The organism is Azospirillum sp. A29, from assembly GCF_042604625.1.
Classification (GTDB): Bacteria; Pseudomonadota; Alphaproteobacteria; order Azospirillales; family Azospirillaceae; genus Azospirillum; species Azospirillum palustre.
In genome coordinates this window covers 1342501-1786824 of record NZ_CP170466.1, presented here as the reverse complement: position 1 = coordinate 1786824, position 444324 = coordinate 1342501, and the positions used below count along the sequence as shown (strand labels likewise).

Sequence of the window (444324 nt, the reverse complement as noted above, 5' to 3'; positions counted from 1 at the left end):
ATCGACGATCATGGCGAAGGCGGCCTTGGAGCCTTCCAGGAAATGCTTCTCGTCGAAGGTCGGATCGGCGGCCCGGATCTGGTCGATGGACGCGGCCAGCGACAGCGGCTCGTCCGACATCACGACATCGGCACCCGGTGCGACATCCGGTCGCGGCCGGTTGCGCTCCGGCAGGGGAACGACGTTGTCCGGTTTCGCCGCCCCCGGAGCCGAGGTGAAGGGGTTGGAACGCTGCCGCTCCTCCCCCGTCCGGCGGCCGAGGACGCTGCGCAGCCGATAGACGAGGAAGGCCGCGATCATCGCGAAGATCACGATCTCGATGAACACGAACCCGTCTCCCATCATCTGTTCCTTCCGATACGATTTGTCGTGAACGTCTTGTTGTCTTGGCATTTGCCGCGGCGAAATCGCCGGCGGATCCGGCCCGCCTCTGGACCTTGCGGCCGGTCGGCATTACGTGTTGCTTGCCCGCCAGTAATTGCCGATTGAACCGCCAATTGGATGAGGCCGGCGGTCTTTCGACCGGTCGACCTATCCAAACCTAGATAGGGGCAGCGAGCCCGAAGAGCAAGGACACCATGAATCCCCTGTTGTTGATCCTTCTTCTGCCGATCCTGGAGATCGTCGGATTCATCCAGGTCGGCGATTGGATCGGCGCCGGGCCGACCATCGGGCTGCTGGCCCTGTCGGCGGTGGTGGGCATGCTGATCGTCCGTCACCAGGGGCTGGCCTCGCTGAGCAAGGCCCAGGCGGCGGCGGCGCATGGCGAGGCACCCATCGGCACCGTGCTCGACGGCTTCTGCGCCGTGCTGGCCGGCGTCCTGCTGATCGTGCCCGGCTTTCTGACCGACATTCTCGGCATCCTGCTGCTGATCCGGCCGCTGCGCCGCGGCATCGGCCGCTGGCTGTTCAGCCGCATCGGCGCCGGCATGCCGGTCTTCACCACCACGGGCAAGGGCGGCCTTGGGGGCGGCTTCGGGGCTGGCGCCGGCGGCGACCAGGGGTTTGGCAACAGGGATTTCGGCAGTGCCGAATTCGGCGCCGGCGGTCCGCGCCGCGGCGAAGATCCTTTTCGCCCCACTCCCGGCGTGCCCGGCGTAATCGACGGCGATTTCCGCGACGTCACCCCGGAGGACAGGAGCGGCGAGGATCGCGACGCGCCGCGGCTGACCGATTCCCAATGGGGCAAGCAGCGTCCGGATGAGCGGCGCTGAGCCGCCGGCCAGGGACCGGTTTCCCGTCGGCGGTTTCCGTTGGCAGGACGGCCGATCCATGATAGCCAGCCCTTTGGGCGAAGGCACAACCGTCGCGAACCAAACCCTGTCACCTCACATCCGGGTCGGCCTGCGACCCCTGCCCCCCGTCCATACCGGGATCGGGGATGGAACGCGGGCCGGCGATTAGGAGTCCGTTATGTCCGATCAGATGAGCAACGGCGCCGAGCAGCAGCAGACGTCTTCGCTGCCGATGCATGTCCTCGCGCAATATGTGAAGGACTTCTCCTTCGAGAACCCCAACGCCCCGCAGAGCCTGCTGCCGAACCAGCCGCAGCCGCAGGTCAACATCGGCGTCGACGTCCAGGGCCAGAAGGTCGGCGACGACATTTACGAGCTGACGCTGAACCTGCGGTGCGAAGCCCGCCAGGGCGAGTCCGTCGCCTTCCTGGTCGAGCTGGCCTATGGCGCGCTGTTCCAGTTCCCCGGCCTGCCGGAAGAGCATCACCGCCCGGTCCTGATGATCGAAGGCGCCCGGATGATCTTCCCGTTCGCCCGCGCCATCGTCTCCAGCGCGACCCGCGAGGGCGGCTTCCCGCCGCTGATGATCAACCCGATCGACTTCGCCGAGCTGTATCATCGCCAGTCGGCCCAGCAGGCCGAACAGCCGCAGCAGCCGCCCTTCTGATCCCGGTCAGGGATCGGCCGAAGGAACGGAGTTGAAAAAAAGAAAGGGCGGGTGACCGGAAGGTCCCTGCCCTTTTTCCATACCGCGACAGATGGCCGCCCCCTCCGCGAGGAGAGGGCGGATCCGGTGCGACCTTACTGGTTCATGCTTTCGAAGAACTCGTTGTTCGACTTGGTGTGCTTCAGCTTGTCGACCAGGAAGTCCACCGCGTCGGTCACGCCCATCGGCATCAGGATGCGGCGCAGGATCCACATCTTCGACATGGTGCCCTTGTCGACCAGCAGCTCCTCCTTGCGGGTGCCCGACTTGGAGATGTCGATGGCCGGGAAGGTGCGCTTGTCGGACAGCTTGCGGTCCAGCACGATCTCGGAGTTGCCGGTGCCCTTGAACTCTTCGAAGATCACCTCGTCCATGCGGCTGCCGGTGTCGATCAGCGCGGTGGCGATGATGGTCAGCGACCCACCCTCTTCCACATTGCGGGCGGCGCCGAAGAAGCGCTTGGGCCGTTGCAGGGCGTTGGCGTCGACACCGCCGGTCAGCACCTTGCCGGACGACGGCACCACGGTGTTGTAGGCGCGGGCCAGACGGGTAATGCTGTCCAGTAGGATGACCACGTCGCGCTTGTGCTCGACCAGGCGCTTGGCCTTCTCGATCACCATTTCCGCGACCTGGACGTGGCGGGTCGCCGGTTCGTCGAAAGTGGAGCTGATGACCTCGCCGCGGACCGAGCGGGCCATGTCCGTCACTTCTTCCGGACGCTCGTCGATCAAGAGGACGATCAGATAGGCTTCGGGGTGGTTGGTGGCGATCGAGTGGGCGATGTTCTGCAGCATCACCGTCTTGCCGGTGCGCGGCGGCGCCACGATCAGCCCGCGCTGCCCCTTGCCGAGCGGCGCCACCAGGTCGACGATGCGGCCGGTGAGGTTCTTCTTGGTGGGGTCCTCGACCTCCATCCGGATGCGTTCTTCCGGATAGAGCGGGGTCAGGTTGTCGAAGTTGATGCGGTGACGGACCTTGTCGGGCGCGTCGAAATTGATGGTGTTGACCTTCAGCAGGGCGAAATAGCGCTCACCGTCCTTGGGCGAGCGGATCTGCCCTTCCACCGTGTCGCCGGTGCGCAGGCCGAAGCGGCGCACCTGGCTGGGGCTGACGTAAATATCGTCGGGACCCGGCAGATAATTGGCTTCCGGCGAACGCAGGAAGCCGAACCCGTCCTGCAGCACCTCCAACACGCCGTCGCCGAAGATCGGAATGTCGTTTTCGGCCAGCTGCTTCAGGATCGCGAACATCATGTCCTGCTTGCGCAGCGTGCTCGCGTTCTCGATCTGCAGCTCCTCCGCGAACGCCAGCAGTTCAGCGGGGCTTTTGCACTTCAGCTCTTGGAGATGCATCGGATTGCCTGTGAAATCGTCATGCGGGGGAATGGCCTTGGAGGTGGGGAGTGCCGGAGGGTCCGGCCGACGGCGGCTGGGGGCGGCGGACGCCGCAACGCGGTCGCGTCGGGTGGGCAGCGGGTGGCGCTTCGGCGAAGGCGCGCCAGGGCGTCCGGAAAATGGCCGCACGGGAGCTGTTCGCCAGCCACCAGGCCCGGCTCAAGATCAGAGCATCGGATCGGCAGATGTGGGCGTGGGAGGCCGCGGGGCGAAAACCCCGTGGTCCTGACATGGTTATCGGATCGGCGGACGCAAGTCAAACGAAAGCGAAACCGCGAAAGGTCGCGGATTCCGCTTTTTCCGGGAGATGGAAGACCGGCGATTCACCTGCCAGGCCGGTCAGAAGGGCTTCACGACGACGAAGACGACGATGCCGATCATCAGCAGCGTCGGCACCTCGTTGGCGATGCGGTAGAAGCGCTGCGGCCGCGTGTTGCGGTCCTCGGCAAAGTCCCGGCGCCAGCGGGCCATCATCATGTGGCTGGCGGTCAGCAGCAGGACGAACAGCAGCTTGGCGTGCAGCCAGCCCTGCTTCATCCATTCCGGCGTCAGCACGATCATCGTGATGCCGAACACATAGGCCGCGATCATCGCCGGGTTCATGATGGCGCGCAGCAGGCGGCGTTCCATCACCTTGAAGGTCTCCGACGCCTCGGATCCGGCCTGCACCTGACAGTGGTAGACGAACAGGCGCGGCAGATAGAGCAGCCCCGCCATCCAGGCGATGATGCTGATGACGTGCAGCGCCTTGATCCATTCGTACAGCACCGGGCGTGTCCCCTTTTTCTTTACTGTTCAGCCGTTTCGGTTCGGCCGTCGCGGCTCAGCCCCACGGTTCAGTGCCGCGCCTGCGGGCAGCCGGAGAAGTTGGACGGGCAGATCCGGTCGCCCTTCTGCGAGCAGATCGCCGCCTTGCCCGCGACCGTCTGCCGCACCAGCCGGGCCAGTCCGTCGATGAAGCCGGGATGCACCCCGACCGTCGGCACGCGGGTGAAGTGCGGCACCCCCGCCTCCTTGGCGAGGTGACGGTATTCGACCTCGATCTCCACCAGCGTCTCGGAATGCTCCGACACGAAGGCCATCGGCACCACTAGGATCGGCACGCCGTCCTGGCCGGCGCGGCGGATCTCGGCGTCGGTGCTGGGACCGATCCACTCCATCGGGCCGACGCGGCTCTGGTAGCAGTTGACCCAGTCGAGATCGTCGATACCCAGCGCCGCGGCGATGGATTCTGCCGTCCGCTCGCACTGCCACTGATAGGGGTCGCCGGAGGCCACCACCTTCTTCGGCAGCCCGTGGGCGGAGAACAGGACGCGCGGCTTGCCATGGGCCTTGGCGGCCTCGTAGAGCGGGCGGATCAGGTCCGCCGCGCCGTCGATGAAGCCGGCCTGGGTCGGGTAGCAGCACAGCAGCTTCGTCGGCGCCGTCAGCCCGACGGTGCGTGCCGCCTCATGCCACGCTTTGGCGCTCGACGCCGTGGTGGTGGTGGAGAATTGCGGGTAGAGCGGCAGCAGCACGACCAGATCCGGGTCGTAGGCCTTCACCTTTGCTGCCGTCTCGGCGCTCATCGGGTGCCAGTAGCGCATGGCGATGAAGACCTTGGTCTCCGTCCCGGCGGTCGCCGGCTCTGCCCCCAGCATGGCTTCCAGCGCCGCCGCCTGGGCTTCGGTGTTCTCCAACAGCGGCGACTTCCCGCCGAGCTGGGCGTAGATCGCCGTCGCCGGCTTGGCCCGCCGCCCGCTGATCAGGCTGGCGATCAGGAAGCGGAACGGGTTCGGCAGCCGTATGATGGCCGGATCCGCGAACAGGTTGAACAGGAAGGGCCGCACCGCCTCCGGAGCGTCCGGACCGCCGAGGTTGAACAGCACGACGGCGACGCGGCGCGGGCGGACCCCGGAAGTCGGGTTGCCGGCGGCTGCGTTGGTCGGGGCGGAGGGCTGGGAGAATGGCTGGCTCATGGTGCCCGCTAAACTGGAGCGTTGCCGCCACTCTGTCCAGACCCCCGCCGTCGCTTTTTCAGTCCCTTAAGGCGCGGCCCGGCGGAAAAGCCCTCAGCCCTGCCCCGGCCACTCCCGCAGGATGCGCGTCAGCGCCTCCACATGGGCCGGCGGGGTCGACTGGATGACGCCATGGCCCAGGTTGAACACGAAGGGCCCAGCGGTCAACGCCGCCAGGATGTCGTGGGTCGCCGTCTCCAGCGCCTTGCCGCCGGTAGCCAGCATGATCGGATCGAGGTTCCCCTGCACCGGCAGCCGGGTCTGGAGGGTCTGTGCGGCCCACACCGGCGGAACGGTGGTGTCGAGCCCGACGGCGTCCACGCCGGACCCGGCGACGTATTCCTCATAGGCGTGGCCGGCGCCGCGCGGGAAGCCGATGACCGGCGTGTTCGGGTGCTTCGCCTTGACCAATGCGACGATCTGCCGCGTCGGCTCGATCACCCAACGGCGGAACTCCGCCACCGGCAGCACGCCGGCCCAGCTGTCGAACAGCTGCACCGTCTCGGCCCCGGCCTCGATCTGGCGGCAGAGATAATCGGCGGTCACCTCGACGATCAGGTCGATCAGCTGGCCGAAGCCGACAGGATCGCCGTAGGCCCAGCGCTTGACGTGGGCATAATCCTTGGAGCCCGCCCCTTCGACCATGTAGCAGGCGATGGTCCAGGGAGCCCCGGCAAAGCCGATCAGCGTCGTCTCGGCGGGGATCGCGGTGGAGAGCCGGCGCACCGTCTCGTAGACCGGCGCCAGCGTCTCGTGGAAGCGGTCGCGCGACAGGCGCTTGAGGTCCTCGACGCTGCGGACCGGATCCAGCTTCGGCCCCTCGCCTTCCAGATAGGCCAGCGGCTGCCCCAGGGCATGGGGGACCACCAGGATGTCCGAGAACAGAATCGCCGCGTCCATGCCGTAGCGGCGCAGCGGCTGCAAGGTGACCTCGACCGCGAAGTCGGGATTGTAGCAGAGGTCGAGGAAGCTGCCGGCCTTGGCCCGCAGTTCGCGATACTCCGGCAGATAGCGTCCGGCCTGACGCATCAGCCAAAAGGGCGGGCGCGGCCGCACCTCTCCCGCCAGGGCGGCGAGCATCGGCTTCAGGGCAGGCTTGGAAGCCTGATTCTGGACGTCGGAGCTGGTGGCGGACAAGACGGTACGTTCCCCTGACATGCGAATCCGAAAAGGCCCCGTGCGATTCCGGCGCCGATTCCGCGCCAGAATCCGGGACGGGTTTATCCCTTCTACTTCACTATATTTTTTAAAGGGAGAAAGGAAGAGGATGAGGTGGATGGCTGTGGATAACGGTGATCCCCGATTCTGGCGAATCTGTCCACAGATCCGGGGGCTTGTGCGGGCATGTGTGCGGATCTGTGGACGATTCGGAGCACTACCGCCGGAAACGGCGGAAATGCTATAGCTGGACGAGCGGGAGTCCCGTGGATAACCGGGCGGACGGGGCCGGATCTTCCCAGCTTCCGAAGCGGTCGGCGGAGTTGTTCCGCGCTTGGCCGTATCGGGGAGGAGGAGTCCCCCAGCCGGGACGAAACGACGGTGAATCCGGTTGTCCACAGATCTGGGCCGGATTCTCCACAGAATGTTGGGGACGGATGAAAGAGTTCCACCTACATCTCGTATCCGATGCGACGGGCGAGACGATCAACAGCGTGGCGCGCGCCTGCGTCATCCAGTTCGACGACGTTCGGCCGATCGAACATTTCTGGAATCTGGTGCGGACCGACCGCCAACTCGACCTCGTTCTGGAGGGAATCCGGGACAACCACGGGCTGGTGATGTTCACGCTGGTCGACGAGACGCTGCGCCGCCGGCTCCAGGATTTCTGCCGCGAGATGCAGGTGCCCTGCATCCCCGTGCTCGATCCGCTGATCAACGCGCTCGCCGCCTTCCTGGGCGTGGAATCGCAGCGCCAGCCCGGCCGCCAGCACGTCCTCGACGCCGAATATTTCAGCCGCATCGACGCCGTCGATTTCGCCCTGTCCCATGACGACGGCCAGTCGAACTGGGACCTGCACGAGGCCGACGTCGTGCTGATCGGCGTGTCGCGCAGCTCCAAGACGCCGACCTGCATCTATCTGGCCAACCGCGGCATCAAGGCGGCCAACATCCCGCTGGTGCCGGGCAGCCCGTTGCCGGCCGAGCTGGACCTGCTGACCCGGCCGCTGATCGTCGGCTTGACCAAGGACCCCGACCGGCTGGTGCAGATTCGCCGCAACCGGCTGAAGCTGCTGAACCAGGGCGAGGGCTCCAGCTACGCCGACCCCGAGCTGGTCCGTGCCGAGGTTCAGGAGGCACGGCGGCTGTTCAGCCGGCGCGGTTGGCCGGTGATCGACGTATCGCGCCGCTCCATCGAGGAGACCGCGGCCGAGATCATGATGCTGCTCGCCCGCCGTCAGAGCTCCAGTTTCAGCCCGGAAGGGAAGAAGACGTGAGCGCGGCTCCCAAGCTCGTCCTGGCATCCGGCTCGCGCACGCGGGCGGCGATGCTGGAACAGGCCGGCGTGACCGCCATCCTCGACAAGCCGCTGGTCGACGAGGACGAGGTGAAGGCCGCCGGCCGGGCCGAGGGCGTTCCCGCCGACGCCGTCGCCGAGGCCTTGGCCGAATTGAAGGCCCAGCGCATCACCCGCCGCCATCCGGGCGCGCTGGTGGTCGGCGCCGACCAGATGCTGGACTGCGAGGGGCGCTGGTTCGACAAGCCGGCCGACCGCGCCGCGGCACGCGCCCAGCTGCTCGACCTGCGCGGCAAGACCCACCAGCTGGTCAGCTGCGCCGTGGTCGTGCGCGACGGCGAGCGGATGTGGCACAAGACCGACAGCGCCCGCCTGACCATGCGCAACTTCAGCGAAGCCTTCCTCGACGATTACCTTGATCGCGTCGGCGACGAGGTGCTGCACTCGGTCGGCGCCTATCAGCTGGAAGGGCTGGGGGCGCAGCTCTTCCACCGGGTCGAGGGCGACTTCTTCACCATCCTCGGGCTGCCGCTTCTGCCGCTGCTCGGCTTTCTGCGCGTGCATGGAGTGGGCAGGGAATGACGGCAGGTTCTTCTGGGGTGATCAGCGGCAAGGCCAAGATCGCCGGCGTGATGGGCTGGCCCATCGGCCATTCGCGCTCGCCCCGGCTGCATGGATTCTGGCTGCGGCAGTATGGGATCGACGGCGCCTATGTGCCGCTGGCGGTGGCGCCGGAGCGTGCCGAGCAGGCGATCCGCGCCCTGCCCGCTTTGGGATTCCGCGGCTGCAACGTCACCGTCCCGTTGAAGGAGATCGCCTTCCGCACCGTCGACCGGCTGGACGGGACGGCGCAGCGGATGGGAGCCGTCAACACCATCGTGGTGGCCGATGACGGTGCGCTGGAAGGCGGCAACACCGACGGTTTCGGCTTCATCGAGAATCTGCGCGCCGAGCAGCCGGACTGGACGGCGGAGCGCGGTCCGGCGGTGGTGATCGGTGCCGGCGGGGCCGCCCGCGCCGTGGTGGTCGCCCTGCTCGATGCCGGTGCGCCGGAGGTCCGTCTGGTCAATCGCACCCGCGCGCGTGCCGAGGAGCTGGCGGCGGATCTGGCCGCGGTCGGGCTCGGCAGCGGCGTGACGGTGGTCGATTGGGTTTCACGTGAAACCGCGCTCGACGGTGCGTCCCTGCTGGTCAACACCACGACCCAGGGCATGGCCGGGCAGCCGGCGCTGGACCTGTCCCTGCGCGCCCTGCCCGCCTCGGCGGTAGTCAACGACATCGTCTATGTGCCGCTGGAGACCCCGCTGCTGGCCGAGGCCAGGACGCGCGGCAACCCGGTGGCCGGCGGCATCGGCATGCTGCTGCATCAGGCGCGTCCCGGCTTCAAGGCCTGGTTCGGCGTCGAGCCGCAGGTAACGCCGGAGCTGACGCGCTTCGTCCTGGAAGGCTGAGGCACGGGCGATGATCGTGCTGGGCCTGACCGGTTCCATCGGCATGGGCAAGAGCACCGCCGCCCGCATGCTGAAGGCGATGGGCGCCCCGGTCTGCGATTCCGACGCGGTGGTGCATGGGCTGCTCGGCCGCGGCGGCCGGGCGGTGCCCGTCATCGACGCCGCCTTCCCCGGCGTGGTGGTCGATGGAGCGGTCAGCCGGCTGGCGTTGGGGGCCGCGGTGTTCCGCGACGGGGGTGCGCTGAAACGGCTGGAGGCGATCCTGCATCCGATGGTCCAGGCGGCGCAGCGCGACTTCCTCGCCCGTGCCGCCCGTCGCGGTGCCGGGATCGCCGTGCTGGACATCCCGCTGCTGTTCGAGACCCGGGGCGAGCGGCGGGTCGACGCCACCATCGTCGTTTCGGCCCCCTTCGCCGTCCAGCGCGCCCGCGTGCTGGCCCGGCCGGGCATGACGGCGGAGAAGTTCGCCGGCATCCTCGCCCGCCAGATGCCGGACGCGGAAAAACGCCGCCGCGCCGATTATGTCGTGCCGACCGGCGCCGGTCGGCTGGTGACGCGGCGCGCACTTCAGGGCATTGTACGCGACGTGGCGCGGCGGTCGGGCCGGCACTGGCCGCCGCGCGGCTATCAACCAGGGCAAATCCATCATGCGTGAAATCGTTCTCGACACCGAAACCACGGGCTTCAAGCCGGAGGAGGGGCACCGGCTGGTCGAGATCGGCTGCATCGAGCTGGTCAACCACCTTGCCACCGGCGAGCGCTTCCACGTCTACCTCAACCCCGAGCGCGACATGCCGCCGGAGGCCTTCGCCGTCCATGGGCTGAGCACGGAGTTCCTCGCCGATAAGCCGCTGTTCAACGACGTCGCCGCCGACTTCGTCGCTTTCATCGGCGACGCGCCGCTGGTGATCCACAACGCCGCCTTCGACATGCATTTCCTGAACTGGGAGCTGAAGATCGCCGGCTATCCGGTGATGCCGAAGGACCGCGCCGTCGATACCCTGCTGATGGCCCGGCAGAAGTTCCCCGGCTCGCCCGCCACCCTGGACGCGCTGTGCAAGCGCTTCGGCGTCGACAACTCCAACCGTACCCTGCACGGCGCGCTGCTCGACGCGCAGCTGCTGGCCGAGGTTTATCTGGAGCTGCTGGGCGGCCGGCAGACCGGCCTGTCCTTCGCCGGCGGTCCGGCATCGAGGGGCGGTGTCGCCAGCCCGGTCCGCATCGACCGTCCCTTCCGCGAGGCCCGCGTCTTCGCCGTCAGCGACGACGAGGCCGCGGCTCATGCCGAGATGCTGAAGAAGATCAAGAACCCGCTGTGGGCGGTTGAGTGAGGAAGGGGCGGATCCGGGTCTCCGGCTCTTCGCCCCTCGGCTCCGGCTTTAAGGCACCAGCACCGTCGACCCCGTGGTCGCCCGCGATTCCAGCGCCCGGTGCGCGTCGGCGGTGTCCTTCAGCGCGAAGCGCTGGTTGACGGTGAACGTCACCCCGCCATTTTTCACCGCGTCGAACAGATCGGCGGCCGAGGCCATCACATCCTCCCGCTTGGCGGTGTAGGTCGCCAGCGTCGGCCGCGTCACGTAGAGCGATCCTTTTGCCGCCAGCAGCCCCAGATCCAGCGGCTCCGGCGCGCCCGACGCGGCGCCGAACAGCACCATCAGACCGCGCGGCCGCAGGCAGTCCAGCCCCTTCAGGAAGGTTGTTTTGCCGACGCCGTCATAGACGACCGGCACGCCCTGCCCGCCTGTCAGCTCCTTCACCCGGACGACGAAATCCTCGCGGGTGTAGTCGATGGTGTGGTGGCAGCCATGGGCCTTCGCCAGTTCGGCCTTCTCCTCTGACCCGACGGTGCCGATCACCGTGGCGCCGAGATGCCGGGCCCAGGAGCACAGCAGCAGCCCCACCCCGCCGGCGGCGGCCTGCACCAGGATGGTGTCGCCGGGCTGGACCGCATAGGTGCTGCGCAGCAGATACTGCGCGGTCAACCCCTGCAGCAGCGTGGCGGCGGTCGCCTGTTCGTCGAGCCAGCTCGGCAGCGGTACCAGCCGGTCGGCGGCGATCAGCCGGCTCTCGGCATAGGCGCCGATGGACATGGCGTAGCCGACGCGGTCGCCGACCTTCAGCGTGGTGACGTCCGGACCCAGCGCCTCCACCACGCCGGATCCTGCCATGCCGATCACCGCCGGCAGATCCGGCAGCTTGTAGGCGCCGGACCGGTGATAGGTGTCGATGTAGTTCAGCCCGACCGCGGTCTGGCGGATGCGCACCTGTCCCGGACCGGGCTCTCCCACCTCGATCTCGTCCCAGCGCAGAACCTCCGGCCCGCCGTGCTCGTGGATGCGGATCGCGTGAACCATGGTGGTTTGGTCTCCCTTCTTTCGAGTTCTCAGGCTTTTCAGAGCAGCGCGAACTGCTCCGCCGCCGCACCGTTGCCCTGGCTTATGCCGGCATGCCGGCGTTCCAGCGCCAGCAGCCACGACTTGGTGTCGAGCCCGCCATGGCCGGAATAGCCGCCGGGCGCGCCGCCGCTGGCCAGCACGCGGTGGCAGGGGATGACGATGGGGATCGGGTTGGCGCCGCAGGCACCGCCTACCGCGCGCGGCCCACTGTCCAACATCTTCGCCATCCCGCCATAGGTGGCGGTGCCGCCATAGGGGATCGCCAGCATCGCCTCCCAGACGCTCTGGCGGAAGGCGGTGCCCGCCGGCTTCAGCGGCAAGTCGAAGCGGTGGAGCCGTCCGGTGAAATAAGCGTCCAGCTGACGCGCCGTCTCGACCAGCACGGCGTCCGGCTCGTCCTGGTCGAAACGGCCCCAGCCGACCGCGGTCAGGGCGGATCCGTCCCCGGTCAGCATCAGCGGGCCGAGCGGGCTGTCGATGGAAAGGCGCGCCATGGAGTCCTCCCGCAAAAATCAGTTTTTAGTTGCCAGCAGAGCCGCCAGATCCGCCGGCGCCGTCACCGGGGCCGAACAGGTCATGCCGCGGCAGACATAGGCGGTGGCGATCCCGTCGCGCATCCCCTTGCCCTGTGCCGGATGGTTGGCGGGCAAATCCGTCTCCGGTGCCAGCACGGTCAGGATGCGGTTGGGCAGCGAGCGCTCCAGCACCGTCCGCCGCAGCGCTTCCGTCTCCGCAGTTTTGGGCGGGCCGACGATGACGATCTGCACAGGCGCCGTCATCAGCTCCACCGCGTTGAGGAAGGTCGGCAGGGGGAAGAAGTTGCGCGCCAGCTCGCCGGAGAAGGCGGCGGCAAGCGCTTCCGCCCGCTCGCGGTACGCATCCTCGCCGGTGCGCTGGAACAAAGTGGTCAGCACCGCCAGCATGGTGCCGTTGCCGCTGGGGGTGGCGTTGTCGTGAGGGCTCTTGGTGCGGACGATCAGCCCTTCGGCATCGTCGGCGGTGAAGAAATAGCCGCCGTTGGCGCCGTCCCAGAAATGGGCGTCGAGCGTCGCCACCCAGACCCTGGCCTGGTCGAGGGCGGCCGGATCCCCGGTCGCCTCATGCAGCGCCAGGGCGGCGCGCGCCATGTGGGCATAGTCGTCCAGCATGCCGGTGTGCTTGCCCTGCCCGTGCCGCCAGCTGTGGCAGAGCCGGCCGCCGCTGTCCATGCGGTCGCGGACGAAGGCGAAGGCACGGCCGGCAGCGTCCAGCCACTCCGGCTCGTCGAGCGCCAGGGCGGCATGGGTCAGAGCGGCGATCATCAGGCCGTTCCAGTCGGCCAGCACCTTGTCGTCCCAGCCCGGCCGCACCCGCTTGGCCCGCGCCCGCAGCAGGATGTCGCGGCCCCTGGCAAGCATCGCCTCGGTGGCGTCGTCGGCCAGCGTCAGGCCGCCCAGCCGGTTCAGGATGGTGACGCCTTCCCAATTGCCCTGGGGCAGCACCTCGTAAACGCGTTTAAACGTCGCCAGCCCGTTGTCGCCGAGGGCGGGACCGAGCAGCCGGTCGACCTCATGCTCCTGCCATATATAGAAGAGTCCCTCCTCGCCCTCGCTGTCGGCGTCCAGCGTCGCGGCGAAGCCGCCGCCGTCGGCGATCATCTCGCGCAGCAGCCAGCCGACCGTCTCGCGGATGCGGGTTTCCAGCAGCGGGTCGCGCGTCTCCTGCCAGACCAGCGTCATCAGGTCGAGCAGCTCGGCGTTGTCGTAGAGCATCTTCTCGAAATGCGGGACCAGCCAGCGTTCATCGACCGAATAGCGGGCGAAGCCGCCGCCGAGATGGTCGTAGATGCCGCCCTGCGCCATGTTGGCCAGCGTATGGGTCACCGCCTCGCGGAAGGGCTCGCGCCCGGTCCGCTGCCAAGCCCGCCACAGCAGTTCGAACAGCGGCACCTGCGGGAATTTCGGCGCGCTGCCGATGCCGCCATGGATCGGATCGACCTCCCGCAGCAGCCGTTGTGCCACCTGATCCAGCACCCCGGCATCGACGGCGCCGGCCGAGCGGTTCTCTCCCATCCCGGCAAGGGCCGATTTCAGCGCGTCGACATTCTTGATCACCTTGTCCGTCTCATTGGCATAGGTGTCGGCGATGCCGTGCAGCACGTCGGGGAAGCCGGCGCGGCCATAGCGCGCTGCCGGCGGGAAATAGGTGCCGCCCCAGAAGGGCTCGGCATCCGGCGTCAGGAACATGGTCAGCGGCCAGCCGCCCTGCTGTCCCAGCAGCGCCAGTGCCGATTGGTAGATGGTGTCGAGGTCCGGACGCTCTTCCCGGTCGACCTTGATGTTGATGAACAGTTCGTTCATCAGCCCGGCGATCTCGGGATTCTCGAAGCTTTCATGCGCCATCACGTGGCACCAGTGGCAGGCGGCATAGCCGACCGACAGCAGCACCGGCTTGTTCTCCGCCTTGGCACGGGCGAAGGCTTCCGGACCCCAGGGCATCCAGTGCACCGGGTTGTCCTTGTGCTGCAGCAGATAGGGGCTGGTCTCCCGGCCTAGCAGGTTCGCGCCCAACGGAGTGGCGGGCATGGCGGTGTCCGATCTGTTGGTGTGTCGTTGGACAATAGGTGGCGCCGGGGTGGCGTTGCGCCAGTGCATCCTATCTGTATAGTGGGGCATGAGCCGCCGCGGCGCTCAACCCCAAAATCAACGCGGCCAATGCCTGGACCGGTGCCCGATCCTTCGATTTCGAGGGGGAGAGGCCGGCTCCGGCTCTGGAGGGGGTCCCCATGAAAATCACCGTCGACATCGACTGCACCCCGGACGAGGCCCGGCACTTCCTGGGCCTGCCCGACGTGAAGCCGATGCAGGATGCCATGATGCACGAAATCCAGGAACGGATGCGTGCCAACCTCCAGGCCATGGACCCGGAGACCATGCTCAAGACCTGGCTGCCCGCCGGCATCCAGGGCATGGAGCAGATGCAGAAGATGTTTTGGTCCCAGATGGCCTCGGCCCTGGGCCAGGAAGGAAGAAAGTGACCGACCGTTCAATTGAGTCCCAGAAGCCTTACTTCGAAGCCCATGTCTTCTGCTGCACCAACCGCCGCCCCGACGGGCACCGGCGCGGATCCTGCGCCGCCCACGGGTCGGAAAAGCTGCGCGACTATATGAAGGCCCGCGCCCGCGAACTCGGTTTCGACGGCAAGGTGCGGATCAATTCCGCCGGCTGTCTCGACCGCTGCGAGCTGGGGCCGACGCTGGTGATCTATCCGGAAGGGGTCTGGTACACCTACCGCAGCACCGGCGACGTCGATGAAATCCTCCAGACCCATCTGGTCGAAGGCCGCCGGGTCGAGCGGCTGATGCTGACGGCGGAGCAGCGCGAGCTGCGGCCCGAGCAGCAGGGCTGATCCTCCGCCGATGTCCACCGACACCATTTACGCGCTCGCCACCGCCCCCGGACGATCCGGTGTGGCGGTGGTTCGCATTTCGGGACCCGAGGCCGGATCCGCCCTCGCCGCGCTGACCGGCCGCCCTCTGCCTGCGCCACGCCGTGCCGTGCTGACCAAGCTGCGCGATCCCCAGACCGGCGATGCGCTGGACGACGCGCTGGTCCTGCGCTTCACCGCTCCCGCCAGCTTCACCGGCGAGGATGTGGTGGAACTGCATCTGCATGGCGGGCGCGCCGTCGTCACCGGCGTGATCGAGGCGCTCGCCACCCTGCCCGGCCTGCGGCTGGCCGAGCCCGGCGAGTTCACCCGCCGCGCCTTCGAGAACGGCAAGCTCGACCTTACCGAGGCCGAGGCGGTCGCCGACCTGATCGACGCCGAGACCACCGCGCAGCGCCGGCAGGCTTTGCGGCAGATGGAGGGTGCGCTCGGCAAGCTCTATGACGGCTGGCGGGAGCGGCTGACCCGCGCCCTCGCCCACATCGAGGCCGACATCGATTTCGCCGACGACGACCTGCCCGGCGGCGTCGCCGATGCCGTCCGCCCGGTGATCGCCGGGCTGGCCGGGGAAATCGCCAGCCATCTCGATGACGGCGGCCGTGGCGAGCGTCTGCGCGAGGGCCTGCACATCGCCATCGTCGGCGCGCCGAATGCCGGCAAGTCGAGCCTGCTGAACGCGCTGGCCCGCCGGGACGCCGCCATCGTCTCCGCCCGCGCCGGCACCACCCGCGACATCATCGAGGTGCATCTCGACCTCGGCGGCTATCCGGTCGTGCTGGCAGACACCGCAGGCCTGCGGGAGGCCGCCGCCGACGAGGTGGAGGAGGAAGGCATCCGCCGCGCCCGGGACCGGGCCGCCCGTGCCGATGTGAAGGTCGCGGTGTTCGATGCCGCCACCCTGCCCGATCTCGACCCGGCGACGCTGCACCTGATCGACAGCGACACGGTGGTCGTCTTCAACAAGACCGACCTTGCAGCAGCGGTAGACCTGCGCCCGGATCTGTCGCCGATCCTGGTCTCCGCCCAGACTGGTGACGGGCTGAAGCTGTTGGAAGAAAAGCTGACGGAGTTCAGTGCCGACCGCCTCGCCATCGGCAGCGCGCCCTCACTGACCCGCGCCCGTCATCGGGCCGCACTGACCGAATGCCGGGAGTCGCTGCTGCGGGCGTTGGAGGCACCGTTGCCCGAACTTGCGGCGGAGGATGTGCGTCTCGCCAGCCGGGCATTGGGGCGCATCACCGGGCGGGTGGATGTCGAGGATTTGCTCGACGTGATCTTCCGGGATTTCTGCATAGGCAAGTGAGGGGGAGAAATGAGGGCGTGTTTCACGTGAAACAGGGCTGACCTGCGGCACTTGTCTCCGCCCGCCTCCCCGCCTCCCTCTTGGATCCGCGCCGCCGTTCCGCTATGGTCCCGCACATGCGAAGCTATGATGTCATCGTTGTCGGCGGCGGTCACGCCGGCTGTGAGGCTGCCGCGGCGGCAGCGCGCATGGGTGCGCGTACGCTCCTGCTGACCCACAAGGTCGAAACCATCGGCGAGATGTCCTGCAACCCCGCCATCGGCGGTTTGGCCAAAGGCCATCTGGTGCGGGAGATCGATGCGCTGGACGGGGTGATGGCGAAGGCCATCGACCGCGGCGGCATCCAGTTCCGCATCCTGAACCGCAGCAAGGGACCGGCCGTCCGCGGACCGCGCGCCCAGGCCGACCGCAAGCTCTATCGGCAGGCGATGCAGTCGCTGCTGGCAGACCAGGAGAACCTGTTCATCGAGGCCGGCGGCGCCGAAGACCTGATCGTCGATGACGAGCAGCGGATCACCGGCGTCGTCACCGGGGCTGGCGAGTCCATCCGCGCCGGCGCCGTGGTGCTGACCACCGGCACCTTCCTGCGCGGGCTGATCCACATCGGCGAGGAGCGCACCCCCGCCGGCCGCGTCGGCGAAGCGCCGTCCATCGGCCTGTCCGACACGCTGGCCCGTCTCGGCTTCCCGCTCGGCCGTTTGAAGACCGGCACCCCGCCGCGGCTCGACGGCCGCACCATCGATTGGGACGCGCTGGAGAAGCAGCCCGGCGACATGCCGCCGCCGCCCTTCTCCTACATGACTGAGCGGATCGACACGCCGCAGATCGACTGCGCGATCACCTGGACGACGCATGAGGCGCACGCGCTGATCCGTGCCAACCTGCATCGCGCCCCGATGTATTCCGGCCAGATCACCGGCACCGGCCCACGCTATTGCCCGTCCATCGAGGACAAGGTCGTCCGCTTCGCCGAGAAGGAGAAGCACCAGATCTTCCTCGAACCCGAAGGGCTGGACGATCCCACCGTCTACCCGAACGGCATCTCGACCTCCCTGCCCCGCGATGTGCAGCTCGGCATCCTCGCCAGCATGCCGGGGCTGGAGAAGGTGGTGATGATCCGTCCCGGCTACGCCATCGAATACGACTATGTCGATCCGCGCGAACTGAAGCCGACGCTGGAGACCCGCCGGGCGCCGCGCCTGTTCCTGGCCGGCCAGATCAACGGCACCACCGGCTATGAGGAGGCGGCGGCGCAGGGGCTGATGGCCGGCATCAACGCGGCGCTGGCAGCGGGCGGCAACCCGGACGGCTTCGTGCTCGACCGTGCCGACGCCTATATCGGCGTGCTGATCGACGATCTGATCGGCCGGGGTACCAACGAGCCCTACCGCATGTTCACCTCGCGCGCCGAATACCGGCTGCTGCTGCGGGCCGACAATGCCGACCAGCGGCTGACCGGCAAGGGCGTCGCCATCGGCTGCGTCGGCTCCGAGCGTCGCGATGTCTTCGCCGCCAAGAGTGCCGCCCTGTCCGCCGGACGTGCCCTGGTCGCGTCGTTGCAGGCGACCCCTGTCGAACTGTCCCGCCAAGGCGTTGCGGTGAACCAGGACGGCGTGCGCCGCAGTGCCGCCGACCTGCTGCGTTATCCCGACATCGATCTCGCTGCCCTCGCCCGCCTGTGGCCGGAGCTTGGCGAGATCGCCCCCGAGATTGCCGAGCAGCTGGAGATCGACGGCAAATATGCCGGCTATCTCGGCCGGCAGGAGGCCGACATCCGCGCCTTCCGCAAGGACGAGTCGCTCGCCCTGCCCGACGATCTCGATGTCGATGGCATCGGCAGCCTGTCCGCCGAAATCCGCCAGAAACTGCGCCAGTCGCGTCCGGCGACGCTGGGCGCTGCCGCGCGCATTCCCGGCATGACCCCGGCGGCGCTGGTCGCCCTGCTCCGCCACGTGAAGCGCCGCGATGTGGCAGCAGGGGTTGCTGCGGAATGAGCGGGTTCGATGCGGTTGCATTTCAGGAGGCCATGGGTGTTTCACGTGAAACGCTCGACCGCCTGATCGCTTATGAGGCTCTGCTGCGCAAGTGGCAGCCGAAGATCAATCTGGTCGGCCCCTCCACCCTGCCGGATGCCTGGAAGCGTCATGTCCTCGACTCTGCACAGCTCTATCCCCTGCTGCCGGACGGCACGCGGGTGCTGGTCGATCTCGGCAGCGGCGCCGGCTTCCCAGGTCTGGTGCTCGCCATCCTCGGCGTGCCGCAGGTGCATCTGATCGAGAGCGACGTGCGCAAATGCGCCTTCCTGCGCGAGGTCGCCCGTGTCTGCGAGGCGCCGGTCACCGTCCACACCAAGCGCATCGAAACCGTCACCGGGATCGAGGCCGATGTGGTCACCGCCCGCGCCCTGGCGCCGCTGGCCGATCTGTTCGCCTGGGCCCATCCCTTCATCGGATCGCGCGGCAAGTGCCTGTTTCTGAAGGGCGCGGCGCTGGACGACGAATTGACCGCTGCAACGCAATATTGGACACTGGTTCCTGAGCGATTCGACAGCCGCACCGATCCGAGCGGGACCATCCTGCGTGTGAGCCATCTTGAGCGTGCGTGAAGACCGTGCCTGATACCGTTCCCCCGCCCTCTTCCCGCCAACCGGACTCCCGAGAGGCTGCCATGTCTGCCGTCACCCGTCCCCTTGCCCGCGTGGTTGCGATTGCCAACCAGAAGGGCGGCGTGGGCAAGACCACGACGACGATCAACCTCGCCACCGCGCTTGCCGTCATCGGCAAGCGGGTCCTGGTGATCGACCTCGACCCCCAGGGCAACGCGTCCACCGGTCTCGGCATCCCCCGCTCCGACCGCCGCGTCGGCATCTACGACGTGCTGTTCGACGACGTGTCGCTGGAGAAGGCCGCCACCCCCTCCTCCGTGCCGAACCTGTCGATCATCACCTCGTCGGTCGATCTGTCGGGTGCGGAGATCGAGCTGGTCGGTGCCGAGCGCCGCGAGTTCCGCCTGCGCGAGGCGGTCGCCAACAGCGCGCTGGAATATGATTACGTCCTGATCGACTGCCCGCCGGCGCTGGGATTGCTGACGCTGAACGCGCTGGTCGCGTCGCATGCGGTGATGGTCCCCCTCCAGTGCGAGTTCTACGCGCTGGAAGGCCTCAGCCATCTGGTCCGCACCATCGAGCGGGTGAAGCGCGCCTTCAACCCCAACCTCGACATCCACGGCGTCGTGCTGACCATGTTCGACAAGCGCAACAATCTGTCGGACATGGTGGCGGCGGATGTCCGCGGCTTCTTCGGGGAGAAGGTGTATGACACCGTGATCCCGCGCAACGTCAAGGTGTCGGAGGCGCCGTCGCACGGCAAGCCGGTGCTGATCTACGACATGCGCTGCCCCGGATCCCAGGCCTACATCCATCTGGCGGGCGAGGTGCTTCGCCGTGAGAAGAGACTGACCGCATGATCGACGACACCAAACAAGGCGGCGCCCGCCGCGCCAGCCTGGGCCGCGGCCTCTCCGCTCTGTTCGGCGAGGCGACCGAGGATTATTCGGCGCTCGACAAGGTGCGGCAGTCCAAGCAGGTGCCGATCGAGTTCGTCCATCCCGGCAAGTACCAGCCGCGGCGGAAGTTCGATGACGAGGCCATTCAGGGCCTCGTCGAGTCCATCCGGGACAAGGGCATCCTCCAGCCGCTGCTGGTCCGCCGCGACGCGGAGGACGCCAATTCCTACGAGCTGATCGCCGGCGAACGCCGCTGGCGCGCGGCGCAGATCGCCGGCCTGCACGAGGTTCCGGTCATCATCCGCGATCTCAGCGACCGCGAGGCGCTGGAAATCGCGCTGATCGAGAACATCCAGCGCCAGGATCTGACCCCTCTGGAAGAGGCGGAAGGCTATCGTCGGCTGATGGAGGAGTTCGAGCACACGCAGGAGGATCTGGCCCGCGCCGTCGGCAAGAGCCGCAGCCATGTCGCCAACATGATGCGCCTGCTGGCCCTGCCGGAGCCGGTCAAGTCGATGGTGCAGGACGGCGCGCTGACCGCCGGCCATGCCCGTGCCCTGCTGACCGCCCCGGATCCGGCCGCGGTCGCCCGCGAGGTGGTCACTCGCGGCCTGAATGTGCGCCAGACCGAAGACCTGATGCGCGGCGACCAGCCCAAGGCGAAGAAGGGCAAGGCCGCGACCGGCGGAGCCGGATCCGCTCCTGCGATGAAGGACGTCGACCTGATCAATCTGGAGGAGGAAATCTCCGCCCGCATCGGCTTGAAGGTCGCCATCAATCCGCAGGGTCAGCGCGGGACGATCACCATCCACTACCAGACGCTCGACCAGCTGGACGATGTGCTGCACCGGCTGGGCGGCGAAGAGTAACGGGGCTTTATCGGGGGCGTTCTCGCCCCTACCCCCTCACCTTCCCGAAGTCGATGTAGCGGTAGATCAGCCCGTTCTCTTCCATGGGCGCGCTCGACCACACCTCCGCCCACTCCGCCCCGATCGGCGGCATCAGCGTGTCGCCGTCGACCGCGCTTTCGATGCGGGTCAGGTGCAGGCTGTCGGCAATCGGCATCGTCTCGCGGAACAGGGCGGCACCGCCGATGACGCAGAGTTCGGCGGCGCCGGACGCCTGCGCCCACGACACCGCCGCACCCAGCCCGCTGAACCAGCGGGCACCGTCCTTCTCACCGAACGCGGCCTGACGGCTGATCACCAGATTGTCCCGGCCAGGAAGCGGACGGCGCGGCAGGGATTCCCAGGTCTTCCGGCCCATCAGGATCGGCTTGCCCATCGTCAGTTCCTTGAACCGGCGCAGGTCGCTGGGAAGGCTCCAGGGAAGCCGGCCATCGCGACCGATCACGTCGTTCGTTGCGGCGGCGACGATCAGAGTGATGAGCATCCCATGCCCTTTCCCTGCTTGAGCTGACCGATTTTACGCCAGAATTGCGCCGAGCACCGCGTTCAGACGCTGTAGCCCCTCCGGTGTGGCAACCAGACGGTCGGCATCGCGGGTCAGGAAACCGCCGCCGATCAGGCGGGACAGGGCTGCCGGATCGACCAAATCGTCCAAACTCCGGCCGGTTTCCTCCGTCAGGCGGGCAAGCCGCACGCCTTCGGTCAGGCGCAGCCCCATCATCAGCAATTCGGTCCCGCGGGCGTCGCGGTCGATGGGGTCCGGAGCGGCGGCGCCATGGCCGTCGCGCTCCACCCGCTCCAGCCAAATCTCCGGGGCACGATGGGCACGGGTGGCGAACTTCTCGCCGTCCAGCGTCAGCCGGCCATGGGCGCCGGGACCGATGCCGACATAGTCGCCATAGCGCCAGTAGGTCAGGTTGTGGCGGCTTTCCTCGCCGGGTCGGGCGTGGTTGGAAATCTCGTAGGCCGGCAGCCCGGCCGCCGTCAGCTGGCTCTGCGTCGCCTCATAGAGATCGCCGGCCAGATCCTCGTCGGGCAGCACCAGATCGCCGCGGGCATGGAGTGGATAGAAGGCCGTGCCCTGCTCGATGGTCAGCTGATAGACCGACAGATGGCCGACCGCGTAGTCCAGCGCCCGTGCCAGTTCCGCCTGCCACGCCGCCACCGTCTGGCCCGGACGGGCATAGATCAGGTCGAAGGAGAAGCGGTCGAAAATCCGCGCCGCCAGTTCGATGGCGCCGGTCGCCTCCGCCGCATTGTGCTCGCGGCCGAGAAATTTCAGGCTGGTGTCGTCCAGCGCCTGAATACCCAGCGAGACGCGGTCGATCCCGGCGCTGCGGAAGGCGCGGAACTTGTCGGCTTCGACGGAGGTCGGGTTGGCCTCCAGCGTCACCTCCAGCCCCTCGGCGACCGTCCAGCGTTGGGCGACGCGGTCGACGATGGAACCAACGGTGGAGGGTTCCATCAGCGACGGGGTGCCGCCGCCGAAGAAGATCGAGGTGACGGTGCGCCCGGCGGTCAGGTCGGCGTAATGGTCCAGTTCGCGCAGCAGCCCGGCCCGCCAGCGGTCATGGTCGACCCGCTCGCGGACATGGCTGTTGAAATCGCAGTAGGGGCACTTCGACTTGCAGAAGGGCCAATGGACGTAGATGGCAAAACCAGGATCTGAACCACTCACCGGAAGCACCGCTCCACCAGCTGGCGGAAGGCGTCGGCGCGGTGGCTCATCTCGTGCTTCCTGGCCGGGTCCATCTCGCCGAAGGTCAGCCCATGCCCGTCGGGCAGGAACATCGGGTCATAGCCGAAGCCCTGCGGCCCCCGCGGCGGCCACACCAGCGTGCCATAGCAACGGCCCTCCACCGTCTCGACATGGCCGTCCGGCCAGGCGAGCGACAGGGCGCAGACGAAATAGGCGCTGCGGTCGGCTTTACCGGCCAAACCGTCCTCGACCTTCTGCATCGCCATGGCGAAGTCCTTGGCCGGGCCGGCCCAGCGGGCGGAATAGATGCCAGGATCGCCGTTCAGCGCCGGCACCACCAGCCCGCTGTCGTCGGCGAGCGCCACATGGCCGGCGGCGGCCGCAGCCTTGGCCTTCAGCTCCGCGTTGGCGATGAAGGTGGTGCCGGTTTCCTCAGGTTCGGGCAGGCCCAGCTCCCCGGCCGCGGTGAAATTGGCGACATAGGGGCCGAGCAGATCGGCGATCTCGCGCACCTTGCCCTTGTTGTGGCTGGCGATGACGAGGGTGTCGCCGGTGAAGCGGCGGGGAGCGGACATGGTCATGAACCTTTGGCTGAGTGGGCCTTACTTGATGCCGAGGACCTGCTTCTGCAACGCCACCAGCTCGGTCACGCCCTTGCGGGCGAGCGTCAGCAGCTCCATGAACTGCGGCTCGGAGAAGGGGGTTTCCTCGGCGGTGCCCTGGATTTCGACGATGCCGGCCTTGCCGGTCAGGACGAAGTTGGCATCGGCCTGCGCCTTGGAATCCTCGTCGTAATCGAGGTCGAGCACGGCATTGCCCTGGTAGAGGCCGCAGGAGACGGCGGCGACCTGATCGGTCAGCGGCATGGTCTTCAGGGCGCCGATCTGCATCAAATGCTGGAAGGCCAGATGCAGGGCGACATAGCTGCCGGTGATGGCGGCGGTGCGGGTGCCGCCGTCGGCCTGGATCACGTCGCAGTCGATCTTGATCTGCTTCTCGCCCATGGCCGAGCGGTCGGTGACGGCGCGCAGCGCGCGGCCGATCAGACGCTGGATTTCCTGGGTGCGGCCGGACTGCTTGCCCTTCGCCGCCTCACGGTCGCTGCGGCTGTGGGTGGAGCGCGGCAGCATGCCGTATTCGGCGGTGACCCAGCCCAGCCCGGTGTTCTTCAGGAAGCGCGGCACCGTTTCGTCGACGCTGGCGGTGCACAGCACATGCGTGTTGCCGAAACGCACCATGCAGGACCCCTCGGCATAGCGGCTGAAGCCGGGTTCGAGGGAGACGGTGCGCAGTTGGTCGAAGGCGCGGCCGGAGGGGCGCATGGGCATCATTCCGAAGGTCGTTTGCAGATCGGCGGCAAGCTAACGGCTCTGCCCCGCCCCGTCCAGCACGGTGTCCTCCAGTACGGTGTCCGCGATCATCAGGGCGGGCGACGGCGTCGCCGCCGGGCGCGTCGCCCGCTCCAGCCACAGGGTCAGCAAGGGAATGGCAAGCCCGATGGCGATGGAGACCGTGGCCATGGTCGAGACATGCTCCAGCCGGCCGTCGGGCGCGTTGGTCAGGATCTCCGCCGACAGGAAGGCGCCGAAGGCGGAGCTGAGATGCTGGACTGCCGACACCAGTGCCATGAAGCCGGCGCGCTCCTGCGGGTCCGGCACACGGGAGAAGGCGGCGCCGTTGGCGACCATGCGGACGCCGACGAAGGTCATGAAGAAGGGAAACAGCCCCAGCACCGGCATCCAGGGACGGTAGCCGATGAAGGCGGTGAAGATCACGACGCTCAACCCCACGGTCGCCGCGAAGGTGATGGCGCTGGAGCCGTGTCGGTCGACCAGCCGGCCGGCCCAGCGGGAGGCGAAGAAGCTCAGCGCGCCCCCGGTCATATAGACCAGGCTGAGATGGTCTCGCGGGAAGCCCAGATTGCCCTGCACATAGGCGGCGATGTTGGGAACGATCATGAATTGCTGGACCTGCACCAGCGCCACCGTGGCGTAGGCCAGCCAGACCTTGCGGCGCGACAGCAGAGCCGTCATCCGCACCCACGCCCCCGTCTTGACCCCTGCCCCAGCAGCCAGATGACCGCGCTGCGGCGGCAGGATGGCGATGGCGGCGACGGCGACGACCAGCCCGGCGGCGGCCACCGCGAAGAAAGGCAGGCGCCAGCCGCCATAGAGCGCCAGTTCAAGCCCGACCGGCACCCCGGCGATGGCCGACAGCGAGAAGGCCGACATCACGGCCCCCATCGCCTGCCCGCGCCGCTGCGGCGCCACTTGATCCGTCAGCGTGGCGATGGCGACGGCAACGGCCGGGCCGCCGAACAGTCCGGCCAGCACGCGCGCCGCCAGCAGCGACGGGAAGTCCCAGGCCAGCCCGCCGAGCGCGGTGGAAACGATCAGCCCGGCCATCGCCACGGAAAGCGCCCGGCGCCGGTCGAAGCGGTCGAGCAGCATCGATCCGATCAGCCCGGCGACCGCGGCGGCGGCGGTGTAGCTGCCGCCGATGTAACCGATGTGTGCCGCCGGGATGCCAAGCGCCCGTGCGAAGTCGGGGCCGAGCGGCATCACCATCATGAAGTCCAGGATGTTGATGAACTGCACCGCCGCGATGACCAGCGTGATGCGGCGTTCGTCGGGCGTCAAGGCGGTGGGCGCCGCAGGGCGTGTGGCCTGGGACAAGATGGAGGCTCCGGCAGAGGCGGAAAAGCGCGGATTGCGGGGGTGCACTGCATGGTAACAGCCACCGCCCGGCCTGCCCAAACGCCATGGTCATGCAAGGCGAGCGCAGCAGATAGGACGCAATCCCAACTGAATGTGTCTCTGATCGTCAAAGAAATGCATGATTCGTACAAAAAGCGGGCTTTGGAGGCTTGGCGAGTTGCGCGTGCCGCGTGTACCATCGCGACCCCACCGTCGGCAGCGCACCGCACAAAAAGCATCAACGACGACCGACGGGCTGTACACTCCGTTGAGGAACACGACATCCATGTCCGACACCAAGCGCGTCACCGATGAAGAGGCCCTGCTGCTGCATTCCAGCGGCCGGCCCGGCAAGCTGGAAATCACCCCGACCAAGCCGCTGACCACCCAGCGCGATCTGGCGCTGGCCTATTCGCCCGGCGTCGCCGCGCCCTGCCTGCGCATCGCCGAAGACCCGTCGCTCGCCTACGACTACACGGCCAAGGGCAACATCGTCGCCATCATCTCCAACGGCACCGCGGTGCTGGGGCTGGGAGACCTCGGTGCGCTCGCCGGCAAGCCGGTGATGGAAGGCAAGGCGGTGCTGTTCAAGCGCTTCGCCGACGTCGACGGCATCGACCTGGAGGTCGACACCCGCGACGTCGACGAGTTCGTCAACTGCGTGCGCTTCCTCGGCCCCAGCTTCGGCGGCATCAACCTGGAAGACATCAAGGCACCCGACTGCTTCATCATCGAGGAGCGGCTGCGCGAACTGCTGGACATCCCGGTCTTCCACGACGACCAGCACGGCACCGCGATCATCGCCGCCGCCGGCCTGATCAACGCCTGCGACATCACCGGCCGCAAGGTCGAGGACGTGAAGATGGTGGTGAACGGCGCCGGTGCGGCGGGCATCGCCTGCGCCGAGCTGTTCTGCACGATGGGTGTTTCACGTGAAAACATCATCCTGTGCGACACCAAGGGCGTGGTCTATCGCGGCCGTACCAACGGCATGAACCAGTGGAAGTCGTCCTTCGCCGTCGACACCGACAAGCGCACGCTGGAAGAGGCGGTGGCCGGCTCCGACGTGTTCGTCGGCCTGTCGGCCAAAGGGGCGATGACGCCCGAGATGGTCAAGTCGATGGCAGCCAAGCCGATCATCTTCGCGCTGGCCAACCCCGATCCGGAGATCACGCCGGAAGAGGTCAAGGCGGTGCGCGGCGACGCCATCGTGGCGACCGGCCGCTCCGACTATCCCAACCAGGTCAACAACGTCCTGGGCTTCCCCTATTTGTTCCGCGGCGCGCTCGACGTCCGCGCCACCACCATCAACGAGGCGATGAAAATCGCCGCCGCCAAGGCGCTGGCGGCGCTGGCGCGCGAGGATGTGCCGGACGAGGTCGATGCCGCCTATTCCGGGCGCCGGCTGCGCTACGGCCCGGACTACATCATCCCGGTGCCGTTCGATCCGCGCCTGATCGTCACCGTCCCGGCCGCCGTCGCCCAGGCGGCGATGGAAAGCGGCGTGGCGCGCAAGCCGATCCTCGACCTGACCAGCTACAAGCATTCCCTGCGCACCCGCCTGGATCCGACAGCCGACAGCCTGGAACTGATCCTGGAGAAGGTGCGGACCAACCCGCGCCGCGTCGTCTTCGCCGAGGGCGAGGAGGAGCGGACAATCCGCGCCGCCATGGCCTTCCGCGCCCACGGTTACGGCACGCCGGTGCTGATCGGCCGGGAAGAGGTCATCCGGGAACAGCTGACGGCGATGGGCCAGCCCAACGTCCAGTTCGAAATCCACAACGCCCGCCTGTCGGACGCCAACCGCCGCTATGCCGACCACCTCTACCGCCGCCTGCAGCGCAAGGGCGCGCTGCTGCGCGACTGCCAGCGGATGGTCAACCAGGACCGCAACGTCTTCGCCGCCTGCATGGTGGCGCAGGGCGACGCCCATGCCATGGTGACCGGCCTGACCCGCAGCTTCGGCGTCGCCTATGAGGAAATCCGCCGCGTCATCGATCCCAAGGCGAGCGAGCCGGTGTTCGGCCTGCACCTGTCGATCACCCGCAACCGCACCGTCTTCATCGCCGACACCACCGTCCATGTCCGTCCCGACGGCAAGACGCTGGCCGACATCGCCGTTGGGGCGGCGGCCAAGGCGCGGCAGATGGGGCACGAGCCGCGGATCGCGATGCTGTCCTTCTCCAACTTCGGCCAGACGCCGCACCCGAACACCGATCCGCTGCGGGAAGCCCTGTCGATCCTCGACAGCCGCCGGGTCGATTTCGAGTATGACGGCGAGATGTCAGCCGACGTGGCGCTGGATTACCAGCTGATGAAGCGGGTCTACCCGTTCTGCCGGTTGTCCGGTCCTGCCAACGTGCTGATCATGCCCGGCCTGCATTCGGCCAACATCTCGGCCAAGCTGCTGAACAAGATGGCCGGCGGCCAGATGATCGGCCCGCTGCTGATCGGCTTGGACAAGCCGGCGCAGATCGTCACCATGGGCGCCTCGGTCAACGACATCGTCACCGCCGCAGCATTGGCGGCGCATGACTCGCTGCCGTGGTGAGGTGACGGCTCTTCTTTCGCCCCGGTGGAGGAGAATACCCTCTCCCGGGGCGGGAAAAGGCGTTTAAGGGAGCACCCTCACCCCAGTGCCTTGTAGAAAAAAGTCGTGTCGCAGAGTCCACCCTGCGGCCACAGGGCGCAGTTCGGGATGACGCCGACCTTCACCCAGCCGGCGCGCGTGTAGAGCCGCTCGGCCTCGGGCGACGCGGTGTCCAGCACCAGCAGGGTCTTGCCGGCGGCGCGTCCGGCATCCTCGGCGGCCTGCATCAGGGCGGCGCCGACGCCGCGACAGCGGCCGCGGCGGTGGACCAGCATCTTGGACAGGTCGGCGCGGTGCGGCTGGTTCGGCGGCTGGGCGACCACCAGCTGGACGGTGCCAAGCACGCCGTCGCCGTCTTCCGCCACCAGCAGGATGCGCTCCCCCCGCTCCACCCCGGCCACCACGCTCCGCCAGAAGCCTTCGGCGGTGGCGCGGTCGAGGGGGGCCATGAAGCTGACCGACGCCCCGCCCTCCACGCAATCCAGCAGCACGTCGGTCAGGCCCGGCACGGCGGCGCCGGCCTCGTCCGCCGTCAGCACGCGGACCGTCACCGCACCGTTTCCACTCCGCTGGGTCGGGTCCAGGCAGGCGGCATCCATGGCTCGCTCCTTCAACGTTTAACGGCGTTTGAACCGCCACGCCCCTCGGTGGTCAGCGCCACGATGTAGCGGGCGGTGCGGTTGGTCGGGTTGTGGAAGCCGGTCGGCCGGTCGAGCCGCATGGCGAGGCAATCGCCGGTGCTTAGCCGGTGCGTCACCTCGCCCACACTCAACTCGATGGTGCCGTCCAGCAGATGGATCTGCTGCTCGACGATGGCGGCGCGGGCGCCGCTGTCGTAGGAGACGCGGGCGCCCGGCGGCAGTTCCACCTCCACCAGCTCGATGGGGGATGGATAGCCCGGCGGCGACAGGTTGCGGCGGCGGTAGCCGGTGGCCGGGTCGGTCCAGGCGATCTGGTCGGCGCGGCGAACCACCGGGTCGGCGTCCGCGCGCTCCGCCTCGGCGAACAGCGTCGCCAGTGTCACGCCGAGCCCGGCGGCGAGCCGCTCCAGCACCGACGCCGTCGGGCTGCTCTGCCCCCGCTCCACCAGCGAGATCATCGAGCGGCTGACGCCCGACCGTTCGGCCAGGCCGTCCAGCGTCAGGCCGCGGTCCGCCCGCAGGGCACGCAACCGGACGGCAAGCCGGCTGTCGATGTCGTTTTCCGTCTTTTCCATGAAGATAGAATAACAATCCAGAATATTGGAGTCAACGGCCAGCCGCACAGTCGCCGTCATGAATCTTTTATGACCGCCGCGCGAGCGTCGCGGCGATGGTGTAGAAGGGCTGGACCCGCGCATTCCCGGTCTGTCTCCACTCTCAAATCCGGTGTTACCCCATGCGCCAGAAGGCGTCGCCGCCCACCCCGCTTCTGACCGCCATCCTGCTGATGCTGGCCCCCCTTGCCGGCGTGCTGACCTGGGCGGTCTATAGCGGGGCCTTGCATGGCGGGCTGGCGCTGGCGGCGGGTGTCGCGGCATTGGCGGGGGCGGTCCAGATCCTGCGGACCTACCGGCGCGATGCCAACGCGGTGACCGACTATGCCGCCCGGCTGGCCGAAACCGACGAGCCGCTGGCCCCGGCCGGGACACCGCCCGCCCTGAAGGCGCTGGCCGCCACCATCGGCCGCCTGCACCGGGTCGGGCTGCGCCGCGCCGAGAGCGTGCGGATGCAGCTGGACGCCGACGAGGCGGTGATCGACGCCCTGCCCGCTCCTCTCCTGTTGATGGATGCCGACCGGCAGGTGGTGCGCGCCAACCAGACCGCGCGGGAGCTGTTCGGCGACAAGATCGTCGACCGCGACCTCGCCTCGTCCCTGCGGACGCCGGCGGTGCTGGAGGCAGTGGATTCGGTGTTGCGCGGCGGCGCGTCCCGCATCATCGAGTTCACCCTGCCGGTCCCGGTGGAGCGCAGCTTCGAAGCGCAGGTGAAGCCCTTCCAGCGGCTGGTGCAGGAACCCGACCCCTCACTGCTGGATGGCGAGATCGAGGAGGAGCCGGCGCCGCGTCCGCCCACCGTCGCCCGCATGGCGATCCTGACCCTGCACGACGTCACCGCCGCCCGCCGGTCGGAACAGATGCGCGCCGACTTCATCGCCAACGCCAGCCACGAGCTGCGCACGCCGCTGTCGTCTCTGCTGGGCTTCATCGAGACGCTGCGCGGCCCGGCCCGCGACGATCCGGAGGCGCAGGACCGTTTCCTGGCGATCATGCACGATCAGGCCAGCCGGATGACCCGTCTGGTCAACGACCTGCTGTCGCTGTCGCGCATCGAGCTGGACGAGCATATGCAGCCCAACGGCCGGGTCGATGTGGTGGAGGAGCTGGAGAACGTCATCGCCGCGCTTCAGCTGAAGGCGGCGGAGCGCCGCATCCGCCTGCGCATGGAGGCGCCGGAGGATTTGCCGCCGGTCGTCGGCGACGAGGACCAGCTGACCCAGGTCTTCCAGAACCTCGTCAGCAATGCGATCAAATACACGCGCGAGGACACCGACGTGACCGTCAGCGTGGCGCTGGCCGACGGTGCGGCGGTGGGTTTCACCGGCCTGCCGGCGCCCGGCGCTGCCGCGAAGGACAAGCGTGGCGGGCGCGGCGGCACCGCCATGGTGTCGGTGTCGGTGCGCGACCGCGGCGACGGCATCGCCCGCACCCACCTGCCCCGCCTGACCGAGCGCTTCTACCGCGTCGATGCCGCGCGGTCGCGCGCCATGGGCGGCACCGGGCTGGGGCTGGCCATCGTCAAGCACATCCTGAACCGCCACCGTGGCCGGCTGACCATCGAAAGCGAGGTCGGGGTGGGCAGCGCCTTCACCGTTTACCTGCCGGCGGTCGGGGAAGCGATTTCCCCCTCTCTCCCCCGGGGAGAGGGCCGGGGTGACGGGGAGACGCGTCAGGATTTTCGTGGAAGGGCCGCCGCGCTTCCCCCTCACCCTAACCCTCTCCCCGGGGGGGAGAGGGGATATGGCGGGGTGTGAGAGGGGCTGGGTGCTCTGTGACGCTGTCATGAAAGCGTCATAAAAACGTAATCAATTGGTCGCCCTCCGGGTCTATGGTCCGCGCCATTCCGCTGGACCAGTCTCCGTTTCCTCAAGGAGGGGCACCCGTGACCACCCGGACCCATGTTGTCACCGTGACCGCCCTGGGCCTGACCCTGGCCCTGAGCCTTGCCGCCCCGGCCCGGGCGCAGTCGCGTGACCAGATCCGCGCGGTCGGCTCCTCCACCGTCTTCCCCTTCACCACTGCGGTGGCAGAGGCCTTCGGCAAGACCGGCAGGTTCAAGACCCCGGTGGTCGAATCGACCGGCACCGGCGGCGGGCTGAAGCTGTTCTGCGCCGGCGTCGGTCCGGCCCATCCCGATATCGCCAACGCCTCGCGCCGGATCAAGAAGTCGGAAGTCGACCAGTGCGCCGCCAACGGCGTCACCGCGTTGACCGAGCTGAAGATCGGCTACGACGGCATCGCGCTGGCCTCCTCCCGGAAGGCGGCGCCGGTGTCGCTGTCCACCGTCCTCCTGTGGAAGGCGCTGGCCAAGGAGGTGCCGGTGAACGGCGCCCTGGTCGCCAATCCTTACAAGCTGTGGTCCGATATCGACCCGTCGCTGCCCAAGGCGGCCATCGAGGTGCTGGGGCCGCCGCCCACCTCCGGGACGCGCGACACCTTCAACGAACTGGCGATGCTGGAGGGCTGCAGGAAGCTGGCCGAGGTCGCCAAGGCCGTTCCCGACGAAAAGGCGCGCGAGCGCGCCTGCATGACCATCCGCGAGGATGGCGCCTATGTCGAGGCCGGCGAGAACGACAACCTGATCGTCCAGAAGCTGCTCGCCAACCCCAATGCCTTCGGCGTCTTCGGCTACAGCTACCTCGACCAGAACCGCGACACCTTGCAGTCGGCGAAGATGGACGGGGTGGAGCTGACCGCGGAGACGGTGGCCGCCGGCAAGTATGAGCTGGCCCGCCCGCTCTACATCTATGTCAAGAACGCCCATGCCGGCGTCATTCCGGGCATCCGCGAGTTCATCGGCGAATACACGTCGGAACGGGCGATGGGCGACGACGGCTATCTGGTCGACAAGGGCCTGATCCCGGAGCCGAAGGCGCTGCGCGACGCCGCCCGCGTCGAGGCGGTCAACCTGACGCCGTTGCAGTTCTGACCAACTCCTCCTCTTGAGCGACCCGCATGCAGCTGACCCTCCTCGCCCTGATCCTGGCCCTGCTCACCGTGATCGGCTTCACGATCGGCCGGTCGCGGGCGGCGGCGTCCGTCGGCGGCCGGGTGGCGGAGCTGCATTCGGTCCCCTCCTATCACGGCGTCTATGTCGCGCTGTGGGCCGGGCTGCCGGCGCTGCTGCTGTTCATCGCCTGGACGGCGTCGGAAGGCTGGCTCGCCATGCAGCTGGTGCTGTCGGCGCTGCCGGAGCGGCTGACCACCGGCGATGGCCAGTCGGTCGCCCTGCTGAAGGCCGACATCCTCAACCTCGCCCGCGGCATCTCGACCGGGCGCGAAGCCGATCCGCTGGTGGTCGAGGCGGCGCGCCGCTACGCCGCCCTGCGCGACCTCGCCGGCTGGAGCCTGCTGGCCGTCGGCGCCAGCCTCGCCATCGCCGGGCTGGCCTGGGGCCGCCACCGCATCGGCCCGGACCTGCGCGCCCGCCCGGCGGTGGAACGGGTGGTGCGGGTGGCGCTGGTCGTCTGCTCGCTGGTCGCCATCCTGACCACGGTCGGCATCGTCCTGTCGCTGCTGTTCGAGGCGCTGCGCTTCTTCAGCGTCGTCTCGCCGCTCGATTTCCTCTTCGGCACCCATTGGAGCCCGCAGATGGCGATGCGGGCCGATCAGGTCGGCTCCAGCGGCTCCTTCGGCGCGATCCCGCTGTTCGCCGGCACGTTGCTGATCACCGTCATCGCCATGGCAGTGGCGGTGCCGGTCGGGTTGATGGCGGCGATCTACATGTCGGAATATGCCGGGCGCGGCGTCCGCACTTGGCTGAAGCCGGCGCTGGAGATCCTGGCCGGCATCCCGACCGTGGTTTACGGTTTCTTCGCCGCGCTGACCATGGCGCCCTTCGTGCGGTCGGTCGGCGAGGCGCTGGGGCTGGACGTCAGTTCGGAATCGGCGCTGGCCGCCGGCATCGTCATGGGGGTGATGATCATCCCCTTCGTCAGCTCGCTGTCGGACGACGTCATCAACGCGGTGCCGCAGAGCTTGCGCGACGGCTCCTACGGCCTCGGCGCCACCAAGTCGGAAACCATCAGGCAGGTGGTTCTGCCGGCGGCGCTGCCGGGCATCGTCGCCGCGGTGATGCTGGCGGTCAGCCGCGCCATTGGCGAGACGATGATCGTCACCATGGCGTCCGGCCTGACCGCCAACCTGACCGCCAATCCATTGCAGGCGGTGACCACCGTCACCACCCAGATCGCCACGCTGCTGGTCGGCGACCAGGAGTTCGACAGCCCAAAGACGCTGTCGGCCTTCGGCCTCGGCCTCGTGCTGTTCCTCGTCACGCTCTGCCTCAACATGGTCGCCCTGCGGGTGGTCCGGACCTATCGGGAAAAAAATGACTGACCTCGTCGAGCGGGACGCGGCGGCCGTGACGCCCTCCTCCGCCCCTGCCCCTGCCTCCTCCACCGCGCCGAAGTCGCGCCTGCGCAGCGAGGCCTTCGCCCGCCGCCTGCGCGCCCGCCATGCGGCGGAGCGCCGCTTCCGGCTGGCCGGCGCCGCCGCGGTCGCGCTGGCGGCGCTGATGCTGGTGCTGCTGCTCGGCTCCATCGTCGCCAAGGGCGCCAGTGCCTTCGTCGAGGCGCGCATCCGGCTGGAGGTGACGCTCGACCCGGCGGAGGTCGCCGACCGCAACTACACCGCCCTGCTGCGCCGGGCGCTCTACGCCCAGTTCCCGCAGGTGACCGACCGCGCCGGCCGCCGCGTGCTGAACGACCTGCTGTCGTCGGGCGCGCCGTACGAGCTGGAGGCGATGGTGGCGAAGAACCCGGCGCTGGCCGGCACGACGCAGACGATCTGGGTCCGCGCCGACGACCAGATCGACCAGCTGGTGAAGGGCGCCTACCGCCGCGACCTGCCGGAGAGCGAGCGCGGGATCGGCGACGCCAAGGTCGCCGCCGCCGACGCGCTGCTGGCCTCCGGCGCCTTGGCGCAGGGCTTCAACACCACCCTGTTCACGGCGGGCGACAGCCGCGAGCCGGAACAGGCCGGCATCGGCGGCGCCGTCGCCGGCTCGCTGCTGACCCTGCTGGTGACCATGGCGCTGTCGGTGCCGACCGGCATCGCCGCCGCGGTCTATCTGGAGGAATTCGCGCCGAAGAACCGCTGGACCGATCTGATCGAGGTGAACATCAACAACCTCGCCGCGGTGCCGTCGATCATCTTCGGCCTGCTCGGTTTGGCCGTGTTCCTGGGATTCTTCGGCATGCCGCGCTCCGCCCCGCTGGTCGGCGGGCTGGTGATGGCGCTGATGACGCTGCCGGTCATCATCATCGCGTCCCGCGTCGCGCTGAAGGCGGTGCCGCCGTCGATCCGTCAGGCGGCGCTGGGCATCGGCGCCTCGCCCCTGCAGACGGTGCTGCACCATGTGCTGCCGCTGGCGATGCCCGGCATCCTGACCGGCACCATCATCGGCATGGCCCGCGCGCTGGGCGAGACGGCGCCGCTGCTGATGATCGGCATGGTCGCCTTCATCGTCGACATCCCCCACGGGCTGACCGACAGCGCCACGGTGCTGCCGGTGCAGATCTACATGTGGGCCGACAGCCCGGAGCGGGCCTTCACCGAGCGCACCTCGGCGGCGATCCTGATCCTGCTCGGCGTCCTGATCCTGCTGAACGGCGCGGCCGTAATCCTGCGCAAGATTTTCGAGAGACGGTGGTGAGCGTCATGAGCATTCAGAACCCGCTGAAGCTGCGGCCCCGTGCCGACGACCGTGCTGGTCAACGCTCCGGCGCCGCGCTGCCCAACAAGATGACCGCCCGTGGGGTGAAGGTGTTCTACGGCGCCAAGCAGGCGTTGAAGGGCATCGACCTCGACATCCGGGAAAACCGGGTGCTGGCGCTGATCGGCCCGTCCGGCTGCGGCAAGTCGACCTTCCTGCGCTGCCTGAACCGGATGAACGAGACCATCGAGGGCTGCCGGGTCGAGGGGCGGATCGCGCTCGACGGCGAGGACGTCTATGGCAAGGCGGTCGATGCGGTGCAGCTGCGCGCCCGCGTCGGCATGGTGTTCCAGAAGCCGAACCCCTTCCCCAAGTCGATCTACGACAACGTCGCCTACGGCCCGCGCATCCACGGGCTGGCCTCCGGCCGGGACGAGCTGGACGAGGTGGTGCAGACCTCGCTGAAGCGCGCCGGCCTGTGGGGCGAGGTGAAGGACCGGCTGCGCGAACCCGGCACCAGCCTCTCCGGCGGCCAGCAGCAGCGGCTGTGCATCGCCCGCGCCATCGCCGTCAGCCCCGAGGTGATCCTGATGGACGAGCCCTGCTCGGCGCTCGACCCCATCGCGACCGCCCACATCGAGGAACTGATCGATGAGCTGCGGGCCAACTACACCATCGTCATCGTCACCCACAACATGCAGCAGGCCGCCCGCGTGTCGCAGCGCACCGCCTTCTTCCATCTGGGCGAGATGGTGGAGTGCGACGACACCGAGGAAATCTTCACCAACCCGCGCGACGAGCGCACCCAGGGCTACATCACCGGCCGCTATGGCTGAGATCCGCCCTGTGTGCCTGACGCCCGCCCCTCTTCCCTCCTTTGTTGAAAAGGCTGTGCCATGCCGGTTAACGTCGAGACGCGCGCTGTGAACGGAGCCACCATGAATGCGGCCCTGAAGCCGCTCGTCCTGATCGTCGAGGACGAGGCCGACATCCTGACGCTGCTGAAGTACAACCTTGAAAAGGAAGGCTTCCGCGTCGCCACCGCCAGCGACGGCGAGGAGGCCCTGCTGGCCGCCGGCGAACAGACGCCGCACATCGTCCTGCTGGACTGGATGCTGCCGCTGATGAGCGGGCTGGAGGTCTGCCGCCAGCTGCGCCGCAACGCCAAGACCCGCGACATCCCGATCATCATGCTGACCGCCCGCGGCGAAGAAGGCGACCGGGTGCGCGGCCTGAATTCCGGGGCCGACGACTACATCACTAAGCCCTTCTCGCCGACCGAGCTGGTCGCCCGCATGCGCGCCGTGCTGCGCCGCGCCTCGCCCGGCATGACCGACGAGGTGCTGACCTTCGCCGACGTGACGATGGATCTGGCCGCCCACCGCGTCCGCCGCAACGGTCGGGACGTACACCTCGGCCCGACCGAATTCCGCCTGCTGCGCCACTTCATGCAGCATGCCGGCCGCGTCTTCTCGCGCGAGCAGCTGCTCGATCTGGTATGGGGCCACGACGTGTACGTCGAGCCGCGTACGGTCGACGTACACATCCGCCGCCTGCGCAAGGCGATGAACGAGGAGGACGAGCTGGACCTGATCCGCACCGTGCGGTCGGCCGGCTACGCGTTGGATACCAAGTCGGTGTGAGCCCAGCGTTGGGATGGGGGTAGGATGGGGGCCGAACCACCGCAGCACTGGTGAGACTGCCTCCATGCCCTCCCCCATGCCCCTAATGATCCTGCTCTTCACCGATTTCGGGCTATCCGGTCCCTACACCGGCCAGATGAAGGCGGTGTTGGCGCAACAGGCACCCGGCGTGCCGGTCATCGACCTGTTCGCCGACGCCCCCGCCTTCGACCCGCAGCTGTCCGCCTATCTGCTGGCGGCCTACGCCCCGGCCTTCCCGGCCGGCAGCGTCTTTCTCTCTGTCGTCGATCCCGGCGTCGGCACCGACCGGCAGCCGGTGATGGTGGAGGCCGACGGGCGCTGGTTCGTCGGTCCGGACAACGGCCTGTTCGCCCTGATCGCCCGCCGCGCAACGTCGCTAAACGTCTGGAAGATCGACTGGATCCCGGACCGGCTGTCCGCCAGTTTCCACGGCCGCGACCTGTTCGCCCCCGTCGCCGCCAGCCTCGCCACCGGGCAGGCCGTCGCGCGCAGCCCGCTCGATCCCGCCGCCATCGACCGGCCGGACTGGCCGGACGAGTTGGCCCGCATCGTCTATGTCGATGTCTACGGCAACGCCATGACCGGCATGCGGGCATCCGCCCTGCCCGCCGATGCGGTGCTGACCGCCGGTGGCGCCCGCATCGCCCGTGCCCGCACCTTCGGCGCTGTCGGGCCGGGAGAGCCGCTGTGGTACGAGAACTCCAACGGGCTGGCGGAGATCGCCGTCAACCGCGGGCGGGCCGACCGCGTGCTGGGTCTCAAGGTCGGCGACCCGGTGACCGTCGAGCCCTGACCGGAAAAGAAAACCGCCCGGAAGCGGGTGCTTCCGGGCGGCTGGCGCGTGATCCGATGCTTGTCCGATCAGGCGTCTCGGGTCAGATGTCTCTGATCTGATGTCTGGGGATCAGTCGTTGTTGCGCTGGCCCAGGAACTGCAGCAGGAACTGGAACAGGTTGATGAAGTCCAGGTACAGCGTCAGGGCGCCCATCAGGGCCAGCTTGCCGGTGCTCTCGTGATCGTAGCCCTCGGCGTAGCTTTCCTTGATCGCCTGGGTGTCGTAGGCGGTCAGGCCGGTGAAGATCAGCACGCCGATGGCGGAGATCGCGAAGTGCAGGGCCGGCGACTGGAAGAAGATGTTCGCCAGGCCGGCGATCACCAGGCCGATGACGCCCATCATCAGGAAGGAGCCCATCTTCGACAGGTCGGCCTTGGTGGTGTAGCCGTAGAGGCTCATCGCCAGGAAAGTCGCCGCGGTGACGAAGAAGGTCAGCGCGATCGACGCCCCGGTGAAGACCAGGAAGATGGCCGACATCGACAGTCCCATCGCGCCGCAGTAGGCCCAGAAGATCATCTGTGCCGATGCGAAGGACAGGCGCTGGATGCCGAAGGACAGCACCATGACGAAGGCCAGCGGCGCCAGCATCACCACCCACTTCAGCGGGGTGCCGAAGATGGTGGCCATCATGGCCGGGCTGGACGACACGAGTGCGGCGACCAGACCCGTCAGGATCAGGCCGGCACCCATGTAGTTGTACACGCGCAGCATGTGCTGGCGCAGGCCTTCGTCGAAGTATCCCCGATCTGTCGCGCGGCCTGCGGTCGCGAAGCGGTTATAGGTCGGGTCTGCCATGGTTTGGTTTCCTTGGTGGAATTGGGTGATCCCGTCGCAGGACATATTGGCGAGTCCGCCATGCGGTTCAATAGGAATCGGCGGCGCTTTTTCCAGATGAAAAAGCTTTCACGATTCGTTTTTCCTGCGGGTTCATCATACGGGAGTCACTCGTTCCGAAGCAATGGCGCCGAAGGCTGGCCCAGAGCCCGCCAAGTACCATAGAACCCGAAAGCCAGCGTGATCGCCGTGCTCAGCAAGGCGGTGGTGATGACCGCCGACGGCAGGAAGCTCCATTCCCAATGCATCAGGAACTTCAGCACCGCCCAGGCGGTCAGCGTGCCGATGATGCCGGCGATGACCGCGGTCAGCAGGCCGAGCAGCCCGTATTCCAGCAGGAAGGCGCGCAGCACGTCGCCGCGCGTGGCGCCCAGCACCTTCAGCACCACCGCGTCGTACACCCGGCGGCGGTGGCCGGCGGCGACCGCTCCGGCCAGCACCAGCGTGCCGGCGGCCAGCGTGATGCCGGCGACGATGCGCACCGCGGTGCCGATGTGGCCCAGCATCTCCGCCACCGTGTCGAGCGCGTCCTTCACCCGCACCATGGTGATGTTGGGGAAGCGTTGCAGGACGGCGCGCTGCACCTGGGTCTCGGCGTCCGGCGTGGCGCGGACGGTGGCGACCCAGGTCTGCGGCGCCCCCTCCAGCGTGCCGGGGGCGAAGACCATGGTGAAGTTGATCGCCATGCTGCTGAAATCGGCCGAGCGCACATTGGCGACCTTCGCCTCGAAGCTGCGGCCCAGGATGTTGACGGTCATGGTGGCGCCGGGACCGATGCCGAAGGCCTCGGCGACGCTCTGGTGGATGGAGATCAGCGGCGGCCCGGCATAGTCGGTCGGCCACCAGCTGCCGGCGGTGACGGTGGAGTGCTTCGGCAGCGTCGCCGAATAGGTGATGCCGCGGTCGCCGGCCAGGATCCAGGCCTGCTCCGGGTTGACCAGCGCCTGTTCGGCGTCCTGGCCGTTCACCCGCTCGATCCGGCCGCGCAGGCTCGGCACCGCCTCGAAGGCGTTCGCGCCGGGGACGGCGGTGACGAGGTTGCGTAAGGGATCGAACTGGTCGCGCTGGATGTCGACGAAGAAGAAGGCGGGGGCATCCTGCGGGATGGTTTCCGACACCCGGCGGGCGAAGTTGCCCTGGATCAGCGCGATGGCGACCAGCACCGTCAGGCCGAGACCCAGCGACAGCACCACCGCCGCCGTCGGGTTGCCCGGCCGGTGCAGGTTGGCGAGCGCCAGCCGCAGGCCCGGACGCCTGACGCGCCCCACCCGCGCCGCGCCCCAGGTGACCAGGGCGGCGGCGGCGCGGAAGGCGAGGAAGGTGGCGATGGAGCCGCCGACGAACCACAGGGCGAAGATCTTGTTGTGGGCGGTCAGCACCGCCAGCCCGGCGAGCGCCAGGGCCGACATGATCATCGCGACCGTATAGGGCGTGCGCGGCCGGCCGCCGGCCGGGGCGATCACGTCGCGGAACAGCGCGCCCGCCGGCACCTCGCGCGCCCGGCCCAGCGGCCACAGCGAGAAGGTCAGCGCCGTCAGCACGCCGTAGAGCGCGGCGAGCGCCAGGGCGCCGGGATAGACGCCGATGTGGGCCGACACCGGCAGCACGCCGTCGAGCAGCCGGCCGAGCGCCAGTGGCGCCATGGCGCCCAGCGCCAGCCCGATGACGATGCCCAGCAGCGCCAGCGCCAGGATCTGCGCCAGATAGAGCTGGAAGACCAGGGCGCCGGGCGCGCCGATGCACTTCATCATGGCGATGGTGCGGGCGCGCGAATCGAGATGGCTGCGCACGGCGTTGCCGACCCCGACGCCGCCGACCAGCAGCGCCGTCAGCCCGACCAGCGTCAGGAACAGCGTCATGCGGTCGATGAAGCGCTCGATCTGCGGCGAGGCGTTGGTGTAGTCGCGCATCCGCCAGGGCGCATCGGGGAAGCGGGCGCGCAAGCCCTCCTGCCACGCCTTGAGGTCGGTGTCCGGCGGCAGCGCCACCTTGGTGCTCCACCAGGTGAGGCTGCCGGGTTGCAGCAACCCGGTGTTCGCCAGCGACGGCAGCGCCACCAGCAGCCGCGGCCCGAGCGAGAAGGCGTTGGAGGAGGCGCGGTCCGGCTCGCGGTCGAGCACGGCGGCGACGCGGTAGGCGCCCTCGCCGACATGGATGGTGTCGCCGGGCTTGATGCCCAGCCGGTCGACCAGACTGGCTTCGACCACGGCGCCCCAGCGGCCGTCTTTCTGTGCCAGCGCGTCGCGCAGGTCGCCGCCGCCCTCCAGCGTCACGGCGCCATAGAGCGGATAGAAATCGTCGACCGCCTTCAGCTCGACCAGAGAGGAGCGGACGTCGTCATCCGCGCGGGCCATCGCCCGCATCTCGGCGGAGGTCGACACCCGGCCGCCGGCCTTCAGCGCCGCCATCTGCTCGTCGGCCGGCGGATTGTAGAGTTGCCGCAACGCGACGTCACCGCCGAGGATGGAGCGCCCGTCGCTCGCCAGCCCGTCGAGCAACCCGCTCGACACCGACTGCACCGCGGCGATGGCGGCGACGCCCAGGGCGAGGCAGGCGAGAAAGACCCAGAATCCTTTCAGGCCGGTGCGCAGCTCCCGCCGGGCAAGGCGGAGCGCGAGGCTGAGGTCGGTCATCGCGTCGCCCTCCCATACCCGCAGCTATTCCCTCTCCCCTGCGGGTCCCCTCTCCCCCCCCGGGGAGAGGGTTAGGGTGAGGGGGATGCATGGCGAGGAGTATCTTGATGGAGAGGGCTTTGCGCCTCGAGCAACGCCACGCAGTGCGTCCCCCTCACCCCGACCCTCTCCCCGGGGGGGGAGAGGGGGAAACGGCCAACGTAAGTTCTCCCATCCCCCTCACTCCCCCGCCGCCTGCAGCTTCGCGCGCCGCGCCGCCTGCCCGTCGTCGGCGATCCGCCCGTCGGCCAGCCGCACCGTGCGGTCGCAGCGCGCGGCGAGGCTCTGGTCGTGGGTGATCAGCACCAGCGTGGTGCCCCGCCGCTCGGCCAGATCGAACAGCAGCTTGACGATGGTGGCGCCGGTGTCGATGTCGAGGTTGCCGGTCGGCTCGTCGGCGAGCAGAAGCGACGGCTCAGTGACGAAGGCGCGGGCGAGCGCGGTGCGCTGCTGCTCGCCGCCCGACAGCTGGCCGGGATAATGGTGGATGCGGTGGCCCAGCCCCACCTGCTCCAGCCCGACGCGGGCGCGGTCGAAGGCGTCGGCGACGCCGGCGAACTCCAGCGGGATGGCGACATTCTCCAGCGCCGTCATGGTCGGCACCAGATGGAAAGCCTGGAAGACGATCCCTACATGCTGGCGGCGGAAGCGCGCCAAGCCGTCCTCGTCCAGCTTCCGGAGATCCTGGCCGGCGACGCGGACGATGCCGCCGCTGGGGCGTTCCAGCCCGGCCATCACCATCATCATGGTCGACTTGCCGGAGCCGCTGGGGCCGACGACGCCGACCCGCTCGCCGGCCGCCACCTGAAGATTCACGCCGCGCAGGATGTTGACGGGTCCGGCGCCGCTGTCCAATTTCAGGTGGACGTCGTCGAGTTCAACGATGATTTCGTTTGAAGAGCGGGCGATGGAATTTGACGACGTTGCAGGGGACTGAGCCTTGGACATGCGACACTCGCACAAGCGGAATGGACCATCGCCATATGGCACGACCCGCCGGGCTTTCAACACGGGCGCCCTTGGCGTGGCGCCAGCGGCCATATTCGCCTTTCTTTTCGCCGCAGGGGCATCGATGACCGTTCCGACCCGCGCGGTCGCCGCGCAGCCGGTGAAGCTGCTGGCGCTGGGCGACAGCCTGACTGCCGGCTACGGCTTGCCGGAACCGCAGGGCTTCACCCGCCAACTGGAAAAGGCGCTGGCGGCGAAAGGCTACAGCGTCACCGTCGTCAACGCTGGCGTGTCGGGCGACACCACGGCGGGCGGGCGGGCGCGGCTCGACTGGGCGCTGGCCGACAAGCCGGACGCCGCCATTGTGGAGTTGGGCGCCAACGACATGCTGCGCGGGCTCGACCCCGGTCAGGCCAGGGCCAACCTCGACGCCATCCTGAAGACGCTGAAGGAGCGCAAGGTGCCGACCCTGCTGGCCGGCATGTTCGCCTCGCCCAGCCTGGGCAAGCCCTATACCGACAGCTTCAACGCCATCTACCCGGATCTGGCGAAGAGCTACGATGTGCCGCTCTATCCCTTCTTCCTCGACGGGGTGGCGTTGCAGCAGGCGCTGATCCAGCCGGACGGGCTGCACCCCAACGCCCAGGGCGTGGCGGTGATCGTCGAGCGTATCCTGCCCTCCGTCACCGCCCTGCTCGACAGCCTGCCGCAAATCCAGAAGACTACTGAAAAGACCGGAGGCTGATCCGCCATGACCGTGACCCCTACGACCGCGACTCCCATGGCCGCGACCCTGGACAGCGACACCCGCTTTCATGCCGCCTGCGCCGCCGGGGCGGAGTGGGGACCGACGGTCAAGGCCTGCTTGGATCGCCTGGGCCCGGTCGCCGGTTGCAACCTGGGCTTCCTCTACCTGACCGACGGGCTGGCGGAGCATGCCACCAGCATCGTCACCCTGCTGCGCGGCGTCACCGGCATCCGCCATTGGGTCGGCACCGCCGGCATCGGCGTGATGGCGAACGGCGCCGCCCTGTTCGACGAGCCGGGTCTGGCGATCATGGCCGCCCGCCTTCCGGAGGACAGCTTCCGTCTGTTCCCCTCCCTGACCGACGGGCTGGAGCCGCTGCGCGGCAGTGCTGGCGGCTGGCTGGACAAGCATGGCGCGGCGCTGGCGCTGGTCCATGTCGACCCGCACCATGCCGACATGGCCGGGCTGGTCGCCCGTTTGTCGGATGAGACCGGCGTTTTCCTGGTCGGCGGCCTGACCGCCTCGCGCGGGGAGTTCCCACAGATCGCCGCCGGAGCGGAGGATGCCGACCCGGTCACCGAGGGCGGCGTGTCGGGCGTGCTGTTCGCGCCGCAGCTGCCGGTCGCCACCGCGCTGACCCAGGGCTGCCGCCCCATCGGACCGACGCGCATCGTCACCGCCAGCGACGACAACGTGATCCTGGAGATCGACGGCCGCCCGGCGCTCGACGTGTTCAAGGAGGACATCGGGCCGGAGCTTGCCGCCGACCTGCGGCAGGTCGCCGGGCTGATCTGCGCCGGGCTGCCCATCGCCGGCTCCGACACCCAGGATTATCTGGTGCGCGACCTGATCGCCATCGACCCGCGCGCCGGCTGGCTCTCCATCGCCGAACGGGTCACCACCGGGCAGACGGTGATGTTCACCCGCCGCGACGCGGAGACCGCCGCCGCCGACATGCGCCGGATGCTGGACAGCCTCAAGAAACGGGTGAAGGCGACGCCGAAGGGGGCGGTGTATGTCAGCTGCATCGCCCGCGGCCCCAGCCTGTTCGGTGCCGCCAATGCCGAGCTGTCGATGATCCGCGAGGTCTTCGGCGACATCCCGCTGACCGGCTTCTTCGCCTCGGGCGAGGTGTCGCACAACCGGCTCTATGGCTACACCGGCGTGCTGACGCTGTTTCTGTAAAGATCATTTCGAATAAGGAACGTTCCGGATGCAGTATCGTCCGCTTGGCCGCACCGGCCTGTCGGTCAGCGCCATCGGCCTGGGCACCATGACCTGGGGCCGCCAGAACACCGAGGCCGAAGGCCATGCCCAGATGGACGCCGCGCTCGACCGCGGCATCAATTTCTGGGACACGGCGGAGATGTACGCCATCCCACCCACCGCCGACACCTATGGCAAGACGGAGGAGGTGATCGGCAGCTGGTTCCAGTCGCGCGGCAAGCGCGACAAGGTGATCCTCGCCAGCAAGATCATCGGCCTGCCGGCCGGCGGCTTCGGCTGGATACGCGAAGGCAAGTCGCGGCTCGACCGCGCCAACCTCTTCGCGGCGGTGGAGGCCAGCCTGTCGCGGCTGAAGACCGACTACATCGACCTCTACCAGATCCACTGGCCCGACCGCGTCACCAACCGCTTCGGCGTCCGCACCTACAAGCACAAGCCCGAGCAGGACGCCGTTCCGATCGAGGAGACGCTTGCGGCGCTGGCCGAGCTGATCCAGGCCGGCAAGATCCGCCATGTCGGCCTGTCGAACGAAAGCCCGTGGGGCGTCATGCGCTACCTGCGCGCCTCTGAGACTGCTGGCCTGCCGCGCGTCGCCTCGATCCAGAACGCCTACAACCTGCTGAACCGGACCTTCGAGAACGGCTTGTCGGAGGTGGCTCTGCGCGAGGATGTCGGGCTGCTGGCCTATTCGCCGCTCGCCGCCGGCACGCTGACCGGCAAATACCTGAACGGCGCCATCCCGCCGGGCAGCCGCCGCTCGCTCGACCACCGGCCGTCGCGCTACAACACGGTCAATGCCAACGCGGGGACGGAAGCCTATCTGGACATCGCCCGCCGCCATGGGCTGGCGCCCAACCAGATGGCCATCGCCTTCACGTTGCAGCAACCCTTCGTCACCTCGTCGCTGATCGGGGCGACGACAATGGAGACGCTTATCTCCAACATCGATTCCCTCTCCCTGACCCTGTCGCCCGAGGTGATCGCGGAGATCGACGCCGTGCACAACCGCATGCCGGATCCGTGCCCGTAAGCTGTCGTACGGCCCGCCTCCTTTCCTGGAAAGGGGGCGGGCCGTTGCAGCAACCGGCCCTGTAAGTCTGGAGGTGCCCCATGCTCCGCCTGTTCGTCGCGCTCGACCTGACGGAGGAGGTTCGCCGCCGGCTGGCCGGTCTGGGCGGCGGGGTGCCCGGCGCGCGCTGGACCGAACCCGAAACCATGCACCTGACCCTGCGCTTCATCGGCGAAGTGCCGGAGGATCAAGCGATGGACATCGACGCCGCCCTGGCGGAGCTGCGGGCGCCGGCCTTCGCGCTCACCTTCGACGGTGTCGGCGTGTTCGGCGCCGGCCGCAAGGCGCGGGTGCTGTGGGCGGGGGTGGAGCGCAACGAGGCGCTGGCCCATCTCCAGGCCAAGGTCGAGTCCGCCATCGTCCGCTGCGGCCTGCCGGCGGAGGAGCGGAAATTCTCCCCCCACATCACGCTGGCCCGGCTGAAGGATGCGCCGGCCGACCGCATCGGCCGCTTCCTGTCCGACCGCGGCCTGTTCCGCGCCGGTCCGATGCCGGTAGACCGCCTCACCCTCTACCGCAGCCATCTCGGCAACGGCGGCGCCGTCTATGAAGCGTTGCGGGACTATCCGCTGGACGGCGCTGTGGACGGCTGACCGCGTTCAGGCGGTGATGCTGTCCCAGGGATCGGTCTCGGCGTCGGGCTTGACGCCGCCGGTGCCGGTGACGACCACCCGGTCCTTGCCGTCCTGCTTGGCGCGGTACATGCGCTGATCCGCCAGCTCCACCAGCGCTTCCCAGTCGGCGGGACGGTCGGCCGTCTGTTCGGCGATGCCGATGCTGGCGGTCTGCAAACTGCCGTCCGGCCGCTTGCCGAAGCCGGCGCGGCGCATGCGCTCCACCGCGATCATCGCGCCGTCCAGCGGGGTGTCGGGCATGACGACCAGGAACTCCTCCCCGCCCCAGCGGATCAGGGCGTCGGACTGGCGCAGCAGGCTGCGGATGGTGTTGGCGGCATGGCGCAGGACGCGGTCGCCCTCCTCATGGCCATAGCGGTCGTTGACCGCCTTGAAGTCGTCCAGATCGACGAAGATCGCCGTCAGCGGCTGCGCCGCCCGTTCGGCATGGGCGACCTGGAGTTTCAGCAACTCCTCCCCGATCCGGCGGGAGAAGGCGCCGGTCAGCGCGTCGTGCGCCGCCTGTTCCAGCAGCGCGATCATGAAATGCAGCTGGCTGATCGCCGCCAGCGTCGCCACCACCGCGATCAGCGCCAGCAGCCACAGCGCGCTGATGTAGGACGGGAACGGCATCACCAGCGAGCCGTAGAAGCCGGCGGCCAGATGGGCGCCCAGCATCGGTGCCGCGAACAGCGCCCCCTCCAGCGCGGTCAGCGGAAAGACGCTGAGCCCCGCCACCATCACGAAGGGCAGATAGCCGTAACCGGCGCTGACGGCGATGCGCAGGTCATCGACCCCCTGGTTGTAGAGCAGCGGGTGCGAAATGGCGAAGAACAGTGTCGGGATCGCCAGCAGCGCCGCCAGTCGCCACCAGGCGCAGGTCATGTCTTCGCAGGACCGGCGGTCGAAGGCGAGCGCCAGGAAGGCGGCGCTGGCGGTCAGGCGCAGCAGGATCAGCCAGATCGCCAGCGACCATTCGAAGACGGTGACGTCGATGGCGATCCACAGCGGCGTCAGGATGCCGAAGATCAGCGCCACCATGCGCACGCGCGACTGGATCATCGCGGCGCGGCGACGTTGCAGGATCGGCGAGTGGCCCGCCGGCAGGATCAGGTCGGGCAGTTCGTCGCTGCGGACGAAGGCGTCGACCAGCGCGGCGAGAAGCCTCTCAACCCGCATGCGGCAGCCTGCCCCCGGCATCGGCCGGACGTGTCGCCAATGGATTAGCCATGCTGGGTGATTACACGTGCATGACCGCCCCTTCAACGGCTTTTGCGCAAAAACCGCTCGGGAGCTGTGGAAAACACGCAAAGATCCCAGTGTGCGACAAAAAGTAACGGGCGGCGCGTCGCTGCCGACACACCGCCCGTACAAACAGGTCCATCTTGTCCCCGGCAATGGCCGGGATCAGTCCTTCAGGTCTTCCCAAAGCTCCTTCACCTTGGCGAAGAAGCCTTCCGACTGCGGGTTCGACCCTTCCTTGGCGGCACCTTCGAACTCGCGCAGCAGTTCCTGCTGGCGCTTGGTCAGGTTCACCGGGGTTTCCACCACCGCCTGGATGTACATGTCGCCGCGCTGGGCGCTGCGCAGCACCGACATGCCCTTACCCTTGATGCGGAACTGGTGGCCCGACTGGGTGCCCGGCGGGACCGTCACCTTGGTGCGGCTGCCGTCGATGGTCGGCACCTCCACCGCCCCGCCGAGCGCCGCCGTGGTCATCGGGATCGGCACCCGGCAGTGGATGTTGGCGCCGTCGCGCTGGAAGATCGGGTGAGGGGCGAGCGCCAGGAAGATGTAGAGGTCGCCGGCCGGCGCGCCGCGCAGGCCCGCCTCGCCCTCGCCCGCCAGACGGATGCGGGTGCCGTCCTCGACGCCGGCGGGGATGTTGACCTGAAGGGTCTTCTCCTTGCGCAGCCGGCCGGAGCCGCCGCAGTTCTTGCAGGCGTCCTTGATGACCTTGCCGGCGCCGTGGCAGCCGGGGCAGGTCCGCTCGATGGTGAAGAAGCCCTGCTGCGCCCGCACCTTGCCGTGGCCCTGGCAGGTCGGGCAGGTGATCGGCTGGGTCCCCGCTGCGGCGCCCGACCCGTTGCAACCGTCGCACTGCACGGTGGTGGGCACGCGGATGGTGGTCTGGGTGCCTTTGAAGGCGTCCTCCAGCCCGATCTCCAGATTGTAGCGCAGGTCCTGGCCGCGGCCGGACGCACCGCCGCCGCCGCGGCGCCCGCCCATGAACTCGCCGAACATCTCGTCGAAGATGTCGGCGAAGCCGCCGCCGCCGCCGAAGTCGAAGTTGAAGCCGCCGGCGCCCGCACCGGCACCAGGACCACGGCCATTCTCGAAGGCGGCGTGGCCGAACCGGTCGTAGGCCGCGCGCTTCTGATCGTCCTTCAGGACGTCATACGCCTCGCTGATTTCCTTGAACTTCTGCTCGGCGTCCTTGTCACCCTGGTTGCGGTCCGGGTGGTACTGCATCGCCATCTTGCGATAAGCCTTTTTCAGCTCATCCGCGCTGGCGTTCTTCGCCACACCGAGCAGCTCGTAATAATCCTGTTTCGCCATGGGGGCCGACCGCCTTTGAGTCGTTCTGGTCCAAACTGTCCGCGTTGCGTCGGAGCCTGACCCCAGCATACCGAAGGCCCGCCGCCGGGGAAAGGCGGCGGGCCATCGATGCTCGCGTCAGGTCCGTATCAAAAAGAAGCTGGCGTCGGGCTTATGCCGACTTCTTCTTGTCGTCCTGGACCTCTTCGAAGTCGGCGTCGACGACGCCCGGCTCGTTCGGCTGGGCGCCCGGCGCCTCGCCGCCCGCAGCCGGGGCCTCGCCCTGGCCGGCCTTGTACATCGCCTCGCCCAGCTTCATCGAAACCTGGGCCAGGGCCTCGGTCTTCGCCTTGATGCCCTCCAGATCCTCGCTGTCCAGCACCGACTTCAGCTCGGCGACGGCAGCCTCTGCGGCGGTCTTGTCGGAGGCCGGGATCTTGTCGCCGTTCTCCTTGATGGTCCGCTCGGTGGTGTGGATCAGGGCGTCGGCATGGTTGCGGGCGTCGACCAGCTCGCGGCGCTTCTTGTCGTCGGCCGAGTGGGCCTCGGCGTCCTTCACCATCTTCTGGATGTCGGCGTCCGACAGGCCGCCCGAGGCCTGGATGCGGATCTGCTGCTCCTTGCCGGTCGCCTTGTCCTTCGCCGTGACGCTGACGATGCCGTTGGCGTCGATGTCGAAGGTCACCTCGACCTGCGGCACGCCGCGCGGGGCCGGCGGGATGCCGACCAGATCGAACTGGCCCAGCATCTTGTTGTCGGCCGCCATCTCACGCTCGCCCTGGAAGACGCGGATGGTGACGGCGTTCTGGTTGTCCTCGGCGGTCGAGAAGGTCTGGCTCTTCTTCGTCGGCACCGTGGTGTTGCGGTCGATCAGGCGGGTGAAGACGCCGCCCAGCGTCTCGATGCCCAGCGACAGCGGGGTGACGTCGAGCAGCAGGACATCCTTGACCTCGCCCTTCAGCACACCGCCCTGGATGGCGGCGCCGATGGCGACCACCTCGTCCGGGTTCACGCCGCGGTGCGGCTCACGGCCGAAGAACTGCTTCACCGCGTCGATGACCTTCGGCATGCGGGTCATGCCGCCGACCAGGATCACCTCGTCGATCTCGCTGGCCTTCAGGCCGGCGTCCTTCAGGGCCGCCTTGCAGGGCTCGATCGTGCGCTGCACCAGTTCGTCCACCAGGGCTTCCAGCTTGGCGCGGGTCAGCTTGATGTTCAGGTGCTTCGGACCGGTCTGGTCGGCGGTGATGAAGGGCAGGTTGACTTCGGTCTGCGTGGTGGACGACAGCTCGATCTTCGCCTTCTCGGCAGCTTCCTTCAGGCGCTGCAGCGCGAGCTTGTCCTTGCGCAGGTCGATGCCCTGCTCCTTGCTGAACTCGTCCGCGAGATACTCGATGATCCGGCTGTCGAAGTCCTCGCCGCCCAGGAAGGTGTCGCCGTTGGTCGACTTCACCTCGAACACGCCGTCGCCGATCTCCAGCACGGAGATGTCGAAGGTGCCGCCGCCCAGGTCATAGACCGCGACGGTGCCGGACCCCTTCTTCTCCATGCCGTAGGCCAGTGCCGCGGCCGTCGGCTCGTTGATGATGCGCAGGACTTCCAGCCCGGCAATCTTGCCGGCGTCCTTGGTGGCCTGGCGCTGGCTGTCGTTGAAGTAGGCCGGGACGGTGATGACCGCCTGCGTGACCTTCTCGCCCAGATAGTTCTCGGCGGTTTCCTTCATCTTGGTGAGGATGAAGGCGCTGATCTGGCTGGGGCTGTACTTCTTGGAGTGCGCCTCGACCCAGGCATCGCCGTTGTCGCCGGAGATGATGCGGTAGGGAACCAGGCCCTGATCCTTCTTCGTCAGCGGATCGTCGAAGCGGCGGCCGATCAGACGCTTAATGGCGAAGAGGGTGTTTTCCGGATTGGTGACCGCCTGGCGCTTGGCGGGCTGGCCGATCAGCCGCTCGCCGCCTTGGCTGAAGGCGACCATGGACGGCGTCGTCCGCGCGCCCTCGGCGTTCTCGATCACCTTGGCGCTGCCGCCTTCCATCACGGCGACGCACGAGTTCGTGGTGCCGAGGTCGATACCAATCACTTTGCTCATGTTCAGCCTCTTTCGTTCGGCAGATGCGTGGCGGCCCGTCTGGTCCGGCACCGCCGCGATCCCCATAGGGTCGGTGAAACGTCGGTGGAGCGCTTGGGGTCCTGGTGTCCGGGGGCGACACATGAAAGCGATGCCCCCGGGTCCGGCCCATGCTGGCGGAGATATAGGCGGAGCCGTTTCGGGCTGCAACAGGGTGGCGCGCCTTTCGGCCTGCAAAAGCGGGGAAAAAACGCGGCCGCGACACCCTTTGCCACACCGCCGCCGTCCTGTTGCTCCTGGCAATAGAATACCTGCGTATTCAAGTACGCAAGAACGAGTATCCCGATATTCAAGCACGATGATTCAAATCGTCACAGGTGTTACAAGAGATAAATGCTTAGCTCATGAACTAGTCAAGGAAGTTAACCTTTCATTAACAAGCAACCGCGTGCAAAGCGGCGCGCAATCAATTCGCAGTTGCTATGATTATTCAAGTTTTGGAGAATCTAATAGTGAAAACCCAAAAGGAATATGCTATCTCGTTTGTCCATTGGGGATGACCGCAAGGGAAGGGGCCGGCAATGCTGCCGCTGCCGCCGCCGAACCATGCGGTTCAATTGCGATGCTGGTCACACAGGTGTGAAAGGGAAGCGCGATGATGGACGAACGACGCGATGTGGCCCTGGCCATCAAGTCCTGCCTCGACAGCCTGATGAGCGACGCCACGCGATGCGATCTGGACGATCTGGTGCGCTTCCTCAGCCTCGCCGCCCTTGCGGCGGAAGAGGCCGCCGTCGCCCACGACCCGCATGCGCTCCGCATGAAGGCGCTGATGGCCACCGGTGCCGGCCACTGCTGACCGGCGCTCCCCAGTGACTGTGTTGCAGTAACCTTGTGACGAAGAGGCGGATGCCTTACCGCCTCACAAAACTTGCCGCCTCACAAAATCTCCGCATTGCGGATGGCGTCGTCGATCCGGCCCAGCATCTCGGCGCAGGATTCGTCGCCATCCATCAGGTCGGGCAGCGCGAAGCTGAACATGGCGACCGCGGCGACGGACCCTGCCGCATCGGCGCGCTCCGCACCGACCAGCCACAGATAATGCGTCTCCGCCCGGCCGTCCTCTTCCGTCCGCATCATCGCCTGGGCGATCACGGCGCCGTCGGCCCGGCTGTCCACGGTCCGGTCCCCCGCCCGCTGGTCCTGCGGCCGGACAAAGCGCAGAGCCATCTCCTGCAAGGTTGCGGCGGTGCCGCCGGACTCCGGTCGCGGCACCACCCGGTCGGTCACCAGCCGCAGAACGCCCGCGGCCGGCGGCGGCGGCCGGAAGGTGCCCACCGGCTGCCCTTCATGCTCCTCCACATCGACGGCCCAGCCGGCCGGTAGACGGAACCGCACCGTGTCGGCCCAGCCGATGTCGGAGCCCTGCCCGCTGTCTTGCCCGCTTGCTGAATAGGTGTCGTCGGCCATGGCCCGCTCCCGAAAAATCGCCCGCTTGTGAAAACGCCCATTTCTGAAAACCGCAGCGCGCCTAACGGCGGCACGCCGGAAGCGGCACCATAGGCGCGGCGGAACCGGCCGCCAATGCCCGATTGGTGCGGTCGGGAATGCCCCGGAAACTGACCTGGGAACTGCCTGATGCGGCCGGTTATTCCGGGATCATGAACTGCACGCCCAGCCAGCGCCAGCGGCCGTCGGCGGCCGGCAGCGTGCAGTTGACGCGGGCACGGCCCGGCGGGAAGGGATCGCGGATGCGGACCTCCACCCGGTCCTCGGCGATGCGTTCCAGCGCGGTGCGGCCCTGGCCGGTGGCGAAGCAGGCCAGCTTGGAGCTGTCGCCCACCCCGTCGGCGATGGTGAAGCCCAGCGGCGGCGGGTTGACGGTGACCAGCGGGTCGTCGGGCGTCAGGTCCGACACCGGCAGCGGCAGCGCGTTGGCCGCCAGCTCGAACCGGTCGGCGCTGCCGTAGGTCTCGTTCATCACGAAGCGCGGCAGGCTCCAGGGATCGGCCTGCGGGTGCAGAACTCCCGACTGCTGGCCGAAGGCGGCGGTGAAGCCCTGGTCGATCACCATCTGCCGCACCGCCAGCGAATATTCGCCCTGCGGATAGGCCAGGACCGCCGGGCGCCGCCCCAGCTCCGCCTGGAAGCGGTCCGACATCCGGCGCAGGTCGGCGGCGAGCTGATCCGGGCTGCGCGCCAGCATCGACTGGGTGGAGGTGCCGAGGGCACCGATGGTGACGCCGGCCGCCGCCAGCTGGCGGATTTCGCCCCAGGTCATGTGGGCGGGGGAGCCGCGGTCCACCGCGTCGGTGGCGACGAACAGGGTGAAGGGCAGATTGGCCGCCTTCAGCCGCGGCCAAGCCTCGGTGAAGGCGGAGCGGCTGGCCTCGTCGATGGTGATCGCCACGGTGCGGTCGGGCAGCGGCTTGCCGGTGCGCAGGGCGTCCAGGATCTTCGGCAGGGGCAGGACGGTGTAATCGCCGTCGGTCAGCTCGTCCAGATGCGCTTCGAACTGGTCGATGCGGATGCTGATCGACGGGTTCTGGTCCTCGCCGAAGCGGTCATAGGCGAACACCACCGCGCTGGCGCCCTGCGGAGAGGCGGCTTCGGCGGCGGCGGGCCGGGACACCGGCACGAACGCGGTCCAGATGGACAGCGCGGCGGCGGCGACTACCGAGACGGCACGACGGAACGGCATGGCGCCCTTGCGGAAAAGGCTGATTGGGGCGACCTCCGCCCCAACGCAAATGATGTGCCACAGTCCCCATCCTGCGAACAAGCGCTGTCCGCCGCTTTCCTGCGGAGAGCAGAGATGCGGTGCGCGCGTGCAACAATGGAACGCCTCCGGCGCAGCACACGTAGAAATGGGCTTGGGCAGTTGAGTTCGGGCAGATGATTTCAGGCAGACGGGTTCGGGCCGCTACCGGCCGTCCCTGTCCCTACATCAGCCGGCCGCCGGCCGCGGCATCGGTCAGCAGCGGGTAGCGTTCGGCATCCGGCAGCTGGTAGTGCCACCATTCCGAGGGGTAATGCTCCCAGCCCGCCCCCACCATCACGCCCAGCAGCAGGGCGCGGTTGCGCTGCTGTTCGGCGGTCAGGTCGCTGCGGCCATGGTGCGACCGCTCGGTCATCGCGTCGAACCCGGTGCCCATGTCCAGGGGCACGCCGGCGGCATCCACCAGCGTCAGGTCGATCGCCACGCCGCGGGTGTGGTTGGACCCCAGCCGCGGGTCAGCGATATAGGTGGGGTCGGGGAAGGCGTGCCAAAGCCTCCATTGCGCCTCCGCCGGGCGGAAGGCATCGTACACCCGCAGCCGGCAGCCGATGCCGCGGGCCAGCCGGATGGCGTCGGCGAGCCGGCGGGCCGCGTCGGGGTGCAGCATGCACACCGCCGAGCGGTAGATCGGCACGCCCGAAAGGTTGTCGGCGGTGGCGTAGAGAAGCTCCAGGTCGATGTCGAAGGCCGGAGGCGTGATCTCGGTCAGCATGAACAGGGCAACCGTCGGCGTATGGGGAAGACGATCGTCCTGTAGCATGGCCGCGGCGCCGTCTGCCATGGTCACGGGTCTGCCATTCCCATGCGGGCGGGGTCCGTTTCTGGGGAATGCCGGATGGTATGGAAATCCGTGGCGGCTGGGCTTGCGTATTACGAACGGGCCGTCCGCGGGTCGCGGCGGCAAGGAAGGTGGGGTGATGAAGGTTCTGGGTCTGGATACGGCCACGTCCGGCTGTTCGGCGGCTGTGTGGGATGGAACGGCCGGTCGGGATGACGGCGCGCGCGTGACCGTCCGGCGCAGCCCGCCGATGGCGCGCGGGCAGGCCGAAGTGCTGGTGCCGCTGGCGCAGGAGGTGCTGGCCGAGGCCGGCGCCGGCTTCGCCGGGCTCGACCGCATCGCCGTCACCGTCGGGCCGGGCGCCTTTACCGGGCTGCGCATCGCGCTGGCCGCCGCGCGCGGCATCGCCGTCGCCCAGGATCTGCCGGTGATCGGCATCACCAGCTTCGACGCCATCGCCCATGGCGTGCCGGCCGCCGAGCGTGCCGGCCGGTTCCTGCTGGTTGCCGTCGACAGCCGGCGGGCGGAACCCTTCCTGCAACTCTACGACGCGGCGCTGGCCCCCGTCGGCGATCCGGCGATGCCCGATCCGGCGGCAATCCCCGGCTGGCTCGACGGGCTGTACCCGTCCGGGCCGCTGCTGCTGGCCGGCGATGCGGCGGCGGCGGTACTGCCGTTGCTGGCCGGGCGTGCCGATCCGGCCAGTGCCGATCTGGCGCTGGCGTCCGGCGACGGGCTGCCGGATGCCGCCGTGGTGGCGGCGCTCGGGGCCGTCCGCCCCACCGGCCTGCCGGCCGAACCCTTCTATCTCCGTCCGCCCGACGTCACCCTGCCGAAAACGGGGGGGCCGAAAACGGGAGGGCCGAAGACCGCGGCTGCCGGGCCAGGGAGCAAAGCCGTACCGGGCGGAGGAGCCGCGGCATGACCGCCGCCGTCCGCCTCCACCCCGCCGGCCTGCTGGAGGCCGGTGTGGTGGCGGCCCTGCAGCAGGCCTGCTTCCCGGACGATCCCTGGGACGAGGCATCGGTCGCCACCCTGATCGTCCCGCCGGCCGGCTTCGCCGCCATCGCCCTCGATGACCGGGACCGGCCGCTCGGTTTCGTGATGGCCCGGGTCGCGGCGGAGGATGCGGAGATCCTCGCCATTGGCGTGCTGCCGCAGGCCCGCCGCGGCGGCATCGGCCGCCTGCTGGTGGAGGCTGCGGTCGGCGGATCGCAGGACCTGGGTGCGACTGCATTGTTTCTTGAAGTCGCCGAGGATAACCCGGCAGCTTCGAGTCTATACAAGGCCAGCGGCTTTTTTTCCGTCGGACGCCGTCCTGGATACTACAAACGACCGGATGGACGGGTCGCGGCACTTGTTCTGCGCCGCAATCTTGACGGGGCATAGGGGTTAATTTTTCTGCACGATCAGGCGATGGACTCCATCCGGCTCATCCATTCGTTCGGGGTGGACAGACAGAATGCTGTGACCCAACTCGATCAAGGATCGTGGAACGTTTTCCAAGGGTTCACCGGCATTCAGCCGGACTTCGAGGGTCTGCCCCGCGTCCATCCGCTCCACCATCAACTTGGTCTTGACGAAGGTTAACGGACAAACCTGCGAGGTGATGTCGAGAAACAAGTCTGTGGAGATTTTTTCGGTCACCGATTCCTCTTTGTTCCAAAGGATGGATATTGCACGATGCAGGAAACCTCTTTATATGGTGAGGTACGAATGCCGCGGAGCAAGCTTACATGAGCAACGGGTCCCCTTCCAACGCGCTGTTGTCTCTGACCACGGAGATCGTGGCGGCGCATGTCTCCAACAATACAGTCGCACTGACCGATCTTCCGACTCTGATCGAGCAGGTGTACAAGTCGCTGGCCAATGTCGGCACCGAACCGGTGGTGGCGGAAGAGCGTCCGCAGCCTGCCGTGCCGATCAAGAAGTCGGTCACGCCGGACTATATTGTGTGCCTGGAAGACGGCAAGAAGCTGAAGATGCTGAAGCGCCATCTCAAGACGGCGTACAATATGACCCCAGAAGAATACCGTGACCGCTGGGGCCTGCCGGCCGACTACCCGATGGTCGCGCCGAACTACGCCCGCCAGCGCAGCTCGCTGGCCAAGCAGATCGGTCTCGGTACCCGCGCCCGCCGCGGCGCCTGAGGGTTGGGGGTCCCGCAGGGCGGACCGGTGCCGTGTCGGCGCCGCCGCCCTTTCCGCCCCCTTCCCTTCCTTCCCGCGCCCGACCATCCCGCCTTCGCTGCAGGTGGCCCGTCCGGCAGGGCATCGCCGCCGCAGCACGCTCCGGCGCTCCAGACTCCATAACTGCAAAATCACGCAGGCCGATCCGCTGCCGCTCATAGGGCGTCGGCCATGGCTCCGGCCAAGGGTGTCGGCTGACCGCGTGCCGCGCCGTCGGCTACGATGTCGGTTGACCGGCAACCGGCGGATCGTGTTATGCCTTGTGGTGCGTGCGACTCTGTCGTCCCGACCCAGCCGCTGCGGCCCGGCCGCCGTGGCCCGGCGGTGCCAGGCAGGGAGGCGCAGCGCATAGTCCCGAACCATCATCGCAGCGGACCCTCGACATGGCTGATGCAAGCTTGGACCAGCCGGGCATGACCCGGACTAGCCCGGAGCGGCGCGAGGCGTCCGCACCCGACCCCGGTGTCGGTGGCGAGAAGCTGACGGACGGCATTCGCCTGGGCACCCTGGAGGTGCGGCTGGCCCGCTCGGCGGAAGAGATCGATTGGGCGCAGGCGCTGCGCTACCGCGTCTTCTATGAAGAGATGGCGGCGGTTCCCTCTCCGGCGATGCAGGCCCGGTCCCGTGATTTCGACGATTACGACGGTGTGGCCGACCATCTGCTGGTCATCGACCATGCCCGCGGCAACGGCCCGGACATGGTGGTCGGAACCTACCGGCTGATCCGCCGCCCCGCCGCCGAGAAGGTCGGCCGCTTCTATTCCAGCGACGAATACGACATCGGCCGCCTCGCCAGCTATCCCGGCGAGGTGCTGGAACTGGGGCGCTCCTGTGTCGATGCCGGCTATCGGTCCCGCGGCAGCATGCAGCTGCTGTGGCAGGGCATCGCCGCCTATGTGTTCCAGCACGACATCGCCCTGATGTTCGGCTGCGCCAGCCTGCCCGGTACCGATCCGGATGCGCTGGCCGAGCCGCTGTCCTACCTCTACCACCATCATCTGGCCCCGCCGGAGCTGCGGGCGACGGCCTTGCCGGAACGCTTCGTGTCGCTGGACCGCATGCCCAAGGACCAGATCGATCCGCGCCGCGCGCTGAACATCCTGCCGCCGCTGATCAAGGGCTATTTGCGGCTGGGCGGTTTCATCGGCGACGGTGCCGTGATCGACCATCAGTTCAACACCACCGACGTCTGCATCGTGGTGAAGAGCGATCTGATCACCGACAAGTATGCCAAGCATTACGAGCGTCGCAGCCGCGACAGCCAAGCCGGCTGAGGCGACCATGAACCGCACCGCGCGCGCCTTGGGCTCCTCCGGCCGCGGCGCCCTGCGCCTGACGGTCTATCTGCTGTGGACTCTGCTGCTGATCCCGCTGCAGGCCCTGGCGGTGGCGCGGAACTGGCGTCTGTGCCGCACCCTGCCCGCCTTCTATCACGGCGTCTGCGCCCGGCTGATCGGGCTGGATGTGGTGGTGCGCGGCCAGCGGGCCGACGGGCCGGTGCTGTTCGTGTCCAACCACTCCTCCTACCTGGACATCATTGTGCTGGGGTCGCAGATCCCGGGTTCCTTCGTCGCCAAGTCGGAGGTCGGGTCCTGGCCCTTCTTCGGCCTGCTGGCCCGGCTTCAGCGCACGGTGTTCGTGGAACGCAAGGCCCGCACCTCGGTCGACAAGCAGCGCGACGACATCGGCAGCCGTCTGGATGCCGGCGACAGCCTGATTCTGTTCCCGGAGGGCACCTCCAGCGATGGCAACCGCACCCTGCCCTTCAAGACCGCCCTGTTCGCCGTCGCCGCCCGCCGCATCGACGGCCGACCGCTGACGGTGCAGCCGGTCAGCGTCGCCGCCACCCGCCTGGATGGCATCCCAATGGGCTTCGCCTTCCGCCCCTTCTATGCCTGGTACGGCGACATGGATCTGGCGCCGCACCTGTGGCAGGCCTTCCGCCTGGGCGGCATGACGGTGGAGGTGGAGTTCCATCCGCCGGTGACCATCGACGGCTTCAGCAGCCGCAAGGCGCTGGCCGAGCATTGCCATCGGGTGATTTCCGACGGCGTCGCCTGCGCCATCTCCGGCCGTCCGTCCGTCCCCGTTCCGGCGACAGAAGCCACGTCACCGGCCCCCGCTCCCACCGCCGCGAGTGCTTGATTCCGCTCTTGTATCCGATGCGGCACTCGCCTATAAACAGCGGGCGCGCGGGTGTAGCTCAATGGTAGAGCAGAAGCTTCCCAAGCTTACGACGAGGGTTCGATTCCCTTCACCCGCTCCAAACGCCCTGCCGGCTGCATGGCATCCGGCTTTGGGCCGCTTTCCTTCCTGAAAATTTGAATTTTCAAAGACGGGCGGTTCGCACCGATGGGTGCGGATGGGCGCTCTCTTTTGCGTGGGCGGTTCGCCGATGGCGCAATTGCTCGAAGAGCCCCGATCTCTGAAGCTGGGCGATGCCGTTCAGCAGCGAGAGGGGAACCGCCGATGCCGCCGATCGAAAGAGCCCGCAGGCTGAGCCGCTCGCTGCAGGCACGCTTCCGCATCGACCTGTTCTCCGCCCTCGTGGAGCGCGAGTTCGAACGGCGTCTGGCCGACGCCATCGTCGAGGCCGAACGCGACGCCTACCGGCGCGGGCGGGAAGAGGCACAGGCGGGGCTGGCCGCCGGAGCGGTCAGTCCAGTTCAGCGGCCGGAAGCGGCGGTTCGGCCGGACGGCCCGCCCATGACCATGTAAGGCCGGCACGCTCGGCGCAGGCATAATGCCAGGGGCTCTGGTCGCCATGCCCAGCCCAATGGGGGTCGCCGGCGCGGATCGGCCGGCCACAGGAACAACATTGCGGCCCGTTGCGGCCGGCACGGCCACCATGCGCGCGCGTTACCCCGGTCTTGGTCGACTTCGGCTTCGGTTCCCAGCCCAATGAGGCGGGATGCCGTCCATACAGCGCCATGGTGGTTCCCCCCGATTCGCTCAAATTGCGGATGATCCCCCGATCCCGGTCCGGCGACCCTCGCAACGAATCCTCCGAAAACGAGGCCGTCGATAACGATGCCGCCGTGACGGGGCGAGAATGCCGTCCTCGGCCCGCTTTGCCAACGACAAGGATGGACAGGATCCAACCCGAAATCGTTGGGCTCCCGCCTGTGCAATCTTTCAAAACCATTTCCATCACAGGGCACCGGAGCAGAGAACACACAATAATGACCGGCTTTGACGACGGGAGACACATGATTGCGCTTCCCAACTTTCGGTGGTTGCCAGCCGGTCATCTTTTGGTCTGTTTCCGGTCACATCGATGTTCATATCTGGTTAACCGCCCGGGACTAGCGTCCGCCGCCTTCGCTGCACTGCGGCATGTTCTTCGTGCGAAGGCGCTCCATGACGGCATTTCTGCTGGATTATCTTCCGACCCTGACCTCTCAGTCCGTCACGCTGTCGCCGGTTGCGGCAACCGGCATCGCCGGACTGTCGGCGGCCACCCTGTCGACGCTACTCGGCGGCCGGCGGGCGATCCTGCTGGCGCAGGCGACCGCCTCCTCCCTCTTCCTGTTTCACTTCCTGTTGCTGGGCGCCCAGACCGGCATGCTGATGTGCGGGCTGGGGTTGATCCAGATGGCGGTGCGCATCCGCCGGCATCCCGGCCGGGTGCTCGGCCTTCTCTATGGGCTGACCGTTCCGGCGGCCCTGGCGGTGGCGGCACTGAGCTGGCAGGGGCCGATGTCGGCACTGTCGGCGACCGGTTTCCTGCTGGCCACGCTCGGCCGCTGGCAGAGCGGGGTTGGGCGGATGCGCCTGTTCTTCATCCTGGCAACCCTGGTCGGGTCGGGACACAATCTGCTGGCCGGCTCGGTCTTCGGGCTGGTGTCGGACGCGATGGGCCTGTCCGGTCATTGCATCGGCCTGTGGCGGGCGGGGATCTTCCGCAGCCGTCCGTTCTCCGCACGCATCGCCTCCGAAGTGGCGGCATAAGGCGTCCTCGTCCGCCTGCCTGGCCTGTCTCTCCCGCCCTCTCTCTCCTGGCCTGTCTCTCCCGGAGTGCTCCCGGTGGCTGGTGGGAACATTCGGCCCTGCGCATCGGTTGTGGCACCGTAGGGGACGCATGGGAGGGCTTGCCGTCATGGAAAAGGACGAGATCGTCGATACGCTGAACGAGCTGATCCGGATCGTCGAGGACAGTCACGAAGGCTACCGGCAGGCCGCCGAATCCGCCGGGGACGAGGATCTGAAGGCCCTGTTCAACGATCTCGCCGCCCAGCGCGGCGCCATCGTGCGCGAGATTCAGCGGCTGGTCGCCGAACAGGGCGGGGCGCCGGATATGGGCGGCACCATGCTGGGCGGCGCCCACCGCTTCTTCCTGGAACTCAAATCCACCGTGCTCGGCCATGACCGGGCCGCCATCATCACCGAGGTCGAGCGCGGCGAAAGCGAATGCCTGCGCCGCTATGACGAGGCGATGGCGAAGGAGCTTCCGCTGCCGATCACCGCAGTGATCGCCCAGCATCTCGACCGCATCCGCGTTGACCGGGACCGCATGGCGGCCCTGCGTGGGGTGGTGGCGTGATGGTGCGTCGCAGCATTGCGGGTGTGGAAAAGCGGGCGTAGGCTTTTTCCAATGGCTGCAACGAACCGGTACGGCCGCAGGGTTGTGCCGCAGCCATTGCCGATCATCCGGCTCCGGTGGCCGGATGTCCACTCCACCTGGACATGGATTGATGAACAGCGACAAACCGAAGAATGCGGATCTGGTCGGCAACGATCTGGTGACGATGGGCGCTTTCGCCCTGTATCGCGCCGAGAATGCGCACCGCGTGTCCGAATTCGAGAAGTCCCAGAATGCCGAGGCGGCCATCGCCGCCGATTTCGACGCCTACCGCACCCGTTACCTGCGGAAGTTCAAGGACGTCTTCGAAAGCCTGTCCCAACAGGGACTGACCGTCACCCGCGCGGTCTGAGCGTCCCATGGACGGCGTCCCCACGGCGATCGCCAGGGCGACCGCCGTGGGGACGCCGTCCACCCCGCTTTCCGTCTTCCAGCTCCGCCGCCGCGGCAAGCCGTCCGCAGCGACGGATCGCGGGTTGAAACGAATGGGAAAGCTGCGGGGCCGCCGCTATACTACGCGGCATGGCCCGTATGCTGTTCCTCCGCGACATCGACGCCGACGTGCAACTGCGCTGCCGCGCCTGCGGACATGGCGGCGTGCTGCCCCGTGCCATGCTGGAGCGGCGCTTCGGCCCCAATTACCCGGTTCTGTCGATTGCGCCGCATTACCGCTGCTCGCGCTGCGACTCCCGCGACATCGAAAGCCGGCCGATCCTGGCCGTTCAGTCGCTCCCCACCGCTGCCCCCGCCGATGACGAGCCGTCCTTCGACGCGCCGCTGGCGGCGCTGAACGGGCTGCTCGCCTCGCTGCGGGGAAACGATGGGCCGGACACCGCCGGGGACAGGGATCCGCCCGCTCCGCCGCCCCCGCCTCCCCCCGCCCCCACTCGTGCCAAGCCCCTGTCGGAGCTTCCGCTGTCCGACCTCGTGGCCGACGGGCCGGGCGATGGCGAGGCCGAACCGTTGTGGGAGCCGGTCTCCCTCGCCGACATGGCGGCCCGGCTTGGCCGCAGCTCGCCGCCCGATGAGTGGGACGACGATCCGGACGAGGAACCGACTGCGGGCGATTCCAGGTTTCCGGCCAGGCTCCCGGCCAACGACACGTTGCCGGAACCGGGGCTTGTGGGCGCTTCGGACGATGATGATGAGGATGGCGATGACGAGACGCTGATGGCGATGCGCCAGCTGCTGGCGCAGGCCTATGGATCGGATGACGAGTTCGATGACGAGTTCGATGACGATCAGGAGGACGAGCGGGACGGCGCCATGCCGCAGCCTCCCGCCGGCCGCGCCGCGAACCCCGCTGACCGCCGGCCTGCCGACGATTTTGGCAGCGACGGTTTCAGCGGCGCTTCGAGCGGCGGAAGGCCTGCCTCCGGCCATGACGATGACGAACCGCCGGTCTTCTCGCACAAGGTTCTGGTGCGCCGGGATTTCGAGGACGAATGGGCCGATAGCGATACCGATGCCGACCCCTGGGCGGCGGACGCGGAGGACGACGACCGCGAGGACGGGTTCGACGACGGGGAGCCGGACGGCGAGGAACCGTCGGAGGAGGACATCCTGTCCTTCGCCATCCGCGACCCGGAAAAGCCCGTCAAAGCCTCCCGTCCCGCCAAAGCTGTGCCGCCGCCGGCCGCCGAGCCGCTCGACTTCGATCAGCACCGCGCCGAACGCCGCGCCCTGCGCCCGCCGCCGCCGGAGGATGAGGAAGGCTTCGACCGCACCCTGGCCGCCCTGCGGTCGATGATCGAGGATGCGGCGAGCGGGACGGAGGAGGAAGACGCCCCGCCCCCGCCGCGCAGGACGCCGCGCGGCGGGGGCCAGACGGCCGACAAATCCACGGCGAAGCCGGTGGGCAAGCCTCTCTCCCGCGAGGAAGAGGATGAGGATGAGTCGCCGGCCGGGCGGGACGATGACGATGGCTGGTCGCTGCCGGCCGGCTGGGGCGATCCCGACCCGGCGCCGGAGCCGCCCGCACCGGATCCCGCCTCCCCCGACGCGGCCCCCGCCGGGCGCCGCTCGGCCCAGGAACGCGAGATCGAGGAGGCGATGAAGGCCCTGCGCGGGCTGATCGAGGACGAGGTGAACGCCGACCCGCCGGCATCGCCCCCGGCGCCTCCGCCGACCCAGCCGAGGCCCCGCGCCGGCAAGGCCCGCCCGGCCCCCCGCAGCGGACCGGCCGCGCCGGATGCCGTCCGTCCGCAAAGCGTCCAGGCACCGGACGTAGGGCCGCCGGAAGTGGACATGGCCGGCAAGCCTGCCGGCGAGCCGACGCCGCTCAGCAAGACCATCGCGGCGCTGCGCGGCATGCTGGAGCTGGACGGCCGGCGCAAGCGCTGACGCGCCCCGTCTCCTCCGGCCGGAGGCCGCTTATCGCCGCAGGCGCTTTTCCTGCATGATTTCCAGCTGCAGCTGCTGGATCTCGGTCAGCCGCTGCCACTGGCGCTGGATCAGATAGTCCATCTTCTCGTGCAGGTGCCGGATTTCCAGCTCGGCCTTCAGGTTGACGCGATAGTCGTTTTCGGAGCGCAGGCGGTCCTTCGCCTCCTGCCGCTTCTGGCTCATCATGATGACCGGCGCCTGGATGGCGGCCAGACAGGACAGCAGCAGGTTCAGCAGGATGAAGGGATAGGGATCGAAGGCGCGTGCATCGCCCTCGATGATGTTGATCAGCATCCACACGCCGAGGAAGAAGGCGAAGGAGAGCAGGAAGGCCCAGCTGCCGCCGAAGGTGGCGAGGCCGTCCGACAGCCGTTCGCCCAGCGTGCGGTGGTCGTCGTATTCCTCCTCCGGGTTCTCGGCCAGCGTCTCGTGCCGGGCGAGGCTTTCGGCGACCTCGCGGTCCAGCTCGCTGAGTTCGCCATGCTCCTCCTTCAGCAGCTCGGCGACATAGAGCGAGCGGTAGCGCGCCAGCTCCTGCCGGCTGATCTGCGCGTCATGCTCCAGATGCGGGTGGTCGTGGCGGATGCGGTCGGCCAAGCTGGGACGCAGCGCGTCGAGCGCGATCAGGTCGCGCTTCGGCCGGCGCTTGCCGCTGATGGCGCAGGGCTGCCGCTTGGACGCCAGCAGGCCGCCGGCCTCCTCCTCACCGGACGGATAGGTCGGTTCGGCGGACTCGTCACCGTCCTCCGGTGGAAACTGATGATCGGTCAAGATCTCGCCCTCCCTGCATGCACACTCCGGCGCGGGCGACTTTATGCCTGATTATTTTGACAATCCGGTTAAATCACCGAAAGGCGAAGACCGCGGGTAAGGAAGCGGTCGCCTTGCAAAGACTGGACATGACCGGCGATGCCCGTCGCACCGGCTGTCCATCGGGCAATTCCAGATGAATTCCGGTTCATCTTCGCCCCGAACGGACAGCGCCAACGGAAAAGGGGCCGCCTTGCGGCAGCCCCTATCCTTACTTGACCGATGGGCCTTACCTGCGACCCGTGTCCGGGACGGTCAGCCGATGCGCCAGACGTCCGGGCTGTTCTCCAGCCGCTTCAGCACGGCGAGGCGCTGCTGCTCGATCTCCTCGGGCAGGCGGTCGCCGAAGCGGTTGAACAGTTCCTCCTGGTCCTTCGCCTCGGCCTCGGCCTCCTTGCGGTCGATGTCCATGATCTTGGCGAACTTGTCGGCCGGGAAGGTCAGGCCGGACCAGTTCAGATCCTGGTAGCGCGGGGAATAGCCGAAGGGCGATTCCGCCACGTCGGTGGCGCGGCCGCGGACGCGGTCGACGATCCACTTCAGCACGCGCATGTTGTCGCCGAAGCCCGGCCAGACGAACTTGCCGTTCTCGTCCTTGCGGAACCAGTTGACGCGGTAGATGCGCGGCAGGCTCTCGACCTTGCCTTCCATCGACAGCCAGTGGTTCCAGTAGTCGGCCATGTTGTAGCCGCAGAAGGGCAGCATGGCGAACGGGTCGCGGCGGATGGCGGCCTGGCCGACGGCGGCGGCGGTGGCCTCCGAGCCCATGGTTGCCGCCCAATAGACGCCTTCGCGCCAGTTGTAGGCCTCGAACACCAGCGGGAAGGTCTTCGACAGGCGGCCGCCGAAGATGAAGGCGCTGATCGGAACGCCGGCCGGATCCTCCCAGGCCGGGTCGATCGACGGGCACTGCGCCGCCGGGGCGGTGAAGCGGCTGTTCGGGTGGGCGGCGACGCGGCCGCAGCCCGGGGTCCAGTCCTTGCCCTGCCAGTCGATCAGGTGCGCCGGCGCCTCGTCGGTCAGTCCTTCCCACCAGACGTCGCCGTCGTCGGTCAGCGCGACGTTGGTGAAGATGACGTTGTGGTCCAGCGTCTTCAGCGCGTTCGGGTTCGACTTCACGCTGGTGCCGGGGGCGACGCCGAAGAAGCCGGCCTCCGGGTTGATGGCGCGCAGCGTGCCGTCGGGCTGCGGCTTGATCCAGGCGATGTCGTCACCGATGGTGCGGACCTTCCAGCCCTCGAACTCCTTCGGCGGGACCAGCATGGCGAAGTTGGTCTTGCCGCAGGCCGACGGAAAGGCGGCGCCGACATAGGTCTTCTCGCCGGCCGGGCTTTCCACGCCGAGGATCAGCATGTGCTCGGCCAGCCAGCCCTGCTCGCGGCCCATCGCCGAGGCGATGCGCAGCGCGAAGCACTTCTTGCCGAGCAGCGCGTTGCCGCCATAGCCGGAGCCGTAGGAGACGATGCGGTGCTCGTCGGGGAAATGGACGATGTACTTGTTGTCGGCGTTGCAGGGCCAGGCCACGTCCGGCTGGCCGGGCTCCAGCGGGGCGCCGATGGAATGCAGGCAGGGCACGAAGTCGCCGTCGCCCAGGATGTCCAGCACCTTCTGGCCCATGCGGGTCATCAGGCGCATGTTGACCGCCACATAGGGGCTGTCGGAGATCTGCACGCCGATGTGGGCGATGTCGGAGCCCAGCGGACCCATGCTGAACGGCACCACATACATGGTGCGGCCGCGCATGCAGCCTTCGAACAGGCCGTCCAGCTTGGCCTTCATCTCGGCCGGGTCCATCCAGTTGTTGGTCGGACCGGCTTCCTCGCGCGTCTTCGAGCAGATGTAGGTGCTGTCCTCGACGCGGGCGACGTCGCCCGGATCGGAGCGGCAGAGGAAGGAGTTCTGGCGCTTGGCCTCGTTCAGGCGGATGAAGGTGCCGGCCTCGACCATCTCGTTGCAGAGACGGTCATATTCCTCCTGCGAACCGTCGCACCAGTGAACGCGCTCCGGCTTGCATTTCAGGGCGATCTCCTCGACCCAGGCCAGGAGCTTCTTGTTCCGCGTCCGTGTGTTACCAGTCATATCGTCCCTCTCGAAGGCTGGGCCGGTGTCGCCGCGCCGGGCATGCCCCTTGTTCGGGGATCCCGCGGCCGGTCCGGCCGTTCTTTCGTCCGTTGTCGTGTCAGATGGATGGCATCCGCCGCATCAGCGGCGTGCCGGTCCGAACAGGCGGCCGGGCTGCGAACCCGCCGCGATGCGCGGCACCGGCAGGGTGCGGCGACGATACGGTGCAAAAGGCGGTCCTGAGGCGACAGGTCTGGGGGCCAATGGCCCGGACGGGAAACGGGTCGATCCGTTATGGTCCACTGAAGTGTTCTCCTGGTTGCGCGTGCCCGCGCGCCGCGTTTTTGTTTTTGGTGCGGCGCCCGGTGGTGTCGAAGCGACCTCTCGGCTGGTCGTTCAAGGCTGACGGTTGGCTTCTCGTCTCTCTCGTTTTCGTTTTTCGCTGACCGTTCTTTTTGTTCTTTTCGATCTTTTCTTGTTTTTGCGTGGCAGCACGGCTGTCAGGTGCCTCCGCCGCCGTCCGGTCGGGTTCCAGCCGTTCCTGTCCCGGATGTCGATCCTCCGGGTTGTCCCGACCCGTCCGGCGGCCGGACCAGCGTGTCCAGCATCAGTTTAGCCGATTCGGGGTCATGGATTCTCTGCTCAAAATCGACGCGGGCGACGTACCCCCCGCGTCGCAGGTCACATCCCTCCGGGTCGATCCCGGTCAAGCTCCAGCCGTCCATTTCACCATCGGTGGCGGGCGCCAGCCGGGGGCCGTACCCCTCGCCGTCCAGACGGTCGAGCAGCGCCGCCTCGCCCGCCGCCAATGCGGGGGCGGCAGCAGGGAGGTCCAGCTCCGCGGCGGACAGCCAGTGGATGCGGCCGAAGCCGGCGACCAGATGGGCGCGCTCCACCGCGACGCGGTAGATCGCGAAGTCGCCGAAACCGGCATAGAGGGCGGCGTCGGGATGGCGGCGCAGGTAGCGCGCGCGGTGCTCCGGATCGTCCGACCGCCCGGCCCGGCCCTGAACCGACAGGCGCGCGCCGGTCAGCGGCTGCGCCAGCCCGGCGGTGCCGTCGAACAGCAGTCCGACCCGGCCGTCGGCCAGCAGGTTGCGCGTGTGGTCGGCGAGGGTGGACAGGAGAAGCAGCGGGCTGCCGTCATGGTCGAACGCCACCAGCACCAGCGAGGGATAGGGCCAGCCGGCGGCATCCGCCATCGCCCCGGCACCCTCATCGGTCGGCCGCTGCACGGTCGCCAGCGCGGCGCGGTCGCAGGCGCGCATCAGGCGTCTGGCACGCAAGGCCGGAGCCATGGTCGCCGGAGCCGGGTTGGCTTGAGCCGCGCCGGGCCGGTCGGTGCCCGGCGGCGTCGCGTCCCCCTGGCCGTCCGCAGTGGCGCCGGCCGGAGAGGACGCGGAAAGGGCGTTCGAAAAACTCATTCCAAAACGAGCGCGTTCTCCCGCGCGGCACCATTGTTCGGCGCCGCATTGCCGCCATATTGGCCCATACAAATGCTGCGGGAAAAGAGAAAACTGCCGCTGGTACCTGGACTCTGGCATAAAGTATTGGAATGACCACTCGTCCTATGCCTGATGTTTCCGCTAACATTACCGGGTCCCGGCAGTTCGACCGTTCCAACCTGTTCCCGACTGTCCGTTCCCCACTATCCCTGCCCCGCTTCGATAGGATCAGTTACGACCATGGCCCACACCGTCGCCCTGGTGGATGACGACCGCAACATCCTGGCCTCGGTCTCCATCGCCCTGGAGGCCGAGGGCTTCGACGTGCGCACCTACACCGACGGCGCCGAGGCGCTGCGCGGATTGAGCCAGCGCCCGCCCGACCTCGCCGTGCTCGACATCAAGATGCCGCGCATGGACGGCATGGAGTTGCTGCAACGCCTGCGCCAGACCAGCCAGATGCCCGTCATCTTCCTGACCAGCAAGGACGACGAGCTGGACGAGCTGATGGGCCTGCGCATGGGCGCCGACGACTACATCAAGAAGCCCTTCTCGCAGCGCCTGCTGATCGAGCGCATCCGGGCGCTGCTGCGGCGCGAGGCCCTGCGCGGCGAGAGCCCGGAGGTCGATCCCGGGCAGATCATCACCCGCGGCCCGCTGCTGCTGGACGGCGCCCGCCATGCCTGCAGCTGGAAGGGCCAGCCGATCGACCTGACCGTGACCGAGTTCCTGCTGGTGCGCGCGCTGGCCCAGCGGCCGGGCCATGTGAAGAACCGCGACCAGCTGATGGACGCGGCCTATGGCGAGCATGTCTATGTCGACGACCGCACCATCGACAGCCACATCAAGCGGCTGCGCAAGAAGTTCAAGGCCGTCGACGCCGACTTCTCCCAGATCGAAACGCTCTATGGCGTCGGCTACCGGTACAAGGAATAACGCGGTGTCCACGCTTGGCGCGGCAGGTGGCGGGAAGCGGCGGAAGCTGGGCGGCGTCTCGCCGCTGACCCTGCGCATCCTTGCGGTCAATGTGCTGGCGCTGCTGGTGCTGCTGGCGGGGCTGCTTTATCTCGGCCGCTACCAGGACCGGCTGATCCAGGCGGAGACCGAGGCGCTGGCGACGGAGGCGCGCATCTTCGCCTCGGCGCTCGGCGAAGGGGCGGTGAACCGCATCCTGACCGCCCCCTCCCCCACCGGCGACGAGAGCGGCGAGCGCTTCGAACTGGCGCCCGAACTGGCGCGGCCGATGATCCGCCGGCTGGCGGAGGCGACGTCGACCCGCACCCGCCTCTTCGACATCGACGGCCACATGCTGTCCGACAGCCGGGTGCTGGTGGGCTCGCAGGGCCGCATCGAAATCCGCGAACTGCCGACCCCGCCGTCCGGCGATCCGGTCAGCCGGGCGATCAACGACCTCTACACCCGCCTGATCGACGTGGTGCCCAGCCGCGAAGGGCTGCCGGTCTACCGCGAGCAGCCGGGCCAGCCCAACCCCGACGTGGAGCGGGCGCTGGTCGGCGAGGCGGCGGCCACCGTCTGGCGCGTCGACGGTGCCGGCGGCGACCCGGAACTGCTGCTGACCGTGGCGGTTCCGGTCCAGCGCTACCGCGAGGTGCTGGGGGCGGTGCTGCTGACCCGCGGCGGCGGCGAGATCGACCGCGCCATCCGCTCCGTCCGCTTCGACATCCTGCGGGTGTTCGGCGTGGCGCTGCTGGTGACCATCGCCCTGTCCTTCTATCTGGCCGGCACCATCGCCCGGCCGATCCGCCGGCTGGCCCAGGCCGCCGACCGGCTGCGCACCAGCCATGGGCGCCATGCCGAAATCCCCGACCTGACCCGCCGCGGCGACGAGATCGGCGAGCTGTCCGGCGTGCTGCGCGAGATGACCGACGCGCTGTGGACGCGGATGGACGCCATCGAGCGCTTCGCCGCCGACGTCGCCCACGAGATCAAGAATCCGCTGACCTCGCTGCGCAGTGCCGTGGAGACGGCAGAGCGCGTCAGCGACCCGCGCCACCGCGACCGGCTGATGGCGATCATCGCCGACGACGTGCAGCGGCTGGACCGGCTGATCAGCGACATCTCCAACGCGTCCCGCCTGGATGCCGAACTGTCGCGGGCCGAGGCGGAGCCGGTGGACATCGGCCTGCTGCTGACCATGCTGGCCGAACTGCGCCAGACGGTTGCCGCAACCATGGACGAGCGGGTGGCGGCCGGAGACGGCGAGGACGGCGGGACCCGGCTGCGGCCGCCGCGGGTCGTGCTCGACCTGCCGGCCGCCGAGCGGCTGGTGGTGCCGGGGCTGGAAGGGCGCCTGACCCAGGTGTTCCAGAACCTGATCGACAACGCCCTGTCCTTCTCGCCGCCCGGCGGCACGGTGCGGCTGACCGCAAGGCGCAGCGGCCGCAGCGTCAAGGTGGTCGTCTCGGACCAGGGGCCGGGCATCCCCGACGGCAAGGAGGAGGCGATCTTCGACCGCTTCTACACCGAACGTCCGGCGGGCGAGAAATTCGGGACCCACTCCGGTCTCGGCCTATCGATTGCCAAGCAGATAGTCAGCGCGCACAATGGTTCTGTATTTGCGAAAAATCGTTATGTATCGGACGGGACCATCGAGGGCGCCGACTTCGTGGTGACTCTGCCTTTGCTGTGAGAAACTCTGCGGAATTTCATACATCCTTCCCACTCTCAGCTAGACAAGCCCAGTCCAACCATCGATCATGATCCTGGTCGTTCTCGCTTGTCGGCTGCCGGGTCGGACGGACCATGCCGGTCCGGTTGTATATGCCTGCACCATACGGCAACGGGAGGGTGGCCATACCCCGGAACAAAGATGTGGGGTCGCCATGCCTGAGTGCGTTCCGCCCGAATCCTCCTCCGTGCACACGCTGTCCCCGACCGGCCGCCGTTCCGCCGCCCCGGGTTCCGTTGCCGGTGCCGCGCCGGGCGACGTCGTCGACCTGCGCCGCTACCGTCTGGCCCGCCTGATCCGCCATGCCGGCCGGCAGCAGGGGGAGTTGGCAAGGATGATGCGGCAATCCGCGCAGGAGCGGACCCAGCTCGCCGAAGCCCTTCAGGGGGCGCAGCGCCACCTCGCCAGCATCGCCGACAACTACAAGGTCCTGCTGGTTCGGCTGAAGCGGGAGAAGGACTTCCGCGACGCCTGCCAGGAGGCGGCGGAGCTGGAGGATCTGGACGAGATGATCCGCCGCCGCGACGCCCTCGCCCTGGAACTGGAGGCGATCCGACGCACGCCCCGCGGCGCCGCGGGCGCCTGACGGCGCGCATCGTCACCATTCGCGTCAGTGTTCTAAGCCCGACCGTTCGCACGGCCATTATCCGCACCGAAAGAACGGTTGGAAGCGGATGGGGGATCCCGGACAGGTTTCCCCGCCTGACCTTGTGGGACACCGTTCCGTTCCCATTGACAGAACCTGCGCCACGTCTCACCTTCGCCAGACTATGGTGACGATTCACGGCACCTGCGTCTTGCTCTCCGGCATCGGCGTGCTGCTGCGTGGGGAGTCCGGACGGGGAAAATCGGATTTGGCCTTGCGACTGATCGATGGCGGAGCCTTGCTGGTCGCGGATGACCGGGTGGCTCTGCATTGCGAATCCGGCCGCCTGACCGCCTCTCCCCCGCCCGCCCTGGCCGGGCTGCTGGAGGTGCGGGGCGTCGGCATTCTTCCCGTTCCGTCGGCCGGGCCGGCCCCCGTCGGTCTCGTCGTCGACCTGCTCGAACGTGACGAGGTGGACCGTCTGCCGGAGGCGGAGACCGACACGCTGCTGGGCGTCGCCCTGCCCCGCCTGGGCCTGCACGCCTTCGATGCCTCCACCCCCGCGAAGATCCGCCTTGCCGCCGCCAGCCTGTGCGGCGGACGGCTGGACCGGGTGCCCGCCAGCCTTTCGGCCCTATCATGAAACCTCCCGACACTCTGATGTCCGACGTGCCGACCGACCCTGCCGCCCCTGCCGCCCGCGGGCGCATCGTTCTGGTCACCGGCATGTCGGGGGCCGGCATGTCGGTGGCGCTGAAGGCGCTGGAGGATCTGGGCTACGAGGCGGTGGACAATCTGCGCCTGTCGCTGGTGCCGACGCTGATCCGGCAGGCCGATCCGAAGCGCCGGCCGCTGGCTCTGGTGATCGACAGCCGCACCCGCGACTTTTCCGCGCAGAACTTCCTGGACGAGCTTGAGGAGTTGCGGCGCGACGGCGATCTCGACGTCCGGCTGGTCTTCCTGGAATGCGGCGACGAGGTGCTGCAACGCCGCTTCACCGAGACGCGCCGCCGCCATCCGCTGGCGGAGGACCGCACGGTGCCCGACGGCATCCAGCGCGAACGCGCCCTGCTGTTCCCGCTGAAAGAAGAAGCCGACGTCACCATCGACACGACGCAACTGTCCATTCACGATTTGCGGCGCATCCTGTCCGGGCATTTCCGGCGTGACGCCCAGGCAGCCTTGCAGGTGTTCGTGACCTCCTTCTCCTTCCGCCAGGGTCTGCCGCGCGAAGCCGATCTGGTCTTCGACGTGCGGTTCCTGACCAACCCGCATTACGACCCGGAGCTTCGGCCGCTGACCGGTCTGAACCCGGCCGTCGCCGCGCGGGTGGAGAGCGATCCCGATTTCCCTGCCTTCTTCGGCAACCTGACGGAACTGCTGCGCCCGCTGCTGCCGCGCTACAACCAGGAAGGCAAGAGCTACCTGACCATCGCCATCGGCTGCACCGGCGGCAAGCACCGGTCGGTCTTCATCGCCGAACGGCTGGCGGCGTGGTTGAAGGAGCAGGGGCTGCGGGTCAACCTCAGCCACCGCGAACTGGAGCGGCTGGGGCTGCGGACCGCCGGGGCCGGCCCTGCCTCCAACCAGCAGGCCAACAACCAGCAGACCGGCAGCCAGCAGGCCAACCATCAGGCCAACCATCAGGGATGATGCAAATTGCGCCTTGACGACCATGCGTCCAACCAACGATCCAGATGCGATGAGCGCTGCCGCCCCGCGGCGGCGGCCCTCGCGCAGGTCTCCGGGGAGGACCCAACCTTGAAGGATGTCCCATGATCGGTATGGTTCTTGTCACCCACGGGCGGCTGGCCGAGGAATTCATCGCCGCACTGTTCCACGTGGTGGGCGAACAGCAGCAGGTGCGCGCCGTGTGCATCGGCCCGGACGACGACATGGAACAGCGGCGCCAGGACATCCTGAACTCGGTGGCGGAGGTCGATGACGGGTCGGGCGTCGTGGTGCTGACCGACATGTTCGGCGGCACGCCGTCCAACCTCGCCATCTCCATCATGGACAAGGCGAAGGTCGAGGTGATCGCCGGCGTCAACCTGCCGATGCTGATCAAGCTCGCCAGCGTGCGCAAGACCGAGCCGCTGGACAAATCGGTGATCGCCGCCCGCGATGCCGGACAGAAATACATCAACGTCGCCTCCACCCTCCTGTCGGACTGACCGCCTGCGATGAGCCCCCCCGACGACACGGCATCCGCCGACGGCGAAATCCGCCGCACCGCCACCATCACCAACCAGCGTGGCCTGCACGCGCGCGCCTCGGCCAAGTTCGTCAAGCTGGTCGCCACCTTCGATGCCGAGATCTCGGTGCGCCGCGGCGAGTCCGTGGTGTCCGGCGAGTCGATCATGGGGCTGATGATGCTGGCCGCCGGTCCCGGCACCACGGTCGAGCTGCGCGCCAGCGGCGCCCAGGCCGATGCCGCGATGGATGCCCTCCTGGACCTGATCAACCGCAAGTTCGATGAAGAATGACCTGCCCCCCGCCGGCCAGACCGGCGGCCCGGTATCCGGCCCCGACCGCGGCGGTTCCGGCGGCACCCCGTCGCCCGAGCCGGTGAGCGGTTCGGCCAACACGCCCGCCAGCACGGCCGCCAGCGCTGCGGCGCGCGCCCTGCGCGGCCTGGGCGTGTCGCCCGGCATCGCCATCGGCCCGGCCCATGTGGTGGAAAGCGGCGCCGTCGCCATCCCCGAATATGCCATCGAACCGCAAGCGGTCGAGGCGGAGGTCGCCCGCTTCAACGAGGCGGCGACCAAGGCGCGCCGCCAGATCAAGAAGCTGAAGAGCAAGGCGCTCGTCCTGCCCGACTCGGCGTCGGAGGAGATCGGCTTCCTGCTCGACGCTCATCTGTCGATGGTCACCAACTCGCGCCTGACCCGCGGGGTGGAGCATCGCATCAAGCAGGACCGGATCAACGCCGAGGCCGCCATCCAGGCGGAGATCGCCGCCATCGCCGCCACCTTCGCCGGCATGGACGACGCCTATCTCGCCGGCCGCATCGACGACATCCGCGAGGTCGGGCGGCGGCTGACCCGCAACCTGATGAAGCAGGAATACCGGGCCTTCAGCAGCCTGCCCCCCGGCAGCATCATCCTGGCGGAGGAATTGACCCCCGCCGACACCGCCCTGCTCGACCCCACCGTCGTCGGCGGCTTCGCCACCGTGCTGGGCGGGGCGGAAGGGCACACCGCCATCCTCGCCCGCTCGCTCGGCCTGCCGGCGGTGCTGGGCGCGCCCGGCCTGCTGGCCGGCGTGCGCAACGGCGTGACGGTGATCGTCGACGGCCTCCAGGGCCGCGTGCTGATCGACCCGCCGGCCGAGGTGCTGGCCGATTACAGCGAGCGCCGCGCCGCCCGCGAGCGCGAGCGCCAGGGGCTGAAGAGCCTGCGCAAGCTGCCCGCCGTCACCCGCGACGGCACCGCCATCACGCTGATGGCGAATCTGGAGCTGCCGCGCGATCTCGACCACGCGCTGGAACATGGCGCCCAGGGCATCGGCCTGCTGCGGACCGAGTTCATGTTCATGAACCGCGACCATCTGCCCGACGAGGATGAGCAGTACGCCGTGCTGCGCACCATGATCGAGGGGATGGGCGGCCGCACCGTCACCGCCCGCACCATGGATCTGGGCGGCGAGAAGCTGGCCGGCTGGATGGCCGGGCGCTATGGCGAGCCGGCCAACCCGGCGCTCGGCCTGCGCGCCATCCGGCTGGGCCTGCGCGAGCCGAAGCTGCTGGAGACGCAGCTCGCCGCCATGCTGCGTGCCGGCGTCCACGGTCCGCTGCGCATCCTGCTGCCGATGATCGCCTCGGTCACCGAGGTGCAGAAGGTGCGCGAGATGATGGGGCAGGTCGCCCGCCGGCTGCGCCGCCGCGGCGTCGCCATCGCCGATCCGCTGCCGCCGGTGGGCGTGATGGTGGAGGTGCCGGGGGCGGCGCTGGCCGCCGACGCGCTGGCCTATGCCGCCGACTTCTTCTCCATCGGCACCAACGACCTGACCCAGTACACGCTGGCCATCGACCGCGCCGACGAACAGGTCGCCACCCTCTACGACCCGCTGCATCCGGCCGTGCTGCGGCTGATCCAGTTCACAGTGGAGGCCGCCCTGCGCGCCCGCATCCCGGTGTCGGTCTGCGGCGAGATCGCCGGCGATCCGCGCTACACGGCGTTGCTGCTGGGGTTGGGCGTGCGCGAGCTGTCGATGGCGCCGCTGGCGGTGCCGGCGGTGAAGAAGCGCATCCGCTCGCTCGATCTGGTGGAGGCGGGCCGCCGCGCCCGCGTCATCATGGACCAGAGCGACAGCGGCCGCATCGCCACGCTGCTGGACGATTTCAACGCGACGCTGTGAGGCAAGACCGGTGGGATGGGGGCGAAAGCCCCCCTCTCACGGTGCCTTCCGCCCCGCCATATGGCCGAGATAGGCGACGACCCGATCCAGATCGGCATCGCTCAGCATCGCCGGGTCGAAGCCCGGCATCTGCTGGCCCGGCCATGTCCGGACCGAGCTGGGATCGCGGATCAGCGTCTTCAGCCCGGCGGGCGTGAGATAGTCTGTCGGGTTCATCGGCCGGTTCAGGTCCGGCCCCATCGTGGCGCTGCCGGCGCCGTTCAGGGTGTGGCAGGCCATGCACTGGGTGATGAACACCGCCTGTCCGGCGCGGATTGCCGAGTCGGCGGGCAGGCCCGGCTCGACCGCCAGCTGTGGCCAGCGCCGCAGCGGGTCGTCGGAGGCGACGATGCGGGCCAGCTGATAAGGCCATTGTTCGCTGCGCACCTCCGACGCCTCCGGCCGCACCCAGACCAGATAGAAGGGACCGGCGGACACCGCCTTGCCCGGCAGGTTGGGCCAGGGCCGGTCGGCCGGCTCCACCGCCAGGAAGGCGACGGCGCCGTCGGGACCGCTGCGCAGGCACAGCTCCGGCGGCAGCTGCGCGGTGAAGCCGTCCGACGCCACCCCTTCCAGCACGGTGCCGGGCGGGAAGTCAGCAGCACCCAGCAGGCTGGCGAGCGGCACGGCGCGGTAGCTCATCGGCCGGCCATAGGAGATGTCGGCCGGGATGTCGACGGTCACCGTGTCGGGCCGGGCCAGCAGGGCGTCGCGGTCGAACACCCGCTCGGTTCCGGCAACGGCGATCGTCAGCGCCGGCCCGCCGGCCAGTGCCGGATGCAGCGGCAGAGCCACGAGCAGCAAAGACAAGGCGGCAAGCAGGCGTCCAGCCACAGGCCCAAGCGACGGCTTCCTCATTCCAGATCGTCCTCCCCTTCGTCGTCATCCCAGGACTCGTCATCGGCGCCGGAGCGTTGCAGGGCGGCGGAGGCCGGCTCCCGCTCCAGCCGCTCGATCTGCTCGGGATGGGTGATCTCGATCATGGGGCCATTGCGCAGCGTGATCCAGCCCCGCACGCGCACCCGGCGGCCCTCGTAGGACAGCGGATCGATGCCGGCGCGGGTGACCTCGCGCATCGCGGCGCGGCCGATATGGACGGTGACGTCGCTGCGCCAGTCGGTGCCGAAGTCCAGCCAGCTCTCGCCGCCGCTCTTGGACACCGCCAGCACCAGCCCTTCCACCAGCTGGAAGCTGTCGCGGTCGCGGGAAAGCCCGTCGGCGTCGGCGGCGTCGCGCACGGCATAGACCCGGCTGCGCCACAGCCCGCGCCCGGCGTTGCGCGCGGTTTCCTCGCCGGCCAGCAGCTCCGCCGCATAGGCGCGGGCGTCGGGCCGGGTGTGGACCCGCGCCAGCCCACGGACCAGCAGCGCCGATTGCAACCACAACCCGTCCTCCCGCACCAGATGGGCGAGCAGACGGCCATGGCGGTCGGTCGGCGCCGGCCCGTGCAGGACGACACGGCGGCCGAGCGCCAGATCGGCCAGCGCCGCGGTCGCCGCCTCCGCCAGCGGCCAGACCCGCCCGTCGGCGGGGTTGGCGTTGCGCGGCGGCTTGGCCGCGTCGATCCCGGCCAGCCGGACCCGGCGGCCGTCCTCAAGCTCCAGCGTGTCGCCGTCCAGCACGGCGGCGACCCGCAGCCCGTCCGCCGAGGCGGCGACCGGCAACAGGCCGCACAGCAGCAGGCAAGCGAGCAGCAGAACCGGCAGGCGCACAAGCGGGAGCGTGACAAGTGTCATCGGGAAGGCCGTCCTTGCGGAACATCCGCCGCCGGGCGGGGTTTTGACCGGTATGCCGACCCATCTCCCCTTCCGCAAGCTCCTCCGCGCCGCACTGGCCGTCCTCATGCTGGCGGCGGTGACGCCCACCCTGGTCGCACCCGCGCCGGCCCGGGCCGGGCTGCTCGACAATGTCCTCTCCGGCGGTGACGAGGCGGCGCTGGGCGCGCAGGAACACCCGAAGATCCTGGCCCAGTTCGGCGGGGCGGTGAAGGATGCCCGGCTCCAGGGTTACATCGACCAGCTCGGCCGCAAGCTCGCCGCCACCACGGCGCTGGCGCGCGAGCCCTGGACCTTCACCTTGCTGGACAGCGACGTGGTCAACGCCTTCGCCCTGCCCGGCGGCTATGTCTACGTCACCCGCGGCCTGCTGGCGCTGGCGAAGGACGAGGCCGAGGTGGCCGGCGTGCTGTCGCACGAGATCGGCCACGTCACCGCCCACCATTCGGCGCAGCGCCAGACCCGGCAGACCATCGCCGGGCTGCTCGCCGCCGGGGTCGGGCTGGTGTTCGGCAACGACACGCTGGCGCAGCTGGCCGGGCTGGGCGGCACCGCCATGGTCGCCAGCTATTCGCGCGAGCAGGAGTTGGAGGCCGACCAGCTCGGCGTCGAGACGCTGCGGCGGACCGGCTACGACCCTTTCGCCATGGCGACCTTCTTGGAGACGCTGCGCCGCGACAGCCAGTATGAGGGCCTGCGCGCCGGCAACAAGGGCGGGGACGGCTTCGACTTCCTCGCCAGCCATCCGGCGACCGAGGAGCGCGTCCGCCGCGCCGCCGACCTCGCCCGCGCTATCCCGCCGGGCGGCGCCCGCCCGCGCGATCCTTACCTGGCGGCGGTCGACGGCATGATCTATGGCGACAGCCCGGAGAACGGCTATGTCCGCGGCCGCACCTTCGCCCACCCGCAGCTCGGCATCGCCTTCACCGTGCCGCAGGGCTACTCGCTGCTGAACGGCGCCGATCAGGTGGTCGCCAAGGGGCAGAACGGCACCGCCATGGCCTTCGACGGCGGATCGGCGGCCGGCGTGTCCGACCCCGCCAGCTTCCTGACCGGGGTATGGGGCAAGAGCGCAACGCTGTCCAACCTCCAGCGCCTCACCATCGGCGGCATGGCGGCGGCCACCGCCACCACGCGCGGTGAGTCCGACGGCACCAGCGCCGACATCCGTCTGGTGGCGATCCGCGCGCCGGACGGGAAGATGTACCGCTTCACCTTCCTGGCGCCCGCCGGATCGCTGGCTCGTTTCGATAACGATTTCCAGGCGGCGGCCAACAGCTTCCACCGCATGACCGCGGAGGAGGCCGCCCGCTACCGTCCGCGCCGCGTGCAGGTGACGGCGGTGCAGCCCGGCGACAGCGTCGCCGGCCTCATTCGCCGCATGCCGCAGGAACCCTATGCCGAAGAATTGTTCCGGATCATCAACGACCTGCCGCCCGGCACGCCACTGCAACCCGGCCAACGGGTGAAGGTGATTGTCGGGGAGTAGCTTCTGCCGTCAGTCATGAGCAAAACGGCATGAAATCCGCGTAAGGATACAGCCCCACGGGTTGCCGCCGGCCGGATGGGCGGGTAGGCTGCCGCGCATGTCCGATACCCCGTCAGCGCGCCCCCAGATTGCTCCGCCCCTTCCGGCGATGGCCGTGAAGCCGGCTGGAAAGGCGGCGGCAAAGGCTGTTGGGAAAAACGGGGGAAAAGCCGGCCCGAAGCCCGCCGGGCGCCGGCGCCTGCGGCTGCCCATCGCTGCGGTGCTGGTGGCGGGGTTCGGCTCGCTGATGCTGGCGGCGGTCGCCAGCGTCCTGGTGCTGGGTCTGGTCAGCGCCAGCACCAACACCTTCGCGCTGCTGAACGACAAGGCCGATCTGGCGCTGGCCGGGGTGGAGGTGCGGGTCCGCCACCAGCTCGACCCCGCGCGCGAGATGGCGCGCTTCGTCGCCGGACTGATCGAGCGCGGCGACCTGCGCGCCGGCGACAACACGGCGATGATCGACACGCTGCGCGGCGCGCTCGCAGGCGCGCCCGACGTCACCGGCCTCGCCTTCGTCCGCCCGGACCTGACCGGCGTCCGCGTCGGCCGGCTGAACGGCGGGCTGGTCGCCGATCCCTTCGACATGCAGGGCGACAGCGACATCCCGCCGGAGATACTGGACGGTCCCAACCGCAGCGCCGCCACCTGGGCCGATCCGCGCTGGCTGAAGGAGGCGCAGAACAGCTTCGTCACCCTCTACCATCCGGTGCGGCGCGACGGCCGCTATCTGGGGCAGGTGGCGGTCGGCGTGTCGCTGGGCGACCTGTCGCGCTTCCTGTCGGTGCTGTATGTGGAGCAGGGGCTGAACGCCTTCGTGCTGTACGACCAGAACCATGTGCTGGCCCACCCGGCGCTGGTCGGCCGCAGCTTCGATTTTTCCGGCAAGCTGGACGGTCCGCCGCTGCCGCGCACCGATCAGGTCGACGACCCGGCGCTGGCGGCGCTGTGGTCCAGCGGTGTGCCCGTCCAGTCGCTGAAGAAGCGGGTGGAGGCGCGCGCCGTCCAGGTCCTCGGCAGCGACTACATCTTCCTGACCCGCAAGATGGCCGGCTATGGCCAGCAGGACTGGATCATCGGCATCGGCTATCGCGACGGCGAGCTGAATGTCGAGGTCCGCCGGCTCTACATCACCGGGGCCGTCGGCCTTGCCATCCTGCTGGTGTCGGTCGGGGTGGCGCTGCTGGTCGGGCGGCGGATCAGCCGGCAGGTGGCGCGGCTGGCCGAGGCCGCCGACCGCGTCCGCGCCTTCGAATTCCGCGCCATTCCCGACCTGCCCGACTCCCGCCTGCGCGAGATGGCGCGCGCCGCCACCGCCTTCAACGCCATGGTCGCCGGCCTGCGCTGGTTCGAGACCTATGTGCCGAAGGCGCTGGTCCTGCGCCTGATGCGCCAGCGCGAGACCGAGGGCGGGCTCGATTCGGTGCAGCGCGAGGTGACGGTGATGTTCACCGACATCCGCGGCTTCTCCCGCATGGCCGAGCATATGGCCGCCGCCGACACCGCCGCCCTGCTGAACGAGCATTTCACCCTGCTCGCCGCCTGCATCGAGGCGGAGGGCGGCACGGTGGACAAGTTCATCGGCGATTCGCTGATGGCCTTCTGGGGCGCGCCCGAGGCGCAGGAGGACCATGCCGTCCGCGGACTGCGCGCGGCGCTGGCGATCCACCATGCCATCCGCGCCGACAACCGCCGCCGCCTCACCGAGGGCCGGGCGCCGATCCATGTCCGCGTCGGGCTGCACAGCGGCCCGGTGGTGGTCGGCAACATCGGCTCCGACAGCCGGATCAACTACACCATCGTCGGCGACACCGTGAACGTCGCCGCCCGGATCGAGGAGCTGTCGGCCGCCCTCCAGGGCGAGTCCGAGGTGATCGTGCTGACCAGCGGCGTCACCGCGGCCAAGGGCAAGGACGCCGTCCCGCTGGTCCGCCAGGGCGGCCGGTCGCTGCGCGGCCGGACCGGCATGACCGAACTCTGGCGCCTGGTGCTGGAGGAGGAGAAGAAGGACGCCGCGAAGGCGGCGGCGGCGCCAGCGTCGGCGCCATCCCCGGCAGCCGGCACGGCAGTGCCGCCCGCCGCGCCGCCGCCGGTGGCGGGTGAGACTGCCAAACCGGTGTTCGCAGGTAAGGATACACCCTGAAACAGGCCGGCGTTTCCAGTTAAGTCATTGGAAAACCTGAAAACGCCCCTGCCCGCTTCCTTACCTCAGCGCCAGCTGCGACGGCCGCCGCGGCGGTCGTCCTCGTCGAACAGTTCGGCCAGCTTGTTCATCATCGTGCCGCCCAGCTGCTCCGCATCGACGATGGTCACGGCGCGGCGGTAATAGCGGGTCACGTCGTGGCCGATGCCGATCGCCACCAGCTCGACGGGCGAGCGGGTCTCGATCTGCTCGATGGTCTGGCGCAGGTGGCGTTCCAGATAGTTGCCGGCATTCACCGACAGGGTCGAGTCGTCCACCGGCGCGCCGTCGGAGATCACCATCAGGATGCGGCGCTGTTCCGGCCGGCCGAGCAGCCGGTTGTGCGCCCATTGCAGCGCCTCGCCGTCGATGTTCTCCTTCAGGATGCCTTCGCGCAGCATCAGGCCCAGATTCTTGCGGGCGCGGCGCCACGGCATGTCGGCCGCCTTGTAGACGATGTGGCGCAGGTCGTTCAGCCGGCCGGGATGCGGCGGCTTGCCGCCGGCGACCCAGGCCTCGCGCGCCTGCCCGCCCTTCCAGGCGCGGGTGGTGAAGCCCAGCACCTCGACCTTCACCGCGCAGCGCTCCAGCGTGCGGGCGAGGATGTCGGCGCTCATCGCGGCGATGGAGATCGGCCGGCCGCGCATCGAGCCGGAATTGTCGATCAGCAGCGACACTACCGTGTCGCGGAAGTCCATCTCCTTCTCCGCCTTGAAGGAGAGCGGAAGGACCGGGTTGGCGACGACGCGGGCCAGCCGGGCGGCGTCGAGGATGCCCTCCTCCAGATCGAAGTTCCAGGAGCGCTGCTGCTTGGCCATCAGGCGCCGTTGCAGCCGGTTCGCCAGCTTGGAGATCACGCCCTGCAGATTCTGCAGCTGCTGGTCCAGCAGGTGGCGCAGCCGTTCCAGCTCCGCCGGGTCGCAGAGGTCGGCGGCGTCGACCACCTCGTCATACTGGGTGGTGAAGGCCTTGTAGGCGTTGGGATCGGGCTCGTTGCGGCGGTTGAGGTCGTTGCGCCAGGGCTGGCCGGGGCCGGCGGGCTCCTCCGCCCCCTCGCCCTCGCCCATCTCCATGTCGCCTTCCTCGCCGGCGCCCTCCTCGGCGCTCTCGCCGGCTTCCGACGAGTCCTGCATCTCCGACGAGGCCATCGATTCGGCGTCGGACTGGTCGTCGTCCTGGCCGCGGGTCTGGCCGTGCTGGGGCGACTCCTCGTCCTCGGAGGACTGGGTCTGCTGGTCCTCCTCCTCTTCCTGGTCGGCTTCCTGCCCGACTTCCATGTCGAGGTCGGCCAGCAGGCGACGGACGGCCTTGGCGTAGGCCTCCTGGTCGCCGGCATAATTGGCCAGCCCCTTCATGTCCTTGCCCAGCCGCTCCTCGATCCACGGGCGCCAGAGGTCGACGGCGTGGGCGGCGGCGGGCGGCGGCGGTGCGCCGGTCATCGCCTCGCGCGCCATCATCCGCAGCGCCTCCGACAAGGGCACCTGTCCGCGGTCGTCGAAGCGGTCGAAGCCCTGGCGGGTGTAGCGATCCTCCAGCGCCGCTTCCAGATTGTGGGCGACGCCGGCCATGTCGCGGCTGCCCAGCGCCTCGCAGCGCGCCTGCTCCATCGCGTCGTAGGCCTGGCGGGCGGCATCGCCCAGCGGCATGCGGTGGGCATGCACCGTGGCGTCGTGATGGCGCAGCCGCAGCGCAACGGCATCGGCCGCCCCGCGCAGCTTGGCAACCTCGACCGGGTTCAGGTCGCGCGCCGGCAGCGGCACCCGCACGCGCTGACCCGACAGCCCCGGGGGGTCGGACGAAAAGCCCACCTGCACCTCCGCCCGCCGGGACATGGCGCGCACCGTGGCGGTGGTGGACCGCTTGAAGGCTTCGACGGGGGTGTCGTTCTGGGTGGTCATCGCGGGGGCGTCTTCGTTCTTGGGAGAGTTACGGCGCGGTGGGCAAGATTGACACGGAGCAGGGCATGGCTCTCACGGACATGCCGGGACTCGAACCAATGATATAAGCTCTTGCCCAGGAATGCCGTCCGTCCCGATCCGTGTGAATCCTCGTACGCCGCGCCCCGGCTTCACCGAAGGACAGAGCGCAGCGCACAACATCACACGAGGTTCGCCTGGACCCCCGTCTCCGGCAACTCCACGCCGAAGCAGCGCTGGTAGTATTCGGCCACCGTCGGCCGCTCCACCTCGTCGCACTTGTTCAGGAAGGTGATGCGGAAGGCGAAGGCGACGTCGTTGAAGATCTTCGCGTTCTCGGCCCAGGTGATCACCGTGCGCGGGCTCATGACGGTCGAGATGTCGCCGTTGATGAAGCCGGCGCGGGTCAGGTCGGCCAGACGCACCATCGACGCCACCGTGTCGCGGCCGCGGGCGTCGTCGTAGGACGCGACCTTGGCCTGGACGATCTTCATCTCGGCATCGACCGGCAGGTAGTTCAGCGTCGCCACGATGTTCCAGCGGTCCATCTGGCCCTGGTTGATCTGCTGGGTGCCGTGATAGAGGCCGGTGGTGTCGCCGAGGCCGACGGTGTTGGCGGTGGCGAACAGGCGGAAGGCCGGGTGCGGGCGGATGACGCGGTTCTGGTCGAGCAGCGTCAGCTTGCCTTCCACCTCCAGCACGCGCTGGATCACGAACATCACGTCGGGGCGGCCGGCGTCGTATTCGTCGAACACCAGGGCGCAGGCATGCTGCAAGGCCCAGGGCAGGATGCCCTCGCGGTACTCGGTGACCTGCACGCCGTCGCGGAGCACGATGGCGTCCTTGCCCATCAGGTCGATGCGGCTGATGTGGCTGTCCAGGTTGACGCGGATGCAGGGCCAGTTCAGCCGGGCCGCGACCTGCTCGATGTGGGTCGACTTGCCGGTGCCGTGATAGCCCTGGACCATGACGCGGCGGTTGTAGGCGAAGCCGGCGAGGATGGACAGAGTCGTGTCCCGGTCGAAGCGGTAGGCGCTGTCGAGGTCGGGCACATGCTCCGAGCGCTGGCTGAAGGCCGGCACCTGCATGTCGCTGTCGATGCCGAAGACCTCACGCACCGAGACCGTCGTGTCGGGCTTGTGGTCAAACAGGGCCGAGCTGGCCTGGGTCGCTCCTTGGGAAGCCATGGGTGGTTTCTTACGTTCCAGCGAGTGTCGGTTGTCCAGCGGCCGCGGGATTGACCCGGCCCGCCAACGGGGGTTCAGGCAGCATAACAGGCTTTCAGCGTATTGTAGGCCTGATTGATTTCTTTCAGGCGTTCTTCCGCAGCCTTGTCGCCGCCGTTGGCATCGGGATGATGCTTTTTCGCAAGCTCCCGATAGCGTGCTTTGATCCGTGCGAAGTCCACCGGCGGAGTCAGTTCAAGGACCGCCAGCGCCTTTTCCTCTTCGGTGCGGGCGTGGTGGCGCCGGTGCGCCTTTTCCTCGTTCTTCGTCTTGCCGGTGTCCTGGCCGAATTCGAAACTGAAGCCGTTGACCACGCGGTCGCGGATGAAGCGCTCCTGCGTCGCCCATTTGCCGAGCGGCCAGCTTGGCCGCTGCCAGGTCGTGTCCTGCCGCACCTCCGCCTCGATCTGGTCGGTGGACATGCCGGCGTAATAGTCCCAGGCCCGGTTGTACTCCCGGACATGCTCCAGGCAGAACCACCAGTACTCGTTGAGGCTGCTGCGGCTTTTCGGCGCACGATATTCGCCGGCGGCGACGCAATCGGGATGGTCGCACACACGGGTGGCCGCGCGCGGGGCGGCGTAGCTGTCGTAACTGGAGCGGGCGCGGTTCCTGGTCATCGGGCAAGTATGGGAAGAGCCGGTGCCTCTGGCAAGCACGCCGAATCGAGCTTCCGTCATCCGCAATCTGCGGGTCGCCGGGCTTGACAGACGCTTGACAGGGCAGGGATCGCACCGTCTCCTGACCGTTGGCGCGCCGGCCGGGTCACGACGTCCCGCCGCGGCCGCTCCCATCCCTTCCCGACCAGCGACGAGACATCAGGATCCGCCATGGAATACGCCACCCGCATCCGCGAAAAGCTGACCGCCGGACTGGCGCCGGACCGGCTCGAGGTCGTCGACGACAGCGCCCGCCATGCCGGCCATGCCGGGGCGGACGCCGCCGGGGAAACCCACTTCCACGTCACCGTCGTCTCCGCCGCCTTCGCCGGCAAGTCGCGGGTGGAGCGCCAGCGGATGGTCTATGCGCTGCTGGCCGACGAGTTGCGCGAGCGGGTGCATGCGCTGGGGCTGACCACCCACGCCCCCGGTGAAGCCGGGGCCTGAACGGGGCCGGAAAGCCCGCACGCATCCCGTACGCAGGAGGTTCATACCGGTCGTTCGTGCGCTTCAAATAACGAGCGGTTGATGCGGCGGAAACAGCATACATATGAATGCAACCAAGAGTCGATTTTAGGAAAACTTGTAAGAATGAGAGACGCTAGCGTGGTTGCATTTCCCGCTGCGTTTAGTAAAGTATGATATATGCAACCATTTATCGCGCCGTGGTGGACACAAACTTCGCATGTCCGCCGGCGGCTTCGTGGAAGGGGCTGCGGATGGCGAAGCGTGGGCCGAAGAAAAAGCGCGTGATCACTTCCCATGTGGGGGTGGAACCGCTGAGGAGTCAGAACATCATGATCGGCGGGCACCGCACGAGCATGCGGCTGGAACCGTCGATGTGGGATGCTCTGGAGGAGATCGGCCGTCGGGAAGGCCTGACCGTCAACCGCCTCTGCACCCAGATCAAGGAGCGGATCGAGGAACAGGCGCGCCGCAAGGGCATCAAGCCGGAAGACGCCGATGTCACCCTGACATCGGCCGTGCGCGTCTTCATTGCGTCCTATTACCGGCGGGCCTGCACCGAGGACGGTCATATGCGGGCCGGCCATGGCGGCAGCGACCCGTTCGTCGGCACGCCGTTCGAGCTGCCGATGGCTGACGAGGAGGACGGTGTCAAGGCCGCGGTCGCCGCGGGCGGCAGCTTCCCCACGCCCGGTCAGACCCCTGGCCCGACCCAGGCCGCAGGTCCGGCCCAGCCCGGTCTGGACGCCTGAGCGGCACCGCCCGGCGCCCGCCGCCGATTTCCGGCGGGCGTCCGGGGCGAAGGCTAACCTATTCCGCCGCCTCTTCCCGGGCGGCGTCTTCGTTTTGGTCTTCGTTTTCAGGGCCGGCGCGATCATGGCCGGTGTAGTGCGCAGGCCAATGTCTGCGCACCACCTCGCCGTTGCTGTCGAAGATATGGCACATGTTCAGCAGCACCGGCCGCTTGCCGTCGTCCTGGGCCGGCTTGCCGGACGCCTTCGCGCGGTCCGCCGCCTCGCGGGCCAGGATCGGGTAGACGGTCTGGAAGGCGGTGGTCGCCAGCGGACCCAGCAGCTCGACCAGATGGGTGCAGCCCTTCGCTCCGCCCAGCCGGTCCTTCACCGCCCGGGTCCAGCCCGGTCCGACGCGCAGGCCCACCAGCTGCTGGAACTGCGGCGTGATGCTGCCGCAGGCCTTGTAGGGGCTGTGTTCGGTGACCGCCTCCACCGCCTGGACGGTCAGTTTGTCGTCGACGGTCAGGCGCATCCACATCTGGTGGATCGGGGTTCCCGGCTCCAGATGCCCGCGCTCCTCCGTGTGGAAGCCATAGCTTTTGACGTCGGTCAGGTGACCTTCGATGTCCCACAGCCCGTCGGCGCGCCGAAAGCCCTGGCAGGTGACACGACGGGTGTGGATCGGCTCGCGCGCGGCGGGGGCGGACAGCGAGGGCGCGGACATCGGGCTTTCCAGTTCAGCAAAGAGGATGGCTCACCCTCGACTATCGGTGGGGCCGGGCGCCCGGTCAACCCGACCCCACCGCAACGCAGCGTTACCTATGGGTCAAGCTTGCCGTCAGCCCAGCGTGGCCTCCGCCGAATAGCCGCTGCCGAACATGTAGGCCTCGCGGCTGCGCAGTTCGTCCTCCAGATGGGTGCGCACCACGGCGAACAGGTCGCGGATCGACACCATGCCGACCGCCTCGCCGTCCACCGCGATGGGCAGGTGGCGGTAATGGTGCCGCTCCATCAGGTCGAGCGCCTCCAGCGCCGTGGCCGAGGGCTCCAGCGTGTCGGGATCGGCGGTCATCACCGAGGACAGAAGGGTGGTGTCGGGGTCGAGCCCGGCCGCGACCACGCGGGCGGTCATGTCGCGTTCGGTGACGATGCCCTTCAGCGTCCTCCCTTCGGTGACCAGCACCGCGGCGATGCGCTTCTGCGCCATCAGCGTGGCGGCGTCGCGCACGGTGGCGCCCGGCGGCAGGCAGGTCAGTTCCTGGTTCTTGATGACGTCGGGCATCAGTCGGCGTGTCGGCATGTGTCCCATCTCCCTCGTGATTGCAGGTTTTGTGGACGAACGATGCACTCGACCGCGATTTCGCAGCGCGGCATACACGATCCTGTCAGCTTGATGGACCGATCGTCAATAGAACTGATTGTCTGGAACTTCCCGCATGCGCCGGGTCACTGCCGGGTCACTGCTGGCGGCGGCGCTGTTACTGGCCGGACTCCAGCCGCTTGCGCAGCCCGTCGAAGCCGCTGGTGTAGATGCCGGCGATGGTCTTCCGCGCCTCCGCGTCGGAGGCGCCGCTGGCCTGGAAGCGCGAGGACCAGGTGATGCGGGTGGTGTGGGCGTCCACCGCGCTCAGCCGGATGGTGGAGGTGTAGTTCTTCACCGGCAGTGGCCCGCTCAACAGGGTGTAGCGCAGCCGGTGCTTGGCGGCGGAAAGGCCGGTCAGCCGTTCCTGGAGGGCACCGCCGCCCTTCAGCGCGATGTCACGCTCCTGGCGGTCGCCGGTCTTGCGCAGGGTGCAGCCCTCCACCGCGGGGTGCCAGTCGCTGATCGCGCAGAAGGGGGCGATCTGCTTCCACACCTGCTCGACCGGCGCCTTGATCGTCGCCTGCTCCCGCACCTCCAGCGCCATGGCCGGCGCCGCCGCCAGCAGCAGCCCGACCACCGCCGTCATTCCAAGCATCGCCTTCATCGCCCATCCTCCCCATCGGTGCCGCGGACGGAATGGCCGCGGTCTTGGAGCGAGTATGGGCGGGCAACCGCTGTCGCTGCTATTGTGCGAAAGACGGATTATCCGTGATGGGCGGGATCAGGCGGGCTGGACCGACTCGTCCAGAACCGCGCGGACGGCGGCGGCATCGACGTCGCGGCGGGTGAAGGCGTTGCCGATGCGGTCGGCCAGGATGAAGGTGATGCGGCCGTCCTGCACCTTCTTGTCCTTCGCCATCGACCGGACCAGCCCATCGACGTCCCAGGCGACGCCGGGGATGTCGGCCGGGCGGACCGGCAGGCCGACATCGGCCAGATGGGCGCGGGCGCGCCGGGCGTCGTCGGCCGGGCACAGCCCGAGCCGGACCGACAGGTCGAAGGCCAGCACCATGCCGATCGCCACCCCTTCGCCATGCAGCAGGGTCTGGCCGAAGCCGGTCGCCGCCTCCAGCGCATGGCCGAAGGTGTGGCCCAGGTTCAGCAGCGCCCGGTCGCCGCTCTCGCGCTCGTCGACGCCGACGATGTCGGCCTTGGCGCGGCAGCTGACCGTCACCGCGTGGCGCCGGGCGTCGCTGTCGCCGTCCACCACCCGCCGGCCGTTCCGCTCCAGCCAGGCGAAGAAGTCGGGCTGGCGGATCAGGCCGTATTTCACCACCTCGGCATAGCCGGCCAGCACCTCGCGCCGCGGCAGGGTGTCCAGCGTGGCGGTATCGGCGATGACCAGACGCGGCTGGTGGAAGGCGCCGATCAGGTTCTTGCCGTGCCGGCTGTTGATGCCGGTCTTGCCGCCGACCGAGCTGTCGACTTGGGACAGCAGCGTGGTCGGCACCTGGATGAAGTCGATGCCGCGCAGGGCCGACGCCGCGGCGAAGCCGGTGATATCGCCGATCACCCCGCCGCCCAGCGCCAGCAGGACGGTGGACCGCTCGATGCCGCGGCCCAGGATGTCGTCCATCAGCTGCTGGAAATGGGCGAAGTCCTTGGTCTTCTCGCCGGCTGGCAGGACGATGGCCGGCTGCGGCGCGATCCCCGCCGCCAGCATCGCCGCGTTCAGCGTGTCCAGATGCAGCGGCGCGACGTTGGCGTCGGTCACCACGATGGGCGCCCGGCCGCGGGTGATCGCGGCGATGCGCTCGCCGGCATCGGCCAGCACCCCGTCACCGACCAGGATGTCGTAGCTGCGGGCGCCCAGCTCCAGGCGGACGGTGTCGAGTGCGGCCGGGGTGGTGGCGTTGACGGAGGTCATCGGGGCAGTCCGCGAAGCTGGTGGTTCATGACAAGGGGCGGGAGGCGGGGATCAGGGCGCGTCGGTTTTGGCAGCGTCGGTCTTTGGGGCGTCGGGTTTTCCGGGACGGCCGCCGCGCTGGGCGTTGCCTTGGCCCTGGGTCTGGCCCTGGGGCTGGCGGTGGGGAAGCTGGACGCCGAAATGCGCCTCCAGCGCGTCGATCACCAGCTCCACCGTCACGTCGGGCGGGCGCTCGTCGCTGACCACGGTCAGGTCGGCCTCGGCATAGACGGGATAGCGCTGCTCCATCAGCCGGCCCAGGATGGTGCGCGGATCGCCCTGGTTCAGGATGGGGCGGTGGGTGCGCCGGGCGGTGCGGGCGACCAGAACGTCCAGTTCGGCGCGCAGCCAGACCGAAACGCCGTGCTGGCGGATGGCGGCGCGGGTTTCCGGATCCATGAAGGCGCCGCCGCCGGTCGCCAGGATATGCACCGGCTCGTCCTTCACCAGACGGGTGATGATGCGGCGTTCGACGGAGCGGAAGACCGGTTCGCCGTCGCGGGCGAAGATTTCGGCGATGGTGCAGCCGGCCGCCGCCTCGATCTCGGTGTCGGCGTCGCGGAAGGGCAGGTGCAGGCGCGTGGCCAGCCGGCGCCCGATGGCGCTCTTGCCCGCCCCCATCAGCCCGACCAGCACCACGGTGCGCGGCAGCAGCGGCACCGCATCCTCCGCCGGGCCCGTGCCCGGACTTGCTCCCGGGCCCTGGGCCGTCATCGCCTTGCGCAGTCCCATCACATCCATCCGATCCGCCACCTGCACTCCCGGCCCCAGCATGCCGGCGTCTTCGCCGGCCGTCACACCGCTGCAACAGACAACACTCATACCCGCCGAAAGCTGGCCGGCACAAGCGCTCCGGTTCCGCCCTGCCCTGCCCCGCATCCTGCTGCGGAGCCGGCGAATGGCCCGGTGGACGGGTTGCGCCGCGGTCCAACCTGTGGCTACACTGCGCCGCCCTTCGGCCGCCGGCCGGAGCCGCGGATGCTTTAGCAGAAAAGCCCTTGCTTGTCCCAAGCCCTGCGGATGCAGGACATGGTAGCTCCGCTCCGATCCTCCGTTTTCCGACACAACACGTCCCTGGTGCCATGAGCCGGTTTCTCTCGATCCTCTTCGTCCTGCTGTTGCTGGTGATCGCCGGTGGCATGGTGTTCCTCGCCTCGTGGGACCTGCCGGCTCCGTCGAAAACGGTGGAGAAGGTTCTGCCGGATGAGCGCTTCCCGCGCTGAGCCCCGACCATCGGCCGGGAGCATCCGACCCGGCTATCCCCGACAGGGAGCCGTTCCACTGCTGGCCGGGTTGCTGGCGGCCGGCTGGTCCATGGCCGCCGCCGCCCAAGCCTTCGGCCCGCCGGTCCGGCTGACGCCCGACGCCGCGGTGGAAACCCCCGCCCCGCCCCGGCCTTCCGCACCCGCTCCGGTCATCGTGCCGGCCTATCCGCCCGCGGTCGCGCCGCCGCCCGCCGTCTCCCCCGTGGTGGCGCGGCCGGCGCCGGTCGCGCGCGAGCCCTTGGGGGCGCCCGACCCGGACGGTGCCGGCCTCCTCGACGGTTTGCAGGGGTTGGGCGGCGACCCCTGGCGCGGCATCGGCCGGGCGGAGCTTCTTCCCCTGATCGCCGCCCTGCCGGTCGACACCCCGTCTCCCACCGTCAAGGCGCTGGAACGCCGGCTGCTGCTGAGCGCCGGCTCTCCGGCGGTCGCGACCGGGGAAGTCCCGCCACCCCGCCGCCTCGGCGCCCTGCGCATCGAAAAGCTGGCGCGGCTCGGCGATCCCGCCGGGGCGGCCGAGCTGGCCGGGCGTCTGCCGGCGGCGCTGGTGGCGGACGAGCCGGCGGCCAGGGCGCTGACCGATGCGGAGCTGGTGCGCGGCGGGCTGGATTGCCCGCGTGCGCTGGCCCGCGGCAAGAGCTTCGCCTCCGCCTATTGGGCCAAGCTGGGCCTGTTCTGCCGTGCCCGCGCCGGCGACCGGGCCGGCACGGACGAGGCGCTGGCGGTCTTGCGCGACAGCCGCCGGTCCGACCCCTTCCTGCCGGTTGCCGAGGCGCTGGCCGGTGCCGCCCCGCCGCCGGCCCGCTCGCTGTCGCTGCAAGCCGATGCGGATGGGCTGGCGCTGCTGCTTGCCGCCATGCGCACGGCGCGGATCGGCGTGCCGCCCGACCGGCTGCCGCTGGAGACCCTGCCGGCGCTGGCCGCCATCGCCACCAACCCCGCCGTCGATCCCACCACCCGCGCCGCCGCCGGCGAGCGGGCGGCGGCTTCCCTGTTCCTCGATGCCCGGCAGTTGCAGGACCTCTACGCCCAGGTGCCGGCGGTGGGGGATGAGCTGCTGCGGGTCCGCGACATCGCCCGGCGCGACCGCGGCGCCCGCACCCGCGCGCTGGTCCATCAGGCGATGGCGGCGGCGATGGACGGGCGTCGGCGCGTTGCGCTGGCCGCGCTGGCGGTGGAACTGGTCGATCCGCGCCTGCGCGCCGGGCCGGTCGGCGGTGCCGCCGCCGGGCTGCTCGACGGCGTGTCGCCGACCGGCGACGCCGCGGCACTGGCCCCGGCGGCGGCGCGGCTCTATTACGCGCAGGGGCGCCTCGATCAGGCACGGCGCTGGCACGATCTGGCCCTGCGCAGCGGCCGCAGCGCCGACACCGCTTGGCTGTGGCCGCTGGCGGCGGTGGCGACGGGCCAAGGGAGCGGACAAGGACGCAGCCAGGGCGGCGGCGATCCGGCTGCGCTGACCGCCTGGCTGGACGAGGCGTTGCGCGGGGCCGACACCCCCGCCCGCAGCCGCATCGCCGGCCAGCTGGCGCTGCTCCAGGCCACCGGCGTCGCCATCCCGGACGAGGCCTGGATGACCGCCACCGACGGCGCCGGCCCGCCCAGCGGCAGCGAGGCCGGCGTCGATCCCGCATTGTGGCAGCGGCTGGGCGACGCCGCGGCCGGCGGGCGCATCGGCGAGACGGTGGCCGTCGCCCTGATCCTGCTTGGGGAGGTCGGACCGGCCACCCTGCCGCCCGTCGTCACCGCCCGGGTGGCGGCCAACCTGAAGGCGGTCGGGCTGGAACCGGACGCCCGCGCGCTGGTTCGCGAGGCGATGGCCGCCATCGCCGGCCCCTCCGTTCAGACCCCGAATCCAACCGCCGAATGACCTTCCGCCCCGTGGAGCCCGCCACCACCATGACGCCGACACCATGACCGGCAGCAAAAGCCCCGGCAGCAAGACGGCCGCCACCAAAGCCGGCACCAAAGCCGGTGCCAAGCGGCGCGGCCGGCCGTGCAAGCCGCGCCCGCTCGCCACCTCGCCGCATCTGGACGCCTTCCTCGACATGCTGACGGCGGAGCGCGGGGCGGCGGTGAACACCCGGCTGGCCTATGAACGCGACCTCGCCGATCTCGGCCGCTGGCTGGCCCAGCGCAGCGTGGCGCTGGAGGCGGCGGGCACCGAGGATCTGCGCGCCTATCTGGCGGTGCAGAGCAAGGACGGCGCCCCCCGCACCGTGGCGCGGCGGCTGTCGGCGATGCGGCAGTTCTACCGCTTCCTGCTGGCGGAAGGCCGCCGCACCGACGATCCCGCCTCGCCGCTCGACAGCCCCAAGCAGGGCCGTCCGTTGCCCAAGATCCTGACGGAGGCGGAGGTCGGCGCCATGCTGGCCACCGCCGAGGCGCGTGGCGGGCCGGAGGGGCTAAGGCTGGTGGCCCTGCTGGAGGTGCTCTACGCCACCGGCCTGCGCGTGTCGGAGCTGGTCGGCCTGCCGATGACCGCGATCATGCGCGACGGCCGCGGCCTGCTGGTGCGCGGCAAGGGCGGCAAGGAACGGATGGTGCCGCTGTCCGACCCGGCGCTGGCGGCGCTGGCCGGCTACATCCCGTTCCGTGGGCACTTCATCCCGCCGACGGGCGGTACGGAGGCAGGCCACAGCCCCTTCCTGTTCCCGTCCCGCATCTCCGCCGACGGGCACCTGACGCGCCAGCGCTTCGCCCAATTGTTGAAGCAACTCGCCATCGACGCCGGCATCGACCCGGAAAAGGTCAGCCCCCACGTCCTGCGCCATGCCTTCGCCACCCATCTGCTCGACCATGGCGCCGACCTGCGCTCCGTCCAGAAGATGCTGGGCCATGCCGACATCGCGACGACGCAGATCTACACCCATGTGGTGACGGAACGGCTGAAGAAGGTCATGCACGACCACCACCCGCTGGCGCGCCGCAAGGTGGAAGAGCCGTCGGAGGGGTAGGGCAGGTAAGGATAGGTGGGGGCGTCGAGGTCCGCACCTCCCCACGCAACCCTTACTTCTTCTCCAGCATCAGCGTGCCCTGGCGCGAGACCTTGTTCTTGATCTTCTCGGCCAGCAGGGCCAGCGCCCAGGGCAGCTGCACCTCCATCTCGACCCTGTCGTCCAGCACGTCGATGTGGCCGGCGATGGTCTGGGCCAGCGCCACGACGTGGAAGTTCAGGCGGTCGTCGGTCCAGCTGTCGTCGACGCTGGCCGACACGGCGTTGAGGCGCGCCCGCACCTCGCCCATGCCGTCGACCAGCCGGCGCTTGGCCTCCGCCCGGCCGAGCGAATGGGGGATGGACAGGGTCAGGGGTTTCGGCATGGTCGGCGGCTCCGCACTGCACGGGTCTGTTCTCCCGCCGTCCGGTCGGCGGCGGGATAGGAATAACGCCGGGCGCGGGCGATGGGTCCCATGCCGGCCGCCCCGGCAATCACTCGGCAATCACTCAGCGGTCATGCAGGGGCGCCATCTGGTCCAGGCGATGGGCGAAGTCGATGTCGGCCTGGGTCACGGCGTCGCTTTTGCGGGTGTAGAGGATCACCTCGACCCGGCCCAGATCGTTGAACCATTCGGGATGGTGGCCGGTCTTCTCGGCCAGCAGGGCGACTTGGTTCATGAATCCCCAGGCGGCGGGGAAATCGGCGAAATGGTAGGTCTTGCGGATGGCGTCGCGTTCCAGCACCTCCGCCCAGCCGTGCAGTTCCTTCAGCGCCGTCTGGCGATGCGCGCCGACAAGACGATCCGACATGATGACCTCCCTTTCCTTAAGTCTCTCTTTTGCCGCCCGCAGCTTCTTGGCGAACGGGCGGCGGTTCGCTACCTTCTGCGGCATGATACGGAAACCTTCAGGTCCCCATACGGTTCCGCCCACGGTCGAAGACCTGGAGCGCATGGCCGAAGAGGCGCTCGACACAATCCCGGCGGAGCTGCTCGCCCCGGTCGGGAACCTCGTGATCCATGTCGAGGATTTCCCGGATGAGGATACCGAGCGGGAGATGGAGCTGGAAAGCCCATTCGACCTCTTGGGCCTCTATCGTGGGGTGGATCTGACGCGGCAAAGCGTCGCCGACCTGCGCGGCGGGCCGGACATGATCTTCCTCTACCGCCGCCCGATCCTCGATTACTGGTGCGAGACGGGGGAGGAGCTGCCGGCCATCGTCCGCCATGTCCTGATCCACGAGATCGGCCACCATTTCGGCTTCTCCGACGAGGACATGGAGCGGATCGAGACGATGGAGTAGGGCGGGGAGCAGGCGGGGGAGGGCAGGGCCTTCAGCCCTCCAGCGCGTCGGCCACCCGGCGGCGCAGGGCCGGCACCAGATCCTCCTCGAACCACGGGTTGCGGTTCAGCCAGGCGGTGTTGCGCCAGCTCGGGTGCGGCAGAGGCATGGTGGCCGGGCCGTACTCCCGCCAGTTCGCCACCGTTTCCGTCATCGTCGCCTTGCGGCGGTCGCCGAGGTAGCGCACCTGGGCGTACTGTCCGATCAGCAGGGTCAGCCGCACGCCCGATAGAGCGTCGAGCAGCGGCGGATGCCACAGCGGCGCGCATTCCGGACGCGGCGGGTAATCGCCGCCCTTGGGCATGGTGCCGGGATAGCACAGCCCCATCGGCACCACGGCGATGCGGGATTCGTCGTAGAAGGCGGGACGGTCCATCGCCAGCCACTTGCGCAGCCGGTCGCCGGAGGCGTCGTCCCAGGGGATGCCGCTGGCATGCACCCGCGCGCCGGGCGCCTGCCCGACGATCAGCAGCCGGGCGGTGGGGCTGCCGCGCAGCACCGGCCGGCAGCCATGGGGCAGCACCCCCGCACACAGCGTGCAGGCGCGCACCCGCGCGAACAGGCGGTCGAGATCCGAACCGCCTTCAACGGTTTCCTCAGACAAGCGTCAGCAAATCCTGGACGAAGGCCGGGACCACCTGGGTGGCCGGGCCGTGGATCGAGCTGTGGAAATAGGAGGCGCCCTCCGACGGTTCCAGGTTCAGCTCGACCGTATAGGCGCCGGACGACCGCGCTTCAGCCACGAAGCCGGCGGCGGGATAGACATGGCCCGAGGTGCCGACCGATACGAACAGGTCGCATTCCTCCAGCGCCCGCTGGATGCGCTCCATCTGATAGGGCATCTCGCCGAACCACACCACGTCGGGCCGCATGCCGCCCTTGCGCCCGCAGGTCAGGCAATGGTCGTGCACCGACAGGTCGCCCTGCACCTCCACCACCGTGCGGCAGTGCAGGCAGAAGGCCTTCAGCAGCTCGCCATGCATGTGCAGCGGCGCCTTCGACCCGCCGCGTTCGTGCAGGTCGTCGATGTTCTGCGTCACCAGCAGGAGGTTGCCCTTCCAGCGCCGCTCCAGCTCCGCCAACGCCCTGTGCGCGGCGTTGGGCTGCACCGCCGGATCGGCGAGGCCGAGGCGGCGGTCGTTGTAGAAGCGGTGGACCAGATCGGGGTCGCGGGCGAACCCTTCCGGCGTCGCCACATCCTCCAGATCGACCTGGCTCCAGATGCCGCCGGCGCAGCGGAAGGTGTCCAGCCCCGACTCCTTGGAAATCCCGGCCCCGGTCAGGATGACGATCCGGTCGGTCGGACGCAGGCGGTTGGTCAGGGCGGGAGCGGGCATGGGATCCCCCTTAGCGGTTCGGAAACCGGTCATGTGGAAAACTGTTGCGGCGTACGCTCGTCACGCCCGGAAGTAAAGCCGCAGGAAACGAGGAAGAGGGATGCCAGGGGTGCTCAAGGTCCTGTTCGTCTGCACGGGCAACATCTGCCGCTCGCCCACCGCCGAGGGGGTGTTCCGCCATCTGGCCGACCGCGCCGGGCTGGGAGCCCTGGTGGTTGCCGACTCCGCCGGCACCCACAGCTATCACGTCGGCGAACCGCCCGACCCGCGCACGGTGCGCGCGGCGCTGGCCCGCGGCGTCGACCTGTCGGGTTTGCGCGCCCGCAAGGTGGTGGCGGCCGACTTCACCCGCTTCGACCATATCCTGGCGATGGACCACGGCCATCTGGCCCAGCTGCGTCGCATCGCGCCGGCCAACGCCACCGCGGCGCTGCGCCTGTTCCTGGACGATGCCCACGGGCTGGAGGGGCGGGAGGTGCCCGATCCCTATTATGGCGGCGCCGACGGGTTCGAACAGGTGCTGGACCTGTGCGAGGCCGGGTCGCGCAGCCTGCTGGACCGCCTGTCGCGCGAAAGCCGGTTTCCGATTCGCGAAAGCCTCGGGTAACGTCTCGCGGTTTCCCGGCTGCTTGATCTATGCTGTCGGGACAAGGCCCATTCGGAGCATCCCGTCACCATGACCAGCGCCACCACCGGCACAACCGCGCCCGGCGGAATCCTCGACGGCATCGCCCTGTTCGAGGCCTTCTCGCCGGAGGAGCGCGCGGCCGTGGCCTCGCGCGGGCGGGTGTTCGCCGCCCCGGCCGGCACCGTCCTGATGCGCGAGGGCGACAGCGCCGACTCGCTCTACGTCCTGCTGGACGGCACGGTGCGCGTGGTGCGCGACGATCCCTTCGGCGCTCAGGTTGAGGTCGGGTTCCGCCGTGCCGGCGACTGTTTCGGCGAGATGGCGCTGATCGACGGCGGCTCCCGCTCCGCCTCGGTCATCGCCGCCACGCCGGTCACGGTGTTCGAACTGGAGCGCGACCTGTTCCTGTCGCTGATCTCGCCCTCGCCCGACCTGCTGGCGAAGCTGCTGCGCGAACTCAGCCGCATGATCCGCGATGTGTCGGAACGGGTGGTGCGCGAGGATCTGGAGCGGCGCGCCCGCATTGCCGAATCGGCGCTGGCCCGCCAGCGCGCCATCACCCAGGCGGTGACCGGGCTGGCGCATGAGCTGAACACGCCGCTCGGCGTCTGCGTCACCGCGGCCAGCCATTTGCAGGATCTGGCCCGTCCCGGCAACGGCCCGCTGTCGACCGAGGAGCTGCGGGAGCCGGCGGCCCTGCTCGACGCCAACCTCGCCCGCGCGGTAGAGTTGGTGGAGGCCTTCTCCGCCATCGCCGCCTGCCAGACCGCCGAACCGCTGGAGGCGCTGGACCTGCGCCGCTTGGCGGAGGATGCGGCGAGCCTGTTCGCGGTCCAGCATCCCGAGCTGCCGCTGGTCATCCGGATCGTGCCCGGCGCCGCCTGCCCCTGGATCGGCTATGCCCCGCATCTGGAGCGGGTGCTGCACCATCTGTTCGCCAACGCCGCCGCCCATGGCTATGGCGGCGGTCCGGGCGAGGCCGAGGTGACGGTGGAGCCGGCGACGCTGGATGCGGTCCCGGCCTGGAGCCTGACCGTCCGCGACCGCGGCGCCGGCATTCCGGCCCACAACCTGCCAACTCTGACCGACGCCTTCTTCACCACCGCCCGCAACCGCGGCCACAAGGGGCTGGGGCTGGCGGTGGTGTTCAACACGGTGACCGGCCCGCTCGGCGGCCGGCTCGCCATCGACAGCGTGCCGGGCGACGGCACCAGCGTGACGATCACCGTTCCGCAGGAGCTGTGACGGGCGGGTTGACGCTACCCGTGGCGTTCATCCACCGACCTCACCCATGCCCTTTACCCATGCAGGGCGAGGCCCTTCACCGTCTTGTCCATCGCCTTCTTCGGACCGCGCAGGGCCAGCCCGACCAGATCGGGGGCATCCGGGTTCTCGGCCTGGAAGGCGGCGCGGTTGGCGGCGTCGTGGCCGGTGGCGAACATGGCGGCGACATAGGGCACCAGAGTCAGGCCCCGTTCCAGCGCCGCATCGCGGACGGCACGCAGCCGGTCGAGGTCAGCGGTGAAGATCAGCATCGGCTGGCCCAGCATGCGGCCATAGCGGCGGCCGGCGCCGTCGACATACGCCTCGCCCAGCGCGTCCGGCGCCGCGGCGGCGATCCCGGTGGCGAGGAAGGCGGCGACGTTCAGCTTCTGCCAGACCGCCAGATCGGCGCGGATGACCAGCGCGACCTTGGTGTCGAAGCGGACGGGCGCGTCCGCGGGGTTGGTTTCGGGCATCGGGCTGTCGGGCATCGGGCTATCGGGCATGGCAATCATCTCCTTTGCCCCTTCAGATGCCCGACGACGGTGCGTCAGTCTGGAACGTTCGTGCACATTTCGCGGTAGGCGGCCGGCGTCAGGCCATAGGCGCGGCGGAACCAGCGGCCGAGATGGCTCTGGTCGGCGAACCCGACCTCCGCCGCCACCAGGGCCGGCGCCTCGCCGTCGGCCAGCCGGCGCCGGGCGGTGCGCAGGCGCAGGCGGACCAGATAGGCGTGCGGCGACAGGCCGAAGGCGGCGCGGAAGGCGCGGTTCAGCCGGAACCGGTCGACGCCGGCTGCGGCGGACAGTTCGTCCAGCCCGACATCCTCGGCCATCCGGGTGTGCAGCAGGTCGCGCACCACGGCGGCGGCGCGGTCGGGGCGCAGTGGCCGATGCTCCTCCGGCGGTGCCAGATGGCCGGCCAGCCTCGCCGCCAGCCGGTCCAGCGACAGGTCGCGGGCCAGCCGTCCTTCGCGCTGGTGCAGGGCCAGGAAGGCGGAGCGGATCGTCGCCGCAAGGCCGGGATCGTCGGCCAGCGTGTCGCGGAAGCCCAGCGGCAGGCCGGTTCCGCGCGGCATCAGGCTGCGCAGCGCCTCGCTGCGGGCGGTCAGCAGCGGCACCGGCAGATAGAGCATGGCGTAGGTGAAGCCATCCTCACCCGGGCTGTGGCCGTCATGCGCCTCGCCGGGTTCGATCAGGATGACGCGGCCGGGAACGCTGGTGTGCAGCCGCCGCCGGCAGCGGAACGCCTGCACCCCCTGCTCGGTGACGCCGACCAGCAGCTCGTCATGGTCGTGCAGGTCATAGGCATGGCCGCGGAAATGGGCGCGGATGGTCTCGATCCCGGTCTCCGCATCGCGGCGCACCGCCACCCAGTCGTCCTGTCCGCCTGTCGTCCTTTCGGCCCTGCTTCCGGCCATGCGGCACCTCCGTCACCGGATCGACGGACGGCGAGGCATCCCGCCGTCCTTTCCCCCAGTCTCCAGCGATCAGCCGAACCGCTTGGCGATCACCGCATAGGCGGCGCGCAGGCCCAGCGCCTCGCCGCCCTCCGGACGGCCTGGGCGGGCAGAGCCGTTCCAGGCATAGGTATCCAGATGCGCCCAGGGCGTCTCCTTCGACACGAATTCCTGCAGGAACAGCCCGGCGGTGATGGCGCCGGCGAAGCCGTTGGTGGTGACGTTGTTGATGTCGGCCACCTTGCTGTCCAGCCCCTTGCGGTAGGGCGCCCACAGCGGCAGCCGCCACATCGGGTCGTCGACCGCGGTCCCGGCCTCCGTCAGGTCGTTGGCCAGCGCGTCGTTGTTGGACATCAGCGCCGGCAGGTCGGGGCCCAGCGCCACGCGGGCGGCACCGGTCAGGGTGGCGAAGTCGATCAGCAGCTCGGGCTTCTCCGAGTCCGCCTCGGCCAGCGCGTCGCACAGGATCAGGCGGCCCTCGGCGTCGGTGTTGCCGACCTCAACCGTCAGGCCCTTGCGGGTCTTCAGCACGTCCAGCGGCTTGAAGGCGTCGCCCGACACCACATTCTCCACCGCCGGCACCAGCACGCGCAGCCGCACCGGCAGCCCGGCCATCATGATCATCCGGCCGAGCGCCAGCGCATGCGCGGCACCGCCCATGTCCTTCTTCATCATCAGCATGCCCGACGACGGCTTCAGGTCCAGCCCGCCGGTGTCGAAGCAGACGCCCTTGCCGACGATGGTCACCTTCGGATGGTCCGGGTTGCCCCAGCGCAGGTCGACCAGCCGCGGCGCCCGCGGGCTGGCGCGGCCGACGGCATGGATGGCCGGATAGTCGCGGTCGAGCAAATCCTGCCCCACGATCACCTCGACCGCTGCGTCGAACTCGGCGGCCAGATCCTGCGCCGCCTGGGCCAGCTCGGCTGGACCCATGTCGCAGGCCGGGGTGTTCACCAGATCGCGCACCAGCCAGGTGGCGGTCGCCGCCCGCTCCACCTCGCCGCGGTCGGCCTCCGCCGGCCAGACCAGGGTGGCGAAGCCCTTCTCGGGCGGCTTCCGGTAGCGGCTGAAGCGGTAGCTGCCGAGCGCCCAGCCCAGCGCCGCCCGCGTCGCCGCCCGCGCATCCAGCGCCGCATCGATCCGGTAGGAGCCGGCCGGCAGCGAGGCGGGCAGGCCGGCGAAGGCCCACAGATCGTCGACAGCCGACACGCCGGCCAGCACGCGGGCGACGGCGCCGTCCGGCCCAGGCAGGAAGACGGTCGATCCGGCCTCGCCGGTGAAGCCCACGGCCTTGACCCAGGAGGCGACGGCCGGCGACTGCGCCGCCAGCCAGTCGGCCAGACCGGCCTTGGTCACGGGGGTGAGGGCGACGGTGTCGGGACCGTCGACGGCAAGCAGGGTGGCGAGCAAGACGGGGAATCCTTTTCACGAGATCACGTCACGCATCCGATGCGGATGCCCATCCCCCAAGGATGGCGCGGCCGGCTCCGGCTGGAAAGGGGTGGCGTGAAACGGAGTGAAACGCTTTTCGGATGGATGTTTCCTTCGACCGGCATGGGCGACGGGCGTCCGGTTCGCCGACCCGGTTCACCGACAGCGACGTTCAGGGTATAAGTGCCTGTGATAATCAACCGGCGTTGCCGTCTATGATTGTGCTCGACATCGCCACCGTGCTGTTTCTGTACCAGTCGTCGCTTCTGGTGGGGGCGGCCGTGTTTCTGCTCGCGCGGTGGCGGGACGCCCCCGCCTCGGGATTCGGCACGCTGGCGGCGGCATTTTCCCTGGTGGGGTTCGGCGGCGTCCTGGCCGGCTTCGGCGAGCATGCCATGCTGCCGAAGCCGGTCTGGACCCTGGGCAGCCTGATGCTCGGTCTGGTCGGGCATGGATTGCTGGCGCTGGGGATGGAACGGCTGCGATCCGGGCGCCTGCCGCGGGGGTGGCGCCTGCTGGCGGTCTATCCGCTTGCGGTCTGGATCGTCGCCTGGGCGACCGGCTTCCACCTGGACAACCAGCTTCGCGCCACCGTTTTCCATCTGAATGCGGCGCTTTGCCTGATGCTGGCGGCGCGGATCGTGACCCGACTCCGGCGGGTCGAGCAGTTGCCGTCCTGCCGGCCGCTGGCGGCGGTGCTGGCGCTCAGCGGGGCGTCGTTCCTGCTGGGGGCCGCGGCCGTTCTCTTCGTCGCGGATTTCGTGCCCTGGCTGGCCTGGGAGTTCTTTATCCAGATCCTGGGCAATTTCGCCGTCTCGATCCTGATCTACAGTGTCGCGACCGACCGGGCGGAGCGCAAGCTGAGCCTGATGGCGGAACTGGACAGCCTGACCGGCGTCGGCAACCGGCGCTGGCTGGAACGGATGGTGCCCGGCCATCTGCGTCCCGGCGACACCGTCTTCTGCATCGACCTCGACCATTTCAAGCGGATCAACGACCGGTTCGGCCATGCCGCCGGCGATACCGTGCTGGTCGCCGTGGCGGCGACTCTGCGCAACCTGAAGCGCCCCGACGATGTGCTGGCGCGGATGGGCGGGGAGGAGTTCCTGCTGTTCCTGCCGGAATTGCGCACATCCGACGCGCTGCCGGTCGCCGAGCGGATCCGCGAGGCCATCCAGGCGATACCGTTCCAGCATCAGGGCGCCGCGCTGGGGGTGACGGCCAGCATCGGCGTCGCCCAGGTCGCCCGGCTGGGGGAACGCTGGCCCGACCTCGTCCATGCTGCGGACATGGCGCTCTACGAGGCCAAGCGCGACGGCCGCAACCGCGTCGCGCACGCGCCACGGGTTCCCCAGAACCTTGTGCCGGCGTAAGAAGGGGGAGCCGGTTGCGCGAATGCGCAATCCGTCGCTCCAACCGTTCCCATCGTATTTCCCTCCGCGCGAAAGGTGCCGTCCGATGTCCGATCCGACCCTGGTGATGGGGAACAAGGCCTATTCGTCCTGGTCGCTGCGCCCATGGCTGGCCCTCAGGCAGGCCGGGGTCGCCTTTGACGAGACGGGGATCGCCCTGCGCCAGCCGGACACCGCTGCGCGCATCGCCGAACGGTCGCCGTCCGGCCGCGTGCCCGCCCTGATCCATGACGGGCTGACCGTCTGGGACTCGCTGGCGATCTGCGAGTATGTGGCGGAACTGGCGCCGGAGGCCGGGCTGTGGCCGGCGGACCGGGTGGCGCGGGCGGTGGCGCGCTCGGTGTCGGCGGAGATGCATTCCGGCTTCGTCTCCCTGCGCACCACCATGCCGATGGACCTCAAGCGCGACCGCAAGGGCCAGGGCATGACCGAGGCGACCGCCGCCGACATCGCCCGGATCGAGGCGCTGTGGGCCGATGCCCGCACCCGCTTCGGCGGCCCGGCCGGCGGACCCTTCCTGTTCGGCGCCTTCACCATCGCCGACGCCATGTTCGCCCCGGTGGTGACGCGGCTGGAGACCTACGGCGTCGCGGTGTCGCCGGTGTCGCGCGCCTATATGGACGCCGTGCTGGCGCTGCCGGCGATGCGGGAGTGGATCGCGGCGGCCAAGGCGGAGCCATGGGAATTCGAACCGTGAGCTTCACCGTCCGCATTGCGCGGCCGGAGGACGCCCCGGCGGTGAACTCGGTGCTGTCGGCCTGCTACCCGACCCTGATGCCGGCCGGCTATCCGCCTGAGGTGATGGAACGGGTGCTGCCCATCATCACCCGCTCGAATCCGGCGCTGCTGAGCGCCGGCACCTATTACCTGGCGGAGGCCGCAGACGGCACGCCGGCGGGTTGCGGCGGCTGGAGCTTCGACTGGCCGGGCGAGCCGGCGCGTCCGCCCCAGCCTGGGCTGGCCCATGTCCGGCACTTCGCCACCCATCCCGACCGGCTGCGCCGCGGCGTCGGACGGGCGCTGCTCGACCGCTGCTTCGCCGATGCCGCCGCGGCGGGCGCATTGCGGATGCTGTGCTACGCCAGTCTGGTGGCGGAAGAGTTCTATGCCTCCGCCGGCTTCGTGGCGACCGGCTGGAATTCGATGGAGTTTCCGCCGGGCAACCGCTTCGACAGCATTGTGATGGAGCAGGATCTGTAGCCTGTTCCGATCGGCTGAAACGGAAAACGGCGCGCCGTCCTGCCGGATGGCGCGCCGTTCCCCTATCCGCCCGCCGCCCCGCCGGTGAGGGCGGGGCAGGGGGGTGTCGTCACTCCGCCGGGATGGCGCGCGGCAGGGTCACCGGCACGGCCAGACGGTGCAGCATCTCCTTCGGAACCACCTGCCAGAAGTGGCCGAGTTCACGCTGCCAGTCGTTGAGGATCTCGGCGGCGAAACGGCTCTGCGTCTCGGCGACGTGCTCCTCGATCAGCGTACGGAGCTGGGCCTCGTAATGGGGCACCTCGATCCGCTGGAAGATGACGCTCTCTTCGTTGATGAAGAGCGGCAGCGAGTCCTCCGGGTCGTAGATGTAGGCCATGCCCCCGGTCATGCCGGCGCCGAAATTGTCGCCGACCTTGCCCAGGATGACCGCCGTACCGCCCGTCATGTACTCGCAGCCGTTGGAGCCGCAGCCCTCCACCACCACGGTGGCGCCGGAGTTGCGCACCGCGAACCGCTCGCCGGCCTGACCGGCGGCGAACAGCTTGCCGGCGGTGGCGCCGTACAGCACCGTGTTGCCGATGATGGTGTTCTTGTTCGACTCCAGCGGGCTGCTGGTCGCCGGACGGACGACGATGGTGCCGCCCGACAGGCCCTTGCCGACATAGTCGTTGGCGTCGCCCATCACCTCCAGCTTGATGCCCTGGACCGCGAAGGCGCCCAGCGACTGGCCGGCGGTGCCGCGCAGACGGACGGTGATGTGGCCGGGCTGCAGCCCGAACATGCCGAACTTCCGCGTCACCATCGACGATAGCCGCGTGCCGATGGCGCGCTGCGTGTTGCGGGCGTTGTAGGCGAGCTGCATCTTCTCGCCTTCCTCGAACAGCGGACGGGCGTCGGCGACGATGCGGGCGTCCAGCGTGTCCGGAACCTCGTTGCGGCCCTGGAGCGTGCAGTAGCGCGCGTTCTCGCCGGGATCGACCTGGGCCAGCAGCGGGTTGAGGTCGAGGTCGTCGAGGTGGGCGCCGCCGCGGCTGACCTGATGCAGCAGGTCGGTGCGGCCGATCACCTCGGTCAGCGAGCGGAAGCCCAGCTTGGCCAGGATCTCGCGGACCTCTTCGGCCAGGAAGGTGAAGAGGTTGACGACCTTCTCCGGCGAGCCGACGAACTTCTCGCGCAGCTTCTCGTCCTGCACGCAGACGCCGACCGGGCAGGTGTTGGAATGGCACTGCCGGACCATGATGCAGCCCATGGCGATCAGGCTGGCGGTGCCGATGCCGAACTCTTCCGCGCCGAGCATGGCGGCGATGACGATGTCGCGGCCGGTCTTCAGGCCGCCGTCGGTGCGCAGCCGCACGCGGTGGCGCAGCTTGTTCAGCGTCAGGACCTGATGCACCTCCGACAGGCCCATCTCCCAGGGCAGGCCGGCGAACTTGATCGAGGTCTGCGGGCTGGCACCGGTGCCGCCGGAGTTGCCGGAGATCAGGATGATGTCGGCGTTGGCCTTCGCCACGCCGGCGGCGATGGTGCCGATGCCCGACCGGCTGACCAGCTTCACCGTGACCTTGGCGTCCGGGTTGATCTGCTTCAGGTCATAGATGAGCTGCGCCAGATCCTCGATGGAATAGATGTCGTGGTGCGGCGGCGGGCTGATCAGCATGACGCCCGGCGTCGAGTGACGCAGCCGCGCGATCATCTCCGTCACCTTGAAGCCGGGCAACTGGCCGCCCTCGCCGGGCTTGGCGCCCTGGGCGACCTTGATCTCCAGCTCGCGGCACTGGTTCAGGTACTCGGCGGTGACGCCGAAGCGGCCCGACGCCACCTGCTTGATGGCGGAGTTCCAGTTGTCGCCGTTCTTGTCGGGACGGAAGCGCGCCGGATCCTCGCCGCCCTCGCCCGAGTCGGACTTGGCGCCGATGCGGTTCATCGCGACGTTCAGCGTGCCGTGCGCCTCGGGCGACAGCGCGCCCATCGACATGCCCGGTGTGATGAAGCGCTTGCGGATCGAGGTGATGCTCTCGACCTCGTCAACCGGAACGGCGGCCTTGGTGGTGCGGAACTCCAGCAGGTCGCGCAGCTGCATCGGCGGCCGCTTGTTCACCTGCTCGGAATACTTCTTGAAGGTGGTGTAGCTGTCGTTGGTAACGGCCTGCTGCAGGGTGTGGATGATCCCACCCTCCCAGCCATGGCGGTCGCCCGACTTGCGGAAGCGGTAGAAACCGCCGACCGGCAGCGGCAGCGCCTCGCCGGCATAGGCCAGCGCATGCTGCTCCAGAACCTTCTTCTGGATGCCGTTCAGGCCGATGCCGGAGATGCGGCTGACCATCGCCGGGAAATGCTCGGCGACCAGGGCGCGGCTGAGGCCGATGGCCTCGAAGTTGCCGCCGCCGCGATAGCTGCTGATGACCGAGATGCCCATCTTGGACATGATCTTCAGCAGGCCGTCGTCGATGGCCTTCTTGTAGTTCGTCATCGCCTTTTCCAGCGACAGCGAGCCGAGCAGGCCGCGGCGCTGGCGCTCGGCCACCGCCTCCTGCGCCAGATAGGCGTTGACGGTGGTGGCGCCGACGCCGATCAGCACCGCGAAGTAATGGGTGTCCAGGCACTCCGCCGTGCGCAGGTTCAGCGAGGTGAAGGTGCGCAGGTTGGAGCGGATCAGGTGGGTGTGGACCGCGCCGGTCGCCAGGATGGCCGGGATGGCGGCGCGGGCCGGGCCCATCGCCTCGTCGGTCAGGGTGACGTGGTTGGCGCCGCCGCGCACGGCGTCCTCCGCCTCCTGGCGGATGCGGCGCAGCGCGTCGCGCAGGGCGTCGGGGCCGCCGTCCACCGGGAAGGTGGCGTCGATCACCGCCGCGGTGTCGGCCATATAGTCCCGCATGGCGTGGAATTCGGCGGTGGTCAGCACCGGGCTGTCGAGTTGCAGCAACCGGGTCTGGCTCTCATCCTCGTCCAGGATGTTGCCGAGATTGCCCAGACGCGTCTTCAGGCTCATCACCCGGCGCTCGCGCAAGCTATCGATGGGCGGATTGGTGACCTGGGAGAAGTTCTGGCGGAAGAAGTGGTGCAGGCCGCGGTACTTGTCGGACAGCACGGCGATGGGGCTGTCGTCGCCCATCGAGCCGACGGCCTCCTTGCCGTCCTCCGCCATCGGGTGGAGGATCAGTTCCATGTCTTCCATGGCGAGGCCGAAGGCCATCTGGCGACGGCGCAGCTCCTCCTTCTCCATCTCCGACGGCTCGCCCTTCAGCGCGGCGGTCTTCACCAGCTCGTCCAGGTGCGTGGTGTTCTTGACCCACTGGCCCCAGGGCTTCTGGGCGGCCAGATGGTCCTTCAGCTCACGGTCGTTGAACAGCTTGCCGGCCTGGAGATCGACGGCGATCATCTCCCCCGGCCCGAGGCGGCCCTTCTCGACCACCTGGTTCTCCTCGATCTTGACCATGCCGGTCTCGGAGCCGCCGATGATCAGGCCGTCGGTGGTGATGGTGTAGCGCATCGGGCGCAGGCCGTTACGGTCCATGCCGCCGACGATCCAGCGGCCGTCGGTCATCGCCAGCGCGGCCGGGCCGTCCCACGGCTCCATCACCGAGTTGCAGTAGGCGATCAGCGCCTTGTGGTTGTCCGGCGTGGTCTGCGAGCTGGTCAGCGCCTGCGGCACCAGCATCATCTTGACCATGGGGGCGGTGCGGCCGGCGCGGACCATCACCTCGAACACGCTGTCGAGCGCGCCCGAGTCCGACAGGCCGACGCCGATCACCGGCTTCAGGTCGCCCATGTTGGCGCCGAACACCGGATGCTCCATCCGGGTCTCGTGCGCCTTCATCCAGTTGACGTTGCCCTTCAGCGTGTTGATCTCGCCGTTGTGGGCGAGCATGCGGAAAGGCTGAGCCAGCGGCCAGGTCGGGAAGGTGTTGGTCGAATAGCGCTGGTGGTAGATGGCGAAGGACGACTCGAAGCGGTCGTCGGTCAGGTCCGGGTAGAAGGTGGACAGCTGTTCGGCGAGGAACATGCCCTTGTAGATGATCGAGCGCGCCGACAGCGAGCAGATGTAGAAGTCGTTGATGCGCTCGTTCTGCACCGCCTTCTCGATCCGGCGGCGGATGATGTAGAGGTCGAGTTCGAACTGCTCGTCCGACACGCCCTTGGCGTTGCCGATGATGATCTGTTCGATCTCGGGCCGGGTGGCGTTGGCCTTCTCGCCGATGATGTCGACGTTGATCGGCACCTGGCGCCAACCGTAGATGTAGTAGCCGAAGGCCAGGATCTCGGTCTCGACGATGCAGCGGCAGGCTTCCTGGGCGTCCAGGCTGATGCGCGGCAGGAAGACCTGACCGACCGCCAGATTGTTCTCCGGCGGCAGGTGGCCGATGATCTTGACATGGTCCTTGAAGAACTTCTGCGGCACTTGGACATGGATGCCGGCGCCGTCGCCGGTCTTGCCGTCGGCGTCCACCGCACCGCGGTGCCAGACCGCCTTCAGGGCTTCGATGCCTTTTTCGACCACCGAGCGGCGGGGCTTGCCGTCGATCGCGGCGATGAAACCGACGCCGCAGGCGTCGTGCTCGTCGGCCGGATTGTAGGCGTGGGCAGTGGTCAGCGCCGCGGCGTTGGCGCGGAAATCGGCGACGAACTGCTCACCCTGGTTCAATTCGGTGGTCATGGAACGACCCTTTCACAGTCTGGACGTTGACCTGGGGGGCCGAAGGGAAGGCCCCCTGGGGTAGACGGTGTTCTAATAAGGAAGGAGCAGCTTACTCGGCCGCGACGGCCAGCTTGGGCGCGCCGACGGTCTGGGCGTAGGCGTGCATGGCGTCGGCGGCGTCGCGGCCGTCGCGGATGGCCCACACCACCAGCGAGGCGCCGCGGACGATGTCGCCGGCGGCGAAGACGCCGTCCAGGCTGGTCATCTTGGTGCGGTGGTCGACCAGCAGCGTGCCCCAGCGGGTGACGGTCAGGTCGGGCGAGCCGAACATGCCCGGCAGATCCTCCGGCTCGAAGCCGAGCGCCTTGATGACGAGGTCGGCCGGCTCGGTGAAGTCGGAGCCCTCGATCACCTGCGGGGTCTGGCGGCCGGTGGCGTCGGCGACACCCAGATGGATGCGGACGGCGCGGACGCCGGTCACCACGTCATTGCCGGTGAAGGCCTCAGGCGCGGCCTGCCAGACGAACTCGACGCCCTCCTCCTCGGCATGCGCCACTTCACGCTGCGAGCCCGGCATGTTCTTGCGGTCGCGGCGGTACAGGCACTTGACCGAGGTCGCACCCTGGCGGATCGCCGTGCGGACGCAGTCCATCGCGGTGTCGCCGCCGCCGAGCACCACCACCTTCTTGCCGGCGGCGTTCAGCGAGCCGTCGTCATAGGCCTCGACCTGATCGCCCAGGCCGACCCGGTTGGAGGTGGTCAGGTAGTCCAGCGCCGGCACGATGTTCTTCAGCCCCGAACCGGGGGCCTTGATGTCGCGGGCCTTGTAGACGCCGGTGGCGATCAGGATGGTGACGTGGCGCTCGCGCAGCTCGGCCAGCGAGGCGTCGCGGCCGACCTCGAAATTGGAATGGAAGATGACGCCGGCATCGGCCAGACGCTGGACCCGGCGGGCGACGACGTCCTTCTCCAGCTTGAAGCCGGGGATGCCGTAGACCAGCAGGCCGCCCATGCGGTCGTGGCGGTCGTAGACATGAACCTCGTAGCCCTTGGCGCGCAGCTCCTCGGCGGCGGCGAGGCCAGCCGGGCCGGCGCCGATCACGCCGACCGACAGCCCCAGCTCGCGGGCCGGCTTGCGCGGCTTGACCCAGCCGTTTTCCCAGGCGGTGTCGTTGATGTACTTCTCGACCGAGCCGATGGTGACGGCGCCGTGGGTCGACTGCTCGATGACGCAGTTGCCCTCGCACAGCCGGTCCTGCGGGCAGATGCGGCCGCAGATTTCGGGGAAGTTGTTGGTGGCCTGGGAGACCTCGTAGGCCTCCTCCAGACGGCCCTCGGCGGTCAGCTTCAGCCAGTCCGGGATGTTGTTGGAGACCGGGCAGTGCACCTGGCAGAAGGGAACGCCGCACTGCGAGCAGCGGTTGGCCTGCTCGCCGGCGCGCTCGTTGCTGAAGCGGGCGTAGATCTCGGCGAAGTCCTGGCGGCGGTCGGCGGCAGACCGCTTGTCGGGCATCTTCTGCGCGGTGTGCACGAAGCCCAACATTTTCTGGTTCGCCATGACGTCTGCTCCTTGCTTCGCGGCCCCGCCCGCTGTCGCGGGGGCATCGCCTTGCTGGGCCTGACCGGGGGCTGCGGCTGTGGCCTACACCGACCGGCTGGGTTGAAATCGAACGTCCGCGAAGTGGCGGACGCTCGTCATATAACGCATGCGCCCACCCCGCGGAAGCACAAAAACACCGATAGGTCCGGTTTGTTGACCTTTTCTTCCGCAAGGCTGTAATGCGTGGGCGTGGCGTTGGGGTGTCACAAAAACGCGACAGAAAATTAGTCCCAATTCAGGACTATCGCCCGAATAGGGGTACCGACCCCACGCCATCGCCAAGCCCGGCCACCGCCTGCTATAAGCGCTGCAACATTCACCGTGCCGAAGGCTGCGTGCCGCGATGATGATCGATCAATATCTGGACGCCACCCTCCTGGGGCTGATCGAGGGGCTGACCGAGTTCCTGCCCGTCTCCTCCACCGGCCACCTGATCATGCTGGACGAACTGCTGGGCTTCGAGGGCCCGCCCGGCAAGGTGTTCGAAGTGGTGATCCAGCTCGGTGCCATCCTGGCGATCTGCGTGGTCTATTTCCAGCGGCTGTGGCATGTCGCCACAGGGCTGAAGGACGACCCCGGCGCCCGCCGTTTCGTGATGGCGGTGGTCATCGCCTTCCTGCCGGCGATGGTGCTGGGCGCCGGCCTGCACGGCATTATCAAGTCGGTGCTGTTCAACCCCACCGTGGTCAGCATCGCGCTGATCGTTGGCGGCATCGCCATCCTGCTGGTGGAACGGCTGATCCCGGTCGCCCGTTATCATAAGATCGAGAATTTCTCCGCCCCGCTGGCGCTGAAGATCGGCTTCTGCCAGTGCCTGGCCCTGGTGCCCGGCGTGTCGCGGTCGGGTGCCAGCATCCTGGGCGCCCTGCTGATGGGCGTCGACCGCAAGGCGGCGGCCGAGTTCTCCTTCTTCCTGGCGGTACCGACCATGGCCGGCGCCACCGTCTACGACCTCTACAAGAACTGGTCGGTGATGAGCCTGGACAGCGGCCTGCTGATCCTGGTCGGCTTCGTCACCGCCTTCATCGCCGCGGCCCTGGTGGTGAAGACGCTGGTCGACTTCGTCGGCCGCTACGGCTTCACCCCGTTCGGCTGGTACCGCATCGCCGTCGGCACCGGCATGCTGGCGTTCCTGTATTTGTAAGCGTCACCTGCAACCCTCAAACCACCCGCCGCGGCACCGCACGGGCCGCGGCGGCGGCCATGCCCAGCGCCAGCAGCGCGATCATCGCGAAGGCGGTGGCGAGGCTGGTGGCCTCGGCGATGAAGCCGACCAGCGGCGGACCGGCCAGCACGCCGGCATAGCCCATGGTGGACACCGCGGCGACCGCATGATCGGGATGACCGCTGTCCACCGACCCCGCGGTGCTGAACAGCACCGGGACGATGTTCGACAGGCCGATCCCGGTCAGTCCGAAGCCGACCATCGCCAGCACCGGCGCTCCCCCCGCGACAATCCCCCCGGCCAGCACGCATCCCAGCCCGGCGGTGGCCAGCAGGCCGCCGGCACGCATCAGCGTCGCCCCGCCGAAGCGGTGGCGCAGCCGGTCGCCGCTGAACCGCCCGGCCGCCATGGCGGCGCAGAACACGCCGAACCCCATGCCGGCGATGGAGGCCGGCGCGCCCAGATCGTCGCGCAGATGGATGGCGCTCCAGTCCAGGATGGCGCCTTCGCCCATGAAGGCCATCGCGGCGAGCAGGCCGAGCAGCAGGGTCTTGCGGTCGGGCAGCACCAGCCCGCCGCCGCCGGCGTTGCGGTCGGGCAGGAAGCGCCCCTGCAAGGCCAGGAACAGCGCCAGAAGCCCGGCCGACACCAGCGCGGCCTGCGCCGCCGGCGCCATCAGCGGCAGCAGCAGCCCGCCCAGGCCCGCTCCGGCTAGCCCGCCGAGGCTCCACATCCCATGCAGCGACGACATGATCGGCCGGCCCATCCGCCGCTCCACCAGAGCGCCCTGGGCATTCATCGCGACGTCCATGGTGCCGCCAGACGCGCCGAACAGCGCCAGCACGATGCACAGCGTCATCACGTCCGGCACCAGGGAGGGCAGGGGCAGCAGCCCGGCGAACAGCAGGGCGGTCACCCGCGTTACCGGTGCGCTGCCCAGCCGGCCCAGCAGCGGCCCGCTGGCGATCATCGCCGTCAGGGCGCCGACGGCAAGGCAGAGCAGGGCAGCACCCAGCACCGCCGGGCTGAGGTCCAGCCGGTTCTTCAGCAGCGGGATCTGCGTCGCCCACACGCCGAAGACGGTGCCGTTCAGGAAGAAGGCGACGACGGTCGCCCAGCGCGCGGCCGACGCCTGTTCCGCCATCCGGCCCGACACACCCCGGATATCCTCTGCTCCCGTCATCACCGTTCCCGCCTTGGTTGAACCGCCCACATGACGGCGGCGGCGGAGGAATTCAAGCGGCGATGGGGCAGGCGTGCCATGCCCGCGGCCCCCCGGTCCCCTCAACGCGAAAGCCCCGGCGCGGCGGCCGGGGCTTTCGGAAGGCACTGGGAACGGACCCGCCCGTGGGCGGGAGTTGCCTCAATGGGCGTTGTTGGTCATGCCGCTGTACTTGCCGCCGACGATGAAGCGCGACAGGTAGGTCGGCAGGATCACCTCGCAGGCCGCCAGCTCGGCGATCCCCAGATCCTTGAAGCCCAGCGCGCCCGGCGAGACGACGTTGTCCTGCTTCAGCAATGCCACCTGATCGCGGGTCAGGGCCGGGGCCAGCACCGGCACCTTCTCCAGGATGCCGGCCAGCGACTCGGCGGCGCTCCAGGGGATGGTCACCAGCGGGCGGTGGCGCTGGATGTTCTTCTGGGTCAGCTCCAGCAGTTCGCGGAAGGTATAGATGCGCGGGCCGCCCAGCTCATAGGTCTTGCCGCGGCTGGCGTCGCTGTCCAGCGCCGCCACGACGGCGTCGGCCAGATCGCCGACATAGACCGGCTGGAACAGGGTCTTGCCGCCGCCGATCAGCGGCAGGACGGGGGCCTTCTGCGCCATCGCGGCGAACTTGTTGAAGAAATTGTCCTCCGGCCCGAAGACGATGCTGGGGCGCAGGATGGTCGCCGCCGGGAAGGCGGACAGCACCGCCTGCTCGCCGGCCGCCTTGGAGCGGGCATAGACCGACGGCGAGGAGGCGTCGGCGCCGATGGCGGAGATCTGGACCAGCCGGTTGACGCCTGCCGCGGCGGCCAGCCGGGCGATGCGCGACGCGGCGTCGACATGCACGCCCTGGAAGCTCTGGCTCCCGCGCTCGTACAGCACGCCCAGCAGGTTGATGGCGACATCCGCCCCCTGGAGGGCGCGGGCGACCGACACGTCGTCGGTGCAGTCGGTGGCGAACGGCACGATCTGGCCGACGGCGCCGGCCGTCTTCAGGAAGCCGGCCTTGCCCGGGTTGCGGGTGGCGATGCGGATGAGGGCGCCCGACTTGGCGAGGCGCCGGATCAGGTGGCGGCCGATGAAGCCCGAACCGCCGAACACCGTGATAACCTGAGTGCGATAGGACATCGACCGTCTCCCGTGCCGTTGCGCGCCGAAACCGGGGTCTTCGCGCTTTTTGCGCGCGCCCCCGCGCGTCGTCCGACTGTGTGTCGCCATAGAGGGCTGCTGGAACTGCGGCCATGCTTATAGCGAATGGACCGCCCCCAATCTAGGGACTGCATCGTCGCGCCCGGCCCCGCCCCGGGAAAATCCGGCGAAAACCCGCGATGCGGCAAAAAAATGAAGGGGTCGGAAAAAAGCTGTTGACGCCTCCCGGCCGGATCATTAAACAACCGCCCACACACCGAGCACCGAGCCCAGGTGGCGGAATTGGTAGACGCGCAGGTTTCAGGTACCTGTGGCAGAAATGTCGTGGAAGTTCGAGTCTTCTCCTGGGCACCATTTCTTTCTACCCGGCTGCGCCGCATGCACAGCTCCTTCGATTGAGAGGGAGGCAGTGCAGAGCGGCGTTCGTCGTTTCTAGGGTCCATGGCCGGGGGCCTGACCACCCCGGGACGCGACCATGCCCATCGACCTTCATGACGGCGACCTCCCCGACGGCCTCGACCTCGGCGCCGGCGCCCGCGACAACTGCGTCGCCATCGACACCGAGACCATGGGGCTGAACCCCCACCGCGACCGTCTCTGCCTGGTGCAGCTGTCGGCCGGCGACGGTGCCATCCATCTGGTGCAGTTCCGCCCCGGCCAGTACGAGGCGCCGAACCTGAAGCGCCTGCTGACCGATCCCACTGTGACCAAGCTGTTCCACTTCGCCCGTTTCGACGTGGCGGTGATGAAGGCCTATCTGGGCGTCGGCTGCCAGCCGGTCTATTGCACCAAGGTGGCCTCCAAGCTGGTCCGCACCTTCACCGACCGCCATGGCCTGAAGGATCTGTGCAAGGATCTGCTGGGCGTGGAGATCTCCAAGCAGCAGCAGTCCTCCGACTGGGGCGCGCCCGAGCTGACCACCGACCAGATGAAGTACGCCGCGTCGGACGTGCTGCACCTGCATGACCTGAAGGCGAAGCTGGACGTCATGCTGGCGCGCGAGGGCCGCACCCATCTGGCCCAGGCCTGCTTCGACTTCCTGCCCGCCCGCGGCGAGCTGGACCTCGGCGGCTGGGAAACCCCGGACATTCTAGCGCACTGACGGCGAGATGATCGCTCCCTGACCGGGGCGGGAGAGGGAGCGATCTGCGACCAACCGCCCCCCGGCCGGGCGTGGATTTGACCCGGCGTCCCCCGATGGGCATACTGCTCGATGCGCCTGCCGGGAGACATCCGGGCAGGCGCCGTGTTTGTGAACGGCCCATCGCCGGGCCTTGCGAATGGAAGGCATCACAGCCTTGACCAGTGTTATCACGTCCAGCCTGAGCGGCAGCCTGACCGACGGTTCCACCGCCCAGGCAGTATCCAGCCCGGTGGAGAACCGCGATCTCGCCTGCGCCACCCGCGTCCTGCGGACCGAGGCCGATGCGCTGCTGGCGCTGGCCGGCAGCCTCGACGGCAAGTTCCTGCGGGCGCTCGACATCCTGCAGGGCATCGAAGGCCGCGTGATCGTCACCGGCATGGGCAAGTCGGGCCATGTCGCCCGCAAGATCGCCGCCACCATGGCCTCGACCGGCACGCCAGCCTTCTTCGTCCATCCGGGCGAGGCGAGCCACGGCGACCTCGGCATGATCGCCAAGATCGACGCGGTGGTGGCGCTGTCCAACTCCGGCGAGACGCACGAGCTGGCGGACATCATCGCCTACACCCGCCGCTTCGGCATTCCGCTGATCGGCATGACGCGGCGTGCCGCCTCGGCGCTGGCCGAGCAGTCCGACGTGGCGCTGGTCATCCCGCCGGAGCCGGAAGCCTGCCCGCTGGGTCTGGCACCCACCACCTCCACCACCATGATGCTGGCGCTGGGCGATGCGCTGGCGGTGGCTCTGCTGGAGCGGCGCGGCTTCTCCGCCGCCGATTTCCGCGAGTTCCACCCCGGCGGCCAGTTGGGCCGCGCATTGCTGAAGGTCACCGACATCATGCATAAGGGCGAGGATTTGCCCCTGTGCCGTCTTGACTCGCCGCTGTCCGACGTCATCTTCGAGATGACGGCCAAGCGGCTGGGCTGCGTCGGGGTGACCGACGATGCCGGGGCGCTGGTCGGGATCATCACCGACGGCGACCTGCGCCGTCATCTGACGCCGGAGCTTCTGGCGGAACGCGCGGACAGCATCATGTCGCCGCGGCCCAAGACCATCCGCCCCAAGGCGTTGATCGTCGAGGCGCTGCGCGAGATGAACGACAAGAAGATCACCACCCTGTTCGTGATCGAGGCCGACCGGCCGCTCGGCATCGTGCACATCCACGATGTCCTGCGCGCCGGTGCGGCCTGACGATTGTTCTGTCCATGATGGAAGCGAAGCGCCGAGCCGGAGGGACGAAGATTTGAGCCTGGACGACCTGCGCAGCCCCGACCGTACGACAGCCGGCCGCCCCGCCCCCGCCCCGAGCGCCGGGCAATCCACCTTCGGCGGCCTGTCCGCCGGCGCGCCGGACCTTCGCGCGCCGGCCGCCGCCGAACCGCCGGCGGCGCTGCGGGCGCACCGGCGGCGCGACACCCGTCCGGTCAGCCGGGTCTACAGCCGTTTCGTTTCCGCAATGAAGTTCGTGCTGCCGGCGGCGGCGCTGGCGATGGTGGCCCTGCTGGCGGCCTGGCCGTCGCTGAACAGCCCGCAGAGCGCCCGCGTCAGCGCCGACGCCGGGCAGAGCGAGATGCTGAAGCCGCGCTATTTCAGCCTGGACGAACACAACCAGCCCTTCTCGCTGGTGGCGGCCAAGGCCGACAAGTCGACCGACCAGCCCGACATCGTCCTGCTGGACGACCCGCAGGCGGAGATGACGGAGACCACCGGCACCTGGGTGACCATGCGGTCCGACAAGGGCTGGTACAACCAGAACACCGGCATCCTGCTGATGCGCGGCAACGTCCATGTGCTGCGCGACGACGGCAACGAGTTCACCACCAGCGAGGCCGAGGCCGACATCCGCAAGGGCAACGCCTGGGGCGACAAGGCGGTGACCGGCCAGGGTCCGCAGGGTGAGATCAACGCCATCGGCTTCCGCATGACGGACCGCGGCAAGAATGTCGTCTTCCTCAACCAGTCGAAGGCCGAGGTCCAGGCCGCCGAGCGCCCCGGGAGCAAGAAGCCGTGACGTCCAAACGGTCGCCATTCCGTCCCCCCACACTCCGTATTGCCCCATTTCGTATTGCCCTGACCCTGTCGGCCATCCTGGCCGGCGGGTTTTTCTCTTTCGGATCCCTGGTTCCAGGGCCGGCCTTCGCCCAGGGTCTGCCCGGCATGGGCGGCAAGCAGCCGGTGGAGATCAACGCCGATCAGGCGATCGAATGGCACCAGGACGTCCGCGCCTATGTGGCGCGCGGCAACGCGTCGGCCAAGCGCAACGACTCGACCGTCTTCGCCGACGTGCTGACCGCCTATTACCGCGAGGTTCCCGGCAAGGGGAACGAGGTGTTCCAGCTGGTGGCCGACGGCAACGTCCGCATCGTCAGCCCGACCCAGCAGGTCTATGGCGACCACGGCGTCTATGACGTCGACAAGCAGGTCGCCGTCGTCACCGGCCGGGATCTGAAGCTGATCACCACCAAGGACGTGGTCACCGCCCGCGACAGCCTGGAGTATTACGAGGCGCAGGACCTGACCGTGGCGCGCGGCGACGCGGTGGCGGTGCGCGGCAACGACCGGCTGCGCGCCGACGTGCTGATCGGCCGGCTGAAGAAGATGCCGGACGGCACCACCCAGATGGAGCGGATCGACGGCTCCGGCAACATCGTCGTCACCACCCCCACCGACGTGGCGCTGTCCGACAAGCTGGTCTATTCGGTCGCCGACAATGTCGCGGTGCTGATCGGCAACGTGAAGATCACCCGCGGCGACAACCAGCTGAACGGCGAAGCCGCCGAGATGAACATGAACACCAAGATCAACCGCGTCATCGCCGGCCGCGACGCCGGCGGCCGGGTCAGCGGCCTGCTGATTCCGGGTGAAAAGAACGGGCCCGGCGCGCCTGCGGGCAAGAAGCCGTGACCGTGCTGACCGCGAACGGGCCCGGCGCCGCTCCTGCCGGAAACATCGCTTCCGCTGCCGTCCCGACCGAAGGGCTGGTGGCCCAGCATCTCGGCAAGTCGTTCAAGAAGCGGCCGGTGGTGCGCGACGTCTCGATCAGCGTCCAGCGCGGCGAGGCGGTCGGGCTGCTCGGTCCCAACGGCGCCGGCAAGACCACCTGCTTCTACATGATCACCGGCCTGATCGCCGCCGACTCCGGCACGATCACGCTGGATGGCCAGGACATCACCGCGCTGCCGATGTACCGCCGCGCCCGGCTCGGCATCGGCTATCTGCCGCAGGAGGCCTCGATCTTCCGCGGCATGACGGTGGAGAACAACATCCGCTCGGTGCTGGAGGTGGTCGAGAGCGACCGCGACGCGCGCGAGGCGATGCTGGACGAGCTGCTGGCCGAATTCTCGGTCACGCATCTGCGCCGTTCCCCCGCCCTGGCGCTGTCGGGCGGCGAGCGGCGGCGCGTGGAGATCGCCCGCGCGCTGGCCGGACAGCCGCACTTCATCCTGCTGGACGAGCCGCTGGCCGGCATCGACCCCATCGCGGTGAACGACATCCGCGAGCTGGTCGGCCATCTGCGCGACCGCGGCATCGGCGTGCTGATCACCGACCACAATGTGCGTGAAACATTGGACCTCGTCGATCGGGCATACATTTTGCACGACGGTGTGGTACTAATGGAGGGACGGCCCGACGAGATCGTGGCGCACGAGGGGGTTCGCCGGGTCTATCTCGGTGACCGCTTCAGTCTGTAGCCCTCCGTTTCCACTGGTTCCGGTTCCACAGCCATGGCGCTTGCTCAACGTCTCGACCTTCGACAAGCCCAGACCCTGGTGATGACGCCGCAGTTGCAGCAGGCCATCAAGCTGCTGCAACTGTCGAACATCGAACTGTCGGACTTCGTCGACCGCGAGATCGAGCAGAACCCGCTGCTGGAGCGCGACGGCGGATCGGCCGACGGCGGCAGCGATCCGGTGGGACCGGCGGACGGCAGCGAGGCGCCGGGCGGGCTGGACGGCCCCGGCGGCATGGAGGCCAACGGACTCAGCATCGACGGGCTGAACGGCCGCGACGACGGGCCGGCCCTGCCGATAAGCGACGGACGCACCCGCGACACGGTGGAGATGACCTCGTCGGACACGATGGCCTCCTCGTCGGAATCGCCGCTCGACACCGATTTCGAGAATGTCTACAGCGACGACCGCTTTTCCGACGGCTCGGACGGCGGCAGCGAGGTCTACGGCTCGTACGGCGAGCGCGGCGGCCGCAGCGGCTTCGAGGATGACGACAGCAACCTCGAAGCGACGCTGACCAGCGAGAAGAACCTCCGCGACCACCTGACCGAACAGCTGAAGATCGACCTACCCGACCTGGGCGACCAGCTGATCGGGCTGGCTCTGATCGACATGCTGGACGAGGCCGGCTGGCTGATCGGCTTCGATGCCCAGGCGATGGCCGAGCAGCTCGGCTGCGGTGCGGAGCGGGTGGAGCGGGTGCTGGCCGCCTGCCAGCGCTTCGACCCGCCCGGCATCTTCGCCCGCTCGCTGAAGGAATGCCTGGCGATCCAGCTGCGCGAGAAGAACCGGCTCGACCCGGCGATGGCGGCGCTGCTCGACAATCTGGAGCTTCTGGCCGCGCGCAACCTGCCGGCCATCATGAAGGTCTGCGGCGTCGATGCCGAGGACGTCGCCGACATGGTCGTCGACATCCGCAAGCTGAACCCGAAGCCGGCGCTGGCCTTCGACCACACCCCGGCCCAGCTGGTCACCCCCGACATCCTGATGCGCGCCAATCCCGGCGGCGGCTGGCTGATCGACCTGAACCCGGACACGCTGCCGCGGGTGCTGGTCAACCACCGCTATTTCGCCCGCATCTCCGACGGTGCCCGCAACAAGGCCGACAAGGAATACATCTCCGAGCGGTTCCAGTCGGCCAACTGGCTGGTCAAGTCGCTGCACCAGCGCGCCACCACCATTTTGAAGGTGGCGAGCGAGATCATCCGCCAGCAGGATGCGTTCTTCATCCATGGTGTCTCGCACCTGCGACCGCTGATCCTGCGTGACATCGCGGAGGCCATCGGCATGCATGAAAGCACAGTCAGCCGCGTTACCACCAACAAGTTCATGGCGACCCCGCGCGGCGTCTTTGAGCTGAAATACTTCTTCACTTCCGCAATCCAGGGTGCGGATGGGCAGGCATCCCATTCCGCAGAAGCGGTTCGGCATCGCATCAAAACCATGATCGATGCGGAGAAGCCGGACGATGTGCTGTCCGACGACAAACTGGTGGAGATTCTCCGGGCGGAAGGGATCGACATTGCGCGAAGGACGGTCGCGAAGTATCGTGAAGCGATGAAAATACCGTCATCGGTGCAGCGACGCCGTGCCAAGATGTCACGCATGTAAGCGGTTCGGGCGGGGGAGGGCTCGATTGACAGTCCGGTGACCCTTGCCTATCGTCCCGGCCCGCAAGCGGCGGATCAGCATCTTTGAGCCCGACATCTTCGGACGTCGTGTCTACACCGTCCCCAGCGGACCAATATTGGAAACGTTCCACCATGCAACTCTCCGTCAAAGGCAAGCAGCTCGATGTGGGTGACGCTCTGCGCACCCATGTGGCCGACAGCCTGAACGCCGTGGTCGGCAAGTACTTCGACAAGCCGATCGAGGCGAACGTGATCCTGACCAAGGACGCGCACCTCTACAAGGCCGACATCCAGGCCCATGTGGGTCGCGGGATCGTCCTGCAGAGCGCCGGCGACGCCACCGAACCCTACCCGGCCTTCGACATCGCCTGCGAGAAGCTGGCCAAGCGCCTGCGCCGCTACAAGCGCCGCCTGCGCGACCACCACGCGGCCGAGAACGGCGCCGCCCTCCCGGCGAGCTACCGGGTGCTGGAAGCCGAGACCGAGGAGCATCACGAGGAAGTCGAGGCTGCCGCCGACGGCGCCGCGAACCCGATGGTCGTTGCCGAGATGGAGACGAGCATCGCCACCCTGTCGGTCAGCGAGGCGGTGATGCGCCTTGAGCTGGCGCAGGCTCCGGCGCTGATGTTCCATAACGGTGCGCATGGCCGCCTGAACATGGTCTACCGCCGCGCCGACGGGAACATCGGCTGGGTCGACCCGGCGGAGAAGGCCGGCGCCTGACGGCGCCGACCCGTCTCGCCGGTCAAGAAGCGTCATGCTCGACCTCATCTCTCCGCACGCCATCCTCCCGAACCTGAAGGCCGGCAACAAAAAGCAGGCCCTGCAGGAGATGGCGCGCAAAGCGTCCGAGCTGACCGGTCAGCACGAGCGGGCGATCTTCGACGTGCTTCTGGAGCGCGAAAGGCTGGGCACGACCGGCGTGGGTCATGGCATCGCCATCCCGCACGGCAAGCTGTCCAGCCTGGACCGCGTCCATGGCGTCTTCGCCCGTGTGGAGCGGCCCATCGATTTCGATGCGATCGATGAGCAGCCGGTCGACCTGATCTTCCTCCTTCTCGCCCCGGAACAGGCGGGAGCCGATCATCTGAAGGCCCTTGCCCGCGTCTCGCGCCTGCTGCGGGACCAGTCCATGTGCGAGAAGCTGCGCGGAGCCCAGTCGGGCGACGCGATGTACGCGCTCCTGACCCAGCACGAGCCGAGCCCGTCCAACTGACGGGCCGCCAGTGAGGGGCAGACAGCCAAAGGGCCGCCGCACATTCGTGCGCGGCCCTTTTTCTTTGGCGGCGGATGCGCCGATTTGGTGTAGGGGCTGGCGGAGGCTGGTACAATGCCGCCAAGCCGACACGACCGCGGCTGGACCGTCGACGTGGTGCGCGACGGTCCTGTCATTGTTGGCCGCGTTGGACCCCTCTCTGCCGCTGGACGAAATTTACGAGGACTGAGGGCGCCCCCTCCTCACCCCCGCTCCGCCCAGCCCATGTAGTTCACGTCCAGATCGCGCGCGTTCAGCCGGAACTCGTCGCTCAAGGGGTTGTACGTGATGCCGGTCAGGTCGCGTACGCTCAGGCCGTACGGGCGTACGATGGCATTCAGTTCGGAAGGGCGCAGGAACTGGCGCCAGTTGTGGGTGCCGCGCGGCAGCCAGCGCAGGATGTACTCCGCCCCGACGATGGCGAGCGCGAAGGACTTCGGCGTGCGGTTCAGCGTCGCCAGGAACAGCGCGCCGCCGGGGGCCAGCAGGTCGGACAGCGACTTCACGAACAGGGCCACGTCGGCGACATGCTCGATCACCTCCATCGCCAGCACCACGTCGAACGTCTCGCCGCTGGCGGCCAGGGCCTCGGCAGTGGTGGCGCGGTAATCGACGGCGGTGCCGGTCTCGGCGGCATGGGTGGCGGCGGTCTTGATGTTCTTCTCCGACGCATCGACCCCGACCACCGTGGCGCCCATTCGCGCCAGCGGTTCGGCCAGCAGGCCGCCGCCGCAGCCGATGTCGACGATGCGCAGGCCGGCGAGCGGGTTCGGCGCCAGCGGGTCGCGGCCCAGCCGCTTGCAGACGGCATCGCGGATGTAGGTCAGGCGCAGCGGGTTCAGCCGGTGCAGCGGCTTGAACTTTCCGGCCGGGTCCCACCATTCGGCGGCGATGGCGGAGAAGCGGGCGACATCCTCCGGATCCACGGTTCCGCCAGCCGAGGCGGTTGCGGACGCGTGCGGGAAAGCGGAGGATGAGGCGGTCATGGTGAAAATCCGTAAACTGTGAGGCGGGACGGGCGCGGGCAACTTGCCTCGCTTCCAGCGACGGAGTATGGATACGCCGCCCCGCGCCGGCAACGGTGGAGCGGGGGTGCGCACAGCCGACCCGCATGACCGAGATGGCGAGATCCAGACGGCATGACCGGGCGGCCAGACATGGTGTGAGGTATGGCGCGGATCGTCCTGAAGTTCGGAGGCACGTCGGTCGGCGACATCGACCGCATCAAGAACGTGGCCCGAAAGGTCGAGCAAGAGGTGAAGGCGGGGCATCAGGTCGCCGTCGTCGTGTCGGCGATGTCCGGCGTGACCAACCAGCTCGTCAAATACTGCAACGAAATCGACAAGCTGCACGACGCCCGCGAATATGACGCGGTCGTGGCATCGGGCGAGCAGGTGACCTCCGGTCTCCTGGCCGTCGCCCTGCAGTCGCTCGGCATTCCCGCCCGCTCCTGGGCGGGCTGGCAGATTCCGATCCGCACCGACGACACGCACGGCAAGGCGCGCATCGTCTCCATCGACACCACCGAGATGGAAAAGTCCCTGCAGACCGGCGAAGTCGCCGTGGTCGCGGGCTTCCAGGGCGTGTCGGAGCATGGCCGCATCACCACGCTGGGCCGCGGCGGCTCGGACACCTCGGCGGTGGCGCTGGCGGCGGCGGTGAAGGCCGACCGCTGCGACATCTACACCGACGTCGACGGCGTCTACACCACCGACCCGCGCATCGTCACCAAGGCGCGCAAGCTCGACAAGATCACCTACGAGGAAATGCTGGAGATGGCCTCGCAGGGGGCCAAGGTGCTTCAGACCCGCTCGGTCGAGATGGCGATGAACCACCGCGTGCGCGTGCAGGTGCTGTCGAGCTTCGAAGCCGCTGCGGGCAGTTCGCTTCCCGGAACCCTGGTTGTTGACGAGGACGAGATCGTGGAAAAGGAAGTTGTTAGCGGCATCGCCTACAGCCGCGACGAGGCGAAGATCACCCTGGTGGGCGTCGCCGACCAGCCGGGCGTCGCCGCCGCCATCTTCGGTCCGCTGACCGACAACGCCGTCAACGTCGATATGATCGTCCAGAACGTGTCGGAAGACGGCAAGTCGACCGACATGACCTTCACCGTTGGCAAGGCAGACATCGCCCGCGCCGTGAAGGTGCTGGAGGATGCGCAGTCCACCCTGAACTACAAGCGCATCATTTCCGATGCCAATGTGGTCAAGGTGTCGGTCATCGGCGTCGGCATGCGCAGCCATGCCGGCGTCGCCCAGCGCATGTTCAAGGCGCTGGCCGACAAGGGCATCAACATCCAGGTCATCTCGACCTCGGAGATCAAGATCTCGGTCCTGATCGCCGAAGAGTATGCCGAGCTGGCGCTGCGTGCCCTGCACACCGCCTACGGCCTGGACGCCGCCTGATCGCAGGCGGGACCCGGGTGCCGGGGACGGGAACATCAGGAAAGGGCCGGCCATGACCGACGCCACATCATACGCGGCGGCAGCATCGGCCCGGCTCGACCGGCTCTGGCAGCGGGGCCGGGACTTCCTCGGCACCCGCACCGCTGTGATGGGCGGTGCGATGAGCTGGGTGTCGGAACGGCATCTGGTCTCCGCCATCTCCAATGCCGGCGGCTTCGGCGTGCTGGCCTGCGGCTCGATGGCGCCGGACCAGCTGGCGGTGGAGATCGCCGGCACCCGCGCGCTGACCGACAGGCCGTTCGGCGTCAACCTGATCAACATGCACCCGGCGCTGGACCAACTGATCGACGTCTGCCGCGAGCAGACGGTCGGCCATGTGGTCGTCGCCGGCGGCCTGCCGACCGGCGCCACCCTGCGCCGCATCAAGGACGGCGGGGCCAGGGCGATGGCCTTCGCCCCCACGCTGGGGGCCGGGCGGCGGCTGGTGAAGCAGGGCGCCGACGCGCTGGTGATCGAGGGAACCGAGGCCGGCGGCCACATCGGCCCGGTCTCCACCACCGTGCTGGCCCAGGAAATCCTGCCCGACCTGCGCGATGTGCCGGTGTTCGTCGCCGGCGGCATCGGCCGGGGCGAGACGATCCTGTCCTATCTGGAGCTGGGGGCGGCCGGCGTGCAGGTCGGCACCCGCTTCGTCTGCGCCACCGAATGCGTGGCCCATGCCAATTTCAAGCAGGCCTTCATCCGGGCGTCGGCCCGCGACGCCCAACCGTCGGTGCAGATCGACCCGCGTTTCCCGGTGATCCCGGTGCGCGCGCTGGCGAACGAGGCGTCCAAGCGCTTCATGGAATTCCAGCGCGACGTCATCGCCAGGGTCGATTCCGGCGCGATGAGCCGCGACGAAGGCATGCTGGAGATCGAGCATTTCTGGGCCGGCGCGCTGCGCCGCGCGGTGATCGAGGGCGACGTGGAAAGCGGCTCCCTGATGGCCGGGCAGAGCGTCGGGCTGGTCACCCGCGAACAGCCGGTGGCCGAAATCCTGGCCGAATTGATCGCCCAGGCCGAATCGGCGCTGGCACGGCGGGCGATGGATGAGGCATCGTTAAACCTGATGACGGAGCCGACGGTGGGAGCGCTGTAGCGATGACCGACACCCTCGACACGGCAGCCGGCGACGGCAGTATGGGTGGGGGTGTGCATCCCCGTTTCGACGGCACCTCGTCGCGCCGGCTGCTCGCCCGGCTGCGCGACATCATGGCCGGGTCGGGGTCGGGGCAGGATCGGCTGGACAAGATCGTCACGCTGATCGCGGCGGAGATGAAGGCGGACGTCTGCTCCTGCTACGTCATGCGCGCCGGCGAGGTGCTGGAGCTGTTCTCCACCGAAGGCCTCAACAAGACCGCCGTCCACAACACCCGCCTGCGCGTCGGCGAGGGCATCGTCGGCTACATCGCCGGCCACGCCCGCCCGGTGGCGCTGGACAACGCGCCCTCCCATCCCAGCTTCGCCTACCGTCCGGAAACCGGCGAGGATCCGTTCCAGTCGCTGGCCGGCGTGCCGATCCTGCGCGGCAGCAAGGTGCGCGGCGTGCTGGTGATCCAGCACAAGGACCGCCGCCGCTATGTCGAGGAGGAGGTCGAGACCCTCCAGACCATCGCCATGGTCGTCGCCGAGCTGGTGGCGCAGAGCGAGCTGGTCAACCCGGTGGAGGTCACCACCACCGGCGATCCCGTGCTGGCGCCGGCCCGCCTGTCGGGCACGGCGATGAGCGCCGGGCTGGCCATGGGCCTCGCCGTCATCCACCGGCCGCAGCTGACCGTCCGCCAGATGGTGGCGGAGGATGCCGATGCCGAGCTGGAGCGCTTCAACACCGCGCTGCAGACCATGCACAGCGCCATCGACGACCTGCTGGAGGCGGCGTCGCTGGCGGGCCTCAGCGAACCGCGCGACATCCTGGAGACCTACCGGATGTTCGCCGAGGACCGCGGCTGGCTGTCGCGCATCCGCGAGGCGATCCGCGTCGGCCTGACGGCGGAAGCGGCGGTGCAGCAGGTCCAGAACGACACCCGTGCCCGCATGAGCCATCTGACCGATCCCTATATCCGGGAACGGTTGATGGATTTCGAGGATCTGACCAACAGGTTGCTGCAACATCTGGCCGGCAAGACCGGCACCACCGATGGCGCCACCCTGCCGGACGACATGATCCTGGTCGCCCGCTCGATGGGACCGGCGGAGCTGCTGGATTACGACCGCACCCGCCTGCGCGGCCTGCTGCTGGAGGAGGGGTCGCCGGCCAGCCATGTCTGCATCGTCGCCCGCGCGCTCAACATCCCGGTGGTTCAGGCGGCCGACGCGCTGAACCGGATCGAGCCGCTGGACCAGCTGATCGTCGACGGCGACCATGGCTCGGTCTTCATCCGTCCGGCCGAAGACATCCAGATGGCCTTCGGCGAGGCGGTGGCGTTGCAGCACCGCAAGGAGCAGATGTATGCGGAAATCCGCAACCTGCCCTCGGTGACGCGCGACGGTGTGCCGATCTCCATCCAGTTGAACTGCGGCCTGCTGATCGACCTGCCGCACCTGACCGCCAGCGGGGCGGAGGGCGTCGGGCTCTACCGCACCGAAATCCCCTTCATGGTCCGCGCCTCCTATCCCGACGTGACGGCGCAGACGACCCTCTATTCCCGCATCATGGACGAGGTCGGCCACAAGCCGGTCGTCTTCCGCACGCTGGATGTCGGCGGCGACAAGATGCTGCCCTACATGACCGGCGGCGAGGAGGAGAACCCGGCGCTGGGTTGGCGTGCCGTGCGCATCGGGCTGGACCACCCGTCGCTGCTGCGCCAGCAGCTGCGGGCCTTGCTGCTGGCCGCTGCCGGCCGGCCGCTGTCGGTGATGTTCCCGATGATCGCCGAGGTCGCCGAGTTCGATGGCGCCCGCCGCCTGCTGGAGCTGGAGCTGAAGCGCCTTGCCGCCCAGGGCATCGAGGCGCCCAGCAGCCTGCGCGTCGGCACGATGCTGGAGGTGCCGTCGCTGTTGTGGCAACTCCCGGCCCTGCTGCCGAAGCTGGACTTCCTGTCGGTCGGCTCCAACGACCTGACCCAGTATCTGTTCGCCGCCGACCGCGGCAACCCGCGTACCTCGACCCGCTACGACCCGCTGTCGCCGTCGATGCTGTGCGTGCTGCGCCGTCTGGTCGACGAATGCAGCCGGCACAAGGTGTCGCTCAGCATCTGCGGCGAGATGGCGGGGCGGCCGCTGGATGCTATGGCGCTGATCGGCGTCGGCTTCCGCACCCTGTCGATGTCGCCGCCGTCGGTCGGCCCGGTGAAGACCATGCTGCGCTCGCTCGACGTCGCCGCCCTGCGGCAATATATGAGCGGGCTCTACACCGGTGCCGACCACAGCCTGCGCGACAAGCTGAAGACCTTCGGCAAGGATCACGGCGTGATCTTCTGATGCCGGCCGGCGGTGCGCAGGGCCGCCGGTGCGGGTAGTTTGCTCTTTTTTCGGGCAGGTCGCGAAAATAACGGGCGGAGCCGGTGTGGTCCGCCCTTTTTTATTTGCCATTCCTGCCGGTTTGGCCGGCCGATACCATAAAATATGTATCCTTTTCCCTCCATCTTCTTCAGCCTCGGGGGCGATACCTGTATCCGCCAGCACCAGCACGCTTTTTCATCGGAGGGCATTCATGCGCATACGCCTGGGCTACCAGCTGAATTTCAGCTTTCCCGCCCCCACCCCCATGATCGTGATGCTGAACGTGCATTACTCCCGCGTCGGCGACCTGGAGCGGCCCGACCATATCGTCACCAGCGTTCCGGCGCCGATCCAGGGCTATCGCGACAGCTTCGGCAACTGGTGCAGCCGGCTGGTCGCGCCCGCCGGTGCCGTGACCATCAGCGCCGACAGCATCATCCGGGACAGCGGGGCGTTCGATCCGGTCGATCCCGGCGCTGCCCAGCACCGCGTCGACGAGTTGCCGGCCGACACCCTGCTGTTCCTGCTGGGAAGCCGCTATTGCGAGACCGACGTCCTGTCCGACGAGGCATGGCGGCTGTTCTCCGGCACGGCGCCGGGCTGGGCGCGGGTTCAGGCGATCTGCGACTTCGTCCACAACCATGTGACGTTCGGCTACGAGCATTCGCGCCCGACGCGGACCGCCGCCCAGACCTATGCCGAGAAGCGCGGGGTCTGCCGTGACTTTGCCCATCTCGCCATCGCCTTCTGCCGCGCGATGAACATTCCGGCGCGCTACTGCACCGGCTACATCAGCGACATCGGGCTGCCGCCCCCCTATGGGCCGATGGATTTCGCGGCGTGGATGGAGGTCTATCTGGGCGGCCGCTGGCATGTCTTCGATCCGCGCAACAATGCGCCCCGGATCGGGCGCATCCTGATCGCGCAGGGGCGCGATGCGGCCGATGTGCCGCTCACCCACACCTTCGGCCCCAACACGCTGACGGAGTTCCGGGTCTGGACGGAAGAGGTGGGCGCGTAATCCGCGCCCGTCCCTTCGGTCAAGCCGGGCCGGGGTGGGGACTCCGCCCGGTGTCCGGCGCCAGGGTCTTCACAGCGCCAGGGAGGGCTGTGGGACAGGGGCGGCGTCAAGGTCGGGAACGGCGGAGGCGCGGGCGCGTTGGCGGCGGGGTTGCTGCGCGATCCGGTGCAAATCCTCCACCCAGGGCGACGGGTAGCTGTCGGTGCCGAAGACCCAGACGGTGCTGACGCCGCCGTCCGGCGCGCGGAGCAGCACGCGGGCGTCATGACCGTCCTTTCCGGCATGGTTGGCGTTCTGCACCGCGGCGATCAGCGCCCCGGTCTTGCCGTTGGGAAAGGGGCCGTAGAGTTCCCCTTCCAGTCCGACGAACCAGCCGTCCGTACGGCACGACACGATGTAATGGGCTGCAAGGCTCACGATGCCACTCCTCTTCGACGTCCATTGGAGGCCTGCTGAAGCATCCGATGGAGTCCGGTCTCTGGATTTTTCACGCGATGCCCGGTTCGGACGGGTGCGTCCGAACCGATCACGCTCTGATGGCGGCTGCGCCGGCCATGGTGAGGCGGGTCAGCAGGGCGCCCTGCGGCAGGCTGGCGTTGCCCGGCGGTGGAAAGTCGTGGGGAGGCTGGTCGGCCGGCGCGGCGTGCGGGGCCGGATGCCAGCGGCGCTCCGCATCCGTCCAGCGCAGTTGTTCGCGCAACATGTCGGCGCCAACGGGGCGTTGCCCCGTGATGGACTGGAACAGTGATGTCATGGCGGGCCCCTCCGATCAGGACATTGAGAGCAGGATGCCCGTCTGTGCCGGAACCGTACCGGTTCGACCGGCGCAGGGACCGGCGCAGGGCGGAAAGGCGACCCCGTTCGTCCGGACGATCCAATCGTCCTGGCGGCTTGGGTGGCGGCTGGACATGAGGGAAGCAGTGCCTGTCCCGGCATTCATGGCTGTTCTCCGTGGCTGTTCTTCGGCGCTGACCGGTATCGCCGCAGGCGATGACGATACCGTCCGGATCGAGTCACGCCAGGAAGAGCCTCGGATGAGAGAGCCTTGTCAGAACACAAGCGAGGTCAGAACACAAGCGAGCCTGGGGTGGCCTTCGGTATAGTCTAAGTGGAGATTTGATCGAAGATTTACAATGTGTATTGCGAAGAATTTATCTTGGGGAGATTTATGAAATCGATATGATCGAGATTTTCATCCGGATTTTTCCATGAATTCAGCATCTTATTTATCGTGAAAAAACACCATGGGTTCGAAAATCGCTGCGCTGCCCAACAATTTTACAGAAATTCCGAACTTGGAATTCAGCGTCTCATCTTTTGCTTAACTGGTCGGAACGTCGGAAAATCAATCGCCCGTCGTGGTGCCGGATGTCGCCGCCTCACGCTCGGCGAAGGAGGCCCGCGCCCGCTCGATCTCGGCGTGGTGCGTCTCTGCCCAGATCCACACGCCGCAGAACGCCGCTCCCAAACTCTCGCCGAGCGGCGTGAGCGTGTAATCCACATGCGGCGGGATAACCGGATGCACCGTCCGCCGCACCAGACCGTCCCTCTCCATCTGGCGCACGGTCTGGGTCAGCATCTTCTGGCTGATCCGACCGACGACCTTGCCGAGCTGCGTGAAGCGCAAGGTGCCATGCTCGTGCAGGGCTTCGAGGATCAGCATGGTCCATTTGTCGGCCACCTTGCCGATGATGTCGTGAACCAGCGCCTCGATGGCCGGATCGACCGTCTCGGGGGGCGGCTGCTGGCGCCGTGCCTCGATCTGCGGGTCGGGGAAAGCCTTACGCATCGTACACTCTCCTTTTGGTGTGTATAAATCTTTTCGGTGCCTACTTTTGTCTGGAGAGTGTGGGCGATAACTTTCATACAGACAACAGCGAAAGTCACGCTCATGAAAACCGAAGGAAACACCATCCTGATCACGGGTGGCGGCTCGGGCATCGGCAAAGCTCTGGCCCACCGTTTTCACGATCTCGGCAACACGGTGATCGTCGCCGGCCGCCGGGACGATGTGCTGCAACAGGCGATCTCCGGCCGTCCGAACATGCACGCCATGACCTTCGATGCCGACAGCGCCACAGGCGTCGACGACTTCGCCCGGCGGCTGACGGCCGAGCATCCGGCTCTCAACGTGCTGATCAACAATGCCGGGATCATGCGCTTCGAGGCGCTGGACCGGCAGCGCGACCTTGGCGATGCGGAGGCGACCGTCGCCACCAACCTACTCGGCCCCATCCGGCTGACCGACGCCCTGGTCGAGCATCTGGGCCGCCAGCCCGATGCGGCGCTGGTCAACGTCACCTCCGGCCTGGCCTTCGTGCCGCTGGTTTCCGCCCCGACCTACTCGGCGACCAAGGCGGCCATGCATCTCTACACGGTCGCCCTGCGCGAGGCGCTGAAGGGCAAGATCGAGGTCATCGAGCTGGTGCCGCCGGCGGTTCAGACGGACCTCACTCCCGGGCAGGCCACCCGTCCGGGCTATCTGCCGCTGGCCGACTTCATCGACGAGGTGATGGCGCTGTTCCAGCAACAGCCGACCCCGCGCGAGATCCTGGTGCAGCGCGTCGCCTTCCAGCGCCAGGCCGAAGCGGAGCACCGTTTCGACGAGGCGGTGACGACGCTCAACGACATGGCCCGCAAAGCGCGCGAGGCGCAGCAGTAAGGAGGCGGAACGGGCGGCGTCCGGACGAAAAAAAAGCGGAGCCGCAGAGGCTCCGCTTTTTTTCATTTTCTGCTCAACTGACCGGCCACCGCGATCACACGTCCAGGTTCGACACTTTCAGGGCGTTGTCCTGGATGAACTCGCGGCGCGGCTCGACGACGTCACCCATCAGGGTGGAGAAGACCTCCTCCGCCTGATCGACGTGGCTGACGCGGACCTGAAGCAGCGAGCGCTTGGTCGGGTCCAGCGTGGTTTCCCACAGCTGGTCCGGGTTCATCTCGCCCAGCCCCTTGTAGCGCTGGATGGTGACGCCGCGGCGGCCAAGCTCCATCACCGTGTCGAACAGGGCGACCGGGCCGGTCAGGGCGCGGCTTTCCTTCTGCTTCTCGAAGGCCCGGCCGGCGGTGCCGAACACCCGCTTCAGGTCGGCGGCCAGCCCGTCGAGACGGCGGGCCTCGCCGCTCTTCAGCAGGTCGGTGTCGAACAGGTGGCGGTGGGTGACGCCGCGCCGGGCGCGGATCACCGCATAACCGCCCTGGGGCAGAGCCTCGCCGCGCCAGCCGCCGTCGGCGTCCAGCCCGTTCATCCGCTCGGCCACCGCCTTGGCCGCGGCCTCGGCCGCCGCCTTGTCGTCGGCCAGGACGGCGGACAGGGTGCCGGCGACCGCCGCCTGCTCCACCACCATGGCGTTGCCGACCTTGCGCGACAGCGTGTCGATCGCCGGACGCGCGGTGCGGGCCTGCTCGACCAGAGCGGCCAGCTGCTCGCCGATCAGCAGGGAGCCGTCCGACAGCCGGACCGACAGGTCGCCCAGCGCCGCCTCGACCAGATACTCTTCGAGCGCCCGGTCGTCCTTCAGGTAGCGCTCCTTGGCGTTGCCGCGCTTGATGCGGTAGAGCGGCGGCTGGGCGATGTAGAGATAGCCGCGCTCGATCAGGTCGGGCATCTGCCGGAAGAAGAAGGTCAGCAGCAAGGTGCGGATGTGGCTGCCGTCCACGTCCGCGTCGGTCATGATGATGATCTTGTGGTAGCGCGCCTTGTCGGCGTTGAACTCGTCGCTGATGCCGGTGCCCAGCGCCGCGATCAGCGTGCCGATCTCCGCCGAACCCAGCATCTTGTCCAGCCGCGCCCGCTCCACGTTCAGGATCTTGCCGCGCAGCGGCAGGATGGCCTGGGACTGGCGCGAACGGCCCTGCTTGGCGGAACCGCCGGCCGAATCGCCCTCGACGATGAACAGTTCCGACAGCGCCGGGTCGCGCTCCTGGCAGTCGGCCAGCTTGCCCGGCAGCGACGACATGCTGAGCGAACTCTTGCGCGTGATGTCGCGCGCCTTGCGGGCGGCCTCGCGGGCGGCGGCGGCTTCCACCACCTTCTGGATGACGCGGCGGGCGTCGGCCGGATGTTCCTCGAAATACTGGGCCAGTGCCTCGCCCACCACCGCCTCGACGACGGGGCGGACTTCCGACGAGACCAGCTTGTCCTTGGTCTGGCTGGAGAATTTCGGATCCGGAACCTTCACCGACAGGACGCAGGTCAGGCCTTCACGGGCGTCGTCGCCCGACAGGCTGACCTTCTCCTTCTTGGCGATGCCGGATTCGGTCGCGTAGTTGTTGATCGCGCGGGTCAGCGCGGCGCGGAAGCCGGCAAGGTGGGTGCCGCCGTCCTTCTGCGGGATGTTGTTGGTGAAGCAGAGCGTCGTCTCGTGGTAGCTGTCGTTCCACTGGAGCGCGCATTCCACCGTCACCACGCCGCCATGCTCGGTCGGCCGCTCGTTCTTCAGCGTGATCGCCGGCTTGTGCAGCGCCGTCTTGGAACGGTCGAGCCAGCTGACGAAGGCTTCCAGGCCGCCTTCGTAATGCAGGTCCTGCACCTTCGGCTCCACCCCGCGCGCGTCGGTCAGCAGCAGGCGGACGCCGGAGTTGAGGAAGGCCAGCTCGCGCAGCCGGTGTTCCAGCGTGGCGAAATCAAACTCGATGTTGGTGAAGGTCTCGGTCGAGGGCATGAAGGTGACTTCGGTGCCCGACAGCGGCTTGCCCTTCTCCGGCACCATCGGCGCCTCGCCGACGTCGGCCAGCGGCGCCTCGGCATTGCCGTGGCGGAAGCGCATGGTCCAGGTCCGGCCGCCGCGCCAGATGCGCAGATCCAGCGTTTCCGACAGCGCGTTCACCACCGAGACGCCGACGCCGTGCAGGCCGCCGGAGACCTTGTAGCTGTTCTGGTTGAACTTGCCGCCGGCATGGAGCTGGGTCATCACGACCTCGGCCGCCGAAACGCCTTCCTCCGAATGGATGTCGGTCGGGATGCCACGGCCGTTGTCGCGCACCGTGACCGATCCGTCGGCGTTCAGCACGACCTCGACCTTGTCGCAATAGCCGGCCAACGCCTCGTCGATGGCGTTGTCGACCACCTCGTACACCATGTGGTGCAGGCCGGATCCATCGTCGGTGTCGCCGATGTACATGCCGGGGCGTTTGCGCACGGCATCGAGCCCGCGCAGAACGGTGATCGACTCCGCCCCGTAGTCCGCCTGCTGGGGCTCCGACTGCGGGAGGTCGTTCTTCAGTGCTTCCTGTGCCATGCGTCGACTATAACAGATTCGGTTGCGGATTCGGCGGTTTAGCGTGCGTCGGCATGCTTTTTTTCCGGGATTTTTCCCGGATTTCCACCCCTATCCGGGGCGGATGTGGGCGTCTTCGATGCGGAAGCGGCGGGCATCCTCGCCGAGCGGGTCGAAAACCCCCTCGTCGGTGCCCGTCATCCAGGCCTGGGCGCCCAATGCCAGGATTTCTCCGAACAGCGCGGCGCGCCGCTCGGGGTCGAGATGGGCGGCCACCTCGTCCAGCAGAAGGATCGGCGCCGCGCCGCGTTCGGCCGCCAGCAGCCGGGCATTGGCCAGAACGATGGCGATCAGCAGCGCCTTCTGTTCGCCGGTGGAGCACAGCCCGGCCGGCATGTCCTTGGGCGCATGGCGGACGGCGAGGTCGCTCTTGTGCGGTCCCACCAAGGCGCCGCCGCTGTCCGAATCGGCACGGCGTCCGGCGCGCAAGGACTCGCGCAAGGCATCCTCCGCCGCCAGCGCCGGACCGTCGTCCAGCCAGCGTTCCACCGTGCCGGCGACGGTGAGGTCGGCGCCGGGGAAGGGGCCGACCGAGCGGGCGCAGGCGGCGCGCAGCCGCTGCACCACCTCGCGTCTTGCCGCGGCGACGGCGATGCCGGTGGTCGCCATCTGGTCCTCCAGCGCGCCGAGCCAGCCCTCGTCGAAGCGGCCGTCGCGCAGCAGCCGGGCGCGTTCGCGCAAGGCATGCTCGTAGCGCGACAGACGGCCGGCATGGGCCGGGTCGAAGCCGAAGACCAGCCGGTCGAGGAAGCGCCGCCGTCCGCTCGACCCTTCGAGGAACAGGCGGTCCATCTGCGGGGTCAGCCAGACCATGGCGACATGGTCGGCGAGTGCGGTCTGGCCCTTGGCCGGGTGGCCGTCGATGCGGACCAGCCGGCGGTCGCGCTCCGAGTTGCGGCTTCCGTCATGGGGTTCGCGGCCGGTGCCGATCTCCACCTGTCCCAGCGGGGTGTCGAGCGTCGCCGCCACCGCCCAGCCGGCGCCGGGGGGCGAGCCCAGCCGCTCCACCTCGGCCAGCCGAGCGCCGCGGATGCCGCGGCCGGGGGCGAGGAAGCTGACGGCTTCCAGCAGGTTGGTCTTGCCGGCGCCGTTCGGGCCGATCAGGGCGACGGGCCGGCGGTCGGGCTCCAGCCGCGCGGAGTCGTAGCCGCGGAAGCGCGTCAGCGTCATCCGCCTGACCGCAAGGGCCGGAGCGAAAGCCGGAGTTGCAGCGGACACCGGGGTGCCGCCGCTCATCGAAACTGCCGTGTGGTGCAACTGGTCCGTTCCGCCTGGGGCGGGGAGGATCCCCGCAGCCCCATCACACGCGCATCGGCATCAGGACGTAGAGCGCGGTCGAGTCGGCGACGTCGCGGATGATGGTCGGCGACGCGGCGTCGGCCAGCGTGAACTGGGCGCCCTCGCCCTCGATCTGCTGCGTGATGTCCAGCAGATAGCGAGAGTTGAAGCCGATTTCCAGGGGGGACTCCTGGTAACTGACCTCCAACTCCTCGGTCGCGCTGCCCGATTCCGGGCTGGTGGCAGACAGCGTCAGGGCGCCGCGGACCAGCGACAGCTTCACCGCCCGGCTCTTCTCGGTGGAGATGGTGGCGACGCGGTCGACGGCGGCGGCGAACAGCTTGGCGTCCACCTCCATCACCTTGTCGTTGCCGACCGGGATCACCCGCTCATAGTCGGGGAAGGTGCCGTCGATCAGCTTGGAGGTGACGACGACGCTGTCGAAGCCGAAGCGGATCTTGTTGTCCGACATCGACAGCTCGATGCGGTCGGCGGCCTCGTCGACCAGCTTGCGGATCTCGGTGACGGTCTTGCGCGGGATGATGACGCCGGGGATGCCCTCGGCCCCGTCCGGCAGCGGCATCTCGACCCGCGCCAGCCGGTGGCCGTCGGTGGCGACGGCGCGCAGCACCGGCGTCTCCAGGCTGCCCATCTTGCTCTTGGCGGCGTGCAGGTAGATGCCGTTCAGGTAATAGCGCGTCTCCTCGGTGGAGATGGCGAAGCGGGTGCGGTCGATCAGCCCGCGCAGGTCGGCGGCGGCGACCGAGAAATTGTGCTTCAGCTCGCCGCTGGACAGCTGCGGGAAATCCTCGACCGGCAGGCAGGACAGCTTGAACTGCGACCGGCCGGCGCGCAGCGTCAGGATGGTGCCGTCGCCGCCGATGTCCAGCTCCACCTGGCTGCCGTCGGGCAGCTTGCGGACGATGTCGAACAGGGTGTGGGCGGGGGCGGTGGTGCCGCCAGGGCGCCCGACCGTCGCCGGGACCGTCTCGACGATCTCCAGATCCATGTCGGTGGCGGCCAGCGACAGTTCGCCGTCGCCGGCGCGCAGCAGGACGTTGGACAGGATCGGAATGGTGTTCCGCCGCTCGACCACACTCTGCACGTGACCCAGGGAACGGAGAAGGGCGGCGCGTTCGATGGTGATGTTCATGCTGGCGTCGTCTCGGCCGGAGGGGAACTGTTTTTGCGGACCCGCCGGGGTTGCGGGCCGTTGTCCGGCCGTCCCGCCCCGAGCGGGCGCGCATCATACCACATCGACGGGTGCGTCGAACCAAATTGTTGCGGCTAAGGCCTTCGGCCGAGGATGGATCATGCCCCGGCGCGCCGTCTTGCCTCATGCAGGCGCAGGATATCGACGAAATCGGCGCTCTGCCAGTTGCGGGACCGGCTAAGTTCGCTGCGCACGCTGGCGACGAAGGCGTCGATCACCGCCCATTCGTCCCCGGCGATCTCGCCATCCGCCTCCAGATAGCTGTAAACCACCCGGTGCAGGCCCTGGCTGACCGGGCTGATCCAGCCGCCCACCGTCTCACCCATCGCCGCCATCAGCCGGCGGATGCGCAGCATGTGGGCCATGCGGTGGGCCGGCCTCTCCTGCGGCTCGGCCTTCATCGCCTGGAGGAAGGCGAGGCGGCCGGTCTCCACCGCATAGAGGCGCAGCGACTTCAGCTCCGGGTTGGCGTAGCCGGCGTTGCCGAGCGTGCGGCCCCAGCGCCACACCAGCTCCAGCAGCCAGACGATGTCCTCATGGTCGGGCACCGGGGCGTGGCGGGCGTTCATCGCTGCCTGCATCCGGGCGGCCAGCGCCGGCATCACCGTGCCGGTCAGCTCGCGGCTGACCGCCGCCAGCTCCGCCCGCAGGGCCGGGCCGGTCGAACGGCTGGCGAGGAAGCCGGTGCCGGACAGCGCGGTCAGCGCCCGGTCGAAGCGCTCCACCGCCTCGTGCAGCAGGGCGCGGGTCGGGGCGGGGGCGGAGAGGACTCCGCCATCCTGGATGTCCATGTCGCCGAACATGCCGTCCACCACCTCGCGGATGGTGGTGCAGGCGGCGGTGAAATGGCAGAGCAGGGCGCGCAGCAGCGGGTGGGACTCGCGCACCGCCGGTCCGCCCGAACCGACATGCTCGCGCACATGGCGCAGGAACACGTCGTAGCGCCGCTTGACGTTCAGCCCGTAGAGCGGGGCGAACCAGGCCAGCAGCTGCGACTGGTCGCGGAAGGGCAGGCCGAGATCGCGCACCCGGCGGACGAAGCCGACCATCAGCGCCGACTGGCAGTCCACCTCTGCGGAAGATGGGATGGCCGATTGCGGGTCGCCGGCACCCTGCCTGTCCCCCATCCGCATCTCGTCGATGTCTCGGCGCATGCGCTCGGTCAGCGGCACCAGCACCTGATTGTGCTCCAGCAGGGCGCGGACGAAGCCGAGCAGGTCGCTGTCGATCGGCGCCTTGCGGCCGAGATACTGGGTGCGCAGGCGGGCGTCGTGCAGCGCCTCGTCATTGGCCAGCGCCAGGAAACGGTCGGTCAGCTTGCGGTCGCCGGCCATGGCATAGAGGAAGTCGAGCGCCTCCTTCCGCATCAGCTCGCGCATCACCATCGCGTCGGGGCTGGCCAGCACGGCATCCAGCATCGCCTCGCGCGCCATGCCGTCCAGCCGGCTCTGCACCTCCGCCGCCAGCCCCGGAAAGCCATAGCGGGTCAGCGCCGACCAGATGCCGCCCATGTCCACCCGCTGGACCAGCGCCGGCACCGACTCGGCCGAGCGGTAGAGCACGGGGTCGTCGACCAGGAAGGGTTCGAACAGGCTGGTGAACAGGCGGCGCGCCTTCATCGGCCGCAGGCGGTTGAAATGGTCGACCAGCGCATCGCGCAGGTGCCGCGCCCGCTCGCCGTTCGGGCTGGGCGCCCCTTCGACCGCGTCCAGCACGGACCGGATGGCGTGCATCGGGATGCGGGCGACGACCTCGTCCATCTGGCGGCGGAAGGCCGCGACATCGGTGCCGCCCCCACCCGGCGAAGCCGCCGGTGAAGGGGCCGGGGATGCGGCAGGGAGTGGGATGGAGAGGGTGGCCGTCGGCGTGCTGTTCATGCGCACAACACCTCGCGGGATGGTCGTCGCCTGGACGCTTATGATCCCGCGAGATTATTAAATATCTTTTGCTAATTCCACGCGTGTCTTCGGAAGAGTCTTATGATTACCGGTATATGTCAGGGAATTGCTTTGTAACCTTAGCTTTACGTTTTGCCCCTGGTCTTGGCTACAGCCCCGCCGCCAGCTGGGCGTCCAGCCCGGCGCGATAGTCGGGATAGGACAGGGCGACGCCGAGCTGGCGCTTGATGCGGTCGTTCTTCACCCGGCGGCAATCGGCGTAGAAGCTGGCGGCCATCGGCGACATCTCCGCCCGGTCGAACGGCACCAGCGGCGGCGGCTCCACCCCCAGCAGGCGGCAGGCATACTCCACCACCTCGTGCGACGGGCTGGGCAGGTCGTCGGCGACGTTGTAGATGGCGCCCAGCGTCGGCCGCGCCATCGACGCCCGCAGCGTGCCGGCGATGTCGTCGACATGGATGCGGCAGAAGACCTGACCCGGCTTGTCGACCCGCTTGGCGATGCCGTCGCGCACCGAATCGATGGCGCTGCGGCCGGGGCCGTAGATTCCGGCCAGCCGGAACAGATGCATCGGCACGCCATACTGCCGGTACAGGTTCAGCCAGCCGCGCTCCGCCTCCACCCGCCGCTTCTGGCGTTCGCCGGTCGGCTTCAGCCAGGACGCCTCGCTCACCCACTCGCCGCCGGTGTCGCCATAGACGCCGGTGGTGGACAAATAGCCGGCCCAGTCCAGCGTGCGCAGGTCGGCCAGATCGCGGGCATGCTGGTCGAGCACCGGGTCGCCCTTGCCATCCGGCGGGATGCTGACCAGCAGATGGGTGGTGCCGGCCAGCGCCGCCGTCGCATCGGCCAGCGGCCGGCCGCGCTCGAACTGGAAGGCCTCGATGCCCTGGGCTTCCAGCTCCGCCTTCTTCTCCTCGCTGCGGCAGGTGGCGGCGATGCGCCAGCCCTCGGCGCGCAGCCGGTCGGCGAAGACGCGGGCGCTGTAGCCGAGGCCGAAGACGAACAGGCGGGGATCGGTCATCGCGGGCGGTTCCGGTTGGAGCGGCGGAGGGGCGGCAAATTGTGTAACACCGAACTGTGTAACACCGGGACCGGGCCTGCGGACTTGCGCCCCGCCCGGCGATGGCGGAGTGTAAAGGCACCATGACCCGACGCAATCTTTACCTTTCCGGCGCTCTCGCGCTTGGGCTTCTCGCCGCCCTGCCGGCCCCCCTGCCGGCCGCGCAGGCCGCTTCCCCCGGACCATCTTCCTCCGGGCCGCCCTCCGCACTCGACCGCAACCGCGAGCTTCAGGCCTGTGCCGCCAAGGCGGAGGCCAACCCGGACGGCGCCATGGCCGACGCCAGGCGCTGGCAGCAGCAGGGCGGCGGCGACTCCGCGAAGCTCTGCGAGGCGCTGGCGCTGTTCCATGCCGGCGACTTCAAGGCGGCCGGCGGCCAGATGGAGGCGCTGGTGCCGACGCTGGGCAAGGACGACCCCAGGGCCGCCGCCTCGCTGCTCGGCCGCGCCGGCTGGGCGTGGCTGCGGGCGGGCGACCAGGGACGGGCGGAACGGCTCTACAGCGCCGCACTCGACAAGACTCCCGGCGACGTCGATCTGCTGATCGACCGCGCCTTCGCCCGTGCGGAGGGGGAGCGCTTCTGGGATGCCGTCGCCGATCTGGATGCGGCTTTGACCCGCGACCCGAAGCGGGCCGACGCCTATCTCTACCGGGCGAGCGCGCAGAAGGCGCTGTCCAACTACCGGCAGGCGCTGGCCGACATCGACTCCGCGTTGGAACTGAAGCCCGGCGATCCAGAGGCGATCCTGCTGCGCGGCAACGTCAAGGCGCTGGGCGGCAATCTGGGGGCCGCACGCGACGACTGGTCGCTGGCCCGCCGCGTCGCCCCCGACAGCGACTGGGGCCGTGCCGCCGCTGACAACCTCGCCCGCACGGCGGAGGTCGCGGGGGCTGCGGGTAAGGAAGCGGGTAAGGATACGGCGAAGCCGAAGTCTCCCTGATACCCGTCGGCGTCAGGCGTCGAAACGCCTGGCCTCACGACGTTCCCGATACAGGTCCGGGCCGCGGGCGTGCCACCGCAGCCCGTTTCGCCGTCCGGCCCTGCCGGCGTCCTCGGCAGATCGGGGAAGGAACCCCGCTGCCCGTGCCGCGGTTCTCCTGTCCGATGCCGGGAAGGCAAGGCGAAGAGGGCACGATGTTCGAAGGATTCACGCTGGAGACCGTCGAACTGCCGGACGCGACCCTGCGGGTCCGGCATGGCGGGCAGGGCAGTCCGGTCCTGCTGCTCCACGGCCATCCGCGCACCCATGCGACCTGGCACCGGGTGGCGCCGCTGCTGGCGGCCTCCCACAGCGTGGTCTGTCCAGACCTGCGGGGGTTCGGCCAATCGTCGAAGCCGGCGGACCGGCCGGACCACGCCAATTCCTCCAAACGGGCCAAGGCGCTGGATTGCCTCGCCCTGATGCGGCATCTCGGCTTCGAGCGCTTCGCCGTCGTCGGCCACGACCGCGGGTCCTATACCGCGTTCCGTCTGGCGATGGACCACCCCGCTGCCGTCACCCGCCTCGCGCTGCTTGACGGCGTACCGATCTGGGAGGCTCTGGAGCGGTGCGACGTCCGCTTTGCCCGCGCCTGGTGGCATTGGTTCTTCTACGCCCAGCCGGACAAGCCGGAGCGTGCCATCCTGGCCGATCCCGATGCCTGGTATGGCGGCTCGGCAGACGCGATGGGGGAAGAGGCCTACCGGGATTTCCACGCGGCCATCCATGATCCGGCCACCGTGCACGGCATGCTGGAGGACTACCGCGCCGGCCTGGGCATCGACCGCGACCATGATGCGGTCGACCGTGCCGCCGGACGGCAGCTGACCTGTCCGGTGTTGGCCTTGTGGTCATTGCGGGACGATCTGGAGGAGCTTTACGGCGATGTCCTGGCGGTCTGGCGACCCTGGGCGCCGGATCTGCGCGGGCGCGGCCTGGATTGCGGCCACCACATGGCGGAGGAATTGCCGGAAGAGCTGGCGCGGGAGCTTCTGGAGTTCCTCGGCACCCAGCCGGAAGACTGGAAAAAAGCCCCGCCGCGGTGACCGCGGGCGGGGCTTTTTCCTGTCTGGACCGCTGTGGACGGACGCTTACAGCGCCGAGTCGACCCACTGGAACAGCGCACCCTTGGGCAGGGCGCCGATCTTGGTGGCGGCGACGCTGCCGCCCTTGAACAGCATCAGCGTCGGGATGCCGCGCACGCCGTACTTGGTCGGGGTGTCCGGGTTCTCGTCGATGTTCAGCTTGGCGACGGTGACCTTGCCGTCATACTCGCCGGCCAGCTCGTCGAGCGCCGGGGCGATCATCTTGCAGGGGCCGCACCATTCCGCCCAGAAATCGACCAGGACCGGGCCGTCGGCCTTCAGGACGTCCTGCTCGAAGCTGTCGTCGGTAACCTTGATGGTGGTGCTCATGTGACCTCGTGCTGGATTCGGAAGCGCCGCGGACCGGTTGTGGAAGGCCGGCGGCCATCGCCCCGTCAGTGGAATTGAGCAAAATGTAGGGTGGAGACGCCCGGCCGGTCAAGTCACCCCATCTTTCGGGGGACCCGACGGCCGTTCCTCACCCCACCCTGGGCGCCAGTCCGGCCGCCGCCGCGTCCATCACCGAGGGCGGCAGCTCCATGGTGTAGGGACCGTCGGTCCACAGCAGCACGCAGCGCACCCGACGCCCCGGATAGACCGCGCGCAGCGCCTCGCGGTAGGCCGCCATCTGGCGCCGGTAAACCATTGGAACGTCTTCCAGATCCCGCGGCGGCGGCCGGTTGGTCTTGTAGTCGACGATCCACACCGTATCCCCGGTCAGCGCCAGCCGGTCGATGCGGCCGGCCAGCGCCCGGCTGCCGTCGCCGAGCGCCACCACGCCGATCAGCGGCACCTCCGCCCGCGAGCCGGGGCCGAACAGATGCGCGAACTCCGCATGGCTCAGCACCGCCAGCGTCTCCCGCGCGATGGCGTCCTGCTGCTCCGGCGTCAGCTTGTGCGCCGGGCGGGCCAGGAAGCGGCGGCAGGCGGCCTCCCGCGCCGCCTCGGCCAGGTTGGGCAGCGTCTGCAACAGCCGGTGGACCAGCAGGCCGCGGCGGAAGCGCTGGCCGTCGTCGTTGCCGAGCGGCGAGCGCACCGCCGGCTCCTCGCCATCGGGCCGCGACGGGGTCAGCGGCCGCGACGGCTCCGGCTCGCCCGGCGGCGGTTCGCCGATCCAGGGCGGCGGCGGCTCGGCGGCGGCACTCTCCTCGGTCTCGACATGGCGCGGCACCGCGGCGGTCTGGGCGCCGACCAGCCGCCAGCCCTCGCCCGCCCAGCCGTCGGGGCAGAGGCCGGTGAAGTCGAAGGGATGCTGCACGCCGTTGTCGCGCATCGCCTCCTCGACCAGCCGGTACCAGCAATCGTCGGACGGCTCGCGCTTGCCCTGGTGGCCGCAGATGTAGAGCCGGTCCTCCGCCCGCGTCAGCGCGACATAGAGCAGCCGGCGGTATTCCTGGTCGCGCCGCCGGTTGGCCCGCGCCCGCGCCTCGGCGCACAGCCCGTCCTCCTGGGACCGCCGGGCGGCGAACAGCGGCACCGCGCAGGACTCGTCCGGCCACAGGATCGGCGGGCTCTGGGTCGGGCTGCCCAGCGTGTCGGGCAGGAAGACGATGGGCGCCTGCAACCCCTTGGAGCCGTGGACCGTCATGATCCGCACGGTGCCGCCGCCCTGCTCCAGCTCGCGCTTGATCTCGGCGTCGCTGGCCGCCAGCCAGGCCAGGAAATTCTGCAAGGACGGCGGCTCGGTCTTCTCGAAGGCGAGGCAGACGGCCAGGAACTCCTCCAGCGGATCCTGGGCATCGGGGCCGAGCCTTTTCAGGATCGCGCGCCGCCCCGACCGCCCATCGGCCGGGCAGGGCCGGTTCAGCAGACCGGCGAACAGTTCGTAGGGCGCCGAGAAGTCGGTGCGCGCCAGCAGGTCGCCCAGATAGCGCCGGGCCGGGCGGAAGTCGGGTTCCGTCTCCGCCAGCGCCACCAGCGAGCGCCACAGCGTGCCGCGCCGGCCATGGGCGACGCGGAACAGCTCCTCCTCGGTCAGCCCGATCAGCGGTCCCTTCAGCACGGTGGCGAGCGTCAGGTCATCGTCGGGCAGCAGCAGGAAGTCGGACAGCGCCACCAGATCCATGACGGCGAGCTGTTCGGTCAGCACCATGCGGTCGACGCCGGCCACCGGCACGCCGCGGTCCTTCAGCGCGCGGACCAGTTCGGTGACGAAGGCGGTGCGGCGGCGGACCAGCACCATGACGTCGCCGGGCTGCACCGGCCGGCCCTTGGCCTCCAGCCTCTCGCCGCCCTCGATCCAGCGGTGCACCGTCGCCGCGATGACCGCGGCGAGGCGGGCCGACGGCGAGTCGGCCGTCTCGCGCGCCACCGGCGGCGCCCAGGCCGGGGTCTCGGCCGCCTCGGCCGGCTTCACCGGCGGCCACAGCTCGACCAGACCGGCCTGCCCGCGGCGGAAGGCGCGGTGACGGATGGTCGGGCTGGCGTCCGACGCCACGCCGTCACGGGCATGGTCGAGCGCGAAGACGGCGTCCACCGTCTCCAGCACCGCCGAGGTCGAGCGGAAGGAGATGTCGAGGTCGACCCCCGCCCATATCCGTTGCGCCGACTCCGCCTTGTCCTGGAAATGGCGGCGCATGCGGGCGAATTCGGCCGGATCGGCGCGCTGGAAGCTGAAGATCGACTGCTTCTCGTCGCCCACCGCGAAGACGGTGCGGATCTTGCCGTCGGGGGCGGCGGCCTCCAGCTCGACGAAGAACTCGCCGGCCAGCGAGGCGACGATGGCCCACTGGTCGGGGTTGGTGTCCTGCGCCTCGTCGATCAGGATATGGTCCAGGCCGCCGTCCAGCTTGTACAGCACCCAGGGCACCCGCGGCGTGCCGTCCTTGCCGCTCAAGAGCCGGTTGGCCGCCAAAATCAGGTCGTCGTAATCCAAGAGGGCGCGCGCCGCCTTGCGCTCGCGGTAGGCTTCCAGCATCGCCTGCGCCAGCGTCAGCAGCGCGGTGGTCGAGGCGGCAACCCCGGCGGCCTTCACCCGCTCCGAAATCTCCACCAGCCGCTCCGCCTCCTTTTGCAGGGACAGGAGCGCCTGCGGGTAGGCGGTGGCCGGCTTCTTGGTGATGAGCGTCTTGCGCGGACTGCCCTCGGCGGTCAGGAACAGGCGCTTGTAGGCCTCGAAGGCGCGCACCCGGCGGTCGGCGGCGTCCAGCCAGTGTTGGATGGCGATGCCGCGCTCCTGGTCGCTGGCGCTGCCGCCCGACAGCGCCCGGCAGGCCTCGCGCAGGGCGGGCGGCTCGCACTGGTCGTCGTGGCAGGCATGGGCGAGGATCGTTTCCTCGGTCACGCCCGCCGGCACCTTCAGCGTGTCGTGGATGGCGTCGATCAGCCCGTCCAGCCCGTGGAAGCGCTCGAACAGCTTTTCCACCTGCCCGCGCTGGCTCGCCAGTTCGGCCAGCAGCCCGGCGAAATCCTCCGCATTCAGCTCGCCGGTCAGCCGGCCCATGGCACGGCCGAGCGGGCTGTCCGGCTCGGTGCGGCCGGCATGCAGCACGGCGTCGCGCGCCTCGGTCAGCAGCCCGTCGGCGGTGCGGTCGTCCATCACGTCGAAATGCGGCGCCAGCTCGGCTTCCAGCGGGAAGCGGCGCAGCAGCGACTGGCAGAAGGCGTGGATGGTCTGGATCTTCATGCCGCCGGGGCAGTCCACCACCTGGGCGAACAGCCGCCTTGCGTTCAGCCGCGCCTCCATTGACGGCCGCTCGCCGCACAGGTCGGCCAGCCGGTCCTCCAGCGCCTCGTCGGGCAGGGTGGCCCACAGGCCGAGCGTCCGGTTGATGCGGATCGCCATCTCCGCCGCGGCGGCCTTGGTGAAGGTCAGGCAGAGGATGCGCGCCGGCGGCGTGCCCGACAGCATCAGCCGCAGCACCCGGTCGGTCAGCACCTTGGTCTTGCCCGAGCCGGCCGAGGCCCCCACCCAGACCGACGCCGTCGGATCGGACGCCCGCCGCTGCGCCACATTGGGATCGAGCGGCAGGGTGCGGGGGGACAGGTCGGTCATGGTCATGGGCGATGCTTCCGGTGCCGGGGCAGGAACTCATCCCCTCTCCCCCCCGGGGAGTGGGTTAGGGTGAGGGGGATGCACCGCAGGATTTTCCCAAAGATCACGCCACGCTTCTCCCTCACCCCGACCCTCTCCCCGGGGGGGAGAGGGGGAATTCCCCGAAGCCGAGTGCTTTCCATCACTCCCCCTCTCCGCCGCCCGACGACCATTCCTGGACGCGGGCGAGATGCGCGTAGTCGGTGTAGCGCGGCGCCATGGCCGGCCTTGGACGCGAGCGGTAGGGCGTCGCCGGGTCGTCGAACTGCGCGATCAGCGCCTCCAGACCGGCCCGCGCCTCTTCGCCCAGCGCCGCCGGGTCGCCCTTGACCGGCTTCTCCTCGCCGGCCGGGTCGCCGCCGGACAGGCGCCAGAAGGTCAGCTCGGCCACATCGCCCTTGTCCACCCCGCTGAAGCCGCCGGCCGCGGCGATGGCGGCCTCCAGCGGCAGCTGCGGCGCGAAGCCCAGCTCGATCTCGCGCGCGCTCGGCGGGGTGCCGGTCTTGTAGTCGATCACCACCAGCCCGTCGGGGCCGCGGTCGATGCGGTCGGCCTTGGCGGTCAGGGTGAAGGGGCCGCCGGGACCGGACAGCTCCAGCCGGCCCGGCACCTCGGTCGCCAGCGGACGCAGGCGGGGGCGGCGCTCGCGCTCCAGATCGACGAACCAGCCGGCCACCCGCTCGAAGCGCGGCCACCAGAAGGCCCAGACGTCGGGATGGCTGCGCAGCAGCGGGCCGAAGCGCTCGCGCCCCAGCGCGATCAGCCGGTCGAGCGCGTCATGCGGCAGCGGGCCGGGATGCTCGCGGACGAAGGCGTCGAGCGTGTCGTGGATGATCTGCCCGCGGTCCGACGCCCCCGGATCGGCGGCGATGGGGTCGAGCGCCCGCAGCCGCAGGGCGTGGCGGGCATAGATGGCGTAGGGATCGCGCATCCAGGTCTCGACCTCCGTCACCGACAGCTTGCGCGGCCGGGCGGTCAGCGGCGGACGCGGCTCCGGTGCGGTCGCCGGCTGCACGCGGTCGGGCTCGTCCAGACCGCGCGCCCAGCCGAGCCAGCAGGCCCCGCGATCCTCGATCGCGCCGTCCAGATCCAGCGCCTTCAACACGGTTTCCAGCCGCAAGAGCCAGCGCGACGGCACGGTCGGCGTGCCTTCCACCCGCGCGGCGCGGGTCAGCACCACCTCCGGCGCGCCGCAGGCATGGGCGAAGTCGTGGGCCGACATGCCGACCAGCCGTTCCGGGCTGGGCAGGCCGAAGTCGCGCCGCATCGGCCGCGACATCCAGGGATCGGCGGAGGCGGCCGGCGGCCATGTGCCCTCGTTCAGCCCGCCCAGGATGACCAGTTCGAGATGCTGGAGGCGGGCCTCCATCGGACCCAGGATGGACAGGCGCGGGTGCAGGCCGTAGCGGGGACGCACCGCCCGCGCGCTCATCAGCGTGTCGAGCAGGGCCGGGTAATCCTTGGCCGGGATTGCCGGGAAGCCGTCGGCCGCGTCGAGCAGGTCGTGGATGAAGCGCGCCGCCTCCTCGCCGTCGTCCTGGCGCCACAGCCGCTCCGCCCCGGTCAGCTCGTCGTCGGCGGCCAGCGACTCGCAGAAGGCGACATGGGCGCGCACGAGGTCGGCCAGCGGCGTCTCGCTGGCCAGCGCCTCGAGGAAGGGGGCGGCGCGCTGGCCGATGTCGACCAGCCAGCCGCGCAGAAACTCCTGCTGTGCCTCATGGTCGAAGCGGTCGGCCTGCTCCAGCGCCGCCAGCACGCCGTCGAAGCCCTCCGCCGGGCGGGGGCCGCGCAGCACGACGCGCTCCAGCGCGCGGGCCGCGGCGCGGAAATCCGCCGAGTCGCGGCCGCCCGCCGCCATCGGGTGCTTGGCGAGCGCCAGCAGGGCCAGCGGATGGACGCGGCTCGCCACCAGCTCCGCCGTCAGCCGCAGATAGGTGCCGACCGCGGTGTGGGCGAGCGGCTGGCCGCCGGAATCGTTGACCAGAATGCCCCAGCGCGCCAGCGCCATGGCGACCCGGCGTCCCAGATTGCGGTCGGGGGTGACCAACGCTGCCCTCTTGCTCGGAGTCTCCAGCGCATGGCGCATCAACAATGCTATGACCTGCGCCTCCTCCTCCGAGGTGGCGGCGTCGATGCGGGTCAGCCCGTCCAGCGCCGCGGCATCCACCCCGGACAGCTCGCGCCAACCCTCGGTGGTCGCCGCCGGGCGCATCGCCTCGGCGATCAGGCGGGCGCGGGCGCCGCGCGGCTCTGGCGCGTCGGTCCAGGGAAGCACCTCGTGCCGCTCCACCTCCAGCAGGCGGATCAGCTGCGACAGCCCGTGCTGCGGGTGGGATTCATCCTCTGCGATGGCGTCCCAGATCGCGTCGTCGGCGCCGGTGTCGAGGCCGGGCAGCACCACCGCCCCGTGCGGCAGCCGGGCGATGACCGCCAGCAGTTCCGTCGTCGCGACGATGGAGCCGGTGGAGCCGGCGGCGATCACCATGCCCGGCGGCGGTGCGGCCTGCCATAGGGCCGCCTGCGTCTCCAGCGCCAGATTGCGGCGCTTGGCCGGGTCGGTCTGGCCGCCCGACTCGAGGATTGCGGGCCAGACCTCGGTGATGATGCGCAGGAACTTCAGCGTGACCTGCCAGTGCTCGGCATAATCCTCCGGCACCAGCGACTCCAGCTTCTCGAAGCCGGCGCGCTCGGTCCACACCGCGTCGATCAGCCGGCCCAGATCGGCGCCCAGCCGCACCGCCTGCGCGGTGGTCGCCGACAGCCCGTCGGCCCCCAGGATCAGCCGGGCCAGCGTCATCTGCCGGTTCAAGGGCGAGATCGCCTCCGGCAGGTCGAGCGGGACGTCGGACAGTTCCTCCTCGGTCAGGCTGAGGTCGCCGGCATCCAGCTCGCCCAGCGGCGCCATCCGCGGCAGCAGCGTCGGCTGCCCGCCCGACCGCCGCAGGAAGGCGGCCTGCAACGCCCGGCAGGCGCGCCGCGTCGGCAGCAGCACGGTGACCCCGGCCAAGGCCATCGGGTCGCCGCCCACCCGCTCCATGATCCCCGCCGCCAGCATGTCGACGAAGGGCGCGCCCGCGGGGATACTGTAGACTTTGGGGAGGGTCATGAGCCTGCGATCAAATCCTGGGATGGGCCACTTACGATTGAGTATAGCGCGACCCGGCCCTCAATGCGCCACCGCCCGCACGCCGCCGATGGACAGCAGCTCCTCCGCCTCCCGCAGCCCGGCCGGCGTGCCGATGTGGAACCACAGCCCGTCATGGGCAAGGCCGAACAGCCGCCCCGCCGCCTGGGCGCGGTCCCATATCAGGTTGGTGGAGAAGGCGCCGTCGGGCGTGTCCGCCGCAAACAGCTCCGGCTTGACGATCTGCACCCCGGCATAGACGAAGGGCGCCAGCTCGCGCTCGGCCCGGCGGGTCAGGCCGCCCAGCGGGTCCATGTGATAGTCGCCGAGTCCGTCGTAGCCGACCGACCTGGTCGTCGCCATCAGCAGCAGCAGCGCATCCATCTCCGCCGGGTTCCAGTGCGATGCCAAGCGGCGCAGGGCCGGCACCGGCCCGTCGAGCCAGAAGATGTCGGCGTTCACCGTATAGACCGGCGCGGTGCCGAGATGGGGCAGGGCCTTCTTCACCCCGCCGCCGGTTTCCAGCAGCGTGTCCTCCGGCGACAGGGTGATGGCGGGCGCCGTCCGGTCCTTCAGATGCTCGCCGATCATCGCACCGAGATAATGGCTGTTCACCACCGCCCGGCCGACGCCGGCCTCGGCCAGCCGGTCGAGCGCATGGTCCAGCATCGGCTTGCCCAGCACCGGGATCAGCGGCTTCGGCATGGTGTTGGTCAGCGGGCGCATGCGCAGGCCCTGGCCGGCGGCCAGCACCATCGCGGTATCGGGAATGGTCACAGTCATCTCAGGTCGTCTCCGGAACGACGAAGGCGGCGCGGGCGGCGGGCGGCAGATGGCGGTCGAACCAGCCGGCGACCGGCCTGAGTTCCGGCTTCGCCAGTTGGGACTCCAGCAGGCGCCAGACCCGCGGCAGATGGACAAGGTAGGACCGCCGCCCCTGGCTCACTGCCAGACGGACGAAGATGGCGACGATCCGCGTGTGGCGGACCGCCCCCAGCACCGCCATGGCGCGGCGGAAAGCGGCGGCATCGGTGTCGGGGAAGGCGGCGAGATAGCGTTCGACCATCGCTTCGGCCAGAGCGGGCGCCACGTCGCGCCGCGCATCCTCCAGCAGCGAGACGAGGTCGTAGGCCCGCGGCCCCCAGCCGGCGCTCTGGAAGTCGATCATCCCGGCGGCCTTCGCCCCCGGCCGGTCCAGCCGCATCAGGTTGTCGACATGGTAGTCGCGCAGCAGAAGCGACGGCGCACCGGCGCAGACCGGCTCCAGCACGGTCCGCCAGGCCATATCGAAATCGGAACGATTCCCCTCGCTCAAGGGGCTCCCCAGCACCACCGGCATATAGGCGTCAAGGAACAGCCGGGTCTGGACGACGAACAGGTCCGGGTCGTAGATGGGCAGGGCGAGGCGTTGCGCCGCCCCCTCGGGCCAGCCGCGGTGGAGGACGATCAGCGCATCGGTCGCCATTTCATAGAGCGGCTGCGGATCGGCACCGTCGGCCAGCAGGCGGGAGAATGTTTCGCTTCCGAAATCCTCTTGGATCGCCAGCCCCCGCTCCACATCCGCCGCCAGCACGGCGGGAACCGACAGCCCGATGGCTGCCAACTCGGCGCCGATGGCGATGAAGGGGACGAGATCCTCGGCCGGGGCGGGCGTGTCGACCAGGATCAGCGTGCCGCCACCGGCCTTGCGCAGCCGCTCGTACCGCCTTGCGGAGGCATCGCCGGCCAGCGGCTGCCGCACCGCATCGGACAGGCCGTTGGCGGCCAGGAAGGCGGCGATCTCGGCTTGCCGCGCGGAAGAAACGGCCGTCATCGCAGCGTCCAGTCGGCGGCGGCCACCCGCGCCGCCAGCGTGCCATGGCCGGTCAGCGTGGCGCGGCGGGCGTCCGGGCCGTCATGCTGCATCGTCACCTCCACCCGGTCGGGCGGCAGCAGCGGGCCCAGCCGGTCCGGCCATTCGACCAGCGCCACCGCTTCGGCCCGTGCATCGTCCCAGCCCAGCTCATACACCTCGTCCGGTCCCGACAGGCGGTAGAGGTCGAAATGCCAGACCGGGCCGATGGCGGTGTCGTAGGTCTGCACCAGGGTGAAGGTGGGGGACGGCACCTCGGCGTCCTCATGGGTGACGCTGCGGATCAGCGCCCGCGACAGCGCGCTCTTGCCGGCGCCGAGGTCGCCGCGCAGGGCCACGAGGTCGCCCGGCCGCAGGACGGTGCCCAGCCGGCGGCCCAGCGCCGCGGTGGCGGCCTCGTCGGGCAGGGGCAGGGTGACGGTATGGAGGGGAGTGTCCGGCATGGCGCGGATACTGTGCGAAGCCGCCGCCCGCCCGCAAGCCGGAAAGAAGGAGAGGAGTTACCGCCCGATCCGCCGCTTGGGCGACAGCCGGTCGGACCCCGGTGCCGGCCCGTCCGCTCCGGCGGTGACCACCAGCCGCGGCGCCTTGTTGAAGTTCATGGTGATCATCAGCGTCAGCGCGCCGTTGATCAGGTGCAGCATCTTGTCGGATGCCACCGGCAGGGGGATGCGCCGGCCCATGCAGTAGCCGACCAGCGCCGCCGTCACCTCGGGCTCGGGCAACCCCAGCTCGGTCACCGCCCCGTTGTCGTCGGTGATGGTCAGACGGGTTTCGATGCCGGTCTGTTCCGACCCTTCGGTACGGTGGTAGGCGACCTTGGAGACGGTGCCGACCGGCAGCGTGTCCTTCACCCGGCGCCGGCGATCCAGCACGGCCCGCACGACCTCCTGGTCGGTGAAGACCAGACAGCGAAGTTCCTTCATCCCAGGCCTCCACCCAAACCGGCACGCGGGCCGATATCTGAACTGGGTAGCCCGGACGTCCGCCGCAAGACTGTACTGTCGGCTTCGCCACTGCCGCGTGCAATCGACAAATTTAAGCGAATTTAAGCGAAATTGTTTTGCTACCCGGTTCTACCGCCGGGACCGTCCGCCCCGCGCGCGGCACAGCGCCGCCTTCCCCTTGCTGGGGGTTGACCCGGATGGCAAATGCGGACAATGGAAGGACCGTTCGCCGACCAGTTTCCCGCACCCGTCAACCGGCATCCTCAACCCGCCGCCCCGTCTCAAGGAATTGGCTTTCATGTCGCAGACCGCTTCCAGCAACGATGTCCTCACCACCGATGTCGTCATCGTCGGCGCCGGCCCCGTCGGGCTGTTCGCTGTGTTCGAATGCGGCATGCTGAAGATGCGCTGCCATGTGGTGGACGCGCTGGACATGGTCGGCGGCCAGTGCACGGCGCTCTACCCGGAAAAGCCGATCTACGACATCCCGGCCCACCCCTCGATCGAGGCGGCCGACCTGATCGACCGGCTGGCGGAGCAGGCCGCCCCCTTCTCGCCCACCTACCATCTGGGCCAGCAGGTCGAAAAGCTGACCCGCCAGGAAAATGGGCGCTGGCTGGTGGAGACCAGCATCGGCACGAAGATCGACACCCAGGCGGTCGTCATCGCCGCCGGTAGCGGCGCCTTCGGCCCCAACCGCCCGCCGCTCGACGGGCTGGAGGCCTATGAGGGCAAGTCGGTCTTCTACATGGTGCGCCGCCGCCAGGACTTCGCCGGGAAGAAGGTGGTGATCGCCGGCGGCGGCGACAGCGCCGTCGACTGGGCCATCTCGCTGGCCGACGTGGCGGAGCGCGTCTATGTCGTCCACCGCCGTCCGAAGTTCCGCGCCGCCCCCGAAAGCGTCGCCCGCATGGAAGCGCTGGTGCGCGAGGGGCGGGTCGAGATGGTGGTGCCCTATCAGCTGTCCGGTCTCGACGGCGCGGACGGCCGGCTGACCGCCGTGCGCGTCGCCACGCTGGACGGCGAGGAAAAGGCGCTGCCGGCCGACGCCCTGCTGGCCTTCTTCGGCCTGTCGATGAATCTCGGCCCCATCGCCGACTGGGGGCTGGATCTGGAGCGCAGCCACATCGCGGTGGCCCAGCCGGGCTGCGGCACCAACGTGCCGGGCGTCTTCGCCATCGGCGACATCGCGACATATCCCGGCAAGCTGAAGCTGATCCTCTGCGGCTTCGCCGAAGCGGCCCAGGCCGCCCACGCCATCCGCCCGCTGGTCTATCCGGGCGAGGCGCTGCATTTCGAATATTCCACCTCGAAGGGCGTGCCGGGCGCCGCCTGATAAAATGCCCTCTCCCGGGGCGGGAGAGGGAGATATTTTACCCCGCCCTCACCCCGTTTGCCGGCGCCCGCACCGGCATGATGCAGCGGACATGGGCGCTGCGGTAGCCGGGGCCGCCGGTCTCGTCCAGCTCCAGCCGGCCGCCATGCAGCTCCACCACGTTGCGGGCCAGCGAAACGCCGAGCGCCGCGGCACCCTGCGGGTCGGCATCGGGCGGGGCGGCGCCGCTGACCGACAGGGTGATGCTGCCGTTCAGCCGCTCGCCGGCAAGGCGGATGCGGCGGTCGGGCGGCGGGTTGCGGATGGCGCCCACCACCAGGGTGAACAGCGCCTGCTTCAGCCGCTTGCCGTCGCCCTCCATCTCGCCCAGCGCGTCCGGCGCCACCACCTCCAGCCGCAGCCCCTCGCGCCGCGCCCATTCGCGGGTCAGGCCGGCCACCGAGTCGAGTAGGTCGGGCAGGCTGATCGCCCCGCGTTCCAGCGTGGTGACGCCGGCGCCCAGGCTGGTCAGGTCGACCACGTCGTCGATCAGCTCCAGCAGGCGCTGGCCGGCCGTCAGCATGCTGCGGACATACTCCATCTGCCGGGCGTTCAGCTCGCCGAAATACTGGTTCGCCAGCACCTCGGCGAAGCCGATGATGCCGTTCAGCGGCGTGCGCAGATGGTGGGAGACGTTGGCGATGAACTCACTCTTCAGCTGGTCGGCGGCCTCCAGCGCGGCGTTGGAGGCGCGCAGCGCCGTCTCCAGCCGGGCGCCGTCGGTGACGTCGAGATAGCTGTTCAGCACCGCCCCGTCGGGCAGCGGCAGGGTGGAGAACTCCACCACCGACCCGTCGCTGCGCTCCACCCGGCCGGAGCGGACGCTGCGCTCCAGCGTGGCGCCGATCAGCTCCTCCTTCACCGCCTCCCAGGTGGCGGTCTCGCCCGGCCGGTCGGCAACCCTGTCCGCCCCCCTGTCAACCGCCGCGATCTCCAGCAGCGGGCGCATGCGTTCGATGACGTCGGCGATGTGCGGTTCGCCATGCAGGTCGCCATCGGCCAGATCCCAGATGCGGGCGAAGGCCGGGTTGGACAGCTTCAGCCGGCCGTCGCCGCCGAACACGGCGATGCCCTCCGCCAGATTGTCCAGCGTCTCCTGCTGCACCGCCATCAGGGTGTTGTAGGAGGATTCCAGCGCCAGCGTGTTGGTCACGTCCTCCAGGATGGTGATCAGCCCGCCCTGCGGATGCGGCGCCGCCAGATGCCGCAGCGTGGTGCCGTCCGGCAGGTGCAGCATCTCCTCCACCGGCTCGACCAGATGGGTGTAGCGGGTCAGCCGCTCGCGCTTGAAGGTCTGGTAGTCGGCATATTCCGGCAGCCGGCGGCGGGCACGCAGCTCCTCCAGCAGCTCGGCGTTGGTCGGCTCGGTACGCAGCCATGCCTCGTCGAGATCCCACAGCCGGGCATAGGCCTGGTTGAAGAAGGTCAGCCGGGTGTCGGGGCCGAAGATGGCGATGGCGGTGCCCAGCCGCTCCAGCACCTCGGCATGGGCGGTCAAATGGCGGTCCAGCTCGCCGCGCAGCTCCTCCAGCGGGGTGAGGTCGAGGGCGTAGCCGACCGCCAGCGTGCCGCCGCCGTCGGTCAGCGGCAGCGGCGCCTCGGTCACCTCCAGCAGGCGGCGCTCGGTGCCGATCACCACGGGGGCGCGGTCGGACTGGGCGAAGCCGCCGCTGCGCGCCCGTTCGGCCAGCGCCCGGCCGGTGGCGGTCAGCTCCCGCCCCTCCGCCACCACCGTCTCGGGATCGCCGTCCACGGCGCGGGCATAGGCGCGGTTGCACCAGGACAGCCGTAACGAGCGGTCGCGCATCCACACCGGCAGCGGCAGCGCGTCGGCCATCGCCTGCAAATCGGCAAGGCGGGAGCGCGCCGCCCCAGCCGCCTGTTCCTGGCGCTGGGTGGCATCCTTGGCGGCGTCGCGGGCGACGGTCACATCCTCGATCCACACCACGTCGCAGTGGGTGTCGCCGGCCCGTCCGCGCCGGCCGGTCAGCACCAGCCGCCGCCCGTCGGGAGCCGCCGCCTCGCAGCGGAAGGGCTCACCGTCGTGGCGCAGCCGGGTCAGGGCGGGGCCGAGGTCGGGCGCCTTCAGGGTAGCCAGAACATTGGAGTCGGCCGTATTGGAGTTGGGTGTATCGGAGTTGAGCGAGGCGCCCCCGGAAATGCCCAGCAGGGCCGCCGCCTCGTCGGACAGAAGGCACTCGCCCCGGTCGGTCCAGGCGCACCAGGGCTGCGGGGTCGCGGCCAGCATCGCCCGCCAGCGGTCGCGGTCTGTGGCGGCGTGATCGGCTTGGCGCCGGGGTTCCTTGTTCCAAAAGAAGCCAGCGAGACCGACCACGCTTTTCACCCCCGGGACTGCCGGCGCTTCGTGACTGCCCGGCTGAATCTGTCAAAATGATTCAAGATGCGCAGAGTAGTTCAGCCCTTTCCCACCGACAAGCGACACCCGCCGACCTTGCGTCTTTTCGGATTGCCGTTCCCGCCCAGGTAGATTTCGCTCCGACACGTCCGGTTACGCCATGCTCTCTTCCGGGCTGGGCACCGTCTCTTTCGTGTGGCGCAGGGCGCAAATCGCCTTTTCGACCTCGGGAAAGGCCGCAGCCATGGCCTGGGCATGGCGGGCCATGTCGGTTTCGCGCCCCTCGATGACGGCGCGTTCGAGCGCCGTGCAGGCGGCGGCCAGCGCCTTCGCCCCGGCGGTCCGCGCCGCCCCGGCGGCCGAATGGGCGGCGGCCCGCGCCTCCTCGCGGTCGCCGGCGTCGAGCGCCTGCCGCACCCGCTCCAGCGTCGGGCGCGTCGTCTCGATGAAGAAATCCATCATGTCGAGCGTGCCGTCATCCAGGCTGTTCTTCGCCGTGCAGCCGAAGGTTTCGCGCACATGGTCGAGGTCGAGAACCGGAAGCGCCTCCTCCGCGACGGCCGGAGCCGGAACCGGTGCCTCCGCCGGTGGGGGGCGGGCCTCCAGCCAGCGGCCCAGCACCTGGGACAGCTGCGCCAGCGTCACCGGCTTGGCGAGATAGTCGTCCATGCCGGCGGCCAGACAGCGCTCCATCTCGCCGGACAGGGCATTGGCGGTCATGGCGACGATGGAGGTGCGCCGCCGCCCGTCCCGCTCCTCCGCCCGGATGCGGCGGGCCAGCTCGTAGCCGTCCATCACCGGCATGTGGCAGTCGGTGACGATCAGCCGGTGCCGGCCGACGCGCCAAGCCGCCAGCGCCTGCTCGCCGTCGGCCGCCAGCTCCGCCGCATAGCCCAGCCGGCGCAGCTGGCGCAGCACGACCTGCTGGTTGGTCGGATGGTCCTCCGCCACCAGGATGGGGCCGTGGCCGGCCGCGTCCGCCGGTCCGGGCGCTGCGGCAGCGGAATCGGCATTGCGTGCCGGTGGCTGGCCGGCCGGCTCCGCGCCGGCGGCATCCGGGGCCGTGCGGCCGGTCAGCGTGGCCGCGGCGCGGATCAGGGCGGCGCGGTGGACCGGCTGCACCAGCCCGGCCGCCGACCCGAAAATCGTCCCGGACGCGGTGTGGGGAGAGGCGACCGCCCCACCGCCCGCCGCCCCGCCGCCTGCCGTCCGCCCGTCGCCGAGCAGGAGCCGCGGCAATCCCGGAGCACAGGCGCCAACCAGCGGGTCCAGCCGGCCGGCCAGCGCCGTCGTCGTCACCAGCAGCCCGAAGCCGCCCCGCCCCAGCTTCGATGCCGCGTCGGCCACCGAGGAGGAGACCATCACCGCCGCGCCGCCCTGCTCCAGATAGCAGGCCAGCACCGCGCGCTGCACCTCGTCCTCGTCGGCGACGAGGACCGGCAGGCCGTCCAGCGGTGTGGAGGATGGCGCCGGCAGGGAGTCCGGCGCACGCGGCAATTCCACCGTGAACCAGAAGGTGGATCCAGCGCCGGGCACCGAAGTGACGCCGATGCGCCCACCCATCCGCTCGATCAGCCGGGTGCAGATCGCCAGCCCCAGCCCGGTGCCGCCGAACCGGCGGGTGGTGGAGCTGTCGGCCTGGCTGAAGGGCTGGAACAGCCGGGCCTGCCCCTCCGGCCCGATGCCGATCCCGGTATCCTCCACCGCCACATGCAGGCGGACATGATCCGGCCGGGCCGGATTGGCGTCGACGGGACCGACGGTGCCGACGCGCAGCACCACCCGGCCGCGGTCGGTGAACTTGATGGCGTTGCCGGTCAGGTTGAACAGGATCTGGCGCAGCCGGCCGGAATCGCCGCGCAACCGGTCCGGCACCGACCGGTCGATGGCGCAGATCAGCGCCAGCCCCTTCTGGTGGGCCTGGGGCGCCAGCAGGTCGGACACTCCCTCCACCAGATCGGCCGGGCGCAGCTCCAGCTCCTCCAGCTCCAGCTTGCCCGCCTCGATCTTCGACAAATCCAGGATGTCGTCGATGATCCGCAGCAAGGCCGCCCCGCTGTCGCGCATGGTGGAAACCAGCGTGCGCTGCTCCTCGTCCAGCGGGGTCAGGGCCATCAGCTCCAGCATGCCCAGGACGCCGTTCATCGGCGTGCGGATCTCGTGGCTCATCGTCGCCAGGAATTCGGCCTTGGAGCGGGCGGCGATCTCCGCCTGCTCCTTGGCGCTGCGCAGCGCCTCCTCCGCCTGCTTGCGCGCGGTGATGTCGTAGCTCCAGGCCAGCACCGCCGGCTCGCCCTCGAAGCTGGTGCGCTGGAGCGTCTGCAAGGCCCAGACCCGGCTGCCGTCGGGGCGGTCGACCGCCACCTCGGCATCGCGGACCAGCACGCCGCCGCTCTCCGCCTCCCAGTCCTGGCCGGTTCCGCCCCGGCTGATGCTGGCGCCGGGCAGGGCCAGCGCGTGGCGGCTGCCGACGAAATCCTCCAGCGGCCGGCCGGCCAGCTCGGCGGCGCGGGCGTTGGCGAAGGCGACGGTGCCGTCGGCGCGGCCGATCGAGACGCCGACCGGGCTCTGTTCTAGGATGGTGCGCAGCCGGCGCTCGCCGTCGGCCAGCGCGCTTTCCCGGGCGCGGATGGTGGTGACGAAATAGGACAGCGCCCGCGCCATCTCGCCAATCTCGTCCCGGCTGCCGGACGGGGTGGAGGCCGGCAGATCCAGATAGGGTAGGTCCAGATCGGGCATCGGGTCTGGAGTCAGGCCCGGCATTCCGGCCGGCCCGGCCGTCTCCACCGCCTGCATGGCGCTGCGCAGGCGGCGCAGCCGCGCCACCACATTGCGGTGGATGTAGGCGAAGATGGCGGCGGCGCCCAGGATCGACAGCACGGCCATGGCGATCACCGCCCGCTCGCCGTCGCGGATCACCCGTTCGAACTCGCCGGACCGATGGGCGACATCCTGCTCCACTGCCAGGAAATAGTCGGAGACGATGCCGACCAGCTGGTCGGAGACCGCCTGGTTGCGCGCGGCCGACCGCTTGATCGACCGTTGCAGCGACAGCTCCGCCTCGCGCAGGGAGAACAGGGGCGAGCGGCCGAACGCCTGCTCCACCAGTTCGCGCTGCAACGGTTCCAGCCGGGCGGCCTGTTCGGCCGGCAGCAGGGCCAGCGCCTCTGCGGCATTGTCCAGCGTGGTGCGGGTGTCGGCCTGGAGACGGTCCAGCTGGCTGTCGCGGTCGGCGCGCAGCGCCGCCAGCAGCGTGGTCGCCGCGCCGGTCAGCTCGCGGCGCCAGCGCTCCAGCGCCTCGCGGCTGCGCTCCGCCGCCTCGGCATCGGGCAAGCCGGCCCGCAACTCCATGGTCCAGGCGCCTTCGGCCTCCTGCGACTCGGCGGCGCCCAGCCGGCCGGTCAGGGTGGCCAGCGCCTGGGCGCGGGCGCTGGTCTCGGCGGTCAGGGCCAGCTGCTGCCGGACCTGGGAGTTCAGGGTCAGCAGCGTGCCGACCAGCTCGTTCTTGCGGCGGTCCAGCTCGCCCAGATCGGCGCGGCTGCTTTCGGCCCTGTTGTTGTCGGTCCTGCCGCCGGCCTGATCGGCGAAGCGCACGGCGCCGCCATGGGCGATCAGCCGGGCCATCAGCTGTTCCAGCCGGACGATCTGGTCGCCCATCCGCGCCATCACCGCTTCGCGCGCGGTCTGGTCCTGGGCGGCGACCAGGGCGGGGGCGATGGCGGCGACGGCGCCGCTCTGCTGCACCAGCTGGGCGGCGGCGACCAGCCCCGGAACCTTGGCGGTGGCGATCTGCTCGTAACCCTGGTGGAAACGCGAGAACAGCGAGACGGCGACGACGCTGGTCGCCGCGGCCAGCCCGCCGATGACCGTCAACCCCGCCAGGATGCGGAACGCCACGCTCCGCCCCAGATTGAGCCTCAGGCTCCGCCCCAGGTTCAGCCGGGGACCCCGCATGCCCACCCCCTCGCCCGCTGCCGACCTACCCCCATCGGCCTGGCAATCATGCCATAGAAAGCGGGGGAGGGGTGGGGCGAAGTCGGGCCCGCGTTTCCAGTCGGTTCAGGCGACGCCGGTGGACCCGAAGCCGCCGGCGCCGCGCGCGGTCTCGTCCAGCGAGGCGACCTCGACCAGCACCGCCCGGGGCGCCTCGGCGATCACCGCCTGGGCGATGCGGTCGCCGCGGACGATGGTGAAGGGCTCCTCGCCCAGATTGATCAGGCAGACGCCGACCGGCCCGCGATAGTCGCAATCGACGGTGCCCGGCGTGTTCAGCACGGTGACGCCGTTCTTCACCGCCAGCCCGGAACGTGGCCTGATCTGCATCTCCCACCCCGCCGGCAGCCCGACGGCGAAGCCGGTCGGCACCAGCACCCGTTTGCCGGGCTCAAGCGTGACGGGGGTCTCCGCCGGCACCGCGGCGCGCAGGTCGAAGCCGGCGGCGCCATCGGTCGCGTAGGAGGGCAGCGGCAGGTCGTCGTTGCCGGGCAGGCGGAGAAAGGCGACGGTGGGAGACATGGAACGGTTCCTCGTGTTCGGATGGCGGGACGGGCGCCGGGTAGACGCTACTTCGCCTTGAAATCCTTGGTGAAGTGTTCCGCCACCGCCTCGGCCAGCCGGGCGGCGACGGCGTCCTTGGCCATGGTGGGCCAGGACTCCATGCCATCGGCACGGATCAGGTGGACGGTGTTGTCACTACCGCCGAAAGTGCCGGTGCCGGGGGAGACGTCGTTGGCGACGATCCAGTCGCAGCCCTTGCGGGCGCGCTTGGCGGTGGCATAGGCCAGCACGTCGCCGGTCTCCGCCGCGAAGCCGACGACCAGGGCCGGGCGGCGCTCGCCAGGGCGGGACAGGGTGGCGAGAATGTCGGGGTTCTCGGTCAGCGCCAGGGCCGGCGGGCCGCCGCCGTCCTTCTTCAGCTTGCGGTCGCCGGCGCCATCGACGCGCCAGTCCGCCACCGCGGCGGCACAGACGGCGATGTCGGCCGGTAAGGCCGCCTCGCAGGCCGCCAGCATCTCGCGCGCCGTCTCGATATGGGTGACGCGGCATCCGGCCGGGTCGGGCAGGCGGGTCGGGCCGCTGACCAGCGTCACCGCCGCCCCCAGCTTCGCCAGCGCCGCGGCGATGGCGTGCCCCTGCCTGCCCGACGAGCGGTTGGCGATGTAGCGCACCGGGTCGATCGGCTCGTGGGTCGGGCCGCTGGTGACGATGGCGCGGCGTCCGGCCAGGGGCCGGTGGGCTGCCTCCGCGAAGAAACCGGCGATGGCGTCGACGATCTCCATCGGCTCGGCCATGCGGCCGGGACCGAATTCGTTGCAGGCCATCACCCCGTCGTTGGGGCCGACGCGCAGCACGCCGCGGCTTTCCAGCAGCGTCATGTTGGCCTGGGTCGCGGCATGCTGCCACATGCGCACATTCATGGCGGGGGCGACCAGCACCGGCTTGTCGGTGGCCAGCAGCACGGTGGCGGCCAGATCGTCGGCCATGCCGGCGGCCATCCGCGCCAGCAGATTGGCGGTGGCCGGCGCCACCACCAGCAGGTCGGCCTCGCGCGACAGGCGGATGTGGCCCATCTCCGACTCGTCGGTCAGCGACCACAGGTCGCGGTAGACGGTATCCTCGGTCAGCGCCTGTACCGACAATGGCGTGACGAAGCGGGCGCCGGCCTCGGTCAGCACCGCCCGCACCGTCACGCCGCGCTCGCGCAGGCGGCGGATCAGCTCCAGGCTCTTGTAGGCGGCGATGCCGCCGGCGATGACCAGCAGAACGCGCTTGCCGGCCAGAATGGCGTGATCGGCCATCGAACCCCCTCTTTCCGGCGCCCGTTTCCCGAAGCCCATTTCCCGACGCCTCATGACCGCTGCTGATAGTTCATCGCGCCGTCCCCGGCAAGCGGCCGGGCCGCGACAGATTCGGTCCGTTGACGATTTCGATATGTTCGTGACCGCCCGCATGCGCGTAGGGGTGGGATTTTCAGAATTATCTGTTAGACAATAGGAGCTGTCCCGTCCCTACCTTCGCGTGTCGCACACAGCATGCCGCCAGGTTCCATCCCCGTCCTGCTGATCGAAGACACGCCCTCGCTGGCCCGTGTCTACGCGGAATACCTGAAAAAGGAATCCCACACCGTTATCTCGGTGGAAACCGGGGCCGACGCGCTGGTGCAGCTGAACGACGGCGCGCCGAAGGTGGTTCTGCTGGATTTGCAGCTGCCGGACATGAACGGGATGGAGGTGCTGAAACGCATCGACGCCCAGGCGCTGCCCTGCGCCGTGATCGTCATCACCGCCCACGGCTCGGTGAAGGCGGCGGTGGAGGCGATGCGCTACGGCGCCTACGATTTCCTGGTGAAGCCCTTCTCCGCCGACCGGCTGGTGGTGACGGTCCGCAACGCGATGGAGCGGCTGCGGCTGGCCCAGCTGGTCGACACCTTCGAGAAGGATCTGAACCGCGCCCGCTACCACGGCTTCATCGGCTCGTCGCTGGCGATGCAGGCGGTCTACCGCATCGTCGACAGCGCCGCCTCCTCGCGCGCCACCGTCTTCATCACCGGCGAATCCGGCACCGGCAAGGAGGTCTGCGCCGAGGCGATCCACCGCCAGAGCCAGCGCGCGGCCCGCCCTTTCATCGCCATCAACTGCGGCGCCATCCCGAAGGATCTCATGGAAAGCGAGATCTTCGGCCATGTGAAGGGCAGCTTCACCGGGGCGGTGTCCGACCGCGAGGGTGCGGCGGCGCGCGCCGACGGCGGCACCCTGTTCCTGGACGAGATCTGCGAGCTGGCGCCCGATCTCCAGACCAAGCTGCTGCGCTTCATCCAGACCGGCACCTTCACCCCCGTGGGCGGCTCGAAGCTGGAGAAGGTCGACCTGCGCATCGTCTGCGCCACCAACCGCGACCCCCTGCGCGAGGTGGAGGAGGGGCGGTTCCGCGAGGATCTCTATTACCGCCTGCACGTCATCCCCATCCATCTGCCGCCGCTGCGCGAGCGCGAGGACGACGTGCTGGAGATCGCCCGCCACTATCTGGCCGAGTTCGCCAAGGAGGAGAAGAAGGGCTTCACCCGCTTCTCGCCCCAGACCGAACATGCGCTGCGCCACTACCACTGGCCGGGCAACGTCCGCCAATTGCAGAATGTCGTGCGCATCGTCGCGGTCCTGCATGACGGCGACACCGTGACGCCCGAGATGCTGCCGTCGCCTCTCGGCACGCCGCAGCCGTTGCAGGTCCTGGCCGCCGCCGCGCCGGCCGGTGCCGCCGCCGCCCTGCGGCCCCATGTCCCGCTTTCCCCCGACGCCATCAAGCCGCTGTGGGAGGTCGAGAAGGACGCCATCGAGGACGCCATCGCGGCCTGTGACGGCAACATTCCGCGCGCCGCCGCCCTGTTGCAGATCAGCGCCTCGACGATCTACCGCAAGCGTCTGGCCTGGCAGGCCGAGGGGAAGCTGTAGCCTCGTCCGGCGACCGGATCGACGAGGCAGTCTGGCTTCGATCTAACCCTTTATTTCGGCAAGAAAATCCGCCTCATGCCTGGAAACCGCCAAGAAACGGGCTAATACCCTTCGACAACGCTCCGTCGCCTTGGTCGTAATTCCACTCCGGACTTGGCCGTCGTTAGTCCTATGCCGTGAGATGGAATTGCCCGCAACCACAGCATGCGGCTAGCCTCCCCGCACAATGTCTTGGTTCCGCTTGCCCGGCAGGCCTCACGGCGCGGCCGATGCCGGCGATCTTGGACCCAGCCGTTTTGCCAAAGACTTGTCTCGCAGTGACTAAGGGGGAGGCCCATGACCAACGGTACCGTAAAATGGTTCAACACCACCAAGGGGTACGGCTTCATCGCGCCGGAAGCCGGTTCGAAGGACGTGTTCGTGCACATCACCGCGGTTCAGCGCTCCGGCCTGCATGCCCTGTCGGAGGGCCAGCGTGTCCAGTTCGAGGTGGAACGCGGCGACAACGGCAAGGACTCCGCCGTGAACATCAGCGTCGTCGAGTGACGGGCCCGCGCTGAGCCGGACCGGATACAGTCAGACCGGATACCCGGCGGCGCGGTAGGCCGCGATGGCATCCCCGGCCAGCCGGGGAATCTCGCCGCGCAGCCTCTCCACCGTGTCCGCCGACCCGTTCCCATCCGCTTTTCCGGCCTCCTCCCGCTCCGCCGGGGATGCCCGGCACGCCATCTCCAGCGCGCGGGCGGCGCTGCACAGGGTGCTGGCGCCGAAGGTCCCGGCGGTGCTTTTCAGCGTGTGCGCCTCGCGCGTCAGGACGGTGCGGTCGGTCTCCCCGGCGATGCGCGCCACCCGTTCGCGGGTCTCCTCCACGAACTGCCGCAGCACGTCGGTCAGCAACTCCGCATCCAGATCCTGCGCCAGCTGGGCCAGCACCTCGCGGTCCAGCACCTCCCCCGCCGCCGCCGGTGCGGCCGACGCGCAGAGGCCGAAGCCGGACGACATGTCCGGCGACGCCGAGGCCCGCCATTCCGAGGCCCGCAGCCATTTCTCCACCGTTTCCAGCAGCAGCAGCCGGTCGACCGGCTTGGCGACATGGTCGTTCATGCCGGCGTGCTGGCAGCGGACGCGGTCGGCCTCGTCGGTGTCGGCGGTCATGGCCACCACCGGCACCCGGCCGGCCGGCCCCGGCAGATCGCGCAGCAGGCGGGTGGCGGTCAGCCCGTCCATCTCCGGCATCGACAGGTCCATCAGGATCAGGTCGTAGCCGCCGGCCTGCGCCGCCATCACCGCCTCCAGCCCGTTGCCGGCGGTGTCGGCGCGGTGCCCGGCCTGCGCCAGGATGGCGGTGACCAGCATCTGGTTCAGCGGACTGTCCTCCACCACCAGAATCCGGCATGGCGCCGGCTGACCGTCCGTGGGGAGAAGCGACGGCAGCGTCCGCTCAGTCATCGCAAGCATGCTCCGCAATGAAGAAGGTGCCAGTGTATAGGGCGCGGCCTTGCCGCTGCAAAGCCCCGCTCCATGTATGCGGACGGGTGGTATTCACGGAGTCCCGCCGTCCGGCGCTTCAAATCGGCGCGTCCCGCCGGTATGGTGTCGCGCTTGGCCGGTGTCCGGACCCGATGCCGCCCACCTGACTCCAGCTTCCCTTCGACTTCAGGCAGTGCCGCAGACGATGACCAAACTGAACACCTACCGCTCCGGTCCCGACGAGCGCGGGCATTTCGGAATCTTTGGCGGCCGCTTCGTCGCCGAGACGCTGATGCCCCTGATCCTGGAAGTCGAGAAGGCCTATCGCGAGGCGCGCGCCGACCCCGCCTTCGAAGGCGAGATGCGCCAGCAGCTGAAGCAGTATGTCGGCCGGCCCAACCCGCTCTATTACGCGGAACGCCTGACCGAACGGCTGGGCGGCGCCAAGGTCTACTTCAAGCGCGAGGAGCTGAACCACACCGGCGCGCACAAGATCAACAACTGCATCGGCCAGATCCTGCTGGCCCGGCGCATGGGCAAGACCCGCATCATCGCCGAGACGGGCGCCGGCCAGCATGGCGTGGCGACCGCGACGGTCTGCGCGCTCTACGACATGCCCTGCGTCATCTACATGGGCGAGACCGACATCGCCCGCCAGCAGCCCAACGTCTTCCGCATGAAGCTGCTCGGCGCCGAGGTCCGGCCGGTGACGTCCGGCAGCGGCACGCTGAAGGACGCGATGAACGAGGCGCTGCGCGACTGGGTCACCAACGTCGCCGACACCTTCTACATCATCGGCACCGCCGCCGGCCCGCACCCCTATCCCGCCATGGTCCGCGACTTCCAGTCGGTGATCGGCGACGAGGTGCGCACCCAGATGCAGGAGCTGGAAGGCCGCCTGCCCGACAGCCTGGTCGCCTGCGTCGGCGGCGGCTCCAACGCCATCGGCCTGTTCCATCCCTTCCTCGACGATCCGTCGGTGCAGATGATCGGCGTCGAGGCCGCCGGCCGCGGCATCGAGAAGGGGCCGCTCGACCATGCCGCCTCGATCAACGGCGGGCGTCCCGGCGTGCTGCACGGCAACCGCACCTACCTGCTGCAGGATGAGGACGGCCAGATCCTCGAAGGCCACTCGATCTCCGCCGGCCTCGACTATCCCGGCATCGGGCCGGAGCACAGCTGGCTGCACGATGTGGGCCGCGTCGAATACGCCTATGCCACCGACCAGGAGGCGCTGGACGCCTTCCAGTTCTGCGCCCGCACCGAGGGCATCATCCCGGCGCTGGAATCTGCCCACGGCCTTGCCGAGGTGATCAAGCGCGCACCGAAACTGCCCAAGGACCACCTGATGGTGCTGTGCCTGTCGGGCCGCGGCGACAAGGACATCTTCTCTGTCGCCAAGCATCTGGGAGTGGAACTGTGAGCGCCGTGGAGAGTGCCGTCATGAAGAGCGTGGACGTCCTGGCCGACGGCCGCATCGCCCGCCGTTTTGCCGCGCTGAAGGCGGAAGGCCGTGCCGGTCTGGTCACCTTCATCACCGCCGGCGATCCCGATCCCGCCGTCTCGCAGGCGGTGCTGAACGGCCTGCCGGCCGCCGGTGCCGACCTGATCGAGCTGGGCATGCCCTTCACCGACCCGATGGCCGACGGCCCGGCGATCCAGGCCTCCTCGCTGCGGGCGCTGAAGGCCGGCATGACGGTGCGCAGGACGCTGGAGATGGTCCGCGGCTTCCGCAAGCAGGACGCCGACACCCCGATCGTCCTGATGGGCTATTTCAACCCGATCCACGCCTATGGGGTGGAGCCGTTCCTGGCCGCGGCGCGCGAGGCCGGGGTCGACGGGCTGATCGTCGTCGACCTGCCGCCGGAGGAGGACGAGGAGCTGTGCCTGCCGGCGGTGAAGGCCGGCGTCAGCTTCGTCCGCCTGACGACGCCGACCACCGACGAGGCGCGCATGCCCGCCGTGATGCGCAACACCTCGGGCTTCGTCTATTACGTGTCGATCGCCGGCATCACCGGCACCGCCAGCGCGTCGAACACCGCCATCGACGCGGCGGTCGCCCGGCTGAAGCGCCACACCGACCTGCCGGTCGCCGTCGGCTTCGGCATCAAGACGCCGGACCAGGCCGCCGAGGTCGCCCGCGTTGCCGATGCCGCCGTGGTCGGCTCGGCCATCGTCACCCGTCTGGCCGACAGCTTGGCCGCTGGAGTCGACGGGGCGGCTGCGGTCGAGGACGTTCTGGGCTTCGTCGGCGCGCTGGCCAAGGGCGTGCGCGCGGCGCGGGGCTGAGGGACGGACGGTTTACAACGACGGCAAACCGCTTTACGACACCTGCAACACGATCGCTCATGGCGACGACCGGCTGAAGAGCCCGGTGCGGCACGGACCCGATGTCCGGCCGCCGCCGGGCTTCGGCGTACCGCCATGTCGTTGAAAGGCGTTCCATGAACTGGCTTACCAACTACGTCCGCCCCAAGATCCGCGCGCTCTATGCCCGCAAGGAAGTGCCCGACAACCTCTGGCACAAGTGCCCGAGCTGCGAGTCGATGCTGTTCCACCGCGAGCTGGAAGAGAACCTGCACGTCTGCCAGCATTGCGGCTTCCACATGCGGCTCGGCCCGGTCAAGCGGCTGGAGACGATGTTCGACGACGGCGCCTATGAGGGTGTCGAACTGCCGAAGTCGGTCGCCGACCCGCTGAAGTTCCGCGATCAGAAGCGCTACACCGACCGCCTGAAGGAAGCCCAGACCAAGACCGGCCGCACCGACGCCATCGTCGTCGGCGAGGGCCGCATCGGCGGCCATGCCGCCGTGGTCGCCGCCTTCGACTTCGGCTTCATGGGCGGGTCGATGGGCATCGCCGTCGGCGAAGGGCTGCTGACCGCCGCCCGTCTGGCGGTGGCGAAGAACGCCCCGCTGATCGTCGTTCCGGCATCGGGCGGCGCCCGCATGCAGGAAGGCATCCTTTCGCTGATGCAGATGCCGCGCACCACCATCGCGGTGGAGATGGTCAAGGAAGCCGGCCTGCCCTACATCGTGGTGCTGACCGACCCGACCACCGGCGGCGTCACCGCCAGCTTCGCCATGCTGGGCGATATCCACATCGCCGAGAAGGGCGCGCAGATCGGCTTCGCCGGTGCCCGCGTGATCGAGAGCACGATCCGCGAGACCCTGCCGGAAGGCTTCCAGCGTTCCGAATATCTGCTGGAACACGGCATGGTCGACATGGTCGTCCACCGCCGCGACCTGCGCCCGACGCTGGTCCGCACCATCGGCCTGCTGATGACCCCGCGGATCGACGCGGTGGTCGAGGATCTCGACCTGACCGCCGCGCAGGGCGCCGTCCAGGGCGTCGGCGGCGAGCCGGCCCAGCTGCCCCCGCCGGTCGCGCCGCAGCCGGGTCTGCCGCCCGCCACGCAGGCGACCGCGGCCCAGCCGGCCTCGACTCAGCAGGCGGCCTCCACCCAGGCGGAGCCGGTCCAGGCCGGCGACGACTGACCGGCGGCACCTTCGCGACCACCCGACCAGAGACGATCATGATCGACGCCCCCACCCCGCTGGCCCGTCAGGCCGCGACCCGTTCCGACCCGGTGCTGGATCGGTTGAAGGGGCTTCACCCCAAGGTCATCGACCTGTCGCTGGACCGGGTGCACCGTCTGCTGGCGGCGCTGGACCATCCGGAGCGGAAGCTGCCGCCGGTGGTCCATGTCGCCGGCACCAATGGCAAGGGATCGACGGTCGCCTTCCTGCGCGCGATGCTGGAGGCGGCCGGTCATCGCGTTCATGTCTACACCTCGCCGCATCTGGTCCGCTTCCACGAGCGCATCCGGCTTGCCGGGCGCCTGATCGACGACGATCATCTGGCCGCCCTGCTGGAGGAGTGCGAGGTCGCCAACGCCGGCAACCCGATCACCTTCTTCGAGGTGACGACGGTCGCCGCCTTCCTCGCCTTCTCCCGCGTGCCGGCCGACGTGGTGCTGCTGGAGACCGGGCTGGGCGGGCGGCTGGACGCCACCAATGTGGTGGACAGGCCGGCGGTGACGGCGATCACCCGCATCTCCTACGACCACCGCCAGTTCCTCGGCGACTCGCTGCTGGAGATCGCCAGCGAGAAGGCCGGCATCTTCAAGCCCGGCATCCCGGTGGTCCTGGCGCCGCAGCCGGAAGCCGACGCGCTGAAGGCGCTGAAGCTGCGCGCCAACGCCATCGCCGCGCCGATCCAGAGCTGGTCGGTGGAGGAACGTCCGGACGGCTTCCGCTTCGAGAGCGCCAGCCGGCGGCTCGACCTGCCGAGGCCCGGACTGGCCGGTGCCCACCAGATCACCAATGCCGGCGTCGCCATCGCCTGTCTCGACCATCTGCCGCTGGCGGTGGACGACGAGGAGGTGCGCCGCGGCCTCGCCGCCGTCGAATGGCCGGCCCGCCTGCAACGGCTGACCCGCGGCCCGCTGGCCGAAAGCCTGCCCGCAGGCTGGGAGCTGTGGCTGGACGGCGGCCACAACGATTCGGCGGGCGAGGTTCTGGCCCGGCAGGCGGTCGACTGGTCGCGCGGGCAACCGGATGAGGGATCGGATGGCGGCTCTTCTCTGCCGCTGCTGCTGATCTACGGCATGCTGTCCAGCAAGGATCCGTTCGAATTCCTGGGGCCCCTGGCCCCCTTCACCCATTCCCTGCGCGCGGTGGCGATCCCCGGCGAGGAAGCCAGCTTCACCGCCGAGGAATCCTGCGAGACCGCCAATCTCTGCGGCATCCGCGACCATGCCGCCGCCGACGGGGTGGACGCTGCCCTGGCCGACCTTGTGGCCGGCCGCCAAACCCCGGCGCGCGTGCTGATCTGTGGCTCGCTTTATCTTGCCGGGTCGGTGCTGGCGGAGAACGGCTGACACCCTCCGGTTTTTCTGTTTTTCCGATTGCGCTTGCCGGCGGGCCATCGGGTTCGCCGGCAACGTCTGCTGGCTGCGCAAGGCCCAAAACGAAAAAGCGGGCCAGATGCCGTTCCCGGCAACGCCCGCTGACCTTCTATCAACTTGTCTCACCCTTCCAGAGAAGGGGAAAATGGTGGAGCCGAGGAGGATCGAACTCCCGACCTACGCATTGCGAACGCGTCGCTCTCCCAGCTGAGCTACGGCCCCACACTCACACCGTTGCGTCTTCGTCGCCCCGGCGTGGCGCGGATATTGTCCATCGCGGGGGGTGCTGTCAAGCGCTTGATTCAGAAAAAATGACGTGTGCGTGCGATGACGTGGGAGAGGGATCGGGAGGGGGCGCAGGGCGGGGCATAGGACGGCCGATCCGCCGCAGGCCGGCCGGCCGATCGGCGGGCCGCCGTACTGGACAGGTCTCTCCGCTTATGCTTAGGGTGCCCGGAAAAGGCTGGCGCCCGCTGCGCAACCCTCTGCGCGCGGCCGTCGCAAAAACCGCACTGGAGCTGGCCCGGCATGATCGCGCTGTATTTGCTCATCAACACCATCCTCGACCTGTTCTTCTGGGTCCTGATCCTGTCGGCGATCCTCAGCTGGCTGGTGGCGTTCAACATCGTGAACACGCGCAACCGCGCGGTCTACCTGATCGGCGATTTCCTGTACCGCATCACCGAGCCGGTGCTGCGCCCGATCCGCCGCGTCCTGCCCAACCTGGGCGGGCTGGACCTGTCGCCCATCGTCGTGCTGCTGGCGATCTCCTTCATCCAGAACCTGATGGCCCAATACTGGCCGCGCTTCTGACCGTGGCGTCCTCCTCCCCCTTCGAGGCGGTGGCCGACGGGCTGCGGGTGGCGCTGCGGGTGACGCCCAAGGCGTCGCGCAACGCGGTGACCGGCACGGCCGATGCGGTCGATGCGAAGGGGGAAGGGAAGCGGGTGCTCAAGCTGGCGGTCACGGCGGTGCCGGAAAACGGCAAGGCGAACGAGGCCGTCATAAAACTGTTGTCGAAGGCGTGGAAACTGCCCAAGACCAGCCTGACCGTGGTGGCCGGCGCCACCGACCGGAACAAGATTTTGCATGTGGCGGGCGACCCGGCGGCATTGCTGGCGCGGCTGTCGCCCCTGATCGACGATGTGGGCAGCGAGGGTGGAGAGTAGCATGGCGGACGCGAAGATCATCGACGGCAAGGCCTTTGCGGCCGGCCTGCGTGCGCGGGTGGCGGATGGCGTGGCGGCGTTGAAGGCCAGCCACGGCGTCACTCCCGGTCTGGCCGTTGTGCTGGTGGGCGAGGATGCGGCCAGCCAGGTCTATGTCCGTTCCAAGGAGCGGGCGCTGGTCGAGCTGGGCATGAACAGCTTCGACCATCACGAGCCGGCCGACATGGCCGAAGCCGACCTGCTGGCGCTGATCGACCGCCTGAACGCCGACCCCGCCGTGCATGGCATCCTGGTCCAGCTGCCGCTGCCCAAACACATCGACACCCAGAAGGTGCTGGCCCGCATCGTCCCGGAAAAGGACGCCGACGGCTTCCACGTCGTCAATGCCGGCCTGCTCGCCACCGGCCAGCCGGGTGCCATCGTCCCCTGCACGCCGCTGGGCAGCCTGCTGCTGATCCGCGACACGCTGGGCCGCGACCTGAAGGGCAAGCGGGCGCTGGTGCTCGGCCGCTCCAACATCGTCGGCAAGCCGATGGCGCAGCTGCTGCTGCAAGCCGACTGCACGGTGACGCTGGCCCATTCCCGCACGGCCGATCTGGCCGGCGAATGCCGCCGCGCCGACATCCTGGTGGCGGCGGTCGGCCGGCCGGAGATGGTGCGCGGCGACTGGATCAAGCCGGGCGCCACGGTGATCGATGTCGGCATCAACCGCGTCCCGGCGGCGGAACCGGGCAAGACCCGTCTGGTCGGCGACGTCGCCTTCGACGAGGCGGTGAAGGTCGCCGGCGCCATTACGCCGGTCCCCGGCGGCGTCGGCCCGATGACCATCGCCTGCCTGATGCTGAACACGCTGGCCGCGGCCTGCCGCGCCGCCGGCGCGCCGGTGCCCGAAGAGGCTGCCCTTTGATCACCGTCCATGCCCGTGCCGAAGACGGGCGGGTGGTGCGCCAGCCGCTGGAACTCGGCGAGCCTTTGCCGGGCGGTGCGGTCTGGATCGACCTTCTGCGTCCGACCGAAGCGGAGCGCGCCCATGTCGGCGCGCTGACCGGCTGCGATCTGCCGACGCGCGAGGAGATGAAGGAGATCGAGGCCTCCAGCCAGCTCTATGTCGAGGGGGAGGGGATCTACATGACCTCTCCCATCATCTCGCGCGCCACCTCGCCCCATCCGGAGCAGGGCGAGCTGACCTTCGTGCTGACCCCGCGCCATCTCATCACGCTGCGCTACACCGAACCGCTGCCGGTCATCACCTTCGCCGCCCGCTGCGTCCGCCAGCCGGAACTGCTGGCGACGGGAGAGAGCGCGCTGTTCGGGCTGCTGGATGCGGTGATCGACCGGGTCGCCGACGTGCTGGAACTGGTCGGCGGCCGCATCGACGAGCTGTCGGCCCGCGTCTTCGACGATTCGCTGGACGGCGGCGGTTTCGGCAAGGCGGCCAAGAAGCCGGACGAGCTGCAGGACGTGCTGCGCGGCATCGGCCGGGCCGGCGACCTGACCCACAAGGTGCGCGACAGCCTGGCCGGCCTCGACCGGCTGGTGGTGTTCATGACCTCGGTCAGCGGCGGGCGGCTGAACAAGGACCAGAAGACCGCGCTGAAGACGATGACGCGCGACTTGCGGTCCCTGACCGAACATGCCGGCTTCCTGGCGCACGAGGCGAACTTCCTGCTCGACGCCACGCTGGGCCTGATCAACATCGAGCAGAACGCCATCATCAAGATCTTCTCGGTCGTCTCGGTGGCGCTGATGCCGCCGACGCTGATCGCGTCCGCCTATGGCATGAACTTCAAGCACATGCCGGAACTGGACTGGGAGTTCGGCTACCCCATGGCCATCCTGCTGATGGTGCTGTCGGCGGTGGTCCCGCTCTGGTACTTCCGCCGGCGCGGCTGGCTGTAAATCCTCCTTCACCAGGGAAATCCCGCCGATGACGACCATCCTGCCCGACGCCGCCCTCGACGCGCTTCTGGCGCAGGATGTTCCCTACGGCGACCTGACCACCGGCTCGCTCGGTATCGCCGCCCATCATGCCCGCATGAGCTTCGCCGCCCGCGGCGCCATGGTGCTGGCGGGGACGGAGGAGGCGGCCCGTCTGGTGGAGAGGGCCGGCGGCCGCGTTCTGCGCGTCGAGCCCAGCGGCACCGCCGTCGAGGCCGGAGCGCTCTTCCTCGAGGCGGACGGCCCGGCCGGGGCGCTGCACCGTGCCTGGAAGGTGGCGCAGACGCTGGTCGAATACGCCTCCGGCATCGCCACCCGCGCCCGCCGCATCGTCGAGGCCGCCCCCGGCGTGACCGTCGCCTGTACTCGCAAGAACTTCCCCGGCGCCAAGGACCTCAGCGTCAAGGCGGTGCAGGCGGGCGGGGCGGTGATGCACCGGCTTGGCCTGTCGGAAACGCTGCTGGTCTTCCCCGAACACCGTGCCTTCCTGAGCGACGCTCCGGAGGCCTGGATCGCGGCGCTGCGCCGCAAGGCCCCGGAAAAGAAGATCGTGGTGGAGGTCGGGTCGATGGAGGAGGCCTTGGCCTTCGCAGAGGCCGGTGCCGACGTGATCCAGCTGGAAAAGCTGCCGCCCGCCGCCGCCCGCGCGGTGATCGAGGCGACGCGCGGCCTGACGCCGCCGCCGGTGGTGGCCCCGGCCGGCGGCGTGACCGAGGCGAACGCCGCCGCCTATGCCGCGGCCGGCTGCCGCCTGCTGATCACCTCGGCCCCCTTCTTCGGCCAGCCCGCCGACGTGAAGGTGGTGCTGGGGCCGGCGTAACGGCGAAGACTGCGACAGCGAGCCGCAATCCCTGGAATTCCTGATTTTGCGAGTGATAGCGCTTCCGCAATACTTATGCGTGCGCCAAAGTGGCGGCGCGGACGGGATGGCGGACTGGCCGCCATCCCCGCCGCTTACGAGGAGTGAAGAGGATGATGCATATCCTCAAGCTCCTGATCCTCGTGCTGGAGATCGTCAAGCGGCTGCTTGACCTCTACCGGTAAGGATCGGGCCGGCGGGCAGGGGATAGCAGCCCTTGCCCGCCAAGCCTGATATTGCCTCATCCCTTCCGATAGTCAACCGCCGGTATGGAAGAGACGCTTAGGCCGTCAGCCCGCCGCCCAGCTCGATGCGGACCTCCACCACGCCGGGCTCGTCCAGGTTCTCCTTGCGGACGAAACCCAGCGCGCGGCACATGTTCAGCATGTTGGTGTTCTCGCGCAGAACCTCGCCATAGACCTCCTTGATGCCGCGCGAGCGGGCGTAATCGAGGATCTTGTTCATCATGATATAGCCCAGCCCCTGGCCCTTCATGTCGGACCGCACCATCACCGCATATTCGGCGCGGCGGTTGTCGGGGTCGGCGGTGATGCGCACCACGCCATACATGATGGTGTCGCCGGTCTGCGGGTCGGGACCGACGGCGATCAGCCCCATCTCGCGGTCATAATCGATCTGGGTCAGCCGCGCCGCCGCCTGGTGCGACAGCCGCTTCAGCGGCGCGAAGAAGCGCAGGCGCAGATCTTCCGCCGTCTGGTTCTCCACCAGATGGTGCACCAGAGGCTCATCCTCCGGCAGGATGGGGCGGACGAAGAACTGGCGGCCGTCCTTGATGGTGATGCGGTCTTCCAGCGACTTCGGGTAGGGGCGGATCGCCAGCCTTGCCGCCCCGGCCAGGGCCGGCACGCCGACCTTGATGCGAGCATCCAGCGCCGTCACGCCCTCCGCGTCTGCCAGTAGCGGGTTGATGTCCATCTCCGCGATCTCGGGGAAATCGACGACCAGCTGGCTGACCTTGTTCAGCGTCAGCGCCACCGCGTCCAGATCGACCGCCGCGCGCGAGCGGTAACCCTGGAGCTGGCGGTGGATGCGGGTGCGGCTCATCTGTTCGGCCGCCAGCTTCATGTTCAGCGGCGGCAGGGCCAGCGCGTAATCCTCCACCACCTCGACGCCGATGCCGCCCTCGCCGAACAGCAGGACCGGGCCGAACATCTCGTTCTCGGTCATCCCGACGATCAGCTCGTAGGCGTCGGGGCGGACGGCCATCTCCTGCACGGTGAAGCCTTCGATCTTCGCCTCGGGCGCCAGCTCGGCGACGCGGGCCAGCATCGCCTCGGCCTCCGACTTCACGTCCTCCGGGCTGGTCAGGCCGAGAGCGACGCCGCCGACATCGGACTTGTGGGTGATGTCGTGCGACAGGATCTTCAGGGCGATCGGTCCGCCGATGACGCGGGCGGCGTTCGCCGCCTCCTCCGGCGTCTGGGCGACGCGGGTGTCGACCACCGGGATGCCGTAGGCGGCCAGCACGCGCTTGGCCTCATACTCGCTCAGCCACTCGCGCTTCTCGGCCATGGCGCGGGAGATCACCTTCTTCACGGTGATCTCGTCGGGCTGGAAGTCCTCGGCCACCGACGGCGGGGTCTCCATCAGAAGCTGCTGGCTGCGGCGGTAGCGCACCAGATGCATGAAGGCGCGCACCGCGTCGGACGGACCGCTGTAGGTCGGGATGCGCCCGTCGGCGAACAGCTTGCGCGCCTCCACCGCCGACTGGTCGCCGATCCAGCTGGTCAGCACCGGATGGCGCCGCGCCTTGTTGGCCTGCACCGTCTCCGCCACCGCCTGGGCGATGGCCTCGCTGTCGGTCAGGGCGGACGGGCAGTGCAGGACCAGCACGGCGTCGTTGCCGGTGTCCTGCATCAGCGCGTTCAGCGCCTCGGCGTAGCGTTTGGGCGTGGCGTCGGCACCGATGCGCAGCGGGTTGCGGAAGGGCGTCCCGCCCGGCTGCGGACCCAACGCCTTGGCCAGCGCCTCCTGCGTCTCATCCGTCAGGGCGGCGAGCCGGCCGCCGGCCTGGATCAGCTTGTCGGTGGCCATCACCCCCATGCCGCCGCCGTTGGTCAGGATCGCCAGCCGGTCGCCGGTGATCGGCACCCCGGTGCCCAGCGTGCCGGCGGCGTCGAACAGCTCGGCCAGGTCGTTGACCCGCAGCACGCCGGCCCGGCGGAACACGGCGTCATAGACGGCGTCGGACACCGCCAGGGCGCCTGTGTGGCTGGCCGCGGCCTCCTGCGCCTCGTCCGACCGGCCGGCCTTGATGACGATCACCGGCTTCTGGCGCGAGGCGGAGCGGGCGGCCGACATGAATTTGCGGGCGTGGGTGATGCTCTCGATATAGAGCAGGATGGCGCGCACGGTGACGTCGGAGGCCAGATAGTCCAGCAGATCGCCGAAATCGACGTCGCCGCGGTCGCCCAGCGACACCAGATGCGAGAAGCCGATCCCGCGCGAGGTCGCCCAGTCGGCGACCGAGGTCAGCACCATCGAGCTTTGCGCCACCAGCGCCACGTCGCCCTTGCGCGGCGCCACCGGCGCGAAGCTGGCGTTCATGCCGCGGCCGGGCACCATGGCGCCCAGGCTGTTCGGGCCCAGCACCCGCATCAGATACGGCTTGGCGGTGTCCAGCATCGCCTGGGTCTGGTCGGCCGACATGCCCTTGGTCATGACGATGGCGGCCTTGGTCCCGCGCTTGCCCAGCGCGTCGATGGTCGCCGCCACCGTGTCCGGGGCGGTGCAGATGACACCCAGGTCCGGCGTGATCGGCAGGCTGTCCACCGTCTTGTAGGTCAGCACCCCTTCCACCGCGCGCTCGGTCGGGTTGACCGGCATCACCGGCCCGTCGAAGCCGGCCTGGAACAGGTTGCGGGCCACCACCGCCCCCACCGTGCCGGGTTTGCGGCTGGCGCCGATCAGGGCGATGGAGGCGGGCTTGAACAGCTTGTCGAGGTTGCGAACGGTCATGACCGGATCCGGTGCGGGGAAAGACGCCGGCCCCAGTGTGCCATGGGCTACCGACGGTTTTGATGACGAACAACACAGGCCCGGACTTTCATCCCCGCCATTTGCTGCGCCGCAACACTAAGGTCCGGTATGACCATTGGGCAAGAGGCGTTTCGTCGCGCCGGTCGTGCCGGTCGCGCCGAACCGGCATCGCCTTTTTCGCCGGCCCGTCCTTACTTCGAGGTCCGGAGCCAGGCGTCCGCCGCCACCGCCAGGGACAGCAGCCCCCACAGCACCAGATACTCCACCCCACCCTTGGCCCAGTACCAGTTGACCCCCTTGGTGGCGAAGATGGCATAGGCGGCCACCACCATGCAGCCGGCGGACAGCAGGGCGGTCCAGCGGGTGAAGAAGCCGCCGACGAGCGTCACGAAGGCCAGGGATTCGCACAGGATGGCGAGACCGAGGAACAGCGGCGCCGGTTCCAGCCCGGCCTTGGCGAAGAAGGCCAGGGAGGCGTCGATGCCGCTCAGCTTCTGGTAGACATGCGGGGCATAGAACAGACCCAGCAGAACGCGCACCCCGTTCATCGCCAGTGCCGGCGAGAAACGGTCGGGCAGAACCGCCGGGCCGATCAGGGCGGCGAGCGGCGATGCGCCATCGGTGGCATGTGCCCCTGTAGCGTTTGCGATTCCAATGGACATGATCGGTCAATCCTTAAAATTCTAGTGAATTTCGCCTGTCTGGCTGGAAAACCGCCGATGGGAACGCTGGTTGACAGGCAGGGGGCGGAAATGAGTCCGCGACACACCCGGCCATTATTTGAGTTCTTTTATTTCCATCATTGATCCAGCACAATTCACCGTGAAACGGGTTCGGGGAGGACTGCATGAAGGTCGGAATCGTCGGGGCGGGGTTCGTCGGCAGCACCGCCGCCTTCGCCATGGTGACCACCGGCGCGGCCAGCGAGGTCGTGCTGGTCGACATGAACGAGGCGCTGGCCCAGGCCCAGGCCCAGGACATCGCCCATGCCGTGCCCTTCACCCATGCCGTCACCGTCCGCGCCGGCTCCTACGCCGCGCTGGAAGGGGCGGGGGTGGTCGTGCTGTCGGCCGGCGTCGCCCAGAAGCCGGGCGAAACCCGGCTGGAACTGCTGGAACGCAACGCCAAGGTGTTCGGCGCCATCATTCCGGAGGTGCTGAAGGCCGCCCCCGACGCCGTGCTGCTGGTCGCCAGCAACCCGGTCGACGTGATGACGCAGATCGCCACGCGGATCAGCGGCCTGCCGCGCAACCGGGTCATCGGCTCCGGCACCGTGCTGGACACCGCGCGCTTCCGCGCCCTGCTGGCCGAACAGCTGGCGGTGACGCCGCGCTCCGTTCACGCCCATGTGGTGGGCGAGCATGGCGATTCGGAGGTTCTGCTGTGGTCGAGCGCCACCGTCGCCGGCTTGTCCGTCGAGCAGGCGGCCGCCCAGCTCCGCCGCAGCCTGACGGCGGACGACCGCGCCGCCATCGACGAGGGCGTGCGCCGCGCCGCCTACCGCATCATCAACGGCAAGGGCCACACCGCCTTCGGCATCGGCGGCGGGCTGGCCCGGCTGGTCGCGGCCATCGGCGCCGACGAGCGGATGGTGGCGACCTGCGCCATGCTGACCGACGATGTCTGCGGCGTGCCGCAGGTGGTGCTGTCGCTGCCGCGCGTCATCGGCGCCGGCGGCGTGCACGAAACCATCCTGCCCAACCTGTCGGCGGAGGAGGAGACGGCGCTCCGCCGCAGCGCCGGAATCCTGAAGGAGGCCGCCGACGGCGTCGAACGCCGGATGGGCTGGAGCAGTTGACGCTACGTCGCACGATCCGTCGACACATGATCCCGTAGCCCCGCCGCCAGCCCGTCGAAGACGGCGCGGCAGCGGGGGGTGGAGCGCAGATCCTCGTGCATGGCGACCCACATGCCCATTGGCATGTCGAAGGCGTTGGCCAGCAGCCTGACCAGACCGGGAGTCCGCCGCGCCAGCGGGACCTGGCAGATGCCGATGCCGAAGCCGGCCTCGATGGCCGACAACTGGGCCAGATGGCTGTCGGACCGCAGGGCGAAGCGGGGCAGGGTGAGGCCCGGCGCCCGCCGCATCATGGAACGGATGTCGGGCGTCTCGCGGTCGAAGCCGATCAGGCTGTGATGGCCGAGATCCTCCAGACATTGCGGAATGCCGTGGCGGTCGAGATAGTCGCGGCGGGCGTGCATGCCGAGCGCCACGACACCGATCCGCCTGACCAGCAATGCCTGCTGGTCCGGCTCCACCATCCGCACCGCCACATCGGCATCGCGTTGCAGCAGGTCGTCGACGGCGTTCGACAGCACCAGTTCGATCTCCAGCGCGGGATGGCGTTCGCGCAAGTCCGCCAGGATCGCCGGCAGGATGCGGGCGCCCACCACCTCGCTGGCGGTGACCCGTACCGTACCGCGCACCTCCGCCCCGTCACCCGTCGTCCCGCCACCCGTCCCATAGCCTGACGCCGTGCGCCACAGGTTGGCCGCCGCCGCGTCCAGCGCCTCCGCCTGCGGTTTCAGCGCCAGCGCCGCGTCGGTGGGATCCAGTCCGCGCGGCGAGCGCACGAACAGCGAGCCGCCGACCGCCTCCTCCAGCGCCGCGACATGGCGGGCCAGCGTCGGTTGTGTCAACCCCAGGGCACGCGCTGCCGCCGACAGCGACCCCTCGCGGATCACGGCCAGGAAACTGCGGTAAAGGTCCCAACTGGGCGGCGGCTGGTTCATCGATTTCAGTATAGCGGTTAGCCGCAGTTCGACAATTCCGTTCAGCTGTCCGTCGGGCCCATCCTGTCCCCATCACCAAGTGGAAAGCGATGGAGATGGCGATGGCGGGACAGATGACCGGCATGCAGGCGACCGGCAAGGGCAGGACCGCTCTGGTTCTGGGGGCGACCGGCGGGGTCGGCGGCGAACTGGCGCGGGCGCTGGCGGCGCGCGGCTGGACGGTGCGCGGCCTGCGCCGCAAGCCGGCCGAGCAGCCGCAGCCGGATGGCATCGAGTGGGTGGTCGGCGACGCGATGAACGCCGCCGACGTGGCGGCGGCGGCCGAGGGAACGGCGCTGATCGTCCATGCGGTGAACCCGCCGGGCTACAAGGATTGGGACCGGTTGGTTCTACCCATGGTCGACAACAGCATCGCCGCGGCCTGCGCCAACCGTGCCCGCATCCTGCTGCCCGGCACCGTCTACAATTACGGCCCCGACGTCTTCCCGCTGATCCCGGAAACCGCGGCGCAGAACCCGCTGACCCGCAAGGGCGCCATCCGGGTGGAGATGGAGCGCCGCCTGCACCGCGCGGTGGGCCAAGGGACTGGGAAAGGGGCGAGGCTGTTGATCCTGCGCTGCGGCGACTTCTTCGGACCCAAAGCCGGCAACAGTTGGTTCAACCAGGGCCTGTTGACGCCCGGCAAGCCGCTGACCCGCATCAACCAGCCCGGCCGGCCGGGGATCGGTCATCAATGGGCCTATCTGCCCGACGTGGCGGAAACGGCGATGCGCCTGCTCGACCGCGAGGCGGAACTGGGCGACGACGCGATGTTCCATATGGAGGGTCACTGGGATGCCAACGGCGACCGGATGGTTGCGGCCATCGCGCATGCCCTCGGCAAGCCCGGCCTGCCGGTGCGGCGGATGCCCTGGTGGCTGCTGCGGCTGGCCGGCGTGGCGGTGCCGCTGTTCCGTGAACTCGGCGAGATGCGCTATCTCTGGCAACGCCCGGTGCGGCTGGACAACCGCCGCCTGCTGGCCTTCCTGGGCGAGGAACCGCACACGCCGCTGGAGCTTGCGGTGCGCCGGACCCTTGAAGGGCTGGGGCACCTCCCCGCTCAGCCGGCGGACATGCCGGAGGCGGGGAGATGCATACCCGACCGTGCGATCTCAAGCCGACGAGGCTGAGGCTGCTAGGTTCAACCTCTACCTCAGACCACCGGACCCGGGTTGCCCTTGTTGGCTTCCAGGGCGCGGGCGAGGCCTTCCTCGATCTTCTTGGCGGCCTCTTCGGCGTTGCCCCAGCCGCGGACCTTCACCCACTTGTTCTTTTCGAGATCCTTGTAGTGCTCGAAGAAGTGGGCGATCTGCTCGGTCACGATGGCCGGCAGGTCGGTGTAGTTCTTCACGTCGGTGTAGAACGGGTGCAGCTTGTCGACCGGAACGGCCAGCAGCTTCTCGTCCTCGCCGGCCTCGTCCTCCATGTACAGGACGCCGATGGGACGCGAGCGCAGCACCGCGCCCGGGACGACGCCGTGCTGGCCGACGACGCAGACGTCCACCGGGTCGCCGTCACCCGACAGGGTGTGCGGGATGAAGCCGTAGTTGCAGGGATAGAACATCGCGGTGTGCAGGAAGCGGTCGACGAACACGGCGCCCGAGTCCTTGTCGACTTCGTACTTCACCGGCTGGCCGCCGATCGGAATCTCGATGACGACGTTCACGTCCCAGGGCACATTCTTGCCCGCGGCGAGCTTGCTCAGATCCATGTATCGCGTTCCTTCGACTGGCGTATTCAGGGCACGTTCTTGTTTTGGCGCCGATGCCCGGTCCGGCGCCACGCGGGGCGGGAGTTTAGGCGGAACGCACCCTGAGTCCAAGGAACTTGCGCGGGCTCTTGCGCAGGTGCGGCAAAGCGGCAACCCTGCCGGTCATGCCCAGTCCGATCCTCCTTCCGATCCTCCTTCTTTTCACCCTTCTGGCCGTGCTGGCGCCCCATCCGGGGCTGGCGGAGCCGCGGCATCACGGCATCGCCATGCATGGCGATCTGGCCTTGCCGGCGGACTTCACCGCCCTCCCCTACGTCAACCCGGCGGCACCCAAGGGCGGGACCATCCGGCAGGCGGTGACCGGCAGCTTCGACAGCCTGCACCCGCACATCGTCAAGGGCGTGCCGGCGCTGGGCATGGGCTACGTCTTCGAGACGCTGCTGACGCGCTCGTGGGACGAGCCCTTCTCGCTCTACGGCCTGCTGGCCGACCGGGTCGAGGTGGCGGACGACCGCTCCGCCGTCACCTTCCACATCGACCCGAAGGCGCGCTGGCAGGACGGCACGCCGCTGACCGCCGCCGACGTGCTGTTCTCGCTGGAGGCGCAGCGGCGGGACGGCACCCCCAACCGCCGCCTGTTCTACGCCAAGGTCACGGTGGCCGAGGCGCCCGACCCGCAGACCGTCCGCTTCGCCTTCGCCGCAAACCCGGACGGCAGCATCGACCGCGAGATGCCGTTGCTGATGGGGTTGATGCCGATCCACTCCAAGGCCTTCTGGGCGGGGCGCGATTTCAGCCGCACGACGCTGGAGCCGATCCTGGGCAGCGGCCCCTACCGCGTCGCCTCCGTCGATCCCGGCCGTCGCATCGTCTATGAGCGGGTGCGCGACTATTGGGGCCGCAACCTGCCGGTCCGTGTCGGGCAATTCAATGCCGACCGTCTGGAGTTCGACTATTACCGCGACGACTCGGTGGCGCTGGAAGCCTTCAAGGCGGGGCAGGGAGACGTTCGGTACGAAATCGATCCGGCCAAATGGGCCACCGGCTACGACGGTCCCGCCCTGCGTGACGGCCGCATCGTCCGGGAGGAGTTGCCGGACCACCGCCCCGAACCGGCGCGGGGCCTGATCTTCAACACCCGCCGCCCCCTGTTCGCCGATGTCCGGGTCCGCCGGGCGCTGGGGATGGCGCCGGATTTCGACTGGATCGGCCGCAGCCTGTTCCACGGTCTGCTGACCCGCACCGCCAGCTACTATCCCAACTCCGAGCTTGCCGCCCGGGGCCTGCCGCAGGGCGAGGAGTTGCAGGCGCTGGCGCCCTTCCGCGACCGCCTGCCGCCCGATCTCTTCACCAAGCCCTTCACCCTGCCGGACGCCGGCAACGGTAGCAGCAACGCCGGCAGCAATGGTGGCAGCAACGGGCCGGCCGGCCTGCGCGCCAACCGGCGCGAGGCGCTGCGGCTGCTGGAGCAGGCCGGCTGGCGGGTGCGCGACGGCCGGCTGACCGACGATGCGGGAAACCGTTTCGCTTTCGAAATCCTGCTGTCCGATCCGTCGGAGGAGCGGGTGGCGCTGGAGTTCGCCCGCTCGCTGGAGCCGTTGGGGATCGCGGCCCGCGTCCGCACGGTGGACAGCGCCCAGTTCCAGGCCCGGCTGGAGCGTTTCGATTTCGATATGACCATGCGCTGGTGGGCGTCCAGCCTGTCGCCGGGCAACGAGCAGCTCTATTATTACGGATCCGATGCGGCCGGACAGGAGGGTAGCCGCAACCTTGCCGGCATCCGCGACCCGGTGGTCGATGCGCTGGCCCGCTCCATCGCCGCCGCCACCACGCGCGACGCCCTGGTCGGCCGGGTGCGGGCGCTCGACCGGGTTCTGCTGTGGGGACACTATATGGTGCCGCTGTACCACAGCCCGGTCGACCGCATCGCCCGCTGGGCGACCCTGCACCGTCCTGCCGTCACCCCGCTCTATGGCCCGATGCTGGAAAGCTGGTGGTTGGAATAGCTGATGGGACAATGAAAACGGCTGGCGGCTTCCCTTGCGCTCTCCCTCGCCGCACCGCATCATCGCGGCAAAGACAACGTCGGTAACGACGAGACGGGGGAGTTTGCCAACCATGCCGACCGCCAAGCCGCGCTTCACCCTTGCCGCCGCCACCGCGCTGGTGCTGGCCGCCGCATCGCAGGCGGCGCTGGCCCAGCCGCGCACCGACCTCGTTGTCGGCATGGCGCTGGAGCCGCCGCATCTGGACCCCAGCGCCGGTGCGGCCGGGGCGATCAAGGAAGTCACCTACGCCAACCTGTTCGAACCGCTGCTGCGCGTCGATGCCGACGGCAAGCTGGTCCCCGGACTGGCGGAGCGCTGGAGCGTGTCGGAAGACGGGCTGACCTACCGCTTCAGCCTGCGTCCCAACGCGAAGTTCCACGACGGCACCGCCGCCGATTCCGCCGACGTGAAGTTCACGCTCGACCGCGCCCGCGCCGCCGAGTCGGTGAACGCACAGAAGGTCTATTTCGCCCCCATCGCCAAGGTGGAGACGCCGGACCCGCAGACGGCGGTCGTCACCCTGTCGCGCCCCGACGGCCTGTTCCTGTTCCACATGGCGAGCGGCGACGCCGCCATCGTCGCCCCGGAATCGGCGGCGACCAACAAGCAGAAGCCCGTCGGCACCGGCCCCTTCAAGTTCGACCGCTGGGTCGCCGGCGACCGCGTCGTGCTGGTGCGCAACCCCGACTATGACGGGGCGAAGCCGAAGATCGACCGCGTCACCTTCCGCTTCATCAGCGATCCGGCCGCCCAGGTGGCGGCGCTGAAGGCCGGCGACATCGACGCCTTCACCCTGTTCAGCACCTACGAGGCGCTGCCGGAATTCCGCAACGATCCGAACTTCACGGTGATGGTCGGCTCGACGGAGGGCGAGACGCTGCTGTCGACCAACAATGCCCGCAAGCCCTTCGACGATGTCCGCGTCCGCCGCGCCATGGCCCATGCCATCGACCGCCAGACGCTGATCGAGGGCGTGCTCTACGGCAACGGCGTCGCCATCGGCAGCCATTTCCCGCCGCACCGCGAGGGCTATGTCGACCTGACCGGGATGTATCCCTACGACCCGGCCAGGGCGAAGGCGCTGCTGGCCGAAGCGGGATATCCCAACGGTTTCGACACCACGCTGCGCCTGCCGCCGCCGCCCTATGCGCGCCGCGGCGGCGAGCTGGTCGCCGCCATGCTGGCCGAGGTCGGCATCCGCGCGAAGATCGAGCCGGTGGAATGGGCGGCCTGGCTGGAAAAGACGTTCAAGGGCAAGGATTACGACCTGACCATGATCGCCCATACCGAGCCGCTGGACATCGACATCTACGCCCGGCCCGACTACTACTTCAACTACAGGAGCGAGCGCTTCAACGCCCTGAACGACGAGCTGAACCGCACCCAGGACCCGGCGAAGCGCAACGCCCTCTACGGCGAGGAGCAGAAGGTTCTGGCCGAGGATGCGGTCAACGGCTTCCTGTTCATGCTGCCGTCGGTGACGGTGCAGAAGGCGAACCTCACCGGCATGTGGGTGAACCGCCCGGTCCAGGCCAACGACGTCACCGGCGTCGCCTGGAAATGACGGCGAGGCAAATCGAGTTGGCCAGGTAAGGATAGCCCCCGCGTGCTTGCGTTCCTGCTGCGACGGCTGGTCAGCCTGATCGTCACCGTCTGGCTGGCCACCATCGTGGTCTTCACGGTGCTGCAACTGGTTCCCGGCGACCCGGCGCTGTTGATGCTGGGCATCGATGCCCAACCCGACACGCTGGCCGCGCTGCGCAGCCAGATGGGGCTCGACCAGCCCATCCTTACCCGTTACCTGCACTGGGCCGGCGGGCTGGCGCGCGGCGATCTCGGCGTCAGCCTGACCTATGCCCGCCCGGTGGCCGATCTGGTGGCGGAGCGGCTGGCGGTGACCCTGCCGCTGTCCCTGCTGTCGCTCGCCCTGAGCACAATGCTGGCCCTGCCGCTCGGGCTGCTGGCGGCGGCGCGGCGGGGCAGGGGGGGCGACTGGGCGGTGCTGGGCTTCGCGCAGCTCGGCGTGTCGATGCCCAGCTTCTGGATCGCCATCCTGCTGATCCTGCTGTTCTCGCTGACCCTGCACTGGTTTCCGGCCGGCGGCTTTCCCGGCTGGAGCGCCGGCATCGGCCCGGCGTTGCAGGCGCTGCTGCTGCCAGCATTGGCGCTGGCGGTGCCGGAGGCCGCGATTCTCGCCCGCGTCACCCGCACCGCCGTGCTCGACACGCTGGGTGAGGACCATATCCGCACCGCCCGCGCCAAGGGGGTGGGCCGCATGGCGGTCCTGCTGCGCCATGCCCTGCCCAACGCCCTGATCCCGGTGGCGACGGTGCTGGGATTGCAGATCTCCTTCCTGGTGGCCGGCGCGGTGGTGGTGGAGAATGTCTTCACCCTGCCAGGGCTCGGCCGGCTGCTCTATCAGGCCATCGGCCAGCGCGACCTGATCGTGGTGCAGGGGGTGGTCGTGCTGCTGGCGCTGTTCGTCGTGCTGGTGAACGCCCTGGTCGACATCGCCTGCGCACTGGCCGATCCGCGGCCCCCGGCCTCAGGGAACGGAGGAGCGTCGTGAAGCGCCGCCTTCCGCTCTCCCTGCATCTCGGTGCCGGGCTGACCCTGCTGCTGGTCGCCATGGCGCTGCTGTCGCTGCTGTGGACGCCCTACCCGGCGGAGCAGGTGCGGGTGATCGCCCGGCTGAAGCCGCCCACCGCCGCCCACTGGCTCGGCACCGACCATTTCGGGCGCGACGTGCTGTCGATGATCATGGTCGGCGCCCGCAACTCGCTGGCCGTCGGCGCGGCGGCGGTCGGGCTGGGGCTGCTGGCCGGCGTGCCGCTGGGGCTGCTGGCCGCTGCGCTGGGCCGCTGGGGGGACGAGGTGGTGGCGCGGCTGGGCGATCTGGTCTTCGCCTTTCCCGCCGTGCTGACGGCGATCCTGCTGACCGCCGCCCTGGGCGCCGGGGCGATCAACGTCGTCGTGGCGCTGGCCCTGTTCAATGCCGCGGTGCTGGCCCGCGTCACCCGCGGTGCCGCGCTGGCGGTGTGGCGGCGGCCCTTCGTCGGGGCGGCGCTGGCGCTGGGGCGGGGACCGCTGTCGGTGACGCTGGTGCATGTGCTGCCCAACATCGCCGGCATCGTCGTGGTCCAGGCCACCGTCCTGTTCGCCGTCGCCATCGTCAACGAGGCGGCGCTGAGCTATCTCGGCCTCGGCATCCAGCCGCCCAGCCCCAGCTGGGGCAAGATGCTGGGCGACGCCCAGACCCACCTGTTCACCGCCCCGTTGCAGGCGGTTTTTCCGGGTGTGGCGATTGCGCTCAGCGTCATGGGGCTGACGATGCTGGGGGACGGGCTGCGCGACTGGCTCGATCCGCGGCACCGGTCATCCGGGGTGATGTGAGGCCGGGGTGATGTGACCCCTCACCCCGCCTGCCGCGTCCGCTCCGACAGCTCGATCAGGTCCATCAGCTCGTTGCTCTTCCAATAGCGCGACTTGCCCACTTCGGTGCGCGCCGTGGCGACGAGGTCGTCGATGATCGCCTGCTCGTCGTCGCCAAGCTCGCCGCCGCGCTCCAGGCGGTGCGACAGCAGGCGGGTCATGTTGTGGCTGAAGGTGGGAATCCAGGCGCTGACCCGCTGGCCGAACACGCCGGCGATGGCGTTGATGCGCAGGAGATGCTCCATCCGCTCGTCGAGCGGATCGGCGTCCTCGAACTTCATCGCCTTCTCGACGTTGGCGCGCAGCTCCTCCAGCAGGGTTTCACGCCACTTCACCAGATCGTAGGTCTCGAAGCCGAAGTCGCGCGACATCGCCTGCCAGCGCCACAGCAGCCGGTCCAGCCAGACGATGTCGGCATGGTCGATCACCGGCTGGCGCCGGGCGGCGGCGGCCTGGGCCGAGCGTTCCATCGCCACCGCGGCGACGCGGCTGCCGATGATCTTGGCCGCCTGGGTCCAGGCGTTGCGGAAGGCCGGCTCGCTGCGCCGGTCCTCCATCAGCCCGGCCGAGGTCGCCGCGTGGACCAGCTGGTCCAGCCGCTGCACCAGCGCCTCCAACCGCGCCTTCTCCTTGGCGCTGGGCCGGATGGCGGAGCCGGGAACCCGGTCGTTCAGCTTCAGGATGACGGTCAGCGCCGCGGTCAGCGCGCGGGTGACGCCGATGAAATGGCCGGTCAGCGCCGCGGTCATGGCGTCGCCGCGGCCGGGATCGACGCCGCTCTGCCGGATATAGAGCGCCGCCACCGGATAGTTGCGCTTCACCGACAGCACCGACAGCGGCAGCATCGCCGCCAGATCGTCGCCGCAGCGGTCGCGCAGCGACTCGGTGGCCTCCAGCAGCAGGTCGGCCAGCCGGTTCGCCTCCATCTCGCCGCTGCAGCTGGCGGGGAAATCCTCCAGCCGGTCGGCGACCGGCTTCACCGGCCCCTCGGCGTTGGTCAGGACCAGATGCATCAGCCGCAACGTGGCGAGGTCGATGTGCGGCGTCTTTTCTAGGAAGCCCGACATCAGGCGGGTGCGGCGCGGCCGGTTGCGCGACATGCCGGCCAGCAGCTCGTCCGCCGCCTTCTTGTTCGTCAGCACGGCGTCGAGATGCTTCACCGACGCGACGCGCATCCGCTCCTTCATCACCATGGCGACGGGGGAGCGCAGGATGCGGTCGATCACGTCGCCGCGCGCCATCTCGTCCAGCGTTTCCTGCGCCTCGACCGCCAGCAGGGGGAAGGCGTCGCGGCTCAGCGCCTCCCACAGGGCGCCGACGTCGACCCGTTGCAGCATGCCGGGGATCGAGACGCCGGAGTGGTACAGCACGTCGTCGTCGATCAGGAAAGCTTCGAACAGGTTGGTGAACAGGCGGCGGGCGCGGTTGGTGCGCTGGCGGTTCAGATACTCGATGACATATTGGCGGACGAGCTGGACCCGGTCGGTCGGCTCGCTGTCCATGCCTTCGATCTCGCTCAGCAGGCTGTAGACGAGGCTGGCCGGTAGCCGCGTCACCAGGGCGTCGATCTTCTGGCGCAGCTCTTCCTGATGCAGCTCATCCGGGCGCAGGTCGCCGGTCAATTCGTCGCTCATGCGCGGGCCGCCACGCGATGTTGTAAGGCGTCGGCGGGCGCAGGCGCTCCGCCGCGCGTCATTTAGGACGCAAAGCGTAAATTTTTATGTAATGAACCGGGCGGGTCCTCCCCGGCCGGATGGGGCCGGACGGAAAGGACCCGCCCCGCTCCGGGGCCGGTCGAGTGCCGGTCAGCCGTTCCGCTGCTTGGCGATCGGCTGCGAGAATTGCAGCTCGATGTCCCAGGGGAAGTGGATCCAGGTGTCCTGGCTGACTTCGGTGATGAAGGTGTCGACCAGCGGCCGGCCGGCCGGCTTGGCGTAGACGGTGGCGAAATGCGCCTTCGGCAGCATTTTGCGGACGATTTCCGCCGTCTTGCCGGTGTCCACCAGATCGTCGATGATCAGCCAGCCCTCGCCCTCGCCGGCATTGGCGCCTTCGACGCCCTTCAGGATCGTCGCGTTGCGCTGCTGCTGGTGGTCGTAGCTGGAGACGCAGACGGTGTCGATCATGCGGATCTCAAGCTCGCGCGCGATGATCGCCGCGGGAACCATGCCGCCGCGCGTGATCGCGATGATGCCCTTCCAGGGGCCGCGGTCGATCAGGCGCCAGGCCAGCGCCTTGGCATTGCGGTGGAGCTCTTCCCAGGACACCGGGAAATGCTTGTTGAAGGGGGCTTCGGCCACGGTACTGACTCTCCAAAAACAGCAAGTGGACTGTATAACCCAGCCGCCGCCGCCCGGCAATCCGGGGCGATTCGGCCGTCCGGGACCCGCGGTCGCAGGGGGCGTCGCAGAGGGGCTTCCGGGCGGGGCGAAAATTCGTGAAAAAAGCGCTTGCGGGGCAGGGGGCTTCTGAGTATGTTGCGCGCCTCGACGCCGACGGCCTGCCGCCGACGCCGGGATCGAAAGATACACAGCGCGCCCGTAGCTCAGCTGGATAGAGCATCAGACTACGAATCTGAGGGTCAGGAGTTCGAATCTCTTCGGGCGCGCCATTCTTCAAAAATTGGATACTGACGACTGGGCGGCCTCTGGCCGCCTTTTGTGTTTTCGGGCCCAGGCTCGTCGCCAGGTCTTTGCGCCGGCCCTTTGCACCGGCCCCTTGCACCGGTCGGATCCTTGCACGTTGCATCACGAGCGATGTTGCGGAACGGGGCAGGACCGTGGCCCCGCCCATCCCTTACCGGGGATCTTCGCCGTTACGCCCGCCGGATTTCCGCCAGGAAACCGCCGACGTCGTCCTTCAGCGCTTCCGCCTGCCGGTTCATCAGCTCCGCCGCCTCCAGCACGTCGGCGGCGACGGTGCGCGACTGCTCCACCGTCCGGGCGAGGTCGGAGATGCTGGCGGAGATGCGGCCGGCGGCGGTCGCCACCTCCTGCACGTTGCGGGCGATCTCGTTGGTCGCCGCCCCCTGCTCCTCCACCGCGGCGACAATGCCGGTGGTGACGCCGTCCATCTGCCGGATCACCGTCGACACCGACCGCACGCCGTCGACGGCGTCCTGGGTCATGGCCTGGATGCGGGCGATCCGGTCGGTGATGTCCTGGGTGGCGCGCCCCGTCTGCGTGGCAAGACCCTTGACCTCGCTGGCGACGACGGCGAAGCCCTTGCCGGCCTCTCCCGCACGGGCCGCCTCGATGGTGGCGTTCAGCGCCAGCAGGTTGGTCTGGCCGGCGATGTCGCCGATCAGGGTGACGATGGCGCCGATGGCCTCGCTGGCGGCGGCCAGCTCGACGATGATCCTGTCGGTCCGCTCCGTCCGCTCGATGGCGTCCTGCGAGATGGTGGCGGACTCCGCCATGCGCCGGCTGATCTCGCCGATGGAGGCCGACAGCTCCTGCGCTGCGGCGGCCACGGTCTCGACACCGGCCGAGGCCTCGTGGGCGGCGGCGGCGACGGCGCCGCTGTCGCCGGCCGATTGTTCCGAGATCCGCGTCACCGCGGCCGAGGTGCCCATCAGATGGGCCGCCGCGGTCTCGACCGATTCCAGGCTGGTGCCGACCCGGCCGCTGAAATCGCCGCACAGCCGGTCGACCGCCGTGGTGCGCGCCGCCGCCGCCGCCTGGGCGGCGACCTGCGCCTGGACCATCTCGGCATGCTGGCGCCCGTTGTCGCGCAGCACCAGCAGCGCCTGCTGCATCCGGCCGATCTCGTCGCCGCGCCCGTCGTTCGGCAGTTCGACCTCGTAATCGCGCTGGGCCAGCCGGTCGATGGCCACGGTCAGGATGTGGATCGGCCGGGTCACCCGGCACCACACCAGCAGCAGACCGGCGGCCGACAGCCCGATGGCCAGAGCCAGGATGACGGACTGGGTGAACAGTTCGCGCTCGGCCTGGCTCGCCTTCCAGTCGGCGTGCGCCACCATCTCCTCAAGCGCGGCGTTGACCAGCGCGTTGAGCGGCGCCTGATCGGCGGCCTCGCGCTTCACCCAGGCCTCCGCCGTGATGTCCGGCTTGCCGCCGGTGGACAGGGCGTCGAGCACGGTCTTGCGCCGGGCGCCGCCGGTCTCGAAGAATTTGCTTTGGGCGGCCTCGACGGCCTCGACGATGCGCCTGGGCGTGTCGGGACGCTTCGCCGCATCGGTGATGATCCGCCAGGCGGTGTCGATCCGGCCGCGCTCCTCGGCCGCCGTCAGGATTTCCGCCTGGGTCCAGGGCCGGCCTTCGCCGATGGCGGTGCTGGCCGACAGGATTTCGGTGGAGGTGCGCAGCCGGACGACCCAGGCGGCGCGCTTCAGGGACAGAAGCTGGTCAGTGGTCGGATCGACCAGGGCCATGCCGGCATCGACGGCGTTGGTCGCCGCCTGCACCGAGGCCAGATAGGCGTCGGTGACCTTCGGCCAGGAGTCGGCGACGGCGCGGTCGCGCGTCGCCTTCGACGTGCGCAGCGCGGTGTCCACCCGTCCCCGCAACTCGTTCAGGGCATCGTGGCTCGACCGGATCGCCATCGCGAATTTGCCGAAACCGGCAGGGTCGAGCCGGTCGAGCGCCGCCATGCCGGGGGCGAAGGCGGCCTCGGCCTTCCCCCGCAGCTCAGTCACCGATTTCATCGTGGCGTCATCGGCCACCGTATCCGCCCGCAGCGGGACCAGAGTCGTGGCGCGCTCCAGCCGCACCGAGCGCAGGGCCTCGTAAAGCTGCTGGCTGGTCGCGGCGAGCGTGGCGACGCGGCCGGCATCGCGGGCGTTGCGCGCCGTATCGACGAGGTCCGAGACGCTCGTGAAGACCGCGAGCAGTCCGATGGTACCGATCACCACGCTGAGAACCGCTCTGAGCGAAGTCTTTCGAAGCTGAATCATCGACGGGTCACACTTCATCCGTATATGCGGCGATACCGCTTCGTTGCTGGTGAACGTTCCGCTCCCTACAAGGTGACCGTTCTTCTTCAATCCGGACCATCGATTCCAATGAACAGCCACGGTTGCCGTTCATCGTTTTCTGTCCGGCGGGGCGGTTCTTCAATTGCTTGGCGCAAATTCACAAGCGTACGCTCGTCAATGCCGCATCATAGGCTGGGAAATCTCTTATGAAACCTTAATCTTGCGACGATATGCCACGGAAAAAGCCGTTTCCATTGACGGAACCTCAAGTTGTCGCTGCCGACGTCGGCGGCGTGGCGAGGGGGATATCGTGAACGGATCGGCGGCGGGGAGGGGCGCGATTTTTCGATAAAAAAGCGCTTGCGGGGCAGGGGGCTTCTGAGTATGTTGCGCGCCTCGACGCCGACGGCCTGCCGCCGACGCCGGGACTGAAGGATACACAGCGCGCCCGTAGCTCAGCTGGATAGAGCATCAGACTACGAATCTGAGGGTCAGGAGTTCGAATCTCTTCGGGCGCGCCATTCTTCAAAAGCACAGTGATCGACATGCAAGGCCGCCTCCGGGCGGCCTTTGTCGTTTGGGGTTCCGCTGATGAGCCTCGTCGCGCTGGCGCAAGCCCCGGTGGCTCCTCTACACTCGGGGCCCGCACCACTGGATGCATGGCCATGCCCCGCAGCGACTTCTATCCGCCCATCGACCCGTTCCAGACCGGCACGATTGCCGTCGACGGGATCCACACGGTCTATTGGGAGCAGGCGGGCAATCCGCGCGGCGTGCCGGTGATGTTCCTGCATGGCGGTCCGGGGGCCGGCGCCTCGCCCACCCACCGGCGCTTCTTCGATCCTGCCCATTACCGCATCGTCGTGATGGACCAGCGCGGCGCCGGCCGCTCCACGCCCCTGGGCGAGACGCGCGAGAACACCACCGAACGGCTTGTCGAGGACATCGAGACCCTGCGCCGCCATCTCGGCATCGAGCGCTGGCACCTGTTCGGCGGCTCCTGGGGTTCGACGCTGGCGCTCTCCTATGCCCAGACCCATCCGGACCGCTGCCTGGGCCTGATCCTGCGCGGCATCTTCCTGATGCGGAAGAGCGAGATCGACTGGTTCCTCTATTCCATGCGCATCCTCTTCCCCGAGGCCTGGGCCGCCTTCGCCGGCCACATCCCGGAGGGCGAGCGCGGCGACCTGCTGGAGGCCTTCTGGAAGCGGCTCGATTCGTCCGACCCGGCGGTGCGCATGGCCGCCGCGCGGGTGTGGAGCATCTATGAGGGAAGCTGTTCCTCGCTGCTGCCGTCACCCGACCTGATCGCGGCCAGCGGCGAGGACCGCCATGCCCTGGGGCTGGCGCGGATCGAGGCGCATTACTTCCGCTCCAACCGCTTCACGCCGGAGGACAAGCTCCTGCGCGACGTCGACCGCATCCGCCATCTGCCGGCGGTGATCGTGCAGGGGCGCTACGACATCGTCTGCCCGGTGATCTCCGCCGACGCGCTGCACCGCGCCTGGCCGGAAGCCGACTACCGCATCGTCCCCGACGCCGGTCATTCCGCCATGGAGCCCGGCATCCGCGCCGCGCTGATCCAGGCGACCGAGCGCTTCAAGGAATATCGGTGAGATCCTCCCTCTCCCGGGGCTCTCAGCGGATCTTCGATCCGCCTGACGCCGTCAGCACAAACGAAGTTTGTGCGAGAGGTGGGAGAGGGCTTCGACAACCGCCCTTGCGCCGATCCCCCTCCCACCCCACACTCTGCCGATGCCTGAACTTCCCGAAGTCGAGACGGTGTGCCGGGGCCTCGCCCCGCATCTCGAAGGCCGGCGGCTGGTCCGTGTGGAGCAGCGGCGGCCGAACCTGCGTACCCCCTTTCCGCCGCGCTTCTGCGAAAGGCTGACCGGGCGTGTGGTCACGTCGGTGCGGCGGCGCGCCAAATACATCCTGATGCATCTGGATGACGGCGGCGTGCTGATCGCCCATCTCGGCATGTCCGGCCGCATGATCATCGCGCCGGAACGGCCCGACGCCTTCGACAAGCACGATCATGTGGTGTTCGAGACCGATGCCGGCACCATCGTCACCTTCAACGACGCCCGCCGCTTCGGCCTGATGGACCTGACGGTGGCCGACGCGCTGGGCGACCACCCGATGCTGCGCAATCTGGGGCCGGAGCCGCTCGGCAACGAATTCTCCGGCCCCGACCTCGCCCGCCGTCTGGCCGGCAAGATCACCCCGATCAAGGCCGCCCTGCTCGACCAGAGCATCGTCGCCGGCCTGGGCAACATCTATGTGTCGGAGGCGCTCTACCGGTCCGGCATCCTGCCGACCCGCACCGCCGCCAGCCTGACCGCCGGGGAGGTCGACCGTCTCGCCGTCGCGGTGCGCGAGGTGCTGGAGCGCGCCATCGCCGCCGGCGGCTCGTCGCTGCGCGACTACCGGCAGGCGTCGGGGGAGCTGGGCTATTTCCAGCACCAGTTCGCCGTTTACGACCGGGAAGGGGAAGGCTGCCCCGACTGCGACTGCGACCGGGCCCGGACGGGGGGTGTTCAGCGGATTGTACAGTCGGGTCGCTCGACTTTCTTTTGTGCGGCGCGCCAACGGTGATATAGCTGGGAGCATGACGGCTCTACCGGCCATGCTCCGGGCGGCGTCCGCCGCTTTCCTCCTTGCCGGCCCCGCAGTTGCGGGCCTGGGGAGCTTCCTCATTCCCATTCCTTCGGTACTGGCAGCCCAGCTTGCCGCAGCCGAGTCCGGGCCTTTCGTCCCCGGCACCACCGACGTTCCGGTGATGCCTGGGCTGGCGTCCGCCGAATCGGAGCCGCTGGTCTTCGACAAGCCGGGCGGACGGATCGTCCAGTCCGTGCTGTCGGGCGACGTGCCGCGACAGGCGGTACTGGCCTTCTACGACCAGACCCTGCCGCAGCTGGGCTGGCGCCGGACCGCCGACCGCGTCTTCGTCCGCGAGGGCGAGGAACTGCGGCTGGAGTTCCCGCAGGCCGCCCAGCAGGCCGCCCAAAAGGCGAAATCTGCCGCCGGGACCGCCGTCCGCTTCACTTTGACGCCGCGCTGATCGCGGGAACACCCGCCATACTCGCGCGCCGCCGCAATCCGTCGCAATCGAACACCCTCAACAACCACGAGTCTCGGAAGCAACCGGGCTCGCCCCATCGGGAGAGTGCTGCAGCCATGTCTTATGAAACCATCCTCGTCGAGACGCGCGGCCCGGTCGGCCTGATCACGCTGAACCGTCCGAAGGCGCTGAACGCGCTGTGCGACCAGCTGGTGACCGAGCTGGGCCAGGCGCTGGACGCCTTCGAGGCCGACGGCGCCATCGGCGCCATCGTCGTCACCGGGTCGGAGCGGGCGTTCGCCGCCGGCGCCGACATCAAGGAGATGGCCGGCTTCTCCTATATGGATGTCTACAATTCCAACTTCATCACCGCGAAGTGGGAGCGGCTGGCCAAGTGCCGCAAGCCGACCATCGCCGCGGTCGCCGGCTTCGCGCTGGGCGGCGGCTGCGAGCTGGCGATGATGGCCGACTTCATCCTGGCCGCCGACACCGCCAAGTTCGGCCAGCCGGAGGTCACCATCGGCACCATCCCCGGCGCCGGCGGCACCCAGCGCCTGACCCGCTTCGTCGGCAAGTCCAAGGCGATGGAGATGGTCCTGACCGGCCGCATGATCGATGCCGCCGAGGCCGAGCGCTGCGGCCTCGTCTCCCGCATCGTCCCGGCCGCCGAGCTGGTCGAGGAGGCGGTGAAGGTCGCCACCAAGATCGCCTCGCTGTCGCAGCCGGTCATCGCCATGGCGAAGGAGGCGGTCAACGTCGCCTATGAGTCGACGCTCGCCGAGGGCATCCGCTTCGAACGCCGCCTGTTCCATTCGACCTTCGCCACCGAAGACCAGAAGGAAGGCATGGCCGCATTCGCCGAGAAGCGCCAGGCCGGCTGGAAGCATCGCTGAGTCGTCGCGCCAGCTTCGACTCTGCCGCTGGAGCCGTCCCCTGCATCTTGCGGGGGACGGTCCAGATCCCATCAAGATGTCGTTCAAGCACGATTAGTCAAAATCATCGGGCGTCCACGCCTTGACTCGCGGTGCGCTGCCGCGTATAAGGCGCGCTCGCATCACGACAGCCGTGTCGTTCGGAGTAGGGTTTCCATGGCCAATCATAAGTCCGCTGAAAAGCGCATTCGTCAGACCGAGCGTCGCACGGAAGTCAACCGTGCCCGCGTCAGCCGCATCCGTTCCTTCGTGAAGAAGGTCGAGGGCGCGATCGAGAGCGGCGACAAGTCCGCCGCCGCCGAGGCGTTCAAGTCCGCTCAGCCGGAGCTGATGCGCGGCGTGTCGAAGGGCGTGCTGCACAAGAACACTGTGTCGCGCAAGCTGTCGCGTCTGTCGGCTGCGATCAAGGCTCTCTGATAGAGCTTTCATACGCTGCTTTCAAAAAGCCGCGCCCGTGACTCGGGGCGCGGCTTTTTGCGTTTAAAGTAAATCTGTCGATGCTCGACAATTGTCTTAGATTGTTCTGAGGACCGTGTATGAGATTCGGGATCGGTCATGCGGTCAATGCGAACGTTTTTATCTTTTTGGCCCGTTCGCCATCTGTCCCATTGCCAGATTTCCGCAGCATGGTTAGACTTTTGGTCCATTCGGGCGGGCGAAATAGGGTGATGCAACACTCTGTGTCCGTCTGAACACAGCAGCGAAATACTGAAGGTCTTACGCCGGATCAGGGCTTGTTGAGTCCCGGTCGTTCGAACGATCTTCTTTTACTTACAAGCTGTCGCGCCTGGGGCGGGATTTTCAATCCCGTCGATTCCGGCGTGTGCCTTTTGGATATAGTGTTCCGTTCGGTTTTTCCTTGCCCGGAGTCTTTCGGGCTGGACCAGACGGCGGCCATCCGGTTTTGGCCGGCCGGCGGAAGGAGCGGGGGTAAGGGAGCATGTCGGTCGGCGTGTCGTTGGATCAGCAGTGGGCGCGCATTCGCGGACGCCTGAAGGAAGAGGTGGGCGAGATCGCCTATCGGAGCTGGCTTCAGCCGCTGTCCGTCGCCAGCTTGATCGGCGGCGAGGTGTGCATCGTCGTGCCCACGCGATTCATGCGCGACTGGGTGCTGACCCACTATGCCGACCGCATCCGCGCCCTCTGGTCCGGCGAGAATCCGGAGGTGCAGTCGATCGACGTCATCGTCGCCTCCACGAATCCGCCGGCGGCGCTCGTCGCCGACAATGACGACATCGACGACGACCGTCCCGCTCCGCCCCGCGGTTTCGATTCGCGCGGCTTCGAATCGCGCGCTGCCGAGTCCCGTCCCGCTCCCCGTCCGGCCCCGCCGCCGTCCGCGTTCCAACGCCCGTCCGATTCAGGATTCTCAGGCGAGCAGGCCCCGTCCACCGTCTACACCTCGGCCTCCTATGGCGGGGCGTCGGACGAATCGCCGACCGCGGTGCCTGCGATCCTGGAGGACCGGTCCGACCTGTCGGCCGCACTCGACCCGCGATTCACCTTCGAGAATTTCGTCGTCGGCAAGCCGAACGAGCTGGCCCACGCCGCCGCAAGGCGCGTCGCCGACGCCACCACCGTGACCTTCAACCCGCTATTCCTCTATGGCGGTGTCGGGTTGGGCAAGACCCACCTGATGCACGCGCTGGCCTGGCAGATCCGCAAGAACGACCCGAACCGCAAGGTGCTCTACCTGTCGGCCGAGAAGTTCATGTACCAGTTCATCCGGGCGCTGCGCTTCAAGGACACGATGGCCTTCAAGCAGCAGTTCCGCTCGGTCGACGTGCTGATGATCGACGACGTGCAGTTCATCAGCGGCAAGGACTCGACGCAGGAGGAGTTCTTCCACACCTTCAACGCGCTGGTCGACCAGAACCGGCAGGTCATCATCTCCGCCGACAAGAGCCCGTCCGACCTGGAAGGCATGGAGGAGCGGCTGCGCTCCCGCCTCGGCTGGGGGCTGGTCGCCGACATCCACCCGACCACCTACGAGCTGCGGCTGGGCATCCTCCAGGCAAAGGCCGACGCGCTCCAGGCCAGCATCCCGATGAAGGTGCTGGAGTTCCTGGCCCACAAGATCACGTCGAACGTGCGCGAGCTGGAAGGGGCGCTGAACCGCATCGTCGCCCATGCCGAGCTGGTCGGCCGCTCCATCTCGCTGGAGACGACGCAGGAGGTGCTGCACGATCTGCTGCGCGCCAACGACCGCCGCGTCACCATCGACGAGATCCAGAAGCGGGTGGCGGAGCATTACAACATCCGCGTCGCCGACATGCATTCCGCCCGCCGCGCCCGCGCGGTGGCCCGCCCGCGCCAGATCGCCATGTATCTGGCCAAGCAGCTGACCGCCCGCTCCCTGCCGGAGATCGGCCGCAAGTTCGGCGGCCGCGACCACACCACGGTCATGCATGCGGTCAAGAAGGTGGACGAGCTGCGCGCCACCGATCCGTCCTTCGCCGAAGATGTCGAGTTGCTGCGCCGCATGCTCGAAAGCTGAAGAGCGCTCGATCCACCGGTAACGGTGTGTTGCCACACGACTATGCCACTGTGTCGTGAAGTCTGCTAGGGTCCGCGTGCACGGACTCTTCGCCGACGACACGGGTGTGCTGGTGGAAACGACTGTTCTTGTCGCCGACGATTCGAATTTCTTTCGTGAACTGATCCGGGAAGAGCTGGAAAGCAGCGGTTACCGGGTTCTCCTTGCCAAGGACGGCGGACAGGCGCTCGCCCTCTATCGCAGCCACGACATCCACATCGTCATCACCGATCTGGAAATGCCGGTGATGACCGGACTGGAACTGTGCTGGCATGTCCGGGCGGCGGACGACCAGCACCGCACCTTCACCATCCTGATGACCGGCGACAGCGAGACCGCCCGGCGGGTCGAAGCCTTCGAGTCCGGCGCCGACGAGTTCCTGGCCAAGCCCATCGACCTGCCGATGCTGCGCGCCCGCGTGCGGGCCGGCGAGCGCATCACCCGCATGCACCGGGTGATGGTGGAGATGCTGAACACCGATTACCTGACCGGGGTGGCGAACCGCCGCTATTTCATGGAGCGGCTGGAGCAGGCCTACCGCGTTGCGAAGGAAAGCGGGGCGCCGCTGGCGGTCGCCATGTTCGACATCGATCATTTCAAGGCGATCAACGACACCCACGGCCACAGCAACGGCGACTTCGCGCTGAAGCGCTTCGCCGATCACTGCGCCGCCCATGTGCCCGACGGCGGCTTCCTCGGCCGGCTGGGCGGGGAGGAGTTCTGCCTGTGCCTGCCGTCGGGCGACCTGGAGGGGGCGCTGGCGCGGGTGGAGGCGATCCGCCGCTCCACCGCCAAGCTGACGGTGGAGACCGGCAGCGGCGCCTGCTTCGGCTTCACCGTCAGCATCGGCATGTGCCTGGACCAGGATACCGTCTCGGTCAACGACCTGATGACCCAGGCCGACGAGGCGCTCTATTTCGCCAAGCGCAGCGGCCGCAACCGCACCGTCCTGCGCGGCGCCGAGGGCGTGACGGTGAAGGCGCGCTTCTATGTGATGTGACGATCCTCCTCCCAGGAACTCCTTTTTCCCATGTGACGGCTCTATGAAGTTTGGCGGAGCTTCATCTTCCCCCATGGACGGACGGCTTTTATCTCAGGCACACTTTGCGTCTTGAGCGGGGCTGCGCCAACGCGCCGAAACGCCGCCCGTCCAAACGCCATCCAAGAGCCAGGGAGACCGGACGTCATGTCCAAGATCGTTCACACCACGCTCGATCACGCCCAGACCGAATCCCAGCGGTCCAGCGCCGAGACCCAGCGCGCCGCCAAGAGCTTCACCCGCCGCCTGCTGCTGCAAAGCGCTGCGGCCGCCGCCGGTGTCGCCTCGGTCGGTCCCTTCGTCCTGCGCGAGGGCCGGGCGGCGTCGGGTTCTGTGAAGATCTTCTCCTGGGCCGGCTACATCAGCCCGGACATGCTGGCCGACTTCGAGAAGAAGACCGGCGTCAAGGCGACCCTGACCGAATACGGCACCAACGACGAGCTGCTGAACCAGCTGAAGGCGACCGGCGGCGCCGGCTTCGACATCATCCACCCCACCGTCGACCGCGTGCCGAACTATGTCGAGTTCGAGCTGGTGCAGCCGATCGACGAGGCGAAGGTGAAGTGGGACGGCTGCCTGAAATCGTCGGTCGAGGGCTCCGCCGGGATGGGCGGCGTCGTCGGCGGCAAGCGCTACTTCGCCCCGGCCGACTGGGGCACCGAGGCGCTGGCCTATGACATGAAGAAGGCGCCGCTCGCCTACGGCACCGCCAGCTACGGCGACCTGTGGGCGCCGGCCAACGCCGGCAAGGTGACGGTGCGCGGCCATTCCTCGCTGATCGGCATCGCGCTGTGGCTGGAAAGCCAGGGCAAGCTGCCGCACCCGGTCCGCGACCAGTTCAAGGACGAGGCGAAGGCGCGCGCCAACTTCGACGCCATCCTGAAGGTAGCCGCCGCCAACAAGAAGTCGGTCGCCCAGTTCTGGACCAACGAGAACGAGGCCCAGGGCGCCTTCCGCACCAACGGCTGCGTCATCGGCCAGACCTGGGACAGCAGCGCCGTGGCGCTGCGCAAGGAAGGGCTGCCGGTCCGCTTCGTGGCGCCGAAGGAGGGCGCGCTCGCCTGGATGGAAGGCTTCGCCATCCCGAAGAAGGCGGAGAACCTGGAGAACGCCTATGCCTGGATCAACTGGTTCTACACGCCCGAGGCCGGCGCGCTGTACACCAACCATTCCGGCATCTCCAGCACCGCGGTCGGCGCCGAGGCGCACCTGACCGACCTCAACAAGCAGTTCTTCGCCGACGCCTATCCCGGCGACGCCCTGCAGAAGCTGTGGTGGTGGCCGATCCAGGAGGCGTGGTACGTCTCGATCCGCAACGAGTACCAGGATCGCTTCCTGGCGGCGTGATCCGCACACAGCAGGGGCCATGAGCCAAGACGTCCAACTCGACCACGTCACCATGCGGTTCGGCGACACCGTCGCCGTCCGCGACGTATCGCTGACCATTGCGGCCGGGGAGTTCTTCAGCTTCCTCGGCCCCTCGGGCTGCGGCAAGACCACCATCCTGCGCATGATCTCCGGCTTCATGGAGCCGACCGACGGCACCGTCCGCATCGGCGGCCGCGACATGAAGGGGATCGGGCCGAACAAGCGGCCGACCGCGTTGATCTTCCAGAATCTGGCCCTGTTTCCGCTGATGACGGTGGCGGACAACATCGGCTTCGGGCTGGAGGTGCGCGGCGTGCCGTCGGCCGACCGCAAGCGCCGCGTCCGTGAACTGCTGGAGCTGGTGGCGCTGCCCGACACGGCGGACAAGCGGGTGACCGACCTGTCCGGCGGCCAGCGCCAGCGCATCGCCATCGCCCGCGCGCTGGCGGTGGAGCCAGCGGTGCTGCTGCTGGACGAGCCGCTGTCGGCGCTGGATCTGAAGCTGCGTCAGCACATGCGCGCCGAGCTGCGCGAGTTGCAGAAGCGCACCGGCGTCACCTTCATCTACATCACCCACGACCAGGGCGAGGCGCTCACCATGTCCGACCGCATCGGCGTGATGTCGCGCGGCGTGCTGGAACAGGTGGGCGACGGCAAGACCATCTACGACCATCCGGAAACCGCCTTCGTCGCGTCCTTCGTCGGCGAGGCGAACCGCTTCGCCGGTCCGGTGACGCAGGCGGCCGACGGCTGGGCGGTGCTCGACACCACTTACGGGCCTCTGCGCGGGCGCAACCCGCGCGGGCTGGCGGTGGGCGACCGTGCCACCCTGTTCGTCCGGCCGGAACGTCTGGCGCCGGAGCGTCCGGGGGCGGGCGAGAGCGATAACAGCCTGACCGCCCGCGTCAGCCACAGCGACTTCGAAGGCGCCTTCGTGAACGCCTTTCTGGACGGCGGCCTTACCGTGCAGATGCCGCATCTGGGCCAGGAGCCGGCCTTCGTCCCCGGCGAGACCGCCCGCCTCGGCTTCCGCGCCGCCGACGCGGTGGTGCTTCCGACGGCTTGAGTTCCCTCTCCCGGGGCGGGAGAGGGCACACTCCGCACAAACGAAAACGCCCCGGCCGACTGGCCGGGGCGTTTCGCATTCCTGGACCCGAAAGCCTTAGCTGGCCTGCTGGATCGCCGACAGCTGCCACTGGCCGCCGCGCGGGCGGACGAAGGTCCACAGCTCGGTCGCCTCGGTCGGCTGCGAGGCGTTGCCCTCGATCACCCGGCCGCTGGCGCGGTCCACCGTGACGTCGACCAGCGCGAAGCGCATGGCGACGGTGGCGTACTCCTGCGCCCCTTCGCGCCAGCCCTCGGCCAGATCGCCCTGGAGCAGACGGACGTCGCTGACCTTGTTGACCACGCCGCGGCTGCGGTTCTCCGCCAGATCGTCGCTGAAGTAGGAGAACATCTCCGGCGTCGTCGCGGCGCGCAGAGCCTCGGCATCCTCACGCCCGTAGGCGGTCTGGACGGTGACGAGCAGCCGCTCGAACGACTCGAAGTCGGCCGGCTGAATGCCGATCTCGTCGGCGGCCTGACGGCGCTGGGCCGGACCGGCGTTGCCGCCCCCCATCCCGCGGTTGCCCATCGGGTTGTAGCCGGCGTCGGCCGCGTCGCGGTTCATCTGGTCAGCCTGCGGGCCGCCGGCATAGGCCGGGCGGTTCCCACCCAGCGGACCGCCGGACGCCGCGGTGTTCGCCGTCTGCGAGCGGTTGCGGAAGAAGCGCATGGCCAGCCGGACCAGGAAGACGACCAGCAGAATCTGCAGCAGGAAGCCCAGGATGCCGGCGAAGCTGCCCAAGCCCTCGAAGAAGCCGCCGCCGAACAGCATCGCGCCGATGCCGGCGCCGATCAGGCCGCCCATCAGGCCCGACATGAAGCCGCCGCCGAAGAAGCCGCGCGAGGGGGCCGCCGCCGGGGCGGTGGCCGCGGCGCCGGGGCGCTGCATGCCGGGCGACGCCGCCGGGGCGGTCGAGCGCTCCATCGGCGACACGGAGTTGGGGGCGGTGCTGGTGGCGGCCGGCGCCTCGGTCGTGCGGCTGCCGCGGCTGCCCGAGGAGCTGCTCTTGCCGGCGCGGGCGTCGGCGGTTCCGGCGGCCAGCGCCATCACCAGCGCAACCGCCACGGCGGTCGCAGCGCGGGCGCCGCGCTTCGCTGAAGAGGGGGCGGAAAGGCTCGAAGGTCGGGTCTTCTCGCTCATGATCGTGCTCGCTTGTCGCATCTGGTCGGTTATCCAGCCTTCCCAGATGGGGGTGGTCCCGCCTCCGTTTAAGAGGCGGTCTCACTTTTTTCGAGCAACAATCAGCATCGCCGCCTAATCGGTCTCACTTTGCCAGGCATCGCCCATCGGGCCGTCGCCGTGCAGGGCATCGATCGCCCGGCGGTCGCGCTTGGTCGGCCGCCCGGCGCCCGGCGGCTGGAAGGGCGCGCGGTAGGGATCCTGCAAGCGCTCCTCCGGCACCGGCGGGGCGAGATCCTCGTACAGCGCCTGGGCTTCCGGCGCCGGGCCGCGGCGGCTGCCCAGCGCCACCACCTTGATGACGCGGATGTGCCGCCCCTGGGCGAAGGTCAGCACGTCGCCCGGCTTCACCGCCGCATGCGCCTTGGTCACCACCGTCCCCGACAGCCGCACGCCCCCGTCGTTGCACAGCTTGGCGGCGAGGCTGCGCGTCTTGAAGAAGCGCGCATACCAGAGCCACTTGTCGATCCGCAGCCGGCCGGGGGTGGAGTCTTCGCTGTCGGTCATCTCGCACCTCCCGCCGATGATCCCCTCTCCCCCCCGGGGAGAGGGTTAGGGTGAGGGGGACGCGTGGCGGGATTTTTGCGGGAGGCACGCCGTGCATCCCCCTCACCCCGACCCTCTCCCCGGGGGGGAGAGGGAGAAAAAGCGCTGATCGGCTGTGCGTTCATTCCACTCCCCACACTTAGTTCACATCCCCGACAGCTGCCGCAGCTTGGCGAAGGGATGATCCTCGTTGGTCGGCTTCTCCCGCCGCTGCCGGTTCGCCTGCTGCTGGCGGGAGGGGCGCCTGCGCTTCCAGGTCACCGCCCCGTCCTCGCCCTCCGCGCGGACATAGCCGAGCCCGGTCAGCACCGCCCCCAGCTCCTCCGCCGACAGGCCGACGCGCTGGCCGAGCGCCACTTCGCGGATCGGCGCATTGGCCTTGGACGCGGTCAGCAGTTCGGTCTCCAGCCGGTCGAGCATGTCGACGCGCAGCGCCCGCCCGCCGGCCAGCGGATAGCCGATGGCCTCCCAGAAGCCGGGGCGCGCGCCGCCTTCCTTCACCGGTGGCGCTTCAACCGACACCCGGCCGGGCGGCGGGATCGGGACGGGCAGGGGATGGCCCTTCGACACCGCCCACAGCAGCCCGCGCAACGTCACCGCCGCCGGCTTGGCCAGCGCGGTGAGATAGAGGTGCGACACCCCCAGCCGGACGCCCAGCCCGGTCAGCGCCTTGCGGTCCTCGCGCTCCAGCCGCTCGACCATGTCGGCGACCGGCTGCCGCGGCAGAACCCCCAGCCCCTCCACCAGCTGGAAGGCCAGACCGCGGCCGGCGCCGGACAGGCCCTGCGCCGCGGACAGGGCGAACAACGGCTTCAGCCGGGCGGCGATGTGGTCCTTCAGCCAGCGCTCCAGCCGCGCCCGCACCCGCTCGCGCTGGGCCTGATCCAGCATGCCGTCGTCGAACGGCACCACCAGCGGCGCCAGCACCGACTGGCCGGCGGCCAGCCGCGCCACCGGCAGATTGTCGGCGCTCAGCACCCCGTCGGCCCCCAGCGCGAAGGCGTCGTCCGGCTCCGCCTCGAAGGCGCGCAGCCGCTTGGCGAGTTCGTCGCGCAACGCCCGCCGGGCAGCGGTCAGCAGCGACTTCGCCTCGTCGGAGCGGTCGGGCGCGTCGGGGACGAAGCGGAAGCCCTCCAGCTTGCCGACGACATGCCCTTCCACCACCACCTCGCCGTCGGCGCGCACGCCGCCCAGCAGCGAGCGCCCGTCCTTCAGCGTGCGGGCCAGCGTGGCGGAACGCCGGTCGATGAAGCGCTGGGTCAGCCGCTCGTGCAGGGCGTCGGACAGCCGGTCTTCGATGGCGCGGGTGCGCTCCTGCCAGTGCAGCGGGTCCTTCAGCCAGGTCGGCCGGTTGGAGATGTAGGTCCAGGTGCGGATGTGGGCGATGCGGGCGACCAGCGCGTCGATGTCACCCTCGGTGCGGTCGAGCCGGGCGATCTGCTTCGCCACCCAGTCGTCGTCCAGCCGGCGCAGCGGCGTGCGCAGGCTGCGGAAGATCTGGCCGAGCAGCTTGGTGTGGGCATCCGACAGCACCTTGCGGAAGTCGGGGACCTGACAGACCTCCCACAGTAGCTTCACGGCGTCGCGGCCGCGCGCCAGATCCATGATCTCCGGATCGCGCACCAGCGCCTGGAGCGCCAGATGGTCGTCGGCCTCACGCACGCGGGACAGTTCCGCGAGCGGCGCGCGTTCCTCCAGCGACTTCAGCAGGAAGCCCGGCGTGTCGAAGCGCAGGTCGCTGTTGCGCCAGGACAAGGCCTTGACCGTCTCGAATTCGTGGTTCTCGACGCGGGTGACGAGGTCGGCGTCCAGCTCCCCCACCTCGTCGGTGGTGCCGAAGGTGCCGTCTCGCATGTGGCGGCCGGCGCGGCCGGCGATCTGCGCCACCTCGGCGGGGCGCAGGCGGCGCGGGGCGAAGCCGTCGAACTTGACGATGCGGGCGAAGGCGACATGGTCGACGTCCATGTTCAGCCCCATGCCGATGGCGTCGGTCGCCACCAGATAGTCGACCTCGCCCGCCTGATAGAGCCCGACCTGCGCGTTGCGCGTGCGCGGGCTGAGCGCGCCCAGCACCACGGCGGTGCCGCCGCGCTGGCGCCGGATCATCTCGGCGATGGCATAGACGTCGGTGGCGGAAAAGGCGACGACGGCCGAGCGCGGCGGCAGGCGCGTCAGCTTCTTGTGGCCGGCATAGGTCAGCTGCGAGAAGCGCGGCCGGCTGATGAACTCCGCCTTCGGCACCAGCCGGCGGATCATCGGCTGCATCGAATCGGATCCCAGCACCATCGTCTCGACCATGCCGCGGGCGTTCAGCAGCCGGTCGGTGAAGATGTGGCCGCGCTCGGGATCGGCGCAGAGCTGGATTTCGTCCACCGCCAGGAAATCGACCGCGCGGTCCAGCGGCATCGATTCGACGGTGCAGACCCAATAGGACGGGTTGGGGGGCAGGATCTTCTCCTCCCCCGTGACCAGCGCGACCGCGTTCTTCCCCTTGATCGAGACGATGCGGTCATAGTTCTCCCGCGCCAGCAGGCGCAGGGGAAAGCCGATCATTCCGGACCGGTGACCGAGCATGCGCTCGATCGCCAGATAGGTCTTGCCGGTGTTGGTCGGCCCCAGCACGGCGACCACACGGCCCCCGCGCCCGAGACCGCCGCCCGCCGAAGCGTGAGTGGACGTCATAGGGTTAAGCTTTGGGGTGCGGAAGCCCGCAATGCAAGCGGCGGCTTGGCGATGTATGGCGATTGCGCCGGTCCGGACGGCCGGCCGTTGCCGGACGGCTAATCCCGTAGGGAGGGTGCGCGGCGGGCGCGCAGCGAACGGAGTCCGCTCCGGGCAATGCCGAGGATCATCAGGTAATCCTGCTTTATGACCGACAGGCTGAAGAACAGCGGGGAAAGATCGAGTGCGCTCATGGGAATGATCCCGGATTTCCAGGGCGAAGCGAAAGAAGCTGGAGACGAAAGGCTGGAGACGGGAAGGGCCGCCGAATGGGGGTTCGGCGGCCCTCGGGCTCACGGCGGCTGCGTTGGGGGGCTTGGGGTCGCCGCCGGGAGTCTGTCTGTTACGTCAGCCCTTGGGCGGCTCCTGCGGTGCCGGCGCCGGGCCCGGACCGGGACCCTTCCCCGGACCCATCCCGTGATGGCCCGGACCGCCATGGTGCGGGCCCATATGGTGGCCGCCCATGCCGCCCGGTCCCGGGTTCAGCATGCGGTCGGCCTGCTTCTGCTGGTCGGGCGTCAGCTGGGCGTAGAGGTCGGTCAGGGCCGGACGGACGGTCTGGACCTGTTGCAGGTGGGCCTGCATCATCTGCTCGGCGCGTTCAAGGCGCTGCGGCAGGGCTGCCGGCGGCGGGGTGTCCTTGAACTTGACGCACAGATCCTGCGTCGGCTTCAGGCTGGAGCGGGCGGCGTCGGCGAACTTGGTCCAGGCGGCGCGCTGCTGCTCGGTGATGTTCAGCTTCTTCTCCGCATAGGCCAGCTTGCCGGCCAGACGGGCCTCCTGGTCCTCGCACATGCGGGCGAAGTGGCGGTCGGGACCGCCGGCCGGGCCGGGACCGCCGGGCTGCGGACCACCCTGGGCGAAGACCGGAACGGCCACGCCGAGACCGGCGACCAGCAGGGCGGACGTCAGAAGGGCGCGTTTCATGGTGTCGACTCCTCGGTGTGTTGGTGCTGTCTAAACCCCGGATGGAGGGGGCTTATTCCGCTGGGACGGTGCCGGCCTCATCGCCGCCGCTGTCCCGATGACCAGAGATTGGGCGCCGAACGTTGCGGTCGAATGTCCGCAAACCGGTCATTTGGTAACAGAGTGTAACCGTCCGGCCCCCCGTAACCGGGCGTTACACATTCCCCCTTCACGTCCGGCGCCCCCCGCCCGATCATGGGGACATGGACCGCACGCCCCACCTCCTCGTCGTCGACGACGACCGCGAAATCCGCTCCCTCGTCGCCCAGTTCCTGACCAAGCATGGCTTCCGGGTCACCGGGGTCCGGGACGGAGCGGAGATGATGCGCACGCTCGACGGCGCCCGCGTCGACCTGATCGTTCTCGACCTGATGCTGCCGGGGGAGGACGGGCTGTCGCTCTGCCGACGGCTGCGCGCGACGCCGCAGACGGCGCAGACCCCCGTCATCATGCTGACCGCCATGGGCGAGGAGACCGACCGCATCGTCGGGCTGGAGATGGGCGCCGACGATTATCTGGCGAAGCCTTTCAGCCCGCGCGAGCTGTTGGCCCGCATCAAGGCGGTGCTGCGCCGCGTCTCCGTCCCGCCGGTGGCGGGTGCCCCTGCGGCGGCCGGCACGGTGCTGCGCTTCGAGGGCTGGTCGCTCGACCTCACCAAGCGCGAGCTGCGCTCGCCCGACGGCGTGCTGGTCCAGCTGTCGGCCGGCGAATACGATTTGCTGGTCGCCTTCGTCGAGCATCCGCAGCGGGTGCTGACCCGCGACCAGCTGCTCGATCTGGCGCGCGGCCGCTCGGCGGTGCCCTTCGACCGCTCCATCGACGTGCAGGTCAGCCGCCTGCGCCGCAAGATCGAACCCGATCCGGCCGACCCGACGCTGATCAAGACGGTGCGTGGCGGCGGCTATCTCTTCACGCCCGCCGTCTCCAACGGCGGTGTGGCGCCATGACCGCCCAGCCGGAAACCGCCAAGTCCCAGCCGGAAACGGCCAAGTCCAGGCTCGCCCGCCGCCGCGGCGCCTTCCGCCGGCTTCCCTTCCGCTTCCCCGACAGCCTCGCCGCGCGCATCGCGCTGACGGTGGTGCTGGCGTTGCTGCTGACCCAGGCGATCAGCGCGCTGGTCTATCTGACCGACCGCAGCGAGGGGCCGCCGATCCACGGTCCCAACGTGCTGATCCAGCGCATCACCGCCATCGTCCAGCTGGTGGAGAGCACGCCGCCGCAGGGGCGCGAGCGGGTGGTGCGCGCCATCGACGACCCGGTCCTGCGGGTGGAGCTGAGCCCCGACCGGCCGCCACCGCTGTCGCCCGGCGCCTATTCCGGCGGCCGGTTCGAAGGGCTGAAGCGCCGGCTGAGCGAGCAGCTCGACACCGCCGACCGCAACATCCTGATCGAGGTCCAGCGCCCGCCCCGCGGAGAGGGCCGCGACGACCCCCGACCGCCGCCGCCCTTCATGGCGAGCGACGAGCCCCGGCACTGGGGGCCGCATGTCCGGCTGTCGGTGCGGCTCGGCGACGGCTCCTGGCTCAGCTTCACCGGCGGCGAGCCGCTGCCCGGCCCCTTCGGCATCGTCCGCTTCGTGCTGTGGATGGGCGCCATCGTCGCGGTGATCCTGCTGGTGTCGCTGCTCGCCGCCCGCCGGGTGACGGCGCCGCTGGCCGGCTTCGCCGCCGCCGCCGAACGGCTCAGCGTCGACGGGCAGGCCGATCCCCTGCCGGAGGAAGGCCCGCGCGAGCTGCGCGCCGCCACCCGCGCCTTCAACCGGATGCAGGCGCGCCTCGCCCGCTTCGTCGCCGACCGCACCCAGATGCTGGCGGCGATCGGCCACGACCTGCGCACGCCGATCACCCGGCTTCGCCTGCGCGCCGAGCTGGTCGACGATCCGGAGATGCAGCGCCGGATGCTGGCCGACCTGGACGAGATGGAGGCGATGATCTCCGCCACGCTGGCCTTCGCCCGCGACGACGCCCAGCGCGAGCCGCGCGGCCGCTTCGACCTTGCCGACCTGTTGCAGAGCCTGTGCGACGACCGCGTCGATGCCGGCCACCGCGCGCTCTACGACGGCCCCGCCCATGCGGTGGCGGAGGGCCGCACCGTGGCGCTGCGCCGGGCGCTGGCCAACCTGATGGACAACGCCATCAAGTACGGCGGCGGCTTCACCGTCCGGCTGGAGACCGGCCCGGACGGCGCCCACGCCGCCAATGCCCTGATCCACATCGACGACGACGGCCCCGGCATCCCGGAGGCGGAGTTCGAGAAGGTCTTCGCCCCCTTCTACCGGCTGGAGCGCTCCCGTTCCCGCGACACCGGCGGCGTCGGCCTCGGCCTGTCCACCGCCCGCAGCATCATCCGCGGCCATGGCGGCGACGTGACGCTGGCGAACCGCGCGGACGGCGGCCTGCGCGCGACGGTGACGCTGCCGCTGTAGGCTCCCTCTCCCGCCTCGGATCCCCTCTCCCCCCGGCGGGAGAGGGGGCCTACCGAAATTTCGGATAGAGTCATTCTTTCGCCACGGTCGGGAGACAAATAATCGCCGGCCCCTGACCGGCCTTCCGGCCCAGAGGCAGTGGGCGTATGAGGATCGAAGCGGGAACGTTTCCCGCACTCATCACACAGACCTGACAGGGCCAGCGAGCGCGCCGTGACCGCCGACCGACCGGACCACCACACGGACCCGGACCAGCGCAGGGCCAGCCAGCTCTACGCCGGCCCCCGCCCGATCCGCACCCGCGAAGACCCGTCGCCGCTCGACCGGCTGACGGCCGGGGAGTTCGCGCGCCTGTTCGCCGCCAAGGCGGTCGAGCTTGCCCGCGACCGGCTGGCGGCCGCCGGCAAGGCCAAGCCGCGCCGCAAGTCCCCGCCGCCCTCCGCCGCCCCGCCGCCGACGCCCTTCCGGCAGCCCCGCCGCCGGTCCCGCGGCCTGCCTAACTTCAAGCTGCCCGGCTTCAAGCTGCCCAACGTCACGTTGCCCAGCTTCACCCTGCCGTCCTTCTCCCTTCCAAGGATCTCCTTGCCGAAACCGAAGCAGCCCGCCCGCCGGTCCGGCGGCAGCCAGCCGCCGCAGCCCCCGTCTCCGCAGCTCTCGGCCCAGCCGGCCGGCCGCCCCGGCCGGGCGCCGCAGCCGGCCCGGAAAAACGGCGGCGGCTGGATGAGGCGCCTGGTCCAGTGGGGCCTCGTCGCCGCCATCTGGTGCGGCATCGGGCTGGGTGCGGTGCTGGCGTGGTTCGCGCTCGACCTGCCGGACATCTCCAAGGTGGCGCAGTTCGAACGCCGCGCCTCGATCACCGTGCTGGCCGCCGACGGCAGCGAGTTCGCCCGCTTCGGCGACCTGCACGGCACCACGCTCAGCGTGCGCGACCTGCCGCCGCATCTGGTCGGCGCCGTGCTGGCCATCGAGGACCGCCGCTTCTATAGCCATTTCGGCATTGACCCGCTGGGTCTGGCCCGCGCCGTCTACGTCAACTGGCGCTCCGGCCGGGCGGTGCAGGGCGGCTCCACCATCACCCAGCAGCTCGCCAAGAACCTGTTCCTGACGCCCGAGAAATCGCTGAAGCGCAAGATCCAGGAGGCGATGCTGGCGCTGTGGCTGGAGAGCCGCTTCACCAAGGACCAGATCCTCACCGCCTACCTGAACCGCGTCTATCTCGGCGCCGGCACCTTCGGGGTGGACGCCGCCGCCCGCACCTATTTCGGCAAGCCGGCGACCGAGGTCGACGTGCGCGAGTCGGCGGTGCTGGCCGGCCTGCTGAAGGCGCCGTCGCGCTATGCCCCCAGCTCCAACCCCGACGAGTCGGCGGAGCGGGCGCGGGTGGTGATGGCGGCGATGCTGGATGCCGGCTACCTGACCCAGCCGCAGTACGAGGCGGCGCGCACCGCCAAGCCGTCGCCCAAGCGCAAGCCCGGCGGCGACGGCCGCTATTTCGCCGATTGGGTGACCGATCTGGTGCCGGGCTTCGCCGGTCCCGACCATGGCGACGTGATCGTTCGCACCACGCTGGACCTGAAGATGCAGCGCGCCGCCGAACAGCGGCTGGAGGCCCTGCTGGCCGGTCCCGGCGCCGCCGCCAACGTCCGCCAGGGGGCTCTGGTCGCCATGAGCCCCGACGGCGCGGTGCGGGCGCTGGTCGGCGGCCGCGATTACGACGGCAGCGAGTTCAACCGCGCCACTCAGGCGCTGCGCCAGCCGGGATCGGCCTTCAAGCCCTTCGTCTATCTGGCGGCGCTGGAGTCGGGCTGGACCCCCGACAGCATGATCGACGACGCTCCCGTGCAGCTCGCCAACTGGAGCCCCGGCAATTACGACGGCAAGTATCGCGGCAGCATCACGCTGGCCTCGGCGCTGGCTCATTCCTCCAACACCGCGACGGCGCGGCTGATCGACCGGGTCGGCACCGACCGGGTGCGGCGCATCGCCTCGAACCTCGGCATCTCCTCGCCGCTCACCCGCGACCTGTCGCTGGGCCTCGGCACCAGCGAGGTGACGCCGCTGGAGCTGGTGCGCGCCTATGCCGGCATCGCCAACCGCGGCGTCCCCGTCTGGGCCTATGCCATCACCGAGATCAGGAGCCGCGACGGCGTCGTTCTCTACCGGCGCCAGGGCGGCGGCGGCAGCCCGGTGGTCGATCCCGCCCATGCGGTGCAACTGTCCCACATGATGACCGGCGTGCTCGATTACGGCACCGGGCGCAGCGCGAAGCTGAACCGCCCGGCGGCGGCCAAGTCCGGCACCACCCAGGACTATCACGACGCCTGGTTCGTCGGCTTCACCGCCGATCTGGTCGCCGGCGTCTGGCTGGGCAACGACAACAACGAGGCGATGAAGAAGGTCACCGGCGGCACCCTGCCGGCCAGGCTTTGGCGCGAATTCATGCTCGACGCCCATGCCGGCAAGCCTGCCCGCCCGCTCCCCGGCCTGGACGGCGCCCCGGCCTGGACCCCGCCGCCGGGAAGCGTGATGCCGGGCATCGTGCCGCCGGGCGGCGTGCCGGTGGCGTCCGCCGACGCGCGGTCGGGTGGCGGCATCGGCTCCCTGATCGAAAAGATCGCCGGCGGTTCCGGGACGGTGCCAAGGGTGCAGTACGACTACAGCAACAGCGGGGTGCGGTAATAAACTCCCTCTCCCGTCCCGGGAGAGGGCATGGAGCCGACGGCCGCAGGCCGGACGACTACAACGCAGTCGTAGGTGGAATGCGGTCGCGAGACTTGCGAGCGACCTCGGGGCCCATGCGGAGCATGGGAAGGGTGAGGGGAAACCCAGGAGTCCGGAACTGCATGGCTCCTTGGATCACCCCTCACCCTCCCCACGCCTTCGGCGCGGGTCCCCTCCCTCTCCCGGGGCGCAAGAGGGCTTCAAGTTCCCCCCGCCGCCCCGACCCTGCTATACCTCCCCCCGGATTTCTCCAGAGCGGACGACAGATGCAGGCGGACGAGCGATTGGACGGAGCGGATATGGCGGAGTCGGACGAGCGTCCGCTCGCCGCCGTTCTTGCCGCCCTGGCGACCGATGTTCCCGCCGCTCCCACTCCGCCCGCCGCTGCGCTTTCGATCCCCCGCCGGCAGGACGACCCCGGCCCGTCGCCCCTCAATCCCCTGCTCAGCATCGCCGCGCCGGTGCTGGCGCTCGTCGGCGCGTTGCGCGACCGCAGCCTGACCGATCAGCCCCGCGCCGCCGCCACCGCGGCGCTGGAGCGTTTCGACCGCGCCGTCTCCGCCTCCGGCCTCGATCCGGACGAGATCCGCGCCGCCCGCGTCGCGTTGGCCGCCACCCTGGACGACGTCGCCCGTGCCGCCGGCCATGGCGGGGCCGCCGTGGCGGAACCGGGTGCCGACGTGCGGTTCTTCGACCTGCTCGACGGCATGCTGGGCGACCCGCGCCGCCACCGCCACGCGCTGGAGCTGTTCTACGCCTGCCTGTCGCTGGGCTTCGAAGGGCGATTCCGCGACCGGCCCGGCGGCGCCCACGACCTCGCCCGTCTGCGTGACGAGCTGTACCGCATCCTGCGCCGCGCCCGCGGCGACGTGGCGGCGGAGCTGTCGCCGGCCTGGACCGGGGTGGCGGAGCCGTTCCGGCCGCTCGGCAACCCGTTGAGCGGTGTGCCGGGCTGGATCGTCTGGGCGGTGGTGGCGCTGGGCCTGTCCGGCCTCTACGTCCATCTCGCCGGCACCCTCGACCGGCAGGCCGAGCCGGTGGTCGCCCGCATCGCCGCCCTGCTGCCCGACCGGCCGATCGAGATCGCCCGGCTGGTCCCGCCGCCGCCCACCGCCGGCCCGGCGCTGATCGCCCGCATCACAGGCCAGCTCGCCCCGGAAATCCGCACCGGCGCCGTCGAGGTGCTGGCGGGGGAGGATGGCGCCCTGGTCATCCGCATTCCGGCGGCGGCGATGTTCGCCACCGGCAGCGACGCCGTGAAGGCGCGCCACCGCGCCATCGTCGAGCGGGTCGGCCAGACCCTGGCGGCGGAACCCGGCAGCGTGCTGGTGGTCGCCCACACCGACGACCAGACCCCGCCGGGCGGCCGCCCGCCGGCTGCGCAATCCCCGGCTGCCCAATCCCTGACCGACGCCCGCGCCGAGGCGGTGCGCAAGCTGCTGGAGCGCTCCCTGCCGCCCGCCCGCCTGTCGGCCGAGGGCCATGGCGACCAGGAGCCGATTGCGCTGAACGACACGCCGGCCGGGCGCGACGCCAACCGGCGGATCGACATCCGCCTCTATCCGCATTAGGGCGCCCGCCATGGCCGAACCCCGCTCCCCCAAGGCCGGCGCCCGGACGGCGAAGACGGCCGGCAAGGGCCGCAAGCCAGCCGCCGCCATCGCCGCTGCCGCCTCGCCGCACCGCTCCGCCCGCACCCGCTGGGCGACGTCGCTGTCGGGGGTGCTGGCGCTGGGGCTGGCCGGCTGGCTGCTGCTGCCGCGTCTGGCCGCAGCCTTCGCTCCGCACCTGCTGCCGACCATCCAGCCGGACTGGAGCGTCCGCCTGCTGCCGCTGGTCCTGGCGCTGGCCGCCTGGATCGCCGTCAACCGCCGCATCGACGCCCGCGAGCGCGCCGCCAACGCACGCCTGCTGGAGGCGCTGGCCGCCACCCGCGATCCCGAGCTGAAGGCCTCGCTGGAGGAGATCGGCACGGTCCGCAAGCGGCTCGACGGCGTGCTGGCCCAGCTGCGCAAGCGCCGGGGCGGGCGCTATCTCTACCAGCTTCCCTGGTATCTGGTGATCGGCGCCCCCGGTTCGGGCAAGACCACGGCGCTGGCCAACACCGGCCTCGCCGCCCTCTCGCCCGGCGGCGGCGTGGCCGAACCTCTTGCCGGCCCGTTCATGGGGCTGGGCGGCACCCGCAACTGCGACTGGTGGTTCACCGACCGCGCCGTGCTGATCGACACTGCCGGCCGCTACACCACCCAGGACAGCCGGCGCGCGGTGGACGGCCGGGTGTGGTCCGGCCTGCTCGACCTCTTGAAGGAGCACCGCCCGCGCCAGCCCGCCAACGGCGTTCTCCTCACCGTCAGCATTCCCGAACTGACCGGCTGGACCGACGCCGAGCGGCGCAACCACGCCATCCTGATCCGCCAGCGCCTGAACGAGCTGCGGGTGCAGCTGGGCGTGCGGCTGCCGGTCTATCTGCTGCTGACCAAGGCCGACCTGCTCGACGGCTTCGCCACCTTCTTCGACCCGCTCGACCGCGAGGCGCGCGGGCAGGTCTGGGGCCTGACCCTGCCGCCGGACGAGTCGGCCCCCAACTCTTCCGGCGGTCCGCTTCCCGTCTTCCGCGCGCTTTATGCCGGGCTGGTGCGGCGGCTGGACGAGCGGCTGCTCGACCGGCTGCACCAGGAGCCGGACATCCGCCGCCGCAGCGACGCCTTCGCCCTGCCGCTGCGCGTGGCGGAGCTGGAGCCGGCGCTGGCCGACATCGTCGACACCGCCTTCGGCTCCGAACATGGCGAGGAGGCGCCGCGCCTGCGCGGCCTCTACCTGACCAGCGCCACCCAGACCGACGCCTCGCTCGCTCTGCTCGATCCCGAGGGCGGCGGGCCGGCCTCCACCTATTTCCTCGAACGGCTGCTGCCCGACGTGGTCTTTCCGGAGGCCAACCTCGCCCGGGTCGACCGGCGGGTGGAACGCGCCCGCCGCCGCCGGGCGCTGCTGTCCGCCGCCGCCGCGCTGGCGCTCGCCCTGGCTGTCGGCGGCTGGTGGCTGGTCAGCGCCCGCGGCAACGCCGCCCTGCTGGAGCGCGCCGATGCCGGCGCTGCGGCGGTGGAGGCGGCGCTGCGCCCGCTCGACACCGCGCCGCGCTCCCTGGTCCGGGTGGACGATGCCGATCCCGCGGCGATCCTGCCGGCGCTGGACGCCCTGCGCGCCCTGCCGCTCGCGTTCGACGATGCGCAGGATCGGCCGGGGCAGTTGTGGACAGGGCAGATGTGGGCCGGTCCGGCGCTGGCCGGCGGGCTCTACCAGGGTGGCCGCATCGCCGTCCCGGCGCAGGAGGCCTACCGCCGCGCCCTGCGCAGCCAGTTCCTGGCCCGCATCGCCCTGCGGCTGGAGGAGCGGCTGCGCGCCGACTGGGCCTTGCCCGACCAGCTGCGCCAGACTTTGCGCGTCTATCGCATGATCACCGGGCGCATGATGGGCGGGCAGATGGCCGGCGGGCAGATGGTGGGCGGGACGGAGCCGATGGATGCCGGCGCCATGGCGGAATGGCTGGCGCTCGACTGGCAGCGCACACTGCCCGGCCCGGCCAACGAGGCACGGCGCCGTGCCCTTGGCGACCATCTGGCCGCCCTGTTCGCCGTCGGCTTCGCCCCGGTCCCGCCCGACGAGGTTCTGGTCGCCCGCGTGCTGGAGGTGCTGGCGCAATCGACGCCCCAGGCCGCTCCCCAGCCGCCTTCCCAGCCCGGCCGGGCCGCCCTGCCATGACGGGAGGGTTCGCGACGCCGCGCGGGATGCTGGCCGCCGCGGGTGCCGCGCTGCTGCGGGCGCCCGGATTCGGCGGCCTTGGCGGCGGCTTGGCCGCCGGTGCCGATCCGGTGGTGGGATTTCACGGCAAGGTGCCGGCCCGGGGCGATTTCATCGGCCATGGCCTGCCATCGGCGGTCCTCGGCCCCTGGGACCGCTGGCTGTCCGCGGCGTTGGGCGAGGCCGGCCGCCGTCTGGGCGCCGAATGGGAGCCCCTGTTCGCCCAGGCCCCGGTCTGGCGCTTCGCCCTGTCGGCCGGCCTGTGCGGCGCCACCCCGCTGGTCGGGGTCTGGATGCCCAGCGCCGACCGGGTCGGCCGTCTCTATCCCTTCACCATCGCCGCCGGCCTTCCCGCCGGCTTCGACATCGCCGACGCGCCGGCCGCCTGCGGCGCCTGGCTGTCCCGCGCCGAGTCGCTTGCCGCCGACGCCTGCCGCGCCGGCGCCGACGTGGAGGGGTTGCCGGCCCGCCTCGCCATCCTCGGCCGGCCGGAGCCGGAGCGCGTCAGCCCCGCCACCCGCGCCCTGCTCGACCGCCTGTCCGGCCCCTTGCGCGCCGACGCCAGCCTGTGGTGGACCCGCGGCGCCGGCCGGATCGCGCCGTCGCTGCTGTCCTGCCCCGGCCTTCCCGCCGGCCCCCGCCTGACCGCCTTCCTCGACGGCGCCTGGGCCCGCTGGGGCTGGGAGAACGCCGACGAGGGGTAAGGGGAGGGGGGCTTGCTTACGGCGCCCCCGCCATCTCGCGGTCGAAGCGGGCCAGCGCCTCTTCCAGGCTCCACTGGACGCGCGCCTTCTCGCTGCGCGCGGTCACGGCGCGGCAGGCGTCCTCACGCACCGGCTGCGTGCAGCCGGGGGAGGACCACAGGCTGTCGCCGGGCAGGAAGCTGTTCTCCAGGCTGGCGCGGGCCAGCCCGACGAGGTCGGCATAGCCGAAGCCGAACTCCTCCACCGCGCGCTGCAGCTCGTTGGTCAGGTCGATCCGGCTGACGCCCTCGTCGTCGGTCGACAGCACCACCGGCACCCCGGCGGCGCGATAGACCGGCAGCGGATGCGCCTTGCCGCTGACGCCCAGGATCTTGTCGTTGCTGGTCAGGTTGATCTCGACCGCCACCTTGCGCCCGGCCATCGTCCGCAGCAGGCCCTGGGGATCGTCCTCGTACATCACGTCGACGCCATGGCCGATGCGCCTGGCCCCGGCGATCTCCACCGCCTTGCGGATGTGGTCGCGCAGCCGCTCCGGCGGGACGAGGCCCAGCGTCAGCTCGCCGGCATGCAGCGCGACGTTGGTGCCGGGCTGGCGCCGCTTGGCCTCCGCCACCATCCGCATGTGCAGGTCGTAATCGTCGAGCGCCACCGGATTGTCCTCCGGCGCCACGAAGTTCAGCCCGACCACGCGCGGCTCCTGTGCCTCCAGCAGGGCGTTGAACAGGGTGGTGGCATAGACCGGGCCGGGGGTCTGCGTGCGCGACACCTGCTGGAGATAGCGGACCGACACCGTGCAGCCCGGCCGCGCCGCCGGCGTGCCGCAGCCAAGGACGCTGCGCATCCGCGCCTCCGCTGCGTCGATCTCCTGCCGGGCCGGGGCGACCAGGGCGGGAAGTCCGGCGGCGATCAGCCGGTCGGCGGTGCCCGGCAGGTCGGCCGCCGCCTGCGGCGTCCAGGGGAAGGACTTGCCGATGGCGGCGGCCGGGCCGGTGCCAAAGGACACCATCAGCTCGACATGCCGTTCGCCCTGCCGGCCGGCGCGGTCCACCACCTCGGCCAGCAGGTCGCCGGTCGAATTGGGGACGGAGTTGGCGGCACGAAACCGCCCGAAGGTGGCGAAGAACTGGTCGTGCAGGCTGTAGCCGGAGACCGGCAGCGCATCGCGGGTCGACAGGGCGTCCAGCGCCACCGGGTAGAGCACGCTGTCGGCGATGACCGTCGTGGCGCCCGGCCGGGCCGACCTGGCGTCGCCGCAGGGCGCCTGCGCCGTCGGCGCCACCAGCGTCTTGGCCTTGACATCGAAGCAGAGCCCGGCATCCGCCGCCATCCGCATGTAGGTCTCGGCATAGGCGGCACCGGTCAGGTGGTTGTGCAGGTCCGCCCCCTTGGGCATGCGGTAGAGGAAGGCGCGCAGCTCCGGCGGGCTGGTCCGCACCGCCTGGAACCGCCGCGCCGCCGCCGACCCGCCGGCATCGCCGCCGCCGGCGCTGCCGCCGCCCATCTCCGCCGTGGCGCAGCCTGCCAGCAGCAGCGTCGCCGCCAGCGCCCCCGTCACGCGCCTAGTCATTCGCACATCAAGCATCTACCGGACTCCATATTCTCCTTTTGCGGGTATTGATGTTCTGATAATCGCGCGGACACAACCGCCATGTGCGGATCGAAAGGCTGTAGCGGGGCGGCAATTCCCGGTATGGTGCGGCGACCTTTTCGTGTTCCCCCTATCCCGTCTTCCGTATCCCGCCGTCTTTGGAGCCGCCGCGATGACCGACACTTCCGCCCCGACCCTGCTCGATGCGGCCAAGCGTTTCCGCAGCAACGATCTGGCGGGGGCGGAACAGGTCTGCCGGGCGATCCTGACGACCGACCCGCACAATGCCCAGGCGCTGCATCTGCTGGGTCTGGTCGCCGCCCACACCGATCATCCGGACAACGCGCTCGCCCTGTTCGCTCAGGCCATCGCAGAGAACGGCAACGACCCGTCCTTCCACAACAGCCGCGGCAGCCTGCTTTTCCAACAGGCCCGGCCGGCGGAGGCGGAAGAGGCGTTCCGCGCCGGCCTCGCCCTCAACCCGCGGCTGCCGGAGCTGCATGGCAACCTCGGCAACACGCTGAAGGCGCAAAGCCGGCTGGAGGAGGCGGCCGACTGTTTCCGCACCGCGCTGGATCTGCGGCCGGAGGCGCCGGAGATGCACCATTTCCTCGCCGCCACCCTGCGCGAGTTGGGCGAGCTTGAGGAGGCGGAGGAGCATTTCCGCACCGCGCTGGCCCAGGCGCCCGACTATCTCGACGTCCATTACAGCCTGGCGGAGCTGCTCTCCACCCGCGGCCGGCTGGCCGAGGCGGAGGCGGAATTCCGCATCGTGCTGGCCGCCGCCCCGCGCTTCGTCCCGGCCCAGGTCGGGCTCGCCCATGTGCTGCAAAGCCTCGACCGCGCCGCCGAGGCCATCGAGGTGATCGAGGCGGCGCGCGAGCAGGCCCCCGACCACCCGATGGTGAAGTTCACCCGCCGGCTGATCTACTCCAACGCGGTGCCGGGCTGGCACCTGCCGATGATCAACGATTTCGAGCGGAACGAGGCCTACAAGCGCTCGCTGGAACGGGCGGTGAAGCCCGGCCAGCTGGTTCTGGAGATCGGCACCGGCTCCGGCATCGTCGCCATGATGGCGGCGCGCGCAGGCGCGAAGAAGGTGGTGACCTGCGAGGTCAACCCGATCCTCGCCCGCGTCGCCAAGGAAACCGTGGCGCGCAACGGCTATGCCGACCGCATCGACGTGGTGCCGCGCCTGTCGACCCAGCTGACGGTGGGCGAGGGCGGCGATCTGCCGGAGAAGGCCGACGTCTTCGTGTCGGAACTGATCAACATCGGCATGCTGGCCCCGCGCATGCTGTCGGTGCTGCAACATGCCCGCACTCATCTGGTGAAGCCGGGCGGCGCCGTCATCCCGCGCGCCTCCACCGTCTACGCCATGCTGGTGGAGACGCCGGAGCTGGCCCGCATCAACCCGGTGGAGACCATCGACGGCTTCGACATGGGCAGCTTCGACGTCTTCCGCTCGCCCGGCTACCAGCAGATCGACCTCGGCGCCGACGCCCACACCCCGCTGTCAAAGCCCTTCACCGCGCTGGATTTCGACTTCACCCGCAACATACCGGAGGAAGGCGAGCGGGTGATCGACGTGACCATCGTCACCGCCGGCACCTGCCATGGCGTCGCCTTCTGGTTCGACCTCTTCATGGACGACGAGGTGGTCTACAAGTCGGAAAGCCGGTCGCGCACCAACCACTGGAAGCAGGCGATGACCTTCCTGGAAAAGCCGATCGCGCTGTCGGCCGGCGACCGCCTGCGCATCGTCGCCCGCTACGACAACAACCAGATCTCCTTTGGGGTGGACGGGTTGACCGGGGGCGGGCGGGAGTAAGCGGGCGTGAGCGAAAGCGCTCCCTCCGGGCGCGCGCCCTCCCGCCGGGCCATCGTCTCCTGGTGCCTCTACGATTGGGCGAATTCGGCCTACAACACCATCATCACCACCTTCGTCTTCTCGGTCTATTTCGCCCGCGGCGTCGTCGGCGACCCGGTCGAGGGCACGGCGCGGTGGAGTGCGGCGATGACCGTGGCCGGCGTCGCCATCGCCCTGCTCAGCCCGCTGCTGGGCGCCATCGCCGACCGGGCCGGGCGTCGCAAGCCCTGGATGGCGCTGTTCACCCTGGTCACCGTCCTGTTCACCGCGGCGCTGTGGTGGGTGCGGCCCGATCCGGCCGACGCCGCCTTCGCGCTCGCCTGCGTGGTGGTCGCCACCGTGGCGTTCGAGCTGGCCAACGTCTTCTACAACGCCACCCTGCCGGGGCTGGTGCCGCCGCGGCTGCTCGGCCGGGTGTCGGGCTGGGGCTGGGGCATCGGTTATTTCGGCGGGCTGGCCTGCCTCGTCCTGGCGCTGGTCGGCTTCGTCCAGGCCCCGGCCCCGCTGTTCGGTCTGTTCGGGATGGAGTGGGCCGATTGGGGCCAGCAGGCCAATGTCCGCGCCACCGCCCTGCTGGCCGCGGCGTGGTACGGGCTGTTCGCGCTGCCCTATTTCCTGTGGGTGCCGGACGAGCCGGCGACCGGCCACGGCCTGCTGCGGGCGGCACGCGAGGGCGTCGCGACCTTGGTCGCCACGCTGCGTCAGGCCCGGCGCTACCGCGAGGTCGGGCGCTTCCTGATCGCCAGCGCCTTCTACCGCGACGGCATCAACACCATCACCGCCTTCGGCGGCCTCTTCGCCGCCGGGACCTTCGGCATGAGCTTCGAGGAGATCCTGGTCTTCGCCATCGCGCTCAACGTGGTGGCGGGGGCGGGGGCCATCGGCTTCGCCTGGATGGACGACCGGGCGGGGGCGAAGCCGGTGATCCTGATCGCGCTGGCCGGCATGACCGCCTGTTCGGTGCCGCTGCTGCTGGCGACCGAGCGGCTGTGGTTCTGGATCTTCGCGCTCGGGCTCGGGCTGTTCTTCGGGCCGGCCCAGGCCGCCGGGCGGTCGATGATGGCGCGGCTCGCCCCGCCGGGCATGGCGGGGGAGATGTTCGGCCTCTATGGCCTGACCGGCCGCTTCGTCGGCTTCTTCGGACCGCTGCTGTTCGGGTTGGCGACCCAGGCTTTCGCCAGCCAGCGCGCCGGCATGGCGACGGTTCTGGCTTTCTTCGCCATCGGCTTCGGGCTTATGCTGGCGGTTCGCGAACCGGCCCGCTAGAAAAGGGCCTGTGTCAAAGCGCCGCACATGAGACCATTCGAGGGCAGAGCTGTTACCTTCGTTTTTGCTGCGACGCACAAAAGTCGAAGCCGAGGGGTACGGACCATGCTGCACATCAAAGACATCGAAGCCTTCGCCCGCATCAACGAGGCCCTGAACGAGGAGCCCGGCCCGGATGGCGGCGCGGATAATCGGCCGGAGCAGGCCGGCCAGGACTCAGACGGCCAGCACAATTCCGGCCCGGCGCATCCGGCGCTGGTGATGGCGATGCTGGCGACCGGCCGCCTGCCGCTGTCGGCGCTGTCGAAATCCGATCAGGCGAAGACCCCGGACGTGTCGACGCCGTGGACCAGGATGTTCCGCCGCTCCTGACGGCGGTCGGTCCGGGTGGGACGCCGTGGAGTTGGTGGGCAAGATCGACACGGATTTCACGGATTTCAGCACGGATTTCACGGATGTGGCGTTCCGAAGCGACCTGTGTCGAGGAACTCGGAGCGTCGCCAAGTTCAAGAAAAATCCCTGAAATCCGTGTCTAAATCCGTGTGAATCTTGCTCCCGATGCCTCGACCCTCCGTACCGGCAGGCGTTGCAAAAATTCCGCCAAAAAGGAAATAATTCTTATACGCTTCCCGCAGATTCCTCTCTCTGCGGAGCCGACCCATGCCCCTCGACAGCCGTAGCTTCACCAACGACCAGTTCCCCCGCTGGGCCGAAGAGCCGCCGACTCCGTCCGAAGGCTCGCTGGTCCCCGGTTCGCAGTTCCATGAAGAGCAATGGATCATGGCCGCCGGCATGCTGGCCCGCGGCAACAGCTTCCTTCAGGTCTCGCGCGCCATGGGATGCAGCCGGACGACTCTCTGGCGGGCTTATTACGGCTCCAAGGATTTCCGTCACAGGGTGTGGTGGGAACGGCAGGCGTTGAACCGCGAGGCCGAGCTGCGCCTGTCCTCGCTGCGCATTCTGGTCGCCGAGCAGATCGAGCGGCTGGTCTCCTCCGGCGATCCCGCCACCGTGCGCTGGCTGGCCGAACGGCTGGGGCTGTTCGCCGGTCTCGATCAGCCGGCCCGCGACCCCGCTGCCAAGCCCGCTCCCCGTCCTGAAGACCCGCCCGCCGTTACCGTCCCCGAACTCGACGACATCCCCGGCGAACTGCGCGAACGCACCCCGCCCAGCCCGGCCCTGGTCGCCGCCGTCCTGGTCCAGCCGGAGGCTACGGGACCGAAGGGCGTCTTCCCCTATACCCTCAACCAGTATGAAGAGTATCCCAACCTCAATCCCGGCCCGGTGAGCCGCCGCGCCGCCGGTCCCTTCTCCTGGCGCCGGTAGGCCGGGGATGCAACATCGCCCGTCCCCCCGTTCCACGCTGTTCCATCCCCTCACAGAAGCGACAGCTGGTCCCCCACCGCCGGCGGCACCCGGAAACGGCTGCAATCGAGCTGCCAGCTCCGGCCGCCCAGCCCATGCTTCCGGCAGGCCAGCTTGAAGCGGTGGCGCAGCAGCTCGGCATAGGGACCGGTGCCTTTCATCCGTGTGCCGAACCCGGAGCGGTAAAGCGCGCCGTCGCGGCTCTGCCGCATCAGGCTCAACACGCGGTCGGCGCGGTTGGGGGCGTGGACCCGCAGCCATTCCTCGAACAGGGTGGCGATCTCCAGCGGCAGGCGCAGCAGGATGTAGTTGGCGGTACTTGCCCCGGCGCCGGCCGCCGCCTCCAGGATGGCGTCCAGCTCATGGTCGGTGAGCGCCGGGATCATCGGGCTGGCGAGGACCGCCACCGGCACGCCGGCCTCCGACAGGGCTCGGATCGCCTCCAGCCGGCGCGGTGGGGTGCTGGCCCGCGGCTCCATCGTCCGGGCGAGATCGCGGTCCAGCGTCGTGACCGAGACCGCGACCGATGCCAGCCCCTGTGCCGCCATCGGCGCCAGGATGTCGAGGTCGCGCAGCACCAGCGCCGATTTGGTGATGATGCTGACCGGCTGGTTGAAGTCGCGGCAGACCTCCAGCACCCGGCGGGTGATGCCTTCCGTCCGCTCGATGGGCTGGTAGGGATCGGTGTTCGCTCCCAGCGCCAGCGGCTGGCAGACATAGGATTTCGCCCGCAGCTCCTTGGCCAGCAGCTCCGCCGCGTTGCGTTTGGCGAACAGCTTGGTCTCGAAATCCAGCCCCGGCGACAGGCCCAGATAGGCGTGGGTCGGCCGGGCGAAGCAATAGATGCAGGCATGCTCGCAGCCCTGGTACGGGTTCACCGAGCGGTCGAACGGGATGTCGGGCGACTGGTTGCCGGTGATGATCGACTTGGCCGAAGCCGGCGAGACGCTGGTGCGGACCGGATCGGACAGCGCCTCGTTGCCGCTCTCCGCATAGCCGGTCCAGCCGTCGTCGGTCAGGACGCGGGTCTCGCGTTCGAACCGCCCGGTGGCGTTGCTGACCGCCCCGCGGCCCTTGATCGGGGATCGCCGTATCTCGTCCATGCCGGCAGCTTAGCCGGGGCAAAATGGAACGTAAAGCGAACAAAAGCGGGGTGGCCCTGTCATTGCTTCCGTTACCGAACAAACATAAAGATATCTTTATGCTTGCATGGTTCCGGAACCGCTGATACACCCATGGCCAATTACAGCGGCAGGGCCGGTGATCCGGTGCGCCTGAAATTCCGCTGCCCGACCGTCACCGCCCACCAGGAGTCATCCCTCATGGCCGCCGAATTCACGGACTACAAGGTCAAGGACATCAGCCTCGCGAGCTGGGGCCGCAAGGAGATCACCATCGCCGAGACCGAGATGCCGGGCCTGATGGCCCTGCGGTCCGAATTCGGCGATTCCAAGCCGCTGGCTGGCGCCCGCATCGTCGGCTGCCTGCACATGACCATCCAGACCGCCGTGCTGATCGAGACGCTGACCGCGCTCGGCGCCACCGTGCGCTGGTCCTCCTGCAACATCTTCTCGACCCAGGACCAGGCCGCCGCCGCCATCGCCGCCGCCGGCATCCCGGTCTTCGCCTGGAAGGGCGAGACGGAGGAGGAGTTCTGGTGGTGCATCGAGCAGACGCTGCGCGGCCCCGATGGCTGGACCCCGAACATGATCCTGGACGATGGCGGCGACGTCACCCAGATCATGCACGACAAGTATCCGGAGATGCTGGACGGCGTCCGCGGCCTGTCGGAAGAGACCACCACCGGTGTCCATCGTCTGTATGAGATGATGAAGAAGGGCACGCTGAAGGTTCCGGCCATCAACGTGAACGACAGCGTCACCAAGTCGAAGTTCGACAACCTCTATGGCTGCCGCGAGTCGCTGGTCGACGGCATTAAGCGCGCCACCGACGTGATGGTCGCCGGCAAGGTCGCCGTCGTCGCCGGCTATGGCGACGTGGGCAAGGGCTCGGCCGCTTCGCTGCGCTCGCAGGGCGCCCGCGTCATGGTGACGGAGATCGATCCGATCAACGCGCTCCAGGCCGCGATGGAAGGCTATCAGGTCATCACGATGGACGAGGCCGCTCCGCTGGGCGACATCTTCGTCACGGCGACCGGCAACGTCGACGTCATCACGATCGAGCACATGCGCGCCATGAAGGACCGCGCCATCGTCTGCAACATCGGCCACTTCGACAGCGAGATCCAGATCGACGCCCTGCGCAACCTGACCTGGGAAGAGGTCAAGCCGCAGGTCGACGAGGTGGTGTTCCCCGACGGCAAGCGCCTGATCGTCCTGGCCCAGGGCCGTCTGGTCAATCTGGGCTGCGCCACCGGCCACCCCAGCTTCGTGATGAGCGCCAGCTTCACCAACCAGGTGCTGGCCCAGATCGAGCTGTGGACCAACGCCGCCAACTACGAGAACAAGGTCTACGTCCTGCCCAAGCACCTGGACGAAAAGGTCGCCCGCCTGCATCTGGACAAGATCGGCGCCAAGCTGACCACCCTGACCGAGAAGCAGGCTGCCTACATCAGCGTGCCGACCGCCGGCCCGTACAAGCCGGACCACTACCGCTACTAAGCGGTCGCGGGGTTAAGAATGAAGGGCCGTCCCGGTGGGGCGGCCCTTTTTCTTTGCGGCGCTTGTCACCGGGCGAAAGCGGCATCACCATACGGTGGAAATGCTGCGGAGGATGGCATGAGCCATATCGGCAAGAGGGACGCGGGCTATGATGCAAAAGCATCCAAGCGGCGCGTCGATATCACCTTGAACGAGGATCTGCTGCGGCTCGCCGAGGGCTACACCGACAACCTGTCGGACACAATCGAGTCCCTGTTGGCGGCCTGGATGCAGGATGAACGCCGGAAAAGCGATAACGATTTGGAACATCGCCGCAAAGTTGCTGCTGCGTGGAATGCGTTCGACGAGAAGCACGGGCGATTCGCCGACGAATGGAACAGCGATTTCATGCCGGAAGACGAGAGCTGCTGATGCCGCAGTTCGATGTGCATCGCAATCCAGGGCGGAGCAGGACGGCAATTCCATATCTTCTGGTCGTGCAAAGTGACCGTTGGGAGGATCGCTCCGATCGGGTGGTGGTGCCGCTGGTCCTGGCCAGGGAGATTTCCTACCATGATCGGACGCTCAATCCGGACTTCACGGTGGAAAACGTCAAGGTTCTGATGAACCCACTGCAAACAGCGACGATTCCCACCAGAATGCCCGGACCGTCGATCAACAACCTCGACGCCGAGCATCTCTGCATTATTGCATCACTCGATGCTTTGGTCGCTCAAGGCCGGTAGAAGATGCCGGCACCCTGCACCCCGCACCCCGCAGGACAGCACGTTCTCACCGTCGGCCCAGCCACTCCACCATTCCCTTGCCGGCCGCCACACCCATGGCGAAGCAGCCCTGCAACAGGTAGCCGCCGGTCGGCGCCTCCCAGTCCAGCATTTCGCCGGCCAGGAACAGGCCGGGGCGGCGGGTCAGCATCGACCGCTCGTCCAGCTCCGACAGGCGGACGCCGCCGGCCGAGGAGATCGCCCGTTCGATGGGACGCACGCCGGTCAGCACCATCGACAGCCCCTTGATCTGGCGGGCCAGCGCCACCGGGTCGGTCAGGGCGGCGGCGGGGGCGAACTCGCGCAGCAGGGCGGCGCGCGGGCCGGTCAGGGACAGCGACTTCTTCAGGAAGGTGGACAGCGACTCAGCGCCGCGGCGGCGCAGGCGCTTGACCAGCTCGGCCTCGGCCATGTCCGGCAGCAGGTCCAGCGTCAGCGTCGCCCAGCCCTCCGCCGCGATGGCGTCGCGGAGAGGCGCGCTCAGCGCATAGACCGCCCCGCCCTCGATCCCGGTCTCGGTGATAACGAATTCGCCCTTCAGGCGGCGGCCGGCGGCGGAGAGACCGACGCTCTTCACCGGCTGGCCGGCGAAGCGGTCGCGCAGGTGATCGGACCAGGGCACCTCGAACCCCATGTTGGAGGGAACCAGCGGCGCGACCTCCACCCCCAGCCCCTCCAGCAGCGGAACCCAGCCGCCGTCCGACCCGGTGCGCGGCCAGCTCGCTCCGCCCAGCGCCAGCAGGGTGGCGCGCGGGGTGACGGTGACGGTTTCCTCGCCTTGGCGGAAAGTCAGGGCGCCGGTCGCGTCCCAGCCGGTCCAACGATGGCGGCTGTGCAAGGTCACGCCCAGACCGTCCAGCCGCCGCAGCCAGGCGCGCACCAGGGTGGAGGCCTTCATCTGCACCGGGAAGACACGGCCGCTGCTGCCGACGAAGGTCTCGATGCCCAGCCCTGCCGCCCAGCCGCGCAAATCGTCGGGCGAGAAGCCGGCCAGCAGGCGGCGGAACAGCGGCTCGGCGGCGCCATAGCGCGGCAGGAAGCGGTCGAGCGGCTCCGAATGGGTCAGGTTCAGCCCGCCGCGCCCGGCCAGCAGCAGCTTGCGCGCCGGGGTGGGCGTGTGGTCGAACACGGCGACCCGCAGGCCGGCGGCCGCGGCGATCTCCGCCGCCATCAACCCGGCGGGGCCGGCGCCGACGATCGCCACGTCAGGGGTTGGGTGGGGCACTTGGAAACGCTTTCACGAAAGGGATCGCCCCCGCCCATCCCATGCTGCGCGGGCAGGGGCACGGGCGGGGGCATGCGGGGCTCGGCCTTGGTTCCCCGCGGATCAGTCCTCGTAATCCTGGTCCTGGGCCACTTCCTCGGCCAGATCGGCGGCGAGGTCGGCGAAATAGCCGGCATCGACCTCCAGGCCGTTCTCCTCGCAGATGCGCATGAAGATGCGGTAGGCATGCAGGATGGCGACGTCGAGGACGACGAGGTCCCCTTCCTCGCTGTGGCGGTCGGTGATGTCCCGCTCCTGAAGGGTGCCGACGATGTCGTGCGCGGCGGCCTGCAGGACCGCGTCCATGGCTTGCTTGTGTTGGGTCGACATCGTGTGAATCCTCGTTCCGGTCGTGCTTCGCGTCCCCGCCCGGCCGGACCGGCGCCGCATGGCCGGCGGGGGTGGCCGAACCGTCGGAGGAAACGGGCGCGTCGGGGGCTCCGTTCGTCCGCGAAAGTTCGGCCTCCCCCTTGTTGTAGAATCCTTTTTCACGGCCGAACAAGCCCCTTCACGGGGGGCCGGGGCGGGTCCTTCCGGGTAGCCTCGTACCGGCCATGGAGAGGGCTGTGGAAAGGCGCCGGTTCAGCGCGCGACGGGGGCCAGCAGGGGGGCGCCGACATAGCCCAGCGCCTTGCCTTTCCGCCCCACCTTGTACCAGCCGCCGACGGCCTCCAGCACGGTGACACGTTCGCCGGTCTCCAGCACATCCAGCACCTTGGCGTCGCAAACCGGGGCGACCCGCAGATTGCCGGCGGCCCGCAGCCGGGCGCCGGTTCCGCCGGATAGCTTTGGCCGCTGCACCCGTCCGGGCAGGTCGTCGGGCAGGGCGCAGCCGCGGTCCTCGCGGTCGGCCCTGGCATAGCGGCCGGGCTTTGCGGCGGTTGCGGGCTCGGTGCCGGCGGTCCGCGTGGGCACGGCTTCGGCCAGATAGGCGCTGGTGACGTAGCCCTGCGGCTTGCCGCTTCGGCCGATCCGCTGCCAGCCGTCGGACGGCACGCCGAAGGCCGTCACCCGCTCGCCCTTTTCCACCGTGTCGAGGACCCGGCCCCTGGCTTCCGGCGTCGCCCGCAGATAGATGCCGGCGGTGGCGGTCATCGGCCGCTGTGCGGGAACGACCGAAGGCTGCTTGGCAGGGGCTTCCTGTGAAGCCGGCTCCTTGGCGACAAGTGTGGGTGCTGTCTCAACTTGTGGCTTCATCGCCGGCAGCGGTGGAATCTTGACGGCCGGCGGTGCCTCCGCGGCCTTGGGATCGGGTGCTTTCGCGGCCGCGGCCGCTACCGGGGGCGGAGCGGGTTGCAGGCCGGGCGGCGATAGCGGCGCCGACAACAGGCCGGGGGCTTCCGGGGGATGCTCCCAGACCACGCCGGGGGTCAAAGGGGGGGAAAGCGCCTGTGCCGGCGTCAGGCGGGGGAGGGCGACGATGGGGGCGGGCGACGGGGTCAGCCGTTCGGCCGCGCTGTCCGCCAGCGCACCGGCCGGGCAGCCGAACGGCCCGCCCAGCAGCAGGGCCGGTGCCGCGATCCGCAGCCAGGCGATCAGCCGCGCTCCAGCCATCACCCCCTCCTCAGTCGAGCGTGATGCGGGCGATCAGCGTCGGCAGCGTCTGACAGCGCAGAAGCCCGTCGAGCGTCCGGTGTTCGGTGAGCCGCAGGGTCAGCGCGCAACCGAAGGAGTTCACCGCCAGTTCGGTCTGCGCCAGCGTGCCGATGATGCTGGACGAACGCGCGATGCTGTAGCCGGGCGCCCCCAACTTGCCGGCCAGCGCGCCGTTGACCGGGCTGAACCCGTCGATCTCCAGCGTCATCGGTCCCAGATTCTGCACCACCACCTCGGAACTCGGATCCTCCTTGGTGGCGTAGAGCTGGACCGGGACGGCGCGGTGGCGGGCGATCCAGTCCTTCAGCGCGAGGTTGGCGACCACCGGGTCGCGGCTTTGCAGCGCCGCCTCCATCGCCGTCTGGCGCAGCGCCGGGTCGTTGCCGCCCAGTGCCGCTTCGAAGGCGGCCAGCCGTGCCGCGCGGTCCGTGCCGGTCAGTTTGCCGCGCAGGTCGGCGACCTGGGCGATGCGCGCCTCGACCGCCCGGCGCTCCGTTTCGGCGCGGGCGGCTTCCGCCTTGGCGGCGGCGGTCTGCTGGGCCAGCCTTTCCTCCTCGCGCCGTCGGCGTTCGCTGTCCTCGGCCAGCCGCTGGGCAGCGTCGCGGTCCAGCTGTTCGCGCAGGCTCCTGGCTTCGGGGGTGCCCAGCACGACCGTGCGGCCGGGCAGTTCGGTGGCCGGCTTGCCGATGCCGTCGAGCAGGCCGGGGGACTGTGGCGTCAGCGTCACAGTCCATCCACCGGCGCCGCGGGTGGCGAGCGCCGTCGCCACCCAGCTCTTGCTCAGTCCGGCCTCCGCCGCCGGGCGCAGGAAGGTCACCGGCCCTTCACGGCTGTCCACCAGATAGGTCGGTCCGCCCAGAACCAGCTTGGCGCTGACCCGTGCCGCCACCTGCGGTTCCGGAGATTGCGGTTCCGGCAGCGGTTCGACGCTCAGCGACTCGATGCGCCAGGGGGCGGGCAGCAGCGCTTCGATCCGCGCACGCAGGAGGGAGTCCGGGATCGTCTCGACCGTGGGAACCTTGGCGGTGGCGGTGGCCTCCGCAGCCCAGGCGCCCTCGACCGGCGCACCGAGTGCGACCCAGCCGGCGATGAGGGTTGCGCCCAGGCTCACTCTTGGGCCTGCCCCGAGGCCCGACCCGGCACCGGCTGCGATGCGGGCCGCGAATCGTCCGTTCCCCGGTCGCTTCATCGCCGATCCTTCCCCCCGTGTCCGCCGTCCAATGTCCGCCGTCCGGCACTGGTATAGCGAAGGTTCCGGCCAAGGGAAGCGGCTTTTCCCGGCAACCTGTCGATCTGTGGTTGGATGCAATACCCGCCTGCGCCGGATTGTCGCGTCAATCCGCACCCATGGGTCGAATTGGACTTGGACGCCACACGCCACTTGCAATATGGTCACACAAATGGATGTATTGGCCCCGTATCGAGAGATCGGGACACGCAACGGATGGGGAACGGGGTTTCCGATGGAGGGCACGGGCGGAGGTAAAGACGGACCGGCGCTGCTCTGCCGCAATGTCAAAGTGAGCGGCCGCCGAACCAGCTTAAGAATGGAGCCGTATATTTGGGATTCGTTGAAGGAAATCTGTGAGCGGGAGCAGATGACCCTCAACGAAATCTGCACCCAGATCGACGAACGGCGTGGGGAGGCGAACCTGACTGCCTCCATCCGCGTCTTTATCGTCAGCTATTACCGCACCGCCATCGGTCAGCGCGGTTTTTCGGAAGATGGTCAGTCGCCTCTGCTGCGCAGGGCGATGGACGACGCCGTTCCGTTGGAGTGACAAGTGCGGGTATAACGGGCCAGGGGTGACGGGAGCGGGCTATGCGCTCCCGTCCACCGGGTTCACCAGCGCAGGCTGGGAACCGCGTAGGTCGGCATGTGACCCGACGCATCGGCCAGGGCGCGCAGGTTGACCGGATCGACCGAAGCCCCCCAGGCTGCGCCGCCCAGTTCTTCCTGGTGGATGCCTGCGGTGACCAGTGCAACATCGATCCCGGCGGCATTGGCACCGGCAACATCGGTGCGCAGGCTGTCGCCCACCGCCAGGATGCGGCTCTTGTCGGCGATGCCCAGCAGCTTGAAGCAGCGCTCATAGACGGGGGCATGGGGCTTGCCGTGCTGGCGCACGTCGCCGCCCATCTCCTCGTAGCGGGCGGCCAGCGTGCCGGCGCAGATCACCAGCATCGGTCCCACCATCACCACCAGATCGGGGTTGGCGCAGATCATCGGCAATCCTGCGGCCAGGCACGCGTCCAACTGCGGCTGATAGTCCGCCACTGTCTCGCCGAAGGTGACGATGCCGGTGTTGACGACGAAATCCGCGTCCTCCGGCGTAGCGGCAACCCGATAGCCGAGCCCGGAGAAGACATCGATGTCGCGCTCCGGTCCGATGTGGTAGAGCCGCCGGCCGAGGGCGGCGTGCCAGGGATCGTCGCGGTCGCGCAGCGCCTCGTAGGTCGCCTCGCCCGAGGTCATGACATGGTGGTAGCGCTCGCGCCCCAGCCCCATGCCGTCCAGCTTCTCGATGACGCCGGTGGTTCGGCGCGGCGCGTTGGACAGCAGGCAAATCGTCTTGCCGGCCGCGCCCATGCGGTCCAGGCAGTCGGGCACGCCGGGATAAGGCTGTTCGCCGTCATGCAGCACGCCCCAGAGGTCCAGGATGAACCCGTCATAGCGGTCGATGACCTCGGCGATGCCGGAAATCTGTCGGATGTCGGCCATGGTGTCCGGTCGGTTTGATGGGAAGATAAGGATCGGATTGCATTGATCGGATTGCGTCGACAGGCCGATCTCAGCGTGGTTGCAGCAACTCCGCGTAAACCGCCAGCGTGTCGGCGCACATGCGGTCCTTGGTGTAGCGGTCGGCGACGAAGGCCATGGCGCGGGCGCCGATGGCGTCCCGTTGCTCCGGCGTCAGCGACAGCGCCTCCTCCAGTGCCCGGGCCAGGGCGTCGGGATCGTCCGGCGGCACCACCCAGGCGGTTTCGCCGGGGACGACGGTCTCCTGATAGGCGCCGATGGCCGAGACGATCACCGGCTTGCCCATCGCCTGAGCCTCGACGATCACCCGCCCGAAGGCTTCCGGCTCGCGCGAGGCGGAGACGACAACCGTCGACAGCAGGTAAGCCGCGGCCATGTCGCTGCAATGGTCGGTCATCCGCACCACGCCGCGCAGGCCGGCATTGGCGATGCGGTTCTCCAGCTCTTCCCGGTAGCCGGTGCGACCCTGGTCGGAGCCGACCAGCAAGGCCAGCACATCCTTGCGCCCCAGCTTGGCCAGCGCGTCGATCAACACGATCTGGCCTTTCCAGCGGGTCAGCCGGCCGGGCAGCAGGATCACCGGCCGGTCGTCCGGCAGGTTCCATTGCTTGGCAAGGGTCACCAGCCGTGTCGGGCTGACCCGGTCGGGTGCGAAGACGCCGCGGTCGATGCCGCGGTGGATGACGCGCACCTTTTGCGGATCGACCGGGTAGTTGCCCAGCACATGGTCGCGGATGAAGCCGGAGATGGCGATCACCCGCTCGCCCCGCGCCATCACCGAATTGTACCAGCGCTTCAGCCGCCCGCCGACCGGCCCCGAACCGAAATTGTAAGGCGCGTGGAAGGTGGTCATGTAGCGCGCACCCGTCTCGCGGCAGGCCAGCCACGCGCTCCAGGCCGGCGCGCGGGATCGGGCGTGGACAATGTCCACCTTGTGCTCGCGGATGATGGCGGCCAGCCGGCGGGCGTTGCGGCGGATGGTCAGCGGGTTCTTGGAGGCCAGCGGCAGCGTCAGATGGGCGATGCGGGCGCGGTCCAGCTCCCGCACCATCGGTCCGCCCTGCGACGCCACCAGCGGCGTGCCGCCGGCGGCCTGCAGGGCGAGCGCCATGTCGATGCAGCCGCGCTCCGCCCCGCCGGTGACCAACGTCGGCACCACCTGCAGGACCGTCGGCGCCCTCCCTCCCGGCCAATGCTCAGGCCAGCCGGGGACAGGGATGTCCTGATGGGCGTCCGCGTTGCGCGGGGAATGGTCGGTGGTAAGGTGGGGGTCGAAATCCATGATGCCGGCTGCTCGCAAAGGGCGGCCCGGGACCGGCCGCGGGGCCCGGCAAGCCGGTGCCCCATCGAGCCCGGTGCCCGACCGCGTGCCGGTGTCCGTTGTCGAAGGTGACCGTATGACCGAAACCGCAGCCCAACCGGGCGGCGCGCACCATAGCCTAACGCGCGGTGCCGCGACCATAGCCTATCACCACACCCCTGCCGGCCCGTCCGGGCGGGGCAAGCCGGGCGTGATGTTCCTTGGCGGCTTCATGTCCGACATGACCGGCGGCAAGGCGACGGCGCTGGAAGCATGGTCGGTGGCGCGCGGCCTGTCCTTCACCCGCTTCGACTACCAGGGCCACGGCGCTTCCAGCGGGCGGTTCGCCGACGGCACCATCGGCCTGTGGGCCGACGATGCGCTTGCGGTGCTGGACGAGGTGACGACCGGCCCGCAGATCCTGGTCGGCTCCTCCATGGGCGGCTGGATGATGCTGCTGACTGCGCTCCGCCGGCCGGAGCGGGTTTCCGGGCTGGTCGGCATCGCGCCGGCCCCCGATTTCACCGAAGACCTGATGTGGGACATCTTCGAAGCCGACATCCGCCGACAGATCATGGAGGTGGGCGTCTGGAACCGCCCCTCGGACTACGGTCCCGAGCCGCAACCGATCACCCGCGCCCTGATCGAAGACGGCCGCAACCATCTGCTGCTGCGCGGCCCCATCGCCTTCGACGGCCCCGTCCGCCTGCTGCATGGCCAGCGCGACCCCGACGTCCCCTGGCAGTTCAGCCTGCGCATTGCCGAGGCGCTGACCGGCGACGATGTCCGCGTCACGCTGGTCAAGGACGGTGACCATCGCCTGTCCCGCCCCAAGGATCTTGACCTGCTGTGCCGCAGCGTCGGCGTTCTGGTGGATGGATTTGGCGGATGAAATCGGAGCGGTTCGGTATGCCGCCAAAAAAAAGTCGTCCGCGTGAAACAGAGGCTTGCATCGCCGCGAACCTCTGGCTATAACCCGGGCCTCTGCGGAGGGGTGGCCGAGTGGTTGAAGGCGCACGCCTGGAAAGTGTGTATACGTCAAAAGCGTATCGAGGGTTCGAATCCCTCTCCCTCCGCCACGAAATCAGGCCAGAGCGTTGATTTTCTCAGAAAATCCGCTCTGGCCTTTTTCGTTTTCCACATTTTGCCTCATTGTTGATTTGTCGCCGGATATGCTGGTGGCAGCGCACCGAATACGATGGCTGGCGCTAGAATTGCGCCCGAGTGTTGTGGCTGGTCGCATTAACAGTGCAGTTGCGATCCTGCGACATAATTCAGCGGCTGCCGGGACAACCAAGTGGCCTCGAATCGGAAGCATTAACCCGTATGTGTTTCCTCTTGCGCCAAAACCCTACTTTTGGTTTTATGAACCGGTGGTTTAGATGCGCTGTCGAGGTTCGCGTGCGTATACGCATTGGATTGGCTGCGGTTCTTCTTGGTGCTGGGATGCTGTCTGCATGCCAGACAATGAACGATGTGGCGAAAACGGTCGGCAAACCGCCGGAGAAGGCGCTTGAGATGCGTGCGCTTCAGACGCGCCGTTTCGACAGCGAGAACGAGAAGCTTCTGCTCGAGGCTGGAACCCAGACCCTTCAGGATCTTGGCTTTACCATTTCCGAGGCGTCGAGCGATGTCGGCGTGGTGGTTGCTTCCAAGCAGCGCAGTGCGGAGGAGGGCGGGCAGGTTGCGGCACAGATCGGCCTGACGATCGCAATGGCTCTGCTCGGCGTGGCAAACAATCCCACCTGGGACCAGGAGCAGACCATTCGGGTGACGTTCATTGCCAGCCCGGTTTCCGGCGGCCGTCAGACCGAAGTGCGCACCGCTTTCGACCGTATCCTGATCAACAATCATGGAAACGCCTGGAAGGCGGAATTGCTGATGGAGCCGCAACTCTACCAGGAGTTCTTCGAAAAGCTCTCCGCCAGCGCGTTCCTTGAGGCTCACAAGATATGACATTGAGCAAGAGCATCCGCCTTGCGATCTTCGGCGCCATGGCGCTCGCGGTCGCAGGCTGTCAGACCAACACTCAACCGCAAATCGTGCTCAGCAAGAAAAGCCCCGTCGAATTGAGGGCAATGCAGGCGCGTGCATTCGAAACTTCCGATCAGAACAAAGCCCTGCGGACCGTGATCGCCACACTCCAAGATCTTGGCTATGGGGTCGACAAGGTCGAGCCGGCTGCCGGAACGGTTTCGGCCAGCAAGCTGGCCAAGCTTCGCATGACAGCCACGGTTTATCCGCGCGGTCCTTCCCGTATGATCATACGCTCCAACGCCGTGGTCATGAACCTTGGGGTGGAAAGTCAGGTGGACGATCCGGCTTTTTACAAGGATCTGTTCTTTGAGCCGCTGGGAAAAGCAATGTTCCTGACCGCTCTCGAACTGGGCAGTGAAGAGGATGTTCCGCCGGTGGCGGATACCGCATCGAAAACGACTGCCAAGCCGTAATCCACTTCAGATCGAGGTCTCCTTCCATGCTCTTCAAGAATTGCACGTTGGTCGTGATGGGGCTTGCCTCGGCGCTGCTGGCCGGTTGCCAGACGGCTGGAGAGCATGCCGCCGCTGTCCGTCAGGCACAGGATGCGGATCGCTTGACCGTCGGCAAGGTGCAGCGCGAGATCCGCATCGGCATGACGAGTGCGGAAGTCGTCGAGGTGCTTGGTTCGCCCAACATGGTGACGACGGACGACCGCCGCCGCGAGAATTGGGTCTATGACAAGATCTCGACGGAGACGGCGTACTCGTCCAGCAGCGGTGGCGTGAACGCACTGATTCTGGGCGGTGGTCCGATTGGCGCCGGCATTGGCGGTGCCTTGGGCGGCGCCGGCGTCAGCGGCTCCGCGGGCGCCCGCAGCACCTCGCAGCGGACGTTGACGGTGATCGTCAAATTCGACGAGGGCAGCCGGGTTCGCGATTTTTCGTATCGCTCCAGCAGCTTCTGACCGGAGCGGCAGCATGAAGTGCCGGGTCGTCGCATCCGTCCTGATCCTATCGGTGTTGGCGGGCTGCCAGCAGACGTCAGGAACGCAGCAGCAGCAGACCGCTGCGCTTACGCTGGCGGCCGAGAGTCTTGGGCAGCGTCAGATGCAGACCCGGCGCTTCGACACGACCGATGAACGGAACATCCTCGCTGCTTGTGCCGGTGTGCTGCAGGACCTCGGCTTTACCACCGAGGAAACCAACCTCAAGGCCGGGTTGATCGTCGCCTCCAAGGACCGCGATGCGGTCGAGTCAGGACAGGTTGCCGGGCAGGTCTTCTTTGCTCTCCTGGTTGCGGCCATGGGAGGCCGTGCGGACCCGGTGTGGGACGCCAATCAGAAGATCAGGATCTCCATCGTGACGCGGCCGACAGGCGATCGAAGCGGCATCATCGTCCGTGCGACTTTCCAGCGTGTGATTTGGAACACGAAGAATCAGGTTTCGCGCGTCGAGACGATCGACAAGCCCGAAATCCATCAGCAGTTCTTCGAAAAGCTCTCGCAATCTGTTTTTCTTGAGGCGCACCAGATATGAGCATGACCGATCGCCGGAATTTGTCGGTCCGCGCTGGGGTCATGGCACTCGGGTTGGCTTTGCTTTCGCTTGGCGGATGCCAGACGGACTCGAAGCAACAGGTGATGGCCGTCGACAAGAGCCAGGTTGAGCTGCGCGCGATCCAGACGCGGGCTTTCGACACCAGCGACCGTAACCTGACTATTCGCACGGTAATCAGTAGTCTTCAGGATCTCGGCTTCGTCATCGATAAAGCCGATGAGCAGTTGGGCATCATCAGCGGAACCAAGCTGTCCGGCTATGCCATGCGCATGACGGTTACGGTTCGCCCACGCGGTAAGACCCAAATGGCGGTGCGGGCGAGCGCGCAATACAATCTGGTCGCAGTATCGGATGCCGAGCCTTATCAGCAGTTCTTCGCCGCCCTGTCGAAGGCGATGTTCCTGACCGCGAACGAAGTGGACTGACGCCTCGCGGCTGGATCCCGAATGCTCCGGTCGGCCGGTTCGGCGCGGCGGACATAGTTCCCGGGTCGTTTCCTGACACAATAGAAAAGCCCGCCCAGCACTTGGCGATTGCCGGTGCGGGGCGGGCTGTCAGTCGTTTCCGGTGCCTGGAACGGAAGGGGCCTCGCCTCTTACTTCGACCGCGACACGCGGCGCAGGAAGTCGATGAACTGCGTCTGCTCTTCCGGAGACAGGTCCTTGACCATGCCCTGGTCATGAGCCTGGACGCGTGGGATCAGGTCGTCCATCAGCGTCTGGCCTTCCGGCGACAGGCGCAGCGCGTAGGAGCGGCGATCGTTGGGCGACGGGGCGCGGACGACCAAGCCACGCGACTCGAGCCGGTCGATCACGGCGACCATTGTCGACCGGTCGATGCCGACCGCCGTGCCCAGATCGGACTGCGACAGGCCTTCATTCTCCCGGATCATGATCAGCACGCCGAACTGGCCGGGCGTGATGTCATGCGGAGCGACCGCGTTCTGGAAGCTCTGGAACACCGCGACCTGAGCCTTGCGCAGGTTGTACCCCACGAGCTCAGGAAGGGGGCCGAGGGCAAGCTTGCCGTTCTTTCCGGGCCGCAGACGCGACCGCCGGTCGGCGGGGGTGGAACGCTCGTTGTCAGTCACCGTGGATGCCATATTTTGGGTGAATTATCGGATGAACGGATAAAATGCGGGTATGGCTTTCGTTTGTCAGCAAGAACTGCACAGGCGATAGGCTATGCATGCCAGATATGCGTCTGGCGTATTGGTGGGAGCGCGCACAAATTCCATCTTGAAGAGTCAAGAAGTGATCGACGCCGATTCGACGCCGATCGCCCGCCCTGCGGTTTCCCCTGCCGCGCGCGGGTTCCCGAATCGGAGCTTCCGACGCCCGGTCCCCCCCAGACCGGGCGTCTTCGTTTCCAGACGGACCCGCCCCGAACCTCGGCCCCGGCACGCCGGAGCGCTTTGCAGGGCAGGGCGGATGGTTGGGCGCTTGGTCCGTTGCCGGCTTTCGGGTTAGCTGTTCGACAGTGTCCCAACCAGAGAGCCGATGCCATGGCCTTCGCCATTCCCCTGTGGTCCCAGCCTGCCGTCCCCGTCACGGGCGGCGATCCGTTCCCGGTGCGGCGTATCTACTGTGTCGGCCGCAACTATGCCGCCCATGCGCGTGAGATGGGTGCCGATCCCGACCGTGAGCCGCCCTTCTTCTTCATGAAGCCGGCCGATGCCATCGTCGCCGACGGCGCCACCATCCCCTATCCGTCGAAGACCGCCAACCTGCATCACGAGATCGAACTGGTGGTGGCGATCGGGACCGGCGGCCGCGACATCCCGGTCGACCGGGCGCTGGAGCATGTGTTCGGCTATGCCGTCGGCCTCGACATGACACGGCGCGACCTGCAGAACGCCGCCAAGAAGGAAGGCAAGCCCTGGGACATGGGCAAGGGCTTTGACCAGTCGGCTCCCTGCTCCGCAATCCGTACCGTCGCCGACATCGGCCACCCCGCCAAGGGTGCCGTCACGCTGGAGGTGAATGGCGAGCCGCGGCAGAAGGGCGACCTGTCCGACCTGATCTGGTCGGTGGCGGAGACGATCTCCTACCTGTCCGAGCTGGTCGAACTGCAGCCGGGCGATCTGATCTACACCGGCACGCCGGAGGGTGTCGGCGCGGTGGTGGCCGGCGATGTGCTGACCGGTGCGGTCGAGGGCGTCGGCACCCTGACCCTGACAATCGCCTGAGCCGCCGCCGATGCGCATCGCGACCTGGAACATCAATTCGGTCCGCATGCGTCTGGACCTCCTCCTCCGCCTGATGGAGGAGGAGCAGCCGGACGTGATCTGCCTGCAGGAAACCAAGGTGGTGGACGCTGACTTCCCGCTCGGCCCGCTGGCGGAGCGCGGCTATGTCCACGCCCACATCCACGGGATGAAGAGCTACAACGGCGTCGCCATCCTGTCGCGCCTGCCCTTCTCTTCGCACGACGTCCAGCACTGGTGCGGCAAGCAGGACTGCCGCCACGCCCTCGCCCATCTGCCGGGCGGGATCGAGCTGCACAGCGTCTACATCCCGGCCGGCGGCGACATCCCCGACCCGGCGGTGAACGACAAGTTCGCCCACAAGCTCCAGTTCCTGGACGAGATGACCCACTGGCTCAGCACGGAACGGACGCCCGACCGTCCGATGGTGCTGGTCGGCGACCTGAACATCGCGCCCCTGGAGCAGGATGTCTGGAGCCACAGGGAACTGCTGTCCGTGGTCTCCCACACGCCCATCGAGGTCGAGAAGCTGGCGGCGATGCAGGCTTCGGCCGGTTGGGTCGACGCCCTGCGCCGCTTCGTTCCGCCGGAGGAGAAGCTCTACACCTGGTGGAGCTACCGGGCGAAGGACTGGGCCGCCTCCAACCGCGGCCGGCGCCTGGACCATATCTGGGTGACGCCGCCGCTCGAAGGCGCGCTGAAAGGCATCAAGGTGCTGCGCGATGCCCGCGGCTGGGAACCCAAGCCGTCGGACCATGTGCCGGTGATCGTCGATCTGGATGTCTGATGGCTGACTGCCTGACGGGGGGAGGGGGCGGTCGCGCCCCCTCGCTCCGGTAAAGCCTTACCCGAGCAGGCCGATGTTCAACCGCAGCAGTTCCGGCGTGCCGTCCTTGGCCAACCGGAACAGGTGGGCGCAGCCGTTGCGCAGTTCCTCCGCCGGGGCGTCGCGCATGTCCCAGCCGGTGGCGAGCGCATAGAGCGCACGCAGGATGCCGTTGTGGGCGACGGCGCCGGTCGGATGCCCTTCCGCCGCCAGATCGGCGAGCCAGGAGCGCAGGCGGACCTGCACCTCGCGCGGGCTTTCACCGCCGGGTGCCTTGAAGTCCAGCCCCAGCCGGTCGTGGCGGACCGGCATACGGCCGTTGGCCCGCAGATCCTCGGTGCGCTGGCCTTCCCACTCGCCCCAATCCATCTCGACGATCCGCGGTTCCGGTCTGGGATCGAGGCCGAGCAGCAGGGCGGTTTCCCAGGCCCGGCGCTTCGGGCTGGCGACCCAGCGCAGTCCGGCCGACTCGGACGGCAGGCGGTAGCGGGCGACCCGTGCGCGGCCGGCGTCGGACAGTGGCTCGTCGATGCTGCCCTGGATGCGCCCTTCGGCGTTCCAGGCGGTCGGGCCGTGGCGGAGGATCAGCAGGGTGGTCATGACGGTACCGGGACGCGGATGACGGGGATGCGCCGGCAGTTTAGCGCTTCGCCGTCTTCTGCACCGGCATTTCCTTCACCTGGGCCAGGGCCACACGGACGCGCGACAGATCGGGCGGCGCGAGGGCGGCCGACTTCCCCGGAGCCTTGGCCGGCTTGGCCGGCGGCTTGCCCGCTTTGGCCCCCGCATCGGCCAGTTGGACGCGGCCCTTGCCGACGCTCTTCTGGGCCAGCGCCTGGGCCCTGGCGCGGGCACGGGCCTGCGCCTCCAGGATCTGCGGCGCGCGCGGCTCGCCGGTCTTCGGCGTCCAGGTGCGGAAGGGGCCGGTGTCGACATGGACATGGCCGGTGTGGGCGTACATCGCGTAGCCGCCGCGCTGCATCGCTGCTGCCTCCTCCGCCAGACGCGATGGCGGGATGCCGGCGATGGAGAAGTCGGCCGCCTGTCCGCGCATGTGGTAGGAGTTCTCGGCGACGTTCGGGTTGGTGCGGGCGAGGCTGGCGTTGCTGGCGCTCGACCGGTAGCCCGAGGTGATGCGGATCGGCGACTCAGGGAGGGCGCCGACGCGCTGGCGCAGTTCCACCAGCATGTCGACCAGGGCCGGATCGACCGGGATCACTTCGTCGCTGCGGCGGTCGCGGAACAGGACGGCGATCTCGCGCATCGCGGCCGGATCGTATCCGTCGCCGGGACGCCAGTAGGTGACTGACGTCGTCTCGCCGCTGGCGGGATGGTGCAGCACCACGCTGCGCGGGTCGCCGTCCAGCTTCGCGCTTTCCAGCGGCGGTGTGGTGGCGCAGCCGCCAAGCTGCGTCGCGACGGTCAGCACGGCAAGCATCCCCAAGGCACGACCGGTCATGCGCATCGCTTTCCCCCGAGCTTTGCACGCTTCAACGACCCCACCCGCCCCAATCCAGGCGGGATTGCACACCGATCTAATACCAAGATTGTCACAGGAGGCCAGTGTGACAAAGCAACCTGTGGCGTATTGAACACGCACAAGCGCTTTTGCTCAGTAGATCTGATTGTTGAGGATTCAACCGGTAAGAACCGTGCCGGTTCTTAGAGGGACAACTCCATCCCTTCGCGGGCGACCAGCGAACCGGGGCGCATCGCCTCCGCCTCTGCCGCAATGACGTCCAGCGCGTCGTCGGTGCGGGCGGGATCGTGGTGGAAGATCACCGCGCGGCCGACCCCGGCGGCCTCGGCCAGCCGCAGGCATTCCTGCCAGGTCGAATGGCCCCAGCCGACGCGCGACGGGTATTCGGCGTCGGTGTAGGTGCTGTCATACACCATCAGATCGGCACCGCGCAGCAGGTCCAGGATCACCGGATCGCGGCCCTCGGACGGATGCTCGGTATCGGTCAGGATGCACAGGCTGCGGCCGCCATGCTCCACCCGGTAACCGGTGGCGCCGTCGGGATGATTGAGGCGGCAGGTGCGCACCACGACATCCGGTGCCAGCTCCAGCGTCTGCCCGGCCTGGAAATCGCGGAACTGGCAGTCGGCGCGGAAGATCTCGACCGGCACCGGGAACAGCGGTGCCGTCATCATGTCGGCCAGCACGGTGCGGAAGGGCCGCTCCGGCGGCAGATGGCCGGCCCACAGCCGAATCCGGCTGGCCGGATCGAAGGCCGGGGCGAAGAAAGGCAGGCCGCTGATGTGGTCGAGATGGCTGTGGGTCAGCAGCAGGTCGATGTCCACCGGTCCGCCCTCGCGCGACAGCGACTCGCCCAGCGGCCGGATGCCGGTGCCGCAATCGAAGACGATGTGGGTGCCGCCGCAGCGAACCTCGATGCAGGCGGTGTTGCCGCCATAGCGCACGGTTGCCGGGCCGGGCGATGCGATGCTGCCGCGCACCCCCCAGAAGCGCATGACAAAGGGGGAGACGCCGCCGGCCCCGTCCTGGGCTGGCGGTTGCGCGGGATTGATGGTGGAACGAACGGTCATGGCGGCGCCATCGTGGCTGCCAAGCTTGTCCAAGTCTAGTAAATCTCTCCCGCCCTTTTCCCTTCCGGGCGACTCCCACGGATGGCACCCAAGGCTTTCGAACGCGGCCTGTCGCGAGTCGCCACCCTACGAAGGGCATCTGTCCAAACCCATAAGATGTGGTAGGTTGGGGCCTCGTCGCGTGGTGCGCGGCATGACTTCTCCCAGGTCCCCGCGCGGGTGGGGACCGGCTCCGGCGGAACCCGACGCGGATGGATCCTGACAAGCTCGCCAAAGTCCTCGCCATGGCCGAGTCGGAGCATCAGGGCGAGGCGCTGTCCGCACTGCGCGCCGCCCGCATCATGCTGTCCCGTGCCGGGCTGTCCTTCCGCGATCTGGCGGAGCGCGCACGCACGCCGGTGTCGCCCGCTCCCGAACCGCCGCCGACCGTCCACCCGTCCGAACCTGCCCCCGCACCGGCTCCGCCGCCGCCGCCGGACGAGCTGGTCCGCGGTCTGCGCCGGCAGGTGAAGGATCTGGAGCTGGAACTCGCCACCCTGCGTCGGCAGCTCGACAAGGCGGCGGGCGATGCCGACCGCCAGCGCGAGGAGGCCGACCGCTGGCGCACCCTGGCGCGCGAAACCGCGGAGAAGCTGTGGGACATGGGCAAGGCGCTGGAGCGCAAGCACTCCCGCCATGCCGACACCGACAAGCGGCGTGCCGTTCTGGAACTGCTGCAGGACCCCGGCAGCGCGTTGCTGTCGGATCGCGAGATCGCGCGCCGGGTCGGCGTTTCGCCGCATGACGTTGCCCATTGGCGCCGCCGGATGGCGATTGTCGGGCGCAAGCTGCGGCTGCTGCCGGTGGTGCCGCGCGGCCGCGGGCTGTGGGTCGGTCCGTCCGCCTGCGGCCTGGGCGCCGCCCGGCTGAGCAACCACCAGTCCAAGCTCCACGTCAGGCCCAATGCCAAGCCCCAGGCGGGCGAGCGTCACCGCTGGCTGGGTTTCGCCGGCGAGGTCACCATTGCCGAACGGGGAAGCCGGCGGGGGCTGGCCCCCGTCGGACGGTGAGCGGCGGCCTCAGTCGGTCGGTGGCTAGGGCACAAGCCGATAGCCGCCGGGCTCCGTCACCAGGATGCGGGCATTCGACGGATCGGCCTCGATCTTCTGGCGCAGGCGGTAGACGTGGGTCTCCAGCGTGTGGGTGGTGACCGCGGCGTTGTAGCCCCAGACCTCCCCCAGCAGGGTTTCGCGCCCGACCACCAGATCGCCGGCGCGGTACAGGTATTTCAGGATCGCCGTTTCCTTCTCGGTCAGGCGGATCTTGCGGTTGGCGGCCTCGTCCAGCAGCAGCTTGGCGCCGGGGCGGAAGCTGTAGGGGCCGATGGCGAAGACCGCGTCCTCCGTCTGCTCGAACTGGCGCAGCTGGGCACGCAGTCGGGCGATCAGCACCCCCAGGCGGAAGGGCTTGGTCACATAGTCGCTGGCGCCGGACTCCAGGCCCAGGATGGTATCGGCATCGCTGGCCGACGCGGTCAGCATGATGACCGGGCAGCGCACGCCCTCGCGCCGCAGCAGCTTGCACACGTCGCGCCCGTCCATGTCCGGCAGTCCGACATCGAGCAGGATGGCGGAAAAGGCGGTCCCCGCCCCGGCCGCCGCGCGGACCGCCTTCAGTGCGCCGGCGCCGTCGCCCGCTTCCTCGGTCTCGACCTCCTCCAGCAGCCGAAGCTGCTCCGCCAGCGACTGGCGCAGGGCGGTGTCGTCATCGACTAGGAGGATGCGCTTTGCGATGGTCATGGGCTGTATGGGGGCTGCACGGGGCTGCGGCACGGGACCGGGAGGCGGATGCCGTCGGCGGCGGTGCCGGGGCCGCGCCTTAGTAGCATGGCGCCGGTGGATTGTCGTGATGGCTTGTGGCGAGAGGGGCCGCGGCCCCCGCGACGGCCCTCACAGAACCGCCAGCAGTGCCGCCGCCCCCTCCGCATCCGGATCGGCACGGACGATCCGGTCGGGCTGAACGCCCAACTCCCGCACGGTGGCGGCGACCGCGTCGTCCGGCACCGCGATGCGGCGCATCAGCGCCAGCGCCCCCTGTTCCAGATTGCGGCGGGCCGCGGCCTCATCGGCGGGCAGCGCGGGGTCCGCCCAGTGCAGGCGCTCGACCAGCGCGGTGAAGCGCAGGCGTCGGCTGTCGGCCGGCAGGCTGGCAGCGAGATTGGCCAGGGCGTTTCCGTCCAGCAGGACCGGAGCGCCGTCGGGCAGCCGTGCCAGCGCGACGTCGGCCGCCAGGATCGCCGACGGGTCGACCTGCGGGTGCGGGCCGGGCAGGGCATGGATGGTGATGCCGGCCCCGGCGGTGCGCAGCGCTTCGACCATGCGGCGGCCATAGGCGTCGGCCGGAAGATCGGCAGGCATCACCAGATGCACGGAGGCGGGCTGTTCAGGGGGCGTCGAACGGGTGGTCACGGGGGAAGGGCTCCCGGTTGAAGGGCTGTGGCTGTCATCCTAACGCCCGGGGTTCCGGCGGCGGAGCAGCCCGTTGGAGGTGCCGACTCCGTCCGGCATTCCGTCCCGATCCGGTCCCGAAGGACTCCCGGGCCGGGCAGGCTGGCGGGATCGTTGCGCCTTCGGCAACGGTGTGGCGCGCGGGAATCGCTGGACAGGGGCGCGCCACCTGCGCTTTGCTTCGCCCGCCGAACGCACCATGTCCCGTTTTCGCGCCGGAGCCGGCGCACCCGCTACGCAAAGCCGCTGACGATGCAAGCCGAACACTCCTCCGCCACCAACACGGTCACCCTGTCCGCGCCTGCGGCAGCTCCCAAAGCGGCTCCGATCGACGAGGCCGCTGTGCGGGCCGTCGACCGGGCTCTGGCCGCCCTGCGCCGGGGCGAGGTGGTGGCGATCGAGACGGCCGACGGCACCGTCGGCGCCGCGGTCTCTGTGGAGTCGGTGGCGCTCGACACGGTGGACCGGCTGAAGGCGCTGACCGGCGGCACTCCCCGGCTGGCGGTCACCCGCCGCCGCGCCGTCGTGCTGGGGCTGGCCGCCGCCGGCGCGGCGCAGCCGGTGAGCGACATCGCCGACGATCAGGCGCCCGGTGCGGCGGCGGAGGCATTCGGCGCCATGACGCTCGACCGGCCCGACGGGTTGACGGCCGACCAGGCCCATGCGCTGGCCGATCCCGAACAATATCCGCAGGCCCAGGATGCGCTGCCGGCCGGCCTGACCGCCACCGAGGCCTGCCCCGGCAGCCGCGAGGCCGCCGCGGTGGACCTCGCCCGGCTGGCCCGTCTGCTGCCCGCTGCCATCACCGCCGACCTGCCGTCGTCTGGTGGGGCGGTCCCGGGTGAGGCAGCGGTCAGCGCCGCGGAGTGGGCGGCGGAGCATGACCTGCTGCTGGTGCGGGCGTCGGACGTCGCCGATTACCGCGTGCATGTGGTGCGGACCCTGCGCCGCGTCGCCGATGCGCGGGTGCCGCTGGTCGGGTCGGAGAACACGCGCATTTACGCCTTCCGCCCGGCTGACGGCGGGCCGGAGCATCTGGCCATCGTCATCGGTGAGCCCGATCCGGCGCAGCCGGTGCTGGCCCGCCTGCACTCGGAATGCTTCACCGGGGACCTGCTGGGGTCGCTGCGCTGCGACTGCGGCGACCAGCTGCGCGGCGCCATCGCCGAGATCGCCCGGCAGGGCAGCGGCGTGCTGCTGTATCTGGCGCAGGAGGGGCGCGGCATCGGGCTGGTCAACAAGCTGCGCGCCTACCGCATCCAGGACCGCGGCTTCGACACGGTGGACGCCAACGAAATCCTCGGCTTCGAGGCCGACGAGCGCGTCTATCTGCCGGCGGCGGAGATGCTGAGGCAGCTGGGCTTCGACTCCGTCCGCCTGATGACCAACAACCCGGAAAAGCTGCGCCAGCTCGCCCGCTGCGGCATCGCCGTGGTGGAACGCGTGGCCCACATCTTCCCCGCCAACGGCCACAACGAGGCCTATCTCCGCACCAAGGCGGAACGCAGCGGCCACATGTTCTGAGCCTTCAGCCCAGCTTGAGCCGGCGAGGCAGGAATCGCCATGCCGGCCCGGCAGTTCTTGCCGCCCCGCCTACCGTCCATGCGGTGCTGGGAATCGGATTCCGGGTGCGACCGTCCGGATCCTCCCGAAACGGGTGATTCCGCCCCGGTTCGGGCATGGGGGCTTGGCACGGCGCTTGCTGTACCTGCCGTGACCACCGAGCCGGGAGACCGCCCATGGCCATCGACGCCACCACCATCGACAGCAGCGTCGTTCCGCGTGCGGTGCCGCGCGAGAAGGCGTCGCCGGTCATCAACGACGGCCACAATGGCGGTCCGGTGGAAATCCAGGGCGAAATGTCCTTCTGGGACTTCCTGGACATCATCAACCCGCTGCAGCACATCCCGATCGTCAGCACCGTCTATCGCGAGATCACCGGCGACACCATCCAGCCATCCATGCGGATCATGGGCGACATGCTGTATGGCGGCGTGATCGGCGGCATGGCGTCCATCGCCAACGCGGTGATGGAACAGGCGACGGGTCAGGATGTGGGTGAAACGGTCATGGCCTCGCTCGGCTTTGGGGGAGGTGACCATCCCGCCGCCTCCACCGCCGCCTCCACCGCCGTTGCGGACGCCTCGGGGGGGCCGGTGGCGTCCGGCTCCCCCGCGGAGCCGCAGCAGGCGCCTGCCGCCGGGCTTGCCGCGGTGCTGGCTGCCGCCAAGCCGGCCGACCTCGCGTCTGCACCGTCGCCGGCTCCCGCCGCCACCGGACAGCCGATCCGGCTTGCCGCCGCGTCGCCGGCCGCTGCCAAAGCCGCATCCGCGGAGACCTCGCCGGCCCTCACCGCGCAGCTGGCCGCGGGTGCCGCACCGCACCGCAGCAAGATGCCGGCGCGCGACACCCCGCTGGCCAGTTCGGCTCTGGCGAAGCACAGCGCCCCCCGCTATGCGGCGCCGGTTCCGGGAGCGGTGACCGCCTCCGCCCGCGCCATCGGTGCGACGGCGGCCAATGGCGGCCAGCCGCAGGCCGGCACCGGGCAGCCGGCCCCCGCCCAGCCGGGAGATGCAGCGCCGCCCGCACCACCGGCTGCCGGATTGGCTCCGGTCACGCCGGACATGCTGTCGGAGACGATGATGCGCAATCTGGCCAAGTATGAGCAGTCGCGCAAAGCGGCGCAGGCGGCCACCAGCACCACGCGGGTGTCGGGATGAGCATCGAGATCGGTGTGACGCCGGATCGCCCCGGCACCGACAAGGTCGGACCCGACGGCGTCGGTCCGGTCACCACTGGCTGCCTGCGCTGGCCGGGCGGGGAGGCGCCCTGCGTACTGGGCCGCGGCGGTGTCCGCCCCGACAAGCGGGAGGGCGACGGCGCCACCCCCGTCGGCCGGTTCCCGCTGCGCCGCGTGCTGTGGCGCGCCGACCGGCTGCCGCCGCCGGAGACCAGGCTGCCGCTCCACCCCATCACCGAGCAGGATGGCTGGTGCGATGCGCCGGAGGATCCCGCCTACAACCGGCCTGTCGTCCGCCCCTATCCGGCCAGCCATGAGGAGATGTGGCGGGACGACCACGTCTACGACATCGTGGTGGTGATGGGGCACAATGACGATCCGGTGATGCCGGGAATGGGCAGTGCCGTGTTCCTGCACCTCGTCCGCCCCGACCGGACGCCGACTGCGGGCTGCGTCGCCCTGGCGCCCGAGGACATGCTCCGGCTGCTGAAGGATTGCGGGCCGGGCAGCGCGCTCAGCGTTGCCGACCCGGGTGCCTGATGCTGCCGCCCGCTGTTGAGGCGCTTACTGGGCCGGGTAGGGACGCGCACCGAAGATCGCCGTACCGACCCGCACATGGGTGGCGCCGAAGCGGACGGCGGTTTCGTAATCGCCGCTCATGCCCATGCTGATTTCCGGCAGACCCAGCCGTCGCGCCATCTCGGCCAGCAGGGCGAAATGCATGGCCGGCTCCTCGTCCACCGGCGGGATGCACATCAGCCCGCTGACCGGCAGCCCCAGCCGGTCGCGGCAGTCGACCAGGAAGGCCTCGACCTCCGCCGGGGCGATTCCCGCCTTCTGCGGCTCCTCGCCGGTGTTCACCTCGATCAGGCAGCGCGGCCGGCGGCCGGACTTTGCCATTTCCTCCGCCAGCGCCTCGGCCAGCTTCGGACGGTCCAGGGTCTGGATCACGTCGAACAGGGCGACGGCGTCCTTGACCTTGTTGGTCTGGAGCGGCCCGATCAGATGCAGTTCCAGGTCGCGGAAGCGCTCCTTCAGCGCTGGGAACTTGCCCTTGGCCTCCTGCACGCGGTTCTCGCCGAACACGCGCTGGCCGGCGGCAAGCGTCTCTTCCACCGCTTCGGCCGGATGGGTCTTCGACACCGCGACCAGAGTGACGACGTTCTTGTCTCGCCCGCAGGCGGCTTCCGTCTCCGCAATGGCACGCCGCACCGAGTCGAGCCGTGCCGTCACGCTGTCCGCCACCGTGGAACCGCCTGCTTCGGCGCCGGTTTGCGTATCTTTGCCAGTGCCCTGCGTCGTCGTCATGGCCGCCCCCAATCCGGTCGCTGCGGGTGTACAGCGCTTCCGCGGCGTGTTAGCGGACGGTCCGCGGAAACGCAAGCGCCCCAAGCGACCATGCCCGACGCATCCACATCGCCGGCGGATCGCCGGCGCGGGTATCGTCATCGTTTTGCATATCGAGGAGACCTCCGCATGCGGAGTCCGTTTCGTTCCCTGCTCTCCGCCCTGACGCCGGCCGTCCCTACCGGCCTGTTCGCCGCCGCAGTGGCCGTCTGGTGCATCGCCGTTCCCGCCGCCAGCCCCGCCCATGCCGAAGAGCATCCGAAGCAGGCCCCCAAGGCCGCCGCCCCGGCGAAGCCCGGCGCCAAGCAGAGCAAGGCCAAGGTCATGCTGGGGTCGCCGATGACCAAGGTCCGCTTCAGCGAGCCGGCCTACCCGCTGACCGACGACGGCACCTATCGCAGCTTCATGGACAAGGTCCTGGACGAATACGGCCGCCGCTGCGTGCGACAGGAACAGTTCGGCTGGGAGGTCGCGAAGGACGATCAGGAGCGGCTGGACTTCATCTTCCAGGGGACCATGGCGAATTACGGCCGCATGGGCTACCTGCTCGGCGAGATCCATCCCAAGTCCGTCGCCGATTCGGAGACGATCGTCTTCCTCGGCGACCGCGACAAGGAGCGCTACCTGCTGGTCTGGACGCCGCTAGAGTCGTCGGTGCTGTTCATGCTGTGCGACACGACCGACAAGGACGGCAAAACGGCTCCCAAGAAATAAGCCGGTCCCGGAAAACGACGAAAGGCGACGGATTGCTCCGTCGCCCTTTTCGTATCCGCCGTTGGAACTCTGCCGCTCAGAAGGCGAAGCGGGTATCCCACAGCACGATGTTGGCGTCGTTGTTCACGCCGCCGACCTTGTTGTCGAGATAGCTGTATTCCAGACCCGTGGTCAGGCCCGGCGCAACGGTGTAGGTCACACCGGCCTGCCAGACATGGGCGCGGGAGTTCAGGCCGGCGAAGTTGCTGTCGATGCCCTTCGCGTCGGTGTAGGTGGCGGCCAGGATCACCGAACCGAAATCGTAGTTGGCGCCGACAATCCAGACCTGCTGGTCGTCCACGCCGCGGGTGCCCTTGGCATAGCCACTGTCGCCGCTGAAGGCGTAGCTGCCGCCGACCTTGAAGCCGGCGTAGGATACGTTGGCGCCGACATGGACCGAGGACAGATCCTCAAGCTGGCTGGCCGCCTTGGCGAACTGATAGGCGGCGCTCGCCTCCAGGCCGAAACCGCCGAACTCGCCCTTGTAGGTGGCCTGGACCTCGCCCATGTCGCGATAGGCGGTGCTGTTCTTGCGGCGGTTGATGTCGGTGTTGCTGCTGCCATAGACCGGCGTGTAGGCGGCGCCGACCTGGAAGCCGGCGAAGCTCGGCGTCAGGTAGATGATCTTGCTGCTGGCGTCGCCCGACTCCAGCGTGCGCAGGCTGCCCAGCGCATAGGGCGCGCCGTTGGCGTTCGCATAGTAGTTCAGGAACTGCGCGTCCGGCGAACCTTCGATGCCTTCGACGTTCGGGCCGATGATGCCGTATTCGTCCGACAGGCCGTTGATAACGCCGGCCTGGATGGTGCCGAAGCCGCTATTCACGAACATGAACGCGCGGTCGCTGTCGGTGCTGCGGTTGTTGTTGGTGCCGCCGGCGGCGCGCAGGCGCAGGCGGGCGCCGTATTCCAGGCCGTTGTCGGCCTTGGCCGTCGGGGTGATGGTCAGGCGGAAGCGGTTGGCGAACTCGGTCTTGCGCAGGCCGGTGTTGTCGTCCTGGTCGACATAGGCGCCCTGGAAATAGGCGTCGCCGCCCAGCAGGATGTCGAACTTGGACTGGGCAGAAGCGGTGCCGCAGCCGGCGGCGAGAGCAACGGCGGCGCAGCCAATGACGAGAGAACGCTTCATGGATGTCATCCTCGGTGCATGCGTCCCGTCAGGTTGGGGCGCGAGCGGTATCTTGTGACCCCAGATTTAGTCCCGCTACCGGTACTCCGACAAGTGACGGCAGGGATGGAAGTCACCTCATTCCGAGAACAGTGGCGGGAAAAACACGGGACTCCGGATCATGTAAATCCATATATCAAATACTTGCCGATTAATTGAGTGTGGCGGTCAGGGTTCTTGAGACAAAGAGGTACCTATTTTGGATAGGGAGGGGCGGATTCCCGTTCGGCACGCTCCGACCTGCCTGTTGACTGGAAAATGGACAAAAAAAGAGGCGGCGGATTTCTCCGCCGCCTTCACGTTTGCTGCCAGGAACCCGTCCCTTAGAAGGAGAAGCGGGTGTCCCACAGAACGATGTTGGCGTCGTTGTTGCGACCGCCGGACTTGTTGTCGACGTAGCTGTACTCCAGACCCGTGGTCAGGCCCGGGGCCACGGCGTAGGTCACGCCGCCCTGGTAGACGTGAGCGCGGGCGTAGTCGGCCGCGGAGAAGGCGCCGGTGCCGACGTTGGCGCCCTTGGCGTCGGTGTAGGTGGCGGCCAGGATGACCGGGCCGATGGTGTACTGGGCACCGACCAGCCAGACCTGGTTGTCGTCGACGCCGGTGTGGCCCTTGCGGTAGCCGCTGTCGCCGCTGAAGGCATAGCTGCCGCCGATGGCGAACGGGCCGAAGGTGACGGTGGCGCCGGTGTGGACCGACGACAGGTCTTCGAAGCCGGTCGGGGCCTGGGCGAACTGGTAGGCAACGCTGGCTTCCAGGCCAACGCCGCTGAAGGCGCCCTTATAGTAGGCCTGAACTTCACCCATGTCGTTGTAGGTGACGTTCTTGCGGCGCTCGATGTTGGTGTTGCTGCTGCCGTAGGTCGGGGTGTAGGCGGCGGACAGCTTGAAGCCGGCGAAGCTCGGGGTCGAGTAGACGATCTTCGTGCTGGCGTCGCCCGACTCGAGCGTGCGCAGCGAACCGACAACGTACGGCAGCGAGGTCACGCCGTAATAGTTGAACACCCAGCCGTCCGGGCTGCCCGAGATGCCGTCGACGTTCGGGCCGATGACACCCGAATCGTCCGACGGGCCATTGACGACACCGGCCTGGACCGAACCGAAGGAACCGTTCACGAAGATGTAGGCGCGGTCGGCGTCGGTCTGGCGGTTGTTGTTGGTGCCGCCGGCGGCGCGCAGACGCAGGCGGGCGCCGTATTCCAGGCCGTTGTCAGCCTTGGCCGTCGGGGTGACGGTCAGACGGAAACGGTTGGCGAATTCGGTCTTGCGCAGGTTGTTGTCGTTGTCCTGGTCGACATACGCACCCTGGAAGAAGGCGTCGCCGCCCAGCAGGATGTCGAACTTGGACTTGGACTGGGCCGAGGCGGTGCCGCAGCCGGCGGCGAGGGCAACGGCGGCGCAGCCGATGACGAGAGAGCGCTTCATGGATTATCCATCCTTATGCGTACGCCCCGTTTTGGCCGGGAGCGGTCGGTTGTCTTTGTACGCAAGACTTAACCGCTCTCCAATTACTCCGGCAAGAGGCAAACTGCGGCGCGCTTTCGCATTCGCAACACAGTTGCAACAAAAACACACTCATAACAGGTTGGAATGATTAAAAAATCCAAGAGTGGCTGAATTTTGCTCTTTGGTTGGGACGAAAATCAGGCGGCTTGCCTAGAAAGTTGGCAAAGGAAAGGCGTGGGCAAGAAAAAAGGCGGTGACCGAAGCCACCGCCCTTTCCATCCGTTGCCGGACGTTCGATCGAAAGATCGATTAGAACGCCAGGACCGAGCGGACCAGGACGACGTCGCCCTTGTCGTCGCGGGTCGAGGCGTCGTTGTCGAGCTTGAAGTGGTCGTACTGAGCCTGGACGGTCAGGCCCGGAGCGACGGTGTAGCCGACACCGATTTCGTAGACCTGCAGTTCGCGGTCGCCGGCGGTGAAGAACGAACCGGCGTCCTTGCCGTTCTTGTAGTTGGCACCGACAACGATCGGGCCGGCAGTGTACTGAGCGCCGACAACCCAGTTGCGGGTGTTCTCGGTGGCAACGCCCGGACGCTTGTTCTGGCCCGACTTGCCGTAGTCGATGTAGCCGCCGCCGATGGCGAAGCCGGCGTAGCCAACCTGAGCGCCAGCCTGCCAGGCGTTTAGATCCTTGTAGTTGGAACCGACGACGTCGTCGACGGCGCGGCCCCAGTTGTAGCCGGCGCTGGCCTTAACGGTCACGCCGCCGAAGGTGTTGTTGTAGTTGGCACCGACTTCAACGATGTCGGTGTAGGTGCCAGCGCCGCCAGCGGCGAACGTGCCAACCGGCTTGACGCGGTTGACGTCGGTGGCCGAGCTGTCGTTACGCGGGGTGTAGCTGGCGCCGATCTGCAGGCCGGCGAAGCGCGGCGAGAAGTACACGATCTTGGTCGAGTTGGCTTCCGCCACCAGCGACTGGGTGATGATCGTGTTGCCGTTGGTGACGGTCGGGGCGGCGCCGGTGTTCAGACCGTTGGCAGTCGTGCCGATCCAGGCCGGCAGCGCGTCGTAGATGCCGAGCGGCAGGTAGTCGAGCGGGGCAGTCGTGTAGGTCTCGTCGTTGAACGAGTTGGTCACGCCGAGGCGGACCTGACCGAAGGAGCCCTGCGCGAAGATGTAAGCGCGGTCGGCGTCGGTGTTGCGGGCGTTGTTGGTGCCAGCGTTGGCACGCAGACGCATACGCGCACCGTACTCCAGGCCGTTGTCGGCCTTGGCGGACGGGATGATGTTGATGCGCATGCGGTTGCGGAATTCGGTCGAACGCAGGCCGGAGTCCAGATCCTGATCGACGTAGCCGGCTTCGAAGTAGGCGTCGCCGCCGATCTTGACTTCGAACTTGGCCTGGGCGTTGGCAGCGCCAGCGCCGAGGGCGAGAGCAGCGGCGGCAGCGCCGGCCAGCAGATAACGGGTCATGATTTTTGCCTCCATCCTGGCAGCAGATGTTTCAGCCTGGTTGACGTCCTGGCTGAGACTTTCGTACGCACCCCCGCCCTCGCCAGCAAGCGGCAAATCTCCGGGATTGCTGCATTGGGGGGACAGTGTGTCGCACGGGGCACACTAAGAAGGACCCCCTTGGCGAGCCCGCCGCAGTGCAACCCGGCAGGCTTCGCCTGTTGTCGTCCTGTTGTGACGGGGTGAGGCAAAGACGCTTCCGCTGTTGCGTGGTGCCGTCCACTTATGGTCTGTTCACCGGCATTCCGCGCGTGACTCGCGCGCGGCAACCCCTTTTCTAAACCGGGTTCCCGACCATGCGCCGTTCGACCGCCCTTCGCCTTGTCCCTGTACTGCTCGCGGCTTCCGTCTCGATCGCCGGCTGCGCAAGCTGGGGCGGCAAGACCGAAACCGTCGAAGAGCAGATGAAGAACAAGGACTACAAGTTCGGCAGCCTGCTCGGCACCGACGGCGGTCTGAACCTGTTCGGCAAGAACAAGCGTGGCGGCGACCAGGACACGGCCGGGGGCATCGGCGTGAACAGCTTCCTGTGGCGCGCCTCGCTCGACACCCTGTCCTTCATGCCGATCGCCTCGGCCGATCCGTTCGGCGGCGTGATCCTGACCGACTGGTACACCCCGCCCGATTCGCCGAACGAACGGTTCAAGGTCAACCTCTACATCATGGACCGCCAGCTGCGCGCCGATGGCGTCCGGGTGTCGGTGTTCAAGCAGCAGCGGACCGGCAACGACTGGCGCGACATCACTGTCGGGCCGGAAACCGCCGGCACCCTGGAGGACGCGGTGCTGACCCGCGCCCGCCAGCTTCGCGTGGCGCAGAACGCCGCCGCCCGCTGACACGGGCGGCCGGTCCGGGCTGGCATCCCGGCCTTTCGAGCATCTGGTACAACGGAAAACGGCGTCGCGCTCATGTCGCGTTACAATGTCAAGGAAACCGAGGCGAAGTGGCAGGGCGTGTGGGACAGCAAGGGCTGTTTCACCGCGCGCGAGGACGCCTCCCGGCCCAAATACTACGTGCTGGAGATGTTCCCCTATCCGTCGGGGCGCATCCACATGGGCCACGTCCGCAACTACACCATCGGCGACGTGATCGCGCGCTTCAAGCGCGCCAAGGGCTTCAACGTCCTGCACCCGATGGGGTGGGACGCCTTCGGCCTGCCCGCCGAGAACGCCGCGCTTGAGAAGAAGGTCCATCCCGCCGCCTGGACGCGCGAGAACATCGCGACCATGCGCGGGCAGCTGAAGACGATGGGCCTGTCCATCGACTGGGACCGCGAGATCGCCACCTGCGACGTGGAGTATTATCGCCACGAGCAAAAGATGTTCCTGGATTTCCTGAAGGCGGGCCTCGCCTACCGCAAGGAATCCTGGGTGAACTGGGACCCGGTGGACAACACCGTTCTCGCCAACGAGCAGGTGATCGACGGCCGCGGCTGGCGCACCGGCGCGCTGGTGGAAAAGCGCAAGCTGTCGCAGTGGTTCCTGAAGATCACCGCCTATGCCGAAGACCTGCTGAAGGGCCTGGAGACGCTGGACCGCTGGCCCGAGCGCGTCCGCATCATGCAGGAGAACTGGATCGGCAAGTCCACCGGCGTCCGCTTCCGCTTCAAGATCAAGGGGCGCGAGGACGATCTGGAGGTCTTCACCACCCGCCCGGACACGCTGTTCGGCGCCTCCTTCGCCGCGATCTCACCGAATCACCCGCTGGCTGCCGAGCTGGCCGCGTCCAGCCCGGAACTGGCCGAGTTCATCGCCGAGTGCAACCGGCTGGGCACCAGTGAGGAAGTGATCGAGACGGCGGAGAAGCGCGGCTTCGACACCGGGCTGACGGTCGTGCATCCCTTCGATCCGTCCTGGGAGCTGCCGGTCTACGTCGCCAACTTCGTGCTGATGGAATACGGCACGGGCGCCATCTTCGCCTGCCCGGCGCATGATCAGCGCGACCTGGATTTCGCCCGTAAGTATGGTCTGCCGGTCCGCCCGGTGGTGATCCCGGCCGATGCCGACCCAGCGACCTTCGAGGTCGGGACCGAGGCCTACACCGGTCCCGGCGTGCTGCGGAACTCCGCCTTCCTCGACGGACTCGACACCGAGTTGGCGAAGGAGGAGGCCGGAAAGCGGCTGGAGGCGGCGGAGCAGGGCGAGCGCACCACCCAGTACCGCCTGCGCGACTGGGGCGTGTCGCGCCAGCGCTATTGGGGCTGCCCGATCCCGGTCATCCATTGCGAGTCGTGTGGCATCGTTCCGGTTCCGGACGACCAGCTGCCGGTCGTGCTGCCGGAGGATGTGACCTTCGACAAGCCCGGCAACCCGCTGGATCACCATCCGACCTGGAAGCACACCGGCTGCCCCCAGTGCGGCAAGCCGGCGTTGCGCGAGACGGACACCTTCGACACCTTCATCGAGTCGTCCTGGTATTTCGCCCGCTTCTGCTCGCCGAAGACCGAGGATGCGGCCTTCACCCGCGAGGCGGTCGATTACTGGCTGGGCGTCGACCAGTATATCGGCGGCATCGAGCATGCGGTCCTGCACCTGCTCTACAGCCGCTTCTGGACGCGCGCGCTGAAGACCTGCGGCTACCTGAACCTGGACGAGCCGTTCACCGGCCTGTTCACCCAGGGCATGGTCAACCACGAGACCTACAAAGACTCCGGCACCGGCGCTTGGCTGGCCCCGACCGACCTGACGAAGAACGACAAGGGTGACTGGGTCCGAGCCGACACCGGCGCGCCGGTCAATGTCGGCCGCGTCGAGAAGATGTCGAAGTCCAAGAAGAACGTGGTGGATCCGGCGCACATCATCGGCACCTACGGCGCCGACGCCGCCCGCCTGTTCATGCTGTCCGACAGCCCGCCGGAACGCGATCTGGAATGGACCGAGGCCGGCATCGACGGTGCCTGGCGTTACATCAACCGCCTGTGGCGGATGATGACCGAGGCGGACCTGCCGGCCGCCGGCGCGCCGAAGCCCGAGTCGCTTGGCCCCAAGGCCGAAGCCGCCCGTCGCCTGGTCCACAAGACCATCGCCGGCGTGTCTGAGGATCTCGACAAGTTCCGCTTCAACAAGGCGGTCGCTCGCGTTCGCGAGCTGTCCAACGCGCTCGGCGAGCTGGACGGTAAGGGCGAAGGCGAGGGCTGGGTCCTGCGCGAGGGATTCGAGTCGCTGGTCCGTCTCGTCGGTCCGATGATGCCGCATCTGGGCGAGGAGCTGTGGGCGCAGCTGGGCCACAGCAGCCTGCTGGCCGACCAGCCCTGGCCGGAGGCCGACCCCGCCTTGGTGGTGGAGGACAGCGTCAAAGTCGCGGTCCAGGTCAACGGCAAGCTGCGCGCCACGCTGGAGCTGCCGCGCGACATGGACAAAGATGCGGCGGAGCAGGCGGCGCTTGCCGACGTCAACGTCCAGCGCGCCATGGACGGCAAGCCGGCGCGCAAGGTCATCGTCGTCCCGAACCGGGTGATCAATGTCGTTGTCTGATCCCAGATCGATCCGCCAGGGCCCGTTCCGCCGGAGCCCGCTCCGTCAGGTCATGGCGCGGGGGCTTTTCGCCCTCGCGCTCGGCCTGTCCGCCGTGTCGCTCTCGGGCTGCGGGTTCCAGCCGCTCTATGGCGGCAAGGGCATCGGGGCCGCCGCGTCCGAGCGGCTGATGGAGGTCGACATCGCGTCGATCCCCAACCGGGAAGGGCAGAAGCTCCGCAACCTGCTGATCGACAACTTCTATCCGTCGGAGCGGCCAGGAAATCCGCGCTACCGTCTGGATGTGTCGCTGTCGGCGTCGGAACAGAAGCTGGCCTTGCAGAAGGACGCCACCGCAGTGCGCGCCCAGCTGCTGGTCAACGCCCCCTACCGGCTGACCGATACCCAGACCGGGCAGGTGGTGTTCCAGTCCAGCTCGCGCTCTATGGTCAGCTACAACACGCTGGAGCAGCATTACGCCGCCATCGCGACGGTGCAGAACGCCTATGACCGGGCGCTCGAAGACATCTCCAACGACATCACCACCCGCGTCGCCATGTTTCTCGGCCGCGGGTCCTGACCGGCCGGGGATGCACGGGTGAAGCTCCAGCCCAAGGCAATCGACGGTTTTCTGCGCAGCCCGGACCGCAAGGTTCGGGCGGTGCTGCTTTATGGTCCCGACTCGGGGCTCGTCCGCGACCGCGCCCAGACGCTGGGCAAGACGGTGGTGCCGGACCTGTCCGACCCCTTCCGCGTCGCCGAGTTCCTGGGGCGCGCCATCGCCGACGATCCGGCGCGGCTGGCGGACGAGGCGGCGGCGATCTCGTTCACCGGCGGCCGGCGCCTGATCCGCGTTCGCGATGCCGAGGACAACGCCACCGCCGCCTTTACCGCCTTTCTGGAAAATCCGCCGCCGGGCGACAGCCTGGTGGTGGTCGAGTCGGGCGACCTCTCGGCCCGCTCCAAGCTGCGGCTTCTGTTCGAGGGGGACGATGCCGCCGCCGCCATCCCCTGCTATGTCGAAGAGGAGGCGTCGCTCGGCCGCGTCATCGCCGACATCCTGCAAGGCCATGGGCTGACCGCCGATCCCGACGTGCTGAGCTTCCTGGCCGGCAATCTCGTCGGCGACCGCATGGTGGCCCGCGGCGAGGCGGAAAAGCTGGCGCTCTACATGGGCAGCGAAAAGCGCGTGCGGCTGGAGGATGCCCAGGCCTGCATCGGCGACAGCGCCGCCCTGTCGATGGACGAGCCGGTGTGGGCGGCGGCGGAGGGCGACTTCGCCACGCTCGACCGTTCGCTGGCGCGCCTGTTCGCCGAGGGCACCTCGCCGGTGCCGATCCTGCGCGGCGCCCAGCGCCATTTCCAGCGTCTGCAACTGCTCACCGCCCAGGTCGCTGCCGGCAAGTCGGCGGAGGCCGCCGTCGAGTCGCTGCGCCCGCCGGTCTTCTTCAAGCTGAAGACCCGGCTGGTCAGGCAGGCGCGCCACTGGTCGCCCAACCATGTCCGGCAGGCGCTGGAACGGCTGGTGGATGCCGAGGCCGACTGCAAGCGCACCAACATGCCGGACGAGACCCTGTGCGCCCGCGTGCTGTTCCAGCTCGCCTCGCTGGGAGCCCGGCGCTGACTTGACCGTTGGGGGCGGCGCGCTATCTGGCGGAGCATGAGCGACGCCACCTACACCGCGCCACCGCCCGCCCCCTTCCGGGTCCGCTGGTGGCAACCCCTACTGTTCTGGGTCATCGTCAACGCCTGGGGCTTCGTCGAGCGGGGCGGACAGCCTTTTGCCGGACACCACCCGTCGCCCCTGCAGCCGCCGGGCTGGATCTTCCCGGTGATGTGGTTCACGCTGAACGTTTTCCAGATCTGGGGCGACATCCGCCTGATCGACCCGGCGCGGCGGCTCCGCAGCCGCGGGCTTCTGATCGGCCTCCAGGCGGTGACCTGGGCGATCTACGCCACCTTCAGCCTCGTCTATTTCACGCTGGGCAGTTCGATCCTCGCCGCGGCCTGGACAGTCTCTTTCTTCGTGATCACGTCGATCTGCATCGCGTTGGTGGCGCGGGATGACCGGAGCATCGCGCTGATCTGGACGCCGCTGATCCTGTGGACCGGTTTCGCCTCGGTGGTCGGCATCCACAACGCCCTCATCAACCCCGATCCGCTGTTCGGGACTCCGGCCCTTTGGGGATAATACCCGGATAAAAACCTTGCGCGGAATATCACCCGGGTATAATCAGTCGGGACTGATAACCCGCGGGGGAACGAAGGCTATGGCGGCTACGGCTGGGAAAGAGAATCGCAAGGCGGCGCTGGCCGCCTACAAGGAGCGCAAAAGCGTGGCCGGCGTCTTCGCCGTCCGTTGCGGGGCCGCCGGTGCGGTATGGGTGGGCGGCGCGCCGGACCTCGACAAGATCCAGAACCGCCTCTGGTTCCAGTTGAAGATGGGCGGTTGCCCGCACCGCAGCCTGCAAGCGGCGTGGAACACCCATGGCGCCGAGTCGCTGGCGTTCGAAATCGTCGAGCCGCTGGAGGATGAAGAGCTTGCCTTCGCCCGCGCCGCCGCCCTGAAGGGGCGGGTCGCCCATTGGGTCGCGGCATTGCGGGCGGAAGCGATCTGAGGGCGAGCGCTCAGCCGCGGTAGTCGTGAACCCGGCCGGTGAAGTCGGTCACGCGATAGCCGCCCTCGCCCTGCTCCTCGATCCAGGCCGGGGCGGCGGGGGCCTTGCCATGGCCGCCGGGAATGTCGAGCACGTAGGTCGGCTGGCACAGGCCGGACAGTCTCCCACGCAGGCCGGTCACCAGTGCCTGCCCCTCCGCCAGCGTCGGGCGGAAATGGCTGGTGCCGGCGGCAAGGTCGGGATGGTGCAGGTAATAGGGCTTCACCCGGTTGCGCACCATCCCGCGGAACAGAGCCTCCAGCGCGGCATGGCTGTCGTTGACGCCCTTCAGCAGCACGGTCTGGCCGACCAGCGGGATGCCGGCCTCGACCAGCCGGGCGAGGGCCGCCCGCACCGGCGGGGTCAGTTCGTCGGCATGGTTGATGTGGACGGCGACCCAGGTGGCGAGGTCCGGGGCGATCAGCGCCTCCACCAGTTCCGGCGTGACACGGTCGGGATCGGCGGCGGGAATGCGGCTGTGCAGACGGACGACACCGACATGCGGCATGGCCGACAGCGCCTGGACGATCCCGCGCAGCCGGCGCGGCGACAGCAGCAGCGGATCGCCGCCGGTGACGACGACCTCCCACACCTCCTCATGATCGCGGATATAGGCCAGAGCGGCCTCCATCTCGTCGGCGGTCAGCGCCTCGCCGCCCGGGCCGACCATCTCGCGGCGGAAGCAGAAACGGCAATAGACCGCGCAGGCGTGCAGCGGCTTCAGCAGCACCCGGTCGGGATAGCGGTGAACGATGCCCTTCACCGGGCTGCGCGCCACGTCGCCGATGGGATCCTTGAGTTCCTCCGGCATGCTGTACGCCTCGGCCGGGGAGGGCACGTACTGGGCATAGAGGGGATCCTGCGGATCCATGCGTCCGGCCAGCGTCTCGCGCAGGTACGGGGTCAGCGCCACGGCATAGCGGTCGGCGACCGTACGCACGGCATCGCCGGCCTCCGGTGTCATCAGCCCGGCGGCCACCAGATCGGAAACACTGTGCAGGGCCTTCATCGCTCTTTCCCGCTTCGACGGAATGGGTCATGTAGGAAAGCGACCGCTCTTACTCCTGCGAGACCCATGCTGTCGACTCTTCCCCGCCTGATCGGCCATCGCGGCGCCAAGGAAAGCGCCCCGGAAAACACCCTCGCCTCGATCCGCGAAGCTGCCCGCCAGGGCGCCCGCTGGGTCGAGGTGGACGTCATGCTGACCCGCGACCTGCGCCCTGTGCTGATCCATGACGACACGCTGGACCGCACCACCACCGGCAGCGGCGCCGTCCCGCTGCTGGATCTGGCGGATTTGCAGATGCTCGACGCCGGGCGCTGGTTCGATGCCGCCTTCGTCGGCGAGCGCGTGCCGACGCTGGAGGAGGCGGCAGCGCTGGTCCATGACCTGGGCCTTGGCCTGAATCTGGAGATCAAGCCCTATCCGGGGCAGGAGGAGATCACGGCGGAGGTGGCGCTGAACACCCTGCGCCCGCTGTGGCCATCCGACCGGCCGCTTCTGCTCTCCAGCTTCGAGGTTCCCTGCCTGGAGGTGGCGCAGCGTCTGTGGCCGGAGATCCCGCGCGGCTATCTGCTGTGGGACCCGCCGGCCGACTGGGCTTCCATCGCCGACCGCATCGGCGCGGCGACGCTGAACGTCCACCAGGACCGCCAGACGGCCGACAGTGTGGCGGAATACCGAGCCACCGGCCGGCCGGTGCTGGCCTACACCGTCAACGACGCGGAACGGGCCCGAACGCTGTTCGGCTGGGGCGTGTCGGCGGTCTTCACCGATGCGCCCGGCCGGCTGGCCGGCGAACTGGCGCATGATGCCTGATGGGGAGCCCGATGATCCGCCGGTGGACCGGTCGATAAGCTGACGCTTCCGTTCGCGACTGCGGCAATTCGTGAACGTTTTTTGCGCGAGGGGATGAATCCGCTCGTCGGGCGCGCCAATTCCTCATATATAGAACCGCACTGGCGATCCCGCCGGAACCCACGCGGATTCCGGCGGAGCTTTTCGTCGTCCGGTAGTCCGCCGCTTTGGTCCGGCGTCCCACGGGATGCCACGTTCGGTCTTTGGAGGGTTCGTTGAAGGCGTTGAAGCCGTTGCCGATGTCCGGCCGGGAGGTTTTGCCGCTCGTCGAGGGTGGCAAGGGTATTGCCGTTTCCAACGGAGAAAGCTCCGGCGCCTGGGCGGCTGCCGGCGGGATTGGCACCTTCTCGGGTGTCAACGCCGACAGCTATGATGAGAACGGCAACCTTCTGCCGCAGATCTATAATGGCAAGACCCGGCGCGAGCGCCATAACGAGCTGATCGCCTTCGGCATCGAGGGCGGCATCGCCCAGGCGCGCATCGCGCACGAGACGTCGAACGGCAACGGCCGCATCCACATGAACGTCCTGTGGGAAATGGGCGGCGCCGAGCACATCCTGCATGGCGTGCTGGAAGGCGCTCAGGGCATGATTCACGGCGTCACCTGCGGCGCCGGCATGCCTTACAAGGTTGCTGAGATCGCCGTGAGCTACGGCGTCCATTACTATCCGATCGTCTCGTCGGCCCGCGCCTTCCGCGCCTTGTGGCTGCGCGCCTACCACAAGTTCCGGGAACATCTCGGCGGCGTGGTGTATGAGGATCCGTGGCTGGCCGGCGGTCACAACGGCCTGTCCAACTCCGAAGACCCGCAGAAGCCGGAGGATCCGTTCCCCCGCGTCCTGGCCCTGCGCCAGATGATGAACAGCTTCGGGCTGAACGACACCCCCATCGTGATGGCGGGCGGCGTCTGGTGGCTGTCGGAGTGGGAGGATTGGATCGACAACCCCGACCTGGGGCCCGTCGCCTTCCAGTTCGGCACCCGTCCGCTGCTGACCCAGGAGAGCCCGATCTCCATGGCGTGGAAGCGCAAGCTGGTGGCGCTGCAGCCGGGCGACGTCTTCCTGAACCGCTTCTCCCCCACCGGCTTCTACTCGTCGGCGGTGAAGAACCCCTTCCTGCTGGACCTGATGGCCCGGTCCGAGCGTCAGGTCGCCTATCTGTCCAAGCCGGTGGGCGAGCATTCGGCCGAATTCCCGGTTGGTCCGCGCGGCCGTCCGGTCTACGTGACCGAAAGCGACAAGCAGCGCGCCGAGGGCTGGCTGTCCCAGGGCTTCACCACAGCCCTGAAGACGCCGGACAGCACGCTGGTCTTCGTCACGCCCCAGCAGTCGAAAAAGATCCTGCACGATCAGGTCGACTGCATGGGTTGCCTGTCGGCTTGCGGCTTCTCCAACTGGGCGCAGAACGAGGAAGGCACGACGGGCAAGCGCGCCGATCCGCGCTCCTTCTGCATCCAGAAGACGCTCCAGGCGGTCAGCCACACCGACGACTGCGAAAATCAGCTGATGTTCGCGGGGCACAACGCCTACCGCTTCGCCAGCGATCCTTATTACAACGACGGCTTCATCCCCACGGTGAAGCAGCTGATCGAACGGATCGCCACCGGCTACTGACCGGTCGCATTCACCGGATGGGCAAGGCCGTCGGCGGGAAACCGTCGGCGGCCTTTGCATTGGGCCATTACGGGCATTCATCCGGTTTGGGCGGCTCTCCAGACCATGTCTCCATTGACGTCGCTGCGACAATGGCTTGCGTGAGCTTTCCGAATGGTTTTACTCTTAAACAGAATGCGGCCTAGTGCCGCGGTTCTGTTTTGGACTCCGTGTCCGACCCCACTGTCGACAGTACGGGTGCCTCGCCCATGATGACCGCCGAACGCCCCTTCAAGCGAGCCCTCGACCGGCTGAACGGCGCTGGACTGCGCCCGACCCGCCAGCGCCTCGGCCTCGCCCGCATGCTGTTCGAAGGTTGCGACCGGCATGTCACGGCGGAGCAGCTGCACTGCGAGGCGCTTGCCGCCGACCTGCCGGTGTCGCTGGCGACCGTCTACAACACGCTGAACCAGTTCACCGCCGCAGGGCTTCTGCGCGAGGTGGTGGTGGAGGCGGGAAAATCCTACTTCGACACCAATACCAGCGACCACCACCATTTCTTCGTCGAATCCACCGGCCGGCTGGAGGATATCCCCGCCGACCGGCTGACGGTGCAGAACCTTCCGGCCGCCCCCGCCGGCACCCGCGTCGCCCGCGTCGACGTGATCGTCCGCCTGATCGAGGACGACGTCTGATCCTGCCCCCTTGCCGATGGTCCGGTGCTCAGCCCTCGTCAGGCTGCGTCGGAGCGGGGGCGCGGTCGACGAAGGGCCAGCGGATGAAGGCGAAGGCCCAGACCGCCAGGACGTTGAGGTAGGGGAACAGCAACAGCAGGATCCACAGCGGGCTGCGCCCGGCCTTGGCCAGAACCCAGCCGCCGGCGATCAGCATGTACATCGTGACGATGGAGCCGATCAGCAGTTCCCAGAAGCCGAGCTGGATCACGGTCTCCGTCATGCCGTCCTCCGTGCCTTGACCTTGCGCGCCTGCCGTGCCGGCAGAACCGGCCATCGGCTATGCGCCATCACGCCGATGGGCACCACATGCCCGAGCGGCACCAGAGAGAACAGGGCCCACAGCGGCGAGAAGCCGGCCCGCCGCAGAATGCGCGACAGCGGCCAGACGATGGCGATCTGGAACAGCATCAGCCCCAGGAGCGGCCCCTGGAACAGGCTATCGATGAAATCCTGCAGCATGCCCGACGGGATCCTCCTTCACATCGTCGCCGGGCAGAGAAGCGCGAGCTGCGGGCTTTGTCGAGGCAAACTTTTCCCCAAACCCTTCCCTCAAACTCTTCCCATGCACGACAGCCGGCCGAAGCATCTCCGATCCCGCCCGGATCAGGGGTGAGCGAACGTGAAAATGCCCGCACCGGCATGCTACAGTTCGTCGCGTCCGGCCGTTCCGGCTTGACGCCTCTCCAGCATTCAGACGCGGCGGACCATTTCCTTTGACGGATCTCTCCGAACCGGACATTGGCGCACGCGGGACGTGGTGGCGCTTATCGTCTCTGCCGCCCGTCGCCGCGATGCGCATCGGCCTGCTTGTGGCGGTGATCGCCGGTTTCTGGCTGGTCGCCTACGCCGACCTTGAGCGGGCGCGCGACCGGGCGATCCATGATGGTCTGCGCCAGACCGCCAACCTCTCGACCCTGCTGGAGGAGGATGCCCGCCGCGTCATGGTCGTGGCCGGCTATACCCTGCGGGGCATGACGGAGAGCGGGCAGATTCCCGCCTACCTGCTTGGTGAAGCGGCCGGGTCACCCGGTGTGGACTCCGGGCCGGGCCTGGCTCTGCGGACCCTGCTGATCGTGGAACCGGACGGGCGGGTTCGGCAATCTTCCGGCCTGGACGCCCCGGCAACGGTCGCCGGAAGCCGGCTGGCCCAGGCGGCGGCCGGCAGGTCGGGGTCCTTCATCGGACCCTATCAGGAGCCGGGCGGCGGCTGGCGTGCGGCAATCGTCCGGCCGCTGGCGGATGGCAGCGGCGTGGCGGTGGGGCTGCTCGACCTCGACCGTTTCGCCCGGCTTTATGCGACACAGAACATCGGGCCGCGCAGCATCATCCTCCTTTATGGCGAGGACGGGGTGGTTCTCGCCCATTCCCGGGTCAGCGTGACTCTCGACCAGAACCGCGCCGCCTTCGCCGACATCCTGCCCCGCCTGTCCACCGGTGAGGCTGCGCGGACGCTGTCCGGCTTCGACCCGACCGAGGGGCGCGAGCGGATCGGCACCGTCCGCCGCGTGGGAGGGCTGCCCTTTTACGTCTATGTCCGCATCCGGACCGACGATGTGCTGGCCGGCTGGTACAACGACCGCTGGAAGCGCATCCTGGAAACCGCCGCGGTGTCGGTGGTGGTGGCGCTGCTGGCCTGTCTGGCGCTGCGGCAGCTTGGCCGGCTGGAGACGACGACGCAGGCATTGCGCGCCAGCGAACGACGCTCACAGGCGCTGTTCGACAGCAGTTTCCAGATCATGGGGCTGCTGGCGCCGGACGGCCGGGTGCTGGCGCTGAACCGGCCGGCCTGCGCCCTGGCCGGTCTGCCTGCCGAAGCGCTGGTCGGACACCGCGCCTGGGAGTTCCGCGGCTGGGCCCGCACGGACGAACTGGCGGCGGCTTTCCGCCAGTCCATCGAAAGGGCGGCCTCGGGACGCTTCGTCCGTTACGAGACCGATGTGGTCGCCGACGGGCTCACCCGCGTGATGGATGTGACGATCAAGCCGGTCTATGACGACGGGGGCGTCGTCACGGTGCTGGTGGTCGAGGCGCGCGACATCACCGAGCGGGTCGAGGCCGCCGAAAGGCTCGCCACGGCGCTCGATCAGGCGGAGGCCGCCAACCGGGCCAAGAGCGCCTTCCTGGCGACCATGAGCCACGAGCTGCGCACGCCGCTGAACGCCATCATCGGCTTTTCCGACATCATGCTGCACGAGCTGTTCGGTCCGCTGGGCAGCCCGCGCTATCGCGACTATGCCCGCCATGTGCAGAACAGCGGTCGCCACCTTCTGGACCTGATCAACGACGTGCTGGACATGTCGAAGCTGGAGGCCGGGCGCTACACGCTGGATGAAAGCTGGATGGAGCCGGCTGAAGCCATCGAGACCTGCCGGGCGCTGGCCGCGGTGCCGGCCGATGTCGGTGGGGTGACGCTGGCGGTCGAATGCCCCCCCGACCTGCCCAATCTGCTGGCCGACGAGCGTGCCTTGCGCCAGGTGCTGCTGAACCTGCTGTCGAACGCGGTCAAATTCACCCCGCGCGGCGGCCGGGTGACGGTGAGTGCGGTGCGGGAAGGGGATGGCAGGATCGCCATCACCGTGCGCGATACCGGCATCGGCATCGCCGCCGACGCGCTGGCCCGCATCCTTGAACCGTTCCAGCAGGCCGACAGCAGCATCTCCGGGCGGTTCGGCGGCACCGGGCTGGGCCTATCGATCTGCCGCGACCTGATGGCCCTGCATGGCGGCAGCCTGTCCATCGACAGCGAGCCGGGCCTCGGCACCGCCGCCACCATCCGTTTCCCCGCCGACCGTACCGGCCGGCCGGTTGCGGCGGATGGGTTGCCGGCGTAAGCCTGTCGGCGATCAAGAGCATCGAAAGGCGGACGAGATGATCGGGAATGACGGGAAGCCGGTGTCCAAGGAGAAGCTGCGCGAGCACATCGCCGCCTACAACGGCCAGTCGCGCGGCTCCAAGGAATTCGCGGCGATCCCCCGCGCGCTGGTCACCATTCTGGACGGGCTGAAACCGGGCAAGACCGGCTACGTCAAATGCCTGGACGGGCAGGTCCAGCTGTCGCGCCGCAAGGACAACAGCGTCTCGGCCGGCTGACAACGGACCGGCTAACAACGGAAAGGCGTCCTTCCCCGGCTCTGGGGAAGGACGCCTTCCATTGAAGCGTCAGGCCGTTGGGCCGTCAGGCGATCAGTGCTTGGCCGCGGCGGCGGCACCGATGCCGGTCTGGGAGCGGACGAACTGGTCCTCGAAGGCCTCGCGCTCGGCGCGGGCCGACGCGCTGCTGTCCAGCTTCGAGACGACGATGGTGACGAGGAAGGCCAGCGTCATCGAGAACAGGGCCGGCTGCTCGTAGGGGAAGATGGGGGCCGGGTTGTTCAGAACCACGACCCACACCGCGTTCGACAGCACCACCAGCGTGACGGCGGAGATCAGGCCGGCGATGCCGCCCGCCAGCGCGCCGCGCGTGGTCAGGCCCTTCCAGTACATCGACAGGATCAGCACCGGGAAGTTCACCGATGCTGCGACGCCGAAGGTCAGGCCGACCAGGAAGGCGACGTTCTGCTTCTCGAAGGCGATGCCCAGCACGACGGCCAGAACGCCCAGAACCAGCGAGGCGATCTTGGATACGCGCATCTCCTCGCGCTCCGTCGCTTCGCCCTTGCGGATGACGCGGGCGTAGAGGTCGTGGGCGATGGCGGACGCGCCGGCCAGCGCCAAGCCCGACACCACCGCCAGGATGGTGGCGAAGGCGACCGCCGACAGAAAGCCCAGGAACAGATCGCCGCCCAGCGCCTTGGCCAGATGCATCACCGGCATGTTGCCGCCGCCGATCAGCTTGCCGCCGACCTTGCCGCCTTCGAAGAACTGTGCGTCGGTGCCGACGATGGTGATCGCCGCCATGCCAAGGATGCAGACGAGCAGGAAGAAGAAGCCGATGAAGCCGGAGGCGTAGAAGACCGACTTGCGGGCCTCGCGCGCGTTGGGAACGGTGAAGAAGCGCATCATGATGTGCGGCAGGGCGGCGGTGCCGAACAGCAGGCCCAGCGACAGCGACACCGCCGACACCGGGTCGGCCAGCAGCGTGCCCGGACCCATGATCTTCACGCCGTCCTTGTGCGAGGCGATGGCGCTCTTGGCGATGGCCTCCAGGCTGAAGCCGAAGCGCGACAGTGCCAGGAAGGCCAAGACCATGCCGCCGCCCAGCAGAAGCACGGCCTTGATGATCTGCACCCAGGTGGTGGCGATCATGCCGCCGAAGGTGACGTAGACCACCATCAGCACGCCGACAACGATCACCGCGACGTTGTAGTCCAGCCCGAACAGCAGTTTGATCAGCTGGCCGGCGCCGACCATCTGGACGATCAGGTAGAAGCACACCACCGTCAGCGAGCCGATGGCGGCGAAGGTGCGGATCTTGCCCTGGTCCAGCCGGTAGGATGCAATGTCGGCGAAGGTGAAATGGCCGAGGTTGCGCAGCCGTTCGGCCAGCAGGAACAGGATGATCGGCCAGCCGACGAAGAAGCTGATGGTGTAGACGAACCCGTCATAGCCCTTGGCGAACACCAGGCTCGACAGGCCGAGCAGCGTCGCCGCCGACATGTAGTCGCCGGCAATCGCCAGACCGTTCTGGAACCCGGTGATGCCGCCGCCCGCGGTGTAGAAATCGGAGGTGGACCGGGTGCGGCTGGCCGCCCAATAGGTAATGCCCAGCGTCATCAGCACGAAGGCGATGAACATGCCGATGGCCGACAGGTTGATCGGCTGCTTTTCCAGCTGACCGACATCGCCGGCGGCAAGCGCCGGCACGGCGGCGAGGGCGGCGAAAAGGGTGGCGGCGCTGGTCGCAAGGAGGAACCGGCGGGCGGTCATTGCAGCGTCTCCCGCGTGATCTCGTCGGTCAGGTCCTGGAAGCGGCCGTTGGCGAAATGGGAATAGACGCCGGTCAGCAGCCAGGACAGGATGATGATGGCGGCCCCGATCGGGAAGCCGACGCTGAGCGACGACTCGTCGGACATCGGCTTGTGCAGCAGGCCGGGCGCGAAGGCGACCACCATCATGAAGGCGTAGTAGCCGACCAGCACGATGGCCGACAGGATCAGGGCCAGCCGGCTGCGCTGGCGCACCAGCTCGTGGAATTTGGGGTTCCGGCGAACCCTCTCATAGACGGAAGTGTTGGCGGGGGAGTGCATGTTTCCTCCAGACGCTGAACGTCCTTGGTTTGCGCCGACCCGAATTGATGGGGCTGGGCTTATGTCCTTCCGGCTAACAAAACACTGTTTCGCAAATTTCCCGGAAATATGACGAATTGTTTCAGTGCAATTCAGGCAATAATCTCACCGATTCGCGTTGAGCCGCGGCGGTGAAGCTGGAATGATGGTGGGGATTCCACCGCTCCCCGCATCCCGCCTCCGCCCGGAAAATGATCCGTTCGCCCCTGTTCCTGCGGCTGTTCTCGGCGATCCTGATCTCGCTCGGGCTGTTCTCCGCGGCGGCCTACGTCTTCTCGGTCCCCTTCATCGAGGAGACGGCCTACGAGATCGAACGCGACGCCAGCCGGACCATTCTCGACAACGTGTTCGAACTGGTCAGCCGCATCCGCGGCGGGCTGGAGGAGCAGCGGGTGGCGACCGTCGACTCCTACAAGACGCGGCTGCGCGACGTGCTGGAGCTGGCCGTCGGCTATATCGAGCATGTCTACGCCCGCGCCGACCGCGGCGAGATCACGATGGAGCAGGCGCGGCGCGAGGCGATGGAGGGGCTGCACGCCTTCCGCTACGGCAACGGCGACTATGTCTGGGCCATCGGCTACGATTCGGTGATCCTGTCGCACCCCTCGCCCGACTATCAAGGGCGCAAGGCCGACGATCTGCGCGACAATCTGGGCCGCCACATCCTGCCCACCATCGTCGCCACCGCCAAGCGCGAGGGGGAGGGGTTCCAGACCTATCCGTGGTGGCGGCCCAATGGCGACGAGCGGGCGCCGAAGCTCAGCTTCTTCAAGGATTTGCCCAGGCGCGGCATCATCGTCGGCACTGGCGCCTATCTGGCGGACGTCGACGCCGAGGTGGAGCGGCGCAAGGCCGACGCCATCGAGGATCTGCGGCAGGCCCTGCGCAAACTGCGCATCGCCCGCACCGGCTATCTGTACATCTTCGATTCGGCGAACCGGATGATCATCCACCCGAATTCGAACATCGAGGGCACCGCCTTCGGCGACCGGCTGAATTCCGCCACCGGCCGTCCCATCGCCGAGGATTTGAAGGTCGCTGCGGCAAAGGGGGAGCCGCTGACCTACCTGTGGGACAAGCCCGACGATCCCGGCAACTACGCCTACGAGAAAATCAGCTGGGTCCGGCATTTCGAGGGGTTCGACTGGTACATCGCCTCATCGGTCTATGTGGACGAGCTGCGGCGGTCGTCGGTGGTGCTGGGCAACCGCATCCTCGCCATCGGCATGGCGCTGATGGCGGCGGGCAGCCTGCTGGGCTACATCGCCGTCGGGCGGCTGGTGCGGCCGCTGCGCCGGCTGGCCGACACCGCGGTGCAGGTGAGGGCCGGCGACCTCGGCGCCCAGAGCGGCATCCGCCGCGGCGACGAGATCGGGCTGCTGGCCTCCGCCTTCGACGGTATGGTCCGGCAGTTGCGCGACACCGTCGCCACGCTGGACAGCCGGGTGCGCGACCGCACCGCCGCACTGGCGGAGGCGGAAAGCCGGCAGCGCGTGATCCTGGATGCGATTCCCGCCTGCATCGCCGGGCTGGACCGTGACGGCCGGCTGACCTTCGCCAATTTGCGCTGGGCCGAACTGGTCGGGCGCGACAAGGCGGCGGTCATCGGCCGCGATCTGGCGTCGGTCGTCGGCCGGCGGGCGATGGCGGCCCTCGTCCCCCACCTCGACCGTTGCCTGTCGGGGGAGGTGGTGACCTTCGAATATGCCTTCCAGCGCCATGGCGGCACCATGGTGACCAAGACCACGCTGATCCCCCATCGTGGCGAGGGGCGGGCAGAGGAGGGAGCGGTCACCGGCCTGTTCGTCCTGACCCTCGACATCACCGACGAGAAGCAGACCGAGCGCCAGCTGGTGGAGGCGCAGCGGCTGAAGGCGGTCGGCCAGCTGTCCGGCGGGCTGGCGCACGACTTCAACAACCTGCTGTCGATCATCATCGGCAACCTGTCGGCGGCGCGCGACCGCTACGCGGCGGTGGAGGGGCTCGACGCCTATCTGGAGCCGGCCCAGCGCGCCAGCCGGCGCGGCGCCGACATCACCGCCCGTCTGCTCGCCTTCTCCCGCCAGCAGCCGCTGAAGCCGGAGCCGATCGAACTGTGCGGCCTCTTGCGCGACATGGCCGTTCTGCTGCGCCGGTCCTTCCCCAGCTCCATCGCCATCGGCGTGCCGGGGGAGGGGCGGGAATGCTGGACCATCGCCGACCAGACCCAGCTGGAGAACGCGCTGGTCAACCTCGCCATCAACGCACGCGACGCCATGCCGAACGGCGGGCGGCTCGACATCGCCGTCGGCATCCGCAAGGTGGAAGGCGACCAGTCCTTCGACGAGCCGGTCCGGCCCGACGATTATCTGGAGATCCGCGTCACCGACACCGGCACCGGCTTCACGCCGGAGGCGCTGGCCCGCGCCGTGGAGCCCTTCTTCACGACCAAGGCCCTCGGCTCCGGCCTGGGGCTGTCGATGGTCTACGGCTTCGTCAAACAGTCGCGCGGCTATCTGCGCATCGACAGCCGTCCGGGGGAGGGGACCGCCGTCACCCTGCTGCTGCCGCGCGCCGAACCGGTTCCCCGCCTACAGGAGGCCGACCCGGCGGCGGCGGCCGAACCGCAGCCCGGCGGCTGGTCCGGCCAGCTGGCGCTGGTGGCGGAGGACAATGACGATGTCCGGCAGGTGATGCGCCAGCAGCTGGTCGACCTCGGCTTCTCGGTGGTGGAGGCGGCGAGCGGCGACGAGGCAGCGGAGCTGGTGGAGCAGATCGACGGGTTGTCGCTGCTGGTCTCCGACATCGTCATGCCCGGCTTGTCTGGCGTGGAGCTGGCGCGGCGCGCCCGGCTGCTGCGGCCGGCCATGCGGGTGGTTCTGGTCAGCGGATTCGCTGTCGAGTATGGCGACGTCCCCGCCGATGCCGTCATACTGCGGAAGCCATGGGACAAGCGGGAGCTGGTGGCGGCCATCGGCCACGCCGCCGAACCCGCGCCAGCCTGATACAGTTGGGCAAACAGAACGCACCTGGAAAAAAGCAGGGCGACGAGTGCCGAGGGGAAACGCGCGTGGGACAGAAGAAGCGCATCTATGTGATTGAGGACGAGGCCGACATCCGGCGGCTGGTGACGGAGGTGCTGGAAAGCTACGGCTATGAGGTGACCGGCTGGGCCAACGGGCGGGAGGCGCGGACGGCGATCCAGCGCCAGGCCCCCGACCTCTGTCTGGTCGATCTCGGCCTGCCGGACATGGACGGGCTGACCCTGGTGCGCGAGCTGTGGGAGGATGTGCGCTTCGGCGTCATCATCCTGTCCGGGCGCGGCGGCACCTCCGACCGGGTGCTGGGGCTGGAGCTTGGCGCCGACGATTACATCGTGAAGCCGTTCGAGCCGCGGGAACTGGTCGCCCGCGTCAACAGCGCCATCCGCCGTCGCGAACAGCTGGCCGGAGCGACTGCCGCCGCGGACACCGCGCGGGCGCGCTTCGGCCCCTGGGTGTTCGATCTCGGCAACCTGACGCTGACTGCCGACGATGGCCGGCAGGAAAGCCTGACCGCAGCGGAAGCCTCGCTTCTGCTCATGCTGCTGAAGGCGCCCAAGCGCGTGCTGTCGCGCGAGCATCTCCAGGGCCCGGATCAGGATCGCGACGATTTCCCTTACGACCGCAGCATCGACGTCCGCGTCTCGCGCATCCGAAAGAAGATCGAGGAGGATCCCCGCGCGCCGCGGCTGATCAAGACGGTCTATGGTGCCGGCTACCTGTTCGCCGGCGACGTGAGCTGGTTGCGCTGAAAGTGGCGCCACCCCTGCGTTTGCGCCGCAACAACCTCAATAACAATTGGTCATAATCCTGAGAAAGTTGCGCAAAGCTGGTCTGCTACAGGCTGTTTCCAACACCGCCGCGCCCAATGCCGGCGCGCAACAAAGAACCCCTGGGGAGAACGGTCCGATGAGTGAAACTGCCGCTGCAGCCGATGTCCGCACCAATCCGTACGAGCGCGACCTCGACCGCAATGCCGCCAATTTCGTCGCCCTGACGCCGCTGACCTTCCTAGAGCGTGCCGCCGCCGTGTGGCCCGACCGGCTGGCCGTCGTCCATGGTACGGTGCGCCGGACCTGGGCCGAGACCTTCATCCGTGTGCGCCGTCTGGCCGCGGCGCTGGCGAATGTAGGCATCGGCACCGGCGACACCGTCGCCATGCTGGCAGCCAACACGCCGGAACTGTTCGAGGCCCATTTCGGCGTGCCGCTGGCCGGTGCCGTGCTGAACGCCGTCAACACCCGCCTGGACGCCGAGGCCATCGCCTTCATCCTGAAGCATGGCGAAGCGAAGATCCTGATCGTCGACCGCGAGTTCTCCGGCGTCGCCAAGAAGGCGCTGGCCCTGCTCGACGCGCCGATCCCGGTGGTGGACATCGACGATCCGACCTACAGCGGCGGCGAGCTGATCGGCGACCGCGATTACGAGTCCTTCATCAGCGATGTCGGTGCCGAGCATCCCTGGACCCTGCCGGCCGACGAATGGCAGGCCATCGCGCTGAACTACACCTCCGGCACCACCGGCAACCCGAAGGGCGTCGTCTATCACCACCGCGGCGCCTATCTGAACGCGGTGTCGAACGCGCTGTCCTGGAACATGGGCGATGCGCCCGTGTATCTGTGGACGCTGCCGATGTTCCACTGCAACGGCTGGTGCTTCCCCTGGACCATCGCGGTCACCGCCGGCACCGCCGTCTGCCTGCGTCAGGTCCGCCCCGACGCCGTTCTCAAGCTGATCCGCGACGAGCGGGTGACCAACTTCTGTGGTGCGCCCATCGTCCTCAACATGCTGAACAATGCTCCGGCCGAGCTGAAGCAGGGCATCGAGCAGAAGGTCAAGGTGATGGTCGCCGGCGCTGCCCCGCCCGCCGCCGTCATCGCCGGGATGGAGCGCATGGGCTGGGAAGTCACCCATGTCTACGGCTTGACCGAATGCTACGGCCCGACCGTGGTCTGCGTCTGGCACGACCGCTGGGACGGCCTGTCGCTGGACGAGAAGGCGGCGATCAAGGCGCGCCAAGGCGTGCGCGGCCCGATGCTGGAGGCGGTGGTCGTCGCCGACCCCTTCACGCTGGAGCCGGTGCGGAAGGACGGTCGCACGATGGGTGAGATCATAATGCGCGGCAATAACGTCATGAAGGGGTATCTGAAGAACCCCAAGGCGACCGAAGAGGCCTTCGCCGGCGGCTGGTTCCACACCGGCGACCTCGCCGTCTGGCATGAGGACGGCTATGTCGAGATCAAGGACCGCTCGAAGGACATCATCATCTCCGGCGGCGAGAACATCTCGTCCATCGAGGTGGAGGATGTGCTCTACAAGCATCCCGATGTGCTGGAGGCTGCCGTCGTCGCCCGCCATGACGAGAAATGGGGCGAGACGCCCTGCGCCTTCGTCACGCTGAAGGACGGCGCTGCCGCGACCGAGGCCGACATCATCGCCTTCTGCCGGTCGCACATGGCCCACTTCAAGTGCCCGCGCACGGTGGTGTTCGGCCCGCTGCCGAAGACCTCCACCGGCAAGATCCAGAAATACGTCCTGCGCAAGCAGACCGAGGGGCTGTAAGGGGCACTTTGCCTCCTCCCTGACCCTCTTCCGCACATCGGCCGAAGCGCGCCTCTCCATCCCCCTGTTCAGCGGGGAGAGAGGCGAGCTGTGCCCTTCCATGCCTGCACGCCGCCCATTTCCAAAGGGACCCGCGCCATGAAGATCCTCTGCGCCGTCAAGCGCGTCGTCGACTACAACGTCAAGATCCGGGTGAAGACCGACCAGTCCGGCGTCGAGACGTCCAACGTGAAGTTCTCGATGAACCCGTTCGACGAGATCGCCGTCGAAGAAGCCGTGCGTCTGAAGGAGGCCGGCACGGCGACCGAAATCGTGGTGGTTTCCGTCGGTCCGATCCAGGCACAGGAGACGCTCCGCACCGCTCTCGCCATGGGGGCCGACCGTGCCATCCTGGTGCAGACCGATGTCACCCCTGAACCGCTGGCCGTCGCCAAGGTCCTCAAGGCGCTGGTCGAGAGGGAGGCCCCCGGTTTCGTCATCCTCGGCAAGCAGGCCATCGACGACGACTGCAACCAGACCGGCCAGATGCTCGCCGCCCTGCTCGGCTGGGGCCAGGGCACCTTCGCCTCAAAGGTCGCCCCGGCGGGCGATGCCGTCGCGGTCACCCGCGAGATCGACGGCGGGCTTGAGGTCGTGTCGTTGAAGCTGCCGGCGGTGGTGACCGCCGACCTGCGCCTGAACGAGCCGCGCTATGCCTCGCTGCCCAACATCATGAAGGCGAAGAAGAAGCCGCTGGAGACCGTCACGCCGGACAGCCTCGGCGTCGATGTTGCTCCGCGTCTGAAGACGGTGAAGGTCGCCGAGCCGCCGAAGCGTCAGGCCGGCATCAAGGTGCCGGACGTCGCCACCCTGGTCGACAAGCTGAAGACCGAGGCGCGGGTGATCTGAGCGCCGGCCCCGGCGCCCGCACTCCCCGCACCCCGCCCGACAGAGGAACCGCCCCATGCCCATCCTGATCCTTGCCGACCACGACAACGCCAGCCTGAAGCCCGCCACCGCCCATGCGGTGACCGCGGCATCCAAACTCGACGGCGACATTCATGTTCTGGTCGCCGGCCGCAACGCCGCCCCGGCCGCAGAGCAGGCCGCCAAGCTGGCCGGCGTCGCCAAGGTGCTGCTCGCCGACGATGCCGCCTATGAACACGCCCTGGCCGAGCCGGTCGCCGCTTTGCTGGTGTCGCTCGCCGCCGGCTACAGCCATGTCCTGGCCGCCGCCACCTCGGCCGGCAAGAATGTGCTGCCGCGCGTGGCTGCCCTGCTCGACGTGGCGATGATCTCCGACATCACCGCCGTGGTTGCCGCCGACAGCTTCGAGCGGCCGATCTATGCCGGCAACGCCATCGCCACCGTGCAGTCGGCCGACCCGGTGAAGGTGATCACCGTCCGCACCACCGCCTTCGCGGCGGCCGCCACCACCGGCAGCGCCACGGTCGAGAGCATCGCCGCCGTCGCCGATCCCGCCCTGTCGGGTTTCGTCTCGGCCGAACTGTCGAAGTCGGAGCGTCCGGAGCTGACCTCGGCCCGCATCGTCATCTCCGGCGGGCGCGGCATGCAGTCGGGCGACAACTTCCACTTGCTGGAGGCCATCGCCGACAAGCTGGGTGCCGCGGTCGGGGCCAGCCGCGCCGCCGTCGATGCCGGCTTCGTGCCGAACGACTATCAGGTCGGCCAGACCGGCAAGATCGTGGCGCCGGACCTCTATGTCGCCGTCGGCATCTCGGGCGCCATCCAGCATCTGGCCGGCATGAAGGACAGCAAGGTCATCGTCGCCATCAACAAGGACGAGGAGGCGCCGATCTTCCAGGTCGCCGATTACGGCCTCGTCGCCGACCTGTTCAAGGCCCTGCCGGAGTTGCAGCAGGCCGTCTGATCCCGTCCATCCTTTCCGTTATCCGAAGAGGTCCCCCATGACCGCCGCTGCGATCCCCTACACCCCGCCGCTGAAAGAGATCCGCTTCGTCCTCGACCATCTCGCCGGCATGGCCGAGGTGGCGGCTCTACCCGGCTTCGAGGATGCCAGCCCCGACATGGTGGACAGCATCCTGGACGAGGCGGCGAAGATTGCCGAGAACGTCCTGGCGCCGCTGAACCGCATCGGCGACGTCCAGGGGGCCAAGCTCGGTGCCGACGGCGTCGCTCGCACGGCGGAGGGCTGGGGGACGGCATGGCAGGCGCTGGTCGAAGGCGGCTGGAACGGGCTGCCCTTCGATCCGGCGCGCGGCGGCATGGGGCTGCCCAACCTGCTGAACACCGCGGTGCAGGAGATGTGGCACTCCGCCAACATGGCCTTCGCGCTCTGCCCGATGCTGACGCAGGGGGCGGTGAACGCGGTGCAGCTCTATGGCTCGGAGGCCTTGAAGGACCTCTATTTGCCCCGGATGATCTCGGGCGAGTGGACCGGGACCATGAACATCACCGAACCGCAGGCAGGCAGCGACCTCGCCGCCACGCGGTCGCGCGCGGTGCCGAACGGCGACCATTACCTCGTCACCGGGCAGAAGATCTTCATCACCTACGGCGACCATGACCTGACGGAGAACATCGTCCATCTGGTGCTGGCCCGCCTGCCCGATGCGCCTCCCGGCGTGAAGGGCATCAGCCTGTTCGTCGTGCCCAAGTTCCTGGTCAATCCGGACGGCAGCCTGGGCGCCCGCAATCAGGTGAAATGCGTGTCGCTGGAGCACAAGCTGGGCATCCACGGCAGCCCGACCGCCGTGCTGTCCTTCGGCGACGAGGGCGGGGCGACCGGCTTCCTGGTGGGCGAACCGAACCGCGGCCTGGAATACATGTTCGCCATGATGAACCATGCCCGGCTGAACGTCGCCATGCAGGGTCTGTCGATTGCCGAGCGCGCCTACCAGCAGGCGCTGGCCTATGCCCGCGACCGCGTGCAGGGCAAGCCGCTGGGCTGGACCGAGGGCCAGTCGAAGGGCATCGTCAACCATCCCGACGTCCGCCGCCTGCTGATGGGCATGAAGGCGCGGATCGAGGCGATGCGCGGCATCCTCTACACCGCCGCCGCCGCGGTGGACGTGGCGCACCACCATGCCGACGAGGCCACCCGCGGTCGCGCCGCCCTGCTGGTCGATCTGCTGACCCCCATCGCCAAGGGCTGGTGCACCGAGACCGGCCAGCAGCTGGCGTCGGACGGCGTGCAGGTCCATGGCGGCATGGGCTTCATTGAGGAAACCGGCGCCGCCCAGCACCTGCGCGATGCCCGCATCACCACGATCTACGAGGGCACCACCGCCATCCAGGCCAACGACCTGATCAACCGCAAGCTCCTGCGCGACGGCGGAGCGACCGCCAACGGCCTGCTCGACGAGATCGCGGCGCTGGCTGGCGAGCTGTCGGGTCACACCGACGAGGCGCTGCGGGTTACTGGTGCTGAACTGGTCGGCGCGGTCCATGAGGCCAGGCAGGCGATTGCCTGGGTGCTGGCCACGGCGAAGCAGGACCCGCGTCTGCCGGCCGCCGCCTCGGTCACGCTGCTGGAGCTGATGGGCGTGGTCGCCGGCGGCTGGCAACTGGCCCGTGCCGCCAAGGTGGCGGCGGAGCGGCTGGCGGAGGGCGATGCCGACACCGCCTTCCTGTCGGCCAAGCCGCTGACCGCCCGCTTCTACGCCACCCATGTGCTGCCGAAGGCGGCGGCGCTGCGGGCGACCGTCGTCAACGGCTCCGCGAGCGTGATGGCGCTGAGCGAGGAGCAGCTGTTCGGCGCGGCTTGACAGGACCGCGCTTGCCGGTTGGTGCCGGGGCCTTCGGCCCTTTGTCGGGTGTCGCGGGCGGTTGGGGGACCTCCCGCCACTGCCCCGGCGCCAGCCCGTCCAGCGTCCAGTCGCCGATGGCCCAGCGGATCAGCCGCAGGGTGGGGAAACCGACCGCCGCGGTCATGCGGCGGACCTGCCGGTTGCGTCCCTCGCGGATGGTGAGCGCAATCCAGCTGGTGGGGATGGCGGCGCGGTAGCGCACCGGCGGATCGCGCGGCCACAGCGACTCGGGCTCGTCCATCCGCCGCGCCTCGGCCGGCAGGGTGGGGCCGTCCTTCAGCATGACGCCGCGGCGCAGCGCGTCCAGCGCCTCCTCGGTCGGCACGCCCTCCACCTGCACCCAGTAGGTCTTCGGCATCTTGTTGGCCGGCGAGGCGATGCGGGCGATCAGCGGGCCGTCGTCGCTCAGCGCCAGCAGCCCCTCGCTGTCGCGGTCGAGCCGGCCGGCGGCATAGACACCCTTCACCGGGACCAGCTCCGCCAGGGTGGGGCGGCCCTGGTCGTCGGTGAATTGCGGCAGCACGCCATAGGGCTTGTTCAGCAGGATCAGGCGCGGCACTGGCTTGCTTCCTTGCGGAGTTCGGGAAAGGCGCTATCGTTCGCACCCCAACACTGACCTAGATAGCAGGGGTTCGGCCGTGACGCTTCTGTTCTGCTCCGCCAGCGACAGCGCCGAGGATTGGCGCCGGGAAATCGCCCGTCATCTTCCCGGCCTGGAGATGCGCGTCTGGCCCGAGACCGGCGATGTCGCCGACATCGAGGTCGCGGTGGTGTGGAAGCCGCCGGCCGGAATGCTGGCGACCCTGCCCAACCTGAAGCTGATCGTGTCGCTGGGCGCCGGGGTGGAGCCGATCCTGCTGGATCCGACCCTGCCGGACGTGCCGCTGGTGCGCATGGTGGCGGACGGGCTGACGGCCGACATGGCCGGCTATGTCGTCTTCCAGGTTCTGTACTGGCACCGGCTGATGGACCGGTACGACGCCCTCCAGGCCGAGACGCGGTGGGAGCAGCTGGACCATCGTCCGGCGTCCGAGGTGACCGTCGGCATCCTGGGGATGGGCGAGCTGGGGGCGGCCTCGGCCCGCACGCTGCGGACGCTGGAATACCGGCTGATGGGCTGGAGCCGCAGCCCCAAGAGCATCGAGGGGGTGGAGAGCTTCTCCGGTCCCGACGGGCTGGCGGCGATGCTGCCGCAATGCGATGTGCTGGTCTGCCTGCTGCCGCTGACCGAGGAAACCCGCGGCATCATGAATGCCGGCCTGTTCGCCGCCCTGCCCAAGGGGGCGGTTGTCATCAACGCGGCGCGCGGCGGGCATCTGGTCGAGTCGGACCTGCTGGATGCGCTGGAGAGCGGGCATCTGCGCGGTGCCAGCCTGGATGTCTTCGCGACGGAGCCGTTGCCGGCGGACCATCCGCTCTGGCGTCACCCGCGGGTCCGCATCACCCCCCATGTCGCCGGGGTCACCCACCCGTCGCTGTGCGCCGGGCAGGTGGCCACCGCGGTGACGGCGCTCCGCGAAGGCCGGCCGATACCCAATCTGGTGGACCGCGGCCGGGGCTACTGAGGGTTATTCTCTGCCCTCAATCGGCGGGCGCGGCCCTTACAGCATCTGAACGGCGATCACCGCCAGCAGGGCCGCGATCACCCACAGGGCGGCGCGGTCCGAGCGGCGGCGGGTTTCCCAGCCGTTCAGCATCTGGCGGACGGTCTGCGGGTGCAGCCGCACGCCGCCTTCCGAGATGTCGCGGGTCACCCGCTCCGCCTCGCTGACCAGGGCGGGGATGCGGCGGACGGTGGAGAGGATGGCGCCGGCATCGTTGATGAACTGCGCCTCCGGACCGCGGTTCTCGCGCATCCACTCTTCGATCAGCGGCCGGGCCAGCTCCCACATGTTGATGTTGGGATTCAGCAGCCGGCCGACGCCCTCGGCCGTCAGCATGCTCTTCTGCAGGAGGAGCAGCTGCGGCTGGGTCTCCATCTCGAACTGTTCGGTGACGGCGAACAGCTGGGCCAGCAGCCGGCCGACCGAGATGTCGGCCAGCGGCTTGTTCTGCAACGGCTCGCCGATTGCGCGGCAGGCCTGGGTGAAGATCTCGATCGACTGGTGGCGCGGCACGTAGCCGGCCTCGAAATGCACGACGGCGACGCGGCGGTAGTCGCCGGTCAGGAAGCCGATCAGCATGTCGGCGAGGTAATAGCGCGTCTCGCGGTCCAGCCGGCCCATGATGCCGAAATCGACGGCGGTGATGGTGCCCTGTTCATTGATGAACAGGTTGCCGGGATGCAGGTCGGCGTGGAAGAAGCCGTCGCGGAAGACCTGGTTGAAGAAGCTGGCCGAGGCCATCGCCAGGATCTCGTCGCGGTCGAAACCGGCGGCGGAGATGCGGGCCGGCTCGTCGACCTTGTAGCCGCGGATGCGCTCCAGCGTCAGCACCCGGCCGCCGGTGCGCTCCCAATCGACCTTCGGCACGTTGAAGGTGTCGTCGTCCTTGAAGTTCGACGCCAACTCCGACGCGGCGGCCGCTTCCATCCGCAAATCCATCTCCAGCCGCGAGGTGCGGGCGAAGGTGTCGACGATTTCGGTCAGGCGCAGCCGCTTCAGCCTGGGCAGGACCCATTGGGCGAGCGCCGCCAGCCGGTAGAACAGGTCGATGTCGCGCTCGAAGGCCTGCTCGATGCCCGGACGCAGCACCTTGACCGCCACCTCCTGTCCATCGGCGGTGACGGCGAAATGGACCTGCGCGATGGAGGCGGCGGCGACCGGCTTGTCGTCGAAGCTCTGGAACAGCGCCTGGACCGGCTGGCCGAACTCCGCCTCGACGATGGCGCGGGCCTGATGGCCGGGGAAGGGCGGCAGCTTGTCCTGCAACTCGGCCAGATCGACCGCCATCCGCTCGCCGACCAGATCGGAGCGGGTGGACAGCAGCTGGCCCAGCTTGATGTAGGTGGGGCCGAGTTCGGCCAGGGCGCGGGCGAGCCGCTCGCCCTCGCGGCCGGGCACGCCCTTGCGGGCGACCCGGCGCCACAGCCAGAGCAGGCCGGGGGCGGTGCCGAGCAGGCTGGTGGGCAGGGCATCATGACGGGCGACCGTCCGGCCGATCACGGCCATCCGGATCAGGTTGCGCAGGATGCGGAACACGGGAGCTTAAATCCGCCAGCCGGAATGGATGGCGGCGATCCCGCCCGACAGGTTGCGCACCCGCACCGCACCGAAGCCGGCCGCCTCGATCCGCCTGGCCAGATCGGCCTGCTGCGGGAAGCGGCGGATGCTCTCGGCCAGATAGCGGTAGCTCGCCTCGTCCTTCGCCACCACGCGGCCCATGAAGGGCAGCACCTGGAAGGAATAGACGTCGTACAGCTCGCGCAGAACCGGCAGCACGACGTGGCTGAATTCCAGGCAATAGAACTTGCCGCCCGGCTTCAGGACCCGGTGGGCCTCCTTGATCGCCTCGTCGATGCGGGTGACGTTGCGCAGACCGAAGGCGATGGTGTAGGCGTCGACCGAGCGCGGGGCGATGGGCAGCCGTTCCGCGTCGCCGACCGTCCATTGCACGCCGGACAGGATGTTGCGGTCGATGGCGCGGTCGCGGCCGACCCGCACCATCGCCTCGGTGATGTCGCAGACCACCGCAGCCCCGCCGCCCTTCTTGAGGAAGCGGAAGGCGATGTCGCCGGTGCCGCCCGCCACGTCGAGCAGGGTCATGTCCGGCTTGGGCGCCACCATCTCCATCAGCGTGTCCTTCCACAGCCGATGGATGCCGCCCGACATCAGGTCGTTCATCAGGTCGTAGTTGGTCGCCACGCTGTCGAAGACGGCGCGGACCAGCCCGGACTTGGCGGACGGATCGACGGGGGTGAAGCCGAACCAGTTGCCTTCGGCACCGGACGCGGGTTTTTGCGGGTCGGGGATGCGGTCGCTCATGGCCGGGAAGATAGCGCGGGCAGGGGCCATGCGCCAGCGGGGGCGTGCAATGCGTAAGGCGCTGCGGCGAATGGTGTAGGGCGGATGGGGGCGCCGGACGGGAGGTGCGGGGGATGGAACGGCGTGAAACAGTTTTGCGTGTCTGTTCCACGGGGTGCGGTTGGGCGGCGGCCGGCGGTTCGATGCAGGATGGAACAGAGTGAAACAGTTTTCCGTCGATGTTCCATCTGGCTTTCCATCGCATGGGGTAGGCCTCAAATCCTAGCACAGAGAGCGTGTCCGCAGGAGGGGGCCGGCAAAACTGGCGCTGCCACACCGTCGCCTCATCCCCGCGAAGGCCGAAGAGGGGCCCTGGGTCCGCTGCGTTGCAAAGGGCCTTTCCGCCACATCCCCCTTGCATCGCGCCGTCCCCGCGCGTATAAGCGCAGCCTTCCACGGGCGGCGAGGCTGGGCCGGAAGGCTCAGGGCATGCCCACCCGTCCGTTGGAATTCCGCCTCATTTCCACCCAGGAAACGAAAATGCCCAAGCTGAAGACGAAGAGCGGCGCCAAGAAGCGCTTCAAGGTGACCGCCACGGGTAAGGTCCGCGCTCAGGCCGCCTACAAGCGCCACTGCCTGGAACAGAAGTCCCCGAACATGAAGCGCAACGCGCGCGGCATGATGACCCTGTGCGACTCCAACGCCCGCACGGTGCTGAAGAACTGGCTGCGCAACGCCTGATCTCGGCACATCTAGAATTTCGGAAGGACTGAACCATGGCTCGTGTTAAGCGCGGCGTCACGACGCACGCCCGTCACCGCAAGATCCTGAAGCTCGCCAAGGGCTACCGGGGTCGCAACTCCAAGAATTTCCGCATTGCGGTCGAGAAGGTCGAGAAGGCGCTTCGTTATGCCTATCGCGATCGCCGCAACAAGAAGCGCGATTTCCGCGGCCTGTGGATCCAGCGCATCAATGCCGGCGTCCGTCAGTACGGCCTGACCTACTCGCGCTTCATCAACGGCATCAAGCTGGCCGGCATCGAGATCGACCGCAAGGTCCTGTCCGATCTGGCCGCGCGCGAGCCGGAGGCCTTTAAGACCTTGGTGGACCAGGCCCAGGCCGCGCTCGCCTCCAAGGCCGCCGCGTAACGCGCTTCGCGTTTCCTGAGTTCAGGGAACGCTTGCCGTCACGGCGTCAGTTGTAAGAGAAGGGAGCCGGGCCGCTGGGCCGGCTCCCTTTTTCTTTTTGCACCATTTTCTTCCCCACGCTTGCCGGGAACCGCCATGCTCGACGCGCTGAAAGACGAACTTCTGTCGCAGGTCAACGCCGCCGCCGACCTCTCGGCGCTGGACGAGGTGCGGGTCTCCGCGCTCGGCAAGAAGGGGCGCATCACCGGCTTCATGAAGGAGCTGGGGAACCTCACGCCCGACGAGCGCAAGGAGCGCGGTCAGGCGCTGAACGCGCTGAAGGACGAGATCGCCGCCGCCATCGACGCGCGCAAGGCCGACCTCGCCGCCGCCCACCTGAAGGCGCGGCTGGAAGCCGAGCGCGTGGACGTCACCCTGCCGATCCGCCCCGAGACCGAGGGGCGCATCCATCCGATCAGCCAGACGATGGACGAGATGATCGCCATCTTCGCCGAGATGGGCTTCTCCGTCGCCGAAGGGCCGGACATCGAGGACGATTTCCACAACTTCACCGCCCTGAACTTCCCGCCCGGCCACCCGGCGCGCGACATGCACGACACCTTCTATCTGCCGGATTCGGATGAGAAGAAGATGCTGCTGCGCACCCACACCAGCCCGGTGCAGGTCCGCACCATGCTGAACAACAAGCCGCCAATCCGCATCATCGCGCCGGGGCGCACCTACCGCTCCGACTACGACATGACCCACACCCCGATGTTCCACCAGATCGAGGGGCTGGTCATCGACGAGGCGACCAACATGGGGCACCTGAAGGGCTGCCTCGTGGAGTTCTGCCGCGCCTTCTTCGACGTGGACGACCTGCCGCTGCGCTTCCGCCCCAGCTTCTTCCCCTTCACCGAACCGTCGGCGGAGGTCGATATCGGCTGCTCGCGCAAGGGCGGCGAGCTGAAGCTGGGCAATTACGGCGACTGGCTGGAAATCCTCGGCTGCGGCATGGTCCACCCGAACGTGCTGGAAGCCTGCGGCATCGACAGCACCAAGTATCAGGGCTTCGCCTTCGGCATGGGGGTGGAGCGCGTCGCCATGCTGAAATACGGCATTCCCGACCTGCGCACCTTCTTCGAAGCCGACCTGCGCTGGCTGAAGCATTACGGCTTCGCCGCCCTCGACATTCCCAACATCGCCCACGGCCTGACGCGCTAAGGAGCCGGACCCATGAAGTTCACGCTGTCCTGGCTGAAGGACCATCTGGAGACCGACGCCTCGCTCGACCAGATCACGGAAAAGCTGACCGCCCTCGGGCTTGAGGTCGAAGGCATCCAAGACCGGTCGAAGGAGTTGGCGCCCTTCCGCGTCGCCCATGTCGTCTCCGCCGAAAAGCATCCGGACGCCGACAAGCTGCGCGTGCTGATGGTCGATACCGGCGCCGGCACCCTCCAGGTCGTCTGCGGCGCCCCGAACGCGCGCGCCGGCATGAAGGGCGTCTTCGCGCCGGAGGGGACCTATGTCCCCGGTTCCGACATCACGCTGAAGAAGGGCGTCATCCGCGGCGTCGAGTCGAACGGCATGATGTGCTCCAAGCGCGAGCTGAAGCTGTCGGACGAGCATGAGGGCATCATCGAGCTGCCGGACGACGCGCCCGTCGGCGCCGGCTTCGCCGACTATGCCGGGCTGAACGATCCGGTCATCGACATCAACCTGACGCCCGACCGCGCCGACTGCGCCGGGATCCGCGGCATCGCCCGCGATCTCGCCGCCGCCGGCATGGGCACGCTGAAGCCGCTGACCGAGGGGCATCTGGACGCCTCGCCGGTGGATGGCCGCTTCGCCAGCCCGGTCGGCGTCAGCATCGAGGTGCCCGATGCCTGCCCGCTGTTCGTCGGCCGCTACATCCGTGGCGTGAAGAACGGCCCGTCGCCGAAGTGGCTGCAGGACAAGCTGGTGTCCATCGGCCTGCGTCCGATCTCGGCGCTGGTCGACATCACCAACTACCTGACCTTCGACGCCGCCCGTCCGCTGCATGTCTTCGACGCCGACACGGTGAAGGGCAACATCACCGTCCGCATGGGCCGCGAGGGCGAGACGCTGGCGGCGCTGAACGGCAAGGAATACGCGCTGGACGGCGCCATGACCGTGGTGGCCGACGACGAGCGGGCGGAGGCTCTGGCCGGTATCGTCGGCGGCGAGCCGACCGGCTGCACCGAGCAGACCGTCAACGTCTTCGTCGAGGCGGCGCTGTTCGACCCGGTGCGTACGGCGCAGACCGGCCGCCGGCTGGGCATCGATTCGGATGCGCGCTACCGCTTCGAGCGCGGCGTCGATCCGGCAGCCGTCTTCGCCGGCATGGAACGCGCCACCCGCCTGATCCTGGAACTGTGCGGCGGCGAGCCGTCGGAACTGGTGGTCGCCGGGGCCGAGCCGGAGTGGAAGCGCAGTCTGAGCTTGCGTCCGGGCCGCGTCGCGGCGCTGGGCGGCGTCGAGCTGCCGCGCGAGCGTCAGGAGCGGATCCTGACCGATCTGGGCTTCTCCCTTGAGGGCGAGGATGCCGAGGGCCGTCTGGTTGTCGGCGTTCCGTCCTGGCGCGCCGATGTCCATGGCGAGGCCGATCTGGTCGAGGAGGTGCTGCGCGTCCATGGCTTCGACGCCATCCCGGCGACGCCGCTGCCGCGCGAGACGGTGCTGACCCGCCCGGCCCTGACGTTGAAACAACGCCGCGTTGCGCTGGCCAAGCGCACGCTGGCCGCCCGCGGCCTGTCGGAGGCGGTGACCTGGTCCTTCCTGTCCGGTCCGGTCGCCGGGCTGTTCGGCGGCGGACAGCCGGGCCTGCGGCTGGTCAACCCGATCAGCAGCGATCTCGACGTCATGCGTCCGTCGGTCCTGCCCAACCTGATTCAGGCAGCCGGCCGCAACGCCGACCGCGGTTTCGCCGACGTGCGCCTGTTCGAGGTCGGAGCGGCTTTCCGCACCCCGGCGCCGGACGGGCAGGATACGGTCGCCGCCGGCATCCGTGCCGGTGCGGCTGTACCGCGCCATTGGTCGGAGAAGGCCCGCGGGGTCGACGTGTTCGACGCCAAGGCCGATGCGCTGGCGGTGCTGGAGGCGGTCGGCGCCCCGGCCGGCAACCTGCAGGTCACCACCGATGCGCCGGGCTGGTATCATCCCGGCCGTTCCGGCGTGCTGCGACTCGGCCCCACCGTGATGGCCCGCTTCGGCGAGATCCATCCGTCGGTGCTGGACGCGCTGGGCGTCAAGGGGCCGGTCGTCGGCTTCGAGGTGATGCTGGATGCCGTGCCGCTGCCCAAGAAGAAGGGCGGTACCGCCAAGCCGATGGTCCAGCTCTCCGCCTTCCAACCGGTGGAGCGCGATTTCGCTTTCGTCGTCGACCGCAAGGTGGAGGCCGACAAGATCCTCCGTGCCGTCAAGGGCGCCGACAAGGCGCTGGTCAAGGATGTCGCAGTCTTCGACGTCTATGAAGGACCGGGAGTGGGTGAAGGTCGCAAGTCGGTCGCCGTGTCCGTCACCTACCAGCCGACCGTCGCAACCCTGACCGATGAGGCGATCGAAGCTGTCGGCCAGAAAATCGTTGCCGAGGTGGTCAAGGCGACCGGAGGAAATCTCCGCGCTTGAGAAAAACCCTCCGGGGTTGAAATCACCGTTATGTAAGAGACAGGGCCCCCGCTTCGGCGGGGGCTCTTTTCGTTTGGCATACCTGAAGGATTCACGAAAGGCTCCTTCACGATAGCTCACCGCGCAATCATATGATGAATTGCTGATTGATGAATCTCGAGTGCATTCGCTAAGGGAAAACCGTGAGGCTGTTTGTTGCAATTCAATGTTTGACGTCAGGACGTTGATCTATGGGAAGATTGGGGGTCAGGATTGTTTGCCCCCGGTGGACCTACGATGTTTTCGATGTCACGATTACGGTACAGGCGATGCGTGCATTGCCTTGGCAAGTCGAATGCCCATCACACTGCAAGCGACGAAGCGGGGGAAGTCTATGGTTGATCCAGCCGACGGTCAGGCAACCAAACCGGAGTCCGGCAAGCCACTCATCCTGGTGGTGGACGACGACCGCTCGATCGTCGAAGGGCTGGCGATTCTGTTGGACGGCTGGGGGTACGAGGTGGTCAAGGCGCTCAGCGCCGCCGCGCTGGAGGCACAGCTCGGTGGGTTGGGCCGGGTGCCGAACCTGATCATCGCCGACCATTACCTGCCGGCCGGCCGCACCGGACGCGAGGTGGTGGAGCGTGTCCGCACCGAAACCGGGCAACAGGTCCCGGCCATCATCCTGACCGGCGACAGCACGCCAGAACGCCGCGACGAGGCTCAACTCATGGGCTGCGAGCTGCTGTTGAAGCCGGTTCAAGTCGGGCCGCTGCGCGAGGCGGTCGAAGCACTGTGCAGCCGGTAGGGCCGATTTATTCCGAGTGAAGGTGAGGTTGCTGCAACCGGCCTGTCAGGGGGCCGACCCTGCTGCGGAACGGGGCAGGTCGATCTCCGGCAGCACGGCGAGGAAGGCATCGACCACCGCCGGGTCGAACCGCAGACCGGCCAGCTGGCGGATTTCATCCACGGCGCGATCGCGGCCCAGCGCCGGACGATAGGGCCGGTCACGCGTCATGGCGTCATAGGCGTCAGCAACGGCGACGATGCGGGCGCACAGCGGGATCGCCGCCCCGGTGCGGCCGTCGGGATAGCCGGTCCCATCCCAGTTCTCGTGGTGCCAGCGTGCCACTGCCGCCCCCAGATGAAGATGGGTCGGGCCGTCGGCCAGATGGCTCGCCTGGTTCAGCAGGTTGGCGCCGGCCACCGTATGGGCCTGCATGGCGCTACGCTCCGCCGCATCGAGCGGGCCGGGCTTCGACAGGATCGCCGGATTGACCGCGGCATTGCCGATGTCGTGCAGGATGGCCGCGAGGCCGATGATCTCCAGCGTCGATTCGTCCAGCGTGTCGGCGAAGAGACCGTCGGCATGCAGGCGGCGGGCGATCCGTTCGGTGATTGCGGCGATGCGCAGCAACCGGCAGAATCGGCCGCCCTCCGCCCCGTCCTCTGCCGCATCCGCGCCCATGTCAGTGCAGGCGGCCCCATCCTTGGCAGGCCCGTCGGGGGTCAGCGCGCCGCGGCCGCGCTCGGCCAGATCGGCCAGCGCCGCCAGCGTGCCCTGCTGGGCGCGGTAGAGTTGCTCGTAATGGTGCAGATTGTCGAAGCCGACGGAAATTTTGCCGCAGAACACCTCGATCAGCTTGCGGTCCAACTCCGACAGCGGCCGGTTGGAGCGCAGGTAGACCACCGTTTCCCGGTCGTTCGGCGTGCGGATGTAGAGCGTGCAATGGTCGCCGGCAAAGACATGCGCCCGCTTTTCCAGGCAGGCGGTCACCGCGGTCAGCACTGCCGGATCGACATGGCCGGCGGCGGGTTCGTTGATGAGATCCTCGAACCGGCCCGATCCGGCCAGCACATAGAGGCGGTTGCCGGTTGCCGCCTCGACCGCCGGGTTGCTGCTACCCGGGGTTCTGGCACCGCCGCGCTGCACGCATAGGATGGCGTCCGGCCCCACCCCCAGCAGGCCCGACAGCTGGGTCAGCACGCCGGCCGCGAACAGCTTCATCGAGCGGGCGCGGAACAGCGACGACGACGCCTCTATGATCTTTTCCAGGCCGCGGCGGTTGGCGTCGATCGCCACGATGTCCTCGTAGGAGCGGAGCGCCGCGACCGTGGTGGTGAACAGCTGCTGGGCGGTCAGCTGGGTCTTCGCCTTGTAGTCGTTGATGTCGTAATCGAGGATCACCGCCCGTTCCGGCGCCTGTCCCGGCTGGCCGGTGCGCAGGATGATGCGCACGTTGCGGTTCTGCAGCTCTTCGCGGATGTGGTGGACCAACTGGAGGCCCGCATCCTCCGTCTCCATCACCACGTCGAGCAGGATCAGCGCGATGTCGCTCTCCCGCGCCAGGATCCGCCGGGCCTCCGCCGCCGAATGGGCGGACAGGAAGCGGGCCGTGCGGCCCTTGAAGGCGAAGTCGGACAGGACGAGCTTGGTGATCGCATGGACCTCCGGCTCGTCATCGACGATCAGCATGGTCCAGCGGCTGCCGGGCGCCTCTCCGGCGACGGCATCTTCGGGGCCATTTCCGGGGGCGTCTTCCGGGGCGGCATCGTCGAAGAAGACCAGATCCTCGTCGGCCGGCTCGGATGCCGGATCGGTGCGGGGATTGTCCTCAGGTCCGGTCGGTTCGGCGTCGGTCATGGCTCTTCAATCGCGAAAGGGTCATGAGGACGGGCTTGGCCGGCCCGCATGGCGGTCACTCATCAAAACGTATCCAGCTCGATCACCGTACAATCGAGCGCGCGTTGCGCCAACGTGCCGCAGGCGGTGTCGACCTGCAAGCGCGTGAAAGGGGCGACCCCGATCTCGTACAGCAGCCGGCCCTTGCGGAACACCGGCCAGACCATCGCAGGCAGGTCGCGATAGGAGCTGCCCGGCCCGGCGGTGAACTCCTTCCAGGCGCGCAAGCCCTCGGCGTAGCTGACATATTCGCCGAGCTTGATGCCGTAGAGCATGCCCGGCTCGACCGGCGGCATTCCCGGCAGGGGATAGGGGGCGGCCACCCCGACCAGCCCCTGGACCGGGGCCAGGGCGCGGGTGCCGGCGGGCAGGGCAAGCGTCGCCTCGCCATCGGCGGCACCGATCAGCGCCACCACGTCGCCCTTGCGCAGGGTGAAGCTGCGCCGCTTGCGGTTGGCCAGGATCTCGGTCGCGGAAATCGGGCCGGCGGCGACGACATAGCCCTCCGCCGGGGTCTGCGCCGCCTTGTCCCAGGCCGCCCGCGGGACGACTGCGGCGCTGCGGTGGGGTGGGGTGGCGTCCGCCGGCTGGTTGGCGGCGGGCTTGGACGGCCGCGGCCCTTCGCCGCCGATTGCCGGCCGGCCGGTGACCATCAGCGCCGGGTCCAGCGAGTCGGCAGGGACATAGCCGATGGGCTGGCCGCCGATGGCGATCTCCGTCCAATAGGTGCCGCGCGGCGTGCCCAGCGCATTGAGCGCCTTGCCCTGCTTCAGCGTCATGACGATGCGGGCATCCTCGCTGGGGCCGATCCGCACCTCGATGTCGCGGTTCAGCACCACCTCGCCGGTCAGCGGGGCGCCGATGGCGACGGGGCTCTGCGCCCATGCCGGCGGGGTTGCAGCAACGGTGCCTGCACAGGCGAGGACAAGGGCGAGCGCCGGGAGGAGGCAACGGGGCGGCACGGCGATCATTGGGTGGCTTCCTTGGCAGTCACCTGTGAGGCAAGCGGCGGCTTCCGGCGACCCAGCAACTGGCTGCCGACGAGGTCGTGGATCGCGTCGGCCAGCAGCCGCACCGGCTTCGGCGCCATGCCGCGGGCGCGGTGCAGGGCGATGTCGACGTCCGGCAGGTCGGGAAAGCCCTCCGCCGCACCGATACGGCGCAGGCTGGGCGGGACGGTGCAGGCCTCCATCGCCGTCACCCCCAGCCCGCCCATCACCGCGCCATGGACGGCGACGACACTCTTGCTGGTGAAGGCGACGCGCCAGTCGCGCCCCATCCCGTCCAGGGCGGCGACGGCGATGTCGCGTACGACGCAGCCCTTGGGAAACAGCGCCAGCGGCAGCGGATCGAGGCTTTCCACCGGACGGTAGCCCGGCAGCGGCGACGCGGGGTCGAGCGGCGGGGCGACCCAGGACACCGGCTCCTGCCGCACCAGCTCGCCACCGGCCTCGCCGGCCTTGCGGGTGATCAGCGCCAGGTCGTAGCGGCCCTTCTCGATCTCCGCCACCAGATCGGGGCTGTTGTCGCAGACGACCTCGACCATCACGTCGGGATAGGCGGCGTTGAAGCGGGCCAGGATCTCCGGCAGCAGCATGGTGGCGTAATCGTCGGGCGTGCCGATGCGCACGCTCGCCACCGTCGGGCTGCGGTGCATCAGCGCCAGCACCTCGTCGTTCAGGGTCAGCATGCGCCGGGCATAGGCCAGCAGCACCTCGCCGTCGCGGGTCATGCGCACGCCGTGAGTGTCGCGTTCGAACACGCGCTTGCCCACCGTGTCCTCCAGCCGGCGCACCTGCTGGCTGACCGCCGCCTGGGTGCGGCCCAGCCTTTCCCCGGCGCGGGTGAAGCTGGCGCTGTCGGCCACGGCGACGAAGGCGCGCAGCAGGTCGGTATCGAGATTGGCGGGCATTCGGGGAACCGGAAGTTGCCGCTTATTCAAGCAGAGAGCCGGCCCGTCCGCAACGGCGCGGTCATTACGAATCGTGATGACACCATAATGCCTATTCGTTTCCAAGGGATTGGCGCACCCCCCATTGTCGGCCTCCGACCCCTTTGGAGTTTTCGATCATGTCGCTGTTCGCCGCCTGGACCGGCACGGTTCTCGGTGCCGCCCGCATGGAGCCGCCCGCCATCCCGACCCCGGCCGTGCCGGAACCGCGGCGCTTCCGCCTCGCCTACAATCCGCTGCCCTCGGGCATGTCCGCGCTGGGTCATCGGCTGACCGTTGATCACGCGCCGTCGTCGGTGCGGTCGCCGGTCTGGACACCGCCCACACCTCCGGGCCGCCAGCGTCTTGAGAAGTAGGCGGGCCGCAGCCTATCCTGCCGCCGATAACTATGCCGGCAGGAGTGGGCGATGGCGCGGGTCTATGTGCTGTACACCGGGGGCACCATCGGGTGCGTGACCAATCCCAACGGGGCGCTGGCGCCGGTGCCGGGCATGGAGTTCGAAAAGCTGGCCCTGTCGGTGCCCGGCCTGTCGGACCACCGGGTGAAGGATTATCCGGACCTGACCTGGACCATGGACTGGTTCGACCGCACGCTCGACAGTGCCAACATGACGCCGGCGGACTGGGTCGCCATCGCCCGGCGGCTGCTGTCGGTCTACGACCAGTATGACGGCTTCGTCGTGCTGCACGGCACCGACAGCATGGCCTACAGCGCGTCGGCCCTGTCCTTCCTGCTGCCCGGCCTGTCGAAGCCGGTGGTGTTCAGCGGATCGCAGGTGCCGCTGTCCTTCACGCTGAGCGACGCGCCGGCCAATCTGGTCGGCGCCATCGTGGCGGCCGGAACCCTGCCGGTGCCGGAAGTCTGCGTCTATTTCGACACCAAGCTGCTGCGCGGCAACCGGTCGTCGAAGGTCGACGCCAACCGCTTCGCCGGCTTCGATTCCCCCAACTTCCCGCCGCTCGCCACCATCGGCAGCGTGGTCGCCCGCAACGAGCCGCATTGGCTGCCGATGCCGGACACCGTCGTCTCGCTGGCCGAGCCGGACAACCGGGCAAAGCGGATGGCGGCGCTGGACGCCCTGCCGGCGGCGCTGGCGAGCTTCTCCGTCGTCATGCTGTGGCTCTATCCCGGCATCCGTGCCAGCACGGTGTCGGCGATGCTGACCGGCACCAGCCCGGCGGCGAAGGGGGCGATCGTGCTGGCCTATGGCGAGGGCAACGGCTCGACCGATCCGGACTTCCTGGACACGCTGTCGGCGGCGGTGAAGGCCGGGGTCGTGCTGATGGACAACACCCAGGTGCAGCGCGGGGCGGTGCTGCCCGGCGCCTATGCCACAGGCCTCGGCGCCGTGGGGGCGGTCGGCGCCTATGACATGACGCCGGAAGCCAGCTACGCCAAGCTGGTCTGCCTGTTCGCCGCCGGGCTGGACGCCGCGGCGGTCAAGGCGGCGATGCCGGTGCCGCAGGCCGGCGAACTGACGGTGATCGAGGTCTGAGACGCGCCTGTGCGGAGGCGGGGGCCGCGTGGGCGGTCCGCCTCCGGCACTGGCTTGAAGGTCCGCCCTTACTGGCCCATGCCGGGCTGGGCCGGGGCCATGGTGCCGCGGTTCATCGTACCCTGGTTCATCGAACCGGAGCCCATGCCACCGTTCATCGAGCCGCCCATCGAACCGCTCCCCATCTGGCCGCCCATGGCGCCGCCGGTCGAACTGCCGTAGCCGGTGTTGGCCTGGCTGCTGTACTGGGCGAGCTGCTGAAGCTCCGTCTGGTCCTGCATGACGACGACCTGTTTGCCGCGCCGTTCGAAGGAGGCCGGGGGCAGCATGACGGTCTGGCCGGACTTGGCCAGCTTCAGTTCGACCATGGTCTGGCCGTCGGCGCCGGTGGTGACGTTCTGGATGGTGCCGGCGACGGGGCCGCCATGGCGGTGGACCACCCGCTTGCCGATCATGTCCCGGCTGGCCTGGACGTCGCGGGCGCCGGTGTCCATCGTGCCGTTGGCGGCGGCGTTGGACCTGGCGGAACCGCTGGTCTGGGCATGGCCGGGCGCGGCAACGGCCATCAGCATCAGGGCCGGAACCGCGGCGGCGAGAAACTTGCGCATGTCATCCTCCCGGATTGAACCACAACAGGGGAGGCGCCGCGCAGAAGCGGCACCGTCCTGGGTGTGATGACACCCGAACGGCCGTTTTGTTGCGCAAGGTTGTACGGAATCGCCGCGGTATACAAAAAAGGCGGGCCTGAGCCCGCCTTGTCCGTTTTCCTCACTCGTCGCCCATCTTGAGCGCGGCGATGAAGGCGCTCTGCGGGATTTCGACCTGCCCGAACTGGCGCATGCGCTTCTTGCCTTCCTTCTGCTTGTCCAGCAGCTTGCGCTTGCGGCTGATGTCGCCGCCATAGCACTTGGCGGTCACGTCCTTGCGCATGGCGCTGATGCTCTCGCGGGCGATGATCTTGCCGCCGATGGCGGCCTGGACGGCGATCTTGAACAGCTGGCGCGGGATCAGCTCCTTCAGCCGTTCGCAGAGCTGGCGGCCGCGGCGTTCGGACTGGCTGCGGTGGACGATCATCGACAGGGCATCGACCGGCTCGGCATTCACCAGGATCGACAGCTTCACGAGGTCGCCTTCCTCATAGCTGTCCATCTGGTAGTCGAAGCTGGCATAGCCGCGGCTGATCGACTTCAGCCGGTCGTAGAAGTCGAAGACCACCTCGTTCAGCGGCAGGCGATAGACCAGCATGGCGCGGGCGCCGGCATAGGTCAGCTCGATCTGCTGGCCGCGCCGCTCGGTGCACAGCTGGAGGACGCCGCCGAGATACTCGTCGGGCAGCATGATGGTGGCCTTGATCCACGGCTCCTCGATGTGGTCGATCCGCATCACGTCGGGCATGTCGGCCGGGTTGTGCAGGTCCCGCACCGTCCCGTCGGTCATCGTCAGCTTGTAGACCACCGAGGGGGCGGTGGTGATGAGGTCGAGGTTGAACTCGCGCTCCAGCCGCTCCTGGATGATCTCCAGATGCAGCAGGCCGAGGAAGCCGCAACGGAAGCCGAAGCCCAGCGCCGCCGACGTCTCCGCCTCGTAATGGAAGCTGGCGTCGTTCAGCTTCAGCTTGCCCAAGCTGTCGCGCAGCCGCTCGAAATCGGCGGCATCGACCGGGAACAGGCCGCACCACACCACCGGCACGGAGGGCTTGAAGCCTTCCAGCGCCTCGGCGGCCGGCTTGCGCTCGTCGGTGATGGTGTCGCCGACCTTGGTCTGGGTGATGTCCTTGATCGCGGCGGTGATGAAGCCCATCTCGCCCGGCCGCAGTTCGCCGGTCAGCAGCGCCTTCGGCGTGAAGACGCCGACGCGGTCGACATCGTGGGCCGAGCCGGCGGCCATGAAGCGCACCTTCTGGTTCACCTTCAGGACGCCGTCGACGACGCGGACCAGAATGACGACGCCGAGATAGGGGTCGTACCAGCTGTCGACCAGCAGGGCCTTCAGCGGGGCGTCGGCATCGCCCTTGGGCGGCGGCAGGCGCTTGACCACCGCCTCCAGCACCGCGCCGATGTTGAGGCCGGACTTGGCCGAGATCTCCACCGCGTCGGAGGCGTCGAGCCCGATCACGTCCTCGATCTGCTGCTTGATCCGCGCCGGCTCGGCGGCGGGCAGGTCGATCTTGTTGAGGACCGGGATGATCTCGTGGTTGTTGTCGATCGCCTGATAGACGTTGGCGAGCGTCTGCGCCTCGACACCCTGGGAGGCGTCGACCACCAGGATCGAGCCCTCGCAGGCGGCCAAGCTGCGGCTGACCTCATAGGCGAAGTCGACGTGGCCGGGGGTGTCCATCAGGTTCAGCGTGTACTGCTTGCCGTCCTCCGCCTTGTAGAGCAGGCGGACGGTCTGGGCCTTGATGGTGATGCCGCGCTCGCGCTCGATGTCCATGCTGTCGAGCACCTGCTCGCGCATCTCGCGCGCGTCGAGGCCGCCGCACTGCTGGATCAACCGGTCGGCAAGGGTCGACTTGCCATGGTCGATGTGGGCGATGATCGAGAAATTGCGGATGTGCGAGAGGTCAGTCATCGGGGCCCAGACAAGCGAGAGTTTGCCGGGAACATAGGGCGGACGGGGGATGGGCGCAATGATGGTGTGTCGGCGGGCGGCGCGGCGCCGCTGGGGCGGGGCGGATGGAACGGGATGGAACGTTTTTCGGCGGAGCATTCAGTGTTCCATTGGGGGCGGTCGGGGTGGGGGCAGACTCCTTCCTGGCGCTTTCGTACCCGCTTCCCGCCGGAGTGGTACTTCCGCGCGATGGCTAGGCAGATGTGGCCGATCACCGTACGCTCCGCGCAAAACTATTGGCCAAAGCTGAAGGTTCCGTCGGGCGCCCCTCCTCTCGCGCTCCGGCGGTGCGCATTGCCAAGCGTTCAAGATCGCCGTCGGTGACGTGGGGAGGGCCTTGCGATGCCAGTGTCGTCATGAAGCCGGACCCGGACCCCACTTCCGCGCCTCCCCGAAGCTATTTCGGCACTTTCTCCGATCCGGCCGCAATGGCGCGGGCCGTGAGTGCCATCGACCCCGGCACCGCCGGCCCCTATCCCGTCAGGACGGTCCGCAGGACCTTCCATGGTACGTTCGCGCGCGCGACGCTCGACCAGATCAGCGTCGGCATCGGTTGTTTCGCCCAGGGGATTCCGCAGACCGCCGGGATCGCGAACGTTCACACCTTCATGTTTGCCACCGAGCCCGCCATCGTGCGCCGCGTTTCAGGCTGGACGCTCGGTTGGCAGCAGATCTTCCATTTCCGTCCCGCCGAGCAGACCGCCACCTCCTCTCCATCAGGAATGCCCTGGGCGTTCGGGATCATCGCGGCTCCCTTCGACGTGCTGGCCACGCAGGGCCGGCAGGTGACTGGAGTCGACCCCACTGTGCCATTGAATGATGACCGGATGTTCCAGGTGCCCGAGATGGCGATGGCCCGGCTCATTGCCCTGATGAACGACACGGCACGCCTGGCGAGGGATGCTCCCTGGATTCTCGAAACGCCGAAACCGGCCATTGCATTGGCCGGAACGATCATGGAGACCCTGCTGACCTGCCTGACCCAGGGCAGGCTCAGGCAGGACAGGGGCGCTCTCGGGCGTCACCGCCAGATCGTTGCGCGCTTCGAGCAGGCCTTGCGGGAGTGTCCGGAGGAGATGCTGTCGCTATCCGCCATCTGCGCCGCGACCGGTGTGGCTCAGAGAACGCTCAATCTTGCCTGCCAGGAGTTTCTCGGGCAGAGCGCCATGCACTATGCACGCGGGCGCCGCCTTGATCTTGTCCGCCAGACATTGCTGACGTCCGACCCGGCGGCAACGAACGTCACCGGTGTCGCCATGCATTACGGCTTTTGGGAACTCGGCCGCTTTGCCCAGGCCTATCGGATCCGCTTTGGAGAACGCCCGTCCGAAACCCTGCGGCGCGGTGCAGGGCGGGCCAGAAGGATGGTTCGCTCAATTCATGCCGGAATCGCATAGTCAGTCACCGGAACGGTTCCTAGGATGACGACATGCGCCCACCCGCCCACCGTCGTGACGCGCCGGCGCGATCCGGCCGGGGGATGCCTGTCGAAGACATCCGGTCCGGCTCAAGCACAATGAAAGGAACCGGGGAATGACACTGCGCATCAACGCCGAGGCGCCGAACTTCACGGCCGAGACCACCGAGGGAACGATCAACTTCCACGACTGGATCGGCGATGGCTGGGCGATCCTGTTTTCCCACCCCAAGGACTTCACGCCGGTCTGCACCACCGAACTCGGCTACATGGCGAAGCTGAAGCCGGAATTTGACAAGCGCAACACCAAGATCATCGGCCTCAGCGTCGACCCGGTCGCCAACCATGCCAGATGGGCGCAGGACATCGCCGAGACGCAAGGGACCGCCCCCAATTATCCGATGATCGGCGACACCGGCCTCGCCGTGGCCAAGCTCTACAACATGCTTCCGGCCGAGATCGAAGGCGGTTCCGACGGTCGCACGGCGGCGGACAACGCGACAGTCCGCACGGTCTTCATCGTCGGGCCTGACAAGCGGATCAAGCTGATGATCAGCTATCCGATGACAACGGGCCGCAATTTCGACGAGATCCTGCGGGTGCTGGATTCCCTGCAACTGACCGCGAAGCACCGTGTGGCGACCCCTGTGAATTGGCAGCGGGGGGACAAGGTGATCATTGCCGGCTCCGTCTCGGACGACGAAGCCAGGACCATCTATCCGGACGGCTGGGAAGCGCCGCGCCCCTACCTGCGGCTCGTGCCGCAGCCGCAATAGCCATGTTGTTCGAGACCTTTGCGGCGGGCGGATGCCGCTCTTACCTCATCGGCTGCGAGACTTCCTGCGCCGCTGTGCTGATTGACCCCGAACTCAGCCTCGCCCACCATTATCGCGGATATCTGTCGAAGCATGGGCTGACGCTTCGCTATCTGGTCGACACGCACACGCACGCGGACCATTTCTCGGCCACCCGTCAACTTGGCAAGGCGCTTGAGGTGCCGGTGGTGATGCACCGGCTGAGCCCTGCACCTCATGCAGGCCTGCGGCTCGACGACGGCGACATGCTGATCGCCGGCCGCCTCAAGATCAAGGCGATGCACACGCCGGGGCATACGCGTGATTCCCTGTGTCTGGTCATGGAGGACCGGATCTTCACTGGCGATACGCTGCTGATCGGCGGGACGGGGCGGACGGATCTGCCGACGGGCGATCCGCACGACCTCCATGAAAGCCTGTTTGGCAAGGTGCTCAAACTGCCGGGCGAGACTCTGGTTTACCCAGGCCATGATTACAAGGGCCGCGATCATTCGACCATCGCCGACGAGATCGCATCAAATCCCCGCCTGCAGAAGACCGAGCGGACGGCCTTCGTGGCGATGATGCGCTCTCTCGATCTGGCAGCGCCCACCCATCTGACCGAAGCGCTGCGCACCAACATGAGCGGCGGCAAGACCGTCGCCCAACTCCTGTCCGAGGCGGCGTCTGGCGTGCCCTTCATGTCGATGGATGAGCTTGACAGCCGTCTGGGCGGCAACAGCCGCGACTTCGTGGTGATCGATCTTCGCGAGAAGGACGCCTACGAGGCGGGGCACATCAGCAGCGCAAAGCACCTGCCCCGCGGACAGCTGGAGCTTCGCGTGAATACCGAACTGCCCGACCCGACGGTACGGATCATCACCTGCTGCGAATTCGGCAAGATATCGATCCTCGCCGCCGCCACCCTGCGCGAACTCGGCTATATGCGCGCAACGGCACTCGACGGCGGCATCGCAGCGTGGCGGGAGGCCGGGCGCGCGCTGGAGGCAAGTGGCTGACCCAGTGCAGGCATTCTCACCGATGCAGCCGACGGGGGCCATGTGGTTTGGGAGTCTTGTGGGAATGCTCACCATTCCCACGCCTTCGGCGCAGGAATGGGTTACCGCCCCCTCGGCTTCGCCCGCGCGGTCGGTTCGGCCTCCAGCGGGTTGTCGGGCCAGTAGTGTTTCGGGTACTGGCCCTTCAAATCCGCCTTCACCGCCTTGTAGGCGTTGGCCCAGAAGCTCGCGAGGTCGCGGGTGACCTGGACCGGGCGGCGGGCGGGGGACAGCAGGTGCAGCAGCACAGGCACCCGGCCGCCGGCGATGCGCGGGGTCTCGGCCAAGCCGAACATCTCCTGCAAGCGCACCGCCAGCACCGGCTCCTCGCCGTCATAGTCGATGGGGACGCGGGAGCCGCTCGGCACCTCGACGTGGGTCGGGGCCTCGGCGTCCAGGCGGGTCTTGAGCTCCCAGGGCAGAAGGGCGCGCAGCGCGCTCGACAGGTCGATGCGCTCCAGATGGGCGCGGCGCGACACGCCGTCGAGGAAGGGGGCCAGCCAATCCTCCAGACCGTCCATCAGGGCGGCGTCGGACAGGTCAGGCCAGCCGTGGGCGTCGCCCTCGCGGGTGCGCAGGAACATCACGCGGGTGCGCCATTTGCGCAGCTCGTCGGTCCAGGGCAGGCAGCTTGGGCCGAGCGCGCGGATGCCCTCGATCATCGCGGCAACCATCGCCTCGGCCGGCGGCTTGGCCAGCTTCTCGTCCTTCAGGATCAGGGCGAACAGCATGCGGCGGCGGCGCGCCAGCACCGTCTGCTCGCGCGCGTCCCAGGCGACGATGGTCTCCGCGCGGATGTCGTCGGCGAAGCTCTCCTCCAGATCGGCCAGCGTGACCGGGGCGGCCAGGAAGATGCGCGATTCGCGGGCGGCGCCGTCGAGGTCGGCGATGGCGAGCCACTCCTCGGCCGACAGCGGCTCGGCCTGCTGGAAATAGGCGCCGCGCCCGCCCGACAGGCGATACTGCGCCGCAACTCCGCCCGGTTGGCCTCCGGGGCGGCGCTGGCCGATGCGGTCGGGATAGGCCAGCGCCACCAGCAGGCCGACGGCATGCGAGTCCATCGCGTCGTCGTCGCGCACGCCAAGCTGGCGGCGCCACTGCCGGGCCTGCTTCACCGCCTGCTGCGCCCCGCCGCGGTCGACGCTGAGGCCGCGCGCCGCGCCATGGCCGCCGCGTTCCTCGCCGCGCAGCAGGTCGACGCGCAGGCGCAGGTCGGCGTCGCGGAAGCCGGGCTGGGCGCGGACGATGTCGCGCTCGCCCAGCAGGGCCGCGACCAGACAGGCGAGCGCACCCTGTCCCATCGCCTTGCCGGCCAGCATCATGTGGGCCAGACGCGGATGCACGCCGAAGCCGGCCATGCGGCGGCCGTGCGGGGTGATGGCGCCTGATTTGTCGAGCGCGCCGAGGCCGGTCAGCAGCTCGCGCGCCTGGGCCATCGCCGCGGCCGGCGGCTGGTCGAGCCAGGACAGGGTGGCGGGGTCGGAGACTCCCCACACCGCAAGCTCCAGCGCCAGCGGGGCGAGGTCGGCGTCGGCGATCTCCGGCGTGGTGAAGGGGGCCAGCGCCTTGTGCGTCGCCTCCGGCCACAGGCGGTAACAGACGCCGGGTTCCAGACGGCCGGCACGGCCGCGGCGCTGCTCGGCCGAGGCCTGGCTGACCTTCACCGTCGCCAGACGGGTCATGCCGCCGCGCGGGTCGAAGCGCGGAACCCGCATCAGCCCGCTGTCCACCACGATGCGGATGCCCTCGATGGTCAGGCTGGTCTCGGCAATGGAGGTCGCCAGCACGATCTTGCGCTGGCCGGGCGGGGTGGGGCCGATGGCGCGGTCCTGCGCCTCGGCCGACAGGTCGCCATAGAGCGGGGCGATGACAGTGTTCGGGCCGAGGTCGGACTGGTCGAGCAGGGACTGGACGCGGCGGATCTCGCCGACGCCGGGCAGGAAGACCAGGGCGTTGCCGGGCTCCTCGCGCAGGGCGCGGCGGACGGCGGCGGCCACCGCATCCTCAATGCGGGTGCCCTGTGTGGGGGCGTCGAGGTGGCGGGTCTCGACCGGGTAGGCGCGGCCCTCGCTGGTCACCATCTGGGCCGGGCCCTGCGTGTCCGCGAGAAGGGCGGCGACCGGGGCGGCGTCGAGCGTCGCCGACATCACGACGAGGCGCAGGTCGTCGCGCAGCGCGCCGCGCGCCTCCTGCACCAGGGCGAGGGCGAGGTCGCTGTCGATGCCGCGCTCGTGGAACTCGTCGAACAGGACGGCGCCGACGGCGGGAAGCTCCGGGTCCTCCTGAAGCTGGCGCAGGAACAGGCCGTCGGTCACCACCTCGATCCGCGTCTTCGGGCCGACCTTGGTGTCCAGGCGGACGCGGTAGCCGACGGTCTCGCCCACCGCCTCCCCCAGCATCGACGCCATCCGGCGGGCGGCGGCGCGGGCGGCGAGGCGCCGCGGCTCCAGCACCAGGATCTTGCGGCTCTTTGCCCAAGCGGCCTCCAGCAGGGCCAGCGGCACGCGGGTGGTCTTGCCGGCGCCGGGCGGGGCTTGCAACACGGCGGTGCCGCGGCTGTCCAGCGCCTCCAGGAGGGCGGGCAGGACGGGATCGATGGGGAGGGCGGGGAAGGCGGGCTTGCTCATGGGGGGAGTCTGCTGCCGCGAACCGGCGGGAAAGGCAATGCTTTTCGGGGGGCTTGTGGCGAGGCGCGCGCCAAAAGGTCGCAGGGGTGGGGGAGCGGGAGAGCGGTCGCGACCTATGGCCTCAAAAACTGTATGGTTTTGCCGTCGTCGGGCTTTTTCGTACCTCAAAGGGACCCATGACCGATATCCACGACGCCGCCCTGTTCCTCGCCCACGCCTGTGCGCTGGAGGAGGACGCCGCCAACCGCTTCTCCGACCTGTCGGAGGCGATGAAGACCTATGGCAACCAGGAGGTCGCGGCCTTCTTCGGCCAGATGGCGAAATTCTCGCGCCTGCATCTGGCCGAGGCGCGGGAACGGTCGGGCTTCCGCAAGATCCCCGACTTGGCGCCGGAAGACTTCCAGTGGCCCGACGGCGACAGCCCGGAAGCGGCCTCGATGGAAGGCTCGCACTATCTGATGACGGTGGAATACGCGCTGGAGCTGGCGCTCGACAGCGAGCGGCGCGGGCAGGCCTTCTACGCCGAGGTGGCGAAGACCACCACCGACGCCGAGGTCCGCATGATGGCCGAGGAGTTCGCCGCCGAAGAGGCCGAGCATGTCGCCCAGCTGGAGGTGTGGGCCAAGCGCTATCCGGCCTTGCAGGCTTGAGGAGTGAGGAAGGGGGCGCTGGCTGCCCCCTCCCCTGGTTACTTTGACAGGGCGGACCAGTCGATCTCGTACACCTTGTCGGCCGGCTGGTAGGTCTTGAAGGCGGCGATCACGTCGTCGACGCTGACGCCGCCCGGCACGTTCTGGATTTCATAGACGACCGAGCTGCCGCTGGTCGGGCCGACGTCGGCGTTGCGGTGGGCCTGCGAGACCAGCCCTTCGCCGGCCTTCTTGATCATGATGGAAGCCATGCATCCGTCTCCTGTTGCGACTCGCCCGACGGCAAAACCATAAACAAAAAGTGGTTTAACCGGAAGGCGGAAAGAACGGCGACGTTTGCACTGCGTCATTTTGGGGGCGTCATTACGGCAGGGAGGCGGCCTCCGTCACCGGGGCGCGGCCGGGCATGCGGTCGGGCTGGGCACCGCGCAGCGCCCCGGCGATGCCGCCGGTCAGCCAGACCGAGAAGGCGTTGCGGCCGGTGGCGCTGGCCTGATCGCAGGCGGCGGTGGGGGCGGCGCCCTCATAGTCCTCCGGCTCCACGGCGCCGCCGCCGTAGTTCCACAAGGGCAGCGAGGCGGCGGAGGGCTGGGCTGACGGTTCGGCGGCCGAGGCGCTGGAGATCAGGCTGGGCGCCTGCCGAGCCGGACGGCTGTGCACCTCGATCAGGGCGACGCGGATGCCGGCGGCCCAGGCGCGGTCGATGAAGGCGCGGACCTGCCGTTCGGTGGCGGTGGAACCGGCGACGGCCCCGGGCGAGCCGCCAGTCAGCCAGGCCGACGGCGTCGGGCCGCAGCCGCGCCGGTATTGCAGGGCCACCTGATCCTGCACATAAGTCTGGCCACGATAGAGGCGCATCAGGCCGTTGCCGTAGCGCTGCAGCTCGTCCACCGGGCCGCGGCTGGCGGTCAGCAGGTTGCGGTCGATCAGGATCAGCGTCGGCTTGACGGCGATCAGCCGGTCGAGCAGCGGCTCGAAATCGGCGAACTGGGCCTGCCGGTGGACGATGCGCAGGAATTCCAGATTGGGCACGCCACGCTCGGCCGCGACCTTCGCCATGCCGCGCTCGTCCAGCGTGGCGTCGCGCAGGGCGGTGTCGCCCAGCGCCACCACCATCACCGAATTGGGGAGGCGGGCGGCCCGCTCGGCCACCGTGTTGATGCGGTTCAGATTGTACCAGGCGAAGGGCTGGTCGTAGAGCATCGACCCGGTCCACAGCACCCCCAGCGCCGCCAGCCCGGCCAGCACCAGCGGCGCGATCAGCACCGTCCCCAGCACCCCCCAGCGCCGCCGGCCGCGCTGCGGCGTCTCCGTGGCGGCGGTTTCCCCGGCGTGGGGTGGAACGGGTTGCTGTTCCGATTGAGGCTCCTGCGGGTCGAGATGGGACATCGGGCGTCTCCGGGCGTGCTGCGGCTACTCCCACAACGCGCGGGGGAGGCGAATCGACACGCGGTAATTGGGGGTATCCCCAAGGTCCCGGAACACCTCCGCCGCAGGGTCCCGGTTTGCCGAACGCGCCGTTTGTGTGTAGGCTCCGACCATAGAGGACGGCCTTGCAGCAGGGTTGGCCCCTTACAACAGGATTGGGCGATGAGCACCGAGATCCGCACCTTCAGCATTCCCGACGCCGCCGCCGAAGAGGCGCAGGCGCAGCTGTCCAGCTTCCTGCGGACGGTCGAGGTCCAGCGCATCGAAACCGCCTATGCCGACGGGGCGTGGCGCGTGCTGGTGCTGTTCACCGACCTCCGCCGCAAGGAGGAATCGCAGCAGATCGAGGCCGCCATCGCCGCGGCGCTGAACGGCTGGCGCGACAAGGCCGCCGCCCAGGCCGGGGTGACGCGCGACGCCGTTCTGGCCGACGATCTGGTGCAGGAGATCGCCCGCTTCGCCCCGACAACGGAGCATGAGCTGTCGATCATCGTGAATGCCCGCGGGCAGGCCATCTCGCCCCATGGCGGGGAGATCGTGCAGGTGGTGCGCTCGACGCTGGACCTGCTGATCGACTGAATGGGCTGCCGCGCCGGTTAAATCTCCGGCGGAGGCGTATCCGATTCGGGGGGCGGGCGCACATCCAAAGGCTGTGAAGAGGCTGCCGTAAGCGGCAATTGGTTCCTGGCATGCGCCGTGCGAGGATTGCACCCTGTACTGGCATCGGCGGATGGAGCGGCCGTGGCTTCCCAGGTTGATCCAAAGGATCGTGGCGTGGCGGACGCGGCGTGGACCGCGGTCCCGGACTATCGGAAGATGGCGCAGGAGCTGGCCCAGCTGGGCGCGGAGGCCGCCCGGCGCGCCCACATGACCGGCAACGGCCGTTACGACCGGCTGGCGCGCGCCTTGACCAGCCGGGCGGGCGAGATCCTGGACGATCTGGAGCGTGGCCGGAAGGCGTAAGCGCCGGGACGGCGAAGGGGAAAAAAGAAAACGGCGCCCGGATGGGGCGCCGTTGTCGTTTGTGGGGGTGGTTGCGGAGCGCCTCCGCCCCCGTCCTCCCCCGCTTCCGGCCGACCGAAGGTCCATCCGGTGCGAGGGAGGGGGATCTGGCGATCAGACCACCTTGGCGTTGTGCATGGCGGCGATCTGGTCCTTGTTGTAGCCGAGCTGGGCCAGGACCTCGTCGGTGTGCTCGCCGAGCAGCGGCGACCCGGTGACCTCGACCGTCATGTCCGAGAACTTGATCGGGCTGCCGACGGTCAGGTACTTGCCGCGCTGCTTGTGGTCGACCTCGACGACGGTGCCGCTGGCGCGCAGCGACGGGTCGTTGGCGATCTCCTTCATCGACAGCACCGGCGAGCACGGGATGTCGTACTTGCGCAGGATGTCGACGGCCTCGAACTTGGTCTTGTCCTTCAGCCAGTCCTCGATGATCGCGAAGATGTCGAAGATCTTGTCCTGACGGGCGAGAGCCGTGTTGTAGGCCGGGTCGTCGATCCACTCCTCGCGGCCGAGAGCCTTACAGATCGGCGCCCAGGCATGGCCCTGGATGGTGAAGTAGATGTAGGCGTTGGGATCGGTCTCCCAGCCCTTGCACTTCAGCACCCAGCCCGGCTGGCCGCCGCCGCCGGCATTGCCGCCGCGCGGAACCACGTCGGTGAACTTGCCGTGCGGGTACTGCGGGTATTCCTCCAGATAGCCGACGCGGTCGAGGCGCTGCTGGTCGCGCAGCTTGACGCGGCAGAGGTTCAGCACGCTGTCCTGCATCGACACGGCGACCTTCTGGCCCTTGCCGGTCTTGGTGCGGGCCATCAGGGCGGTCAGGATGCCGATGGCGAGGTGCATGCCGGTGTTGCTGTCGCCGAGAGCGGCGGCCGACACGGTCGGCGGGCCATCCCAGAAACCGGTGGTCGAGGCGGCGCCGCCGGCGCACTGGGCGACGTTCTCATAGACCTTCAGGTCCTGGTAATGGTGGCCGTCGCTGAAGCCCTTGACCGAGGCGACGATCATGCCGGGGTTCAGTTCCTTGATCTTGTCCCAGCTGAAGCCCATGCGATCCAGCGCGCCAGGGCCGAAATTCTCGACCAGCACGTCGGATTCCTTGATCAGACGGGTCAGGACTTCCTTGCCCTCGGCGGTCTTGGTGTCCAGCGTCAGGGAGCGCTTGTTGCTGTTGAGCATGGTGAAATAGAGCGCGTCGGCATCCGGGATGTCGCGCAGCTGGCTGCGGGTGACGTCGCCGGCGCCCGGACGTTCGACCTTGATGACGTCCGCGCCGTACCAGGCCAGAAGCTGGGTGCAGGCGGGGCCGGCCTGCACGTGGGTGAAGTCGATGATCTTAATGCCTTCGAGCGGCTTGGTCATGACTGCAACACTCCCTTATTTCGCGTTGTTTCAGTTTGTCTGTCGGAGTCGATCTGCGGAGATCGGCCCTGATTCGATCTTCAGAGCCTGCTCCCGGGGTCCGCTCGCACTCAGCCGGCCGCAGCGACGCCTGCTTGGGCGGCTTCGAGTTCGGTGAGGCGGCGGCGCAATTTCCGCTCTTCGGTCCAGCGGGCGGTTTCGTCCCGCACCACGGCGACGATCCCGGTCACCGCACCGTCGGTCCCGCGCAAAAGCGCGACGGTGAAGGCGATCGACAGGCTGTGCCCGTCCTTGTGGACCGCCGGAACCCGAAGCAGGTCATGGCCGTAGCGGGTCTCGCCGGTGGCCATGGTGTTTTCGTACCCATCCCAATGACGCTGGCGCTGGCGTTCCGGAATGATGATGTCGAGCGACTTGCCCATCGCCTCGTCGGCGGTGAAGCCGAACATCCGCTCCGCCGCCGCATTCCACAGGGCGATGGCGCCGGCCGGATCGGACACGATGACGGCATCGCCGATCACCGCCACCAGCTGTTCGCAATCCACAACCGCGGGCGAACCCGCTGCTGTCCTCTCGTCCATGTCGATCTCCTTGGTGCCCGCCCCCTCTTGGATTGGGCACCGGGGGAGCCGGTGCGGCGATGGCCCGGAAGCCGCCGTCGCACTGACATTATCGATACGGTATACCAGATACCATATCTCTGGCAAGAGGATTTGAGCGCTTTGCGAACTGTTGTTTGCGCGAACCTTTTGGGGGAGGGGGCAAAAAGAAAAGGGCGCCTTGCGGCGCCCCTTCCGGGTTCCAGGGGCACTGCCCCCGGCGGGTGGGTCAAGGGAGGGGCGGAGCCCTCCCTTGCCTCGTTCGTCTCAGACGTCCAGCAGCAGGCGGCGCGGATCCTCGATCAGCTCCTTGATGCGGACGAGGAAGGTGACCGCTTCCTTGCCGTCGATGATGCGGTGATCGTAGGACAGCGCCAGATACATCATCGGGCGGACCTCGATCTTGCCGCCGACGACGACCGCGCGGTCCATCGTCTTGTGCATGCCGAGGATGGCCGACTGCGGCGGGTTGATGATCGGGGTCGACATCAGCGAGCCGTAGACACCACCGTTGGAGATGGTGAAGGTGCCCCCCGTGAGCTCGTCCATCGACAGCTTGCCGTCGCGGCCCTTCTTGCCGAGAGCGGCGATGGTGCCCTCGACACCGGCGAAGTCCAGCTGGTCGGCGTTGCGCACCACCGGAACCACCAGACCCTGCGGCGTGCCGACGGCGACGCCGATGTCATAGTAGTTCTTGTAGACGATGTCGGTGCCGTCGATCTCGGCGTTGACGGCCGGAATCTCTTTCAGGGCCTGGACGGCAGCTTTGACGAAGAAGGACATGAAGCCGAGCCGCACCTTGTGGCGCTTCTCGAAATAGTCCTTGTACTCGGCGCGCAGGGCCATCGCCGCCGACATGTCCACCTCGTTGAAGGTGGTCAGCATGGCGGCGGAGTTCTGGGCCTCCTTCAGGCGCTCGGCGATGCGCTGGCGCAGGCGGGTCATGCGGACGCGCTCTTCCTGCGCTGCCCGCGGACGGTCGCCCTGGGTGCCGGCGGCCCACTGGACCTTCGGAGCCGGGGCCGGAGCGGCCGGCTTGGCGGCGGGAGCGGCAACCGGGGCGGCGATGACGTCGCCCTTGGTGATCCGGCCGTCCTTGCCCGAACCGGCGATGGCGGACGTGTCGACGCCCTTCTCGTCGGCCAGCTTGCGGGCGGCCGGGCCGGAAGCGGCGATGTTGCCCGGAGCGGCGGGAGCGGCAGCGGCGGGGGCGGCAGCCGGGGCCGGGGCGGCGGCCGGAGCGGCGGCGGCCGGGGCGGCGGCAGCGCCGGCGCCTTCGGTCAGGACGCCCAGCAGGGCGCCGACCTCGACGTTCGCACCTTCCGCGGCGACGATCTCGGCCAGCACGCCGGCGGCCGGGGCGTTCACCTCAAGCGTGACCTTGTCGGTCTCCAGCTCGACCAGCGCCTCGTCCATGGCGACGGCCTCGCCGGCCTTCTTCAGCCAGCGGGCGACCGTCGCCTCGGAGACGGACTCACCCAGCGTGGGGACCTTGATTTCGGTAGCCATTTCTTATTCCTCGTTCGTCTTCTTGTTCGCTTGGGTGAGGGTCAGCGGACCGTCAGGGCTTCATCCAGGAGCTTGGCCTGCTCCTTGTTGTGGCGCTTCAGCAGGCCGGTCGCCGGCGAGGCGGTGGCCGGGCGGCCGACGTAGGACGGGCGGCCGGCCTTGTGGCCGACATCCTTCAGCACGGCTTCCAGGCGGCGGTCGGCGAAGAACCAGGCGCCCTGGTTCTCCGGCTCTTCCTGGCACCAGACCAGCTCGGCGTTCGGATACTTGGCGAACTCGGCCGCCAGCGCATCCTTCGGGAACGGGTAGAGCTGTTCCAGGCGCAGGATGACGACGTCCTTGATGCCGCGGCTCATGCGCTCCTGCAGCAGGTCGTAATAGACCTTGCCGGAGCAGACGACGATGCGGCGGATCTTGTCGTTGGCGGCCAGATCGTTGGCGGTCTCGCCCAGCACGCGGTGGAAGGTGCTGCCCGGGCCCATCTCCGACAGGTCGGAGATGCACAGCTTGTGGCGCAGCAGCGACTTCGGCGTGAACAGGACCAGCGGCTTGCGGAAGCTGCGGCGGATCTGGCGGCGGAAGACGTGGAACAGGTTGGCCGGCGTCGTCACGTTGCAGATCTGCCAGTTGTCCTCGGCGCACATCTGCAGGAAGCGTTCCGGACGGGCGGACGAGTGTTCCGGACCCTGGCCCTCGTAGCCGTGCGGCAGCAGCAGCACCAGGCCGGACATGCGCAGCCACTTGGACTCGCCCGACGAGATGAACTGGTCGATGATGGTCTGTGCGGTGTTGGCGAAATCGCCGAACTGCGCTTCCCACAGGACCAGATTGTGCGGCTCGGCCAGCGAATAGCCGTACTCGTAGCCGACGACGGCGGCTTCCGACAGCGGGCTGTCATGGACCTCGAAGGTCGCCTGGTCCGGACTGACGTGGCAGAGCGGGACGTACTTCTCTTCGGTGTTCTGGTCGTACATCACCGCATGGCGGTGCGAGAAGGTGCCGCGGCCGGAATCCTGGCCCGACAGGCGGACGCCGGTGCCCTCGGCCACCAGGGTGGCGTAGGCCAGCGCCTCGGCGGTCGCCCAGTCGATGCCTTCGCCGGTCTCCAGCGTCTTCTTCTTGGCTTCCAGCTGGCGGGCGATCTTGGAGTTGATCGCGAAGTCCTTCGGGTACTCGCAGAGCTTGAAGCCGATCTGCTTCAGCTTGTCGATGTCCACGCCGGTCTCGCCGCGGTGGGCGGTGTTGGCACCCTGCGCCTCCAGCCCGGCCCACTTGCCTTCCAGCCAGTCGGCCTTGTTCGGCCTGTAGGTGCTGGACGCCTCGAACTCGGCCTCCAGCTTCTTCATGAAGTCCTGGGTGATCTGGTCGCCCTCGGACTGGGTGATGACGTTCTCCGCCACCAGCTGCTTGGCATACAGCTCGCGCGTGGTCGCGTGGGAACGGATGTTCTTGTACATGATCGGCTGGGTGAAGCCCGGCTCGTCGCCCTCGTTGTGGCCGTGGCGGCGGTAGCAGACCATGTCGATCACGACGTCCCGCTTGAACTTCTGGCGGAACTCGATGGCGATGCGGCTGACATGGACGACGGCTTCGGGATCGTCGCCGTTCACGTGGAAGATCGGCGCCTGCACCATCTTGGCCATGTCGGAGCAGTACACGCCCGACCGCGAATAGGTCGGGTTGGTGGTGAAGCCGATCTGGTTGTTGATGATGAAGTGCATGGTGCCGCCGGTGCGGTAGCCGCGCAGCTCCGACAGCCCCAGCGTCTCGGCCACGATGCCCTGGCCGGCGAAGGCGGCGTCGCCGTGGATCAGCACGCCCATCACCTGCTCGCGCTCCAGGTCGCGGCGCTGCTGCTGCTTGGCGCGCACCTTGCCCAGCACGACCGGGTTGACCCATTCCAGGTGGGACGGGTTGGCGGTCAGCGACAGGTGGACGATGTTGCCGTTGAAGTCGCGGTCCGACGAGGTGCCGAGATGGTACTTCACGTCGCCCGAGCCCTGGACGTCCTCGGGGCTCGACGGGTTGCCCTGGAACTCCGAGAAGACGGCGGAGAAGGGCTTGCCCATGAAGTTGGTCAGCATGTTCAGACGGCCGCGGTGGGCCATACCGACGACGGCCTCTTTGAGGCCGAGCTGGCCGCCGCGCTTCAGGATCTGCTCCAGCGCGGGGATCATCGACTCGCCGCCCTCAAGGCCGAAGCGCTTGGTGCCGGTGTATTTCAGCTGCAGGAACTTCTCGAAGCCCTCGGCCGCGGTCAGCCGCTCCAGGATGGCGCGCTTGCCGTTCACCGTGAAGTCGGTGTGGTTGCGGCCGCCCTCGATGCGCTCCTGGATCCAGGCCTTCTCTTCCGGGTCCTGGATGTGCATGAATTCGACGCCGATCGTCCCGCAGTAGGTCTTGTGCAGGATGTCGAGGATCTGGCGCAGCGTCGCCGTTTCCAGCCCGAGCGAGTAGTTCAGGAAGATCGGACGGTCGAGGTCGTCCGGGCCGAAGCCGTAGGTCGCCGGATCCAGTTCCGGGTGCGGCTCGCGCTTCTCGAGACCCAGCGGGTCGAAATGCGCGTTCATGTGGCCGCGGACGCGGAAGACGCGGATCAGCATCAGGGCGCGGATGCTGTCCAGCGTGGCGGCGCGCAGCTGCTGCGGGCTGATGCCGCCATAGACCTGCTGGGTGTGGGACAGCATGGCGCCGTTGCCGGGGCCGTTCATCGCCGCGGCGGCGCCGTTCGTGGCAGCGCCGTTGGGGACGGCGACGATGAAGCTCTCGGCGACCGGGTCGCGCTTGGCCTTGGGGTCTTCCAGATCGGACACGGTCCAGGACGCGCCGCGCAGCTCGTCCAGGACGGCGCGCGAATCCTCGTCCAGATCCTGGAAGAAGCTGTTCCAGCTGGGATCGACGGCGGCCGGGTTGGACAGGTAGCTGGCGTAGAGCTCGGCGACGTAACCGGCGTTCGAGCCGAAGAGGAACGAGGTCTGTTCCAGATTTGCCGACATGGTTTCACCTCGGGCCGTGAGCCCGATTCCCTGTGGGAGATGATCGCGAGTGATGAAGGGGGCGGGAGATCGATGGATACCCATGTGCAAGAACCGGCGAAGGAAGCCGGTGGGATGCGAGGTGGGATGTCGTACGCACCGCCGACGCTTGCATATGGGTTCCCAGGACCAACCGTCCAAGAGGATAGGCCGAAGGGGCGGCGGGCGGGGCACCGCAGCGTCCCGCCCGTCAACCTCTTCGAAAGGCGTCCTCTTTTCAAAGGCATGAGGCCGCGGGCGTCACGTCGCCGTGACGCCCGCAGGCGATCAGCCCTTGAACACCTTCAGCATGGTGGAGCCCAGGCTGGCGGGGCTGTCGGCGACGGCGATGCCGACCGACTTCATGAAGTCGATCTTGAAGTCGGCGGTGTCGTTGCCGCCGGAGATCACCGCGCCGGCATGGCCCATGCGGCGGCCCGGAGGGGCCGTGCGGCCGGCGATGAAGCCGACGACCGGCTTCTTCGTGCCCGAGGCCTTGATGAACTCGGCGCCGCGGACTTCGGCGTCGCCGCCGATCTCGCCGATCATGATGATGCCCTCGGTCTCCGGGTCCTTTACGAACAGCTCCAGGCTGTCGACGAAGTTGGTGCCGTTGACCGGGTCGCCGCCGATGCCGATGCAGGTGGTCTGGCCGAGGCCGGCCGCCGTGGTCTGCGCCACCGCCTCATAGGTCAGCGTGCCGGAACGCGAGACGATGCCGATCTTGCCGCGCTTGTGGATGTGGCCCGGCATGATGCCGATCTTGCACTCGTCCGGCGTGATGATGCCGGGGCAGTTCGGGCCGATCAGGCGGGTGGCCGAGCCGTTCAGGGCGCGCTTGACGCGGACCATGTCGAGCACCGGGATGCCTTCGGTGATGCAGACCACCAGCGGGATCTCGGCATCGATGGCTTCCAGGATCGCGTCGGCGGCGAAGGGCGGCGGCACGTAGATCACGGAGGCGTTGGCGCCGGTCTTCTCGACCGCCTCGGCGACGGTGTCGAAGATCGGCAGGTCGAGGTGCTTGGCCCCGCCCTTACCCGGCGTGACGCCGCCGACCATCTTGGTGCCGTAGGCGATGGCCTGCTCGGAATGGAAGGTGCCCTGGGCTCCGGTGAAGCCCTGGCAGATCACCTTCGTGTTCTTATCGACGAGAACAGCCATGTTACGCGGCCTCCTTCACGGCCTTGACCACCTTTTCGGCGGCATCGGCGAGGTTGTCGGCCGAGAGGATCGGCAGGCCGGATTCGGCCAGGATCTTCTTGCCCAGATCGACGTTGGTGCCTTCCAGGCGGACCACCAGCGGAACGTGCAGGTGCACTTCGCGCGCCGCGGCGACAACGCCCTCGGCGATCACGTCGCAGCGCATGATGCCGCCGAAGATGTTGACCAGGATGCCTTCGACGTTGCTGTCGGACAGGATCAGCTTGAAGGCCGCGGTGACGCGCTCCTTCGTCGCGCCGCCGCCGACGTCGAGGAAGTTGGCCGGCTCGCCGCCATACAGCTTGATGATGTCCATGGTGGCCATCGCCAAGCCGGCGCCGTTGACCATGCAGCCGATGTTGCCGTCGAGCTTGACGTAGTTGAGGCTGTGCTTGGCCGCCTCGATCTCCGACGGATCCTCTTCGGCCTCGTCGCGCAGCTCTTCCACGTCCTTGTGACGGAACAGCGCGTTGTCGTCGAAGTTCATCTTGGCGTCGAGCGCCAGGATGTCGCCCGAGCCGGTGACGATCAGCGGGTTGATCTCGACGATGGCGCAGTCCAGGTCCACGAACGCCTTGTAGGCGGCCTGGATGAACTTGGCGGCGGCGCCGACCTGCTTGCCTTCCAGGCCCAGCGCGAAGGCGACCTTGCGGGTGTGGTAGCCCTGGATGCCGGTGGCCGGGTCGACCGCGACCTTGATGATCTTCTCGGGCGTGTTGTGGGCGACCTCTTCGATCTCCATGCCGCCTTCGGTCGAGGCCATGATCGTCACGCGGCCGGTGGCGCGGTCGATCAGCATGCCGAGGTACAGCTCGCGCTTGATGTCGGCGCCTTCCTCGATGTAGAGGCGCTTGACCTCGCGGCCTTCCGCGCCGGTCTGCTTCGTCACCAGGACGCTGTTCAGCATCTCGGCGGCGTTCTTGCCGACTTCCTCGATCGACTTGACGACGCGGACGCCGCCCTTGCCCTCGGGGTTGTTCTTGAAGCGGCCGGCGCCGCGGCCACCGGCGTGGATCTGGGACTTCACGACCCAGACCGGACCGCCCAGCTCGCGGGCGACCGTCTCGGCCTCCTGCGGGGTGTAGGCGACGCCGCCGCGGGGAACCGCGACGCCGTACTTCTTCAGCAGGCTTTTCGCCTGGTACTCATGGATGTTCATCGGGCGTCCATCTGTTTTTTGTTTCGGCTGACGAGAACGGGTCGACTGAAGGACAAGACGGGCGCACCACCGGCGTCCACCCGGCCCGGACAGGGGCCGGGTGGACGCCGGAGACCGCGCGATCCGTTCTTTAGGAAGCGGACTTCTCGGCGTCCAGCTTCTTGACGACGTCGACCAGCGTCTTCACCGCGTCGACGGAGTTCTGGAACATCGCCTTCTCTTCGTCGTTCAGCTCGATCTCGATGATCTTCTCGACGCCGCCGGCGCCGATGATCGTCGGGACGCCGACGTAGAGGTCGTCCTGGCCGTACTGGCCGCTCAGGTGGGCGGCGACCGGCAGAACGCGCTTCTGGTCCTTCAGGTAGGACTCGGCCATCTGGATGGCGGACGCGGCCGGGGCGTAGAAGGCCGAGCCGGTCTTCAGCAGCTTGACGATCTCGGCGCCGCCGTCACGGGTGCGCTGAACGATGGCGTCCAGCTTCTCCTGCGTGGTCCAGCCCATCTTGACCAGATCGGGCAGCGGGATGCCGGCGACGGTGGAGTAGCGCACCAGCGGGACCATGGTGTCGCCGTGGCCGCCCAGCACGAAGGCGGTGACGTCCTCGACCGAGACGTTGAACTCTTCGGCCAGGAAGTAGCGGAAGCGGGCCGAGTCGAGCACGCCGGCCATGCCGACCACGCGCTCCGGCGGCAGGCCGGACGCCTGCTGCAGCACCCACACCATCACGTCGAGCGGGTTGGTGATGACGATGACGAAGGCGTTCGGGGCGTACTTGCCGATGGCCTCGCCGACGGTCTTGCAGACGCCGCTGTTGATGCCGATCAGGTCGTCGCGGCTCATGCCCGGCTTGCGCGGGATGCCGGCGGTGACGATCACGACGTCGGCACCCTCGATGACCGAATAGTCGTTGCCGCCGGTCAGGCTGGCATTGAAGCCCTCGACCGGGGAGGTTTCGGCGAGATCCAGCGCCTTGCCGGCCGGCATGCCTTCGGCGATGTCGAACAGGACGACGTCGCCCAGTTCCTTCTGAGCGGCGAGCAGAGCCAGCGTGCCGCCAATCTGGCCGGCACCGACGAGCGCAATCTTCTTGCGAGCCATGGAGCGTTCCCTAAAACGTTTGAGCGTCCCCCATTCAGCGGGAGACTAGAACCGTTGGTCATTCTAACGTCTTAGGGATCCAGCGCCCCGAGATTTCGGAAGCGTAGGTAGCGCGTTTTGTCGCGGAGGGCAAGCATGACCGCAAGCGGAGCATTGCAGCGTTGCGTCGCACCCCCGATGATCCTTTCCAAAGGCCGGAGCGTTCGGCTTTATACGTATGGTTCGCGTCCGGTCCTTACCTTGTTCGAAAATGGTCGAAGGAGAGCGCAGATGGCCAAGCTCGTGGCCCGTTTCATTCCCGGTCTGACCATGTCGCTGGCGCTTGCCGCCGGCGTCTTGACGGCAGGTGCCGCCCAGGCCCAGACGGTCGGCGACTACACCGCCGCCATGGCCGCCGCCCCGATCACCGACCCGGCGGCGGAGGCCAGCGCCGCCTATTGCCGGCCGCTGACCAACTATGTCTTCACCTCGATCCCCGACAACCAGCGCTCCAGCTGGGTGCTGCCGCTGGTGACGCTGGACGGCACGCAGTCGGCGGAGACGTCGGCCAAGCGCGACGCCTGCCTGAAGGTGCGCCAGCAGGCGCTGATCGCCTTCGACGCCGGCACCGGCGAGCAGATCGTCACCCCGGCCGAGGCGATGGAAGGCCCGACCGACCGCGGCCCCTATTACAAGGAGCCGTCGCCCGACGCCCCGGTGCCGCACACCGGCCGCGCCACGCCGCGCCAGCCGATGCCGCGCGGCGGCGTGCAGTAAGCTGAACGGCCAGGGCTGAACAGTCAGGGCCCGACGCCGTAGCGTTCCAGGTGGCGGGCCATCTCGGCGGGGGACAGCGGGAAGCCGCTGCCCTGCCGGGCGTTCAGCATCGCCCGCGGGTGGATGCCGGCGGCCCGCGCCTGGATCTGCATGGCGCACCGCATCGACAGCCCGGCCCGCCAGACCAGGGCGGTGACCGCCTGCGGGTCGTGGGCGTCGAGGATCAAATCCACCACTTCCGGCGCCACGCGGGCGCGCAAGGTCAGCGCCGCCCGCACGAAGCCGGTCTCGTTCCACGACATCGCATCGCTGAGCGCCGTTTCGTCGAGCTTCCCCTGCCGGTGCAGGCGGACGGCGCGGCGTTCCGGCGGTTCGGCCGAGTCGGGCGCCTCGGCCCAGTCGATGCGCCGGCGGGTGGTCGCGGCGATCTCCGCCACCGTGGCGTCGTCGAGATCGCCACGGCGTCGCAACGCCTCGACCACCGCCAGATCGACGAAATCGGCCAGCCGCAGCGCCAGCCGGCGGGGCAGGGCCGGGCGGCGGGCCAGCTTCTCCCGCCAGTCGGGATGGTGGGCCGACTGCTCCACCAGCGCTTCCAGGGTGGGTTCGGCGATCACCGCACCGCTGTTGTCGAGCAGGATCCCGGTCGCCTCGGCATGGCCGCTGCCGGCGATGGCGTCGGACAGGGCGGCGCCGATGCTGTGGCGCCGGGCGATGGCCGACAGAGCCCACCCGGCGGGGGCTGCGGCAACGATGTCCAGCAGATCCTCGTCGCCCAGCGCCGCACAGCAGCGCAGCACCGGCTCCGCCACCGTCCGTTCGACATCGCGCGCCAGCGTCGCCACCACCGAGGGCGGGGCGCAGGCGATGTCCTTGATCGCCGTCGCCAGCGCCTCGCGCACGCGGACGATGTGGTCGCGGGCCAGCTGTTCCAGCGCGCGGGTCGCGACGGTGCTGACGGTGTCGGCGCCGCCCGGCGGCAAATCGGGCAGCAGCCGGCACAGCTTGCGGGCCAGGGTGGAGCGCACGTCGGCATCGCCCATGCCGGCCAGCCGCGATTCGACCAGAGCGTCGCCGACCTGACGGGCGACGCCACGTCCGGGCTGGGGGGCGGCAGCGGGGGACGGTTCCGGCACCGGAGCCGGCGTTGGTTCCGGCGACTCGGCGAACAAATAGTCCATCAGCTCGGGCGCGACGCCGCACTCCGGCTCCGGCGGAAGACGGGGGGAGGGGCGGGAAGGGGAGCGCCGGGCTGTCACCGGACCTGAAGCCTTGTGGTTGGGCCGCGGCCGGAGCGGAGCGGCAGCTGTGGGATCATGCGGACCATCGAAACGCTGCCCTGGTTAACGGCCCCCTAATTCGGCGGCGGTGCGGCCTGTGACATCCCACAAGTTTGGTGACAGCCCCTCAGCGCCGCTTGGCCGCCGGGGTGCTGCCCAGCATGCTGCGCTGCGCCAGCATCGGGCGCGGCATCTGCCGGCCGCCCAGAACGCGGACCGGCACGGATTGCTCCAGCCGGTGCTTGTCGAACTGGTCGAAGATGCGCAGCAGCGCCTCCGCCGTGCCCTCGCCATATTGGATGTCGGTGCGGGCGCGGCCCAGTTCGGTGCGCAGCCCGTCGCGCAGCTGGCCGAACAGCGCGTCGAACAGTGCCTGGAAATGCTCCTCGGCGAAGACGAAATGACGCTCGCGCAGATGGTCGGTCATCCGCCGCATGAAGGTCTGGCGCTGCTGGTGGAATTGCCGGAAGCGCAGCATCACCCGGATGAAGGGCGTGTCGGCCAGCACCGCCAGCGTCTCCTCATGCGCCAGCCGCTGCCAGACCTCGCCATCGCGGTCGGTCCCCAGCCGGTTGAACAGGGCGATGACGCTGGCATTCATCGCCTCCCATTCCTTTTCGTAGAACAGGGCGGTCAGGGTCGATTGCAGACCGGGAAGGATCACCTGGGGAAAGCTGGCGCCGGTGATGGGGTCCATGCTGTCGGGCAGCCGGATGCGCAGGGCCGAAACCATCAGGCGGGTGACGAAGTCGCGGCGGCGCCCGCCGGCCCCGATCTGCGGCGGCTCCTCCCCCATGGCTCCGGATCCGCCGCCGCAGCCCCCGCAGCTCGACGCCGTGCAGGATTGGCAGATCGAGGCGAACAGCGGCAGCACAGACGGCCAGTGCGCCATCATCAACCCCATGGCGCGGGTGAACTCCTCACGCGACAGGACGCCCTTGGCGGTGAATTGCGGCTCCAGCGCCTCCTGAAAGGTGCTGACCAGAGCCTGCGCCGTGCGATGATGGCGTTCGAACGGCGGCTGATCGGCGGTCATCCCACGCCCTCCCTCCCGGTGCATCCCAAGCCGGCCGGCGGCTGGGCCGGACGCGGTTACCGGAACAATTTATCCGGTATTTTATCTACTTCGGCTGTGACGGCCATCACAGGGCGGTGTCGGGAGAGAGAGGGAAGGGGACGCCGCGGGCAAAAAAAAAAAGGGCCGCGACCCAAGCGGGCGCGGCCTTTAGTCTAGGGAGGAAACGCACTGCAAAATGCAGTAACGAGGTGGAGTTTAAGCCCATAGCCGTGTTAGCGGTACCACGGTTTTCGTATTGGTGCGGTGCGACATCCGCATAGCGCGGTATGGAATAGAATTTGGTTTGCCCAGCTCCTATGCGGGGAGGCAGCTTTCTGCCCGTTTCATGGGCAGGCAGCCGCTTGCGGGATGGGCGAACGATCGAATTCGAAAATCATCGCGCCAGGGAATGTTCGCAAACGAAAAAGGGGGCGTCTCGCGACACCCCCCTTTTCCAATCCGATGCGGACCGCAGCGTCAGGCCGCCAGCTTCTCGCGGATCAGCGCCTTGGTCTCCTCGATGCCGTAAAGCTGGATGAAGGAGCCCATGCGCGGGCCGGTGGTCTGGCCCAGCAGCACCTCGTACAGCGCCTGGAACCAGGCACGCAGCTCGGTGAAGCCGTGGGCCTTGCCGACCTCGAACACCTCGTTCTGGATGACGTCGGCGCGGGCGTCGCCCGGCACGCTGTCGAGCTTGACCAGCAGGTCCTGCAAGGCCGCGCGCTCGGCGTCGGTCGGCGCGCGGAACCGCTTGGTCGGCTTCACCTGATCCTGGTAGTAGCGCACGGCATAGCCGACCATGCTGTCGAGGAACGGGCTGTTCTCCGGCGTGGCGTCCGGCGCATAGCGGCGGATGAAGCCCCACATGGCGTCCTTGGTCTCGGCATTCGCCGCACCGGCCAGATTGAGCAGCAGGTTGAACGACACGTCGGAGCGCACCGCCGGCGGCTTGCCGTTGTGGATGTGCCAGGCCGGGTTCTCCAGCTTCTTCGCCGGCTCCTCGCCATGGACCCTGTCGACGAAGGTCAGATACTCGTCGACGGCGCGCGGGATGACGTCGAAATAGAGGCGCTTGGCCGACTTTGGCTTCTGGAACATGTAGAGGGCGAGGCTTTCCTGCGGTGCGTAGGCCAGCCATTCCTCCATCGTCAGGCCGTTGCCCTTCGACTTGGAGATCTTCTGGCCCTTGTCGTCGAGGAACAGCTCGTAATTGAAACCTTCCGGCGGGGTGCCGCCGAGGATTTTGCAGATCTTGCCGGCGAGATCGGCCGACGGGATCAGGTCCTTGCCGTACATCTCGTAATCGACGCCCAGGCCGAACCAGCGCATGCCCCAGTCGGGCTTCCATTGCAGCTTCACATGGCCGCCGGTGACCGGAAGCTCCACACGTCTGCCGTCCTCGTCCTCGAAGACGATGGTGCCGGCATCGACGTTGCGTTCCAGCATCGGCACCTGGAGGACCCGGCCGGTCGAGGGGGAGACCGGCAGGAAGGGGCTGTAGGTGGCCTGACGCTCGGCGCCGAGGGTGGGCAGCATCACCGCCATCACCTCGTCGTAATGACGCAGGATGCCGAGCAGCGCCTCGTCGAAGCGGCCCGACTTGTACCAGTCGGTGGAGGACTGGAACTCGTACTCGAAGCCGAAGCTGTCGAGGAAGGCGCGCAGCCGGGCGTTGTTGTGGGCGCCGAAGCTGTCATGGGTGCCGAAGGGATCGGGCACCTGGGTCAGCGGCTTGCCGATATTGGCTGCCACCATCTCCTTGTTGGGGATGTTGTCGGGGACCTTGCGCAGCCCGTCCATGTCGTCCGAGAAGCAGAAGAGCTTCGTCGGAATGTCGCTCATGGCCTGGAAGGCGTGGCGCACCATGCTGGTGCGCGCCACCTCGCCGAAGGTGCCGAGATGCGGCAGGCCCGACGGACCGTAACCGGTCTCGAACAGGACATAGCCTTTGGCGGGCGGAGCTTTCGCGAAGCGCGCGACCAGTTTGCGCGCCTCCTCGAACGGCCATGCCTTCGCCTGCAACGCCAGATCCCGTTCGCCGGTCATCGTCGGACCCTTTCGAAACCACAAAGATAAAGTTGGGAATGAGGGCAAAGACCCTAGGGCCGGGCGGGCGTGGCGTCAACCTTGGGCGTCCGGCGCAAGAGTCCGGCGGGGTAGATGTTCCGGGCCACTTGCGGCACCCGGTCGGCCGGTCCATCCTGCGCGGCCCGCGGGATCGTCCCGCGGGATCGCCCTTATGGGCGTCGGTGGGGTTCGGGGTGATGAGCTGGCTCTATCTGGTGGTGGCGATCCTGTTCGAGGTCGTCGGCACCTCGGCGATGAAGATGTCGGAGGGGATGACGCGGCTCGGCCCGGCAGCGGTCGTGGTGGTGTGCTATGGCATCGCCTTCCTGCTCCTGGCCAAGGCGCTGCGCACGATGGAGGTCGGCATCGCCTACGCCATCTGGTCGGCGACGGGCACGGCAGCCATCGCCGCCATCGGCGTCTTCGTGTTCGGGGAATCGCTGACGGTGATGAAGGTGGTCGGCATCCTGCTGATCGTCGCCGGGGTCATCAGCCTGCACATGGCAAGCGGGCCGGCGTAAGCGCAATAGTTAGGCATTGACCTAAGTATTCTTCACCGGTTAGGGTGCCCTCATGGATGCAGCACTCGACCTGACCTTCCGTGCGCTGGCGGACCCTACGCGCCGGGCAGTCGTCCAGGCGCTCGGGCGTGGCCCGGCGACGGTGGGCGATCTCGCGAAACCCTTCGACATGGCTCTGCCGAGCTTTCTCCAGCACCTGAAGATGCTGGAGGAGAGCGGGATTGTCGAAACGCGGAAGGTCGGGCGAGTGCGCACCTGCACGCTGAAGCCGGAGGCGCTGGCGGCTGCGGAAAGCTGGCTGGACGCCCAGCGGAGCCTCTGGACCAAACGGCTCGACCAGCTGGACAGCCTGGTGCTGGACCTGAACGAACGGGAGGACGGGACGCCATGACCGTTATGGATTTCAATCCGCAACTCGACCTTGAACTGACGCGTGAAGTCGCGGTTCCGCCGCGTCTGGTCTGGCGGGCCTGGACCGAGCCGGACCTGTTGATGAGGTGGTTCACGCCGGCGCCCTGGCGCACCACCGCCTGCGAGATCGACCTGCGGCCCGGCGGCAAGTTCCGCACGGTGATGGAAGGGCCGAACGGCGAGAGGAACGACAACACCGGCTGCTTCCTGGCCGTGGAGCCCGAGCGGCGGCTGGTCTTCACCGATGCGCTGGGGCCGGGCTTCCGTCCGACCGGTGGCGGTTTCATGACCGCATCCGTCACCATCGAGCCGACGGCCGGCGGCACGCTCTACACCGCCGTCGCCTTCCACAAGGACGAGGCGGCGAAGACGCAGCATGAGGAGATGGGCTTCCACCACGGCTGGGGCGCGGCACTCGACCAGCTCGTTGCCCTGGTGAAGGGCCTGTAGGGACAGGGGCGGCTACACCCCAACCCTGAACGGGTTCACCTGCCGGGCGGCGCGCTCCACCGCCTCGGCGGGGCCGGGGCGGCCGAGGAAATAGCCCTGGGCGACGTCGCAGTGCAGGCCGCGCAGGGCCTCCAGCGTCTCGGCATCCTCCACGCCCTCCGCCACGGCGGTCAGGTTCAGGCTGTGGGCCATCTGGATGACGGCGGCGGTGATCTTGGCGCTGTCGTGGTTGCGGGTGAGGTCGGCGACGAAACCGCGGTCGATCTTCAGCTTGTCCACCGCCAGACGGCCGATGTAGGACAGGTTGGAATAGCCGGTGCCGAAATCGTCGATCGACACCTGCACCCCCATCGCCTTGATCCGGCGCAGATTGTCCATCACCAGGTCGGTGTTCTGGATCAGCATCGATTCGGTCAGCTCCAGCTCCAGCAGCAGCGGGTCGAGCCCGCTGTCGGCCAGCGCCCGCGTCACCGTGGGGACGAGGTCGCTGCGCTGAAGCTGCAAGGCCGACAGGTTGACCGCCACCGACAGCGGCAGCCCCTGGGCGTGCCATTGCGCCGCCTGCCGGCAGGCCTCGGTCAGGACCCAGGCGCCGATCGGCACGATCAGGCCGCTGTCCTCGGCGATCGGGATGAAATCGCCGGGCGGAACCATGCCCTTCTCCGGGTGGTTCCAGCGCACCAGCGCCTCGGCACCGGTCACGGCGCCGGTCTCCAGGCTGACCTGCGGCTGGTAATGGATCAGGAACTCCCCCCGCTCCAGCGCGCGGCGCAGGCCGCTGCGGGTGGACAGGTGGGCCACCGCCTCGGCGTTCATCGCCTCGGCATAGAAACGGTGGGTGTCGCGGCCGGCCGCCTTGGCGTGGTGGAGCGCGGTGTCGGCGTTCTTCAGCAGGGTGGCGAAATCCTTCCCGTCGGCCGGGGCCATGGCCACGCCCGACGACAGGGTGAGGGTCAGTTCCTGCCCGCCGACCTGGAAGGGGTCGGCCATCGCCTCGTGCAGGGAGGCGACGGTTTCCACCACCGTGTCGATGTCGGGCTTGCCGGACAGCAGCAGGATGAACTCGTCGCCGCCGCCGCGGCTGACCGTGTCGGTCTCGCGCACCGCCGCCTTCAGCCGGTCCGCCACCGCGCGCAGCAGCGCGTCGCCGACGGCGTGGCCCAGGCTGTCGTTCACGGTCTTGAAGCGGTCCAGTCCGCAGGCGACCAGCGCCACCAGCCGGCCGTTGCGCTCCGACCGGGCCAGCGCCTGCTCGGTGCGGTCCTGCACCAGGATGCGGTTGGGCAGCAGGGTCAGCGCGTCGTGGCGCGACAGATACTCCATCCGCTCCTGCGCCGCCTTGCGTTCGGTGATGTCGCGAACGAGGACCAGAAGCCGGCGGTCGTTGCCGTCGATGACGGCGCGCCGCATGCTGACCTCCACCCAGAAGGTCGACCCGTCCAGCCGGCGGGCATGCCATTCGAAAAGCTGCGGCTCGCCGTCCGCGGCCTTGTGGATCCGGGCGGCAGCGTCGCCCCGCGTGTAGGGCGGCACGCCGGAGCTGAGCGTCTCGACGGTGAGGTCGGACAGCGGGACGTCCTCCACCCGGTACATCTCCCTCATCCGGCGGTTGACCTCCAGGATGGCGCCGCTGTCCAGATCGTGGATGAAGATGGCGTCGGTGACGCTGTCGAAGATGGTGCGGACGCGCTCCTCACTGGCGGTCAGGGCGGTAACCGCGGTGCGCAGGCTCTCGGTCTTGCTTTCGACCTGCCGGCGCAGCAGCAGGACCCAGACCAGCGCGCCGGCGCCCAGGATAGCCAGCCCTGCCAGCAACCTGACCAGCAGGTCCATCGTCTGCGGGCTGACCAAGCCGGTGAGGGGGCGGCCGAGCCAGCGCTCATCCACCGCCTTGCGCTCGTCCGGGGTGATGCGGGCGAAACCGTCGGCGATCAGGCGGAACAGGGCGGCGTCGCCCTTGCGCACCGCCCAGTGCAGTTCGCCGGTGTAGAGCGGTTCTGTGTAGCGGAAGCGCCCCTGCACCCCGCGCTTGGTCATGTAATAGCGGGCGGAGGGGTCGTCCATGCAGAAGACCCGGCTTTCCTGGCGCGAGGCGGCATCGACCATCGCCTCGAAACCGGGATAGCGCTGGAAGGCAGTGATGCCCTGGTCGGTCAGCCATTCGATGCAGAAATCGCCGTCCTTCACCCCGACCGTGAAGGCGCGCAGCGAATCCACCCCGGTGATGCCGCTGAGGTCGGCGCTGAACCAGATCGGCACGTCGACGCGGGCATAGGGTTTGGAGAAGTCGTAGATCGCCTCGCGGGCGCTGTTGCGGAAGATGGTCTCGATGACGTCGGCGTCGCCCTTGTCCATCGCCTGCCGGGCCAGCCCCCAGTCGAGCGGCATCATCCGCACCGGGATGCCGGTCTTCTGCGACCACAGCTTCCACATGTCCTTCACGATGCCGACATGGGCGCCGTCCGGTGTGTGGAAGCTGTAGGGCGGGTAATTGTTGTCCAGCGTCACCCGGATCTCGGCCGGGCGTGGACCAGCCTCCGGAAGAGCGGTCGGCGCCGGGCTGTTGATCGCCGCCGCCGGGTCGCCGGCCAGAAGCGACAGCAGCAGGATCGCCAGCAGCCGCGAGACCGCGGTCCGCGCGCTGCGGATCGCCATGGGACGTGCCATGGGGATCGCCTTGGGCCTCCCCTCGGGCCTCATGGAGGCGCCCCGGGCGGAACGGTCGATGGGCAGCGCGTGGCGGACATGGACATGGCCCTTGTCGAGGTCATGGACAGCGCAGGCGTGCGAGGCCATCTCCTCGCCGCCATCGCCAGCTTATCGAAGAAGGTAACCCGTTCGACGCGCTGCGGCAACGAGGGGTTCTTCCACGCCTGTGACAAGCTCCCGTGCCGATGGCAGCCAGTGCGCCCGGCAAGGGATCAGGGAGCGCGGTCGCCGGGCGGAGCGGCGGGCCGGGGATTGGACTGATTGCCGGCCCGGTCGTTCATCTGGGCGCGCAGGGCGTCGCGGATTTCCTCCAGCAGCTGTTCCTGCCGCGGCGGGGTCTTCAGGGTTTCCTTGTGCAGGATGTGCAGCCGGTTGACCTGCCGGACGATCAGGAACAGCGCGCCCGACACGATCAGGAAATTGATGCAGGCGTTGATGAAGCGGCCGTAGTTGACGGTGGCTGCACCCGCCTGTTCGGCGGCCTGGAGCGAATCGAACCGGCCGCCGGACAGGCTGAAGAAATAGTTGGAGAAGTCGATGCCGCCCATGACCCAGCCGATGGGCGGCATCAGGATGTCCTTGACCAGGGAATTCACGATTCCCGTAAAGGCGGCACCGATGATGATGCCGACCGCCAGCTCCACGACATTGCCGCGGCTGATGAATTTCTTGAACTCTTCGAACATAGCGTCCCGTTTCTCCGTGGTCACGGAAGGGAAACGGGACGGAGCAGGGATGGTTTCATAAGGTCCCCTCATCCCCCGGACAGGATCGGGGGATGAAGGGGGATGACTTCGGCCCTCAGGCCATGCGGCCGTGGCAGTGCTTGAACTTCTTGCCCGACCCGCAGGGGCAGGCGGCGTTGCGCGGGGTGTTCTCCATCACCTCGGCCGGCAGCGGCTGGTCTTCCGGCGTGCCCACAAGCGAGGAGGCGAGCGAGGAGGCACGGACCATGCCGTCCGGCAGGGCTTCAGCGTCGCCCGCCATCGCCAGCGCCGGATCCATGCGGCCCTCGTGCATCTCCTGCATCTGGCGGGCGAACAGTTCCTCCTGCGACGGCGCCATGCGGATTTCGACATGCATCAGGATGGTGGTGACCTGCTCGCGTAGCGCCATCAGCATGCTGTCGAACAGCTCGAAGGCCTCGCGCTTGTACTCGTTCAGCGGGTCCTTCTGGGCATAGGCGCGCAGGTTGATGCCCTGGCGCAGATGGTCGAGCTGGAGCAGGTGGTCCTTCCATTCCTGGTCCAGGATCTGGAGCAGGATGCTCTTCTCGACATGCCGCATCGTCTCGGCGCCATAGGCCTCCTCCTTGTCCGCATATTTGCGGTCGGCGGCCTCGCGCACGCGCTCCTCGATCTCCGGCTCGGCGATGCCCTCTTCCTTGGCCCACTCCTGCACCGGCAGGTCCATGCCCAGCACGCGGTTGACCGCCTCGTGCAGGCCGTCGATGTCCCACTGCTCGGAGTAGCTGTTCGCCGGAATCGCGGTCGACACCATGTTGGCGATGATCTGGTGGCGCATCTCGCGGATTTCCTCCGCGATGTCCTCGCTCTCCATCACCTCGTGGCGCTGCTCGTAGACGACCTTGCGCTGGTCGTTCATGACGTTGTCGAACTTCAGCAGGTTCTTGCGGACCTCGAAGTGGTGCGCCTCGACCTTCTGCTGCGCCTTTTCCAGAGCCTTGTTGATCCAGGGATGGATGATCGCCTCGCCTTCCTTCAGGCCGAGACGCTGGAGCATGCTGTCCATCCGCTCCGACCCGAAGATGCGCATCAGGTCGTCTTCCAGCGACAGGAAGAACTTGGAGGTGCCGGGGTCGCCCTGGCGGCCGGAGCGGCCGCGCAGCTGGTTGTCGATGCGGCGGCTCTCGTGCCGCTCGGTGCCGATGACGTAGAGGCCGCCGGCCTGCTTGACTTTCTCGCGTGCCTCGGCGATCTCGGCTTCGATCTGTGCGATGCGGGCGTCGCGCTCCGGGCCTTCTGGAATGTCGGCCAGCTCGACCTCGATCCGCATCTGGAGATTGCCGCCGAGCTGGATGTCGGTGCCGCGGCCGGCCATGTTGGTGGCGACCGTCACCGCGCCGGCGCGGCCGGCCTGCGCGACGATGTAGGCTTCCTGCTCGTGGTGGCGGGCGTTCAGGACGTTGTGCGGGATGCCGCGCTTGTTCAGCAGGTCCGACAGCAGTTCCGACTTCTCGATCGAGGTGGTGCCGACCAGGACCGGCTGGCCGCGCTTGCGCGCGTCCTCGATCAGGTCGGTCATCGCGTGGTATTTCTCGGTCGCGGTGCGGTAGACCTCGTCGTCATGGTCGATGCGCTTGACCGGCACGTTGGTCGGCATGTCGACCACTTCCAGCCCGTAGATCTCGCCGAATTCCGCCGCCTCGGTCAGCGCGGTGCCGGTCATGCCGGCCAGCTTCGGGTAGATGCGGAAATAGTTCTGGAAGGTGATGGAGGCCAGCGTCTGGTTCTCGCGCTGGATCGTCACCTTTTCCTTGGCTTCCAGTGCCTGGTGCAGGCCTTCGGAGAAGCGGCGGCCGTCCATCATGCGGCCTGTGAACTCGTCGATGATGACGACCTTGTCGTCCTTGACGATGTAGTCCTTGTCGCGCTGGAACAGCATGTGGGCGCGCAGCGCCTGCTGCGAATGGTGGACCAGCGCCACGTTCTGGATGTCGTAGAGCCCGCCGGTCTTCAGCAGCCCGGCCTCGGCCAGCAGCTGCTCCATATGCTCCTGGCCGGCTTCGGTGAAGCTGACGGTGCGGTGCTTCTCGTCCTTTTCGTAATCCTCGGCCACCAGCATCGGGATCAGCCGGTCGACCTGGACATACATCTCGGACGAATCGGTCGAGGGGCCGGAGATGATCAGCGGCGTGCGCGCCTCGTCGATCAGGATCGAGTCGACCTCGTCGACGATGGCGAAGTTGAAGGGCCGCTGGACCAGCTCCTCCAGCCGGAACTTCATGTTGTCGCGCAGATAGTCGAAGCCGAACTCGTTGTTCGTGCCGTAGGTGATGTCGGCGGCGTAGGCGGCGCGGCGCTCGTCGTCGTCCAGCCCGTGGACGATGCAGCCGGTCGACAGGCCGAGGAAGCCGTAAACCCGCGCCATCCAGCCGCTGTCGCGCGAGGCGAGATAGTCGTTCACGGTGACGACGTGGACGCCCTTGCCTTCCAGCGCGTTCAGGTAGACGGCCAGCGTGGCGACCAGCGTCTTGCCTTCGCCGGTGCGCATCTCGGCGATCTTGCCGCTGTGCAGCACCATGCCGCCCATCAGCTGCACGTCGAAATGGCGCTGGCCCAGCACCCGCTTGGCCGCCTCGCGCACGGTGGCGAAGGCGTCGGGCAGGATGTCGTCCAGCGTCTCGCCCTTGGCCAGCCGCTCGCGCAGCCAGCCGGTGCGACCCTTCAGCTGGTCGTCCGACAGCGCGGCGACCGACGGCTCCAGCGCGTTGATCTGAGCCACGGTCTTGTGCAGCGCCTTGACCGCGCGCGTGTTGGCGGTGCCGAAAATCTTGCGGGCGAGAGCGCCGAACATGAAAACCTCGGGAGTAAAGCGGAATGTGGGCCAGCCTATCGACGGGTCTCACATAGGACTATGGCAAGGCGCTGTCAACGAGACCGGGCCGGCGGGGGCTCCGTTGCGGCATTTGCGCAGACGGCAAGGCGGGGCGGCAGCGGAGGAAGCCGAGCGGGACCGGAGCGGGACCGGCATGACCGTATGATGAATTCGCGTCCAGAATGCGCCGCGGCGGTTGGCTGGCGGCGGTGGGGGCTGGTATCCCCTGCGGCGGAGCACAGCTAATGGGCGGTGGCCGCGCCGCGGGACAATGGGGACCCTTGCCCCGCGCGGCTTAGCCATGCTTAATCCCCTGCGGAATCGGGCGCGGAGCGGCGGATGGCTCCGATGCCGCAGACCATGCGAAACGGGCGCCGGCCCATCGGCCGCCCATTTGTGAAGCATCCTCCGGAAGGAAACAGACACGCCATGGTTCAACGAGTGTTCCGCACCGCGCTCCTGTCGGTCGCCGCCTGCGGCATCGCGCTGGCCGCCCACGCCCAGACGCCGGCTCCCGCCACCCCGGCGCCGGCCGCTCCGGCCCCGGCTGCCGCCGCCGCTCCGGCTGCCCCGGCCGATCCGGTGGTCGCCCGCGTCAACGGCGAAGAGCTGCACAAGTCGGACGTCACCCGCATGGTCTCGCAGCTGCCGCCGCAGGTGCAGCAGATGCCGATCGAGATGATCTATCCGGCGGTGATCGACCAGCTGGTCAGCGGCAAGCTGGTCTCGTCGGCCGGCTACAAGGCCGGTCTGGCCGATTCGGCCGAGGTGAAGGATGAGATCAAGCGCGCCGAGGAGCGCGCGGTGCAGCGCGCCTACATCCAGAAGGAAATCAAGGCTCGCGTGACGCCGGAGGCGCTGAACAAGGCCTATCAGGAATACCTGAAGGAGAACCCGGCGCAGGAGGAGGTCAAGGCCGCCCATATCCTGGTCGAGAAGGAAGACGAGGCCAAGGCCATCATCGCCCAGCTGAAGAAGGGCGGCGATTTCGCCAAACTGGCCAAGGAGAAGTCCAAGGACGCCGCCGCGGCGGCCCAGGGCGGTGACCTCGGCTACTTCACCAAGGACGCGATGGTCGAGCCCTTCGCCAACGCCGCCTTCGCCATGAAGCCGGGCGAGATCAGCAAGGAGCCGGTCAAGACCCAGTTCGGCTATCACATCATCAAGGTCGAGGACAAGCGCACCCAGCCGCAGCCGACGCTCGACGAAGTGAAGCCGCAGCTAGAGCAGACCCTGTCGAAGGACATGGTCACCGCCCTGGTCGAGGAACTGCGCGGCAAGGCGAAGATCGAGACCTTCCAGCTCGACGGCTCGCCGATGCCGAAGGAAGAGCCGGCGGCCGCTCCGGCCACCCCGGCCCCGGCCGCTCCGGCGGAACCGGCGAAGAAGTAAGCTCCGGCGCTCAGGCTCCCGTCGCCCCTTTCCCCGCACCTGCGGAGATGAGGGCGATGGGGGCCTGAGGCTCCGCATTTTCATCGCTCCACCACGCCACCACCACTCCCCACCACGGGAATTTCCTTCATGGCCACGACCCTCTCCCCCTTGGCTCCCGCAAGCTTCCCGACGCTGCCGCCCATCGCGGGCGTGCGCATCGCCACGGCGAACAGCGGCATCCGATACAAGGGCCGCGACGATCTGCTGCTGGCCGTGCTGGATCCCGGCACCAGCGTGGCAGGCGTGCTGACCCGGTCGCTGACCTGCTCGGCCCCGGTGATCTGGTGCCGCGACAGCCTGCCCAAGGGGTCGGCCCGCGCCGTGGTGGTGAATGCCGGCAACGCCAACGCCTTCACCGGCAAGGCTGGCGACGCCACCGTGCAGGCGACCGTCACCGCTGCCGCCGAGCTGGCCGGCTGCGCCCCGGACGAGGTCTATATCGCGTCCACCGGCGTGATCGGCATCCCGCTGGCCGCCGACGCCATCGGCAAGTGCCTGGCGCCGATGGCCCCGAGCCTTGCCGCCGATTCGGCCGCGTGGGAGAAGGCCGCTCGCGCCATCATGACCACCGACACCTTCCCGAAGGGCTCGGCGCGCACCGCGACCATCGGTGGCACGACGGTGACCATCGCCGGCTTCGCCAAGGGCTCGGGCATGATCGCGCCGGACATGGCGACGATGCTGGGCTTCGTCTTCACCGACGCCGCCATCGCCGCCACCGCGCTGCAGGACATGCTGTCGGAGTTCACCGAGCGCACCTTCAACGCCGTGACCGTCGATGGCGACACCTCGACCAGCGACACGCTGCTGCTGTTCGCGACGGGCAAGGCGGGCAACGCCCCGGTGGCGAGCGCCGATGCCGCCGAACTGGCGGAATTCCGCGCCGCGCTGGAGGATCTGCTGCTCGATCTGGCCTTGCAGGTGGTGCGTGACGGCGAAGGGGCGACCAAGTTCATCGCCATCACCGTGCGCGGCGCCGACAGCGATGCCGCCGCCAAGCGGATCGGCATGACGGTGGCGAACTCGCCGCTGGTCAAGACCGCCATCGCCGGCGAGGACGCCAACTGGGGCCGCATCGTCGCCGCCATCGGCCGCGCCGGCGAGCGCGCCGACCGCGACCTGATCAGGATCACCGTAGGCGGCACCCTGATCTGCGCCGAGGGGATGGAGGTCCCGGGTTACGACGAGACCCCGGTCACCGCCCACATGAAGGGCAAGGAGGTCGACATCGACATCGATCTCGGCCTGGGCAAGGGGACGGCGAAGGTGTGGACCTGCGACCTGACCCACGGCTACATCGACATCAACGGCAGCTATCGGAGCTGATGGCTTGGCGGAGCTGACGGTTTGACAGGCGGCGGAGCGGAGCCCTGGCCCGACAGCGTTGCGACGCCGCGGCTGCTGCTCCGCGCCTTCCGGCATGAGGACGTGCCGGACTTCGTGCCGCTGATCGGCGACTGGGAGGTTGCGCGCTGGCTCGCCCGGGTCCCGCATCCCTATACGGTTGCCGATGGTCATGACTGGGTGGAACTGGCGGCGCGGAACCATGCCGACCGCGCCGCTCTCGCCTTTCTGGCGGTGCGGGTCTCCGACGGCGTGCCTGTCGGCAGCGTCGGGTTGCAACCGGATCGATTGCAGCCGGGCCTTGACCGGCCCGACAGTGCCGAGATCGGTTATTGGGTCGGCACGCCGCACCATCGCGCCGGCTATGGGCTGGAGATGGTGACCGCGATGCTGAATGTCGGTTTCGGTCCGCTCGGCCTGTCGCGGGTCTGGGCCGCCACCGACCCCGACAACCTGCCGTCCCAGGCCTTGCTCCGCAAAGCCGGTTTGCGGCAGCGGGGCGAACGCCGGCAAGATTTTCCCGCCCGTGGGCGAAGCATGTCGGCGCCCTGTTTCGAAATCACCGCCGCCAAGTGGCCGGCCCGCCGAGAGGGTTCCGCATGACCGCCTGTTTCGATCCCAGCTCCACCCCCGCACCCGGCTCGCTGCCGGTTCTGCTGGTCGTCGCGGTGGCGCTCGTCGATGCCGACGGGCGCGTGCTGCTGGCCCAGCGCCCGCCCGGCAAGTCGCTGGCCGGCCTGTGGGAATTCCCCGGCGGCAAGGTCGATGCCGGGGAGACGCCGGAAGCGGCGCTGGTGCGCGAACTGAAGGAGGAGCTGGGCATCGACACGGCGGCCAGCTGCCTCGCCCCCTTCACCTTCGCGTCGCACAGCTACGAGCGTTTCCATCTGCTGATGCCGCTCTATGTCTGCCGGGTGTGGGAGGGCGACGTGATGCCGCGGGAAGGGCAGAAGCTCGCCTGGGTCTACCCGAACCGGATGGGCGACTACCCGATGCCGCCGGCCGACGTGCCGCTGGTGGCGATGCTGCGGGATCTGCTGTAAGGCGCGATACCGCGCGTTGAAAATCGGGCTGCGCGGCTGTATTTTTTTGGAGGTGGCTGGCGGGTGTTCCCGCACCCGCCGGCACGCTCCCAGTGCTTAGCGCCGGATCAGGCGGATCTCAATCCGCCGCTCCTTTAGGTTTTTGGGGCACCACTGGAGCACCAGGAAGAAGGGCATCTTCTTCATGCCACCTTCCTCCTTCTGAAACGGCGGATGGCCAATTCATCCGCCGTTTTCAGTTTGCACGTGGACGATGAGTAAACTCCATTTTTTCACACCAATGTGTGGTATCGGTGACTGTGCGCCGGTGAAGGTCCGACCTTTGTTCCCGGCCGCGTCCCTTTGCAGCTTTGCCCTGGGGGCGATCTGTGCGACATGATGGGGCGTTGAGACGACAAGCCGGATCTCCGGCACCACTTTCCTGAACCGCATCGGCGTGGATTCGTTGTTTTCCTACGGCAATCTGGGTGCGTCGGACGATGCGCCCGGTCAACCGCCGGCCACGGCGCTCGAAGCGCTGCGGACGGTGTTCGGTTACGACTCCTTCCGCGGCCAGCAGGCCGACATCATCGACCATGTGGTGCGCGGCGGCGACGCGCTGGTGCTGATGCCGACCGGCGGCGGCAAGTCGCTGTGCTATCAGATCCCGGCGCTGGTGCGCGACGGGGTGACGGTGGTGGTGTCGCCGCTGATCGCCCTGATGCGGGATCAGGTGACCGCATTGCGGGAACTGGGCGTGCGCGCCGCCTTCCTCAACTCCTCCCTCGGCCCGGCCGAGGCGCGGGAGGTGGAGCGGGCGATGGTGCAGGGCGAGATCGATCTCGTCTACGTCGCGCCGGAACGGCTGGTGACGCCGCGCTTCCTCGACCTGCTCGACCGCACCCGGCTGGCGCTGTTCGCGCTGGACGAGGCGCATTGCGTGTCGCAGTGGGGGCACGACTTCCGGCCCGAATATCTGCAGCTGTCGATCCTGCACGAACGCCACCCGATGGTGCCGCGCATCGCGCTGACCGCCACCGCCGACGTGCAGACCCGCGCCGAGATCAAGGACAAGCTGGGGCTGACCGACGCCCGCGTCTTCCTGTCCAGCTTCGACCGGCCCAACATCACCTACCGCGTGGTGCCGAAGAAGAGCGAGCGCCAGCAGATGCTGGCCTTCCTGCGCGACAACCATCCGGAAGACGCCGGCATCGTTTATTGCATGTCGCGCAACAAGGTGGAGGAGGTCGCCGCTTGGCTGAATCAACAGGGCCGCGAGGCTCTGCCCTACCATGCCGGGCTGCCCGCCGAGATGCGCGAGGCCAACCAGGACCGCTTCATCAAGAGCGAGGGTCTGGTGATGGTCGCCACCGTCGCCTTCGGCATGGGCATCGACAAGCCGAACGTCCGCTTCGTCTGCCACCTCGACCCGCCCAAGAGCCTGGAAGCCTATTATCAGGAGACCGGCCGCGCCGGCCGCGACGGACTGCCCGCCAATGCCTGGATGGCCTACGGCATGGCCGACGTGGTGATGCTGCGCCAGATGCTGGAGCAGTCGGAGGCGGGCGACAGCCACCGCCGGGTGGAGCGCGGCAAGCTGGAGGCCCTGCTCGGCTTCTGCGAGACGTCGGACTGCCGCCGTCAGGTGCTGCTGAACTATTTCAACGAGACGCTGCCGGAGCCCTGCGGCAACTGCGACACCTGCCTGGACCCGGTCGAGACCTGGGACGGTACCATCGCCGCGCAGAAGGCGCTGTCGGCGGTCTACCGCACCGGGCAGCGCTATGGCGCCGGCCACCTGATCGACGTTCTGGTCGGTAACGCCACCGAGAAGGTGGTGCAGCAGAACCATGACCAGTTGAAGACCTTCGCCGTCGGCAAGGACCTGACCAAGGTCGAATGGCAGTCGGTCTACCGCCAGCTTGTCGCGACCGGGCTGCTGACCGTCGATCTGGAAGGCTATGGCGGTTTCCGCCTGACCGATGCCGGGGTGGCCGTCATCAAAGGGCAGCGGGTGGTGAAGCTGCGCAAGGACCCGGTGCTGGAACGCCGCCGCGGCGTCCACGACGCGCTCCGCCGCCACACCGCGCGGGGCGGGTCGATCGGCGGGAGCGGGGAGGGCGTGTCGCGCTCCGGCGCCCGCGGTGCGCTGTCGGCAGCGGACGACGCGCTGTGGCATGCGCTGAAGGACTGCCGGACGGCTCTGGCCAAGGCGCAAAGCGTGCCGCCCTATGTGATCTTCCACGACAGCACGTTGCTGGAGATGGTGGCCCAGCGCCCCCGCGATCACGCCACCTTCGCCCATCTGCCGGGGGTCGGCGGGCGCAAGCTGGAACGCTACGCCGACGCCTTCCTGGAGGTGATCCGGCAGCACGGCTAAGGCTTTCGGGCGCATGGCAGGTTTGAGGACGGGTGGCCGATTTTTCCGAAATTCACCGCTTGCATCCCACGAAGCACCTCGCTATGTTCCGCGCCACAACGACGCCGCAGTAGCTCAGGGGTAGAGCAACTGATTCGTAATCAGTAGGTCCGGGGTTCAAATCCCTGTTGCGGCACCAGTTTCTAAGGCCCTGAAAGCAAACAGCTTTCGGGGCCTTTTCATTTCCGGCGGATGCCGCATTTTCCCACCTGCAAAATCTGCGTTTTCCCACTTGCTCGTTTTCGCCGTTCCGACGGCGTTCCGAGCTTTTCGGCTCATGGTTGCGCCTTTCGCTTGTTATGCACCGACATTGACGACAATCCCGTAGTATTTGTACGTTTAATCCGTGATGGAGGCCAAGTCGACGGAGACTGCTTTTATGAAAATCAATAAAATGACGGTAACCATATGTTTGATAATGGCATAACATTAGTAGCATGTCTAAGCGAGCACGCAATTTCATTGAATTCTGAAGGCGCCTTCAGAGTCACAAACAATACTAGGCCGCAAATTTAATTGCGTTTTTTAAAAGGTGTTTCAAATTCTCATCATGATTACGTAATTTTCATATTTCGTTGTTATTCTTAAGGTCTACCCTCTCCTCCAATCAACAAATTCCCTGGGGCCGGCGTGTCCCAGTCAGAGGAGGTGGACGATGGCATTCCAAAATCTCAAGATGGTCTACAAGGTGCTGGCGACCTTGCTGGTCATGGCGGCCCTCGCGGTCGGTCTGACTGCCAACGGCCTCCTCCAGCTGGACCGGCTTGACCGGCGCTACACCAGCCTGCTTGAGCAGGATTCCACCGTAGCGATCCAAATCGCCCGTACAACATCCTTGCTCAACGAGATCGGCCGGCTCGTCTATATGATGATCGTCGAGGAAGACGTTTCTAAGATGCGCCGCCTTACGGATGCCGTCGACAAGCAGGCCGCCACTTTGAAGGAGCGGATCAACCTGGCAGCCAAGGCGCAACCGGTCTTGGCCGACGAAATGCGGCGTGAGATGGAGGATTTCGAGGCGCTACTGGCCCTCGGCCACGAGGCGGAGCGGATAGCACTAACCAACGACGACGCTCGCGCCAAGCTCTTCATGGAGGAACGCTTCAATCCGAAGTTCCAGGCGCTGCTGGACAAGCTCCGCTCACTCATCGACCAGACAAACACGACAATGGAGCGCAGTTCGGAAGAAGCGACGCAAACCTTCCATACCGCCCGGCTGTGGACGCTGATCATCGCGGTGGCCGGCCTCGCCGGTTGTTTCGGTTTGGGCATCGTCCTGACCCGCCGCACCGTGTCCGAACCGATCCGGCAGTTGACCGAGGCGATGCGCAGTCTGGCCGGGGGCAAGCTCGACCAGACCGTCACCGGCCAGGAGCGCGGCGACGAAATCGGCGGCATGGCCAATGCGCTGCAGATCTTCAAGGATGGCCTGATCCAGGCCGAGCGGCTGTCGCGCGAGCAGGCTGCCGAGCAGGCCACCAAGCTGCGGCGGGCTGAAACCATCGACCGCCTGATCCGCGGCTTCGAGGACAGTGCCGCGGCGGCGCTCCGCACCGTGTCGTCGGCCGCTTCGGAACTGGATGCCACGGCACAGAGCATGGCGGCGATGGCCCGACAAACCAATAGCCAAGCCAGCGTAGTAGCGGCGGCTGCCGAGCAGACGAGCGCCAATGTGCAGACGGTCGCCACCGCGGCCGAGGAGATGGCAGCGTCGATCCGCGAGATCGGCGATCAGGTGACACGGTCCACCCACATCGCCGGGCAGGCGGTGGACGAAGCGGCCCGTACGACCGGCACGGTGCGCGGGCTGGCGGAAGCGGCGCAGCGGATCGGCGACGTGGTGAAGCTGATCACCGACATCGCCAGCCAAACCAACCTGCTGGCGCTGAACGCCACCATCGAGGCGGCGCGTGCCGGCGAAGCCGGCAAGGGTTTCGCCGTGGTTGCCAGTGAGGTCAAGAGCTTGGCCACCCAGACCGGTAAGGCAACCGAGGAGATCGCCATACAGATCACGGCGATCCAGGAAGCCACCCAGGGAGCCGTGCAGGCGATCGACGGGATCAGCGGGACGATCAACCAAGTCAACGACATCTCTACTGGCATAGCCGCCGCGATTGAAGAGCAGGGCGCCGCCACGGCCGAGATTTCCCGCAGCGTCCAGCAAGCCGCGTCGGGCACGCAGGAGGTATCCGGCAGCATCACCCAGGTCACTGAGACTGCCCGGGAAACTGGAGCGGCCTCCACACAGGTGCTGGGCGCAGCGGGGGAATTGGCCAGACAGTCGGAAACCCTTAGGCAGGAAGTCGAGACCTTCCTCAGCGCGATTAAGGCGGCATAAGAAAACCAACATCGACGCCGCCATTGTCCCGGATGGCCGTTCAAACCACGACGGTCATCCGGCCGATGGGTCGGGCCCTTCAATCTTTCAAGAGCCGGATGCACTGCTTTAAAAAGTGTTTCTGTTTTACGCTTTGCTCTTCTTCTGGCGCTTTTCCTGTGCCGCTGCCGCCATGCGATCATCGGGCCGAACATAAACGGCGACCACTCCACGGGACCGGTGGCCAGTGACGGCGCGGATCTCGTCATCGGTGGCGCCGGCCGCGCCCAGCTCGGTGGCGGCGGTGCGGCGCAGGTCGCGGAATTGAAGCTCCGCCGGCAGCTGGGCGAGCGCACGGATCCGGGCGAACTCGTGGCCGAAGTGGAATTTCTGGTACGGCCGGCCTGTCGCCTCGCTGACGATCACCTGCACGGCGTCGCGCTTCACCTTCCCCAGCAACGCCTGCATGGACGGCGTTACCGGCACGCGCAGGGCATGCTTGGTCTTGCTCTGCATCAGGCTGAACGCCGTGCCGTCATAGTCCGACCATTTCAGCGCCAGGATGTCCCCCTGCCGCTGGCCGATGTCCAGCGCCAGCCGAACCGCGAGCGCCAGTGACTCCCGGCCGGCCTCGATGGCAGCGGCGCAGAAGGCCTCGACCTGTTCCGGCGTCCACACCTGCGTGCGGGCCTGCGTGCCGATCAGCCGCATACCGTCCGCCGGCGACACGTCGATCATGCCGCGGTCGCAGGCATGGCCCAGCACGATCCGCCAGACCCGCATCACCGCATTGGCGGTGGCGAGGCCGGACTTCTTTTGCACCGCCTCATAGCCCGTCACCAGCCACGCCCTGGTGATGCTGGGCACCAGCTTGTTGCCGGCCACCTTTTCGATCCGGTTCAGCAGGAGCCGGTATTCGTGCTTGGTCTTCGGCGCGAGCTTGGCGTACTGCGGGGAGGCTTGATACTTCGCGATGAGGTCGGCCACGCTGTTCGGGAGGATCGCGGGCTGGAGGCCGGAGCGGCGGACCCGCTCGGCCTCGACCTCTGCGTTCAGCTCGCGAGCGCGGGCAATCGCCTTGTCCGTGTCATCGCCCAGAGCTTCGTCGCTGAAGCCCAACGACTTGACCGCCGGGGTGGTGCGCCAATACCAGCGCCCAGCCACCCGCTTCATGCGCAGGACCGTCAACTCCACCTTGCCCATTCGTCAGCGCCCGCCGCCGTGCCTGTCGTGGATGAGTGTTGCACAAGCCCGCTGCGCTCGTCCTGCCGTCTGTCCAGCAGCAGCCGGTCCCACAGCAGGCGGGCGGTGCGCCGGCCTGCGCCGCCGCGGCGTTCAGGCTCCGGCCAGCGGCCTTCCTCGACTTCCTTGGCGAACTGGCTGGGCGAAACACCGACATAGCTTGCCGCCTGGGCGCGGCTGAGCATGCGTGGCCAGTACGGCAAGCCTTCGAGGTGAGAGACTCGGGCGGCCAAGGCTCACCTCCATCCGGCAAAGGGCGACGGTCACGTTCGGCCTCCCGTGTGCGGGTCGGCCAGCGGGACGGCCGGCAGCGCCCGCGTCGGCCCGCCATGCGCCAGCAGGTAGGCGATGGGGGAGGGCACGGCGACAACCAGCACGGGGAAGACGGCACGCGGGTAGTGGGTGGGGATGTCCACGCTGTAGACGCCGGGGGCGAGGATGTCGCAGACGACCGGGACCTCGCCGACGGCGAGGATGACCAGCCGCTCGCCCTGCCGGAACTGGATCCGGCGGACGTCGGCCGGGGTGTCGAACCGCGCAGCGTGGCACACCTGCCAATCCGTTGCTTCGAGGGTGGAGATCACAGCAGTTCCTCCCGCGCCAGTTCGGCGCAGTCGCGGTGATAGAGCGCGGCGGATAGCAGGCGCTTGCGTCGGAAGGAGAGGGCGGTTTCCCCGGCCTCCAACTCGGCCCGGCCGGCTTCCTCCAGATGCCACTGGACGAGGCGGACCCCGGCCGCGGTCTCTTGCCCTGCACCGGTCATGTCAGTTACTCGCCCGATTGGTCGGGAACCCGCAGCCATTGGTGCGGCGTTCCTGGCCCAGGAAGGACAGCACGGCATTCGGCGCTGTGTAGGTCTGGAGGAAAAGACGGACCAGAGAGGTGAGCGGCAGATCGTCGGTGTGGAACCGCTCATGCACGGCGCTGATCAGGACATCGCGGTTCGCGTACCCTTCCGCCTCCGCGATGTGATCCAGCAACAGCCATGACGTCACGTCGAGCCGCATAGATGTCCGATGTACCGTCCAACGGTTGTTGACCACCACGTTGTAAGTGACCAACGGCGTCGCGCCCTTCTTGGGCAGCGCCGGAACCATGTGCCGCAGCGTGCTCTCCAGCTTTTCGGAGTGCGACGGCGCAAAGGATCGGTCCATGGATACGTTCTGCGCACCGGCACGACGCTGAAGTGGGACCTTAATGGAGACGTCCATCATCCTTTACCTCGTGCGTGATTCGACGCACATTGTCCGAATTATTTTCGGACAGGTCAACGGCTGATGGGCGGAAAAACCGAAAAATTTTCGGACACGCACAGGGTGAGGTCGTGGCTCAACCCGCTACCTTCCAAGGTCATTCTTCAAGTTTTCAGATTGGTGTGCTAATGTATAAGTATCATTGAGTCGTAATCATGCATTGGAAAATCTTTACTATCTCTGGACTGCTAATCTATTGCTTGGCTCGGGATCGCTTTCCGATAAGTCACTTCTTTCGCCAGAGGGGGAAGATTGTAAGTCGAGATCCTTCAATCTGGTGCCTAGCGAAAACTCTAATCCTTTAATCTCGCCGTCATAAATCCAATCTTGTGTTATTCCCCAACGCTCTTTTAGCGTGGAGATATACCAAGGCCTGACGAGAGCTTTTCCTCTTTCCCAAGAAGACAGCACGTCTTCCGAGACATTTGTAAGCTGGGCAAATTCCCGACCAGTTACATACCCCAACGCTTCGCGGGTGGCTCGCAATCTGCGTCCGGCCGCGACCGCGTAGGCCTTTTCTGATTTGGGAGGCATAGATTCCGATTCCATCAGTGAGATGGAATCATCCCCGACATCGCCGGGAACCTTGTCCGAAGAATTCCCGTTGACTTGTCCGAAATATTTTCGGACTGTTGGTGCATGCTCACGCACGATCATGTCATATCCGCTTTCGGTGGCGGCACGAACATGGCAGCGGCCTTGGAGGCCGAAGGCAGCCCTGTTGATCGTGAAGCCGTCTACAAGTGGCGGAGGAACGGAATTCCACCGCGTTACTGGGGGATTGTCGCGCGTGCAGCTTCTCGTCTTGGCCTTCAAGGCATCACTCGAGAGGCGCTGGAAACCGCTCAACCATCCAAAGGACCGCGAGTGCGGCGTTCACGCGCTCTTCCTGCGCTGTCGATCAGCGGATAGCCGGGGAGACGTATGCTCATGTGCGAAGATCACCAGTTGTTTATCGGGGAAGCATCGCTCGTATTCCGCGCTCTGCGCAACAGCCAAGCTCATGGGCTGCGACCGGCGGTGACGCCTGAGAAGTTAGGTGCTGGCCGATTGCTTTGGTCAATCGGGGGCCTCCCGAGTTCGTCCTCCTTTCAACCTGTGTGGTCCCGCTCCGCATGGGCCTTCGGTTCGCTCCCGGTCTTCCCTTGTCCGTGGCCGGGATGCGATCGCGGCCGGCGCCAGTTCCAGCCGGCGCCGGCCGCAGCTCTGTTCCTGGGGAGGCGTGATGGCCGGGCTTGATCGATCCCATCTGACGCCTGCCCAGTGCGCCGTCCTCGATGCGTGGCCAGCCTTCGAGGCTGCGGCAGCGGTGAAGTGGGCGACCGTCGACAAGGTGGTGCGGACGCTCTGCAACGCGCAGTCGCTGGCCGAGCTGAACGACGGCGAAGCGGTCGAACTGGCAGCGCTCCTGCGCCGTGGGACGGCCCGCTTACAGCCCCTGGCATCGGTCCGGACGGCCACCAACGCCGCTGTCACGCGAGAGCGCGAATGACCGCCCGCGGGCGACCGTTCCGCCTGCGAAAAGATCCGAGATCCATCCACATCACCGGGAGCCATGCCGCAGTGGCGGTGTCGCCCCTTTGCGCCGGCCGGCGGCGCGCTGCCGTGCGAGGCCCGCCGGCAGACGGAGCGGTCGTGGCTGCGACCGCCCCGGAGTCTGCTGCTGCCGATGTCAAACAGGTTGCGCTCTGCGTGGCGGCTGCCGCGCGAGCCCATTGCCGTCTTCGACCAACGAAAACTAGGTGCGTCATGCCGTTCATGGAAGTCAGCCAGATAGGCCGGAATGGCGCACGGAAGTATGGGTCCGGGAACATGAGCGTCACCGCCGCATCGATCCACTTCGAACGTGCCGTGCCGGTGCCGCTGTTATGCTCCCCCCGCTGTGGTCGAATATTGCGGCAGCCTGCATTCCCTCACACAGCGGGGGCGGCATGATCCAGGCGGACAAGCGTTCCCCCTTCTATCTGCTGCGCGAGCTGTTCCAAGACGCGCTGGGCTTGGCGCCCGGCCTGACCGACAAGCGCCGGGTGCTGGCGCTGCTGCTGGTCAGGCGCAGCGACGAGTCGATCTTCACCCGCTGCGGCGAGCTGGTGGCGTGGATCGGCGCCGACAAGCTGGCGCGGGCCATGCGGTGCGACCGCCGCACCGTTCAGCGTGGCCTGTCCTGGCTACTGGGTGCCGGCATCATCGAGGTGGACCGAAAGGGCGGCGGGCGTGCCCGCTCCACCCGCTACCGCTTCAGCAAACAGTGGCTGGGGGCGACCGCCGTCCAACTGGAAAACTGCGGCATCGCCGACGCCTATGGCCTGCCCGACGATCTGTTCGCCGTAGCAAACGGCGGCACCTATGCCGCAGTTGCCGCCCGGTTCAGCGGCGAAACAGCGGCGGACGGGTGGCAGGGGGCGGGGGAGGACAGCCGAAACAGCGGCATGGCCGCCGCAGTATCGGGTGCAAACAGCGGCATGCTGGGCGGCAGCGCGCAGAACAGCGGCGCGGATGCCGCTATATCCGGGCAAAACTGCGGCGCGTTTTCGGACGGCAACGGAGAAACTGCGGCGCTGGCGTCCACAAACTGCGGCAATTCAGCCGGAAACTGCGGCGCAGCTCTGCCGCCCGAAATAGATCTAAATAATAGAAATAGAGGGGCGCGGGCGGTGAAAACTGCGACAGGCCAGAATCCTGACCGCCGCCAGCGTCACCTCCCCCTTCCGATTTCCGGCGGACGTTCTGCGGCGGATGAACCCCACGGCTATCCGGGGGCGGAGCGGAATCGTGGCTGGCGGCCGAGAATCGTGCAGAGGGCGGCCGAGATTCTGGGCGACGCCCAGCGCGCGGCCTTGGCGGTCGAGTGGCTGGAGGATGCGCAGAAAGAGCGGCTGCGCGACGGCTACCGGCCGACGCCGGAAGAACTGGGGAAGTGGCTGGGCTGGGCGCTCGACCGGGCGGACCAGGGCAGTGACGCGCCGGCCGGTGGGTTGCCGCCGGATCTGGCGCAGGCGGTCCAGCTGGCCGCCCAGCAGGCCGTGCGCGACGTGCTGCCGTCGATTGTCCCCACCCTGATCCAGGCGCTTCAGCAGCAACTTCAGGGTGGCGGCGCCGGCACCGTGGCGGCTTGAGAAACGGCGGCATGGTGCAGCAGCTCGCGCAAGGCGGGGAGGGGGCAGGGATGGGCGCTTCGGTCGGAGGGGGCAACGGAAACGGCGGCGCGCTGCGGCGGGGCCGGCGGTCATGAGCCGGGCCGGCCAGCAGCTGCCCCTGGATCTGGGCGTGCCGCCGCGCACCGCGCGACACCGGCCGGTGCAGGTCCAGCCGGAGGAGCCGGGCGTGTACCGCGCCGTGGAGGCGCTGCGCGCGGCCGGGCTGCGGGTCTACCGGAACGGCGCGCTGCATCTGGTCGACGGCAAGCTGCTGACCACGGCGGAGCTGATGCGCCTCTTCCACGCCCAGCAGCGGCGGGAACAGGGCAAGGCCGACCGCTGAAACAGCGGCAACGAATCGGGTGTCGCTATTCCGCCGACAGAGCGGAGCGGCGGCGTGGGGAAACGGGAAAGTGTTCACGCGTGAACACTTTGGGGGCTGGAACATGAAGACGATCCTGGTGGTGCAGGGGAAGGGCGGCGGGCCAAAGACGGCAACCGTCCGCAATCTGGCGGTGGCGGCTGCGACGGTCGGGCTGCGGGTGGGGACACTGGACACCGATCCGCAGGGCAGCCTGACGCACTGGCATAGCCTGCGCCCGGCCGACGTGGCGGCGATCGCCGGCGAGCAGCGCGTGCTGGGCGAGGTGACCGAGCGGCCGACGCCGCAGGGCCTCGACCTGCTGGTGATCGACACACCGACCGCGGTGGAGTTCTTCCCCGAATCGACCGCGCTGTTGTTCGACGCGGCCGATCTGGTGCTGGTGCCGGTGCGGCCGGGCCCGGAGGATCTGGTCAGCATGCAGTCCATGCTGCCCTACCTGCACAGCCGGCGCCGGCCGATGCGGCTGCTGTTGAGCCAGATCCAGCCGCGCCTGCGCGAGACGGCCGACGCGCGGGCCATCGTCGCCGGCATGGGCACGCCGGCGCCGGTGGAGATCCCATTGCTTCAGGAGGTGCCGCGCAGCTTCATGGCCGGCCTGGGCACGGCCGAGATTGCCGGCACCCGCACCGGCCCGCTGTTCCGCGACCTGTGGGCCTACCTTTCCGCCGAGATGGGAGCCTGACGATGGCACCGACCGCCCGCAGCCTGGGAAATGCCCGCCTGTCGATGCTGGCCAAGCCGCGCACCCTGACCACCCGCGCCGAGTTCGCCGCCGACATCCGCCGGGAATGGACCAACGCGCTGGAGGCCACCGTTGCGGTGGGCCGCCGCCTGAACGAGGCCAAGGAGGCTCTGCCGCACGGCGAATACGAGGCGATGGTGACGAACGACCTTCCGTTCAGCACCTCGACCGCCCGCAAGCTGCGCGAGATCGCCGCCTTCGTCGATGAGGGCAAGGTGCCGCTGGACCGGCTGCCGGAAGCGATGGGCACCCTCTACGCCATCGCGACGCTGCCGGACGAGACGCGCCAGCAGGCGCTGGAACAGGGGGTGATCCGACCAGAGGTGACGCGGGCCGAGGTGGCGGCGCTGAAGGTACCGGTGCTGCCGGCCCAGACGGTGGTGACCGTCGCTCCGCCCGCGGCGCCGGCGGCATCGCCACCAACGCCCCGAGAGTCACGCTTCGCGGCAGCGCTGTCCCTTCCCTGGCACACGGATCCAGCCGATCCCGGCGCTATCACCATCGAACTGGATGGTGTGCGCCGCTTCCTGCTGGTGATGGTAGCGCCGGATCCGGCGGCCGGCGATATCGTCGGGCATGTGGTGGACCTGCATAACGCTTCATTGGAGGGTTGAGCGATGCCCTTGGGCACGGACCAAGCATTATCGGTCCGTCTCCGCCAGCTGAAGGTCCTGCTATCGGAGGTGTTTGCGCGGGAGTCTTGGAAAGTCGCCATGCAGGGTCCAGGCAATATCTGTCCAACCGTTGATGCCACCTGTATCGTCTCCTATGTCTCTTGCCGGCGTGTGAACTGGGAGACCATCCCCAGTGCCGAGTTGGAGGCGTTGTTGACCGATCTGGTCGCTGCTGATCGAGTATTCTACTCGCTGGTCGTTTTGACCTTTTTTCGACGTTATAGATCTGTTGCCGCCGCCAATCCGTTGGGAAGAGCTGGACGCGCTGCTGGTACCCTGCCGCAGCGTTTTTGATTGACTTTGAATAACCATATTCGCGGCGATGCTCATTGGTGGTACTTTGCAAACAAAAGGAGTATGGTTGACATATGGGTTTTTGCCATATATTAAGATCAGGATCATCCTATGGAGTGGAGAATGTCATGGTCATGAAAAAGGTTACGGTTAACCTTCCTGAAGAGCAGATAGAGTTTTTGCAATCAGTTGCAAAAAAGGAAGATCTGTCTTTCACAGACGTTCTGCGTCGTTCCATTAACTCTGAAAGGTTCTTTGTGGCCCAAGAAGTGAGTGGAAATAAGATCCTTGTTGAAGACTCTTCGAATAGAGTTCGTGAAGTTTTTCGCAAGTAGCTTCCTCGGCAATAGCAGATAGAACTAAATTATCTTTTCCTCTCGCTGTTGAGGTGAGGATTATTGTGCCTGAGTTCATCAGCCTAGTGTCGGGATATTCAAGGCGCGAGATCGCTACATTAGGAATTTCGATCTTGCGGGTTGTTCCAAATGATAGCTCTGTCTTGTGAATTGTTCACAAGCTGCAGGGAATATTTCATAAAATCTGCCGAGGCAAAGTGAAATGGACGATGATAGCAAGCCTGGAGGAGCAGGCACCGGCACCGGCACCGGCACCGGTGCAGGCACAGGCGGGCAACCGCGTGACCCGTATGATTTTACAGCAGATAGTGTATCTCCGATCGCATCTCCTGTTCCGGCGTCTTACGACTCAAGACCAGGGGAGGATGGTGCTCGAAGGTACATAGCATTTTCTTTGATTGGAATTCTGGCCGTCATCATTTATGAGATTTTCTTCATGCTTCACCTTGGAAGAATTAAGGTGGATGAAGTTAAAGAATTTGGAGTCATTCTTGGGCCGATTATAACGTTAGTCTCTGCTGCTACCGGATTTTATTATGGAACAAAATCATCAAAAGACCGCAATATTGATTGCGGAAGTGGTGTAAAAAATCATCGTGAGGTTGTTCCTCTGTCATGAATGTGGTGGATAGGATATGGCCATAGCGCTGCGGCATCGCTTTGCGATGCCGCAAATGATTGAACCATTGCCGCTGGCCGCCGCCTGAACGAGGCCAAGGAGGCCCTGCCGCACGGCGAATACGAGGCGATGGTAACGAACGACCTGCCGTTCAGCACCTCGAACCGCCCGCAAGCTGCGCGAGATCGCCGCTTTCGTGGACGAGGGGCAGGTGCCGCTGGACCGTCTGCCGGAAGCGATGAGCACCCTCTACGCCATCGCCACCCTGCCGGACGACACCCGCCAGCAGGCCCTGGACGCCGGCACGATCCACCCGGCGGTGACAAGGGTGGAGGTGGAGGCGCTGAAGGTGCCGGCGGTGATGCCGGCGACGGCCCGGCCGGTGGAGAAGGGGGCTGCGCCTGTCCCAGCGCCGCCGCGCGAGTCACGCTTCGCGGCAGCGCTGTCGCTACCCTGGGCATGGACCCGGCCGATCCAGGCGCCATCACCGTCGAACTGGACGGCGTACGCCGCTACCTGCTGGTGATGGTCGCGCCGGATTCGGCGGTGGCCGACGTTGTGCGGCATGTGGTGGAACTGCATAATGCGGCGCTGGAGGAATGGCGCAGGCATTCCGAACCACTCACTGCTGGCCCAAAGCCGCCTGCTTGGCTCCGACCAAGCAGGCGGCGGATTGTCACTTGCGCACACCGCTATGCGCGACAAACCGAACAGACGTGTTGTCCGCCTTGTAGACCGTCATGCGGGCGCCGCGGAACACGATGTCGGTGGGCCCTGCGGATGAGACCGTATAGGTCAGATCCTGTTGGAAGGCCGGCCTCGCCATCTGATCCACGAACTCTCGATACGTGATGTTCAGGGTGTTGCCCGAGATGCCGTTGTAGAGGAGTTCGTACTTGAACCCTTTTCCAGAGCTGTTGAGCTGCGTTAACTCGTAGCCGACTGGCGGCATCGGCTTGTCGCCCCAGTTGTCAGCGAGTGCCGGTATAACTGCCTCGAGGCGTTTGTCGTTGTCGCGGTCGAAGAAGCAGGCGTGGAAGACCGGATTGCCGAAGATGTTGTAGATGATTGGTGTCGTCGAGCAGTAGCTCAACTGTTTGTCGATCCGTGACTCGACGAGCGTATAGCCGGCCGGGGCTTTGATCGTCATGGCCTGGTAGCCAGTGTTCAGATCGTCGAGAAGGACAGCGCCGTTCACGGCCCGGTAGTCAAATTGCCCGAACATTACGTCGCCGACGCTTACGACCGTGTCCTTCCCGAACTCAGTCGTCTGGCCGACGTTATGGCGCGCCGGGGCGACTTCAATCGTCGTGCAGCCGGTGGCCAGCAAAGCCATGGAAAAAACTACAGCCGCTCTAAGCATGAATTTTTCTCTTTGCATACTTGTCTCGCGGGGCGCGTTAACGTTGAGCATTCGGCCTGATATGCGCCGAAAAAGCTTTGGCGCAATTACCATCTTCCGGATTTCTGTTCAATGGTCATTCAACCAGGGGCGGCTTGGAGCGGGAGTGGCGCTCTGAATGGGCCGTGCCGCTGTCAGGCCTGCACCACCGGAACTTCATCCAGCTTTGTGGTGTAGCTGGGCGAGCGCTGGTCCTGACGCATGTGCCAAGAGCGGCCGATGGTCGCCGCCGGCACCAGGGTGTTCCGTCCCATCTTGGTGTTGACCGCATCAAGCGCGGCCATCAGCTTCGCGCCGCGCTGCCGATCGGCGACCTGCAGCAGGTCGGGCTGCACCTTTCCCTCCGGGATAAGGCCGGTCAGGATTACGCCAGCCTTGCTCATGTCGTAGCCGTCACGCCAGATCCGGCGGGCGCCGGCGGTTGCAGCAGCAATCAGCTGGAAGGTGTCGCTGCTCGCCGGCTGCACCTCCACCGTCACTGCACTGCTGTAGCTTGGACCGGGGCGGAATGGCGAGGTGTGGCAGAATACTTGGACGGCTTCGGTCGCGAGCTTTTCCGTGCGAAGCTTCTCCGCCGCCCTGGTGGCGTAGGTGGCAACCGCCTCGCGCATCTCCTCCCACACCGTCACCGGCTGGCCGAACGAGCGCGTCACCGCGATGGTCTTGCGTGGGCTGGGCGCCAGGTCGAGCGGCATGCAGGCGATGCCGCGCAGCTCGTAAACCAGCCTTTCACCGGTCACCGTCAGAACCTGGCGGGCGAGCCGAGGGTCGAGGTCGCGCAAGTCGGCCGCGGTATGCACGGACAGCCGCTCCAGCTTCTCGGCCGATCGCCGGCCGATACCCCACACTTCGGCGATTGCCACCCGCGCGAGAATTGCTTCCCGATCGTCCGGGTTGGTCAGGTCGCAGACGCCGCTATCATCTCGCAAGGCTTTCTTGGCAGCGAAGTTCGCCAGCTTCGCCAGCGTTTTGGAAGGGGCGATCCCGACACAGGTCGGAATGCCGGTCCAGCGCCGTACCGTCCGGCGGATATCGGCGGCATAGGCGGGCAGGGAGCCCGTCATTCCGGTCAGATCGAGGAACGACTCGTCGATCGAATAGACCTCCAGAGCCGGAGCAAAGCCCCGCAGGCAATCGGTCACACGGGCGCTGAGATCCCCGTAGAGGGCATAGTTGCTGGACAGGATCCGGACATTGTGGCGGCGGACGAGGTCGCGCACCTCGAACAGGGGTTGGCCCATGGTGACGCCCAGCGCCTTCAACTCGGCCGACCGGGCGACGAAGCAGCCGTCGTTGTTCGACAGCACGCCGACCGGCACCCCCTCCAGCCGCGGGTTGAAGACCCGCTCGCAGCTCACATAGAAATTGTTGCAGTCCACCAGGGCGAAGGTGCTGGCCATCGTCAGCCCCGGTGGATCCGGATGGTCGCGCTGACGACGCCCCAAACTTCGAAGTCGAGACGATCGGTGATGTCGATGACCTGATACGCGCGATCGTCCGACTCCGGGGCGAGGTAATAGCGCCCGCGCCGGATCAGCAGGCGCTTGCACACCAGCTCGCCATCCAGCACGGCAACCACGACGTCGTCATGCCGAGCCGTCAGGCTTCGGTCGACGATCGCCAAGTCCCCATCGTGGATGCCGGCGCGCGTCATGCTGTGGCCACTGATGCGCAGGGTGAAGGTGGCGCTGGGGTGCGGCACCAGCACCTCCGCAAGATCGATGCGGCCTTCGACATAGTCGGCCGCCGGGCTGGGGAAGCCTGCCGAGATCACGGCATCGTATGAGGCAATTGGGCACGAATGCATGTAGACCAATTGCGGCTCGCACATGGCTTCCTCCTTACTGCTGACACTGGCCGTCAGGATGGCGCTGCATAAGAACTTTTCAAGAACATTGATCGGTTGACAGCGGTTCCATGGGACCATGCTGGGGAAAAGCAACAAAAAATCCTGTCCGCGCAATTTGTCGCAAGGAATTGGTAATCCTTTTGGGCAAACAATCCTAACGACCCTGGTGGATGTGTGCCGCCGGGTGGTCGCCGGAGGTCGCCCTATGCCTGCCAATGATTCCAAGCTGATGCCCGTTTTCCTTGCCTATGAGGCGTTGGGCAGTGGCGACGCTGACCATATCGAGGCCTTGCGTGGAAACTTGGAGGAGGTCCTGGTCAAGGGCGACATCCTGACGCCGCAAGACCTCTTCGCCAAAGCGCGTTACCTGCAGCACACCGGCCGCATCGACCCGGGACAGATTTCCATGGAAGCCCTGGACACGCTGGTGGTGGGCATCGGCATGTTGTTTCCTGGCGCGCTGTGCCAGCCGGTGGCCGTGCCGGCTGCAGCCTGATCGGGGGCATCGTGGCCTTAGCCTTTGCCCGCTGCGACACCCGCCGGCGCCTCGACCTCGAAACCCTGGTGACGTGGGCGCTGCGCGACCAGCAGGCCGACCGCGTCCAGTCCGGCCTGTTCGACATCGAGGCCGTGGCGAATGACCATGGGTGGGACCGCAGGGCGTGAGCGGCGACGGCGTGGCCGAGCTGCTGCGCCGCCATGAGACCGGCGACCGGGTGGACGGCGGCGGACCGGTGCGCGGCATCGCCGTGACGGTCCATCCCGATGCCGAGGCGGTGGCCAACGCGGTGGGGTGGCTGGACTCGTGGCAGCGGCGCCTCGTCCGTTACCACGGGCGATCCGGCACCCGGCCGGACTGGCTGCCGCTGGTGCCGGCCATGGTGGCGGTGAAGCGGCCGAGCGAGGCGCGCGGCCGATACCGGCATGTCACGGCCGAGCGGTGGGAGTTCGTGCCGACCCGCTCGGAACTGGCCAAGCGTTCTGTGCTGCGCGGCCAGTCGCTGTTCGATGCCCGTGGGCAACGCCGGATCGTCGAGGAAGAGCGGGGATTCCATTTCCGCAGCTTCGGCGATGGGCGCCGGCAAGTGCAGGTAAAATGGTGCCCGCTGGAGCCAGCCCACAGCGATGCCGAGATCGTCGAGGCCAACACCGATTATGCCGGCTGGCATGCCGGCATGACGGCGCTACTAGAGCGGATCGGCGGCTGGGGCCTGCACGATCATGTGCTCGCCGGCTTTACCGCTCCGGCGACGCCATGGGAATATAGTCCTTGACGAAGGGTCGATTCCTTGACAGGGTGAGCGGGACGAATTGCGTGTGAAGGAAGGCCCGCCCGGCAGCTGCCGCGGCGGGCCTTCTGCTGTCCGGGGGCTGGCCATGCGGACCGAATGGGACGGCGTGCTGTGCCTTCAGCTCGGCCCGGTGGATCGTCATTTCGCCGTGCGCATCACCTACCAGGGCGGACCCTTCCGCGCCGACATCGAGGCGATCGAGATCCGGACCGCGCAGGGCTGGATCCGGGCGCCCTGGCTGGAGGAAGACCGCAAGCTGCGGCGCTTCCTCCGCACCAAGAGCGAGGTCGACCGGGCGGCACTGCTGGCGGAGCCGAAGGTGGCCGCGACCATTCCCGGCGTCGTCATCGAAGGCGGGGACGATGCCTTCTTCGTCAAGCCGCTGATGGTCGGAACGCCCTGAGTCCTGAGCTTGCGAAAATCGGCATTATCGCAAGCTGACCCCTGAAAAACGGCTGAAATCCAAGGGTTTCGCAATGACCTCCCATTCCGTGACGATCGGCGCCGCGACGCTGATGCTGGGCGACTGCATCGACCGGATGCGGGAGCTTCCCGACAGCTCGGTCGGCCTGGTGCTGACCGACGTTCCCTATTCCAGCGGGGCCACCCGCGAGGCTGGCCGCACCGCCTGCGGCAAGACCATGACGCGGTCGACCAAGGGCGCCGGCGACCGGTGGTTCGGCTCCGACAGCCTGAGCACGCGCGGCTTCCTCCACCTGCTGCGCGCCTGCGCCATGGAGTGGCAGCGGGTGCTGAAGCCGGGCGGCCATGTGCTGGCCTTCATCGACTGGCGCATGGGCGATCATCTGGCCGATGCCATCGACGGGGGCGAGGCGGCGCTGTTCCTGTCCGGCCATGCGGCCGACGCCATGGAAAGCGCCGACCTGAAGCGGGTGGGGTTGCTGGTGTGGGACAAGACCTATTTCGGCATGGGGACGCACTTCCGTCACCAGCACGAGCTGATCCACCACTTCACCAAGGGCAAGGGCACGGAGCCGCTGCGCCGCAACGTGGCCAACGTGCTGCGCCATGCGCCGGTGCGGTTCGGTGCCCACCCGACGGAGAAGCCGGTGGGGTTGCTGGCCGAGCTGATCGGCACCGTCTGCCCGCCGGGCGAGACGGTGCTCGACCCGTTCTTCGGCAGCGCGTCGGCCGGCCATGCCGCCCTGACCACGGGCCGGCGCTTCATCGGCATCGAGCGCGACCGGCGCTATTTCGAGGCCGGCTGGCAACGGCTGGCCAACCTCACCGAGGAACTGGCGGCATGACCATGCACCTGGAGGACGTGATGCACGGCCTCACCGCCCGCACCGCCACCGATGGCGTCATCGTCACGATCGGCGGCACCATGGGCTGGTGGCTCGACGCCCTGCATGGGCCGGCGCAGGAACTGGCCTTCTGGGGCACGGTGGCGCTGGTGGTCGGGCGCCTGGTGCTGCTGGCGCTCGACTTCCGGGACCGCTTTCGTGGTCGGTCCAAAGTGTTCACGCGTGAACACTTTGATGGGGAGGCGGGCCGCCAGCCGTAGAAAACCGATGGCAGACCAGCGGGTTTCCGCCAGGGCTATCATCGAATGAGGGTTCTGAATGCCGCCTCTAAGTCCAGAACTGAGAGATGGCTGATTTCCCTGAACTCCAGCGCACTATTCGTGGCCGTCTGAGGGCGCGGTCTCGTCCGGCTCGGCGGCGGCTCGCCGTATCTCCATGCCAGCGTGCACGCTATGGATCACGGTGCGAGCTTGCCGGATGTTTTGAAGGTCAAGAGCATACCCAATGCCCGCTCGCTTCAGATCGGATTCGAAGGTATGCACGGCTTTAATCAACGTCTCCCTTGCCTCCTCATGTACGGGGGCGGACGACAAAGTGATATAGCAGCTAAGTTCATAGTCCATGACTTCTTCCCTTCGGGAAGATCAACACTGCGTCATTGTTTTCGTCGCGCTAAAAAAGAAACGTTTATCAGGCGCGCAATATTTGGGCATATATTTTCTCCTGACTGTCGGGCGTGCTGCGATGAACCAGACCGAATATTACGTATGTAGAACGATATGATCTGTCTGGTTCGGCTCACGACGTCAGTGTGGCACGGGCAGCCAGCCGAGATCGCGGCATTCCGGACAACCGCCTCCACCGCAGGATGGGCAGACGATCCAATCATCGTCGCGCCATCTGGCAACCACCTCGCCGTCACAACGGCCGGCGGGGGTCTGCGTTTTGCACCCGTACGTGATCGGCTCCAACCCGAGGTATGGCGCTCGACATTCCAGGCAGATCGCCAGGGGCTGAGGCTTCTGAGACATCCTGATCCTACTGGTCCTGACCATGTCGAATGGCCGGCAATTTCAGCATGATTTCGAGTTGCCAATGTCATCGGGCGAAGAACAGCCGGCTGTGATCGCCGTCACATTTGGGACAAAAAGAAAATGGCCGACGCGCGGATCCAGGCCTCTGCCGACCGGGTGAAGACGGCGCTGCGCCAGTACGGCGACCAGATCACCCGCTACGCGCTGCCGATGGCGCTGACCAGGACGGCGCAGGACGCCAAGCTGGCGGTGCAGTGGGCGCTGCCGGAGACCTTCGACCGGCCGACGCCCTACACGATCAAGTCCACCTTCGTCCGGCCCGCCACCAAGGCGGACCCGGTGGCGTGGGTGGGCTTCAAGGACGATGCCGGCAAGGGCACGCCGGCGGCGCGCTACCTGCTGCCCAACGTCGAGGGCGGGCCGCGCCGGGACAAGCGGATGGAGCGCCAGCTGCGGGCCGCCGGCCTGCTGCCGGCCGGCATGTTCGCCGTCCCCGGTGAGGAAGCCAGGCTGGACGCCTACGGCAACATGCGGCGGTCGGAGGTGGTGCGCATCCTGTCGCAGACGCGGGCCTTCGGGGAGCAGGGATACACCGCCAACCGAAGCGACAGCGCGCGCAGCCGGAAGAAGCGGCGGCGCAACGGCTACTTCGCCGCCTTGCCGGGCAACGCCGGCGGGCTGCCGCCGGGCATCTACCAGCGCGACGGCGCCGACGCCCGGCCGGTGGTGATCTTCGTCCGGGCGCCAAGCTACCGCCCGCGCTTCCGCTTCCACGACATCGTCGAGCGGGCGGTGCGGGCCAACATCGGCCGGCGGCTGGAGGAGGCGGTGCGGACGGTCAACGCCCGCTTCGCCGCCCGGCGTTGACGGGTCCTTCCGGGGGGTACCACCCACGAGGGTAATTCGGGCCGCACCGGTCCACCCTCTGAGAAAATTTCGAAACGAGGTTTTTGTTTATGTCCAAACCGGGCCAACGGGTGAACCGGGCGGAGCTGGCCGACCTGTTCGGCGTCAGCCTGCCCACCGTCGACGCGTGGGTGCGCGACGGCTGCCCCTTCGCGGAGAAGGGGGCCAAGGGCCGGGAATGGGCCTTCGCGACGGCCGACGTTCACCGCTGGCTGGTGGACCGCGCCGTGGCCGACGTCGCCGCCGGCTACGCGGGCGAGATCGGCGTCATCACCGCCGACGAGGCCAAGCGCCGCAAGGCGGTGGCCGATGCGGTGGTGGCCGAGATCAAGGCCGACGAGGCGCTGAACGAGGTGGTGAACCGCCACGAGGCGGCGGCCGACGTCGCCGGCTTCTGCATCTCCCTGCGGACCGGCCTGTCCAACGCGGTGGCCAAGATCGCCGGCCGCGCCGCGGCGATGACCGGGGCACCGGAAATCCAGGCGATGGCGGAGACGGAAATCAATCGGGCCTTCGACGCTGCCCGCGACGAGCTGGTTAAAAACTGGGGCGCTGCGGTGGGCGATGAGCCGGGGGCTTGAGGCGGCGGCGCGGGTCAGCGCCCACCGTCACGGCGACTACCGGACCGGGCGGGGCGAGCTGCGCCGGGCGCTGCTCGCCTTGTTCGAGGGCAGCCTGAAATTCCAGGAGCGCATGAGCGGCTCGGTCTGGGCCGAACGCTTTGGCTGGATCCCGAAGGGCACCGGGGCCGAGCACGGCAAGGTGACGCTCTACGGCTACCAGCGCGGGCTGGTGGACCTGATGTGCGATCCGTCCCCGCGGCGGCTGGTATGTCGGCACCGACGGTCAGCTGGTGGTGACGCGGGTTCCCCGTCCAGACGCCGCGGTGGCGATCCGCACCTACAGCAGCGCCGCCGGCACCACCACGGGCCTGCAGTATGTCGAGGGCCAGCACAACCCGCCGGCCAAACAGGTGGTGCTGCGCTGCGCCCACAACCCCAGCCCGTCCAGCAGCGCCGCCGCCGACGCCACCGCGGCCGACGCCACCCGCTGGACCCAGGAGTGGGTCGAGGTGCCGTCTGCGGTGGACGACGAGATCGCTGCGGCGTGGGGCAGCTCGGCCAAGGTGGCCACCGTCGAGACCGCCCTGACCTTCAGCGCCGATGCGGCGGCCGAGCTGCCGGCCTGGGTGGCCGAGCTGTCGGCACCGCCGACGCTGTACGAGCTGCCGGCGCTGGACGGGGCGCCCGGCGTCTGGATCGGCCACACCGACAGCGCCTTCCACTGCTACCGCTATGGCGGGCTTTTCCAGGTCATCGAGGACTTCAGCCAGAAGTACCTGAACGACCTGCACAGCGCCGCCACGATTTCCCTTGGTGAGGTGACGACATGACGACGCTGGCCACCATGCTGGCGGCGGCCCAACGGCTGCTGACCTACTACAACGGCGACGAGAAGACGGCGCAGAACCCGGGCGGCCTCACCGGTGTCGGTGGCATGGCCGACAACTGGGATCCCTGCATCCAGGACATCGGCACGGTGGGCACCGGGGTGGGTGATGCCCTGAGCGCGGCCTTCAGCAGCGAGGGGAATGCCGCGGCGTCGGCAACTGCCGCCGCCGGCAGCGCCACGGCGGCCAATGCCTCCAAGGTCGCGGCGGCCACCAGCGCGGGCAACGCCGCGGGCTCGGCCACCGCTGCGGCCAGCAGTGCCTCGGCCGCATCCGGCAGCGCCACGGCGGCCAACGCCTCCAAGCTGGCGGCCGCCACCAGCGAAGGCAACGCGGCAGGTTCGGCTACGACAGCAACGCAGCAGGCGGGGATTGCCACGACCAAGGCGGGGGAGGCTGCCGGTTCCGCGACGGCTGCAGCCGGATCCGCATCGACTGCGACGACGAAGGCCGGCGAGGCTGCCGCCAGTGCGTCGGCAGCAGCGACCAGTGCCGGCAATGCGGCCAACAGTGCATCGGCGGCTGCGGCTTCTGCCGCGGCGGCGCAGACCTTCGATCCGGCGGGCTATCTTGCGAAGGTCGGCGGCACGCTGACCGGCTGGCTGCAGACCTTCGCCGGGACGGATACCGGCAATCTGGGCCTGCGGATCGGCGAGGCGACGAGCGGCTTCTACCGCTCGGCCGCTGGCGTGCTGGGCTTCGTGGTGTCCGGCGTCGAGGTGTTCCACACGGCGGCCAACGGGGTGCTGCACTTCTACAAGGGTATGACCGTGTCGGTGGTCACCCTGAACAACGTGGGCGGTGTGTTCACTCCGGACTGCGCAGCCGGGGTGGAGTTCGATTGCGGTACCATCTCCGCCGCGGCTGTCATCGGCAACCCGACCGGGGTGCCGGGGGGCGGGCAAGGCACAGCAAATCTCCATCAAGTGGACGCAGGACGGGATAGGTGGCCGCGTGATGTCCTTCGGTGGCAACTGCATCAATGTGGGTGGCACCTCCGCAAACACGGGTACGGGTAAAACGAATTTCGCGGTTGGCAAAGTCTACAGCGACGGGAAATTCTACTACAGCATCGTCAAGGGGGCCTGAACATGTTCGGCTTCGACCCTCTGATGATGGGCGCCGGGCCTAGTGTCCCCGGACCTCCAACGCAATACAGCACAACTTCGGCGACTTTATCGCCCTTTACGGTGCCGGCTGACGGCGAGGTTGAGTTCTATCTGTGGGACGCGGCTGGTGGCGGCTCGGGATGGGGTACAACGCCCGGCGGGCCTGGGGGCTACGCCTATGGGAAATTCAAGGTCCAGGCAGGGCAGGTAATCAAGTATGGCGCCGGCCAAGGAGGAACGGGCGGCGGGAACGGCAACGGGCCGTCGCTTGGTGGAACCGGTGCAGGCGGTTTCGGCAACGGTGGTGTCAGTGGCACCGGAACCGATGGCTATAACCATGGCGGCGGTGGCGGCGGTGGCGGGGGTGCCACGGTCGGGCTTATCGACAACGCATTCAAAACCATCGCAGGCGCCGGCGGCGGCACTGGTGGCGAGCCTGGCTATCGCGGCGGAAGCGGCGGCGGCTTGTCCGGCGGAAACGGCACGGGCTCGTCGACGGGTGGAACACAAACCGGACCGGGCGGGAACGCCAGCGGCATGAACGGCGGCGCGGGTGGTAACACCCGCGAGGCCGGCGGCGGCGGCGGCGGCGGGTACCATGGTGGTGGCGGTGGTAACGGGAGCTGGACCGGGAGTGGTGGCACCGGTTCCGGTGGTGGCTCTGGGTATGTTGCGGCTGACTGTCTCGCGAGCGATTTGCAGACTGCGGCACTTCAGGCAACCCAGCCGCCGAACACAGCGAGCCCGTATTACGGCGGAAGTGCGGGAGTTCCCAGTTACGCCAACTCCGTTTCAAACCCCGGTTTGGCTGTCATCGTTTATCGGCCCTACATCTAGCGGCGCTGAATTCTGCATGCGCCAGGTAATCCAACACAACTACTGAGGTGGCGCCATGATCGTTTTCCCTGTGGCTCTGGTGCGGGGTGATGGCTCGTTTTCGATAATCGAAGAGGCTGCCCTTTTCGTCGGTCCTGGTGACGTTCAACACCCGGCCGAGGCGTGGCGGCTCTGGTCGGCCGAGGATTGGGCGGCAATGTGCCCCGGCTGGCGCTTGCTGCCGGTCCTGGACGATCCGCCGGCGGAGGCCGGCCGGCGGGCCGAGCGCCTGCCGGTGGACGAGTGGTCGATCGGCGGGGACGCCGTAGCGGTCACCTATCAGTTGGTGGACCTGACACCGGCCGAGATCGAGGCAGCCAGGCCGCCGGTGCCGGTCACCGTCACCAACTTCCAGGCGCGGGCTGCGCTGCTGGCCGCCGGGCTGTTCGACCAGGTCAACGACGCCCTGCTGGCGCTGCCGGCCAACTCCACCGCCCGGCAGGCATGGGAATACGCCAACGAGTTGACGCGTAACGGCACGCTGGTCAACAGCATGGCCGAAACGTTGGGCCTGACATCTGCCCAGCTCAATGACCTGTTCCGCGAAGCCGCCATGATCGAGGCCTGACCATGCTGGGCGAACTGGTATCCCTGCTGTCCTGCCTGCTGAATATGCTGGCCGGCGGACAGCGCGAGATCACCTTCAGCGCCGCCTCCTACGAGCTGGCCACCTTCGGTGCCACGCCACGCGCCCGCTGGTGGGGTTTTCGCAGGGTGGCATTCGTCAACTGGCTCAACCGCCACGTCACCGGCGAGACCGACCATTGCCGCAAGGCATGGGAGGGGCACCTCGCTTTCTGGCGTGAACGGATGACGCTGGGCGCACCGCCGGCCTGATCGGCCGCGACAACACTCCAAGCCTGATCGACCCGGCGCCCGCGAGGCGCCTTTTTCATGTCCGGAGGACTCGATGGTCTCCACCCTCTGGCCGGTGCTCACCGGCTGGCTGGCGGTGCATTGGCGCGAGCTGGCACTGTCGGCCCTTTTCCTCGCCTGTGCCTTCCGGGAGCGCGGGCAGGACCACGACTCGCTGGGCACCACCGGGGCGCGGGCACTCTTCTGGGCGCTGCCTGTGGCGGTCGACGTCTACCTGCTGCTGGCCGGTCTTACGCTTGACCGCGCCGCCGCCATCACCGCGGCGCAATGCGGTGCGCTCGCCTTCGCCGGCATGGCCTGGCTGCCGCACTCGGCCGGGCAGAACCTGACCGAGACGCCGGCGGACTACCCGGCCAGCTGGACCGCCCGCATCAGCCTGCCGAACAAGCTGGGCTACTTGGCAGCCGTTGGCATTGCCCGGCTGTACCTGATTGCCCTGCCGCTGGCCCACGATCACCCGGCGGCCATGTGGCTGCCGCTGGGCGGCCTGTCCATGGTGCTGGCCTATCTCGCCGGCACTCAGCTGCCGGCGCTGCCCTGGCGCCTCACCAGGCCGACCGAGTGGGGCGAGTTCCTGACCGGCGCCGGCGCCGGCGCCGCGATCGGCGCGGTGCTGGTGGCCGGGAACGTCGATTTTTCCGCCCTCAAGTGAGGCGCCGAAACTTAACACGCCACCCGCTGCTGACCTCCACCAAGCCGCCCGGCATGCACCCGGCGGCCTTTTTCATGCGCGAAGGAGTTTCCGCTATGCGTGCCATCCCGCAAGCCGCCGTCGACTTGGTGAAGGAGGCCGAAGGCCTGCGCCTCACCGCCTACCCGGATCCCGCCACCGGTGGCGCTCCCTGGACGATCGGCTACGGTCACACCGGCCCGGACGTTCGGCCGGGCCTGCGCATCACCGAGGTGCAGGCCGAGCAGCAGCTGCAGGCCGATCTGGACGCCGCCGCGGCGGTGGTCGACCGCGCCGTCACCGTCGAGCTGACCGACAACCAGCGCGGGGCGCTGGTGGCCTTCGTCATGAACATTGGCCCCGGCCGGAAGGCCAAGGGCAAGGATGCCGGCAAGGACGGGTTTGTCACCCTGAAGATCGGCCAGCCCAGCACGATGCTGCGCAAGCTGAACGTTGGTGACGCTGCCGGCGCCGCGGCCGAGTTCGCCAAATGGACGCGCGGCGCCGGCAAAGTGATGCCCGGCTTGGTCAAGCGACGGGCAGCCGAGGCGGCGCTGTTCCTTTCGGACGATGTCTACCCCGTTAGCCGGATTGCCGAGCCGGCGCCGGCCATGAAGCCGATGGCCAAGTCGGTCAGCGCCGTCAGCGGCGGCGGTGCGCTGGGCCTCGCTGGTGTGGCCGTGCTGCTGGACTAGGCGCGCGACGTTTCGGCGGCGATCAAGGAGCTGCTGGAGGCACTGCCGTCGGGGGCGCTGGGCTGGGCGGTGGCCGGCTTGCTGGGGGCGGCGGTGGCGGTGATGCTCTATCGGCGCTGGGACGACCAGCGCAAGGCGGCATGATGCTGGCCATTCTCGCCACCGGCTGGGGCCGAGCGGCTGCCGGCCTGATCCTCGCCAGCGTGATGCTGGCGGGGATCGTCACCTTCGGCGCGCTTCAGCGCCGGGCGGGGCGGCAGGATGCCGTCCTCGAGTCGACCACGCAGGCACTCCGGAACGCAGAGGTGCGCCATGGGATTGAAGATGATCTGCGCCGGCATCCTGCTGGCGCTGCTGAGCGGCTGCGCGACCAGTGGAGCCGGGACTGAGGGAGGGTGTGCTGCTTTCCGCCCGATCTACACCAGTCGGGCGGATCTGTTCACAGATGACACGGCTGAGCAGCTGTTGGCGCACAATCTGACCGGCGCTCGCCTGTGTGGGTGGACGCCGGCAGGCTGATGCAGGTGGCCACGGTGTCTATACGGTGAACACTGCATCTCAAATATCGCGAATTAATATTCGTTGCATATCTCCAATATATTATATCAAAATGCCTCTGTTTTAAACAAATAAGCGACTCAATCATGTCGATATGATGTTTTGACATGCAATTAAAGCGCCATATATTAAGCATGACGCTATATATATTATAGAATTCATCTCGTGAAAAATCCAGATATTATTTTATATTGAATGCTTGTGTTTGTTGCATTTATCACTTCAATTCGAGCGCCTCTCATGCCGATAACTCGACCTTTAGAAAGATCAAAAGTTAAATCTTGTGTGAGCACCGGCCTAGCCCAGTCATTTCTAAATTCACGATAAGTTACATTAATCTTATCACCAATCCTTCCTGTATATATTAAAGTGACTTGATAGTTGTCATTGTAAATTCGAGAAATAATCTTCGCATCATACGTGCCTTTAGGCATGTTCCATTCTTTTTCTAATAAATCATCATTTTGGCAACGTTCCCCTATGGGGTCTTTTTCACCATTCGAGGCTACATAAACCATGTTCCCGCAATACCACTTTTTTCCGTCTCTTCCCATTTTTGCATACAAGTCACCGTTAAATGCAAAATATCCAGGTCTAAGTATCGAATATTGTCTAATTTCTTTTTTTGGGATCAATGCTTCATAAGTGTATTTCGTTCCTTGTTCAATAAGTGGAACTCCAATATCTCTGGTTTCTAAAGATCCTATCTCAGGAATAGTCACTTTAGTGATTTCTGGAGGTAATGGGTCCAGATGCGTTACGCAGGCGGATAGCATCATTATCAAGCCGATAAGTGCGATCTTAGAAAACATTGGCGCAGGCCAGCCCATGCCATTTCCCCTTTTTCCTGGCAATGCTCTGAAGGTGGAGCAGATGCAGGAATGAACCCGTTAGGCATGAAACTATTCCGTCTGTTTCTTTCTTTTGGATTTGATATAATGCCGATGATCTGTTTCGATAATCTTATCCCAATCCGATCGTTCAACCGCGCCGGAGGTATAGATCCCCCGCCAGCACCATGCTGGTGAGGATCAGGCTGGCAACCGCTGAGTATGGCATCCTCAGTTTTCTAGAGCAGCAAGACCGGCAGTACATCTGCCCCTTGACCACTCGACATGCACAAGGCCAATCTTTCCCACCAACCCGATAAAGCATTGATATTACTAAGAGCAAAATTCGGGGTGAAAGTGGGAAAAACTCAGAGTTTCAAGCGAAGTCAACGTTTTCGTAATCAGTGGGTCCGGGGTTCAAATCCCTGTTGCGGCACCAATTTCTTCAAGTGCTCGGCAAGCAATTGCCGGGCCCTTGATCGTTTCGGGGGTGTTGCGCGGCTCTCCGTTATGGCGCTGGTCAATCGAGTGCTTGGCGGCTGCCACAAACAACTCGGACGCCGCATCTCCCGACACGGCGCCCGCCACTCTCCCCGCAATGTACCTCTCCCTCACTCCGTCGGGTAGGGCGGCTTCGTGAAGCCGGCCGGCGACAGGGTGAAGATCTCCGCACCGTCCGCCGTCACGCCGATGGAATGCTCGAACTGGGCGGACAGCGACTTGTCCTTGGTCACGGCGGTCCAGCCATCGCCCAGGATCTTCACGTCGGGGCGGCCGGTGTTGATCATCGGCTCGATGGTGAAGATCATGCCTTCCCGCAGCACCAAGCCTTCGCCCGGCTTGCCGTAATGCAGGACCGACGGCGGCTCGTGGAAGACGCGGCCGACGCCATGGCCGCAGAAGTCGCGCACCACCGAGAAGCGGTGGGATTCCGCGAAGGTCTGGATGGCGTGGCCGATGTCGCCCAGCGTGGCGCCCGGCTTCACCGCGGCGATGCCGATCATCAGCGCGTCATAGGTGACATCCACCAGCTTGCGCGCCTTCACGCCGACGTCGCCGCACAGATACATGCGGCTGCTGTCGCCGTACCAGCCGTCGACGATCGGCGTCACGTCGATGTTCAGGATGTCGCCGTCGACCAGACGCTTGTCGCCGGGAATGCCGTGGCAGACGACATGGTTGACCGAGATGCAGTTGGCGCGCGGAAAGCCGCGATAGCCCAGCGGGGCGGGGATGCCGCCATGGTCGCGGATGAACTGCTCCAGCAGGCGGTCAAGCTCGCCGGTGGTGACGCCCGGCTGGACATAAGGGACGATGTAGTCCAGTGCCAGCGCGGCCAGACGACCGGCCTTGCGCATGCCTTCGAATCCCTCCGGACCATGAAGGCGGACGCGGTTGGATTCGACGTGATCCTGTTCCAAGACGAAAGCCCCTATGCCAGGTAACCAAAAGCCGGATGCCGAAGACCTGCTGCCGCGACCCTAAAGCCGGATCGGCAGCGGCCGGTCCAATTCAATCGATTCGGGCGTGATCGCGCAAGACCAACACAGCGCCTCCACCCCCGAATCCAGCGCGCGGCGCAGTCCGTCATGATAGGCCGGATCGAGATCGGCCGCCGTGCGGAAATGGGAACAATCGCCGCGCTGGACAAGGTAGAGCATGACCGCGCGGCAGCCCTGCGCCACCATCGCCGTCATCTCCTTCAGATGCTTGGCGCCGCGGGCGGTGACGCAGTCCGGAAACTCGGCGGCGTCGCCATGCGGACCTTCGGGGCGGCGCAGATGGACGTTCTTCACCTCGACATAGGCGGGAGGCCTCAAAGAGAGATGATTGGCTCCGGGCTTGGCCGGATCGTCCTCCAGCAGCACGTCGATGCGGCTGTTGCGGCCGTATTTCACCTCACGCCGCAGCCGGCCGTAGCCGGCCAGCTCCGGGATGGTGCCGGCCGATATCGCGGCGGCGACCAGGGCGTTGGGATGGCCGGTGTTGACGCCGACCAGCCCCTCGCCCCAGGGGGCGGCGGCCTCCACCAGTTCGAGCGTGTGGGCCAGCTTGCGCTTGGGGTTGTCGGAGCGCGACAGCCAGACGGCGGAGCCCGGAAGGTCCAGCCCGATCATGCTGCCGGAATTGGGGACATGCACCGTCACCTCCACCCCGTCCAGCAGAACGTCGGCAAGAAACCGCTTGTAGCGGCGGATCAGGCGGCCTTGAAGAAGGGGGGTGGGAAAGCGCATCTTGGCGGCGACGCTACCCTTGGCCTTCCCGCCCGACAAGTGCCTTCCGATGGAGACCCCAGCCAGATGACGTCCGAAGCTGCTGCAAACGAGATTGGAGCCAACCCGACCGCCGCCGTGCTGGTGATCGGCAACGAAATCCTGTCGGGCCGCACCAAGGACGCCAACCTGGGGCATATCGCCGAAAAGCTGACGGAGATCGGCGTGCGGCTGCGCGAGGCCCGCGTGGTGCCCGACGTGGAGGAGGAAGTCGTCGCCGCGGTCAACGCCCTGCGCGCCCGCTACACCTACGTCTTCACCACCGGCGGCATCGGTCCGACCCACGACGACATCACCGCCGCCTGCGTCGCCAAGGCCTTCGGCGTGGCGCTGGAGCGCAATCCGGAGGCCGTGGCCCGGCTGGAGCGCCATTACGCCGCCGGTCAGCTGAACGAGGCGCGGCTGCGCATGGCCAACGTCCCGGCCGGCGGCATCCTGATCGACAACCCGATCAGCCAAGCGCCCGGTTTCCAGATCGGCAACGTCTTCGTCATGGCCGGCGTGCCCAACATCATGCAGGCGATGCTGGACGGCATCCTGCCACGGCTCACCGGCGGGCCGGCGCTGCATGCCCGCACGGTGGCCTGCGAGCTGGGCGAGGGCGTGATCGCCGCCGAGCTGTCGGCCCTGCAGGACCGCCATCCGGCGTTGGAGATCGGCAGTTATCCTTACTTCCGCAACGGCTTCTTCGGCGTCAGCCTGGTGCTGCGCGGCACCGACGAGGCGGAGGTGACGGGGGCGGCCGACGAGCTGGCGGAGATCATCCGCGGTCTTGGCGGCACGCCGACCGTCACGGTTGGTACGAAAGGGTAATGGCGGATATGGCGGCCGCTCTGACGAGGGATATGTCGGCGGATCGATTGCCGCGGACCGATCCGGTCCTACATTAAATTCCTCTCATCTCCGTCTTGCCCGCCGCGGGAGCCCCGCCATGAAGAGCTTCGAGAAATCAGCGCTGCTGTTTCTTCTCCGCCACCTGTTCGCCGGCATCGTCGGCGCCGTGGTGCTGGCGACCGGGCTGTTGTGGTTCGACGTCGCCAAGCTGGCGACCCTGATCGGCAGCAGCGAATACGGCATCACCGCCACGGTGATGCTGTATGCCGGTTTGATGCTGACCTTCGGCAGCGTGTCGATGGGAATCGGCATCATGACGATGAACGAGGACACCCGCCCCTAAGGCATGGCCGCTGTCAGTTGCCGAACGGTCCGAAGCGGTCGTAAATCCAGACGAGGGCGACGATCAGCGCCAGCCACAGCGCCGCGTTGCGCAGCACCACTCCGCGGTTGCGGCGAAGGGCCGCCGGCACCACCAGAACCGCGACCATCAGCAGCGCCACCAGCGACATCCATTGCGTCTCGCTCACGCCGTCTCCTTCCTGTCCGCGACCCGGTCTGGGCCGGCCCCCAGTTGCGCATCCTTCGATATGGGAATGCCTGCGGTATTGCGAAGGCCCCTTGACCCGCAGCCCCGCGATTGTCTAAGTCATGACCACGGAACGGTGCGTTGCATATCCTAGTATGCAATCTCCGCGGGCAACGCGGGGCCGCTTCGTGGACATGAGCTTTGCCGTCGTCGATCCGGTGCGCCAGCATCGGCTTGCGATGGCAGAGTCCGGGGCGCGGGCGTGGCGAAACCGGTAGACGCAAGGGACTTAAAATCCCTCACCTCTTGGTATGCGGGTTCGAGTCCCGCCGCCCGCACCATCTTGAAAGTGCTTGAGAAATCCCGGCGTAGTTCGCGGGTGGGATTCAGCAGCGAAACGCTCAGCAATCACGCGGATCGATTTCGGCGGCCTTTGTGATCCCGCAAGGACGCTGTCGCACGATTGGCAGTTTCCGAGCCCGCTCACTATCTGAAACAGGGGCGGATAGGACGGCCATCCGACAAGCCCGGTACCGCACCGGGTTTCCGTTCCTATCGACCATGCGGCACGCCATGCGGAGGCGTCCTGCGAACCCCATTCACTACCTTTCACGACGAGCCCGCCTTCGAGGAGATCGCGGTCGAATGGCCGTTGGGGGGCAAGGCCACAGACGCCGATACCATCCTGGAACGGCTCATCCAATTCATGTGGCGCGGCGACTTCGAGGAGAAGGGGCGCCCAACCCTGTTTCTGGTGGGACCGCCCGACGGCTGCAATATGGACGCCGATGGCGTCGTCACGCGGCGCCGGCCGGAGATCGCTTGCGACCGACCCATAGACCTAGATGTTTAGTCCCAGCGTTTGATGGTGCGGGTTTTCGGTGAAGCTGGAGGGGTCTTTGCGCCAAGCTCTGCAGACGAACTCGTATGGTGTCAGCCCCTTCAGGGTCTTGAGCCTACGTGCGAAGTTGTAGGCGGCCACGAAGTCGGTGAGGTGTTGCCGGAACTTTCGTAGTAGAAGCGCTTGACCGTAGCGTTCTTGAGGGTGCGGTTCATGCGCTCGACCTGGCCGTTGGTCCACGGGTGCTTGGGCTTGGTCGTGCGGTGGTCGATGTCGTGACGCGCACAGGTAAGTTCGAAGGCATGGGCCCGGAAGCGCTCGCCCTTAGCGATGGCTTCCTTGATCAAGGAGACGGCCGATCCGCCGCCGCCCGGTGTGGTGAACTGGATGCCGTTGTCGGTGAGCACCGTGTGGATCTTGTAGGGGACGGCAGCGATCAGGCGCAGCAGGAAGTCCCTAGAGGTAGCTGTCGTCGCCGTCTCATGCAGTTCGACGAAGGCGAACTTCGACGTTCGATCGATGGCGACGAACATGTGCAGCTTGCCCTGTTCGGTCCGAACCTCGGCGATGTCGATATGGAAGAAGCCGATGGGATAGGCCTTGAACTTCCTGCGGACCGGCTTGTCTCCTTCGACATCAGGCAGGCGGGCAATGCCATGGCGCTGCAGGCAGCGGTGCAGTGAAGACCGGGTCAGGTGGGGGATTCTCGGCTGCAGGGCATAGAGGCAGTCATCGAGCGGCAGCAGGGTATAGCGCCGGAAAGCGACGACGACTGCCTCTTCTTCCACCGACAGCACCGTCGAACGAGGTGCCTTGGGACCGGTCTTCTTGTCGGTTACCGTGGGCCGCGCTTTCCACTTGGCAACGGTCTTCGGGTTGATCCCGTAGCGCTTTGCCAGAGCCTTCAGGCTCTCTTGACTATGTTGTATCGCTCGACGGATCGCCTCTGTCGTCGTGGCGCTCCTATGGAGTACTCTTGGCCCATAGTGCATCCCTCCAGTCCTGCACGTAGGATGCACCATCAAATGCCGGGACTAAACATCCTAGCAGGCCGCGGAAAAAGGCTATGCCCGGCCAGCCGGTCGTGATTCTCTGCGATCACAGAGAAAGCGGCCGGTGAAGGTACGATGCGAGGATCGGACGAACACAGCGAGGGCCTGTTCAGCTATGTGAGCTGAGGCCCGTGTTCCTGCGAGCCATCCTCTGCGATCGATCCGTGCCATCGTTGATGAAGCGCTGGAGGTGATGTCGCCGGCGTTCGAGGGGCTGTACTCGACGATCGGGCGACCGTCGATCCCGCCGGAGAAGCTGCTGCGGGCGCTGCTGCTCCAGGCCTTCTACTCGGTGCGCTCGGAACGCCAGCTGATGGAACAACGAGCATTTCTCGGTGGACGGGACGCTGATCGAAGCCTGGGCGTCGGTGAAGAGCTTCCGGCCCAAGGACGGCTGCGGCGAGCCGCCTGGGCCGGGGCGCAACGGCGACCGCGACTTCCATGGAGAGAGGCGGTCCAACGAGACCCATGCCTCGACCAGCGATCCCGAGGCCCGGCTGTACCGCAAGGGCAACGGGCAGCCGGCGAAGCTGACCTTCATGGGCCACGCCCTGATGGAGAACCGGAACGCCCCGGTGGTGGATGTCCGGCTGACGGCAGCCACCGGCTTGGCCGAACGCGAGGCGGCGGTTTCCATGGTCGAGGCCATTCCTGGCCGTCACCGCATCACGGTGGGCGCCGACAAGGCTTACGACACCAAGGATTTCGTGGCGAACATGCGCGAGTTGGGCGCCGCTGCGCATGTCGCGCAGAACACGAGCAACCGCCGCTCGGCGATCGACGGCCGGACCACCCGCCACCCCGGCTACGCCGTCAGCCTGCGAATCCGCAAACGGATCGAGGAGGTGTTCGGCTGGATCAAGGGAGCTGGCTTGCGCAAAACACGTCATCGCGGCACGGCCCGTGTCGGTTGGATGTTCACTCTGACCGCTACCGCCTACAACCTGATCCGCCTGCCCAAGCTGCTGGCGGCGGCATAATCACGCCCGGACTCCGCCTGAAAGCCGGCTCCGGGCGTCTCGCAGCGCGAAAACGCGCTCCATTCTGACAAAAACGGGCGCCGAAACGTCATTTCCAAGCCCCAGTGGAGGCAAAAAGCCGGAATATGTTCGTTTTTCCGCAGCCTGCTAACGTGCCGATGCCCGCAGAAGCGCCGCCACCTCCTCGATCAGCGCATCCCAACAGCCGGGCACGCTCTGCCGATGAAGCCTGACAGACGGATACCAAGGTGAATCGCTGCGGTTCGTCAGCCATCGCCAATCCGAGGCGAAGGGCAGCAGGACCGACGCCGGCAGTCCCATGGCGCCGGCGAGATGGGCAATGGCGGTATCAACGCACACCAGACGGTCGAGACCCTGGAGGATCGCCATGCTGTCGGCGAAGCCCTCTATCTCCGCCCCCAGATTGACCAGAGGAGCTTTGCCGAAGTAGCGGCCGACCTGGGATTGCGAGCCACCGACCTGCAGCGAGACGAAGGCGATGCCGTCGAGGTCCAGCAGGGGCGCCAGTGAGCGGAGCGGCAGGGACCGGTTGTGGTCGTTGCCGTGGGTCGAACGCCCGGTCCAGACGAGACCGATTCTCCGCCATGTCTTCGGGAGCAGCCCGTCCAGACGCTCCCGCCACCGGGCCGCCAGCTTGGGATCGGCAAGCAGATAGGGACCGTCGGCGGGAATGGTCGCAAGGGTGGTTCCGAACAGCCGCGGCAATCCGGAGAGCGGGCACCAGCAGTCGAAATCCGGCAGGCTTTCCCATTTCTGATGGAGGCGGTCTTTGTCCGAAACCTGCGCGAGGAGGGGCAGCATTTCCGGACTGGCCGCGATGACGAGATCCGGGCAGCGCCGCTTTACCATCGGAATGTAGCGGGCGAACTGGATGACGTCGCCGAACCCCTGGTCGGCGACCAGGAGCAGCCGTCCCGGGAAGGGGTGCCCGTCCCACTGCGGACGGGGAGCGGGCCGTCCGGCGGCCAGAAGGGAGGGCGGGATCGGCGGAGGGGCCCCGGGCAGACGGAAACGCCATTCATATTCGGCCCAGCCCTCCTCGAGCTGTCCCGACAGCAACAGCCCCTCGGCCAGCTCGAAATGCGGTCCCGGACTGTCCGGATCGAGGCGGATGGCACGCCGCTCACACCGGATCGCATGATCGACGTCCTGGCGGTCGTAATGAAGGATGCCAAGATTGTAGAGCGTCTCCGCAGCGTCCGGCAGCAGCGCGAGCGACAGGCGGCCGTGATGCAGCGCCCTGTCCAATTGCCCCTGGCGGCGCAGCTCCTCGCAAAGCCGGCTGTGCGCGGCGGCGTCCAGTTCGCCCGCTTTCCGATGGCGTTGCGCGCCGGTCAGGAAATCCGGCCCGCCGGGAGCCGCGCTTGCGGTGGCAGTGAAAGGCGGAGCGCCCATCGATCGGTATCCTGCGGCGGTCAAACGCTGTAGCCAAGGCTGTCGATCACCGGCTCCAGGATGGGAATGACCGGCTTCAGGTGGCGCATGTAGGTCCGGTATCGGTACACCGACCGGCCATAGAGTTTCTCGGTCACCTGTGCATAGCTCGCCGTGCGTGCATGACGCCGGTTTTCATCGAATCGCAGACAGCGTCGGTCGAACCGCAGGCCGGCCAGGTCGAGCAGACGGCGTACGTTCGGTTCGAAATCCTGGACGAGGCTTTCATAGCGCAACGGGATGTAGCGCACTGCGATTTCCGTGCGGTAATGCGCCACCAGCTCCAGCATACGCCGGCAATGGATGGCCGCTGTTTCCAGATCGCTGGCACAATTGAAGCCATGCGTCAGGTTCTGCGACATCATCGACAGGACGACATCCAGAGGGTGGCGGATCACGTGCACCACCGGCGCCGTCGGGAACATGAGGGCGATCAATCCGAGATGCAGTTCGTTGAACGGCATCTTATCGGTGAAACGGCTATTGCCGGGAAGAGGCGTGATCATGGCACGGGCACGGCGCAGATACTCGTCGCGCAGCCGTGTCAGCCCGTCGCGCTGGTCTCCCATCCACAGCTCGGAAAGCGCCTCCGGATAGCGCAGCGGGCTGGAAAGCATCTGTGGTATCAGCTGGGGCAGCTGGGGCAGGGCCGGCAGTTCGTCCCCGGCCGCCACCGTCGGATGGGCGGATAGGATCTGCTCGACCAGCGTGGTCCCCGACCGTGGCGCGCCGACGATGAAGATCGGCTGCGGTCCGGCCGCCGGCATTTCCGGCCTGGGCAACAGCCGCAGACGGGGAGCGACGAAGAAGCCTGTCAGACGCGCGGTCAGGTCAGACACCTCCTGATCGGCGTACCGCCGTCCTCCCTGCCGGATCAGGGCCTTGGCCATGGTCATCGCGGCGAAGGCCTCGTCGGGGCGTCCCAGCCGGTCGAGCAGCCGGGCTTTCTCCAGAAGTTCGACGGCATCGGGGCCGGATGGGCGCGCGGCCGCAAGCTCCAGCGCGGCGAGGCCGGCCTCGGGGGCGCCGAGCTGCGCCAGCAGCGCCGCCTCGAACCTGCCGATGTCGCCATGCCCGGGATCGAGCCGCTTGGCGCGCGCGAGAAAGCGCGTGGCTGCGGCCAGATCGCGCCCGGCATCCTCGGTTTGCGCCCAGCCCAACCAAGTCAGTGGGATGGCGGGATCGAGCGCGGCCGCTTTGCCGTAGAGCGCCCGCGCCTCGCCGATGCGGCCCTGCAGCTTCAGGTTCCAGGCGAGATTGGCCACGGTGACGGCGTCCGGTCCCGCCAGTCCGAGAGTCTGGCGGTAATGGAACTCGCCGGCATGCGGCCGGTGGCTTTCGGTCAGGACCATCGCCAGCAGCGCATGGGAGGTCGGGTTGTCGGGGGCGAGCCGGACGGAATTGCGCGCCTCGACCTCCGCCTCCGTAAGCCTCAAGCCATGCAGAAGCACACGGGCCAGATCCTGGGTCGCGCCCAGATCGTCGGGCGCCAGGCGCCGGATGCGCCGAAGCACGGCGATGGCGGCGTCGACCGGGCCGGAAATCTGCAGGATGCAGGCAAGGATGGTCAGGGCATCGACATGGGTCGGCGTCCCATCGAGGATCTCCAGGCACAGCCGGCGGGCTGCGGCGAGGTCGCCGCGGTCGAAAGCCTCGGCGGCGCGCCGAGTCCGCATTTCGATCTTCGGCAGCTTGGGGGGCAGCGTGCTGAATTCGCCGAGCCGGCAGCAGCGGACGGCGCGCAACCCGCTGCCGCAGCCGCAATGCTCATCGGCAGTGAGCGAGGTCGGCGGTGTAGAGAGAAGTTTCTGCCGTCTTTCCATGGCAAGCGTCCACCGGAATGCCGATCCTTCGCGCCGTCGAAGAAAAACCCGGGCGCCGCATAAGTTCGTTATCGCATTAGCCGGTGCTATTCTGTCACTATTTTTTTCAATAAACAAAATTGATCAGAATGTGACGAGATATATTATGACAAAATGATCCTTTGAAACAAACCGCCGTTTTTTTGATTCTCATAAGCTGGAATTGAGAAAAAGCCAGACACTTGAAAGGGTTTACCTCAGGTTGATCCGCGCCACGCCGCGCCATAAATCAGACAATAACCCCTGAATTATTTGAATATTGCGTCAGTCATACCGAATATTATTCTAAATAATCCCTGTATATTTCAATGCTCTCCCAGTCCGCGGAGTCGAAAAGGCGGCATTTTACCAATATAGTTTCCAGTAATATTGATATTCCGGCGAAATATCGCTTAGGGTTACCCCAGATAACGTCTGGCATCGATCGCCAATTTGCTCGTCTGGGTGCTACTTCCATGTCCCTGCCGTTCCCGCCGTCGCCGACTTCGACATCGATCCGCAATCGCCTCGCCATGGGGAAACGCCTCCCGATCGCGGTTGCGGCGCCGATTGCGCTTGGGGTCTCCCTGGCGGGCACCGCCGCCCAGGCTCAGAGCAGCGTGACGCTGTCCACCGGACAGACAACGATGCTTACCGTCGGCTCCAGTATCACGAGTATTCTCATAACCAGCAGCGGAGCGGTGGACGACACCGGCCTGCCGAACAACGACCGTTTGGATACCGGTGTCTACATCAATTCCTCGTCGGGATGGACGCTGACGAATCACGGGAAGATCAGCACCAGCCCATCGGCCGTCAATTATATGCAGGCGAATGGCGTTTACGCAGCCAACTCCGGGACTCTCATCAACACCGGCATCATCAATGCTCCGACCACATTTTCAGGGTTTTACGTTTCCAATTCCGGCAACAACTCAACGAGGGTCGAGAACACCGGCACCATCGTCGGAAATTACAACGGCGTCGGAACCGAGCACACCCTCAACCTTGTGAACGGCTCCGCGTCGGACAGTTCGGCGGTCATCAGAAACAGTTCGACGGCAATGACCAGCAATGCCGCCGTCTATGCGTCCAGTTCCAATCAGTCCAACACGATCACCAACTACGGCACGATCGCCGGCGTGGCCAACGGCATCTACGCCTTGGGATCGACGACCCTCGTCAATTATGGGGTGATCATCGGGGGGGCCGGCTTCAACGCGATCAACCTGGCGAATGCCCAGTCGAGCAGCGCCATATTCCTCAAGGACGGCAGCTATGTGAGCGGCAATGTGAAGGCCGCCAGTTCCGGCACGTTGCCGCCCTTGACGCTCGAGGGAAGCGGCTCGATTACGGGCACGGTCTCCGGCGTCTCGACCCTCACCATGGCGGGCACGGACTGGTCGCTCGGCGGCGCGAGCACCGCCGCCGACGTCAGTCTCCAGAGCGGTGTCCTGCGCATCGCCAACACGCTGACCGGTACGGTGCAGATGAGTGCCGGCGCCACCCTTGCCGGCACCGGAACGGTCGGCGGAAGCCTGACGGTGCCCAGCGGCGCAACGATCCTGCCGGGGGCGTCGGGAACGCCGGGAACGCTGTCGGTCTCCGGGGCCTACACCCAGTCGAGCGGCGGCACCCTCAGCATCGCCACCACCCCATCCGCCGCAAGCAAGCTCGCGGTCACCGGGGCCGCGACCCTGGACGGCACGCTCGCGGTCGTGTCCAGCGGAAACGGATACACGCTGCCCACTCAATACACGATCCTCACCGCCGGCAGCGTCAGCGGGTCTTTCAGTACGGTCACGGAAAGCGACCCCACCCTCACGCCGACCCTCACCTATGACAGCGCCAACAACCAGGTCCTGCTGACGCTGACCCAAACGGTGTCGCCTCCGCCTCCGCCTCCACCACCTCCGCCGTCGCCGCCAGTGTCGCCGCCGACCCCGCCGGTGGTGGTGACGCCCTCTCCGCCTGTGGTGGTGTCGCCGCCGGTGGTTTCGCCGCCCCCGCCCCCGGTGACCGGAGTCATCGACACCAGCCGGACGAATTTCACCAACGGCGACGGCGCGGTCCAGGCCGCCACCGTCACCTTCGATGGCGGCACCCTGAGGCCGTCGGCACCGCTCACCCTCAGCCAACCCGTCGACGTCACGGGCAACAGCGGCGTCATCGCCCCCGGCGGCAGCTCCGTCCTGCTGACCGGCGCCATCACCGGCAGCGGCGCGCTCACCGTGTCGGAGACCGGCACCGTCACCGTTGCCGGCAGTGTGTCCAACAGCGGCGGCCTCGCCGTCCGGAACGGCGGGAACCTCGTGGTCGCCGACACCGGCCGGGTCAGCGTGCCGGTGACCGTGGCCGAGGGCAGCAATGCCACCATCGCCGGCATCAGCTCGGGACCATTGACGGTGACCGGCGCCGGAAGCCTCACGCTTGCCGGAAGCGGCATCGTCACCGGGGCGCTCACCGTCAGCGGCGGTTCGGCCGTCGTCGGCGGCGTGGTCGGCGCCCCGGTCACGCTCAGCGGAGGCGGCGCCATGACCGTCATCGGCGGCGGCGGCGTGGGCGGAACGGTGACCGTTTCCGGGGCCACGCTGAGGGTTGCGGCGAATGGCATCGTCAATGGCGCCGTCACGCTCGGCGACGGCGGCAGCGCCACGGTGGCCGGCGCCATCATGGCGCCGGTCACCGTGCAGAACGCCGTCCTCGCGGTGGAGGGCACCGGCAGCACCGGATCCGTCGTCGTCGGCAGCGGCGGGGCGGCCAGGATCGATGGGACAGCCGGCGGCACCGTGGCCATCGCCGAGGGGGCGACGCTGGGCGGCAACGGCGTCATCCGCGGCGCGACGACGGTCGCCGGCACGCTTTCGCCCGGCAACTCACCCGGCGTGCTGACCGTCGGCTCCGCCGTCACCATGACCGGCACCGGCATCTACCGCGCCGAGGTCGACGGCCCCTCCGCCGGCGTCGGGGCCGGCCACCACGATCAGGTGGCGGTGCAGGGCGCGACCTTCACCGCCGCCGGCACGCTGGCGCCAGTGCTGCGCGGCATCGGCGGCAGCGCCACCAACAGCTACCTGCCGGCGTTGGGCCAAAGCTTCTCCATCGTCACCGCATCCGGTGGCGTGCTGGGAAGCTTCGGCAGCCTGGTGCAGCCGACCGACGGGCTGGGCGCGAACACCCGTTTCGACGCGCTCTACGACGCCACGGCCGTTCGGCTGGTCGTGACGCCCGGCAGCTATGCGGCGCTGGGGGGGACCGGCAACCAGAGAGCCGCAGGCGCCGCGGTCGATGCGATCCGTCCGGCCGCCGGGACACGCCTGGACGGTGCCACGGCACCGGTGTTCAGCGGTCTCTATGGCTTGAACGGGGCACAGACCGCCGGTGCGCTCGACCGGCTGTCGGGACAGGTGCATGCCGACGCGCTCGCCGCCAACCTCGCCAGCCGTCGGCTGTTCGGCCAGGCGGTGACCGGCCGGTTGGCGGCGTTGCGCGAGGGCGCCGCAAGGGGCGCCGCAAGGGGCACCGAAGGCGGCGGCCTGCAGGTGGCGGCAGGCAACGGCGGTGCGATGGCCGTGGGGACCTCTTCGGGGCGGGCCGATCATGCCGGCGCCGGGGGCGTATGGGGCCAGCCGCTGGCCGGCTACGGCCGGGTCGGCGCCGACGGCACCGGCGCCGGCATGACCCAGCGGATCGGCGGATTCCTGGTCGGTGCCGATCATGCCTATGACGGCGGTTTCAGTGCCGGCGTGGCCCTCGGCTATCTGCGCGGCAGGGTTTCCTCGCGCGGCGAGTTGGGCAAGGCGGACACCGACAGCTATCAGGCGACGCTGTACGGCGCTTGGCAGCCGGGCGGAAACGGCAGCTACGTCGAGGGGGCGGTCGGCTACGGCTACGCCCATTACGACACCGAGCGGACGATCGCCTTCGGCAGCTTCGGTCAGGCGGCGAGCGGCAAGGCGCATGGCCACGATCTGTCGGCGGAGCTGGCGGCCGGGCGGCGGCTGGCGGTGGCCGGCGACGCCTGGATCGAGCCGCGGGCGGGCTTGCGGCTGGACCGCATCACCCGCGGCGGCTTCGCCGAAGAGGGCGGCGCCGCGGCATTGTCCGTCGAAGCGTCGGCCTGGACCAGCGTGAGCAGCAGCATCGGACTGCGGACCGGTACGACCATGGCTCTGGGCGGCTGGACGCTGCGGCCGACGGCGTCGGCCGCCTGGGTGCATGATTTCGCCGACGTCACGGCAAACAGCAGCAACCGCCTGTCCGGGGTTGCCTTCACGGCCCAATCCGCCAATCCCGGGCGCGACGCGGTGCAACTCGGGGCCGGTTTCGCGGTCGAACTGGACAAGGGGCTGACCGCGGGCGTCACCGTGCAGGACGAAGTGCGCGCCCATGCCAACAGCGTCTCGGCGACTGCCGGACTGCGATGGAAGCTGTAATCCGACCGTATGTCATCGCGGTGGGGCATCGCGGGCATTCTCCGATAATGAGAATGGCTCGCATTCTAAGCTCGGAGGTTGCCTTGACTGGGCGCTTCCTCCAACCGGTCAATGTTGTCAGTGTGATACCACCCCTCATCGGGCCGCCGCGGGGCATCCGTGCCGGGCCTGCTAACAGTTTGCGTTATTGCGCCTACATCCCCGATCACGCCGAAAGCCATCGCCAGCGCACCCTGAAGGCGGCCCTGCACCGCCGCTGTGGGGCGTTGCGGTGTGCGCCACCGATGCGCGGCCGGAGTGCGGTCGATCTGCGGCGTTGCGCGGCGGTTTCGCGGTGGCGGTGCGGCTGAAGCGCTGCGGTTCTGGGACTATTTCTTGCGAGCCGGTAGGGGTGACACGTTGCTGTTCGCTCCGCCATCGCCCTTCTTGGAGTTCCTGGCCGCCGTGATGCGGTTCTCCACCTTATCCGACAGGGTCCGCAGCGGATCAGCGTCCCGATTAACGTAACGGCCGGTCACCGAGGCGGTACTGGATGAGATACACCTTGCTGCCGGACGGCGTGACCTTCAGACCGAAGCCCTTCAGTCCGGTGTCCCAGACGAAGAGATCCCGCTCACCCGGACCCAAGCTGTCGACGAGCCGCTTCGTGATCTTGGCCTGCATGTCGTCCGCCGCTCCTGCGCGTCAGCAATCACCAGGGATCAAGCGGAGGTATCCCAGCGCAAACACGACCAAACGAGAAAGGCAGGAAAACGGCGAGATTTCAGCATGTTCGCAACGCATGGCAAACTTGCTCAATCCGTCGCAAAGTCGGAGGTGTGAGACTTATAATCCCTCACCTCTTGGTATGCGGGTTCGAGTCCCGCCGCCCGCACCATATGACGGCGCTGTTAAATTTCAGTCCTGCCGCTGGCTGGCGGCGATACGGCAATGGCTTCGGGCCAGCGGCCGGAAGCCTCACCGCAGCTCGACCGTGCCGCAGCTGCGCCGATGGGCCAGCAGACAGTCCTCGGTCTTGGACTGATGCATCAAGGCACCCATCAGCCAGTATCCCAGACCGAGGACGATCATGACGGCGATGGCCGCGCCGACATTGGCGGCGAGGCGGGTGCGGTCGTCATCGGGCGGCATGTTGGGTGTCACTTCCTGCCCGGCTTTCGTTTCGTCCGGCCGTTGGCCGCTTCCCCCTCCTTGCGCTGAAGGAACAGGCGGCCGGCTTGCATCGCTGCCGCACGGTTGAGGTAACTGCCGCACTCGAACCGCTGGCCGTCGAACGTCACGGTGAGAGTGAAGCTCTGCGGTCCGATTTCTTCGACGAGGATCGGGGATGGGGTCGGGGAGGGGGCGGGCTTCATTCGACGGTCCCTGCATATCTGTCTCGTGACCGACAGACACATACGTCCGCCGTGACGCGCAGGCCAGCGGCTTTGAGGGGGACCCGTCAGCGCTCCATCGGGCCGCCGGCATTGGCCCAGGCGGAAAAGCCACCGCGCAGACGATTGATGGTGCCGATGTGGCCGGCGGCCATCATGCGCTCGGCTGCGGGACCGCAGCGCCTGCCTCCCTGGCAATGGAAGACCAGATGCTTGCCGGGCTCGGCCGGGACGCGCGACGGGTCGAACTGCGACAGCGGGTTCAGGATGGCGCCGGGGATGTGGCCGGCGGCGTGCTCATGCGGTTCGCGGACATCGACGATCACCGCCTCGCCCCTGGCCTGCCAGTGAATGGCGGTCTGCGGATCGACCTGCAGGATCCGGTCGGCGCCGCCCTGCCTGTCGGGCTGCGCGGTCGGAAACAGGCGTCGCATCAGGGAGCAGAAGAACATCGGAGTCGATCCTTAAAGGGGATTGCGGGGCGGGCGCTGGCATCTGACCGCCCTTGACCAATAAATTAGTGTATTCTAATGTTAAGTCAATGGGGCGATGCCGCCCGCAAATCGCTTTCCCCCAAGGCGCTTCTGGCCGGGCGGCGACCCGGCAGTCCGGTGCGCGCCCTTTCGATAGCAGGAGATGATCCATGCATAAGAACTGGCCGCAGATGACCGGCGAGTTGTCCCGCGCCATCCGCGACCTGCGCGGTGGCGCTCCGGAGGTCATGAAGGCCTTTTCCGGGATGGCCCAGGCGACGCTCACGGCAAATGCGCTGGACACCAGGACCAAGGAACTGATCGCGCTCGCCAGTGCGGAGGCGATCCGTTGCGACGGCTGCGTCGCCTTTCATGCCGAAGCGGCGATGAAACAGGAGGCGAGCCGCGAGGAGGTGATGGAAGCGATGGGGATGGCGGTCTATATGGGCGCCGGGCCGTCGGTGATGCATGCCGCCCAGGCGGTCGAAGCGTTCGACCAGTTCACCGAAAAGGCGGCCGGCTGACCGGAACCGCAATCCCGTAAGAGGGGATCGGGTGGTGCGGGCGGTCGGACTCGAACCGACACTCCTTGCGGAACCGGATTTTGAGTCCGGCGCGTCTACCAATTTCACCACGCCCGCAGCGACGCCTCTTCTAGCGCAACAGTCCGCAAACGGAAAGTGTAAAAGAACGGGCGCCCGGGCATCCCGGTTCGCTGTCCCGGTCCGGGACGCCTCGACCCCCCGCCCCAACCCCAGCCCGCGGCGACGCAGCCGCGGTGCCGCTTATTCCCTGCCGCCGCCGCCGCCCTGTCATGCCGTCGCAGGCGTGCTGCGGGCGTTGCGGACGGCTGGCCGAACGGCCCCGCACGCGCTACCTTGTCGGCCATGATGACGAAGCCCTTCCTGTCCCGTGCCTTCGAAGACCCCCGCATCGCCGCCCTGCTGCTGGCGCTGGCCAGCGCCGGGGTGCTGCTGTCGGCCCTGTTCTTCCAGTTCGTGCTGAATTACCAGCCCTGCGTGCTGTGCATCATGCAGCGCTGGCCCTATGTGGCAGTGATGGTGCTGGGGCTGGTGACCTGGCTGTTCCGCCGCTGGAAGGGGCTGGGCGACGCGCTGCTGGTGGCGAGCGGGCTGGCCCTGCTGGCCGGTGCCGGCATCGCCGCCTATCATGTCGGGGTGGAGCAGCATTGGTGGGCCGGCACCTCGTCCTGCGGCGGCTCGGCCGCGGCCAATTCGCTGGAGGCCCTGCGCGCCCAGGTGCTGGCCGCCCCGGTCACCCGCTGTGACGAAGTGGCGTGGTCGCTGTTCGGGATCTCCATGGCGGGCTACAACGTGGCGATCTCGCTGGCGCTGGCGGCCTACGCCTTCGTCGCGGCACGCATCGCCTACACCCGCACCCCGGTGTCGAGGACCGCATTGTGAGTGAAACGACGTCTCCCACCGCCAGTTCCCGTCACGGCGCCCCCCGTCACGGCACGCTGCCCGGCGCATTGCCCGGCGACCTGCCGCGGCGCGACCGGCTGGCCCGCATCGTCCGCGTCGACCATGCCGGCGAATATGGCGCCAAGCGCATCTATGAGGGCCAGATCGCCGTCATGGGCAAGGGCCGCCACGGCAAGACCCTGCGCCACATGGCCGAGCAGGAGCTGGTCCATCTCGAATATTTCGAAAAGCAGCTGAACCGGCGCCGGGTGCGGCCGACCCTGCTGCAACCCCTGTGGCACGTCACCGGCTTCCTGTTGGGCGCCGGCACCGCGATCCTCGGCGAACGGGCGGCGATGGCCTGCACCGTCGCGGTCGAAGAGGTGATCGAGGAGCATTACGAGGCGCAGCTGCCTCATCTCGGCGGGGAAGAGCAGGAGCTGTCCGACAGCATCCGCAAGTTCCAGGCGGAAGAGGTCGAGCACCGCAACATCGGCTTGCAGAACGAGGCAGAGCGCGCGGCGGGCTATCCGCTGCTGTCGGCGGCGATCAAGGCCGGCACCCGGGCGGTGATCTGGGTGGCGGAACGGGTGTGACGGGACGGGTTTGAGGCGGCGGATGCAGGGGCCGGCAGCGGCCCCCATCCGTTGACACCGCGGCGCCAGCCCTACATCGGGTCCAGTTCCGAGTCCCAATAAAGAAAATCCCGCCAACTTTCATGGAGGAAGTTTGGCGGGAAGGCGCGTCCGTTCTCTTGCAGCTCGTAGGCACTGGGCTGGAAGGGCGGACTGAGGGGGATCATGCCGCAGACATGGGGGAGGCGGTCGCCTTTCGCCAGATTGCAGGCCGAGCAGGATGTTATGACGTTTTCCCACGTCGTCCGACCGCCGCGGGACCGCGGAATCACATGGTCGAAGGTCAGGTCGTGGGTGGGGAAGGGGCGGCCGCAATACTGGCAGGTGAAGCGGTCGCGCAGGAAGACGTTGAAGCGGGTGAAGGCCGGGCGGCGCGTGGCCGGGATGAACTCTTTCAGCGAGATGACGCTGGGCAACTGGACTTCGAAACTTGGGGATCTGACGACCCGGTCATAGTGCGATACGATGTTGACCCGTTCCAGAAAGACCGCCTTGACCGCTTCCTGCCAGGACCATAGCGACAAGGGGAAGTAACTGAGCGGGCGGAAATCCGCGTTCAGCACCAGAGCCGGACAGTGATCGGGTGGTGGAGCCAATGGCCACTCCCTTGTCTGAGACCGTGTCTGGATCCCGGCACGCGACACTGCTGCGGCACCGTGCGCGGGGTCGTGTCTGCTGTGCCCCGGCGGCCGAATCGTCCTCCGGGACAACCAGATACATAGTGGATCGAGGGCCGGGACTCAATATCTTGACCCGGTGCGTCCGAATTTCTTCACCGTTGTGTAACCTTTTTCGCGCTGTGGGCAAGCCGGAAGCGGCGGGGATGCGGTCAACCGGCACCACCCGCGGTGGCTGTGACATCGGCAAAAAACAGTCGCGCCTGCCTTGCGCGCTTACCCCTCGTTAACCATGACGGCGCGATGGTGGACCTCGTTGATCCAAGCCGATCCCGCCGGTCCGAACCGGCCGGAAGCGACCCCGAGGAAAGTCCGCCATGACCGCCGTCATCATCGACCTCGCCCAGAAGCGCCGTGAACGCGAGGAGCGTGAGCGCCAGATCCGCATCGATGCGTTCGACCGCGAGTTGCGCCGCCGTCTGGCGCTCTATCTGGAAGGCGAAGAGATCCCGGTCGAGCCGATCCGCGACAATCCTTACATCTAAACCGTCCTTACGTTTGATCGGCTCACCTGTCCGATCTGCGCTTACATCCAGGTCACGCCAGCCGTTATAAAGCGGGAATGAGCGATCTCGTCACCCGCTTCGCCCCCAGCCCCACCGGGCATCTGCATCTGGGCCATGCCCATTCCGCGCTGTTCGGCTGGACCGCCGCCCGCAGCGCCGCCGGCCGCTTCCTGTTGCGGATCGAGGACATCGACCCTAACCGCTGCCGTCCGGAGTACGAGCACGACCTGATCGAGGATCTGGCGTGGCTCGGTCTCGACTGGGACGGTCCGATCCGCCGCCAGTCCGACCATTTCGACGATTTCCGCGCTGCTCTGGCCCGGCTCGAGTCGCTGGGCGTGCTCTATCCCTGTTTCTGCACCCGCAAGGACATCGCCGCCGAGATCGCGCGGGCCGGTGCGGCTCCGCACGGTCCCGACGGACCGCTCTATCCCGGCACCTGCCGCCATCGCTCCGTCGCGGAGCGTGCCGAACGGATCGAGCGGGGCGACGCCTGGGCGCTGCGACTCGATGTAGAGGCGGCATGCCGGCTGACCGGGCCGCTGCGCTGGCATGACCGGGCGCGGGGCTGGCAGCAGGCGACGCCGGACCTGCTGGGCGACGTGGTGCTGGCGCGCAAGGACACGCCGACCAGCTATCACCTCAGCGTCACGGTCGACGATCATCTCCAGGGCGTGACTCTGGTCACCCGCGGCGAGGATCTGTTCTTCGCCACCCATCTGCACCGGCTGTTGCAGGCTTTGCTGGGCTATGCCCCCCCCGACTACCATCATCACGGCCTGCTGCGGAACGCGGCGGGCGAGAGGCTGGCCAAGCGCGACCGCGCGCAGTCCCTGCGTTCGCTCCGGGACGAGGGCCGCAGCCCGGCCGAGGTGCGGGCGATGGCGGGATTTGCAGGATAGGGCTCGGTCCGGTCAGCAGGCGTACGTGCCGCTGCCGGGCCGGGGGCGTACGGTGGACGTACCTCCTTCTGTACGTCCACCCCGGATGCTCAGGCCGGCTGCACTCAGTCCAGTTGCAGCACAAGAGCTTTCAGATAGGCCGACTCGGGCAGGTGCGGGTGGACCGGATGGTCGGGCCCGGCGCCGGCGCTGCGCAGGATGCGGCCGGTGCGGCCGGCGTCGTGCAGACCGCGGGCGACCAGTTCGGCGAAGGTCGGCGGATCGACATTGTGGCTGCACGACCCGCAGAGCAGATAGCCGCCCGGCACCGTGATCTTCGCCGCCAGACGCGCCATCTTGCGGTAGGCGCGGCTGCCGGCCGCCAGATCCTTCTTCGACTTCACGAAGGCGGGCGGATCGGCGACCACCACCTGGAAGGTCTCGCCGGCCGTGCCCAGCCGCTCCATTTCCTGGAAGGCGTCGGCCTTGCGCGCCTCGAAGCGGTCGGCGACGCCGTTCGCCTCGGCGGCGCGGGTGGCGTTCTCCAGAGCCAGGGCGGAGCGGTCGACCGCGATCACCTGGGTGGCGCCGGCCACCGCGCACTGGATGCCGAAGCCGCCATTGTAGCTGTAGAAGTCGATGGCCCGGCCGCCCTTGGCCAGCGAGGCGATGAAGGCGCGGTTGTCGCGCTGGTCGTAGAACCAGCCGGTCTTCTGGCCGTCCAGCGGGTTGGCGAAGAAGGTGGCGCCGTTCTCTTCAAGGCGGATCGAGCCGTCGATCTCGCCCTTGGCCAGCCGGGTCTCCTCCGCCAGCCCCTCCAGCGCACGCTGGCTGCCGTCGTTGCGCAGGATGACGGCACGCGGCGCCATCACCTCGTCGATGGCGGCCAGGATCTCGTCGATCCGGCGGTCCATGAAGACGGAGTTGGCCTGCACCGTCACCACATCGTCGAAGCGGTCGACGATCAGGCCGGGCAACCCGTCGGCCTCGGCATGGACGACGCGGTAGAAGGGACGGCTGAACAGCCGGTCGCGCAACTCCACCGCGCGGCGCAGCCGGTCGGCGATGAAGGCCTGGTCCACCACGGTCGCCGGGTCGCTCGACAGCAGCCGGGCGGCGATCAGCGTGTGCGGATTGAAGGTGTAGATGCCCAGCGGCGTCCCGCCGGGGTCCAGAAGCCGCACCGGGCTGCCGGGCGGCACCGCCTTGGCGGTGGTGTCCATCTGGACTTCGTTGGAATAGACCCAGGGATGTCCCTGCATGACGCGCCGCTGGCGGCCGGACTGCAGATGGATCGCCGGGTATTTCTTGACGGGTTTGGTGCCGGTGTCGCTCATGGGCCCGCATCCTAGCGGCAAATCGGCGGCGCGCAATGGCTGCGGTGGCCCTTCCACACTGCTCCCATGCGGCTCCGCCCGGCCTCTACTCCGCTCCGGTGGTGCTGTCCGGCTCACCGGCCCAGCTCACCGGCCCAACTCACCTGCATGAATCGCCAGCCAAACGGTCGGCCCCCCGGCGGTGGGTGCGGCGGTGGCGGCGACGCGATGGCGGGTGCGGGCGGACAGCAGCACCCAGTCGCCAGGGGAGAGCAGGCGGTCGTCCTCTCCCTCCACCTGCAAGGTGGCGGTGCCTGCGACCAGCAGGACGAACTCGTCCCAGTCCTGATCGTACCAGAAGCCGTCAGGGGAGGACTGGCCGGTGGAGACGATCCGCTCGATCCGCGAGCCGGGCAGCGCCGCCAGGGTGGTGAAGAGTTCGTCGGGCTGCGGACTTGTGGGAAGTCCTTCCAGCAGACTGCCGAATCGCGCTCCGCTCATCCGGGACGTTCCCCCTCGATGTTGTATTTGAATGACCAGGGCCGGCAGGCGCTACTCGGCGTCGCGCCGTCCCTCCGCCGGCGTCAGGGCATTGTCGTTGACCACCGCCAGATCCTTGCAGAAGCGGATCGTCTCCTGCCGGTGCCCTTCGGTGCGGAAGCAGTCGGGGATCGGGTCGCGGCGGGAGCCTTGAAGGGAATCGGGCCGGGCGAAACGGTCGGGCAGGGTGGTGTGGATGGCGGCGCAGCCCAGCCGCCGGGCCAGCCCCTCCATCGCCTGCAACAGGGCCTCCGCCACGCCGGCGACGTCGAACAGGTCGAGCACGACGAAGTTGTCGACGCACAGCGTCCGCCCGTGCAGCAGGTGCGGTTCGGCCGTGTAGGAGAACAGGCCGTGGAGGTACCCTTGCGCGTTCTGCACGGTCATGATGCCCCGGCTCGCCGGCAGGCGGCCTTCCCCTCTGCCCTCCAGGGTTGCGCTGTCCAGAACCGCTGCGGCAAATGCGCGCCATTGCTCGACCCCCAGGCCCGGCGCCATGGCGCAGACCAGCGGGTAAGCTTGGTCGATCTGGCGCCGACCAAGGGGTTTAGCGATGAAACCGTCGTCCATTTCAGCCCGGCCGATTGCAAGGACACTGAACGATGGCAGCCCCGGGGCGGAAGGGTCGTTGACGTAGATCAATGTTGCTGAACCCCCCCATACACATAGTGGGCGCCATTGGAGACAGGCGCGCCCGGCGTCCCTTTCGGCATTTCCGAGTGCAACCTGTCCCGCTCCTTAACAGTACGTACCCAGTGGTGGTGCAACCCAGAAGGCGCGGCCCCGCGGCCGCCCGGGGCAAACGGGAGAGATTGTATGACATCAGCGACTCTGACTTCAGGGGCCACCCTGGGCAGCCAGCGGGTGTCGGAAGACGTGCGTTACCATGAGGACGCCATCCGACTCTTCGTGATCGCTGCAGTGTTCTGGGGCGTGGTCGGTTTCCTGGCCGGCACCTTCATCGCTCTGCAGCTGGCCTTCCCGGCGCTGAATCTCGGGCTGGAGTGGACGAGCTTCGGGCGCCTGCGCCCGGTCCACACCTCGGCCGTGATTTTCGCGTTCGGCGGCAATGTGCTGTTCGCCACTTCGCTCTATTCGGTCCAGCGGACTTGCCGTCAGTATCTCTTCGGGGGCGAAGGGCTGGCGAAGTTCATCTTCTGGAACTACAACGTCTTCATCGTGCTCGCGGCGCTGAGCTATGTCCTGGGCTTCACCCAGGGCAAGGAATACGCCGAGCCCGAGTGGATCCTCGACCTGTACCTGACGGTCACCTGGGTGCTCTATGCGGTCCAGTTCATCGGCACGGTGATGACGCGGCGCGAGTCGCACATCTATGTGGCGAACTGGTTCTTCATGGCGTTCATCCTGACCGTCGCGATCCTGCACATCGGCAACAACATCAACATCCCGGTGTCGCTGTTCGGGATGAAGTCCTACACCTTCGTGTCGGGCGTGCAGAGCGCCATGGTGCAGTGGTGGTACGGCCACAACGCGGTCGGCTTCTTCCTGACCGCCGGCTTCCTGGGCATCATGTACTACTTCGTGCCCAAGCGCGCCGAGCGGCCGGTCTATTCCTACCGCCTGTCCATCGTCCACTTCTGGACCCTGATCTTCCTCTACATCTGGGCCGGTCCGCACCACTTGCACTACACCTCGCTGCCGGACTGGGCGCAGACGCTGGGCATGACCTTCTCCGTCATGCTATGGATGCCGTCCTGGGGCGGCATGATCAACGGCATCATGACCCTGTCGGGCGCCTGGGATAAGCTGCGCACCGACCCGGTCCTGCGCTTCCTGGTCACCTCGGTCGCCTTCTACGGCATGTCGACCTTCGAAGGCCCGCTGATGTCGGTCAAGCCGGTCAACGCCCTGTCGCACTACACCGACTGGACCGTCGGCCACGTGCATTCCGGCGCTCTCGGCTGGGTCGCCTTCGTCTCCTTCGGCGCGATCTACTATCTCGTGCCGGTGCTGTGGAAGCGCTCGCAGCTCTACAGCATGCGTCTGGTCAGCTACCACTTCTGGACCGCCACCATCGGCATCGTGCTCTACATCACCGCCATGTGGGTGTCGGGCATCATGCAGGGCCTGATGTGGCGCGCTTACGACAACCTCGGCTTCCTCCAGTACTCCTTCGTGGAGACCGTGGCGGCGATGCACCCGTTCTACGTGATCCGCGCCATGGGCGGCGTCCTGTTCGTCACCGGCGCTCTCATCATGGTCTACAACCTGTGGCGCACGGCGAAGGGCGATGTCCGCATCGAGAAGCCCTATGTCACCACGCCGCACAAGGCGACGGTCGGCGCGGCCTGACGCTAGGGAAGGATGCGAGAAATGGCTCAGGATAAAAAGGGCTTCAGCCACGACCTGATCGAGCGGAATACCCTTCTGCTGATCGTGCTCGTGCTGATCACCGTGTCGATCGGCGGTCTGGTTCAGATCGTCCCGCTCTTCACCATCGAATCGACCATCGAGAAGGTGGAGGGGGTCCGTCCCTACTCCCCGCTCGAACTGGCCGGGCAGAACATCTACCTGCGCGAAGGCTGCTACAACTGCCACAGCCAGCAGATCCGTCCGTTCCGTGACGAGGTCGAGCGCTATGGCCACTACTCGCTGGCGGCGGAGTCGATGTACGACCATCCGTTCCAGTGGGGCTCCAAGCGTACCGGTCCCGATCTGGCCCGCGTCGGCGGCAAATACTCCAACGCCTGGCAGGTCGCCCATCTGGTGAACCCGCGCGCGGTCGTTCCGGAGTCGATCATGCCGACCTACGGCTGGATGAAGGAGCGTCCGCTGAGCTACGGCGACATCGGCGACCACCTGAAGACGCTGAAGATCGTCGGCGTTCCCTACACCGACGAGCAGATCGCCAACGCCAAGGCCGACCTGGAAGCGCAGAAGAACCCCGACGGCGACACCGCCGGGCTGATGAAGCGCTACCCGAAGGCCGTGGTGGCGAACTTCACCGGCGAAAAGACCGTCACCGAAATGGACGCTCTCGTCGCCTACCTGCAAGTGCTGGGCACCATGGTGGACTTCACCAAGTACCAGTCCAAGCAACTGCAGCAGTAATCGGGGGAGGAATCCATGGACTTGGATTCGATCACGGTGATGCTTCGGTCCTTCTGGACGGTGTGGTTGATGCTGCTGCTGACGGGCATCCTGGTTTACGCCATGTGGCCCGGCAACCGCCGCACCTTCGACGACGCCGCCCAGATCCCGCTCAAGGATGATGGTCAGGAGCTTTAGACCATGGCACAGAATTACAAGGACGAGCTGTCCGGCGTCGAGACCACCGGCCACGAGTGGGATGGACTGCGCGAGCTGAACAATCCGCTGCCGAAGTGGTGGCTGTATCTCTTCTACGTCTGCATCGCCTGGGCGATGGTGTACTACGTGTTCTACCCGGCCTGGCCGCTGGGCAAGACCTACACGAAGGGCATCCTGGGATATTCCCAGCGCGAGGAGCTGGACACCAAGCTGGCGGAAGCGAAGGCCGGCCAGGCCAAGTACCTGACCGCCATCGCCGCCAAGTCGGTCGACGAAATCCAGAAGGACAAGGACCTGCTGGGCTTCGCGATGGCCGGCGGCCGGTCCTACTTCAACGAGAACTGCGCCGCCTGCCACGGCGCCGGCGGCCAGGGTGCCAAGGGCTTCCCGACGCTGGCCGACGACGTGTGGCTGTGGGGCGGCTCCTCGGCCGACATCTACAAGACCATCCAGCACGGTATCCGCTCGGATGACGGCGACACCCGCGGCACGCCGAACGTCGGCATGACCGCCTTCGGCATGGACGGCATCCTCAACCGCGACCAGATCGATCAGGTCACGGACTATGTGCTGTCGCTGAACGGCAAGACCGCCGATGCGGGCAAGGCCGCCAAGGGCAAGGCCGTCTATGACGAGAACTGCGCCGCCTGCCATGGCGACGCGGCCCAGGGTTCGGTTGCCGCCGGTGTCGACGGTGTCGGCGCTCCGCCGCTGAAACAGGCCAACTGGCTCTACGGCAGCGACAAGCAGACGCTGGTCGAGACGGTGACCAACGGCCGCGCCGGCGTCATGCCGGCCTGGTCCAAGCGTCTGGACGATGCGACGATCAAGTCGCTGGCCGTCTACGTCCACAACCTGGGCGGCGGCAAGTAAGCCAACGTCCGGGCCGACCGTTTCGGAACCGACCGGAAAGGGCGTCGGGGAGGTCACTCCCCGGCGCCTTTTTCTTTGCGGGACATGGGGTGGGCCGGCGGTTTCGTTAACTTCCTGTCATTTGATCCATCGCAATGTACCTGCGGCAATCGGTCGCCATAGTTCCCGCGATCAGCGATACACATCGCTGATCGGACGCCGCTTATCACACGCCGCCGACCAGTCGAAGGGCAGCCAGCGACATGAGCATCAGCACCACCACCGGAAACCGCCCCCTCCCGCCGAAAAGCCTGAAGGCGCCGCGCCAGCCGGGATGGTACATCCCCTGGATCTTCGTCGGCGTCTTCATGGTCGTCCTGGCGGTGAACGGGGTGATGGTCCATTTCGCGGTGTCGAGCTGGACCGGGATCGAGACCGAGAACCACTTCATCAAGGGGCTCGGCTACAACAACGATCTGGCCGGAGCCCGCGCCCAGGCGGAACGCGGCTGGCAGGTCCAGCCGGACTTTACCAGCACCGAACCGCGCAAGGGCGTGATCGCCATCACCGTCCGCGACAAGCAGGGCCAGATCCTGAAGGACGCCGCCGTCACCGTGACGATGATCCGTCCGATCTCCGAGGGTCATGACAAGTCCCTGTCGCTGCCCTATCTGGGCGAGGGCCGCTACGGCGCCCCGGTGGAACTGGACCTGGAAGGCCAGTGGGACATGCGATTCGTCATCACCCACGCCACCGGCGACTATCAGGACCGGAAGCGCGTCTGGGTGCAGTGACGGCGTGCCGCGACCGGGACAGCCAGGGTGATGTCGAGATGACCGTCTGCCTCCATTGCGGACAAGAGCTTGGCGACAACGCGCAGGCCGGCAGCCTGACCGCCGGCGATGGCGCCGGGCCGTTCTGCTGCACCGGCTGCGCCGCCGCCTACGACCTTGTCCGCGGGCTGGGGCTGGAGCGCTATTACGAGCGCCGCAGCGTCGATCCCACCGCCCGCCCGCTGCGTCCCGACGACGCCCCGGCGGTCGATTACGAACCGCATGCCCGCGACGAGCAGGACGGCAGCCGCAGCCTTCACCTGATGGTCGACGGCATGCAGTGCGCGGCCTGCGTCTGGCTGATCGAATCGGCGCTCAACCGCCAGCCGGGCGTCGCCCAGGCCCGCATGAACATGACCACGCGGCGGCTGACCGTGCGCTGGGATCCCAAGGCCACCGACGCCAACGCGGTGGTCGGCACCGTGGCCCAGCTTGGATACCGCGCCGTTCCCTTCGACCCCGACCGGCTGGGCGGCGCCCAGGCGAAGAGCGAGAAGGAACTGCTGCGCGCCATGGCGGTGGCGGGCTTCGCCATGGGCAACGTGATGCTGCTGTCGGTGTCGGTCTGGGCCGGCCACAGCCAGGGCATGGGCACCGCCACCCGCGACCTGATGCACTGGATTTCGGCGCTGATCTGCATGCCGGCCATCGCCTATGCACTGCGTCCCTTCGCGCGCTCGGCGCTGTCGGCGCTCAGCCACGGCCGCACCAACATGGATGTGCCGATCACCATCGGCGTGCTGCTCGCCACCGGAATGAGCCTGTTCGAGACCATCCACAGCGGCGAGCACGCCTATTTCGACGGCGGCGTCATGCTGCTGTTCTTCCTGTTGGTCGGCCGCTATCTCGACCAGCGGGCACGCGGCCGGGCGCGGTCGGCGGCCGAACAGCTGCTGGGCCTGCGCGCCAACGCCGTCACCATCCTGAACACGGACGGCACCAGCGCCGTGGTGGCGCCGGAGCATGTCGTCCCCGGCACCACCATCCTGGTCGCGGCCGGCGAGCGCATCCCCGTCGACGGCCGGGTGTCCGACGGCGTGTCCGACCTCGACACCGGCCTGATCACCGGCGAGACGGTGCCGGGCACCGCGCGGCCGGGCGATCAGGTCTTCGCCGGCACCCTCAACCTGACCGCACCCCTGCGCCTGACCGTCACCGCGGTGGGGGAGGGCACGTTGCTGGCCGAGATCGTCCGGCTGATGGAGGTGGCGGAGCAGGGCCGCGCCAGATATGTCGCCATCGCCGACCGGGTGTCCCGCCTCTACGCTCCCGTCGTCCATCTGACCGCGCTGACCACCTTCGCCGGCTGGATGCTGCTGGGCGGGGTGGTGTGGCAGGACGCGCTGATGAACGCCATCGCCGTGCTGATCATCACCTGCCCCTGTGCGCTGGCGCTGGCGGTGCCGGTGGTGCAGGTGATCGCCAGCGGCCGGCTGATGCGCCAGGGCACGCTGCTGAAAAGCCCAACCGCGCTGGAGCGGCTCGCCGCCATCGACACGGTGGTGTTCGACAAGACCGGCACCCTGACCGAAGGACGCCCGGTGCCGCAGCTCGACGGGTTGTCGGCGAAAGGGTTGTCGGCGGAGGGGCTGTCGGCGGAGGATCTGGCGCTGGCGGCCTCGCTCGCCGCGGCCAGCCGCCACCCGCTGGCCCGTGCGCTGGCCGCCGCAGCACCCGAGGTGCCGGTGGCAGCGGGCGTGCGCGAGATCGCCGGCGCCGGCCTGTCCCTCCAGACGGCGGATGGCGAGGTGCGACTGGGCAGCCGCCGCTTCACCGGCGCGCCGCTGGAGGCAGAGGACGCCGCCGGTCCCGAACTGTGGCTGGCTCGTCCGGGCGAGGAGCCGCGGCGGATCGTCTTCCTCGACGCCCCGCGCCCCGACGCGGCCGCGGTGGTGGCGGCGCTGAAGGCGCGCGGGCTGGAGGTGAAGCTGCTGTCGGGCGACCGCCGGGGCGCGGTGGCGGCGGTGGCGGAGCGGCTGGGCATCGCCGACTGGCGGGCCGAACAGACCCCGGCCGACAAGACCGCGGCGCTGGCCGAACTGGCTGGGCAGGGCCGCACCGTGCTGATGGTCGGCGACGGGCTGAACGACGCCCCGGCGCTGGCCGCCGCCGCGGTGTCGATGTCGCCCTCCACCGCGGTGGATGTCAGCCAGACCGCGGCCGACGTGGTGTTCCAGGGCCGGCTGCTGCGCCCGATCGTCGAGACGGTGGAGGTTTCCCGCCGGTCCGGCCGTCTGGTCAGGCAGAATTTCGGGATCGCCCTGGTGTATAACCTGTGCGCCGTGCCGCTGGCGATGGGCGGCATGCTGACGCCGCTGCTGGCGGCGCTGGCGATGTCGTCGTCGTCGCTGATCGTCATTCTGAACGCGCTGCGGCTGGCCCGCGGCGCCGTCGTCAAGGATCTTCCCGTGCGGGACATCGCCGTTCGGGAACTGCCGGGTAAGGATTCGGGTGATGGACGAGCTTCTCTATCTGATCGCGATCGCGCTGAGCCTGGGCGGGCTGGGGCTGGCGGCCTTTCTGTGGGCGCTGAAATCCGGTCAGTTTGACGATCTGGACGGGGCGGCCCACCGCGTCCTGTTCGACGACGATCTGCCGGCGGCACCCCGCGCGGGCGGCGAGCCGGCTAAGCCGGCGGAGGCCGTCCGCGGGCAATAGTGCCAAATCCCGTATGGGCATAGAAAAGGTTGTATGCGTGCAAGGTTGCGATTCTGAGCGATTGCCACCAATATGGGCCCATGCGGAATGAAAGGCTGGGTTCCTCCATGCCACCTTTTGATACGGTTCGTGCTCGGGAAAAGAGCGCTGCGACGGAAATGAATCCCTGCGGGGCCTGTCCCGTGCGCAGCCTGACGGTGTGCGCCGCGCTGGAACCCGAGGAATTGCGCCGTCTTGCCGACATTCTGCAGAATGTGCGCATCGATGCCGGCCACACCCTGTTCGCCGAGGGCGACGCATCCGATGCGCTCTACAACGTCACCTCCGGGACGGTGAAGCTGTACAAGCTGCTGCCGGACGGGCGCCGCCAGATCACCGGCTTCCTGGTGACCGGCGATTTCCTCGGGCTGGCGGTCGACGACAGCTATGCCTACACCGCCGAATCGGTGACCAGCGCCTCGCTCTGCCGCTTCCCGCGCAAGAAGATTGATGCGCTGCTGGAGGAATTCCCCAAGATGCAGCGGCGCCTGTTCTCGATGGCGTCGAACGAGCTGGCCGCCGCACAGGACCAGATGCTCCTGCTCGGCCGCAAGACGGCGAAGGAGAAGATCTGCTCCTTCCTGCTGATGCTGTCGCAGCGCGCCGCCCGCCGCGGCCACAAGGAAAATCCGGTCTTCGTGCCGATGAGCCGGGCCGACATCGCCGACTATCTGGGCCTGACCACCGAAACCGTCAGCCGCACCTTCACCCAGTTGAAGACCGCCGGGGTGATCTCGCTCCAGGAAGGCAACAAGGTTCTGATCGCCGACATCGACGCGATGTACGATCTGGCCGAAGGGGCGTGACGCGGCGCCTCGCGCTTTTGCGGAGTGCGGGCGTGTTTGGCAAATTTCCCACGGATTTCACGGATTAAAAAACGGATTTCACGGATGTTCCTCCGCAAGGCTTGTGCCTGCCGAGGAGCATCCGCGCCGGCAAGCCATAAAAAATTCGTGCAATCCGTGTCGATCTTGCCGGCCGCGCCCGCAAGCCGGCAAGAATACAGCGCGTTATCCCCGCCCGACCGGCCGCAGTTCGAACAGCAGCCAGACCAGCATCGACACCACCAGAATGGCGCCGGCCTGATGGGCGGCGGCGATGGGCGTCCACACCACGGTCAGCAATGTGGCGACGCCCATCGCGATCTGCAGCAGGACCATGGCGCCCGACGCCAGCGCCGCGCGGCCGGCGCGCCCCGGCAGGCGGGCGTTCAGGACACGGGCGGCCAGCACCAGGACGACCACGCCGGTCAGGATCGCCAGCGCGCGGTGGATCAGCTGGATCGCCGCGGTGTTTTCGACCGGGTTGAGCCACCAGGGGGTCAGCGTGTCGACCTCCGGCGGGATCCAGTGGCCGTTCATCAGCGGGAAGCTGTTGTAGGCGAAGCCGGCATCCGACCCGGCGACGAAGGCGCCCCAGACGATGGTGACGGCGACCAGACCCAGCGCCCAGCGGGTGTGACGGCGCAAGGACGCCGACTCCGGCCGCCAACCCGCCATCGGCAGCGGATCGAGCAGGCCGAGCGCCGTGCGCAGAAGCAGGGCGTAGATCAGGATGGCGGTGCCGAGATGCAGGGCCAGCCGGTAATGGCTGACATTCGGCGAATCGACCAGCCCGCTCTTCACCATGAACCAGCCGATGCCGCCCTGGAGCCCGCCCAGCAAGAACAGGCCGGCCAGCTTCGGCCACAGCTCCGACGAGATGCGGCCCTGCATCCAGAAACGCAGGAAGGGGATCAGGAAGGCGAAGCCGATCAACTGGCCCCACAGGCGGTGGAACCACTCCCACCAGAAGATCGACTGGAAGCCGGCCAGATCCATGTGGCTGTTGTAGATGCGGAATTCCGGCGTCGCCTTGTACAGCTCGAAGACCCGGTTCCATTCCGCCGCGGACAGCGGCGGTAGGATGCCGATCAGCGGCTTCCACTCCACCATCGACAGACCGGATTCCGTCAGCCGGGTGATGGCGCCGATCACGGCCATGGCCAGCACCATGGCGGCGCAGACCAGAAGCCAGACGGCGATGGGCCGGTTCGGATTGGGGCGGGTGGCGGCGGCGAGGCTGTCGGAGGCAAAGGCGGTCAAGGCGGCATTCCGGAGCGCGGCGGTGGGATGTCCGCAAATGTGGGGCGAACATCCCGTCCCGTCAAACGGCTCGTGCCCGGCGCCTGCCGGAATGCCGGATCGGGCTTGGATATCGGGGCCGGATATCAGGCCAGGATCAGGGGGTGCCGTCCGCGGTGGTGACGCCGGTCTTTGGCTGGGCGGTCTGGCTCTGGAACAGCGCCTCCTCGGCCGCGCGGCGGGAGACGAGGCCCGGCAGCTTGGTCGGCGTGCCGTTCACCGTGGCATAGACCCAGCGGCCGAACTGGCCGGCGGCGTCGGCATAATCGCCCTCGTTCAGCAGCTTCAGCAGGGTCGAGCTTTGCAGGCTGCCGGCACCGAGGTTGAAGACGAAGGATGCCAGCGCGCCACGCTGGTCCGCGTTCAGCGGCACCGTCACCAGGGCGTCGACATGGCTGGCGGCCTGGGCCAGGTCGGAGGCGAGGAAGGCATCGGCCTGCTCGACGGTGATGGTCTGTCCCATCGTCACGCCGGCGGTATGGCCGTAACCGATGGTGGGAACGCCGGCCGGGCACAGATAGGCGTTGAGGTAGAGGCCTTCGAAATGCTTCACAAGATCGACCGCGGCTTGGCAGACCGGCTGGGTGGTCATGGATGGAAACTCCCGGTTGGCGCGCCGGGCGGGGTGGTTCCGCCCGTATCGGCGGCGATCCTATGCGAAATTCTCGCAAGACGGGAGTATATATTTAAATTTGTCGCGAATTGCGGAGATGCGGCCGCAGAGAATCGCAGCAGGAGAAACGAGCGCGGGATCGGGCCGAAAGACTCAGGGCGACAGGGTCTGGGCGGCGCCGAACAGCACGAACAGGGCGAACAGCAGGGCGAACAGGCCGGCGATGGTGGTGAACTCCAGCAGTGCCTCCACCAGCCGGCTCTCGTGATCCCGCCACCGTGCCCGCTTGCCCGATCCCGGAGCGGAGGCGATTCGGGCCGGCCGCTTGTATTGGAGGCGGTCGGCCGCATGAGTCCCGGTCCAGCCGTCCGCCCGCCGCTTCGCCATCATCGCGCCCTCCACCTCTTCAGTGCCGATTTCTCTAAAATTTTAGAAAATTCCGACGGGTGGCGCTGTGACGGCAATCACAGGCGTGCAGTGCAGGAGCAGAGGAGGCGGTTGGGGGGATCGGGTAGGGCTGCCGGTGTCTGGTTCTGTCCTTTCGCTGTCCCGGCGATGCGTCCGCTGCCGGAAGGGTCGGCTTCTTCGCGACCGTTCGAAGAAATTTGCCCGCGCCGGCTGTCTGCCGCATTGAGGAAATATCATTTAAAATCAATATACTATCGGCAAGGCTGGATGAGTGTTGCAGGCATTAGCGGCAAATTCCGAAACGAGCCTCTTGAATCCACAATCCGCTTCGATTAGCTGTCTGGCACTCGCCGGGCTGGAGTGCTAACAGCCGCCGCCCGCGCCAATTCCCGTCAGTCAGAAACAAGCCTTGATCCAAGGAGGCATTCCATGAAGTTCCGCCCGCTCCACGACCGCGTCGTCGTCAAGCGTCTGGAGTCCGACACCAAGACCAAGGGTGGGATCATCATCCCCGACACGGCCAAGGAAAAGCCGCAGGAAGGCGAGATCATCGCCGTCGGCCCGGGCGCCCGTGACGAGTCGGGCAAGGTCGTGGCGCTGGACGTCAAGGCCGGCGACCGCATCCTGTTCGGCAAGTGGTCGGGCACTGAAGTGAAGATCGAAGGCGTCGATTACCTGATCATGAAGGAATCCGACATCATGGGCGTGATCGAGGCCTAAGTCCTCCGCCCGTACCCTTCGAAATTTACAAGTTAAAAGGAATCGAGATATGGCTGCCAAAGACGTCAAGTTCGGCCCCTCCGCGCGCGAAAAGCTGCTGCGTGGCGTTGACATCCTCGCCGACGCCGTGAAGGTCACGCTGGGCCCGAAGGGCCGCAACGTCGTGATCGAGAAGTCCTTCGGTGCTCCGCGCATCACCAAGGACGGCGTGTCGGTCGCCAAGGAAATCGAGCTGGCCGACAAGTTCGAGAACATGGGCGCCCAGATGGTCCGCGAGGTCGCCTCGAAGACCAACGATCTGGCCGGTGACGGCACCACCACCGCCACCGTCCTGGCCCAGGCCATCGTCCGCGAAGGCGTGACCAAGGTCGCCGCCGGCCTGAACCCGATGGACCTGAAGCGCGGCATCGACATCGCCGTCGCCGCCGTCGTCGCCGACATCCAGGCCCGCGCCAAGAAGGTCACGACCAACGACGAGATCGCCCAGGTCGGCACCATCTCCGCCAACGGCGAAGCCGAGATCGGCAAGATGATCGCCCAGGCGATGGAGCGCGTCGGCAACGAGGGCGTCATCACGGTGGAAGAGGCCAAGAGCCTGGACACCGAGCTGGACGTCGTCGAGGGCATGCAGTTCGACCGTGGCTACCTGTCGCCGTACTTCATCACCAACGCCGACAAGATGATCGCGGATCTCGAGAATCCGTACATCCTGCTGCACGAGAAGAAGCTGTCGGGCCTCCAGCCGCTGCTGCCGGTCCTGGAGTCGGTCGTGCAGTCGTCGCGTCCGCTGCTGATCATCGCCGAGGACATCGAGGGCGAGGCTCTGGCCACCCTGGTGGTCAACAAGCTGCGCGGCGGCCTGAAGATCGCCGCCGTCAAGGCCCCGGGCTTCGGTGATCGCCGCAAGGCGATGCTGGAAGACATGGCCATCCTGACCGGCGGCCAAGTCATCTCGGAAGACCTCGGCATCAAGCTCGAGAACGTCACCCTCGACATGCTGGGCACCGCCAAGAAGGTCGTGATCTCCAAGGAGACCACCACCATCGTCGACGGCGCCGGCGAGAAGGCCGACATCGAAGCCCGTTGCGGCCAGATCCGCGCCCAGGCCGAGGAGACCACCTCGGACTACGACCGTGAGAAGCTGCAGGAGCGTCTGGCCAAGCTGGCCGGCGGCGTCGCGGTCATCCGCGTCGGCGGTGCGACCGAGGTCGAGGTGAAGGAGCGCAAGGACCGCGTCGACGACGCCATGCACGCCACCCGCGCCGCGGTGGAAGAGGGCGTGGTCGCCGGTGGCGGTTCGGCCCTGCTGTATGCCGGCAAGGCGCTGGACAAGCTGGTCCCGGTCAACGACGAGCAGCGCGTCGGCATCGACATCATCCGCCGCGCCCTGCAGGCTCCGGTCCGTCAGATCGCCTACAACGCGGGCACCGACGGTTCGATCGTGGTCGGCAAGCTGCTGGACCAGAACGACGCCAACTTCGGCTACGACGCCCAGAAGGGTGAGTTCACCGATCTGGTCGCCGCCGGCATCATCGACCCGGTGAAGGTGGTTCGCACCGCCCTGCAGGATGCGGCCTCGATCGCCGGCCTGCTGATCACCACCGAGGCGATGATCGCCGAGAAGCCGGAGAAGAAGGCTGCTCCGGGCGGCATGCCGGGCGGCATGGGCGGCATGGACGACATGGGCTTCTAATAGCCCGTCGTTCCGCCGTTACACGGTTGGGAAAGGGGCGCCTCCGCAAGGGGGCGCCCTTTTTCTTTTGCAAAAAGGGGTGGGAGGGAGCGTGGGCACACCCCTCGATCCTGAAAAGTCAAGGCGAAGTCCGCCTTGCTTTGCAGCGGTCGCCTCCCAATAATCCGCCCCTCTCGCCGGGCCCGCGAATTCGGGGCGCCGGCCTCCTGACTTCCGTATTTTTTAAACGAGGGCCTCTTCCATGCGCTCCTTCGAGGGCCAGCATTCCGACAACGTCGCCATCAAGCGCAGCCGCGAGGAGAAGCAGCGTCAGCTGGTTCAGCTCAAGGAGCAGCTGGCGACGCTGAAAGCCCACGCGGCCCCCGCCATCCGTGAAGCGCTGGTCAAGCGCATCGCCGAACTCGACGCCGAGCTGCGCCAGCCCGCCAAGCCGCCCCGCGAGGGTCGCGAAGGCCGGGGCGAGGGCCGTGGTGAAGGTCGCGAGGACGCGCCGCGCCATCCCCGCCGCGAAGCCCGCGCAAGCGTCTTCCGCGCCGAGGACAGCAGCGACCGCAGCGCCGCCGTAACCGCGGCGAGCGTCTTCGCCTCGCCCCGCCGCCGCAGCTGAACGCACGGGACAGCGCCATGCCCGCCGACCGCACCGCCTCCGTCAAGGGACCCCGTCTCGCCGATCAGGCTTGGCTGCTGATGATGCTGCCGCCCCTGTTCTGGGCGGGCAACGCGGTCCTGGGGCGTGCGGTCGCCGGGTCGGTGCCGCCCATCGGGCTCGCCTTCTGGCGCTGGTTCCTGGGCATGCTGGTGGTGCTGCCCTTCGCCTGGCCGCATCTGCGCCACGACATCACGCCGATCCTGGCGCGGTGGAAGAGCGTGCTGCTGCTGGGCACGCTCGGCATCGGCATCTACAACACCTTTCAATATATCGCGCTGAACAGCACGACCGCGCTGAACGCGGTGATGCTGCAATCGTCGATGCCCGTGATGATCGTGCTGATGAGCCTCGTCCTGTTCCGCGACCGGATCGGGGCGATGCAGGGGGTGGGGATCGCCGTCTCGCTGGTCGGCGCGACGACCCTGATCTCGCACGGCGATCCGGGAACCCTGCTGGGGCTGGAGCTGAATGCCGGCGACGTTTGGATGCTGGCGGCGGTGGTGATCTATGCCGCCTACACCACGCTGCTGCGCCGCCGGCCGGCGATTCACGGGCTGAGCTTCGTCGTCGTCACCTTCGCCATCGGCGCGGTGGAACTGCTGCCTTTCTATGTCTGGGAGAGCCTGGGCGGCCACCCGGTCCAGGCCAGCGGCATCACGCTGCTGGCGGTCGGCTACACCGTGCTGTTCCCGTCCATCGCCGCCTATCTCTGCTTCAACCGGGCGGTGGAGCTTCTCGGTCCCAACACCGCCGGCCTCGCCATCCATCTGGTGCCGGTCTTCGGCAGCCTGCTGGCCATCCTGTTCCTGGGCGAGCAGCCGCACCTCTACCATGGGATCGGCATCGCCCTGATCGCCGCCGGCATCCTCCTGGCGACCCGCCGCCGCGCTTGAGCGGCCACAGGGTTGCAGTCGGAAAGGCTGCGCGGAACGTTAAATCCCCACGAAGATAATTTTTGAACCCGGCGATCACAACAAACGATCCGGGCGGCTTTGCTTGTCTTGTGATAAAGTTTGGCCAGCGTTGCCTGTCGGCGGATAGGTCGTCCGGGTGCGAAGTTTGCGAAAATACTTGTGGTGTTCGCCGTTTGGTTTCCGGGTGTCCCGTGGGATAGCGCATTGATCGGCGTTCTTGTTGTGGTTTTCGCCGGTGTAGTATCCCTGGTATCCTTTTAGACATGTCCGCTATCCCTCGCGATTGCAGCGGTCAATAAGGGATGACCGCTAAAATGTCGGTCATGGCGGCGGTTCGGACATGGATCGGCCGTCATGGAGAGCCGGCGCTGTTCGCCGGCCCGATGTGGTGGAGGTCCCAAGATGCCCCTGCAAATTTCCGCGCCCGCTTATCCGCAAACCACCTGCCTCGTTCACATCGTCGACGGCGACCTGATGTCGCGCAGCACGCTTTCGCGGGCGCTGGGCGCGGTCGGCATCGCCTGCCGTGTCCACAGCACCGCCGCCGATGCGCTGGCCGTGCTGGGCACCGGGTCCTCCTGCATCGTCCTGCGCAGCGACCTGCCGGACATGACCGCCATGGAGTTCATGGCCGAGGCCTCGCTGCACGGTCACGACCTGCCGGTCCTGGTGATGACCGAGCAGGGCGACGTCGACGCCGCCGTCGCCGCGATGAAGGCCGGCGCGGTCGACTGCATCGCCCGCCCCTTCGCCATCCCGGCCTTCCTGGAGCGGCTGCGCGCCTGCCTGGCGTCCGGCAGCCCGCATGCCCAGCAGCGCGACCGCAGCCGCGATGCCGTCCGCCGGCTCGCCCTGCTGAGCCGCCGCGAGTCGGAGGTTCTGGAACTGATCGTCGAGGGCAAGCAGAGCAAGACCATTGCCTGGGAGCTGGGCATCAGCATCAAGACGGTGGAGGTCCACCGCGCCCGCATCATGGAAAAGACCGGCTGCCGCTCCATCGTCGGCCTGGGCCGCCTCTGGGAGTCGGCGGAGATCCTGCGCGCACGCGACCTGCCGCATCCCATGTCCATCCGCCAGCCGGCCCCGGCCGCACTGATGGAGGTGGCGGCATCCTGATGCCGCCGCCCTTGCCGGATTGCGGCTCCGTCGGACACGGCCGATTGAAAATTGAAGGTCGGCGAGTGCTTTCCGTGGGCTTGACCGGAAGAGGATTGTAAAGTCCCGGGGAAGAGCAACCAGAGCGCTGACAGGAGCGGTTCTATGTTCCCCGATCATGGTCACCGTCGCATCACCGTGGCGTCGCCCGACGACATCGCCACGGCGCGTCGGATCGCGGCGGAACGGGCCGACGGGGTGCTGCCGGTGGACGAGGCGGCGCGGCTGGACCAGCTGGTGGCCATGGTGGCCGACTATGCTCTTGGCCGGCCGGACGGGACCATTCTGATTGCCCGGATGCGCAGCGGGGCCGGCGTCGAATGCCTGGCCTACGACCGGGATCCCAAAACTGTCGCGTTGCCGCCGTCAACGCCGCATGGTGTTCTCCCCGCGCTTGACGCGGTGTTGGAGTCCGTTCGCGGCGAGGCCGACCGGTTCCATGTTCATGCCACGCCGGGCATCGGGCTCGCGCTGCTGGCCCGTGTCCTGCGGCCGGGTGCGGACGATGCGCCGCCGGCCGACGCCCTGGCCCAGGCCGGGGCGGTGACGGTCGAACGGAGCGGCGGCGATGCCTTGCGCGGCGGTCCCTTCATCGACCATTGGTTCGTCAGCTGTGCCCCCGCCCGTGGCGGTGACGGCCCCTGCGGCATCGCCTTGATGGTCGACGGTGACGCGGCCGCCGATGCCGGCCCCCCCGAGCCTCCCGTCAAGACCGACGCCGGTTCCGGTGCGGAGGACGGCAAGGGGCAAGGCGGCGCCACGCAAATTCTCAGCGCGCAATCCCCCACAATAATGACGCCCGCCGTGGTGCGGCAGATGGAGGCGGTGGTCGCCGCCACGGTGCCGGGGCTGCCGGCTCCCGTCGTGGTCAACGCCATCCGGCGCGACCTGAAGGGGCGGCCCGAACTGGGGCTGTCCCACGACCGGACCCTGACGCGGATCGGGCAGTCGGCCGTCGCGGTCCTGCGCTTCGACGCCGGTGCGGTGGATTACACGGCGCTCGGCACCCTGGCCGGGGCGGTGGTGCGCCGGCAGGAGATCACGGCGCTCGGCGCCCGCTGGGCGATGATCGGCTTCAACCCGCTGGCCCCCGCCTCGGTCCATCTGCGCTGGGCACCTGGGGAGCATGTGGTGCTCTACACCGGCGGGTGCGCCCGGCTGCCCGCCCTGTTCATCCACCGTGACCTGCACGGGGTCGAGCCGACGCTGGCGGCGCTGGTTCTGCTGCGCGACGGCGCGGTGAGCGACGACGACCACACCGTGCTGGTGCTGCGCAACTGCGGCGACGGCGTACCGGCCAACGCCGTCTGAGGCCCGTCCGCGTCCTCCGCTCAGCGCCAGCCGCGCGGTCCCCTGCCGGGGCCCCATCCGCGTCCCGGGCCCCAGCCACGGTCGCCGTGCCAATGGTCGTGCCAGGGGCGGCGGTAATAGCCCGGCCCGACCACCACCGGCGGCGGCACGGCATAGACGGTCGGCGGCGGGACCACCACCGGCTCGCTGTAGGCGGGATAATAGGGATCGTAGGCGACGCAGCCGGTCAGGGTGGCACCCCCCGCGGCCAGCAGCAGGGCGGTCAGGATCCGGAGACGATTGGTGGGCATGGCCGTGCGTCCTGTCTTGCGAGGGACCAGCTTCGGCGGTGAGGCCGGTCATCTGTACGAACACCGCAGCCCGCCCGGCTATTCCATACCTCTTTGGCGTCATGAGTCTCGAAGCCGCTTGGCCAGGGCCGCGTCCATCCCGGAATCCGATGGATGAAACAAGAACTATGAATTTCACATATCGGGGCGGCGCGGCCATCCTGTGTCTCGACTTCATCCCCATTCAGAAGACGAGGCGATCATGAAAGCCGTTGGTTTCCACAAGTCCCTGCCCATCGCCGATGCCGGCGCGCTGATCGACGTCGAGATCGACCGCCCGGCCCCCACCGGCCGCGACCTGCTGGTCCGGGTGGAGGCGGTGTCGGTCAACCCGGTGGACACCAAGGTCCGTCGCAACGCTTTGCCGACCGAGGGCGACCTGCGCATCCTGGGCTTCGATGCCGCCGGCATCGTCGAGGCGGTCGGGCCGGACGTGACCTTGTTCCGTCCCGGCGACGCGGTGTTCTATGCCGGCTCCATCGACCGGCCCGGCACCAACAGCGAATATCATCTGGTCGACGAGCGCATCGTCGGCGCCCGTCCGGCCAGCCTGAGCGTCGCCGAGGCCGCCGCCCTGCCGCTGACCGCCATCACCGCCTGGGAGATGCTGTTCCACCGGCTGGGCCTGCCGCGGGATGGCGACGGGAAAAATGCGGGCGAGGGCAAGTCGCTGCTGATCGTCGGCGGGGCCGGCGGCGTCGGCTCCATCGCCGTCCAACTGGCCCGCCGGCTGAGCAAGGTCCGGGTGCTGGCCACCGCGTCGCGTCCCGAGACCGCCGACTGGGTTCGCGAACTGGGCGCCCATGACGTGATCGACCACAGCCGGCCGATGGCGGAACAGGTGAAGGCGCTGGGGCTGGCCGGGGTCGATTACATTTTCTCCACCAACGCGACCGACCGCCATTTCCAGGATCTGGTCGAGTTGGTGGCGCCGCAGGGCCATATCGGCCTGATCGACGATCCGGAGCCCATCGACGTCCGCCTGCTGAAGCGCAAGAGCGTCTCGCTGCATTGGGAGCTGATGTTCACCCGGCCGCTGTTCCAGACCGACGACATGATCGCCCAGCATGAGCTGCTGACCGAAGTGTCGCGGCTGGTCGATGCCGGCACGCTGCGCACCACCCTGACCGAGACGCTGGGCCGTATCGATGCCGCCACCCTGCGCAAGGCCCATGCCCTGATCGAATCCGGCAAGGCCCGCGGCAAGGTGGTGCTGGAAGGCTTCTGACCGGTTGCCCCCCGGCCTGCCCCTCAGCCCGCCAGGGCGAGCGGCGGGCGGGCCGGGCGCATCGCCGCGAGACTTTCCACGATGAAGCCGACCAGCGGTTCGGCGAGGCGGCGGTTGCGCGGCGTCTCGCCGAAGATCGCCATCTCGACGTCGCCCAGTTCGGGCAGTCCGTCCTCCACCCCCAGCCGGCGCACGCCGTCGGGCACCGAGGATTCGCTGAGCACCGCCACCCCCAGCCCGGCGCGGACGGCGGCCTGCACCCCCATGACGCTGGCGCTGGTATAGACCACCCGCCAGGACCGTCCGGTTTCACCCAGCGCCGCCAGTCCGCGGTTGCGGAAGACGCAGGGCGCCGGCAGGGCGCAGAAGGGCAGCGGGCCGTCGGCCGGGATCTCCAGCCCGGGGGCGGCAATCCAGCGCATCGGCTCGGTCCAGATGGCCCGGCCGCGGGTGTCGCCGGCATCGCGGCGGGAGATGACGAGGTCGAGCTCGCCGCCATCCAGGGCCGAGACCAGATCGCTGCACATGCCCACCCGCACGTCGATGTGCAGCCGCGGGTGCAGCTTGGCGAAGCGGCGCAGCACATGGGGCAGGTGGTCGGACAGGAAATATTCGGCCACGCCCAGCCGCAGCTCGCCTTCCGCCGCCGGTTCGGCGAAGCGGCGCACCGTCTCGTCGTTCAGATCCAGTAGGCGGCGGGCGTAGCCCATCAGCAATTCGCCGTCATGGGTCAGCGCCAGCGACCGGCTGGTGCGTTCGAACACCCGGCGGCCGAGCGTGTCCTCCAGCTTCTTGATCTTGACGCTGATCGCCGACTGGGTGCGGCCCAGCCGCTCCGCCGCCGCGGTGAAGCCGCCGGCCTCCGCCACCGTGACGAAGGCGCGCAGCGCGTCGATCTCCAGATCGGGCAGGGACATCGGCAATACATTCCGTATGGTGATCGTTCCTCACCATCCTATCGCTATTGTTCATTGATGGCGAGCTGCGCATCGGGACACGGCGATCGGCATATGGCGGGCGTGCCGTTGAAGCGGGCCGGGGGCGTTCTCATTGTCAGAGCCCTCCGGGCCTTGCCGCCCGGCGGCCTGACGACGATCCTTGACGAGAGAGACGCCCGATGACCCGTTTTCCCGCTCCGGCCGGCAGAGTGGCTTTCAAACATCTGGCCCTCGCACTTGCCGCTGCGGCTTCGCTGGCCGGCTGCCAGATGCCGGGCCTCACGCCGCCGCCGCAACAGACCGCCGCCCTGCCGCCGCCGGCAGTGCCCAAGCCGCCGCCGGAGGCCCGCGGCATCTGGATCGTCGGCAGCCCGGCCCTGCGCGGCACCATCGATCAGGCAGCTGCCAACTATACCGGCGGTCCCGACACCAAGCCGCATCTCGACGCCCGCGGCACCGCCTCCGGCTTCCGTGCCTTCTGCGGCGGCGTCGGGCTGGACCATCCCGACATGGTGGCCTCCGACCGTCCGATCGGCGCGGCCGAGTATCAGCGCTGCCGCTCCGCCGGCATCACGATGACCGAATACGGCTTCGGGCCGAAGCGCTTCGTCTACGTCAAGGACTCGCACATGATGGCGGTTCCTGGGGTGAACGACTTCGTCGCCAGCTGGGGCCAGCCCGGCAAGCCGGTGAGCGCGCCGACTGCTGGAAGTTGAACGGCGGTAAGCGGAGTGGGCTCATTGCCTTTTCCTGATCGAAGGGCCGCTCCGGGGGGGCGGCCATTTCCATTATCCTGGAAATTTGTACGGCAATGAGCCGGGCAGGATGGGGATGTGAAGCAATTTAGTGGATCTAAATCCAATATCATGGAATTCTAAGCCAAGTTGTCGCGGCAGCATCGCGTCGGCACCGTCAGGCTCCGGAGAATCGAACCATGACTCACAAGATACGGGCGGCAGAGGAAGCCGACCTTCCTGCAATCCTCGCCATCCTGAACGACGCCATCCTCAACACCACGGCGGTGTGGAGCCTGACACCGGTCACGCTGGACCAACGCCGCGCCTGGATGGCGGACCGCAAGGCGAAGGGAATGCCGATTCTCGTGTCCGAACAGGACGGTTCGGTCGTCGGCTTCGCGTCCTATGGCGAGTTCCGGGCTTGGGAAGGGTACAAGCACACGGTCGAGCATTCGATCTATGTGGAATCAACCGTGCGGGGCAGGGGGATCGGGCGAGGTCTGCTGGCCGCACTGCTGGACGACGCAAAGCTGAACGGCAAACATATGATCGTCGCGGGCATCGAAGCGGAAAATACCGCCTCGATCCGATTGCATGCCGGTTTCGGCTTTGTGGAAGCGGGCTGCCTGCGTCAGGTCGGCCGCAAGTTCGACCGCTGGCTCGACCTTCTGCTCATGCAAAAACACCTGGCCGGGTGACGTTTTACCCCGCCGCGAACAGCCCGCCCTCGTCGGACGCGTCCGCCGCGTCGTCAGCGTTGGGATCGCCCAGCGCGGTTTCCCAGCCCAGCGCCGGCAGGGTGATGGCGCGGGTGTTGCCCAGGCCGCTGCGGCTGGCGATGAAGCCGCGCTGTTCCATGTAGGTCAGCAAACGGCGGCCCCGCCCCTTCGACCGGCTGCCGCAGGCGCGCGCCACGTCGGCGTCGGACGGACAGGGGGCGTGGTCGAGGGCGGCGCGGGCCAGCAGCAGGAAAACCGGCTGGATGTCCTCCGCCATCGTCGCGGCGACCTCCGTCGCCCGTTGCCAGGCGGGATCGTCGCCGTTGCCGGCCCCGGCGCGGGCGGTCGCCAGACGGCGGCGGAAGGCGGGCAGGGCCAGCCGGTCGCCATCGACCCCGCGGCCCCTGCAGCGCACCAGGAAATCCTGGTACAGAACGGCGAGCGAGCGGTAGGGCGCTTCCGGGTCGGCCAGCACCTCGGTCAGCACCTCGCCATACTGGGCCTCGCGTTCGGCAGCCTGTTCGGCGGTTTCCTCCGGCTCCAGCGGCAGCAGGGCCGGCTGTTCGGCGGCGCTGTCGTCGGGCGGCGGCGGGGCGGCGGGTCGGCCGCGTGCCAGCTGCGCCATCAGGTCGGCGCTGGCCGAGGTGGAGGGGCGGCGCACGTAGCGCGGCGGTTCCGGCCCGGTGGTGGTGAAGATCAGGTCGCGGGCGTCCTCCACTGGGGTGGTCGGCGGCGGCATCAGCGTCGGGCTGCCGGTGCGGCCTTGCGTTTCCACCGCGCCGATGCGCAGCGGCAGCGGCCGGCGCGAGAGGGCGGGGCCGAGCGCGATGAAATGCCCGCGCTCCAGATCGCGGAACATCTCCGCCTGCCGGCGCTCCATGCCCAGCAGGTCGGCGGCGCGCGCCATGTCGATGTCGAGGAAGGTGCGGCCCATCAGGAAGTTCGACGCCTCGGCCGCGACGTTCTTCGCCAGCTTCGCCAGACGCTGGGTGGCGATCACCCCGGCCAGCCCGCGCTTGCGTCCGCGGCACATCAGGTTGGTCATGGCGCCGAGCGAGACCTTGCGCGCCTCGTCCGACACCTCGCCGGCCGCCGACGGGGCGAACAGCTGGGCCTCGTCGACCACCACCAGCATCGGATACCAGAAATCGCGGTCGGCATCGAACAGCCCGCCCAGGAAGGCGGCGGCGTGGCGCATCTGCATTTCCGCGTCCAGCCCCTCCAGGTTCAGGACGACGGAGACGCGGTGCTGGCGCACGCGGGCGGCAACGGATTGCAATGCTGCCTCGCTGTGCGCGTCCGCCTCCACCACCACATGGCCGAAGCGCTCGGCCAGGGTGACGAAGTCGCCCTCCGGGTCGATCACCGCCTGCTGCACCCATGGGGCGCTCTGTTCGATCAGCCGGCGCAGCAGGTGCGACTTGCCGGACCCGGAATTGCCCTGGACCAGCAGACGGGTCGCCAGCAACTCTTCCAAGTCGAGCGTCGCGGCGCTGCCCGCATTCGTCGCCCCCATGTCGATGCCGACCTTCATCCCGCTCGCCTCCCGCTCAACCCGAACCGCCCCCTTGCCAGGGAGGGCCTTCCTATAGCGCAGGCGGCCGCGGCGATACGAGGATTCGATTCGGGACAAGCCGGCCAGGATCGGGCGATCACTCTCCGCCCGATTGAGCCGGAGCAATGTGGATGAGCGCTCCGGTGGTGGGCTGGGTCTTGCGGCAGAGGGCGGTTTGACCATATTCTTGCGGACAGGAGGGTGCGGTGCCAGCCGCACCCCCCGTCCGGTCCGGTTACTTCAGCAGATCGAGGATCGCCTTGATCAACTGAAGCACCAGGACCAGGAGTACGAGTGCTTTTTCCACTCCGTGCTCCCCGGTAGGTGGGACGCGGGCGGTGGCCACTCCGCCGCCCGGTTCCCACAATTGCATGCATAGCGATGCCGAGCGGGGCGGGCAACGGACATTCTACCGTACCGTGTGTATGAGCGTTTTTGATCAACCGGATTTTTTGGTCCGATCCGGCTCCTGCCTCTCAGGTGGGTGATCGTAATGCGCAACAACGTGATCCCGCGGTCATGAAACCGCAAACAAGCTCTGTTACAAGCGGATGCCGATCCCATGCGCGATCGGCGCTGGCGGACCGAGCGATGACTGTGCTGATCACCACAAAAGCCGGAGCCAAAACCGGAAGGCTGGAGAGCGACCGTGCCAACTCCTATGGCGCGGGCTGGGATGCCGTCCGCTCCGCTGACGGTGATGCCGCATCGTTCGATTGGGCCTCGGCGGTCGGCGCCCTGCGCTACGCCTTCCAGCCCATCGTCCAGCTGCGCTCCGGCCGCTGCCACGGCTATGAGGCGCTGCTGCGCGGGTTCGAGCGTACCGGCTTCGCCAACGCCGGAGATCTGCTGGACGCTGCCGAGGCCGCCGGCCTGCTGGCGACGGTGGAAACCGCGCTGCACGCCAAGGCGGTCGCCGCCTACCGCGCGCTGTCGGGCTGGAACGAGGCGAAGCTGTTCCTGAACCTCGACGCCCGGCTGATCGGCCGGTCCGACTCGCCCTGGCTTGCCCGCGACCCTGCCGCCTCGCGCAACAGCGGCATCGTGCTGGAGCTGTCGGAAAGCCGCCCGGTGCCCAGCGGCGTCGCGGTGGATGCGGCGGTCGACCGCTTCCGCCAGAGCGGGGCCGGCATCGCCATCGACGATTTCGGCGTCGGCCATTCCGGTCTGCGCACGCTGTACGAGGCACGGCCGGACTATGTGAAGATCGACCGCTTCTTCATCGCCGGCATCGATGCGGACGCGCGCAAGCGGGCGCTGGTGGCGGCGCTGGCCGGCCATGCCCATGCGCTGGGCATCCAGATCGTGGCGGAGGGGGTGGAGACCGCCACCGAGTTCTACACCTGCCGGGATCTCGGCTGCGACTTCGCCCAGGGCTTCCTGATCGCCCGGCCGCGCGTGGACCTGACCGCCCTGCCCAACCGCTATCCGGTGGTCGAGGATCTGAACCGCAGGGACCGGCGCCAGCCCAGCGAGTCGCACCGTCGCCTGTCGGAAGTGATCGAACGGCTGCCGCCGCTGCGGGTCGATTCGCGCAAGACCGAGCTGCTGGACTATTTCCGCCGCGACGGCAGCGCCGCCATCGCGCCGATCATCGACGAGCATGAGCGGCCGCTCGGCCTGATCCGCGAACGCGACCTGAAGCGCTTCGTCTATTCGCGCTTCGGCGGCGAGCTGCTGCGCAACCGCGGCCTGGGCAACGGGCTGGACGATCTGGTCATCCGCTCGCCGGTCTGCGACATCTCCACCCCGCTGGACCGGGTGATCGAGGCCTTCTCCACCGAGTCGGCGGCCGACGGCATCGTCATCGTCGAGGGCGGCGCCTATGCCGGCGTGCTGTCGAGCGGTGCCTTGCTGCGGCTGGTGCATGAGCGCAACCTGGCGATGGCGACCGACCAGAACCCGCTGACCCGGCTGCCGGGCAACGCGGCGATCCTGCGCCACATCGAAGGAGCGCTGGCCGACCCGGGCCGCGGCCATGTGCTGGCCTATCTGGATTTCGATAACTTCAAGCCCTTCAACGACAATTTCGGCTTCCGCCAGGGCGACCGCGCCATCCTGATGTTCAGCGAGCGGCTGAAGGCCTGGGCCGGCAGCGCCGGGGCGGCCATCGACGCCGACGCCTTCGCCGGCCATATCGGCGGCGACGACTTCTTCCTGGGCGTCAGCGGCGGCGGGGAGGGCGAGGTGCTTGCCCGTCTGGCCGAGCTGCTGGCCCTGTTCCGCTCCGATGCCGAAAGCCTGTACGACGCCGAAACCAGGGTCAGCGGCGGCTTCCTGGCGAAGGACCGCTATGGCGCCGTGCGGCGCTTCCCGCTGCTGGCGGCCAGCGGGGTTGCCGTGGTGATCCCGCCCGGCAGCCATGGCCTGACCCCCGACGCCATCAACGCCGCCATCGCCGATCACAAAACCGCGGCCAAGGGGGCGGAGGACAAGCTGTTCGTGGTGCGGCTGGGGTGAAAGCCGCTACTGCGGCCCCTCACGCATAATCCCGGAAGCTCTCCGCCGTGGCGCGGTCGTAGCCCTGGCTGGCGCGCAGGAGCTGCAACGTGTAGGGCTGGCGCGCGGCACCGCGACGCAACTCCTCCACGCTCATCTCCTCGACCAGACGGCCGCGGTTCATCACCGCCAGCTGGTCGCACAGGTTGGCGACGACGGCAAGGTTGTGGGTGACCAGCACCAGGGTCAGGCCATGCTCCGCCCGCAGCCGGCGCAGCAGGTTCAGGATCTCCGCCTGCACCGACACGTCGAGCGCCGAGGTTGGTTCGTCCAGCAGCAGGACGCGGGGCTCCAGCACCAGGGCGCGGGCGATGGCGACGCGCTGGCGCTGGCCGCCCGACAGCTGGTGCGGATAGCGGAAGCGGAAGGCGGGGCCGAGCCCGACATCGCGCAGCACCCGGTCGATGCGGGCGTCGGCATCGCCCAGCCCGTGGATGGCGATGGGTTCCGCCAGGATGCGGTCCACCGTGTGGCGCGGGTGCAGCGAGCCGTAGGGATCTTGGAACACCATCTGGCAGAGCTTGTAGAAGCCCTTCTGCCGCACGGGTCCCTGCTCCGTCCCGGAGACGGCGATGCGGCCGGTCCACTCGTCGTTCAGGCCGCTGAGCGCGCGCAGGACCGTCGATTTGCCGGAGCCCGACTCGCCGACGAGGCCGAAGCTCTCCCCTTCCCGCACCGACAGGGTAACGCCGTCCACCGCCGTGACGGCGTCGGCGCCCTGGCCGAAGCGGACCTGCAAATCCCGGATGTCGATCATCATCCTCGGGCCTCCCGCCCAGCGGTCAACCAGGCCGGATCGCGGCTCAGCACCGGCAGGTCGCCCGGCGGCTCGTCGATCCTGGGCAGGCTGGCCAGCAGGCCGCGGGTGTAGGGGTGCTGCGCCGCGTGCAGCTCCGACGCGCGGCAGCTTTCCACCACCCGGCCGGCATACATGATCAGGATGCGGTCGCAGAAGGAGGCGACGAGGTTCAGATCGTGGCTGACGAAGATCATGCCCATGCCGCGCTGGGAGCAGAGGTCGTCGAGGATCGCCAGCACCTGCATCTGCACGGTGACGTCGAGCGCCGAGGTCGGCTCGTCGGCGATCAGCAGATCGGGGTCGGGGATCAGCATCATCGCGATCATGATGCGCTGGCCCATGCCGCCCGACACCTCGTGCGGGTAGCGGTCATAGACCCGCTCCGGGTCGCGGATGCGCACGGCGGCCAGCATCTCCAGCGCGCGGCGCTTCGCCTCGGCGGCGCCAGCCTTGCTGTGGACGCGGTAGGCTTCGGCGATCTGGCGGCCGACAGTCATCACCGGGTTCAGCGAGTATTTCGGGTCCTGCATCACCATGGCGATGCGCCGGCCGCGGATGTCGCGCATGCGCCTGGGCGACGCCGCCAGCAAATCCTCGCCGTTGAAGGCCAGCCGGTCGGCGGTGACCCGGCCCGGCGGCGGCACGAGGCGCAGGATGGAGCGGCCGGTCATCGACTTGCCGGAGCCCGACTCGCCGACGATGCCCAGCTTCTCCCGGCCGAGCGTGAAGGAGACGCCGCGCACCGCCTCGGCCATGCCGGTGCGGGTGGGGAAGGCGACGCGCAGGTTGGAAACCTCCAGCAGGGGGGCGTCGTCCGCCGTCTTTCTGTCGGCCATGGCTTCAGTCCCCCTTCGGATCCAGCACGTCGCGCAGCCCATCGCCCAGCAGGTTGAAGCCCAGGCTGACGATGAAGATGGCGAGGCCCGGCATGGCGGCGACCCACCATTGCTCCAGCACATATTGCCGGCCGCTGGCGATCATCGCCCCCCATTCCGGCAGCGGCGGCTGGGCGCCGAGCCCGAGGAAGCCGAGGCCGGCGGCGGTCAGGATGACGCCGGCCATGTCTAGCGTCGTCCGCACGATCAGCGAGGCCATGCAGAGCGGCATGATGTGGCCGAGGATGATGCGCAGGCTGGAGGCGCCTTGCAGCCGGGCGGCGCTGATGAAGTCGGCGCGGCGGACAGTCAGCGTTTCCGCCCGCGCGATGCGGGCATAGGGCGGCCACGAGGTGATGGCGATGGCGATCACCGCATTCTCGATGCCGGGGCCGAGTGCGGCGACGAAGGCCAGCGCCAGGATCAGCTTGGGGAAGGCGAGAGCGATGTCGGTGATGCGCATCAGCACGGTGTCGACCCAGCCGCCGAAATAGCCGGCGGCCGTGCCGATCACCATACCGGCCAGCGGCGCCGTCGCCGCCACCAGCGCCACGATCATCAGCGTCAGCCGCGCGCCGTGGATCAGGCGGGACAGGATGTCGCGGCCGAAGGCGTCGGTTCCCAGCCAGTGGGCCGCACTGGGCGGCAGCAGCCGGCCGTTCAGATCCTGGGCATAGGGGTGATAGGGCGCCAGTACCGGCGCCAGTGCGGCGACGACGACCAGGGCCAGCACGATCAGCAGCCCGGCGACGGCCAGCCGGTTGCGGCGGAAGGCGGTCCAGCCGGCCCAGGCACGGCCCAGCCGGGCTTGCGCTCGCGACTGCGGCGTGTCGGTGGTCAGCCAGTCCCGCCAGCCGGTGGATTGGGTATCGGTGCGCGCGGTCATCGGGCTCGCGGATCCAGAAGGCGGTAGAGCAGGTCGGACAGCAGGTTCAGCGCGATGAAGACTGTGCCGACCACCAGCGTCCCGCCCAGCACCGCATTCATGTCGGCGCTGAGCAGCGAATTGGTGATGTAGAGGCCGAGGCCGGGCCAGGCGAACACCATCTCGGTCAGCACCGATCCCTCCAGCAGGCTGGCATAGGACAGGGCGATGACGGTGATCAGCGGCACGGTGATGTTGCGGAGCGCATGGCCCCAGACCACGCGGGTCTCGGACAGGCCCTTCACCCTGGCGGTGGTGATGTATTCCTGGCGCAGCTGGTCGAGCATGAAACCGCGGGTCATCCGCGCGATGTAGGCGACGCAATAGAGGCCGAGGATCGCCGAGGGCAGGACCAGATGCCCGACCGCGTTCCAGAAGATCTCGGTCTCGCCGGCCAGCAGGGCGTCCACCGTGACGAGGCCGGTCACCGGATCGACCATCCCCTCGTAGAAGACGTCGACCCGTCCGGGCCCCGGAGCCCAGTCCAGCTTGGCGTAGAACAGCAGCAGCGCCATCAGCCCGAGCCAGAAGATCGGCACCGAATGGCCGAGCAGACCGAGCAGGCGGATGGCATGGTCGGGCCAGTGCCCGCGGTTGACCGCCGCGAACACCCCGGCGGGGATGCCTAGCACCGCCCCGACGACGGCGGCGACCGTCGCCAGCTCCAGCGTCGCCGGGAAGACGCGCAGCACATCCTCCAGCACCGGGCGGGAGGTCAGCACCGAGGTGCCGAGGTCGCCTTGCAGCACGTCGCCGACATAGCGGAGGAACTGCTGCCACAGCGGCAGGTCGAGGCCGAGCTGCGTGCGCATCTGCGCGTAGCTGTCGGCATTCGCTCGGTCGCCGAGCGCCGACAGCACCGGATCGATCGGCACGACGCGGCCGATCAGGAACGTGACCAGCAGCAGGCCCAGCAGGGTGGCGGCCACCGTGACCAGCAGGGTCAGGCCGCGTTTCAGCGTAGGCAAGAGGACTCCCTCGCGATTGGACGCATCAGGGAATCACAGTCGGAGCTTTGTGGAAAGACCGTCAAGGACATAAGGGGGCGCCCCTCTCCCGGACGGGGGAGGGGGCGGACCGCCTCAGCTCACCAGGTCCCGGCCGGGCTGGGATCGCCGTGCGCGCCGGCGGCCGGCTCATGGTGGGCGAGCCAGCGCTCGGCTTCCAGCGCGGCCATGCAGCCCATGCCGGCGGCGGTGACGGCCTGGCGGTAGACCTTGTCCTTCACGTCGCCGGCGGCGAAGACGCCGGGGATGTTGGTGGCGGTCGAATCGGGCACCGTGACGATGTAGCCCGAATCGTCCATCTCCACCTTGCCCTGGAAGATGCCAGTCGCCGGCACATGGCCAATGGCGACGAAGACGCCGGCCACCGGGATGACGCGCTCGTCGCCCGACTTGACGTTCTTGATGCGGACGCCGGTGACGGCGCGCGGGTTGCCCATGGTGCCGTCGCCCTCGCCGACGATCTCCTCGACCGTGCTGTCCCACACCACCTCGATCTTCGGGTGGCGGAACAGGCGGTCCTGCATGATGCGTTCGGCGCGGAAGCTGTCGCGGCGGTGGATGACCGTGACCTTGCTGGCGTGGTTGGTCAGGTACAGCGCCTCCTCGACCGCCGAGTTGCCGCCGCCGATGACCGCAATCTCCTTTCCGCGGAAGAAGAAGCCGTCGCAGGTGGCGCAGGCCGACACGCCGAAGCCGCGGTAGATCTCCTCGGTCGAGATGCCGAGCCAGCGCGCCTGGGCGCCGGTGGCGATGATGACGCTGTCGGCGGTGTAGGTGTCGCCGCTGTCGCCCTTGCAGACGAAGGGGCGCTTGGTGAAGTCGACGTCGGTGATCAGGTCGAACACCATCCTGGTGCCGACATGCTCCGCCTGCTTCTGCATCTGCTCCATCAGCCAGGGGCCCTGGATCGGATCGGCGAAGCCGGGGAAATTCTCCACATCGGTGGTGATCATCAGCTGGCCGCCCGGCTGCATGCCCTGGACCATCAGCGGCTCCAGGTTGGCGCGCGCGGCATAGATGGCGGCGGTGTAGCCGGCCGGGCCGGCGCCGATGATGAGGACCTTGGTGTGGTGCGTGGTGGCCATGGGTCTGATCCCGCAAATTCCCCGCGAACGAAGTCGTGATTAAAACGGTTCTAGAAGCCGAACATATGGTCGAGGCTGAAGGCGGTGTCACCAGCCGCAAGGCAGCCATGGTAGCCGAACAGGCGGCAGGTGGTGTCGCGGATCAGCACATAGGCATGATCGCCGGCCGCCAATCGTTCCGCTTCCGCAAACATCTCGCGATAGCGCCAGAAATGCGAGCCGCCACAGGGGATCGCCAGCCGCTTGCGCGCCACTTCCACCCCGTCGCGCCGCACCAGCACGAGGCTGGTGTCGGAGGTGGCATGCCACTGGGTCGAGGCAGGGTAGACGAGGTGGCAGAGCGTGTCCCACGGATCGGTGCCCAGCCGCAGGAACAGGCGGGTCGACAGGCCGGGCGGGCGGCCATGGTAGCTCTGCGGCTCGTCGCGGTAGACCATCGCCATGTTGAACATGTGGCTGCCGAAGCTGGTCTCCGCCACATGGCCGGTCGTTACGTCCTCGTAACGGACCAGCGCGTGCAGCCAGCCGTCGGCAATCGTTCCGGCTTCGAAATCATAGACCAGCTCGACGTGGCCCCAGCCATCCACGACCGGCTTGTCGGCGACCAGCCCGGTGACGTCCAGAGCCACGCTGTCGGTGCGCTTGAGGTTGCCGAAGCGGTGTTCGGCGACGGCAGCGCCGTTGCGGTCGTAGACCACCGCCTTCACCGGCAGTTCGGTCTGCGCCGTGCTCATCGGCGTCGGCAGCAGAACGGTGCGCCAGCGGCCCATCGGCAGCAGCGGCGCCGGCAGGATGTGGCCCTTGCCCACCACGCCCTTGTCCACCGCACCGCCGGTCAGCAGCGGCAGCTTGGGGTCCGGCTTCAGGTCGGTGCGCTCGACATTGGCGTGGGCCAGGCGGCGGCGGCCGTCGGCGGCGACGATCTCGTAGCGCGGGCGGACGAAATGCTTGCCGGCCTGCACCTCGAACTGCTGGGGCCAGCGCGCCTCGGGGAACAGGCTGGCGACGTCCAGTTCAAGGGTGGCGAAGGCCGGGACCGCTTGATCCAGCGTGCGGATGTCGGTCGAGCCCATCGGGTTCAGGCCGACGGCGCCGGCCGGGATCGGGGTGGGGTGGCTGTTCTGGATCCACAACGATACGCGCTCGCCCTCGCGCGGAGCGGGCAGGCCGGCATAGAGGTCGGCCGGCCAGGCGTTGGCGTCGTGGGTGCAGGACAGCACCGTGCCGTCGTCGCCATAGGTGTCGAGCGCGTATTTCACCACGTCATGCCCGGCGGCGCCGATGATGTGCAGGAACAGCGACCCGCAGAAGGGCGACAGGTCGAAGCGCTCGCGCACCTGCCGGCTGTCGATCACCACGGTGCCATCGGTCGGCGGCATCGGCTCCGTCCAGTCGGCGATGGGGCGGCCCTCGCCGTCGAACAGGCAGGCCCACAGCCGGGTGCCCTTGGCGCCGTAGCGCGGCCAGTAGTTGGCCGACACCACGCGGGTGTGGTGGCCGTCACCGTCGCGGAACCAGGCGAAGTTGGTCGCCCAGTTGAACTTCGACAGGTAATGGCCGGGATCGTTCAGCATGTCTTCCGGCACGCGCATGGCGTCGAGCGAGACGACGCCGGCCTGCTTCGGGATCAGGTGGGCGATGTGGCCTTCCAAGCGCTGCGAATCGAAGGCGACGACGAAGACGGTCCGGGCGCCGCTGGACGGCAGGTCGGTGACCGGGCGGGCGGCATGGCCGAACACCTCCTGTCCGACCTTCTCGACGTCCTGGACGTAGATGCCGCAGACGTCGATCGACGACAGGTCATAGAACTCCGCCAGCCCCGACAGCAGGCCCAGCGGGTCGTAGACCGCCACCGGGCCGAAGGAGGCCAGCCGCGCGATCAGGATCGCCGCCTTGGGTGCCGCCAGCGGGTGGCCCACCGCCTTGAAGAAGCTGGAACCGCCGGTGACGTTGGAAAAGGTCTCGATCCGAAGGGGCATTAGGGCACACACGCGCGAAAGCAAAGCCGGGGCGTCGGTTATAGCCGCTTCGGCCGGGCGGGCGACAGTGATTTGCAGGCGAACGTGATTTGTCGCGACCCGCGGACGCCCGCAGCATATCGCGGCAACCGCTTCCCCCCTTGTCAAAGAGCGTGTTTCGATATATCTAAGTTTTCGTTATATCGAAACTGCATCAGATGAGGGTTCCATGCTTCGGCATCTGTTTCACAAACACGGCCGCCGCTTCTCACGTCCCGACTTCGAGGACGAGGCTCCGGAAGGACGCGGCCGTCACGGGCGTCCTGGGCATCGCGGCGGCTGGGAAGGCTGGGGCGGTCACGGTTGGGGCGGTCAAGGCCGCGGCGGCCGCGGCGAGCGGCGGGTCTTCGACCATGGCGACCTGCGCCTCGTCCTGTTGTGGCTGATCGCGGAAAAGCCGCGCTCCGGCTACGACCTGATCAAGACCATCGAGGAGATGGTCGGCGGCGCCTACAGCCCCAGCCCCGGCGTCGTCTACCCGACCCTGACCCTGCTGGAAGAACAGGGCCACGTCCGCGTCGGCGCCACCGAGGGCAACAAGAAGCTCTACGAGATCACGCCGGAAGGCTCGGAGGCGTTGAAAGCGGCGGAACCGTCGGTCGCCGCGGTGCGCGAGCGCATCGCCCATGCGCGGGCCCGGCAGCAGCGCGAATCCTCGCCGCAATCCACCGCGCCATCGAGAATTTCAAGCTGGCCCTGCGGCTGCGCCTGTCGCGCGGCGACCTGACGGCGGAGCAGACCCAGTCCATCGCCGACATCATCGATGACGCCGCCCGCCGTGTCGAACGCATCTGAGCGTCGAACGCATCCGACCGGACAGGAGACAAGGACCATGGCCGCATCGACCGTACGCATCGCCACCCCGAACGGGCGCCGCTACATGACCCAGCTGTGCAAGCACTGGGCACACAAGTTCGAGGTCGTCTATGACGAGACCCAGGGGCTCGTCCCCTTCGCCGCCGACCGCCGCTGCCGGATGGCGGCCGACGACGCGGGGCTGACCCTGACGATTGAAATCGAGGATGCCGGACAGATGGAGCGCATGCAGGAGGTGGTGATCGACCATCTGAAGCGCTTCGCCTTCCGCGAGAATTTGGGGGAGGTGGTCTGGACGCCGATGGGCTGATGGGGTGGGCTGGCGGCACCCCGCCGGACGAGGCGGTGCATTTTCCCGAGTCTGTCTGCGACAAATCCTGTTGAGAATTACCGCATTGACGGTGTAAAACGGTTCTTAACCAACAGGCGGAAGTGGGGGAGGGGATGGTGGTTCCACCGTCGGCCGCCCACGGTCAGAATACCGGGAGTCGTTCGTGATGCTCCGCATCTCCAAGAAGCTGATGTTCGCCATCGAGGCGGTCCTCGACATCGCCTACAACGCGGGCACCGAGCCGGTGCAGTCCGGCGAGATCACCCGGCGCCAGGGCATCCCGAAGCGTTATCTGGAACAGGTGCTGCAACAGCTGGTGCGCGAAGGCGTGCTGGCCGGCGTGCGCGGCCCTCGCGGCGGCTACCGGCTGGCGCGCGAGCGGCGGCGGATCACGCTGGGCGAGATCGTGAAGGTCGTCCGCGCGATGGAGACCGCCACCGACCCCATCGAGGAGCCGGCGGGTTCGGTGCTGGGCCATCAGGTGGTGCGCCCGCTGTGGGGCGAACTCCAGGACGAATGCATGGCCAAGCTTGACACCATCACCATCGAGGATTTGTGCATGCGCGCGCGGCGCGCCGGGGTGGAGAGCGAGACCGAGGACCGCATCGACTTCACCATCTGATGTAGGGGACTTGGTGGCACCACTTCCCGTTTGACAGGCTCCCTGTGCTGGATAATGCTCCGCCTGGGGTGTTGAAATCACATATAACACAAATCTCAGAGGTGGAATCATGGCTGCACCGGAGTTCCGCGGCAAGATCTACGACAGCATCCTCGACACGATCGGGGCCACGCCGCTGGTGCGGTTGGACCGCCTCGCCGCCGAGTCGGGGGTGAAGGCCCAGATCATCGGCAAGCTGGAGTTCTTCAACCCGCTGGCCAGCGTCAAGGACCGCATCGGCCGCGCCATGATCGAGGCCGCCGAGGCTGCCGGCACCACGCCCCCGGCCGCACCACGCTGGTCGAGCCCACCTCCGGCAACACCGGCATCGCGCTGGCCTTCGTGGCCGCCGCCAAGGGCTACAAGCTGATCCTGACCATGCCGGAAAGCATGTCGGTGGAACGGCGCAAGATGCTGAAGCTGCTGGGCGCCGAGCTGGTGCTGACCCCGGCGGCGGAAGGCATGAAGGGCGCCATCCGCAAGGCGGAGGAGATCCTGTCCGCCGACCCGAACGCCTATCTGTTGCAGCAGTTCAAGAACACCGCCAATCCGGCTGTCCACCGGGCCACCACGGCGGAGGAGATCTGGAAGGACACCGACGGTCAGGTCGATTTCCTGATCTCCGGCGTCGGCACCGGCGGCACGCTGACCGGCACCGCCGAGGTCCTGAAGTCGCGCAAGCCCTCCTTCAAGGCGGTGGCGGTGGAGCCGGAGGACAGCCCCGTCCTGTCCGGCGGCATGCCCGGTCCGCACAAATCCAGGGCATCGGCGCCGGCTTCGTGCCCGACATCCTGAAGAAGGAACTGATCGACGAGGTGGTGCGCATCTCCAACCAGCGCGCCTTCGAGACCGCCCGCGCGGTTGCCCGTCTGGAGGGCGTGCCGGTCGGCATCTCGTCGGGTGCGGCGCTGGCCGCCGCGCTGGAAATCGGTGCCCGTCCGGAGAATGAGGGCAAGCAGATCGTCGTGATCCTGCCGTCCTTCGCCGAGCGCTACCTGTCGACTGCCCTGTTCGAAGGGCTGGAATAAGAAAGGGTTGTCGGCGATAGGGGCGGGGTGGAGGCGTGCTCCGCCCCCGCTCCGCAGCCTGAAGATGAAATTCCGGTCCGAAATTTGACGGATTTTGCGAATTCGGCTAAACTCCCCGGCATCAGCAACGTCGTTTCCGTCCGTGCCGACGCCGGGGAGTGACCGCCATGACGGATATTTCCACCTCCACCTACGTCCCGAACCTGTCGAACAGCGCCTTCTCCCAGTTCAAGGGGAGAACGACGGGTGTCGGTGCCGACGGAGCGAACGCCGACAGCCAGACCTTCACGGTCAGCAAGGCCGGCGAATACAACTTCAAGATCAACAACAGCTTCACCAACGTCGAGATCCGCAACGACCGCAACGAGGTGGTGACCAGCCTCCGGTCGAACGAATCGACGGCGGATGCCAGCGCGCGGCTCGGTCCCGGCACCTACACGGCGACCTTTTCCCAGGGCAACCGTGCCGCGGGCGTGCGCGACTATTCGATGGATGTCACCGAGAAGCAGAACATCCTGGTGACGGCCGGCGGCGCCAGCTTGAAGGGCACCGCCCAGCCACCGGGGAACGGCGACACCGGCATCCAGAAGCACACCTTCAACGTCGTGCAGGGCGGCACCTTCACCGCCGACATCTCGCTGCCCAACACGCGCTGGGCGATGATGGACAAGGACGGCAAGGTGGTCGCCGCCAGCGACTCGGGCAAGCCCGACGCCCAGCAGAACTTCCTGCAGAAGCCGACCTACAAGCTGCAACCCGGCCAATACACCATGGTGGTGGTGCCGCCGTCCGACCTGAAGTCGCCGACCGATTTCCGGCTGGGACTGGTGCCGCGCAATCCGGACCTGACGGAATCCGGCACCAATCAGGAAAGCGCCATCCAGAAGACGCTGCGCGAGCGGCAGGCCCGCCTGCAGCAATGGGCGGCCCAGGGGACGACGACCTCGACCAAGGCCTGAGGGAACTCCATCGCGGCGATTGCGCGCTGCCGGCCTGCGGAAATCGCGGCATCGAATGTTGCTGCAATGGCCCGTCCTTGCGCTATGCTGCGGGCCATGGACTTCACGGACACCCAGCTTCACCGCTATTCCCGCCACATTGTGCTGCCGGAAGTCGGCGGCATCGGCCAGGAAAAGCTGTTGCGATCCAAGGTGCTGGTCGTCGGTGCCGGCGGCCTGGGCGCACCCTTGCTGCTCTATCTGGCGGCGGCCGGCGTCGGCACGATCGGCATCGTCGACGACGACACGGTCGATCTGTCGAACCTGCAGCGGCAGGTGATCCACGACGAATCGACGCTGGGCCTCGCGAAGGTGGAGAGCGCCGCCGCCCGCATCCATGCGTTGAACCCCGATGTCCGGGTCGAGGCGCACCGGACGCGGATCAACCGCGACAACGCGATCGATCTGATCGCCGGCTACGACCTCGTCGCCGACGGGTCGGACAATTTCGCCACGCGCTTCCTGCTGAATGACGCCTGCTTCCTGGCCGGCAAGACGCTGGTGTCGGCGGCGATCCTGCGCTTCGACGGGCAGTTGACCACCTTCAAGGCGCATCTGGGGGCGCCGCACCCCTGCTATCGCTGCCTGTTCCCCGAACCGCCGCCGCGCGGCACCGTGCCGTCCTGTTCGGAAGGCGGGGTTCTGGGGGCGCTGGCCGGTTCCGTCGGCTCGCTGCAGGCGACGGAGGTGCTGAAAGAACTGCTGGGGCTGGGCGAAAGCCTGTCGGGCAGCCTGCTGATGATGGACACGCTCTATGCGTCCTATCGGCGCATAACCATCAAGCGGGATCCCGACTGCGCGCTTTGCGGCGATCATCGGACGATCCACGACCTCTCCGCCCACTGACGGGCGCCGTGGCAAACATGGGAGGCGGCCATCATGTCCACTGCCCTGCCTGAGACCATGCCGAATCCTGCGCCGAATCCTGTGCCGGCTGCCGGAGCCGGCGGGACATCTGCCCTGTCCATCGTGCTGTTCGCCGGCGGCTTCGACCGGGTCCATTACGCGCTGGTTATGGCCAGCGCCGCGGCGGCCACCAACCGCAAGGTCACGCTGTTCTTCACCGGCCGCGCGCTGCGCGCCCTGGTGCACGAGACGGAGCCGGGCGTGCTGGGCTGGCACGACCTGGACCCGGCCGACGACGGCAGCACGCCGGTGGCGCGCGACCGCTATTTCGCCACCCACGGCCTCGCCACCTTCGAGGAACTGCTGGAGGCCTGCGTCGCCATGGGCGTCACGGTGATGGCCTGCGAGATGGGGCTGCGGGCGCTGGGGCTGCCACCCGGCGTCTGCTTGCGTGCGGACGTGCCGGTCGCCACCGGCGGCGTCGTCACCTTCCTGAACCAAGCGCCCGGTGGGGCGCCCGGCGGCGGCGCCATGCTGTTCGTCTGACAATGCTGGAACGCGCATGAGCGACAACCGCGAAATCCTCGACCTCGCCAACCGGTTCGAGTCGATCGCCACCGACGGGTTCGAGGGGCGACCCTACCGGCCGGCACTGGCCGCGCTTGCCACCCGCGTGCGGGAGCGGCCGGGGATGGCGCCGCGGGTCGCCCATGCCCTTGGCATCATGATCCAGCTGATCGGCGAGAGCGATCCGGAGGGGCGGTTCGCCGCCAAGGTCGCCATCCTGCGCGACGCGGTGGGAATGCTGAGCGACGCCTGAAAGCCAGGGCTTGAGTGGAGCGCGGACCAGCCATGCGTCACGCCGGAGCAGTCTGTCCCGTCATGGGAGCGAAGACACTCCATACGAGGATGAACACCATGGCTTTCCGTTTCACCGTCGCCGCCGACGCGCCGTCCCTGTACACGCCGATGCTCGCCGTCACCAGGGCCATCCGCGGCAGCGGCCTGCCGACCGGGCTGATCCACCTGATCGACCTGCGCGTGTCGCAGATCAACGGCTGCACCTATTGCATCGACATGCACAGCAAGGAGGCGCGCCATGACGGCCAGTCCGACCAGCGCATCGCCGCCGTGGCGGAGTGGGAGCGGTCGGACCTGTTCCTGCCGGACGAACGCGCCGCCTTCGCCTGGGCCGAGGTGCTGACCCGCACCCAACATGACCGCATCGACGAGGCGTACCGGGAACTGCAACGCCATTTCAACGTCGAGCAGATCGCCCAGCTGACGGCGACGGTGGCGCAGATCAACGCCTGGAACCGCATCGGCATCGCCCAGCATATCGAGGGCACCGCCGTCGGGATGGCGGCGTGACGGCGCTGGCCGACCCGGACACCGCGCTCGCCGCCTTCGCGGGCGAGCGGGCGCGGCTGCGCGCCCTGGCCTACCGGCTGCTCGGCTCGGTGGCTGAGGCGGAAGACACGCTGCAGGACGCCTGGCTGCGCTGGTCGGCCGTGGCGCCCGGCAGCGTCGGGTCGGCCCCCGCCTATCTCACCACCCTGGTGACGCGGCTGGCGCTCGACCGGCTGCGGTCCGCCCGGGTGGCGCGTGAGCGCTATTACGGTCTGTGGCTGCCCGAACCGGAGGTCGCCGGCTGGGACTCCGAGCCGGAGGACGGCATGGAGCCCGAGTCGGTGCCGCTGGCGATGCTGCTGCTGCTGGAACGGCTGGCGCCGGACCAGCGGGCGGTCTTCGTCCTGCGCGAGGCGATGGACCTCGATTATGCGGAGATCGCGGCGATGCTCGGCAAGTCGGTGGAGGCCTGCCGCCAGATCATGCGGCGGGCCCGCGCCAGGCTGGCCGAGCCTGCCGCCTGGGGCGAGCCGGCCAATGCCGCGGATGCCGGGCGGCGTCTGGCCGATGCCTTTGCCGAGGCCAGCGTCCGGCGCGACTATGCCGCCATCGTCGCCCTGCTGTCCGACGATGCCCAATGGCTGAGCGACGGCGGCGGGATGGTGCGGACGGCGGTCAACCCGCTGTTCGGCGCCGACCGCATCGCCCGCTTCCTGATCGGCGTTCGGCGCAAGCGCGGCGTCAGCTTCGGCTTCATTCCGGTGCGGGTGAATGGCGGGCCGGGCCTGCTGGCCGAGCTTGGCGGGGCGTTCCGCAGCGTTCTGGCCTTCGACATTGCCCCCTGCGGCGACACCGGGAACAGGATCCTGCGGGTCTATCAAATCTCCAACCCGGAAAAGCTGGAGCGCGTTGCCGTCTTTTATAGCTCCGTGCGTTTAATATGAAACGCACGGAGCTATAGCTTTATGTTTGACGATCGGATTCACGCGTCAAATCGATCTCGATTTTACGCGATCCGATCTAAGCCGTCGCCTCGTCCAGCCAGCGGTCAAGCGCGGTCAGATCGACCGGACGGGGCAGGATGGGGAAGGGCAGGTTCGGCATGCGCGGGCCGGTCATCAGGATGCGCGTTTGCGGATAAAGCATCGCCGCCAGCGCCGCGGCGCGGTCGCCGTCGTCGCCCTCATGGTCTAGCGGAAGCAGGGCCACGGCCGGCGCCTCCGCACCGATGATGGTCGCGCCTCCAGCGCGTCGTCGGTCTGCGAGACCTGAAAGCCGCGGCTGGACAGATGGCCGGCCAGCGCCTCGCGCTGGACGCGGTCGGCATCGGCGATCACCGCACGGCGTCCGCCATAGCCCGGCATCCGGATGTCGGCATCGATGCTGAAAGCCACGGTTCCCCTCCGTCCATCATGTTTTTGTTATGGACAGACGGAGTATGCGGGCGGGCGCCGGGGTTGTAAACGCCTGCTACCTGCGGTTCGACCTTCGTCGAATACGGACCACTTCGCCCTTGTGCATCAGCGCCAGCATCGGCAGGTCGCTGGGATGGTTGCCATAGCCCCAGGTGGCGGCGACCGGGCCATGGCCGGCGATCCAGCCGGTCACCCGGTCCGCCTTGTCCAGCCGCACGCAGTTGGCGGTGCTGAGCCGCCCGGTCAGCCTGCCGTCCACCACCTCCATGCCGGTCGCCAGCAGATCGTCCACCTCCAGCCCGCGCAGCAGCGCCGGCATGTAGAGGTCGAGCGCGCCGGTGGCGATCACCACGCGGCGGCCTTGGCGGCGATGCTCCTTCAGCACGTCCAGCATCGGCTGGTGCCAGCGCACGCGCGGCACCATGCGTTCGGCCGCGGCCGACGCGTCGGCCAACGGCAGCCCGCGCAACGTGCGCTTCAGGTAGATCGCCTTGACCGATCCCGGAAAGTCGCAGCCCGGCCCGCGGCCGCGAACATGGCGGTGCAGGGCCGAACGGATGGCATCGGCCAGCGCCAGGGCCGCGCGGCGCCGGCCGATCACCTCGCCGACGAACATCGGCAGGCTGTCGCCATGGATCAGCGTCCCGTCGAAGTCGAAGAAGGCGACGCCGGCCGGCCCGGAGACCGGCGACTCCGGCATCGCCCCCAGGAGCGGATCCGGCGTTGCCGCTGACATGGACACTGGCATTGCCGCCGACGGCGGCGTGGGCGGCGCGATGCCGGTCTGAGGCTCCAGGCCATGCGGCGGGGATGACGTCGTTTGCATAACCGCAGTTATCCGGCCGCCACAGGGCGGCGGGCAAGGAGTTTCAGGTCGACATCGCGGAAGACCTGACCCGATGCGGAGGCGGATAGCTTCTCCGAGTCAATGCAGCATGTTCGGGCCGCAGGGCACCTCGAACAGCGGTCCGTCTTCGGAGCCATCGTCGGAGCCGTCATCCTGCCCGGTGCCGTCGTCGGATTCCTCCAGCTGGGCGATCAGGTCGCCTGACGCTTCCTCCAGCCCGGCCTTGACCGCGATCAGCAGGTTGATGATCTCGCCATTGTCCTGCTCCAGGCTGCGGACCCGCTCCTCCAGCCGGTCGATGCGGCGCATCAGCAGATCCGACAGGCGGTCGAGCCGCTCCAGGACGGGGTCGAGGGTGGGGGAGGCAGGCCCGGCCGTGCTCGGCGGGCTCTCTGGCCGGGTGTGGGGGGGCTGGCCCTGGCGGTTATCGGGACGATCATCCATGGTGCGGCCGGTTCCGGTCTGTGAGGTTTGCTCCTCGCTTAACCTTGGCCCGGCGCCCCGCAAGGTCCAGACCGGCACCCGATGCACCCCGCAAGCGATGACCGCCTGACCCACCCGTCATACGGGTGGCGATTCCGGATGGTGGCGACGTCAGCCGCCACCCCTTGTGCGCATCGGAAATGAGTTGCGAATATAGTTAAGACTCAGATTTGTCGGCACGGCGTTTGCGCGGGACGCCGTATAGTTCCAACCGATGGCCGATCAGGTCATAGCCCAATTCGCGGGCTATGCTTTCCTTCAGCCGTTCCATTTCATCGTTGGTAAACTCGATCACTTCACCCGAGTCGACATCGATCAGATGATGGTGATGATCGGTCCTGGTTTCTTCGTAGCGGGCGCGACCGTCGCCGAAATCGAGCCGGTCGATGACGTGCGCCTCCTCGAAGAGCCGCATCGTCCGGTAGACGGTGGCGATGGAAATGCGCGGGTCGATGGCGGATGCACGGCGATGCACCTCCTCCACATCGGGATGGTCCGTCGCCTCCGACAGCACGCGCGAGATCACGCGGCGCTGGTCGGTCATCTTCAATCCCTTCTTCACGCACAGTTCTTCGAGGCGCGAGGGCATGGACATCCCCTGTAATCCTGTCTTCGTTGACGGGCGGCGGTTCGCCCCTCCGGTCTCCCTGACGCCCGGAACGCCAGCGGAACGAGCCGGCAACGGAGGCGGTCGTTCCGTTCGCCCCGGCCAGCCGTTCGCGGCACCCCGAATACCCGACCATCATACTGTGTTTCGGAGACATTCTCAAACACCCACATTCCCACCGGACGGCCGAGCGGAGGGCGCTTTCTTTGCCAAGGGCATAATACTTTCAGACTATTGGGCGATACCGTCATTGAGCGGGGTAGAAACCAATTGCTCATAATCCGCTGCTAGGTTTTCCCCTTGGGCAAGCGCCGTCCGATCCGGGCGGCGCGCCTGCCGGACATCCACCGGGCCCGACAATGCCCGACAGGAGGGAGGGAAGCCGCAGTGACGCCGTTCGATTTCCCGCCTTCCACCTCTTTGTTCACGGCGGAGCCGCATATGGACGAACCCGCCTTCACCGCCGCCGGCTTGGCCGTCCCGGTCGCTCCGCTCTCCTCCTCGCAGGATTGCGCCGCCGCCCTTGCCCGTTTCCAGCGCCAGCCGGAGCTTGCCGCCCTGCCGGTGGTCGACGGCGACGGCCGCGTCGCCGGACTGCTGGAGCGCAGCCGGCTGCTGCCGGACGGCAGCGGAGAGGCGGGCTGCGGCGAGGGGATCGGCACGCGGACGGTCGCCGACCTGATGGATCCGCATCCGCTGCTGATCGACGGCGCGACCCGGCTGGCGGAGATCGGGCGGCGGCTGGCGCGGCTGAAGCCGGCGGCGCTGGTGACCGGCTTCCTGGTGGTGGAGCAGGACCGCTATCTGGGCGTCGGCACGGTCACCGGGCTGATGGCGCGCTCTGCCGAACAGACGGAACTGCGCGCCCGCCAGCTGGACGAGGCGCGCCGGCAGGCCGAGCAGGCGATCCGTGCCAAGACCGCCTTCCTTGCCAACATGAGCCACGAGATCCGCACGCCGCTGACGGCGATGATGGGCTTCGCCGAACTGCTGGAGCAGGAGGTGCTGGGGCCGCACGCCATTCCGCTCTATCGCGAATATGCCCGCGACATCGCCGAAAGCGGCCGGCACCTGATGGAGCTGATCAACGACCTGCTCGACCTGTCGAAGGCCGATGCCGACCGGCTGGAGCTGGTGGACGGGACGGTGGATGTGGTGCGGGTGGCGATCGGCACGGCGCGGCTGCTGGCCGAACGGGCCGCGCGCCATGGCGTCAGCATCGCCACCGCGGTGCCGCTGGATTTGCCGCCGCTGCGGGCGGACGAGCGCAAGCTGCGCCAGATGCTGCTGAACCTGCTGTCCAACGCGGTGAAGTTCACGCCCGCCGACGGAATCGTGACGCTACGCGGCCGCGTGGCGGCGGACGGTGCGCTCTGGCTGTCGGTGTACGACACCGGCATCGGCATGACCGGGGAGGAACTGGCCAAGGCGCTGGAGCCCTGGGGACAGGTGGACAGTGCGCTGGCCCGCAGCCAGGTCGGCACCGGGCTGGGACTGCCCCTGACCAAGCGGCTGATCGAACTGCATGGCGGCCGGCTGGACGTGGTCAGCCGCCGCGACGAGGGCACCACCATCTCGCTGGTCTTCCCGCCCCGGCGGGTGGGGCGGGGGTAAAGTGTGATCGGTTCAAGCGGAATCGCTTGAAGCGTGAATCACACGGAAAACCAAAAGGTTAGAGTCCGTCTGGGGCTTCAATAAGCACCAGACGGACTCTGGAACTGAAAAGCCCTCTTCTCCGGAGAGAAGGGGGCTTTTCTTCAGACTTTCCCGGCGCTGGCGATTCTTACGCCAGCCCCTTCTCCATCGCGCTCGCCAGCCGGCGGGCGAAGGCGGCGGGGTCGGGCAGGGGTTCGCCCTCGACGATGCGGGCCTGGTCGAGCAGCAGCCAGGCCGCATCCTCCAGCGCATCGGTGGCGCCGCTGCCCTTGGCCCGGTCGGCCAGCCGCTTGATCAGGGCGTGCGACGGGTTGATCTCCAGGATGCGCTTGCCGACCTCGCCGTTCAGCTGCTTGTGCTGCTTCAGCAGGCGTTCCAGATGCATGTCCATGTCGTTGTCGTCGGCGACCAGACAGACGGCGCTGTCGGTCAGGCGTTCGGACTTGCGGACATCCTTCACCGCGTCGGACAGGGTCAGCTTCAACAGGGCCAGCAGGTCGGTCAGCTCGCCCTCCGGCGTCTTCTCCTCCGGCTTCTCGGTCTCTTCGCCCTTGATCTTGCCGAGATCGGCGCCGCCGCGGGTCACCGACTTGAACGGCTTGCCGTCATAGACGCCGACCGACGGCATCCAGAACTCGTCCACCGGGTCGGTCAGCAGCAGAACCTCGACGCCCTTGGCCTTGAAGCCTTCCAACTGCGGGCTGCGCAGCAGGGTGTCGATGTCGTCGCCGCTGATGGTGAAGATGGCGTCCTGGCCGTCCTTCATGCGGGCGACATACTGTTCCAGCGACACCAGCTCGTCACCGGCGGTGGTGCGGAAGCGCAGCAGCTTCAGCAGCTCGTCCCGGTGCTCGTAGTCCTCGTAAAGGCCTTCCTTCAGCACCGCGCCGAAGTTTTCCCAGAAGCTGTCGTACTCGGCCGCGTTCTCGCTGTCCTTGGCCTTCTTCGACAGCTCCGACAGGACACGCCTCGTGATGCCGGCCTTGATCTTGGCCAGCATCGGGTTGTGCTGCAGCATCTCGCGGCTGATGTTCAGCGGCAAATCCTCGCTGTCGACCACGCCGCGCAGGAAGCGCAGGTAGGGCGGGATCAACCCTTCGGCCGCGTCGGTGATGAAGACGCGCTTGACGTACAGCTTTACCCGGTGGGCGCGCTTGGGGTCGAACAGGTCGAAGGGCTTGGTCGAGGGCACATAGAGCAGGTTGGTGTATTCCAGCGCCCCTTCGGCCCGCCAGTGCAGGGTCAGCCACGGATCGTCGAAGGCGTGGCCGACATGGTGGTAGAATTCCTTGTACTGGTCGGCGGTGATCTCCGACTTCGACCGGGTCCACAGGGCCGACGCGCTGTTCAGCACCTTGGCGTCGTCACCCTCGCCGAACAGGATCGGGATGGCGATGTGGTCGGAATATTTGCGGACGATGCCGCCGAGACGGGCCTCGTCGAGATACTCGTCGTCGCCCGCGCGCAGATGCAGGACGATCTGCGTGCCGCGCGGCAGGCCGTCGGCCTCGGCAACGGTGAACTCGCCCTTGCCGTCGGACTCCCAGCGCCAGCCGGTGGGCTCGCCGGCCTTGCGGGTCAGGACCGTCACCTTGTCGGCGGCCATGAAGGCGGAATAGAAGCCGACGCCGAACTGGCCGATCAGGTTGACGTCCTTCTTGCCGTCGCCCTTATCCGCACCGTCCAGCGACTTCATGAAGGCGGCGGTGCCGGAGCGGGCGATGGTGCCGAGATTCTCGACCAGATCGTCGCGGTTCATGCCGATGCCGTTGTCGGCGACGGTCAGGGTCCGCGCGTCCTTGTCGACCAGCAGGCGGACCTTGAGGTTCGGATCGTCGGCCGAGAGTTCCGGCTGGGTCAGCGCCGCGTAGCGCAGGCGGTCGCAGGCGTCCGACGCGTTGGAGACCAGTTCGCGCAGGAACACTTCCTTCTCGCTGTAGAGCGAGTGGGCGACGATGTCGAGCAGACGGCTGACCTCGGCTTGAAAACTGAGCCGTTCCTCGGTCATGGGGGCACCTTCGTTGGTTTTTGCACGGGTGGTGGCGTCAAGACGGCGGAGATATGTGAAAGCGTCCCGGCCGTTCAAGAGGCTTGTGCCGTGCAACCGCGGGAGGTGTGCGGCGGGGTGTCGCGGTGGAGGGGGCTAACCTGAGGTCCCGCCTCCTCTCCGTTTCCGCAACGGGATTGACGGCCTTCATTCCATATGCGGCAATTCGCTGTAGAGCTGTTCCGCCAGTCCCTTCCGGTACATGGCGTCGATCTGCTCGACCGACAGGTCCACCAATCCCGCCTGGTCCTTCACCATTTGGCCGGGAGACGGCATGTCGTGCGGCACGGACCAGGCATCCGCTTGCCACAGATGCGAGCGGCGCAACGCCTTGCCGCAATGGAAGAAGGCTTCCCGCACGGACAGGCGGATGGCAGCCTTGGGGGTGCGTCCCTCCTCCCTCAGTCGTTCGAGCAGGGGCGGGGCCGTGGTGACGGTGGCGATGCCGTTGACCCGCAGGAAGATGTCCACCCCCGGCACCAGGAACACCAGTCCGCAGCCGCCGTCGGATGTGAGGATGTTGGTGATCGACGAGAGCTTGTTGTTGCCGGGCCAGTCGGGCAAGGCCAGCGTTTGGCGGTCTTCGGCATGGACGAATCCCGGACGCCCGCCGCGCGGCGAACAATCCATCCCGCTTTCCGCCATAGTGGCGACGAAGACCAGCGGCAATTCGGCGACGAAGCGCAGGCAGTGATCGTCCAGGAAGGGAAAGCTCATCTTCACGATGCGCTCGGACGGCATGTCGTAGAGCTGCCGCAGCGCCTCGACCGTGTGGATGCGGTGGGGATCCATGGGGCGTTCCTCTGCTGGGCCGCGATGCGCGGCGCTTGGTAAACTAACGTTGTTAGATTTCACCTAACGGCGTTAGTTTGTCAATCCCGGCAGGAAGAAGCGGACTTGCGGCCATGCGTGTGCAGCGACAGGACATCATCGACGCCGCGATGACCCTGCTGGATGAAGTGGGGATCGAGGGGCTGACGATGCGGCGTCTCGCCGGGGCGCTGCGGATCCAGGCGCCATCGCTCTATTGGCATTTCGCCGGCAAGCAGGCGCTTCTCGACGCGATGGCGGACGCCCTGCTGGCGGAGATGAGGCTTCCTGCCGACGCCGGACTGCCCTGGGACGCGTGGCTGCGGGAGATGGCGACGGAATTCCGCCGTGCCTTGAAGTCCCGGCGCGACGGGGCGCGCGTCTATGCCGGAACCTTTCCGGTCATGGACAATGTTCTGCATGTCAGCGACCGCGCCATCGCGACCCTGCGCGCTGCCGGCGCCGACGAGCGCACGGCGGCCCATACGCTGTTCACGGTGGGGTATTTCGTGATCGGCTTCACCATCGAGGAACAGGCGACCCTGCCGTCTCCCGGTGGAAACGGCGAGGGAATCGACCTGAAACGGGTGGCGCAACAGCTGACGGCGGAGCAGGAGGCACGCTATCCCCATGCCGCCGCCACGGTGAGGCTGCTGATCGCGGACAATGACGACGACGCCCGCTTCCGGTTCGGTCTGGACCGTCTGATCGACGGGTTGAGGGCTGTCGTCCCTGCTTCCGGATCCAATCCAAAAAAAGCCCCCGATCCCGGTTTGCCGGAATCGGGGGCTTCGCTGGTCTGACGCTTCGGCGTGCCGTCTGCCGGACTTACTTCTTCTTCGGCTTTTCCGCCGGAGCCGGAGCCGGGGCCGGGGCGGGCTCGCTGCCGCCGGCCAGCAGGGCGGTCATGTCGGCGCCGTTCAGCAGGAGCTGGCCGGCCTCCGTGATGTCGATCTTATAAGTGCGGGTGTCGGCGCCGGTGTCGTCCTTGCCGGCCTGCCCCAGGGCCTGCACCATCGCCAGACCGGCGAGCAAATCCTGGGTCTCCTTGTCGGGCTTGGCGCCGGGGGCCGGCTGCATCGCCTTCACCGCGGCGTCGATGCCGCGCAGCAGGACGGTGGCGCCGCCGGTGACGCCGAAGGCGGCCTGGGTTGCGACCTTGACCGCGCCGGTGGCGGTGCCGGCCGTCGCCGGGGTGTCGAGGTTCAGCACGTCGATGCGCAGCTCGGTCCCGGCTTCGCCCATCGCGGCCATCGCCTGCTGCATGACCACGTCCGCCGAGGGCGACGCGGGCGCGGCCGCCTTGGCCTTGGCGCCCTTCTTCGCCGGCGGAGCCTCTTCGGCCTCGGCTGACTTGGCCAGCTCGGTGAAGGCCTTCCACAGGGCGCTGTTCGGCAGCTTGGCGACCGACAGCTTCATTTCGAAGGCGCGCGGGGTGAAGGCCACCGGGGCCGGCGACGGCGTCATGGTGAAGTCGCGCGCCTCGATGCCCATGCTGACGGTGGACATCGCTTGGTCGAGATCGGTCAGGCCGCTGCGGAAGGCGAGATGGCCGAGAGCCACCGCGGTGCCATCCTCCGGATTGACAAGGACAGGTTGGACAGGCGCATCGCGCCGCTGATGCCGCCGAACATGCCCTGCAGCTTGGGCAGCAGTTCGGAGCTGGTCGGCGCCACGCCCTTGGCGGCGGTTTGTTCGGACAGCTTCTGCAGCGCGCTGACCTTGGTCAGGTCGACGCGGCTGTAGGTCGCCTCGGTGGTGACGCCGCCGATTTTCATCAGCTCCTTGTTCTTGTCGTCCTGCACCGACAGGCCGCCGAAGGCGAAGGCGGCCGGGCCGCTCCACAGGGTGGCGCCGCCGGTCCCGGTCTCCGGCTTCGGATCCTGCACCATGGTCATGGTGGCGATGGACACCTTGCCCTTGCCGCCGGCGGCGGTGACCGCCAGATCGTTGAAGGCACCGTCGACCGTCAGCAGGGTTTCCAGCGCACCCGACCAGGTGCTGGTGAAGGACTGCTTGCCGATGGTGATGGTGGCGGCATCGACATATTCGTCGTTGTCGTCGAGGTTCTGCACCTTCATGGCGCTGGGCAGCGTGATCGACACGCCGTACTGGCTGTCGTCCTTCGGTGTCACCGCCAGCAGGATGGTGCCGATGTCGAACAGGGTGCCTTCCGCATCCTCGGCCGACAGGCGCGGCAGCGCGACGTCGTAATGGTCGCCGGCCGGCTTGACCGTCGGTTCGCCCTCCCATTCGAAGCCGATGCCCTCGCCATCCTCGGCGGGTGGCGGGAACCAGCGCGGCAAATCCTTCTTCAGCGACGCGGCGAGCGCCTTGGCGCCGGCATCGTCGACGGCCGGGGCGGCCTGGGCAGGCGACCAGCCGGCCACCAGAGCCAGCATGCCGCCGGCGATCAGGGCGGGCCTGAGGGAACGGACCGGCAGGGCCGGAACGGGCGAAAGACGGCGGAGACGCATCGAGCAACTACTCCCAACTACGATTTAGGAGCACGTTAAGCTTGATACGCTCGGCCGGTCCATGCCCCTCTTGGGCGAAATCCAAACAGGATATTAAAAATCCAGGTCGGCATAGTGCTTGGGCGGCGGGCAGCCGGTGATGTTGTCGGCCAGCAGCGCGCGGAAGCTGGGGCGCGACTTGATCCGGGCGTACCAGTCCTTGGCCTCCGGGCTGCGGTCCCACGGCACGTTGTCGATATAGTCGAGGCAGGACAGCTGCACCGCGGCGGCGATGTCCGCCAGGGTGAAGGACGACCCGGCCAGCCACGGCCGGCGTTCCGACAGGAAGGCGATGTAGTCGAGATGGTAGGTGACGTTGGCCAGCCCGGCGCGAATCGCCGGCGCGAAGGGGTGGCCCTGGCCGGACAGCCGCTTGATCAGCTTTTCGCCGACGAGGTTTTCCGCCACCTCGCGTTCGAACTTGTGGAGGAACCAGTCGGCGACCCGCCGCACCTCGGCCCGTGCCGCGATCTCGCGCGGCAGCAGGGGGGTGTCGGGATAGGCCTCCTCCAGATATTCGATGACGGCGAGGCCGCCGGCGACGACCGTCCCGTCCTCCTCCACCAGCACCGGAACCTCGGCGGCCGGGTTCAGCTTCAGGAAGTCGGTCCGCCGTTCCCACGGCCTTTCGACCACGGGTTCGAAGGGCAGGCCCTTCTCGGCGAGCATCACGCGCGCGGTGCGCGACAGGGCGTGGATCGGGTGGTGGTACAGGGTTCGCATGGCGGCGGGACTTTACCGCAACGCCGCAAACGAAAACAGCCCGCGCATCCGAGCCAAATCGTCTCGTTGGAGGAAGTTTCGCGGGGCAAGCGGGAGGACGGGGGGAGCGGCCATCTACCCCGCCCGCGACAGGCGGTAGAGCACCAGCGCGTCGGGCTGATTCGACGCTTCGCCGACCGGCGTCCAGCCGTTGCGTTCGTAGAAGGCGCGGGCGTCGGCGTTGCGGGCGGCGCAGGCCAGCTCGGCCGGCCGGGCACCGCCCTGCAACAGGTGCAGCGCCTCGCGCAGCAGGGCCGATCCGATGCCGCGCTTGCGCCAGGCGGGGTCGATGAACAGGTTATGGATGATGCCGGCCTTGGGATCGAGCGAGACGAAGCCGACCACCGTCCCGCCCGTCTCGGCCACCAGCACCGAATCCCCGCGGACGCAGTCGTAGTAATCGTCCAGCCCGAACCGGTCGGCGGGCTGCCAGGAGAAGGCCTGGCGGCGGCCGTGCAGGAAGATCTCGGCACAGCGGGCGGCGTCGGCGTCGCGGGCGGAACGGATCGCGATGCGCACCCCTTCGCCGGCCGGCATGCCCGTCTCCTTCCGTCCGTTGCGCCCGATCGCGAGGATCGACCGGATGCCGCTCAGACTATTCCACCGGCGGGGCGTGCGGAAACGGTCCTTTCGTCCTGTCCGGCCGGCGGGCGATCGACGCGGCGGCTTGTCCTCGGTGCTTTTCCCGGAGGTGTTCTTTTCGGCAGGTGGGGCGCCGTTCGCCGCCCCGTTCGCCGCTTTGTCCCCGGCAGTGGGGGGAATGTCGGTCGCGTTGGATGGGGAACGGGCCGGTTCGTTGGCGGCGCTGCCGAGCAGGCCGGCCTCGCGGTAAAAGCGCTCAGCCCCCGGATGCAGGGGAACCGAGACGTTGGCGACCGCGCGGGCGGGATCGAAATTGCGGCCCTGCGGATGCCCATCGGCCAGGACGCGGCGGGTGTTCTCGTGCCACAGCGCGCGGACGACACCGTAGATCAGGTCGGGATCGCGGTCGGCGCGGGTCAGCAGCTCCGCCCCCAGGCTCAGCGTTGGGGTGGTGGCGCTGCCGGGATAGGCGTTGGCCGGGATTTCCTGCTCGATGTAGAAGCGCTGGCTGCGCAGCAGCCGGTCGGCCGGTTCGCCGTCCAGCGGCACCAGACGGATCGGCACCCGCGCCGCCACGTCGCTGACCGCCGCCACCGGATAGCCGCCGACCATGAAGAAGCCGTCCAGCTCGCCCTTCGCCAGCCGGTCGGCCGCGGTGCCTGGCTTCAGGTAGAGCGGGGTGATCGTGCTTTCCGACAGGCCGTAGGCGTCCAGGATCAGCCGCGCCTCCACCAGCGTGCCGGAGCCTTCCTCGCCGAGCGAGATGCTGCGGCCCTTCAGGTCGGCCATACGGTCGATGAAGCCGTCGGAGCGGACGACGATCTGGATCGCCTCGGCATAGAGCATGCCGAGCGAGCGCAGTTCGGTGAAGGGGCGCTTGCCGGTGAAGCTGCCGATGCCGCTGTAGGCCCAATAGGCGACGTCGGCCTGGGCGAAGCCGGCCTCCACCGTGCCGGCGCGCAGCATCTCGACATTGTCGACCGATCCGTTGCTGGCCTGAGCCACCACGATCAGGCCGGGGATGCCGCAGCTTCCGCCCTTGTCGCAGGGGCGCGAGCCCGGAGGGTTGGAGATGGCGTTGGCGATCAGTCCGCCGATCGGGAAATAGGTGCCGGAGGTGGTGCCGGTGCCGATGCGGAAATAGCGGAGATCCTGTGCGGCGGCCCGCCCGCCCAGAAATCCGGTGCTCAGCAGTCCGGTGCCAAGCAGCGGGGCCAGGGCCACCCCTCCCATCAGCCCGCCCAGCAGATGGCGGCGGGTCAGAACGGGTCGAGTCGGGGGAGCCGCATCGGAATGCGGCCCAGGTCCCGGAGAGCGGAGCCCCGGCGGGGGTGGGCAGGCTTTGGCGGCTGCGCGGGGCACCGGATCGTTCCGTTCGTCTGGCCCGTGCGTCCCGAGCGGGAGGGGCGGGGAGGGGAAGGTCGTGCCTTCAAAGATTTCCGCGCAACCCGGTCATTTCAAGGCGTATCCGGTCAAATCACGCCGACGAGGTCGAGAACGCCGGCGACTGCTACCGCACCGCCACACAGACGCACGGCGCGGTCCGACTCGGCCTGCGTCACCGCGATCGACAGACCCAGCCCGCCGCAGGCGACCAGCATCAACCCTGACGCGAAACCGGCCCAATAGAGCGGCGGTCCCTGATGCGCATGACCGTGGAACACCGCGGCGACCGCGGCAACCAGCACCGCCACCACCGCCGGGGCGCGCACCCCCAGCGCGACCAGCGACCCGACGACCACCAGCGAGGCGGCCAACCCCGGCCCGGCATAGGGCAGCCGCACGCCCATCTGGGCGGCGAAGCCCGCCGCCAGCGCGGCGGTCACGGCGGCGGCCGGCACCTGCCACACCGCGGTGCCGCCGGACTGTCCGGCCCACATGCCGATGCCGAGGATGCCCAGCAGATGCTGCAACACCCACACCGGCGTGGTCAGCCCGTTGCCGAAGGCCCCCGTCACCGTCGTCATGCGCCCGCATCCCCCGTCCGTTCAGCTCCAGCTGCCGGTATGGCGGCTGAGCGGGGGCGGGGTCAAGCCGTCAGGACCGGCGCCGACACCGCCGCCGACGGGGGAGGCGGGGTTGCCGCTACCGCGCCAGCGGGTCGCCGAACTGGCGCAGGTCGTTCTCCCGCCGCATCAGGTCGCGCTGACCCAGCGGGTCGAGCCGGCCCATGGCGTCGTCGGTCCGCATGCGGTCGACCTCCGGCCGGATCAGGTCGCGTTTGAAGGCATCGGTGGCGCTCTGGGACGAGGGCGGGGGCGGCACCGGGATCGGGCGCGGCGGCTGGGGCAGGGCGGCCGGGTCGGGCGGCGGCGACGAACTGCCGCGGCGGCGTTTGGGCGGCGGCTGGTCGGTGCCGTCCGGGTCGCGGCGGATTTGCCGGTCGTCGCTCTGGCTGTCGCTGGTTTGGCGGGACCGGGCCGCGGTGGCGGGCTTCGAGTCGGTCCGCGACTGCTCCGCCTGAATCTGGCTCCAGGTTCGTCGCTCGCCCCCGCCGGGAACGACCGTCTGGTTGTAGACGGGCGGAAAGGCCTGGGCGCGGCCGGGCGTGTCGTCGCGCAGGTCCGACGGCGCGCAGGCGCCAGCCGCCAGCAGGAGAAGGAGCGGAGCCAGACGGCTGACGACCGGATGGCGGGCGAAAGACGGGGGATGTGGGGTCATGTACGGAATGTCGGCACTACCGAGCGTTTCGGCAAGATGAACCCAAGGAGAGACTCCCCATGCGGCCAAGTCAGCGCTAGAATGTTCTTTGTTTGTTCTTGGCGATCGAGGGGAGAGGGATTGGCCCGCGGAGCAGAGAGAACCAAGCGCCGCATCCTCGCCCTGTGGCTGCCGCGCCTGCCGACCGACGCGCGGGAACGGCTCATGCCGCCGGAGTTGCGCGCACGCCCCTTCGTCCTGCTGCGGACGGAGCGCCAGCGGCGGGCGGTGGTCGCGGTCAACCGGGCGGCGGCAATGCTGGGGATCGCTCCCGGCCACACCCTCAGCGATGCCCGTGCGCTGGAACCGATGCTGGAGGCGGCGGAGGCGACGCCGGAGGCCCATTCGGCCCTGCTCGGCCGCATTGCCGACTGGGCGCGGCGTTACAGCCCCTGGACTGCGGCGGACGGGCCGGACGGGGTGGTGATCGACCTCACCGGCTGCGCCCATCTCTTTGGGGGCGAGCCGGCGCTGGCCGCCGACCTGACCGGCCGGCTGCGCGCCGCCGGCTTCGCCGCCCGCGCCGCCATCGCCGGCACCCCGGCCGCCGCCTGGGGGCTGGTGCGGTTCGGCAGTCCGGAGGAGAGGCGGCGCGAGTCGTTGGATGGCCTGCCGCTCGCTGCCCTGCGGTTGCCGGCGGAGACGGTGGAGGGGCTGCATGCGCTGGGCCTGCGCCGGATCGGCGACCTGCATGCCATGCCGCGGGCGGGGCTGGCGGCGCGGTTCGGAGCCGGGTTGATGCAACGGTACGATCAGGCATTCGGCCGGCTGGACGAGCCGATCTCCCCGCGCCGGCCGGTGCCGGACCATCGCGAGCGCCTGACCTTCGCCGAACCGATCGCCACGCCCGAATCGATTGCCGGGGCGCTGCGCCATCTGCTGGGGAAGCTGTGCAAGGGGCTGGAGGCGGCAGGGCAGGGGGCGCGCCGGCTGCGGCTGGATGCCCACCGCACCGACCAGCGGGTGGACGACGAACCGCAGAGCCTGACGCTCGGCACCAGCCGCCCGGCGCGCGACCCGGCGGCGCTCGCCCGGCTGTTCGCCCCGCTGCTGGAGCGGATCGAACTTGGGTCGGGGCCGGGGCTGGAAACCCTGGTGCTGTCGGCGACCGAGACGGGACCGCTGTCCGCCGTCCAGACCGCAATCGACGGAGGGGAGGCCGGGGACCAGGGGAATGACGACCAGCTGGCCGAACTGGTCGACCGGCTGACGCTGCGGCTGGGGGACGGGCGGTGCTGCGGCTGGTGCCGCGGGAAAGCTGGCTGCCGGAGCGCTGCGTGGCGCCGCATCCGCCGATGGAGCGCCTGCCGGCGCCGAAGCCCTGGCCCGCCGGGCAACCGCGCCCCCTGCGCCTGCTGACCCCGCCCGAGCCGGTTGAGGCCACCGCCCCGCTGCCCGACGACCCGCCGCTGCTGTTCGTCTGGCGCGGCGTGCCCCACCGTGTGCGTCGGGCCGAGGGGCCGGAGCGCATCGAATGCGAATGGTGGCGTGGGCAAGGGTCGCTGGGGCCGGCGGTGCGCGACTATTACCGGGTCGAGGATGACGGCGGCCGGCGGTTCTGGCTGTTCCGCGCCGGCCTGTACCGCCCTGACGAGACCCCGCGCTGGTTCCTGCACGGGTTTTTGGCGTGAGGTGTCGGGTCGCCGCCCGCTTACCCCGCCCGGTCGAGCTGTTTCAGGAAGGCGATGTAGCGGTTGATGTCCTCCATGCGGCGGGCATGGTCGTTCATGTCGGACAGGCGGCCTTCGATGGCCTTCTGGGCGCCCTCCACCTCATCGATCACCGCATGGATGTCGGTCTGCAACTCCTGCGAGGCAGTCGCGGCCTCGTCCATGCGGGCGCTGGTGTCGTCGAGCTGGCCGCCGACGGAGCGGACGGAGGTCACCACCTGGTCGATGGCGCGGCGGGTATCGGCCAGCGTCTGCTTGGTGTCGTTGGCCAGCTTGCGCACCTCCGCCGCCACCACGGCGAAGCCCTTCCCCGCCTCCCCCGCGCGGGCGGCCTCGATGGTGGCGTTGAGTGCCAGCAGGTTGGTCTGGCTGGCGATGCCGTCGATCACCGCCAGCACCTTCTCGATGCTCTTCACCACGGTGGACAGCTGGTTGAATTCGCGGACCAGCGCCTCCTTGCGGTCGGCGTGGCCGTCGAACAGGGTGGCGTGGCGGTTCAGCGTCGCCTCGATCGCCGACATCGAGCCGCCGATGCGCGCGGCATAGCTGGCGGTCTCCTGCACGCCGCCGGTCAGCGTCACCAGCGCGTCGAGATAGCTGTGCATCCGTTCGATCACGCTGTTGCGGATGCGGCTCAGCAGCTCCAGCCGGTTGTAGCGGGTGGCGATGAAATAGCTCTGGAACCGGGCGTAATGCACCGGGAAGCGGTCGACCATGTCGTCGGAGAAGGCGGCGCCGGGCGGCACCTCGAAGAACATCAGCGCCGACAGGGTCTGGTTGATGTTGATGCCCAGCAGCTCGCCGAAGGTGGAGAAGCCGGCGGCGGCCAGCCCGTCGAAGGCATGGACCCGCGACAGCTGGTCGGGGTTGTTCAGCCGGCGCAGGATGCAGTCGTTCAGGATGGCGCCGACCGGCCGCGGCTTGTTGCGCAGATAGGCCGAGAGGTCGTCCTCCGTTTGGCGGACGAAATCGGTCGCCTCCACCAGGCACAGCGAGTCGCCGGGATTGACGTCACAGTAGAAGGCGACTTCCCCCTTTTCGAAATCGAAGCCGGAGATGGAGCGGACGAACAGCTCTCCCTCCATTTCGATGGCGAAGGTGTTCTTCGCCAGCTTGCCCGGCAGTTCCTGCGGCTTGCAGCGCAGGGATTTGGCGAGCGCGTCGATGAAGCCGACGACCTCGAAGCCGTCGCGGTCGATCACGCTGCGCACGATGCGGCGCATCGGGTCGGCGTCGACCACGGCGAAGCGGGTCTGGGTCGGCCGGAAATTCTGCGACTTGAAGATGCCGTAGCGGATGCCGGGCGCCATCTTCAGGAAGATCGTCACCGCCGCGTTCTCCAGCACGCGCTGGCCGTCGAACAGATGGGTGTTGCGGAAATCGAGCTTACCGCCGGCCGAGCCGCCGATGAACAGGCAGGGGAAATGGCCGGAGCGGTAGACCGCCTCCATGAACCAGCTTTCGCTGGCCGACAGGCCATCGATGAAGGTCAGCGCCACCGTGTCGTGGCTGTCGATGGGGAAGGGGACGCGGATGCGGTCGAGCTCGCCGCGGATCGCCTCCACCCGTGCCGGCACGTCGCGGGTCGGGCGGCCGCCGCGCAGGTCGTCGCAATGCAGCGGGACCGACTGGATGCTGATCCCGGCGAACAGGCGCGGGCTGAAGGATTGCAGCACCACGCTGTCCCAGCGGTCGCCGGCCTTGCGGTAGAGCGGCTGGCCCTCGGCCGCGCACAGCTCGCCCGCGGTGGAGACCAGCACCAGCTGGGTCGCCGCCGGCAGGGCGGAGCGGACCGCCCGCGCGGTGGCGGCGAAATCGACATGCGGCGACACGAAGCCGACGACCAGCGCCGGTGCCCCGTCGGCGAAATTCAGCCCGTCCAGCGCCGCGGCGCCGATCTGCCCCGCCGGCAGGCACAGGCTGCGGATCGGCTGTTCCGCCGGTCCGGCGGCGTGCGCTGCCGGTTCGGACCTGCCAGCAGGAGTGCCGACGGGGGTGCCGGGGACGGGGGAGGTCGGGGAGTCCGAGCGGAAGAAAGACAGCATGCTGGCGAATCCTCGGTTGTCTTTGTTGTTCATCCGCGCACCGGCGGCGCCCGTTTTCTGCTGTGAGTGCCCGGGTATGGCTCATTTTGCCGACAATTTAGCTGCCGATTGGTAGCGTTTCCTGTCGGGGGGACTCCGTATCCGGCTGCGGCCTGTCGCCGCATCCATCGGCAAGTTGGGGGCAGGTTTGGGCGGTGGACCGAAGCGGCAAGACATGGCGGCGGTCGATTCCGCTTGTGGGGCCAGCGGAACATTGGCATAAGGCAATCCAGAGGCCTGGGGTGCCGCGCGGTGGTCGCGCGGCTGAGACACACCCATCGAACCTGTCTGGGTAATGCCAGCGAAGGGAGCCGCCGCATGATCCATGCGCCAGAATTTCATCCATATTCCGTTTCCGCGCCGGGACTCCGTCCTTCCGTTGCCGTTATCGGCGCCGGATGCATCGGCCTCGCCATCGCCTGGAGGCTGGCGTCGGCCGGCTGCCGTGTCGATGTCTTCGAGCGGGGAGAGGCTGGGCGCGGCGCCACCCATGCCGCCGGCGGGATGCTGGCCGCCTGTGTCGAAACCGAGCCGGGCGAGGATGGGCTGCTGCCGCTGACCCGCGCGTCGCAGGCCCTGTGGCCGGACTTCGCCCGCGATCTCGAAGCGGCGAGCGGCATGGCCGTCGACCTGCGCAGCGAAGGCACCATGGTCATCGCGCTGACCGCCGACGATGCCGCGAAGGTCCGCTTCCTGCACGGTTTCCAGCGCGATCTGGGGTTGCCGGTGGAGTGGCTGGGCGGGTCCGAGGTGCGGCGGCGCGAACCCTTCCTGCAACCGGGTGTCGCCGGTGCCCTGTTCTGTGCCGGCGACCATCAGGTCGACAACCGCAAGGTCGCGGCCGCCCTGCGCCGCGCCGCCGAAGTCGCCGGCGCCCATCTGCACGAGCGGTGCGGCGAGGTGGCGCTGGCGGTGGAGGGCGGGTACGCCGTGGGTGTGCGGGTGGCTGAAACGCTGCACCGGGCCGACCGGGTGGTGCTGGCCGCCGGGGCGTGGTCGGCCGGGGTGCCCGGACTGCCGGCCGCCGCCCGGCCGCCGGTGCGTCCGGTGAAGGGGCAGATGGTCTGCCTGCGAATGGACCCCCGTCTGCCGCTGCTGCGCCATGTGGTGTGGACGCCCGGCACCTACCTGATCCCGCGGCTGGACGGCCGGCTGCTGATCGGTGCCACGACGGAAGAGCGCGGCTTCGACGACCGCCTGACCGCCGGCGGCCAGTTCGCCCTGCTGGAAGGAGCGTGGCGGGCGCTGCCGGGAATTGCCGAACTGCCTATCGAGGAAGCCTGGGCGGGTTTCCGTCCCGGCAGCCGCGACGATGCGCCGGTCCTGGGCGAGAGCGGCATTCCCGGCCTGATCCACGCCACCGGCCACCACCGCAACGGCATCCTGCTGACCCCGGTGACCGCCGACGGCATCGCCCGGCTGGTGCTGACCGGCGAGACCGACCCGCTGCTCCGCCCCTTCGCCGCCGACCGCTTCGTTGCCGCGGGAGCTGCCGCATGAGCGCCGTTTCACGTGAAGCCATCCGCGTCAACGGCTGCGAAGAGCCGCTGTCCGCCGCCTCCGTCGCCGAGTTCCTGGCCGGGCGCGGCATCGCCGCCGGAACGCTCGGCGTCGCGGTCGCTCTGAACGGCGCCGTGGTCCCCCGCCGCCGCTGGCCCGAGACCCCGCTCCAGCCCGGCGACAGCCTGGAAATCGTCCGTCCCATCCAGGGCGGCTGACCCTGAATTTCCCTCTCCCGTGACCAGTCCGGGAAGGATCCCCTCTCCCCCTGGGGAGAGGGTTAGGGTGAGGGGGATGCACTGCGTGACTATGCCGAAAATCCACGCCGCGCGTCCCCCTCACCCCGACCCTCTCCCCAGGGGGAGAGGGGGAATTCCCCAGGCCGGTCGTGGGAGAGGGCCTTTGCAAAAGGCTTCCCCATGTCCCCAACCGACACCCTCACCATCGCCGGGCGCAACCTCGGCTCGCGGCTGTTCCTCGGCACCGCCGGCTATCCGAACCAGCAGGTGATGCTCGACGCGCTGGCGGCCAGCGGCAGCGAACTGGTCACGCTGGCGATCCGCCGCATCAGCCTGGACGGCTATTCGGAAAGCCTCGTCGACGTGCTGGCCCGCGCCACCGCGGGACGGGCGGCCGGGCCGGTCGGGCTGCTGCCCAACACCGCCGGCTGCATGACCGCCAAGGAGGCCGTGTTGACCGCCCAGCTGTCGCGCGAGGCGCTGGACACGCCCTGGATCAAGCTGGAGGTCATCGGCGACCGGGAACTGCTCTATCCCGATGTGGAGGAACTGCTGCGCGCGACGGAGGAACTGGTGAATGACGGCTTCGTCGTGCTGCCCTATTGCAACGACGATCCGGTGACCTGCCGCAAGCTGGCCGACCTGGGGGCCGCGGCGGTGATGCCGCTGGGGGCCTTCATCGGGTCGGGCATGGGCATCCGCAACCCGCACGCCATCGAGACGATCTGCGCCCGCAGCCCGGTGCCGGTGGTGCTGGATGCCGGCATCGGCACCGCCTCCGATGCAGCGCTGGCGATGGAGCTTGGCTGTGCCGCCGTTCTGCTGAACACCGCGGTGTCGAAGGCGCGCGACCCGGTGCGGATGGCGGCGGCGATGCGCGATGCAGTCAATGCCGGCCGAGCCGCCCATCTGGCCGGCCGCATGCCGATGCGCGCCTATGCCGAACCGTCCAGCCCGCAGATGGGCCTGATCGGCGGCTGAGGGCGGCCGACTGCGGGGCAGCCGGGGACGGCCGGGGTGGGCAAGGTGACGCGCACTCCGTTCGGCCGCTTGATCCGGCGGGGCGGCTGACGCAGGCTGTGGCGCACCGCCTCCTTTGGCGCCCCCCTTGGCACCCCTCTGCCGGAGACCCTTCCCGTGCCCGCCTCCTTCGAACCCCGCACTCCCGACTGGAAGGCGCGCTGTTTCGCGTCCTTCGAACAGCAGCCGATCTGCAAGACGCTCGGCATCGAACTGGCGGCGATGGAGCCGGGCTTCTGCGAGATGCGCTTGCCCTTCCGTGCCGACCTGACGCAGCAGCACGGCTTCTTCCATGCCGGCATGGTCAGCACGCTGGCCGACAATGCCGGCGGCTATGCGGCGCTGAGCCTGATGCCGGCCGGGGCGGAAGTGCTGGCGGTGGAGTTCAAGATCAACCTGATGTCGCCGGCCAAGGGCGACGTCATGATCGCCCGCGCCCGCGTGGTGAAGCCGGGCCGCACCCTGGTCATCACCCAGGTCGAGGTGTCGATGCTGGACGGCGGTGTCGAGAAGGACTGCGCCCTGATGCAGCAGACCACCTTCTGCGTGATGCCGAAATGACGTTTCAACCGGTTCGAAAGGGCTTTTCCATGCTGTCTGCCCGTCTGTTGTCCGTGCCTGCCGCCCTGCTGCTGGCCGGCGGCATTGCCGTTCTGGCCGCCGCCCCGGCCGAGGCCAAGGACCCGCCCTCCTGCGCCGCCATCTCCTTCCGCTCGCTGCCCAGCGGCGCGCCGGACGGCGAACAGGATGCCGGCCTCTACAAGTCGCGCTTCGGCAAGATCGAGGTGAAGGCCGACGTCAAGGGCGGGCAGGCCACCACCTATTACATGGTGCTGAACGGCAAGAAGGTGGACGGCCCGGCCAACCCGCCGAAGATGTCGGAAGCCTGCCTGAAGTCCAAGCACGTCAAGGTCCCGGTCACCAAGCAGACCCAGGGCACCTGCACCGGCACCCGCTTCCGCGTCGTCGTCGACCGGTCCAGCGGCAAGCCGGTCGCCGCCTTCTTCGGCCTGCAGGGCGAGGATTGGGCCTATTGCAGCGCGACGACGCTGTAAGGACGGAAGCCTGAAGGGGGGCGGAAGGAACCCGCCCCCCATCTCCTCAGATCGCCAAAGCCTTCACCCGCTCCCGCAGGGTCTGCCGTGCCGCTTCCGCTTCGGTGCGGGCGGTGGTCAGGTCGCGGGCCAGGCTGTCCAGCCGGTTTTCCGCCTCTGCCATCTTCGCCAGCGTGCGCTTGTGCAGGTCGCTGCCGGCCGGCAGGGCCTTCAGGTTCTCGCGCAGCCGGTCCTGGTCGGCGATTCGCTCGGTCCGCTCGCGCTCCAGTTCGGCGATGCGGCGCTCCTTCTCGGCGACGGCGGACCGCAGGCCGGCCAGAATGGTCAGCGCCTGACGCACCTCCGTTGGCAGTTCGGGGGCGGAGGCGCGGGCGGCGATCTGGTCGGCGCTCAGATCGGTCAGCACGATCCGTTCCTGCCGCGGCCGTTCCAGCGTCGCGGTCAGCGTGACCGTCTTACCGGCCGGCACCGCCAGTGGCAGACGGTAGGCGCCGGCCGTCGCCTCCGGCTTGCCGTCCGCCGGCTCGGCAAGATCCCAGCCGGGGCGGCGCGGATGCTCGATCACCACGCTGCGGTCGGCGTCCGGGGCGCCCGCCACCGTGTAGGTGGTGCTCTGCCGGTCGGTGACCGACAGGGTCAGCACGCCGTCTGCAAGGGCGGCGCGGGACAGCCGGCGGCTCGGCTTCTCCTCGCGGTCGATTGTCACCGCCTGATCGACGGCGAAGGAGAGCAGACGGCTGTCGCCCGCCGGCAGGGTCGCCATGCGCGCGTCGCCGACATAGGCGCTGGTCTCCGCCTCGGAACCGCCAGTGCGGTCGTAGAAGGTCAGCAGCCCCGGCGGCAGGGCGGTATCGCCGTCATTGCGCAGCCGCAGCGACGCCAGCGGGTGGCGGGCGTCGGTGCCCGGCTGGTAGAGCGCCACCCGCTCCACCGGCAGGCTGCGGACGGCGATCGGCATCATCAACGTCCTGCCGTTCGGCACGCTGACCGGTTGCGGGTAGTGGAACAGCACCTGGGCGCCTTCCGCAGCACCGGCATCGGCACTGCGCACCGCGGCCATCGCCGGAGTCCCGGCGGCGCTGCCGTAGGGCGCCACCTTCGCCAGCGGTTCGCCCATCGGCGCGGGGGCCATGGCCGGTGCGGGGGGCGGAGGAGCGGCCATCGTCGCGGCGGGCGGTACCGCGGCGCGCGAGGCTTCTGACTGCGGCCGCATCGCCGGATGGGCATCGTTCAGCGTCACCGTGCCCTCGTCCGCCGTGGGCAGCACCCGGCCCAGCACCTCCACCGGCACCTCGGGCCGTTCGACGAAGTAGGGGGTGTAGAGCGCTTGGCGCAGGGTGACCGGATTGCCGGACACCACCGTCAGATCGACGCCCTTCCAATCCTCGCCGGAGAGATTCTCCAGCACCGCCCAGCCCTGCAGCGCGCCGCTGCCCGCTTTCGCCGCCCCGGTTTGCAACTGCCCGCTCTGCGTCATGCTGAGCCGGTAGGTCGCCTTCCACAGCGGCATCTCCGCGACATAGCCGACCCGGACCCGCCGCTCGCCGGCGGCTTGCCCATCCTGCGGCGCCCGGCTGTGCACGGTCAGCTGCCGCCGCTCGCGCCGGGCATTCTCCGCCACCGCCGACAGCGCCCGGTCGATCTGGGCCTGCACCGCCGGATCGGTGAAGCGCAGGGCATCGGCCTCCTCCAGCACCAGCTGGCGCAGTCCGTCGGCGGTCATCAGCGTCACCCGGTGGCGCGTGGCGGTGGCGCCGTCGCCGCCCGGCAGCCGCACCGTCTCCTCCGTCACCGACATCAGCCGGCCGGTCAACTGGCGGGAGCCGCCGGACGTCACCTCCGCCCCGCGCATCGCGTTCAGCAGAGCGGCGGGCGAAGTGAGGTCGCCCGCCGAGAAGGGCAGTTCGCGGAAGGCGGTGTCCAGTGGTTCGGCGCCGGGCAAGCCGATGGTGCCGATGCCGCCCTTGTCGTCATAGACGACGATGCTTTTCAGCACGTCGTCGACCTGATCGCGCCGGACCTCCAGCGACAGGTCGGCATCGCCGCTGACCGTCGCCTCATATTCGAAATAGCCGACGCCGCCGGTGGACAGCAGAACCCGCGTCAGCGCCAGTTGCCCGCCGGTTGGTCCGTCCGCCGCGGCCCAGGCGGCCGGGGCCGCCATCAGCAGGGCGGTGGAGGCGAGAAGGATGGCACGGGTCATGATTGTCTCTCCGGTTCTGTTGCTCCCAACCGTCGGCATAAGCGCGAATTCGGGCGGGATTAGGGAGAACGTTACCGGAGGAAGGAGATATGGCCGGCAGGGTGGGGCCCGTGCGTCAGGGCGCCGCCGTCAGCCAGCGTTCCATCATCGTGCGCCACAGCGGCGCGCCGTTATGGGCCGTGACCTGTGCCACGTTCGGCGCGCAACCCGGATTGCAGCCCTGATGGTGGCTGCAACGCTCCGCCACCGGACGGCGGTTGCCGTCGGCGGGCAGGCGCCTCGCGGTCCTGGAGTGGGCTGGGGAGTGGGCCGGGGCGTGCGATGCGGTGCGCTGGTGCGGCATCGGCAGTGCCGGGGCGGTGCAGCCGGACATGATCTTGGTCTAGTCCCAGTCTTTCGGGGGCCAGTCGTTCGGTCCGGCCGTCAGCCCGGCCGCCCGACCGAGCGCGCCGAGTCGAGATGGCGCCTCGCCTCGCCCAGCAGCAGCCGGTGCTGCGCCAGCGTTTCGCGGATCGGGCCATGCTGCCCATAGACCCGCACCTCGTTCAGCAGGCGGTCGGCGCGGTCGAGCAGGGCCAGACGCTCCAGGCAATGATCGATGTTCGACATGGCGGCGCATTCCCCATCACGGCATTGGTCCGGCGCCCCTTGCCGGGCAACCGTCCCCTGTTCGATGGTCTGGATTTAAACCGCAACGTGTTTCTGGTTAATGTCTGCGCAAGGGTATTTTTATGTCGCTGGAGCGGCAGGGGGTTTCAACCAACTCATGCGGTGGGCGAAAGAGCCGCGGCTGTTACGGGGTTGTAACGCATTGCGTGGCGCTCGCGCGTGAGATAAGAAGGTTTGGGGAGGTAACAGGCATGCATATTCTCGCGGTCGACGACGACGAGCCGATTCGGGAGCTTTTGGCCTCATATCTGGCAGGAGAGGGGTACCGGGTCACGACGGCGCAGGATACCGCATCGGCCCGGCAGGCCCTGGATGGCGAACCTGTCGATCTCGTGGTCTGTGACCTGCGTCTGCCCGACGGTGACGGTCTGGGGCTTGTCCGCCAGATCCGCACCGAATCGCAGATCCCCGTCATCATCCTGTCCTCCAAGGACCAGGATGTCGACCGCATCGTCGGGCTGGAACTGGGTGCCGACGATTACCTGACCAAGCCCTTCAACCCGCGCGAACTGCTGGCCCGCATCAAGGCGGTGCTGCGCCGCGTCTCCAACGACGCCCGCCCGGCGCGCAGCCCGGAAGAACTGCGCGCCGTCGTGCAGTTCGCCAATTGGGAACTCGACCTCACCGCCCAGCGTCTGCGCGGGCAGGAGGGGCGCGAGGTGGAACTGACCAAGGCGGAGTTCGGCCTGCTCGCCGCCTTCGTCAAGCGGCCGCAGCGGGTGCTGACCCGCGACCAGCTGCTCGACCTCACGCGGGTCGACGGGGCGGAGGTGTTCGACCGCTCCATCGACGTGCTGATCCTGCGCCTGCGCCGCAAGATCGAGGCGAACCCGAAGGAACCCCGCATCATCAAGACCGAGCGTGGTGCCGGCTACGTCTTCGACGCCAAGGTCCGCACCGTCTGACGGGTCCGCGGTGCCCGTCCGGCCTCCCCCCAGCTGCCCCGGACGCCCCCTGGACGCCTTCCCACACCCGCGTTAGCCTTTCCTGAAAACCTGCCGGAGAGGAAACGCGCGTGTCTGATCCCATCGATTTCTATTTCGACTTCGGCTCGCCCTACGGTTACTTCGCCAGCCTGCGCATCGACGAGCTGGCGGCGAAGCATGGCCGCACCGTCATCTGGCACCCGGTTCTGCTCGGCGCCATCTTCAAGGTGACGGGCATGAAGCCTAACCTTGAGCAGCCCCTGCGCGGCGAGTATCTGACCCAGGATGTCGGGCGCATCGCCCGCCTGACCGGCGCGCCCTTCACCTTCCCCGATTCGGCCCCGGCCAATGGCGTCGCCGCTTCGCGCGCCTTTTACTGGCTGGCCGACGAGCATCCGGAACAGGCCAAGCTGCTGGCCCGCGCGATCTATCACGCCCATTTCGGCGAGGGGCAGGACATCGGCCCCGCCGACACGGTGGCGGAGATCGCGGCGAAGACGCTGGGCAGCCTCGGCATTGACCGCGCTGCGGTGACCGCCGCCATCCAGGACCCGGCGGTCAAGGACCCGGCGGTCAAGGACCGGCTGCGCAGCGAGGTCGACGATGCGGTGGAACGCGGCGTCTTCGGCTCGCCCTTCTTCATCGTCGATGGCGAACCCTTCTGGGGCTGGGACCGGCTCGACATGGTCGACCGCTGGCTCGCCACCGGCGGCTGGTAAGGGCATCTGTAAAGCTGGGCCTCCGGATCGTCTCCGGGGGCGGAAAGTGCTGACGGTCGGGGCCGGCAAACCGCTATAACCATGGGCTAAGACTTTCGGTTGGGCGCCGGCCGCGGTGCCTGCTCTCGTTTCGGTTTACCGCCCCATGGATCAGATCGTTCCCGACCGCCGTCCCCGGACCTCCAGCCCGCCCCCGGCAGTGCCGCCCGGCGGTTCGCATGGCAATCATGGAGGTGGGCACGGGGGTGGGCATGGGGGCCGGGGGGCGTCGAAGTCCTGGCTGGGCGGGGCGCTGCTGACGGCTCTGCTGCTCGGCCTGATCGCCCTGTCGATCCGGTCGGTGTCGGGCGACCTGACCTTCGTGCTGCTGGGGTCGGTCGGGCTGGTGGTCGGCGCCTTCCACTACCTGTTTCCGGGCAGCCAGTTCTTCACC

Annotated in this window: 426 protein-coding genes, 9 tRNA genes, 3 pseudogenes and 1 riboswitch (2 of these 439 cut by a window edge); of the genes and pseudogenes, 253 read left to right on the top strand and 185 right to left on the bottom strand. The window is 68.2% G+C overall.

Annotation, left to right across the window (positions count from 1 at the left end):
* A protein-coding gene (locus ABNQ38_RS23405; RefSeq protein ID WP_377810114.1) for a Tim44/TimA family putative adaptor protein crosses the window boundary here: on the bottom strand, window positions 1–342 show its start. 354 nt of this gene lie to the left of the window's left edge; the window shows 342 of its 696 coding nt (coding positions 1–342); the start codon lies at window positions 340–342; the stop codon falls past the left edge of the window.
* A gap of 236 nt (window positions 343–578) precedes the next feature.
* On the opposite strand from ABNQ38_RS23405, the gene ABNQ38_RS23400 reads away from it, so the two are divergent.
* Both ABNQ38_RS23400 and secB read left to right on the top strand, forming a co-directional pair.
* Window positions 579–1214 (top strand): FxsA family protein, encoded by a 636-nt coding sequence (locus ABNQ38_RS23400; protein WP_377808275.1) that lies wholly within the window; start codon window positions 579–581, stop codon window positions 1212–1214.
* Between the two features lie 199 nt (window positions 1215–1413).
* A complete protein-coding gene (gene secB, locus ABNQ38_RS23395; protein ID WP_085086914.1) occupies window positions 1414–1902 on the top strand; it encodes a protein-export chaperone SecB in 489 nt (162 codons plus the stop codon).
* A 134-nt stretch (window positions 1903–2036) separates the two neighbouring features.
* Here secB and rho read toward each other — a convergent pair whose 3' ends face one another.
* From rho to hemE, 4 genes are all read right to left on the bottom strand, one after another.
* A complete protein-coding gene (rho, locus tag ABNQ38_RS23390) occupies window positions 2037–3293 on the bottom strand; it encodes a transcription termination factor Rho (RefSeq protein WP_109052252.1) in 1257 nt (418 codons plus the stop codon).
* Between the two features lie 381 nt (window positions 3294–3674).
* Window positions 3675–4103, bottom strand: coding sequence for a protoporphyrinogen oxidase HemJ (hemJ, locus tag ABNQ38_RS23385; RefSeq protein WP_377808273.1), 429 nt, complete (start codon window positions 4101–4103; stop codon window positions 3675–3677).
* Window positions 4104–4171: 68 nt separating this feature from the next.
* Entirely contained in the window at window positions 4172–5293 is a 1122-nt protein-coding gene (hemH, locus tag ABNQ38_RS23380; RefSeq protein WP_377808272.1) for a ferrochelatase, read from the bottom strand.
* A 93-nt stretch (window positions 5294–5386) separates the two neighbouring features.
* Window positions 5387–6412: a uroporphyrinogen decarboxylase gene (gene hemE / locus ABNQ38_RS23375; protein ID WP_377810113.1), complete on the bottom strand. Its 1026-nt coding sequence runs from the start codon at window positions 6410–6412 to the stop codon at window positions 5387–5389.
* A 515-nt stretch (window positions 6413–6927) separates the two neighbouring features.
* On the opposite strand from hemE, the gene ABNQ38_RS23370 reads away from it, so the two are divergent.
* Genes ABNQ38_RS23370 through dnaQ form a run of 5 tightly spaced genes read left to right on the top strand, consistent with a single transcriptional unit; the run spans window position 6928 to window position 10569 of the window.
* The gene (locus ABNQ38_RS23370; RefSeq protein WP_377808271.1) at window positions 6928–7767 is read left to right on the top strand and encodes a pyruvate, water dikinase regulatory protein; all 840 of its coding nucleotides are present in this window, start codon (window positions 6928–6930) and stop codon (window positions 7765–7767) included.
* Window positions 7764–8369 (top strand): Maf family protein, encoded by a 606-nt coding sequence (locus ABNQ38_RS23365; RefSeq protein WP_377808270.1) that lies wholly within the window; start codon window positions 7764–7766, stop codon window positions 8367–8369. Before ABNQ38_RS23370 ends, ABNQ38_RS23365 begins: the two co-directional genes overlap by 4 nt.
* On the top strand, window positions 8366–9238 hold the full coding sequence (locus ABNQ38_RS23360; protein WP_377808269.1) for a shikimate dehydrogenase: 873 nt from the start codon (window positions 8366–8368) through the stop codon (window positions 9236–9238). Before ABNQ38_RS23365 ends, ABNQ38_RS23360 begins: the two co-directional genes overlap by 4 nt.
* Window positions 9239–9248: 10 nt before the next feature.
* Entirely contained in the window at window positions 9249–9893 is a 645-nt protein-coding gene (gene coaE / locus ABNQ38_RS23355) for a dephospho-CoA kinase (RefSeq protein ID WP_377808268.1), read from the top strand.
* Complete coding sequence (gene dnaQ / locus ABNQ38_RS23350) at window positions 9886–10569, top strand: DNA polymerase III subunit epsilon (RefSeq protein ID WP_377808267.1); 684 nt, start codon at window positions 9886–9888, stop codon at window positions 10567–10569. The genes coaE and dnaQ overlap by 8 nt, the downstream gene beginning before the upstream one ends.
* A gap of 48 nt (window positions 10570–10617) precedes the next feature.
* On the opposite strand, the gene ABNQ38_RS23345 is transcribed toward dnaQ, so the two are convergent.
* Genes ABNQ38_RS23345 through ABNQ38_RS23335 form a run of 3 tightly spaced genes read right to left on the bottom strand, consistent with a single transcriptional unit; the run spans window position 10618 to window position 14198 of the window.
* Window positions 10618–11592, bottom strand: a complete 975-nt coding sequence (locus ABNQ38_RS23345; RefSeq protein ID WP_377808266.1) for a quinone oxidoreductase family protein — start codon at window positions 11590–11592, stop codon at window positions 10618–10620.
* 38 nt (window positions 11593–11630) lie between these two features.
* Window positions 11631–12128: a methylated-DNA--[protein]-cysteine S-methyltransferase gene (locus ABNQ38_RS23340; protein ID WP_377808264.1), complete on the bottom strand. Its 498-nt coding sequence runs from the start codon at window positions 12126–12128 to the stop codon at window positions 11631–11633.
* Window positions 12129–12146: 18 nt separating this feature from the next.
* Window positions 12147–14198 (bottom strand): thioredoxin domain-containing protein, encoded by a 2052-nt coding sequence (locus ABNQ38_RS23335; protein WP_377808263.1) that lies wholly within the window; start codon window positions 14196–14198, stop codon window positions 12147–12149.
* A gap of 200 nt (window positions 14199–14398) precedes the next feature.
* On the opposite strand from ABNQ38_RS23335, the gene ABNQ38_RS23330 reads away from it, so the two are divergent.
* The 7 genes from ABNQ38_RS23330 (at window position 14399) to ABNQ38_RS23300 (ending at window position 20736) form a co-directional block, all read left to right on the top strand.
* Window positions 14399–14650: a DUF6489 family protein gene (locus tag ABNQ38_RS23330; RefSeq protein WP_014249167.1), complete on the top strand. Its 252-nt coding sequence runs from the start codon at window positions 14399–14401 to the stop codon at window positions 14648–14650.
* On the top strand, window positions 14647–15021 hold the full coding sequence (locus ABNQ38_RS23325) for a ferredoxin (RefSeq protein WP_377808262.1): 375 nt from the start codon (window positions 14647–14649) through the stop codon (window positions 15019–15021). The genes ABNQ38_RS23330 and ABNQ38_RS23325 overlap by 4 nt, the downstream gene beginning before the upstream one ends.
* Window positions 15022–15031: 10 nt before the next feature.
* Window positions 15032–16363: a tRNA uridine-5-carboxymethylaminomethyl(34) synthesis GTPase MnmE gene (gene mnmE, locus ABNQ38_RS23320; protein WP_377808261.1), complete on the top strand. Its 1332-nt coding sequence runs from the start codon at window positions 15032–15034 to the stop codon at window positions 16361–16363.
* Between the two features lie 104 nt (window positions 16364–16467).
* The gene (gene mnmG / locus ABNQ38_RS23315; RefSeq protein ID WP_377808260.1) at window positions 16468–18357 is read left to right on the top strand and encodes a tRNA uridine-5-carboxymethylaminomethyl(34) synthesis enzyme MnmG; all 1890 of its coding nucleotides are present in this window, start codon (window positions 16468–16470) and stop codon (window positions 18355–18357) included.
* Entirely contained in the window at window positions 18354–18968 is a 615-nt protein-coding gene (gene rsmG, locus ABNQ38_RS23310; protein ID WP_377808259.1) for a 16S rRNA (guanine(527)-N(7))-methyltransferase RsmG, read from the top strand. The genes mnmG and rsmG overlap by 4 nt, the downstream gene beginning before the upstream one ends.
* 62 nt (window positions 18969–19030) lie before the next feature.
* A complete protein-coding gene (locus ABNQ38_RS23305; protein WP_377808258.1) occupies window positions 19031–19828 on the top strand; it encodes a ParA family protein in 798 nt (265 codons plus the stop codon).
* Window positions 19825–20736, top strand: a complete 912-nt coding sequence (locus ABNQ38_RS23300; RefSeq protein ID WP_377808257.1) for a ParB/RepB/Spo0J family partition protein — start codon at window positions 19825–19827, stop codon at window positions 20734–20736. The genes ABNQ38_RS23305 and ABNQ38_RS23300 overlap by 4 nt, the downstream gene beginning before the upstream one ends.
* Window positions 20737–20764: 28 nt before the next feature.
* On the opposite strand, the gene ABNQ38_RS23295 is transcribed toward ABNQ38_RS23300, so the two are convergent.
* Genes ABNQ38_RS23295 through ABNQ38_RS23275 form a run of 5 tightly spaced genes read right to left on the bottom strand, consistent with a single transcriptional unit; the run spans window position 20765 to window position 25149 of the window.
* Complete coding sequence (locus ABNQ38_RS23295; protein ID WP_377808256.1) at window positions 20765–21259, bottom strand: dihydrofolate reductase; 495 nt, start codon at window positions 21257–21259, stop codon at window positions 20765–20767.
* Between the two features lie 33 nt (window positions 21260–21292).
* Window positions 21293–22462, bottom strand: coding sequence for a radical SAM family heme chaperone HemW (gene hemW, locus ABNQ38_RS23290; protein WP_377808255.1), 1170 nt, complete (start codon window positions 22460–22462; stop codon window positions 21293–21295).
* Window positions 22450–23049, bottom strand: a complete 600-nt coding sequence (gene rdgB, locus ABNQ38_RS23285) for an RdgB/HAM1 family non-canonical purine NTP pyrophosphatase (RefSeq protein ID WP_377808254.1) — start codon at window positions 23047–23049, stop codon at window positions 22450–22452. Before rdgB ends, hemW begins: the two co-directional genes overlap by 13 nt.
* A gap of 27 nt (window positions 23050–23076) precedes the next feature.
* Window positions 23077–23796 (bottom strand): ribonuclease PH, encoded by a 720-nt coding sequence (gene rph, locus ABNQ38_RS23280; protein WP_109096021.1) that lies wholly within the window; start codon window positions 23794–23796, stop codon window positions 23077–23079.
* Window positions 23797–23835: 39 nt separating this feature from the next.
* Window positions 23836–25149, bottom strand: coding sequence for an MFS transporter (locus ABNQ38_RS23275; RefSeq protein WP_377808253.1), 1314 nt, complete (start codon window positions 25147–25149; stop codon window positions 23836–23838).
* A 307-nt stretch (window positions 25150–25456) separates the two neighbouring features.
* On the opposite strand from ABNQ38_RS23275, the gene ABNQ38_RS23270 reads away from it, so the two are divergent.
* A complete protein-coding gene (locus tag ABNQ38_RS23270) occupies window positions 25457–27721 on the top strand; it encodes an NADP-dependent malic enzyme (RefSeq protein WP_377808252.1) in 2265 nt (754 codons plus the stop codon).
* Between the two features lie 77 nt (window positions 27722–27798).
* On the opposite strand, the gene ABNQ38_RS23265 is transcribed toward ABNQ38_RS23270, so the two are convergent.
* Both ABNQ38_RS23265 and ABNQ38_RS23260 read right to left on the bottom strand, forming a co-directional pair.
* Window positions 27799–28359, bottom strand: a complete 561-nt coding sequence (locus ABNQ38_RS23265) for a GNAT family N-acetyltransferase (protein ID WP_377808251.1) — start codon at window positions 28357–28359, stop codon at window positions 27799–27801.
* Window positions 28360–28370: 11 nt separating this feature from the next.
* Complete coding sequence (locus ABNQ38_RS23260) at window positions 28371–28976, bottom strand: helix-turn-helix domain-containing protein (protein ID WP_377808250.1); 606 nt, start codon at window positions 28974–28976, stop codon at window positions 28371–28373.
* 161 nt (window positions 28977–29137) lie between these two features.
* On the opposite strand from ABNQ38_RS23260, the gene ABNQ38_RS23255 reads away from it, so the two are divergent.
* The 7 genes from ABNQ38_RS23255 to ABNQ38_RS23225 all read left to right on the top strand — a co-directional run bounded on the left by ABNQ38_RS23255 (window position 29138) and on the right by ABNQ38_RS23225 (window position 37131).
* Window positions 29138–30772, top strand: coding sequence for an ATP-binding protein (locus ABNQ38_RS23255; protein ID WP_377808249.1), 1635 nt, complete (start codon window positions 29138–29140; stop codon window positions 30770–30772).
* Window positions 30773–30900: 128 nt separating this feature from the next.
* Window positions 30901–31947 carry a PstS family phosphate ABC transporter substrate-binding protein gene (locus ABNQ38_RS23250; RefSeq protein WP_377808248.1) on the top strand — a complete coding sequence of 349 codons (1047 nt, stop codon included), beginning with the start codon at window positions 30901–30903 and terminating at the stop codon, window positions 31945–31947.
* A gap of 26 nt (window positions 31948–31973) precedes the next feature.
* Window positions 31974–33356, top strand: coding sequence for a phosphate ABC transporter permease subunit PstC (gene pstC, locus ABNQ38_RS23245; RefSeq protein WP_377808247.1), 1383 nt, complete (start codon window positions 31974–31976; stop codon window positions 33354–33356).
* Window positions 33349–34674 carry a phosphate ABC transporter permease PstA gene (gene pstA, locus ABNQ38_RS23240; RefSeq protein WP_377808246.1) on the top strand — a complete coding sequence of 442 codons (1326 nt, stop codon included), beginning with the start codon at window positions 33349–33351 and terminating at the stop codon, window positions 34672–34674. Before pstC ends, pstA begins: the two co-directional genes overlap by 8 nt.
* An 89-nt stretch (window positions 34675–34763) precedes the next feature.
* Window positions 34764–35510 (top strand): phosphate ABC transporter ATP-binding protein PstB, encoded by a 747-nt coding sequence (gene pstB, locus ABNQ38_RS23235; protein ID WP_377810112.1) that lies wholly within the window; start codon window positions 34764–34766, stop codon window positions 35508–35510.
* A 102-nt stretch (window positions 35511–35612) separates the two neighbouring features.
* Complete coding sequence (gene phoB, locus ABNQ38_RS23230) at window positions 35613–36317, top strand: phosphate regulon transcriptional regulator PhoB (RefSeq protein WP_109452346.1); 705 nt, start codon at window positions 35613–35615, stop codon at window positions 36315–36317.
* Window positions 36318–36402: 85 nt separating this feature from the next.
* Window positions 36403–37131, top strand: a complete 729-nt coding sequence (locus ABNQ38_RS23225) for an S-adenosyl-l-methionine hydroxide adenosyltransferase family protein (RefSeq protein ID WP_377810111.1) — start codon at window positions 36403–36405, stop codon at window positions 37129–37131.
* Window positions 37132–37242: 111 nt separating this feature from the next.
* On the opposite strand, the gene ABNQ38_RS23220 is transcribed toward ABNQ38_RS23225, so the two are convergent.
* The 3 genes from ABNQ38_RS23220 to ABNQ38_RS23210 form a co-directional block, all read right to left on the bottom strand.
* A complete protein-coding gene (locus tag ABNQ38_RS23220) occupies window positions 37243–37968 on the bottom strand; it encodes a Bax inhibitor-1/YccA family protein (protein ID WP_063635611.1) in 726 nt (241 codons plus the stop codon).
* A gap of 146 nt (window positions 37969–38114) precedes the next feature.
* Window positions 38115–40640 (bottom strand): ABC transporter permease, encoded by a 2526-nt coding sequence (locus ABNQ38_RS23215; protein ID WP_377808245.1) that lies wholly within the window; start codon window positions 40638–40640, stop codon window positions 38115–38117.
* A 219-nt stretch (window positions 40641–40859) separates the two neighbouring features.
* A complete protein-coding gene (locus tag ABNQ38_RS23210) occupies window positions 40860–41627 on the bottom strand; it encodes an ABC transporter ATP-binding protein (RefSeq protein WP_377808244.1) in 768 nt (255 codons plus the stop codon).
* 124 nt (window positions 41628–41751) lie between these two features.
* Between ABNQ38_RS23210 and ABNQ38_RS23205 the strand changes: the two genes are divergently transcribed.
* The 4 genes from ABNQ38_RS23205 to thpR all read left to right on the top strand — a co-directional run bounded on the left by ABNQ38_RS23205 (window position 41752) and on the right by thpR (window position 45264).
* Window positions 41752–42372: an arylesterase gene (locus tag ABNQ38_RS23205; RefSeq protein ID WP_109052282.1), complete on the top strand. Its 621-nt coding sequence runs from the start codon at window positions 41752–41754 to the stop codon at window positions 42370–42372.
* A gap of 6 nt (window positions 42373–42378) precedes the next feature.
* On the top strand, window positions 42379–43560 hold the full coding sequence (locus ABNQ38_RS23200; protein ID WP_377808243.1) for an FIST N-terminal domain-containing protein: 1182 nt from the start codon (window positions 42379–42381) through the stop codon (window positions 43558–43560).
* A gap of 28 nt (window positions 43561–43588) precedes the next feature.
* Entirely contained in the window at window positions 43589–44632 is a 1044-nt protein-coding gene (locus tag ABNQ38_RS23195; protein WP_377808242.1) for an NADP(H)-dependent aldo-keto reductase, read from the top strand.
* A gap of 80 nt (window positions 44633–44712) precedes the next feature.
* Window positions 44713–45264: an RNA 2',3'-cyclic phosphodiesterase gene (gene thpR, locus ABNQ38_RS23190; RefSeq protein ID WP_377808241.1), complete on the top strand. Its 552-nt coding sequence runs from the start codon at window positions 44713–44715 to the stop codon at window positions 45262–45264.
* A gap of 6 nt (window positions 45265–45270) precedes the next feature.
* On the opposite strand, the gene ABNQ38_RS23185 is transcribed toward thpR, so the two are convergent.
* From ABNQ38_RS23185 to dnaK, 3 genes are all read right to left on the bottom strand, one after another.
* The gene (locus ABNQ38_RS23185) at window positions 45271–46464 is read right to left on the bottom strand and encodes a diguanylate cyclase (protein WP_377808240.1); all 1194 of its coding nucleotides are present in this window, start codon (window positions 46462–46464) and stop codon (window positions 45271–45273) included.
* Window positions 46465–46692: 228 nt separating this feature from the next.
* Complete coding sequence (gene dnaJ, locus ABNQ38_RS23180) at window positions 46693–47844, bottom strand: molecular chaperone DnaJ (RefSeq protein WP_377808239.1); 1152 nt, start codon at window positions 47842–47844, stop codon at window positions 46693–46695.
* Between the two features lie 151 nt (window positions 47845–47995).
* Window positions 47996–49912, bottom strand: a complete 1917-nt coding sequence (gene dnaK / locus ABNQ38_RS23175) for a molecular chaperone DnaK (RefSeq protein ID WP_377808238.1) — start codon at window positions 49910–49912, stop codon at window positions 47996–47998.
* Between the two features lie 337 nt (window positions 49913–50249).
* On the opposite strand from dnaK, the gene ABNQ38_RS23170 reads away from it, so the two are divergent.
* Together ABNQ38_RS23170 and ABNQ38_RS23165 are read left to right on the top strand one after the other, a co-directional pair.
* Window positions 50250–50534: a hypothetical protein gene (locus tag ABNQ38_RS23170; RefSeq protein ID WP_377808237.1), complete on the top strand. Its 285-nt coding sequence runs from the start codon at window positions 50250–50252 to the stop codon at window positions 50532–50534.
* A gap of 12 nt (window positions 50535–50546) precedes the next feature.
* On the top strand, window positions 50547–50750 hold the full coding sequence (locus ABNQ38_RS23165; protein WP_098740861.1) for a hypothetical protein: 204 nt from the start codon (window positions 50547–50549) through the stop codon (window positions 50748–50750).
* 80 nt (window positions 50751–50830) lie between these two features.
* Here the strand turns inward: ABNQ38_RS23165 and ABNQ38_RS23160 are convergent, their stop codons facing one another.
* The 3 genes from ABNQ38_RS23160 to ddpX form a co-directional block, all read right to left on the bottom strand.
* Window positions 50831–51361: a hypothetical protein gene (locus tag ABNQ38_RS23160; protein WP_377808236.1), complete on the bottom strand. Its 531-nt coding sequence runs from the start codon at window positions 51359–51361 to the stop codon at window positions 50831–50833.
* Window positions 51362–51539: 178 nt separating this feature from the next.
* A complete protein-coding gene (locus ABNQ38_RS23155; RefSeq protein WP_377808235.1) occupies window positions 51540–52592 on the bottom strand; it encodes a polysaccharide deacetylase family protein in 1053 nt (350 codons plus the stop codon).
* Window positions 52593–52833: 241 nt separating this feature from the next.
* The gene (ddpX, locus tag ABNQ38_RS23150) at window positions 52834–53382 is read right to left on the bottom strand and encodes a D-alanyl-D-alanine dipeptidase (protein WP_376959786.1); all 549 of its coding nucleotides are present in this window, start codon (window positions 53380–53382) and stop codon (window positions 52834–52836) included.
* Between the two features lie 205 nt (window positions 53383–53587).
* Between ddpX and tsaB the strand changes: the two genes are divergently transcribed.
* Window positions 53588–54373 (top strand): tRNA (adenosine(37)-N6)-threonylcarbamoyltransferase complex dimerization subunit type 1 TsaB, encoded by a 786-nt coding sequence (gene tsaB, locus ABNQ38_RS23145; protein ID WP_377808234.1) that lies wholly within the window; start codon window positions 53588–53590, stop codon window positions 54371–54373.
* A complete protein-coding gene (locus ABNQ38_RS23140) occupies window positions 54370–54837 on the top strand; it encodes an N-acetyltransferase (protein ID WP_109052290.1) in 468 nt (155 codons plus the stop codon). The genes tsaB and ABNQ38_RS23140 overlap by 4 nt, the downstream gene beginning before the upstream one ends.
* A gap of 3 nt (window positions 54838–54840) precedes the next feature.
* Here the strand turns inward: ABNQ38_RS23140 and ABNQ38_RS23135 are convergent, their stop codons facing one another.
* On the bottom strand, window positions 54841–55095 hold the full coding sequence (locus tag ABNQ38_RS23135; RefSeq protein WP_098740857.1) for a sulfurtransferase TusA family protein: 255 nt from the start codon (window positions 55093–55095) through the stop codon (window positions 54841–54843).
* Between the two features lie 89 nt (window positions 55096–55184).
* Here ABNQ38_RS23135 and ABNQ38_RS23130 point away from each other — a divergent pair, with 89 nt between their 5' ends.
* The 9 genes from ABNQ38_RS23130 (at window position 55185) to ABNQ38_RS23090 (ending at window position 62562) form a co-directional block, all read left to right on the top strand.
* Window positions 55185–55598 (top strand): MucR family transcriptional regulator, encoded by a 414-nt coding sequence (locus ABNQ38_RS23130; RefSeq protein ID WP_014249126.1) that lies wholly within the window; start codon window positions 55185–55187, stop codon window positions 55596–55598.
* A 422-nt stretch (window positions 55599–56020) separates the two neighbouring features.
* Window positions 56021–56911 (top strand): GNAT family N-acetyltransferase, encoded by an 891-nt coding sequence (locus tag ABNQ38_RS23125; protein ID WP_377808233.1) that lies wholly within the window; start codon window positions 56021–56023, stop codon window positions 56909–56911.
* A 7-nt stretch (window positions 56912–56918) separates the two neighbouring features.
* The gene (locus ABNQ38_RS23120) at window positions 56919–57782 is read left to right on the top strand and encodes a lysophospholipid acyltransferase family protein (protein WP_377808232.1); all 864 of its coding nucleotides are present in this window, start codon (window positions 56919–56921) and stop codon (window positions 57780–57782) included.
* Between the two features lie 47 nt (window positions 57783–57829).
* A tRNA-Gly gene (locus ABNQ38_RS23115) sits at window positions 57830–57903 on the top strand.
* A 203-nt stretch (window positions 57904–58106) separates the two neighbouring features.
* On the top strand, window positions 58107–58355 hold the full coding sequence (locus ABNQ38_RS23110) for a hypothetical protein (RefSeq protein WP_109052293.1): 249 nt from the start codon (window positions 58107–58109) through the stop codon (window positions 58353–58355).
* Window positions 58356–58997: 642 nt separating this feature from the next.
* Window positions 58998–59588: a YgjV family protein gene (locus ABNQ38_RS23105; protein ID WP_377808231.1), complete on the top strand. Its 591-nt coding sequence runs from the start codon at window positions 58998–59000 to the stop codon at window positions 59586–59588.
* A 148-nt stretch (window positions 59589–59736) separates the two neighbouring features.
* Window positions 59737–60180 carry a PA2169 family four-helix-bundle protein gene (locus tag ABNQ38_RS23100; protein ID WP_377808230.1) on the top strand — a complete coding sequence of 148 codons (444 nt, stop codon included), beginning with the start codon at window positions 59737–59739 and terminating at the stop codon, window positions 60178–60180.
* Between the two features lie 151 nt (window positions 60181–60331).
* Window positions 60332–60571, top strand: coding sequence for a hypothetical protein (locus tag ABNQ38_RS23095; RefSeq protein WP_377808229.1), 240 nt, complete (start codon window positions 60332–60334; stop codon window positions 60569–60571).
* A 179-nt stretch (window positions 60572–60750) separates the two neighbouring features.
* Complete coding sequence (locus ABNQ38_RS23090; protein WP_377808228.1) at window positions 60751–62562, top strand: hypothetical protein; 1812 nt, start codon at window positions 60751–60753, stop codon at window positions 62560–62562.
* A gap of 30 nt (window positions 62563–62592) precedes the next feature.
* Here ABNQ38_RS23090 and ABNQ38_RS23085 read toward each other — a convergent pair whose 3' ends face one another.
* From ABNQ38_RS23085 to ABNQ38_RS23075, 3 genes are all read right to left on the bottom strand, one after another.
* Window positions 62593–63375, bottom strand: a complete 783-nt coding sequence (locus ABNQ38_RS23085; protein WP_377808227.1) for a DUF1003 domain-containing protein — start codon at window positions 63373–63375, stop codon at window positions 62593–62595.
* A 294-nt stretch (window positions 63376–63669) separates the two neighbouring features.
* Window positions 63670–65493, bottom strand: coding sequence for a phosphoenolpyruvate carboxykinase (GTP) (locus ABNQ38_RS23080; protein WP_377808226.1), 1824 nt, complete (start codon window positions 65491–65493; stop codon window positions 63670–63672).
* Between the two features lie 482 nt (window positions 65494–65975).
* The gene (locus ABNQ38_RS23075; protein ID WP_377808224.1) at window positions 65976–66899 is read right to left on the bottom strand and encodes a HugZ family protein; all 924 of its coding nucleotides are present in this window, start codon (window positions 66897–66899) and stop codon (window positions 65976–65978) included.
* A 261-nt stretch (window positions 66900–67160) separates the two neighbouring features.
* Here ABNQ38_RS23075 and ABNQ38_RS23070 point away from each other — a divergent pair, with 261 nt between their 5' ends.
* From ABNQ38_RS23070 to ptsP (ABNQ38_RS23035), 8 genes are all read left to right on the top strand, one after another.
* Window positions 67161–67856, top strand: coding sequence for a response regulator transcription factor (locus tag ABNQ38_RS23070; RefSeq protein WP_109052301.1), 696 nt, complete (start codon window positions 67161–67163; stop codon window positions 67854–67856).
* A gap of 4 nt (window positions 67857–67860) precedes the next feature.
* A complete protein-coding gene (locus ABNQ38_RS23065; protein WP_377808223.1) occupies window positions 67861–69570 on the top strand; it encodes a stimulus-sensing domain-containing protein in 1710 nt (569 codons plus the stop codon).
* A gap of 226 nt (window positions 69571–69796) precedes the next feature.
* Window positions 69797–70195, top strand: a complete 399-nt coding sequence (locus ABNQ38_RS23060) for a hypothetical protein (protein ID WP_377808222.1) — start codon at window positions 69797–69799, stop codon at window positions 70193–70195.
* A 184-nt stretch (window positions 70196–70379) separates the two neighbouring features.
* On the top strand, window positions 70380–70838 hold the full coding sequence (locus tag ABNQ38_RS23055; RefSeq protein ID WP_109052304.1) for an HPr kinase/phosphorylase: 459 nt from the start codon (window positions 70380–70382) through the stop codon (window positions 70836–70838).
* Between the two features lie 17 nt (window positions 70839–70855).
* Window positions 70856–71848: an RNase adapter RapZ gene (gene rapZ, locus ABNQ38_RS23050; protein ID WP_377808221.1), complete on the top strand. Its 993-nt coding sequence runs from the start codon at window positions 70856–70858 to the stop codon at window positions 71846–71848.
* 122 nt (window positions 71849–71970) lie between these two features.
* A complete protein-coding gene (locus tag ABNQ38_RS23045) occupies window positions 71971–72369 on the top strand; it encodes a PTS sugar transporter subunit IIA (protein ID WP_042690507.1) in 399 nt (132 codons plus the stop codon).
* Window positions 72370–72378: 9 nt separating this feature from the next.
* On the top strand, window positions 72379–72681 hold the full coding sequence (locus tag ABNQ38_RS23040; RefSeq protein ID WP_109052306.1) for an HPr family phosphocarrier protein: 303 nt from the start codon (window positions 72379–72381) through the stop codon (window positions 72679–72681).
* Window positions 72671–74554 carry a phosphoenolpyruvate--protein phosphotransferase gene (gene ptsP / locus ABNQ38_RS23035; RefSeq protein ID WP_377808220.1) on the top strand — a complete coding sequence of 628 codons (1884 nt, stop codon included), beginning with the start codon at window positions 72671–72673 and terminating at the stop codon, window positions 74552–74554. The genes ABNQ38_RS23040 and ptsP (ABNQ38_RS23035) overlap by 11 nt, the downstream gene beginning before the upstream one ends.
* Window positions 74555–74590: 36 nt before the next feature.
* On the opposite strand, the gene ABNQ38_RS23030 is transcribed toward ptsP (ABNQ38_RS23035), so the two are convergent.
* Together ABNQ38_RS23030 and ABNQ38_RS23025 are read right to left on the bottom strand one after the other, a co-directional pair.
* On the bottom strand, window positions 74591–75403 hold the full coding sequence (locus tag ABNQ38_RS23030; RefSeq protein ID WP_377808219.1) for a c-type cytochrome: 813 nt from the start codon (window positions 75401–75403) through the stop codon (window positions 74591–74593).
* A 44-nt stretch (window positions 75404–75447) separates the two neighbouring features.
* Window positions 75448–76329 (bottom strand): thermonuclease family protein, encoded by an 882-nt coding sequence (locus ABNQ38_RS23025; protein WP_377808218.1) that lies wholly within the window; start codon window positions 76327–76329, stop codon window positions 75448–75450.
* A gap of 52 nt (window positions 76330–76381) precedes the next feature.
* Between ABNQ38_RS23025 and ABNQ38_RS23020 the strand changes: the two genes are divergently transcribed.
* Window positions 76382–77857, top strand: a complete 1476-nt coding sequence (locus tag ABNQ38_RS23020; RefSeq protein WP_377808217.1) for a M48 family metalloprotease — start codon at window positions 76382–76384, stop codon at window positions 77855–77857.
* 148 nt (window positions 77858–78005) lie between these two features.
* Complete coding sequence (locus ABNQ38_RS23015; protein ID WP_377810110.1) at window positions 78006–80036, top strand: adenylate/guanylate cyclase domain-containing protein; 2031 nt, start codon at window positions 78006–78008, stop codon at window positions 80034–80036.
* Between the two features lie 65 nt (window positions 80037–80101).
* Here ABNQ38_RS23015 and cobT read toward each other — a convergent pair whose 3' ends face one another.
* From cobT to ABNQ38_RS23000, 3 genes are all read right to left on the bottom strand, one after another.
* Window positions 80102–81973, bottom strand: coding sequence for a cobaltochelatase subunit CobT (gene cobT, locus ABNQ38_RS23010; RefSeq protein WP_377808216.1), 1872 nt, complete (start codon window positions 81971–81973; stop codon window positions 80102–80104).
* Between the two features lie 200 nt (window positions 81974–82173).
* A complete protein-coding gene (gene cobS, locus ABNQ38_RS23005) occupies window positions 82174–83178 on the bottom strand; it encodes a cobaltochelatase subunit CobS (RefSeq protein WP_377808215.1) in 1005 nt (334 codons plus the stop codon).
* Window positions 83179–83252: 74 nt separating this feature from the next.
* Window positions 83253–83837, bottom strand: coding sequence for a J domain-containing protein (locus ABNQ38_RS23000; RefSeq protein WP_377810109.1), 585 nt, complete (start codon window positions 83835–83837; stop codon window positions 83253–83255).
* A gap of 210 nt (window positions 83838–84047) precedes the next feature.
* Here ABNQ38_RS23000 and ABNQ38_RS22995 point away from each other — a divergent pair, with 210 nt between their 5' ends.
* Window positions 84048–84323 (top strand): BolA family transcriptional regulator, encoded by a 276-nt coding sequence (locus tag ABNQ38_RS22995; RefSeq protein ID WP_085087049.1) that lies wholly within the window; start codon window positions 84048–84050, stop codon window positions 84321–84323.
* A gap of 302 nt (window positions 84324–84625) precedes the next feature.
* Window positions 84626–85093, top strand: a complete 468-nt coding sequence (locus ABNQ38_RS22990) for a ribbon-helix-helix domain-containing protein (RefSeq protein ID WP_377808214.1) — start codon at window positions 84626–84628, stop codon at window positions 85091–85093.
* Between the two features lie 58 nt (window positions 85094–85151).
* Here ABNQ38_RS22990 and ABNQ38_RS22985 read toward each other — a convergent pair whose 3' ends face one another.
* The 5 genes from ABNQ38_RS22985 to ABNQ38_RS22965 all read right to left on the bottom strand — a co-directional run bounded on the left by ABNQ38_RS22985 (window position 85152) and on the right by ABNQ38_RS22965 (window position 89118).
* On the bottom strand, window positions 85152–85799 hold the full coding sequence (locus ABNQ38_RS22985) for a DUF2889 domain-containing protein (RefSeq protein WP_377808213.1): 648 nt from the start codon (window positions 85797–85799) through the stop codon (window positions 85152–85154).
* 114 nt (window positions 85800–85913) lie between these two features.
* Complete coding sequence (locus ABNQ38_RS22980) at window positions 85914–86375, bottom strand: CBS domain-containing protein (protein ID WP_376957943.1); 462 nt, start codon at window positions 86373–86375, stop codon at window positions 85914–85916.
* A 178-nt stretch (window positions 86376–86553) separates the two neighbouring features.
* Window positions 86554–87042: an SRPBCC family protein gene (locus ABNQ38_RS22975; protein WP_377808212.1), complete on the bottom strand. Its 489-nt coding sequence runs from the start codon at window positions 87040–87042 to the stop codon at window positions 86554–86556.
* 117 nt (window positions 87043–87159) lie between these two features.
* Entirely contained in the window at window positions 87160–88305 is a 1146-nt protein-coding gene (gene aroB / locus ABNQ38_RS22970) for a 3-dehydroquinate synthase (RefSeq protein ID WP_377808211.1), read from the bottom strand.
* A 51-nt stretch (window positions 88306–88356) separates the two neighbouring features.
* Window positions 88357–89118: a shikimate kinase gene (locus ABNQ38_RS22965; RefSeq protein ID WP_377808210.1), complete on the bottom strand. Its 762-nt coding sequence runs from the start codon at window positions 89116–89118 to the stop codon at window positions 88357–88359.
* A gap of 308 nt (window positions 89119–89426) precedes the next feature.
* On the opposite strand from ABNQ38_RS22965, the gene ABNQ38_RS22960 reads away from it, so the two are divergent.
* From ABNQ38_RS22960 to ABNQ38_RS22950, 3 genes are read left to right on the top strand one after another with little or no spacing between them, the layout of a single operon-like run.
* Window positions 89427–89567 carry a hypothetical protein gene (locus ABNQ38_RS22960; RefSeq protein WP_167393297.1) on the top strand — a complete coding sequence of 47 codons (141 nt, stop codon included), beginning with the start codon at window positions 89427–89429 and terminating at the stop codon, window positions 89565–89567.
* Window positions 89548–91476 carry a hypothetical protein gene (locus ABNQ38_RS22955; protein WP_377808208.1) on the top strand — a complete coding sequence of 643 codons (1929 nt, stop codon included), beginning with the start codon at window positions 89548–89550 and terminating at the stop codon, window positions 91474–91476. The genes ABNQ38_RS22960 and ABNQ38_RS22955 overlap by 20 nt, the downstream gene beginning before the upstream one ends.
* Before the next feature lie 43 nt (window positions 91477–91519).
* Window positions 91520–92563, top strand: a complete 1044-nt coding sequence (locus ABNQ38_RS22950; protein ID WP_377808207.1) for a site-specific tyrosine recombinase XerD — start codon at window positions 91520–91522, stop codon at window positions 92561–92563.
* A gap of 52 nt (window positions 92564–92615) precedes the next feature.
* On the opposite strand, the gene ABNQ38_RS22945 is transcribed toward ABNQ38_RS22950, so the two are convergent.
* On the bottom strand, window positions 92616–92927 hold the full coding sequence (locus tag ABNQ38_RS22945; protein ID WP_377808206.1) for a polyhydroxyalkanoic acid system family protein: 312 nt from the start codon (window positions 92925–92927) through the stop codon (window positions 92616–92618).
* 124 nt (window positions 92928–93051) lie between these two features.
* Window positions 93052–93354: a 4a-hydroxytetrahydrobiopterin dehydratase gene (locus tag ABNQ38_RS22940; RefSeq protein WP_377808205.1), complete on the bottom strand. Its 303-nt coding sequence runs from the start codon at window positions 93352–93354 to the stop codon at window positions 93052–93054.
* A 142-nt stretch (window positions 93355–93496) separates the two neighbouring features.
* Between ABNQ38_RS22940 and ABNQ38_RS22935 the strand changes: the two genes are divergently transcribed.
* On the top strand, window positions 93497–93847 hold the full coding sequence (locus ABNQ38_RS22935) for a metallopeptidase family protein (protein ID WP_083896940.1): 351 nt from the start codon (window positions 93497–93499) through the stop codon (window positions 93845–93847).
* 31 nt (window positions 93848–93878) lie between these two features.
* On the opposite strand, the gene ABNQ38_RS22930 is transcribed toward ABNQ38_RS22935, so the two are convergent.
* Complete coding sequence (locus ABNQ38_RS22930) at window positions 93879–94490, bottom strand: uracil-DNA glycosylase family protein (RefSeq protein WP_377808204.1); 612 nt, start codon at window positions 94488–94490, stop codon at window positions 93879–93881.
* The gene (gene cobB, locus ABNQ38_RS22925; RefSeq protein WP_377808203.1) at window positions 94483–95223 is read right to left on the bottom strand and encodes a Sir2 family NAD+-dependent deacetylase; all 741 of its coding nucleotides are present in this window, start codon (window positions 95221–95223) and stop codon (window positions 94483–94485) included. The genes ABNQ38_RS22930 and cobB overlap by 8 nt, the downstream gene beginning before the upstream one ends.
* A 109-nt stretch (window positions 95224–95332) precedes the next feature.
* Between cobB and ABNQ38_RS22920 the strand changes: the two genes are divergently transcribed.
* Complete coding sequence (locus tag ABNQ38_RS22920; RefSeq protein ID WP_377810108.1) at window positions 95333–95830, top strand: low molecular weight protein-tyrosine-phosphatase; 498 nt, start codon at window positions 95333–95335, stop codon at window positions 95828–95830.
* 69 nt (window positions 95831–95899) lie between these two features.
* Window positions 95900–97096 carry a sensor histidine kinase gene (locus ABNQ38_RS22915; RefSeq protein WP_377808201.1) on the top strand — a complete coding sequence of 399 codons (1197 nt, stop codon included), beginning with the start codon at window positions 95900–95902 and terminating at the stop codon, window positions 97094–97096.
* Between the two features lie 53 nt (window positions 97097–97149).
* Here ABNQ38_RS22915 and ABNQ38_RS22910 read toward each other — a convergent pair whose 3' ends face one another.
* The 3 genes from ABNQ38_RS22910 to ABNQ38_RS22900 form a co-directional block, all read right to left on the bottom strand.
* Complete coding sequence (locus ABNQ38_RS22910; RefSeq protein ID WP_377808200.1) at window positions 97150–97620, bottom strand: DUF2000 family protein; 471 nt, start codon at window positions 97618–97620, stop codon at window positions 97150–97152.
* A gap of 44 nt (window positions 97621–97664) precedes the next feature.
* A complete protein-coding gene (locus ABNQ38_RS22905; RefSeq protein ID WP_377808199.1) occupies window positions 97665–98534 on the bottom strand; it encodes an AraC family transcriptional regulator in 870 nt (289 codons plus the stop codon).
* 69 nt (window positions 98535–98603) lie between these two features.
* Window positions 98604–99983: a leucyl aminopeptidase family protein gene (locus ABNQ38_RS22900; RefSeq protein WP_377808198.1), complete on the bottom strand. Its 1380-nt coding sequence runs from the start codon at window positions 99981–99983 to the stop codon at window positions 98604–98606.
* A gap of 236 nt (window positions 99984–100219) precedes the next feature.
* On the opposite strand from ABNQ38_RS22900, the gene ABNQ38_RS22895 reads away from it, so the two are divergent.
* From ABNQ38_RS22895 to ABNQ38_RS22885, 3 genes are all read left to right on the top strand, one after another.
* On the top strand, window positions 100220–101377 hold the full coding sequence (locus ABNQ38_RS22895; protein ID WP_377808197.1) for a GGDEF domain-containing protein: 1158 nt from the start codon (window positions 100220–100222) through the stop codon (window positions 101375–101377).
* A gap of 85 nt (window positions 101378–101462) precedes the next feature.
* Window positions 101463–102113 (top strand): glutathione S-transferase family protein, encoded by a 651-nt coding sequence (locus tag ABNQ38_RS22890; protein ID WP_377808196.1) that lies wholly within the window; start codon window positions 101463–101465, stop codon window positions 102111–102113.
* Complete coding sequence (locus tag ABNQ38_RS22885) at window positions 102110–102616, top strand: GNAT family N-acetyltransferase (RefSeq protein WP_377808195.1); 507 nt, start codon at window positions 102110–102112, stop codon at window positions 102614–102616. The genes ABNQ38_RS22890 and ABNQ38_RS22885 overlap by 4 nt, the downstream gene beginning before the upstream one ends.
* 109 nt (window positions 102617–102725) lie before the next feature.
* Here ABNQ38_RS22885 and gltB read toward each other — a convergent pair whose 3' ends face one another.
* Both gltB and ABNQ38_RS22875 read right to left on the bottom strand, forming a co-directional pair.
* Window positions 102726–107273 carry a glutamate synthase large subunit gene (gene gltB, locus ABNQ38_RS22880; protein ID WP_377808194.1) on the bottom strand — a complete coding sequence of 1516 codons (4548 nt, stop codon included), beginning with the start codon at window positions 107271–107273 and terminating at the stop codon, window positions 102726–102728.
* A 91-nt stretch (window positions 107274–107364) separates the two neighbouring features.
* Window positions 107365–108813 carry an NAD(P)-dependent oxidoreductase gene (locus ABNQ38_RS22875; RefSeq protein ID WP_377808193.1) on the bottom strand — a complete coding sequence of 483 codons (1449 nt, stop codon included), beginning with the start codon at window positions 108811–108813 and terminating at the stop codon, window positions 107365–107367.
* Window positions 108814–109198: 385 nt separating this feature from the next.
* On the opposite strand from ABNQ38_RS22875, the gene ABNQ38_RS22870 reads away from it, so the two are divergent.
* Entirely contained in the window at window positions 109199–109999 is an 801-nt protein-coding gene (locus tag ABNQ38_RS22870) for an undecaprenyl-diphosphate phosphatase (protein WP_109490477.1), read from the top strand.
* A gap of 16 nt (window positions 110000–110015) precedes the next feature.
* Here the strand turns inward: ABNQ38_RS22870 and ABNQ38_RS22865 are convergent, their stop codons facing one another.
* Together ABNQ38_RS22865 and ABNQ38_RS22860 are read right to left on the bottom strand one after the other, a co-directional pair.
* Window positions 110016–111203 (bottom strand): MFS transporter, encoded by a 1188-nt coding sequence (locus ABNQ38_RS22865; protein ID WP_377808192.1) that lies wholly within the window; start codon window positions 111201–111203, stop codon window positions 110016–110018.
* Window positions 111204–111383: 180 nt separating this feature from the next.
* Window positions 111384–112355 (bottom strand): complex I NDUFA9 subunit family protein, encoded by a 972-nt coding sequence (locus ABNQ38_RS22860; RefSeq protein WP_377808191.1) that lies wholly within the window; start codon window positions 112353–112355, stop codon window positions 111384–111386.
* Between the two features lie 288 nt (window positions 112356–112643).
* Between ABNQ38_RS22860 and ABNQ38_RS22855 the strand changes: the two genes are divergently transcribed.
* From ABNQ38_RS22855 to ptsN, 9 genes are all read left to right on the top strand, one after another.
* A tRNA-Leu gene (locus tag ABNQ38_RS22855) sits at window positions 112644–112730 on the top strand.
* Window positions 112731–112851: 121 nt separating this feature from the next.
* On the top strand, window positions 112852–113478 hold the full coding sequence (locus ABNQ38_RS22850) for a ribonuclease D (protein WP_098740805.1): 627 nt from the start codon (window positions 112852–112854) through the stop codon (window positions 113476–113478).
* A gap of 178 nt (window positions 113479–113656) precedes the next feature.
* Window positions 113657–114706, top strand: a complete 1050-nt coding sequence (locus tag ABNQ38_RS22845; protein WP_377808190.1) for an SIS domain-containing protein — start codon at window positions 113657–113659, stop codon at window positions 114704–114706.
* A 52-nt stretch (window positions 114707–114758) separates the two neighbouring features.
* A complete protein-coding gene (gene lptC, locus ABNQ38_RS22840; RefSeq protein WP_377808189.1) occupies window positions 114759–115526 on the top strand; it encodes an LPS export ABC transporter periplasmic protein LptC in 768 nt (255 codons plus the stop codon).
* Window positions 115527–115672: 146 nt separating this feature from the next.
* Window positions 115673–116419 (top strand): LptA/OstA family protein, encoded by a 747-nt coding sequence (locus tag ABNQ38_RS22835; RefSeq protein ID WP_377808188.1) that lies wholly within the window; start codon window positions 115673–115675, stop codon window positions 116417–116419.
* Window positions 116416–117207 carry an LPS export ABC transporter ATP-binding protein gene (gene lptB / locus ABNQ38_RS22830; protein WP_377808187.1) on the top strand — a complete coding sequence of 264 codons (792 nt, stop codon included), beginning with the start codon at window positions 116416–116418 and terminating at the stop codon, window positions 117205–117207. Before ABNQ38_RS22835 ends, lptB begins: the two co-directional genes overlap by 4 nt.
* A 33-nt stretch (window positions 117208–117240) precedes the next feature.
* Window positions 117241–118857: an RNA polymerase factor sigma-54 gene (gene rpoN / locus ABNQ38_RS22825; protein ID WP_377808185.1), complete on the top strand. Its 1617-nt coding sequence runs from the start codon at window positions 117241–117243 to the stop codon at window positions 118855–118857.
* A 152-nt stretch (window positions 118858–119009) separates the two neighbouring features.
* Complete coding sequence (gene hpf / locus ABNQ38_RS22820) at window positions 119010–119600, top strand: ribosome hibernation-promoting factor, HPF/YfiA family (RefSeq protein WP_098740800.1); 591 nt, start codon at window positions 119010–119012, stop codon at window positions 119598–119600.
* A gap of 34 nt (window positions 119601–119634) precedes the next feature.
* Window positions 119635–120093, top strand: coding sequence for a PTS IIA-like nitrogen regulatory protein PtsN (ptsN, locus tag ABNQ38_RS22815; protein ID WP_109095955.1), 459 nt, complete (start codon window positions 119635–119637; stop codon window positions 120091–120093).
* Window positions 120094–120335: 242 nt separating this feature from the next.
* Here ptsN and ubiG read toward each other — a convergent pair whose 3' ends face one another.
* Entirely contained in the window at window positions 120336–121118 is a 783-nt protein-coding gene (gene ubiG / locus ABNQ38_RS22810; RefSeq protein WP_377808184.1) for a bifunctional 2-polyprenyl-6-hydroxyphenol methylase/3-demethylubiquinol 3-O-methyltransferase UbiG, read from the bottom strand.
* Window positions 121119–121301: 183 nt separating this feature from the next.
* On the opposite strand from ubiG, the gene ABNQ38_RS22805 reads away from it, so the two are divergent.
* The 4 genes from ABNQ38_RS22805 (at window position 121302) to ABNQ38_RS22790 (ending at window position 127038) form a co-directional block, all read left to right on the top strand.
* Window positions 121302–122537: an aspartate kinase gene (locus ABNQ38_RS22805; RefSeq protein ID WP_098740796.1), complete on the top strand. Its 1236-nt coding sequence runs from the start codon at window positions 121302–121304 to the stop codon at window positions 122535–122537.
* 52 nt (window positions 122538–122589) lie between these two features.
* Entirely contained in the window at window positions 122590–123675 is a 1086-nt protein-coding gene (locus tag ABNQ38_RS22800) for an NAD(P)H-dependent flavin oxidoreductase (RefSeq protein ID WP_377808183.1), read from the top strand.
* Window positions 123676–123677: 2 nt separating this feature from the next.
* Window positions 123678–125996 (top strand): phosphoenolpyruvate--protein phosphotransferase, encoded by a 2319-nt coding sequence (gene ptsP / locus ABNQ38_RS22795; RefSeq protein ID WP_377808182.1) that lies wholly within the window; start codon window positions 123678–123680, stop codon window positions 125994–125996.
* A gap of 232 nt (window positions 125997–126228) precedes the next feature.
* Complete coding sequence (locus tag ABNQ38_RS22790; protein WP_377808181.1) at window positions 126229–127038, top strand: transglutaminase family protein; 810 nt, start codon at window positions 126229–126231, stop codon at window positions 127036–127038.
* A 69-nt stretch (window positions 127039–127107) separates the two neighbouring features.
* Here the strand turns inward: ABNQ38_RS22790 and ABNQ38_RS22785 are convergent, their stop codons facing one another.
* The 3 genes from ABNQ38_RS22785 to ABNQ38_RS22775 form a co-directional block, all read right to left on the bottom strand.
* Window positions 127108–127455: a hypothetical protein gene (locus tag ABNQ38_RS22785; protein WP_377808180.1), complete on the bottom strand. Its 348-nt coding sequence runs from the start codon at window positions 127453–127455 to the stop codon at window positions 127108–127110.
* Between the two features lie 109 nt (window positions 127456–127564).
* Entirely contained in the window at window positions 127565–127792 is a 228-nt protein-coding gene (locus ABNQ38_RS22780) for a hypothetical protein (protein WP_377808178.1), read from the bottom strand.
* A 591-nt stretch (window positions 127793–128383) separates the two neighbouring features.
* Window positions 128384–128827, bottom strand: coding sequence for a winged helix-turn-helix transcriptional regulator (locus ABNQ38_RS22775; protein WP_377808177.1), 444 nt, complete (start codon window positions 128825–128827; stop codon window positions 128384–128386).
* Window positions 128828–128929: 102 nt separating this feature from the next.
* Here ABNQ38_RS22775 and ABNQ38_RS22770 point away from each other — a divergent pair, with 102 nt between their 5' ends.
* Window positions 128930–129700 (top strand): SDR family oxidoreductase, encoded by a 771-nt coding sequence (locus tag ABNQ38_RS22770; protein WP_377808176.1) that lies wholly within the window; start codon window positions 128930–128932, stop codon window positions 129698–129700.
* Window positions 129701–129794: 94 nt separating this feature from the next.
* Here the strand turns inward: ABNQ38_RS22770 and gyrB are convergent, their stop codons facing one another.
* The 5 genes from gyrB to ABNQ38_RS22745 all read right to left on the bottom strand — a co-directional run bounded on the left by gyrB (window position 129795) and on the right by ABNQ38_RS22745 (window position 137730).
* Window positions 129795–132278 carry a DNA topoisomerase (ATP-hydrolyzing) subunit B gene (gene gyrB / locus ABNQ38_RS22765; RefSeq protein WP_377808175.1) on the bottom strand — a complete coding sequence of 828 codons (2484 nt, stop codon included), beginning with the start codon at window positions 132276–132278 and terminating at the stop codon, window positions 129795–129797.
* A gap of 90 nt (window positions 132279–132368) precedes the next feature.
* Entirely contained in the window at window positions 132369–133553 is a 1185-nt protein-coding gene (gene recF / locus ABNQ38_RS22760; protein ID WP_377808174.1) for a DNA replication/repair protein RecF, read from the bottom strand.
* A 64-nt stretch (window positions 133554–133617) separates the two neighbouring features.
* Window positions 133618–134748: a DNA polymerase III subunit beta gene (dnaN, locus tag ABNQ38_RS22755; RefSeq protein ID WP_377808173.1), complete on the bottom strand. Its 1131-nt coding sequence runs from the start codon at window positions 134746–134748 to the stop codon at window positions 133618–133620.
* A 158-nt stretch (window positions 134749–134906) separates the two neighbouring features.
* Window positions 134907–136685, bottom strand: coding sequence for a hypothetical protein (locus ABNQ38_RS22750; protein ID WP_377808172.1), 1779 nt, complete (start codon window positions 136683–136685; stop codon window positions 134907–134909).
* Between the two features lie 169 nt (window positions 136686–136854).
* On the bottom strand, window positions 136855–137730 hold the full coding sequence (locus ABNQ38_RS22745; RefSeq protein WP_377808171.1) for an SDR family oxidoreductase: 876 nt from the start codon (window positions 137728–137730) through the stop codon (window positions 136855–136857).
* 122 nt (window positions 137731–137852) lie between these two features.
* Between ABNQ38_RS22745 and ABNQ38_RS22740 the strand changes: the two genes are divergently transcribed.
* Complete coding sequence (locus ABNQ38_RS22740; protein ID WP_377808170.1) at window positions 137853–138710, top strand: hypothetical protein; 858 nt, start codon at window positions 137853–137855, stop codon at window positions 138708–138710.
* A gap of 194 nt (window positions 138711–138904) precedes the next feature.
* Window positions 138905–139795 carry an alpha/beta fold hydrolase gene (locus ABNQ38_RS22735; RefSeq protein ID WP_377808169.1) on the top strand — a complete coding sequence of 297 codons (891 nt, stop codon included), beginning with the start codon at window positions 138905–138907 and terminating at the stop codon, window positions 139793–139795.
* A gap of 45 nt (window positions 139796–139840) precedes the next feature.
* Here ABNQ38_RS22735 and trxA read toward each other — a convergent pair whose 3' ends face one another.
* From trxA to ABNQ38_RS22700, 7 genes are all read right to left on the bottom strand, one after another.
* Window positions 139841–140164: a thioredoxin TrxA gene (gene trxA / locus ABNQ38_RS22730; RefSeq protein ID WP_098740783.1), complete on the bottom strand. Its 324-nt coding sequence runs from the start codon at window positions 140162–140164 to the stop codon at window positions 139841–139843.
* A gap of 148 nt (window positions 140165–140312) precedes the next feature.
* Entirely contained in the window at window positions 140313–143834 is a 3522-nt protein-coding gene (gene addA, locus ABNQ38_RS22725; protein ID WP_377808168.1) for a double-strand break repair helicase AddA, read from the bottom strand.
* A 175-nt stretch (window positions 143835–144009) separates the two neighbouring features.
* Window positions 144010–146973 (bottom strand): double-strand break repair protein AddB, encoded by a 2964-nt coding sequence (gene addB / locus ABNQ38_RS22720; protein ID WP_377808167.1) that lies wholly within the window; start codon window positions 146971–146973, stop codon window positions 144010–144012.
* Between the two features lie 60 nt (window positions 146974–147033).
* Window positions 147034–147774, bottom strand: a complete 741-nt coding sequence (locus tag ABNQ38_RS22715; protein ID WP_377808166.1) for a nucleotidyltransferase family protein — start codon at window positions 147772–147774, stop codon at window positions 147034–147036.
* A gap of 1 nt (window position 147775) precedes the next feature.
* Window positions 147776–148804 carry an aminoglycoside phosphotransferase family protein gene (locus ABNQ38_RS22710; RefSeq protein ID WP_377808165.1) on the bottom strand — a complete coding sequence of 343 codons (1029 nt, stop codon included), beginning with the start codon at window positions 148802–148804 and terminating at the stop codon, window positions 147776–147778.
* The gene (gene tsaE / locus ABNQ38_RS22705; protein ID WP_377808164.1) at window positions 148801–149286 is read right to left on the bottom strand and encodes a tRNA (adenosine(37)-N6)-threonylcarbamoyltransferase complex ATPase subunit type 1 TsaE; all 486 of its coding nucleotides are present in this window, start codon (window positions 149284–149286) and stop codon (window positions 148801–148803) included. Before tsaE ends, ABNQ38_RS22710 begins: the two co-directional genes overlap by 4 nt.
* Before the next feature lie 57 nt (window positions 149287–149343).
* Entirely contained in the window at window positions 149344–149769 is a 426-nt protein-coding gene (locus tag ABNQ38_RS22700; RefSeq protein ID WP_377808163.1) for a hypothetical protein, read from the bottom strand.
* Between the two features lie 319 nt (window positions 149770–150088).
* Here ABNQ38_RS22700 and ABNQ38_RS22695 point away from each other — a divergent pair, with 319 nt between their 5' ends.
* The gene (locus ABNQ38_RS22695; protein ID WP_377808162.1) at window positions 150089–151126 is read left to right on the top strand and encodes an NAD(P)/FAD-dependent oxidoreductase; all 1038 of its coding nucleotides are present in this window, start codon (window positions 150089–150091) and stop codon (window positions 151124–151126) included.
* 37 nt (window positions 151127–151163) lie between these two features.
* Here ABNQ38_RS22695 and ABNQ38_RS22690 read toward each other — a convergent pair whose 3' ends face one another.
* The 4 genes from ABNQ38_RS22690 to coaBC form a co-directional block, all read right to left on the bottom strand.
* Window positions 151164–153500: a PAS-domain containing protein gene (locus ABNQ38_RS22690; RefSeq protein ID WP_377808161.1), complete on the bottom strand. Its 2337-nt coding sequence runs from the start codon at window positions 153498–153500 to the stop codon at window positions 151164–151166.
* Window positions 153501–153674: 174 nt separating this feature from the next.
* Window positions 153675–157418 (bottom strand): ATP-binding protein, encoded by a 3744-nt coding sequence (locus tag ABNQ38_RS22685; RefSeq protein ID WP_377808160.1) that lies wholly within the window; start codon window positions 157416–157418, stop codon window positions 153675–153677.
* Between the two features lie 162 nt (window positions 157419–157580).
* Window positions 157581–158036, bottom strand: a complete 456-nt coding sequence (gene dut / locus ABNQ38_RS22680) for a dUTP diphosphatase (protein WP_377808159.1) — start codon at window positions 158034–158036, stop codon at window positions 157581–157583.
* Between the two features lie 47 nt (window positions 158037–158083).
* The gene (gene coaBC, locus ABNQ38_RS22675) at window positions 158084–159319 is read right to left on the bottom strand and encodes a bifunctional phosphopantothenoylcysteine decarboxylase/phosphopantothenate--cysteine ligase CoaBC (RefSeq protein ID WP_377808158.1); all 1236 of its coding nucleotides are present in this window, start codon (window positions 159317–159319) and stop codon (window positions 158084–158086) included.
* Window positions 159320–159553: 234 nt separating this feature from the next.
* Between coaBC and ABNQ38_RS22670 the strand changes: the two genes are divergently transcribed.
* Together ABNQ38_RS22670 and ABNQ38_RS22665 are read left to right on the top strand one after the other, a co-directional pair.
* The gene (locus tag ABNQ38_RS22670; RefSeq protein WP_377808157.1) at window positions 159554–160969 is read left to right on the top strand and encodes a sigma-54-dependent transcriptional regulator; all 1416 of its coding nucleotides are present in this window, start codon (window positions 159554–159556) and stop codon (window positions 160967–160969) included.
* 336 nt (window positions 160970–161305) lie between these two features.
* The gene (locus ABNQ38_RS22665; RefSeq protein ID WP_376957996.1) at window positions 161306–161515 is read left to right on the top strand and encodes a cold-shock protein; all 210 of its coding nucleotides are present in this window, start codon (window positions 161306–161308) and stop codon (window positions 161513–161515) included.
* Window positions 161516–161545: 30 nt separating this feature from the next.
* Here the strand turns inward: ABNQ38_RS22665 and ABNQ38_RS22660 are convergent, their stop codons facing one another.
* Complete coding sequence (locus ABNQ38_RS22660; RefSeq protein WP_377808156.1) at window positions 161546–162418, bottom strand: response regulator; 873 nt, start codon at window positions 162416–162418, stop codon at window positions 161546–161548.
* Between the two features lie 226 nt (window positions 162419–162644).
* On the opposite strand from ABNQ38_RS22660, the gene trpB reads away from it, so the two are divergent.
* The 4 genes from trpB (at window position 162645) to ABNQ38_RS22640 (ending at window position 167321) form a co-directional block, all read left to right on the top strand.
* Window positions 162645–163862: a tryptophan synthase subunit beta gene (trpB, locus tag ABNQ38_RS22655; protein WP_377808155.1), complete on the top strand. Its 1218-nt coding sequence runs from the start codon at window positions 162645–162647 to the stop codon at window positions 163860–163862.
* A gap of 20 nt (window positions 163863–163882) precedes the next feature.
* Window positions 163883–164728: a tryptophan synthase subunit alpha gene (gene trpA, locus ABNQ38_RS22650; protein WP_377808154.1), complete on the top strand. Its 846-nt coding sequence runs from the start codon at window positions 163883–163885 to the stop codon at window positions 164726–164728.
* Between the two features lie 155 nt (window positions 164729–164883).
* Window positions 164884–165936, top strand: a complete 1053-nt coding sequence (gene accD / locus ABNQ38_RS22645) for an acetyl-CoA carboxylase, carboxyltransferase subunit beta (protein ID WP_377808152.1) — start codon at window positions 164884–164886, stop codon at window positions 165934–165936.
* Between the two features lie 38 nt (window positions 165937–165974).
* On the top strand, window positions 165975–167321 hold the full coding sequence (locus ABNQ38_RS22640) for a bifunctional folylpolyglutamate synthase/dihydrofolate synthase (RefSeq protein WP_377808151.1): 1347 nt from the start codon (window positions 165975–165977) through the stop codon (window positions 167319–167321).
* A 173-nt stretch (window positions 167322–167494) separates the two neighbouring features.
* Here the strand turns inward: ABNQ38_RS22640 and ABNQ38_RS22635 are convergent.
* Window positions 167495–167570 (bottom strand) — tRNA-Ala (locus ABNQ38_RS22635).
* 306 nt (window positions 167571–167876) lie between these two features.
* Between ABNQ38_RS22635 and ABNQ38_RS22630 the strand changes: the two genes are divergently transcribed.
* From ABNQ38_RS22630 to modD, 5 genes are read left to right on the top strand one after another with little or no spacing between them, the layout of a single operon-like run.
* The gene (locus ABNQ38_RS22630; protein ID WP_109095889.1) at window positions 167877–168161 is read left to right on the top strand and encodes a YggT family protein; all 285 of its coding nucleotides are present in this window, start codon (window positions 167877–167879) and stop codon (window positions 168159–168161) included.
* 2 nt (window positions 168162–168163) lie between these two features.
* The gene (locus ABNQ38_RS22625) at window positions 168164–168517 is read left to right on the top strand and encodes a DUF167 family protein (protein ID WP_174474097.1); all 354 of its coding nucleotides are present in this window, start codon (window positions 168164–168166) and stop codon (window positions 168515–168517) included.
* A 1-nt stretch (window position 168518) separates the two neighbouring features.
* The gene (gene folD / locus ABNQ38_RS22620) at window positions 168519–169424 is read left to right on the top strand and encodes a bifunctional methylenetetrahydrofolate dehydrogenase/methenyltetrahydrofolate cyclohydrolase FolD (protein WP_109095888.1); all 906 of its coding nucleotides are present in this window, start codon (window positions 168519–168521) and stop codon (window positions 169422–169424) included.
* Window positions 169421–170416, top strand: coding sequence for a magnesium transporter CorA family protein (locus ABNQ38_RS22615; protein WP_109490515.1), 996 nt, complete (start codon window positions 169421–169423; stop codon window positions 170414–170416). The genes folD and ABNQ38_RS22615 overlap by 4 nt, the downstream gene beginning before the upstream one ends.
* Before the next feature lie 28 nt (window positions 170417–170444).
* Entirely contained in the window at window positions 170445–171275 is an 831-nt protein-coding gene (gene modD, locus ABNQ38_RS22610; protein WP_377808150.1) for a ModD protein, read from the top strand.
* 321 nt (window positions 171276–171596) lie between these two features.
* Here modD and ABNQ38_RS22605 read toward each other — a convergent pair whose 3' ends face one another.
* Together ABNQ38_RS22605 and ABNQ38_RS22600 are read right to left on the bottom strand one after the other, a co-directional pair.
* Window positions 171597–174293 carry a bifunctional acetate--CoA ligase family protein/GNAT family N-acetyltransferase gene (locus tag ABNQ38_RS22605; protein ID WP_377808149.1) on the bottom strand — a complete coding sequence of 899 codons (2697 nt, stop codon included), beginning with the start codon at window positions 174291–174293 and terminating at the stop codon, window positions 171597–171599.
* Between the two features lie 212 nt (window positions 174294–174505).
* Window positions 174506–174976 carry a DoxX family protein gene (locus ABNQ38_RS22600; protein ID WP_377808148.1) on the bottom strand — a complete coding sequence of 157 codons (471 nt, stop codon included), beginning with the start codon at window positions 174974–174976 and terminating at the stop codon, window positions 174506–174508.
* Between the two features lie 185 nt (window positions 174977–175161).
* Between ABNQ38_RS22600 and ABNQ38_RS22595 the strand changes: the two genes are divergently transcribed.
* On the top strand, window positions 175162–176112 hold the full coding sequence (locus tag ABNQ38_RS22595; RefSeq protein ID WP_377808147.1) for an L-lactate dehydrogenase: 951 nt from the start codon (window positions 175162–175164) through the stop codon (window positions 176110–176112).
* A 2-nt stretch (window positions 176113–176114) separates the two neighbouring features.
* On the opposite strand, the gene ABNQ38_RS22590 is transcribed toward ABNQ38_RS22595, so the two are convergent.
* Entirely contained in the window at window positions 176115–177047 is a 933-nt protein-coding gene (locus tag ABNQ38_RS22590) for a LysR family transcriptional regulator (RefSeq protein ID WP_377808146.1), read from the bottom strand.
* 101 nt (window positions 177048–177148) lie between these two features.
* Between ABNQ38_RS22590 and ABNQ38_RS22585 the strand changes: the two genes are divergently transcribed.
* The gene (locus ABNQ38_RS22585) at window positions 177149–178216 is read left to right on the top strand and encodes an NAD(P)H-binding protein (RefSeq protein ID WP_377808145.1); all 1068 of its coding nucleotides are present in this window, start codon (window positions 177149–177151) and stop codon (window positions 178214–178216) included.
* Between the two features lie 23 nt (window positions 178217–178239).
* On the opposite strand, the gene ppa is transcribed toward ABNQ38_RS22585, so the two are convergent.
* Entirely contained in the window at window positions 178240–178797 is a 558-nt protein-coding gene (ppa, locus tag ABNQ38_RS22580; protein ID WP_012975242.1) for an inorganic diphosphatase, read from the bottom strand.
* A gap of 164 nt (window positions 178798–178961) precedes the next feature.
* Here ppa and ABNQ38_RS22575 point away from each other — a divergent pair, with 164 nt between their 5' ends.
* The 4 genes from ABNQ38_RS22575 (at window position 178962) to ABNQ38_RS22560 (ending at window position 184238) form a co-directional block, all read left to right on the top strand.
* Entirely contained in the window at window positions 178962–180803 is a 1842-nt protein-coding gene (locus ABNQ38_RS22575) for an extracellular solute-binding protein (RefSeq protein WP_377808144.1), read from the top strand.
* A 112-nt stretch (window positions 180804–180915) separates the two neighbouring features.
* Window positions 180916–182409: an ABC transporter substrate-binding protein gene (locus tag ABNQ38_RS22570; protein ID WP_377808143.1), complete on the top strand. Its 1494-nt coding sequence runs from the start codon at window positions 180916–180918 to the stop codon at window positions 182407–182409.
* A gap of 42 nt (window positions 182410–182451) precedes the next feature.
* Entirely contained in the window at window positions 182452–183414 is a 963-nt protein-coding gene (locus ABNQ38_RS22565; protein WP_377808142.1) for an ABC transporter permease, read from the top strand.
* Complete coding sequence (locus tag ABNQ38_RS22560; protein WP_377808141.1) at window positions 183411–184238, top strand: ABC transporter permease; 828 nt, start codon at window positions 183411–183413, stop codon at window positions 184236–184238. Before ABNQ38_RS22565 ends, ABNQ38_RS22560 begins: the two co-directional genes overlap by 4 nt.
* Before the next feature lie 20 nt (window positions 184239–184258).
* Here the strand turns inward: ABNQ38_RS22560 and ABNQ38_RS22555 are convergent, their stop codons facing one another.
* Together ABNQ38_RS22555 and gpt are read right to left on the bottom strand one after the other, a co-directional pair.
* A complete protein-coding gene (locus ABNQ38_RS22555; protein WP_377808140.1) occupies window positions 184259–185911 on the bottom strand; it encodes a hypothetical protein in 1653 nt (550 codons plus the stop codon).
* 171 nt (window positions 185912–186082) lie between these two features.
* Window positions 186083–186577 carry a xanthine phosphoribosyltransferase gene (gpt, locus tag ABNQ38_RS22550; RefSeq protein WP_377808139.1) on the bottom strand — a complete coding sequence of 165 codons (495 nt, stop codon included), beginning with the start codon at window positions 186575–186577 and terminating at the stop codon, window positions 186083–186085.
* Window positions 186578–186811: 234 nt separating this feature from the next.
* Between gpt and ABNQ38_RS22545 the strand changes: the two genes are divergently transcribed.
* Window positions 186812–186888: transfer RNA gene (locus tag ABNQ38_RS22545), tRNA-Arg, on the top strand.
* A gap of 204 nt (window positions 186889–187092) precedes the next feature.
* Here ABNQ38_RS22545 and ABNQ38_RS22540 read toward each other — a convergent pair.
* Window positions 187093–189192 carry a methyl-accepting chemotaxis protein gene (locus tag ABNQ38_RS22540; protein WP_377808138.1) on the bottom strand — a complete coding sequence of 700 codons (2100 nt, stop codon included), beginning with the start codon at window positions 189190–189192 and terminating at the stop codon, window positions 187093–187095.
* 465 nt (window positions 189193–189657) lie between these two features.
* Here ABNQ38_RS22540 and ABNQ38_RS22535 point away from each other — a divergent pair.
* The 10 genes from ABNQ38_RS22535 to ABNQ38_RS22490 all read left to right on the top strand — a co-directional run bounded on the left by ABNQ38_RS22535 (window position 189658) and on the right by ABNQ38_RS22490 (window position 199218).
* Window positions 189658–189734: transfer RNA gene (locus ABNQ38_RS22535), tRNA-Arg, on the top strand.
* Between the two features lie 144 nt (window positions 189735–189878).
* The gene (pip, locus tag ABNQ38_RS22530) at window positions 189879–190829 is read left to right on the top strand and encodes a prolyl aminopeptidase (protein WP_377808136.1); all 951 of its coding nucleotides are present in this window, start codon (window positions 189879–189881) and stop codon (window positions 190827–190829) included.
* A gap of 139 nt (window positions 190830–190968) precedes the next feature.
* Window positions 190969–191811: a bifunctional DNA-formamidopyrimidine glycosylase/DNA-(apurinic or apyrimidinic site) lyase gene (mutM, locus tag ABNQ38_RS22525; protein WP_377808135.1), complete on the top strand. Its 843-nt coding sequence runs from the start codon at window positions 190969–190971 to the stop codon at window positions 191809–191811.
* Window positions 191812–191824: 13 nt separating this feature from the next.
* Window positions 191825–192277 (top strand): hypothetical protein, encoded by a 453-nt coding sequence (locus ABNQ38_RS22520; protein ID WP_377808134.1) that lies wholly within the window; start codon window positions 191825–191827, stop codon window positions 192275–192277.
* A 116-nt stretch (window positions 192278–192393) separates the two neighbouring features.
* Complete coding sequence (locus tag ABNQ38_RS22515) at window positions 192394–193170, top strand: enoyl-CoA hydratase (protein WP_377808133.1); 777 nt, start codon at window positions 192394–192396, stop codon at window positions 193168–193170.
* Window positions 193171–193365: 195 nt separating this feature from the next.
* Entirely contained in the window at window positions 193366–193626 is a 261-nt protein-coding gene (rpsT, locus tag ABNQ38_RS22510; RefSeq protein ID WP_098740746.1) for a 30S ribosomal protein S20, read from the top strand.
* Window positions 193627–194149: 523 nt separating this feature from the next.
* Window positions 194150–195706, top strand: a complete 1557-nt coding sequence (dnaA, locus tag ABNQ38_RS22505; protein ID WP_377808132.1) for a chromosomal replication initiator protein DnaA — start codon at window positions 194150–194152, stop codon at window positions 195704–195706.
* Between the two features lie 76 nt (window positions 195707–195782).
* Window positions 195783–196745 carry a GGDEF domain-containing protein gene (locus ABNQ38_RS22500; protein WP_377808131.1) on the top strand — a complete coding sequence of 321 codons (963 nt, stop codon included), beginning with the start codon at window positions 195783–195785 and terminating at the stop codon, window positions 196743–196745.
* A 186-nt stretch (window positions 196746–196931) separates the two neighbouring features.
* Window positions 196932–198131, top strand: a complete 1200-nt coding sequence (locus ABNQ38_RS22495; RefSeq protein ID WP_174474113.1) for an extracellular solute-binding protein — start codon at window positions 196932–196934, stop codon at window positions 198129–198131.
* A gap of 19 nt (window positions 198132–198150) precedes the next feature.
* Complete coding sequence (locus ABNQ38_RS22490) at window positions 198151–199218, top strand: ABC transporter ATP-binding protein (protein WP_377808130.1); 1068 nt, start codon at window positions 198151–198153, stop codon at window positions 199216–199218.
* A gap of 96 nt (window positions 199219–199314) precedes the next feature.
* Here ABNQ38_RS22490 and ABNQ38_RS22485 read toward each other — a convergent pair whose 3' ends face one another.
* The 5 genes from ABNQ38_RS22485 to ABNQ38_RS22465 form a co-directional block, all read right to left on the bottom strand.
* Window positions 199315–200397, bottom strand: a complete 1083-nt coding sequence (locus ABNQ38_RS22485; RefSeq protein ID WP_377808129.1) for a Tim44 domain-containing protein — start codon at window positions 200395–200397, stop codon at window positions 199315–199317.
* A gap of 114 nt (window positions 200398–200511) precedes the next feature.
* Complete coding sequence (locus ABNQ38_RS22480; protein ID WP_377808128.1) at window positions 200512–200943, bottom strand: RNA-binding S4 domain-containing protein; 432 nt, start codon at window positions 200941–200943, stop codon at window positions 200512–200514.
* 183 nt (window positions 200944–201126) lie between these two features.
* Window positions 201127–203664, bottom strand: a complete 2538-nt coding sequence (locus tag ABNQ38_RS22475) for a helicase-related protein (protein WP_377808127.1) — start codon at window positions 203662–203664, stop codon at window positions 201127–201129.
* Window positions 203665–203762: 98 nt separating this feature from the next.
* Window positions 203763–203897, bottom strand: coding sequence for a hypothetical protein (locus tag ABNQ38_RS22470; RefSeq protein ID WP_377808126.1), 135 nt, complete (start codon window positions 203895–203897; stop codon window positions 203763–203765).
* Window positions 203898–204051: 154 nt separating this feature from the next.
* A complete protein-coding gene (locus ABNQ38_RS22465; protein WP_377808125.1) occupies window positions 204052–204630 on the bottom strand; it encodes a Spy/CpxP family protein refolding chaperone in 579 nt (192 codons plus the stop codon).
* Window positions 204631–204872: 242 nt separating this feature from the next.
* On the opposite strand from ABNQ38_RS22465, the gene ABNQ38_RS22460 reads away from it, so the two are divergent.
* The 6 genes from ABNQ38_RS22460 to tagF all read left to right on the top strand — a co-directional run bounded on the left by ABNQ38_RS22460 (window position 204873) and on the right by tagF (window position 214317).
* Window positions 204873–205616 carry a response regulator gene (locus tag ABNQ38_RS22460; RefSeq protein WP_377808124.1) on the top strand — a complete coding sequence of 248 codons (744 nt, stop codon included), beginning with the start codon at window positions 204873–204875 and terminating at the stop codon, window positions 205614–205616.
* Window positions 205613–207094 (top strand): ATP-binding protein, encoded by a 1482-nt coding sequence (locus tag ABNQ38_RS22455; protein WP_377808123.1) that lies wholly within the window; start codon window positions 205613–205615, stop codon window positions 207092–207094. The genes ABNQ38_RS22460 and ABNQ38_RS22455 overlap by 4 nt, the downstream gene beginning before the upstream one ends.
* A gap of 213 nt (window positions 207095–207307) precedes the next feature.
* A complete protein-coding gene (locus ABNQ38_RS22450) occupies window positions 207308–209773 on the top strand; it encodes a transglycosylase domain-containing protein (protein ID WP_377808122.1) in 2466 nt (821 codons plus the stop codon).
* A 341-nt stretch (window positions 209774–210114) separates the two neighbouring features.
* Entirely contained in the window at window positions 210115–211386 is a 1272-nt protein-coding gene (gene icmH, locus ABNQ38_RS22445) for a type IVB secretion system protein IcmH/DotU (protein ID WP_377808121.1), read from the top strand.
* Between the two features lie 10 nt (window positions 211387–211396).
* Entirely contained in the window at window positions 211397–213574 is a 2178-nt protein-coding gene (gene tssM, locus ABNQ38_RS22440; protein ID WP_377808120.1) for a type VI secretion system membrane subunit TssM, read from the top strand.
* On the top strand, window positions 213571–214317 hold the full coding sequence (gene tagF, locus ABNQ38_RS22435; RefSeq protein WP_377808119.1) for a type VI secretion system-associated protein TagF: 747 nt from the start codon (window positions 213571–213573) through the stop codon (window positions 214315–214317). Before tssM ends, tagF begins: the two co-directional genes overlap by 4 nt.
* Before the next feature lie 16 nt (window positions 214318–214333).
* Here tagF and ABNQ38_RS22430 read toward each other — a convergent pair whose 3' ends face one another.
* On the bottom strand, window positions 214334–215899 hold the full coding sequence (locus ABNQ38_RS22430; protein ID WP_377808118.1) for an adenosine deaminase: 1566 nt from the start codon (window positions 215897–215899) through the stop codon (window positions 214334–214336).
* 178 nt (window positions 215900–216077) lie between these two features.
* Between ABNQ38_RS22430 and ABNQ38_RS22425 the strand changes: the two genes are divergently transcribed.
* The 4 genes from ABNQ38_RS22425 to ABNQ38_RS22410 all read left to right on the top strand — a co-directional run bounded on the left by ABNQ38_RS22425 (window position 216078) and on the right by ABNQ38_RS22410 (window position 220367).
* Complete coding sequence (locus tag ABNQ38_RS22425; protein ID WP_377808117.1) at window positions 216078–217736, top strand: tetratricopeptide repeat protein; 1659 nt, start codon at window positions 216078–216080, stop codon at window positions 217734–217736.
* Between the two features lie 6 nt (window positions 217737–217742).
* Window positions 217743–219041, top strand: coding sequence for an MFS transporter (locus ABNQ38_RS22420; protein WP_377808116.1), 1299 nt, complete (start codon window positions 217743–217745; stop codon window positions 219039–219041).
* Window positions 219042–219146: 105 nt separating this feature from the next.
* Window positions 219147–219413, top strand: a complete 267-nt coding sequence (locus tag ABNQ38_RS22415; RefSeq protein WP_377808114.1) for a hypothetical protein — start codon at window positions 219147–219149, stop codon at window positions 219411–219413.
* A gap of 288 nt (window positions 219414–219701) precedes the next feature.
* Window positions 219702–220367: a hypothetical protein gene (locus tag ABNQ38_RS22410; protein WP_377808113.1), complete on the top strand. Its 666-nt coding sequence runs from the start codon at window positions 219702–219704 to the stop codon at window positions 220365–220367.
* Window positions 220368–220417: 50 nt separating this feature from the next.
* Here ABNQ38_RS22410 and ABNQ38_RS22405 read toward each other — a convergent pair whose 3' ends face one another.
* Entirely contained in the window at window positions 220418–221509 is a 1092-nt protein-coding gene (locus tag ABNQ38_RS22405; RefSeq protein WP_377808112.1) for a PA0069 family radical SAM protein, read from the bottom strand.
* Window positions 221510–221728: 219 nt separating this feature from the next.
* Between ABNQ38_RS22405 and ahcY the strand changes: the two genes are divergently transcribed.
* The 3 genes from ahcY (at window position 221729) to ABNQ38_RS22390 (ending at window position 223752) form a co-directional block, all read left to right on the top strand.
* On the top strand, window positions 221729–223027 hold the full coding sequence (gene ahcY / locus ABNQ38_RS22400; RefSeq protein WP_377808111.1) for an adenosylhomocysteinase: 1299 nt from the start codon (window positions 221729–221731) through the stop codon (window positions 223025–223027).
* 117 nt (window positions 223028–223144) lie between these two features.
* Window positions 223145–223438 (top strand): type II toxin-antitoxin system CcdA family antitoxin, encoded by a 294-nt coding sequence (locus ABNQ38_RS22395; RefSeq protein ID WP_377808110.1) that lies wholly within the window; start codon window positions 223145–223147, stop codon window positions 223436–223438.
* Window positions 223438–223752, top strand: a complete 315-nt coding sequence (locus ABNQ38_RS22390) for a CcdB family protein (RefSeq protein WP_377808109.1) — start codon at window positions 223438–223440, stop codon at window positions 223750–223752. The genes ABNQ38_RS22395 and ABNQ38_RS22390 overlap by 1 nt, the downstream gene beginning before the upstream one ends.
* 46 nt (window positions 223753–223798) lie before the next feature.
* Here the strand turns inward: ABNQ38_RS22390 and ABNQ38_RS22385 are convergent, their stop codons facing one another.
* The 4 genes from ABNQ38_RS22385 to ABNQ38_RS22370 all read right to left on the bottom strand — a co-directional run bounded on the left by ABNQ38_RS22385 (window position 223799) and on the right by ABNQ38_RS22370 (window position 227762).
* The gene (locus ABNQ38_RS22385) at window positions 223799–224962 is read right to left on the bottom strand and encodes a TIGR03862 family flavoprotein (RefSeq protein WP_377810107.1); all 1164 of its coding nucleotides are present in this window, start codon (window positions 224960–224962) and stop codon (window positions 223799–223801) included.
* A gap of 156 nt (window positions 224963–225118) precedes the next feature.
* Window positions 225119–225385, bottom strand: a complete 267-nt coding sequence (locus ABNQ38_RS22380; protein ID WP_098740726.1) for a hypothetical protein — start codon at window positions 225383–225385, stop codon at window positions 225119–225121.
* Window positions 225386–225637: 252 nt separating this feature from the next.
* On the bottom strand, window positions 225638–226609 hold the full coding sequence (locus tag ABNQ38_RS22375; RefSeq protein WP_377808108.1) for an SH3 domain-containing protein: 972 nt from the start codon (window positions 226607–226609) through the stop codon (window positions 225638–225640).
* Window positions 226610–226619: 10 nt separating this feature from the next.
* The gene (locus ABNQ38_RS22370; protein ID WP_377808107.1) at window positions 226620–227762 is read right to left on the bottom strand and encodes a hypothetical protein; all 1143 of its coding nucleotides are present in this window, start codon (window positions 227760–227762) and stop codon (window positions 226620–226622) included.
* Window positions 227763–228114: 352 nt separating this feature from the next.
* Between ABNQ38_RS22370 and ABNQ38_RS22365 the strand changes: the two genes are divergently transcribed.
* The gene (locus ABNQ38_RS22365) at window positions 228115–228432 is read left to right on the top strand and encodes a ribbon-helix-helix domain-containing protein (RefSeq protein ID WP_377808106.1); all 318 of its coding nucleotides are present in this window, start codon (window positions 228115–228117) and stop codon (window positions 228430–228432) included.
* A gap of 62 nt (window positions 228433–228494) precedes the next feature.
* On the opposite strand, the gene ABNQ38_RS22360 is transcribed toward ABNQ38_RS22365, so the two are convergent.
* Complete coding sequence (locus ABNQ38_RS22360; protein ID WP_377808105.1) at window positions 228495–229373, bottom strand: TIGR01459 family HAD-type hydrolase; 879 nt, start codon at window positions 229371–229373, stop codon at window positions 228495–228497.
* A 70-nt stretch (window positions 229374–229443) separates the two neighbouring features.
* Window positions 229444–230694, bottom strand: coding sequence for a glycosyltransferase family 4 protein (locus tag ABNQ38_RS22355; protein ID WP_377808104.1), 1251 nt, complete (start codon window positions 230692–230694; stop codon window positions 229444–229446).
* A 115-nt stretch (window positions 230695–230809) separates the two neighbouring features.
* Between ABNQ38_RS22355 and ABNQ38_RS22350 the strand changes: the two genes are divergently transcribed.
* The 7 genes from ABNQ38_RS22350 to ABNQ38_RS22320 all read left to right on the top strand — a co-directional run bounded on the left by ABNQ38_RS22350 (window position 230810) and on the right by ABNQ38_RS22320 (window position 234673).
* The gene (locus ABNQ38_RS22350; RefSeq protein WP_377808103.1) at window positions 230810–231604 is read left to right on the top strand and encodes an alpha/beta fold hydrolase; all 795 of its coding nucleotides are present in this window, start codon (window positions 230810–230812) and stop codon (window positions 231602–231604) included.
* 96 nt (window positions 231605–231700) lie between these two features.
* Window positions 231701–231791, top strand: a tRNA-Ser gene (locus ABNQ38_RS22345).
* 388 nt (window positions 231792–232179) lie between these two features.
* Window positions 232180–232668, top strand: a complete 489-nt coding sequence (locus ABNQ38_RS22340; protein WP_209798513.1) for a hypothetical protein — start codon at window positions 232180–232182, stop codon at window positions 232666–232668.
* 2 nt (window positions 232669–232670) lie between these two features.
* Entirely contained in the window at window positions 232671–233162 is a 492-nt protein-coding gene (locus tag ABNQ38_RS22335; RefSeq protein WP_377808102.1) for a hypothetical protein, read from the top strand.
* Between the two features lie 26 nt (window positions 233163–233188).
* Window positions 233189–233656 (top strand): hypothetical protein, encoded by a 468-nt coding sequence (locus tag ABNQ38_RS22330; protein WP_174473298.1) that lies wholly within the window; start codon window positions 233189–233191, stop codon window positions 233654–233656.
* Window positions 233657–233669: 13 nt separating this feature from the next.
* Window positions 233670–234227, top strand: coding sequence for a hypothetical protein (locus ABNQ38_RS22325; protein WP_377808101.1), 558 nt, complete (start codon window positions 233670–233672; stop codon window positions 234225–234227).
* Complete coding sequence (locus ABNQ38_RS22320) at window positions 234224–234673, top strand: hypothetical protein (protein ID WP_377808100.1); 450 nt, start codon at window positions 234224–234226, stop codon at window positions 234671–234673. Before ABNQ38_RS22325 ends, ABNQ38_RS22320 begins: the two co-directional genes overlap by 4 nt.
* Before the next feature lie 170 nt (window positions 234674–234843).
* Here the strand turns inward: ABNQ38_RS22320 and ABNQ38_RS22315 are convergent, their stop codons facing one another.
* Complete coding sequence (locus ABNQ38_RS22315; protein WP_244592894.1) at window positions 234844–235338, bottom strand: MarR family winged helix-turn-helix transcriptional regulator; 495 nt, start codon at window positions 235336–235338, stop codon at window positions 234844–234846.
* 414 nt (window positions 235339–235752) lie between these two features.
* Between ABNQ38_RS22315 and ABNQ38_RS22310 the strand changes: the two genes are divergently transcribed.
* Window positions 235753–236436 carry a fumarylacetoacetate hydrolase family protein gene (locus tag ABNQ38_RS22310; RefSeq protein ID WP_377808099.1) on the top strand — a complete coding sequence of 228 codons (684 nt, stop codon included), beginning with the start codon at window positions 235753–235755 and terminating at the stop codon, window positions 236434–236436.
* 10 nt (window positions 236437–236446) lie between these two features.
* Window positions 236447–237241 carry an exodeoxyribonuclease III gene (gene xth / locus ABNQ38_RS22305; protein WP_376958086.1) on the top strand — a complete coding sequence of 265 codons (795 nt, stop codon included), beginning with the start codon at window positions 236447–236449 and terminating at the stop codon, window positions 237239–237241.
* Between the two features lie 57 nt (window positions 237242–237298).
* Here xth and ABNQ38_RS22300 read toward each other — a convergent pair whose 3' ends face one another.
* From ABNQ38_RS22300 to ABNQ38_RS22290, 3 genes are all read right to left on the bottom strand, one after another.
* Window positions 237299–237880 (bottom strand): histidine phosphatase family protein, encoded by a 582-nt coding sequence (locus ABNQ38_RS22300; protein ID WP_377808098.1) that lies wholly within the window; start codon window positions 237878–237880, stop codon window positions 237299–237301.
* A gap of 40 nt (window positions 237881–237920) precedes the next feature.
* Window positions 237921–238739: a YcbK family protein gene (locus tag ABNQ38_RS22295; protein ID WP_377808097.1), complete on the bottom strand. Its 819-nt coding sequence runs from the start codon at window positions 238737–238739 to the stop codon at window positions 237921–237923.
* A gap of 203 nt (window positions 238740–238942) precedes the next feature.
* The gene (locus ABNQ38_RS22290) at window positions 238943–239830 is read right to left on the bottom strand and encodes an MBL fold metallo-hydrolase (RefSeq protein WP_377808096.1); all 888 of its coding nucleotides are present in this window, start codon (window positions 239828–239830) and stop codon (window positions 238943–238945) included.
* Window positions 239831–240081: 251 nt separating this feature from the next.
* On the opposite strand from ABNQ38_RS22290, the gene ABNQ38_RS22285 reads away from it, so the two are divergent.
* Window positions 240082–240879 carry a hypothetical protein gene (locus ABNQ38_RS22285; protein ID WP_377808095.1) on the top strand — a complete coding sequence of 266 codons (798 nt, stop codon included), beginning with the start codon at window positions 240082–240084 and terminating at the stop codon, window positions 240877–240879.
* Window positions 240880–240903: 24 nt separating this feature from the next.
* On the opposite strand, the gene ABNQ38_RS22280 is transcribed toward ABNQ38_RS22285, so the two are convergent.
* On the bottom strand, window positions 240904–241608 hold the full coding sequence (locus ABNQ38_RS22280) for a response regulator transcription factor (RefSeq protein ID WP_377808094.1): 705 nt from the start codon (window positions 241606–241608) through the stop codon (window positions 240904–240906).
* 150 nt (window positions 241609–241758) lie between these two features.
* The gene (locus ABNQ38_RS22275) at window positions 241759–242277 is read right to left on the bottom strand and encodes a glycosyl transferase (protein ID WP_377808092.1); all 519 of its coding nucleotides are present in this window, start codon (window positions 242275–242277) and stop codon (window positions 241759–241761) included.
* A gap of 291 nt (window positions 242278–242568) precedes the next feature.
* Between ABNQ38_RS22275 and ribA the strand changes: the two genes are divergently transcribed.
* From ribA to ABNQ38_RS22260, 3 genes are all read left to right on the top strand, one after another.
* Window positions 242569–243840 (top strand): GTP cyclohydrolase II, encoded by a 1272-nt coding sequence (gene ribA / locus ABNQ38_RS22270; protein ID WP_377808091.1) that lies wholly within the window; start codon window positions 242569–242571, stop codon window positions 243838–243840.
* 215 nt (window positions 243841–244055) lie between these two features.
* Complete coding sequence (locus tag ABNQ38_RS22265; RefSeq protein ID WP_377808090.1) at window positions 244056–245036, top strand: hypothetical protein; 981 nt, start codon at window positions 244056–244058, stop codon at window positions 245034–245036.
* Window positions 245033–245596 (top strand): L,D-transpeptidase, encoded by a 564-nt coding sequence (locus ABNQ38_RS22260; RefSeq protein ID WP_377808089.1) that lies wholly within the window; start codon window positions 245033–245035, stop codon window positions 245594–245596. The genes ABNQ38_RS22265 and ABNQ38_RS22260 overlap by 4 nt, the downstream gene beginning before the upstream one ends.
* A gap of 24 nt (window positions 245597–245620) precedes the next feature.
* Here the strand turns inward: ABNQ38_RS22260 and ABNQ38_RS22255 are convergent, their stop codons facing one another.
* The gene (locus tag ABNQ38_RS22255; protein WP_377808088.1) at window positions 245621–246364 is read right to left on the bottom strand and encodes a YggS family pyridoxal phosphate-dependent enzyme; all 744 of its coding nucleotides are present in this window, start codon (window positions 246362–246364) and stop codon (window positions 245621–245623) included.
* Window positions 246365–246532: 168 nt separating this feature from the next.
* On the opposite strand from ABNQ38_RS22255, the gene ABNQ38_RS22250 reads away from it, so the two are divergent.
* On the top strand, window positions 246533–247117 hold the full coding sequence (locus ABNQ38_RS22250) for a hypothetical protein (RefSeq protein ID WP_377808087.1): 585 nt from the start codon (window positions 246533–246535) through the stop codon (window positions 247115–247117).
* Between the two features lie 76 nt (window positions 247118–247193).
* Here ABNQ38_RS22250 and ABNQ38_RS22245 read toward each other — a convergent pair whose 3' ends face one another.
* From ABNQ38_RS22245 to ABNQ38_RS22235, 3 genes are all read right to left on the bottom strand, one after another.
* Window positions 247194–248282 carry a porin gene (locus ABNQ38_RS22245; protein WP_377808086.1) on the bottom strand — a complete coding sequence of 363 codons (1089 nt, stop codon included), beginning with the start codon at window positions 248280–248282 and terminating at the stop codon, window positions 247194–247196.
* A 362-nt stretch (window positions 248283–248644) separates the two neighbouring features.
* Window positions 248645–249745: a porin gene (locus tag ABNQ38_RS22240; RefSeq protein ID WP_377808085.1), complete on the bottom strand. Its 1101-nt coding sequence runs from the start codon at window positions 249743–249745 to the stop codon at window positions 248645–248647.
* 330 nt (window positions 249746–250075) lie between these two features.
* Complete coding sequence (locus ABNQ38_RS22235; RefSeq protein ID WP_377808084.1) at window positions 250076–251239, bottom strand: porin; 1164 nt, start codon at window positions 251237–251239, stop codon at window positions 250076–250078.
* Between the two features lie 335 nt (window positions 251240–251574).
* On the opposite strand from ABNQ38_RS22235, the gene ABNQ38_RS22230 reads away from it, so the two are divergent.
* The 6 genes from ABNQ38_RS22230 (at window position 251575) to ABNQ38_RS22205 (ending at window position 257348) form a co-directional block, all read left to right on the top strand.
* Complete coding sequence (locus ABNQ38_RS22230) at window positions 251575–252114, top strand: DUF3576 domain-containing protein (RefSeq protein ID WP_098740706.1); 540 nt, start codon at window positions 251575–251577, stop codon at window positions 252112–252114.
* A 72-nt stretch (window positions 252115–252186) separates the two neighbouring features.
* Window positions 252187–254751, top strand: coding sequence for a leucine--tRNA ligase (gene leuS, locus ABNQ38_RS22225; RefSeq protein WP_377808083.1), 2565 nt, complete (start codon window positions 252187–252189; stop codon window positions 254749–254751).
* Complete coding sequence (gene lptE / locus ABNQ38_RS22220) at window positions 254744–255310, top strand: LPS assembly lipoprotein LptE (RefSeq protein ID WP_377808082.1); 567 nt, start codon at window positions 254744–254746, stop codon at window positions 255308–255310. The genes leuS and lptE overlap by 8 nt, the downstream gene beginning before the upstream one ends.
* A gap of 18 nt (window positions 255311–255328) precedes the next feature.
* Window positions 255329–256354 (top strand): DNA polymerase III subunit delta, encoded by a 1026-nt coding sequence (gene holA, locus ABNQ38_RS22215; RefSeq protein WP_377808081.1) that lies wholly within the window; start codon window positions 255329–255331, stop codon window positions 256352–256354.
* Window positions 256355–256390: 36 nt separating this feature from the next.
* Window positions 256391–256921, top strand: a complete 531-nt coding sequence (locus ABNQ38_RS22210; protein WP_377808079.1) for a tryptophan-rich sensory protein — start codon at window positions 256391–256393, stop codon at window positions 256919–256921.
* A gap of 79 nt (window positions 256922–257000) precedes the next feature.
* On the top strand, window positions 257001–257348 hold the full coding sequence (locus ABNQ38_RS22205; RefSeq protein ID WP_377808078.1) for a GIY-YIG nuclease family protein: 348 nt from the start codon (window positions 257001–257003) through the stop codon (window positions 257346–257348).
* 10 nt (window positions 257349–257358) lie between these two features.
* Here ABNQ38_RS22205 and ABNQ38_RS22200 read toward each other — a convergent pair whose 3' ends face one another.
* On the bottom strand, window positions 257359–258396 hold the full coding sequence (locus ABNQ38_RS22200) for a lysine-2,3-aminomutase-like protein (RefSeq protein WP_377808077.1): 1038 nt from the start codon (window positions 258394–258396) through the stop codon (window positions 257359–257361).
* Between the two features lie 66 nt (window positions 258397–258462).
* On the opposite strand from ABNQ38_RS22200, the gene ABNQ38_RS22195 reads away from it, so the two are divergent.
* The 3 genes from ABNQ38_RS22195 (at window position 258463) to irrA (ending at window position 261532) form a co-directional block, all read left to right on the top strand.
* On the top strand, window positions 258463–259206 hold the full coding sequence (locus ABNQ38_RS22195) for a glycerophosphoryl diester phosphodiesterase (RefSeq protein ID WP_377808076.1): 744 nt from the start codon (window positions 258463–258465) through the stop codon (window positions 259204–259206).
* A gap of 254 nt (window positions 259207–259460) precedes the next feature.
* Window positions 259461–260858 (top strand): NAD(P)H-dependent flavin oxidoreductase, encoded by a 1398-nt coding sequence (locus tag ABNQ38_RS22190; protein WP_377808074.1) that lies wholly within the window; start codon window positions 259461–259463, stop codon window positions 260856–260858.
* 251 nt (window positions 260859–261109) lie between these two features.
* Window positions 261110–261532, top strand: coding sequence for an iron response transcriptional regulator IrrA (gene irrA, locus ABNQ38_RS22185; protein WP_377810106.1), 423 nt, complete (start codon window positions 261110–261112; stop codon window positions 261530–261532).
* 28 nt (window positions 261533–261560) lie between these two features.
* On the opposite strand, the gene ABNQ38_RS22180 is transcribed toward irrA, so the two are convergent.
* The gene (locus tag ABNQ38_RS22180) at window positions 261561–261794 is read right to left on the bottom strand and encodes a hypothetical protein (RefSeq protein WP_174473292.1); all 234 of its coding nucleotides are present in this window, start codon (window positions 261792–261794) and stop codon (window positions 261561–261563) included.
* Entirely contained in the window at window positions 261791–262033 is a 243-nt protein-coding gene (locus ABNQ38_RS22175; protein ID WP_377808073.1) for a hypothetical protein, read from the bottom strand. Before ABNQ38_RS22175 ends, ABNQ38_RS22180 begins: the two co-directional genes overlap by 4 nt.
* Before the next feature lie 254 nt (window positions 262034–262287).
* Between ABNQ38_RS22175 and ABNQ38_RS22170 the strand changes: the two genes are divergently transcribed.
* A complete protein-coding gene (locus ABNQ38_RS22170) occupies window positions 262288–264405 on the top strand; it encodes an ATP-binding protein (RefSeq protein WP_377808072.1) in 2118 nt (705 codons plus the stop codon).
* A 37-nt stretch (window positions 264406–264442) separates the two neighbouring features.
* Window positions 264443–264664, top strand: a complete 222-nt coding sequence (locus tag ABNQ38_RS22165) for a hypothetical protein (protein ID WP_098740694.1) — start codon at window positions 264443–264445, stop codon at window positions 264662–264664.
* A 93-nt stretch (window positions 264665–264757) separates the two neighbouring features.
* Here the strand turns inward: ABNQ38_RS22165 and ABNQ38_RS22160 are convergent, their stop codons facing one another.
* Window positions 264758–266440 carry a cation acetate symporter gene (locus ABNQ38_RS22160; RefSeq protein WP_377808071.1) on the bottom strand — a complete coding sequence of 561 codons (1683 nt, stop codon included), beginning with the start codon at window positions 266438–266440 and terminating at the stop codon, window positions 264758–264760.
* Window positions 266437–266760, bottom strand: a complete 324-nt coding sequence (locus ABNQ38_RS22155; RefSeq protein ID WP_377808070.1) for a DUF485 domain-containing protein — start codon at window positions 266758–266760, stop codon at window positions 266437–266439. The genes ABNQ38_RS22160 and ABNQ38_RS22155 overlap by 4 nt, the downstream gene beginning before the upstream one ends.
* A 230-nt stretch (window positions 266761–266990) precedes the next feature.
* Here ABNQ38_RS22155 and ABNQ38_RS22150 point away from each other — a divergent pair, with 230 nt between their 5' ends.
* From ABNQ38_RS22150 to ABNQ38_RS22125, 6 genes are all read left to right on the top strand, one after another.
* Window positions 266991–269783, top strand: a complete 2793-nt coding sequence (locus ABNQ38_RS22150; RefSeq protein ID WP_377808069.1) for a cache domain-containing protein — start codon at window positions 266991–266993, stop codon at window positions 269781–269783.
* 65 nt (window positions 269784–269848) lie between these two features.
* Window positions 269849–270571: a response regulator transcription factor gene (locus tag ABNQ38_RS22145; RefSeq protein WP_377808068.1), complete on the top strand. Its 723-nt coding sequence runs from the start codon at window positions 269849–269851 to the stop codon at window positions 270569–270571.
* Between the two features lie 157 nt (window positions 270572–270728).
* Window positions 270729–272381, top strand: coding sequence for an acyl-CoA synthetase (locus ABNQ38_RS22140; protein WP_377808066.1), 1653 nt, complete (start codon window positions 270729–270731; stop codon window positions 272379–272381).
* Between the two features lie 138 nt (window positions 272382–272519).
* The gene (locus ABNQ38_RS22135; protein WP_377808065.1) at window positions 272520–273269 is read left to right on the top strand and encodes an electron transfer flavoprotein subunit beta/FixA family protein; all 750 of its coding nucleotides are present in this window, start codon (window positions 272520–272522) and stop codon (window positions 273267–273269) included.
* A gap of 55 nt (window positions 273270–273324) precedes the next feature.
* Window positions 273325–274251 (top strand): electron transfer flavoprotein subunit alpha/FixB family protein, encoded by a 927-nt coding sequence (locus ABNQ38_RS22130; RefSeq protein WP_377808064.1) that lies wholly within the window; start codon window positions 273325–273327, stop codon window positions 274249–274251.
* Between the two features lie 37 nt (window positions 274252–274288).
* Window positions 274289–276109: an acyl-CoA dehydrogenase C-terminal domain-containing protein gene (locus ABNQ38_RS22125; protein ID WP_377808063.1), complete on the top strand. Its 1821-nt coding sequence runs from the start codon at window positions 274289–274291 to the stop codon at window positions 276107–276109.
* On the opposite strand, the gene ABNQ38_RS22120 is transcribed toward ABNQ38_RS22125, so the two are convergent.
* Complete coding sequence (locus ABNQ38_RS22120) at window positions 276051–276710, bottom strand: pseudouridine synthase (protein ID WP_377808062.1); 660 nt, start codon at window positions 276708–276710, stop codon at window positions 276051–276053. The genes ABNQ38_RS22125 and ABNQ38_RS22120 overlap by 59 nt on opposite strands.
* A gap of 79 nt (window positions 276711–276789) precedes the next feature.
* Here ABNQ38_RS22120 and ABNQ38_RS22115 point away from each other — a divergent pair, with 79 nt between their 5' ends.
* On the top strand, window positions 276790–277716 hold the full coding sequence (locus ABNQ38_RS22115) for a 2-hydroxyacid dehydrogenase (RefSeq protein ID WP_377808061.1): 927 nt from the start codon (window positions 276790–276792) through the stop codon (window positions 277714–277716).
* A 36-nt stretch (window positions 277717–277752) separates the two neighbouring features.
* Here the strand turns inward: ABNQ38_RS22115 and ubiB are convergent, their stop codons facing one another.
* A complete protein-coding gene (gene ubiB / locus ABNQ38_RS22110; RefSeq protein WP_377808060.1) occupies window positions 277753–279291 on the bottom strand; it encodes a 2-polyprenylphenol 6-hydroxylase in 1539 nt (512 codons plus the stop codon).
* A gap of 6 nt (window positions 279292–279297) precedes the next feature.
* Entirely contained in the window at window positions 279298–280074 is a 777-nt protein-coding gene (locus tag ABNQ38_RS22105; RefSeq protein ID WP_109049679.1) for a class I SAM-dependent methyltransferase, read from the bottom strand.
* A gap of 519 nt (window positions 280075–280593) precedes the next feature.
* On the opposite strand from ABNQ38_RS22105, the gene rpmI reads away from it, so the two are divergent.
* From rpmI to ABNQ38_RS22080, 5 genes are all read left to right on the top strand, one after another.
* Complete coding sequence (rpmI, locus tag ABNQ38_RS22100) at window positions 280594–280794, top strand: 50S ribosomal protein L35 (protein WP_012975158.1); 201 nt, start codon at window positions 280594–280596, stop codon at window positions 280792–280794.
* A 35-nt stretch (window positions 280795–280829) separates the two neighbouring features.
* A complete protein-coding gene (gene rplT / locus ABNQ38_RS22095) occupies window positions 280830–281201 on the top strand; it encodes a 50S ribosomal protein L20 (protein WP_098740681.1) in 372 nt (123 codons plus the stop codon).
* Between the two features lie 135 nt (window positions 281202–281336).
* Window positions 281337–282404: a phenylalanine--tRNA ligase subunit alpha gene (gene pheS / locus ABNQ38_RS22090; RefSeq protein ID WP_377808059.1), complete on the top strand. Its 1068-nt coding sequence runs from the start codon at window positions 281337–281339 to the stop codon at window positions 282402–282404.
* A 12-nt stretch (window positions 282405–282416) separates the two neighbouring features.
* Window positions 282417–284828, top strand: coding sequence for a phenylalanine--tRNA ligase subunit beta (gene pheT / locus ABNQ38_RS22085; RefSeq protein ID WP_377808058.1), 2412 nt, complete (start codon window positions 282417–282419; stop codon window positions 284826–284828).
* 373 nt (window positions 284829–285201) lie between these two features.
* The gene (locus ABNQ38_RS22080; protein ID WP_377808057.1) at window positions 285202–285615 is read left to right on the top strand and encodes a response regulator; all 414 of its coding nucleotides are present in this window, start codon (window positions 285202–285204) and stop codon (window positions 285613–285615) included.
* Between the two features lie 45 nt (window positions 285616–285660).
* Here the strand turns inward: ABNQ38_RS22080 and ABNQ38_RS22075 are convergent, their stop codons facing one another.
* The 3 genes from ABNQ38_RS22075 to ABNQ38_RS22065 form a co-directional block, all read right to left on the bottom strand.
* Window positions 285661–287451, bottom strand: a complete 1791-nt coding sequence (locus tag ABNQ38_RS22075) for a DUF3369 domain-containing protein (RefSeq protein ID WP_377808056.1) — start codon at window positions 287449–287451, stop codon at window positions 285661–285663.
* A 62-nt stretch (window positions 287452–287513) separates the two neighbouring features.
* Window positions 287514–288461, bottom strand: coding sequence for an SH3 domain-containing protein (locus ABNQ38_RS22070; RefSeq protein ID WP_377808055.1), 948 nt, complete (start codon window positions 288459–288461; stop codon window positions 287514–287516).
* Entirely contained in the window at window positions 288458–289402 is a 945-nt protein-coding gene (locus ABNQ38_RS22065) for a LysR substrate-binding domain-containing protein (protein WP_377808054.1), read from the bottom strand. Before ABNQ38_RS22065 ends, ABNQ38_RS22070 begins: the two co-directional genes overlap by 4 nt.
* 158 nt (window positions 289403–289560) lie before the next feature.
* Here ABNQ38_RS22065 and ABNQ38_RS22060 point away from each other — a divergent pair, with 158 nt between their 5' ends.
* Window positions 289561–289797, top strand: coding sequence for a hypothetical protein (locus ABNQ38_RS22060; protein ID WP_377808053.1), 237 nt, complete (start codon window positions 289561–289563; stop codon window positions 289795–289797).
* 51 nt (window positions 289798–289848) lie between these two features.
* Window positions 289849–290937: an asparaginase gene (locus tag ABNQ38_RS22055; protein WP_377808051.1), complete on the top strand. Its 1089-nt coding sequence runs from the start codon at window positions 289849–289851 to the stop codon at window positions 290935–290937.
* A 68-nt stretch (window positions 290938–291005) separates the two neighbouring features.
* Here the strand turns inward: ABNQ38_RS22055 and ABNQ38_RS22050 are convergent, their stop codons facing one another.
* Window positions 291006–291545, bottom strand: a complete 540-nt coding sequence (locus ABNQ38_RS22050; protein WP_377808050.1) for a hypothetical protein — start codon at window positions 291543–291545, stop codon at window positions 291006–291008.
* Between the two features lie 160 nt (window positions 291546–291705).
* On the bottom strand, window positions 291706–293508 hold the full coding sequence (gene lepA / locus ABNQ38_RS22045) for a translation elongation factor 4 (RefSeq protein ID WP_377808049.1): 1803 nt from the start codon (window positions 293506–293508) through the stop codon (window positions 291706–291708).
* A 395-nt stretch (window positions 293509–293903) separates the two neighbouring features.
* Here lepA and ABNQ38_RS22040 point away from each other — a divergent pair, with 395 nt between their 5' ends.
* The 3 genes from ABNQ38_RS22040 (at window position 293904) to ABNQ38_RS22030 (ending at window position 296777) form a co-directional block, all read left to right on the top strand.
* Window positions 293904–294944 (top strand): helix-turn-helix domain-containing protein, encoded by a 1041-nt coding sequence (locus ABNQ38_RS22040; RefSeq protein WP_377808048.1) that lies wholly within the window; start codon window positions 293904–293906, stop codon window positions 294942–294944.
* 136 nt (window positions 294945–295080) lie between these two features.
* The gene (locus ABNQ38_RS22035; protein WP_377808047.1) at window positions 295081–295740 is read left to right on the top strand and encodes a peroxiredoxin; all 660 of its coding nucleotides are present in this window, start codon (window positions 295081–295083) and stop codon (window positions 295738–295740) included.
* A 2-nt stretch (window positions 295741–295742) separates the two neighbouring features.
* Window positions 295743–296777: an MBL fold metallo-hydrolase gene (locus ABNQ38_RS22030; RefSeq protein ID WP_377808046.1), complete on the top strand. Its 1035-nt coding sequence runs from the start codon at window positions 295743–295745 to the stop codon at window positions 296775–296777.
* A gap of 101 nt (window positions 296778–296878) precedes the next feature.
* Here the strand turns inward: ABNQ38_RS22030 and hrpB are convergent, their stop codons facing one another.
* Window positions 296879–299443 carry an ATP-dependent helicase HrpB gene (hrpB, locus tag ABNQ38_RS22025; RefSeq protein WP_377808045.1) on the bottom strand — a complete coding sequence of 855 codons (2565 nt, stop codon included), beginning with the start codon at window positions 299441–299443 and terminating at the stop codon, window positions 296879–296881.
* 176 nt (window positions 299444–299619) lie between these two features.
* Between hrpB and ABNQ38_RS22020 the strand changes: the two genes are divergently transcribed.
* Window positions 299620–300093 (top strand): ferritin family protein, encoded by a 474-nt coding sequence (locus ABNQ38_RS22020; protein ID WP_098740668.1) that lies wholly within the window; start codon window positions 299620–299622, stop codon window positions 300091–300093.
* 38 nt (window positions 300094–300131) lie between these two features.
* On the opposite strand, the gene ABNQ38_RS22015 is transcribed toward ABNQ38_RS22020, so the two are convergent.
* Window positions 300132–300344 carry a hypothetical protein gene (locus ABNQ38_RS22015; RefSeq protein WP_098740667.1) on the bottom strand — a complete coding sequence of 71 codons (213 nt, stop codon included), beginning with the start codon at window positions 300342–300344 and terminating at the stop codon, window positions 300132–300134.
* A gap of 112 nt (window positions 300345–300456) precedes the next feature.
* Window positions 300457–301482 carry a hypothetical protein gene (locus tag ABNQ38_RS22010; protein WP_377808044.1) on the bottom strand — a complete coding sequence of 342 codons (1026 nt, stop codon included), beginning with the start codon at window positions 301480–301482 and terminating at the stop codon, window positions 300457–300459.
* Window positions 301483–301683: 201 nt separating this feature from the next.
* Here ABNQ38_RS22010 and ABNQ38_RS22005 point away from each other — a divergent pair, with 201 nt between their 5' ends.
* Both ABNQ38_RS22005 and ABNQ38_RS22000 read left to right on the top strand, forming a co-directional pair.
* Window positions 301684–302100, top strand: coding sequence for an HRDC domain-containing protein (locus ABNQ38_RS22005; RefSeq protein WP_377808042.1), 417 nt, complete (start codon window positions 301684–301686; stop codon window positions 302098–302100).
* Between the two features lie 195 nt (window positions 302101–302295).
* Complete coding sequence (locus ABNQ38_RS22000) at window positions 302296–302484, top strand: hypothetical protein (RefSeq protein WP_377808041.1); 189 nt, start codon at window positions 302296–302298, stop codon at window positions 302482–302484.
* 153 nt (window positions 302485–302637) lie between these two features.
* Here ABNQ38_RS22000 and frc read toward each other — a convergent pair whose 3' ends face one another.
* The 7 genes from frc to mdh all read right to left on the bottom strand — a co-directional run bounded on the left by frc (window position 302638) and on the right by mdh (window position 312471).
* Window positions 302638–303888, bottom strand: a complete 1251-nt coding sequence (gene frc, locus ABNQ38_RS21995) for a formyl-CoA transferase (RefSeq protein WP_222532828.1) — start codon at window positions 303886–303888, stop codon at window positions 302638–302640.
* Between the two features lie 110 nt (window positions 303889–303998).
* The gene (locus ABNQ38_RS21990; RefSeq protein WP_377808040.1) at window positions 303999–304469 is read right to left on the bottom strand and encodes a PAS domain-containing protein; all 471 of its coding nucleotides are present in this window, start codon (window positions 304467–304469) and stop codon (window positions 303999–304001) included.
* A 285-nt stretch (window positions 304470–304754) separates the two neighbouring features.
* Window positions 304755–305996, bottom strand: coding sequence for a 2-oxoglutarate dehydrogenase complex dihydrolipoyllysine-residue succinyltransferase (odhB, locus tag ABNQ38_RS21985; RefSeq protein WP_377808039.1), 1242 nt, complete (start codon window positions 305994–305996; stop codon window positions 304755–304757).
* Window positions 305997–306037: 41 nt separating this feature from the next.
* Window positions 306038–308992 (bottom strand): 2-oxoglutarate dehydrogenase E1 component, encoded by a 2955-nt coding sequence (locus ABNQ38_RS21980; RefSeq protein ID WP_377808038.1) that lies wholly within the window; start codon window positions 308990–308992, stop codon window positions 306038–306040.
* 306 nt (window positions 308993–309298) lie between these two features.
* Window positions 309299–310174 carry a succinate--CoA ligase subunit alpha gene (gene sucD, locus ABNQ38_RS21975; protein ID WP_174475078.1) on the bottom strand — a complete coding sequence of 292 codons (876 nt, stop codon included), beginning with the start codon at window positions 310172–310174 and terminating at the stop codon, window positions 309299–309301.
* Between the two features lies 1 nt (window position 310175).
* Window positions 310176–311372 (bottom strand): ADP-forming succinate--CoA ligase subunit beta, encoded by a 1197-nt coding sequence (sucC, locus tag ABNQ38_RS21970; protein WP_174475077.1) that lies wholly within the window; start codon window positions 311370–311372, stop codon window positions 310176–310178.
* 130 nt (window positions 311373–311502) lie between these two features.
* On the bottom strand, window positions 311503–312471 hold the full coding sequence (gene mdh / locus ABNQ38_RS21965; RefSeq protein WP_109449684.1) for a malate dehydrogenase: 969 nt from the start codon (window positions 312469–312471) through the stop codon (window positions 311503–311505).
* Between the two features lie 270 nt (window positions 312472–312741).
* Between mdh and ABNQ38_RS21960 the strand changes: the two genes are divergently transcribed.
* On the top strand, window positions 312742–313227 hold the full coding sequence (locus ABNQ38_RS21960) for a hypothetical protein (protein ID WP_377808037.1): 486 nt from the start codon (window positions 312742–312744) through the stop codon (window positions 313225–313227).
* Between the two features lie 23 nt (window positions 313228–313250).
* Here the strand turns inward: ABNQ38_RS21960 and ABNQ38_RS21955 are convergent, their stop codons facing one another.
* From ABNQ38_RS21955 to ABNQ38_RS21945, 3 genes are all read right to left on the bottom strand, one after another.
* On the bottom strand, window positions 313251–314408 hold the full coding sequence (locus ABNQ38_RS21955; protein WP_377808036.1) for a DUF2336 domain-containing protein: 1158 nt from the start codon (window positions 314406–314408) through the stop codon (window positions 313251–313253).
* A gap of 226 nt (window positions 314409–314634) precedes the next feature.
* Window positions 314635–315543: a hypothetical protein gene (locus ABNQ38_RS21950; RefSeq protein ID WP_377808035.1), complete on the bottom strand. Its 909-nt coding sequence runs from the start codon at window positions 315541–315543 to the stop codon at window positions 314635–314637.
* A gap of 498 nt (window positions 315544–316041) precedes the next feature.
* Window positions 316042–317610 carry a lysine--tRNA ligase gene (locus ABNQ38_RS21945; protein WP_377808034.1) on the bottom strand — a complete coding sequence of 523 codons (1569 nt, stop codon included), beginning with the start codon at window positions 317608–317610 and terminating at the stop codon, window positions 316042–316044.
* 218 nt (window positions 317611–317828) lie between these two features.
* Here ABNQ38_RS21945 and ABNQ38_RS21940 point away from each other — a divergent pair, with 218 nt between their 5' ends.
* From ABNQ38_RS21940 to ABNQ38_RS21930, 3 genes are read left to right on the top strand one after another with little or no spacing between them, the layout of a single operon-like run.
* The gene (locus ABNQ38_RS21940; protein WP_174472855.1) at window positions 317829–318152 is read left to right on the top strand and encodes a multidrug efflux SMR transporter; all 324 of its coding nucleotides are present in this window, start codon (window positions 317829–317831) and stop codon (window positions 318150–318152) included.
* A gap of 52 nt (window positions 318153–318204) precedes the next feature.
* Window positions 318205–318543, top strand: a complete 339-nt coding sequence (locus tag ABNQ38_RS21935) for an ArsR/SmtB family transcription factor (protein WP_377808033.1) — start codon at window positions 318205–318207, stop codon at window positions 318541–318543.
* Window positions 318540–319013 (top strand): SRPBCC family protein, encoded by a 474-nt coding sequence (locus tag ABNQ38_RS21930; protein ID WP_377808032.1) that lies wholly within the window; start codon window positions 318540–318542, stop codon window positions 319011–319013. The genes ABNQ38_RS21935 and ABNQ38_RS21930 overlap by 4 nt, the downstream gene beginning before the upstream one ends.
* Window positions 319014–319025: 12 nt before the next feature.
* Here ABNQ38_RS21930 and ABNQ38_RS21925 read toward each other — a convergent pair whose 3' ends face one another.
* The 3 genes from ABNQ38_RS21925 to secA form a co-directional block, all read right to left on the bottom strand.
* Window positions 319026–321680 (bottom strand): EAL domain-containing protein, encoded by a 2655-nt coding sequence (locus tag ABNQ38_RS21925; protein WP_377808031.1) that lies wholly within the window; start codon window positions 321678–321680, stop codon window positions 319026–319028.
* A gap of 254 nt (window positions 321681–321934) precedes the next feature.
* The gene (gene mscL, locus ABNQ38_RS21920; RefSeq protein WP_377808030.1) at window positions 321935–322408 is read right to left on the bottom strand and encodes a large conductance mechanosensitive channel protein MscL; all 474 of its coding nucleotides are present in this window, start codon (window positions 322406–322408) and stop codon (window positions 321935–321937) included.
* A gap of 115 nt (window positions 322409–322523) precedes the next feature.
* On the bottom strand, window positions 322524–325259 hold the full coding sequence (gene secA / locus ABNQ38_RS21915) for a preprotein translocase subunit SecA (RefSeq protein ID WP_377808029.1): 2736 nt from the start codon (window positions 325257–325259) through the stop codon (window positions 322524–322526).
* A gap of 450 nt (window positions 325260–325709) precedes the next feature.
* Between secA and ABNQ38_RS21910 the strand changes: the two genes are divergently transcribed.
* The 7 genes from ABNQ38_RS21910 to ABNQ38_RS21880 all read left to right on the top strand — a co-directional run bounded on the left by ABNQ38_RS21910 (window position 325710) and on the right by ABNQ38_RS21880 (window position 333837).
* Complete coding sequence (locus ABNQ38_RS21910) at window positions 325710–326672, top strand: peptidylprolyl isomerase (protein WP_377808028.1); 963 nt, start codon at window positions 325710–325712, stop codon at window positions 326670–326672.
* Window positions 326673–326801: 129 nt separating this feature from the next.
* Entirely contained in the window at window positions 326802–328040 is a 1239-nt protein-coding gene (gene argJ / locus ABNQ38_RS21905; protein WP_377808027.1) for a bifunctional glutamate N-acetyltransferase/amino-acid acetyltransferase ArgJ, read from the top strand.
* Window positions 328041–328061: 21 nt separating this feature from the next.
* A complete protein-coding gene (locus tag ABNQ38_RS21900; RefSeq protein WP_377808026.1) occupies window positions 328062–328661 on the top strand; it encodes a GNAT family N-acetyltransferase in 600 nt (199 codons plus the stop codon).
* Window positions 328658–329101, top strand: coding sequence for a (deoxy)nucleoside triphosphate pyrophosphohydrolase (locus tag ABNQ38_RS21895; protein ID WP_199235252.1), 444 nt, complete (start codon window positions 328658–328660; stop codon window positions 329099–329101). The genes ABNQ38_RS21900 and ABNQ38_RS21895 overlap by 4 nt, the downstream gene beginning before the upstream one ends.
* Window positions 329102–329537: 436 nt before the next feature.
* Window positions 329538–331460 carry a DNA helicase RecQ gene (gene recQ / locus ABNQ38_RS21890; RefSeq protein WP_377808025.1) on the top strand — a complete coding sequence of 641 codons (1923 nt, stop codon included), beginning with the start codon at window positions 329538–329540 and terminating at the stop codon, window positions 331458–331460.
* A 103-nt stretch (window positions 331461–331563) separates the two neighbouring features.
* Window positions 331564–331638 (top strand) — tRNA-Thr (locus ABNQ38_RS21885).
* Window positions 331639–332154: 516 nt separating this feature from the next.
* Entirely contained in the window at window positions 332155–333837 is a 1683-nt protein-coding gene (locus ABNQ38_RS21880; protein ID WP_377808024.1) for a methyl-accepting chemotaxis protein, read from the top strand.
* A 126-nt stretch (window positions 333838–333963) separates the two neighbouring features.
* On the opposite strand, the gene ABNQ38_RS21875 is transcribed toward ABNQ38_RS21880, so the two are convergent.
* The 6 genes from ABNQ38_RS21875 to ABNQ38_RS21850 form a co-directional block, all read right to left on the bottom strand.
* Entirely contained in the window at window positions 333964–335019 is a 1056-nt protein-coding gene (locus ABNQ38_RS21875) for a tyrosine-type recombinase/integrase (RefSeq protein WP_377808023.1), read from the bottom strand.
* On the bottom strand, window positions 335001–335291 hold the full coding sequence (locus ABNQ38_RS21870; RefSeq protein WP_377808022.1) for a hypothetical protein: 291 nt from the start codon (window positions 335289–335291) through the stop codon (window positions 335001–335003). Before ABNQ38_RS21870 ends, ABNQ38_RS21875 begins: the two co-directional genes overlap by 19 nt.
* Window positions 335292–335321: 30 nt before the next feature.
* A complete protein-coding gene (locus ABNQ38_RS21865) occupies window positions 335322–335642 on the bottom strand; it encodes a hypothetical protein (protein ID WP_376958153.1) in 321 nt (106 codons plus the stop codon).
* Window positions 335639–335821, bottom strand: coding sequence for a hypothetical protein (locus tag ABNQ38_RS21860; protein ID WP_377808021.1), 183 nt, complete (start codon window positions 335819–335821; stop codon window positions 335639–335641). Before ABNQ38_RS21860 ends, ABNQ38_RS21865 begins: the two co-directional genes overlap by 4 nt.
* Before the next feature lies 1 nt (window position 335822).
* Complete coding sequence (locus tag ABNQ38_RS21855) at window positions 335823–336272, bottom strand: ribbon-helix-helix domain-containing protein (protein WP_377808020.1); 450 nt, start codon at window positions 336270–336272, stop codon at window positions 335823–335825.
* 213 nt (window positions 336273–336485) lie between these two features.
* Window positions 336486–336968 (bottom strand): helix-turn-helix domain-containing protein, encoded by a 483-nt coding sequence (locus ABNQ38_RS21850; RefSeq protein WP_377808019.1) that lies wholly within the window; start codon window positions 336966–336968, stop codon window positions 336486–336488.
* Between ABNQ38_RS21850 and ABNQ38_RS21845 the strand changes: the two genes are divergently transcribed.
* The 10 genes from ABNQ38_RS21845 (at window position 336951) to ABNQ38_RS21800 (ending at window position 343044) form a co-directional block, all read left to right on the top strand.
* Window positions 336951–337223 (top strand): carph-isopro domain-containing protein, encoded by a 273-nt coding sequence (locus tag ABNQ38_RS21845; RefSeq protein WP_375731234.1) that lies wholly within the window; start codon window positions 336951–336953, stop codon window positions 337221–337223. The two genes, ABNQ38_RS21850 and ABNQ38_RS21845, sit on opposite strands and share 18 nt — an antisense overlap.
* A gap of 313 nt (window positions 337224–337536) precedes the next feature.
* Window positions 337537–337803, top strand: a complete 267-nt coding sequence (locus tag ABNQ38_RS21840; RefSeq protein WP_377808018.1) for a hypothetical protein — start codon at window positions 337537–337539, stop codon at window positions 337801–337803.
* 439 nt (window positions 337804–338242) lie between these two features.
* The gene (locus ABNQ38_RS21835; protein ID WP_377808017.1) at window positions 338243–339427 is read left to right on the top strand and encodes a hypothetical protein; all 1185 of its coding nucleotides are present in this window, start codon (window positions 338243–338245) and stop codon (window positions 339425–339427) included.
* A gap of 112 nt (window positions 339428–339539) precedes the next feature.
* Complete coding sequence (locus ABNQ38_RS21830) at window positions 339540–339791, top strand: hypothetical protein (RefSeq protein ID WP_377808016.1); 252 nt, start codon at window positions 339540–339542, stop codon at window positions 339789–339791.
* Window positions 339792–339894: 103 nt separating this feature from the next.
* Window positions 339895–340515 carry an AAA family ATPase gene (locus tag ABNQ38_RS21825; RefSeq protein ID WP_377808015.1) on the top strand — a complete coding sequence of 207 codons (621 nt, stop codon included), beginning with the start codon at window positions 339895–339897 and terminating at the stop codon, window positions 340513–340515.
* Between the two features lie 2 nt (window positions 340516–340517).
* Window positions 340518–341189: a DUF3102 domain-containing protein gene (locus ABNQ38_RS21820; protein ID WP_377808014.1), complete on the top strand. Its 672-nt coding sequence runs from the start codon at window positions 340518–340520 to the stop codon at window positions 341187–341189.
* A gap of 213 nt (window positions 341190–341402) precedes the next feature.
* Window positions 341403–341543, top strand: a complete 141-nt coding sequence (locus ABNQ38_RS21815; protein WP_377808013.1) for a hypothetical protein — start codon at window positions 341403–341405, stop codon at window positions 341541–341543.
* 128 nt (window positions 341544–341671) lie between these two features.
* Entirely contained in the window at window positions 341672–341878 is a 207-nt protein-coding gene (locus ABNQ38_RS21810) for a hypothetical protein (protein WP_377808012.1), read from the top strand.
* Window positions 341879–342101: 223 nt separating this feature from the next.
* Window positions 342102–342518, top strand: coding sequence for a hypothetical protein (locus tag ABNQ38_RS21805; RefSeq protein ID WP_377808011.1), 417 nt, complete (start codon window positions 342102–342104; stop codon window positions 342516–342518).
* 196 nt (window positions 342519–342714) lie between these two features.
* Complete coding sequence (locus ABNQ38_RS21800; RefSeq protein WP_377808010.1) at window positions 342715–343044, top strand: hypothetical protein; 330 nt, start codon at window positions 342715–342717, stop codon at window positions 343042–343044.
* Window positions 343045–343194: 150 nt separating this feature from the next.
* Here the strand turns inward: ABNQ38_RS21800 and ABNQ38_RS21795 are convergent, their stop codons facing one another.
* The 3 genes from ABNQ38_RS21795 to ABNQ38_RS21785 all read right to left on the bottom strand — a co-directional run bounded on the left by ABNQ38_RS21795 (window position 343195) and on the right by ABNQ38_RS21785 (window position 345862).
* Window positions 343195–343854 carry a hypothetical protein gene (locus ABNQ38_RS21795; RefSeq protein WP_377808009.1) on the bottom strand — a complete coding sequence of 220 codons (660 nt, stop codon included), beginning with the start codon at window positions 343852–343854 and terminating at the stop codon, window positions 343195–343197.
* A gap of 200 nt (window positions 343855–344054) precedes the next feature.
* The gene (locus ABNQ38_RS21790; protein WP_377808008.1) at window positions 344055–345320 is read right to left on the bottom strand and encodes a Y-family DNA polymerase; all 1266 of its coding nucleotides are present in this window, start codon (window positions 345318–345320) and stop codon (window positions 344055–344057) included.
* Between the two features lie 2 nt (window positions 345321–345322).
* Window positions 345323–345862 (bottom strand): LexA family protein, encoded by a 540-nt coding sequence (locus tag ABNQ38_RS21785; RefSeq protein ID WP_377808007.1) that lies wholly within the window; start codon window positions 345860–345862, stop codon window positions 345323–345325.
* Between the two features lie 112 nt (window positions 345863–345974).
* Here ABNQ38_RS21785 and ABNQ38_RS21780 point away from each other — a divergent pair, with 112 nt between their 5' ends.
* The 6 genes from ABNQ38_RS21780 to ABNQ38_RS21755 all read left to right on the top strand — a co-directional run bounded on the left by ABNQ38_RS21780 (window position 345975) and on the right by ABNQ38_RS21755 (window position 348589).
* Window positions 345975–346265, top strand: coding sequence for a hypothetical protein (locus ABNQ38_RS21780; RefSeq protein WP_377808006.1), 291 nt, complete (start codon window positions 345975–345977; stop codon window positions 346263–346265).
* Window positions 346266–346276: 11 nt separating this feature from the next.
* Window positions 346277–346435, top strand: coding sequence for a hypothetical protein (locus tag ABNQ38_RS21775; RefSeq protein ID WP_377808005.1), 159 nt, complete (start codon window positions 346277–346279; stop codon window positions 346433–346435).
* On the top strand, window positions 346432–347043 hold the full coding sequence (locus tag ABNQ38_RS21770) for a hypothetical protein (protein ID WP_377808004.1): 612 nt from the start codon (window positions 346432–346434) through the stop codon (window positions 347041–347043). Before ABNQ38_RS21775 ends, ABNQ38_RS21770 begins: the two co-directional genes overlap by 4 nt.
* Window positions 347044–347146: 103 nt before the next feature.
* On the top strand, window positions 347147–347464 hold the full coding sequence (locus ABNQ38_RS21765) for a hypothetical protein (RefSeq protein ID WP_377808002.1): 318 nt from the start codon (window positions 347147–347149) through the stop codon (window positions 347462–347464).
* Window positions 347465–347537: 73 nt separating this feature from the next.
* The gene (locus ABNQ38_RS21760) at window positions 347538–348329 is read left to right on the top strand and encodes a DNA-methyltransferase (RefSeq protein WP_377808001.1); all 792 of its coding nucleotides are present in this window, start codon (window positions 347538–347540) and stop codon (window positions 348327–348329) included.
* Window positions 348326–348589, top strand: a complete 264-nt coding sequence (locus ABNQ38_RS21755; RefSeq protein ID WP_377808000.1) for a hypothetical protein — start codon at window positions 348326–348328, stop codon at window positions 348587–348589. The genes ABNQ38_RS21760 and ABNQ38_RS21755 overlap by 4 nt, the downstream gene beginning before the upstream one ends.
* A gap of 114 nt (window positions 348590–348703) precedes the next feature.
* On the opposite strand, the gene ABNQ38_RS21750 is transcribed toward ABNQ38_RS21755, so the two are convergent.
* Window positions 348704–348952 (bottom strand): hypothetical protein, encoded by a 249-nt coding sequence (locus ABNQ38_RS21750; RefSeq protein WP_377807999.1) that lies wholly within the window; start codon window positions 348950–348952, stop codon window positions 348704–348706.
* Between the two features lie 531 nt (window positions 348953–349483).
* On the opposite strand from ABNQ38_RS21750, the gene ABNQ38_RS21745 reads away from it, so the two are divergent.
* From ABNQ38_RS21745 to ABNQ38_RS21700, 10 genes are all read left to right on the top strand, one after another.
* On the top strand, window positions 349484–350230 hold the full coding sequence (locus ABNQ38_RS21745; RefSeq protein ID WP_377807998.1) for a hypothetical protein: 747 nt from the start codon (window positions 349484–349486) through the stop codon (window positions 350228–350230).
* Window positions 350231–350319: 89 nt separating this feature from the next.
* A complete protein-coding gene (locus ABNQ38_RS21740; RefSeq protein WP_377807997.1) occupies window positions 350320–350850 on the top strand; it encodes a terminase small subunit in 531 nt (176 codons plus the stop codon).
* A gap of 275 nt (window positions 350851–351125) precedes the next feature.
* Window positions 351126–351662 carry a hypothetical protein gene (locus ABNQ38_RS21735; RefSeq protein WP_377807996.1) on the top strand — a complete coding sequence of 179 codons (537 nt, stop codon included), beginning with the start codon at window positions 351126–351128 and terminating at the stop codon, window positions 351660–351662.
* Window positions 351659–352738, top strand: a complete 1080-nt coding sequence (locus ABNQ38_RS21730; protein ID WP_377807995.1) for a hypothetical protein — start codon at window positions 351659–351661, stop codon at window positions 352736–352738. The genes ABNQ38_RS21735 and ABNQ38_RS21730 overlap by 4 nt, the downstream gene beginning before the upstream one ends.
* Before the next feature lie 72 nt (window positions 352739–352810).
* Complete coding sequence (locus ABNQ38_RS21725) at window positions 352811–353665, top strand: hypothetical protein (RefSeq protein ID WP_377807994.1); 855 nt, start codon at window positions 352811–352813, stop codon at window positions 353663–353665.
* Window positions 353666–353861: 196 nt separating this feature from the next.
* Window positions 353862–354272, top strand: coding sequence for a hypothetical protein (locus ABNQ38_RS21720; RefSeq protein ID WP_377807993.1), 411 nt, complete (start codon window positions 353862–353864; stop codon window positions 354270–354272).
* A gap of 2 nt (window positions 354273–354274) precedes the next feature.
* Window positions 354275–354541 carry a hypothetical protein gene (locus tag ABNQ38_RS21715; RefSeq protein ID WP_377807991.1) on the top strand — a complete coding sequence of 89 codons (267 nt, stop codon included), beginning with the start codon at window positions 354275–354277 and terminating at the stop codon, window positions 354539–354541.
* A 73-nt stretch (window positions 354542–354614) separates the two neighbouring features.
* The gene (locus ABNQ38_RS21710) at window positions 354615–355232 is read left to right on the top strand and encodes a hypothetical protein (RefSeq protein WP_377807990.1); all 618 of its coding nucleotides are present in this window, start codon (window positions 354615–354617) and stop codon (window positions 355230–355232) included.
* A 95-nt stretch (window positions 355233–355327) separates the two neighbouring features.
* Window positions 355328–355945: a lysozyme gene (locus ABNQ38_RS21705; protein ID WP_377807989.1), complete on the top strand. Its 618-nt coding sequence runs from the start codon at window positions 355328–355330 to the stop codon at window positions 355943–355945.
* Window positions 355946–356085: 140 nt separating this feature from the next.
* On the top strand, window positions 356086–356334 hold the full coding sequence (locus ABNQ38_RS21700) for a hypothetical protein (RefSeq protein ID WP_377807988.1): 249 nt from the start codon (window positions 356086–356088) through the stop codon (window positions 356332–356334).
* A 327-nt stretch (window positions 356335–356661) separates the two neighbouring features.
* On the opposite strand, the gene ABNQ38_RS21695 is transcribed toward ABNQ38_RS21700, so the two are convergent.
* The 3 genes from ABNQ38_RS21695 to sfsA all read right to left on the bottom strand — a co-directional run bounded on the left by ABNQ38_RS21695 (window position 356662) and on the right by sfsA (window position 359567).
* Window positions 356662–357333: a hypothetical protein gene (locus ABNQ38_RS21695; RefSeq protein WP_377807987.1), complete on the bottom strand. Its 672-nt coding sequence runs from the start codon at window positions 357331–357333 to the stop codon at window positions 356662–356664.
* Between the two features lie 611 nt (window positions 357334–357944).
* Window positions 357945–358754 (bottom strand): type I methionyl aminopeptidase, encoded by an 810-nt coding sequence (gene map, locus ABNQ38_RS21690; RefSeq protein WP_377807986.1) that lies wholly within the window; start codon window positions 358752–358754, stop codon window positions 357945–357947.
* A gap of 60 nt (window positions 358755–358814) precedes the next feature.
* Window positions 358815–359567, bottom strand: a complete 753-nt coding sequence (gene sfsA / locus ABNQ38_RS21685) for a DNA/RNA nuclease SfsA (protein ID WP_377810105.1) — start codon at window positions 359565–359567, stop codon at window positions 358815–358817.
* Window positions 359568–359633: 66 nt separating this feature from the next.
* On the opposite strand from sfsA, the gene ABNQ38_RS21680 reads away from it, so the two are divergent.
* Window positions 359634–360419, top strand: a complete 786-nt coding sequence (locus ABNQ38_RS21680; RefSeq protein ID WP_377807985.1) for a competence/damage-inducible protein A — start codon at window positions 359634–359636, stop codon at window positions 360417–360419.
* A 118-nt stretch (window positions 360420–360537) separates the two neighbouring features.
* Window positions 360538–360783: a hypothetical protein gene (locus tag ABNQ38_RS21675; RefSeq protein WP_222527524.1), complete on the top strand. Its 246-nt coding sequence runs from the start codon at window positions 360538–360540 to the stop codon at window positions 360781–360783.
* A 13-nt stretch (window positions 360784–360796) separates the two neighbouring features.
* Here ABNQ38_RS21675 and ABNQ38_RS21670 read toward each other — a convergent pair whose 3' ends face one another.
* Window positions 360797–360970, bottom strand: coding sequence for a hypothetical protein (locus ABNQ38_RS21670; RefSeq protein WP_167421852.1), 174 nt, complete (start codon window positions 360968–360970; stop codon window positions 360797–360799).
* 255 nt (window positions 360971–361225) lie between these two features.
* Here ABNQ38_RS21670 and ABNQ38_RS21665 point away from each other — a divergent pair.
* Window positions 361226–361310, top strand: a tRNA-Leu gene (locus ABNQ38_RS21665).
* Window positions 361311–361810: 500 nt separating this feature from the next.
* On the opposite strand, the pseudogene ABNQ38_RS21660 reads toward ABNQ38_RS21665, so the two are convergent.
* Window positions 361811–362802 (bottom strand): annotated as a pseudogene (locus ABNQ38_RS21660) (IS481 family transposase).
* 135 nt (window positions 362803–362937) lie between these two features.
* Between ABNQ38_RS21660 and ABNQ38_RS21655 the strand changes: the two are divergent.
* Window positions 362938–363842: pseudogene (locus tag ABNQ38_RS21655) on the top strand (IS5 family transposase).
* 147 nt (window positions 363843–363989) lie between these two features.
* Here ABNQ38_RS21655 and ABNQ38_RS21650 read toward each other — a convergent pair.
* Both ABNQ38_RS21650 and ABNQ38_RS21645 read right to left on the bottom strand, forming a co-directional pair.
* Window positions 363990–365258, bottom strand: a complete 1269-nt coding sequence (locus tag ABNQ38_RS21650; protein ID WP_377807983.1) for a glycosyltransferase — start codon at window positions 365256–365258, stop codon at window positions 363990–363992.
* A 20-nt stretch (window positions 365259–365278) separates the two neighbouring features.
* Complete coding sequence (locus ABNQ38_RS21645) at window positions 365279–367120, bottom strand: tetratricopeptide repeat-containing sulfotransferase family protein (protein WP_377807982.1); 1842 nt, start codon at window positions 367118–367120, stop codon at window positions 365279–365281.
* Between the two features lie 1082 nt (window positions 367121–368202).
* On the opposite strand from ABNQ38_RS21645, the gene ABNQ38_RS21640 reads away from it, so the two are divergent.
* On the top strand, window positions 368203–371574 hold the full coding sequence (locus tag ABNQ38_RS21640) for an autotransporter domain-containing protein (RefSeq protein WP_377807981.1): 3372 nt from the start codon (window positions 368203–368205) through the stop codon (window positions 371572–371574).
* Between the two features lie 498 nt (window positions 371575–372072).
* Here ABNQ38_RS21640 and ABNQ38_RS21635 read toward each other — a convergent pair whose 3' ends face one another.
* The 4 genes from ABNQ38_RS21635 to ABNQ38_RS21620 form a co-directional block, all read right to left on the bottom strand.
* A complete protein-coding gene (locus ABNQ38_RS21635; RefSeq protein ID WP_377807980.1) occupies window positions 372073–372237 on the bottom strand; it encodes an Arm DNA-binding domain-containing protein in 165 nt (54 codons plus the stop codon).
* A gap of 294 nt (window positions 372238–372531) precedes the next feature.
* Entirely contained in the window at window positions 372532–372705 is a 174-nt protein-coding gene (locus tag ABNQ38_RS21630; RefSeq protein ID WP_158285536.1) for a hypothetical protein, read from the bottom strand.
* 8 nt (window positions 372706–372713) lie between these two features.
* Entirely contained in the window at window positions 372714–372929 is a 216-nt protein-coding gene (locus tag ABNQ38_RS21625; protein ID WP_377807979.1) for a hypothetical protein, read from the bottom strand.
* A gap of 86 nt (window positions 372930–373015) precedes the next feature.
* On the bottom strand, window positions 373016–373399 hold the full coding sequence (locus ABNQ38_RS21620; RefSeq protein WP_377807978.1) for a rhodanese-like domain-containing protein: 384 nt from the start codon (window positions 373397–373399) through the stop codon (window positions 373016–373018).
* Between the two features lie 191 nt (window positions 373400–373590).
* Here ABNQ38_RS21620 and ABNQ38_RS21615 point away from each other — a divergent pair, with 191 nt between their 5' ends.
* Entirely contained in the window at window positions 373591–373944 is a 354-nt protein-coding gene (locus ABNQ38_RS21615) for a carboxymuconolactone decarboxylase family protein (protein WP_377807977.1), read from the top strand.
* Between the two features lie 32 nt (window positions 373945–373976).
* On the opposite strand, the gene ABNQ38_RS21610 is transcribed toward ABNQ38_RS21615, so the two are convergent.
* Window positions 373977–374061 (bottom strand) — tRNA-Leu (locus ABNQ38_RS21610).
* A gap of 246 nt (window positions 374062–374307) precedes the next feature.
* Here ABNQ38_RS21610 and ABNQ38_RS21605 point away from each other — a divergent pair.
* Window positions 374308–374844 carry a disulfide bond formation protein B gene (locus ABNQ38_RS21605; RefSeq protein WP_377807976.1) on the top strand — a complete coding sequence of 179 codons (537 nt, stop codon included), beginning with the start codon at window positions 374308–374310 and terminating at the stop codon, window positions 374842–374844.
* Window positions 374841–375440, top strand: coding sequence for a demethoxyubiquinone hydroxylase family protein (locus ABNQ38_RS21600; protein WP_376958209.1), 600 nt, complete (start codon window positions 374841–374843; stop codon window positions 375438–375440). The genes ABNQ38_RS21605 and ABNQ38_RS21600 overlap by 4 nt, the downstream gene beginning before the upstream one ends.
* A 71-nt stretch (window positions 375441–375511) precedes the next feature.
* Here the strand turns inward: ABNQ38_RS21600 and ABNQ38_RS21595 are convergent, their stop codons facing one another.
* Window positions 375512–376075: an HNH endonuclease gene (locus tag ABNQ38_RS21595; protein ID WP_109048088.1), complete on the bottom strand. Its 564-nt coding sequence runs from the start codon at window positions 376073–376075 to the stop codon at window positions 375512–375514.
* Between the two features lie 398 nt (window positions 376076–376473).
* Between ABNQ38_RS21595 and ABNQ38_RS21590 the strand changes: the two genes are divergently transcribed.
* Both ABNQ38_RS21590 and gluQRS read left to right on the top strand, forming a co-directional pair.
* Window positions 376474–376641, top strand: a complete 168-nt coding sequence (locus tag ABNQ38_RS21590) for a hypothetical protein (RefSeq protein ID WP_014248815.1) — start codon at window positions 376474–376476, stop codon at window positions 376639–376641.
* 77 nt (window positions 376642–376718) lie between these two features.
* Window positions 376719–377564 carry a tRNA glutamyl-Q(34) synthetase GluQRS gene (gene gluQRS, locus ABNQ38_RS21585; RefSeq protein ID WP_377807975.1) on the top strand — a complete coding sequence of 282 codons (846 nt, stop codon included), beginning with the start codon at window positions 376719–376721 and terminating at the stop codon, window positions 377562–377564.
* A 104-nt stretch (window positions 377565–377668) separates the two neighbouring features.
* Here gluQRS and ABNQ38_RS21580 read toward each other — a convergent pair whose 3' ends face one another.
* From ABNQ38_RS21580 to ABNQ38_RS21570, 3 genes are all read right to left on the bottom strand, one after another.
* Window positions 377669–378880 (bottom strand): class I SAM-dependent rRNA methyltransferase, encoded by a 1212-nt coding sequence (locus ABNQ38_RS21580; protein WP_377807974.1) that lies wholly within the window; start codon window positions 378878–378880, stop codon window positions 377669–377671.
* A gap of 126 nt (window positions 378881–379006) precedes the next feature.
* The gene (locus tag ABNQ38_RS21575; RefSeq protein ID WP_377807973.1) at window positions 379007–379360 is read right to left on the bottom strand and encodes a cupin; all 354 of its coding nucleotides are present in this window, start codon (window positions 379358–379360) and stop codon (window positions 379007–379009) included.
* Window positions 379361–379411: 51 nt separating this feature from the next.
* Window positions 379412–379969, bottom strand: a complete 558-nt coding sequence (locus tag ABNQ38_RS21570; protein WP_377807972.1) for a hypothetical protein — start codon at window positions 379967–379969, stop codon at window positions 379412–379414.
* A gap of 246 nt (window positions 379970–380215) precedes the next feature.
* On the opposite strand from ABNQ38_RS21570, the gene ccoN reads away from it, so the two are divergent.
* From ccoN to ABNQ38_RS21530, 8 genes are all read left to right on the top strand, one after another.
* Window positions 380216–381712: a cytochrome-c oxidase, cbb3-type subunit I gene (ccoN, locus tag ABNQ38_RS21565; RefSeq protein WP_098740635.1), complete on the top strand. Its 1497-nt coding sequence runs from the start codon at window positions 380216–380218 to the stop codon at window positions 381710–381712.
* A gap of 21 nt (window positions 381713–381733) precedes the next feature.
* Window positions 381734–382471 (top strand): cytochrome-c oxidase, cbb3-type subunit II, encoded by a 738-nt coding sequence (ccoO, locus tag ABNQ38_RS21560; protein WP_109048083.1) that lies wholly within the window; start codon window positions 381734–381736, stop codon window positions 382469–382471.
* 15 nt (window positions 382472–382486) lie between these two features.
* Complete coding sequence (locus ABNQ38_RS21555) at window positions 382487–382648, top strand: cbb3-type cytochrome c oxidase subunit 3 (protein ID WP_012972963.1); 162 nt, start codon at window positions 382487–382489, stop codon at window positions 382646–382648.
* A 3-nt stretch (window positions 382649–382651) separates the two neighbouring features.
* Window positions 382652–383542: a cytochrome-c oxidase, cbb3-type subunit III gene (ccoP, locus tag ABNQ38_RS21550; protein ID WP_377807971.1), complete on the top strand. Its 891-nt coding sequence runs from the start codon at window positions 382652–382654 to the stop codon at window positions 383540–383542.
* Between the two features lie 242 nt (window positions 383543–383784).
* On the top strand, window positions 383785–384315 hold the full coding sequence (locus ABNQ38_RS21545; protein ID WP_377807969.1) for a FixH family protein: 531 nt from the start codon (window positions 383785–383787) through the stop codon (window positions 384313–384315).
* Between the two features lie 38 nt (window positions 384316–384353).
* Window positions 384354–386903, top strand: a complete 2550-nt coding sequence (locus tag ABNQ38_RS21540) for a heavy metal translocating P-type ATPase (protein ID WP_377807968.1) — start codon at window positions 384354–384356, stop codon at window positions 386901–386903.
* Window positions 386809–387012 carry a cbb3-type cytochrome oxidase assembly protein CcoS gene (gene ccoS / locus ABNQ38_RS21535; RefSeq protein WP_098740630.1) on the top strand — a complete coding sequence of 68 codons (204 nt, stop codon included), beginning with the start codon at window positions 386809–386811 and terminating at the stop codon, window positions 387010–387012. The genes ABNQ38_RS21540 and ccoS overlap by 95 nt, the downstream gene beginning before the upstream one ends.
* A 182-nt stretch (window positions 387013–387194) precedes the next feature.
* Window positions 387195–387857, top strand: a complete 663-nt coding sequence (locus ABNQ38_RS21530; RefSeq protein ID WP_377807966.1) for a Crp/Fnr family transcriptional regulator — start codon at window positions 387195–387197, stop codon at window positions 387855–387857.
* Window positions 387858–388061: 204 nt separating this feature from the next.
* Here ABNQ38_RS21530 and ABNQ38_RS21525 read toward each other — a convergent pair whose 3' ends face one another.
* The 3 genes from ABNQ38_RS21525 to ABNQ38_RS21515 form a co-directional block, all read right to left on the bottom strand.
* On the bottom strand, window positions 388062–389135 hold the full coding sequence (locus ABNQ38_RS21525; RefSeq protein WP_377807965.1) for a COX15/CtaA family protein: 1074 nt from the start codon (window positions 389133–389135) through the stop codon (window positions 388062–388064).
* A 136-nt stretch (window positions 389136–389271) separates the two neighbouring features.
* A complete protein-coding gene (locus ABNQ38_RS21520; RefSeq protein WP_377807964.1) occupies window positions 389272–389766 on the bottom strand; it encodes a lysozyme in 495 nt (164 codons plus the stop codon).
* A 174-nt stretch (window positions 389767–389940) separates the two neighbouring features.
* Complete coding sequence (locus ABNQ38_RS21515; RefSeq protein ID WP_377807963.1) at window positions 389941–390177, bottom strand: hypothetical protein; 237 nt, start codon at window positions 390175–390177, stop codon at window positions 389941–389943.
* 447 nt (window positions 390178–390624) lie between these two features.
* On the opposite strand from ABNQ38_RS21515, the gene groES reads away from it, so the two are divergent.
* The 6 genes from groES to ABNQ38_RS21485 all read left to right on the top strand — a co-directional run bounded on the left by groES (window position 390625) and on the right by ABNQ38_RS21485 (window position 396637).
* Complete coding sequence (groES, locus tag ABNQ38_RS21510; protein WP_042702035.1) at window positions 390625–390915, top strand: co-chaperone GroES; 291 nt, start codon at window positions 390625–390627, stop codon at window positions 390913–390915.
* Between the two features lie 49 nt (window positions 390916–390964).
* On the top strand, window positions 390965–392608 hold the full coding sequence (gene groL, locus ABNQ38_RS21505; RefSeq protein WP_377807962.1) for a chaperonin GroEL: 1644 nt from the start codon (window positions 390965–390967) through the stop codon (window positions 392606–392608).
* A 241-nt stretch (window positions 392609–392849) separates the two neighbouring features.
* The gene (locus tag ABNQ38_RS21500) at window positions 392850–393215 is read left to right on the top strand and encodes a hypothetical protein (RefSeq protein WP_377807961.1); all 366 of its coding nucleotides are present in this window, start codon (window positions 392850–392852) and stop codon (window positions 393213–393215) included.
* A 17-nt stretch (window positions 393216–393232) separates the two neighbouring features.
* A complete protein-coding gene (locus ABNQ38_RS21495; RefSeq protein ID WP_377807960.1) occupies window positions 393233–394150 on the top strand; it encodes a DMT family transporter in 918 nt (305 codons plus the stop codon).
* A 423-nt stretch (window positions 394151–394573) separates the two neighbouring features.
* Window positions 394574–395287, top strand: a complete 714-nt coding sequence (locus ABNQ38_RS21490; protein WP_109048074.1) for a response regulator transcription factor — start codon at window positions 394574–394576, stop codon at window positions 395285–395287.
* Between the two features lie 144 nt (window positions 395288–395431).
* Window positions 395432–396637 (top strand): hypothetical protein, encoded by a 1206-nt coding sequence (locus ABNQ38_RS21485; RefSeq protein ID WP_377807959.1) that lies wholly within the window; start codon window positions 395432–395434, stop codon window positions 396635–396637.
* Between the two features lie 20 nt (window positions 396638–396657).
* Here ABNQ38_RS21485 and ABNQ38_RS21480 read toward each other — a convergent pair whose 3' ends face one another.
* Window positions 396658–396927, bottom strand: coding sequence for a hypothetical protein (locus ABNQ38_RS21480; protein WP_377807958.1), 270 nt, complete (start codon window positions 396925–396927; stop codon window positions 396658–396660).
* A 241-nt stretch (window positions 396928–397168) separates the two neighbouring features.
* Here ABNQ38_RS21480 and ABNQ38_RS21475 point away from each other — a divergent pair, with 241 nt between their 5' ends.
* Entirely contained in the window at window positions 397169–398194 is a 1026-nt protein-coding gene (locus ABNQ38_RS21475) for a zinc-binding alcohol dehydrogenase family protein (protein ID WP_377807956.1), read from the top strand.
* Between the two features lie 23 nt (window positions 398195–398217).
* Here the strand turns inward: ABNQ38_RS21475 and ABNQ38_RS21470 are convergent, their stop codons facing one another.
* The gene (locus ABNQ38_RS21470) at window positions 398218–399111 is read right to left on the bottom strand and encodes a LysR substrate-binding domain-containing protein (RefSeq protein ID WP_377807955.1); all 894 of its coding nucleotides are present in this window, start codon (window positions 399109–399111) and stop codon (window positions 398218–398220) included.
* A gap of 200 nt (window positions 399112–399311) precedes the next feature.
* Between ABNQ38_RS21470 and ABNQ38_RS21465 the strand changes: the two genes are divergently transcribed.
* Both ABNQ38_RS21465 and ABNQ38_RS21460 read left to right on the top strand, forming a co-directional pair.
* Window positions 399312–399848, top strand: coding sequence for a substrate-binding domain-containing protein (locus ABNQ38_RS21465; protein WP_377807954.1), 537 nt, complete (start codon window positions 399312–399314; stop codon window positions 399846–399848).
* A gap of 218 nt (window positions 399849–400066) precedes the next feature.
* On the top strand, window positions 400067–400567 hold the full coding sequence (locus tag ABNQ38_RS21460) for a GNAT family N-acetyltransferase (protein ID WP_377807953.1): 501 nt from the start codon (window positions 400067–400069) through the stop codon (window positions 400565–400567).
* Between the two features lie 4 nt (window positions 400568–400571).
* Here the strand turns inward: ABNQ38_RS21460 and ABNQ38_RS21455 are convergent, their stop codons facing one another.
* Window positions 400572–402122, bottom strand: a complete 1551-nt coding sequence (locus ABNQ38_RS21455) for a helicase HerA domain-containing protein (protein WP_377810089.1) — start codon at window positions 402120–402122, stop codon at window positions 400572–400574.
* A gap of 612 nt (window positions 402123–402734) precedes the next feature.
* Between ABNQ38_RS21455 and ABNQ38_RS21450 the strand changes: the two genes are divergently transcribed.
* The gene (locus tag ABNQ38_RS21450) at window positions 402735–404603 is read left to right on the top strand and encodes an EAL domain-containing protein (RefSeq protein WP_377810088.1); all 1869 of its coding nucleotides are present in this window, start codon (window positions 402735–402737) and stop codon (window positions 404601–404603) included.
* A 19-nt stretch (window positions 404604–404622) separates the two neighbouring features.
* Here ABNQ38_RS21450 and ABNQ38_RS21445 read toward each other — a convergent pair whose 3' ends face one another.
* The 6 genes from ABNQ38_RS21445 to ABNQ38_RS21420 all read right to left on the bottom strand — a co-directional run bounded on the left by ABNQ38_RS21445 (window position 404623) and on the right by ABNQ38_RS21420 (window position 411312).
* Complete coding sequence (locus tag ABNQ38_RS21445; protein WP_377810087.1) at window positions 404623–405402, bottom strand: ABC transporter ATP-binding protein; 780 nt, start codon at window positions 405400–405402, stop codon at window positions 404623–404625.
* Entirely contained in the window at window positions 405399–406277 is an 879-nt protein-coding gene (locus ABNQ38_RS21440) for an ABC transporter ATP-binding protein (protein ID WP_377810086.1), read from the bottom strand. The genes ABNQ38_RS21445 and ABNQ38_RS21440 overlap by 4 nt, the downstream gene beginning before the upstream one ends.
* Before the next feature lie 4 nt (window positions 406278–406281).
* Entirely contained in the window at window positions 406282–407202 is a 921-nt protein-coding gene (gene nikC, locus ABNQ38_RS21435) for a nickel transporter permease (RefSeq protein ID WP_377810085.1), read from the bottom strand.
* Window positions 407199–408209: an ABC transporter permease gene (locus ABNQ38_RS21430; protein ID WP_377810084.1), complete on the bottom strand. Its 1011-nt coding sequence runs from the start codon at window positions 408207–408209 to the stop codon at window positions 407199–407201. Before ABNQ38_RS21430 ends, nikC begins: the two co-directional genes overlap by 4 nt.
* Window positions 408210–408328: 119 nt before the next feature.
* The gene (gene trxB / locus ABNQ38_RS21425) at window positions 408329–409333 is read right to left on the bottom strand and encodes a thioredoxin-disulfide reductase (RefSeq protein ID WP_377810083.1); all 1005 of its coding nucleotides are present in this window, start codon (window positions 409331–409333) and stop codon (window positions 408329–408331) included.
* A 50-nt stretch (window positions 409334–409383) separates the two neighbouring features.
* Window positions 409384–411312: a hypothetical protein gene (locus tag ABNQ38_RS21420; protein WP_377810082.1), complete on the bottom strand. Its 1929-nt coding sequence runs from the start codon at window positions 411310–411312 to the stop codon at window positions 409384–409386.
* Between the two features lie 208 nt (window positions 411313–411520).
* On the opposite strand from ABNQ38_RS21420, the gene ABNQ38_RS21415 reads away from it, so the two are divergent.
* From ABNQ38_RS21415 to sigJ, 11 genes and pseudogenes are all read left to right on the top strand, one after another.
* Window positions 411521–412078, top strand: a complete 558-nt coding sequence (locus ABNQ38_RS21415) for a PadR family transcriptional regulator (protein ID WP_377810081.1) — start codon at window positions 411521–411523, stop codon at window positions 412076–412078.
* 105 nt (window positions 412079–412183) lie between these two features.
* A complete protein-coding gene (locus ABNQ38_RS21410; protein ID WP_377810080.1) occupies window positions 412184–412477 on the top strand; it encodes a DUF2218 domain-containing protein in 294 nt (97 codons plus the stop codon).
* Window positions 412478–412664: 187 nt separating this feature from the next.
* On the top strand, window positions 412665–413120 hold the full coding sequence (locus ABNQ38_RS21405; protein WP_012972993.1) for an Rrf2 family transcriptional regulator: 456 nt from the start codon (window positions 412665–412667) through the stop codon (window positions 413118–413120).
* A 109-nt stretch (window positions 413121–413229) separates the two neighbouring features.
* Window positions 413230–413529 (top strand): pyridoxal-phosphate dependent enzyme, encoded by a 300-nt coding sequence (locus ABNQ38_RS21400; RefSeq protein ID WP_377810079.1) that lies wholly within the window; start codon window positions 413230–413232, stop codon window positions 413527–413529.
* Window positions 413502–414187, top strand: a pseudogene (locus ABNQ38_RS21395) (pyridoxal-phosphate dependent enzyme). The gene ABNQ38_RS21400 and the pseudogene ABNQ38_RS21395 overlap by 28 nt, the downstream one beginning before the upstream one ends.
* 167 nt (window positions 414188–414354) lie before the next feature.
* Window positions 414355–415146 carry a hypothetical protein gene (locus ABNQ38_RS21390; protein WP_377810078.1) on the top strand — a complete coding sequence of 264 codons (792 nt, stop codon included), beginning with the start codon at window positions 414355–414357 and terminating at the stop codon, window positions 415144–415146.
* Window positions 415147–415242: 96 nt separating this feature from the next.
* Window positions 415243–416031 (top strand): HesA/MoeB/ThiF family protein, encoded by a 789-nt coding sequence (locus ABNQ38_RS21385; protein ID WP_377810077.1) that lies wholly within the window; start codon window positions 415243–415245, stop codon window positions 416029–416031.
* A 57-nt stretch (window positions 416032–416088) separates the two neighbouring features.
* On the top strand, window positions 416089–416577 hold the full coding sequence (locus ABNQ38_RS21380) for a DsrE family protein (RefSeq protein ID WP_377810104.1): 489 nt from the start codon (window positions 416089–416091) through the stop codon (window positions 416575–416577).
* 16 nt (window positions 416578–416593) lie between these two features.
* Complete coding sequence (locus tag ABNQ38_RS21375; RefSeq protein WP_109048056.1) at window positions 416594–416851, top strand: hypothetical protein; 258 nt, start codon at window positions 416594–416596, stop codon at window positions 416849–416851.
* Window positions 416852–416949: 98 nt separating this feature from the next.
* Entirely contained in the window at window positions 416950–417402 is a 453-nt protein-coding gene (locus ABNQ38_RS21370; RefSeq protein ID WP_377810076.1) for a carboxymuconolactone decarboxylase family protein, read from the top strand.
* A complete protein-coding gene (sigJ, locus tag ABNQ38_RS21365; protein ID WP_377810075.1) occupies window positions 417399–418325 on the top strand; it encodes an RNA polymerase sigma factor SigJ in 927 nt (308 codons plus the stop codon). The genes ABNQ38_RS21370 and sigJ overlap by 4 nt, the downstream gene beginning before the upstream one ends.
* A gap of 76 nt (window positions 418326–418401) precedes the next feature.
* On the opposite strand, the gene ABNQ38_RS21360 is transcribed toward sigJ, so the two are convergent.
* The 5 genes from ABNQ38_RS21360 to ABNQ38_RS21340 all read right to left on the bottom strand — a co-directional run bounded on the left by ABNQ38_RS21360 (window position 418402) and on the right by ABNQ38_RS21340 (window position 420715).
* Window positions 418402–418590 carry a hypothetical protein gene (locus tag ABNQ38_RS21360; RefSeq protein ID WP_377810074.1) on the bottom strand — a complete coding sequence of 63 codons (189 nt, stop codon included), beginning with the start codon at window positions 418588–418590 and terminating at the stop codon, window positions 418402–418404.
* Window positions 418572–418775, bottom strand: a complete 204-nt coding sequence (locus ABNQ38_RS21355) for a hypothetical protein (protein WP_377810073.1) — start codon at window positions 418773–418775, stop codon at window positions 418572–418574. The genes ABNQ38_RS21360 and ABNQ38_RS21355 overlap by 19 nt, the downstream gene beginning before the upstream one ends.
* 76 nt (window positions 418776–418851) lie before the next feature.
* A complete protein-coding gene (locus ABNQ38_RS21350) occupies window positions 418852–419496 on the bottom strand; it encodes an HAD family hydrolase (protein WP_377810072.1) in 645 nt (214 codons plus the stop codon).
* 225 nt (window positions 419497–419721) lie between these two features.
* A complete protein-coding gene (locus ABNQ38_RS21345; RefSeq protein ID WP_377810071.1) occupies window positions 419722–420087 on the bottom strand; it encodes a hypothetical protein in 366 nt (121 codons plus the stop codon).
* Window positions 420088–420283: 196 nt separating this feature from the next.
* Window positions 420284–420715 carry a Fur family transcriptional regulator gene (locus tag ABNQ38_RS21340; RefSeq protein ID WP_042701979.1) on the bottom strand — a complete coding sequence of 144 codons (432 nt, stop codon included), beginning with the start codon at window positions 420713–420715 and terminating at the stop codon, window positions 420284–420286.
* A 459-nt stretch (window positions 420716–421174) separates the two neighbouring features.
* On the opposite strand from ABNQ38_RS21340, the gene ABNQ38_RS21335 reads away from it, so the two are divergent.
* Complete coding sequence (locus ABNQ38_RS21335; protein WP_377810070.1) at window positions 421175–422347, top strand: ATP-binding protein; 1173 nt, start codon at window positions 421175–421177, stop codon at window positions 422345–422347.
* A 169-nt stretch (window positions 422348–422516) separates the two neighbouring features.
* Here the strand turns inward: ABNQ38_RS21335 and htpG are convergent, their stop codons facing one another.
* Window positions 422517–424397 (bottom strand): molecular chaperone HtpG, encoded by a 1881-nt coding sequence (gene htpG / locus ABNQ38_RS21330; RefSeq protein ID WP_377810069.1) that lies wholly within the window; start codon window positions 424395–424397, stop codon window positions 422517–422519.
* Window positions 424398–424583: 186 nt separating this feature from the next.
* Entirely contained in the window at window positions 424584–425228 is a 645-nt protein-coding gene (locus ABNQ38_RS21325) for an MSMEG_1061 family FMN-dependent PPOX-type flavoprotein (protein ID WP_377810068.1), read from the bottom strand.
* 113 nt (window positions 425229–425341) lie between these two features.
* Here ABNQ38_RS21325 and ABNQ38_RS21320 point away from each other — a divergent pair, with 113 nt between their 5' ends.
* The gene (locus tag ABNQ38_RS21320; RefSeq protein ID WP_377810067.1) at window positions 425342–426049 is read left to right on the top strand and encodes a TetR/AcrR family transcriptional regulator C-terminal domain-containing protein; all 708 of its coding nucleotides are present in this window, start codon (window positions 425342–425344) and stop codon (window positions 426047–426049) included.
* 25 nt (window positions 426050–426074) lie between these two features.
* On the opposite strand, the gene ABNQ38_RS21315 is transcribed toward ABNQ38_RS21320, so the two are convergent.
* The 6 genes from ABNQ38_RS21315 to ABNQ38_RS21290 form a co-directional block, all read right to left on the bottom strand.
* A complete protein-coding gene (locus tag ABNQ38_RS21315; RefSeq protein ID WP_377810066.1) occupies window positions 426075–426809 on the bottom strand; it encodes a hypothetical protein in 735 nt (244 codons plus the stop codon).
* Window positions 426773–427723 carry a hypothetical protein gene (locus ABNQ38_RS21310; RefSeq protein WP_377810065.1) on the bottom strand — a complete coding sequence of 317 codons (951 nt, stop codon included), beginning with the start codon at window positions 427721–427723 and terminating at the stop codon, window positions 426773–426775. Before ABNQ38_RS21310 ends, ABNQ38_RS21315 begins: the two co-directional genes overlap by 37 nt.
* A gap of 93 nt (window positions 427724–427816) precedes the next feature.
* Window positions 427817–428485, bottom strand: coding sequence for a glutathione S-transferase family protein (locus ABNQ38_RS21305; RefSeq protein ID WP_109449542.1), 669 nt, complete (start codon window positions 428483–428485; stop codon window positions 427817–427819).
* Window positions 428486–428599: 114 nt separating this feature from the next.
* The gene (locus tag ABNQ38_RS21300) at window positions 428600–430339 is read right to left on the bottom strand and encodes a TAXI family TRAP transporter solute-binding subunit (protein ID WP_377810064.1); all 1740 of its coding nucleotides are present in this window, start codon (window positions 430337–430339) and stop codon (window positions 428600–428602) included.
* A 239-nt stretch (window positions 430340–430578) separates the two neighbouring features.
* The gene (locus tag ABNQ38_RS21295; RefSeq protein ID WP_377810063.1) at window positions 430579–431073 is read right to left on the bottom strand and encodes a HupE/UreJ family protein; all 495 of its coding nucleotides are present in this window, start codon (window positions 431071–431073) and stop codon (window positions 430579–430581) included.
* A 118-nt stretch (window positions 431074–431191) separates the two neighbouring features.
* Window positions 431192–431767, bottom strand: a complete 576-nt coding sequence (locus tag ABNQ38_RS21290; protein ID WP_377810062.1) for a hypothetical protein — start codon at window positions 431765–431767, stop codon at window positions 431192–431194.
* Window positions 431768–431887: 120 nt separating this feature from the next.
* On the opposite strand from ABNQ38_RS21290, the gene ABNQ38_RS21285 reads away from it, so the two are divergent.
* Both ABNQ38_RS21285 and ABNQ38_RS21280 read left to right on the top strand, forming a co-directional pair.
* Window positions 431888–433165 (top strand): Y-family DNA polymerase, encoded by a 1278-nt coding sequence (locus tag ABNQ38_RS21285; RefSeq protein WP_377810061.1) that lies wholly within the window; start codon window positions 431888–431890, stop codon window positions 433163–433165.
* Window positions 433084–433437, top strand: a complete 354-nt coding sequence (locus ABNQ38_RS21280; RefSeq protein ID WP_377810060.1) for a DUF6504 family protein — start codon at window positions 433084–433086, stop codon at window positions 433435–433437. The genes ABNQ38_RS21285 and ABNQ38_RS21280 overlap by 82 nt, the downstream gene beginning before the upstream one ends.
* Window positions 433438–433457: 20 nt before the next feature.
* On the opposite strand, the gene ABNQ38_RS21275 is transcribed toward ABNQ38_RS21280, so the two are convergent.
* A complete protein-coding gene (locus ABNQ38_RS21275) occupies window positions 433458–435521 on the bottom strand; it encodes a methyl-accepting chemotaxis protein (protein ID WP_377810059.1) in 2064 nt (687 codons plus the stop codon).
* A gap of 267 nt (window positions 435522–435788) precedes the next feature.
* Window positions 435789–435887: riboswitch (TPP riboswitch) on the top strand.
* On the opposite strand from ABNQ38_RS21275, the gene thiO reads away from it, so the two are divergent.
* The 5 genes from thiO to ABNQ38_RS21250 all read left to right on the top strand — a co-directional run bounded on the left by thiO (window position 435879) and on the right by ABNQ38_RS21250 (window position 439374).
* A complete protein-coding gene (gene thiO, locus ABNQ38_RS21270; RefSeq protein WP_377810058.1) occupies window positions 435879–437060 on the top strand; it encodes a glycine oxidase ThiO in 1182 nt (393 codons plus the stop codon). Its footprint overlaps the riboswitch before it by 9 nt.
* Entirely contained in the window at window positions 437057–437278 is a 222-nt protein-coding gene (gene thiS, locus ABNQ38_RS21265; RefSeq protein WP_377810057.1) for a sulfur carrier protein ThiS, read from the top strand. Before thiO ends, thiS begins: the two co-directional genes overlap by 4 nt.
* A gap of 201 nt (window positions 437279–437479) precedes the next feature.
* On the top strand, window positions 437480–438280 hold the full coding sequence (locus ABNQ38_RS21260) for a thiazole synthase (RefSeq protein WP_377810056.1): 801 nt from the start codon (window positions 437480–437482) through the stop codon (window positions 438278–438280).
* 156 nt (window positions 438281–438436) lie between these two features.
* The gene (locus tag ABNQ38_RS21255) at window positions 438437–438880 is read left to right on the top strand and encodes a PaaI family thioesterase (protein WP_377810055.1); all 444 of its coding nucleotides are present in this window, start codon (window positions 438437–438439) and stop codon (window positions 438878–438880) included.
* 29 nt (window positions 438881–438909) lie between these two features.
* The gene (locus ABNQ38_RS21250; protein WP_377810054.1) at window positions 438910–439374 is read left to right on the top strand and encodes a hypothetical protein; all 465 of its coding nucleotides are present in this window, start codon (window positions 438910–438912) and stop codon (window positions 439372–439374) included.
* 46 nt (window positions 439375–439420) lie between these two features.
* Here ABNQ38_RS21250 and ABNQ38_RS21245 read toward each other — a convergent pair whose 3' ends face one another.
* The 3 genes from ABNQ38_RS21245 to ABNQ38_RS21235 all read right to left on the bottom strand — a co-directional run bounded on the left by ABNQ38_RS21245 (window position 439421) and on the right by ABNQ38_RS21235 (window position 442186).
* Window positions 439421–441577 carry a hypothetical protein gene (locus tag ABNQ38_RS21245; RefSeq protein WP_377810053.1) on the bottom strand — a complete coding sequence of 719 codons (2157 nt, stop codon included), beginning with the start codon at window positions 441575–441577 and terminating at the stop codon, window positions 439421–439423.
* Window positions 441578–441692: 115 nt separating this feature from the next.
* Window positions 441693–441950 (bottom strand): hypothetical protein, encoded by a 258-nt coding sequence (locus tag ABNQ38_RS21240; protein ID WP_377810052.1) that lies wholly within the window; start codon window positions 441948–441950, stop codon window positions 441693–441695.
* Between the two features lie 50 nt (window positions 441951–442000).
* A complete protein-coding gene (locus ABNQ38_RS21235; RefSeq protein WP_109052013.1) occupies window positions 442001–442186 on the bottom strand; it encodes a hypothetical protein in 186 nt (61 codons plus the stop codon).
* 251 nt (window positions 442187–442437) lie between these two features.
* On the opposite strand from ABNQ38_RS21235, the gene ABNQ38_RS21230 reads away from it, so the two are divergent.
* From ABNQ38_RS21230 to ABNQ38_RS21220, 3 genes are all read left to right on the top strand, one after another.
* A complete protein-coding gene (locus ABNQ38_RS21230; RefSeq protein ID WP_042696260.1) occupies window positions 442438–443151 on the top strand; it encodes a response regulator in 714 nt (237 codons plus the stop codon).
* A 110-nt stretch (window positions 443152–443261) separates the two neighbouring features.
* Complete coding sequence (locus ABNQ38_RS21225) at window positions 443262–443891, top strand: 2-hydroxychromene-2-carboxylate isomerase (protein ID WP_377810051.1); 630 nt, start codon at window positions 443262–443264, stop codon at window positions 443889–443891.
* A 145-nt stretch (window positions 443892–444036) separates the two neighbouring features.
* On the top strand, window positions 444037–444324 hold the 5' portion of the coding sequence (locus tag ABNQ38_RS21220) for a potassium channel family protein (protein WP_377810050.1). Its footprint extends 750 nt past the window's final position; the window shows 288 of its 1038 coding nt (coding positions 1–288); the start codon lies at window positions 444037–444039; its stop codon lies off the right edge, out of view.

What these genes read in the sequence shown, in the direction of transcription:
- ABNQ38_RS23400 (WP_377808275.1), top strand. Translation starts at nt 579, where the DNA reads ATGAATCCCCTGTTGTTGATCCTTCTTCTGCCGATCCTGGAGATCGTC.
- secB (WP_085086914.1), top strand. Translation starts at nt 1,414, where the DNA reads ATGTCCGATCAGATGAGCAACGGCGCCGAGCAGCAGCAGACGTCTTCG.
- rho (WP_109052252.1), bottom strand. Translation starts at nt 3,293, where the DNA reads ATGCATCTCCAAGAGCTGAAGTGCAAAAGCCCCGCTGAACTGCTGGCG.
- hemH (WP_377808272.1), bottom strand. Translation starts at nt 5,293, where the DNA reads ATGAGCCAGCCATTCTCCCAGCCCTCCGCCCCGACCAACGCAGCCGCC.
- hemE (WP_377810113.1), bottom strand. Translation starts at nt 6,412, where the DNA reads ATGCTCGCCGCCCTGGCGGGAGAGGTGCGGCCGCGCCCGCCCTTTTGG.
- ABNQ38_RS23370 (WP_377808271.1), top strand. Translation starts at nt 6,928, where the DNA reads ATGAAAGAGTTCCACCTACATCTCGTATCCGATGCGACGGGCGAGACG.
- ABNQ38_RS23360 (WP_377808269.1), top strand. Translation starts at nt 8,366, where the DNA reads ATGACGGCAGGTTCTTCTGGGGTGATCAGCGGCAAGGCCAAGATCGCC.
- coaE (WP_377808268.1), top strand. Translation starts at nt 9,249, where the DNA reads ATGATCGTGCTGGGCCTGACCGGTTCCATCGGCATGGGCAAGAGCACC.
- dnaQ (WP_377808267.1), top strand. Translation starts at nt 9,886, where the DNA reads ATGCGTGAAATCGTTCTCGACACCGAAACCACGGGCTTCAAGCCGGAG.
- ABNQ38_RS23345 (WP_377808266.1), bottom strand. Translation starts at nt 11,592, where the DNA reads ATGGTTCACGCGATCCGCATCCACGAGCACGGCGGGCCGGAGGTTCTG.
- ABNQ38_RS23340 (WP_377808264.1), bottom strand. Translation starts at nt 12,128, where the DNA reads ATGGCGCGCCTTTCCATCGACAGCCCGCTCGGCCCGCTGATGCTGACC.
- ABNQ38_RS23335 (WP_377808263.1), bottom strand. Translation starts at nt 14,198, where the DNA reads ATGCCCGCCACTCCGTTGGGCGCGAACCTGCTAGGCCGGGAGACCAGC.
- ABNQ38_RS23330 (WP_014249167.1), top strand. Translation starts at nt 14,399, where the DNA reads ATGAAAATCACCGTCGACATCGACTGCACCCCGGACGAGGCCCGGCAC.
- mnmE (WP_377808261.1), top strand. Translation starts at nt 15,032, where the DNA reads ATGTCCACCGACACCATTTACGCGCTCGCCACCGCCCCCGGACGATCC.
- mnmG (WP_377808260.1), top strand. Translation starts at nt 16,468, where the DNA reads ATGGTCCCGCACATGCGAAGCTATGATGTCATCGTTGTCGGCGGCGGT.
- rsmG (WP_377808259.1), top strand. Translation starts at nt 18,354, where the DNA reads ATGAGCGGGTTCGATGCGGTTGCATTTCAGGAGGCCATGGGTGTTTCA.
- ABNQ38_RS23305 (WP_377808258.1), top strand. Translation starts at nt 19,031, where the DNA reads ATGTCTGCCGTCACCCGTCCCCTTGCCCGCGTGGTTGCGATTGCCAAC.
- ABNQ38_RS23300 (WP_377808257.1), top strand. Translation starts at nt 19,825, where the DNA reads ATGATCGACGACACCAAACAAGGCGGCGCCCGCCGCGCCAGCCTGGGC.
- ABNQ38_RS23295 (WP_377808256.1), bottom strand. Translation starts at nt 21,259, where the DNA reads ATGCTCATCACTCTGATCGTCGCCGCCGCAACGAACGACGTGATCGGT.
- rdgB (WP_377808254.1), bottom strand. Translation starts at nt 23,049, where the DNA reads ATGTCCGCTCCCCGCCGCTTCACCGGCGACACCCTCGTCATCGCCAGC.
- rph (WP_109096021.1), bottom strand. Translation starts at nt 23,796, where the DNA reads ATGCGCCCCTCCGGCCGCGCCTTCGACCAACTGCGCACCGTCTCCCTC.
- ABNQ38_RS23270 (WP_377808252.1), top strand. Translation starts at nt 25,457, where the DNA reads ATGTCCGACACCAAGCGCGTCACCGATGAAGAGGCCCTGCTGCTGCAT.
- ABNQ38_RS23265 (WP_377808251.1), bottom strand. Translation starts at nt 28,359, where the DNA reads ATGGATGCCGCCTGCCTGGACCCGACCCAGCGGAGTGGAAACGGTGCG.
- ABNQ38_RS23260 (WP_377808250.1), bottom strand. Translation starts at nt 28,976, where the DNA reads ATGGAAAAGACGGAAAACGACATCGACAGCCGGCTTGCCGTCCGGTTG.
- ABNQ38_RS23255 (WP_377808249.1), top strand. Translation starts at nt 29,138, where the DNA reads ATGCGCCAGAAGGCGTCGCCGCCCACCCCGCTTCTGACCGCCATCCTG.
- pstC (WP_377808247.1), top strand. Translation starts at nt 31,974, where the DNA reads ATGCAGCTGACCCTCCTCGCCCTGATCCTGGCCCTGCTCACCGTGATC.
- pstA (WP_377808246.1), top strand. Translation starts at nt 33,349, where the DNA reads ATGACTGACCTCGTCGAGCGGGACGCGGCGGCCGTGACGCCCTCCTCC.
- pstB (WP_377810112.1), top strand. Translation starts at nt 34,764, where the DNA reads ATGACCGCCCGTGGGGTGAAGGTGTTCTACGGCGCCAAGCAGGCGTTG.
- phoB (WP_109452346.1), top strand. Translation starts at nt 35,613, where the DNA reads ATGAATGCGGCCCTGAAGCCGCTCGTCCTGATCGTCGAGGACGAGGCC.
- ABNQ38_RS23225 (WP_377810111.1), top strand. Translation starts at nt 36,403, where the DNA reads ATGATCCTGCTCTTCACCGATTTCGGGCTATCCGGTCCCTACACCGGC.
- ABNQ38_RS23220 (WP_063635611.1), bottom strand. Translation starts at nt 37,968, where the DNA reads ATGGCAGACCCGACCTATAACCGCTTCGCGACCGCAGGCCGCGCGACA.
- ABNQ38_RS23215 (WP_377808245.1), bottom strand. Translation starts at nt 40,640, where the DNA reads ATGACCGACCTCAGCCTCGCGCTCCGCCTTGCCCGGCGGGAGCTGCGC.
- ABNQ38_RS23210 (WP_377808244.1), bottom strand. Translation starts at nt 41,627, where the DNA reads ATGTCCAAGGCTCAGTCCCCTGCAACGTCGTCAAATTCCATCGCCCGC.
- ABNQ38_RS23205 (WP_109052282.1), top strand. Translation starts at nt 41,752, where the DNA reads ATGACCGTTCCGACCCGCGCGGTCGCCGCGCAGCCGGTGAAGCTGCTG.
- ABNQ38_RS23200 (WP_377808243.1), top strand. Translation starts at nt 42,379, where the DNA reads ATGACCGTGACCCCTACGACCGCGACTCCCATGGCCGCGACCCTGGAC.
- ABNQ38_RS23195 (WP_377808242.1), top strand. Translation starts at nt 43,589, where the DNA reads ATGCAGTATCGTCCGCTTGGCCGCACCGGCCTGTCGGTCAGCGCCATC.
- thpR (WP_377808241.1), top strand. Translation starts at nt 44,713, where the DNA reads ATGCTCCGCCTGTTCGTCGCGCTCGACCTGACGGAGGAGGTTCGCCGC.
- ABNQ38_RS23185 (WP_377808240.1), bottom strand. Translation starts at nt 46,464, where the DNA reads ATGCGGGTTGAGAGGCTTCTCGCCGCGCTGGTCGACGCCTTCGTCCGC.
- dnaJ (WP_377808239.1), bottom strand. Translation starts at nt 47,844, where the DNA reads ATGGCGAAACAGGATTATTACGAGCTGCTCGGTGTGGCGAAGAACGCC.
- dnaK (WP_377808238.1), bottom strand. Translation starts at nt 49,912, where the DNA reads ATGAGCAAAGTGATTGGTATCGACCTCGGCACCACGAACTCGTGCGTC.
- ABNQ38_RS23170 (WP_377808237.1), top strand. Translation starts at nt 50,250, where the DNA reads ATGATTCAAATCGTCACAGGTGTTACAAGAGATAAATGCTTAGCTCAT.
- ABNQ38_RS23165 (WP_098740861.1), top strand. Translation starts at nt 50,547, where the DNA reads ATGATGGACGAACGACGCGATGTGGCCCTGGCCATCAAGTCCTGCCTC.
- ABNQ38_RS23160 (WP_377808236.1), bottom strand. Translation starts at nt 51,361, where the DNA reads ATGGCCGACGACACCTATTCAGCAAGCGGGCAAGACAGCGGGCAGGGC.
- ABNQ38_RS23155 (WP_377808235.1), bottom strand. Translation starts at nt 52,592, where the DNA reads ATGCCGTTCCGTCGTGCCGTCTCGGTAGTCGCCGCCGCCGCGCTGTCC.
- ddpX (WP_376959786.1), bottom strand. Translation starts at nt 53,382, where the DNA reads ATGCTGACCGAGATCACGCCTCCGGCCTTCGACATCGACCTGGAGCTT.
- tsaB (WP_377808234.1), top strand. Translation starts at nt 53,588, where the DNA reads ATGAAGGTTCTGGGTCTGGATACGGCCACGTCCGGCTGTTCGGCGGCT.
- ABNQ38_RS23140 (WP_109052290.1), top strand. Translation starts at nt 54,370, where the DNA reads ATGACCGCCGCCGTCCGCCTCCACCCCGCCGGCCTGCTGGAGGCCGGT.
- ABNQ38_RS23130 (WP_014249126.1), top strand. Translation starts at nt 55,185, where the DNA reads ATGAGCAACGGGTCCCCTTCCAACGCGCTGTTGTCTCTGACCACGGAG.
- ABNQ38_RS23125 (WP_377808233.1), top strand. Translation starts at nt 56,021, where the DNA reads ATGGCTGATGCAAGCTTGGACCAGCCGGGCATGACCCGGACTAGCCCG.
- ABNQ38_RS23120 (WP_377808232.1), top strand. Translation starts at nt 56,919, where the DNA reads ATGAACCGCACCGCGCGCGCCTTGGGCTCCTCCGGCCGCGGCGCCCTG.
- ABNQ38_RS23110 (WP_109052293.1), top strand. Translation starts at nt 58,107, where the DNA reads ATGCCGCCGATCGAAAGAGCCCGCAGGCTGAGCCGCTCGCTGCAGGCA.
- ABNQ38_RS23105 (WP_377808231.1), top strand. Translation starts at nt 58,998, where the DNA reads ATGACGGCATTTCTGCTGGATTATCTTCCGACCCTGACCTCTCAGTCC.
- ABNQ38_RS23100 (WP_377808230.1), top strand. Translation starts at nt 59,737, where the DNA reads ATGGAAAAGGACGAGATCGTCGATACGCTGAACGAGCTGATCCGGATC.
- ABNQ38_RS23095 (WP_377808229.1), top strand. Translation starts at nt 60,332, where the DNA reads ATGAACAGCGACAAACCGAAGAATGCGGATCTGGTCGGCAACGATCTG.
- ABNQ38_RS23090 (WP_377808228.1), top strand. Translation starts at nt 60,751, where the DNA reads ATGCTGTTCCTCCGCGACATCGACGCCGACGTGCAACTGCGCTGCCGC.
- ABNQ38_RS23080 (WP_377808226.1), bottom strand. Translation starts at nt 65,493, where the DNA reads ATGACTGGTAACACACGGACGCGGAACAAGAAGCTCCTGGCCTGGGTC.
- ABNQ38_RS23075 (WP_377808224.1), bottom strand. Translation starts at nt 66,899, where the DNA reads ATGAGTTTTTCGAACGCCCTTTCCGCGTCCTCTCCGGCCGGCGCCACT.
- ABNQ38_RS23070 (WP_109052301.1), top strand. Translation starts at nt 67,161, where the DNA reads ATGGCCCACACCGTCGCCCTGGTGGATGACGACCGCAACATCCTGGCC.
- ABNQ38_RS23055 (WP_109052304.1), top strand. Translation starts at nt 70,380, where the DNA reads ATGGTGACGATTCACGGCACCTGCGTCTTGCTCTCCGGCATCGGCGTG.
- rapZ (WP_377808221.1), top strand. Translation starts at nt 70,856, where the DNA reads ATGTCCGACGTGCCGACCGACCCTGCCGCCCCTGCCGCCCGCGGGCGC.
- ABNQ38_RS23045 (WP_042690507.1), top strand. Translation starts at nt 71,971, where the DNA reads ATGATCGGTATGGTTCTTGTCACCCACGGGCGGCTGGCCGAGGAATTC.
- ABNQ38_RS23040 (WP_109052306.1), top strand. Translation starts at nt 72,379, where the DNA reads ATGAGCCCCCCCGACGACACGGCATCCGCCGACGGCGAAATCCGCCGC.
- ptsP (WP_377808220.1), top strand. Translation starts at nt 72,671, where the DNA reads ATGAAGAATGACCTGCCCCCCGCCGGCCAGACCGGCGGCCCGGTATCC.
- ABNQ38_RS23025 (WP_377808218.1), bottom strand. Translation starts at nt 76,329, where the DNA reads ATGACACTTGTCACGCTCCCGCTTGTGCGCCTGCCGGTTCTGCTGCTC.
- ABNQ38_RS23020 (WP_377808217.1), top strand. Translation starts at nt 76,382, where the DNA reads ATGCCGACCCATCTCCCCTTCCGCAAGCTCCTCCGCGCCGCACTGGCC.
- ABNQ38_RS23015 (WP_377810110.1), top strand. Translation starts at nt 78,006, where the DNA reads ATGGCCGTGAAGCCGGCTGGAAAGGCGGCGGCAAAGGCTGTTGGGAAA.
- cobT (WP_377808216.1), bottom strand. Translation starts at nt 81,973, where the DNA reads ATGACCACCCAGAACGACACCCCCGTCGAAGCCTTCAAGCGGTCCACC.
- cobS (WP_377808215.1), bottom strand. Translation starts at nt 83,178, where the DNA reads ATGGCTTCCCAAGGAGCGACCCAGGCCAGCTCGGCCCTGTTTGACCAC.
- ABNQ38_RS23000 (WP_377810109.1), bottom strand. Translation starts at nt 83,837, where the DNA reads ATGACCAGGAACCGCGCCCGCTCCAGTTACGACAGCTACGCCGCCCCG.
- ABNQ38_RS22995 (WP_085087049.1), top strand. Translation starts at nt 84,048, where the DNA reads ATGGAATACGCCACCCGCATCCGCGAAAAGCTGACCGCCGGACTGGCG.
- ABNQ38_RS22985 (WP_377808213.1), bottom strand. Translation starts at nt 85,799, where the DNA reads ATGTCCGCGCCCTCGCTGTCCGCCCCCGCCGCGCGCGAGCCGATCCAC.
- ABNQ38_RS22980 (WP_376957943.1), bottom strand. Translation starts at nt 86,375, where the DNA reads ATGCCGACACGCCGACTGATGCCCGACGTCATCAAGAACCAGGAACTG.
- ABNQ38_RS22975 (WP_377808212.1), bottom strand. Translation starts at nt 87,042, where the DNA reads ATGAAGGCGATGCTTGGAATGACGGCGGTGGTCGGGCTGCTGCTGGCG.
- aroB (WP_377808211.1), bottom strand. Translation starts at nt 88,305, where the DNA reads ATGACCTCCGTCAACGCCACCACCCCGGCCGCACTCGACACCGTCCGC.
- ABNQ38_RS22965 (WP_377808210.1), bottom strand. Translation starts at nt 89,118, where the DNA reads ATGCTGGGGCCGGGAGTGCAGGTGGCGGATCGGATGGATGTGATGGGA.
- ABNQ38_RS22960 (WP_167393297.1), top strand. Translation starts at nt 89,427, where the DNA reads ATGAGCCGGTTTCTCTCGATCCTCTTCGTCCTGCTGTTGCTGGTGATC.
- ABNQ38_RS22955 (WP_377808208.1), top strand. Translation starts at nt 89,548, where the DNA reads ATGAGCGCTTCCCGCGCTGAGCCCCGACCATCGGCCGGGAGCATCCGA.
- ABNQ38_RS22950 (WP_377808207.1), top strand. Translation starts at nt 91,520, where the DNA reads ATGACCGGCAGCAAAAGCCCCGGCAGCAAGACGGCCGCCACCAAAGCC.
- ABNQ38_RS22945 (WP_377808206.1), bottom strand. Translation starts at nt 92,927, where the DNA reads ATGCCGAAACCCCTGACCCTGTCCATCCCCCATTCGCTCGGCCGGGCG.
- ABNQ38_RS22940 (WP_377808205.1), bottom strand. Translation starts at nt 93,354, where the DNA reads ATGTCGGATCGTCTTGTCGGCGCGCATCGCCAGACGGCGCTGAAGGAA.
- ABNQ38_RS22935 (WP_083896940.1), top strand. Translation starts at nt 93,497, where the DNA reads ATGGCCGAAGAGGCGCTCGACACAATCCCGGCGGAGCTGCTCGCCCCG.
- cobB (WP_377808203.1), bottom strand. Translation starts at nt 95,223, where the DNA reads ATGCCCGCTCCCGCCCTGACCAACCGCCTGCGTCCGACCGACCGGATC.
- ABNQ38_RS22915 (WP_377808201.1), top strand. Translation starts at nt 95,900, where the DNA reads ATGACCAGCGCCACCACCGGCACAACCGCGCCCGGCGGAATCCTCGAC.
- ABNQ38_RS22910 (WP_377808200.1), bottom strand. Translation starts at nt 97,620, where the DNA reads ATGCCCGATAGCCCGATGCCCGACAGCCCGATGCCCGAAACCAACCCC.
- ABNQ38_RS22905 (WP_377808199.1), bottom strand. Translation starts at nt 98,534, where the DNA reads ATGGCCGGAAGCAGGGCCGAAAGGACGACAGGCGGACAGGACGACTGG.
- ABNQ38_RS22895 (WP_377808197.1), top strand. Translation starts at nt 100,220, where the DNA reads ATGATTGTGCTCGACATCGCCACCGTGCTGTTTCTGTACCAGTCGTCG.
- ABNQ38_RS22890 (WP_377808196.1), top strand. Translation starts at nt 101,463, where the DNA reads ATGTCCGATCCGACCCTGGTGATGGGGAACAAGGCCTATTCGTCCTGG.
- gltB (WP_377808194.1), bottom strand. Translation starts at nt 107,273, where the DNA reads ATGACCACCGAATTGAACCAGGGTGAGCAGTTCGTCGCCGATTTCCGC.
- ABNQ38_RS22875 (WP_377808193.1), bottom strand. Translation starts at nt 108,813, where the DNA reads ATGGCGAACCAGAAAATGTTGGGCTTCGTGCACACCGCGCAGAAGATG.
- ABNQ38_RS22870 (WP_109490477.1), top strand. Translation starts at nt 109,199, where the DNA reads ATGATGATCGATCAATATCTGGACGCCACCCTCCTGGGGCTGATCGAG.
- ABNQ38_RS22865 (WP_377808192.1), bottom strand. Translation starts at nt 111,203, where the DNA reads ATGACGGGAGCAGAGGATATCCGGGGTGTGTCGGGCCGGATGGCGGAA.
- ABNQ38_RS22860 (WP_377808191.1), bottom strand. Translation starts at nt 112,355, where the DNA reads ATGTCCTATCGCACTCAGGTTATCACGGTGTTCGGCGGTTCGGGCTTC.
- ABNQ38_RS22850 (WP_098740805.1), top strand. Translation starts at nt 112,852, where the DNA reads ATGCCCATCGACCTTCATGACGGCGACCTCCCCGACGGCCTCGACCTC.
- ABNQ38_RS22845 (WP_377808190.1), top strand. Translation starts at nt 113,657, where the DNA reads ATGGAAGGCATCACAGCCTTGACCAGTGTTATCACGTCCAGCCTGAGC.
- ABNQ38_RS22835 (WP_377808188.1), top strand. Translation starts at nt 115,673, where the DNA reads ATGGGCGGCAAGCAGCCGGTGGAGATCAACGCCGATCAGGCGATCGAA.
- rpoN (WP_377808185.1), top strand. Translation starts at nt 117,241, where the DNA reads ATGGCGCTTGCTCAACGTCTCGACCTTCGACAAGCCCAGACCCTGGTG.
- hpf (WP_098740800.1), top strand. Translation starts at nt 119,010, where the DNA reads ATGCAACTCTCCGTCAAAGGCAAGCAGCTCGATGTGGGTGACGCTCTG.
- ptsN (WP_109095955.1), top strand. Translation starts at nt 119,635, where the DNA reads ATGCTCGACCTCATCTCTCCGCACGCCATCCTCCCGAACCTGAAGGCC.
- ubiG (WP_377808184.1), bottom strand. Translation starts at nt 121,118, where the DNA reads ATGACCGCCTCATCCTCCGCTTTCCCGCACGCGTCCGCAACCGCCTCG.
- ABNQ38_RS22805 (WP_098740796.1), top strand. Translation starts at nt 121,302, where the DNA reads ATGGCGCGGATCGTCCTGAAGTTCGGAGGCACGTCGGTCGGCGACATC.
- ABNQ38_RS22800 (WP_377808183.1), top strand. Translation starts at nt 122,590, where the DNA reads ATGACCGACGCCACATCATACGCGGCGGCAGCATCGGCCCGGCTCGAC.
- ptsP (WP_377808182.1), top strand. Translation starts at nt 123,678, where the DNA reads ATGACCGACACCCTCGACACGGCAGCCGGCGACGGCAGTATGGGTGGG.
- ABNQ38_RS22790 (WP_377808181.1), top strand. Translation starts at nt 126,229, where the DNA reads ATGCGCATACGCCTGGGCTACCAGCTGAATTTCAGCTTTCCCGCCCCC.
- ABNQ38_RS22780 (WP_377808178.1), bottom strand. Translation starts at nt 127,792, where the DNA reads ATGACATCACTGTTCCAGTCCATCACGGGGCAACGCCCCGTTGGCGCC.
- ABNQ38_RS22775 (WP_377808177.1), bottom strand. Translation starts at nt 128,827, where the DNA reads ATGCGTAAGGCTTTCCCCGACCCGCAGATCGAGGCACGGCGCCAGCAG.
- ABNQ38_RS22770 (WP_377808176.1), top strand. Translation starts at nt 128,930, where the DNA reads ATGAAAACCGAAGGAAACACCATCCTGATCACGGGTGGCGGCTCGGGC.
- gyrB (WP_377808175.1), bottom strand. Translation starts at nt 132,278, where the DNA reads ATGGCACAGGAAGCACTGAAGAACGACCTCCCGCAGTCGGAGCCCCAG.
- recF (WP_377808174.1), bottom strand. Translation starts at nt 133,553, where the DNA reads ATGAGCGGCGGCACCCCGGTGTCCGCTGCAACTCCGGCTTTCGCTCCG.
- dnaN (WP_377808173.1), bottom strand. Translation starts at nt 134,748, where the DNA reads ATGAACATCACCATCGAACGCGCCGCCCTTCTCCGTTCCCTGGGTCAC.
- ABNQ38_RS22750 (WP_377808172.1), bottom strand. Translation starts at nt 136,685, where the DNA reads ATGAACAGCACGCCGACGGCCACCCTCTCCATCCCACTCCCTGCCGCA.
- ABNQ38_RS22745 (WP_377808171.1), bottom strand. Translation starts at nt 137,730, where the DNA reads ATGACCGATCCCCGCCTGTTCGTCTTCGGCCTCGGCTACAGCGCCCGC.
- ABNQ38_RS22740 (WP_377808170.1), top strand. Translation starts at nt 137,853, where the DNA reads ATGACCCGACGCAATCTTTACCTTTCCGGCGCTCTCGCGCTTGGGCTT.
- ABNQ38_RS22735 (WP_377808169.1), top strand. Translation starts at nt 138,905, where the DNA reads ATGTTCGAAGGATTCACGCTGGAGACCGTCGAACTGCCGGACGCGACC.
- trxA (WP_098740783.1), bottom strand. Translation starts at nt 140,164, where the DNA reads ATGAGCACCACCATCAAGGTTACCGACGACAGCTTCGAGCAGGACGTC.
- addA (WP_377808168.1), bottom strand. Translation starts at nt 143,834, where the DNA reads ATGACCATGACCGACCTGTCCCCCCGCACCCTGCCGCTCGATCCCAAT.
- addB (WP_377808167.1), bottom strand. Translation starts at nt 146,973, where the DNA reads ATGACCCTCCCCAAAGTCTACAGTATCCCCGCGGGCGCGCCCTTCGTC.
- ABNQ38_RS22715 (WP_377808166.1), bottom strand. Translation starts at nt 147,774, where the DNA reads ATGACTGTGACCATTCCCGATACCGCGATGGTGCTGGCCGCCGGCCAG.
- ABNQ38_RS22710 (WP_377808165.1), bottom strand. Translation starts at nt 148,804, where the DNA reads ATGACGGCCGTTTCTTCCGCGCGGCAAGCCGAGATCGCCGCCTTCCTG.
- tsaE (WP_377808164.1), bottom strand. Translation starts at nt 149,286, where the DNA reads ATGCCGGACACTCCCCTCCATACCGTCACCCTGCCCCTGCCCGACGAG.
- ABNQ38_RS22700 (WP_377808163.1), bottom strand. Translation starts at nt 149,769, where the DNA reads ATGAAGGAACTTCGCTGTCTGGTCTTCACCGACCAGGAGGTCGTGCGG.
- ABNQ38_RS22695 (WP_377808162.1), top strand. Translation starts at nt 150,089, where the DNA reads ATGTCGCAGACCGCTTCCAGCAACGATGTCCTCACCACCGATGTCGTC.
- dut (WP_377808159.1), bottom strand. Translation starts at nt 158,036, where the DNA reads ATGTCTCCCACCGTCGCCTTTCTCCGCCTGCCCGGCAACGACGACCTG.
- coaBC (WP_377808158.1), bottom strand. Translation starts at nt 159,319, where the DNA reads ATGGCCGATCACGCCATTCTGGCCGGCAAGCGCGTTCTGCTGGTCATC.
- ABNQ38_RS22670 (WP_377808157.1), top strand. Translation starts at nt 159,554, where the DNA reads ATGCCGCCAGGTTCCATCCCCGTCCTGCTGATCGAAGACACGCCCTCG.
- ABNQ38_RS22665 (WP_376957996.1), top strand. Translation starts at nt 161,306, where the DNA reads ATGACCAACGGTACCGTAAAATGGTTCAACACCACCAAGGGGTACGGC.
- ABNQ38_RS22660 (WP_377808156.1), bottom strand. Translation starts at nt 162,418, where the DNA reads ATGACTGAGCGGACGCTGCCGTCGCTTCTCCCCACGGACGGTCAGCCG.
- trpB (WP_377808155.1), top strand. Translation starts at nt 162,645, where the DNA reads ATGACCAAACTGAACACCTACCGCTCCGGTCCCGACGAGCGCGGGCAT.
- trpA (WP_377808154.1), top strand. Translation starts at nt 163,883, where the DNA reads ATGAAGAGCGTGGACGTCCTGGCCGACGGCCGCATCGCCCGCCGTTTT.
- accD (WP_377808152.1), top strand. Translation starts at nt 164,884, where the DNA reads ATGAACTGGCTTACCAACTACGTCCGCCCCAAGATCCGCGCGCTCTAT.
- ABNQ38_RS22640 (WP_377808151.1), top strand. Translation starts at nt 165,975, where the DNA reads ATGATCGACGCCCCCACCCCGCTGGCCCGTCAGGCCGCGACCCGTTCC.
- ABNQ38_RS22630 (WP_109095889.1), top strand. Translation starts at nt 167,877, where the DNA reads ATGATCGCGCTGTATTTGCTCATCAACACCATCCTCGACCTGTTCTTC.
- folD (WP_109095888.1), top strand. Translation starts at nt 168,519, where the DNA reads ATGGCGGACGCGAAGATCATCGACGGCAAGGCCTTTGCGGCCGGCCTG.
- modD (WP_377808150.1), top strand. Translation starts at nt 170,445, where the DNA reads ATGACGACCATCCTGCCCGACGCCGCCCTCGACGCGCTTCTGGCGCAG.
- ABNQ38_RS22605 (WP_377808149.1), bottom strand. Translation starts at nt 174,293, where the DNA reads ATGACCGTTCGCAACCTCGACAAGCTGTTCAAGCCCGCCTCCATCGCC.
- ABNQ38_RS22600 (WP_377808148.1), bottom strand. Translation starts at nt 174,976, where the DNA reads ATGTCCATTGGAATCGCAAACGCTACAGGGGCACATGCCACCGATGGC.
- ABNQ38_RS22595 (WP_377808147.1), top strand. Translation starts at nt 175,162, where the DNA reads ATGAAGGTCGGAATCGTCGGGGCGGGGTTCGTCGGCAGCACCGCCGCC.
- ABNQ38_RS22590 (WP_377808146.1), bottom strand. Translation starts at nt 177,047, where the DNA reads ATGAACCAGCCGCCGCCCAGTTGGGACCTTTACCGCAGTTTCCTGGCC.
- ABNQ38_RS22585 (WP_377808145.1), top strand. Translation starts at nt 177,149, where the DNA reads ATGGCGGGACAGATGACCGGCATGCAGGCGACCGGCAAGGGCAGGACC.
- ppa (WP_012975242.1), bottom strand. Translation starts at nt 178,797, where the DNA reads ATGGATCTGAGCAAGCTCGCCGCGGGCAAGAATGTGCCCTGGGACGTG.
- ABNQ38_RS22575 (WP_377808144.1), top strand. Translation starts at nt 178,962, where the DNA reads ATGCCCAGTCCGATCCTCCTTCCGATCCTCCTTCTTTTCACCCTTCTG.
- ABNQ38_RS22570 (WP_377808143.1), top strand. Translation starts at nt 180,916, where the DNA reads ATGCCGACCGCCAAGCCGCGCTTCACCCTTGCCGCCGCCACCGCGCTG.
- ABNQ38_RS22555 (WP_377808140.1), bottom strand. Translation starts at nt 185,911, where the DNA reads ATGAGCGACGAATTGACCGGCGACCTGCGCCCGGATGAGCTGCATCAG.
- ABNQ38_RS22540 (WP_377808138.1), bottom strand. Translation starts at nt 189,192, where the DNA reads ATGATTCAGCTTCGAAAGACTTCGCTCAGAGCGGTTCTCAGCGTGGTG.
- pip (WP_377808136.1), top strand. Translation starts at nt 189,879, where the DNA reads ATGCCCCGCAGCGACTTCTATCCGCCCATCGACCCGTTCCAGACCGGC.
- mutM (WP_377808135.1), top strand. Translation starts at nt 190,969, where the DNA reads ATGCCTGAACTTCCCGAAGTCGAGACGGTGTGCCGGGGCCTCGCCCCG.
- ABNQ38_RS22520 (WP_377808134.1), top strand. Translation starts at nt 191,825, where the DNA reads ATGACGGCTCTACCGGCCATGCTCCGGGCGGCGTCCGCCGCTTTCCTC.
- ABNQ38_RS22515 (WP_377808133.1), top strand. Translation starts at nt 192,394, where the DNA reads ATGTCTTATGAAACCATCCTCGTCGAGACGCGCGGCCCGGTCGGCCTG.
- rpsT (WP_098740746.1), top strand. Translation starts at nt 193,366, where the DNA reads ATGGCCAATCATAAGTCCGCTGAAAAGCGCATTCGTCAGACCGAGCGT.
- dnaA (WP_377808132.1), top strand. Translation starts at nt 194,150, where the DNA reads ATGTCGGTCGGCGTGTCGTTGGATCAGCAGTGGGCGCGCATTCGCGGA.
- ABNQ38_RS22495 (WP_174474113.1), top strand. Translation starts at nt 196,932, where the DNA reads ATGTCCAAGATCGTTCACACCACGCTCGATCACGCCCAGACCGAATCC.
- ABNQ38_RS22490 (WP_377808130.1), top strand. Translation starts at nt 198,151, where the DNA reads ATGAGCCAAGACGTCCAACTCGACCACGTCACCATGCGGTTCGGCGAC.
- ABNQ38_RS22485 (WP_377808129.1), bottom strand. Translation starts at nt 200,397, where the DNA reads ATGAGCGAGAAGACCCGACCTTCGAGCCTTTCCGCCCCCTCTTCAGCG.
- ABNQ38_RS22480 (WP_377808128.1), bottom strand. Translation starts at nt 200,943, where the DNA reads ATGACCGACAGCGAAGACTCCACCCCCGGCCGGCTGCGGATCGACAAG.
- ABNQ38_RS22475 (WP_377808127.1), bottom strand. Translation starts at nt 203,664, where the DNA reads ATGACGTCCACTCACGCTTCGGCGGGCGGCGGTCTCGGGCGCGGGGGC.
- ABNQ38_RS22470 (WP_377808126.1), bottom strand. Translation starts at nt 203,897, where the DNA reads ATGAGCGCACTCGATCTTTCCCCGCTGTTCTTCAGCCTGTCGGTCATA.
- ABNQ38_RS22465 (WP_377808125.1), bottom strand. Translation starts at nt 204,630, where the DNA reads ATGAAACGCGCCCTTCTGACGTCCGCCCTGCTGGTCGCCGGTCTCGGC.
- ABNQ38_RS22460 (WP_377808124.1), top strand. Translation starts at nt 204,873, where the DNA reads ATGGACCGCACGCCCCACCTCCTCGTCGTCGACGACGACCGCGAAATC.
- ABNQ38_RS22455 (WP_377808123.1), top strand. Translation starts at nt 205,613, where the DNA reads ATGACCGCCCAGCCGGAAACCGCCAAGTCCCAGCCGGAAACGGCCAAG.
- icmH (WP_377808121.1), top strand. Translation starts at nt 210,115, where the DNA reads ATGGCGGAGTCGGACGAGCGTCCGCTCGCCGCCGTTCTTGCCGCCCTG.
- tssM (WP_377808120.1), top strand. Translation starts at nt 211,397, where the DNA reads ATGGCCGAACCCCGCTCCCCCAAGGCCGGCGCCCGGACGGCGAAGACG.
- tagF (WP_377808119.1), top strand. Translation starts at nt 213,571, where the DNA reads ATGACGGGAGGGTTCGCGACGCCGCGCGGGATGCTGGCCGCCGCGGGT.
- ABNQ38_RS22430 (WP_377808118.1), bottom strand. Translation starts at nt 215,899, where the DNA reads ATGCTTGATGTGCGAATGACTAGGCGCGTGACGGGGGCGCTGGCGGCG.
- ABNQ38_RS22425 (WP_377808117.1), top strand. Translation starts at nt 216,078, where the DNA reads ATGACCGACACTTCCGCCCCGACCCTGCTCGATGCGGCCAAGCGTTTC.
- ABNQ38_RS22415 (WP_377808114.1), top strand. Translation starts at nt 219,147, where the DNA reads ATGCTGCACATCAAAGACATCGAAGCCTTCGCCCGCATCAACGAGGCC.
- ABNQ38_RS22410 (WP_377808113.1), top strand. Translation starts at nt 219,702, where the DNA reads ATGCCCCTCGACAGCCGTAGCTTCACCAACGACCAGTTCCCCCGCTGG.
- ABNQ38_RS22405 (WP_377808112.1), bottom strand. Translation starts at nt 221,509, where the DNA reads ATGGACGAGATACGGCGATCCCCGATCAAGGGCCGCGGGGCGGTCAGC.
- ahcY (WP_377808111.1), top strand. Translation starts at nt 221,729, where the DNA reads ATGGCCGCCGAATTCACGGACTACAAGGTCAAGGACATCAGCCTCGCG.
- ABNQ38_RS22395 (WP_377808110.1), top strand. Translation starts at nt 223,145, where the DNA reads ATGAGCCATATCGGCAAGAGGGACGCGGGCTATGATGCAAAAGCATCC.
- ABNQ38_RS22390 (WP_377808109.1), top strand. Translation starts at nt 223,438, where the DNA reads ATGCCGCAGTTCGATGTGCATCGCAATCCAGGGCGGAGCAGGACGGCA.
- ABNQ38_RS22385 (WP_377810107.1), bottom strand. Translation starts at nt 224,962, where the DNA reads ATGGCGGCGGAGATCGCCGCGGCCGCCGGCCTGCGGGTCGCCGTGTTC.
- ABNQ38_RS22380 (WP_098740726.1), bottom strand. Translation starts at nt 225,385, where the DNA reads ATGTCGACCCAACACAAGCAAGCCATGGACGCGGTCCTGCAGGCCGCC.
- ABNQ38_RS22375 (WP_377808108.1), bottom strand. Translation starts at nt 226,609, where the DNA reads ATGGCTGGAGCGCGGCTGATCGCCTGGCTGCGGATCGCGGCACCGGCC.
- ABNQ38_RS22365 (WP_377808106.1), top strand. Translation starts at nt 228,115, where the DNA reads ATGGAGGGCACGGGCGGAGGTAAAGACGGACCGGCGCTGCTCTGCCGC.
- ABNQ38_RS22360 (WP_377808105.1), bottom strand. Translation starts at nt 229,373, where the DNA reads ATGGCCGACATCCGACAGATTTCCGGCATCGCCGAGGTCATCGACCGC.
- ABNQ38_RS22355 (WP_377808104.1), bottom strand. Translation starts at nt 230,694, where the DNA reads ATGGATTTCGACCCCCACCTTACCACCGACCATTCCCCGCGCAACGCG.
- ABNQ38_RS22350 (WP_377808103.1), top strand. Translation starts at nt 230,810, where the DNA reads ATGACCGAAACCGCAGCCCAACCGGGCGGCGCGCACCATAGCCTAACG.
- ABNQ38_RS22340 (WP_209798513.1), top strand. Translation starts at nt 232,180, where the DNA reads ATGAACGATGTGGCGAAAACGGTCGGCAAACCGCCGGAGAAGGCGCTT.
- ABNQ38_RS22330 (WP_174473298.1), top strand. Translation starts at nt 233,189, where the DNA reads ATGCTCTTCAAGAATTGCACGTTGGTCGTGATGGGGCTTGCCTCGGCG.
- ABNQ38_RS22325 (WP_377808101.1), top strand. Translation starts at nt 233,670, where the DNA reads ATGAAGTGCCGGGTCGTCGCATCCGTCCTGATCCTATCGGTGTTGGCG.
- ABNQ38_RS22320 (WP_377808100.1), top strand. Translation starts at nt 234,224, where the DNA reads ATGAGCATGACCGATCGCCGGAATTTGTCGGTCCGCGCTGGGGTCATG.
- ABNQ38_RS22310 (WP_377808099.1), top strand. Translation starts at nt 235,753, where the DNA reads ATGGCCTTCGCCATTCCCCTGTGGTCCCAGCCTGCCGTCCCCGTCACG.
- xth (WP_376958086.1), top strand. Translation starts at nt 236,447, where the DNA reads ATGCGCATCGCGACCTGGAACATCAATTCGGTCCGCATGCGTCTGGAC.
- ABNQ38_RS22300 (WP_377808098.1), bottom strand. Translation starts at nt 237,880, where the DNA reads ATGACCACCCTGCTGATCCTCCGCCACGGCCCGACCGCCTGGAACGCC.
- ABNQ38_RS22295 (WP_377808097.1), bottom strand. Translation starts at nt 238,739, where the DNA reads ATGACCGGTCGTGCCTTGGGGATGCTTGCCGTGCTGACCGTCGCGACG.
- ABNQ38_RS22290 (WP_377808096.1), bottom strand. Translation starts at nt 239,830, where the DNA reads ATGACCGTTCGTTCCACCATCAATCCCGCGCAACCGCCAGCCCAGGAC.
- ABNQ38_RS22285 (WP_377808095.1), top strand. Translation starts at nt 240,082, where the DNA reads ATGGATCCTGACAAGCTCGCCAAAGTCCTCGCCATGGCCGAGTCGGAG.
- ABNQ38_RS22280 (WP_377808094.1), bottom strand. Translation starts at nt 241,608, where the DNA reads ATGACCATCGCAAAGCGCATCCTCCTAGTCGATGACGACACCGCCCTG.
- ribA (WP_377808091.1), top strand. Translation starts at nt 242,569, where the DNA reads ATGCAAGCCGAACACTCCTCCGCCACCAACACGGTCACCCTGTCCGCG.
- ABNQ38_RS22265 (WP_377808090.1), top strand. Translation starts at nt 244,056, where the DNA reads ATGGCCATCGACGCCACCACCATCGACAGCAGCGTCGTTCCGCGTGCG.
- ABNQ38_RS22260 (WP_377808089.1), top strand. Translation starts at nt 245,033, where the DNA reads ATGAGCATCGAGATCGGTGTGACGCCGGATCGCCCCGGCACCGACAAG.
- ABNQ38_RS22255 (WP_377808088.1), bottom strand. Translation starts at nt 246,364, where the DNA reads ATGACGACGACGCAGGGCACTGGCAAAGATACGCAAACCGGCGCCGAA.
- ABNQ38_RS22250 (WP_377808087.1), top strand. Translation starts at nt 246,533, where the DNA reads ATGCGGAGTCCGTTTCGTTCCCTGCTCTCCGCCCTGACGCCGGCCGTC.
- ABNQ38_RS22245 (WP_377808086.1), bottom strand. Translation starts at nt 248,282, where the DNA reads ATGAAGCGTTCTCTCGTCATTGGCTGCGCCGCCGTTGCTCTCGCCGCC.
- ABNQ38_RS22240 (WP_377808085.1), bottom strand. Translation starts at nt 249,745, where the DNA reads ATGAAGCGCTCTCTCGTCATCGGCTGCGCCGCCGTTGCCCTCGCCGCC.
- ABNQ38_RS22235 (WP_377808084.1), bottom strand. Translation starts at nt 251,239, where the DNA reads ATGACCCGTTATCTGCTGGCCGGCGCTGCCGCCGCTGCTCTCGCCCTC.
- ABNQ38_RS22230 (WP_098740706.1), top strand. Translation starts at nt 251,575, where the DNA reads ATGCGCCGTTCGACCGCCCTTCGCCTTGTCCCTGTACTGCTCGCGGCT.
- leuS (WP_377808083.1), top strand. Translation starts at nt 252,187, where the DNA reads ATGTCGCGTTACAATGTCAAGGAAACCGAGGCGAAGTGGCAGGGCGTG.
- ABNQ38_RS22210 (WP_377808079.1), top strand. Translation starts at nt 256,391, where the DNA reads ATGAGCGACGCCACCTACACCGCGCCACCGCCCGCCCCCTTCCGGGTC.
- ABNQ38_RS22205 (WP_377808078.1), top strand. Translation starts at nt 257,001, where the DNA reads ATGGCGGCTACGGCTGGGAAAGAGAATCGCAAGGCGGCGCTGGCCGCC.
- ABNQ38_RS22200 (WP_377808077.1), bottom strand. Translation starts at nt 258,396, where the DNA reads ATGAAGGCCCTGCACAGTGTTTCCGATCTGGTGGCCGCCGGGCTGATG.
- ABNQ38_RS22195 (WP_377808076.1), top strand. Translation starts at nt 258,463, where the DNA reads ATGCTGTCGACTCTTCCCCGCCTGATCGGCCATCGCGGCGCCAAGGAA.
- irrA (WP_377810106.1), top strand. Translation starts at nt 261,110, where the DNA reads ATGACCGCCGAACGCCCCTTCAAGCGAGCCCTCGACCGGCTGAACGGC.
- ABNQ38_RS22180 (WP_174473292.1), bottom strand. Translation starts at nt 261,794, where the DNA reads ATGACGGAGACCGTGATCCAGCTCGGCTTCTGGGAACTGCTGATCGGC.
- ABNQ38_RS22175 (WP_377808073.1), bottom strand. Translation starts at nt 262,033, where the DNA reads ATGCTGCAGGATTTCATCGATAGCCTGTTCCAGGGGCCGCTCCTGGGG.
- ABNQ38_RS22165 (WP_098740694.1), top strand. Translation starts at nt 264,443, where the DNA reads ATGATCGGGAATGACGGGAAGCCGGTGTCCAAGGAGAAGCTGCGCGAG.
- ABNQ38_RS22160 (WP_377808071.1), bottom strand. Translation starts at nt 266,440, where the DNA reads ATGACCGCCCGCCGGTTCCTCCTTGCGACCAGCGCCGCCACCCTTTTC.
- ABNQ38_RS22155 (WP_377808070.1), bottom strand. Translation starts at nt 266,760, where the DNA reads ATGCACTCCCCCGCCAACACTTCCGTCTATGAGAGGGTTCGCCGGAAC.
- ABNQ38_RS22150 (WP_377808069.1), top strand. Translation starts at nt 266,991, where the DNA reads ATGATCCGTTCGCCCCTGTTCCTGCGGCTGTTCTCGGCGATCCTGATC.
- ABNQ38_RS22140 (WP_377808066.1), top strand. Translation starts at nt 270,729, where the DNA reads ATGAGTGAAACTGCCGCTGCAGCCGATGTCCGCACCAATCCGTACGAG.
- ABNQ38_RS22135 (WP_377808065.1), top strand. Translation starts at nt 272,520, where the DNA reads ATGAAGATCCTCTGCGCCGTCAAGCGCGTCGTCGACTACAACGTCAAG.
- ABNQ38_RS22130 (WP_377808064.1), top strand. Translation starts at nt 273,325, where the DNA reads ATGCCCATCCTGATCCTTGCCGACCACGACAACGCCAGCCTGAAGCCC.
- ABNQ38_RS22125 (WP_377808063.1), top strand. Translation starts at nt 274,289, where the DNA reads ATGACCGCCGCTGCGATCCCCTACACCCCGCCGCTGAAAGAGATCCGC.
- ABNQ38_RS22105 (WP_109049679.1), bottom strand. Translation starts at nt 280,074, where the DNA reads ATGAGCGACCGCATCCCCGACCCGCAAAAACCCGCGTCCGGTGCCGAA.
- rpmI (WP_012975158.1), top strand. Translation starts at nt 280,594, where the DNA reads ATGCCCAAGCTGAAGACGAAGAGCGGCGCCAAGAAGCGCTTCAAGGTG.
- rplT (WP_098740681.1), top strand. Translation starts at nt 280,830, where the DNA reads ATGGCTCGTGTTAAGCGCGGCGTCACGACGCACGCCCGTCACCGCAAG.
- pheS (WP_377808059.1), top strand. Translation starts at nt 281,337, where the DNA reads ATGCTCGACGCGCTGAAAGACGAACTTCTGTCGCAGGTCAACGCCGCC.
- pheT (WP_377808058.1), top strand. Translation starts at nt 282,417, where the DNA reads ATGAAGTTCACGCTGTCCTGGCTGAAGGACCATCTGGAGACCGACGCC.
- ABNQ38_RS22080 (WP_377808057.1), top strand. Translation starts at nt 285,202, where the DNA reads ATGGTTGATCCAGCCGACGGTCAGGCAACCAAACCGGAGTCCGGCAAG.
- ABNQ38_RS22075 (WP_377808056.1), bottom strand. Translation starts at nt 287,451, where the DNA reads ATGACCGACGCCGAACCGACCGGACCTGAGGACAATCCCCGCACCGAT.
- ABNQ38_RS22070 (WP_377808055.1), bottom strand. Translation starts at nt 288,461, where the DNA reads ATGATCGCCGTGCCGCCCCGTTGCCTCCTCCCGGCGCTCGCCCTTGTC.
- ABNQ38_RS22065 (WP_377808054.1), bottom strand. Translation starts at nt 289,402, where the DNA reads ATGCCCGCCAATCTCGATACCGACCTGCTGCGCGCCTTCGTCGCCGTG.
- ABNQ38_RS22060 (WP_377808053.1), top strand. Translation starts at nt 289,561, where the DNA reads ATGTCGCTGTTCGCCGCCTGGACCGGCACGGTTCTCGGTGCCGCCCGC.
- ABNQ38_RS22055 (WP_377808051.1), top strand. Translation starts at nt 289,849, where the DNA reads ATGGCGCGGGTCTATGTGCTGTACACCGGGGGCACCATCGGGTGCGTG.
- ABNQ38_RS22050 (WP_377808050.1), bottom strand. Translation starts at nt 291,545, where the DNA reads ATGCGCAAGTTTCTCGCCGCCGCGGTTCCGGCCCTGATGCTGATGGCC.
- lepA (WP_377808049.1), bottom strand. Translation starts at nt 293,508, where the DNA reads ATGACTGACCTCTCGCACATCCGCAATTTCTCGATCATCGCCCACATC.
- ABNQ38_RS22040 (WP_377808048.1), top strand. Translation starts at nt 293,904, where the DNA reads ATGAAGCCGGACCCGGACCCCACTTCCGCGCCTCCCCGAAGCTATTTC.
- ABNQ38_RS22035 (WP_377808047.1), top strand. Translation starts at nt 295,081, where the DNA reads ATGACACTGCGCATCAACGCCGAGGCGCCGAACTTCACGGCCGAGACC.
- ABNQ38_RS22030 (WP_377808046.1), top strand. Translation starts at nt 295,743, where the DNA reads ATGTTGTTCGAGACCTTTGCGGCGGGCGGATGCCGCTCTTACCTCATC.
- hrpB (WP_377808045.1), bottom strand. Translation starts at nt 299,443, where the DNA reads ATGAGCAAGCCCGCCTTCCCCGCCCTCCCCATCGATCCCGTCCTGCCC.
- ABNQ38_RS22020 (WP_098740668.1), top strand. Translation starts at nt 299,620, where the DNA reads ATGACCGATATCCACGACGCCGCCCTGTTCCTCGCCCACGCCTGTGCG.
- ABNQ38_RS22015 (WP_098740667.1), bottom strand. Translation starts at nt 300,344, where the DNA reads ATGGCTTCCATCATGATCAAGAAGGCCGGCGAAGGGCTGGTCTCGCAG.
- ABNQ38_RS22010 (WP_377808044.1), bottom strand. Translation starts at nt 301,482, where the DNA reads ATGTCCCATCTCGACCCGCAGGAGCCTCAATCGGAACAGCAACCCGTT.
- ABNQ38_RS22005 (WP_377808042.1), top strand. Translation starts at nt 301,684, where the DNA reads ATGAGCACCGAGATCCGCACCTTCAGCATTCCCGACGCCGCCGCCGAA.
- frc (WP_222532828.1), bottom strand. Translation starts at nt 303,888, where the DNA reads ATGACCAAGCCGCTCGAAGGCATTAAGATCATCGACTTCACCCACGTG.
- ABNQ38_RS21990 (WP_377808040.1), bottom strand. Translation starts at nt 304,469, where the DNA reads ATGGACGAGAGGACAGCAGCGGGTTCGCCCGCGGTTGTGGATTGCGAA.
- odhB (WP_377808039.1), bottom strand. Translation starts at nt 305,996, where the DNA reads ATGGCTACCGAAATCAAGGTCCCCACGCTGGGTGAGTCCGTCTCCGAG.
- ABNQ38_RS21980 (WP_377808038.1), bottom strand. Translation starts at nt 308,992, where the DNA reads ATGTCGGCAAATCTGGAACAGACCTCGTTCCTCTTCGGCTCGAACGCC.
- sucD (WP_174475078.1), bottom strand. Translation starts at nt 310,174, where the DNA reads ATGGCTGTTCTCGTCGATAAGAACACGAAGGTGATCTGCCAGGGCTTC.
- sucC (WP_174475077.1), bottom strand. Translation starts at nt 311,372, where the DNA reads ATGAACATCCATGAGTACCAGGCGAAAAGCCTGCTGAAGAAGTACGGC.
- mdh (WP_109449684.1), bottom strand. Translation starts at nt 312,471, where the DNA reads ATGGCTCGCAAGAAGATTGCGCTCGTCGGTGCCGGCCAGATTGGCGGC.
- ABNQ38_RS21960 (WP_377808037.1), top strand. Translation starts at nt 312,742, where the DNA reads ATGGCCAAGCTCGTGGCCCGTTTCATTCCCGGTCTGACCATGTCGCTG.
- ABNQ38_RS21955 (WP_377808036.1), bottom strand. Translation starts at nt 314,408, where the DNA reads ATGGACTATTTGTTCGCCGAGTCGCCGGAACCAACGCCGGCTCCGGTG.
- ABNQ38_RS21950 (WP_377808035.1), bottom strand. Translation starts at nt 315,543, where the DNA reads ATGACCGCCGATCAGCCGCCGTTCGAACGCCATCATCGCACGGCGCAG.
- ABNQ38_RS21945 (WP_377808034.1), bottom strand. Translation starts at nt 317,610, where the DNA reads ATGACCGGCGAACGGGATCTGGCGTTGCAGGCGAAGGCATGGCCGTTC.
- ABNQ38_RS21940 (WP_174472855.1), top strand. Translation starts at nt 317,829, where the DNA reads ATGAGCTGGCTCTATCTGGTGGTGGCGATCCTGTTCGAGGTCGTCGGC.
- ABNQ38_RS21935 (WP_377808033.1), top strand. Translation starts at nt 318,205, where the DNA reads ATGGATGCAGCACTCGACCTGACCTTCCGTGCGCTGGCGGACCCTACG.
- ABNQ38_RS21930 (WP_377808032.1), top strand. Translation starts at nt 318,540, where the DNA reads ATGACCGTTATGGATTTCAATCCGCAACTCGACCTTGAACTGACGCGT.
- ABNQ38_RS21925 (WP_377808031.1), bottom strand. Translation starts at nt 321,680, where the DNA reads ATGGCACGTCCCATGGCGATCCGCAGCGCGCGGACCGCGGTCTCGCGG.
- mscL (WP_377808030.1), bottom strand. Translation starts at nt 322,408, where the DNA reads ATGTTCGAAGAGTTCAAGAAATTCATCAGCCGCGGCAATGTCGTGGAG.
- secA (WP_377808029.1), bottom strand. Translation starts at nt 325,259, where the DNA reads ATGTTCGGCGCTCTCGCCCGCAAGATTTTCGGCACCGCCAACACGCGC.
- ABNQ38_RS21910 (WP_377808028.1), top strand. Translation starts at nt 325,710, where the DNA reads ATGGTTCAACGAGTGTTCCGCACCGCGCTCCTGTCGGTCGCCGCCTGC.
- argJ (WP_377808027.1), top strand. Translation starts at nt 326,802, where the DNA reads ATGGCCACGACCCTCTCCCCCTTGGCTCCCGCAAGCTTCCCGACGCTG.
- ABNQ38_RS21895 (WP_199235252.1), top strand. Translation starts at nt 328,658, where the DNA reads ATGACCGCCTGTTTCGATCCCAGCTCCACCCCCGCACCCGGCTCGCTG.
- ABNQ38_RS21880 (WP_377808024.1), top strand. Translation starts at nt 332,155, where the DNA reads ATGGCATTCCAAAATCTCAAGATGGTCTACAAGGTGCTGGCGACCTTG.
- ABNQ38_RS21875 (WP_377808023.1), bottom strand. Translation starts at nt 335,019, where the DNA reads ATGGGCAAGGTGGAGTTGACGGTCCTGCGCATGAAGCGGGTGGCTGGG.
- ABNQ38_RS21860 (WP_377808021.1), bottom strand. Translation starts at nt 335,821, where the DNA reads ATGACCGGTGCAGGGCAAGAGACCGCGGCCGGGGTCCGCCTCGTCCAG.
- ABNQ38_RS21855 (WP_377808020.1), bottom strand. Translation starts at nt 336,272, where the DNA reads ATGATGGACGTCTCCATTAAGGTCCCACTTCAGCGTCGTGCCGGTGCG.
- ABNQ38_RS21845 (WP_375731234.1), top strand. Translation starts at nt 336,951, where the DNA reads ATGCTCACGCACGATCATGTCATATCCGCTTTCGGTGGCGGCACGAAC.
- ABNQ38_RS21850 (WP_377808019.1), bottom strand. Translation starts at nt 336,968, where the DNA reads ATGATCGTGCGTGAGCATGCACCAACAGTCCGAAAATATTTCGGACAA.
- ABNQ38_RS21840 (WP_377808018.1), top strand. Translation starts at nt 337,537, where the DNA reads ATGGCCGGGCTTGATCGATCCCATCTGACGCCTGCCCAGTGCGCCGTC.
- ABNQ38_RS21835 (WP_377808017.1), top strand. Translation starts at nt 338,243, where the DNA reads ATGATCCAGGCGGACAAGCGTTCCCCCTTCTATCTGCTGCGCGAGCTG.
- ABNQ38_RS21830 (WP_377808016.1), top strand. Translation starts at nt 339,540, where the DNA reads ATGAGCCGGGCCGGCCAGCAGCTGCCCCTGGATCTGGGCGTGCCGCCG.
- ABNQ38_RS21825 (WP_377808015.1), top strand. Translation starts at nt 339,895, where the DNA reads ATGAAGACGATCCTGGTGGTGCAGGGGAAGGGCGGCGGGCCAAAGACG.
- ABNQ38_RS21820 (WP_377808014.1), top strand. Translation starts at nt 340,518, where the DNA reads ATGGCACCGACCGCCCGCAGCCTGGGAAATGCCCGCCTGTCGATGCTG.
- ABNQ38_RS21810 (WP_377808012.1), top strand. Translation starts at nt 341,672, where the DNA reads ATGGTCATGAAAAAGGTTACGGTTAACCTTCCTGAAGAGCAGATAGAG.
- ABNQ38_RS21805 (WP_377808011.1), top strand. Translation starts at nt 342,102, where the DNA reads ATGGACGATGATAGCAAGCCTGGAGGAGCAGGCACCGGCACCGGCACC.
- ABNQ38_RS21795 (WP_377808009.1), bottom strand. Translation starts at nt 343,854, where the DNA reads ATGGCTTTGCTGGCCACCGGCTGCACGACGATTGAAGTCGCCCCGGCG.
- ABNQ38_RS21790 (WP_377808008.1), bottom strand. Translation starts at nt 345,320, where the DNA reads ATGGCCAGCACCTTCGCCCTGGTGGACTGCAACAATTTCTATGTGAGC.
- ABNQ38_RS21780 (WP_377808006.1), top strand. Translation starts at nt 345,975, where the DNA reads ATGCCTGCCAATGATTCCAAGCTGATGCCCGTTTTCCTTGCCTATGAG.
- ABNQ38_RS21765 (WP_377808002.1), top strand. Translation starts at nt 347,147, where the DNA reads ATGCGGACCGAATGGGACGGCGTGCTGTGCCTTCAGCTCGGCCCGGTG.
- ABNQ38_RS21760 (WP_377808001.1), top strand. Translation starts at nt 347,538, where the DNA reads ATGACCTCCCATTCCGTGACGATCGGCGCCGCGACGCTGATGCTGGGC.
- ABNQ38_RS21755 (WP_377808000.1), top strand. Translation starts at nt 348,326, where the DNA reads ATGACCATGCACCTGGAGGACGTGATGCACGGCCTCACCGCCCGCACC.
- ABNQ38_RS21750 (WP_377807999.1), bottom strand. Translation starts at nt 348,952, where the DNA reads ATGGACTATGAACTTAGCTGCTATATCACTTTGTCGTCCGCCCCCGTA.
- ABNQ38_RS21745 (WP_377807998.1), top strand. Translation starts at nt 349,484, where the DNA reads ATGGCCGACGCGCGGATCCAGGCCTCTGCCGACCGGGTGAAGACGGCG.
- ABNQ38_RS21740 (WP_377807997.1), top strand. Translation starts at nt 350,320, where the DNA reads ATGTCCAAACCGGGCCAACGGGTGAACCGGGCGGAGCTGGCCGACCTG.
- ABNQ38_RS21730 (WP_377807995.1), top strand. Translation starts at nt 351,659, where the DNA reads ATGACGACGCTGGCCACCATGCTGGCGGCGGCCCAACGGCTGCTGACC.
- ABNQ38_RS21725 (WP_377807994.1), top strand. Translation starts at nt 352,811, where the DNA reads ATGTTCGGCTTCGACCCTCTGATGATGGGCGCCGGGCCTAGTGTCCCC.
- ABNQ38_RS21720 (WP_377807993.1), top strand. Translation starts at nt 353,862, where the DNA reads ATGTGCCCCGGCTGGCGCTTGCTGCCGGTCCTGGACGATCCGCCGGCG.
- ABNQ38_RS21715 (WP_377807991.1), top strand. Translation starts at nt 354,275, where the DNA reads ATGCTGGGCGAACTGGTATCCCTGCTGTCCTGCCTGCTGAATATGCTG.
- ABNQ38_RS21710 (WP_377807990.1), top strand. Translation starts at nt 354,615, where the DNA reads ATGGTCTCCACCCTCTGGCCGGTGCTCACCGGCTGGCTGGCGGTGCAT.
- ABNQ38_RS21705 (WP_377807989.1), top strand. Translation starts at nt 355,328, where the DNA reads ATGCGTGCCATCCCGCAAGCCGCCGTCGACTTGGTGAAGGAGGCCGAA.
- ABNQ38_RS21700 (WP_377807988.1), top strand. Translation starts at nt 356,086, where the DNA reads ATGATGCTGGCCATTCTCGCCACCGGCTGGGGCCGAGCGGCTGCCGGC.
- ABNQ38_RS21695 (WP_377807987.1), bottom strand. Translation starts at nt 357,333, where the DNA reads ATGGGCTGGCCTGCGCCAATGTTTTCTAAGATCGCACTTATCGGCTTG.
- sfsA (WP_377810105.1), bottom strand. Translation starts at nt 359,567, where the DNA reads ATGCGCTTTCCCACCCCCCTTCTTCAAGGCCGCCTGATCCGCCGCTAC.
- ABNQ38_RS21680 (WP_377807985.1), top strand. Translation starts at nt 359,634, where the DNA reads ATGACGTCCGAAGCTGCTGCAAACGAGATTGGAGCCAACCCGACCGCC.
- ABNQ38_RS21675 (WP_222527524.1), top strand. Translation starts at nt 360,538, where the DNA reads ATGAAGAGCTTCGAGAAATCAGCGCTGCTGTTTCTTCTCCGCCACCTG.
- ABNQ38_RS21650 (WP_377807983.1), bottom strand. Translation starts at nt 365,258, where the DNA reads ATGGGCGCTCCGCCTTTCACTGCCACCGCAAGCGCGGCTCCCGGCGGG.
- ABNQ38_RS21645 (WP_377807982.1), bottom strand. Translation starts at nt 367,120, where the DNA reads ATGGAAAGACGGCAGAAACTTCTCTCTACACCGCCGACCTCGCTCACT.
- ABNQ38_RS21640 (WP_377807981.1), top strand. Translation starts at nt 368,203, where the DNA reads ATGACCAGCAATGCCGCCGTCTATGCGTCCAGTTCCAATCAGTCCAAC.
- ABNQ38_RS21635 (WP_377807980.1), bottom strand. Translation starts at nt 372,237, where the DNA reads ATGCAGGCCAAGATCACGAAGCGGCTCGTCGACAGCTTGGGTCCGGGT.
- ABNQ38_RS21630 (WP_158285536.1), bottom strand. Translation starts at nt 372,705, where the DNA reads ATGCCGCCCGATGACGACCGCACCCGCCTCGCCGCCAATGTCGGCGCG.
- ABNQ38_RS21625 (WP_377807979.1), bottom strand. Translation starts at nt 372,929, where the DNA reads ATGAAGCCCGCCCCCTCCCCGACCCCATCCCCGATCCTCGTCGAAGAA.
- ABNQ38_RS21620 (WP_377807978.1), bottom strand. Translation starts at nt 373,399, where the DNA reads ATGTTCTTCTGCTCCCTGATGCGACGCCTGTTTCCGACCGCGCAGCCC.
- ABNQ38_RS21615 (WP_377807977.1), top strand. Translation starts at nt 373,591, where the DNA reads ATGCATAAGAACTGGCCGCAGATGACCGGCGAGTTGTCCCGCGCCATC.
- ABNQ38_RS21605 (WP_377807976.1), top strand. Translation starts at nt 374,308, where the DNA reads ATGATGACGAAGCCCTTCCTGTCCCGTGCCTTCGAAGACCCCCGCATC.
- ABNQ38_RS21590 (WP_014248815.1), top strand. Translation starts at nt 376,474, where the DNA reads ATGACCGCCGTCATCATCGACCTCGCCCAGAAGCGCCGTGAACGCGAG.
- gluQRS (WP_377807975.1), top strand. Translation starts at nt 376,719, where the DNA reads ATGAGCGATCTCGTCACCCGCTTCGCCCCCAGCCCCACCGGGCATCTG.
- ABNQ38_RS21580 (WP_377807974.1), bottom strand. Translation starts at nt 378,880, where the DNA reads ATGAGCGACACCGGCACCAAACCCGTCAAGAAATACCCGGCGATCCAT.
- ABNQ38_RS21575 (WP_377807973.1), bottom strand. Translation starts at nt 379,360, where the DNA reads ATGAGCGGAGCGCGATTCGGCAGTCTGCTGGAAGGACTTCCCACAAGT.
- ABNQ38_RS21570 (WP_377807972.1), bottom strand. Translation starts at nt 379,969, where the DNA reads ATGGACGACGGTTTCATCGCTAAACCCCTTGGTCGGCGCCAGATCGAC.
- ccoN (WP_098740635.1), top strand. Translation starts at nt 380,216, where the DNA reads ATGACATCAGCGACTCTGACTTCAGGGGCCACCCTGGGCAGCCAGCGG.
- ccoO (WP_109048083.1), top strand. Translation starts at nt 381,734, where the DNA reads ATGGCTCAGGATAAAAAGGGCTTCAGCCACGACCTGATCGAGCGGAAT.
- ABNQ38_RS21555 (WP_012972963.1), top strand. Translation starts at nt 382,487, where the DNA reads ATGGACTTGGATTCGATCACGGTGATGCTTCGGTCCTTCTGGACGGTG.
- ccoP (WP_377807971.1), top strand. Translation starts at nt 382,652, where the DNA reads ATGGCACAGAATTACAAGGACGAGCTGTCCGGCGTCGAGACCACCGGC.
- ABNQ38_RS21545 (WP_377807969.1), top strand. Translation starts at nt 383,785, where the DNA reads ATGAGCATCAGCACCACCACCGGAAACCGCCCCCTCCCGCCGAAAAGC.
- ABNQ38_RS21540 (WP_377807968.1), top strand. Translation starts at nt 384,354, where the DNA reads ATGACCGTCTGCCTCCATTGCGGACAAGAGCTTGGCGACAACGCGCAG.
- ccoS (WP_098740630.1), top strand. Translation starts at nt 386,809, where the DNA reads ATGGACGAGCTTCTCTATCTGATCGCGATCGCGCTGAGCCTGGGCGGG.
- ABNQ38_RS21520 (WP_377807964.1), bottom strand. Translation starts at nt 389,766, where the DNA reads ATGACCACCCAGCCGGTCTGCCAAGCCGCGGTCGATCTTGTGAAGCAT.
- ABNQ38_RS21515 (WP_377807963.1), bottom strand. Translation starts at nt 390,177, where the DNA reads ATGATGGCGAAGCGGCGGGCGGACGGCTGGACCGGGACTCATGCGGCC.
- groES (WP_042702035.1), top strand. Translation starts at nt 390,625, where the DNA reads ATGAAGTTCCGCCCGCTCCACGACCGCGTCGTCGTCAAGCGTCTGGAG.
- groL (WP_377807962.1), top strand. Translation starts at nt 390,965, where the DNA reads ATGGCTGCCAAAGACGTCAAGTTCGGCCCCTCCGCGCGCGAAAAGCTG.
- ABNQ38_RS21500 (WP_377807961.1), top strand. Translation starts at nt 392,850, where the DNA reads ATGCGCTCCTTCGAGGGCCAGCATTCCGACAACGTCGCCATCAAGCGC.
- ABNQ38_RS21495 (WP_377807960.1), top strand. Translation starts at nt 393,233, where the DNA reads ATGCCCGCCGACCGCACCGCCTCCGTCAAGGGACCCCGTCTCGCCGAT.
- ABNQ38_RS21490 (WP_109048074.1), top strand. Translation starts at nt 394,574, where the DNA reads ATGCCCCTGCAAATTTCCGCGCCCGCTTATCCGCAAACCACCTGCCTC.
- ABNQ38_RS21485 (WP_377807959.1), top strand. Translation starts at nt 395,432, where the DNA reads ATGTTCCCCGATCATGGTCACCGTCGCATCACCGTGGCGTCGCCCGAC.
- ABNQ38_RS21480 (WP_377807958.1), bottom strand. Translation starts at nt 396,927, where the DNA reads ATGCCCACCAATCGTCTCCGGATCCTGACCGCCCTGCTGCTGGCCGCG.
- ABNQ38_RS21475 (WP_377807956.1), top strand. Translation starts at nt 397,169, where the DNA reads ATGAAAGCCGTTGGTTTCCACAAGTCCCTGCCCATCGCCGATGCCGGC.
- ABNQ38_RS21470 (WP_377807955.1), bottom strand. Translation starts at nt 399,111, where the DNA reads ATGTCCCTGCCCGATCTGGAGATCGACGCGCTGCGCGCCTTCGTCACG.
- ABNQ38_RS21465 (WP_377807954.1), top strand. Translation starts at nt 399,312, where the DNA reads ATGACCCGTTTTCCCGCTCCGGCCGGCAGAGTGGCTTTCAAACATCTG.
- ABNQ38_RS21460 (WP_377807953.1), top strand. Translation starts at nt 400,067, where the DNA reads ATGACTCACAAGATACGGGCGGCAGAGGAAGCCGACCTTCCTGCAATC.
- ABNQ38_RS21455 (WP_377810089.1), bottom strand. Translation starts at nt 402,122, where the DNA reads ATGAAGGTCGGCATCGACATGGGGGCGACGAATGCGGGCAGCGCCGCG.
- ABNQ38_RS21450 (WP_377810088.1), top strand. Translation starts at nt 402,735, where the DNA reads ATGACTGTGCTGATCACCACAAAAGCCGGAGCCAAAACCGGAAGGCTG.
- ABNQ38_RS21445 (WP_377810087.1), bottom strand. Translation starts at nt 405,402, where the DNA reads ATGATGATCGACATCCGGGATTTGCAGGTCCGCTTCGGCCAGGGCGCC.
- ABNQ38_RS21440 (WP_377810086.1), bottom strand. Translation starts at nt 406,277, where the DNA reads ATGGCCGACAGAAAGACGGCGGACGACGCCCCCCTGCTGGAGGTTTCC.
- nikC (WP_377810085.1), bottom strand. Translation starts at nt 407,202, where the DNA reads ATGACCGCGCGCACCGATACCCAATCCACCGGCTGGCGGGACTGGCTG.
- trxB (WP_377810083.1), bottom strand. Translation starts at nt 409,333, where the DNA reads ATGGCCACCACGCACCACACCAAGGTCCTCATCATCGGCGCCGGCCCG.
- ABNQ38_RS21420 (WP_377810082.1), bottom strand. Translation starts at nt 411,312, where the DNA reads ATGCCCCTTCGGATCGAGACCTTTTCCAACGTCACCGGCGGTTCCAGC.
- ABNQ38_RS21415 (WP_377810081.1), top strand. Translation starts at nt 411,521, where the DNA reads ATGCTTCGGCATCTGTTTCACAAACACGGCCGCCGCTTCTCACGTCCC.
- ABNQ38_RS21410 (WP_377810080.1), top strand. Translation starts at nt 412,184, where the DNA reads ATGGCCGCATCGACCGTACGCATCGCCACCCCGAACGGGCGCCGCTAC.
- ABNQ38_RS21405 (WP_012972993.1), top strand. Translation starts at nt 412,665, where the DNA reads ATGCTCCGCATCTCCAAGAAGCTGATGTTCGCCATCGAGGCGGTCCTC.
- ABNQ38_RS21400 (WP_377810079.1), top strand. Translation starts at nt 413,230, where the DNA reads ATGGCTGCACCGGAGTTCCGCGGCAAGATCTACGACAGCATCCTCGAC.
- ABNQ38_RS21390 (WP_377810078.1), top strand. Translation starts at nt 414,355, where the DNA reads ATGACGGATATTTCCACCTCCACCTACGTCCCGAACCTGTCGAACAGC.
- ABNQ38_RS21385 (WP_377810077.1), top strand. Translation starts at nt 415,243, where the DNA reads ATGGACTTCACGGACACCCAGCTTCACCGCTATTCCCGCCACATTGTG.
- ABNQ38_RS21380 (WP_377810104.1), top strand. Translation starts at nt 416,089, where the DNA reads ATGCCGAATCCTGCGCCGAATCCTGTGCCGGCTGCCGGAGCCGGCGGG.
- ABNQ38_RS21375 (WP_109048056.1), top strand. Translation starts at nt 416,594, where the DNA reads ATGAGCGACAACCGCGAAATCCTCGACCTCGCCAACCGGTTCGAGTCG.
- ABNQ38_RS21370 (WP_377810076.1), top strand. Translation starts at nt 416,950, where the DNA reads ATGGCTTTCCGTTTCACCGTCGCCGCCGACGCGCCGTCCCTGTACACG.
- ABNQ38_RS21350 (WP_377810072.1), bottom strand. Translation starts at nt 419,496, where the DNA reads ATGCCGGAGTCGCCGGTCTCCGGGCCGGCCGGCGTCGCCTTCTTCGAC.
- ABNQ38_RS21345 (WP_377810071.1), bottom strand. Translation starts at nt 420,087, where the DNA reads ATGGATGATCGTCCCGATAACCGCCAGGGCCAGCCCCCCCACACCCGG.
- ABNQ38_RS21340 (WP_042701979.1), bottom strand. Translation starts at nt 420,715, where the DNA reads ATGCCCTCGCGCCTCGAAGAACTGTGCGTGAAGAAGGGATTGAAGATG.
- ABNQ38_RS21335 (WP_377810070.1), top strand. Translation starts at nt 421,175, where the DNA reads ATGGACGAACCCGCCTTCACCGCCGCCGGCTTGGCCGTCCCGGTCGCT.
- htpG (WP_377810069.1), bottom strand. Translation starts at nt 424,397, where the DNA reads ATGACCGAGGAACGGCTCAGTTTTCAAGCCGAGGTCAGCCGTCTGCTC.
- ABNQ38_RS21325 (WP_377810068.1), bottom strand. Translation starts at nt 425,228, where the DNA reads ATGGATCCCCACCGCATCCACACGGTCGAGGCGCTGCGGCAGCTCTAC.
- ABNQ38_RS21320 (WP_377810067.1), top strand. Translation starts at nt 425,342, where the DNA reads ATGCGTGTGCAGCGACAGGACATCATCGACGCCGCGATGACCCTGCTG.
- ABNQ38_RS21310 (WP_377810065.1), bottom strand. Translation starts at nt 427,723, where the DNA reads ATGCGTCTCCGCCGTCTTTCGCCCGTTCCGGCCCTGCCGGTCCGTTCC.
- ABNQ38_RS21305 (WP_109449542.1), bottom strand. Translation starts at nt 428,485, where the DNA reads ATGCGAACCCTGTACCACCACCCGATCCACGCCCTGTCGCGCACCGCG.
- ABNQ38_RS21300 (WP_377810064.1), bottom strand. Translation starts at nt 430,339, where the DNA reads ATGGGAGGGGTGGCCCTGGCCCCGCTGCTTGGCACCGGACTGCTGAGC.
- ABNQ38_RS21295 (WP_377810063.1), bottom strand. Translation starts at nt 431,073, where the DNA reads ATGACGACGGTGACGGGGGCCTTCGGCAACGGGCTGACCACGCCGGTG.
- ABNQ38_RS21290 (WP_377810062.1), bottom strand. Translation starts at nt 431,767, where the DNA reads ATGACCCCACATCCCCCGTCTTTCGCCCGCCATCCGGTCGTCAGCCGT.
- ABNQ38_RS21275 (WP_377810059.1), bottom strand. Translation starts at nt 435,521, where the DNA reads ATGCTGTCTTTCTTCCGCTCGGACTCCCCGACCTCCCCCGTCCCCGGC.
- thiO (WP_377810058.1), top strand. Translation starts at nt 435,879, where the DNA reads ATGATCCATGCGCCAGAATTTCATCCATATTCCGTTTCCGCGCCGGGA.
- thiS (WP_377810057.1), top strand. Translation starts at nt 437,057, where the DNA reads ATGAGCGCCGTTTCACGTGAAGCCATCCGCGTCAACGGCTGCGAAGAG.
- ABNQ38_RS21260 (WP_377810056.1), top strand. Translation starts at nt 437,480, where the DNA reads ATGTCCCCAACCGACACCCTCACCATCGCCGGGCGCAACCTCGGCTCG.
- ABNQ38_RS21250 (WP_377810054.1), top strand. Translation starts at nt 438,910, where the DNA reads ATGCTGTCTGCCCGTCTGTTGTCCGTGCCTGCCGCCCTGCTGCTGGCC.
- ABNQ38_RS21245 (WP_377810053.1), bottom strand. Translation starts at nt 441,577, where the DNA reads ATGACCCGTGCCATCCTTCTCGCCTCCACCGCCCTGCTGATGGCGGCC.
- ABNQ38_RS21240 (WP_377810052.1), bottom strand. Translation starts at nt 441,950, where the DNA reads ATGTCCGGCTGCACCGCCCCGGCACTGCCGATGCCGCACCAGCGCACC.
- ABNQ38_RS21235 (WP_109052013.1), bottom strand. Translation starts at nt 442,186, where the DNA reads ATGTCGAACATCGATCATTGCCTGGAGCGTCTGGCCCTGCTCGACCGC.
- ABNQ38_RS21230 (WP_042696260.1), top strand. Translation starts at nt 442,438, where the DNA reads ATGCATATTCTCGCGGTCGACGACGACGAGCCGATTCGGGAGCTTTTG.